Source organism: Variovorax sp. OK605, from assembly GCF_900115445.1.
Classification (GTDB): Bacteria; Pseudomonadota; Gammaproteobacteria; order Burkholderiales; family Burkholderiaceae_C; genus Variovorax.
On sequence record NZ_FOWL01000008.1, the window covers coordinates 1 to 446963 of the forward strand.

Annotated in this window: 409 protein-coding genes, 9 tRNA genes, 3 pseudogenes and 2 riboswitches; of the genes and pseudogenes, 246 read left to right on the forward strand and 175 right to left on the reverse strand. The window is 68.7% G+C overall.

All coding sequences use genetic code 11. The annotated features are described in order from the left end of the window. Both BM013_RS20830 and BM013_RS20835 read left to right on the forward strand, forming a co-directional pair. Positions 1-512 (forward strand): AAA family ATPase (locus BM013_RS20830; RefSeq protein ID WP_177225529.1); only part of this gene is annotated, 512 nt, incomplete at its 5' end. A gap of 6 nt (positions 513-518) precedes the next feature. Continuing rightward, positions 519-848 carry a hypothetical protein gene (locus tag BM013_RS20835; RefSeq protein WP_093129569.1) on the forward strand — a complete coding sequence of 110 codons (330 nt, stop codon included), beginning with the start codon at positions 519-521 and terminating at the stop codon, positions 846-848. A gap of 17 nt (positions 849-865) precedes the next feature. Here BM013_RS20835 and BM013_RS20840 read toward each other — a convergent pair. Both BM013_RS20840 and BM013_RS42215 read right to left on the reverse strand, forming a co-directional pair. Beyond that, positions 866-1795, reverse strand: a pseudogene (locus BM013_RS20840) (long-chain fatty acid--CoA ligase); the annotation flags it as partial. Then, positions 1796-1993 (reverse strand): annotated as a pseudogene (locus BM013_RS42215) (ATP-binding cassette domain-containing protein); the annotation flags it as partial. A gap of 139 nt (positions 1994-2132) precedes the next feature. On the opposite strand from BM013_RS42215, the gene BM013_RS20845 reads away from it, so the two are divergent. From BM013_RS20845 to arfB, 4 genes are read left to right on the forward strand one after another with little or no spacing between them, the layout of a single operon-like run. Further along, complete coding sequence (locus tag BM013_RS20845; protein ID WP_256221588.1) at positions 2133-2840, forward strand: TetR/AcrR family transcriptional regulator; 708 nt, start codon at positions 2133-2135, stop codon at positions 2838-2840. Beyond that, positions 2837-3622 (forward strand): enoyl-CoA hydratase/isomerase family protein, encoded by a 786-nt coding sequence (locus BM013_RS20850; RefSeq protein ID WP_093129571.1) that lies wholly within the window; start codon positions 2837-2839, stop codon positions 3620-3622. Before BM013_RS20845 ends, BM013_RS20850 begins: the two co-directional genes overlap by 4 nt. 34 nt (positions 3623-3656) lie before the next feature. Further along, a complete protein-coding gene (locus BM013_RS20855) occupies positions 3657-4841 on the forward strand; it encodes an acetyl-CoA C-acyltransferase family protein (protein WP_093129572.1) in 1185 nt (394 codons plus the stop codon). 35 nt (positions 4842-4876) lie between these two features. After that, positions 4877-5284: an alternative ribosome rescue aminoacyl-tRNA hydrolase ArfB gene (gene arfB / locus BM013_RS20860; RefSeq protein ID WP_093129573.1), complete on the forward strand. Its 408-nt coding sequence runs from the start codon at positions 4877-4879 to the stop codon at positions 5282-5284. Here the strand turns inward: arfB and BM013_RS20865 are convergent. From BM013_RS20865 to BM013_RS20875, 3 genes are read right to left on the reverse strand one after another with little or no spacing between them, the layout of a single operon-like run. Further along, positions 5275-6057: a glutathione S-transferase family protein gene (locus BM013_RS20865; RefSeq protein ID WP_093129574.1), complete on the reverse strand. Its 783-nt coding sequence runs from the start codon at positions 6055-6057 to the stop codon at positions 5275-5277. The two genes, arfB and BM013_RS20865, sit on opposite strands and share 10 nt — an antisense overlap. A gap of 37 nt (positions 6058-6094) precedes the next feature. Further along, on the reverse strand, positions 6095-7078 hold the full coding sequence (locus tag BM013_RS20870) for a quinone oxidoreductase family protein (protein WP_093129575.1): 984 nt from the start codon (positions 7076-7078) through the stop codon (positions 6095-6097). 2 nt (positions 7079-7080) lie between these two features. Then, positions 7081-7842, reverse strand: coding sequence for a GntR family transcriptional regulator (locus BM013_RS20875; protein WP_093129576.1), 762 nt, complete (start codon positions 7840-7842; stop codon positions 7081-7083). A 155-nt stretch (positions 7843-7997) separates the two neighbouring features. On the opposite strand from BM013_RS20875, the gene BM013_RS20880 reads away from it, so the two are divergent. The 7 genes from BM013_RS20880 (at position 7998) to BM013_RS20910 (ending at position 16397) form a co-directional block, all read left to right on the forward strand. Continuing rightward, positions 7998-9068, forward strand: coding sequence for an ABC transporter substrate-binding protein (locus BM013_RS20880; RefSeq protein ID WP_093129577.1), 1071 nt, complete (start codon positions 7998-8000; stop codon positions 9066-9068). 7 nt (positions 9069-9075) lie between these two features. After that, positions 9076-10788, forward strand: a complete 1713-nt coding sequence (locus BM013_RS20885; protein ID WP_256219952.1) for an ABC transporter permease — start codon at positions 9076-9078, stop codon at positions 10786-10788. 31 nt (positions 10789-10819) lie between these two features. Further along, positions 10820-11911, forward strand: coding sequence for an ABC transporter ATP-binding protein (locus BM013_RS20890; RefSeq protein WP_093129579.1), 1092 nt, complete (start codon positions 10820-10822; stop codon positions 11909-11911). Positions 11912-11939: 28 nt separating this feature from the next. Next, on the forward strand, positions 11940-13574 hold the full coding sequence (locus BM013_RS20895) for a carboxylesterase/lipase family protein (protein ID WP_093129580.1): 1635 nt from the start codon (positions 11940-11942) through the stop codon (positions 13572-13574). A 62-nt stretch (positions 13575-13636) separates the two neighbouring features. Beyond that, positions 13637-14833: a CaiB/BaiF CoA transferase family protein gene (locus tag BM013_RS20900; protein WP_093129930.1), complete on the forward strand. Its 1197-nt coding sequence runs from the start codon at positions 13637-13639 to the stop codon at positions 14831-14833. Then, the gene (locus tag BM013_RS20905) at positions 14830-15648 is read left to right on the forward strand and encodes an enoyl-CoA hydratase (protein ID WP_093129581.1); all 819 of its coding nucleotides are present in this window, start codon (positions 14830-14832) and stop codon (positions 15646-15648) included. Before BM013_RS20900 ends, BM013_RS20905 begins: the two co-directional genes overlap by 4 nt. 2 nt (positions 15649-15650) lie before the next feature. Continuing rightward, the gene (locus BM013_RS20910; protein ID WP_093129582.1) at positions 15651-16397 is read left to right on the forward strand and encodes an enoyl-CoA hydratase/isomerase family protein; all 747 of its coding nucleotides are present in this window, start codon (positions 15651-15653) and stop codon (positions 16395-16397) included. A 50-nt stretch (positions 16398-16447) separates the two neighbouring features. On the opposite strand, the gene BM013_RS20915 is transcribed toward BM013_RS20910, so the two are convergent. After that, entirely contained in the window at positions 16448-16978 is a 531-nt protein-coding gene (locus BM013_RS20915) for a DUF2306 domain-containing protein (protein WP_093129583.1), read from the reverse strand. Between the two features lie 127 nt (positions 16979-17105). Here BM013_RS20915 and BM013_RS20920 point away from each other — a divergent pair, with 127 nt between their 5' ends. After that, positions 17106-17690 (forward strand): DUF3299 domain-containing protein, encoded by a 585-nt coding sequence (locus BM013_RS20920; RefSeq protein ID WP_177225531.1) that lies wholly within the window; start codon positions 17106-17108, stop codon positions 17688-17690. Positions 17691-17726: 36 nt separating this feature from the next. On the opposite strand, the gene BM013_RS20925 is transcribed toward BM013_RS20920, so the two are convergent. From BM013_RS20925 to BM013_RS20940, 4 genes are all read right to left on the reverse strand, one after another. After that, complete coding sequence (locus tag BM013_RS20925) at positions 17727-18611, reverse strand: LysR substrate-binding domain-containing protein (RefSeq protein ID WP_093129584.1); 885 nt, start codon at positions 18609-18611, stop codon at positions 17727-17729. A 24-nt stretch (positions 18612-18635) separates the two neighbouring features. Beyond that, positions 18636-20354, reverse strand: coding sequence for a SulP family inorganic anion transporter (locus BM013_RS20930; protein ID WP_093129585.1), 1719 nt, complete (start codon positions 20352-20354; stop codon positions 18636-18638). 93 nt (positions 20355-20447) lie between these two features. Next, entirely contained in the window at positions 20448-20906 is a 459-nt protein-coding gene (locus BM013_RS20935; protein ID WP_093129586.1) for a DUF2501 domain-containing protein, read from the reverse strand. 97 nt (positions 20907-21003) lie between these two features. Then, the gene (locus BM013_RS20940) at positions 21004-22377 is read right to left on the reverse strand and encodes a M20/M25/M40 family metallo-hydrolase (protein ID WP_093129587.1); all 1374 of its coding nucleotides are present in this window, start codon (positions 22375-22377) and stop codon (positions 21004-21006) included. Between the two features lie 208 nt (positions 22378-22585). On the opposite strand from BM013_RS20940, the gene BM013_RS20945 reads away from it, so the two are divergent. Next, positions 22586-23485 (forward strand): LysR substrate-binding domain-containing protein, encoded by a 900-nt coding sequence (locus BM013_RS20945; RefSeq protein WP_093129932.1) that lies wholly within the window; start codon positions 22586-22588, stop codon positions 23483-23485. Here BM013_RS20945 and BM013_RS20950 read toward each other — a convergent pair. The 4 genes from BM013_RS20950 to BM013_RS20965 form a co-directional block, all read right to left on the reverse strand. Further along, on the reverse strand, positions 23482-24693 hold the full coding sequence (locus BM013_RS20950; protein WP_093129588.1) for a beta-ketoacyl-[acyl-carrier-protein] synthase family protein: 1212 nt from the start codon (positions 24691-24693) through the stop codon (positions 23482-23484). The two genes, BM013_RS20945 and BM013_RS20950, sit on opposite strands and share 4 nt — an antisense overlap. After that, a complete protein-coding gene (locus BM013_RS20955) occupies positions 24690-24932 on the reverse strand; it encodes an acyl carrier protein (protein ID WP_093129589.1) in 243 nt (80 codons plus the stop codon). The genes BM013_RS20950 and BM013_RS20955 overlap by 4 nt, the downstream gene beginning before the upstream one ends. Before the next feature lie 127 nt (positions 24933-25059). Next, a complete protein-coding gene (locus BM013_RS20960) occupies positions 25060-25767 on the reverse strand; it encodes a phosphatase PAP2 family protein (protein WP_256221589.1) in 708 nt (235 codons plus the stop codon). 92 nt (positions 25768-25859) lie between these two features. After that, positions 25860-26684 carry an AraC family transcriptional regulator gene (locus BM013_RS20965; protein WP_093129591.1) on the reverse strand — a complete coding sequence of 275 codons (825 nt, stop codon included), beginning with the start codon at positions 26682-26684 and terminating at the stop codon, positions 25860-25862. A 200-nt stretch (positions 26685-26884) separates the two neighbouring features. Here BM013_RS20965 and BM013_RS20975 point away from each other — a divergent pair, with 200 nt between their 5' ends. From BM013_RS20975 to BM013_RS20985, 3 genes and pseudogenes are all read left to right on the forward strand, one after another. Continuing rightward, positions 26885-28147, forward strand: a complete 1263-nt coding sequence (locus BM013_RS20975) for an MFS transporter (RefSeq protein ID WP_093129593.1) — start codon at positions 26885-26887, stop codon at positions 28145-28147. A gap of 37 nt (positions 28148-28184) precedes the next feature. After that, positions 28185-28937, forward strand: a pseudogene (locus tag BM013_RS20980) (sulfite exporter TauE/SafE family protein). A gap of 210 nt (positions 28938-29147) precedes the next feature. Then, on the forward strand, positions 29148-30833 hold the full coding sequence (locus BM013_RS20985; RefSeq protein WP_093129594.1) for an ABC-F family ATP-binding cassette domain-containing protein: 1686 nt from the start codon (positions 29148-29150) through the stop codon (positions 30831-30833). A gap of 27 nt (positions 30834-30860) precedes the next feature. Here BM013_RS20985 and BM013_RS20990 read toward each other — a convergent pair whose 3' ends face one another. Then, positions 30861-31778, reverse strand: a complete 918-nt coding sequence (locus tag BM013_RS20990; RefSeq protein ID WP_177225539.1) for an AEC family transporter — start codon at positions 31776-31778, stop codon at positions 30861-30863. A 99-nt stretch (positions 31779-31877) separates the two neighbouring features. Between BM013_RS20990 and BM013_RS20995 the strand changes: the two genes are divergently transcribed. From BM013_RS20995 to BM013_RS21030, 8 genes are all read left to right on the forward strand, one after another. Next, positions 31878-32852 carry a tripartite tricarboxylate transporter substrate binding protein BugE gene (locus BM013_RS20995; protein ID WP_093129596.1) on the forward strand — a complete coding sequence of 325 codons (975 nt, stop codon included), beginning with the start codon at positions 31878-31880 and terminating at the stop codon, positions 32850-32852. Between the two features lie 103 nt (positions 32853-32955). Further along, positions 32956-33864: a site-specific tyrosine recombinase XerD gene (gene xerD / locus BM013_RS21000; RefSeq protein ID WP_093129597.1), complete on the forward strand. Its 909-nt coding sequence runs from the start codon at positions 32956-32958 to the stop codon at positions 33862-33864. Continuing rightward, complete coding sequence (locus BM013_RS21005) at positions 33839-34660, forward strand: DUF72 domain-containing protein (protein WP_093129598.1); 822 nt, start codon at positions 33839-33841, stop codon at positions 34658-34660. The genes xerD and BM013_RS21005 overlap by 26 nt, the downstream gene beginning before the upstream one ends. Then, a complete protein-coding gene (locus BM013_RS21010) occupies positions 34657-35643 on the forward strand; it encodes a Bug family tripartite tricarboxylate transporter substrate binding protein (RefSeq protein WP_256221590.1) in 987 nt (328 codons plus the stop codon). Before BM013_RS21005 ends, BM013_RS21010 begins: the two co-directional genes overlap by 4 nt. Before the next feature lie 22 nt (positions 35644-35665). After that, a complete protein-coding gene (locus BM013_RS21015; protein ID WP_093129599.1) occupies positions 35666-36658 on the forward strand; it encodes a Bug family tripartite tricarboxylate transporter substrate binding protein in 993 nt (330 codons plus the stop codon). Between the two features lie 82 nt (positions 36659-36740). Beyond that, a complete protein-coding gene (locus BM013_RS21020) occupies positions 36741-37340 on the forward strand; it encodes a TetR/AcrR family transcriptional regulator (RefSeq protein ID WP_093129600.1) in 600 nt (199 codons plus the stop codon). Between the two features lie 95 nt (positions 37341-37435). After that, entirely contained in the window at positions 37436-38569 is a 1134-nt protein-coding gene (locus tag BM013_RS21025; protein ID WP_093129601.1) for a thiolase family protein, read from the forward strand. A 39-nt stretch (positions 38570-38608) separates the two neighbouring features. Then, complete coding sequence (locus BM013_RS21030) at positions 38609-39064, forward strand: MaoC family dehydratase (protein ID WP_093129602.1); 456 nt, start codon at positions 38609-38611, stop codon at positions 39062-39064. 41 nt (positions 39065-39105) lie between these two features. On the opposite strand, the gene BM013_RS21035 is transcribed toward BM013_RS21030, so the two are convergent. After that, a complete protein-coding gene (locus BM013_RS21035) occupies positions 39106-39942 on the reverse strand; it encodes a ferritin-like domain-containing protein (RefSeq protein WP_093129603.1) in 837 nt (278 codons plus the stop codon). A gap of 50 nt (positions 39943-39992) precedes the next feature. Here BM013_RS21035 and BM013_RS21040 point away from each other — a divergent pair, with 50 nt between their 5' ends. Continuing rightward, positions 39993-40517 (forward strand): gamma carbonic anhydrase family protein, encoded by a 525-nt coding sequence (locus BM013_RS21040; RefSeq protein ID WP_093129604.1) that lies wholly within the window; start codon positions 39993-39995, stop codon positions 40515-40517. Between the two features lie 37 nt (positions 40518-40554). Continuing rightward, the gene (locus BM013_RS21045; RefSeq protein ID WP_093129605.1) at positions 40555-41553 is read left to right on the forward strand and encodes an Hsp33 family molecular chaperone HslO; all 999 of its coding nucleotides are present in this window, start codon (positions 40555-40557) and stop codon (positions 41551-41553) included. A 72-nt stretch (positions 41554-41625) separates the two neighbouring features. Here BM013_RS21045 and BM013_RS21050 read toward each other — a convergent pair whose 3' ends face one another. From BM013_RS21050 to BM013_RS21080, 7 genes are read right to left on the reverse strand one after another with little or no spacing between them, the layout of a single operon-like run. Further along, positions 41626-42600 (reverse strand): hypothetical protein, encoded by a 975-nt coding sequence (locus BM013_RS21050; RefSeq protein ID WP_093129606.1) that lies wholly within the window; start codon positions 42598-42600, stop codon positions 41626-41628. A gap of 41 nt (positions 42601-42641) precedes the next feature. Beyond that, entirely contained in the window at positions 42642-43322 is a 681-nt protein-coding gene (locus BM013_RS21055; protein WP_093129607.1) for an AAA family ATPase, read from the reverse strand. Then, positions 43319-43951: a nicotinamide riboside transporter PnuC gene (gene pnuC, locus BM013_RS21060; RefSeq protein ID WP_093129608.1), complete on the reverse strand. Its 633-nt coding sequence runs from the start codon at positions 43949-43951 to the stop codon at positions 43319-43321. Before pnuC ends, BM013_RS21055 begins: the two co-directional genes overlap by 4 nt. Positions 43952-43979: 28 nt before the next feature. Beyond that, positions 43980-44258 (reverse strand): cell division protein FtsB, encoded by a 279-nt coding sequence (gene ftsB / locus BM013_RS21065; RefSeq protein WP_093129609.1) that lies wholly within the window; start codon positions 44256-44258, stop codon positions 43980-43982. A 22-nt stretch (positions 44259-44280) separates the two neighbouring features. Further along, positions 44281-45564: a phosphopyruvate hydratase gene (eno, locus tag BM013_RS21070; protein WP_093129610.1), complete on the reverse strand. Its 1284-nt coding sequence runs from the start codon at positions 45562-45564 to the stop codon at positions 44281-44283. A 52-nt stretch (positions 45565-45616) separates the two neighbouring features. After that, positions 45617-45907, reverse strand: a complete 291-nt coding sequence (locus tag BM013_RS21075; RefSeq protein WP_093129611.1) for a DUF1330 domain-containing protein — start codon at positions 45905-45907, stop codon at positions 45617-45619. Beyond that, a complete protein-coding gene (locus tag BM013_RS21080; RefSeq protein ID WP_093129612.1) occupies positions 45904-47586 on the reverse strand; it encodes a CTP synthase in 1683 nt (560 codons plus the stop codon). The genes BM013_RS21075 and BM013_RS21080 overlap by 4 nt, the downstream gene beginning before the upstream one ends. Before the next feature lie 124 nt (positions 47587-47710). Between BM013_RS21080 and coaBC the strand changes: the two genes are divergently transcribed. From coaBC to BM013_RS21100, 4 genes are all read left to right on the forward strand, one after another. After that, on the forward strand, positions 47711-48934 hold the full coding sequence (gene coaBC, locus BM013_RS21085) for a bifunctional phosphopantothenoylcysteine decarboxylase/phosphopantothenate--cysteine ligase CoaBC (RefSeq protein ID WP_093129613.1): 1224 nt from the start codon (positions 47711-47713) through the stop codon (positions 48932-48934). After that, on the forward strand, positions 48934-49419 hold the full coding sequence (locus BM013_RS21090; protein WP_256221592.1) for a hypothetical protein: 486 nt from the start codon (positions 48934-48936) through the stop codon (positions 49417-49419). The genes coaBC and BM013_RS21090 overlap by 1 nt, the downstream gene beginning before the upstream one ends. After that, a complete protein-coding gene (gene dut / locus BM013_RS21095) occupies positions 49420-49866 on the forward strand; it encodes a dUTP diphosphatase (protein WP_093129614.1) in 447 nt (148 codons plus the stop codon). 220 nt (positions 49867-50086) lie between these two features. After that, positions 50087-50587: an outer membrane lipoprotein gene (locus BM013_RS21100; RefSeq protein ID WP_093129615.1), complete on the forward strand. Its 501-nt coding sequence runs from the start codon at positions 50087-50089 to the stop codon at positions 50585-50587. A gap of 80 nt (positions 50588-50667) precedes the next feature. Here the strand turns inward: BM013_RS21100 and BM013_RS21105 are convergent, their stop codons facing one another. Then, a complete protein-coding gene (locus BM013_RS21105) occupies positions 50668-51192 on the reverse strand; it encodes an FKBP-type peptidyl-prolyl cis-trans isomerase (RefSeq protein WP_093129616.1) in 525 nt (174 codons plus the stop codon). A gap of 14 nt (positions 51193-51206) precedes the next feature. Between BM013_RS21105 and BM013_RS21110 the strand changes: the two genes are divergently transcribed. The 3 genes from BM013_RS21110 (at position 51207) to BM013_RS21120 (ending at position 53203) form a co-directional block, all read left to right on the forward strand. Next, positions 51207-52349, forward strand: a complete 1143-nt coding sequence (locus BM013_RS21110; protein ID WP_093129617.1) for a JmjC domain-containing protein — start codon at positions 51207-51209, stop codon at positions 52347-52349. Next, positions 52339-52842, forward strand: a complete 504-nt coding sequence (locus BM013_RS21115; RefSeq protein WP_093129618.1) for a hypothetical protein — start codon at positions 52339-52341, stop codon at positions 52840-52842. The genes BM013_RS21110 and BM013_RS21115 overlap by 11 nt, the downstream gene beginning before the upstream one ends. A gap of 94 nt (positions 52843-52936) precedes the next feature. Continuing rightward, positions 52937-53203 (forward strand): hypothetical protein, encoded by a 267-nt coding sequence (locus BM013_RS21120; protein ID WP_093129619.1) that lies wholly within the window; start codon positions 52937-52939, stop codon positions 53201-53203. A gap of 86 nt (positions 53204-53289) precedes the next feature. On the opposite strand, the gene BM013_RS21125 is transcribed toward BM013_RS21120, so the two are convergent. The 8 genes from BM013_RS21125 to BM013_RS21155 form a co-directional block, all read right to left on the reverse strand. Continuing rightward, positions 53290-54066, reverse strand: a complete 777-nt coding sequence (locus BM013_RS21125; protein ID WP_093129620.1) for an MBL fold metallo-hydrolase — start codon at positions 54064-54066, stop codon at positions 53290-53292. A gap of 5 nt (positions 54067-54071) precedes the next feature. Beyond that, complete coding sequence (bamC, locus tag BM013_RS21130) at positions 54072-55151, reverse strand: outer membrane protein assembly factor BamC (RefSeq protein ID WP_093129621.1); 1080 nt, start codon at positions 55149-55151, stop codon at positions 54072-54074. 138 nt (positions 55152-55289) lie between these two features. Continuing rightward, complete coding sequence (dapA, locus tag BM013_RS21135; protein WP_371270109.1) at positions 55290-56216, reverse strand: 4-hydroxy-tetrahydrodipicolinate synthase; 927 nt, start codon at positions 56214-56216, stop codon at positions 55290-55292. Positions 56217-56259: 43 nt separating this feature from the next. Beyond that, positions 56260-56829 (reverse strand): class I SAM-dependent methyltransferase, encoded by a 570-nt coding sequence (locus tag BM013_RS21140; RefSeq protein WP_093129623.1) that lies wholly within the window; start codon positions 56827-56829, stop codon positions 56260-56262. Positions 56830-56865: 36 nt separating this feature from the next. After that, positions 56866-57006, reverse strand: coding sequence for a hypothetical protein (locus BM013_RS41275; RefSeq protein ID WP_177225532.1), 141 nt, complete (start codon positions 57004-57006; stop codon positions 56866-56868). 18 nt (positions 57007-57024) lie between these two features. After that, on the reverse strand, positions 57025-58248 hold the full coding sequence (locus BM013_RS21145; RefSeq protein WP_093129624.1) for an MFS transporter: 1224 nt from the start codon (positions 58246-58248) through the stop codon (positions 57025-57027). Positions 58249-58357: 109 nt separating this feature from the next. Then, positions 58358-59566 carry an MFS transporter gene (locus tag BM013_RS21150; protein ID WP_093129625.1) on the reverse strand — a complete coding sequence of 403 codons (1209 nt, stop codon included), beginning with the start codon at positions 59564-59566 and terminating at the stop codon, positions 58358-58360. Beyond that, entirely contained in the window at positions 59559-60767 is a 1209-nt protein-coding gene (locus BM013_RS21155) for a serine hydrolase domain-containing protein (protein WP_093129626.1), read from the reverse strand. Before BM013_RS21155 ends, BM013_RS21150 begins: the two co-directional genes overlap by 8 nt. Before the next feature lie 90 nt (positions 60768-60857). Between BM013_RS21155 and BM013_RS21160 the strand changes: the two genes are divergently transcribed. The 7 genes from BM013_RS21160 to BM013_RS21190 are packed head-to-tail and all read left to right on the forward strand — an operon-like array spanning position 60858 to position 69077. Next, entirely contained in the window at positions 60858-61790 is a 933-nt protein-coding gene (locus BM013_RS21160) for a LysR family transcriptional regulator (protein WP_093129627.1), read from the forward strand. A 15-nt stretch (positions 61791-61805) separates the two neighbouring features. Continuing rightward, entirely contained in the window at positions 61806-63803 is a 1998-nt protein-coding gene (locus BM013_RS21165; RefSeq protein ID WP_093129628.1) for a DNA topoisomerase IV subunit B, read from the forward strand. Between the two features lie 30 nt (positions 63804-63833). Then, on the forward strand, positions 63834-64298 hold the full coding sequence (locus BM013_RS21170; protein ID WP_093215846.1) for a hypothetical protein: 465 nt from the start codon (positions 63834-63836) through the stop codon (positions 64296-64298). Between the two features lie 19 nt (positions 64299-64317). Further along, a complete protein-coding gene (locus BM013_RS21175) occupies positions 64318-65271 on the forward strand; it encodes a lytic transglycosylase domain-containing protein (RefSeq protein WP_093129630.1) in 954 nt (317 codons plus the stop codon). A gap of 14 nt (positions 65272-65285) precedes the next feature. Next, complete coding sequence (locus tag BM013_RS21180) at positions 65286-66419, forward strand: Kelch repeat-containing protein (RefSeq protein WP_093129935.1); 1134 nt, start codon at positions 65286-65288, stop codon at positions 66417-66419. 52 nt (positions 66420-66471) lie between these two features. Further along, positions 66472-68889, forward strand: a complete 2418-nt coding sequence (parC, locus tag BM013_RS21185) for a DNA topoisomerase IV subunit A (RefSeq protein ID WP_093129631.1) — start codon at positions 66472-66474, stop codon at positions 68887-68889. Continuing rightward, on the forward strand, positions 68889-69077 hold the full coding sequence (locus BM013_RS21190; RefSeq protein WP_093129632.1) for a hypothetical protein: 189 nt from the start codon (positions 68889-68891) through the stop codon (positions 69075-69077). The genes parC and BM013_RS21190 overlap by 1 nt, the downstream gene beginning before the upstream one ends. A gap of 80 nt (positions 69078-69157) precedes the next feature. Here BM013_RS21190 and BM013_RS21195 read toward each other — a convergent pair whose 3' ends face one another. Both BM013_RS21195 and BM013_RS21200 read right to left on the reverse strand, forming a co-directional pair. Beyond that, on the reverse strand, positions 69158-69739 hold the full coding sequence (locus BM013_RS21195; protein WP_256221593.1) for a tripartite tricarboxylate transporter substrate binding protein: 582 nt from the start codon (positions 69737-69739) through the stop codon (positions 69158-69160). 38 nt (positions 69740-69777) lie between these two features. Next, a complete protein-coding gene (locus BM013_RS21200) occupies positions 69778-70335 on the reverse strand; it encodes a class I adenylate-forming enzyme family protein (protein WP_256221594.1) in 558 nt (185 codons plus the stop codon). Positions 70336-70371: 36 nt separating this feature from the next. On the opposite strand from BM013_RS21200, the gene BM013_RS41820 reads away from it, so the two are divergent. Continuing rightward, positions 70372-70539 (forward strand): IclR family transcriptional regulator, encoded by a 168-nt coding sequence (locus BM013_RS41820; protein WP_256219958.1) that lies wholly within the window; start codon positions 70372-70374, stop codon positions 70537-70539. 84 nt (positions 70540-70623) lie between these two features. On the opposite strand, the gene BM013_RS21205 is transcribed toward BM013_RS41820, so the two are convergent. Continuing rightward, a complete protein-coding gene (locus BM013_RS21205) occupies positions 70624-71565 on the reverse strand; it encodes a LysR family transcriptional regulator (RefSeq protein ID WP_093129634.1) in 942 nt (313 codons plus the stop codon). A 131-nt stretch (positions 71566-71696) separates the two neighbouring features. Between BM013_RS21205 and BM013_RS21210 the strand changes: the two genes are divergently transcribed. From BM013_RS21210 to BM013_RS21220, 3 genes are read left to right on the forward strand one after another with little or no spacing between them, the layout of a single operon-like run. After that, entirely contained in the window at positions 71697-73175 is a 1479-nt protein-coding gene (locus tag BM013_RS21210; RefSeq protein ID WP_256219959.1) for a short-chain fatty acid transporter, read from the forward strand. 37 nt (positions 73176-73212) lie between these two features. After that, positions 73213-76665, forward strand: coding sequence for a molybdopterin-dependent oxidoreductase (locus BM013_RS21215; protein WP_093129635.1), 3453 nt, complete (start codon positions 73213-73215; stop codon positions 76663-76665). 47 nt (positions 76666-76712) lie between these two features. Further along, positions 76713-77651 carry a bifunctional Delta(1)-pyrroline-2-carboxylate/Delta(1)-piperideine-2-carboxylate reductase gene (locus tag BM013_RS21220; protein ID WP_093129938.1) on the forward strand — a complete coding sequence of 313 codons (939 nt, stop codon included), beginning with the start codon at positions 76713-76715 and terminating at the stop codon, positions 77649-77651. Positions 77652-77749: 98 nt separating this feature from the next. On the opposite strand, the gene BM013_RS21225 is transcribed toward BM013_RS21220, so the two are convergent. Then, the gene (locus BM013_RS21225; protein ID WP_093129636.1) at positions 77750-78868 is read right to left on the reverse strand and encodes an MBL fold metallo-hydrolase; all 1119 of its coding nucleotides are present in this window, start codon (positions 78866-78868) and stop codon (positions 77750-77752) included. A gap of 279 nt (positions 78869-79147) precedes the next feature. Between BM013_RS21225 and BM013_RS21230 the strand changes: the two genes are divergently transcribed. From BM013_RS21230 to BM013_RS21240, 3 genes are all read left to right on the forward strand, one after another. Then, positions 79148-80740 (forward strand): esterase/lipase family protein, encoded by a 1593-nt coding sequence (locus tag BM013_RS21230; protein ID WP_093129939.1) that lies wholly within the window; start codon positions 79148-79150, stop codon positions 80738-80740. A 143-nt stretch (positions 80741-80883) separates the two neighbouring features. Beyond that, positions 80884-81297 carry a hypothetical protein gene (locus tag BM013_RS21235; RefSeq protein WP_093129637.1) on the forward strand — a complete coding sequence of 138 codons (414 nt, stop codon included), beginning with the start codon at positions 80884-80886 and terminating at the stop codon, positions 81295-81297. 47 nt (positions 81298-81344) lie between these two features. Next, complete coding sequence (locus tag BM013_RS21240) at positions 81345-81881, forward strand: cysteine hydrolase family protein (RefSeq protein WP_093129638.1); 537 nt, start codon at positions 81345-81347, stop codon at positions 81879-81881. A 12-nt stretch (positions 81882-81893) separates the two neighbouring features. Here the strand turns inward: BM013_RS21240 and BM013_RS21245 are convergent, their stop codons facing one another. Together BM013_RS21245 and BM013_RS21250 are read right to left on the reverse strand one after the other, a co-directional pair. Continuing rightward, positions 81894-82883, reverse strand: a complete 990-nt coding sequence (locus tag BM013_RS21245) for an aldo/keto reductase (protein WP_093129639.1) — start codon at positions 82881-82883, stop codon at positions 81894-81896. A 64-nt stretch (positions 82884-82947) separates the two neighbouring features. Further along, a complete protein-coding gene (locus BM013_RS21250) occupies positions 82948-84312 on the reverse strand; it encodes a M20 metallopeptidase family protein (RefSeq protein WP_093129640.1) in 1365 nt (454 codons plus the stop codon). Between the two features lie 143 nt (positions 84313-84455). Here BM013_RS21250 and BM013_RS21255 point away from each other — a divergent pair, with 143 nt between their 5' ends. Beyond that, complete coding sequence (locus BM013_RS21255) at positions 84456-85346, forward strand: LysR family transcriptional regulator (protein ID WP_093129641.1); 891 nt, start codon at positions 84456-84458, stop codon at positions 85344-85346. Here the strand turns inward: BM013_RS21255 and BM013_RS21260 are convergent, their stop codons facing one another. Continuing rightward, positions 85347-86483, reverse strand: coding sequence for an ABC transporter substrate-binding protein (locus tag BM013_RS21260; RefSeq protein WP_093129642.1), 1137 nt, complete (start codon positions 86481-86483; stop codon positions 85347-85349). A 178-nt stretch (positions 86484-86661) separates the two neighbouring features. On the opposite strand from BM013_RS21260, the gene BM013_RS21265 reads away from it, so the two are divergent. The 7 genes from BM013_RS21265 to BM013_RS21295 all read left to right on the forward strand — a co-directional run bounded on the left by BM013_RS21265 (position 86662) and on the right by BM013_RS21295 (position 97462). After that, positions 86662-87255 (forward strand): sigma-70 family RNA polymerase sigma factor, encoded by a 594-nt coding sequence (locus BM013_RS21265; protein ID WP_093129643.1) that lies wholly within the window; start codon positions 86662-86664, stop codon positions 87253-87255. After that, positions 87252-88304: a FecR family protein gene (locus tag BM013_RS21270; RefSeq protein ID WP_256221595.1), complete on the forward strand. Its 1053-nt coding sequence runs from the start codon at positions 87252-87254 to the stop codon at positions 88302-88304. Before BM013_RS21265 ends, BM013_RS21270 begins: the two co-directional genes overlap by 4 nt. A 126-nt stretch (positions 88305-88430) precedes the next feature. After that, on the forward strand, positions 88431-90875 hold the full coding sequence (locus BM013_RS21275) for a TonB-dependent siderophore receptor (RefSeq protein ID WP_093129941.1): 2445 nt from the start codon (positions 88431-88433) through the stop codon (positions 90873-90875). 106 nt (positions 90876-90981) lie between these two features. Then, positions 90982-91791 (forward strand): translesion DNA synthesis-associated protein ImuA, encoded by an 810-nt coding sequence (imuA, locus tag BM013_RS21280; protein ID WP_093129644.1) that lies wholly within the window; start codon positions 90982-90984, stop codon positions 91789-91791. Further along, positions 91760-93115 (forward strand): Y-family DNA polymerase, encoded by a 1356-nt coding sequence (locus tag BM013_RS21285; RefSeq protein ID WP_093129645.1) that lies wholly within the window; start codon positions 91760-91762, stop codon positions 93113-93115. Before imuA ends, BM013_RS21285 begins: the two co-directional genes overlap by 32 nt. Then, positions 93108-96464 carry an error-prone DNA polymerase gene (locus BM013_RS21290; RefSeq protein ID WP_093129646.1) on the forward strand — a complete coding sequence of 1119 codons (3357 nt, stop codon included), beginning with the start codon at positions 93108-93110 and terminating at the stop codon, positions 96462-96464. The genes BM013_RS21285 and BM013_RS21290 overlap by 8 nt, the downstream gene beginning before the upstream one ends. Before the next feature lie 59 nt (positions 96465-96523). After that, the gene (locus BM013_RS21295; protein ID WP_093129647.1) at positions 96524-97462 is read left to right on the forward strand and encodes a hypothetical protein; all 939 of its coding nucleotides are present in this window, start codon (positions 96524-96526) and stop codon (positions 97460-97462) included. A 52-nt stretch (positions 97463-97514) separates the two neighbouring features. Here BM013_RS21295 and BM013_RS21300 read toward each other — a convergent pair whose 3' ends face one another. The 4 genes from BM013_RS21300 to BM013_RS21315 all read right to left on the reverse strand — a co-directional run bounded on the left by BM013_RS21300 (position 97515) and on the right by BM013_RS21315 (position 100859). Further along, positions 97515-98528 carry a phosphotransferase enzyme family protein gene (locus BM013_RS21300; protein WP_093129648.1) on the reverse strand — a complete coding sequence of 338 codons (1014 nt, stop codon included), beginning with the start codon at positions 98526-98528 and terminating at the stop codon, positions 97515-97517. Between the two features lie 58 nt (positions 98529-98586). Beyond that, positions 98587-99168: a 2'-5' RNA ligase family protein gene (locus BM013_RS21305; protein WP_093129649.1), complete on the reverse strand. Its 582-nt coding sequence runs from the start codon at positions 99166-99168 to the stop codon at positions 98587-98589. Between the two features lie 35 nt (positions 99169-99203). After that, the gene (locus BM013_RS21310) at positions 99204-99449 is read right to left on the reverse strand and encodes a hypothetical protein (RefSeq protein WP_093129650.1); all 246 of its coding nucleotides are present in this window, start codon (positions 99447-99449) and stop codon (positions 99204-99206) included. A 126-nt stretch (positions 99450-99575) separates the two neighbouring features. Next, the gene (locus BM013_RS21315; RefSeq protein ID WP_093129651.1) at positions 99576-100859 is read right to left on the reverse strand and encodes an SGNH/GDSL hydrolase family protein; all 1284 of its coding nucleotides are present in this window, start codon (positions 100857-100859) and stop codon (positions 99576-99578) included. Positions 100860-100987: 128 nt separating this feature from the next. Here BM013_RS21315 and BM013_RS21320 point away from each other — a divergent pair, with 128 nt between their 5' ends. Continuing rightward, positions 100988-101890 (forward strand): LysR family transcriptional regulator, encoded by a 903-nt coding sequence (locus BM013_RS21320; RefSeq protein ID WP_093129652.1) that lies wholly within the window; start codon positions 100988-100990, stop codon positions 101888-101890. A gap of 59 nt (positions 101891-101949) precedes the next feature. Here the strand turns inward: BM013_RS21320 and BM013_RS21325 are convergent, their stop codons facing one another. Next, a complete protein-coding gene (locus BM013_RS21325; protein WP_093129653.1) occupies positions 101950-102591 on the reverse strand; it encodes a hypothetical protein in 642 nt (213 codons plus the stop codon). 109 nt (positions 102592-102700) lie between these two features. Between BM013_RS21325 and BM013_RS21330 the strand changes: the two genes are divergently transcribed. Then, positions 102701-102774 (forward strand) — tRNA-Gly (locus tag BM013_RS21330). Positions 102775-102834: 60 nt separating this feature from the next. Here the strand turns inward: BM013_RS21330 and BM013_RS21335 are convergent. Beyond that, the gene (locus tag BM013_RS21335) at positions 102835-103218 is read right to left on the reverse strand and encodes a hypothetical protein (RefSeq protein WP_093129654.1); all 384 of its coding nucleotides are present in this window, start codon (positions 103216-103218) and stop codon (positions 102835-102837) included. Positions 103219-103426: 208 nt separating this feature from the next. On the opposite strand from BM013_RS21335, the gene BM013_RS21340 reads away from it, so the two are divergent. From BM013_RS21340 to BM013_RS21350, 3 genes are all read left to right on the forward strand, one after another. Next, on the forward strand, positions 103427-103597 hold the full coding sequence (locus tag BM013_RS21340) for a hypothetical protein (protein ID WP_256219960.1): 171 nt from the start codon (positions 103427-103429) through the stop codon (positions 103595-103597). 131 nt (positions 103598-103728) lie between these two features. Next, complete coding sequence (locus tag BM013_RS21345) at positions 103729-104088, forward strand: hypothetical protein (RefSeq protein WP_093129656.1); 360 nt, start codon at positions 103729-103731, stop codon at positions 104086-104088. Between the two features lie 274 nt (positions 104089-104362). Further along, positions 104363-104650, forward strand: coding sequence for a hypothetical protein (locus BM013_RS21350; RefSeq protein ID WP_093129657.1), 288 nt, complete (start codon positions 104363-104365; stop codon positions 104648-104650). Positions 104651-105105: 455 nt separating this feature from the next. On the opposite strand, the gene BM013_RS21355 is transcribed toward BM013_RS21350, so the two are convergent. Both BM013_RS21355 and BM013_RS21360 read right to left on the reverse strand, forming a co-directional pair. Next, positions 105106-105423: a hypothetical protein gene (locus BM013_RS21355; protein WP_093129658.1), complete on the reverse strand. Its 318-nt coding sequence runs from the start codon at positions 105421-105423 to the stop codon at positions 105106-105108. A gap of 212 nt (positions 105424-105635) precedes the next feature. Beyond that, positions 105636-106460 (reverse strand): ferritin-like domain-containing protein, encoded by an 825-nt coding sequence (locus BM013_RS21360; protein WP_093129659.1) that lies wholly within the window; start codon positions 106458-106460, stop codon positions 105636-105638. Positions 106461-106712: 252 nt separating this feature from the next. Between BM013_RS21360 and alaS the strand changes: the two genes are divergently transcribed. The 22 genes from alaS to BM013_RS21470 all read left to right on the forward strand — a co-directional run bounded on the left by alaS (position 106713) and on the right by BM013_RS21470 (position 132578). Next, positions 106713-109337 carry an alanine--tRNA ligase gene (alaS, locus tag BM013_RS21365; RefSeq protein ID WP_093129660.1) on the forward strand — a complete coding sequence of 875 codons (2625 nt, stop codon included), beginning with the start codon at positions 106713-106715 and terminating at the stop codon, positions 109335-109337. A 53-nt stretch (positions 109338-109390) separates the two neighbouring features. After that, positions 109391-110407 (forward strand): 2-dehydropantoate 2-reductase, encoded by a 1017-nt coding sequence (locus tag BM013_RS21370; RefSeq protein WP_093129661.1) that lies wholly within the window; start codon positions 109391-109393, stop codon positions 110405-110407. A 77-nt stretch (positions 110408-110484) separates the two neighbouring features. Further along, on the forward strand, positions 110485-111744 hold the full coding sequence (locus BM013_RS21375) for a D-amino acid dehydrogenase (RefSeq protein ID WP_093129662.1): 1260 nt from the start codon (positions 110485-110487) through the stop codon (positions 111742-111744). Between the two features lie 222 nt (positions 111745-111966). Beyond that, positions 111967-112959, forward strand: a complete 993-nt coding sequence (locus tag BM013_RS21380) for a Bug family tripartite tricarboxylate transporter substrate binding protein (protein ID WP_093129663.1) — start codon at positions 111967-111969, stop codon at positions 112957-112959. 55 nt (positions 112960-113014) lie between these two features. Then, positions 113015-113830, forward strand: a complete 816-nt coding sequence (locus BM013_RS21385; protein ID WP_093129664.1) for an SDR family oxidoreductase — start codon at positions 113015-113017, stop codon at positions 113828-113830. Between the two features lie 39 nt (positions 113831-113869). After that, the gene (locus tag BM013_RS21390; protein ID WP_093129665.1) at positions 113870-114418 is read left to right on the forward strand and encodes a cupin domain-containing protein; all 549 of its coding nucleotides are present in this window, start codon (positions 113870-113872) and stop codon (positions 114416-114418) included. Positions 114419-114429: 11 nt separating this feature from the next. Further along, positions 114430-115305: an alpha/beta fold hydrolase gene (locus BM013_RS21395; protein ID WP_093129666.1), complete on the forward strand. Its 876-nt coding sequence runs from the start codon at positions 114430-114432 to the stop codon at positions 115303-115305. Positions 115306-115344: 39 nt separating this feature from the next. Next, complete coding sequence (locus BM013_RS21400) at positions 115345-116181, forward strand: IclR family transcriptional regulator (RefSeq protein WP_093129667.1); 837 nt, start codon at positions 115345-115347, stop codon at positions 116179-116181. 66 nt (positions 116182-116247) lie between these two features. Further along, positions 116248-117084: an SDR family oxidoreductase gene (locus BM013_RS21405; protein ID WP_093129668.1), complete on the forward strand. Its 837-nt coding sequence runs from the start codon at positions 116248-116250 to the stop codon at positions 117082-117084. Further along, complete coding sequence (locus BM013_RS21410) at positions 117077-118774, forward strand: thiamine pyrophosphate-binding protein (RefSeq protein WP_093129669.1); 1698 nt, start codon at positions 117077-117079, stop codon at positions 118772-118774. Before BM013_RS21405 ends, BM013_RS21410 begins: the two co-directional genes overlap by 8 nt. An 18-nt stretch (positions 118775-118792) precedes the next feature. Next, positions 118793-119602, forward strand: a complete 810-nt coding sequence (locus BM013_RS21415) for an aspartate dehydrogenase (RefSeq protein ID WP_093129942.1) — start codon at positions 118793-118795, stop codon at positions 119600-119602. A 34-nt stretch (positions 119603-119636) separates the two neighbouring features. Beyond that, entirely contained in the window at positions 119637-121112 is a 1476-nt protein-coding gene (locus tag BM013_RS21420; RefSeq protein ID WP_093129943.1) for an aldehyde dehydrogenase, read from the forward strand. Between the two features lie 13 nt (positions 121113-121125). Further along, on the forward strand, positions 121126-122097 hold the full coding sequence (locus BM013_RS21425; protein ID WP_093129670.1) for a VOC family protein: 972 nt from the start codon (positions 121126-121128) through the stop codon (positions 122095-122097). Positions 122098-122117: 20 nt separating this feature from the next. Further along, on the forward strand, positions 122118-123113 hold the full coding sequence (locus tag BM013_RS21430; RefSeq protein ID WP_093129944.1) for a Bug family tripartite tricarboxylate transporter substrate binding protein: 996 nt from the start codon (positions 122118-122120) through the stop codon (positions 123111-123113). 30 nt (positions 123114-123143) lie between these two features. Then, positions 123144-124310: an FAD-dependent monooxygenase gene (locus BM013_RS21435; protein WP_093129671.1), complete on the forward strand. Its 1167-nt coding sequence runs from the start codon at positions 123144-123146 to the stop codon at positions 124308-124310. Between the two features lie 31 nt (positions 124311-124341). Beyond that, positions 124342-124563 carry a recombinase-like helix-turn-helix domain-containing protein gene (locus tag BM013_RS21440; RefSeq protein ID WP_093129672.1) on the forward strand — a complete coding sequence of 74 codons (222 nt, stop codon included), beginning with the start codon at positions 124342-124344 and terminating at the stop codon, positions 124561-124563. Positions 124564-124574: 11 nt separating this feature from the next. Further along, complete coding sequence (locus BM013_RS21445) at positions 124575-125630, forward strand: aromatic ring-hydroxylating oxygenase subunit alpha (RefSeq protein WP_093129673.1); 1056 nt, start codon at positions 124575-124577, stop codon at positions 125628-125630. Positions 125631-125648: 18 nt separating this feature from the next. Continuing rightward, entirely contained in the window at positions 125649-126617 is a 969-nt protein-coding gene (locus BM013_RS21450) for a PDR/VanB family oxidoreductase (RefSeq protein ID WP_093129674.1), read from the forward strand. Positions 126618-126660: 43 nt separating this feature from the next. Next, positions 126661-127767, forward strand: a complete 1107-nt coding sequence (locus BM013_RS21455) for a porin (protein WP_093129675.1) — start codon at positions 126661-126663, stop codon at positions 127765-127767. Positions 127768-127807: 40 nt separating this feature from the next. Then, entirely contained in the window at positions 127808-129163 is a 1356-nt protein-coding gene (locus BM013_RS21460) for an MFS transporter (protein ID WP_093129676.1), read from the forward strand. Positions 129164-129832: 669 nt separating this feature from the next. Then, positions 129833-132079, forward strand: a complete 2247-nt coding sequence (locus BM013_RS21465) for a M1 family metallopeptidase (protein ID WP_093129677.1) — start codon at positions 129833-129835, stop codon at positions 132077-132079. Between the two features lie 79 nt (positions 132080-132158). Continuing rightward, complete coding sequence (locus BM013_RS21470; protein WP_093129945.1) at positions 132159-132578, forward strand: hypothetical protein; 420 nt, start codon at positions 132159-132161, stop codon at positions 132576-132578. Positions 132579-132593: 15 nt separating this feature from the next. Here the strand turns inward: BM013_RS21470 and BM013_RS21475 are convergent, their stop codons facing one another. Further along, on the reverse strand, positions 132594-133343 hold the full coding sequence (locus BM013_RS21475) for a transporter substrate-binding domain-containing protein (protein ID WP_093129678.1): 750 nt from the start codon (positions 133341-133343) through the stop codon (positions 132594-132596). A 242-nt stretch (positions 133344-133585) separates the two neighbouring features. Between BM013_RS21475 and BM013_RS21480 the strand changes: the two genes are divergently transcribed. The 5 genes from BM013_RS21480 to BM013_RS21500 all read left to right on the forward strand — a co-directional run bounded on the left by BM013_RS21480 (position 133586) and on the right by BM013_RS21500 (position 140037). Next, positions 133586-134002, forward strand: a complete 417-nt coding sequence (locus BM013_RS21480) for a response regulator (protein ID WP_093129679.1) — start codon at positions 133586-133588, stop codon at positions 134000-134002. Next, complete coding sequence (locus BM013_RS21485; RefSeq protein WP_093129680.1) at positions 133999-134607, forward strand: biliverdin-producing heme oxygenase; 609 nt, start codon at positions 133999-134001, stop codon at positions 134605-134607. The genes BM013_RS21480 and BM013_RS21485 overlap by 4 nt, the downstream gene beginning before the upstream one ends. An 82-nt stretch (positions 134608-134689) precedes the next feature. Further along, positions 134690-137005 carry an ATP-binding protein gene (locus tag BM013_RS21490; protein WP_093129681.1) on the forward strand — a complete coding sequence of 772 codons (2316 nt, stop codon included), beginning with the start codon at positions 134690-134692 and terminating at the stop codon, positions 137003-137005. After that, positions 136998-137456 (forward strand): response regulator, encoded by a 459-nt coding sequence (locus BM013_RS21495; RefSeq protein WP_093129682.1) that lies wholly within the window; start codon positions 136998-137000, stop codon positions 137454-137456. Before BM013_RS21490 ends, BM013_RS21495 begins: the two co-directional genes overlap by 8 nt. Beyond that, a complete protein-coding gene (locus BM013_RS21500) occupies positions 137449-140037 on the forward strand; it encodes a response regulator (RefSeq protein ID WP_177225533.1) in 2589 nt (862 codons plus the stop codon). The genes BM013_RS21495 and BM013_RS21500 overlap by 8 nt, the downstream gene beginning before the upstream one ends. A gap of 16 nt (positions 140038-140053) precedes the next feature. Here the strand turns inward: BM013_RS21500 and BM013_RS21505 are convergent, their stop codons facing one another. Together BM013_RS21505 and BM013_RS21510 are read right to left on the reverse strand one after the other, a co-directional pair. Next, positions 140054-141538 carry a sensor histidine kinase gene (locus BM013_RS21505; RefSeq protein ID WP_093129683.1) on the reverse strand — a complete coding sequence of 495 codons (1485 nt, stop codon included), beginning with the start codon at positions 141536-141538 and terminating at the stop codon, positions 140054-140056. Further along, the gene (locus BM013_RS21510) at positions 141535-142230 is read right to left on the reverse strand and encodes a response regulator (RefSeq protein WP_093129684.1); all 696 of its coding nucleotides are present in this window, start codon (positions 142228-142230) and stop codon (positions 141535-141537) included. The genes BM013_RS21505 and BM013_RS21510 overlap by 4 nt, the downstream gene beginning before the upstream one ends. Positions 142231-142412: 182 nt before the next feature. Here BM013_RS21510 and BM013_RS21515 point away from each other — a divergent pair, with 182 nt between their 5' ends. Continuing rightward, on the forward strand, positions 142413-143309 hold the full coding sequence (locus tag BM013_RS21515) for an alpha/beta fold hydrolase (protein WP_177206540.1): 897 nt from the start codon (positions 142413-142415) through the stop codon (positions 143307-143309). A gap of 38 nt (positions 143310-143347) precedes the next feature. On the opposite strand, the gene BM013_RS21520 is transcribed toward BM013_RS21515, so the two are convergent. Continuing rightward, entirely contained in the window at positions 143348-144184 is an 837-nt protein-coding gene (locus BM013_RS21520; protein ID WP_093129686.1) for a substrate-binding domain-containing protein, read from the reverse strand. A gap of 245 nt (positions 144185-144429) precedes the next feature. On the opposite strand from BM013_RS21520, the gene BM013_RS21525 reads away from it, so the two are divergent. Further along, complete coding sequence (locus BM013_RS21525) at positions 144430-144921, forward strand: Spy/CpxP family protein refolding chaperone (protein WP_177225534.1); 492 nt, start codon at positions 144430-144432, stop codon at positions 144919-144921. A 38-nt stretch (positions 144922-144959) separates the two neighbouring features. Here the strand turns inward: BM013_RS21525 and BM013_RS21530 are convergent, their stop codons facing one another. The 3 genes from BM013_RS21530 to BM013_RS21540 all read right to left on the reverse strand — a co-directional run bounded on the left by BM013_RS21530 (position 144960) and on the right by BM013_RS21540 (position 150112). Further along, a complete protein-coding gene (locus BM013_RS21530; protein WP_093129688.1) occupies positions 144960-145730 on the reverse strand; it encodes a TIGR04325 family methyltransferase in 771 nt (256 codons plus the stop codon). 91 nt (positions 145731-145821) lie between these two features. After that, positions 145822-146730, reverse strand: coding sequence for a response regulator transcription factor (locus BM013_RS21535; RefSeq protein WP_093129689.1), 909 nt, complete (start codon positions 146728-146730; stop codon positions 145822-145824). After that, entirely contained in the window at positions 146702-150112 is a 3411-nt protein-coding gene (locus BM013_RS21540) for a hybrid sensor histidine kinase/response regulator (RefSeq protein WP_256221597.1), read from the reverse strand. Before BM013_RS21540 ends, BM013_RS21535 begins: the two co-directional genes overlap by 29 nt. A gap of 263 nt (positions 150113-150375) precedes the next feature. On the opposite strand from BM013_RS21540, the gene urtA reads away from it, so the two are divergent. From urtA to BM013_RS21580, 8 genes are all read left to right on the forward strand, one after another. After that, complete coding sequence (gene urtA / locus BM013_RS21545) at positions 150376-151641, forward strand: urea ABC transporter substrate-binding protein (protein ID WP_093129691.1); 1266 nt, start codon at positions 150376-150378, stop codon at positions 151639-151641. Between the two features lie 172 nt (positions 151642-151813). Beyond that, positions 151814-152728, forward strand: coding sequence for an urea ABC transporter permease subunit UrtB (gene urtB, locus BM013_RS21550; protein WP_093129692.1), 915 nt, complete (start codon positions 151814-151816; stop codon positions 152726-152728). 31 nt (positions 152729-152759) lie between these two features. After that, entirely contained in the window at positions 152760-153950 is a 1191-nt protein-coding gene (urtC, locus tag BM013_RS21555; RefSeq protein WP_093129693.1) for an urea ABC transporter permease subunit UrtC, read from the forward strand. A 15-nt stretch (positions 153951-153965) separates the two neighbouring features. Beyond that, positions 153966-154709, forward strand: coding sequence for an urea ABC transporter ATP-binding protein UrtD (urtD, locus tag BM013_RS21560; RefSeq protein ID WP_093129694.1), 744 nt, complete (start codon positions 153966-153968; stop codon positions 154707-154709). Positions 154710-155023: 314 nt separating this feature from the next. Then, entirely contained in the window at positions 155024-155713 is a 690-nt protein-coding gene (gene urtE / locus BM013_RS21565) for an urea ABC transporter ATP-binding subunit UrtE (RefSeq protein ID WP_093129947.1), read from the forward strand. 36 nt (positions 155714-155749) lie between these two features. After that, the gene (fmdA, locus tag BM013_RS21570) at positions 155750-156982 is read left to right on the forward strand and encodes a formamidase (protein WP_093129695.1); all 1233 of its coding nucleotides are present in this window, start codon (positions 155750-155752) and stop codon (positions 156980-156982) included. 13 nt (positions 156983-156995) lie between these two features. Beyond that, positions 156996-157346, forward strand: a complete 351-nt coding sequence (locus BM013_RS21575; RefSeq protein WP_093129696.1) for an FmdB family zinc ribbon protein — start codon at positions 156996-156998, stop codon at positions 157344-157346. Positions 157347-157580: 234 nt separating this feature from the next. Further along, positions 157581-157931 (forward strand): alpha/beta hydrolase, encoded by a 351-nt coding sequence (locus BM013_RS21580; protein ID WP_093129697.1) that lies wholly within the window; start codon positions 157581-157583, stop codon positions 157929-157931. Between the two features lie 116 nt (positions 157932-158047). On the opposite strand, the gene BM013_RS21585 is transcribed toward BM013_RS21580, so the two are convergent. Genes BM013_RS21585 through BM013_RS21595 form a run of 3 tightly spaced genes read right to left on the reverse strand, consistent with a single transcriptional unit; the run spans position 158048 to position 160991 of the window. Further along, entirely contained in the window at positions 158048-158737 is a 690-nt protein-coding gene (locus BM013_RS21585) for an RraA family protein (protein WP_093129698.1), read from the reverse strand. 14 nt (positions 158738-158751) lie between these two features. Next, a complete protein-coding gene (locus BM013_RS21590; protein ID WP_093129699.1) occupies positions 158752-159765 on the reverse strand; it encodes a Bug family tripartite tricarboxylate transporter substrate binding protein in 1014 nt (337 codons plus the stop codon). Beyond that, positions 159762-160991, reverse strand: coding sequence for a pyridoxal phosphate-dependent aminotransferase (locus BM013_RS21595; RefSeq protein ID WP_093129700.1), 1230 nt, complete (start codon positions 160989-160991; stop codon positions 159762-159764). Before BM013_RS21595 ends, BM013_RS21590 begins: the two co-directional genes overlap by 4 nt. A gap of 102 nt (positions 160992-161093) precedes the next feature. On the opposite strand from BM013_RS21595, the gene BM013_RS21600 reads away from it, so the two are divergent. Together BM013_RS21600 and BM013_RS21605 are read left to right on the forward strand one after the other, a co-directional pair. Next, the gene (locus BM013_RS21600; protein WP_093129701.1) at positions 161094-162098 is read left to right on the forward strand and encodes a LysR family transcriptional regulator; all 1005 of its coding nucleotides are present in this window, start codon (positions 161094-161096) and stop codon (positions 162096-162098) included. A 54-nt stretch (positions 162099-162152) separates the two neighbouring features. Further along, positions 162153-163448, forward strand: coding sequence for an aspartate carbamoyltransferase (locus BM013_RS21605; protein WP_093129702.1), 1296 nt, complete (start codon positions 162153-162155; stop codon positions 163446-163448). A gap of 19 nt (positions 163449-163467) precedes the next feature. Here BM013_RS21605 and BM013_RS21610 read toward each other — a convergent pair whose 3' ends face one another. From BM013_RS21610 to BM013_RS21620, 3 genes are read right to left on the reverse strand one after another with little or no spacing between them, the layout of a single operon-like run. Beyond that, a complete protein-coding gene (locus BM013_RS21610; protein ID WP_093129703.1) occupies positions 163468-163818 on the reverse strand; it encodes a VOC family protein in 351 nt (116 codons plus the stop codon). Beyond that, a complete protein-coding gene (locus BM013_RS21615) occupies positions 163815-164087 on the reverse strand; it encodes a hypothetical protein (RefSeq protein WP_093129704.1) in 273 nt (90 codons plus the stop codon). The genes BM013_RS21610 and BM013_RS21615 overlap by 4 nt, the downstream gene beginning before the upstream one ends. Before the next feature lie 53 nt (positions 164088-164140). After that, on the reverse strand, positions 164141-164620 hold the full coding sequence (locus BM013_RS21620; protein ID WP_093129705.1) for a hypothetical protein: 480 nt from the start codon (positions 164618-164620) through the stop codon (positions 164141-164143). A gap of 195 nt (positions 164621-164815) precedes the next feature. Here BM013_RS21620 and BM013_RS21625 point away from each other — a divergent pair, with 195 nt between their 5' ends. Together BM013_RS21625 and BM013_RS21630 are read left to right on the forward strand one after the other, a co-directional pair. Continuing rightward, complete coding sequence (locus BM013_RS21625) at positions 164816-165163, forward strand: hypothetical protein (protein ID WP_093129706.1); 348 nt, start codon at positions 164816-164818, stop codon at positions 165161-165163. A 106-nt stretch (positions 165164-165269) separates the two neighbouring features. Beyond that, positions 165270-166247, forward strand: a complete 978-nt coding sequence (locus BM013_RS21630) for a MurR/RpiR family transcriptional regulator (RefSeq protein WP_256219962.1) — start codon at positions 165270-165272, stop codon at positions 166245-166247. Here the strand turns inward: BM013_RS21630 and BM013_RS21635 are convergent. Next, positions 166184-167107, reverse strand: a complete 924-nt coding sequence (locus BM013_RS21635; protein ID WP_093129707.1) for an HAD-IIA family hydrolase — start codon at positions 167105-167107, stop codon at positions 166184-166186. The two genes, BM013_RS21630 and BM013_RS21635, sit on opposite strands and share 64 nt — an antisense overlap. A 160-nt stretch (positions 167108-167267) precedes the next feature. On the opposite strand from BM013_RS21635, the gene BM013_RS21640 reads away from it, so the two are divergent. The 6 genes from BM013_RS21640 to BM013_RS21665 all read left to right on the forward strand — a co-directional run bounded on the left by BM013_RS21640 (position 167268) and on the right by BM013_RS21665 (position 174541). Beyond that, complete coding sequence (locus tag BM013_RS21640; protein ID WP_093129708.1) at positions 167268-168215, forward strand: phosphate/phosphite/phosphonate ABC transporter substrate-binding protein; 948 nt, start codon at positions 167268-167270, stop codon at positions 168213-168215. Positions 168216-168226: 11 nt separating this feature from the next. Continuing rightward, on the forward strand, positions 168227-169042 hold the full coding sequence (phnC, locus tag BM013_RS21645; RefSeq protein WP_093129709.1) for a phosphonate ABC transporter ATP-binding protein: 816 nt from the start codon (positions 168227-168229) through the stop codon (positions 169040-169042). 8 nt (positions 169043-169050) lie between these two features. Next, positions 169051-170073 carry a phosphonate ABC transporter, permease protein PhnE gene (phnE, locus tag BM013_RS21650; protein ID WP_256221598.1) on the forward strand — a complete coding sequence of 341 codons (1023 nt, stop codon included), beginning with the start codon at positions 169051-169053 and terminating at the stop codon, positions 170071-170073. A gap of 154 nt (positions 170074-170227) precedes the next feature. After that, entirely contained in the window at positions 170228-170425 is a 198-nt protein-coding gene (locus BM013_RS21655) for a hypothetical protein (RefSeq protein ID WP_093129711.1), read from the forward strand. Positions 170426-170504: 79 nt separating this feature from the next. Next, positions 170505-172757, forward strand: a complete 2253-nt coding sequence (locus tag BM013_RS21660; RefSeq protein ID WP_093129712.1) for a phosphocholine-specific phospholipase C — start codon at positions 170505-170507, stop codon at positions 172755-172757. A gap of 29 nt (positions 172758-172786) precedes the next feature. After that, a complete protein-coding gene (locus BM013_RS21665) occupies positions 172787-174541 on the forward strand; it encodes a YadA family autotransporter adhesin (RefSeq protein WP_093129713.1) in 1755 nt (584 codons plus the stop codon). A gap of 43 nt (positions 174542-174584) precedes the next feature. Here the strand turns inward: BM013_RS21665 and BM013_RS21670 are convergent, their stop codons facing one another. From BM013_RS21670 to BM013_RS21685, 4 genes are all read right to left on the reverse strand, one after another. Continuing rightward, positions 174585-176858, reverse strand: a complete 2274-nt coding sequence (locus tag BM013_RS21670; protein ID WP_093129714.1) for a glycoside hydrolase family 3 N-terminal domain-containing protein — start codon at positions 176856-176858, stop codon at positions 174585-174587. A 114-nt stretch (positions 176859-176972) separates the two neighbouring features. After that, positions 176973-177851, reverse strand: a complete 879-nt coding sequence (locus BM013_RS21675) for a bile acid:sodium symporter family protein (RefSeq protein WP_093129715.1) — start codon at positions 177849-177851, stop codon at positions 176973-176975. Positions 177852-177972: 121 nt separating this feature from the next. Beyond that, the gene (locus BM013_RS21680; RefSeq protein ID WP_093129716.1) at positions 177973-178740 is read right to left on the reverse strand and encodes a class II aldolase/adducin family protein; all 768 of its coding nucleotides are present in this window, start codon (positions 178738-178740) and stop codon (positions 177973-177975) included. A 28-nt stretch (positions 178741-178768) separates the two neighbouring features. Then, positions 178769-179359, reverse strand: coding sequence for an HD domain-containing protein (locus BM013_RS21685; protein ID WP_093129717.1), 591 nt, complete (start codon positions 179357-179359; stop codon positions 178769-178771). 124 nt (positions 179360-179483) lie between these two features. On the opposite strand from BM013_RS21685, the gene BM013_RS21690 reads away from it, so the two are divergent. Then, the gene (locus BM013_RS21690; RefSeq protein ID WP_093129718.1) at positions 179484-180215 is read left to right on the forward strand and encodes a Crp/Fnr family transcriptional regulator; all 732 of its coding nucleotides are present in this window, start codon (positions 179484-179486) and stop codon (positions 180213-180215) included. A 30-nt stretch (positions 180216-180245) separates the two neighbouring features. Here the strand turns inward: BM013_RS21690 and BM013_RS21695 are convergent, their stop codons facing one another. Then, complete coding sequence (locus tag BM013_RS21695; RefSeq protein WP_093129719.1) at positions 180246-181433, reverse strand: ABC transporter substrate-binding protein; 1188 nt, start codon at positions 181431-181433, stop codon at positions 180246-180248. A 141-nt stretch (positions 181434-181574) separates the two neighbouring features. Here BM013_RS21695 and BM013_RS21700 point away from each other — a divergent pair, with 141 nt between their 5' ends. Beyond that, positions 181575-182087 carry a TonB family protein gene (locus BM013_RS21700; protein ID WP_093129720.1) on the forward strand — a complete coding sequence of 171 codons (513 nt, stop codon included), beginning with the start codon at positions 181575-181577 and terminating at the stop codon, positions 182085-182087. A gap of 24 nt (positions 182088-182111) precedes the next feature. Here the strand turns inward: BM013_RS21700 and trmB are convergent, their stop codons facing one another. The 4 genes from trmB to BM013_RS21720 form a co-directional block, all read right to left on the reverse strand. Continuing rightward, positions 182112-182876: a tRNA (guanosine(46)-N7)-methyltransferase TrmB gene (trmB, locus tag BM013_RS21705; protein ID WP_093129721.1), complete on the reverse strand. Its 765-nt coding sequence runs from the start codon at positions 182874-182876 to the stop codon at positions 182112-182114. After that, positions 182876-183781, reverse strand: a complete 906-nt coding sequence (gluQRS, locus tag BM013_RS21710) for a tRNA glutamyl-Q(34) synthetase GluQRS (RefSeq protein WP_093129722.1) — start codon at positions 183779-183781, stop codon at positions 182876-182878. Before gluQRS ends, trmB begins: the two co-directional genes overlap by 1 nt. A gap of 7 nt (positions 183782-183788) precedes the next feature. Further along, a complete protein-coding gene (locus BM013_RS21715) occupies positions 183789-184883 on the reverse strand; it encodes an NAD(P)/FAD-dependent oxidoreductase (protein ID WP_093129723.1) in 1095 nt (364 codons plus the stop codon). 146 nt (positions 184884-185029) lie between these two features. Then, positions 185030-185983, reverse strand: coding sequence for a LysR substrate-binding domain-containing protein (locus BM013_RS21720; RefSeq protein ID WP_093129724.1), 954 nt, complete (start codon positions 185981-185983; stop codon positions 185030-185032). A gap of 170 nt (positions 185984-186153) precedes the next feature. On the opposite strand from BM013_RS21720, the gene BM013_RS21725 reads away from it, so the two are divergent. The 4 genes from BM013_RS21725 (at position 186154) to BM013_RS21740 (ending at position 188995) form a co-directional block, all read left to right on the forward strand. After that, a complete protein-coding gene (locus BM013_RS21725; RefSeq protein ID WP_093129725.1) occupies positions 186154-186855 on the forward strand; it encodes a pirin family protein in 702 nt (233 codons plus the stop codon). 77 nt (positions 186856-186932) lie between these two features. After that, entirely contained in the window at positions 186933-187343 is a 411-nt protein-coding gene (locus BM013_RS21730; protein WP_093129726.1) for a DoxX family protein, read from the forward strand. Between the two features lie 135 nt (positions 187344-187478). Further along, positions 187479-188030: a flavodoxin family protein gene (locus BM013_RS21735; RefSeq protein WP_093129727.1), complete on the forward strand. Its 552-nt coding sequence runs from the start codon at positions 187479-187481 to the stop codon at positions 188028-188030. 41 nt (positions 188031-188071) lie between these two features. Next, the gene (locus tag BM013_RS21740) at positions 188072-188995 is read left to right on the forward strand and encodes a pirin family protein (protein WP_093129728.1); all 924 of its coding nucleotides are present in this window, start codon (positions 188072-188074) and stop codon (positions 188993-188995) included. A gap of 239 nt (positions 188996-189234) precedes the next feature. Here the strand turns inward: BM013_RS21740 and BM013_RS21745 are convergent, their stop codons facing one another. From BM013_RS21745 to BM013_RS21765, 5 genes are all read right to left on the reverse strand, one after another. Then, a complete protein-coding gene (locus BM013_RS21745; protein ID WP_093129729.1) occupies positions 189235-190803 on the reverse strand; it encodes a tripartite tricarboxylate transporter permease in 1569 nt (522 codons plus the stop codon). Between the two features lie 4 nt (positions 190804-190807). After that, complete coding sequence (locus tag BM013_RS21750; RefSeq protein ID WP_177206543.1) at positions 190808-191338, reverse strand: tripartite tricarboxylate transporter TctB family protein; 531 nt, start codon at positions 191336-191338, stop codon at positions 190808-190810. 178 nt (positions 191339-191516) lie between these two features. Next, positions 191517-193067 (reverse strand): sensor histidine kinase, encoded by a 1551-nt coding sequence (locus tag BM013_RS21755; protein WP_093129730.1) that lies wholly within the window; start codon positions 193065-193067, stop codon positions 191517-191519. Further along, a complete protein-coding gene (locus tag BM013_RS21760; protein ID WP_093129731.1) occupies positions 193018-193734 on the reverse strand; it encodes a response regulator in 717 nt (238 codons plus the stop codon). Before BM013_RS21760 ends, BM013_RS21755 begins: the two co-directional genes overlap by 50 nt. A gap of 33 nt (positions 193735-193767) precedes the next feature. Next, positions 193768-194559: a sulfurtransferase gene (locus BM013_RS21765; protein WP_093129732.1), complete on the reverse strand. Its 792-nt coding sequence runs from the start codon at positions 194557-194559 to the stop codon at positions 193768-193770. A gap of 61 nt (positions 194560-194620) precedes the next feature. Between BM013_RS21765 and dnaE the strand changes: the two genes are divergently transcribed. Next, complete coding sequence (dnaE, locus tag BM013_RS21770) at positions 194621-198139, forward strand: DNA polymerase III subunit alpha (protein ID WP_093129733.1); 3519 nt, start codon at positions 194621-194623, stop codon at positions 198137-198139. A 36-nt stretch (positions 198140-198175) separates the two neighbouring features. On the opposite strand, the gene BM013_RS21775 is transcribed toward dnaE, so the two are convergent. From BM013_RS21775 to ribD, 16 genes are all read right to left on the reverse strand, one after another. Next, positions 198176-203449: an AAA domain-containing protein gene (locus BM013_RS21775; protein WP_093129734.1), complete on the reverse strand. Its 5274-nt coding sequence runs from the start codon at positions 203447-203449 to the stop codon at positions 198176-198178. Further along, entirely contained in the window at positions 203446-204678 is a 1233-nt protein-coding gene (locus tag BM013_RS21780; protein ID WP_093129735.1) for a SprT-like domain-containing protein, read from the reverse strand. The genes BM013_RS21775 and BM013_RS21780 overlap by 4 nt, the downstream gene beginning before the upstream one ends. Positions 204679-204762: 84 nt before the next feature. Beyond that, positions 204763-207297 (reverse strand): TonB-dependent siderophore receptor, encoded by a 2535-nt coding sequence (locus tag BM013_RS21785; RefSeq protein ID WP_218153678.1) that lies wholly within the window; start codon positions 207295-207297, stop codon positions 204763-204765. A gap of 89 nt (positions 207298-207386) precedes the next feature. After that, positions 207387-208400 carry a FecR domain-containing protein gene (locus BM013_RS21790; protein ID WP_256221599.1) on the reverse strand — a complete coding sequence of 338 codons (1014 nt, stop codon included), beginning with the start codon at positions 208398-208400 and terminating at the stop codon, positions 207387-207389. A gap of 14 nt (positions 208401-208414) precedes the next feature. Beyond that, positions 208415-208927 (reverse strand): sigma-70 family RNA polymerase sigma factor, encoded by a 513-nt coding sequence (locus BM013_RS21795; protein WP_177206544.1) that lies wholly within the window; start codon positions 208925-208927, stop codon positions 208415-208417. A 101-nt stretch (positions 208928-209028) separates the two neighbouring features. Next, entirely contained in the window at positions 209029-210759 is a 1731-nt protein-coding gene (locus BM013_RS21800; protein WP_093129737.1) for a peptidoglycan D,D-transpeptidase FtsI family protein, read from the reverse strand. Between the two features lie 118 nt (positions 210760-210877). Beyond that, on the reverse strand, positions 210878-211852 hold the full coding sequence (gene tolA / locus BM013_RS21805; RefSeq protein WP_093129738.1) for a cell envelope integrity protein TolA: 975 nt from the start codon (positions 211850-211852) through the stop codon (positions 210878-210880). A 3-nt stretch (positions 211853-211855) separates the two neighbouring features. Then, positions 211856-212293, reverse strand: coding sequence for an ExbD/TolR family protein (locus tag BM013_RS21810; RefSeq protein WP_093129739.1), 438 nt, complete (start codon positions 212291-212293; stop codon positions 211856-211858). A 15-nt stretch (positions 212294-212308) separates the two neighbouring features. After that, the gene (tolQ, locus tag BM013_RS21815; protein WP_093129740.1) at positions 212309-213031 is read right to left on the reverse strand and encodes a protein TolQ; all 723 of its coding nucleotides are present in this window, start codon (positions 213029-213031) and stop codon (positions 212309-212311) included. Next, a complete protein-coding gene (gene ybgC, locus BM013_RS21820) occupies positions 213028-213486 on the reverse strand; it encodes a tol-pal system-associated acyl-CoA thioesterase (protein ID WP_093129741.1) in 459 nt (152 codons plus the stop codon). Before ybgC ends, tolQ begins: the two co-directional genes overlap by 4 nt. Then, the gene (locus tag BM013_RS21825) at positions 213483-214688 is read right to left on the reverse strand and encodes a pyridoxal phosphate-dependent aminotransferase (protein WP_093129742.1); all 1206 of its coding nucleotides are present in this window, start codon (positions 214686-214688) and stop codon (positions 213483-213485) included. The genes ybgC and BM013_RS21825 overlap by 4 nt, the downstream gene beginning before the upstream one ends. Further along, complete coding sequence (gene nusB / locus BM013_RS21830; RefSeq protein ID WP_093129743.1) at positions 214685-215230, reverse strand: transcription antitermination factor NusB; 546 nt, start codon at positions 215228-215230, stop codon at positions 214685-214687. The genes BM013_RS21825 and nusB overlap by 4 nt, the downstream gene beginning before the upstream one ends. Further along, complete coding sequence (ribH, locus tag BM013_RS21835; RefSeq protein WP_093129744.1) at positions 215227-215691, reverse strand: 6,7-dimethyl-8-ribityllumazine synthase; 465 nt, start codon at positions 215689-215691, stop codon at positions 215227-215229. Before ribH ends, nusB begins: the two co-directional genes overlap by 4 nt. Before the next feature lie 6 nt (positions 215692-215697). Beyond that, positions 215698-216852, reverse strand: coding sequence for a bifunctional 3,4-dihydroxy-2-butanone-4-phosphate synthase/GTP cyclohydrolase II (gene ribBA / locus BM013_RS21840; protein WP_093129745.1), 1155 nt, complete (start codon positions 216850-216852; stop codon positions 215698-215700). Then, positions 216849-217514, reverse strand: a complete 666-nt coding sequence (locus tag BM013_RS21845; RefSeq protein ID WP_093129746.1) for a riboflavin synthase — start codon at positions 217512-217514, stop codon at positions 216849-216851. Before BM013_RS21845 ends, ribBA begins: the two co-directional genes overlap by 4 nt. Before the next feature lie 132 nt (positions 217515-217646). Further along, a complete protein-coding gene (gene ribD, locus BM013_RS21850; protein WP_093129747.1) occupies positions 217647-218774 on the reverse strand; it encodes a bifunctional diaminohydroxyphosphoribosylaminopyrimidine deaminase/5-amino-6-(5-phosphoribosylamino)uracil reductase RibD in 1128 nt (375 codons plus the stop codon). A gap of 179 nt (positions 218775-218953) precedes the next feature. On the opposite strand from ribD, the gene pilV reads away from it, so the two are divergent. The 6 genes from pilV to BM013_RS21880 are packed head-to-tail and all read left to right on the forward strand — an operon-like array spanning position 218954 to position 225706. Beyond that, entirely contained in the window at positions 218954-219529 is a 576-nt protein-coding gene (gene pilV, locus BM013_RS21855) for a type IV pilus modification protein PilV (RefSeq protein ID WP_218153679.1), read from the forward strand. Next, a complete protein-coding gene (locus BM013_RS21860; RefSeq protein WP_093129952.1) occupies positions 219507-220481 on the forward strand; it encodes a PilW family protein in 975 nt (324 codons plus the stop codon). Before pilV ends, BM013_RS21860 begins: the two co-directional genes overlap by 23 nt. Continuing rightward, positions 220478-221131 (forward strand): pilus assembly PilX family protein, encoded by a 654-nt coding sequence (locus BM013_RS21865; RefSeq protein ID WP_093129749.1) that lies wholly within the window; start codon positions 220478-220480, stop codon positions 221129-221131. The genes BM013_RS21860 and BM013_RS21865 overlap by 4 nt, the downstream gene beginning before the upstream one ends. A gap of 11 nt (positions 221132-221142) precedes the next feature. Further along, a complete protein-coding gene (locus BM013_RS21870; RefSeq protein ID WP_177225536.1) occupies positions 221143-224700 on the forward strand; it encodes a pilus assembly protein in 3558 nt (1185 codons plus the stop codon). Next, on the forward strand, positions 224697-225113 hold the full coding sequence (locus tag BM013_RS21875; protein ID WP_093129953.1) for a type IV pilin protein: 417 nt from the start codon (positions 224697-224699) through the stop codon (positions 225111-225113). Before BM013_RS21870 ends, BM013_RS21875 begins: the two co-directional genes overlap by 4 nt. Next, positions 225110-225706, forward strand: coding sequence for a GspH/FimT family pseudopilin (locus BM013_RS21880; RefSeq protein ID WP_093129954.1), 597 nt, complete (start codon positions 225110-225112; stop codon positions 225704-225706). Before BM013_RS21875 ends, BM013_RS21880 begins: the two co-directional genes overlap by 4 nt. Before the next feature lie 4 nt (positions 225707-225710). Here BM013_RS21880 and nrdR read toward each other — a convergent pair whose 3' ends face one another. The 3 genes from nrdR to BM013_RS21895 form a co-directional block, all read right to left on the reverse strand. Continuing rightward, positions 225711-226154, reverse strand: a complete 444-nt coding sequence (gene nrdR, locus BM013_RS21885) for a transcriptional regulator NrdR (protein WP_057594475.1) — start codon at positions 226152-226154, stop codon at positions 225711-225713. Positions 226155-226175: 21 nt separating this feature from the next. After that, positions 226176-227420 carry a serine hydroxymethyltransferase gene (gene glyA, locus BM013_RS21890; RefSeq protein ID WP_093129751.1) on the reverse strand — a complete coding sequence of 415 codons (1245 nt, stop codon included), beginning with the start codon at positions 227418-227420 and terminating at the stop codon, positions 226176-226178. Between the two features lie 41 nt (positions 227421-227461). Further along, positions 227462-227587: riboswitch (ZMP/ZTP riboswitch) on the reverse strand. 42 nt (positions 227588-227629) lie between these two features. Beyond that, positions 227630-228469, reverse strand: coding sequence for a lytic transglycosylase domain-containing protein (locus BM013_RS21895; protein WP_093129752.1), 840 nt, complete (start codon positions 228467-228469; stop codon positions 227630-227632). Between the two features lie 637 nt (positions 228470-229106). Here BM013_RS21895 and BM013_RS21900 point away from each other — a divergent pair. Both BM013_RS21900 and BM013_RS21905 read left to right on the forward strand, forming a co-directional pair. Further along, on the forward strand, positions 229107-232931 hold the full coding sequence (locus BM013_RS21900) for a DUF748 domain-containing protein (protein ID WP_093129753.1): 3825 nt from the start codon (positions 229107-229109) through the stop codon (positions 232929-232931). Between the two features lie 261 nt (positions 232932-233192). Then, positions 233193-236093: a DUF349 domain-containing protein gene (locus BM013_RS21905; RefSeq protein WP_093129754.1), complete on the forward strand. Its 2901-nt coding sequence runs from the start codon at positions 233193-233195 to the stop codon at positions 236091-236093. A 116-nt stretch (positions 236094-236209) separates the two neighbouring features. Here the strand turns inward: BM013_RS21905 and BM013_RS21910 are convergent, their stop codons facing one another. The 6 genes from BM013_RS21910 to BM013_RS21935 form a co-directional block, all read right to left on the reverse strand. Continuing rightward, positions 236210-236806 carry an LPXTG cell wall anchor domain-containing protein gene (locus tag BM013_RS21910; RefSeq protein ID WP_093129755.1) on the reverse strand — a complete coding sequence of 199 codons (597 nt, stop codon included), beginning with the start codon at positions 236804-236806 and terminating at the stop codon, positions 236210-236212. Positions 236807-236899: 93 nt separating this feature from the next. Then, complete coding sequence (locus BM013_RS21915) at positions 236900-237691, reverse strand: M90 family metallopeptidase (protein WP_093129756.1); 792 nt, start codon at positions 237689-237691, stop codon at positions 236900-236902. A 17-nt stretch (positions 237692-237708) separates the two neighbouring features. Continuing rightward, positions 237709-238488 carry a UDP-2,3-diacylglucosamine diphosphatase gene (locus BM013_RS21920; protein ID WP_093129757.1) on the reverse strand — a complete coding sequence of 260 codons (780 nt, stop codon included), beginning with the start codon at positions 238486-238488 and terminating at the stop codon, positions 237709-237711. A 100-nt stretch (positions 238489-238588) separates the two neighbouring features. After that, positions 238589-239101, reverse strand: a complete 513-nt coding sequence (locus BM013_RS21925) for a peptidylprolyl isomerase (protein ID WP_093129758.1) — start codon at positions 239099-239101, stop codon at positions 238589-238591. Positions 239102-239127: 26 nt separating this feature from the next. Further along, positions 239128-239721 (reverse strand): peptidylprolyl isomerase, encoded by a 594-nt coding sequence (locus BM013_RS21930; RefSeq protein WP_093129759.1) that lies wholly within the window; start codon positions 239719-239721, stop codon positions 239128-239130. A 94-nt stretch (positions 239722-239815) separates the two neighbouring features. Then, on the reverse strand, positions 239816-240406 hold the full coding sequence (locus tag BM013_RS21935; protein WP_093129760.1) for a tetratricopeptide repeat protein: 591 nt from the start codon (positions 240404-240406) through the stop codon (positions 239816-239818). 195 nt (positions 240407-240601) lie between these two features. Between BM013_RS21935 and cysS the strand changes: the two genes are divergently transcribed. The 6 genes from cysS (at position 240602) to BM013_RS21965 (ending at position 246086) form a co-directional block, all read left to right on the forward strand. Then, the gene (gene cysS, locus BM013_RS21940) at positions 240602-241978 is read left to right on the forward strand and encodes a cysteine--tRNA ligase (protein WP_093129761.1); all 1377 of its coding nucleotides are present in this window, start codon (positions 240602-240604) and stop codon (positions 241976-241978) included. Positions 241979-241995: 17 nt separating this feature from the next. Then, positions 241996-242646 carry a DNA-3-methyladenine glycosylase family protein gene (locus BM013_RS21945; protein WP_093129762.1) on the forward strand — a complete coding sequence of 217 codons (651 nt, stop codon included), beginning with the start codon at positions 241996-241998 and terminating at the stop codon, positions 242644-242646. 16 nt (positions 242647-242662) lie between these two features. Further along, positions 242663-243643: an acetyl-CoA carboxylase carboxyltransferase subunit alpha gene (locus BM013_RS21950; RefSeq protein WP_093129763.1), complete on the forward strand. Its 981-nt coding sequence runs from the start codon at positions 242663-242665 to the stop codon at positions 243641-243643. A 21-nt stretch (positions 243644-243664) separates the two neighbouring features. Beyond that, positions 243665-244642: a tRNA lysidine(34) synthetase TilS gene (tilS, locus tag BM013_RS21955; protein ID WP_093129764.1), complete on the forward strand. Its 978-nt coding sequence runs from the start codon at positions 243665-243667 to the stop codon at positions 244640-244642. A gap of 55 nt (positions 244643-244697) precedes the next feature. Continuing rightward, positions 244698-245966, forward strand: coding sequence for an aspartate kinase (locus BM013_RS21960; RefSeq protein ID WP_093129765.1), 1269 nt, complete (start codon positions 244698-244700; stop codon positions 245964-245966). Positions 245967-245993: 27 nt separating this feature from the next. Continuing rightward, positions 245994-246086: transfer RNA gene (locus BM013_RS21965), tRNA-Ser, on the forward strand. A 118-nt stretch (positions 246087-246204) separates the two neighbouring features. On the opposite strand, the gene BM013_RS21970 is transcribed toward BM013_RS21965, so the two are convergent. Then, entirely contained in the window at positions 246205-248175 is a 1971-nt protein-coding gene (locus BM013_RS21970; RefSeq protein ID WP_093129766.1) for a sensor histidine kinase, read from the reverse strand. Between the two features lie 104 nt (positions 248176-248279). Further along, positions 248280-248645 (reverse strand): c-type cytochrome, encoded by a 366-nt coding sequence (locus BM013_RS21975; protein WP_256221600.1) that lies wholly within the window; start codon positions 248643-248645, stop codon positions 248280-248282. Positions 248646-248792: 147 nt separating this feature from the next. Between BM013_RS21975 and BM013_RS21980 the strand changes: the two genes are divergently transcribed. Next, the gene (locus BM013_RS21980; protein WP_093129767.1) at positions 248793-249464 is read left to right on the forward strand and encodes a hypothetical protein; all 672 of its coding nucleotides are present in this window, start codon (positions 248793-248795) and stop codon (positions 249462-249464) included. Between the two features lie 26 nt (positions 249465-249490). Here the strand turns inward: BM013_RS21980 and BM013_RS21985 are convergent, their stop codons facing one another. The 6 genes from BM013_RS21985 to BM013_RS22010 all read right to left on the reverse strand — a co-directional run bounded on the left by BM013_RS21985 (position 249491) and on the right by BM013_RS22010 (position 253959). After that, positions 249491-250147 (reverse strand): DUF7716 domain-containing protein, encoded by a 657-nt coding sequence (locus BM013_RS21985; RefSeq protein WP_093129768.1) that lies wholly within the window; start codon positions 250145-250147, stop codon positions 249491-249493. A gap of 54 nt (positions 250148-250201) precedes the next feature. Next, positions 250202-250390, reverse strand: coding sequence for a hypothetical protein (locus BM013_RS21990; protein ID WP_093129769.1), 189 nt, complete (start codon positions 250388-250390; stop codon positions 250202-250204). Positions 250391-250522: 132 nt separating this feature from the next. Continuing rightward, entirely contained in the window at positions 250523-251329 is an 807-nt protein-coding gene (locus BM013_RS21995; protein WP_093129770.1) for a PPK2 family polyphosphate kinase, read from the reverse strand. A 59-nt stretch (positions 251330-251388) separates the two neighbouring features. Continuing rightward, positions 251389-251826: an RNA-binding S4 domain-containing protein gene (locus BM013_RS22000; RefSeq protein WP_093129771.1), complete on the reverse strand. Its 438-nt coding sequence runs from the start codon at positions 251824-251826 to the stop codon at positions 251389-251391. Positions 251827-251869: 43 nt separating this feature from the next. Further along, positions 251870-253279, reverse strand: coding sequence for a sensor histidine kinase (locus BM013_RS22005; RefSeq protein ID WP_093129772.1), 1410 nt, complete (start codon positions 253277-253279; stop codon positions 251870-251872). Next, on the reverse strand, positions 253276-253959 hold the full coding sequence (locus tag BM013_RS22010; protein ID WP_093129773.1) for a response regulator transcription factor: 684 nt from the start codon (positions 253957-253959) through the stop codon (positions 253276-253278). Before BM013_RS22010 ends, BM013_RS22005 begins: the two co-directional genes overlap by 4 nt. A gap of 135 nt (positions 253960-254094) precedes the next feature. On the opposite strand from BM013_RS22010, the gene BM013_RS22015 reads away from it, so the two are divergent. The 3 genes from BM013_RS22015 to BM013_RS22025 all read left to right on the forward strand — a co-directional run bounded on the left by BM013_RS22015 (position 254095) and on the right by BM013_RS22025 (position 257231). Then, positions 254095-255054, forward strand: coding sequence for a tripartite tricarboxylate transporter substrate binding protein (locus tag BM013_RS22015; protein WP_093129774.1), 960 nt, complete (start codon positions 254095-254097; stop codon positions 255052-255054). Between the two features lie 103 nt (positions 255055-255157). Then, positions 255158-255706, forward strand: coding sequence for a tripartite tricarboxylate transporter TctB family protein (locus BM013_RS22020; RefSeq protein ID WP_093129775.1), 549 nt, complete (start codon positions 255158-255160; stop codon positions 255704-255706). 1 nt (position 255707) lies between these two features. After that, entirely contained in the window at positions 255708-257231 is a 1524-nt protein-coding gene (locus BM013_RS22025) for a tripartite tricarboxylate transporter permease (protein WP_093129776.1), read from the forward strand. A gap of 126 nt (positions 257232-257357) precedes the next feature. Here the strand turns inward: BM013_RS22025 and BM013_RS22030 are convergent, their stop codons facing one another. The 5 genes from BM013_RS22030 to BM013_RS22050 all read right to left on the reverse strand — a co-directional run bounded on the left by BM013_RS22030 (position 257358) and on the right by BM013_RS22050 (position 265287). Next, on the reverse strand, positions 257358-260468 hold the full coding sequence (locus tag BM013_RS22030) for an efflux RND transporter permease subunit (protein ID WP_093129777.1): 3111 nt from the start codon (positions 260466-260468) through the stop codon (positions 257358-257360). A 16-nt stretch (positions 260469-260484) separates the two neighbouring features. Further along, positions 260485-261756, reverse strand: a complete 1272-nt coding sequence (locus tag BM013_RS22035; RefSeq protein WP_093129778.1) for an efflux RND transporter periplasmic adaptor subunit — start codon at positions 261754-261756, stop codon at positions 260485-260487. Further along, positions 261753-263303, reverse strand: a complete 1551-nt coding sequence (locus BM013_RS22040; protein ID WP_093129779.1) for an efflux transporter outer membrane subunit — start codon at positions 263301-263303, stop codon at positions 261753-261755. The genes BM013_RS22035 and BM013_RS22040 overlap by 4 nt, the downstream gene beginning before the upstream one ends. Then, positions 263300-264004, reverse strand: coding sequence for a TetR/AcrR family transcriptional regulator (locus BM013_RS22045; protein ID WP_093129956.1), 705 nt, complete (start codon positions 264002-264004; stop codon positions 263300-263302). Before BM013_RS22045 ends, BM013_RS22040 begins: the two co-directional genes overlap by 4 nt. Positions 264005-264087: 83 nt before the next feature. Continuing rightward, positions 264088-265287, reverse strand: coding sequence for a cation:proton antiporter (locus tag BM013_RS22050; RefSeq protein ID WP_093129780.1), 1200 nt, complete (start codon positions 265285-265287; stop codon positions 264088-264090). Between the two features lie 105 nt (positions 265288-265392). Here BM013_RS22050 and BM013_RS22055 point away from each other — a divergent pair, with 105 nt between their 5' ends. The 13 genes from BM013_RS22055 (at position 265393) to BM013_RS22115 (ending at position 277944) form a co-directional block, all read left to right on the forward strand. Further along, positions 265393-266916, forward strand: coding sequence for a sigma-54 interaction domain-containing protein (locus tag BM013_RS22055; protein ID WP_093129781.1), 1524 nt, complete (start codon positions 265393-265395; stop codon positions 266914-266916). A 58-nt stretch (positions 266917-266974) separates the two neighbouring features. After that, a complete protein-coding gene (locus BM013_RS22060; protein ID WP_093129782.1) occupies positions 266975-268108 on the forward strand; it encodes a DUF4272 domain-containing protein in 1134 nt (377 codons plus the stop codon). A gap of 38 nt (positions 268109-268146) precedes the next feature. Then, entirely contained in the window at positions 268147-268488 is a 342-nt protein-coding gene (locus BM013_RS22065) for a hypothetical protein (RefSeq protein WP_093129783.1), read from the forward strand. Continuing rightward, positions 268485-268772, forward strand: coding sequence for a hypothetical protein (locus BM013_RS22070; RefSeq protein ID WP_093129784.1), 288 nt, complete (start codon positions 268485-268487; stop codon positions 268770-268772). Before BM013_RS22065 ends, BM013_RS22070 begins: the two co-directional genes overlap by 4 nt. A 132-nt stretch (positions 268773-268904) precedes the next feature. Beyond that, positions 268905-270092: a substrate-binding domain-containing protein gene (locus tag BM013_RS22075; protein ID WP_093129785.1), complete on the forward strand. Its 1188-nt coding sequence runs from the start codon at positions 268905-268907 to the stop codon at positions 270090-270092. Between the two features lie 169 nt (positions 270093-270261). Further along, entirely contained in the window at positions 270262-271713 is a 1452-nt protein-coding gene (locus BM013_RS22080) for an extracellular catalytic domain type 2 short-chain-length polyhydroxyalkanoate depolymerase (RefSeq protein ID WP_093129786.1), read from the forward strand. A 46-nt stretch (positions 271714-271759) separates the two neighbouring features. After that, on the forward strand, positions 271760-272527 hold the full coding sequence (locus BM013_RS22085) for an ABC transporter ATP-binding protein (protein ID WP_093129787.1): 768 nt from the start codon (positions 271760-271762) through the stop codon (positions 272525-272527). 294 nt (positions 272528-272821) lie between these two features. Continuing rightward, positions 272822-273550 (forward strand): ABC transporter ATP-binding protein, encoded by a 729-nt coding sequence (locus BM013_RS22090; RefSeq protein ID WP_093129788.1) that lies wholly within the window; start codon positions 272822-272824, stop codon positions 273548-273550. Between the two features lie 145 nt (positions 273551-273695). Then, positions 273696-274679 carry a branched-chain amino acid ABC transporter permease gene (locus tag BM013_RS22095; RefSeq protein ID WP_093129789.1) on the forward strand — a complete coding sequence of 328 codons (984 nt, stop codon included), beginning with the start codon at positions 273696-273698 and terminating at the stop codon, positions 274677-274679. Positions 274680-274692: 13 nt separating this feature from the next. Then, complete coding sequence (locus BM013_RS22100; RefSeq protein ID WP_093129790.1) at positions 274693-275760, forward strand: branched-chain amino acid ABC transporter permease; 1068 nt, start codon at positions 274693-274695, stop codon at positions 275758-275760. Beyond that, the gene (locus BM013_RS22105) at positions 275757-276668 is read left to right on the forward strand and encodes an alpha/beta fold hydrolase (protein WP_093129791.1); all 912 of its coding nucleotides are present in this window, start codon (positions 275757-275759) and stop codon (positions 276666-276668) included. Before BM013_RS22100 ends, BM013_RS22105 begins: the two co-directional genes overlap by 4 nt. Positions 276669-276722: 54 nt before the next feature. Then, positions 276723-277229: a DUF1993 domain-containing protein gene (locus tag BM013_RS22110; RefSeq protein WP_093129792.1), complete on the forward strand. Its 507-nt coding sequence runs from the start codon at positions 276723-276725 to the stop codon at positions 277227-277229. A 142-nt stretch (positions 277230-277371) separates the two neighbouring features. Continuing rightward, positions 277372-277944: a thioredoxin family protein gene (locus tag BM013_RS22115; RefSeq protein ID WP_256221601.1), complete on the forward strand. Its 573-nt coding sequence runs from the start codon at positions 277372-277374 to the stop codon at positions 277942-277944. 19 nt (positions 277945-277963) lie between these two features. Here BM013_RS22115 and BM013_RS22120 read toward each other — a convergent pair whose 3' ends face one another. Next, on the reverse strand, positions 277964-278812 hold the full coding sequence (locus BM013_RS22120; protein ID WP_093129793.1) for a class I SAM-dependent methyltransferase: 849 nt from the start codon (positions 278810-278812) through the stop codon (positions 277964-277966). Further along, positions 278809-279858 carry a ferrochelatase gene (gene hemH, locus BM013_RS22125; RefSeq protein WP_093129794.1) on the reverse strand — a complete coding sequence of 350 codons (1050 nt, stop codon included), beginning with the start codon at positions 279856-279858 and terminating at the stop codon, positions 278809-278811. Before hemH ends, BM013_RS22120 begins: the two co-directional genes overlap by 4 nt. Before the next feature lie 15 nt (positions 279859-279873). Between hemH and BM013_RS22130 the strand changes: the two genes are divergently transcribed. Further along, positions 279874-280605, forward strand: coding sequence for an HAD family hydrolase (locus tag BM013_RS22130; RefSeq protein WP_093129795.1), 732 nt, complete (start codon positions 279874-279876; stop codon positions 280603-280605). Between the two features lie 14 nt (positions 280606-280619). Here BM013_RS22130 and BM013_RS22135 read toward each other — a convergent pair whose 3' ends face one another. Then, positions 280620-280925 carry an NIPSNAP family protein gene (locus tag BM013_RS22135; RefSeq protein ID WP_093129796.1) on the reverse strand — a complete coding sequence of 102 codons (306 nt, stop codon included), beginning with the start codon at positions 280923-280925 and terminating at the stop codon, positions 280620-280622. A 127-nt stretch (positions 280926-281052) separates the two neighbouring features. On the opposite strand from BM013_RS22135, the gene BM013_RS22140 reads away from it, so the two are divergent. After that, positions 281053-281694, forward strand: coding sequence for a LysE family translocator (locus BM013_RS22140; RefSeq protein WP_093129797.1), 642 nt, complete (start codon positions 281053-281055; stop codon positions 281692-281694). A gap of 30 nt (positions 281695-281724) precedes the next feature. On the opposite strand, the gene BM013_RS22145 is transcribed toward BM013_RS22140, so the two are convergent. The 4 genes from BM013_RS22145 to hpnC are packed head-to-tail and all read right to left on the reverse strand — an operon-like array spanning position 281725 to position 285056. Continuing rightward, positions 281725-282033, reverse strand: coding sequence for a hypothetical protein (locus BM013_RS22145; RefSeq protein ID WP_093129798.1), 309 nt, complete (start codon positions 282031-282033; stop codon positions 281725-281727). A gap of 4 nt (positions 282034-282037) precedes the next feature. Then, complete coding sequence (gene hpnE / locus BM013_RS22150; protein WP_093129799.1) at positions 282038-283300, reverse strand: hydroxysqualene dehydroxylase HpnE; 1263 nt, start codon at positions 283298-283300, stop codon at positions 282038-282040. Between the two features lie 2 nt (positions 283301-283302). Continuing rightward, positions 283303-284142 carry a presqualene diphosphate synthase HpnD gene (hpnD, locus tag BM013_RS22155; protein WP_093129800.1) on the reverse strand — a complete coding sequence of 280 codons (840 nt, stop codon included), beginning with the start codon at positions 284140-284142 and terminating at the stop codon, positions 283303-283305. After that, positions 284139-285056, reverse strand: coding sequence for a squalene synthase HpnC (gene hpnC / locus BM013_RS22160; protein WP_093129958.1), 918 nt, complete (start codon positions 285054-285056; stop codon positions 284139-284141). The genes hpnD and hpnC overlap by 4 nt, the downstream gene beginning before the upstream one ends. A gap of 153 nt (positions 285057-285209) precedes the next feature. On the opposite strand from hpnC, the gene BM013_RS22165 reads away from it, so the two are divergent. From BM013_RS22165 to BM013_RS22180, 4 genes are all read left to right on the forward strand, one after another. After that, entirely contained in the window at positions 285210-287054 is a 1845-nt protein-coding gene (locus BM013_RS22165; protein WP_093129801.1) for a potassium transporter Kup, read from the forward strand. A 128-nt stretch (positions 287055-287182) separates the two neighbouring features. Beyond that, positions 287183-288391 (forward strand): efflux RND transporter periplasmic adaptor subunit, encoded by a 1209-nt coding sequence (locus tag BM013_RS22170; protein WP_093129802.1) that lies wholly within the window; start codon positions 287183-287185, stop codon positions 288389-288391. Further along, entirely contained in the window at positions 288388-291582 is a 3195-nt protein-coding gene (locus tag BM013_RS22175) for an efflux RND transporter permease subunit (protein WP_093129803.1), read from the forward strand. The genes BM013_RS22170 and BM013_RS22175 overlap by 4 nt, the downstream gene beginning before the upstream one ends. 101 nt (positions 291583-291683) lie before the next feature. Further along, positions 291684-291770, forward strand: a tRNA-Leu gene (locus BM013_RS22180). A 94-nt stretch (positions 291771-291864) separates the two neighbouring features. Here the strand turns inward: BM013_RS22180 and BM013_RS22185 are convergent. Next, positions 291865-292827, reverse strand: a complete 963-nt coding sequence (locus BM013_RS22185; protein WP_093129804.1) for a hypothetical protein — start codon at positions 292825-292827, stop codon at positions 291865-291867. A 269-nt stretch (positions 292828-293096) separates the two neighbouring features. Here BM013_RS22185 and tig point away from each other — a divergent pair, with 269 nt between their 5' ends. From tig to BM013_RS22230, 9 genes are all read left to right on the forward strand, one after another. After that, entirely contained in the window at positions 293097-294413 is a 1317-nt protein-coding gene (tig, locus tag BM013_RS22190; protein WP_093129805.1) for a trigger factor, read from the forward strand. A gap of 117 nt (positions 294414-294530) precedes the next feature. Further along, positions 294531-295139 (forward strand): ATP-dependent Clp endopeptidase proteolytic subunit ClpP, encoded by a 609-nt coding sequence (gene clpP, locus BM013_RS22195; protein WP_093129806.1) that lies wholly within the window; start codon positions 294531-294533, stop codon positions 295137-295139. Positions 295140-295276: 137 nt separating this feature from the next. Then, the gene (gene clpX, locus BM013_RS22200) at positions 295277-296542 is read left to right on the forward strand and encodes an ATP-dependent Clp protease ATP-binding subunit ClpX (RefSeq protein ID WP_093129807.1); all 1266 of its coding nucleotides are present in this window, start codon (positions 295277-295279) and stop codon (positions 296540-296542) included. A gap of 23 nt (positions 296543-296565) precedes the next feature. Further along, positions 296566-299007 carry an endopeptidase La gene (gene lon / locus BM013_RS22205; protein WP_093129808.1) on the forward strand — a complete coding sequence of 814 codons (2442 nt, stop codon included), beginning with the start codon at positions 296566-296568 and terminating at the stop codon, positions 299005-299007. 64 nt (positions 299008-299071) lie between these two features. Next, positions 299072-299147 (forward strand) — tRNA-Gly (locus BM013_RS22210). A gap of 61 nt (positions 299148-299208) precedes the next feature. Further along, positions 299209-299282: transfer RNA gene (locus BM013_RS22215), tRNA-Cys, on the forward strand. A 98-nt stretch (positions 299283-299380) separates the two neighbouring features. Beyond that, positions 299381-299472 (forward strand) — tRNA-Leu (locus BM013_RS22220). Positions 299473-299492: 20 nt separating this feature from the next. After that, positions 299493-300128, forward strand: coding sequence for a DUF6806 family protein (locus tag BM013_RS22225; RefSeq protein WP_093129809.1), 636 nt, complete (start codon positions 299493-299495; stop codon positions 300126-300128). Positions 300129-300157: 29 nt separating this feature from the next. Further along, positions 300158-301456: an MFS transporter gene (locus BM013_RS22230; protein WP_093129810.1), complete on the forward strand. Its 1299-nt coding sequence runs from the start codon at positions 300158-300160 to the stop codon at positions 301454-301456. A 10-nt stretch (positions 301457-301466) separates the two neighbouring features. Here BM013_RS22230 and BM013_RS22235 read toward each other — a convergent pair whose 3' ends face one another. The 7 genes from BM013_RS22235 to proV form a co-directional block, all read right to left on the reverse strand. After that, positions 301467-303662: an Ig-like domain-containing domain gene (locus BM013_RS22235; RefSeq protein ID WP_093129811.1), complete on the reverse strand. Its 2196-nt coding sequence runs from the start codon at positions 303660-303662 to the stop codon at positions 301467-301469. A 133-nt stretch (positions 303663-303795) separates the two neighbouring features. After that, positions 303796-304578: a PA3715 family protein gene (locus BM013_RS22240; RefSeq protein ID WP_093129812.1), complete on the reverse strand. Its 783-nt coding sequence runs from the start codon at positions 304576-304578 to the stop codon at positions 303796-303798. Between the two features lie 29 nt (positions 304579-304607). Continuing rightward, positions 304608-305414 carry a glutamate racemase gene (murI, locus tag BM013_RS22245; RefSeq protein WP_093129813.1) on the reverse strand — a complete coding sequence of 269 codons (807 nt, stop codon included), beginning with the start codon at positions 305412-305414 and terminating at the stop codon, positions 304608-304610. Positions 305415-305478: 64 nt separating this feature from the next. Further along, entirely contained in the window at positions 305479-307032 is a 1554-nt protein-coding gene (locus BM013_RS22250; RefSeq protein WP_093129814.1) for a fumarate hydratase, read from the reverse strand. Between the two features lie 56 nt (positions 307033-307088). After that, positions 307089-308114: a glycine betaine/L-proline ABC transporter substrate-binding protein ProX gene (gene proX / locus BM013_RS22255; RefSeq protein WP_371270042.1), complete on the reverse strand. Its 1026-nt coding sequence runs from the start codon at positions 308112-308114 to the stop codon at positions 307089-307091. Positions 308115-308131: 17 nt separating this feature from the next. Continuing rightward, positions 308132-309319, reverse strand: a complete 1188-nt coding sequence (gene proW / locus BM013_RS22260) for a glycine betaine/L-proline ABC transporter permease ProW (RefSeq protein WP_093129815.1) — start codon at positions 309317-309319, stop codon at positions 308132-308134. 23 nt (positions 309320-309342) lie between these two features. Then, the gene (proV, locus tag BM013_RS22265) at positions 309343-310641 is read right to left on the reverse strand and encodes a glycine betaine/L-proline ABC transporter ATP-binding protein ProV (protein ID WP_093129816.1); all 1299 of its coding nucleotides are present in this window, start codon (positions 310639-310641) and stop codon (positions 309343-309345) included. 612 nt (positions 310642-311253) lie between these two features. On the opposite strand from proV, the gene fumC reads away from it, so the two are divergent. Continuing rightward, a complete protein-coding gene (gene fumC / locus BM013_RS22270) occupies positions 311254-312651 on the forward strand; it encodes a class II fumarate hydratase (protein WP_093129817.1) in 1398 nt (465 codons plus the stop codon). Positions 312652-312727: 76 nt separating this feature from the next. Here the strand turns inward: fumC and BM013_RS22275 are convergent, their stop codons facing one another. Further along, a complete protein-coding gene (locus BM013_RS22275; protein ID WP_093129818.1) occupies positions 312728-313345 on the reverse strand; it encodes an NAD(P)-dependent oxidoreductase in 618 nt (205 codons plus the stop codon). Between the two features lie 123 nt (positions 313346-313468). Between BM013_RS22275 and BM013_RS22280 the strand changes: the two genes are divergently transcribed. Further along, entirely contained in the window at positions 313469-314416 is a 948-nt protein-coding gene (locus BM013_RS22280; protein WP_093129819.1) for a LysR family transcriptional regulator, read from the forward strand. A 19-nt stretch (positions 314417-314435) separates the two neighbouring features. Here the strand turns inward: BM013_RS22280 and BM013_RS22285 are convergent, their stop codons facing one another. Next, entirely contained in the window at positions 314436-315071 is a 636-nt protein-coding gene (locus BM013_RS22285) for a YqhA family protein (protein ID WP_093129820.1), read from the reverse strand. A gap of 156 nt (positions 315072-315227) precedes the next feature. Here BM013_RS22285 and acs point away from each other — a divergent pair, with 156 nt between their 5' ends. Together acs and BM013_RS22295 are read left to right on the forward strand one after the other, a co-directional pair. Continuing rightward, positions 315228-317225 carry an acetate--CoA ligase gene (gene acs, locus BM013_RS22290; RefSeq protein WP_093129821.1) on the forward strand — a complete coding sequence of 666 codons (1998 nt, stop codon included), beginning with the start codon at positions 315228-315230 and terminating at the stop codon, positions 317223-317225. Positions 317226-317377: 152 nt separating this feature from the next. Then, positions 317378-317878 carry a Signal transduction histidine kinase gene (locus tag BM013_RS22295; RefSeq protein ID WP_093129960.1) on the forward strand — a complete coding sequence of 167 codons (501 nt, stop codon included), beginning with the start codon at positions 317378-317380 and terminating at the stop codon, positions 317876-317878. 45 nt (positions 317879-317923) lie between these two features. Here the strand turns inward: BM013_RS22295 and BM013_RS22300 are convergent, their stop codons facing one another. Next, complete coding sequence (locus BM013_RS22300; protein WP_093129822.1) at positions 317924-318238, reverse strand: c-type cytochrome; 315 nt, start codon at positions 318236-318238, stop codon at positions 317924-317926. 106 nt (positions 318239-318344) lie between these two features. On the opposite strand from BM013_RS22300, the gene BM013_RS22305 reads away from it, so the two are divergent. Then, positions 318345-318599 (forward strand): TIGR04438 family Trp-rich protein, encoded by a 255-nt coding sequence (locus tag BM013_RS22305; protein WP_093129823.1) that lies wholly within the window; start codon positions 318345-318347, stop codon positions 318597-318599. Between the two features lie 73 nt (positions 318600-318672). Here BM013_RS22305 and ilvD read toward each other — a convergent pair whose 3' ends face one another. Next, entirely contained in the window at positions 318673-320367 is a 1695-nt protein-coding gene (gene ilvD, locus BM013_RS22310; protein ID WP_093129824.1) for a dihydroxy-acid dehydratase, read from the reverse strand. A 139-nt stretch (positions 320368-320506) separates the two neighbouring features. Between ilvD and BM013_RS22315 the strand changes: the two genes are divergently transcribed. The 8 genes from BM013_RS22315 to BM013_RS22350 all read left to right on the forward strand — a co-directional run bounded on the left by BM013_RS22315 (position 320507) and on the right by BM013_RS22350 (position 328435). Further along, positions 320507-321499: a LysR family transcriptional regulator gene (locus BM013_RS22315; RefSeq protein ID WP_093129825.1), complete on the forward strand. Its 993-nt coding sequence runs from the start codon at positions 320507-320509 to the stop codon at positions 321497-321499. A gap of 34 nt (positions 321500-321533) precedes the next feature. Then, a complete protein-coding gene (locus tag BM013_RS22320; protein WP_093129826.1) occupies positions 321534-321803 on the forward strand; it encodes a hypothetical protein in 270 nt (89 codons plus the stop codon). Between the two features lie 58 nt (positions 321804-321861). Further along, positions 321862-322692, forward strand: coding sequence for a prolipoprotein diacylglyceryl transferase (gene lgt, locus BM013_RS22325; RefSeq protein ID WP_093129827.1), 831 nt, complete (start codon positions 321862-321864; stop codon positions 322690-322692). Between the two features lie 126 nt (positions 322693-322818). Further along, complete coding sequence (locus BM013_RS22330; RefSeq protein ID WP_093129828.1) at positions 322819-323487, forward strand: GntR family transcriptional regulator; 669 nt, start codon at positions 322819-322821, stop codon at positions 323485-323487. Positions 323488-323536: 49 nt separating this feature from the next. After that, a complete protein-coding gene (locus tag BM013_RS22335) occupies positions 323537-325003 on the forward strand; it encodes a malonyl-CoA decarboxylase (RefSeq protein ID WP_093129829.1) in 1467 nt (488 codons plus the stop codon). Positions 325004-325089: 86 nt separating this feature from the next. Then, positions 325090-326076, forward strand: a complete 987-nt coding sequence (locus BM013_RS22340; RefSeq protein WP_093129830.1) for a Bug family tripartite tricarboxylate transporter substrate binding protein — start codon at positions 325090-325092, stop codon at positions 326074-326076. Then, a complete protein-coding gene (locus BM013_RS22345; protein WP_093129831.1) occupies positions 326073-326867 on the forward strand; it encodes an enoyl-CoA hydratase/isomerase family protein in 795 nt (264 codons plus the stop codon). The genes BM013_RS22340 and BM013_RS22345 overlap by 4 nt, the downstream gene beginning before the upstream one ends. Positions 326868-326896: 29 nt before the next feature. Further along, positions 326897-328435, forward strand: a complete 1539-nt coding sequence (locus BM013_RS22350; RefSeq protein ID WP_093129832.1) for a malonate--CoA ligase — start codon at positions 326897-326899, stop codon at positions 328433-328435. Between the two features lie 6 nt (positions 328436-328441). Here the strand turns inward: BM013_RS22350 and BM013_RS22355 are convergent, their stop codons facing one another. From BM013_RS22355 to BM013_RS22365, 3 genes are all read right to left on the reverse strand, one after another. Further along, complete coding sequence (locus BM013_RS22355; RefSeq protein ID WP_093129833.1) at positions 328442-329896, reverse strand: serine hydrolase; 1455 nt, start codon at positions 329894-329896, stop codon at positions 328442-328444. A 64-nt stretch (positions 329897-329960) separates the two neighbouring features. Then, positions 329961-331016, reverse strand: coding sequence for a phenylacetaldoxime dehydratase family protein (locus BM013_RS22360; RefSeq protein WP_093129834.1), 1056 nt, complete (start codon positions 331014-331016; stop codon positions 329961-329963). A 28-nt stretch (positions 331017-331044) separates the two neighbouring features. Continuing rightward, positions 331045-332049 carry a carbon-nitrogen hydrolase family protein gene (locus BM013_RS22365; RefSeq protein ID WP_093129835.1) on the reverse strand — a complete coding sequence of 335 codons (1005 nt, stop codon included), beginning with the start codon at positions 332047-332049 and terminating at the stop codon, positions 331045-331047. A 260-nt stretch (positions 332050-332309) separates the two neighbouring features. Here BM013_RS22365 and BM013_RS22370 point away from each other — a divergent pair, with 260 nt between their 5' ends. Beyond that, entirely contained in the window at positions 332310-333272 is a 963-nt protein-coding gene (locus BM013_RS22370) for an AraC-like ligand-binding domain-containing protein (protein ID WP_093129836.1), read from the forward strand. Between the two features lie 154 nt (positions 333273-333426). Here BM013_RS22370 and BM013_RS22375 read toward each other — a convergent pair whose 3' ends face one another. The 4 genes from BM013_RS22375 to BM013_RS22390 all read right to left on the reverse strand — a co-directional run bounded on the left by BM013_RS22375 (position 333427) and on the right by BM013_RS22390 (position 336924). After that, positions 333427-334245: a sulfite exporter TauE/SafE family protein gene (locus BM013_RS22375; protein WP_093129961.1), complete on the reverse strand. Its 819-nt coding sequence runs from the start codon at positions 334243-334245 to the stop codon at positions 333427-333429. A gap of 297 nt (positions 334246-334542) precedes the next feature. Then, positions 334543-334878 (reverse strand): cell division protein ZapA, encoded by a 336-nt coding sequence (locus BM013_RS22380; RefSeq protein WP_093129837.1) that lies wholly within the window; start codon positions 334876-334878, stop codon positions 334543-334545. Further along, complete coding sequence (locus tag BM013_RS22385) at positions 334875-335099, reverse strand: DUF904 domain-containing protein (RefSeq protein WP_093129838.1); 225 nt, start codon at positions 335097-335099, stop codon at positions 334875-334877. The genes BM013_RS22380 and BM013_RS22385 overlap by 4 nt, the downstream gene beginning before the upstream one ends. A 103-nt stretch (positions 335100-335202) precedes the next feature. After that, complete coding sequence (locus BM013_RS22390; protein ID WP_093129962.1) at positions 335203-336924, reverse strand: ClcB-like voltage-gated chloride channel protein; 1722 nt, start codon at positions 336922-336924, stop codon at positions 335203-335205. Positions 336925-336979: 55 nt separating this feature from the next. Further along, positions 336980-337238: riboswitch (cobalamin riboswitch) on the forward strand. A gap of 98 nt (positions 337239-337336) precedes the next feature. Between BM013_RS22390 and BM013_RS22395 the strand changes: the two genes are divergently transcribed. Genes BM013_RS22395 through BM013_RS22475 form a run of 17 tightly spaced genes read left to right on the forward strand, consistent with a single transcriptional unit; the run spans position 337337 to position 354398 of the window. Then, positions 337337-339262, forward strand: a complete 1926-nt coding sequence (locus tag BM013_RS22395; protein WP_093129839.1) for a TonB-dependent receptor domain-containing protein — start codon at positions 337337-337339, stop codon at positions 339260-339262. Next, a complete protein-coding gene (locus tag BM013_RS22400) occupies positions 339247-340680 on the forward strand; it encodes a cobyrinic acid a,c-diamide synthase CobB (RefSeq protein WP_093129840.1) in 1434 nt (477 codons plus the stop codon). The genes BM013_RS22395 and BM013_RS22400 overlap by 16 nt, the downstream gene beginning before the upstream one ends. Further along, the gene (locus BM013_RS22405; RefSeq protein ID WP_093129841.1) at positions 340664-341278 is read left to right on the forward strand and encodes a bifunctional adenosylcobinamide kinase/adenosylcobinamide-phosphate guanylyltransferase; all 615 of its coding nucleotides are present in this window, start codon (positions 340664-340666) and stop codon (positions 341276-341278) included. The genes BM013_RS22400 and BM013_RS22405 overlap by 17 nt, the downstream gene beginning before the upstream one ends. Then, complete coding sequence (locus tag BM013_RS22410) at positions 341275-342171, forward strand: ABC transporter substrate-binding protein (protein WP_177206547.1); 897 nt, start codon at positions 341275-341277, stop codon at positions 342169-342171. Before BM013_RS22405 ends, BM013_RS22410 begins: the two co-directional genes overlap by 4 nt. Beyond that, the gene (locus tag BM013_RS22415) at positions 342168-343193 is read left to right on the forward strand and encodes a FecCD family ABC transporter permease (protein ID WP_093129842.1); all 1026 of its coding nucleotides are present in this window, start codon (positions 342168-342170) and stop codon (positions 343191-343193) included. The genes BM013_RS22410 and BM013_RS22415 overlap by 4 nt, the downstream gene beginning before the upstream one ends. After that, positions 343190-343996, forward strand: coding sequence for an ABC transporter ATP-binding protein (locus tag BM013_RS22420; protein WP_093129843.1), 807 nt, complete (start codon positions 343190-343192; stop codon positions 343994-343996). Before BM013_RS22415 ends, BM013_RS22420 begins: the two co-directional genes overlap by 4 nt. A 30-nt stretch (positions 343997-344026) precedes the next feature. Beyond that, the gene (gene cobO / locus BM013_RS22425) at positions 344027-344596 is read left to right on the forward strand and encodes a cob(I)yrinic acid a,c-diamide adenosyltransferase (protein ID WP_093129844.1); all 570 of its coding nucleotides are present in this window, start codon (positions 344027-344029) and stop codon (positions 344594-344596) included. A 5-nt stretch (positions 344597-344601) separates the two neighbouring features. Then, a complete protein-coding gene (gene bluB, locus BM013_RS22430; protein WP_093129845.1) occupies positions 344602-345285 on the forward strand; it encodes a 5,6-dimethylbenzimidazole synthase in 684 nt (227 codons plus the stop codon). Beyond that, entirely contained in the window at positions 345285-345758 is a 474-nt protein-coding gene (locus BM013_RS22435) for a MotA/TolQ/ExbB proton channel family protein (protein ID WP_093129846.1), read from the forward strand. Before bluB ends, BM013_RS22435 begins: the two co-directional genes overlap by 1 nt. Positions 345759-345780: 22 nt before the next feature. Beyond that, positions 345781-346164 carry a DUF2149 domain-containing protein gene (locus BM013_RS22440; protein ID WP_093129847.1) on the forward strand — a complete coding sequence of 128 codons (384 nt, stop codon included), beginning with the start codon at positions 345781-345783 and terminating at the stop codon, positions 346162-346164. After that, entirely contained in the window at positions 346161-350195 is a 4035-nt protein-coding gene (gene cobN / locus BM013_RS22445; protein ID WP_093129848.1) for a cobaltochelatase subunit CobN, read from the forward strand. Before BM013_RS22440 ends, cobN begins: the two co-directional genes overlap by 4 nt. A gap of 21 nt (positions 350196-350216) precedes the next feature. After that, complete coding sequence (cbiB, locus tag BM013_RS22450; RefSeq protein ID WP_093129849.1) at positions 350217-351191, forward strand: adenosylcobinamide-phosphate synthase CbiB; 975 nt, start codon at positions 350217-350219, stop codon at positions 351189-351191. After that, on the forward strand, positions 351188-352189 hold the full coding sequence (locus tag BM013_RS22455) for an aminotransferase class I/II-fold pyridoxal phosphate-dependent enzyme (RefSeq protein ID WP_093129850.1): 1002 nt from the start codon (positions 351188-351190) through the stop codon (positions 352187-352189). The genes cbiB and BM013_RS22455 overlap by 4 nt, the downstream gene beginning before the upstream one ends. A gap of 19 nt (positions 352190-352208) precedes the next feature. Next, positions 352209-352562 (forward strand): CidA/LrgA family protein, encoded by a 354-nt coding sequence (locus BM013_RS22460; RefSeq protein WP_093129851.1) that lies wholly within the window; start codon positions 352209-352211, stop codon positions 352560-352562. Beyond that, a complete protein-coding gene (locus BM013_RS22465) occupies positions 352559-353287 on the forward strand; it encodes an LrgB family protein (protein WP_093129852.1) in 729 nt (242 codons plus the stop codon). Before BM013_RS22460 ends, BM013_RS22465 begins: the two co-directional genes overlap by 4 nt. Before the next feature lie 35 nt (positions 353288-353322). Continuing rightward, positions 353323-353874, forward strand: coding sequence for a GNAT family N-acetyltransferase (locus BM013_RS22470; RefSeq protein WP_093129853.1), 552 nt, complete (start codon positions 353323-353325; stop codon positions 353872-353874). Positions 353875-353927: 53 nt separating this feature from the next. Next, a complete protein-coding gene (locus BM013_RS22475; protein WP_093129854.1) occupies positions 353928-354398 on the forward strand; it encodes an OsmC family protein in 471 nt (156 codons plus the stop codon). A 30-nt stretch (positions 354399-354428) separates the two neighbouring features. On the opposite strand, the gene BM013_RS22480 is transcribed toward BM013_RS22475, so the two are convergent. Both BM013_RS22480 and BM013_RS22485 read right to left on the reverse strand, forming a co-directional pair. After that, positions 354429-355202: a flagellar brake protein gene (locus BM013_RS22480; protein ID WP_093129855.1), complete on the reverse strand. Its 774-nt coding sequence runs from the start codon at positions 355200-355202 to the stop codon at positions 354429-354431. A gap of 248 nt (positions 355203-355450) precedes the next feature. Further along, entirely contained in the window at positions 355451-356365 is a 915-nt protein-coding gene (locus BM013_RS22485; protein ID WP_093129856.1) for a LysR family transcriptional regulator, read from the reverse strand. Positions 356366-356547: 182 nt separating this feature from the next. Between BM013_RS22485 and BM013_RS22490 the strand changes: the two genes are divergently transcribed. From BM013_RS22490 to BM013_RS22505, 4 genes are all read left to right on the forward strand, one after another. After that, positions 356548-357432 (forward strand): alpha/beta hydrolase, encoded by an 885-nt coding sequence (locus BM013_RS22490; RefSeq protein WP_093129857.1) that lies wholly within the window; start codon positions 356548-356550, stop codon positions 357430-357432. 146 nt (positions 357433-357578) lie between these two features. Further along, on the forward strand, positions 357579-358829 hold the full coding sequence (locus BM013_RS22495; RefSeq protein WP_093129858.1) for an efflux RND transporter periplasmic adaptor subunit: 1251 nt from the start codon (positions 357579-357581) through the stop codon (positions 358827-358829). Positions 358830-358869: 40 nt separating this feature from the next. After that, entirely contained in the window at positions 358870-362142 is a 3273-nt protein-coding gene (locus BM013_RS22500; protein WP_093129859.1) for an efflux RND transporter permease subunit, read from the forward strand. 18 nt (positions 362143-362160) lie between these two features. Then, complete coding sequence (locus BM013_RS22505) at positions 362161-363660, forward strand: efflux transporter outer membrane subunit (protein WP_093129860.1); 1500 nt, start codon at positions 362161-362163, stop codon at positions 363658-363660. Positions 363661-363760: 100 nt separating this feature from the next. Here the strand turns inward: BM013_RS22505 and BM013_RS22510 are convergent, their stop codons facing one another. After that, entirely contained in the window at positions 363761-363988 is a 228-nt protein-coding gene (locus BM013_RS22510; protein ID WP_093129861.1) for a hypothetical protein, read from the reverse strand. A 162-nt stretch (positions 363989-364150) separates the two neighbouring features. Here BM013_RS22510 and BM013_RS22515 point away from each other — a divergent pair, with 162 nt between their 5' ends. Genes BM013_RS22515 through BM013_RS22530 form a run of 4 tightly spaced genes read left to right on the forward strand, consistent with a single transcriptional unit; the run spans position 364151 to position 368052 of the window. After that, entirely contained in the window at positions 364151-365611 is a 1461-nt protein-coding gene (locus BM013_RS22515; protein WP_093129862.1) for a cobyric acid synthase, read from the forward strand. Further along, on the forward strand, positions 365608-366657 hold the full coding sequence (gene cobT, locus BM013_RS22520) for a nicotinate-nucleotide--dimethylbenzimidazole phosphoribosyltransferase (protein ID WP_093129863.1): 1050 nt from the start codon (positions 365608-365610) through the stop codon (positions 366655-366657). The genes BM013_RS22515 and cobT overlap by 4 nt, the downstream gene beginning before the upstream one ends. A 34-nt stretch (positions 366658-366691) precedes the next feature. Continuing rightward, a complete protein-coding gene (cobS, locus tag BM013_RS22525) occupies positions 366692-367486 on the forward strand; it encodes an adenosylcobinamide-GDP ribazoletransferase (RefSeq protein WP_093129864.1) in 795 nt (264 codons plus the stop codon). Further along, a complete protein-coding gene (locus tag BM013_RS22530) occupies positions 367483-368052 on the forward strand; it encodes a histidine phosphatase family protein (RefSeq protein ID WP_093129865.1) in 570 nt (189 codons plus the stop codon). The genes cobS and BM013_RS22530 overlap by 4 nt, the downstream gene beginning before the upstream one ends. Positions 368053-368116: 64 nt before the next feature. On the opposite strand, the gene BM013_RS22535 is transcribed toward BM013_RS22530, so the two are convergent. After that, positions 368117-370852 carry a LuxR C-terminal-related transcriptional regulator gene (locus BM013_RS22535; RefSeq protein ID WP_177225537.1) on the reverse strand — a complete coding sequence of 912 codons (2736 nt, stop codon included), beginning with the start codon at positions 370850-370852 and terminating at the stop codon, positions 368117-368119. Positions 370853-370984: 132 nt separating this feature from the next. On the opposite strand from BM013_RS22535, the gene BM013_RS22540 reads away from it, so the two are divergent. Then, positions 370985-372547 carry a methyl-accepting chemotaxis protein gene (locus BM013_RS22540; RefSeq protein ID WP_093129867.1) on the forward strand — a complete coding sequence of 521 codons (1563 nt, stop codon included), beginning with the start codon at positions 370985-370987 and terminating at the stop codon, positions 372545-372547. 46 nt (positions 372548-372593) lie between these two features. Here BM013_RS22540 and BM013_RS22545 read toward each other — a convergent pair whose 3' ends face one another. The 3 genes from BM013_RS22545 to BM013_RS22555 all read right to left on the reverse strand — a co-directional run bounded on the left by BM013_RS22545 (position 372594) and on the right by BM013_RS22555 (position 374571). Next, positions 372594-373460: an Ivy family c-type lysozyme inhibitor gene (locus tag BM013_RS22545; RefSeq protein WP_093129868.1), complete on the reverse strand. Its 867-nt coding sequence runs from the start codon at positions 373458-373460 to the stop codon at positions 372594-372596. 18 nt (positions 373461-373478) lie between these two features. Beyond that, the gene (gene nth / locus BM013_RS22550; RefSeq protein WP_093129869.1) at positions 373479-374126 is read right to left on the reverse strand and encodes an endonuclease III; all 648 of its coding nucleotides are present in this window, start codon (positions 374124-374126) and stop codon (positions 373479-373481) included. 61 nt (positions 374127-374187) lie between these two features. Next, complete coding sequence (locus BM013_RS22555; RefSeq protein ID WP_256221602.1) at positions 374188-374571, reverse strand: helix-turn-helix domain-containing protein; 384 nt, start codon at positions 374569-374571, stop codon at positions 374188-374190. 58 nt (positions 374572-374629) lie between these two features. Between BM013_RS22555 and BM013_RS22560 the strand changes: the two genes are divergently transcribed. Continuing rightward, a complete protein-coding gene (locus BM013_RS22560) occupies positions 374630-375817 on the forward strand; it encodes an aminotransferase-like domain-containing protein (RefSeq protein WP_093129871.1) in 1188 nt (395 codons plus the stop codon). A 27-nt stretch (positions 375818-375844) separates the two neighbouring features. Here BM013_RS22560 and BM013_RS22565 read toward each other — a convergent pair whose 3' ends face one another. Then, complete coding sequence (locus tag BM013_RS22565) at positions 375845-376072, reverse strand: hypothetical protein (RefSeq protein WP_093129872.1); 228 nt, start codon at positions 376070-376072, stop codon at positions 375845-375847. 57 nt (positions 376073-376129) lie between these two features. Here BM013_RS22565 and BM013_RS22570 point away from each other — a divergent pair, with 57 nt between their 5' ends. Further along, positions 376130-376480 carry a DUF6172 family protein gene (locus BM013_RS22570; protein ID WP_093129873.1) on the forward strand — a complete coding sequence of 117 codons (351 nt, stop codon included), beginning with the start codon at positions 376130-376132 and terminating at the stop codon, positions 376478-376480. Between the two features lie 7 nt (positions 376481-376487). Here BM013_RS22570 and BM013_RS22575 read toward each other — a convergent pair whose 3' ends face one another. From BM013_RS22575 to mfd, 3 genes are read right to left on the reverse strand one after another with little or no spacing between them, the layout of a single operon-like run. Further along, the gene (locus tag BM013_RS22575; RefSeq protein WP_093129874.1) at positions 376488-377552 is read right to left on the reverse strand and encodes an Ldh family oxidoreductase; all 1065 of its coding nucleotides are present in this window, start codon (positions 377550-377552) and stop codon (positions 376488-376490) included. Beyond that, a complete protein-coding gene (gene serB / locus BM013_RS22580; RefSeq protein WP_093129875.1) occupies positions 377549-378259 on the reverse strand; it encodes a phosphoserine phosphatase SerB in 711 nt (236 codons plus the stop codon). Before serB ends, BM013_RS22575 begins: the two co-directional genes overlap by 4 nt. After that, positions 378256-381786 (reverse strand): transcription-repair coupling factor, encoded by a 3531-nt coding sequence (gene mfd / locus BM013_RS22585; RefSeq protein WP_093129876.1) that lies wholly within the window; start codon positions 381784-381786, stop codon positions 378256-378258. The genes serB and mfd overlap by 4 nt, the downstream gene beginning before the upstream one ends. A gap of 117 nt (positions 381787-381903) precedes the next feature. Between mfd and ispD the strand changes: the two genes are divergently transcribed. Together ispD and ispF are read left to right on the forward strand one after the other, a co-directional pair. Then, positions 381904-382626: a 2-C-methyl-D-erythritol 4-phosphate cytidylyltransferase gene (ispD, locus tag BM013_RS22590; protein WP_093129964.1), complete on the forward strand. Its 723-nt coding sequence runs from the start codon at positions 381904-381906 to the stop codon at positions 382624-382626. After that, positions 382623-383111: a 2-C-methyl-D-erythritol 2,4-cyclodiphosphate synthase gene (gene ispF / locus BM013_RS22595; RefSeq protein WP_093129877.1), complete on the forward strand. Its 489-nt coding sequence runs from the start codon at positions 382623-382625 to the stop codon at positions 383109-383111. The genes ispD and ispF overlap by 4 nt, the downstream gene beginning before the upstream one ends. A gap of 33 nt (positions 383112-383144) precedes the next feature. Here the strand turns inward: ispF and BM013_RS22600 are convergent, their stop codons facing one another. Continuing rightward, positions 383145-384560, reverse strand: a complete 1416-nt coding sequence (locus BM013_RS22600; RefSeq protein ID WP_093129965.1) for a sensor histidine kinase — start codon at positions 384558-384560, stop codon at positions 383145-383147. Positions 384561-384634: 74 nt separating this feature from the next. Next, complete coding sequence (gene ompR, locus BM013_RS22605; protein WP_007837017.1) at positions 384635-385366, reverse strand: osmolarity response regulator transcription factor OmpR; 732 nt, start codon at positions 385364-385366, stop codon at positions 384635-384637. Between the two features lie 95 nt (positions 385367-385461). Here ompR and BM013_RS22610 point away from each other — a divergent pair, with 95 nt between their 5' ends. Together BM013_RS22610 and BM013_RS22615 are read left to right on the forward strand one after the other, a co-directional pair. Further along, positions 385462-385896 (forward strand): hypothetical protein, encoded by a 435-nt coding sequence (locus BM013_RS22610; protein WP_256219966.1) that lies wholly within the window; start codon positions 385462-385464, stop codon positions 385894-385896. Positions 385897-386017: 121 nt separating this feature from the next. Continuing rightward, entirely contained in the window at positions 386018-386722 is a 705-nt protein-coding gene (locus tag BM013_RS22615) for an SIMPL domain-containing protein (RefSeq protein ID WP_093129879.1), read from the forward strand. Between the two features lie 107 nt (positions 386723-386829). Here BM013_RS22615 and BM013_RS22620 read toward each other — a convergent pair whose 3' ends face one another. Next, the gene (locus BM013_RS22620; protein WP_093129966.1) at positions 386830-387600 is read right to left on the reverse strand and encodes a 3-hydroxybutyrate dehydrogenase; all 771 of its coding nucleotides are present in this window, start codon (positions 387598-387600) and stop codon (positions 386830-386832) included. A 68-nt stretch (positions 387601-387668) separates the two neighbouring features. Between BM013_RS22620 and BM013_RS22625 the strand changes: the two genes are divergently transcribed. The 6 genes from BM013_RS22625 to rimO all read left to right on the forward strand — a co-directional run bounded on the left by BM013_RS22625 (position 387669) and on the right by rimO (position 393703). After that, positions 387669-388619, forward strand: a complete 951-nt coding sequence (locus BM013_RS22625) for an alpha/beta fold hydrolase (protein WP_371280623.1) — start codon at positions 387669-387671, stop codon at positions 388617-388619. Between the two features lie 66 nt (positions 388620-388685). Further along, positions 388686-390875 carry a RelA/SpoT family protein gene (locus BM013_RS22630; protein WP_256219974.1) on the forward strand — a complete coding sequence of 730 codons (2190 nt, stop codon included), beginning with the start codon at positions 388686-388688 and terminating at the stop codon, positions 390873-390875. Between the two features lie 48 nt (positions 390876-390923). After that, positions 390924-391000, forward strand: a tRNA-Val gene (locus BM013_RS22635). A 170-nt stretch (positions 391001-391170) separates the two neighbouring features. After that, complete coding sequence (locus BM013_RS22640; protein WP_093129882.1) at positions 391171-391542, forward strand: hypothetical protein; 372 nt, start codon at positions 391171-391173, stop codon at positions 391540-391542. A gap of 77 nt (positions 391543-391619) precedes the next feature. Further along, positions 391620-392180 (forward strand): polyhydroxyalkanoate synthesis repressor PhaR, encoded by a 561-nt coding sequence (gene phaR / locus BM013_RS22645; RefSeq protein ID WP_093129883.1) that lies wholly within the window; start codon positions 391620-391622, stop codon positions 392178-392180. Between the two features lie 116 nt (positions 392181-392296). Beyond that, complete coding sequence (gene rimO, locus BM013_RS22650; RefSeq protein WP_093129884.1) at positions 392297-393703, forward strand: 30S ribosomal protein S12 methylthiotransferase RimO; 1407 nt, start codon at positions 392297-392299, stop codon at positions 393701-393703. An 81-nt stretch (positions 393704-393784) separates the two neighbouring features. Here the strand turns inward: rimO and BM013_RS22655 are convergent. After that, positions 393785-393869: transfer RNA gene (locus tag BM013_RS22655), tRNA-Leu, on the reverse strand. Between the two features lie 230 nt (positions 393870-394099). After that, positions 394100-394184 (reverse strand) — tRNA-Leu (locus BM013_RS22660). Between the two features lie 81 nt (positions 394185-394265). On the opposite strand from BM013_RS22660, the gene rnr reads away from it, so the two are divergent. After that, complete coding sequence (rnr, locus tag BM013_RS22665; protein WP_371270080.1) at positions 394266-396530, forward strand: ribonuclease R; 2265 nt, start codon at positions 394266-394268, stop codon at positions 396528-396530. A gap of 52 nt (positions 396531-396582) precedes the next feature. Next, complete coding sequence (locus BM013_RS22670; protein ID WP_093129885.1) at positions 396583-397347, forward strand: SDR family oxidoreductase; 765 nt, start codon at positions 396583-396585, stop codon at positions 397345-397347. Between the two features lie 21 nt (positions 397348-397368). Here BM013_RS22670 and BM013_RS22675 read toward each other — a convergent pair whose 3' ends face one another. Next, positions 397369-398835, reverse strand: coding sequence for an NAD(P)H-hydrate dehydratase (locus BM013_RS22675; RefSeq protein ID WP_093129886.1), 1467 nt, complete (start codon positions 398833-398835; stop codon positions 397369-397371). Between the two features lie 54 nt (positions 398836-398889). On the opposite strand from BM013_RS22675, the gene BM013_RS22680 reads away from it, so the two are divergent. Continuing rightward, positions 398890-399324, forward strand: coding sequence for a hypothetical protein (locus tag BM013_RS22680; protein ID WP_093129887.1), 435 nt, complete (start codon positions 398890-398892; stop codon positions 399322-399324). Here BM013_RS22680 and BM013_RS22685 read toward each other — a convergent pair. After that, on the reverse strand, positions 399314-400567 hold the full coding sequence (locus BM013_RS22685; RefSeq protein WP_093129888.1) for a D-amino acid dehydrogenase: 1254 nt from the start codon (positions 400565-400567) through the stop codon (positions 399314-399316). The genes BM013_RS22680 and BM013_RS22685 overlap by 11 nt on opposite strands. A gap of 54 nt (positions 400568-400621) precedes the next feature. Then, positions 400622-401947, reverse strand: a complete 1326-nt coding sequence (locus tag BM013_RS22690; RefSeq protein ID WP_093129889.1) for an amidase — start codon at positions 401945-401947, stop codon at positions 400622-400624. 210 nt (positions 401948-402157) lie between these two features. Here BM013_RS22690 and rpsB point away from each other — a divergent pair, with 210 nt between their 5' ends. From rpsB to BM013_RS22795, 21 genes are all read left to right on the forward strand, one after another. Beyond that, complete coding sequence (rpsB, locus tag BM013_RS22695; protein ID WP_093129890.1) at positions 402158-402910, forward strand: 30S ribosomal protein S2; 753 nt, start codon at positions 402158-402160, stop codon at positions 402908-402910. A gap of 81 nt (positions 402911-402991) precedes the next feature. Further along, positions 402992-403915, forward strand: coding sequence for a translation elongation factor Ts (gene tsf, locus BM013_RS22700; protein ID WP_093129891.1), 924 nt, complete (start codon positions 402992-402994; stop codon positions 403913-403915). Between the two features lie 96 nt (positions 403916-404011). Beyond that, a complete protein-coding gene (pyrH, locus tag BM013_RS22705) occupies positions 404012-404734 on the forward strand; it encodes a UMP kinase (protein ID WP_093129892.1) in 723 nt (240 codons plus the stop codon). A gap of 11 nt (positions 404735-404745) precedes the next feature. Further along, positions 404746-405306, forward strand: a complete 561-nt coding sequence (gene frr / locus BM013_RS22710) for a ribosome recycling factor (RefSeq protein ID WP_093129893.1) — start codon at positions 404746-404748, stop codon at positions 405304-405306. A gap of 8 nt (positions 405307-405314) precedes the next feature. Then, positions 405315-406043, forward strand: a complete 729-nt coding sequence (gene uppS, locus BM013_RS22715; RefSeq protein ID WP_093129894.1) for a polyprenyl diphosphate synthase — start codon at positions 405315-405317, stop codon at positions 406041-406043. A 21-nt stretch (positions 406044-406064) separates the two neighbouring features. Further along, the gene (locus tag BM013_RS22720; protein ID WP_093129895.1) at positions 406065-406910 is read left to right on the forward strand and encodes a phosphatidate cytidylyltransferase; all 846 of its coding nucleotides are present in this window, start codon (positions 406065-406067) and stop codon (positions 406908-406910) included. Next, complete coding sequence (gene ispC / locus BM013_RS22725; RefSeq protein WP_093129896.1) at positions 406907-408094, forward strand: 1-deoxy-D-xylulose-5-phosphate reductoisomerase; 1188 nt, start codon at positions 406907-406909, stop codon at positions 408092-408094. The genes BM013_RS22720 and ispC overlap by 4 nt, the downstream gene beginning before the upstream one ends. A 26-nt stretch (positions 408095-408120) precedes the next feature. Then, the gene (gene rseP, locus BM013_RS22730; RefSeq protein WP_093129897.1) at positions 408121-409494 is read left to right on the forward strand and encodes an RIP metalloprotease RseP; all 1374 of its coding nucleotides are present in this window, start codon (positions 408121-408123) and stop codon (positions 409492-409494) included. A gap of 38 nt (positions 409495-409532) precedes the next feature. Then, positions 409533-411968: an outer membrane protein assembly factor BamA gene (gene bamA / locus BM013_RS22735; RefSeq protein ID WP_093129898.1), complete on the forward strand. Its 2436-nt coding sequence runs from the start codon at positions 409533-409535 to the stop codon at positions 411966-411968. After that, the gene (locus BM013_RS22740) at positions 411969-412514 is read left to right on the forward strand and encodes an OmpH/Skp family outer membrane protein (RefSeq protein WP_093129899.1); all 546 of its coding nucleotides are present in this window, start codon (positions 411969-411971) and stop codon (positions 412512-412514) included. Between the two features lie 14 nt (positions 412515-412528). Then, positions 412529-413506, forward strand: a complete 978-nt coding sequence (lpxD, locus tag BM013_RS22745; RefSeq protein WP_093129900.1) for a UDP-3-O-(3-hydroxymyristoyl)glucosamine N-acyltransferase — start codon at positions 412529-412531, stop codon at positions 413504-413506. A 23-nt stretch (positions 413507-413529) separates the two neighbouring features. Then, the gene (fabZ, locus tag BM013_RS22750; RefSeq protein WP_007836981.1) at positions 413530-413988 is read left to right on the forward strand and encodes a 3-hydroxyacyl-ACP dehydratase FabZ; all 459 of its coding nucleotides are present in this window, start codon (positions 413530-413532) and stop codon (positions 413986-413988) included. A 23-nt stretch (positions 413989-414011) separates the two neighbouring features. Next, complete coding sequence (gene lpxA, locus BM013_RS22755) at positions 414012-414800, forward strand: acyl-ACP--UDP-N-acetylglucosamine O-acyltransferase (protein ID WP_093129901.1); 789 nt, start codon at positions 414012-414014, stop codon at positions 414798-414800. Positions 414801-414810: 10 nt separating this feature from the next. Then, positions 414811-415959: a lipid-A-disaccharide synthase gene (lpxB, locus tag BM013_RS22760; RefSeq protein ID WP_093129968.1), complete on the forward strand. Its 1149-nt coding sequence runs from the start codon at positions 414811-414813 to the stop codon at positions 415957-415959. After that, positions 415931-416653, forward strand: coding sequence for a ribonuclease HII (gene rnhB / locus BM013_RS22765; RefSeq protein WP_093129902.1), 723 nt, complete (start codon positions 415931-415933; stop codon positions 416651-416653). Before lpxB ends, rnhB begins: the two co-directional genes overlap by 29 nt. A 7-nt stretch (positions 416654-416660) precedes the next feature. Next, positions 416661-417446, forward strand: coding sequence for a TrmH family RNA methyltransferase (locus BM013_RS22770; RefSeq protein ID WP_093129903.1), 786 nt, complete (start codon positions 416661-416663; stop codon positions 417444-417446). 140 nt (positions 417447-417586) lie between these two features. Next, complete coding sequence (carA, locus tag BM013_RS22775; RefSeq protein WP_093129904.1) at positions 417587-418780, forward strand: glutamine-hydrolyzing carbamoyl-phosphate synthase small subunit; 1194 nt, start codon at positions 417587-417589, stop codon at positions 418778-418780. Further along, positions 418773-422024, forward strand: a complete 3252-nt coding sequence (gene carB, locus BM013_RS22780) for a carbamoyl-phosphate synthase large subunit (protein WP_093129905.1) — start codon at positions 418773-418775, stop codon at positions 422022-422024. The genes carA and carB overlap by 8 nt, the downstream gene beginning before the upstream one ends. 8 nt (positions 422025-422032) lie before the next feature. Beyond that, the gene (locus BM013_RS22785) at positions 422033-422902 is read left to right on the forward strand and encodes a Kdo hydroxylase KdoO (protein WP_093129906.1); all 870 of its coding nucleotides are present in this window, start codon (positions 422033-422035) and stop codon (positions 422900-422902) included. 66 nt (positions 422903-422968) lie between these two features. Continuing rightward, positions 422969-423445 carry a transcription elongation factor GreA gene (greA, locus tag BM013_RS22790; RefSeq protein ID WP_056518766.1) on the forward strand — a complete coding sequence of 159 codons (477 nt, stop codon included), beginning with the start codon at positions 422969-422971 and terminating at the stop codon, positions 423443-423445. 10 nt (positions 423446-423455) lie between these two features. Beyond that, positions 423456-423872, forward strand: coding sequence for a DUF4149 domain-containing protein (locus tag BM013_RS22795; protein ID WP_093129907.1), 417 nt, complete (start codon positions 423456-423458; stop codon positions 423870-423872). A gap of 55 nt (positions 423873-423927) precedes the next feature. Here BM013_RS22795 and BM013_RS22800 read toward each other — a convergent pair whose 3' ends face one another. Both BM013_RS22800 and BM013_RS22805 read right to left on the reverse strand, forming a co-directional pair. After that, complete coding sequence (locus BM013_RS22800) at positions 423928-424647, reverse strand: glycosyltransferase (RefSeq protein WP_256219968.1); 720 nt, start codon at positions 424645-424647, stop codon at positions 423928-423930. Positions 424648-424688: 41 nt separating this feature from the next. Further along, complete coding sequence (locus BM013_RS22805; protein WP_093129909.1) at positions 424689-425168, reverse strand: YhbY family RNA-binding protein; 480 nt, start codon at positions 425166-425168, stop codon at positions 424689-424691. 33 nt (positions 425169-425201) lie between these two features. On the opposite strand from BM013_RS22805, the gene BM013_RS22810 reads away from it, so the two are divergent. The 5 genes from BM013_RS22810 (at position 425202) to BM013_RS22830 (ending at position 430742) form a co-directional block, all read left to right on the forward strand. Then, a complete protein-coding gene (locus BM013_RS22810) occupies positions 425202-425870 on the forward strand; it encodes an RlmE family RNA methyltransferase (protein WP_093129910.1) in 669 nt (222 codons plus the stop codon). Positions 425871-426059: 189 nt separating this feature from the next. Then, positions 426060-427976 (forward strand): ATP-dependent zinc metalloprotease FtsH, encoded by a 1917-nt coding sequence (gene ftsH, locus BM013_RS22815; protein ID WP_093129911.1) that lies wholly within the window; start codon positions 426060-426062, stop codon positions 427974-427976. Positions 427977-428110: 134 nt separating this feature from the next. Continuing rightward, positions 428111-428926, forward strand: a complete 816-nt coding sequence (gene folP / locus BM013_RS22820; RefSeq protein ID WP_093129912.1) for a dihydropteroate synthase — start codon at positions 428111-428113, stop codon at positions 428924-428926. Further along, positions 428923-430260 carry a phosphoglucosamine mutase gene (gene glmM, locus BM013_RS22825; protein WP_093129913.1) on the forward strand — a complete coding sequence of 446 codons (1338 nt, stop codon included), beginning with the start codon at positions 428923-428925 and terminating at the stop codon, positions 430258-430260. The genes folP and glmM overlap by 4 nt, the downstream gene beginning before the upstream one ends. Further along, on the forward strand, positions 430257-430742 hold the full coding sequence (locus BM013_RS22830; protein WP_093129914.1) for a GNAT family N-acetyltransferase: 486 nt from the start codon (positions 430257-430259) through the stop codon (positions 430740-430742). Before glmM ends, BM013_RS22830 begins: the two co-directional genes overlap by 4 nt. Positions 430743-430829: 87 nt before the next feature. On the opposite strand, the gene BM013_RS22835 is transcribed toward BM013_RS22830, so the two are convergent. The 9 genes from BM013_RS22835 to lexA form a co-directional block, all read right to left on the reverse strand. After that, on the reverse strand, positions 430830-432101 hold the full coding sequence (locus BM013_RS22835; RefSeq protein WP_093129915.1) for an acyl-CoA dehydrogenase family protein: 1272 nt from the start codon (positions 432099-432101) through the stop codon (positions 430830-430832). 53 nt (positions 432102-432154) lie between these two features. Next, entirely contained in the window at positions 432155-433261 is a 1107-nt protein-coding gene (locus BM013_RS22840) for a phosphotransferase (RefSeq protein ID WP_093129916.1), read from the reverse strand. 26 nt (positions 433262-433287) lie between these two features. Continuing rightward, a complete protein-coding gene (locus tag BM013_RS22845) occupies positions 433288-434007 on the reverse strand; it encodes a Crp/Fnr family transcriptional regulator (protein ID WP_093129917.1) in 720 nt (239 codons plus the stop codon). 61 nt (positions 434008-434068) lie between these two features. Continuing rightward, complete coding sequence (locus BM013_RS22850) at positions 434069-434848, reverse strand: oxepin-CoA hydrolase, alternative type (RefSeq protein ID WP_093129918.1); 780 nt, start codon at positions 434846-434848, stop codon at positions 434069-434071. Between the two features lie 13 nt (positions 434849-434861). After that, on the reverse strand, positions 434862-436382 hold the full coding sequence (locus BM013_RS22855) for a 3-hydroxyacyl-CoA dehydrogenase (RefSeq protein ID WP_093129919.1): 1521 nt from the start codon (positions 436380-436382) through the stop codon (positions 434862-434864). A 172-nt stretch (positions 436383-436554) separates the two neighbouring features. Continuing rightward, positions 436555-437724, reverse strand: a complete 1170-nt coding sequence (locus BM013_RS22860; protein WP_093129920.1) for an MFS transporter — start codon at positions 437722-437724, stop codon at positions 436555-436557. Next, entirely contained in the window at positions 437721-438728 is a 1008-nt protein-coding gene (locus BM013_RS22865; RefSeq protein WP_093129921.1) for a D-2-hydroxyacid dehydrogenase family protein, read from the reverse strand. Before BM013_RS22865 ends, BM013_RS22860 begins: the two co-directional genes overlap by 4 nt. Before the next feature lie 100 nt (positions 438729-438828). Then, positions 438829-439206 (reverse strand): hypothetical protein, encoded by a 378-nt coding sequence (locus tag BM013_RS22870; protein WP_093129922.1) that lies wholly within the window; start codon positions 439204-439206, stop codon positions 438829-438831. 138 nt (positions 439207-439344) lie between these two features. Next, positions 439345-440028, reverse strand: a complete 684-nt coding sequence (gene lexA / locus BM013_RS22875) for a transcriptional repressor LexA (RefSeq protein ID WP_013541704.1) — start codon at positions 440026-440028, stop codon at positions 439345-439347. A 73-nt stretch (positions 440029-440101) separates the two neighbouring features. Between lexA and BM013_RS22880 the strand changes: the two genes are divergently transcribed. After that, the gene (locus BM013_RS22880; RefSeq protein WP_093129923.1) at positions 440102-441070 is read left to right on the forward strand and encodes an asparaginase; all 969 of its coding nucleotides are present in this window, start codon (positions 440102-440104) and stop codon (positions 441068-441070) included. Between the two features lie 36 nt (positions 441071-441106). Here BM013_RS22880 and adk read toward each other — a convergent pair whose 3' ends face one another. From adk to BM013_RS22910, 6 genes are all read right to left on the reverse strand, one after another. Next, the gene (gene adk / locus BM013_RS22885) at positions 441107-441763 is read right to left on the reverse strand and encodes an adenylate kinase (RefSeq protein ID WP_093129924.1); all 657 of its coding nucleotides are present in this window, start codon (positions 441761-441763) and stop codon (positions 441107-441109) included. A 136-nt stretch (positions 441764-441899) separates the two neighbouring features. Beyond that, positions 441900-442673 (reverse strand): 3-deoxy-manno-octulosonate cytidylyltransferase, encoded by a 774-nt coding sequence (gene kdsB, locus BM013_RS22890; protein ID WP_093129925.1) that lies wholly within the window; start codon positions 442671-442673, stop codon positions 441900-441902. Beyond that, the gene (locus tag BM013_RS22895; protein ID WP_007836935.1) at positions 442670-442852 is read right to left on the reverse strand and encodes a Trm112 family protein; all 183 of its coding nucleotides are present in this window, start codon (positions 442850-442852) and stop codon (positions 442670-442672) included. Before BM013_RS22895 ends, kdsB begins: the two co-directional genes overlap by 4 nt. After that, on the reverse strand, positions 442833-443858 hold the full coding sequence (gene lpxK / locus BM013_RS22900; protein ID WP_093129926.1) for a tetraacyldisaccharide 4'-kinase: 1026 nt from the start codon (positions 443856-443858) through the stop codon (positions 442833-442835). The genes BM013_RS22895 and lpxK overlap by 20 nt, the downstream gene beginning before the upstream one ends. Next, positions 443859-444284, reverse strand: coding sequence for an ExbD/TolR family protein (locus tag BM013_RS22905; RefSeq protein ID WP_371270115.1), 426 nt, complete (start codon positions 444282-444284; stop codon positions 443859-443861). An 11-nt stretch (positions 444285-444295) separates the two neighbouring features. After that, a complete protein-coding gene (locus BM013_RS22910) occupies positions 444296-444928 on the reverse strand; it encodes a MotA/TolQ/ExbB proton channel family protein (protein ID WP_093129928.1) in 633 nt (210 codons plus the stop codon). Between the two features lie 319 nt (positions 444929-445247). Here BM013_RS22910 and xseA point away from each other — a divergent pair, with 319 nt between their 5' ends. Both xseA and BM013_RS22920 read left to right on the forward strand, forming a co-directional pair. Beyond that, on the forward strand, positions 445248-446555 hold the full coding sequence (gene xseA, locus BM013_RS22915; protein WP_093129969.1) for an exodeoxyribonuclease VII large subunit: 1308 nt from the start codon (positions 445248-445250) through the stop codon (positions 446553-446555). A gap of 49 nt (positions 446556-446604) precedes the next feature. Next, the coding region (locus BM013_RS22920) for a superoxide dismutase (protein ID WP_305728016.1) at positions 446605-446963 on the forward strand (359 nt) is incomplete at its 3' end.

Sequence of the window (446963 nt, forward strand, 5' to 3'; positions counted from 1 at the left end):
ACGGCCAGGGCCGCACCGTGGACTTCAAGAACACCGTGATCGTGATGACGAGCAACATCGGCTCGCCCATCATCCAGGCCATGGTGGGCAAGCCTTCGGAAGAGATCAAGGAAGCGGTGTGGGACGAGCTGAAGAACTACTTCCGCCCCGAGTTCCTGAACCGCATCGACGAGACGGTCGTGTTCCACGCGCTGGACGCGAAGAACATCGAATCGATCGCCGCGATCCAACTGAAGGTGCTCACCGCGCGCCTGGCGAAGATGGACCTGGGCCTGGAAGTGTCGCCCGCGGCGCTGGCCGAGATTGCCAAGGTCGGCTTCGACCCGGTGTTCGGTGCGCGTCCGCTGAAGCGCGCCATCCAGCAGCGCATCGAGAACCCGCTCTCGAAACTGTTGCTCGACGGCAGCTTCGGGCCGAAGGACACGATCGAGGTCACGACCGACCCGATCCAGTCGCCGGGCCAGTTCTCGTTCACCAAGGGCGGGGAACCAACGGCGGCTGCTTCGGCCTAAGCTCGGATGATGAACTTCATTTTTCGCGTCATTCTTCTGCTCCTGGGGCTGGTTTTCGCGGCCAGCCTGGCCGTGGTGGTCATGCTGCTGGCGGCGGTGTGGGGTGTGCGCTACGCCTGGGGGCGCCTCACGGGCAAGCCCGTGACGCCTTGGGTCATGCGTTTCAACCCGCGCTCGGGCTTCGACAAATTTCGCCATGCGGCACAACCGGCCGAACCCACCGCGGCCGACGTGGTGAGCGCTCGGGCGCGCGGCGAGTCGGTGCGCAGCCCCATCGCCATCGGCCCCGCCGATGACGTGACCGACGTGCGGGCCCGCCCCGTGCGCGGCGACTGAGCCGCTGCCCGAACAGATCAGGCGCTGTAAAGCGCCTCGATCTCGCTGGCGCAGGTCTTGTAGATGCTGGCGCGGCGCACCTTCATGGTCGCCGTGACCTCACCGTCGTCATGGTCCAACTCTTTGGTCAGCAGATGAAAACGGCGGATCTGCGACACCTGCGCCAGCTTGCCGTTGCCCTTTGAAATCTCCGCGTCGATCAGCGCGCGCACCCGGGGCTCTTCCACCAGCGAGCGGAAATGCGTGAACGGAATGCGCGCCGCCTCCGCCCACTTGCCCACCGTCTCGCAGTCGATCTGCAGCAGCGCGCCGACGAACTTGCGGCCGTCCGCCACCACGATGCATTCCTTGATGAAGGAGCTGCCCTTCATGGTGTTCTCGATCTCCGAGGGCGTGAGGTTCTTGCCGCCGACCGTGATCATGATGTCCTTGAGCCGGTCGACGATGCGCAACTGCCCGTCTTCCTCGCGCACCACGTCGCCGGTGCAGAGCCAGCCGTCGCGGATCGACGCGGCCGTGGCCTCGGGGTTCTTGTAGTAGCCCTCGAACACCATGTCGCCGCGCACCAGCAGTTCGCCCGCATCGCCGATGCGGTGCTCGGTGCCTTGCGTCGGCAGGCCGACCGTGCCGATCTTCACGGCGTCGTGCCGGTGGCCGGCGATCATGCCGGTCGACTCCGTCAGCCCGTACACCTCCACCAGCGGCACGCCCAGCGTGCGAAAGAAGCGCACCACGTCCGCCGGAATGGGTGCCGCGCCGGTCAGCGCAATGTGCGCGCGGCGCAGGCCGATGAAGTTCTGCAGCGCGCGCAGCACGCTCCAGTAGGCGAGGGCGAAGCGCCCGCGCTCGGCCAGCGTCCATGCGGCGCGCGGCTTCTCGGCCAACGGCGCGCACGCCGCCATCGCGCGGGCGAACAGCAGGCGTTGCAGGCGCCCGGCCTCCTGCAGCACACGGCCCTGCTGCGGCTTGTAGAAGCCCGAGATGGTGTTGAACAGCGAGGTCTTGCCCGCGCCGTTGGGCCCGATCACTGCGGTGATGGAGCCCGGCGCCACGCTGAAGCCCACGTTCGTCAGCGCCTTGACGCCGCCGAACGCGAGCGTCAGCGCATCGACCTGCAGCACGGAAGCGGATGGCGCGTCAGGCATGGCTCGGAGCGTCGTTGTAAGGTCAGGGTTTGTGTCCAGCACCTCGAAAGCTACTGGTCCGTAAAATTCCTACTGGCGGGTAATGTCTACGTTCGTCGCATGGCGCGGCATCCGGACTTGCCCCGCCCGCACAAACCCCATGCCCCGTACAGCCACTGCCCCCCAGCCCACAGAACCCTCGCCGTGGGAGCCCGCCGGCAAGCGCGCCCAGCAGCGCGAGGTGAAGCGCCAGGCGGTGCTGCAGACCGCCGCGCGGCTGTTCAACGAGCGCGGCTTCCACGCCACCTCGCTCGACGACATCGCCGAGCGGCTGAACGTCAGCAAGCCCACGCTCTACTACTACATCGAGAACAAGGACCAGATCCTGCTGGAGTGCGTGAAGATCGCGCTCGCGCTCATTCAGGACGGCATCGGCGAGGTGCGCGCCGCGGGCGGCAGCGCCATCGACCAGCTCAAGGCCTGCATGCGCATCTACTCCAGCGTGGTCACGCAGGACTTCGGCATGTGCGTGATCCGCATCGGCGAAGACCCGCTGCCCGACCCGCTGAAGAAGGAGCTGCGCAGGCTCAAGGCCGGCATCGACGGCCAGTTCCGCCGGCTCATCGAGGACGGCGTGGCCGAAGGCTCGCTCGCGCCCTGCGACCCGAAGATGGCCGCCTTCATGCTGGCCGGCGCGCTGAGCTGGATCGGCCGCTGGTACCGCCCCGACGGCGACCTCACGCCCGACCAGATTGCCGACCAGGGCATCGCGCTGCTGCTCAACGGCGTGATCCAGAGACCGGCCGCGGCTCCAGCTGCGGCTGCCAGAGCCCGCAAGCCCGCCGCTAAAAAAGGAAAGACCGCATGACGACGACCGACGCCCCCTTGCTGCTGGCCCGCGACGGCGCGGTGGCCACGATCCGCTTCAACCGGCCGACCGCCCTGAACGCCATCGACGTGCCGATGGCCAACGCCTTCCTGGCCGCCGCGCGCGAACTGGCCGCCGACAAGAGCGTGCGCGCGGTGCTCATGAGCGGCGCGGGCAAGGGCTTCATGGCCGGCGGCGACCTCGGCGTGCTGAGCGCCGACCCGAAGCAGGGCGCGGCCGACCTGATCGATCCGCTGCACGAGGCGCTGACCGTGCTCGACCGCATGGACGCGCCGCTGATCGCGCAGGTGCACGGCGTGGCTGCCGGCGCGGGGCTGAGCATGATGCTGCAGGCCGACTTCGTGCTCGCCGCCGAAGGCACGCGCTTCAACCTTGCCTACGTGAACATCGGCACCAGCTGCGACGTCGGCGCCTCGTGGGCGCTGCCGCGGCTGGTCGGCATGCGCCGCGCGCTGGAGATCGCGATGCTCGGCGACACCTACGACGCGGTGGCCGCCGAACGCATGGGCCTGATCAACCGCGTGGTGCCCGCCGCCGAGCTGGAGGCCGAGGCGCTGGCGCTCGCGCACCGGCTGGCCAAGGGGCCGACCGTGGCGCTGGGCAACCTGCGCCGGCTGATGCGCGGCTCGCTCGGGCGCGACCTGGCCGGGCAGCTCGACGCCGAATCGGCCGCCTTCCAGGCCTGCGCCGCGACCGATGACTTCAGAATCGGCCTGGACGCCTTCTTTGCCAGGAAACCCGCCGCCTTCACCGGGCGCTGAATCCGTTTTTTTCAATCCCAGGAGACAGAGACAGATGACTTCACGCGACATCTTCGTGGTCGGCACCGCCCGCACCGCCATCGGCACCTTCGGCGGCGCGCTGAAGGACGTTCCGAACACCCAGCTGGCGACGACGGCGGTCAAGGCCGCCATCGAGCGCAGCGGCCTCACCGGCGACGCCATCGGCCACGTGGTCATGGGCAACGTGATTCCCACCGACGTGAAAGACGCGTACCTGAGCCGCGTGGCCGCCATCGACGCGGGCTGCCCGATCGAGACGCCGGCCTTCAACGTGAACCGCCTGTGCGGCTCGGGCCTGCAGGCCATCGTGTCGGCGGCGCAGGCCATTGCGCTGGGCGACTGCGAGATCGCCATCGGCGGCGGCTCGGAATCGATGAGCCGCGGCCCGTACTTCGACACCTCGGCACGCTACGGCGCGCGCATGGGCGACGCGGTGCTGGTCGACTACATGCTGGGCATCCTGCACGACCCGTGGGAGAAGATTCACATGGGCATCACGGCCGAGAACGTGGCCGCGCGCTACGGCATCACGCGCGAGCAGATGGACGAACTGGCCGTCACCAGCCAGCAGCGCGCCGCGGCCGCCATTGCCGCGGGCCGCTTCAAGGAGCAGATCGTTGCAGTCGAGGTGAAGACGCGCAAGGGCGTCGTGCTGTTCGACACCGACGAGCACGTGCGCGCCGACACCACCGCCGACACGCTGGCGAAGATGAAGCCCGCGTTCAAGAAGGACGGCCTCGTGACGGCCGGCAACGCCTCGGGCATCAACGACGGCGCTGCCGCCGTGGTGCTGGCCAGTGGCGAGAGCGTGAAGGCCCGCGGCCTGAAGCCGCTGGCGCGCCTGGTGGGCTATGCGCACGCCGGCGTGGAGCCCGCGTACATGGGCATCGGCCCGGTGCCGGCCACGCGCAAGGTGCTGGAGCGCACCGGGCTGAAGGTGAGCGACTTCGACGTGATCGAGTCGAACGAAGCCTTCGCGGCGCAGGCCTGCGCGGTCATCAAGGAGCTGGGCTTCGACCCGGCCAAGGTGAACCCGAACGGCTCGGGCATTTCGCTGGGCCATCCGGTGGGTGCGACGGGCGCCATCATCACCACCAAGGCGATTGCCGAGCTGCACCGCACTGGCGGCCGCTACGCGCTGGTGACGATGTGCATCGGCGGCGGCCAGGGCATTGCCGCGGTGTTCGAGCGCGTCTGAACGCGCTTGCGCCTGTTCAGGGCACACTTGCGGGCATGCTGCGTCCACCTCTGCTGATCGATCCCGACGAAGTCGAGATCAGTGCCATCCGGGCGCAGGGGGCGGGCGGCCAGAACGTCAACAAGGTGTCGAGCGCCGTGCACCTGCGCTACGACATCCCCGCAAGCTCGTTGCCCGCCGACGTGAAGGAGCGGCTGCTCGCCTTGCGCGACAGCCGCATCACGCAGGAAGGCGTGCTGGTGCTCAAGGCGCAGCAGCACCGCACGCAGGAAATGAACCGCGCCAACGCCCTCGCACGGCTGCAGGCGGTGGTCGACAGCGTGGCGACGCCGCCGCGCGTGCGCCGCGCCACCAAGCCGACCTACGGGTCGAAGCAGCGCCGGCTCGAGGGCAAGAGCCAGCGTTCGCAGACCAAGAGCCTGCGCGGGCGCGTTCAGGACTGAGCCGCGGCCGTCGCGGTGGCGGTGGTGGCGGCGCTGTCTCGCTGCCGCAATGCCGCGTCGAAGCGTTCGAGCCGCGCCTGCGCGAAGGCCGGGCGCTGCTGGATGCGCGCCCACCAGCCGGCCACGCGGGCGCAGCGGGTGGTCGACAGCGCATCGGGTGCCAGCTCGGCAATGCGCGCCACGAAGGGCACGGCGGCAATGTCGGCCAGCGAGTAGCCCGCGCCGACCAGCCAGTCGCCGCCTTCCAGCATCGCTTCCATCTTGTCGAGCAGCGCCAGCAGCTTGTCCAGCGCCGCGGCCTTTTCCTCGGCGGTGTAGGGCTGCCGCGCAATGCGCAGCCAGGCCTCGCGGCGCTCGGCCGTGGGAATGCGCGACAGCTTGTCCTGCAGCTGTGCGTCGCTCCACTGGCTCGCGCCGGGCTGCAGCGCGATGCTCCAGTTCAGCACCAGCAGGTGGGGCAGCGATTTTTCGTCGGTCCAGCGCACGAAGTTGCGCATCACCGCGCGCTCGTACGCATCGGCGGGCCGCAGCGAGGGCAGCGGATGCAGGTCGTCGAGGTACTCGCAGATGGTCGAGCTTTCGTACAGCGAGTGGCCGTCGTCCAGCCGCAGCGCGGGCACCACGCCGTTCGGGTTCATCGCCAGGTAGGCGGGCGAATGGTGTTCCTGGCGGCCCATGTCGATCGGAATGCTCTCGTAGGGCAGGCCTTTTTCGGCCAGGCACAGGCGCACGCGGCGCGACGCGCTGGACAGCCAGCCGTGATAGAGCTTCATGGGCGCTTCCTTCTGAAGAACGGGAAAGAGTGCGGGGTCAGGGCACGAGCACGACGGCGCCCGTGGTGGCGCGGTTCTCGAGGTCCTCGTGGGCGCGGCGCACGTCGGCCAGCGCGTAGCGGTGGCCCACCGCCAGCTTCACCTGGCCGCCGAGCACCACGTCGAACAGCGCCGCCGCGCCGCGCCGCAGGTCGGCCGGGTCGGCGATGAAGGTGCGCAGCGTGGGCCGAGACACGCTCAGCGACTTCGCATGCAGCCGCTGCAGGTCGAAGGCCTCGACGTCGCCCGAGGCGGTGCCGTAGTTGATGGCCATGCCCAGGGGGCGCAGGCAGTCGAGCGAGGGCAGGAACACGTCCTTGCCGACCGCGTCGTACACCACCGACACGCCCTTGCCGCCGGTGAATTCCAGCGTGCGCGCGACGAAGTCTTCGGTTCGGTAGTTCACCACGTGATGGCAGCCGTGCGCGCGTGCCACGTCCATCTTGGCCTCGGAGCCGACGGTGCCGATGACCGTGGCGCCCAGCGCGCGCGCCCATTGCGACAGGATCACGCCCATGCCGCCGGCCGCCGCATGCACCAGCACCGCCTCGCCGGGCTTCACCGCATGGAGCCGGCGCAGCAGGTACTCGGCGGTGAGGCCGCGCAGCAGCGTGGCGCCCGCCACCTCTTCGGAGATGCCAGGGGGCAGGGGCACGACGCGCTGGGCCGGCACGTTGCGCACCGCCTGGTAGGCGCCGGGATGGAAGTACGCCACCGACTGCCCCGTGTGAAGGGGCGCCTGGACACCCGGCCCCACGGCATCGATGACGCCCGCGCCCTGCGCGCCCAGCACCACCGGAAAGACTGTTGCCGCATGCGGCCCGTGCGAGCCGCGGCGCTGGTAGATGTCGGCAAAGTTCAGGCCGATGGCCGATTGCCGTATGCGCACCTCGCCCGGCCCCGGCTCGCCGACCTCGACCTCGGTGCGTTCGAGCACTTCGGGGCCGCCGTGGGCCCGGATGCGGATGGCTTGGGTGCGCATGGTCAGGCCTTGCTGGTGGATTTCTTCTTGCCCGCCGCGCGCTGCGTCACGGCCAGTGCGTCGGCCGCCACCTCCGGCGTGGCGACGGGCGCGGCCACCGGCACGCCGTGGGGCATGCTGGCAATGGCGTCCGCGTACACGTTGCCGCCGCTGGAGATGTGGCCGGTCATGGCGCGGCAGGCCGCATCCTCGTCGCCGTTGAGGATGGCCTCGAGCACCTGCTTGTGCTCCACCAGCGAGTTGCGGATGCGCCCCGGCCGGTCGAACAGCGTGCGCTGCGGATGCCGCATGCGCAGCCGCATGGCGCGCAGCTGCCGGGCCAGCACCTCGTTGAGGCTGCCGTCGTAAATGATCTCGTGGAAGCTGCGGTTGGCAATGCCGTAGAGCTCGGCGTCGCCCTTGGCGGCGGCGTCGCGGCAGTCCTGGTCGGCCTGCTCCAGCAGGCGGCGCTGCACCGCGGGCATGCGCCGCGCCGAGAGGCGCGCGGCCAGGCCTTCGAGCTCCATGAGTATCTCGAGCATGGCCACGTACTCGGGCAGCGACAGGCTCGCCACCACCGCGCCCTGGCGCGGCACGGTGGTCACCAGGCCGGCCGACATGAGCTGCAGCAGGGCCTCGCGCGCCGGGGTGCGCGACACCTCGAAACGGTCCATGAGCTCCTGCTCGTCGATGCGGGAGCCGGCGGTCAGGTGGCCGGAAGTGATTTCCGCCTCGAGGGCGGCGCGGATCTTTTCGCTGAGATTGATGCGTTGCGATGGGGGCATTGAGACGTCTCCGATGCGCTGGATTCTAGACATCATCGTGCACGCACATGGTTTATAAAAATACGTAGAAACGAGATATGTATTTTTATAGGCGACGTGAATACACTGAAAAAGAGCCGGCGCATTCCTCCTCAGATCCGGCCATGGAGACACTCATGCCACTGAACAGACGCCATTTCCACGCCCTGGCCGGCGCGGCCGCCGCTGCCGCCTCCGCACCCTGGCTGGGTGCCCAGGCCCAGGCTCAGGCCCCGTCCCAACCTTCGCTCGACGCGCTGCACGAGGCCGCGAAGAAGGAGGGCGAGCTCACCTGGTACATCGTGTACCTGCCCTCCGAAGACGCCGAGCTGATGTCGCGCACCTTCACCGCGCGCTACCCCGGCGTGAAGGTGAACGTGGTGCGCACCACCGCGCAGGTCGCGTTCCAGCGCCTCAACCAGGACCTGAAGGCGAAGACGGCCAACTGCGACGTGTTCTCCTCGACCGACATCGCGCACTACCTCGACCTGAAGCAGCGCAAGCTGCTCATGAAGTACCTGCCCGCGGCCTCCGCCGGCATGGACAAGCGGCTGCAGAACCTCGACCCCGACGGCTACTACCACGTGGCCAGCGTCGCGATGGTCGGCCTGATCTACAACACCGCCAAGGTGAAGCCGGCCGACGCGCCGAAGAGCTGGAACGACCTGGTCGACCCGAAGTGGCGCGGCCTGGCCTCGGTCGGCCACCCGGGCTTCAGCGGCTTCGTGGGCGTGTGGGCGATCGAGATGCGCAAGCTCTACGGCGACGGCTGGTTCAAGAAGCTCGCGGCCAACAAGCCGCAGGTGGGCCGCTCGATCATCGACACCGTGACCACCGTCACCTCGGGCGAGCGCTCGATCGGCGCGGGGCCGATCAACCTCGCGGCCATGGTCGCCGACAAGGGCAACCCGATCGCCATCGTCGCGCCCAAGGAAGGGCCGGTGCTCATGCTGTCGCCCTCGGCCATCATGGCCAACGCGCCGCACCCCAACGCCTCGAAGCTCTTCATGGAATGGCTGCTCGGCAGCGAAGACGTCGACAAGCTTTCCGTCGAGCGCTTCGGCGTGCCCAAGCGCGCGGGCGCCAGGCCGCGGCCCGGCGTGCTGGGCCTGGACGACAGCAAGACCGCGTTGCGCCCCGACCCCAAGGAGTCGGTGGACGGCGTGCCCGAAGTCATCGACCTGTGGCGCGATGCTTTCGGCGTCTGAAGCGGCCATGCCGCAACCCGCGCGCGCGGCCGTGCCCTCGCGCCTGGCCGACCCGGCGCTGTGGCTGTTCGGCGTGCTCATCGTGGTGCTGGTGCTGCTGGTGGCCAACCCGATCCTGCGGCTGGTGTGGGACAGCTTCACCGCCTCCGACGGCAGCGCCACGCTGCGCAACTACGCGAGCGCGCTCGGGCGCGCCCGCAACATCCAGGCGCTGCTGAACTCGCTCTACCTCGGCGGCGCGGTGACGGTGCTGGCGCTGGCGCTCGGCGTGCCGCTGGCGCTTGCCGTGTCGCGCACCAACATGCCGTGCCGCAACCTCACGCACATGGGCGTGCTGGCCGCGTTCGTCATGCCCAACTTCCTGGGCGCCATCGCGTGGATCCTGCTGGCCGGGCCGAACGCCGGCTGGCTCAACCGGCTGTGGCTGGCGGTGTTCGGCGGCTTGGGTGGGGAACGCGGGCCGTTCAACATCTTCAGCTTCTGGGGGCTGGCCTTCGTCATTGCGCTGTACACCTTCCCGCTGATCTACGTGTTCACCAAGTCGGCGCTCGACCTGATCTCCACCGAGCTGGAAGACGCGGCCTCGATCCACGGCGCGGGCAAGCTGCGCACGCTCACGCGGGTGACGCTGCCGCTGGTGATGCCGTCGATCGTGGGCGCGGCGATCCTGATCTTCCTGGAGTCGGTGGCGCTGTACGGCACGCCGGCGCTCATTGCCATTCCGGCGGGCATCAACCTCGCGACCACGCAGATCGTGTCGTTCTTCGAATACCCGCTGCGGGTGGAGCAGGCGGCGGCGTTCTCCATGCCGATCCTGGTGCTCACGGTCGCGATGCTCTGGGTGCAGCGCAGGCTGCTGTCGCGCAAGGGCTTCGTCTCGGTGTCGGGCAAGGGCGGCGAGCGCAGGCCCTTCGACATCGGCATGTGGAAGTGGCCGCTGCTGGCGTACGCCGCGCTGGTGTCGCTGCTCACGGTGGTGATGCCGCTGGCCATCCTGGTGCTGGCGTCGCTGTCCAAGGCCTGGGGCAAGGGCGTTGCGAGCGGCAACCTCACGCTGGCGAACTACCACGACATCTTCTTCCAGCAGCTGACGGTGCGCGAGGCCCTCGTCAACACGGTACTGTATTCGGGCGCCACCGCGCTGGTCTGCGTGCTCATGGGGCTGTGCGTGGCCTATGCGGTGCAGCGGCGCATCACGCCGTGGCCGGGCGTGGTGCAGTTCCTGTCGCTCGCGCCGGTGGCGGTGCCGGGGCTGATCCTGGCCATCGGCCTGTATGCGGCGTATGCGGGGCCGCCGTTCTCGCTGTACGGCACGGGCGCGCTGATCGTGGTGGCCTTCACCACGCGCTTCCTGCCGATTGCCGTGACGGCCTGCGCGGCGGCGGTGCGCTCGCTCAACCCCGAGCTCGAGGAAGCGGTGCGCGTGCTGGGCGGCGGGCGCATCACCGTGCTGGCGCGCGTGGTGTTCCCGCTGCTGAAGACCACGCTGGTGGGCGTGTTCATCCTGGTGTTCGTGATCTGCACCAAGGAGCTGTCGACGGCGGTGTTCCTCACCGGCCCGGCCTCCCGCGTGGTGTCGGTCCTCACGCTCGACCTGAGCGAGCAGGGCAACTACGAGACCCTGGCCGCGATGGGCGTGGTGCTGGTGGTGATCACCACGCTCGTGGTGGCGGCGGGCATGCGCGTCGCCGGGCGCGACTTCATGCTGCGGCGGCCCTGACGCAAGACGCACGGAACAAGAAGGAACCCCCATGTCCAAGCTTCAACTCAAGAACATCCACAAGAACTACGGCACCACGGCGGTGGTGAACGACCTGAGCCTCGAGCTGCGCCAGGGCGAGCTGGTCACGCTGCTCGGCCCCTCGGGCTGCGGCAAGACCACCACGCTGCGCATGATCGCGGGCTTCATCGAGCTCACGGCCGGTGCCATTGCCATGAACGGCCAGGAGATATCGGGCGCGGGCCGCACGGTGCCGCCCGAGCACCGCGGCATGTCGATGATCTTCCAGAGCTACGCGATCTGGCCGAACATGACCGTGGCCCAGAACGTGGGCTTCGGCCTCGATGTGCGGCGCACGCCGGCCGCGCAGGCGAAGCGCCGCGTGCACGAGATGCTGGAGGTGGTGCACCTGCAGCACCTGGCGCACCGCTACCCGGCGGAGCTCTCCGGCGGGCAGCAGCAGCGCGTGGCGCTGGCACGCGCCATGGTCGTGCGGCCCGAGGTGCTGCTGCTCGACGAGCCGCTGTCCAACCTCGACGCCAACCTGCGCGAGGAAATGGCCAACGAGATTCGCCGCCTGCACGACGAGTTCCGCTTCACCACCGTGTACGTCACGCACGACCAGTCGGAGGCCATGACCATCTCCGACCGCATCGCGGTGCTCAACCTCGGCCGGCTCGAGCAGATCGACACGCCCTGGAACCTCTACAACCGCCCGCACACGCCGTTCGTGGCGGGCTTCATCGGCCGCACCAACCTCGTGAGCGCGAGCCTGCGCGCGGGCCGCATCACGCTGGACGGGCTGCAGGGCGAAGTGCCAGTGGAGCAGGCCGCCGATGCCGCCGCCACCGGTGATGCGCGCGACCGCGCCGACGCGCGCGTGTCGATCCGGCCGCAGTCGCTGTACCTCGGCGAAGGCGCGCCGGTGGCGCCGGGCGCGCTGCCGATGGGGCCGGTGTCGGTGGTGTCGCGCACCTACCTCGGCGAGTACTGGGACTACGTGGTGCAGCCGCTGGGCGGCGGCGAAACGCTCAAGGTGCACGCGCCGCCGTCGAGCGTGCTGGAGATCGGCCACCAGTCGCAGCTGTCGGTGGACCCGCGCGGCGTGGCCGTGGTGAGCTGATGCGAACAAGAGAAACGGAGACGATGACATGCAACAACACCAGAATTTTCTACACCGTCGCAGCCTGCTCGGCGCCGCGGCGGCAACGGGCGCGCTGTGGTGCGCCAGGGGAGCAAGTGCCATGACCGAGAGCGAGATTTTTCCCGTCGTCGAGACCGCCAACGGCCGCCTGCGCGGCCTCATGTCGGGCGGCATCGCGGTGTTCAAGGGCGTGCACTACGGTGCCGACACCGCGGGCGCCAACCGCTTCATGCCGCCCGCGCCGGTGGCGCGCTGGGCCGGCGTGCGCGACGCCACGGCCTACGGCAACTACGCGCCGCAGATGCCGGCCGACCGCCGGCGCGCCTATGCCGACCTGATCATGTACGACCTGCAGCCCGGCGGCATGGGTGAAGACTGCCTGGTGATGAACATCTGGACGCCCTCGGCTTCGGCCAGCAGCGGCCATGCCGCCAGGCGGCCGGTGATGGTGCACCTGCACGGCGGCGGCTACTACGCGGGCTCGGGCAACTCCGCGCAGTTCGACGGCGAGATGCTGGCGCGCTTCGGCGACGCGGTGGTGGTCACGCTCAACCACCGGCTCGGTTCGTTCGGCTTCCTCGACCTGTCGGAGCTCGGCGGCGCGCGCCATGCGCAGTCGGGCGCGGTGGGCATGCTCGACATCGTGGCCGCGCTCGGCTGGATCAAGGAGAACATCGCGGCCTTCGGCGGCGATGCGTCGCGCGTGCTGGTGTTCGGCCAGTCGGGCGGCGGCCTGAAGACCAGCACGCTGATGGCGATGCCTTCGGCGCGCGGCCTGTTCCACCGCGCCGGCGTGATGAGCGGCTCGGCCCTGCGCGTGACGCCGCAGGACGCCTCGCGCAGGGCGGCCAGCGAATTCGTGGCCGCGCTCGGCATCGGCAAGGACCCGCTGCGCCAGCTGCAGTCGCTGCCGATGCACACGCTGCTGGCCGCGCAGGTGACGATGGAGGAGGCCGACCGCGCCAAGGGCGAGGCGCCGCGCTCGTTCTCGCCCGTGCTCGACGGCACGGCCATTGCGCGCCATCCCTTCGACCCCGACGCGCCGGCGCTCTCGGCCGAGGTGCCGATGATCGTGGGCACCGTGCTGGACGAGCGCGCCTACCGCATGGTCAATTTCAACCTCGACGAAGCGGGGCTGCTCAGGTTCGTGGAGGCCCGCGCGGGCGGCGATGCGCGCAAGGTGCTCGCGATGTACCGCGACGAAGACCCGGCCGCGTCGCCCTACGTGCTGCAGGCGCGCATCGACACCGACATGAGCTTTCGCCGCGCCGCGCAGGTGCAGGCCGGGCGCAAGGCGGCCGCCGGTGCGGCGCCGGCCTACGCCTACCTGTGGAAGATCGCCAGCCCGGCCTATGGCGGGCGCTACGGCGCGCCGCACGGCACCGACATCGGGCCGAGCCTGCACGACATCCGCAACGGGCTGAACGGCCCGAGCGCGGAAAACGTGCGGCTGGCCGACCAGCTGGCCGGCGCCTGGGTGGCGTTTGCCGCCACCGGCGACCCGAACAACGCGCGAACGCCGCGCTGGCCCGCGTACTCGGTGGCGCAGCGCGGCACGCTCGTCTTCGAGGGCGACAGCAGCCGCACGGGCGCGCAGGACGATCCGCGCAAGGCGTTTCGCGAGTACTGGGGGGCGCACTGATGAATGCCTTCACCGACCACGCGGACCACACCGACCACGCCAACCGTGGAGTGCCCGCCGCGATGCCCGATGCCCCCCGCGCCGAACTGCCGCTGTCCCGCTACAAGGTGCTCGACCTGAGCATCGCGCGCGCCGGCCCCACCGCCGTGCGGCTGCTGGCCGACTGGGGCGCCGACGTCACGCGCGTCGACCCGCCGTCGGACCGCGGCTCCGTCACCGGCCGCCGGCGCGGCTCCGACGAGCAGAACCTGCACCGCAACAAGCGCAGCGTGTGCCTGGACCTCAAGAAGCCGCAGGGCGCCGAGGTGCTGCGCCGGCTCATCGCGCGCAGCGACGTGGTGGTCGAGAACTTCCGCGCCGACGTGAAGGAGCGCCTGGGCCTGACCTACGAGCAGCTGCGGCGCCTGAATCCGCGCATCATCCTGGCGAGCATCTCGGGCTTCGGGCAGGACGGCCCGTACAGCGACCGGCCCGGCGTCGACCAGATCGTGCAGGGCATGTGCGGGCTGAGCTCTGTCACCGGCGAGCCGGGGCGCGGGCCGGTGCGCGTGGGCATCGCCATCTCGGACACCACGGCGGGCATGTTCCTGGGGCAGGGCATCCTGCTGGCGCTGCTGCACCGCGAGCACACGGGCGAGGGCCAATGGGTGCACACCTCGCTGCTGGAGAGCATGCTCAACAAGCTCGATTTCCAGGCCGCGCGCTACACGGTCGACGGCGAGGTGGCCGCGCAGCAGGGCAACTCGCACCCCACGCTCGCGCCCATGGGTACCTACCGCGCGCGCGACGGCATGATCAACATCGCCGCCAGCACCGACCGCATGTGGGCCGGCTTCTGCGAGGCGCTGGACGGGGGCTCGCTGCTCGCGCACCCCGACTACCGCGAGCCCGCTTCGCGCTTCGCGCACCGCGTGCAGCTCGACGCCGACATCAACGCGCTGACCTCGCGCTTCGACACCGCCGAGCTGGTGGCGCGGCTCAACCCGGCGGGCGTGCCCTGCGGGCCGATCTACGACATCGGGCAGGCATTCGAGGACCCGCAGGTCAGGCACCTGCGCATGACGCGCCCGGCCACGCACCCCGCGCTGGGCGAGCTGGCGCTGCTGCGTTCGCCGATCAACCTGTCGGCCTTCGCGCATCCCGAGCACTTTCACCACGCGGGCCCCGACCCGGGCGAGCAGTGCGACGCCTTGCTGGGCGAACTGGGCTACGACGCGGGCGCCATCGAGGCGATGCATGCCGCGGGGGCCGTGGCATGAGCGCGCGCATTGCACGCCGCCTGGCGCTGGCCACGCCGAAGATCGTGGCCGAGGTGGAAGACGGCGTGGGCTGGCTCACCTTCAACAATCCCGAGCGCCGCAACGCGGTGTCGCTGGAGATGTGGAAGGGCCTGGGCGATGCGGCGCAGGCCTTCGAGGCCGACCCCGAGGTGCGCGTCGTGGTGATGCGCGGGGCGGGCGGCAAGTCGTTCGCGGCGGGTGCCGACATCTCCGAGTTCGAGCAGTTCCGCGCCAATGCCGAGCAGAAGGAAGCCTACGGCAGGATCGCCGCGCGCGGCCAGCAGGGGCTCGCGCAGCTGAGCAAGCCGCTGGTCGCGATGATCGAAGGCTTCTGCATCGGCGGGGGGCTCGCATTGGCGCTGACGGCGGACATCCGCTTTGCCACCGCCGGCTCGCGCTTCGGCATTCCGGCGGCCAGGCTGGGACTGGGCTACGAGTACGCGGGCATCGCGGCGCTGGCGCGGCTGGTGGGGCCGTCGGCCGCGAAGGACATTCTTTTCAGCGCGCGCTTCCTCGCGGCGGACGAGGCGCTGCGCATCGGCCTGGTGAACACCGTGGTGGAAGACGGGCGGCTGGCCGAGACGGTGCGCACGTACGCGCTCGGCATCGCCGCCAACGCGCCGCTCACGGTGCACGCCGCCAAGGCGGCGGTGCGCGTGTTCGAGAGCTACTCGGCCACGCCCGAGGCCGACGCCCTCGCGCCGCTGGTCGACCGCTGCTTCGACAGCGACGACTACCGCGAGGGCCGCCGCGCCTTCATGGACAAGCGCACCCCGGTTTTCAAAGGACATTGAGCATGGACATTCCCGGACTGACGATCGACGGCGCGGTGGCGCGCATCACGCTGCGGCGCCCCGGGCAGGCCAACCGCCTGGAGCCCGACGACCTCGCGGCCATTGCGGCGCACATCGAGACGGTGAATGCACGGCCCGAGGTGCTGGTGCTCGTGCTGCAGGCGCAGGGCAAGTACTTCAGCAGCGGCTACGACATCGGGCGCATCGGCGCGTCGCGCCACGTGGCCTTCGACGAGGTGGTGAACGCGATGGAAGACGCGCGGCCCGTGACGCTGGCCCTGCTGCAGGGCAGCGTCTACGGCGGCGCGACCGACTTCGCGCTGGCCTGCGACTTCCGCCTTGGCGCGCAGGGCATCGACATGTTCATGCCGGCCGCGCGGCTGGGCCTGCACTTCTACCAGCGCGGGCTGGAGCGCTACGTGAGCCGGCTCGGGCTGGACAACGCCAAGCGGCTGTTCCTCACGGCCGAGCGCATCGACGCCCAGGAGATGAAGGCCATCGGCTTTCTCACCCACCTGGTGCCCGCGACGGAGCTGGCCGCGGCGGCGCAAGGGCTGGCCGGCACGCTCGCGGCGATGGCGCCCATTGCATTGATCGGCATGAAGAAGCACCTGAACCGCATCGCGCGCGGCACGCTCGACGAAGGCGAGTTGCGCGGCGACATGGTGCGCGCCGCCGAATCGGCCGATTTGCGCGAAGGCCAGCGCGCGTGGGCCGAGAAGCGGCCGCCGCGCTTCACGGGCACCTGAGCCGCTCAGGGTGCCGAGCGCACCCCGTGTTCAGTGGCTTCCGGTGGCCTTCAGGGGCTGGCCGGCGTGGCGAGCGGGGCGATGCCCGCACCGCCGCGCAAGCGCCGAACCTGCAGCCCCACGCCCACCAGGTACAGCACGAACAGCACGCCCGTGATCGCCTTGAGCGCGGGCGCGTCCGGGCTCGACAACACCGGCGCGCCCAGCGGCAGGCGCGTCAGCGTCTCGGTGAAGGCCGGGATCCAGTGGAAGAGAAAGCTGGCCGAGAACGCGATGGCCTCGACGTAGCGCGCGGACTTGCCGAAGAGCGCGCCGCGGCCCGCCAGCGCACCCACCGCGAGCGCCACCAGCGTGATAATGCCCAGCGCATGCGGCTTGCCGAAGCCGCCGTGCTGGAAGATGCCGAAGCCGGTGAGGCAGGTGAGCACGGTGGTCCAGACGAACACCCGGCCGAGGCCGGAGCGCATCGTGATCTCTTTGTAGCGCAACAGGGCCCAGAGCCCCGCTGCGACTGCGACCAGGCTGATCGCCGTGTGAACCGTGCCGAGGGACGTGAGTCCCAGCCATCCAGTGGGTGCCATGCGGAGCTCCTCGTGTCGTGGTGCGGCATTCTGGCGCGTTGCAATGAATTTGTGTGATCTGGGAGGAAATGAGTGCCAAAGACCCTGCTTTACCGGCTTGACACATGCGCCAAGCACAATCGGGGTCATGAGAAGGTTCTTTTCGCGTGTCCTGCTGTCCGCGCTTTTCCTGGCACCGGCCGCGGCACTCCTGGGCGGCTGCGGGCCGGACTCGGCACACGGCGCGAGCGCATCGGCAACCGGCGCGGCGGCCGAGCTCAAGTGGGAAGAGCTGATTCCCAAGAGCTGGGACCCGACCAGGCGCTACCGCAACATCAGCCTGGAGGCGCTGCGCGACAACGATCCGCGCGCGATCCAGATGCTCGACGAGATGCGCGCCGTCTGGGACAACGCGCCGGTGAACGTGGCGCTCGACGGCAAGCCCGGCAAGCTCGCGGGCTTCGTGGTGCCGCTGGACGCCACGCAGGACGGCATTCGCGAGTTCCTCCTGGTGCCGTACTTCGGCGCCTGCATCCACACCCCGCCGCCGCCCGCCAACCAGATCGTGCACGTGATCGCGCCCGCGCCCGTCAAGGGCCTGCATGCGATGGACACGGTGTACGTGAGCGGCACGCTGAAGGCGGCGCGCTACGCGTCGGCGGACATGGGCGTGAGCGGCTACGAGATCGCCTCGGCCGCGGTCGAGCGCTTCACGCCGAAGCAGCCGCAGTAGATCGCCGTACGGTGAGCCCCGGGGCGTGGCCGCCGCTCAGGTCATGCGCTGCGAGAGAAAGTCCAGGAACGAAGTGATGCGCGCCGACAGCTGCGTGTTGCGGTAGTACACCGCGTTGACGGGCTGGCGCACGTCCGCCGTCTCCTTGGCCAGCACCTGCACCAGCGCGCCGCTTGCGCGGTCGGCGATCGTCATGAAGTCCGACAGGCACACGATGCCCACGCCGGCCAGCGCCAGCTGGCGCAGCGTCTCGCCGCTGGAGGCCATCACCGCGGGCGCGATGGTCCATTCGTCGCCGTGCACGCCGCGCAGCGGCCAGCGGTTGAGCGACTCGGGCTGGGTGAAGCCCAGCAGCGCATGCCCGGCCAGGTCTTCCACCTTGCGCGGCTTGCCGTGCGCCTCGAGGTACGCGGGGCTGGCCAGCACGCGCAAACGGTGCGTGCCGAGCGGGCGCGCATGCAGCGTGGAGTCGCGCAGCGGGCCGATGCGAATGGCGATGTCGGTGCGCCGCTCCAGCAGGTCGATGGGCAGGTCGTCGGTGTCCAGCTCGAGGTCGATCTGCGGGCAGAGCTGCCGGAACTCCGGCACCAGCGGCACGATGGCGTGCAGCATGAAAGGCGAGGCCGCGTTCACGCGCAGCCGGCCGGCCGGCTGCTGGCGGCGCGCGGCCATCTGCTCCTCGGCGTCGTCGATGGCGTCCAGGATGGCGCGCGTGCGCTGCAGGAAGGCGGCGCCTTCCTCGGTGAGCTCGAGCCGGCGCGTGGTGCGGCGCAGCAGCGTGGTGTCCAGCTTCTGCTCGAGCCGGCTGAGCGCGCGGCTGATGCCCGAGACGGTCTGCGCGAGCTGCTCGGAGGCGGCCGTGATCGAGCCCGTGTCCACCACCGTGCGGAAGGCGACCAGTTCTTCGATGGTGGTTTTCATCGGCGGCGAGGGCTCGGGCGGGGATCAGACGGCGGTGGGCTCGTTCACCGGCACGTCGATGCGCGGCATCAGCGCTGCGAGCGCCTCGCCGTCGGTGCGGTAGCTGAAGAGCATCGGCCCCGGCGCCAGCAGGCCCGCGCGTTCCAGCACCTGCAGGGCCGGCAGCTTGAGGCCGCTCAGGTGCAGGCGCACGCCCTTGGCTTCCATCATCCGGCGGATCGAGCCGAACACCTCGGCGCCGGTGATGTCGATGCGGTTGATGGGCTGCGCGAACAGGCACACGTCGGTGAGCTCGGGCCGCTCGGCCAGCGCCACGGTGAGCGCGCGCTCGAGCGTGGAGGCCGAGGCGAAGTCGAGCTCGGCGTCCATGCGCAGCGCATAGAGCTGCGGCGCCAGCGGCGGCAGCTTCCACAGGTTGCGGTCGCGCAGGCTGCCGTCGGGGTGCAGGCCCACTTCGATGATGCGCGGGTGCAGGTGGCGATACATGTAGTGCGCCATGCTGGCCAGCAGGCCGCCCAGCACGCCCCAGTAGATGCTGGGCGCCGTTGCGATGGTCAGCACGAAGGTGCCGAAGGCGATGCCGGCCTCGATGCGCGACACGCGCCACAGCGCCTTGAAGCTCGCCGGCTTCACCAGCCCCAGGATGGCCGTGACCACCACCGCCGCCAGCACCGCCTGCGGCACGTGGTACAGCAGCGGCATGAGCCACAGCAGCGCGCCGGCCACCACCACCACGCTGAACAGCGTCGCCCAGCCGGTCTGCGCGCCCGCATACAGCGTGATGGCCGAGCGCGAGAACGACGAGCTGGTGGGAAAGGCGCCCGTGAAGCCCGAGGCCAGCTTGGCCAGGCCCTGGCCGATCAGGTCCTGGTTTTCGTTCCACAGCGTGCCGGCGCGCGCGTTGTCGACCTTGGCGCTCGACGCGGTTTCCAGGAAGCTCACCAGCGTGATCATCAGCGCCGGCAGCACCAGCGCGCTGAAGGTGCCCAGCGGCAGCAGGCCGGGCCAGTAGAACGAGGGCAGGCCCGAAGGCAGGCTGCCCACCACCGCGCCGCCGCGCAGCGCGTAGTCGACCCCCCAGCTGATGGCGGCCGCGCCGGCCACCAGCGCCATGGTGGTCGGAAAGCGCGGCAGCATGCGCTTGCCGAGCCACAGCACCGCGATGCTGCCCAGCCCGAAGGCGATGGCCACCAGGTCGGGCAGCGGCCCGCCTTGCAGCACCTGAGGAATGGTGCGGCCCGTGAAGCCCAGCAGCGCGGGCAGCTGCGAGATGGCGATCAGCACCGCCGCGCCCTGCGTGAAGCCGATGAGCACCGGCGAGTTGACCAGCCGCAGCAGCCAGCCGAAGCGCCCCGCGCCCAGCACGATCTGGATGGTGCCGGACATCAGCGTGAGGCACACCGCCATGGCCACCCACTCGTCGCTGCCGGCCACCGCCAGCGGCGCGAGCGAGGCGCCGACCAGCAGGCTGGTGAGCGCCGTGGGCCCGACCGACAGCCGCTGCGACGAACTGAACATCACCGCGATGAGCGCCGGGAACAGCGCCGCGTACACGCCCGTCACCAGCGGCATGCCGGCCAGCGCGGCATACGCCACGCCTTGCGGGATGACCATCAGCGCCACGGTGATGCCGGCCATCGCCTCGTTGCGCAGCAGCGCGGCGGAAGGGCGCGGCCAGGCGAGGCAGGGAACCCAGCGCGCGAGGCGCTGGCGAAGGGAGGGAGAGGGGGCAGCCGGGGTCATGGACGTTTGCGGGCGCACGAAAGCGCGCGAAAAAATGGCGGCAGGCCCGTGCGCGGTGCGCCGCGCGGGGAACGGGCGAGCCGCCTGCAGGGATCAGATCAGCGAAGTGGCGTTCTTCAGCACGTAGTCGCAGGCCTTGGTCTTGACCTTGGAGGACAGCAGCTTGAAGTTCAGCGTCTGGCCGTCGCCGCCCTTGAGCAGGCCCTTGGCGCCGCTGTTGAAGCCGGTTTCCTGCGGCTTCTGGCCGGTGATCTTGGCGAGCAGCTTGTCTTTCACCGAGGCCGCGTCGCCGCCCAGGTAGTTGTTCTTCACGCAGTACTGCAGCACGCCGGCCGCGTTGCCCATGGTGCTGGAGCCGATGGCGGGCATCTTGAAGCCGAGGTTGCCGAGCGCGGAGGCGGCACCGCCGCCTTGCGCGCCCTGCGTGGATTGCGCGTTGGCGCCGGCGGCTTCGCCGGCCTTTTCCTTCAGCTGGTCGAGCAGGTTGTTGGCCTGCGCCGAGGCGCCCGCGGCGAGCAGGGCGAGGGCAATGAGGGTGGAGCGAGCATGCATGGTGGTCTCCTGTGGGAAGCGGCCACCAGCATAACGGACGCGGCAGGGGGCGAAGACCGCCCGGGCTGCCTGTTTGTCCGCTTTGCCCTCCTGTTTCTTACTTGGTGCGCGCGGGGCGCTTCTCCAGCAGCGGCGTGCTCGTGCCCTGCACGCCCACCAGGCCCAGCACCGTCACCAGCGAGTTCTGCGCGCCCTTCCAGCCGTCGGTCACGTCGATCCATTCGCTCAGTGCATGGAAGCCGCCGGTCTTGCCGCCGCCGCCGATGATGATGGCCGGGATGCCCAGCGACATGGGCACGTTGGCGTCGGTGCTGGCGCCGGTCAGCAGCGTCTTGTGGCCGAAGGCCGTGTTCGAGCGCGTGGCGGCCTCGACGATCACCGTGTCCGACTGCGTGCGGCCACCCGGGCGGTCGCCGATGAGCTTGGTGCTCACGCTCAGCGTGGTCACGCCCCAGCGCTTGTTTTCCTCGACCACGGCTTCGTCGATGGCGGCCAGGATCTTCTTTTCGGTTTCGAGCAGCGGCGCCATCTCGTCGGAGCGGATGTCCACCGCCATGCGCGCGTCGGGCGCGATGGTGTTGACCGAAGTGCCGCCGCCGACCGTGCCGACCGTGAAGGTGGTCTTGGGGAAGGTCGGCGTGCGCACGTCGGCGATCTTGGCGATGGCGCGGCCCATGCCGTGGATGGCGCTGGGCACCTGGCCGAAGGCGCCGAAGCTGTGGCCGCCCGGGCCCTTGAAGGTCACTTCGTAGCGGTGCGAGCCGGTGCCCAGCATCAGCACCGTGCCTTCGGGCGCGGGCTCCAGGCCGACCATGCCGTCGATGTCGAGGTTGTCGCGGAAGATGGCCTTGATGCCGCGCAGGTTGCCGAGTTCTTCCTCGCCCACGTTGCCCACGAACAGCAGGTCGCCCACGGTCTGCACCTTGTTGTCGTTCAGTACCTTGAGCCACGACAGCAGCACCGACAGGCCGCGCGTGTCGTCGGAGATGCCCGGCGCATGGAGCTTGCCGTCGCGCTCCTTCACCTTCACGTCGGTGCCGGCGGGGAACACGGTGTCCAGGTGGGCCGAGATGAGCAGCTTCGGCCCGTTGCCCGTGCCCTTGCGCAGGCCGACCACGTTGCCTTCGGCATCGATCTTCGCGTCGGCCAGGCCCAGCGCCTTCATGCGCGCGAGGAAGGCTTCGGCGCGTTTCTGTTCCTTGAAGGGAGGGGCCTCGATCTCGGTGAGCATCTTCAGGTCTTCGACCGAGCGGTCGTGGTCGGCCTTGACTGCGTCCAGCAGTTTCTGGATGGCGGGCGAGGCCATCAGCTGGGTGTAGGCCTTGTCGACGTCGGGGCGCACCTGCGCGGGCGTGGCCGCGACGGCGCCGGTCTGGGCATGGGCGAGGCCGGCCGCGGCGGATGCGATGGCCAGCACGAGCGGGGCGAGGCGAAGGGACCGCAGAGGGCGAAGGGGCGCTGGACGAGACATGGTGGGCAGGAGTCCTGGGAAGTGAGACAAAAAACGGGCAAGGGGGCGCGCCGCCGGCGCGGCGTCGTCAGCAATTCTTGCGAGTGTGCTAGGCGCCTGCTCTGGTTTAATCTTAGGCGTCGTCAGTTTTTCTAACGACGCGCCCGCTTCATCTGCTTCACCTGCTTCACCCGCTTCAATCCACCCTCGTCAATCTTCCATGGTCACCATGCGCCGCCACATCCCCAGCACCCGCGCGCTGCTGATCTTCGACGCGGTCGCGCGCCACCACGGCGTGGGCAAGGCCGCGGAGGAGCTGTGCCTCACGCACAGCGCGGTGAGCCAGCAGCTGCGGCTGCTCGAATCGCAGATCGGCGTGCGGCTGGTGCAGCGCACCGCGCGCGGCAGCGAGCTCACCGAGGCCGGGCGGCGCTACCACGGGCAGATTGCCGGTGACCTGCTGCGCCTGCAGAACCACACGCTCGAAGCCATGGCGCAGCGCACCGACGGCCTGCGCCTGCTGGTGGGCGCGGTGCCGGTGCTGGCCGAAGGCTGGCTCACGCCGCGGTTGCCGGAATTCATTGCGCAGCACCCGGGCTGCAGCCTGCACCTGCAGGTGTTCCCGACCGGCCTCTACATGGACGACGTGCCTTTCGACGTGGGCGTGCAGTACGACGACGCGGTGTGGCCCGGTGCCAACGCGCAGCCGCTGATGGGCGAGTCGTGCGTGGCCGTGTGCTCGCCGAAGGCGAAGGGCCGCGCGGCCATGGCGCGCGGCGACTTCCGGGCCGCGCCGCTGCTGCAGCTGCGCACGCGCATGGGCGCGTGGGAAGAGTGGTTTGCCCAGACGGCGCATGCGCGCGCGCCGGACAACCTGGTGGCGGGCCACCGCTTCGACCTGTTCTCGTCGCTGGTTGCGGCGGTGCGCGCCGACCTGGGCGTGGGGCTGGTGCCCGAGTACTTCGTCGAGCGCGAACTGCGCACGGGCGAACTGGTGCTGGCCTGTCCGCACCGGGCGCCATCGAGCCGGGGCTACAGCGTGTTCGTGGCGCCCAGTCGCACGGACGATGCGCTGGTGAGCGCCTTCGTGGTGTGGCTGCGCGCGGCGGCGGCCGGGCCGCAGGGCTAGGCCGCGCGGCGGAACAGCAGCACGGAGTTCGTGCCGCCGAAGGCGAATGAGTTGCTGATGGCGGCTTCGAGCGACGGCGCCGCGGTGTCGCCGGGCGCCACCAGGTTCAGCGGGCACGCCGCATCGGCCTGCGCGCAGTGCGCGTTCGGCGGCAGTTGCCGGTTGTGCAGCGCCAGCACGGTGATGAGCGCCTCGATGGCACCCGCCGCACCCAGCATGTGGCCGTGCAGGGCCTTGGTCGAGCTGACGCGCAATGCGTCGAAGTCGCTGCCCCACACGTCGGCCAGCGCGTTGCGCTCGACCACGTCGCCGATGCGCGTGGCCGTGCCGTGCGCGTTGCAGTAGCCCACGTCGCGCGGCTGCAGGCCAGCCAGGCGCAAGGCGGTGCGCAGGGCGCGGGCCTGGCCCGGGGCGTCGGGTTTGGTGAGGTGGGTGGCGTCGCTGCTCAGGCCCCAGCCGGCCAGCGTGGCGTAGCTGCGGGCGCCGCGCGCGCGGGCGCGCTCGGCCGATTCGAGAATCAGGAAGGCCGCGCCTTCGCCAAGCGCGAAGCCGCTGCGGTCGGCCGCGAAAGGCCGCACCGCGCTGCCGGCTTCACCGGGCTGGAAGGTGGCCAGCGTCTGCATGGCCTGCCAGGCCACGACCACGCCGGGCACGATCAGCGCTTCGCTGCCGCCGGCAATGGCGATGTCGACTTCGCCGCGCTGCACCGCCTTGGCCGCTTCGGCGATCGCCGCGGACGACGAGGCGCAGGCCACGGAGTAGGTGAGCACGGGGCCTTGCACGCCCTGGCGCATGGCCACGTGGGCGGCCGGTGCGTTGGGCATGAAGGCCGGAATGGTGAGCGGCGACACGCGGCCGTTGCCGCGGTAGGCGGCCTCCAGCGCCGCCGCGCCGCCCATGCCGCAACCGGCGAAGACGCCGATGCGCTCGGGGTCGGCACTGCCGGCGGCCAGGCCCGCGTCGCGCATCGCCAGGTCGGCGGCAGCCACGGCCAGTTGGCTCACGCGGTCGACGCCGGCGAGCTGCAGCTTGGTGAACCAGCGCGTCTCGTCGAAGGCGACGGTGGCCGCGGCGGCAGGCTTGGGCAGGTCGGGAAAGACGGGCTGGATGGCCGAGCGGCCTTGCAACAGGGCCTCGAACAGGGCGCCGGGCTCGTCGCCGTGCGGCGCCACGACGCCCAGACCGGTGACGGCGACCTGGTGGTTCACGCTGTCTTCGCGGCCCGGACCTTGTCGACCAGCAGCGCGAGTTCGGCCAGGGTGTCGATGTTCGCGTCTTCGTCGGGCATGGTGATGCCGAAATGGTCTTCGATGGCGAAGAGAAACTCGGCGAGGGCGAGCGAGTCGAGCCCGCCGGTTTCCCTCATCGATGCCTGAGGGTCGAGCTTCGACGGTTCGATGCCGTACTTCTCGTGGATCAGGTCCTGCAATTCCTTCAGCGAACTCATCGTGCAATGCCTGTCGTCGTCATGTGCCGCTGATCGATCGCCACCCGTTCAGGGTGTGCCGTTGAATCGATCCCTTCCTCGTCGGCCAGTGGTGATTGTGATCAATGATTGCCGATGATATCCGCTCTCACCCGAGGGACATCCCTTGGCGGCGCTTTCCCGGCCGCCAGCGCAGCGAGGGCAACGCAAAGGCCAGGCCCAGCAGCGCGCCGGCCACCACGTCGAGCACCACGTGCTGCTTCACGGCCAGTGTCGAATAGGCGATGGCGGCGAACCACGCCCAGTTCAGCACGCGCCACATGACCGGCGTGCGCGCCTCGCGCAGCAGGTGCTCGACGCGGACGGCGGTGAAGATGGCCACGGCCACGTGCATCGACGGGCAGGCGTTGCCCGCCGCATCCACGCCCTGCAGCATCGCGAAGCCCGGATAGCCCGAGACGTCGATCGACAGCGGCGGTATCTGCGTCGGCCAGAAATAGAAGAGACCCAGGCCGGTCATGCACAGCCCCCCGATCCACAGCCCGTAGACCACCAGTTCCTTGAAGGTCAGCTGCAGCCCCGGCGCCACGCCCACGTACACCCACAGCGACAGGTAGGCGCCGAGCGTGTAGGGCTGGAACGGAATCAGGTGGTCCAGCGCCGTGAGCGGCATCACCGCGACCGGGAACGCCGGGTTGCGCAGCAGGTGGAAGTAGCCGATGAAGAAGAGCCACGTGAAGACCGTGGTGCCCATCGCCTTCAGCAGGAAATGGCGGCGCATGCGCAGCCAGATGTCGGCGGTCCACGTCGAAGGCCGGGCCTCCGGCGCCATGTGCAGGGGAATCTGTGAGTGCATGGTGTCGAGCGCGATCTTGCCAGAGCGGCGTGGCGCGCCGTCCAGTGCGCCGTCCGATGCGACGTGGGCGCCCCTGTGAACGCCCCGCCGCTTCAGGCGGTGGCGGCGCGCTTGCGGTGCTGGAACGAGGTCGGCGAGCGGCCCGTGGCCGCCTTGAACATGGCGCAGAAGGCGCTGTCGGTGGCGTAGCCGCTGGCCGCCGCCACCTGGCTCACCGCCATGCCGCGCGCGAGCAGCGGCAGCGCATGCGCCATCACGGCCTGCTGGCGCCATTGCTGCCAGCTCATGCCGAGCTGGTCGCGAAACAGGCGCGCCACCGTGCGCTCGCTGGCGCCGATGGTGGCCGCGCGTTCGGCCAGCGTGGCGCGGTCGGCCGGGTTGCGCAGCAGCGCCTCGCACAGCTGGCGCAGGCGCTTGTCGGTGGGCAGCGGCACGTCGATGCGGATCTGCGTGGCGCGCTCCACCTCGTCGACCAGCAGCGGCGCGATCATGCGTTCGCGCTGCGGCGCGTGCGGGTCGGCCGGCGGCAGGCCGTCGGGCGTGGTGTCGAGCGCGAGCATGAGCGCGCGCAGCAGCGGGCTGATCTCCAGCACCTCGCATTTTTCCCAGGTCGGCGCGATCCAGGCGTGCAGGTACACGGTGCGCAGCTCGGCGTCCTCGATCAGCGTGATGCTGTGCGGCATGTTGGCCGGCACCCAGAGCGCGCGCGAGGGCGGCACGATGTAGCTGCCGTCCTGCGTGCTCAGGCGGATCACGCCGCGGGTCGAAAAGGTGAGCTGCGGCCACGGGTGCTGGTGCAGCTCGACCAGCGTGTCGGCGCTCAGGAAGTGCTCCTTGGCGCGCAGCGGGCGCACCGCGTCGGGGGCGTAGAGGTGGGGCGTGAGCGGGCCGACGCTGTTCGCGGGGGCGGTGGCCACGCCGCGTGGCCTGGCGTGCTCCGCGGAGGCAGCCGCCGCGGTGGTCGCTGCGTTCGCAAGGTTCGCGGGGATCGCGGGGTTCGCGGAGGAGGTTGAGGCGGCGCTTGGCATGGTTTCGACAAATGTTGTCGCTGTATCGCCATTCTGCCGCGTCCCCGGCGCATAGCATCGCTGCCTGCCCCGGTTTTTTGTAGCAATCCATGTCCTCCACCTCCTCGACAGCCTCCTCGACCGCCGTTCCTCCCACCACCTTGCGCACCGACGCCAAGCTGATCGGGCTGGTCGGCCTGGCCCATGCGGTCAGCCATTTCAGCCAGCTCATCCTGGCGCCCCTGTTCCCCTGGCTCAAGGACGCGTTCAACGTGAGCTACGTCGAGCTGGGCGCGGTGCTCACGGTGTTCTTCGTGGTCTCGTGCATCGTGCAGGCGGCCTCGGGCTTCATCGTCGACAAGCTGGGCCCGCGCCCGGTGCTGTTCGTGGGGCTCGGCGCGCTGGGCCTCGCGGCCTTCGGCTATGCCGCGGCGCAGAGCTACTGGATGCTGCTGGCGTGCGCGGTGGTCGGCGGCATCGGCAACGGCGTGTTCCACCCGGTGGACTACACGCTGTTCAACCGCAAGGTGGCGCCCACGCGCCTGGGCCATGCCTACAGCGTGCACGGCATCACCGGCAGCCTGGGCTGGGCGCTGGCGCCGGCCTTCGTGGTGCCGATTGCCATCGCCTTCTCGTGGCGCGTGGCGCTGGCCTCGGCCGGCGCGGTGGCCATCGTGGTGCTGCTGGTGCTGTGGGTCTACCGCAGCGTGCTGTCGCTCGACGCGGCGGCGGTGCACAAGGCCACGGGGCAGGGCACGGCCGCGCAGGCCGGCGGCGACTTCGACTTCCTGCGCATCCCCGCCGTGTGGATGTGCTTCGGTTTCTTCTTCTTCTATGCCGCCGTGATCAGCGTGGTGCAGACCTTCGCGCCGGTGGCCGCGGGCCATCTGCATGCGGTGCCGGTCGCGCTGGTGGCGATGTGCCTCACGGTCTACATGGTGGCCAGCGCGGTCGGCATGGTGTTCGGCGGCTTCCTGGCGTCGGACCCGTCGCGCTGCGAGCGCATCGTGGGCGCGGGATTCGGCGTGGCGGCCACGCTGGCGCTGGTGCTGGCCTTCGCGGACTTCCCGCCGATCGTGGTGCCGGTGCTGTTCGGCGCCATGGGCTTCGTCTCCGGCGTGGCCGGCCCCTCGCGCGACCTGCTGGTGAAGAAGTCGACCCCGCCCAACGCCACCGGTCGCGTGTACGGCGTGGTCTACGCCGGGCTCGACATCGGCCAGGCCGTGGCACCGCTCGTGTTCGGCCGGCTGATGGACCACGGCCAGTACACCAGCGTGATCGTCGGCCTGGCGCTGGTGCAGGGCGTGCTGATTGCCAGCGCCTTCAACGTGCGCCGCGTGCGCCGCACGGCGCTGGTGCCGGCTTCGGCCTGAGACTGTTTCCCGCAGGGCGGCCGATATCATCGGCCGCATGCAAGCCTTGTATGTCTACGTGATCCTCGGCGCGGTGCTGGCGGGATACGTACAAGGCCTCTCGGGCTTCGCGTTCGGCCTGGTGGCCATGTCGGTCTGGGCCTAGACGCTGGAGCCGCAACTGGCCGCGGTGCTCGCGCTGTTCGGCGCGCTGACGGGGCAGGTGATCGCAGCGCTCACGGTCCGGCGCTCTTTCGACAAAAGCCTGCTCTGGCCCTTCGTGCTCGGCGGCCTGGTGGGCGTGCCGTTCGGTGTCTGGCTGCTGCCGCACCTCGACCTCGTGCTTTTCAAGCTGTGCCTGGGCGTGCTGCTGGTGCTGTGGTGTCCGGCGATGCTGCTGTCGCAGCACCTGCCCAAGGTGGCGTTCGGCGGCCGCGTGGCCGACGGCGTGGCCGGTGCGATCGGCGGCGCGATGGCCGGCATCGGCGGCTTCTCGGGGACCATTCCCACGCTCTGGTGCACCTTGCGCGGTTTCCAGCGCGACACGCAGCGCGCGGTGATCCAGAACTTCAATCTCTCGATGCTGATGGTGGCGTTCGCGATCCACCTGGCCAGCGGCAGCATCTCGCGCTCGACCGTGCCGCTGCTCGGGCTCGTGGCGCTGGCCGTCGCGGTGCCGGTGCTGCTCGGCGCGCGCCTGTACATCGGCATCAGCGAGGCGGCGTTCCGCAAGCTGGTGCTGAGCCTGCTGACCGCCTCGGGCCTGGCGATGCTGGCGTCGGCGGTGCCGGCGCTGTTGCAGCGCGGCTGACCGCAACGGATCGCGATCGATCGCAATCGGTCGCACCCCGCCGGGAACCTTTGCAGGCACCGGTCTTCCAAGCCGGGGCCGGGCGAGTTGCCCGTCTTGTTTTTTTGATTGCGGAGCGTCCCCCCGAAATGCGCCTTTGAGCCTCTCCTGATTCGCTGCGATGCAAGCCTTCTTGCATCGCTCCACAACGAACTCATCGGAGGGCCGCGCATGGCTCATCGCAAACGCATCGCGCGTCCGGCTGCAGGCCCGGACGCTTCGTTCTCTTCTTCCGCTCAAGGTTTCGCGCTCCGCCACGTGGGCCTCGTGCTGCCCGACGGGCGCGTGCTGTTCGACGACATCGACCAGACCTTCCCACCCGGCCGCATCGGCCTCGTGGGAAACAACGGCGCGGGCAAGTCGCGGCTCATGGCGCTGCTGGCGGGCCATGCCTGGCCCAGCGCCGGCGTGGTGCTGCGGCCGGCGCGGCTGGCGCATGTGCCGCAGCACATCGCAACGGCACCGGATGCCAGCGTGGCCGACCTGGCCGGCCTCGCGCAGCCGCTGGCCGCGCTCGCGCGCATCGAGGCCGGCAGCACGGCACCGTCCGATTTCGACGCCGCGGAAGGCCACTGGGACCTGTCGGCCCGCCTTGCCGCGGCGCTCGAAGCCGCCGGCCTTGTGCTCGCGCCGCATCGGCCGGCCGATGGCCTGAGCGGCGGCGAGCGCACGCGCGTGGCGCTGCTCGGCGCGTTCCTTTCAGGCGCCGACGCCTTGCTGCTCGACGAGCCCACCAACCACCTCGACGCCGGTGCGCGGCGCTGGCTGCGCGAGCAGCTTGCCGCGTGGCGCGGCACGGCCGTTGTCGCGAGCCACGACCGCGAACTGCTGGAGGGCATGGACCGCATCGCCGAGATCACGCCCGACGGCCGCCTGCGCACTTGCACCGGCGGCTGGACGGTCTACAGCGCATGGCGCGAGCGCGAAGCGGCCGCCGCGCAGGCCCGGCTCGACCATGCACGCACCGAGCGCGCCGCCGCCTTGCGCGAACTGCGCAAGCAGCACGACGCCCAACAGCGCCGCGCCGCACGCGGTGCGAGCTGGGCGCGCGAAGCCAACCTGGCGGCGATCCACGTGGGCCGTCTCAAGGACAACGCACAGGCCCATGCGGGCCGCGAGAACGAGCGCCAGCGCGACCAGCGCGAGTCGCTGGACAGCGCGGTGCGCGAGGCCGCGGCGCAGGTGAGGGCGGCGCCCGCGGTGGCGCTCGCGCTGCCGGCGTCGGGCGTTCCCGCCGGGCGCCGCGTGCTGCGGCTCGAAGAAGCGGTGCCCGCGCTGCCGCCCGATGCGCGGCCGCTCACGCTGTGCCTGCACGGCCCTGTGCGCGTCGGCATCACCGGCCCCAACGGCTGCGGCAAGACCAGCCTGCTGCGCATGCTCGCGGGCCGCCTGGCGCCGGCGAGCGGCCTTTGCGATGCGCCGCTGCGCTCCGCGTGGCTCGACCAGGGCCACGGCGCCGGCGCCGGCGACGCCCTGCCGCCCGCGCTCTGCGTGCTGCAGCAGCTGCATGCCCTGCGTTCGCCGCTGCCCGATGGCGACCTGCGCACCCGGCTCGCGCTGCTGGGCCTGGGCACACACACCGTGTGCCGCCCGACTTCCGGGCTCAGCGGCGGCGAGCGCTTGAAGGCGGCGCTCGCCTGCGCGCTGTGGGGCGGCCAGCCGGCGGAGATGCTGCTGCTCGACGAGCCGACCAACCACCTCGACGTGGCCTCGGTGCTGGCGCTGGAGCAGGCGTTGCGCGGGTTCCCGGGCGTGATCGTCGTGGTGTCGCACGACCCGCGGTTCCTGTCGGCGCTGGCGCTCACGCACCGGCTCGAGGCGCAGGGCCACAGCTGGGCGCTGCGCGATGTGCGGTAGTGACGTGGTGCCGCGTTGCTGAGGTGCCTACCGCGGCAGCGCCAGCGCGAACGGCAGGCTCACCACGCCGAGCAGCGTCGACAGCGTCACCAGCCCCGCCACGTACGGTCCGTTGTAGCCCATGCGCGCGGCCAGCACGTAGGCGCTGGAGGCTGTGGGCACCGCGGAGAAGGCCATCAGCACCGCGGCCTGCGTGGCGTCCAGGCGCAGCGCGTGCACCAGGCCCCACGCGACCAGCGGCAGGAACAGGTGCCGTATCGACAGCACGGAGACGGCCAGCACCTTGCCCGTGCCCAGCGTCGAGAACTTCATGCCCGCGCCGGCCGCGAGCAGCCCCAGCGCGAGCGACGCCGCGCCGATGCGCGTGAGCGTGGGCGTGGCCCAGTTGGGCACCGTGAAGCCCAGCACGTTGGCCAGCAGGCCGGCCAAGGTGGCGACGATCAGCGGGTTGCGCACCAGCTGGCGCACGAAGCCGGTCTGCGCATGGCGCGTCATCGGCCACACGGCCGCGATGTTGAAGATGGGTACGCACACGCCGATCAGCACGGCGATGAGCAGCAGGCCTTCGGAGCCCGCGAGCCGCTCGGCCAGCGCCAGGCAGATGAACGAGTTGAAGCGGAACGCCACTTGCGTGCTGGCCGCATGGTCGCGCCGGTCGATGTTGGACCCGAGGCCCGGAACATAGGGCAGCGCGTAGGCCATGGCAATGCCGCAAGCGCCGACGCACAGGCCCGCGGTCAGCAGGTTCGACGTGGCACCGAAGTCGAGCGGGCTGCGCACGATCGAGTGAAACAGCAGGACAGGAAAAAGAAAGTAGTAAACCAGGCTCTCGACCTGGTCCCACACGCGGCGGTCGAGGGCGGTGTAGCGGCACAGGAGCCAGCCGATGGCGATGAGGGAAAAGTCGGGGAAGAGCAGCTGGGCGTAGTTCACCGCTTCGAGGATAAACCCGCCCGACCATGGGTAATCCACAGCACGGAAACGAGCCTCCAGCCGCTAGCATCCGGGCTTCGTTTTTTTCGACAACAGTACAAGGAGTAATCGATGCAACGTCGTCAATGGAGCACGCTGGTGGGAGCTGCGGCACTGGCCGCGGTGGCGGGCCAGAGCTTTGCACAGGGCTATCCGAACAAGCCCGTGGAACTGAGCGTGCCGTTCGCACCGGGTGGCACGACCGACATCGTGGCGCGCGTGATTTCCGACCCGCTGGGCAAGGTGCTCGGCCAGCCGGTGGTGGTGATCAACCGCGCCGGTGGCGGCGGCATCGTGGGCGCGGCCGAAACCGCTCGCGCCACGCCAGACGGCTACAAGCTGGGCATTGCCACCGTGTCGAGCACGGCGGCCAACCCGGCCATCAACCCGAAGACGCCGTACGACCCGATCAACGACTTCACGCCGATCATCAACATCGCGGCCACGCCGAACATCATTGCGGTGAACCCGAGCTTCCCGGCGAAGAACTACGCCGAGTTCGTGGCCGAGCTGAAGAAGAACCCCGGCAAGTACTCGTACGCCTCGTCGGGCACGGGCGGCATCGGCCACCTGCTGATGGAGCTGTACAAGAGCCTGACCAACACCTTCGTCACGCACATCCCGTACCGCGGCGCGGGCCCGGCGCTGAACGACGTGGTGGCCGGCCAGGTGCCGATCATGTTCGACAACATCCCCTCGGCCATGCCCTTCATCACCAGCGGCCGGCTGATCCCGATCGTGGTGTCGGCGCCCCAGCGCCTGGCCGCGCTGCCCAACGTGCCGACCTTCAAGGAAGTGGGCCTGGAGCCGGTGAACCGCATGGCCTACTACGGCATCCTCGGCCCCAAGGGCCTGCCGAAGGAAGTGGTCGAGAAGATCAGCGCCGGCGTGAAGAAGGCCGTGGAAGAACCGGCGGTGCGCAAGCGCATCGAGGACACCGGCTCGCTCATCGTGGCCAACACGCCCGAGCAGTTCAGCGCGCAGATCAAGGCCGAGTTCGAGGTCTACAAGGGCGTCGTGAAGAAGCAGAACCTGAAGCTCGACTGAGCCCGCCGCGCCGGCCCGGGATTCTTCCCGGCCCCCCGGAAGCCGCCCGCATGCCGGGCGGCTTTTTTCTTTGCGGGCCCATTCTTTTGTTATCTTGCACGGCATGACAGAGGCCGCCACGCAGACACCCGACATCGACGACTTCATCGACGCCCTCTGGCTCGAGGACGGCCTGTCGAAGAACACCCTGGCCGCCTACCGCCGCGACCTCGCGCTGTTCGCGCAGTGGCTGCGCGAGCAGCGCGACGGCGCGGCGCTGGCTTCGGCGCGCGAGACCGACGTGCAGGCCTACATGGGCGCGCGCCTGTCGACCAAGGGCAAGGCCACCTCGGCGAACCGCCGGCTCACCGTGTTCAAGCGCTACTTTCGCTGGGCGCTGCGCGAGCGGCGCATCGTGGCCGACCCGACCATCCGGCTCATGCCCGCGCGGCAGATGCCGCGCGCCATCAAGACGCTGTCGGAAAAGCAGGTCGACGACCTGCTCGGCGCGCCCGACGTGCAGACGCCGCTGGGCCTGCGCGACCGCGCGATGCTGGAGCTGATGTACGCGAGCGGCCTGCGCGTGAGCGAGCTGGTGGCGCTCAAGGCCATCGACCTGAGCCTCAACGACGGCGTGCTGCGCGTGCTGGGCAAGGGCAACAAGGAGCGGCTGGTGCCGTTCGGCGGCGAGGCGCGGCGCTGGATCGAGCGCTACATCGACGACGCGCGCCCCGACATCCTCGGCGGCCAGCAGACGCCCGACCTGTTCGTGACCGCGCGCGGCGCGGGCATGACGCGCGTGATGTTCTGGATCATCGTGAAGAAGCACGCGGCCACCGCCGGCATCCACGTGCCGCTGTCGCCGCACACGCTGCGCCACGCCTTCGCCACGCACCTGCTGAACCACGGCGTGGACCTGCGCGCGGTGCAACTGCTGCTGGGGCATGCCGACATCTCGACCACCACCATCTACACGCACGTGGCGCGCGAGCGCCTGAAGCAGTTGCATGCCAGGCACCACCCGCGCGGGTGAGCCGCGAGCACCCTTGCACCTCGACCGGGGCGACCGGGGCGACCGGGTCGACCGGATCGGCTCTGCCGGCTGGAGCCTGCCGCGCGCGCAGTGGCGCGAGTTCCCCGCCGAAGGCTCGCACCTCGCGCGCTATGCGCAGGTCTTCGATGCCGTCGAGATCGACACCTCGTTCTACCGCCCGCACCGGCGCGAGACGTACGAGCGGTGGGCGGCCAGCACGCCCGCCGCATTCCGCTTCGCCGTCAAGCTGCCGCAGGCCGTCACGCACGAACGGCGGCTGGTCGATGCGATGGCGCCGTTCGAGGAATTCCTTGCGCAGGCCGGCGGGCTCGGCGACCGGCTCGGTGTGCTGGTGGTGCAGTTGCCGCCCAGCCTCGCGTTCGACGCCGCCGTGGTCCGCCGCTTCCTTGCGGCGATGCGGCGCCGGCATGCGGGCGCGGTGGTGCTCGAGCCACGCCATCGCAGCTGGTTCACGCCGCAGGCCGACGCGCTGCTCGCGGGCTTCGAGGTGGCGCGCGTGCTGGCCGACCCGGTGCTGTTCGACCAAGCCGCTGCGCCCGGCGGCTGGCCGGGCCTGGTCTATCTGCGGCTGCACGGCTCGCCGCGGCGCTACTGGTCGGCCTACGGCGACGCCCTGCTCGCTCGGCTCGCGCAGCGGCTGCGGCTTGCGACGGAGGAGGGCGCGCGGTGCTGGTGCATCTTCGACAACACGGCGGGCGGCGAGGCGGTCGGCAATGCGTTGACGCTGCGGCGTCTCCTGCAGAATCGTCGACCGATCCGAGGAGACACAACATGACCATGACCATGAATTTCAGCTTCGACAAGCTTTGCACCGGCCTTGCGCTGGCCGCCGCCACCGGCCTTGCCGCAGCCCAGGGCTTCCCCAGCGCCAAGCCCATTCGCCTGATCGTCGGCTATCCGCCCGGCGGCGGCATCGACTTTGCGGCGCGCACGGTGCAGGTGCCGCTGCAGGAGGCGCTCAAGCAGCAGCTGGTGGTCGACTACAAGCCCGGCGCGAGCGGCATGATCGCCGCCACCGAACTCACGCGCCAGCCGGCCGACGGCTACACGCTGCTGCTGGCCAACACCGGCCCGTTCGCCATTGCGCCGTACCTGCAGAGCAAGCCGCCGTACGACCCGATCAGGCAGTTCACGTACATCGGCCAGATCAGCCAGGGCAGCTACATCGCGGTGACGCGGCCCGACCATCCGGCCAGGAACCTCAAGGAGTTCGTGGCCTGGGCCAAGGGGCAGCCGGGCAAGGTCAACTTTGCGTCGGGCGGCAACGGCACCTCGACGCACCTGAACGGCGAGCTCATGAACCAGGTGACGGGCCTGGACATGACGCACGTGCCCTACAAGGGCAGCGCGCCCGCGGTGCAGGACCTGCTGGGCGGGCAGACGCAGATCCTCATCGACGCGGGCAGCGTGCTGCTGCCGCAGGTGAAGGGCGGCAAGCTGAAGGCGCTGGCCGTCACCGGCCCGGTGCGCGACCCGCAGCTGCCCGACGTGCCCACCGTGAAGGAGCTGGGCCTGGCGGGCATGGAAGCGGTCGGCTTCCAGGGCCTGGTGGGCCCGGCCAACATGCCGAAGGACGTGGTCGACAAGCTGTCGGGCGAGCTGGCCAAGGCGCTGGCGCAGCCCGACATCAAGGCCAAGTTCGCCACCGCGGGCGCCGAGGTGCATCCGCTCGGCCCTGCGGAGTTCGCGGCCTTCGTCAAGGCGGACAATGAGAAATGGTCCAGGCTGATTCGCGAGCGCAAGCTGCAGCTGGACTGATGCCAACCACGTAACCGATCACATGAATTTCCTAGCTTCCTCGAAGCCCTCGCGCCGCACGGCGACCCGACTCCTGGCCGCCGCGGCCCTGTGCGCCGCTTCCGGCGCGCACGCGCAGGCCGTTCCCAAGACCGTGCGGCTGATCGTCGCGTACCCGGCCGGCGGCGTCAGCGACGTGGTCGCGCGCGCACTCGGCGACCGCCTGGCCGCGCAGATGGGCACCACGGTGATCGTGGACAACCGCGCGGGCGCCAGCGGCGCCATCGGCATGGACGCCGTGGCCAAGGCCGCGCCCGACGGGGCCACGCTGGGCTTCTCGGCCATCAGCCCGCTGGTGCTGAGCCCGCACCTCGGCAAGCTGCCCTTCGACCCGTTGAAGGACGTGGTGCCGGTGGCCAGCGTGATGTATTCGCCGGTGCTGCTGATCGCCACGCCGGCCAGCAAGGCGAAGGACTTTCGCGCGCTGATCGACGACGCCAAGGCGCACCCGGGCGCGGTGCGCTGGGCCACGTCGGGCTCGGCGTCGCTGGGCCACATCGTGCTGGAGCAGCTGCATGCGGCGGCCGGCGTCGACATCACGCACGTGCCCTACAAGGGCGGCGGCCAGCAGCTGAACGACGCTATCGGCGGGCAGTTTGAAATCTTGTCGACCAACGCGAGCCCGACGCTGTCGTCGCACATCCAGTCGGGCAAGCTGCGCCCGCTGGCCGTGGGCGCACCGGCGCGGCTGGAGAGCCTGCCGCAGGTGCCCACGCTGGGCGAGCTGGGCTACAAGGCGGCCAACATCAACTCGCTGTTCGGCGTGTTCGCGCCGGCCGCCACGCCGCCCGCGCTGGTCGCCAGGTACAACGCCGAGATCAACAAGGCGCTGGCCAGCCCCGAACTGCGCGCCAAGCTCACGGCCACCGACAACGTGCCGACCGGCGGCACCTCGCAAGCCTTCGCCAAGGAAATCGCCAGCGAGTTCGAGAGCAACGGCCGCATCGTCAAGGCGGCGGGCATCAAGGCCGATTGAGCCTGCGGGGTCGACTGAGCGTGCTGACGCCCGGGTGACCCTGGCGCTTGTGGTTTGATTTCCCCTACCTTATAGTAGGTAGATGACAGCCGCTTCCACCGCCACCGCCACCGCCCTTGCCACGGGCAGTACCCGCGAGCAGATCCTCGCGGCGGCGCGCGGGTTCATCGAAACGCGCTCCTACCTGGGCTTCAGCTTCCAGGACGTGGCCGATGCGGTGGGGGTTCGCAAGGCCAGCCTGTACCACCACTTTGCGAGCAAGGAAGCGCTGGGCATCGCCGTGATTCGCGGCGCCACGCAAGGCTTCAAGGACTGGGACGCGGCGCGTGCGCGCGCGCCGAAGGACGCGCTCGAATCGTATTTCCGCATGTACCGCAACACGCTGAAGGCCGGCTCGGGCATGTGCCCGGCGGGCGCGCTGGCACCGGGCTGGGACGTCATCAACGACGAGTTGCGCCAGGCCGTGCAGGAGTTGCGCAACACGCAGGTCACATGGCTCACCGGTGTGCTGGGGGCGCTCGTGCCCGTGCGGGAGAAGGGCAAGAAGGGCCCTTCGGTCGCATCGCTGGCCGCCTATGTGTTCACGGTCTGCCAGGGTGCGCTGTTGTCGGCGCGCATGACAGGGCGCGTCGACGACTTCGACGACGCCATCGCGCAACTCAGGAGTTCACTGCCCGGCTGACCGCCGGGCCTGATGCGGGCACGTTCAGGCGTGCCTATTTTTCGACCTCATAGCCTACCGATTGGATGGTAGGTTTAGCCTGTTGGAGCACCCTCATGAAAGCCGTCATTTCCGCCTACGCCCGTTCCCCGTTCCACTTCGCGAAGAAAGGGGCCCTTGCCGAAGTGCGCCCCGACACGCTCGCCGCGGGCGTGGTGCGCGGCCTGCTGCAGCGCACCGACCTCGACCCGGCTCTGCTCGAAGACATCATCCTGGGCTGCGCCTACCCCGAGGCCTCGCAGGGCAACAACCTCGCGCGCATCGTCGGGCTGCTGGCCGGCCTGCCGCACGAGGTGGGCGGCATGACGGTGAACCGCTTCTGCGGCTCGTCGATGCAGGCCGTGCACATCGCCGCCGCGCAGATCGAGGCCGGCATGGGCGAAGCCTTCCTGTGCGTGGGCGTGGAGTCGATGACGATGGTGCCGCAGGGCGGCTTCAACTTCTCGCCCAACCCCGAGCTGCTGGAAACCACCGACGCCTACATCTCGATGGGCGAGACGGCCGAGAACGTGGCGCAGCGCTGGAACGTGAGCCGCGCCGACCAGGAGGCACTGGCCGTGGAGTCGCACCGCAAGGCGGCCGAGGCGCGCGCGCAGGGCCGGCTGGCCGGCGAGATCGTGCCGGTGCGCCTGGCCTCGGGCGACATCGTCGATGCCGACGGCTGCATTCGCCCGACCACCTCGGCCGAGGCGCTGGCCAACCTGAAGCCCGCGTTCCGCCCCGACGGCGTGGTCACGGCCGGCACCGCGTCGCCGCTGACCGACGGCGCGGCCGTGGTGCTGGTCACCAGCGACGCCTTCGCCGCGAAGCATGGCCTGAAGGCGCTGGCGCGCATCAAGTCGTTCGCGACCGTGGGCGTCGACCCGGCCATCATGGGCATCGGCCCGATTCCCGCGACCCGCAAGGCGCTGGCGCGCGCCGGTCTGAGCGCGGCCGACCTCGACGTGATCGAGATCAACGAGGCCTTCTCGTCGCAGGCGCTGGCCTGCATCCGCGACCTGGGGCTGGACCCCGCCAAGGTCAACCTCGATGGCGGCGGCCTGGCCATCGGCCACCCGCTGGGCGCCACCGGTGCGCGCATCACCGGCAAGGCGGCGTCGCTGCTGGCGCGCGAGAACGGCCGCTACGCGCTGGCCACGCAATGCATCGGCGGCGGGCAGGGCATTGCGACCATCCTCGAGCGCGTCTGATCGCCCGAGAATGACGCTCGTCACAACAAGGAGACTCTCATGGCCAAGCTGTACCTCGAAGACCTGAAGGTCGGCGACCGTTTCCAGAGCGCGGAACACACGCTCGACGCGGCGCAGATCAAGGCCTTTGCGCAGCAGTTCGACCCGCAGCCGTTCCACACCGACGAGGAGGCCGCGAAGAGCACCTTCTTCGCCGGGCTGGCCGCGAGCGGCTGGCACACGGCCGCGCTCACCATGAAGCTGCTGGTGGAGAGCGGCATTCCGCTGGCCGACGGCATCATCGGTTCGGGTGGCGAGCTGCAGTGGCCCAAGCCGACGCGGCCCGGCGACGTGCTGCATGTGGTGAGCGAGGTGATCGACATCGCGCCTTCACGTTCCAAGCCCGGCCGCGCGATGGTGACCATGCGCTGCCAGACGCGCAACCAGCGCGGCGAGGTGCTCCAGTACTTCACGCCGAAGCTGGTGGTGCACGCGCGGCCTGCGCAGGCTGTGTAGTCCCGCGCGGCCCTGCGCGGCCCCTGCGCGGTGCGGCGCGTTCAGCGCTTGTCCTGGGCCGCCTGGCTGGCTTGCGAGGTCGCCACCAGCTGGCGCAGCTCCTCGTCGCTGAAGCCGGCCCGCCCGCGCGCCTCGAGGTTGAACGGCGGCTTGTGGCGCGGCGCGTCGTAGCGCGCCACCAGCGCGGGGTAGGTCGCTTCGGCGTCGAGGCCCGCGCCGTCGCACAGCCAGCGGTACCAGTGGTTGCCGATGGCCACGTGGCCGACCTCGTCGCGCAGGATGATGTCGAGGATCTCGACCGCGCGCAGCGCGTCGGGCGTGTTCACGCGCTTGAGCTTGGCCTGGATGAGCGGCGTGGCGTCCAGCCCGCGCGCCTCCAGCGTGCGCGGCACCAGCGCCATGCGGGCAAGCACGTCGTCCTTCGTTTTCTCGCACATGTTCCACAGCCCGTCGTGGCCGGGGAAGTCGCCGTAGCGGTAGCCCATGCCCTGCAGGTGCGTGTGCAGCAGCGTGAAGTGCAGCGCCTCTTCGTCGGCCACGCGCAGCCAGTCGCGGTAGTAGGCCTCGGGCATGCCGTCGTAGCGCCACACGGCGTCCAGCGCGAGGTTGATCGCGTTGAACTCGATGTGGCAGATCGAATGGATCAGCGCGGCGCGGCCTTCGGGGGTGAAAGGCGAGCGCTTCTGCACCGCCGTGGCGGCCACGCGCGCGGGCTTTTCCGGGCGGCCGGGCACGCCGGTGTCGTCGCCGGGCGTGCGAATGGCGCCCGTTGCTATGGAATCGGTAGCGCCTTGCGCAGCAGCGGCGCGCGTGGCGGCTACTTTCTCGTCTGGATCTGTCAGGCGCAGCGCGGCCAGCGCGCTCAATCGGGGGTGCATCCCTACAATTCTAGTTTTGACCTTCTTTGACATTTCCGGAGACAAGAACAATGGCGCTCTACGAACTCGACGGTGTGGCCCCTCAACTGGGCGAAGGTGCATGGGTGGCCGACAGCGCGCAGGTCATGGGCAACGTCAAGCTGGCGGAGAACGCCAGCGTGTGGTTCGGCGCCGTGCTGCGCGGGGACACCGAGACGCTGAGCATCGGGCGCAACAGCAACATCCAGGACCTGTCGGTGCTGCACGCCGACGTCGGCTGCCCGCTGACCATCGGCGAGAACGTCACCGTGGGCCACCAGGTGATGCTGCACGGCTGCACCGTGGGCGACAACTCGCTGATCGGCATCCAGGCGGTGGTCTTGAATAACGCGAAGATCGGCCGCAACTCGATCGTTGGCGCCGGCAGCGTCGTGACCGAGGGCAAGGAGTTTCCCGACAATTCCCTCATCATCGGCTCGCCGGCCAAGGTGGTTCGCACGCTCGACGATGCGGCCGCCGCCCGGTTGCGCCAGAGCGCCGAGCACTATGTAGAGAACGCCCATCGCTTCGCGAAGGGTCTCAGGAAGATCGCCTGACCCCCCGGGTCGCAGGCACACAGAGAAAGAAAACGTTTTGAGCGAGCTGCACAAATTCCTGTTCGATGGCCTGCCGGTGCGCGGCATGATCGTGCGCCTGACGGATGCGTGGCAGGAGATTCTTGCGCGGCGCGCCTCCAACACCTCCACCGGCCCGTACCCGCCGCCGGTGGCCGAGCTGCTCGGCGAGATGACGGCCGCGGCCACGCTGATGCAGGCCAACATCAAGTTCAACGGCGCGCTGATCCTGCAGATCTTCGGCGACGGCCCCGTGAAGGTGGCCGTGGCCGAGGCCAAGCCCGACCTGAGCCTGCGCGCCACCGCCAAGGTGATCGGCGACCTGCCGGCCGACGCGCGGCTGCCCGACATGGTCAACGTGAACAACAAGGGCCGCTGCGCGATCACGCTCGACCCGAAGGACAAGCTGCCGGGCGCCACGCCGTACCAGGGCGTGGTTCCGCTGTTCGGTGACGACGGCGAAAAGCTGGGCAAGCTCAGCGACGTGCTGCAGCACTACATGCTGCAAAGCGAACAGCTCGACACCACGCTGGTGCTGGCGGCCGACGACAAGGTGGCCGCGGGCCTGCTGATCCAGCGCCTGCCGGTGAAGGGCGAGGGCAACCTCGAAGGCACCGCCGACAAGGACCACGACCAGGCCAACGAAGACCAGATCGGCCGCAACGAGGACTACAACCGCATCTCGATCCTCGCGTCGAGCCTGACGCGCGACGAGTTGCTCACGCTGGACATCGAGACCATTCTTCGCCGCCTGTTCTGGGAAGAAAAGCTGCTGCGCTTCGAACCGCAGGCCGGCCCGCAGGGCCCGCACTTCGCCTGCACCTGCGGGCGCGAGCGCGTGGCGCAGATGATCCGCGGGCTGGGCGTGGAAGAGGCCGAGAGCATCCTCGCCGAGCGCGGCGACATCGAGGTGGGCTGCGACTTCTGCGGCAAGCAGTACCGCTTCGACGCGGTCGATGCGGCGCAGCTCTTCAAGCCGCTGGGCGACCAGATTCCGGGCAGCCCGGTCGTCCAGTAACCAGGCTGGCATTGCGGGCCTGTGGGCCTTGTGGGCCCGCATGTTCCGGCGCTTGCGGCGCCTTCCTCGTTTCTAGCGCGCCGCGTCGTCGAAGCCGCTGAACGCGATGTCCGGCGCGCTGGTGTTGTGCTTGGACGGCAGGCTGCGCCCGAAGCGCACCTGCGTCGCCTGCAGCGTCTTCACCTCGGGCAAGGGCAGCACCTGCGGCGCGGCTTGCGGCGTGGCCTGCCAGCGCACTTCGCTCACGTCGGCGTTGTCGGGCGTCACGTACATCGAGCGCAGCACCGCGAAGGGCTGCGCGCTGGCGGTGGGCTTGGACAGCGTCACGTCGAGCGCGGTGCGCGTGCGGCTGATCTCGTCGACCCGCGCCACCGCGCTGCCGCCGTCGGTGAAGCGCACATGGATGGCCAGCGGACGCGGCACGATGCGGATCGACGCGATGTTCACCACCGGCCGCGCGGCCGCCTCGACCGGTCCGAGCAGGAACGACGAGCCGTACACGCCGTCGCCGAAGCGCGCGTCGGGCAGCGGCTTGAGGCGCCAGTAGCCGTCCGACGGGTAGAGCACGATGGCCTCGAGCGCCTTGCCGTTCTCCTTCTTGAACACCTGCAGCAGGTGAAAGCCGCTGTCCTTGCGCTTGCCCACCTGCACCGGCACGCGCTGCGCGCGCCAGAAGGTCGGCAGCGTCATGCCGACGATGCGCCACTGGGCGTTGTCCATCAGCACCACGGTGCGCTTGCGAAAGCGGTGCGCCGGGTCGGTCGGGTGCGCGCCGCCGTCGAAGTTGCAGCCCGAGAAGTCGGGCTTGGTGACGTCGTTGCCGATCTTGTCGATGTAGTCGGGCTGCAGCGCCTCGATGCGCATGTGGCGGATGCCGTCGCCGCGCAGCGTCAGCGAGACGTTGTCTTCCTCGGCGCAGGCGGTGGTGGTGGTGCCGTTCTCGACGGTGGCGGCCACCGGGGCCGCGAAGGCGGGCGCGGCCAGCAGCAAGGCGGTGGCAAGGGTGGCGAAGCCGGTGGGAAGCAGTGCGGCGGTCGGCAGGGGCATCGGGTCTCCGGTGAGGGGAAGCGACGGGGCGCGGCCGGACTTCAGTCGCGGCGCGCGATCAGATCGCTGAAGAGCTTATGTTCGCATTCCGGGTCGGAACACTTCTCGCAAGGCCATGACCATGAGACGGGCTTCGATTCGGACCCGCTTCGTGAGCCCGATGCACGCGCGCGGCCCTCGTTGCCCGCGATGGAATTGATGGCGTTCCACGCATTGGCCAGCCGCTCGCCGCCGCTGCCGTGCACCACGGCATACGACAGCCTGGCGCCGGTGAGCGCGGCGCGCACCAGCGTGTCGGTCGGCTGGCGCGCATGCGGGCCGTCGCGCATGTCGTCGGCCACCCAGGGCAGGTCGAGCGCGGTGAGCAGCGTGATGGCGTAGCGCCGTTGCGCGGCAAGGGCGGCCTCGTGGAGCGAGGTGTCGGCGAACAGCTGCTCGCTGTAGACCGCCGTCATGAGCGCGGTGGTGTCGGCCACCACCACGCCCGAGGCCGCGGCGGCAGCGATGCGGCGCGTCTGCTCGTCGGCGATGGCTTGTTGTTCGTCGGGACGTGGCGTGCGGCCTTCGCGCTCGCACCATTCGCGCAGGTACTCGCTCACCAGCGTGGTCGGCGTGCCGCGGTCCTGCAGGCGCTGCGCGATGGCGCGCGCGAGCTCGGTCTTGCCGGTGCTCTCGGCGCCCACGAGTGCAATCACGCAGCCGGCGGGCAGGCTGGGCGTCATGCGTGCACCGCCTTCGTTGCCGTGCCCGGCAAGCGCCGGTGCCACGCCAGGTAGCCCGCCACGCTGAGCACCGCGAACACCGTGTACAGGCCCACGGTGAGCCACAGGCCCTTGTGGATGAAGAGACCCACGCTCACCACGTTCACCGCCAGCCAGATCAACCAGTTCTCGATGAACTTGCGCCCGAGCAGGAACTGCCCGACCAGGCTCAGCCCGGTGGCGAAGCCGTCCCACCAGGGCACGTCGGTGTCGGTGAAGCGGCGCAGGAAGAGGGCGACGGCCGGCCATGCGAAGGCGCAGGCGGCCAGCGTGAGGGCAACGCCGCGCGGCGAGAGCCGGCTGACCTGCAAGGCGCTGCCGTCGGCGCGGTGGCCGCGCAGCCATTGCGCCCAGCCCCACAGGGCGACGAAAGCGAAGAAGACCTGGAGCGAGGCGTCGCCGTAGATGCGGGCCTTGGCGAACACCGCCATGTAGAGCAGCGAGCTGACGATGGCCAGCGGCCAGCCCCAGTGGATCTCGCGCATGTTGCAGCCGACCATGGCCAGTGCCAGCAGCGCGGCGACCAGCTCGAGCCAGCTGACGGGAGAGCCCCACAGCAGGAATGCGGGGGCCGAGAGAAGCTCGGTCATCAGCGGGAGCGGTCGTGAAGAAGGGGAGTCAGTGGGCGATCTGTACGAACACTTCGTTCGGCTTGACCATGCCGAGTTCCGCCCGCGCGCGTTCCTCGACCATCTCGAGGCCGTCCTTGAGGTCGTTGACCTCCGAGGTCAGGCGCTCGTTGTTCAGCGCGGCCTTGGCATTGGCGTCCTTCTGGTCGGCCAGCTTGGTGCGCAGCTGCGCCACGTCGCGCACGCTGCCGCGCCCGTTCCACAGCTGCCACTGCAGGACGGCCAGCAGGAGCAGCAGGATGATCGGTGGAACGAGGCGGGCGCGCATGACGCGGTCGGACGCAGTGCGTTTACTTCAGGTTGTAGAACGCGCCGCGGCCGGGGTACACGGCGATGTCGCCGAGGTCTTCTTCGATGCGCAGCAGCTGGTTGTACTTGGCGATGCGGTCCGAACGCGACAGCGAGCCGGTCTTGATCTGGCCGGCGTTGGTGCCCACGGCGATGTCGGCGATGGTGCTGTCCTCGGTTTCGCCCGAACGGTGCGAAATGACGGCGGTGTAGCCCGCGCGCTTGGCCATCTCGATGGCGGCGAAGGTCTCGGTCAGCGTGCCGATCTGGTTGATCTTGATCAGGATCGAGTTGGCGATGCCCTTGTCGATGCCCTCTTGCAGGATCTTGGTGTTGGTGACGAACAGGTCGTCGCCCACCAGCTGCACGCGCTTGCCCAGGCGCTCGGTCAGGTGCTTCCAGCCGTCCCAGTCGCCTTCGTGCATGCCGTCTTCGATGCTGATGATCGGGTACTTGTCGACCCAGTTGGCGAGCATGTCGGTCCAGCTTTCGGCCGTGAGCGACAGGTTCTCGCCAGACAGCACGTACTTGCCGTCCTTGTAGAACTCGCTGGCCGCGCAATCGAGGCCCAGGGCGATCTGCTCGCCGGCGGTGTAGCCGGCCTTGTCGATGGCCTCCAGGATCAGCAGGATGGCCGCTTCATGGCTCTCCACGCTGGGAGCGAAGCCGCCTTCGTCGCCCACCGCCGTGCTGATGCCGCGGTCGCCCAGGATCTTCTTGAGTGCATGGAACACTTCGGCGCCGTAGCGCACGGCCTCGCGGAAGCTCTTGGCGCCCACGGGGATGATCATGAACTCCTGCAGGTCCAGGCTGTTGTTGGCGTGCGCGCCGCCGTTGATGACGTTCATCATCGGCACCGGCAGCTGCATGCCGCCCATGCCGCCGAAGTAGCGGTACAGCGGCAGGCCCGACTCTTCGGCCGCGGCGCGGGCCACGGCCATCGAGACGGCGAGGGTGGCGTTGGCGCCCAGGCGGGCCTTGTTGTCGGTGCCGTCCAGGTCGATCATCGTGCGATCGAGGAAGGCCTGCTCGCTGGCGTCCAGGCCCAGCACGGCTTCCGAGATCTCGGTGTTGATGTTCTCCACGGCCTTGAGCACGCCCTTGCCGAGGTAGCGGCTCTTGTCGCCGTCGCGCAGCTCGATGGCTTCGCGCGAACCGGTCGACGCGCCCGAGGGCACGGCTGCGCGGCCCATGGTGCCCGACTCGAGCAGCACGTCGCATTCGACGGTGGGGTTGCCTCGGCTGTCGAGAATTTCGCGGCCGACGATGTCAACGATTGCACTCATCTTTTGTCTTTCTCTTTCTGTTCTCTTGGGCGGATAAATTGGGTCGCGGGAATCAGAGGCCTTCGACCGCGATCATGTTCATGACGGCGGCGCCGGCACGCGCTTCGCGTGCCTTGAGGTACTCGGGCGTGTCGTAGAAGGCCTTGGCCTTCTCGAAGCTGGCGAATTTGAGCACGACGATGCGGGTGGGCTTCCAGTCGCCTTCCAGCGGCTGCACTTCGCCGCCGCGCACGCACACTTCGGCGCCGTGCGCCTGCATGGCGGCGCTCGACCACTTCTTGTATTCCTCGTACTGCGTCGGGTTGGTCACCTCGACGTGGGCGATGACGTAGCCGCTGCTCATGCCACGGCCTTCAACGACTTGTTGGTGCTGCCGGCGCCCTTGTCCTTGTGCTCGAGCGCCGCCTTGATGAAGGCGTTGAAGAGCGGGTGGCCGCCCCACGGGGTCGACTTGAACTCGGGGTGGAACTGCACGCCCATGAACCAGGGGTGCACGTCCTGCGGCAGCTCGACGATTTCGGTCAGGTGCTCGCGCTGCGTGAGCGCGGAGATCACGAGGCCGGCGTTGCGCAGCTCGTCCAGGTAGTTGACGTTGGCTTCGTAGCGGTGGCGATGGCGCTCGGTGACCACGTCGCCGTAGATGCTGTGGGCCAGCGTGCCGGGCGTCACGTCGGAGCTCTGCGCGCCCAGGCGCATGGTGCCGCCGAGGTCGGACTTCTCGTCGCGCGTCTTCACGGTGCCGTCGCGGTCCTTCCACTCGGTGATCAGCGCGATCACGGGGGTGGGCGTCTCGGGGTCGAACTCGGTGCTGTTGGCGTTCTTCAGGCCGGCCACGTGGCGCGCGTACTCGATGGTGGCGACCTGCATGCCCAGGCAGATGCCCAGGTAGGGCACCTTGCCTTCGCGGGCGAAGCGCGCGGCCGAGATCTTGCCTTCGACACCGCGCTGGCCGAAGCCGCCGGGCACCAGGATGGCGTCGTACTTGGCCAGGCGCGAGACGTCCTGCGCGTTGATGGTCTCGGAGTCGATGTAGTCGATCTTCACGCGGGCATGGTTCTTCATGCCGGCGTGGCGCAGGGCTTCGTTCAGCGACTTGTAGCTGTCCGACAGGTCGACGTACTTGCCGACCATGGCGATCGACACTTCCTTTTGCGGATGCTCGACCTCGTAGACCAGGTCGTCCCAGCGCTGCAACTTGGCGGGCGGGGTGTTGATGCGCAGCTTGTCGCAGATCAGGCCGTCCAGGCCCTGTTCGTGCAGCATGCGGGGCACCTTGTAGATGGTGTCCACGTCCCACATGGAGATCACGCCCCATTCGGGCACGTTCGAGAACAGCGAGATCTTGGCGCGCTCGTCGTCGGGAATCGGGCGGTCGGCGCGGCACAGGAGCACGTCGGCCTGGATGCCGATGGCGCGCAGTTCCTTGGCGGTATGCTGGGTGGGCTTGGTCTTGAGCTCGCCGGCGGCGGCGATCCAGGGCACGTAGCTCAGGTGCACGAAGGCCGAGTTGTTCGGGCCGTTGCGCAGGCTCATCTGGCGCACGGCCTCGAGGAAGGGCAGCGATTCGATGTCGCCCACGGTGCCGCCGATCTCGACGATGGCCACGTCGACCTCGTGCGAGGTGCCGATGCCGGCACCGCGCTTGATGTATTCCTGGATCTCGTTGGTGATGTGCGGGATCACCTGCACCGTCTTGCCGAGGTAGTCGCCGCGGCGTTCCTTCTCGAGCACGGTCTTGTAGATCTGGCCGGTCGTGAAGTTGTTGGCCTTGCGCATGCGCGTGTTGATGAAGCGCTCGTAGTGGCCGAGGTCGAGGTCGGTCTCTGCGCCGTCATCGGTGACGAACACTTCCCCATGCTGGAAGGGCGACATCGTGCCGGGGTCGACATTGATGTACGGATCGAGCTTGATGAGGGTGACTTGGAGGCCGCGCGATTCGAGGATCGCGGCGAGCGAGGCGGAGGCGATTCCCTTGCCAAGGGAAGATACGACACCACCGGTGACGAAGACAAATTTGGTCATGCCAGTTCCGGACGCTGTGAATCCGGGCAGTGGGAAATTACGATTATAGGTGCGCCCTTTGCGGCACCTTGCGCCAAGGGCTTGTTGCCATTTGTTCGATGGCCTATGAGCAACAATACGGCCCATGCAAGATCTCGCCGGCAAACACATCGTTCTCGGTCTCACGGGCGGCATCGCCTGCTACAAGTCGGCCGAGCTGTGCCGCCTGTTCGTCAAGGCCGGTGCGACCGTCCAGGTCGTGATGACCGAGGCGGCGGAGCAGTTCATCACGCCCGTGACCATGCAGGCGCTGTCGGGGCGCACCGTCTACACCTCGCAGTGGGACACGCGCGAGCCCAACAACATGCCGCACATCAATCTGAGCCGCGAGGCCGATGCCATCGTGCTGGCGCCGTGCAGCGCCGACTTCATCGCGCGGCTGGTGCAGGGCCGCTCCGACGACCTGCTGAGCCTGATGTGCCTGGCCCGCCCGATGGATCGCATTCCGCTGCTGATCGCGCCCGCCATGAACCGCGAGATGTGGGCCCATCCCGCCACCCAGCGCAACCTGATGCAGGTGTCGGCCGACGGCGCCACCGTGCTGGGCGTGGGCAGCGGCTGGCAGGCCTGCGGCGAGACCGGCGACGGGCGCATGCTCGAGCCGGCGCAGTTGCTCGAGGACATCACGGCGTTCTTCAGCCCCAAGCTGCTGGCGGGGCACAAGGTGCTGGTCACGGCCGGCCCGACCTTCGAGGCGCTCGACCCGATCCGCGGCATCACCAACCATTCGTCGGGAAAGATGGGCTTCGCCATTGCCCGCGCGGCCCGCGAGGCGGGCGCCGAGGTCACGCTGGTGGCCGGCCCGGTGCACCTGCCGACGCCGCGCGGTGTCACGCGGGTGGACGTGCTGTCGGCGCAGGACATGCTCGAGGCGACCACCCGTGCGGCCGAGTACGCTAGCATTTTTGTAGCAACGGCTGCGGTGGCCGACTGGCGCCCGGCAACGCAGAGCGACCAGAAGATCAAGAAGGACGGCAGCGGCAAGACGCCGGTGCTCGAGTTCGTCGAGAACGCCGACATCCTGCTGACCGTGGCGCGCAGTGAGCGCGCCCAGTCCAGGAAGCTTTTCTGCGTGGGTTTCGCCGCCGAGAGCGAGAACCTCGTCGAGCACGCCAAGGCCAAGCGCCAGCGCAAGGGCATTCCGCTGCTGGTCGGCAACATCGGCCCGCTGACCTTCGGGCAGGACGACAACGCGCTGCTGCTGGTGGACACCCACGGCGTGCGCGAACTCCCGCGCGCGCCCAAGCTCACGCTGGCGCGCGAGCTCATGACCGAAATCGCCGCACGACTTCCCGACTGGAGGGTCTGATGAACCTGAATCCCCAATGGAACACGCCGCCGAACGGCGACTTCGCCCGCTACGTCGAGCGGCTGTCGGCGCAAGCCGCGCTGCCCAAGCGGGCCGCGCGAGAGGGTGAGCCCGGGCTCGACGTGGGCATGACCCCCTCACCCGGCCAGCAGGGGCCCGTGACGGCCGCCATGCAGCGCGCCGAGCAGCCGGGCATTCCCGGCATGCTCGGCTCGCCCAACGGCGAAGTGCCCAGGCGCGAACCCGGCTCCTTCGACCCCGCGCTGCTCAAGGTGCTGGGCGTCGTCGGCGCGCTGGTGTTCCTCGTGCTGTGGGCGGCCGGCGTGCCTTTCGGCGTGCTGGTGCTGCTGGCGGGCGCGACCCTCTGGCTCGGCAGGAAATTGAAGGGCGTGAAGCTCACCCCCGGCATCGCCAAGTGGCAGCAGGTGCTCGAGGAAGCGGCACGCAAGCAAAGAGAACAGCAACACAAGCAAGGCAGCAAGTAAGTGAAAGTCGACGTCCGTATCCTCGATCCGCGCATGGTGGATCAATTGCCCGCGTATGCCACCCCCGGAAGCGCCGGCCTCGACCTGCGGGCGTGCCTGGACGCCCCCATCACGCTCGAGCCCAACGGCTGGCAGCTGGTGGGCACGGGCATCGCGATCCACCTGGGCGACCCGGCCTACGCCGCGATGATCCTTCCGCGCTCGGGCCTGGGTCACAAGCACGGCATCGTGCTGGGCAACCTGGTGGGCCTGATCGACAGCGACTACCAGGGCGAGCTGAAGATCAGCGCCTGGAACCGCAGCGACACCCCCTTCGTGCTGAACCCGATGGAGCGGCTGGCCCAGCTGGTGATCGTGCCGGTGGTGCAGGCGCAGTTTCGCGTGGTCACAGAATTTGCACCCACGCAACGCGGCGAGGGCGGCTACGGCTCCACGGGCAAGCATTGAAGCTCGAGGCCGCGCGATCCGGTCCGGTCCGCTTGGTTAGCTCGGTCCGCCCGGTTCCTTAAGGCCACCTGAGTTTCCGAGCGGTAAAGACCGGAACTGCGGTGGCGCGCGGCGCTCGAAGGTTTCAGTGTGTGTTTTGCGTCATCGCGGCAAGGGCTGCGGCGTTAGTCACACGCAGGTGCATTCTTCGTGCACCGTTCTATCCGAGGAGCCTCTCAACATGAAGATTTCAATGCGCTTCGTTTCCGTCACTGCTTCCGTGCTGGCCGTGGCCACGCTCACGGCGTGCGTGGCACCGGCGCCGGTCTACCAGACCTCGCGCTATCCGTACCAGGCGCCCCCGCAGGCCATTCAGTACCAGGAAGCTTCCTACGTCGAATACGGCCACGTGGCCAACATCGAGGTGTTGCGCAGCGAGACCGCGGGCACCGGCACGAGCGGCGGCGGTGCCGTCGCCGGCGGCGTCATCGGCGGCGTGGTGGGCAACCAGTTCGGCCGGGGCAACGGCCGCGCCGCAGCCACCGCGCTGGGCATCGTGGGCGGTGCCCTGCTGGGCAACACCATCGAGGCACAGCAGAACGGCCCGCGTGCCTATGAAACCTACCGGGTGTCGGTGCAGACCGACCGTGGCGGCTACCGCGCTTTCGACGTGCAGAGCCCCGGCGACCTGCGCATCGGCGACCGCGTGCGCATCGACAACGGCCAGATCTCGCGCATGTAGCCGCAGCCCCTCGCGGGGAAGCGAAAAAGAAAAAGCCGGGCAATGCCCGGCTTTTTCATTGGCGCCCGCAGATGGTGTCGTCAGTGCAGCGTCTGGTTGCCCGGCGCCATTGGTGCCACCTTGAAGAAGCCCGTGCCCGCCGAGCCGCGGCCCACTTCTTCCTCCGTGGCTTCGCGCACCGAGCGCACCGTGATGTCGAGCCGGATCGCGATGCCCGCGAGCGGATGGTTGCCGTCGAGCACCAGGTGGTCGGGGTAGACCTCGGCCACCGTGTAGATCGTGTCCCGCGGGATCGCCTCGTTCACGCCCTTGGGCAGGGCGGAGCCGTCGAAGGTCATGCCTTCTTCTGTGCCTTCGGGGAATAGCGAGCGCGGCTCGAGAAACAGCAACTGGTCGTTGAAGTCGCCGAAGCCCTGCTCGGGTTCGACCTGCAGCTGCACCCGCGCGCCGGGCTCATGGCCCTGCAGGGCGGCCTCGATCACGTCGAAGAGATCGTCGCCGCCGACCAGGAATTCAACCGGTTCGTCGAGCACGTCCAGCACGTCGCCGAGCGTGTCTTTCATTGTCCAGGTCAAGCCGACCACGCATTGTTCAGAGATTTCCATTGCAGAATTCTCCCATGGAGATTACACAACCGCTGCCGTTGCTCGGCGGCCTGAGCGCCGCGCAGTTCATGCGGCGGTACTGGCAGAAGAAACCCTTGCTCGTCCGCCAGGCGATACCCGACATGGTGCCACCGATCGAGCGCGGCGAGTTGTTCGCGCTGGCCGAACGCGAGGACGTCGAGTCGCGGCTGATTCGGCATGGCAAGCCCGGCTGGTCCCTGAAGCACGGCCCGCTGGCCCGCCGGGCCTTGCCGCCGCTGAAGCAGGCCGCCTGGACGCTGCTGGTGCAGGGCGTCGACCTGCACCATGACGGCATCCACGAACTGCTGCGCCAGTTCCGCTTCCTGCCCGACGCGCGCCTGGACGACCTGATGATCAGCTACGCGAGCGACACCGGCGGCGTGGGTGCGCATTTCGACAGTTACGACGTGTTTCTGCTGCAGGCGCACGGCCGCCGCCGCTGGTCCATCGGCAAGCAGAGCGACCTGCGGCTGCAGCCCGGCGTGCCGCTGAAGATCCTCGAGAACTTCGAGCCCGAGCAGACCTTCGTGCTCGAGCCCGGCGACATGCTCTACCTGCCGCCGCGCTACGCGCACGACGGCGTGGCTGTGGGCGACGACTGCATGACGTATTCCATCGGCCTGCGTTCGTCGGCGCTGGGCGAGCTGGGCGCCGACCTGCTCGCGCGCATGTCGCAGGCCTACGCGGAAGACCTCGAGGACGCCGGCCCCGCCGAGCTCGCGCGCTACCGCGACCCGTCGCAGCCGGCCGTCGATGCGCCGGCCCGCATGCCCGCCGCGCTGCAGGGCTTCGCGCGCAAGGCCGTGGAGGCCGCGCTGCGCGATGCCGATGCGGTCAACCGCGCGCTCGGTGAATCGCTCACCGAGCCCAAGGCCAACGTGTGGTTCGGCGAGGGCGGCGAGATGCCCGAGGCACCGCGGCGCGCGGCGCTCGACCGCCGCACGCGCATGCTCTACGACGATCGCCACATCTACATCAACGGCGAGAGCTTCCGCGCCGGCGGCGCCGATGCCACGCTGATGCGCAGGCTGGCCGACCAGCGCGCGCTGGGTGCGCGCGAGCTCGCGCGCGCGAGCGAAGGCGCGCTCGCGTTGCTCGACGAGTGGTGCGAGGCAGGGTGGCTCCATGCCGAATGAAGACCCGGCGGCGTTGTTGAGCGAAGGGCGCTTCGACGGCCGCGAGGCCTTCGACACGGTCCTTCGCGGCGCGCTGTCGGCCGCGGCACAGCAAGGCTGGAAGGAGATCGTCTTCAGCGACCCCGACTTCGCCGACTGGCCGCTGGGCGAGCGCGCCAGCATCGAGGCCCTGCAGGCCTGGTCGGCGAGTGGCCGGCGCCTGGTGCTGCTGGCGCAGCGCTTCGACGTGCTCGAACGCGCGCATGCGCGCTTCGTGCCCTGGCGGCGCATGTGGGACCACATCATCGAATGCCGCGCCACCGGCAAGGCCCCGGGCGCCGAAGTGCCCAGCGCCATCTGGACGCCCACATGGTTCGTGCATCGCATCGACCCCGAGCGCAGCCGGGGCGTGAGCGGCACCGACGCCGCATCGCGCCGCGCGTTGCGCGAGACCATCGACGAGTGCTGGCGCCTCGCGCGGCCCGCCTTTCCCGCATCGACGCTCGGCTTGTAAGCCAATGCCGCGAATGCGGCCCTCAGACACATTCGCTCCGGAATGCAGGTCTAGAATTTTTTCGTTCCAGACCTTCATTGCCAAAGGAGATTCCATGAAGAAGTCAACGTCCGTCCTGGTTGCCTCGCTGATTGCCGCTGCCGCGCTCGTCGCCTGCGGAAAGAAGGAGGACGCCGCGCCGGCGGTTGTGACGCCGCCTCCTGCGCCCGTGACCGAACCCGCGCCGGCGCCTGCCGCACCGGCCGCCGCGCCTTCCGCCGACTCGGGCGCGATGGCACCGGCGCCAGGCGCTTCGTCGGCACTCGATGCCGCGAACGCAGCCACCGAGGCCGCGAAGAAGAACGAAGCGCCCAAGCAGTAGAAGCTGCCAGGCATCCGCCATGAAGAAAGCCGCCATGAGGCGGCTTTTTTTCGTGGCATCGGCCCCGCTGTTTCAGCCGGCTCGACTCACACGTCGAGCCAGGGTGAGCCCTCGGCCGCGGTGGCGGTGAGCATCTCGGCCTCTTCGCCGCCCAATGCCTCGGCCATCATCCGGCGCACGATCTCGGGCCGGTTGTTCTGTTCGCTGAGGTGCGCCGCAACCACGTGCCGCAAGCCGTCGTGCAACACGGCGCGCGCGATCTCCGCCGCGGCCGTGTTCGACAGGTGCCCGTAGTTGCCGCCCACGCGGTGCTTCAGGAAGGCAGGGTAGGCCGAGTTGGCCAGCAGGTCGCTGTCGTGGTTGAACTCGAGCAGCAGCGCGTGCACGCCGCTCAGGCGGGCCAGCACATGGGCCGTGGCGTGCCCGAGGTCGGTGAGCACGCCGAGCGTGCGATTGCCGTCGGTGCAACGCAGCTGCAAGGGCTCGCGCGCGTCGTGCGGCACGGTGAAGGGCTGCACGCCGATGTCGCCGACCGCGAACTCCGTATCGTCGCGCGCCAGGTTCAGCATGCCTTCGAAATCGCGCCCGCCCGTGGCGAGCCACGTGCCTTCGCTCATCCAGACGGGAATGCGGTTGCGGCGAGCGAGCGAATGGGCACAGCCGATGTGGTCGCCATGCTCGTGGGTCACGAAGACCGCATCGATGTCGCCGGCGACCAGGCCCGCTTGTGCGAGTCGCAGGTCGAGCTGCTTGAGGCCGAAGCCGCAGTCGACCAGAAGGCGGGAGGTGCGGCCGGCGCTGGTCGCTTCGACCAGCGCGGCATTGCCCGTGCTGCCGCTGCCGAGGCTTCGGAAGCGGAGCATGCGGGTTACTTCAGGTCGTCTGCGATGACCTTGACGATGCGCTCGGCGTTGGCCGATGCGACCGGTGCGCCAGCATCGTTGAGCACCGACACCGTCGAGGCTTCGCCCTGGCTCTTGACCGAGATGCGGAACTTGATCGGTGCTTCGTCCTTGGGCGAGCCGCTGAACAGCTTGCCGAAGAAGCCGGGCTCCTTCTTGTCGGGGTTCGGCGTCACGTAGCGCACGTAGTACACGCCGGCGCTGCGGTCGCGGTCTTCCACAGTGAAGCCGGTGCGGTCGAGCGCCAGGCCGACGCGGCGCCATGCGCGGTCGAAGCCTTCGCTGATCTGCACGACCGGCTGGCCGCCGACGTTGGCGACAGTGGCAGTCCTGGTCGGGGCGGTGGTGGCTGCCAGGATCTTCGACTGCTCTTGCGACACGCCGAGCTTGACCATCAGGCGGCGCAGGAATTCGGTCTCGAGTTCAGGGTCGCTCGGACGCGGCTGCCACACGGTCTGGTCCTGGCGCGAGTTGTTGTAGACCTCCTGCATGCCGCGGTGGCTCACGAAGATCTCGGTGCCGGTGGGCGTGCGTTCCAGGCGGGTACGGAAACGGTCGAGTTCGCCGGTCGAGTAGACCGAGTCGACCAGCTTGCCCAGCGTGCCGCGGATGATGTCCTGCGGCAGCTTGGCGCGGTTCTCGGCCCAGTCGGTTTCCATGATGCCCAGGTTGCGCTGCTCGGTGGTCAGCAGGAAACCGCTTTCCTGCCAGAAGTCCTTCACCGGGTCCCAGAGCTGGTCGGGCGAGCGGTTGATGACGATCCAGCGCTGCGTGCCCGAGCGCTCCATGCGCACGTCGCCGAGGGTGCTCACGGCAGTGGGCACGCCCGGTGCGTTGGCCACGCCGGCCTGGTAGGCGTTGGCGGTCACGGCGCCGCCGGGGACGGCGTAGCGGTTGTCGCGCGACAGCTGGGACAGGTCAGGCGGGACCTCGAGCGTCGGGGCCTTGCCGGCGCTCTTGTAGTCGATCTTGTCGCTCTCGAGGACGGAGCAGGCGGCGAGGCTGGCAACGAGGGCCAGCAGTGCAAGTCGCGAAAGGTTCTTCAACGTCTTCTTCCTTGTTGGAATGGTTCGGTCAATCTAGGGGCCGCAGTGCCCGCCCTCTCTGAGCACGGTTCGGGCAAAAGGTTGCTTAACCTTGCTGCGGCCGGGGGAAAGGCAGGTCCGGAACGGGTGCGGAAGCGCTCAACCCTTGAGCAGGCCGGTGGCGCGCAGGGCGCCCTCGACCGCGGGGCGGCTCGCTTCGCCGAGTTCGGTGAGCGGCAGGCGCAGGGTGCCACCGCACAGGCCGAGCCGCGCCATGGCCCACTTCAGCGGGATCGGGTTGGGCTCGACGAACAGGTTCCGGTGCAGCGGCATGAGCTCGAACTGGATCTCCATGGCCCGCTTGACGTCGCCCGCCAGCGCGGCCACGCACAGTTCGTGCATCTTGCGCGGCGCGATATTGGCCGTGACGCTGATGTTGCCCTGGCCGCCGCAGAGCATGAGCGCGACCGCGGTCGGGTCGTCGCCGGAGTAGACGGCAAAGTTCTTCGGCACGTCGCGAATGAGCCACTGGGCCCGCTCGATGTTGCCGGTGGCTTCCTTGATGCCGATGATGCCGGGCACCTGCGTGAGGCGCAGCACGGTGTCGTGCGCCATATCGGCCACGGTGCGCCCGGGCACGTTGTACAGCACGATGGGCAGGTCGCCCACGGCCTCGGCGATGGCCTTGAAGTGCTGGTACTGGCCTTCTTGCGTCGGCTTGTTGTAGTAGGGCACGACCTGGAGCTGCGAGTCGGCGCCCACGCCCTTGGCGAACTTGGCGAGCTCGATGGCTTCCTTGGTCGAGTTCGCGCCGCAGCCGGCCATCACGGGCACGCGGCCCTTGGCTTGCTCGACGGATACGCGGATGATTTCGCAGTGCTCTTCGACGTCGACCGTCGGCGATTCGCCGGTGGTCCCGACCACGCCGAGGCAGTCGGTGCCTTCGTCGATGTGCCAGTCGATGAGACGCCGCAGGGCGGGGTAGTCGACACTGCCGTCGTCATGCATCGGCGTGACGAGCGCGACGATGCTGCCTGTCAGTTGCTCCAAGGGGGAATCTCTTTGTCGGTGGACGAAAGCGCCGATTCTACTTACTCCGGGGCCCCGCCAGACAGCCGCCCCGGCCCCCTCAGTTTCCCTTAAGGAGGTGGCGGGGCGCCGCCGCGGCGGCTTCCAGGGCGGGCCGCACGGCCGCAATGCGCTGCACGAAGCGGGCCGGTTCGGCCATGAACCCGTCCTCGTAGGCCACCGCGCGCAGGCCCGCACAGGCCGCGAGCAGCTCTCCGGGCTGCAGCAGGAAATCGGGCCGCGAGGGCTTGCCGACGCTCTCGTTGCCCGCTGCGAAGGTCTCGTAGAGCAGCACACCGCCCGGCGCCACGGCGGCCACGATGTCGGCCATGCGCGCGCGCCAGAGGTAGTTGGTGACGACCACCGCGCCGAAGACCTGTCCGGCGAAGGGCCAGGCGCCCGACTCGATGTCCGCCTCGACGGTGCGCCCGAAGGCCCCCGCCGTCGCCAGCGCCTCGGCCGAGCGGTCGACCCCGGTCACCGCGTGCCCCCGGCCGGCGAACCACCGCATGTGGCGCCCGGCGCCGCAGGCCACGTCGAGCACGGTGGCCTCGGGCGCCAGCAGGTGCGACCAGCGGACCACCCATTCGGAGGGCGCGGACGGGCCGTGGACCGGCGCAAGCTCTTTCATTTCAACCGGACCTTCAGGCTTCAAGGGTTCAGGGATTCAGAAACACGACCAGATCTGGTCGACCAGCGTCACCAGGAACGCCGGGTGCACGTACATCGCGAACACGCCGCCCAGCACCGCCGCCGCGGCGGCAAGCCAGCCGGCGTGGACGATGTGCTGGCGCAGTTGCGGTGTCATGGGCCGGTTGTAGCGCAATCAGCCCGCCGCGCCCAGCGGCTGCGGCGCGCGCGAAATGGCGTTTTCCTTCACCGGCAGGTTGATCAGCGCCGCGAACACGCCCAGCGCGATCGAGATGTACCAGACGATGTCGTAGCTGCCCGTGGTGTCGTACAGGTAGCCGCCCAGCCACACGCCCAGGAACGAGCCCACCTGGTGGCTCAGGAACACGAAGCCGCTGAGCATCGACAGATGCGCCACGCCGAAGATGCCCGCCACGATGGCGTTGGTGGCCGGCACCGTCGACAGCCACAGGAAGCCCATGGCGGCGGAGAACACGTACACGCTCGTCGGCGAGAGCGGCGCCAGCAGGAACAGCGCGATCGACACCGCCCGCGCGAAGTAGATCGCCGCGAGGATCTTGCGCTTGGCCAGCTTCTGCCCCAGCAGCCCGACCGTGTACGTGCCGAACACGTTGAACAGGCCGATCAGCGCCAGCGCGTAGCCCGCCACCTCGGCCGGCAGCGCGCGGTCGCGCAGGTAGGTCGGCATGTGGATGCCGATGAAGGCCAGCTGGAAGCCGCAGACGAAGTAGCCCGCCATCAGCAGCCCGAAGCTGGGGTAGCGAAACGCCTCGCCCACGGCCTGCAGCACCGACTGCTCGCGGTGCCCGGCCAGCGCCGCCGTCTTGGGCTCGCGCAGCCCGAAGGCCAGCGGAATGATCACCAGCACCAGCACCGCCACCACCGCCAGCGCGCTCTGCCAACCCATGCTTCCGATCAGTCGGCCCTCGATGGGCGCCATCAGGAACTGCCCGAACGAGCCGGCCGCGGCGGCCACGCCCATCGCCCACGAGCGCCGCTCGGCCGGAATCTGCCGCCCGATCACGCCGTAGATCACCGCGTAGGTCGAGCCCGCCTGCGCCGCACCGATCAGCACGCCCGCGCTCAGCGTGAACAGCAGCGGCGTCGGCGAATGCGCCATGCCGAAGAGCCCCAGCGCATAGAGCACCGAGCCGCCGATCAGCACCCGGAACGCGCCGAAGCGGTCGGCCAGCATGCCCGCGAACACGCCGAAGATGCCCCAGGAGAGGTTCTGCACTGCCAGCGCGAACGAGAAGGTCTGGCGGCTCCAGTCCTGCGCCTGCGTGATGGGCTGCAGCCAGAGGCCGAAGCCGTGGCGGATGCCCATGGAGAGCGTGACGATCATCGCCCCGCACAACAGGACTTGCTTGATCGAAAGAGTGGAGGCGGGGGCTTGCATGGCGTCGAATGTAGCGACTTGCATGCCGCGGCAGGCGTGCGGATGGCCAAAGCCATTGATGATTTCTGGGCGGCATTTCGATGCGCTTTGCGCATCAAAGCCGCCGGGGTCAATGCGCTGTCGCTGCGGTGACAGCACGCGCGCGCGGAAACCCGTGCGCGCAGGCCTTCCAGGCCAGCCACAGCGCGGGCACCAGCAGCACGATCAGCGACCAGGGCAGCGCGCCCGCGCCCCGGCTCTGCAGCAGCAGGCCGCCGATCAGCCCGCCGCCCGCAATGGCGATGTTCCATGCCGTCACCACCATCGACTGCGCCACGTCCGCCGCGTCGCCCGCGGCCTGCGCCGAGGCCGTCTGGAACAGCGTGGCTGCCCCGCCGAACGCCACGCCCCACACGGCCACCGCCACGAACACCACCGGCTGCGAACCTGTGAGCGCGCCCAGCAGCAGCGCGGCCACGGCAAAGGCCGCGGTGCTGGCCAGCACCAGCTCGCGCAACCAGCGGTCGATCAGCACGCCCGTCACCCAGATGCCCGCCAGCGAGGCCCCGCCGAACACCAGCAGCACCAGGTCGACCCGCGCGCCGAGCCCGGCGTGCGCGAGAAACGGCGCGATGTAGGTGTAGAGGATGTTGTGCGCCAGCACGAAGGCCAGCATCACCGCCAGCACCGGCCGCACGCCCGGCAGCAGGAAAACGCGCCGCACGCCCTGCTGGCGGCCCGCCGCCTGGCCGGGGAAGTCGGGCACCTGCCAGCGCACCCAGCCCAGCAGCAGCACCGAGAGCGCCGACATGATCAGGAACGCCGGGCGCCAGCCCACGCCGTTGCCCAGCAGCGTGCCGGCCGGAATGCCCAGCGACAGCGCCAGCGGCGCGCCCAGCATCGCCACGGCGATCGCGCGGCCCTGCATCGACGGCGCCACCATGCGCGCCGCCTGCCCGGCCAGCAGCGCCCACAGCAGCCCGGCGAACACGCCCGCGAAGAAGCGCGCGACCAGCGTCAGCGCGTAGCCGTGCGACAGCGCGGTGACCGTGTTGACGATCGCGAAGCCGCCGATGGCCAGCAGCAGCAAGGGCCGGCGGCGCCAGCTGCGCGTGAAGGCCACCAGCGGAATGGCCGCCACCAGCGAGCCGATGGCGTACACCGTCACCAGCTGGCCGACCAGTGCGGGCGTGACGCCCAGGCTCGCGCCGATCTGCGGCAGCAGGCCGGCGGGCATGGCCTCGGTCAGCACCGTGATGAAGCCGGCGGCGGCCAGCGCGAGCAGGCCCAGCAGCGGCAGCCCGGCCTCCGGGCGATGGGGTGTGTTCTTTTCATGCATGGACGGCGTCCCGCAGGTCGGCCACGAAGCGGCCCGACATGCCTTCGTAGAGCGTGTTGGTGAAGGCCACCACGCTGAGTTCGCGGGCGCGGTCGACGAACCACGCATGCCCGTAGGCGCCGCCCCATCGCCACGTGCCCACCGATTCCGGCGACGCCGCGGCCCCCGGGTCGTGCAGCACCGAGAAGCCCAGCCCGAAGCCATAACCCGGTGCGTCCGCCGGTCCCCAGGCGCCCGTGTGGTTGCGGCCCATGTCGTCCACCAGCGCTGGCGGCAGCAGCGGTGCACCACCGCCGCGCAGGGTTTCGAGCAGGCGCATGAAGTCGCCCGCGCTGCCGACCATGCCGGCGCCGCCCGAAGGAAACGCCGTGGCGTCGACGGCCCGCGCCGGGTCGAAGCGGATGCCGACGGTGCCCTCGAAAGACGCCGCGACGGTGGGCCCGTTCATGCGCCGCGGCGCCGTGCCCGGGGTGTTCACATAGGGCGTGGCCAGCCGGTCGTCGTGCGGCGCGGCGAAGAACCCGGTGTCGTGCATGGCCAGCGGGCCCGTCACCAGGGTGCGCACCGCGTCGGGCAAGGGCGCACCGCTGGCCGCCTCGACCACGCCGCCCAGTACATCGGTGGCCAGCGAATAGAGCCACGCCGTGCCCGGCGCGTAGAGCAGGGGCACCTGCGCGATGCGCCGCAGGTTCTCGGCCAGCGTGAGGCCGCTGCCGTCCATGCCGTCGGACACGCCGGCCCGCGCATGGGGGCCGTCTTCCGTGGGTTCGAAGAAGCGGTAGCCCAGCCCGGCCGTGTGCGTCAGCAGCTGCCGCAGCGTGAGGGTGGGGGCGCTGCCGTCCGGCAGGCGCGGGCGGAAATCCGGCAGCCAGCGCGTGACCGGGTCGTCCAGGCCGAGCCGGCCCTGGCCCGCCAGCACCATCGCGGCGGTCGACACGATCGGCTTGGACACCGAGGCCAGCCTGAACAGCGCGTCCTCGCGCATCGGCCGGCCGGCCTCGCGGTCCGCCAGTCCGGCCGCGCGGCGGTGCACCAGGCGCCCGCCGTGGGCCACCAGCACCACCGCGCCGACCAGCCGCTGGTCGGCCAGTGCCTGGTCGAGCACCGCGTCGATGCGCGACGGGTCCGGGCCACGCCAGCCGGCGGCTGTCGTGGAAGAACAAGAAGTTGAAGAAGGGGGAATTTCGTTGGCGAATGACATGCCGCCAACGATAGGAAGAAGCCGACTCCGGAAAAAGGGGGATACAGTTCCGCTCAATACGGACACCGATGTCCGCAATGGAGCGCCCGCATGGACAGCCTCAGCGGCTTCACCGTCTTCATCCAGGTGGCCGAAACCCGCAGTTTCGTCACCGCCGGCCGCGCGCTCGGCGTGTCGGCGTCCGCCGTGGGCAAGCGCGTGGCGCGGCTCGAAGAGCGGCTGGGCGTGCGGCTGTTCCACCGCAGCACGCGCAGCATCACGCTCACCGCCGAGGGCACGCTGTTCCTCGCGCGCAGCCGCCGCGTGCTGGCCGAGATCGAGGCCGCGGAGCAGGAGCTGTCGCACTCGGCCGGCGCGCCGCGCGGCAAGCTGCGGGTCAGCCTGCCGCTGGTCAGCTCGCTGGTGCTGCCGGTGCTGGCCGACTTCATGCGCGACCACCCGGCCATCGAACTCGACCTCGACTTCAGCGACCGGCTGGTCGACGTCATCGAGGAGGGCTTCGACGCCGTGGTGCGCACCGGCGAGCCGGCCGATTCGCGGCTCTCGGCGCGCCGGCTCGGCGTTTTCTCGCAGCTGCTGGTGGCCTCGCCCGACTACCTCGCGCGCCACGGCACGCCGCAGACGCTGGCCGACCTCGCCGGCCACGCCTGCCTGCATTACCGCTATCCCGCCACGGGCAAGGTCGAGGTCTGGCCGATGCGGCCCATGCCCGACGGCAGCGAGTGCCGACCGCCCGTCTCCATGATCTGCAACAACATGGAAACCCGCCTGTGCTTCGCCGAGCGCGGGCGCGGCATCGCCTGCCTGCCCGACTTCAGCGTGCGCGCCGCGCTGGCCGCGGGCCGGCTGCGCAGCGTGCTGCCGGGGCTGGTGCGGCCGCACACCATCGGCCTGGGCGTGCTGTGGCCTTCGGGGCGGCATCCGTCGCCCAAGCTGCGGGCCTTCGTCGACTTCCTGGGCGCCCATCTGTTCGCGCCGCAGGACGAAGCCTGTATGGGTATCCAGTTGTTTGGCGGCGACTGACTACAATCCGCCCCCATGGCGACTCCCCCCAAGACTCCCCCCAGTTCATCGTCCGCGTCCTCCGGCTATTCCGAGGGCTCCATCCGCGTGCTCAAGGGCCTCGAGCCCGTCAAGCAGCGCCCGGGCATGTACACCCGCACCGACAACCCGCTGCACATCATCCAGGAAGTGCTCGACAACGCCGCCGACGAGGCGCTGGCGGGTTACGGCAAGAAGATCAAGGTCACGCTGCACGCCGACGGCTCGGTCGGCATCGAAGACGATGGCCGCGGCATTCCGTTCGGCATGCACCCTGAAGAACATGCGCCCGTGGTCGAACTGGTGTTCACCCGGCTGCACGCCGGCGGCAAGTTCGACAAGGGCTCGGGCGGCGCCTACAGCTTCTCGGGCGGGCTGCACGGCGTGGGCGTGTCGGTGACCAACGCGCTGTCCAAGCGGCTCGAGGTCACCTCGCACCGCGAAGGCTCCATCGCCAGGCTGGCCTTCAGCGCCGGCGACGTGATCGAGCAGCTCGAAATCCGCAAGCTCGAGGCCGGCGAACGCAAGCAGGGCACCACCGTGCGTGCCTGGCCCGACGCCAAGTACTTCGAGACCGCCGCGCTGCCCATGGGCGAGCTCACGCACCTGCTGCGCAGCAAGGCCGTGCTGATGCCCGGCGTGAGCGTCACGCTGGTGAACGAGAAGACCAAGGAAAGCCAGCAGTGGCTCTACAAGGGCGGCCTGAGCGACTACCTCATGCAGACGCTCAACGGCGACCCGGTCATTCCGCTGTTCGAAGGCAGCGGCCATGCCGACAAGAACGCCGACAACTTCGCCGAAGGCGAGGGCGCCGACTGGTGCGTGGCCTTCACCGAAGACGGCCAGTCGGTGCGCGAGAGCTACGTCAACCTGATTCCCACCAGCGCCGGCGGCACGCACGAAAGCGGCCTGCGCGACGGCCTGTTCACCGCGGTGAAGGGCTTCATCGAGCTGCACTCGCTGCTGCCCAAGGGCGTGAAGCTGCTGCCGGAAGACGTGTTCGCGCGCGCCTCCTACGTGCTCAGCGCCAAGGTGCTCGACCCGCAGTTCCAGGGCCAGATCAAGGAACGCCTGAACTCGCGCGACGCCGTGCGCCTGGTGTCCAGCTTCGTGCGCCCCGCGCTGGAGCTGTGGCTCAATCAGCACGTCGACTACGGCAAGAAGCTCGCCGAACTCGCCATCAAGGCCGCGCAGACGCGCCAGCGCGCCGGCCAGAAGGTCGAGAAGCGCAAGGGCTCCGGCGTGGCCGTGCTGCCCGGCAAGCTGACCGACTGCGAGAGCAAGGACATCAGCCACAACGAGGTGTTCCTGGTCGAGGGCGACTCCGCCGGCGGCAGCGCCAAGATGGGCCGCGACAAGGAAAGCCAGGCCATCCTGCCGCTGCGCGGCAAGGTGCTCAACACCTGGGAAGTGGAGCGCGACCGGCTGTTCGCCAACACCGAAATCCACGACATCTCGGTGGCCATCGGCGTCGATCCGCACGGCCCCACCGACTCGCCCGACATGAGCGGCCTGCGCTACGGCAAGGTCTGCATCCTGAGCGACGCCGACGTGGACGGCTCGCACATCCAGGTGCTGCTGCTCACGCTGTTCTTCCGCCACTTTCCCAAACTCATCGAAACCGGCCACGTGTATGTCGCGAAGCCGCCGCTGTTCCGTGTCGATGCGCCCGCGCGCGGCAAGAAGCCGGCCTCCAAGGTCTATGCGCTGGACGAGGGCGAACTGACCGCCACGCTCGACAAATTGCGCAAGGACGGCGTGCGCGAAGGCGCCTGGAGCATCAGCCGCTTCAAGGGCCTGGGCGAAATGAGCGCGGAACAATTGTGGGAAACCACGCTCAATCCAGACACCCGGCGCCTGATGCAGGTCCAATTGGGCCGGTTCGACTTCACATCCACCCAGGGCGAGATCACCAAGCTCATGGGCAAGGGCGAAGCGGCGGCGCGCCGCGAGCTGATGGAGCTTCGCGCCGACGACGTCGACATCGACGTCTGATTCCGACCGGAATATTCCTCACGACAGGACATGAACGGGCACAAGATCATTTGCGGTTCGCTGGCAGGGGGCTGCGCTGCAGGCGCCATCGGCATGCTCGTCGCAGAGGGCGACCCGGTGCGCGAGGTCGCGAACAGGTTCTTTGCCGGCGTCGGCGTGCTGCTGGCGCTCGTGTTCGTCTGGGCGGGCTGGTGGGACGACGCGGCCGACGACAACAAAGCCGCGGCCGGCCGGGCGGAGCGCACGGCGGCCACCGGTTGGCTGTGGTTGCGCCGGCTCGCCTGCTGGGGCGCCGCGTGCGTCGCCTGGCTGATGGCCGCGACCCTGCTCGCCGACGGCCTCCAGCCCGGGCAGGTGCCCGGCTTTCTCATGGCCGTGGCGCTCGGCGCCATGCTGATCCGGGCCGGCCTCAAGGGCTTCGGCCGCAAGCGAGGCATGGGCGACGATGCCGCGGTCCACGCCGAGCGCCGCAAGCGCTACGGCTGGTGGTTCTGAGGCCCGGGCCCGCACCGTCATGACCCGCTGGCTCCGTCCGTTCGCGCTGTGTGCGGCACTCGTGCTGTCGCAGCAGGGCGCGCACGCGGCCGACATCTACGGCTACATCGACAGCAAGGGCGTGGCGCACTTCGCTTCCGAGAAGATCGACGAGCGCTACCAGATCTTCTTTCGCGGCGGCCAGAGCTTCGACACGGCGCAGGGCCTGTCGCCGCTGGGCCGGGGCGGGCGCAAGCTCGACGGCAAGGTGCCGCCGGCCTCGCAGACGCTCCTGGCCATGTTCGAGGCCTCGCCCAGCTACAAGACCGCCAAGGCGGCGCTGCGCGATGCGTCGAGCAAGCATGCGATCGACTACGAGCTGCTGCAGGCGCTGATCGCCACCGAGTCGGGCTTCGACGCGCAGGCCGTCTCGCCCAAGGGCGCCATGGGCCTGATGCAGCTCATGCCCGCCACCGCGCAGCGCTACGGCGTCGCGGCGGACAAGCGCAGCACCATCGAGAAGAAGCTGTTCGACCCGCGCATCAACATCGCCGCCGGCTCGCGCTACCTGCGCGACCTGATCGCCATGTTCCCGGGCCAGATCGAACTGGCACTCGCCGCCTACAACGCGGGCGAGGGCGCGGTGCAGCGCGCGGGCAACAAGATCCCGAACTACAAGGAAACGCAGAACTACGTGCAGACCGTGCTGCAGCTCTATGCGTACCTGAAGCCGTCGGTCGCGGCCACGGGCGGGCGCGGCAGCATGGGCGGCATGAGCGGAGCCGGTGGCGCGGCCCGCGGCGGCAAGGCGCCCGGGCGCATCCGCATGGAGCTGACGGTGCCGCAGGGCGGCGCCATCGGCCGCGGCAACATGCCCTCGGACGCCCCGCGCAGCCTGCCCGCCATGCCAGACGTTCCCGACATTCCCGACATTCCCGGAGCGCCCGCCGGGCCCACCGGCGCCGCCGAGGCGCCGGGCGCGCCCCTGTCCTGATGGAGGCCACCGCCATGCACCGCCGAAGCTTCGTCCTTGCGACAGCCGCCTGCGCCATGACGGGTGCCGTCACGCGTGCCGCGCACGCGCAGCATGCGGCCACGCACGACACCCTGCCGGGCGTGCCTTCGTCGGCCGAGCCCTACGCGCGCCTGCAGGGCGGCGTGCCGCACCACATGACGCCCGAGCAGGAGTCGCAGCGCTTCACCGACAGCCCCGCGCCGGCCGGCCCGCAAGGCCGCTGGACGCCGCGCGCGGCGCTGCCGATCCCGCGCAGCGAGATGGCCTGGGCCACCGCCGCGCAAGGGCGCATGCACGTGGTCGGCGGCTACGGCGAAGGCAAGGTCAACCGCGACTACCACCACATCTACGACCCGCAGGCCGACCGCTGGCTCGACGGCGCGCCGCTGCCGCGCGGCGCCAACCACGTGGCGGTGACGGCCGAAGGCGGCCGCGTGTATGCGCTCGGCGGCTTCGTGGAGCAGAACCGGCGCTCCGACACCCACGCCTACGTCTACGACATCGCGGCCAACCGCTGGAGCGCCATCGCGCCGCTGCCGCGCCCGCGCGGCGCCGCCGCGGCGGTGATGCTCGACGGCGCGCTGCACCTGATCGGCGGCGCGTCCGAGCCCGCGGCGGAGCGCGCCAGCGTCGGCTGGCACGAGGTCTACGACCCCAAGGCCGACCGCTGGACGTCGGCCAAGCCGCTGCCCGGCGCGCGCGACCATGTGGGCTGCGTGGCGCACGGCGGCCGGATCCACGTGGTCGGCGGGCGCTTCAACACCTTCGAATACAACACCGACCTGCACCACGTCTACCTGCCCGCGCGCGACACCTGGGAGCTGCGTTCGCCGCTGCCCACCGCGCGCTCGGGCCACGGCCTCGTGGTGTACCGCGGCCGCTTCTTCGCCATGGGCGGGGAGGGCGGCACTCTCGTGGGCGGCGTGCCGCGCCAGGCCCGGGTGTTCGGCCAGATGGAAAGCTACGATCCCGTGGACGACACCTGGCAGCGCCATGCACCCATGACCACCCCGCGCCACGCCGTGGGCGCGGCCGTCATCGGCGACTGGATCTACGTCGCGGGCGGCGGCGCGGTGCTCGGCGGCGCCGTGCAGTCCGCGGTGCACGAGGCCTTCACACTGGGCTGAGCGCGAGCTTCGCGCCCAGCCTGCAGCAACTGTTTTTCTCACCAGCTCTTTCATGGACTCTCAACCTCCGCTCGACCTCCAGGGGCCCACCGACGGCGACACCACCCTGACGCTTGCCGACTACGCGCAGACCGCCTACCTCGAATACGCGCTCAGCGTGGTCAAGGGCCGCGCGCTGCCCGATGTGTCCGACGGCCAGAAGCCGGTGCAGCGCCGCATCCTGTACTCGATGTCGCGCATGGGCCTGGGCTTCGGCGGCACCAACGGCACCGTGGGCGCCAAGCCCGTGAAGAGCGCGCGCGTGGTCGGCGACGTGCTCGGCCGCTTCCACCCGCACAGCGACCAGGCCGCGTACGACGCGCTGGTGCGCATGGCGCAGGACTTCTCGCAGCGCTATCCGCTGGTCGACGGCCAGGGCAACTTCGGCAGCCGCGACGGCGACGGCGCCGCGGCCATGCGCTACACCGAGGCGCGCCTGGCGCGCATCACCAGCCTGCTGCTCGACGAGATCGACGAAGGCACGGTCGACTTCATTCCCAACTACGACGGCAGCACCGAGGAGCCGCGCCTGCTGCCCGCGCGGCTGCCCTTCACGCTGCTGAACGGCGCGAGCGGCATCGCCGTGGGCCTGGCCACCGAAATTCCGAGCCACAACCTGCGCGAGATCGCCGACGCCTGCGTGGCGCTGATCAAGTCGAACGGCAAGCTCAGCGAAGAAGAGCTGCTGGCCATCGTGCCCGGCCCCGACTATCCGGGCGGCGCGCAGATCATCAGCAACGCCACCGACATCGCCGATGCCTACCGCACCGGCCGCGGCTCGCTCAAGGTGCGCGCGCGCTGGAAGATCGAAGAGCTCGCGCGCGGCCAGTGGCAGCTGGTGGTCAACGAGCTGCCGCCGGGCGTCAGCACGCAGAAGGTGCTCGAGGAAATCGAGGAAATCACCAACCCCAAGGTCAAGGCCGGCAAGAAGGCGCTCTCCGCCGACCAGACCCAGCTGAAGGCCGCGATGCTGTCGGTGCTCGACGTGGTGCGTGACGAGTCCAGCAAGGACGCCGCCGTGCGCCTGGTGTTCGAGCCCAAGACCTCGCGCATCAGCCAGGAAGAGTTCATCACCACGCTGCTGGCGCAGACCTCGCTGGAGACTTCGTCGTCGATCAACCTGACGATGGTCGGCATCGACGGCAAGCCCACGCAGAAGTCGCTGCGCCAGATCCTGAACGAGTGGATCGCGTTCCGCGAAGTCACCGTCGAGAAGCGTTCGCGCCACCGCCTGAACAAGGTGCTCGAGCGCATCCACATCCTCGAGGGCCGGCAGCTGGTGCTGCTGAACATCGACGAGGTGATCGCGATCATCCGCGCGGCGGAAGACCCGAAGGCGGCGCTCATCGCGCGCTTCAACCTCAGCGAACGCCAGGCCGAAGACATCCTTGAAATCCGCCTGCGCCAATTGGCGCGGCTGGAGGCCATCAAGATCGAGCAGGAACTGAAGGGCCTGCGCGAAGAACAGAAGAAGCTCGAGGACATCCTCTCCAGCCCGGCCACCTTGCGCCGCCTGCTGGTCAAGGAAATCGAGAGCGACGCCAAGACCTTCGAGGACCCGCGCCGCACGCTCATCCAGGCCGAGAAGCGCGCCGTGGCCGAAGTGAAGGTGGTCGACGAGCCCGTCACGGTCATCGTGTCGCAGAAGGGCTGGGTCCGCGCGCAGAAGGGCTGGGCCAGCGAGAAGGCCGCGGCGAATGCAGCCAACGGCGCGAACGGAGAGAAGGCCGCCGCGCCCGAGTACAGCTTCAAGTCGGGCGACGCGCTCTACGGCGCCTTCGAATGCCGCAGCGTCGACACGCTGCTGGTGTTCGGCTCCGCCAAGGACAAGAGCGTGCGCGTGTACACCGTGCCCGTGGCCTCGCTGCCCGGCGCGCGCGGCGACGGCCAGCCCGTCACCACGCTCATCGAGCTCGATGCCGGCACGCACGTCACGCATTTCTTCGCCGGCCCGGTGGGCGCCAGCGTGCTGCTGGCCAACACCGGCGGCTACGGCTTCATTGCCACGGTCGAGAACATGATGTCGCGCCAGCGCGGCGGCAAGGCCTTCATCGACGTGGGCGAGGGCGAGCAGATCTGCCGGCCTTCGCTGGTGGGCGGCGCCAGCGGCGCCGAGCCGATGCCCGCGGCCACGCACGTGGCCTGCGCGTCGACGGGCGGGCGCATCCTGACCTTCGACATCGCCGAGCTCAAGAGCCTGCCCAAGGGCGGGCGCGGCCTCACGCTGATCGACCTGGAACCCAAGGACACGCTGGCCGGCGCCGCGGCCTACACGCGCAGCGTGCGCATCGAAGGCATCGGCCGCGGTGCCAAGGAGCGCGAGGAAACGCTGGAAATCCGCACGCTCAACAACGCCCGCGGCAGCCGCGCGCGCAAGGGCAAGGCGGCCGACCTGGGCTTCAAGCCGTCGAGCGTGGTGCGGGTGCTGTGATGGGCGGCATCGACGTCAGCGTCATCGGCATCTTCATCGCCGTGGTCACGGGCCTCGGCAGCTACGTGGTGGGCCGGCACTTCCGCCAGAAGCGCGCGGCCAAGAAACGCGAGAAGAACCGCATCGCCTCGCAGGCGGGCGAGACGCGCCAGGTTCGCCGGGCGCGCGAGCGCAAGGAGCGCGGCTAGGCGGCAGTGGGCAGTGGGCAGGGGTGGCAGTGGGGAGCGATGGCGTCCCCGCTGCCTTGTGAATCCTGTGCGCTCTCGCTCTATTGCCGCGACAGGCCCAGCGCGTCGAGGATCTCCTTCTCGCGCTTCATCGCGTCCACCGCAAAGGCGCGATAGTCCTTCGCGCTCCTGTAGTCCGGCTCCATCTCGTAGCGGGCCAGCACGTCCTTGAACTCCTTCGTCGCCATGGCCTGCTTGAAGGCATCGTGCAGGCGCGCGGCAATCGCGGGGTCGAGGCCTCGCGGTCCCACCAGGCCCCAGGGCGAGGTCTGGACGATGTCCACGCCGCTCTCCTTGAGCGTGGGCACGCCGGGGTAGCGCGCCATGCGCCGGTCGCCCCACACCGCGATGAGGCGCAGCTTGCCGGAGTCCACGTAGGGAACGAACGCCGAGGTCTCGGCGGCCGAGTCGACCTGCCCGCCCACGATGGCCTGCAGCGATTCGGCGCTGCCCTTGTACGGAATGTGATTGAGCTGGATCCTGAAGTGCCGCGAGATCTGCTCCATCGTCAGGTGGTTCGTGGTGGCGATGCCCGGCGTGCTGTAGGTCAGCTTGCCGGGGTTGGCGCGGGCCTGCGCCACGTAGTCCTGCAGCGTCTTGATGGGCGAGCTCGCGGGCACCACGATGCCGAAGGCATAGCCGGTCAGGCCGATGACGTAGCTCAGGTCCTTGGACGGATGATGAGTTCCTTGGTGCGCCCCGAGATGAACAGCGCGCCGTCGCTGTCCTGGCGCGCGAGATCGCCGGTGTTGAACCAGCCCTCGCCGTCGATCGCCGCGGCCGTGAGCTCGGGGCTGCGGTAGTAGCCCTTCATCACGCCGGGGCCGCGCACCCACAGCTCGCCCGTGCCGCCGGCGTTCACGTCGTGCCCGTCGGCGGCGCGCACGCGCAACTCGACCCGCGCGATCGGCGGCCTCACCGAGCAATCGCCGCGCGGCGACGCCAGCCGCGTCTGCGAGATGGTGGGGCCGGTCTCGGTCAGGCCGTAGCCGTTGTGCAGTGTCTGGCCGAAGGCGCGCTCCACCTCGGCCTTGAGGCTGGGCGTCAGCGGCGAGCCGGCCACGCTGATGAGCCGCAGGCGCGGCGCGCCGATCGCCTGGATGGCCTCCATCGCCGCGTTGTTCTTGCGCGCCCATTCCAGCAGCCGCGCGAACAGCGCCGGCACGCCGGTGAAGATGGTGACGCCGTCGTGCCGCAGCGCGCGGGCCGTGGCCTCCACGGCTGCTGCAGTTCCTTCGGCGACTGGCGCGGCGAGGTGAACGCCATCGCCTCGCCGCTGCGCGTGGGCAAGGGCATGCCGCTGATGGTGCTGAGCGCGGCCGGCCCGCGCTCGATGCCGCCGGAGGTCTTCATGCAGGAGGTGCGCCCGCAGCTGCTCGAGACGGTGCATGCGATCGAGCGGCATTTCCGCAAGACGAGCTGATGTGCTGTCCCGCTGATACGTGAGCAAAGTCGATGGCGCTTCTCGAGAATCGCATCGGCGGTGGCAGTTCAGCGGAGCAGGGCACTAGCTCGGCTCGTCGTCCATGCGCGGCTGTGATTCGCGCGTGAGCGTCCTGGCCAGCAATCGCAAGGTACTCGCGCAGGCTGCAGTGGCCTCGGAAAGAACGGCACCGCGCCGATAGGCCAGCCCCAGGTCCATCGAGGGCACCGCGCTCGACACCACCGTTCTGCGAATGCGCCCGCCGTCGTGCGACCAAGGGCGAAACACCAGGTCCGACAGGATGGTCACGCCCACGTTCTGTGCCACGAGGCTGCGCACGGCCTCGATCGATTTGGTGCGGAACACGACCTTGGGCTTGAGCTTCATTGCGCCCCAGTAACGGCCCACGGTACTCACGTGCTCGTCCATGTCCAGCAGCACGAAAGGCAGCTCCGCGATCTCGCGCAGCGACACCGACTTCTGCGTCACCAGCGGATGGTCGAACGACGTCCACAACCGGCGCTCCGACTTCAGCAGGTTCTCGCGTCGAATGTCCGGCGCGCGCGAGAGATTCGACACCAGCACGACGGCCAGGTCGAACTCGCCGCCGCGCAGGCCATCCTCGATCTCGAGCCGGTTGCGCTCCACGGGTTCGAACTCGACCAGTGGCAATTGCCGGCGCATCGCGCCGATGATTTTCGGCAGCATGTACTCCGACACGGTGTCGGTGATGGCGATCTGCACCCGCCCCTCGACCGAAGACACGGAATTGCGCGTTTCCTCCACTGCCGCCTCGAGCGTGCGCAGCATGTGTTCGGCATGCCGTAGAAAACCCTCGCCCTGCACCGTGAGCCGCAGCCCTTCGGAGTGACGTGTGAAGAGCTGCACCTTCAGCGTGGACTCGAGGTTCTTGAGCGACGTGGTCAACGAGGGCTGGCTCACATAGCAGCGCTGGGCCGCGCGAGACACCTGCCCCGTGTGCGCGGCGGCAGTGAAGTGCTGCAGTTGCTTGATGGTGATCGACATAGGTCCATCCTATATCTCTCTATTGAAAATAGAAATTATGAATTCTCGACGGCAGTTCCTAACATCTGCGCAGCACGCCATTTCAGGCGTGTGACGAGGACGCCCACCGTTCCAGCAGCAGGAAAAACCCCATGCCATCGACATTGCAGACTTCCGCCGGCCCCGGCGCTCGCCCCCCTCGACCCGAAGAAGCCAAGGCCGACGCCGGGCTGCTGAGCCGCCTGGGACTGCGCTTCACGGCTTGGGCCGAGCGCTGGTTCCCCGACGCCTTCGTGTTCGCGGCCATCGCCGTGGTGGTGGTTGCGGGCGCCGCCATGCTCAACGGGTCCAGCCCGCAGGCGGTGGCCAGATCCTTCGGCGACGGCTTCTGGAGCCTGATCGTCTTCACGATGCAGATGGCGCTGGTGGCGATCGGTGGCTACGTGGTGGCGACCTCGCCGCCGGCAGCGCGGCTCATCCGCAAGCTGGCCGCAGTGCCCGTGTCGGGCAGGCAGGCCATCGCCTACGTGGCCGCCATCAGCATGATCCTGTCGCTCTTCAACTGGGGCATTTCGCTGATCTTCAGCGCGCTCTACGTGCGCGCGCTGGCCGGCCGCCTCGACCTGCGCATGGACTACCGGGCCGCGGGCGCCGCGGCCTATCTCGGCATGGGCGCGACATGGGCGCTCGGGCTCAGCTCGTCGGCGGCGCAGCTGCAGGCCAACGCCAGCAGCCTGCCCAAGAGCATCCTCGACATCACCGGCGTGATCCCTTTCAGCCAGACCATCTTCCTGTGGCAGTCGGCCGTCATGGCGCTGGTGCTGATCGTGGCGTCGGTGGCCGTCGCGCTGTGGTCCGCGCCCGGCGCCGCGCACGCGGTCACGGCACAGGACCTGGGCGTGGACCTCGGCGAAGCGAAGCCGGCAACCGCGGAGCCCGCCGAGCGCCGACCCGGTGAATGGTTCGAGCGCAGCCCGCTGCTCACGCTGCTGCTGTGCGCGCTGGGCTTCGGCTGGCTCGCGCAGGAGTTCATGGCCAAGAGCCCGTTGATCGCGATTTCCGGCCTGAACACCTACAACCTGTTGTTCCTCATGATCGGACTGCTGCTGCACTGGCGCCCGCGCAGCTTTCTTGACGCGGTGTCACGCTCGGTGCCGTCCACGGCTGGCGTGATCATCCAGTTCCCGCTGTACGGCGCCATCGCGGCCATGCTGACCGGCGCCAAGGGCGACGGCGGCATCACGCTGTCGGACCGCATCGCACACCTGTTCGTCAGCATCTCCAACGTCGACAGCTTCGCGGTGGTGATGGGCGCGTATTCCGCGGTGCTGGGCTTCTTCATTCCCTCGGGAGGCGGGAAGTGGATCATCGAAGCGCCCTACGTCATGCAGGCGGCCAACGACCTGAAAGTGCACCTGGGCTGGGCCGTGCAGGTCTACAACGCGGCCGAGGCGCTGCCCAACCTGATCAATCCGTTCTGGATGCTGCCATTGCTGGGCGTGCTTTCGCTGAAGGCACGCGACATCGTGGGCTTCACTTTCCTTCAGTTGCTGGTGCATGCGCCGCTGGTGCTCTTCATGCTCTGGTTCTTCGGCCGCACGCTGAGCTATGTCGCACCGGCGATCCCTTGATGCGCGACGTGGGGCAGGGGAACGATCGACAACAACGATGACCACTCCAACGGAGATCAAACAGGGCTACTGCACGCTTTGCCGCTCGCGCTGCGGCACGCTCAACGAGGTGCGCGGCGACATGCTGGTGGCGGTGCGGCCCGATGCCTCGCACCCTACCGGCCAGGCGATGTGCATGAAGGGAAAGGCCGCCCCCGAGCTGGTGCACAGTCCACATCGTCTGCGTTATCCGATGCGCCGCACGAACCCCAAGACCGACCCGAATCCAGGCTGGGTGCGCATCGGCTGGGAAGAAGCGTTGGCCGAGACCGCGCAGCGCCTGAACGCCATCAAGGCCGAGAGCGGGGCCGAGTCGGTCGTGTTCGCCGTCACCACGCCGAGCGGCACGCCGCTGACCGACAGCATCGACTGGATCGAGCGCTTCGTGCGTCTTTTCGGCAGCCCGAACATCTGCTACGCGACGGAGGTCTGCAACTGGCACAAGGATTTCGCGCACGCCTTCACCTTCGGTTGCGGCATGCCTGCGGCCGACTACGCGCAGGCCGAGCTGATCGTGCTGTGGGGCCACAACCCCGCGAACACCTGGCTGGCGCAGGCCAACGCCATCGGCCGGGGGCGCGCGAACGGCGCGAAGATGGTGGTGATCGATCCGCGCCCCACGGCACTCGCGCGGCAGGCCGATGCATGGCTGCCCGTGCGGCCCGGCACCGACGCGGCACTGGCGTTGGGGCTGGTTCACTTGCTGATTGCAGACGCGCGCTTCGACGAAGGTTTCGTGCGCGAGTGGACCAATGCGCCGCTGCTGGTGCGGAACGACAACGGACGCTTCCTGCGTGAGCAGGACCTGTGGCCCGATGCCGAAGACAACCGATTCGTGGCGTGGAACGACGCGCTGAACTGCGCGGTGCCTTATGACACCGGGCAGATGGCCAAAGCCCAGGGCGCGGCCCACTTCCGTCTGCGCGGCGCGGTCAAGGTCGACGCGTGCACACAGCGCCTGTCATGCACCCCGGCGTTCGAGCTTCTGGCCCAGGGCTGCGCTGCCTACACACCGACGGATGTCGAGCGCATCACCGGCGTTCCCGAAGCCTCGCTGCGCGTCGTCGCCGACCTCTTCGGCAGCTGCCGCCGCGTGGCCTATCACGCCTGGACCGGCATCGGACAGCACACCAATGCGACGCAAGCCGAGCGTGCGGTCGCCACGCTGTATGCGCTGTGCGGCAGCTTCGACCGCATCGGCGCGAACCGTGTTCGCGTCGGCCCGCGTGTCAATGCCGTCAACGCGCTCTCGCTGCTGCCCGATGCGCAGCGCGCCAAGGCGCTCGGCCTGCAGGAGCGCCCCATCGGCCCACCCGCGCACGGCTGGGTGACAGCGCGCGACACCTATCGGGCGATTCTCGAAGGAGAGCCTTACAAGGTGCGCGCGATGATGGCCTTCGGCACCAACTTGCCCGTGTCGCAGGCCGACACCGCGCTCGCGCATCGGGCGCTGTCGCAGCTCGAATTCCACGTGCACTGCGATCTGTTCGAAACACCCGCAGCCAGATATGCCGACATCCTGCTGCCGGTCAACACGCCATGGGAGCGTGAAGGCCTGCGCATCGGCTTCGAAATCGACGACCGCGCGGCCGGCTGGGTGCAGTTGCGCCAGCGCATGGTCGCGCCGCGCGGTGAATCGCGTTCCGACAACGAGATACTGTTCGAGCTGGCCGGCCGGCTCGGCATGGGCGACGACTTCTTTCGCGGCAGCCTCGACGCCGGCTGGAACCACATGCTCGCGCCGCTCGGCCTGACGGTCGACCAGTTGCGCTCCCGGCCCGAGGGCATCGCTTGCCCCATCGACGCGGGCGAGCAGAAGTACGCCCGCGCCACCGTCGACGGCGTGCGCGGCTTCGACACCCCGACACGCCGCGTCGAGCTCTATTCCGAAACCCTGCTGCACCACGGCCAGCCGCCCATCGCCAGCTTCGTCGAACCCGCAGACACGCCGCGCGATGCGCAGGCCACGCGGCAAGGCCGCTTCCCCTATGTGCTGAGCTCGGCCAAGAACGGCTTCTACTGCCACAGCCAGCACCGCAGCCTGCCGTCGCTGCGCAAGCGCGCGCCCGATCCGGTGGCCGAGCTGAGCCCCGCGCTGGCGGTGGCCAAGGGCATCGCGGACGGCGACTGGATGCGCATCCGCACACGCGTGGGCCAAGCCCGTTTTGTCGCGCGCATCACGCCGCAACTGGCGCACGACGTCATCGTGGCCGAGTTCGGCTGGTGGCAGGGCTGCACTGAACTCGACCGCGGTGGCTTGCCGGTCGAAGGTGCATTGAGCAGCAACTTCAACACCCTGATCTCCGCCGACAGTTGCGACCCGGTGAGCGGCTCGGTGCCGCACCGCTCCTTTCTTTGCGACATCGAACGCGACCCCGCCACCGAGACACGGCAGCGCAAGTGGCAGGGCTTTCGTTCGTTCCGCGTCAGCGAACTGCGGCCCGAGGCGCAGGGCGTGTTGGGCATTCACTTCGAGCCGGTCGACGACGGCGAGTTGCCCGATTACCGTCCCGGCCAGCACGTTGAGGTGCAGCTGCATCTGCATGACGGCACGCAGATCACGCGCGCCTATTCGCTCACGGGCGCGGCCGAGATGCACGGCCGGCGTGGCTACAGCGTGGCCGTGCGCCATCAGCGTGGCCGCTCGGCCGACGGCATGCCGTTCGAGGGTCGTGTGTCCAGCCACCTGCACCGTGCGCTGAAGGTCGGCGACACCATCGGCCTGCGCGCGCCGTCGGGCGGCTTCGTGCTGCCGCGCCAATCGCCGCAGCCGTTGGTCTTTTTCGCGGGCGGCATCGGCATCACGCCCTTCATCAGCCTGCTCGAATCGCTGCCCGATGGCGCGACCGGTCCGGCTGTCTGGCTCTACTACGCCAACCTGAACAGCGAGACCCACGCGTTCAGGAAGCGCATCGCGCAGCACCTCGCGCGGCTGCCGCAACTGCGGGTCATCGATCATTACAACGCACCGCTGCCGACGGATCGCCAAGGCATCGACTACCAGTCGGACCGCTATATCGACGCGAGCGTGGTGGACGACGCGCTGATCGCCCGGCGCGCCCGCTTCTACATGTGCGGACCGCCCGCCATGATGGACGCCGTGACCGCCGGGCTGGAGGCGAGAGGTGTTCCGCGCTTCGACATCTTCAGCGAGGTGTTCCGCTCGCCTGCCGCTGTGCCCACCGATGGCGACCAGCACTTTGCTGTCGGCTTCGCGCGCTCGGGCCGCGACCCCGTGACGTGGACACCCGCGCAAGGCACCTTGCTGACGTTCGCCGAATCGCTCGGCCTGCAGATGGCCAGCGGCTGTCGTGTGGGGCAATGCGAGAGTTGCGCCGTGCGCCTGCTGGCGGGCAAGGTCCGCCACCTGCACGGCAGCGAGCCTGAAGACCCGGCCATGTGCCTGACCTGCCAGGCCGTGCCGCTGGAAGACGTCGTGCTCGATGCATGACGGCTCTTGCGCACTTCATTCATTTCACTTTCTCGATCCGCACGCACATGAAATTCATCGACACCGAAAGCACCCGCCGGGCGCTGCCCTTCGACCGCCTGATTCCGGCATTGCGCGAGATGTTCGTCGAGGGCTGCGAAGTGCCGTTGCGGCACACGCATTCGCTCCAGGCTGCGACGGACGGCCCACCCCAGACCGTGCTGATCATGCCGGCGTGGCAGCACGACCGCTACCTGGGCATCAAGACCGTCGCCATCTTTCCGGGCAATTCGCAGCGGGGCCTGCCGGGCCTCTTCTCGACCTATGTGTTGTACGACGCGCGCACGGGCGAGCCGCTGGCGCAGATCGACGGCAACGAGATCACGTCACGCCGCACGGCGGCCGCATCGGCGCTGGCCGCGTCCTACCTTGCGCCGCCGGATGCGCGCAGCCTGCTGGTCGTCGGCTGCGGGCGTGTCGGCAGCCTCGTTCCCGAGGCTTTGCGCGTCGTGCGTCCCATCGAACGCGTGATGGTGTGGGACCGTGACGAATCGGCGGCGTCGGTGCTCGCCGCGCGCTTGCGCGCACAGGACATCGACGCGACCGTCGCATCCGACCTTGGCAGAGCGGCCGGCAACGCCGACATCGTGAGCTGCGCCACGCTTGCCACTCAGCCGGTGATCCAGGGTGCGTGGTTGCGCGCGAGCAACCATCTGGACCTGATTGGCAGCTTCACGCCGCAGATGCGCGAAGCCGACGACGCCTGCTTTGTGGGCGCGCGCCTGTTCGTCGATACGCCGGAGGCGCTGCAAAAAAGCGGTGACCTGCTTGGGCCGATGTCGCGTGGCGTCTTGGCTGCCGGCGATGTGGCCGGGACGCTGTCCGAACTGACGGGCGGCAAGGTGCAGGGGCGAACCGAAGCCCATGGACGGACTGTCTTCAAGGCGGTCGGTACTGCGCTCGAGGATCTTGCCGCCGCGATGCTGGTATTCAGGAGTTGTTCCTAGGCAGAGACGCTCCCGCGGGTCGTACTGGATTGGGCACAGGCCGTGCCCATCGACGTTGCTCACACATCACTGTGACAGGACACTTGCCCCCGGCCTGGCTACTTCAGCCCCACCCACCATCGCGTGTTGGTGCGCGCCTGCCCCACGGTCACCACCTCGCCGATCACCGGCGTCGCCAGCTCGATCTTCTTCGCCTCGGTGAGGTCCGCGATGCGGTCCAGCGGGTCGTGCCAGGTGTGGAAGGCGAGGTCGAAGGTGCTGTTGTGCACCGAGAAGAACACCTTGCCGCGCAGGTCCTCGAAGGCCTGCACGCTCTGCTCGGGCGTCATGTGCACGGCGGGCCACATGGCGTCGTAGGCGCCGTTCTCCATCAGCGCGATGTCGAAGCCGCCGAAGCGATCGCCGATCTGCTTGAAGCCGGGGAAGTAGCCCGAGTCGCCGCTGTAGAAGATGCGCTGGTCGCCGCTTTGCACCACCCACGAGGCCCACAGCGTGCGGTCGCGGTCGCCCAGCGTGCGGCCCGAGAAGTGCTGCGCGGGCGTGGCGGTGAGCTTCACGCCGTCGTGCTCGCCGCCTTGCCACCAGTCGAGCTCGGTCACGCGCTCGGCCGGCACGCCCATGACCACCAGCCGCGTGCGCACGCCCAGCGGCACGAAGTAGCGCTTCACGGTCTTCGAGAGGTACTCGATGGTGGCCACGTCGAGGTGGTCGTAGTGGTCGTGCGAGAGGATCACGCCCTCGATGGGCGGCAGCTGCTCGAGCGTCATGGGCGGCTGGTGGAAGCGCTTGGGCCCGGCCCATTGCACCGGCGACACGCGCTCGCTGAACACCGGGTCGATCAGCCAGTACTTGCCGCGCAGCTTGAGCAGGTGCGACGAATGGCCCAGGCGCGCGACATGGTTGGTGTTGGCGTCGAGCGCGTCGAGCGTGGCCCTGTCGAGCGGCTTCACCGGAATGGGGTCGACCGGCACGCTGTCGACTTTGCTGCCGACGATGAAGCGCGACCAGATGCGCCAGGCGCTGGCCTGCGCGGGCAGGTCGGGGTTGGCCATGTTGTGGAAGCCGCCGTCCTTGAATTGGGGCGAGTTGTCGTAGCGGGCTTCGCCACCGGCGGCGCCGCAACCGGCGACGAAGGCGCAGCCGGCTGCTGCCAATGCGGTACTGCGGCGCAGGAGTTGCGGCAGGTAGGAGCCCTGCGAGCCTGATTCATCAGCCATGGGAGAGCCTTCTTGCTTGTGTTTGTCGGATGGCTGGAGATTAGCCATGGCGGGTGTTTCAATGGTTTCAGCCGTAGAAACATTCGGGGCGCAGGGGCATATCTTTTTTGTTGCTCTCGTTCGTGGGGTGCGTGCGAAGAGCACCCCGTCGGCGTGGGCGCACCCCGCACCGCGCGAGGCGTTCGAACCCGGTCCTACGCCATGCGCTGTATGGCAGGCAGCAACAAACCGATTCACACTGAAAAGCTTCATCGGCTTTTCGAAGAGACGGGCACGTTCATGAGCAGCAATCGCTATCCCATCATCTACGTGCGCGGCTACGCCATGACCGAGGCCGAACGCGACGACACCGCGGCCGACCCGTTCTGCGGCTTCAACCTGGGCTCCACGGTGTACCGCGCCACGGTGAAGAAGGAAGCGCCTGCGCAGAAGTTCGTCTTCGAGTCGCCCGTGGTGCGCCTGCTGGCCGACTACCAGTACCAGAGCGTCTACCAGAACGGCCTGGACATCCTCGACCCCGACTGGAAGCCCTCGCCCGACGAAACCGGCAAGGACGTCGACGGCCTGCCGTCGGCCTCGATCATCATCTACCGCTACTACGACGCGGGCTCCGAGCTGCTCGGCGACGGCCAGTCGAAGGACGTGAAGGTGTACGCGCAGGGCCTGAGCCAGCTGATCCTGCGCGTGCGCGAGCTGGTGGTGCAGCGCGAAGGGCCGGGCTATTCGGCCGGCGACTTCCGCTGCTACCTTGTCGCGCATTCGATGGGCGGGCTGGTGGTGCGCGCCTTCCTGCAGAACACCTCGCTCGGCGACGCGGCGGCGCGCCAGTGCGTCGACAAGGTGTTCACCTATGCCACGCCGCACAACGGCATCGACATGGGCGGCATCAACGTGCCGGCCTGGCTCACGGCGGCCGAGATGAACACCTTCAACCGCGAGAAGATGTCGGAGTTCCTGGACACCGCGCCGGTCAACGGCCGCATGGACTACCTGCCGCCCAGCGCGTTCCCGGCCGAGCGCGTGTTCTGCATGGTCGGCTCCAACCGCGGCGACTACGAAAGCGCCAAGGGCCTGGCGCGCATGTTCGCGGGCCACGGCAGCGACGGGCTGGTGCGCATCGAGAACGCCTCGCTCTGGACCAGCGACGCCGCGGGCAAGACACAGCCGGTGGCCACCGCCTACACCTACCGCTCGCACTCGGGCTTCTTCGGCATCGTCAATTCCGAGGAGGCGTACCAGAACCTGGTGCGCTTCCTGTTCGGCGACGTGCGGGTGGACCTGTGGTTCGACGTCGACGGCGTCACCTTGCCGCCCGACCTGCCCGCCGGCGCCGACGTCGATGCGCTCTACCAGGTCGAGCTGCTGGCCGCGCCGCGCGGCAAGCGCTGGTACCTGAGCCGGCGCGTGGCGGAAGAAGACTCGCCCGCCTGCCGCACGCACAAGGAGCTGACCAACCCCGCCACGGCGGACCGGCGCGCCATCTACCTGTCGACCGTGTTCCTGGCGAACAGGGCGCGCGTGAAGCAGGACCGCCCCACGCTGGCCTACGCCATGACGCTGGGCGTGCGCGTGCCCGACTACCAGGTCAACAACAAGTTCTGGCTCGACGGCCACTACGAGGGCAGTTCGCTGTTCCGCGACACGCTGGTCATCGAGATCGCGCCGCCCGCGGCGGACGACCCGGCGCAGGACTGGAACGTCAAGTACGGCTGGCAGACCGACACGGCGGGGCAGGCCTCGCTGCCCATCAGCCCCAAGCAGCTGGCCGGCGGCAAGCTGCAGTTCGTGGTGCCGCTGTCGAGCCTGGGCACCGCGCCGTCGGCGCCGGGCATCAGCGGCAAGGTCAGGCTGGAGGTCAGCGCCTGGGAGTAGGGCCCTGGGGCCTGGGAGTAGACCTGGGAATGGGCCTGGGAATGGGCCTGGGAATGGGCGTGGGAGAAGGCCTGGGGACAGCGCCAAGGGCGGGGTTCCGGTAAGCCCGGGGTCAGGCCGGAGCGGTCACAATCGCGCCGACCATGCATTACCTCCTCTTCATCGGCGCCCTGTTGTTCTTCGCCTTCATGACGCCGGTCAAGCTGGCGGTGGCCGTCGGCGCGCTGGTGCTGTTCGTGACCGTGGTGGTCAAGGTGTCGGCCCAGGTCGTGGGGGGTGTGTCGCCGACGCTGGGCGAATCGTTCCGCTCGGTGTTCTATGCCTCGCTGCTGGTGGCGCTGGCGCTGCTGGCGTTCCTGAGCTTCACCGGCGGCGTGGCGGTGCACCACGTCGAGGGCTGGCCCGCGGTGGCCGTGCTGGCGGGGCTGTTCGTGGCCTACACGCTGGGCTTCCAGCTGGGCATCGGCACCTCGTTCGGCGCCAGCGCGATGGTGGCGCTGATCTCGACGCTGCTGTCGGGCGCCATCCTCTGGTCGGTCAGGAACCTGGCGTTCTGACCCCGTCCCTTTCATCTTCTCTCCTCCTCATTCCCTCGCACTCGCCCATGAAAACTGCCGTCCTCGTGATCGATGTCCAGCGTGGCCTTTGCGACGATCCGCCGCGCCCCCACGAGTCCGAGGCCGTGATGCAGCGCATCAACGCGCTCACCGAACGTGCCCGCGCGGCCGGCGTGCCGGTGGCCTTCATCCAGCACGAGAACGCGGTCGACCTCGAATTCGACTCCGAGCGCTGGCAGCTGGCCGGCGCGCTGCGGACCGACGCGCGCGACGCGAAGATCCGCAAGACCACGCCCGACTCGTTCCTGCGCACGCCGCTGGACGCGTGGCTGTCGGAGCATGGCGTGCGGCGGGTGGTGGTCTGCGGCTACTCGTCGGAGTTCTGCGTGGACACCACCACGCGCCGCGCCGCCGCGCTGGGCTACGAGGTGGTGCTGGCGGCCGACGCGCACACTTCGCACGACAAGGCGCATGCCACGGGCGCGCAGATCCGCGCGCACCACAACGCCACGCTGTCGGACATCACGAGCTTCGGCGTGCCGATTCGCGCGGTGCCCGCCGCCGACATCGCGCTGGCGGGCTGAGCGCCCCGGCTTCTAGCTGGCGATGCCGGCCGCGTGCTGGCGCCAGAAGGCCGCATCGCCGCAGGTGCCCGCACCGGCGGCCGCGTTGTCGGCCATGTGCTCGGCGCGGCCGGTGCCCGGAATCGCGCAGGTCACGCCCGGGTGGGCCAGCACGAACTTCAGCAGCACCTGCGCCCAGCTTGTGCAGCCGATCTCGCCGGCCCACGCGGGCAGCGGCTTGTCGCGCAGGCGGCGCAGCAGGCCGCCGCCGCCGAAAGGCATGTTCACGATCACCGCCACGCCGCGCTCGGCCGCCAGCGGCAGCAGGCGCTGCTCGGCCTCGCGGGCGTCGGCCGAATAGTTGATCTGCAGGAAGTCGAGCTTCTCGGCGCGCAGCACGGCCTCGACATCGGCGTAGGCCGAGGCGGTGTAGTGCGTGATGCCGATGTAGCGCACGCGGCCCTGGTCCTTCCAGCCGCGCAGCGTGGCGAGGTGGGTGCGCCAGTCGAGCAGGTTGTGCACCTGCATCAGGTCCATGCGCCGGGTGCGCAGCCGCGTGAACGACTGCTCCATCTGCGCGATGCCGGCCTCGCGGCCCGAGGTCCAGACCTTGGTGGCGAGGAAGGCCTTGTTCTCCGGTAATGGTTGCGGCGGTTGCTGCAGGTGATGGGTCGCGGCCAGCAGCTCGCCGGTGGTTTCCTCGGAGCGGCCGTACATGGGCGAGCTGTCGATCAGCGTGCCGCCGGCGGCGAACAGGGCGTCGAGCACGCCGGGCAGGCGCCGGTATTCGTCGGTGCCGGGGCGCTGGTCGAAGCCGATCCAGGTGCCGCAGCCGATGACGGGCAGGGCTTCCTGCGTGGAAGGGATGGGGCGCGTGTTCATCTTCGTCGTCGTCATCTTCGGCCTCGGCTGGGTCGGCTGCTGCTGCGCGAACGAAGGAAGCACGGCGCCCGCCGGCAGCGCCGCGAGGAGCCGCAGGAACCGGGCGCGGGTGAGGTGCGCGGAGAGCAGGCCGTGTGTCATGGAACGGCTGCCACCTTAGCACCGCGGGGCCGCAAACGCCGCACCGGGCGTGCGGGCCGTGGGGTCAGTTGCCGCTGATCGTGGTGGCCGCAGCGGCCGCGGTGGTCGCAGGCTTGTTCATGTACGCCAGCGTGCTGCCCACCAGCGCCCGCACGCCCACCTTCAGGGCCGACTCGTCGATGACGAACTCCGACGAGTGGTTGGGCGCGCCGTGCCTGTCGCCGAAGGGCGAGGCGTTCAGGTGCCAGAACACGATGGGAATGTTCTTGCCGAACGAGCCGAAGTCTTCCGAGCCCATGCTGGGCTGCGACTCGCGCGCCTTGCCCGCGCCGGCCGCGGTTTCCAGTGCCTGCGCCACGGCCTGCGTGGCGGCGGGGTCGCTCACCAGCACCTCGTAGCCGGTGTCGATGGTCACCTCGGCGGTGAGGCCGTGGCTCTCGGCGATCTTCTGCGCCTTCAGGCGGATGTTGTCGTGCGCCACCTTCTGGTTCTTGGCCGACAGCGAGCGCACGGTGCCGGCAATCTCTGCCGTGTCGGGCAGGATGTTCACGCGGTTGCCGCTTTGCAGCAGGCCCACGGTCACCACGGTGGGGCCGTCGAGCGGATCGATCTGGTGGCTCACGATGTTCTGCAGCGCCAGCACGATCTCGGCCGCCGCGATGGTGGGTTCCTTGGCGGTCCATGGCGACGAGCCGTGGCCGCCCTTGCCCTTGAGCGAGATCTTGAAGGCGTCGCCGCTGGCCATGAAGCCGCCGCGTCGGTAGCTGATGGTGCCCGAGGGGCCGCGCGCATTGATGTGCTGGCCCATCACCACGTCGACCTTCGGGTTGTCGAGCACGCCGGCCTTCACCATGGCCGGTGCGCCGCTGAGCACCGGGCCGGGGCCTTGCTCTTCGGCCGGCTGGAACAGGAACACCACCGTGCCGGGCAGCTCCGCGCGCATCTTCGAGAAGGCCTGCGCGGCGCCCAGCAGCATGGCCACGTGCGTGTCGTGGCCGCAGGCGTGCGACACCGGCACCTCGCCGTTGAGCCAGGGCGCCTTGTCGGTCGACCTGAAGGGCAGGTCGTTGCGTTCGAGCACGGGCAGGGCGTCCATGTCGGCGCGCAGGGCCACCACCGGGCCGGGCTTGCCGCCGCGCAGCACGGCCTTGATGCCGGTCTTGGCCACGCCGGGCTGCACCTCGATGCCGGGCATCTTCGCGAGCGCGGCGGCAATGTAGGCGGCGGTCTGCACCTCCTGGTAGGAGAGCTCGGGGTGCTGGTGGATGTGGCGGCGCCACTCGATGACCTGCGCCTCGGACGCATCCGCCAGGGCCAGCGCGCGCGTGGCAAGGGCGGCATTGTTGTCTTGCGTTGTCTGTGCCGAAGCACCGGCGTGCAGGAAGCTGCCGGACAACATCAGCAGGGCGAGGCGGGTGCGGATTTTCATGAGGGCGTCGTGTGAATGTGCGAGGAGGTGTGCAAGAAAGTGTGCGCAGGAGTTGCCGAACTTAGCGAAAGAAGGCACAAAGGAAAAGACACGAAAAAGTCGAGAGCGATAAGAATGCCTGATCACCCCGTCGTTGCCCCTTCATGAACCTGCGCCACCTGAAGATCTTCGAGGCCGTGGCCTCGGCCGGCAGCATTCGCGCCGCCGCGCGCGGCGCGCAGCTCACGCAGCCCGCCATGACCTACGCCATTCGCGAGCTGGAACAGAGCGTGGGCGCGCAGCTGCTGGTGCGCAGCGCCAAGGGCGTGGTGCTCACGCCCATCGGCGAGGCGCTGCTGCGGCGCGCACGGCTGCTGGCCAACGAGGTGCGCCGCGCCGAGGAAGAAATCGCGCAGCTGCGCGACGGCGCGGGCGGCTCGCTGCGCGTGGCCTTCAGCTCGTTCGCGGTCGAGCGGCTGCTGCCCAACGCGCTGCTCGACTTCCGCGCCAGGTGGCCCGGCGTGGCGCTCGAGTTGCAGGAGCTCAGCGGCACCGACGTGAACGGCCTGTGGAACCGCAGCGACTTCGACTTCGCCATCCTCGGCGAACTGGAGCCCGTGCCCGACGACGGCTTGCAGCGGGAACTGCTGCTCGACTTTCCGCTGGCCGTGGTCGCCAAGGCGGGGCATCCGCTGGCGCGCGCGCGCTCGATGGCGCGGCTGCGCGAGGCGATGTGGGTCGTGCCGACCTACGGGGCGGAACTGCTGCGCGGGCACTTCGCCGACGCCGGCGAGCCGCCGCCGCGCGACATCGTGGTGTGCCATTCGTGGCAGCTGGGCATGACGCTGGTGAAGCGGGCCAACGCGCTGACGCTGGCCTCGTCGTCGCTGTTCACGCGGGCGGCGGCGTCCAGGGGGCTGGTGGCGTTGCGGCTGGCCGACAAGCTGCCGCACGTGCGCGTGTCGCTGCTGATGCGCGACCGCGAGGCGCTCACGCCCGCGGCGCAGGCCTTCGCGCAGGCGCTGCTGGCCGTGGCGCGCACGGTGCAGGCCTGATCAGCGCAGGTAGCGCCCGTCCGCCTTGAGCATCGACAGTTCGGAGAAGGTCAGCCCGCGGTGCTCGCCGGGCCGGTAGGCCACCGCGATGCCGCCGAGGTCGAGCGTCTTGAACGACTCCAGGCCCTTCTGCAGCGAGTCGGCCGTGGGGTTGGCGCCCGCGCGCTTCAGCCCTTCGACCATCACCTTGGCCGTGACGTAGCCCTCGAGGCTGGCGTAGCTGAACTCGGTGGCGCCGATCTTCTTCATGGCGGCCTGGTACTCGGCAATCACCGGCATGGCGCTGTTCCACGGGTAGGGCACGACCTGCGAGATGACCACGCCGGCGGCGTCTTTCTTGATGTCCTGGAACAGCTTCTGCCCGTTGAGGAAGGAGAACGAATAGAAGGCCGTCTCGCCGCCGGCCGCGCGGTAGGCCGTGATGAACTTGGCCGCCACGTCGTTGGTGGCCGACAGCACCACCGCCTTGGGCTTGAGCTTGGCCAGCTCGGCGGCGCGTTCGCCTGCGTCGGAGCCGTCGTTCTTGATGGCCACGCTGCCGACCATCTTGTCGCCGCGCTCGGCAATGAACTTCTGCGTGCTCTCCATCGCCGAGCGCGCGCCCGGGTTGTCGTTGTGCGCGAAGGCGATGCGCGACAGGCCGATCGTGAAGAGGTGGTTCACGATGCGGCTGTATTCCTCGTCGAAGCTGATGCGCACCGGAAAGCCGTAGTCCGTGAACTTCACCACCGGGCCTGCACCGGTGTACGGGCCGACCACGGGAATCTTCAGCTCGTTGGCCGCCTTCAGCGCGCCCACCGACGACGAGGTGCCGATGGGCATCAGGATGCCGACCGCGCCTTCGCCCACGAAGGTCTTCACGTTCTCCGCGCCCTTGGCGGGGTCGTAGGCATCGTCGAGCTGGCGCAGCTCGACCGGCCGGCCGTTGATGCCGCCGCTGGCGTTCAGCGCCGTGAACATGGCGCGGATGCCGACCAGCGGCTCGGTCGACAGCGAGGCCAGCGGCCCGGTCTTCACGTAGGTCTGGCCGATGACGATGGGCCTGGTCTGCGCTTGCGCCTGCGCGGGGAGCGAAGGGCCCAGTGCCAGGGTGAAGGCGGACACGACGGAAAAGGCGGCGGCGATCAGGCGAATCATTTTGTGTAGAAAAGTCACAAAGTGTTAACCGGCCAATCTTAAGGCGGTGGTCCTTGCGGGTAAATCGATCTTTGTCTCCGGTGCTGCCAACGGGAAGCGGCGAGGGTGGAGAGGGCGGGGGCGCGGCACGCACCTTAGATGAAAGTCATTCTCATTTGCTGATTAGAATGGCGCCCCCATGCCCGCCTCACATTCCGCGCACGACCCGCTGCACCCCGCGCAGCAGTTCTTCTCCGGCCACCATGCCTGGCTCATGGGCCGCCTGCAGGCACGCCTGGGCAACATGGCCGATGCGCAGGACCTGGCCTCCGAGACCTTCGTGCGCGTGCTGGGCCAGCGCGATCTCGAGGCGGTCAAGGAGCCGCGGGCCTTCCTGACCACCATCGCCAAGCGCCTGCTGTTCACGCTCTGGCGCCGCCGCGAGCTGGAGCGCGCCTACCTCGACACGCTGGCCCTGCGGCCCGACGAGCTGGCGCCTTCGCCCGAGGAGCGCGCCGTGCTGCTGGAGACGCTGGAGCACATCGCCAGCGCGCTCGAAGGCCTGCCGCTCAAGGCGCGCCAGGCCTTCCTGCTGTCCCAGCTCGATGGGCTGGGCTACCACGCGATCGCGGCCGAGCTCGGCATTTCGCACAGCACGGTGCGCCGCCACATGGCCGATGCCTTCGGCCGCATCGCACTGGCCATGGCGCGCCAGCAGGCCGGCATCGGCGGGCCTCTGCAGGGCGCACCCCACGCACTGCTCGCACCCCCCGTGCAAGCCGCGCAGCCATGACCGCCATGACCGCCATGGAACTGGACACCGCCACCCAGGCGGCGGTGGGCTGGCTGGTGGTGCTGCATTCGGGCAGCATCGGCGGCGCCGAGCGCCGCGACTTCGACGCCTGGCTCGCCGCCAGCCCGGCGCACAGCGCGGCGTGGCAGCGGCTGGCGGGCACGCTGGACGCCACGCTGGCGCCCGCGCGCCAGGCGGGCACGGCGGGCACGGCGCAAGAGGGGCGCCCGGGAGGCCTTCCGGGTTCTGGCGCTCCGTTGGGCGCTCTGCTGGGCGAGGTGCTGGCGCGGCAGGCGTCGCGCGAACGCCAGCGCCGCCGCCTGCTGCGCGGCGCGCTCGGCATTGGCGGGGTCTCGGCGGGGGCGGCGCTGCTGGCCGAGCGCCACCTGCCGCTGTCCCAGCTGAGTGCCGACCTGCGCACCGGCACCGGCGAGCGGCGCGACTTCACGCTGGCCGACGGCAGCCGGCTCACGCTGGATGCGCGCTCGGCCGCCGACGTCGACTTTCGCGCCGGGCACCGCACCGTCACGCTGCGCCAGGGCGCCCTCGTGGCGCAGGCCGCGCCCATGCGGAGCACGGGCAACGCGAGCGGCGTGCCTTTCATCGTGCGCACCGCGCACGGCACGCTGCGCGCGCTGGGCACCCGCTTCGTGGTGCGCCAGGGCGAGGCGCGCAGCCATGTCGGCATGCTGGAGCACAGCGTCGAGATCCGCACGGCGCAGGGGCAGACGCAGACGCTGCCCGAAGGCTTCAGCGCCAGCTTCGGCCCGGAAGGCATCGTGCGGTCCGACGAATCGCCCGCGGCCACCGCGGCCTGGCAGCACGGCATGCTGGAGGCGCACGACCAGACGCTGGGCGAGGTGGTGCAGGCACTGCGCGCCTACCGCGCGGGCTTCATCCGCGTGAGCCCCGAAGCCGCGGCGCTGCGCGTGTACGGCTCCTATGCGCTGGACGACACGCACCGTGCGCTGACCGCGCTGGGCGAGACGCTGCCCATCAGCGTGCGCACCTTCCAGGGCCACTGGCTGGTGGTCATCGAGCGCCTGTAGGGCGGCGCAGCGAGAGACGCGGCAGCGGCCGCGCGCAACGGAGCCGAAAAAAGGTTGAACACTTTTTTCAGCTCGAACGACAAGTCTCGGGACCCCTTCGACATTCCGCCTTTTCCCGAGGACTTCATGCCCGCACTTTTCCCTTCGCGCCCCTGCCTGATGGCGCTGGCCGTGGCCGCCCTGGCGTGCCACCTGCATGCCCACGCCCAGGCGCCGGCACCCATGGCCGCCGCCGACGGCACGGCCCACGTGTACGACCTGCCTGCCCAGCCGCTGGGCAGCGCGCTCGCGCGCATCGCGGGCACCAGCAACCAGCAGATCAGCATCGACGCCAACCTGGTGCGCGGGTTGAGCGCGCCGGCCGTGCGCGGCAGCCTGACGGCGGCGCAGGCCACGCGCGCCGCGCTCGCGGGCAGCGGGCTGGAGCTGGTGCGCACGGACAGCGGCAACTGGTCGGTGCGCCGCGCCGCCGAGGCGCGCCCGGCCTCCGAACCCGCACCTGCCGCCGCCGTTCCCCTGGCGGAAGTGCTGGTGACGGCCCAGGCCGAGCCCAGCGCCGTGTCCGAAGGCACGGGCTCCTATGCGGCCCATGCCACCACCCTGGGCAAGCAGGAGCAGCGCCTGCGCGACATTGCGCAGTCGATGTCGGTGCTGACCCGCCAGCAACTGGACGACCGCAACATCACCAGCCTGAACGACGCCATGCGCACCGTTACCGGCATCTCGGTGGAGACCTCGAGCACCGGCGGCAACCATGGCAACTTCTATTCGCGCGGCTACGCGATGGACACGGTGCAGATCGACGGCGTGTCCACGCCCGCGAGCACCGGCAACGACCTGTCGACCGGCTTCGGCCTGGCGGTCTACGACCGCGTCGAGGTGCTGCGCGGACCCGCCGGCCTGTTCCAGGGCGCGGGCGATCCGGGCGGCACCATCAACCTGGTGCGCAAGCGCGCGCAGAAGGACTTTGCGGCGCGCTACGAACTCTCGGCCGGCTCGTGGGACCAGTACGAGGCGCAGGTCGACGTCACCGGGCCGCTCAGCGAATCGGGCAGGGTGCGCGGGCGCATCGTGGCAGCCTACCAGGACAAGCACTCCTTCGTCGACTACGTGAACTCGCGCAAGCCGCTGCTGTACGCCACGGTGGATGTCGACGTCGGCCCCGACACCACGCTCACGGGCGGCATCACCTACCAGCAGTACAAGGGGCGCCCGGCCTTCGGCCTGCCGGCGTACACCGACGGTACCTTCCTGGATGTGCGGCGCTCGACCAACCTCGACCCCGCCTGGAACCACATCACCGAGGAGGTGAAGGAGTACTTCGGCGAGGTCGACCACCGCCTGGCCAACGGCGGGCGCGCCAAGCTGAGCCTGGTGTACCGCGAGCAGGACGAGCCGGCGCGCAAGTTCGGCTGGTCGGACTGCTCGGTCGATCCGCTCACGGGCGACAGCTGCCTGGTCAGCTGGGCCTACCGCAGCCACTGGAAGACCTACGGCGCCGACGCGTTCGTCACCACGCCCTTCGAGGCCTTCGGTCGCACGCACCAGCTCACCGTGGGCGGCGACTACCGCAACATCCGCAAGGTGTTCCAGTACGGCGGTGGCGACGGCGCGTACATCAACGCCTACCAGCCCGACAACAACGTGCCCGAGCCCGGCTACACCTTCGCCAACGGCAACGACAGCCGCACCATCCAGTACGGCGCCTATGCCCGCGCCAACCTGAAGGCGAGCGACCGCCTGGCGGTGGTGCTCGGCGGGCGCCTGAGCTGGTGGGAGAACACGGCGCACAACCGCAACGCCTACTTCAACCAGTTCACAGACACCCGCTCGAAGGTGGACCACAAGTTCACGCCGTTCGCGGGCCTGGTGTACGAGCTGACGGACGCCGTGTCAGCCTATGCGAGCTACTCGAGCATCTTCTCGCCGCAGACCGCGACCGACGTGGCCGGCCAAACGCTGCGCCCGCGCACCGGCAAGCAGGCCGAGGTGGGCCTGAAGGCCGAGCTGTTCGACAAGCAGGCCAACGCCCACGTGGCGCTGTTCCGCATGGAGGACGTGAACCGCGCCATGACCGACCCCGACAACCTGCTGTTCTCCATCGCGGCCGGCAAGATGCGCACCGAGGGCCTGGAGGCGGAGATCACCGGGCGCATCAGGCCCGGCTGGGACCTGAGCGCGGGCTATGCCTACACGCGCACGAAGACGCTGGAAGGCACCGACGAGCAGAAGCAGCAGCTCTACACCTACATCGCGCCGCGCCACACGCTGAACCTGTGGACCCGGTACCGCTTTGCCGCCGGTTCGCCGCTGGAAGGCTTCAGCGTGGGCGGGGGCCTGCGCAGCTTGAGCAGCACCTACCGGCTGACGGGCGACGTGAAGTTCGAGCAGAAGCCCTACACCGTGGCCGCGCTGCAGGTGGGCTACCGCTTCAACCCGAAGCTGGAGGCCACGCTGACCGTGAACAACCTGTTCGACAAGGTCTACTACCAGCGGGTCTGGGCGGCCTTCGGCTCGAACTTCTACGGCGAACCCCGCAGCGTGATGCTGACCCTGCGCGGAAAGTTCTGAGGGTTTCGCTGGCCCGGCGCCCGTCGCCGGGCCGATCCGAAGGCGTTGGGGGGCTTGGGTTGCGCTGCTGAAAATACTGTATAAAAATACAGTTAACAGTTGCACCATGGGCCTCCCTTTCCTCGACTCCTTTTCCGCTGCCGCGGGCCGCGGCGTCTGGCATGCCGACGAGCTCGGCCTGGCCGACGCGCAGGTCGTCGCCACCGGCCACGCCGCGCTCGACGCGCAGCTGCCGGGCGGCGGCTGGCCGGTGGGCGCCATGACGGAGCTGCTGCAGGCCGCGCCCGAAGCCCATGTCTGGCGGCTTTTGCTGCCCGGGCTGGCGCAGGCGGTGCAGGCGCGCGGCGGGCCGGTGGTGCTGGTCGGCGCGCCTTACGAGCCTTGCGGCGCGTCGCTGGCGGCGCAGGGGTTGCCGGTGGATTCGCTGATGTGGGTCAAGAGCGAGGCGCCGGCCGCGCGCCTGTGGGCCTGCGAGCAGGCGCTGCGCTGCGCGGACGTGGCCGCCGTCGTGGCCTGGCTGCCGCAGGCGAGGGTGGCCGAGCTGCGGCGGCTGCAGCTGGCGGCCGCGCAGCACGAGCTGATGCTGTTCGTGTGCCGGCCCGAATCGGTGGCGCTGTCGGCGTCGCCCGCGCGCTTGCGCCTGCGCGCCGAGCGCTGCGAGGCCGACGCGTCGCAGATCGAGCTGCACATCCTCAAGCGCCGCGGGCCGCCGCTGGCCGCGCCGGTGATGCTGCCGGCGCGCAACGAGCGCATGGCCGCGCTGCTGGCCGCCGCCCGGCTGCGCCGCAAGCTGCGCCTGCAGCAGCAGGGCACGGTGCTCGAAAGCGAGACCACGCACGCTGCCAAGGTGGTGCGCATCGATGCGTGGAAAGGAGGGAGCCAGGATGCACTGGATCGCCTTGCGGTGGTTGCTTGACGCCGACACGCCCACGACGGAAGACAGCCTGACCCTGCCCACGCCCGAAGCGCTGGGCTGGTGGGCGCTGCACTACACGCCCCACGTCGCCTGGCAGGACGAGGCGCTGATGCTCGAGGTTTCGGCCTGCGAGCGCCTGTGGGGCGGGCGGCTGCAGCTCATGCGCCAGCTGCTGGCCGACAACCCCGCGAGCGACGTGCGCATGGTGGGCGCGCAAGGCGCCACCAGCCTGATCGCGCTGGCGCGGCTGCGCCTGTTCGTGCGCCAGGAGCAGCGCCCGAAGGACCTGCCCGCCGGCCTGCCGCTGGACACGCTGAGCGCCGCGCGCACGCACCTCGACCTGCTCGCGCGGCTGGGCTGCCGCACCTGGGGCGACGTGGCGGCGCTGCCGCGCGGCGGCCTCACGCGGCGCTTTGGCGCGGAACTGCGCGCGGCGCTCGACGCCGCCTGGGGCCTGCGCCCCGAAAGCCACGCCTGGCTCACGCTGCCCGAGGTGTTCGAGCAGAAGCTCGAACTGCCCGCGCTGGCCGAGACCGGGCCCGAGCTCATGTGGTCGGCCAACCGGCTGCTGTCGGCCCTGCAGATCTGGCTGCGCGGGCGGCAGCGCGGCGCGCGCGCGCTCGAGTTGCAATGGACGCTCGACCTCAAGCGCTTCAACGGCGTGAACCTGCCGCCGCACCAGCAGGTCACCGTGCGCACGGCCGAGCCCACGCAGGACATGGCGCACCTGCGCCGCCTGCTGTCCGAAAAGCTCGCCCTCGCCACGCTGGCCGCGCCCGCCAGCTGGCTGAAGCTGCGCACGCTCGAAACCGATCCGTGGGCCGGCGCCAGCACCAGCTTCCTGCCCGAAGACAACCGCAAGGGCGACAAGCTGCACGAGATGGTCGAGCGGCTCAGCGTGCGGCTGGGCGCGCAGCAGGTGCTGGTGCCGTCGGCGCAGGCCGACCACCGGCCGGAGCGCAAGCAGGCGTGGCGGCCCGCGCTGCACAAGGAGACGGTGCCCGACAAGGCCCGCAAGGAGGCGCAGGCTGTGGCCTCGCAACCCGACGCCATCTACCCGCCGTGGCTGCTGCCCGAGCCGCTGCTGCTCGAGATGGACGGCGAGCGCCCCTGCTACCGCGGCCCGCTGAGCAGGCTGATCGGGCCGCAGCGCGTCGAGGCCGGCTGGTGGGGCGACAAGGAAGAGGGCGGCCAGCCGGCCATGCGCGACTACTACGTGGCCGAAAGCCCCGAGGCCGGGCTGGTGTGGATCTTTCGCGAGCGGCCTTCGGCGCGCTTTTCTTCGGGCGAGGTGCGCTGGTACCTGCAGGGGTTCTATGCCTGAGCTCAGCGACAAGCAGGAACGCAAGCGCCAGCTCGCCAAGGTGCATGCGTTGCCGTTGCCGATGCGCAAGAAGCTCGCGCGCATGTTGCCGGACTATGCGGAGCTGCACTGCCTCACCAACTTCAGTTTCCAGCGCGGCGCGTCGACGCCGGAAGAAATGGTCGAGCGTGCCTACCAGCTCGGCTACGAGGCGCTGGCCATCACCGACGAATGCTCGGTGGCGGGCATCGTGCGGGCGCATGTGGCCTTGCGCGACCTGCCCGCGAAGATGGACGAATACGAGCGCGAGCACCCTGAGGAGCCGAAGATTCCGCGGAACCCCGACTTCCGCCTGCTGTTCGGCAGCGAATTCCATTTCGAACGCTTCAAGCTCGTGGTGATCGCGAACGACACCGAAGGCTGGGGCAACCTGTGCGAGTTCATCACCGCCGCGCGCACCACCGAGCTGCCCAAGGGCGAATACCGCGTGAGCTGGGAGGGCAGCGGCGTGGCCTCGCTGCAGCGCTGCCAGGTGCTTTTCGTGCCGAACCGCAACCCGGGCGGCGCGGTGGACACGGCCACGCTGCACGAAGACCTGGCCGCCGCCAAGGCGCTGTATGCGGACAACCTGTGGCTCGCGGTGGAGCTGTTCAACGAGCTCGACGACGACCTCTGGTTCGTCACACTGATGCAGGCCGGCGAGCAGGCCGGCGTTGCGCTGGTGGCGGCCGGCGACGTGCGCATGCACGCGCGCTCGTGCAAGCCGCTGCACGACGTGCTCACGGCCGTTCGCGAAGGCAAGACGGTGGCCGACTGCGGCTTCGCGCTGCAGTCGAATGCCGAGCGGCACCTGCGCCCGCGCATGCGGCTGGCCGAGCTGTACCTGGCCGACATGCTGATCAACACGCTGGTCGTGGCCGAGCGGTGCAGGTTCGACCCCGGGGTGATCCGCGAGAACTACAAGTACCCGCTCGAGACCGTGGGCAATCACGAGACGCCGGCGCAGACACTGGCGCGCAAGACGTGGGAAGGCGCGCAGGGCCGATACCCGCAGGGTGTTCCCGGCAAGGTGCGCGAGCAAGTCCAGAAAGAGCTCAACCTGATCGTCGAACTCGAATACGAGATGTTCTTCCTCACGGTGGAGAACATCGTCGCATTCGCCAAGTCGCAAGATATTCTTTGCCAGGGGCGCGGCTCGTCGGCCAATTCGGCGGTCTGCTATTGCCTGGGCATCACCGCCATCGACCCCGAGAAGGGCACGCTGCTGTTCGAGCGCTTCCTGAGCCGTTACCGCAAGGAGCCGCCCGACATCGACGTCGACTTCGAGCACCAGCGGCGCGAAGTGGTCATCCAGTACATCTACGAAAGATACGGCCGCGAGCGCGCGGCCATCGCGGCCGTCGTCATCTGCTACCGCTCGCGCAGCGCGTTGCGCGACGTGGGCAAGGCCATTGGCATCGACGAGCGGCTGATCGACGAATTCGCGAAAGACCATTACTGGTTCGACGACACCTTGCTCGGCGAGCAGCTGAACGCCGCGTGCGAGCGCGCCGGCGTGCAGGAAGACGAACTCAAGCTCGTGCAGTGGATCGAGATGACGCAGCGGCTCAAGGGCTTCCCGCGCCACCTGAGCCAGCACGTGGGCGGCTTCGTGCTCACGCACACCAGGCTCACGCGGCTGGTGCCGGTCGAGAAGGCGTCGATGAAAGACCGCTCCGTCATCCAATGGGAGAAGGACGACCTCGAGGCCATGGGCATGCTCAAGGTCGACGTGCTCGCGCTCGGCATGCTCAGCGCGATCCGCCGCGGGCTCGACCACATGAACCGCTGGCGGGGCTCGATGGTGCGGATGCACCAGGTGCCCAGCAACGACCCGAAGGTGTTCGACATGATCTGCGACGCCGACACCGTCGGCGTGTTCCAGATCGAGAGCCGGGCGCAGATGTCGATGCTGCCGCGGCTGAAGCCGCGCACGTACGAGGACCTGGTGATCGAGGTGGCGATCGTGCGGCCGGGGCCGATCCAGGGCGGCATGGTGCATCCGTACCTCAAGCAGCGCGAGCGGGTGCGCAAGAAGCTGCCGATCCACTACGAGAAGGAAGAACTGCGCCCCGCGCTGGAGCGCACGCTGGGCATTCCGATCTTCCAGGAGCAGGTGATGCAGATTGCGATGATCGCGGCCAGGTTCTCGGCCGACGAGGCCGATCAGCTGCGCCGCGCCATGGCTGCGTGGAAGCGCAAGGGCGGCCTCGAGAAGTTCCAAAAGAAGCTCGTCGATGGCATGACCGACAACGGCTACAAGGCCAGCTTCGCCGAAGCCATCTTCAAGCAGATCCTCGGCTTCGGCGACTACGGCTTCCCCGAGAGCCATGCCGCGAGCTTCGCGCTGCTGGTCACGGTGAGCAGCTGGCTCAAGAACTACGAGCCCGCCTGCTTTCTCGCGGCGCTGCTCGATTCCCAGCCGATGGGCTTCTACAGCCCTTCGCAGCTGGTGCAGGACGCGCGCCGCCACGGCGTGGAGGTGCGCCCGGTCGATGTCATGTGCAGCGAGATCGACACCACGCTCGAAGCCCGCGCCTCGGATGCGCCGCGCATGCCCGGCGGCACCGATGCCCGCTATGCCGAGCGCCTGGGCAACGGGAACCAGCCCGCGGTGCGTCTCGGGTTCAACCGCATCCAGAGCCTCAGCGCGGCCGGCGCCAAGCGCTTGCTGGCCGCCCGCGCGCAAGCCCCGTTCACCAGCACCGAAGACCTGGCCCTGCGCGCCGAACTCGACGGCAAGGACATGGCGGCACTGGCCGCGGCCGATGCGCTGATGTCGCTGTCGGGCCACCGGCGCCAGCAGATGTGGGACGCCACCGCCCAGCGCCGCGCGCCCGGGCTGCTCAAGGGCGTGCCGATCAACGAGCAGGCGCTGCTGCTGCCGGCCGCGCCCGAGGGCGAGGAGATCGTCGGCGACTACGCGGCGCTGCGCCTCACGCTGCGCCGCCATCCGCTCGCGCTGCTGCGCCCGCGGCTGGCGCGCATGAACCTGCTGAGCGCGGCCGAACTGCGGGAAGCGAAGACGGGTCAGACTGTGCGCGCCTGCGGCATCGTCAAAGGACGACAGCGGCCGCAGACCGCCAACGGCACCATCTTCGTGACGCTGGAAGATGAAACCGGCAACGTCAACGTGATCGTGTGGAACCATGTCATCGACGCCTGGCGCGAGCCGTTGCTCAAGTCGCACCTGCTGGCGGTGCAGGGCACATGGCAGCGCGACGACGACAGCGGCGGCAAGGTGCAGCACCTGGTCGCCACCGGCTTCAAGGATCTGACGCCACTCATGGGCCGGCTTGCGCAGAGCAACACCAGCCGGGACTTTCATTGATGCAACTGATCGTTCCATGCCTCGCGCCCAGAACGACTTTTCGCTAACCTGCCTGAGCCATGACCGAACTTGTCCTCGATCCCATCCAGACCGCCGATCCCCTTGTCGCCATGCCCATCGGGCCGCCGCCGCCCGCGCCCGATGTGCCCATGCCCCCGCCCCACATGCCGCCGAACATGCCGCCGCCCGAGGGCGACCCGCCGCCTGTGCTGCCGCCCGTGACCGACCCCGGCTTTCCGCCGCCGGTGGTCGAGCCGCCGCCGCTGCAGCACGCGGCCCCCGAGGTGCCGTTCGGCAAGCTGCATGCACGGCGCCTGCGCGAGATCTACCGCTCCGCCGGCTGGCCTTGTTGCGACAGCATCGAGGTCGAGCTGCTCGCGGGCGGGTTCCTCGAGCGCGTGCGCACCGCGCACGGGCACGAGACGCTGCGCGTGACCGACGCCGGCATTGCGCGCATTGCGACCACGCTCACCATCAACCGCGCCGCGCTGTCGCCGCACGAGGCACTGGTGGAGTGCGTGGCGCGCGAGATGACGCGCGGCGGCCGCGTCGCATGGCGCGGCCTCGGCCTGCGCGCGCGCCTGCCGCCGCTGGAAGAGGGCGGCAAGCCGCGCTGGTGCGTGGCGCGGCCCGACGTGTTCTCGATCCGCAATACCAGCGTGGAGGCCTATGCCCACCCCATCGTGCACGAGGTGAAGGTGAGCCGCGCCGACCTGCTGGGCGACCTGCGCAAGCCCGACAAGCGCGCGGCCTATCTCGACCTGGGCGGCGAGTGCTGGTACGTGCTGGGCAACGACGCCAAGGGCCGCTGCATCGCCACGCCCGAAGAGGTGCCGGCGGAGTGCGGCGTGATGGTGCTGGAGGGCGATCGGCTCGTGGTGGCGCGCGCGGCGGTGCACCGCGCGTTCGAGCGCATTCCGTTCGCCGTGTGGCTCGCGCTGGCCAAGGCACAGCCCATTGCCGGCTTCGAGGACGACGCGCAGGACATGCTGATCTGATCCGACGCGCCAACGTCAGCGCTTGATCGCGCCGGTTGGTTGCGTTGCAGGGTCAGGTGACCGCGTCGTAGCTCTGGTGCGCGATGGCGACGACGTCGTCCGGCTCGAACTGGCTCTTCATCTGGCGCAAGGCTTCTTCGCGGTCTTCCGGGCTGGCCTTGGCGTCGAACATCTGGTCGCAGATCTCGAGGATGTCTTTGGCGATGCGTTCGTAGCGGTAGTAGGCGAGCGCCACCGCGTCGATCTCCGCCGGGCCGTAGCCTTCGTGGAACCATGCCGCTTCTTCCGGGCGGTTCCACGTGTGGCCGACGCCGCCGCCGATGAACATCAGGTCGCGCTCCTTGGGCGCGAGGATGGGCGTGTCCCAGTCGACGATGCACAGCCGGTCGCCGTCGCCCACGAGCACATTGCCCGCGTGCAGGTCGGCGTGGCACGGCACCAGCTGCGGCGGACGCTCCAGCAGGATGGACGCGAGCTGCTCGCTGCGGTAGACGACCGTGTCGATCTCTTCCGCGCGGTCTTCCCAGAAGGCGAAGAAGCGCATGACGATGTCGTCGCCGGTCACGCCGTTGATGAAGCGCCGCTGGTAGCGCCGGACGCCTTCGCGCCAGTGGTGCGAATAGTGTTCCCTGGGCAGGCTTGCCGCCAGCGCTTCGGGCAGCTGCGTGCGATGGATGGCGCCCACGGCCTTGCCGAGCGCGACCCACTGGGGCCGGGTCAATGCGCGCTCGAAGCCGTCGGGGCCGTCGAAGAAAGGGTAGAGCGCCCAGTCGAAACCGTCGCCTTGCAAGCTCAGTTGATGGTTCTTTGTCGGCAAGGGCGCCAGCACGGGCTCGATGCCCCGGTCGTGATGGAGAAAGGCCGGGACCGCAACCGCGGATTGGTCGGCGCTGCTTTTGCGCAGCTTGAGGAAGTACGTGGCGCCGTCACTCGCATGGATGCGGAAGGCGGCGGAATCGACGTCTGCGCCAAGGGGCAGGAATTCGATGCGTGCGCCTTCCAGTCCGTAGGCCTGGGACAGGCGTTGCTGGATGGATTCGTGGGCGATATCGGGTGGGGTGAGCATGCGGTCGAACCCTGCGCTGGGCCGGGCAATGAAGGACCCCCGACGATATCGCCTGTCGTCACCCGGCCCTGTAAGACGTCAGCACCTCATGCCATGCGGGCGGCGAGGGATGCGTGCGAACCAGCGTGAAATTTGTCGAAGTCCAGCGAATGGGCGCCAGGTGCTGCGGGCGTGCCGCCTGGGCGGTCTTGCGCGCGATGGTGATGTGCGGCGTCCATTTCTTGCGGTCTGTTTCAAAGCCCACGCGTCGCAGGGCGCCAGCGATGTCGCTGCGCAGCGTGCGCAGCTTTTCATGCTCGGCGGGCAGGACGACGGAGATGTCGTTCTTCCACGTGCACGAGCTGTCCAGCACCAGGTCCAGCGGCTCCATCCGGACTTTCGAGAGTGCGGTGCGCAGGTGCATCGTGTCATCGGCCGACAGGTCAGGCAGGCTGTGCAAGGTCAGGTGCAGGTGCGCGCCTGGGGGAAAGCGGCGCCCGGCCGGCCAGAGCCAATCTTCGCGATGCTTCTCGATGGCACGCCGCGTGTCGCCATCCGGAAACAGGGCGATGAGCAGGTGCGGCCGATCCTGCGGCGGCGTGCAGTCCCATTCGTCCCCGGTTGAGCCGGGCCGGCCATTGTCAAAGGTGAAATCGTCCATGCTGTTCTCCTGGTGAGGGTGAAGCTGAAGGCGGTTCAGGCGCCGGACGGCCACCAGTGCTCGGTGGTCGTCCGGATGACGCGCGCCGCCTGTACGCGAACGTCGTTCCTTTCGTCGTTTCTTTCATCGTTGTCGACGAGGTTCTGGGGGCCCTTCTCGCGGGCCACCTTGAAGGGCCAGGACGAGAGGCGCCCCGTGCGGGTGCGGGTCTGCAGCTGCTGCAGGCTGGAGAAAAAAAGCGCCTGCGCCGGGGCGGACGCAGGCGGGTTGGCGGTGGTCATGGTGTCGCCTCGGTGGTGTTCTTGGAGACGGCCAATTTTAGAGAAATACTGTATGTATGTACAGTATTTTCGAACTGTCAAACCTTGGTTCACAAGCCCGCGGACCGGGCCCGTTGCCGGCCTTTTTCAGGGCTGCGCGGGCTTGCCGAGCAGCGCGTCCAGGTCGATGGCCGCGGCCATCGCCTTGTAGCCCGCATCGCCCGGATGCAGGTGGTCGCCCGAGTCCATCGCGGCCTTCAGGCGCGAGGGGTGCGCGGGGTCGCGCAGCAGGGCGTCGAAGTCGACCACGGCGTCGAACGCGCTGCTCTCGCGGATCCAGCGGTTCACGGCCTGGCGCACCTGGTCTTTCGCGGGCGAGTAGTGGCCTTCGAGCGGCGTGCCCTCCAGTGCGCGCTCGGTCGGCGCGATGGTGCCGGCCATGATGCGCACGTTGTGGGCGTGGGCCATCTCGATCAGCTGGCGCAATCCCTGGATCAGCTGTTCGGCGCGCACCGCGGGCTCGGTCGGCGCGAACGGGCCGCCGGGCCAGCCGATGTCGTTGGTGCCCAGCAGCACGACCATGGCGCGCACGCCCGGCTGCGCGAACACGTCGCGGCCCGCGCGCTCGAGGCCGGCGCGGCCCATGCCGTCCGTCAGCAACCGGCCACCGGAGATGCCGGCGTTCAGCACGGCCACATGGCGCCCGGCGAGTCGCTCGGCCAGGGCGTCGGGCCAGCGGGTGTTGGCGCCGGGCGTCGAGCCGTTGCCGTCGGTCAATGAATCGCCGAAGGCGACGACCGTTGCGGGCGGCGCCGGCGTTTCGACGATCAGCCCGCTGACGTAGACACGGGTGCTCCATGGCGTGGCGGCCGCGGGCATGCGTGGCGAGGCCGTGAGGTCGCCGTCGGCCACGTAGGCCACCTGGCGCGCGTCGAAGTGAAAGCCTGCGGGGTGGCTGGGCTGCGGCAGGTAGAGCGACACGGCGATTTCGCCGAGCGCGGGCAGGGCGAAGTCCACCGGGTCGCTGACCAGCCGTGCGCCGGGCGGCAGCGTGACCTCGGCCTGTCCGCCGAAGCGCAACGGCCGGTCGCTGCCTGCGACAACGGCCGAGCCTTCGGCGTGGCGTGCCACGCGGGCCGCGCCGATGCGCAGCGGCGCGGAGCCGCCCTCGTTGCTGATCACCACGCGCAGCCGCGTGCCGCCGATGCTCAGGCGCGCCACCTGGCGGATCGTCTGCCGGTTGAACTGGAAGGGCACGCCCGAGGGCAGCACGAAGTCGCCACCCCACAGCGGTTGCGTGCTGGCCATCCAGCTGGGGCTCCAGTAGGTGGGGGCGGGGGCGGATTGGGCCTGGGGCGCGGCGGCGGTGCCGGCCAGGGTGAGCGCGAGGGCGCCGTGGCGCAGGAGCGATGCGAATGTCGATGCGGTCATGGGAAGGTCCTTCGAAACGGGTGACGGGTGAAACCAGGCCTCGACTTTCTTGCATTCGCATTCGAGTGGGTAGAAGGCAGAATGGCATCCAGCCCATTCCATATTCGAATACATCCGCGAACCCCCCGATGGACACCTTGCGCGCCCTTGAAGCCTTCGTGCACAGCGTGGAGCTGGGCAGCCTGTCGGGCGCCGCCCGCGCGCTCGACACCACGCAGCCCACCGTCAGCAAGCTGGTCGCGGGGCTGGAGCGCTCGCTCGGGGTGCGGCTGCTGCGGCGCACCGCGGCCGGCCTGAGCCTCACGGAGGAGGGCCAGCGCTTTCACGAGCGCGCGCGGCGCGTGCTCGAGGACTACGGCGACGCCGTGTCCGATGCGCGCGAAGGCATCCAGCAGCCGCGCGGCCTGCTGCGCATGAGCGCGCCGGTCACGCTGGGCCAGCGGCACCTCAATGCCATGGCGCTGGAGTTCCTGGCGCTGTACCCCGACATCGATCTCGAACTGGTGCTGGACGACCGCTTCGTCGATCCGCTGGAAGAACGCATCGACGTCTCGCTGCGCGTGGGCGGCCCGCTGCCGCCCGACCTGGTCGCGCGCCACCTGGGCACATGGCCGCGCGTGCTCGTCGCGTCACCGGCCTACGTGGCCGCGCGCGGCAAGCCGCGCAAGCCGCAAGACCTGCTGGCGCACGACTACCTGCGCTATGCGCCGGGCGACGACGGGGTGCTGCTGCAGGGCCCTGAAGGCACGGAGGTCACGGTGCCGGTGCGCAGCCGCTACCGCGTGAACAACGCGGTGGCCATGCTCGACGGTGTGCTCGGCGGCGCGGGCATTTCATTGCAGCCCACGTGGATGGTGGCCGGCCTGCTGGCGCAGGGCCGCCTGGTGCGCGTGCTGCCGCGCCACACCGGGCCGGCGCAGGAGGCGCACCTGCTGTACGCCCCGCGCCGGCAGTTGCCGCTGCGGGTGCGCGTGCTGGTGGACTTCCTGGCGGACCGGGTGGCGAAACTGCCGGGGGCCGTGCGCAAGTAGTGGCGGGCCACTGGGCAACTCGGCTGCTGGGCTACTGGGCTACTGGGCGGCCGGGCAGTTCAGGTGTTGCGCAACTCGCGTGTACCGACCGGCGTGTCGGGACCGGTGCGCAAGCTGCGCTCGATGAACTCGCGCGCAATGGCTTGCGCATTGGCCGGCGCGGGCGCATTGAAGGACATGCGGTACTTCAGCAGCCGCCCGCCGCGTGCCGTGAGGTAGGTGTACGAGTCGTAGGCCTTGCCGTCGCGGGCGTTCACCAGCCGAAAGGAGATCGAGCGGAACGTCAGCCCTTCGATGCGCACGTCGCGCGTGGGACCCGTCCTGGCGCTGGCGTAGAGGCCTTGCGCGGTGGCGCGTTGCACCTCGGCGATGGTGCTCTTGAACTGCTCGTCGAACTGCGGATCGTCGACGCCGGGGCGCCAGTCGGTGCGCTTCATGTCGTAGATGTAGACATCGATCCAGCCGACGCTGCTCTCGAAGCGATGGCTGCGCCCGAGCCCGGCATTCATCGCCTCGTAGGAGCGGGTGTTGATGTAGCGCCACTGGACGCCCGTGGGCCTGGGTGCTGCTGGCGGCTCCTCGGCTGCGGCGTTGTCGGGCGCTCCAGGCGAAGTGGCCGGCGAAGTGCCCGGCGAGGTGCCTGGTGCCGTGGCGCATGCGCAAAGCAGGGTGGAGAGAAGCAGGGCGGACAGCAGTTTCATGGCCGGCTCCGTGGGGCGAAAAGGGGTGACGCGCAACAGATCATGCGCCACGCGACCGCCTATACTCGCGGCTGTCGCTTTTCGCAGCTGCGTTCGGCGGCCACGAGATGCGGGTGTAGTTCAATGGCAGAACGGCAGCTTCCCAAGCTTCATACGAGGGTTCGATTCCCTTCACCCGCTCCAGCAAAGCCCCGCGCCCGAGAGCGCCGCGGCATCCGGCGGCGAGGCAATGGCCTCTCGCCTTCACCCGTGCGAATCGTCCTCCGGAAGCACGTACATCCCGACGCGCGACGCGCGCCCCGGTTTCTTCTTCGACAAGTCCAGCCAGGCCAGCCCGACTTCGATCTTCACATCGGGCAGTGCCGCGTCTTCCGGCCCGTCGTCGACCACGACGGCGAAGCCTCGCTCGCGCAACCGTTCGATCACGGACAGGTCCAGCCCCGCACCGTTGTAGATGTTGCGGCTTGCCAGCCGGTGTGCATGAAAGAACGCTTCATAGCCGATGCCCGGAAGCGTCTTGGCCACCTCGTTCCATCTCAGAATCAGCCGCGCGCCTTCAGGCCACGGCTGGACCGCGAGCGTCTTCAACGCTGCCACGACCCGCTCCATCTCGCTTGCGCCGGACATCTCCGCCTCATGTAGTTTCGCGGGATGGTATCTCGCCGCCGAGCGGCTACGGCACAAATTCACCGTGCGTTCACGATTGCAAATCGATTGTTAATACTTGTGAATTAATTCCTGGGAGAGTGTGGTTTCGGCGCCTATGCTCATTGGCATGCGAGCGCCTTCCTCCCTCCTCGAACTCCCCGACGGCTGGTCCGCGGATTTCGAAATCATGAGGACGGTCCACGGCTCCTACGCGGGCATCGCCAAGCTGAGCCTGCAGGGCGTCCAGAAATGCGCGCTCGTGATCACGCAGCAACTGACCTGGGACGGCGCCTTCGAGCGCGCCTGCGTTCGCGCCGCCCATTTCGTCAAGGAATGGGTCGCCAGCCCGCGCGATTGACAGCCTGCGCTCCGGTGACGCGGCGCGCGCCGTGACATCTGGGAACGTTCTTCACAGAAGCGATGTGCGCGGGCACGCGGCGCGGGCCGTTGTCTTCCCATCGGGATCTTTCCCGCACTTCTGGAGACGACGTGAGCTTTCATCGAAACATTCTCAAGATCGCCGCACTGGGCGTGGCCGCCGCGGGCGCGCTGTTCGCGGCCACTTCTGCCAATGCCGCGACGAGCTGGTCCATCGGCGTGAACCTTCCGGGCGTCGTGGTGAGCGAGCCCGCGCCGGTGTACTACGAGCCGGCCCCGGTTTACTCGCCGCCGGCGCCGGTCTATTACCAGCCGCCGCCGGTGCGCTATCGCCCGCCCGCCGTCTACGAGCCGGCGCCCGTCTACTACGAGCCCGGCCCGCGCTGGGGCCATGAAGAGCGCCGCGAATGGCGCCGCCGCGAGTGGGAGCGCCGCGAGCACTATCGCCGCTACCACGAAGACCGCGACTGAGCGCTGACCCGTTTTTCGGGGCCCTCGCAAAATAATTTCGCGCACTGCCTCTTTCGTGGGCACCGTGTTGCAGGCCACGCCAGGCAACGGTTTGGCGCGCTTCGCACACGGTTTTCCACAACGTTGTCCCCATCGGAAAGGGACAACGCGTCATTGCCATGTGGTAGGCGGATCAAAGGAGGTAGCCCGAAGGTAGGCGCCTGCCGATAGACGCCGCGGGCCGCGCGGGAGGAACATGCAGGCGTGCGCGCAGTCGCGCAAAAAGGAGCGTGAAATGACGTTCGACTTCCTGTTTCGCCCGACCCACACCGCCTATCTCCGGCGTGCCGCGGCACTGCTGGAAGAGGCGCAGATGGCGCGCATCGAGCACCAGGCCGCAGCGGAGCATCACAGCGCGCTGGCGCGGATGTATGCCGAGCGTGTCAGGCGGCTGGAGAACGAGCTCTATCGCCAGCCGCGCAACCCCGAGACGCACGCACCGGCGGATGCCGCCACTGACGACCGGCCGCAGCTGTACTCTCTGGACGCGAACCGCAAGCCGGGCCTGACCTCGGCAACCTAGAACGGCGCGGGCAAAAAAATACCCGCCGAAGCGGGTGTCGAGGAGCCCTCGCGGGCGCTCTAAGAAAACAGAGAGCTCTTCTTTTGTACGGCCCTGTTGCGTGACAGCGTCGGTATCGTCGGCGGGTATCCGGGGAGCGCCTGTCAGTCAGAGACAGTCAGCCGCCGTAGGACACTCATCGAAACGTGAACTAATTGGCAATTTCCAAAGGCTCGCCTGAAGGGGTTCCGGTGCGGCGCCCACACGCAATCCGGAAGTGTCGGTCCCGTCCGACACGCTCTTGTCGCTTGAAGCCCTAGATTTTGCGGACTCGCTCTATGTGCGAGTTCTCTGTGTGTGACAGCACTCAAGAGGTTCACAACCCAGCCCTGTGCTGGGTTTTTTTTCTTTTCCAGCCCTGTGCTTGGTTTTTTTGTTCTTTTCCAGCCCTGTGAGCCGGGTTTTTTGATGTTTGTCTATCTGAAAAGCTCGAACTGAAACGCCGTCGTGTGCGGGTTGCTCAGCAGCGGGCCGGCCATTTCGCTCGCGTGGTCCCAGGCGTCGCGCCATGCACGCGCCAGGGTGATCTGCGCGTCGGTGAGCGCGTCCGACCCCGACTCGAGCTGGCTCGCCCACGCCCGGTAGCACTTCACCACGCGGGTGGGGGCGCCGATGCGTTGTTCGAGCAGTCGCAGGAAGGTGAAGCGGACTTCCATCAGGTCGCGAATGGAGAGGTTGTTGCCTTCCAGTCGCACTGTGTAGGGTTGCTCGCGGGGTGCTGTGTTTTCGAACATCGGGCTCGCATGCAAAAAGTTGCGAGCCAACTTGCCAGAGCGCAATACCGCTCTTCCGAAGGTCTCAGGCCTCGCCTCTAGAAAGGTGTGAGCGGCGGATGGTAGCGATGCGTGTGTTGCAGAAACCGGGACGGCGGTTCCGGTTTGTTGCTTTAGCCGTGTGCATTTGCGCGGCCTTCGCAGACGCGGTAGGCAATATCCGGGCGAAGCGCTCAGCGCAGGAACACGTGCTGCATGAACTGGCGGATCGGGTATTGGATCACCGTCTGCAGCTTCGCCGGCAGCTCCAGCGGCCGCATCAGCATCTTCAGCGTGGTGCCCGCGCTGAGGTTGGTGCGGATGGTGCTGTTCATGCGCGCGCTCAACTCCTGCACGTAGGCCGTGTCGCTGGCCCGCGCCGGCGATCGGGTCTGCACCACGTGGCGGATCGCGCAGTCGGCGTCCTCGCTCTTGAGCTCGAGCGTGCGCTGCCCGATGGTGCGGAACACGCGCAGGCGGCTGAGTTTTTCTTCCGTCCGGTAGCGCCGGTAGAAGCGGTAGAAGTGCTTGTAGTGATTGACCTCGTCGGTCGCGATGCGGGTGGCGAGGTCGCGCAGCACCGGCTCGTCGGTGCCGCGCGCCATGGCCCGGTAGTAGGTGGCGGTGCCGGTCTCGACCACGCAGCGCGCGGTCATTTCAAGGGCGCGCGTCGGGGCCAGCAGCTCGACCTTGCAGTAGGTCGCGTATTCCGCGAGAAAGCCCCGGTATGCGGTCTCCCAGTCGAACTCGGGCCACACGTGTTGCACGTAGGCGCGAAGCGCCTTGCCGTGCTGCAGTTCCTCGAGTTCCCAATGGTTGGAGAGCCAGTCGGTGACTTCGTCGTCGCCCTTGAAGAAGTCGACCAGGTTCTGCGTGTAGAGGTCGGAGCCGCTTTCGATGAAGGAGGCGCACGTCACCAGGTAGAAAAGGTTTTCGTCGGGGCGGACCTCGTCTAGCGCGATGCGCGCAAAGTCCAGGTCTTCGATCTTCCAGTGCTGTTCCGCCTCTTGGCTTGCCATGCAAACTCCTTGATCTTTTGTGTCCGTACAAGTACGGATGGCGCAGACCGTGTTTGGTTCTCGTTTTTTGCGCCAGGACACATATTAGCCGTGGCGCCCCGATCACGCAGTTTCCCGCAGGTCGGCGCGGGCGCCATAGGCAAACCTATAATTGTTTGTTCAAGCAAATCAAGCAGTTAGGCCGGTTCGCCGCAGTGGGTTCGACACGAGGTCGCCATCGCCGCGCCGCCTCGACAGAAGACGAATCCAAAGATGAGCCAGCCCACATTCACGGTCGCGGACATCCGCAAGACCTTTCTCGATTTCTTCGCGTCCAAGGGCCACACGGTGGTGCCCTCGAGTTCGCTGGTGCCGGGCAACGACCCGACGCTGATGTTCACCAACTCGGGCATGGTCCAGTTCAAGGACGTGTTCCTCGGTGAAGACAAGCGCAACTACGTGCGCGCCGCCTCGGTGCAGGCCTGCCTGCGCGCCGGCGGCAAGCACAACGACCTCGAGAACGTGGGCTACACCGCACGCCACCACACCTTCTTCGAGATGCTGGGCAACTGGAGCTTCGGCGACTACTTCAAGCGCGAGTCGCTGAAGTGGGCCTTCGAGCTGCTCACCGAGGTCTACAAGCTGCCGGCCGAGAAGCTCTGGGCCACCGTCTACATCGAGGACGACGAGGCCTACGACATCTGGACCAAGGAAATCGGCCTGCCGCCCGAGCGCGTCGTGCGCATCGGCGACAACAAGGGCGGGCGCTACATGTCCGACAACTTCTGGATGATGGCCGACACCGGCCCGTGCGGCCCGTGCTCCGAGATCTTCTTCGACCACGGCCCCGAGATCCCCGGCGGCCCGCCCGGCTCGCCCGATGAAGACGGCGACCGCTACATCGAGATCTGGAACAACGTGTTCATGCAGTTCGACATGCAGCCTGACGGCTCGGTCAAGAAACTGCCCGCACCCTGCGTCGATACCGGCATGGGCCTGGAGCGCCTGGCCGCGATCCTGCAGCACGTGCACAGCAACTACGAGATCGACATCTTCGACGCGCTCATCAAGGCCGCGGCCCGCGAGACCGGCGAGAAGGACCTGTCGAACAACTCGCTGCGCGTGATCGCCGATCACATTCGCGCCACCTCGTTCCTGGTGGCCGACGGCGTGATCCCGTCGAACGAAGGCCGCGGCTACGTGCAGCGCCGCATCATCCGCCGCGCCATTCGCCACGGCTACAAGCTGGGCCAGAAGAAGCCCTTCTTCCACAAGCTGGTGCCCGACCTCGTGAAGCTCATGGGCGACGCGTACCCCAAGCTGGTGGCCGACGAGAAGCGCATCACCGACACGCTGAAGGCCGAGGAAGAACGCTTCTTCGAAACGCTGGCCAACGGCATGGAAATTCTCGACGCGGCACTGGCCGGCGGCGTGAAGACCTTGCCGGGCGACGTCGCCTTCAAGCTGCACGACACCTACGGCTTCCCGCTGGACCTGTCGGCCGACGTCTGCCGCGAGCGCGATGTGCAGGTCGACGAGGCCGGCTTCAACGAAGCCATGCAGCGGCAGAAGGAAGCGGGCCGCAAGGCCGGCAAGTTCAAGATGGACCGCAACGTCGAATACGCCGGCGCGGGCAACACCTTCACCGGCTACGAACACCTCGAGGAAGCCGCCAAGGTCGTGGCGCTGTACTTCGACGGCGTGGCCGTCGACGAACTGACGGAAGGCCAGCCCGGCATCGTCGTGCTCGACACCACGCCTTTCTATTCGGAAAGCGGCGGCCAGGTCGGCGACCAGGGCGTGCTCGTTGCCGAAGGCGTGCAGTTCGGCGTGGAAGACACGCAGAAGATCAAGGCCGACGTGTTCGGCCACCACGGCACGCAGACGCAGGGCACGCTGAAGGTGGGCGACGCGGTCAAGGCCGCGGTCGACATCGCGCGCCGCAACGCCACCATGCGCAACCACTCGGTCACCCACCTGATGCACAAGGCCCTGCGCGAGGTGCTCGGCGACCACGTGCAGCAGAAGGGCTCGCTGGTCGATGCCGACAAGACCCGCTTCGACTTCGCGCACAACGCACCCGTCACGCGCGAGCAGATCCTGGAGATCGAGAAGCGCGTGAACGCCGAAGTGCTGGCCAACGCACCCACCCAGGCCCGCGTGATGGACATGGAGTCGGCCCAGAAGACCGGCGCCATGATGCTGTTCGGCGAGAAGTACGGCGAGACCGTGCGCGTGCTCGACATCGGCTCCAGCCGCGAGCTGTGCGGCGGCACCCACGTGGGCCGCACGGGCGACATCGGCCTGTTCAAGATCGTCAGCGAAGGCGGCGTGGCCGCCGGCGTGCGCCGCATCGAGGCCGTCACCGGCGCCAATGCGCTCGCCTACCTGCAGGACCTCGAGTCGACCGTGCAGAGCGTGGCCGCCACGCTCAAGTCGCCGGCCGCCGAGCTGCAGGGCCGGCTCACGCAGGTGCTCGAACAGGTGAGGGCGCTCGAGCGCGAAGTGGGTGCGCTCAAGGGCAAGCTCGCATCGTCCAAGGGCGACGAACTGCTGGCGCAGGCCGTGGACATCAAGGGCCTCAAGGTGCTGGCCGCCAAGCTCGACGGCGCCGACGCCAAGACGCTGCGCGACACCATGGACAAGCTGAAGGACAAGCTCAAGACCGCCGTCATCGTGCTGGCCGCCGCGGATGGCGACAAGGTGCAGATCGCGGCCGGCGTCACCGCCGACAGCGTGGGCAAGGTCAAGGCCGGCGAGCTGGTCAACTTCGTGGCCCAGCAGGTCGGCGGCAAGGGCGGCGGCAAGGCCGACATGGCCATGGCCGGCGGCACCGATGCGGCAGGCCTTGCGGCCGCGCTGCAGTCGGTGCAGGCCTGGGTCGCCGAACGCGCCTGACGCGTCCCACGCGTCTGACGAACCCCGCCGGCCCCAAAGGACACACGCACTTCATGCCAGAAGACATTCCCGGTGACGTGCTCGTGATGGGGGCCGGCACCATCGGGTGCTTCATCGGCGGCCGCCTCGCGGCGGCCGGTGTGCCCGTGACCTTCGTCGGCCGTCCGCGCGTGCTCGAGAAGCTCGCCGTGAACGGCCTCACGCTCACCGACATCGACGGCGCGAAGCACAAGCTCCCCGCCGAGTCGCTGCAGCTGAGCGAACAGGTGCCCTCGGGCGCACGGCCCGCGCTGGTGCTGCTGTGCGTGAAGAGCGGCGCCACCGCCGAGGCGGCCGGCGAGTTGGCGTTTTCGCTGCCCGCGGGCACCACCGTGGTCTCGCTGCAGAACGGCATTTCCAATTGCGCCGCGGCCTCGCAGACCGGACCGTCGCTCAACGTGCGCGCCGGCATGGTGCCGTACAACGTGGCAGAGATCGGCCCCGGCGCCTTCCACCGCGGCACGCCCGGCCGGCTGGCCGCCGAAGACGACGAGACGCTGCGCCCGTGGCTGCCCGTGTTCGAGCGCGCCGGCGTGCCGCTCGACCTGCATGCCGACCTGCTGCCCGTGCAGTGGGGCAAGCTCATGCTCAACCTCAACAACCCCGTCAACGCGCTCTCGGGCCTGCCGCTGCGCGAAGAGCTGATGCTGCGCGGCTACCGCCGCTGCTTCGCCTCGCTGATCGACGAGGCGCTGAGCATCCTCAACGTGGCGGGCATCGCTCCGGCGCAGGTCGCGGCCGTGCCGGCGCGCCGGCTGCCGGGCCTGCTGCGCTTGCCCGACTGGCTGTTTCGCATCGTCGCGGCGCGCATGCTGCGCGTCGACGCCAAGGCGCGCTCCAGCATGGCCGACGATCTGGCCCTGGGCCGCCGCACCGAGATCGACGCGCTCAGCGGCGAGGTGGTGCGCCTCGCGCAGGAGCACGGCCTGAGCGCGCCGCGCAACGCGCGCATGGTCGCGCTGCTCGAAGCATGGCCGCAGAACCCCAGGCGCTGGACGGCACGCCAATTGCAGGACGCGCTGGGCCTCTAGGCTTCTGGTGATCCGGCGTCCGGCCCTGTACCCTCGGCCCCATCGCGCTGGATGGCGGCTTCGAAAGGGTTGTTCTCATGCAGGTCCTGATTCTCGGCAGCGGTGTCATCGGCACCTCGGTGGCGTACTACCTGGCGCGCGCCGGGCACGAGGTGACGGTGCTGGAGCGCCAGCCGGCGCCCGCGCTCGAAACCAGCTTCGGCAATGCGGGCGAGGTGTCGCCGGGCTACTCCGCGCCGTGGGCCGGGCCGGGCGTGCCGGTCAAGGCCATCAAGTGGATGCTGATGCGGCACAGCCCGCTGGTCATCAAGCCCATGCTCGACCCCGCCATGTGGCTCTGGGGCCTCGCGATGCTGCGCAACTGCACGCAGGCGCGCTACGAGATCAACAAGGGCCGCATGGTGCGGCTGGCCGAATACAGCCGCGACTGCCTGAAGGCGCTGCGTGCAGACACCGGCATTGCCTACGACGAGCGCATGCAGGGCACGCTGCAGCTCTTTCGCACGCAGCAGCAGCTCGACGGCACCTCGAAAGACGTCGAGGTGCTCCAGGCCTCCGGCGTGCCTTACCAGCTGCTCGACCGCGAAGGCTGCGTGCAGTACGAGCCCGCGCTCGCGGCGGTCAAGCAGAAGTTCGTCGGCGGCCTGCGCCTGCCGGGCGACGAGACCGGTGACTGCTTCAAGTTCACGCAGGCGCTGGCCAGGCTGGCGCAGGCCGAGGGCGTGCGCTTCAGGTTCGGCGTGAACATCCAGGCCATCGAACACGACGCGGGCAAGGGCGTGACGGCCGTGCGCACCGACGCCGGCAACTTCACGGCCGACCGCTACGTGGTCGCGCTCGGCAGCTACTCGCCCGCGCTGGTCAAGCCGCTGGGCATCGCGCTGCCGGTGTACCCGGTCAAGGGCTTTTCGATCACCGTGCCCATCAGCGACGCCGGCGGCGCGCCTGAATCGACCGTGATGGACGAGACCTTCAAGGTGGCCGTCACGCGGCTCGGCGACCGCATCCGCGTGGGCGGCACCGCGCAGCTCTCGGGCTTCGACCTGCGGCTCGACGCCAGCCGCCGCGACACGCTGGAGCACGTGGTGACCGACCTGTTCCCGCGCGGCGGCAACGTGCGCGACGCTTCCTTCTGGACCGGCCTGCGCCCCATGACGCCCGACGGCACGCCGGTGATCGGCGCCACCCGCATTCCCAACCTGATGCTGAGCACCGGCCACGGCACGCTGGGCTGGACCATGGCCGCCGGCACCGGCCGCGTGATGGCCGACCTGCTCGCGGGCAGGGCGCCCGGGATCGACATGGACGGCCTCACCGTCGCGCGCTACGGCGGCTGAGCCCCCTCACGCGCCTGAGCTCCCAGGCTCACGACCCCCGGAACAGGGCGGCACCGAAAGGTGCCGCCCTGTTTTCGTTGCGTTACTTCTTCGCTCCCGGTAGCTAGGGTTTCTACTTAGTCACGAAGTTGTCTTCATCGGTATTCTTCGTGGCGTTCCATTAATAAATCGTTGTTTCATTAGAGAAACAGTCAAGCGCAAGCCACCGACCCCACGGACACGATGCAACACACACGCCGCCACGCCACTGCCGCCATCGCCGCTGCCATTTCCCTGGCCGCCGCTTGCGCCTCCGGACTCGCCTGGGCAGACAGCTACCCGAGCAAGCCGATCACGTTGGTCGTTGCCTATCCGGCAGGTGGCGACACCGACGCGCTGGCGCGGCTGTTCGCCGAAAAGCTGGCGACGCGCGTCGGCCAGCCCGTGGTGGTCGACAACCGCCCCGGCGCCAGCGGCATCATCGGCAGCGCCTTTGTCTCCAAGGCCGCGCCCGACGGCTACACGCTGCTGCTCGCGCCCAGCACCTTCTCGATCGCGCAGCTGGTGCTCAAGACCAACGGCTCGTCGAGCTACGACGTGCTCAACGGCTTCACGCCCATCGTGCAGACCGGCAGCCAGCCGCTGTTCCTGGTGGCCAGCGGCGGCAGCGGCTTCGCCAGCCTGAAGGACGCCGTGGCGGCCGCCAAGGGCGGCAAGTCGCTGAGCTACGCGAGCCCGGGCAGCGGCTCGCCGATGCACATCCTCGGCGAGATGTTCGCCCGCGCCTCGGGCACCAGCCTGGCGCACGTGCCGTACAAGGGCGTCGCGCCGGCCGTCAACGACGTGCTGGGCGGCCATGTGCCCGTCACCTTCATCACGCTCGGTCCCGTGGCGCCGTACTTCGCCAACGGCAAGATGCGCCCGCTGGCCGTGGCCTCGGCCCAGCGCTCGCCGCTCGCGCCCAATGTGCCGACGCTGGCCGAGCAGGGCTACAAGGACGTCGAGGTGACCGCCTGGAACGGCCTCTGGGGCCCGCGCAACCTGCCGCCCGAGACCGTGAAGACGCTCAACGGCCACTTCAACGAAATCCTCAAGATGCCCGACATCGTCGCGCGCATGGCGGTGCTCGGCACCACGCCCGTGGGCGGCGACGCCGGCGTGCTCGGCAAGACCAACGCCGCCGACTACGCGCGCTTCGGCGCCGTCATCAAGGAGCTCGGCATCCAGGCCGACTGACCCGAACCGAACCGCACCACGCCGCACCGCACCCCCCGCATCCCGCACATCCGCCATGACCGACCTCAAAGCCATTCCCGACCCGTCGAGCCTGCAGGCGCTGCTGGCCGAACTGCCCGCCAACCTGCTGGCCGGCCGCCGCATCCTCGTGACCGGCGGTGCGCGCGGCTTGGGCCTGGCCTTCGCGCAGTGCATCGCGGCGGCGGGCGCCAGCGTGGTGCTGGCCGACATCCTCGGCGAGCTGGCCGACACCGAGGCCCGCGCATTGCGCGGCCAGGGCCACACGGCCCACGCGCTGCCCGTCGACCTGTCGAACCCCGACGCCATCGTGGCCTGCGCCGGCGAAGCCATCCGCCTGCTCGGCGGCCTCGACGGCCTGGTCAACAACGCCGCCATCACCAACTCGGGCGGGCGCGACGCGCACCAGCTCGAGGTCGACATGTGGGACCGCGTGATGAACGTCAACGTGCGCGGCAGCTGGCTCATGGGCCGCGCCTGCCGCGGCGCGCTGGCCGAGAGCGGCCGCGGCGCCGTGGTCAACCTCGCGTCCGACACCGCGCTGTGGGGCGCGCCCAACCTGCTGGCCTATGCGTCGAGCAAGGGCGCCGTCATTTCCCTGACGCGCTCGCTGGCGCGCGAATGGGGCGGCGACAACATCACCGTCAACGCCGTGGCGCCGGGCCTCACGCTGGTCGAGGCCACCGAGTACGTGCCGATGGCGCGCCACCAGAAATACCTCGAAGGCCGCGCCATCCCGCGCGAGCAGCAGGCCGCCGACGTGTGCGGCGCCACCCTGTTCCTGCTGTCCGGCCTCGCGCGCTTCGTGACGGGCCAGTTGCTGGCCGTCAACGGCGGCTTCGCGATGCACTGACCCCGCCGACAACCACTTTTCCGACCAAGGAGTTTCCCGATGAGCGATCTGTCCGAACAGCAAAAGATCACCGATGCGCCCGCCACCACGCTGGCGCAGCCCGAAGGTTCGAGCCTCGCGGAGTGGATGAACACCCGCATCGCGCGCTACGAAACCCGCAAGTACGACTGGGACGCGCTGAAGTTCCAGTCCGACTTCGACCCCAAGTTCCGCCGCGCGCAGATGCGCTACGTGGGCACCGGCGGCACCGGCGTCGCGAAGGACGTCAACACGGTTGCCGCCGAGCACTTCACCTTCTCCACGATGGTGATTCCCGCCGGCCATGAAGGCCCGCCGCACCTGCACACCGACGTGGAAGAAGTGTTCTTCCTGATCCGCGGCAAGCTCAAGGTGGTGATCGAGAAGGACGGCGAGCGCTTCGAGACCATCATGACCGACCGCGACCTGATCTCGGTGCCGCCCGGCGTGTACCGCGAAGAGATCAACATCGGCGACGAAGACGCGCTGATGTGCGTGATGCTCGGCGCGAAGAAGCCGGTGACGCCGACCTATCCGGCCGATCACCCGCTGGCCAGGATCAAGCGCTGAGCGGCCACGCCATGAGCACCCTCGACACCCAGGCACCGGCGCTGCCGGCCTCCGAGCTGGCACGGCTCGACGCCCGCTTTCCGGCCCGCAATGTGGCCGTGGGCGGCGGTGCCGTGGTGTCGGTGCGCGAATGCGGCCAGGGCCCGGTGGTCGTGTGCCTGCACGGCATCGGCTCGGGCGCGGCGTCGTGGCTCGACACCGCCGCGCTGCTGGCGTCGCAGGCCCGCCTGATCGCATGGGACGCGCCGGGCTACGGCGAATCGACGCCGCTCGACAGTGCAGCGCCTTCCGCAACTGACTATGCGAAGCGCCTGGGCGCCTTGCTCGACGCGCTCGGTATCGATTCGTGCGTGCTCGTCGGCCACTCGCTCGGCGCGATCACGGCCGCATCGGCCGCATCGGCCGCATCAGCCGCGTGCACCGACAAGCGCATCCGCCGCCTCGTGCTCGTGAGCCCGGCCGTCGGCTACGGCGCGCCCGAGCGTGCCGAGGCCCGCGCCAAGGTCCGCACCGAGCGCCTGGCCACGCTCGACGAACTCGGCATCGCCGGCATGGCCGCGAAGCGCGCGGGCCGGCTGGTGTCCGACAAGGCCAGCGACCATGCCCGCCAGTGGGTGCGCTGGAACATGGCGCGCCTGAACGACCACGGCTACCGCCAGGCCGTCGAACTGCTGTGCAACGCCGACCTGCTGGCCGACCTGCCGCCGCCCATGCCGGTGCGCGTGGCCTGCGGCACGCTCGACGTGGTCACGCCGCCGGCGGCGTGCGCGGAGGTCGCGCGCCGGTGCGGCGTGCCGCTCGAATTGTTGGACGATGCGGGGCACGCCGGCTATGTGGAGCAACCGCAGGCCGTCGCCACGCTGCTGCGCGAATCGCTCGCCGGCTGACCCCGCAAACGAATACAGAGATCCAAGGAAACAACAGGCATGGCCACCAACGACAACGAAGTGATGGAAGAGGGCGCCGACCGCTACAACGTGCCCGCGCTGGAGCGCGGCCTGCGCGTGCTGTGCGAGTTCAGCCGCGAGAACCGCACGCTCTCCGCGCCCGAGCTGGCGCGCCGCTTCGACCTGCCGCGCTCCACCGTGTTTCGCCTGCTCACCACGCTGGAGAACATGGGCTTCCTGGAGCGCACCGAGGGCGGGCGCGACTACCGCCTGGGCATGGCCGTGCTGCGCCTGGGCTTCGAGTACCTCGCGTCGCTGGAGCTCACGCAGCTCGGCACGCCGCTGCTCAACCGCCTGTGCGAAGAGCTGCGCACGCCCTGCAACCTGGTGGTGCGCGACGGCCGCTCCATCGTCTACGTGGCCAAGGTGGCACCGCCCACGCCCTTCGCCAGCTCGGTCAGCGTGGGCACGCGCCTGCCGGCCCACGCCACGGTGCTGGGCCGCATCCTGCTCGAGGACCTCACGCTGCCGCAGCTGCGCGCGCTCTACCCCGAGGACAAGCTCGAGACCTTCTCGCCGAGCACGCCCAAGACCGTGAACGAACTCTTCGACATGGTGCAGGCCGACCGCCAGCGCGGCTATGTGCTGGGCGAGGGCTTCTTCGAATCGAACATCTCCAGCATCGCCGCGCCGGTGCGCGACCACAGCGGCCACATCGTGGCGGCGCTGGGCGCCACCGTCACCGCCGGCCACATCGAGGAGAGCCGCATGGACGAGATGGTGCAGCGCGTGCGCGGCACCGCCGACGAGATCTCGGGCCTGCTGAACTACTCGCCCGCGCGCACCGCCAAGGTGGTGCCGCTGCGCAGCGCCTGACATCGACGACACACGACACCGACGACACCCACCACACCGATGACTCCGACGACACCGGCAACCGACATGACCAGGCGCACCCCCACCACCTTCTTCGCCGCGGACGCCCTCGCGGGCCGCGTGGCCGTGGTCACCGGCGGCTCGTCGGGCATCGGCCTGGCCACCGTCGAGCTGCTGCTGGGCTGCGGCGCCTCGGTGGCGCTGTGCGGGCGCAACGCCGAGCGGCTCGACGCGGCCGTGGCCGGCCTGCGCAAGCAGCAGCCGAATGCCAAGCTCTTCTCGCAGCCCTGCGACGTGCTCGACGCCGGCTCGGTGCGCGCCTTCGCCGCCGCCAGCGAAGCGGCGCTCGGCCCGGCTTCGATGCTCATCAACAACGCCGGGCAGGGCCGTGTCTCCACCTTCGCCGACACCGACGACGCGGCCTGGACCGAAGAGCTCAACCTGAAGTTCTTCTCGGTGATCAACCCCACGCGCGCCTTCCTGCCGCAACTGGCGGCGCAGCGCACGGCGCTGGGCGACGCGTCCATCGTCTGCGCCAACTCGCTGCTGGCACGCCAGCCCGAGCCGCACATGGTCGCCACCTCGGCCGCGCGCGCCGGCTTGCTGAACCTGGTGCGCTCCATGGCCACCGAGTTCGCGCCGCAGGGCGTGCGCGTCAACGGCATCCTGATCGGGCTGGTCGAGTCGGGCCAGTGGCGCCGCCGCTTCGAGGCGCGCGAGGACAAGTCGCTCGACTGGGCCGCCTGGAGCGGCCAGCTCGCGAAGAACAAACACATTCCGCTGGCGCGCCTGGGGCTTCCGAGCGAAGCCGCGCGCGCCGTCCTTTTTCTTGCTTCACCGCTCGCGTCCTATACGACGGGCTCCCACATCGACATTTCCGGAGGCCTCTCGCGCCATGCATAACCCCACCCACACCGTCACCGTCGGCGCCGTCGTCGCCGCCTTTCTCGAGCAGTGCGGCGTCAAGGCAGCCTTCGGCGTGATCTCGATCCACAACATGCCCATCCTCGATGCCTTCGCGCAGCGCGGCACGGTGCGCTTCATCTCGGCGCGCGGCGAGGCCGGCGCGGGCAACATGGCCGACGCCTACGCACGCTCCACCGCCAGCCTGGGCGTGTGCATCACCAGCACCGGCCCGGCCGCCGGCAACATCGCGGGCAGCATGGTCGAGGCCCTGACGGCCGGCGCGCCGCTGCTGCACATCACCGGGCAGATCGAGACGCCGTACCTGGACAAGGGCATGTCGTACATCCACGAGGCACCCGACCAGCTCACCATGCTCAAGGCCGTGTCCAAGGCCGCGCTGCGCGTGCGCAGCGTGGAGACGGTGCTCGGCACGCTCAAGCGCGCGGTGCAGCTCGCGCTGACCGCGCCGACCGGCCCGGTCAGCGTGGAGATTCCGATCGACATCCAGTCGGCGCTGACGACCATGCCGGCCGACCTCTCGCCGCTGCCCATCGAACGCCCCGTGCCGTCGGCCGCCGCGCTCGACGCTTTGGCCGCGCGCCTGGCCGGCGCCAGGCGCCCGATGCTGTGGGTCGGCGGCGGTGCCCGCCATGCGCGCGGCGCCATCCAGCGCCTGCAGAAGCTCGGCTTCGGTGTCGTCACCACCACGCAGGGCCGTGGCACGGTGCCCGAGGACGACGCGGGCTCGCTCGGCGCCTACAACATCCAGAAGCCGGTCGAGGCCCTGTACCAGACCTGCGACGCCATGCTCGTGGTCGGTTCGCGCCTGCGCGGCAACGAGACGCTCAAGTACGAGCTGAAGCTGCCCCGCACGCTGTACCGCATCGATGCCGACGCCGCCGCCGAAGGCCGCTGCTACGCCTCAGAAGCCTTCGTCTGCGGCGATTCCGCGCTGGCCCTCGACGGCCTGGCCGACCGCCTCGAAGCCGCAAAGTACAAGGCCGACCCGCAGCTGCTGGTCGACCTGCGCGCCGCGCACGACCAGGCGGTGGCCTCGCTGCGCGACGGCCTCGGCCCGTACGCCGAACTCGTGCGCCAGCTGCAGTCGGTGGCCGGGCGCAACTTCAACTGGGTGCGCGACGTGACCGTGTCCAACAGCACCTGGGGCAACCGCGAGCTGCGCGTGTTCGAGCCGAGCGCCGGCGTGCACGCCACGGGCGGCGGCATCGGCCAGGGCATGCCCATGGCCATCGGCGCGGCCATCGGCGCGGCGGTGACCGGCTCGGGCCGCAAGACCTTCTGCCTGGCTGGCGACGGTGGCTTCATCCTGAACCTGGGCGAGCTGGCTTGCATGGTGCAGGAGAAGGCGCCCATGGTGATCGTGCTCATGAACGACAAGAGCTACGGCGTCATCAAGAACATCCAGGACGCGCAGTACGGCGGCCGCCAGTGCTATGCCGAGCTGCACACGCCCGACTACGACCTGCTGTGCAAGTCGCTCGCGCTGCCGCACGCCCGCGTGCAGGACCTGGCCGACCTGCCGCGGCGCCTGGGCGAAGCGCTGGCGGCCGAAGGCCCGTTCCTGCTGGAGATCGACATGCTGTCGATCGGCAGCTTCAAGACCACCTTTGCCGGGCCGCCGACCAACACGGTCACGCAGATTCCGGCGCTCGGCACGGCGAAGTAAGTGAGCGAAGCCCGTTCCATGACCGCACTCACGCGCATCGCACTCGTCGGCTGCGGAGCCATCGGCACCTCGGTGCTCGAACTGCTCCGCGGCGATGCCGCCCTGAAGGTGGTGGCCGTCGTCGTGCCCGCCGAAGCCATCGCCGCCGCGCAGCAGGCCGTGCGGGAGGTCGCACCCGACGCGCACGTGGGCAGCGCCGTGCCCGCCGATGGCATCGACCTCGTGGTGGAGACCGCCGGCCATGCCGCCATCGAGCAGCATGTGCTGCCCGCGCTGGCACGCGGCACGCCCTGCGTGGTCGCCTCGGTCGGCGCGCTGTCGGCCGCCGGCTTCGCGGAGAAGCTCGAGGCCGCCGCCGTGGCCGGCCGCACGCAGGTGCAGCTGATTCCAGGCGCCATCGGTGCCATCGACGCGCTCGCCGCGGCCCGCATCGGCGGCCTCGACAGCGTGCGCTACACCGGCCGCAAGCCGCCGCAGGCCTGGAAGGGCACGCCGGCCGAACAGGGCCGCGACCTCGACGCGCTGTCGAAGGAAACCGTGATCTTCGAAGGCAGCGCGCGCGAGGCGGCCTTGCTGTATCCGAAGAACGCCAACGTCGCGGCCACCGTGTCGCTCGCGGGCCTGGGGCTCGACAAGACCCTGGTGCGCCTCATTGCCGACCCCGCCACCGCCGAGAACGTGCACACCGTCGAAGCCGAGGGCGCCTTCGGCAGCTTCGAGCTGACGATGCGCAACAAGCCGCTCGCGGCCAACCCCAAGACCTCCGCGCTGACCGTGTACAGCGCCGTGCGTGCGCTGCGCAACCGCGTGGCCGCGCTCGCCATCTGAGCGTTCGAACCTGAGCTTTCGAGTCACCCCCATGATGATTTCTTCCGAACTCCTTCCGATCTGCATTGCCGGCGAATGGCGCCTGGGCGGCGGCGACGTCTACGAAAGCCTGTACCCCGCCACGGGCGAGCCCATCGCGCGCCTGAAGGCCGCGAGCCTCGCCGACGTGGAAGAGGCCATCACCCGCGCCGACCACGCCTTCCGCACCAGCGGCTGGGCCCAGCGCCTGCCGCACGAGCGCGCCGCCGTGCTGCACCGCGTGGCGCAGCTGATCCGCGAAGAGGGCGAGCCGCTCGCGCAGAAGCAGCGCCTGGACAACGGCAAGCCCATCACCGAAACACGCAACCTCGTGGCCAGCGCCGCGGCCACCTTCCAGTTCTTCGCCGCCGCGCTCGAAACGCTCGAGGAAACCATCACGCCGTCGCGCGGCGCGTTCGTCACGATGAGCGTGCACGAGCCCATGGGCGTGGTCGCGGCCATCACGCCGTGGAACTCGCCCATTGCCAGCGAGGCGCAGAAGCTGGCGCCCGCGCTGGCCGCGGGCAACGCGGTGGTCGTGAAGCCCGCCGAAGTCACGCCGCTGATGGCGCTGGAACTGGCCCGCATCTGCGAGCTGGCCGGCGTGCCCAAGGGCATCGTGAGCGTGCTGCCGGGCAAGGGCTCGGTCATCGGCGACGCCATCACCAAGCACCCGCTGGTCAAGCGCGTGTCGTTCACCGGCGGCACCACCACCGGCAGGCACATCGCCCACATCGCGGCCGACAAGATGATGCCGGTGTCGCTGGAGCTGGGCGGCAAGTCGCCCACCATGGTGCTGGACGACGCCGACCTCGACCATGCGGTGAACGGCGTGCTGTACGGCATCTTCAGTTCGTCGGGCGAGTCGTGCATTGCGGGCTCGCGCCTGTTCGTGGCGCGCGGCATCTACGACGAGTTCCTCACGCGGCTGGCCGAAGGCGCCAACGCACTGCGCGTGGGCGACCCGGCTTCGGAGCGCACGCAGATGGGCCCGCTCATCACGGCGAAGCACCGCGAAGGCATCGAGCGCTACGTGGACCTCGGCGTGTCCGAAGGCGGCAGGATTCGCACGGGCGGCGTGCGCCCGCACGGCGCGGGCTACGACAACGGCTATTTCTACAAGCCGACCATCATCGAAGGCCTGACCAACAGCGCGCGCATCAGCCAGGAAGAAATCTTCGGCCCGGTGCTGGTCGCGATGCCCTTCGACAACGAGGAAGAACTCATCGCGCAGGCCAACGACAGCGTCTATGCATTGGCCGCCGGTGTGTGGAGCCGCGACTTCAAGCGCGCCTGGAAGCTGGGCCGCGCGGTGCAGGCCGGCACCGTCTGGGTCAACACCTACAAGCAGTTCTCCGTGTCCACGCCGTTCGGCGGCTGGCGCGACAGCGGCCTGGGCCGCGAGAAGGGCCGCGAAGGCATCTTCCAGTACATGGAGCAGAAGAGCATGTACTGGGGCACCAACGAACAACCGCTCCCGTGGGCGAACTGAAGAGGAGCGCACCATGAGCGTACTTGGCATCGACCAGATCACCTACGGCGCGGACGACCTGCCCGCCTGCCGCCAGTTCTTCGAGGACTGGGGCCTCGCACTGAAGTCGCAGGCCGCCGACGAACTCGTCTTCGAATGCCTCAACGGCTGCAAGGTGGTCGTTGCGGCGTTGGACAAGCCGGGCCTGCCGCCCGCGATGGAAGAGGGCCCGACGCTGCGCGAAGTGGTGTGGGGCGTGGAAAGCGAGGCCGACCTCGAACGCTACGCCGCGGCCATCGCGCAAGACCCGGCCTTCTTCGACGCCACCGTCGACGGCGCGCGCCGCATCGGCTGCACCGACCCCAACGGCCTGGCCGTGCGCCTGCAGGTGAGCCGCAAGCACGCGGTGCAGGTCGACTGCGGCGCCATGAACACCTGGAACGCCAAGCCGCGCGTGAACCAGGCCGCGCCCATCTACGAGCGCGCCACGCCCATCGAGGTGGGCCACGTGGTGTTCTTCGTGAACGACGTGAAGACCACCAGCGCGTTCTACGCGCAGCGCTTCGGCTTCGTCGCGTCCGACAGCTACCCGAACCGCGGCGCCTTCATGCGCTGCGCGGACGAGGGCGGCCACCACGACCTGTTCCTGCTGCAGATTCCTTCGGGCAAGCGCGGGCTCAACCACGTGGCCTTCACCGTGCGCGACATCCACGAGGTGTTCGGCGGCGGGCTGCACTTCTCGCGCCGCGGCTGGGAAACCCAGCTGGGCCCGGGCCGCCACCCGGTGTCGTCCGCGTACTTCTGGTACTTCAAGAACCCGGCCGGCGGCCTCATCGAGTACTACGCCGACGAAGACCAGCTCACCGCCGACTGGCAGCCGCGCGAATTCGAGCCCGGCCCCACGGTGTTCGCCGAATGGGCCGTCGACGGCGGCCTCGACGGCCACACGCGCCGCCAGAAGAACGCCGAAGGCCCGAAAGGTGCTTTCCTGACCGAGAAGAAATGAAGTTCACGACGACCACCACCATGCAAAGACGTTTCTCCTTTTCCGTTCTGTTCGCCGCCCTCGCGGCCTTCACCCTGGCCGCGCCGGTGCACGCGCAGCAGAGCGATGCGCAGAAGCAGCTCGCCAGCGAGCGCTTCACCATCATCTCGCCGTTCCCGCCCGGCGGCCCGGTCGACACGCTGGCCCGCGTGCTGTCCGAAGGCCTGACCAAGCGCTACGGCCAGGCGGCCGTGGTCGACAACCAGGTGGGCGCGGCCGGCAACATCGGCATGGACAAGGTCAAGCGCGCCAAGGGCGACGGCCACACGCTGCTGGTGATTCCGGCGGGCAACGTCACCATCAACCCGACGCTGATGCCCAACTTCCCTTTCGACATGGCGAAGGACTTCGTGCCCATCACCATGCTGGCCAAGGCACCCAACGTGCTGGTGGCCTCGCCGGCCTCGGGCATCAAGAACGCCAAGGAGCTGGTGGCGCAGGCCAAGGCCAAGCCCAACACGCTGTCGTACGCCTCGCCGGGCGTGGGCAGCGGCCTGCACCTGGCGGGCGAGCTGTTCAAGCAGCAGGCCGGCATCGACATGCTGCACGTGCCCTACAAGGGCACGGCGCCCGCGCTCAACGACGTGCTGGGCGGCTCGGTGCCGCTGATGTTCAGCAACCTGCCCGCGACGCTGCCGTTCCTGAAGCAAGGCAAGCTGGTGGCCATCGGCGTGACCGAAGCCAAGCGCAGCGCCGCCGCACCCGACATTCCGACGCTGGCGGAGCAGGGCATCCAGGGCGTGACCGTCACCTCGTGGTACGGCCTGATGGCGCCCAGGGGCACGCCGCCCGCGGTGGTCGAGCAACTGGCCAAGGACGCGGCCGAGATGCTCTCGCAGCCCGACGTGCGCGAGCGCCTGAAGGTGCAGGGCATGGCTGACGCGGCCATGAAGCCGGCCGAGTTCGCCGCCTACATCCGCGATGAAACGGCCGTGTGGGCCAGGATCATCAAGGCCCGCAACATCGTGGCCGAGTAAGCCGGCCCAACGCGCAAGGAAAGCCTCTCCATGAAGACAAGCGAATCCACCATCGGCATCGTGGGCGCCGGCATCGGCGGCCTGGTGGCAGCCATTGCGCTGCGCCGCGCCGGCCACGACGTGATCGTGTTCGAACAGGCGAAGCAGTTCGCCCGCGTCGGCGCCGACATCAACCTCACGCCCAACGCGGTGCGCGCTCTCGACGGCCTCGGCGTGGGCGAGGCCGCCCGCGTGACCGCGGCGCGCCCGTCGCACCGCATCAGCCGCACCTACGACACCGGCGAGGAAACCTCGCGCCTGGAAATGGCCGATTCGGCCGAGCAGCGCTACGGTGCGCCGCAGCTCACCATTCACCGCGCCGACCTGCTGGCCGCACTGGCCGAGATGTTCCCGGCGGAGCAGGTGGCGCTGGGCAAGCGCGCCGAGACCATCGCGCCCGACGACACGGGCGTGACCATCGCCTTCACCGACGGCACCAGCGCCCGCGTGGGCGCGCTCATCGGCGCCGACGGCATCCACTCGTGCGTGCGCACGGCCATGTTCGGTGCCGAGAGCCCGCGCTTCACCGGCATCGTGGCCTACCGCGCCGTGGTGCCCGCCGAGCGCGTGGCCGGCGTGCCCAACCTGGGCGCCTTCACCAAGTGGTGGGGCCCGAACCCGCAGAGCCAGATCGTCACTTTCCCGCTGAACCGCGGCAAGGACATCTTCATTTTCGCCACCACGCCGCAGGACACCTGGCACCTCGAGTCGTGGACCGCGCCGGGCAGCGTGGACGAACTGCGCGAGCAGTACGTGGCCTACCACCCCGAAGCGCGCGCCTTGCTCGACGCCTGCGACACGGTGCTGAAGACCGCGCTGTACGAGCGCGACCCGATGCCCGCCTGGGCACGAGGCCGCATGGCGCTGCTGGGCGACGCCGCGCACCCGATGCTGCCCTTCATGGCGCAGGGCGCCGGCATGGCCATCGAAGACGCGGTGGTGCTGTCGCGCCATCTCGACGGCGTGGCGCTGGCCGATGTGCCGGCCGCGCTGCAGGGCTTCGAGCGGGCACGCATCGAGCGCGCCAGCCAGGTGCAGCTCGGTTCGCGCGGCAACAACTGGCTGCGCGAAGGCGGCAACGCCGACTGGGTCTACGCCTACGACGCCTGGACCGCGCCGCTGGGCGCACCGGCCTTGGCCGCCGAAGCGGCTGCCTGATCCCTTTCACCTCACCCCACGGAGGCACACGATGCAACAAGACCGCTACCTGCAACCGCACCAGGCGCGCCAGCGCCCCGCGACCACCTACGAAGACCTGCTGGGCGATGTGATCGAGCGCGCCTTTGGCGACGGCATCCACGACCTGCCGGGCCTGGTGCAGCGCCTGAACGACAGCGGCCTGGCCACCCCCGGCGGCCAGCCGTGGACCGAGGCGCTGTACCGCAAGGAAATGGCCACGCTGGCCGGCTGAGAGGAACCCCCATGACCATCGCCATTCACCCCGCCGCGGCCGACCCGGTCGACCATCTGCTCGAGATCGGCCTGAAGGACCTCTGGTACCCCATCTGCCCCTCGCACTTCATCAAGGAGAACCCCATCTCCCTGCGCCGCCTCGGCCGCAAGCTCGCGCTGTGGCGCGACGGCGAAGGCGTGCTGCATGCGCTGGAAGACCGCTGCCCGCACCGCGGCGCACCGCTGTCGCAGGGCGTGGTGCTCGGCGACCGGCTCTCGTGCCCGTACCACGGCGTCGAAGTGCGCCACGACGGCGTGGTCACGCGCGTGCCCGGCAGCCCCGGCTGCAAGCTCGAGGGCTCGCAGGCCACGCGGCACTTTCATGTGCAGGAGCGCGCGGGCGCCGTGTTCCTCTACAACTCGAAGGAATCGGTCGACGTGCCGCCGCCGCTGGTGCTGCCCGAGCAGCTCACCGACGACGCCGAGTACGCGTCCTTCCTCTGCTACACCGAGTGGAAGGGCGACTACCGCTACGTGCTGGACAACGTGATGGACCCGATGCACGGCACCTACCTGCACAAGCAGTCGCACTCGATGGCCGAGGGCGACTCCAGCGCCAAGTTCGGCATTCGCCAGACCGACATCGGCTTCGTGTTCGAGAAGGAAGGCCAGCGCAACGTCAACTTCGACTGGACCGAGTGGGCCGACACCGGCATGCACTGGATGCGCCTGGAAATCCCGTACCCCAAGACGGGCGGCCCCGGCGGCAACTTCATCATCATCGGCGCCTTCTCGCCCATGGTGAAGGGCATGACGGCCACCTTCTTCTGGCGCGTGCGCAAGCTGCCCAAGGACTGGCAGCGCGACACCTGGCGCTTCCTGTACAGGAACCGCCTCGAGGCGCGCCACTGGCATGTGCTGGAGCAGGACCGCGTGATGCTCGAGGAGATGGAGGCCGACGCCAACCAGCACGAGAACCTGTACCAGCACGACCTGGGCATCGTTCGGCTGCGCCGCCACATGCGCAACCTGGCGGTGGCGCAGTTGGCTGAAGAGAGCAAGACGGCCGAGGCCGCCACGGCCTGAGCGGGAGCGAGCGCAGCCATGTCTTCCCCCACGCTGAACGCACTCGTGCACACCATGCGCTACGAGGCCGACGGCATCGTGAGCGTCGAGTTCCGACCGGCCACGCCGGCCGTGGACTTCCCCGCCTTCGAGGCCGGCTCCCACATCGACCTGCACCTGCCCAACGGGCTGGTGCGCAGCTACTCGCTGTGCAACCCTTCGAGCGACCGCCAGCGCTACGTGGTGGGCGTGCTCAACGACCGCAAGAGCCGCGGCGGCTCGCGCTACGTGCACCAGCAGCTGCGCGTGGGCATGACGCTGCCCATCTCGGCGCCGCGCAACAACTTCAAGCTGGAAGAGGGCGCCGCGCGCTCGGTGCTGGTGGCCGGCGGCATCGGCGTGACGCCCATCTGGTGCATGCTGCAGCGGCTGGTGGCGCTGGGCAAGCCGGTCGAAATCCTCTATTGCGCACGCACGCGCAAAGAGGCGGCGTTCTGCGAAGCCATCGACGCGCTGGCCAGGGAAAAGTCGGTGCAGCTCACCTGGCACTTCGACGAAGAGAAGGGCGCGCCGCCCGACCTGGCCGGCCTGCTCGCGGGCAAGGGCGCCGACAGCCACTACTACTGCTGCGGCCCCACGCCGATGCTCGACGCCTTCGAGAAGAGCTGCGAGCAGCTCGGCTATGCCAACGCGCACATCGAGCGCTTCGCCGCGGTGCATGTGGAGGCGCCGAGCGCCACGCAGAGCTGCGTGGTCGAGTGCGCCAAGAGCGGCAAGAGCGTCGAGGTGCCCGCGGGCAAGTCGATCCTCGACAGCCTGATCGACGCCGGTCTCAACCCCGACCACAGCTGCAAGGAAGGCGTGTGCGGCGCCTGCGAAACCTCTGTGCTCGAAGGCGAGATCGACCACCATGACGGCATCCTCACCAAGATCGAGCGTGCGTCCAACAAGACCATGATGATCTGCGTCTCGCGCTGCAAGGGCGCGCGGCTGGTGCTCGACATCTGAACCCAAGGCCTCCGGCCAGAAGAAGAACCCCCCGAGACATTCCATGAAAAAGTACTTGCTCACGCTGGTTTCGATCAGCGCGGCTGGCGGAGCGCTGGCCCAATCTTCCCTCACGCTGTTCGGCGTGGTCGACGCCGCCGTCACCTACGCCAAGGGCAGCGGCGACGGTTCGGCCCACAAGACGCAGCTCACCAACAGCGGCAACATGTTCAGCCGCCTGGGCTTTCGCGGCACCGAGGACCTGGGCGGCGGCTACTCCGCCAACTTCTGGCTCGAGATGGGCCTGCAGAACGACAACGCCGCCGGCTTTCCCTCGAACTCGAACAACCAGGCCAGCGGCAACGGCACCGCGGGCGTGCTGAGCTTCAACCGCCGCTCCACCGTGAGCCTGGCGGGCGCCTTCGGCGAAGTGCGGCTGGGCCGCGACTACGTGCCGGCCTTCTGGAACACGGCCATCTTCGACCCCTTCGGCACGGGCAGCGGCATCGGCGCCAACCAGATCTATTTCTCGGGCCTGGGCGGGCTGGTCGCGCCCACCGGCACGCGCGCCTCGAACAGCATCGGCTACCTGCTGCCGGCCAGCCTCGGCGGCTTCTACGGGCAGGTGATGTACGCCATGGGCGAGAACGACTCCAACTCGGTGCTGCCCAACACGCTGGTGCCGAACCGGCACGACGGCGACCACACCGGCGCGCGCTTCGGCTACCAGAGCGGCGGGCTCAACATCGCGCTGGCCACCGGCCGCACGCGCTATGCGAGCGGCGACCTGCGCGTGACCAACCTGGGCGCGGCCTACACCTTCGACGCATCGCTCATGAACCTCAAGCTCACGAGCGAGCTGTACAAGGAGTCGAAGGGCAGCACCGACGCCAAGGGCGCGCTCATCGGCTTCCAGCTGCCCGTCGGGCCCGGCGAGATCAAGGCCTCGTATGCGCGCTACCGGGTCGAGCCGGCCGGCGCGCTGCTCAAGCCCACGTCGTCGAAGCTGGCCATCGGCTACGTGCACAACCTCTCCAGGCGCACCGCGCTGTACGCCACCATCGCGCGCATCACCAACAGCAACGGCGCGTCGGCGAGCCTGTCGGGCGCGATCACCGCGGCGAACCACGCCTCCAGCGGCGCCGAGTTCGGCATGCGCCACGCGTTCTAGGACGCCCGGCGCCCATCACCCCACACCCGCAGGACACGCCATGCAGAGCAGCAAGAACTTTCGTTGGTACGGCGTCATCACGCTGTTCGTGATCGTCGCGATCTCCTACGTGGACCGCATCAACATCGCGGTGCTCATCACCGACAAGGCGTTCCTGGCGCACGTGGGCCTCGCGGCGGACGACCGCGTGGGCCAGGGCTTCCTGGCCACCGCCTTCATGCTGGGCTACGGCGTGTCGGCCTTCGTGCTCACGCCGTTCTGCTCGGCGCTGTTCGGCGTGCGGCGCAGCCTGGTGTACGGGCTCGTCCTGTGGGGCGTGGTGACCTGGGCCTCGCCCGTGTTCCACAGCTACGGCATGCTGCTGGCCTCGCGCATCCTGCTGGGCGTGTCCGAAGGGCCGCTGTTCTCGCTGGCCTCGGCCTACATCAAGGCGCATTTCCGCAGCGACGAGAACGGCAAGCCCAACGCCTTCGTGAACATGGGCACCGGGCTGGGCCTGGCGGTGGGCTATCCGCTGGTGGGCTACCTGCTCACGCAGTTCGCCTGGGACACCTCGTTCCACGTGCTCGGCGTCATGAACATCGCGCTGGGCATTCCGTTGGTGCTGGCCTTCGTGCGCATGCCGCCCACGCACGCCGACGGCAAGAAGCCCTCGTCGTTCGGCGAGGCGATGGCGCGCGTGGGCGGCATCGTGCGCGGCGCGCTGCACACGCGGCACCTGTTCCTCATCACGCTGCTGACCTCGGCCGCGCTGGCCTACCTCTGGGGCAGCAGCAACTGGCTGCCGACCTACCTGCGCGAGGCGCGCGGCTTCTCGCTGCGCGAGATGGGCTGGCTGGCCTCGCTGCCGCAGTACGCCACGGTGCTCGCGGTGTTCGTGGGCGGCGTGCTGATCGACAAGGTCGGGCGCGAGCGCGTGCCCTTCATCTTCATGGGCGCGAGCGTGGGCGTGGCGCTGTCGGTGCTGATGGCCATCAACGCACGCGACCCGTACGCGGCGGCGTGCTGCCTGGTGGCGGCCAACTTCTTCTGGGGCCTGCAGAGCCCGGCCATCCCGAGCACGGTGCAGTACTGCTCGCGGCCCGAGCACACGGCCAGCGCGTTCGGCGTGACCAACGGCGCGGGCAGCCTGGTGGCGGGCTTCATGCCGGCGCTGATGGGCGGCGTGATCGCGGCGGTGTCGCATGGCTCCGGCGCTGCGGGTGCTGCGGGTGCTGCGGGTGCTGCGGGTGCTGCGAGTGGTGCGGTGACTTCGGCCGCTTCCGCATCGGGGTTTTTCGCGGGCTTCGCGTTGCTCATCGGCACGCAGGTGGTGGTGTTCTTCTGCGGTCTCATGCTGTGGTTGCGCGACCGCTCGCGCGGTGCCGCCGCGGTCTCTGGTTCACAGCTTTCATAGCCATCCGAAGGGCTTGTACCTTCGTACTGCACGGGGACTGTGGCCTCCCGGTCACATTGAATGCAGCCGATTTTCATCACCTGCGTGAGCAGGTGTTTCGGCGGCAGAACCATCTTCGTAAGGCATGGCATGCGCTGCATCGCATGACGCCATTCGGGCTATGGCACGCGAACATTTTGAGAGAGAAAAGTTCCGCGATTCGTTGAGCTGACGCAATCGTTCAGCTAAAACTGGCGCACTTCAATGGACGAGGGAATGCGCGTGAAACCAACGACAAGAGCCGCAGAAATTCTTGCCATGGCCGCGATGAAACACATCGGGCCCCGCACCGTTTCCATCACTGCCCGCATGCCGCCGCGGCAACGCTGCGTGCTTCTGCGCGGGCGCTGAGCCAGCACCCCCGCTCCCCGCTCTCCGCTTCTTCGAGACCCCGCATGACGACGGGCATGGCGCCGCTCGCGCCGCGCATCCTGGGACCGCCTGAATTGCAGCGGTGACACCCGGGCGACCGTGTTGTCCTGACGAACCGATGGTTCGCCGGGAGGGCGCTGTGTTGCCTGCTTCCTGTCGGTTGTTCTTCACCCCACGCGCGCGTCACGCGCATCGACGGCTATCCGCCGGCGCATGCGGTACGGCGCATGTTCTTACCAAGAGTACCCAGAGGCGATCATGAAAAAATTCAGTGCACCCGTGGCTTTCAATCATCTTGCCATCACCGCGGTGACCCTTGCCGTGCTGACGGCTTGCGGCGGCGGTGGAGACAGCGGCGGCGGCGCGTCGCTCGGCGGCGGTGGCGTCGCGCTCGGCGCGCCGTCAGACACGGTGGCCTTCGCGCCGTCGTCGGACGTCACCAAGAAGTCGCCCGACGACGGCGTGCCCTCGGCGGCCGGCTCGGCAGTGGCCGCGGTCGACCGCTCGGCCAGGCCGATGGAGCTGCCCGACACCGTCTGGCCCAGCAACTACAAGCTGTGGTTCCGCCCCGATGCGGCGCTCAAGACCTTCACGGGCCGCGGCGACGTGGAGATCGAGGTGCTCAAGCCGGTCGACGCCATCGTGGTGGCCGCGCACAACCTGAACTTCGCCAAGGGCCGCACCACGCTGCGCAAGGTGTCGAACCCCGGCGAGGCGATCGCTCTCATTCCCACGCCGCAGACGCTGGGCGACTTCGTGCAGCTGCGGCTGAACGACGGCCAGATCGCCAAGGGCAAGTACCTGCTGCACATGGAGTGGGACGGCAAGATCCAGTTCTCCGACGCGGAGTACTGCCCGCCGGCCGAAGTGGCGCGCAACCCGTTCTGCTCGGCCGCCACCGGCATCTTCAAGGTGGGCCTGTCCACGCCCGAAGGCGTGAGCAGCGACGCCATCGTGACGCAGGGCGAAACCAACTACGCGCGGCAATGGTTCCCGGGCTGGGACGAGCCGGCGTTTCGCCACACCTTCGAGATCTCGGCCGAGGTGCCGGGCGACTGGAAGACGGTGTCCAACGGCGCGCAGACCGAGGCGGTGAAGCTGCCCGACGGCTACCAGCGCGTGGCGTTCGAGAAGACGCCGTCGATGCCGATGTACCTCACCTTCTTCGGCGGCGGCAAGTTCGACGTGCTGGCCGACACCTTCAAGAACCCGCTGGACGGCAGCGACATGCCGCTGCGCTGGTTCACGCCGCCGGGGCGCTCCGACTGGGCCAAGTTCGCGATGGAGTGGACCAAGGTGTCGATGGACTACTACTACAAGTACACCGGCATCCCGCTGCCGTTCAAGAAGTTCGACACCGTGGCGGCCAACGACAGCTACGACAACAAGCCCAACACCGGCTTCGGCGGCATGGAGAACTGGGGCTCGATCTTCGAGTTCGCCGACGCGGTGCTCACCAAGCCGGGCGACACGCCCACGCTGTACTCGGTGACGGTGGTCACGCACGAGGTGGCGCACCAGTGGTTCGGCGACCTGGTCACGCTCGACTGGTGGGACAACGTGTGGCTCAACGAGTCGTTCGCGCGCTGGTTCGAACGGCGCACCACGATCAAGTTCCACCCCGAGTACTACAGCTTCTCCGACTACGTGCTCGACAAGCACAACGTGATCGTGGCCGACCTGAAGAGCACGGCCGTGCCGGTGCAGCGCAACCTCAACGACGCGGGCGCGTTCGGCTTCATCAGCCCGTCGATCTTCGTCTACAACAAGGGCAGCCACGTGCTGGAGACCATCCAGAACTACATCGGCGAGGAGGCGATGCAGAAGGGCCTGCAGATCTACCTGAAGGACTACGCGTTCGGCAACGTCACGCCGTCGCGCCTGTGGAGCTCGCTGGAGAAGGCCAGCGGCGGCAAGAAGGTGGGCGACATCGGCGACAGCCTGATCCGCCAGACCGGCATTGCGCTGCTCACGGTGGACGCGCAATGCGCCGGCGACCGCACCTACGTGAACATCACGCAGGAGTCGTTCCCCAACCAGAACCAGTTCCCGGCCTCGACGTGGACCCTTCCGGTCACGCTGGCCTACGGCGACGCGCTGGCGCAGCGCACCACCTTCGTGATGTCGAACAACAGCACGCAGGTGGAGCTGCCGGGCTGCACCGCGGTGCTGGCCGGGCCGACCGGTCAGGACTACTACGTGACCAACTACAGCGCGCCGTCATGGAGCGCGCTGCTGGCCAACGCGACCAGCCTGGCGGGCAACAAGCCGCTGCTGCTGAACATCGAGCGCGACGCGTTCCGGCTGCTGGGCGTGGGCCGCATCACGCAGGCGCAGTACGACCAGATCAAGGGCGTGGTGAACCTGCCGGCGCCGCTGCTGGCCAAGACGCAGGTGAGCGAGCAGAAGATGGCCGCGGTGGCCACTGGCGCCGAGAAGGACGCGTACCCGCATGCGCTGCGCTTCCAGGGCAGCATGAAGCTGCGCGACAACGAGAAGCGTTGAGTCTCGAATGAGCGGGCGCGCGCCGCTGCGTCAGGGGCGGTGCGCGCCTCGTCCTCCCACGATCACCGGATTCATCACCATGAAAATTTCCATCCAATGGCTGGCGGCGGCGGCCGTTGCCGCCGCGATTGCCGCCGCGCTCGCCGGCTGCGGCGCGCGCGGCGAGCCCGAGGCCGACCTGGTCGGCGTCTACGCCGTGAAGCAGAACGGCGCGCTCAAGGAGCTCATCAAGATCGAGCGGCAGGGCGGCCGCTACGTGATGCGCGACAAGGTGCGCACCGCCGACTGGAGCGAACCCAAGATGCAGATGCAGCCCGTGACGCGCGAGCGCTGGAGCCGCATCACCACCGACAAGGAGAACACCGCGTTCGTCGGCGTGGCGAGCGAGCAGCTCGGCATCTTCAAGGTGCCGGCGGGCTGGCGCAAGAACGGCTTCCAGACCTCGACCGGCTACTTCCTGTTCTATTCGCAGGGGCCGGTGGAGGCGTACAAGCTCTGAGCTCCCGCTGGCGCTTCAGGCCGCGGGCGCCACGCCCGCGCCCTCGATGCGGTGGCGCTTCAGCGCGTCGGCCACGAAGCCGCTGGCCTTCATCTCCTCGACGAACGCCGCCAGCAGCGCCTGCGCTTCGGCGCCGCGGCTGGCCGGCGTGCCCATGGCCTGCTGGATCACCATGAAGCGCCCCGGCAGCACGCGCACGCCGGGCGCGCGCCGCGCTTCGCCCTCGAGCATCTGGCGGATGCCGGCCGCCACCTCGACCTCGCCCGAGCGCAGGGCCGCCAGCGCCGGGCCGGCGCCCTGCAGCCGGACGATCTCGGCGGCCTTGATCTCGCGCGTGAGGAACAGGTCGTAGGCGCTGCCCGAGCCGACCGAGATGCGGTGGCCCTGCGCGTCGATCTGTGCGTTGTCCGTGAGCGCCGACGACTCGGGCACCAGGTAGCTGCCCTCGATCAGCACGTAGGGCGCCGTGAACAGCAGGCCCTCGCTGCGCGCCGGGTCGATGGCGAAGAAGCCGATGTCGGCCCTCTCGTTCTTCACGGCATCGACCGAGGCGGCCGCCTTCTCGAACTGCAGCAGCTCGACGCCCACGCCGAGCCGCCGCGCGAACTCGCGGGCCAGGTCGATCGACACGCCCACGGGTTCGCCGGTGGCGGCGTCCTTGTTGGCGAGGATCGGGTTGCCGAGGTTGATCGAGGCGCGCAGCGTGCCGGAGGGGGCGAAGGCGGCGACGAGGGCAGGGGAGACGGGGGTCGAAGGCTGTGTCATGGCGTTCATTCGTCGGTGTTCGTCGTTGAAAGGCGGGGGAAGACCGGAATTGGGAGGAGGCCGGAGCCCCGGGAGGGCAGGCCGGCGCCAGTTTAAGTCGCCGGCTTGCCGTAATTCCTACCGGATGTAGGGAATCGCGCCCACCGGCCGCGCGCGCTGCCTTCGCGTAGGCTTGGATCATTCGCAGACCGTATCCGACAGACCGTATCCGATCGACCCGACCGACCCGACCACTCGCAGCCGTGCCGCTTTCCACTTTCCTCGTCGAAGACAACACCCTCATCCGCCACCACCTGATCGCCGCCATGGAGGACGAAGCCGACATTCGCCTCATCGGCACCGCCACCACCGAGGCCGAGGCCGTCGCCTGGCTCGAGGAGAACCCCGCCGCCTGGGACCTGCTGGTCGTCGACCTGTTCCTGCAGGAAGGCTCGGGCCTGGGCATCGTGAAGCGCTGCGGCAAGTCCCGCCCGGGCCAGCGCGTGGTGGTGCTGACCAACTACGCAACCGGCGAGATCGCCGACTGGGCGCGCGAACTGGGCGCCGACGCCGTGTTCGACAAGGCGGCCGACCTCGAGGCCTTCTTCGCGCTGTGCGCCGGCCTCGACGCGCAGACGCGCGAGCGCGGCGGCGAACCGCTGGCGGCGATCGAACCATGAGCGCCGTGGCCGCTCCTTCCATTGCCGACGTGCTGCGTCCGTTGCGCACCGCGACCCACGCGCTGCACGAAGCGCTCGACAGCCAATTGCCGATCGCCCGCGAGGATGCTTCGTTGGCCGACTATGCCGCGCACCTGCGCGCGCTGCGGCCGTGGCTGGAGTCGGTGCGGCAGGCGCTGGCCGGCGCTGGCGACCCGGGCCTGGACCGCGTGGCGCGCCGCACCGAGCGGCGGCTGGCCGCGCTCATGCTCGACCTGGAAGACGCCAGCGCGGCGCCGGCTGCAGCGAGCTTTGCGCCACTCGACGCCCATCGCCTGGCGGACGGCGCGCGCGACCCCGCTTTCGCCTGGGGCCTGGCCTATGTGCTCGAGGGCTCGCAGCTCGGCGGCGCGGCCATGCACAAGCGCCTGGGCCCGCGCCTGGCGCCGCATCCGATGCGCTATTTCCAGCCGGTCGATGCGCCCGAAGGCCTGGCCGCGCAATGGAAGGACTTCGTCGCCCAGCTGGCCGCGGCGCTGCGTGACCCGGCCGCGGTGGACGCGGCCCGGCGCGGCGCGGTGGCCGGCTTCGAAACCCTGATGCCGCGCTTCGGCGTGCGCGCCTGAGGCCCACCATGGCTGGCCCGATCGTTTCGCCCCATCTTCCGATGAACCCGCGCGGGCACCGCCGCGCAGATTGACCGTGTCCATGCCCACCGTGTCCACCGCGCCCACCGCGCCCACCGCGCCCACCGCTTCCGTCGCCCCCGTCGCCCCCGTCGCCGCATTCCGGCCCATCGAGCCGCCGCAGGTCGACCTGTCCTCCTGCGACCTCGAGCCGATCCGCGTGCCCGGTTCGATCCAGCCGCACGGCCGCCTGCTGGTGCTGCAGCCCGACTCGCTCGCCCTCGTGGCCTGGAGCGAGAACTGGCCCGCCGCGCAACTCGCCGCCGCGCAGGACACGCTCGGCCAGCTGCGGCTGCCCGCGCTGCAGCCGGGCGCCTCGCCGGTGTCGCTGGGCGCGGTGCAGGTGGGCGCGGAGGTGTTCGACGCCGCCGTGCACCGCAACGAGCGCCACCTGATCGTCGAGTTCGAGACCGCCTCGCCGCCCGCCGGCAACGAGGCGCCCATCTATTCGCTGGGCCGCGTCTTCCTGCCGCACCTGCAGCAGGCCGACACCGTGGCCCGCCTCGCCGCACTGGCCGCGCGCGAGATGAAGCGCCTGACCGGGTTCGGGCGGTGCCTGGTCTACCGCTTCGACGAGGCCGGCCACGGCGAGGTGCTGGCCGAAGAGGTCGAGCCGGGCTACGACAGCTACACCGGCCACCACTTTCCGGCGTCCGACATTCCGCAGCAGGCGCGCGCGCTGTACCTGGTGAACCACTTCCGGCTGATTGCCGACGCCAACTACCGGCCGGTGCGCCTGCTGGCCAACGACGCGTCGCTCACGGCCGCGGACATCGACCTGTCGCAGGCGCAGCTGCGCAGCGTCTCGCCGATCCACCTGGAGTACATGCGCAACATGGGCACGCTGGCGTCCATGTCGGTGTCGATCGTGATCGACGGCAGGCTGTGGGGCCTCATCTCGTGCCACGACCATGCGCCGCGCTTCCTCGACCCCGGCACGCGGCTGGCCTGCGAGCACCTGGGCCAGCTGCTGTCGCTGCAGCTGCAGTCGAAGGAGAGCAACGGCCAGGTGGCCGAGCGGCTCGAGCTGCGCCAGCTCACGCTGCAGATCGTCTCGCACCTGGCCGAGAGCGACGCCACCCTGCAGCACCTGGTCTCCGAGGCCTCGCTGATGCTGCGCGTGATGCGCGCCACCGGCGCCGCCGTGGTGCTCGACGACGAGGTCTGGTGCGTGGGCGACGTGCCCGAGCGCGCGCAGGTGCAGGAGCTCGCGGGCTGGATCGCGGGGCTGGGCGTGGAGGTGTACGACAGCGACGCGCTGGCCGCGCACTTCACGCCCGCCGAGGCCTTCGCCGGCACGGCGGCCGGCGTGCTGGCCATTTCCATTTCGCAGGTGCACCGGCACCTGATCCTGTGGTTCCGCCCCGAGCTCGTGCGCACCGTGCGCTGGGCGGGCGACCCGCACAAGCCCATGAGTGCCGACGGCGGGCGCATGCACCCGCGCCTGAGCTTCGAGAGCTGGGTCGAGCACATCCGCGGGCGCTGCACGCCGTGGTCGGCGGCCGAGGTCGGCGCCGCGGGCGAGCTGCGGCAGGCGCTCATCGGCGTGGTGCTGCGCCGGGCCGAAGAGCTGGCCGCCGTGGCCACCGAGCTGGGCCGCGTCAACAAGGAGCTGGAGGCGTTCTCGTACACCGTGTCGCACGACCTGCGCGCGCCGATGCGCCACATTGCGGGCTATGTCGACCTGGTGGCGCAGACCGAGGGCAAGCAGCTCAGCGAGCGCGCCCACCGCTACCTTGCGCACGTGAAGGACGCCGCGGCCTTCGCGGGCCAGATGGTCGATGCGCTGCTCGACTTCTCGCGCATGGGCCGCGCCGCGCTCAAGCAGCGCCCGGTCGACACCGCCTCGCTGGTCGACGGCCTGGTGCGCGAGCTCAAGCGGCTGGAGCCGCAGCGCGCCATCGAGTGGGAGATCGACGCGTCGCTGCCCACGCTGTACGCCGACCCGCTGTTGCTGCAGGTGGCGGTGCGCAACCTGCTGGCCAACGCCGTGAAGTACTCGCGCACGCGCACCCCGGCGCGCATCGCGGTGCGCGCGGTGCACGACGAAGCGCTCGGCGACGGGCTCGAGGTGCAGGACAACGGCGTGGGCTTCCAGATGAAGTACGCCGACAAGCTGTTCGGCGTGTTCCAGCGCCTGCACCAGGCGGAAGATTTCGAGGGCACGGGCATCGGCCTGGCCAATGTGAAGCGGATCGTGGAGCGCCATGGCGGCACGGTACGGGCCAACGGAGCGGTGGATGCCGGCGCGAGCTTCGGCTTCATCCTCCCGCGGTGGGACCCTGAGAAGACAGCGGCGGCGAGCGCGCCGGCTGTAAACGGAGAAGGACATGCTTAAACCGATCCTGCTGGTCGAAGACGACAAGCGCGACCTGGAACTCACCCTGATTGCGCTGGAGCGCAGCCAGCTCGCCAACGACGTGGTGGTGCTGCGCGACGGCGCGCAGGCACTCGAATACCTGCACCGCGAGGGCGAGCACGCCGGGCGCGCCGAGGGCAACCCGGCCGTGATCCTGCTCGACCTGAAGCTGCCCAAGGTCACCGGCCTGGAGGTGCTGAAGGACGTGCGCGGCGACCCGGTGCTGCGCAGCATCCCGGTGGTGATGCTCACCTCGTCGCAGGAAGAGTCGGACGTGCTGCGCAGCTACGAGCTCGGCGTCAACGCGTACGTGGTCAAGCCCGTGGCGTTCGACCGCTTCGTCTCGGCCATTGCCGAGCTGGGCGTGTTCTGGGCGGTGCTCAACGAACCGCCGCCGGGCTCCCTGAAGACGGCGCGCAGACATGAATAACCCGGGCGCGGCGGTCGTCGCGGTGGTCGAGGCGGCCGCGGCCGCCGAGACCGCCGAGGCCGCCGAGGCCGTAGCCAACGCGCCGCCGCTGAACGTGCTGATCCTCGAGGACTCGCGCTTCGACGTGGAGCTGCTGACCGAAGAACTGGCGCGCGCCTTTCCGCAGGCCCGCACGCGGGTGGTGCGCGACGAGCCGGGCTTTGCCGGCGCGCTGGCCGAGCAGAGCTACGCGCTGATCCTGTCCGACTACGAGCTGCCCGGCTTCTCGGGCGCGCACGCGCTCGAGCTGGCGCGCGGCACGGTGCCCGAGACGCCTTTCATCTTCGTGTCCGGCGTGATCGGCGAGGACAACGCGGTCGAGCTGCTGAAAAGCGGCGCCACCGACTACGTGAGCAAGGGCCGCCTCGAGCGGCTGCCGGTGGTGGTGGCACGCGCGCTCAACGAGGCCGCCGACCGCCGCGCCAAGCGCCTGGCCGAGCAGCGCCTGCACGCGGCGAACAAGGCCATCCTGCAGGCCGAGACGCGCCGCCTCGCGCTCATGGAGCTGGGCGACCGCATCCGCGACATGGACGAGCCGGGCGACATCGCCTATGCGGCCTCCGAGATGCTGGGGCAGCAGCTGGGCGTGGACCGCGCCGGCTACGGCCTGGTGGACACGGCGGCCGAGACCATCGCCATCGAGCGCGACTGGACCGCGCCGGGCGTCTCGAGCCTGGCGGGCATGCTGCACTTTCGCGACTACGGCTCCTACATCGAGGACCTGCGCCGCGGCGTGACCGTGGCCTTTGCCGATGCGCGGCTCGACCCGCGCACGCGCGACAACGCCGACGCGCTCGACGCCATCACGGCGCGCGCCGTGGTCAACATGCCGCTCACCGAGCGCGGCGGGCTGGTCGGGCTGCTCTACCTGAACCACGGCGAGGCGCGGCCCTGGCCGCGCGACGAGATCGACTTCGTGCGCGAGGTGGGCGACCGCGTGCGCTCGGCCATCGCGCGGCGCGAGGCGCAGACCGAGCTGGTGGCCTTCGCCGAATCGCTGGAGCAACAGGTGCGCGCGCGCACGCAGGAGCGCGACCGCACCTGGGCGCTGAGCCAGGACCTGCTGGGCGTGGCCATGCCCGACGGCCACTTCCTCAGCGTGAACCCCGCGTGGGAAACCGTGCTGGGCTGGAGCGCCGACGAGATCTGCGCGATGCCGTTTCGCGAGCTGCTGCATCCCGACGACCGCCGCGGCACCGAGGCCGAACTGGTCCGGCTCTCGGGCGGCGCGCGCACCACCGGCTTCGAGAACCGCTACCGCACCAAGGCCGGCGAGTACCGCTGGCTCTCGTGGACGGCGGTGCCCGACAACGGGCTGCTCTATGCGGCCGCGCGCGACATCACCGAACAGAAGGAGCGCGCCGCCGAACTCGACGCCGCGCGCGAGCAGCTGCGCCAGAGCCAGAAGCTCGAAGCCGTGGGCCAGCTCACGGGCGGCCTGGCGCACGACTTCAACAACCTGCTGGCCGCCATCAGCGGCAGCCTCGAGCTCATGCGCCGGCGCGGCCTGGAAGGCAAGCCGGCCGACATGGAGCGCTATGTGGGCGTGGCGCAGGGCGCGGTCAAGCGCGCCGCGGCGCTCACGCACCGGCTGCTGGCCTTCTCGCGGCGCCAGACGCTGGAGCCCAAGCCGATCAACGCCAACCGGCTCGTCACCGACATGGAAGAGCTGCTGCGCCGCACGCTGGGGCCGCACGTCGCACTGGAGACGGTGGCAGCCGTGGGCCTGTGGAACGTGCATGCCGACCCCGGCCAGCTGGAGAACGCACTGCTCAACCTGTGCATCAACGCGCGCGACGCCATGCCCGAGGGCGGCAAGCTGGTCGTGGAGACCGCCAACCGCTGGATCGACGCGCGCACCGCGCGCGAACGCGACCTGCCGATGGGGCAGTACGTGTCGCTCACCGTCAGCGACAACGGCGTGGGCATGCCGCCGGAAGTGGTGGCGCGCGCCTTCGATCCGTTCTTCACCACCAAGCCGATCGGCATGGGCACCGGCCTGGGCCTGTCGATGATCTACGGCTTCGCCAAGCAGTCCGGCGGGCAGGTGCGCATCTATTCGGAGGTGGGCAGGGGCACCTCGGTGAGCATCTACCTGCCGCGCCACGACATGCAGGAAGAAGCCGCCATCGCGCCGGCCGAGGCCCCGATGGCGCCGCGCGCCGACCAGGGCGACACGGTGCTGGTGGTCGACGACGAGCCCGCGCTGCGCATGATCATCGTCGAGGTGATGCAGGGGCTGGGCTACGCCACGCTGGAGGCCGGCGACGGCGCCGAGGCGCTGCGCATCCTGCAGTCGCCGCGCCAGCGCATCGACCTGCTGGTGAGCGACGTGGGCCTGCCCGGCGGCATGAACGGCCGCCAGGTGGCCGACGCCGCGCGCACCGCCCGGCCCGAGCTCAAGGTGCTGTTCATCACCGGCTATGCCGAGAACGCGGTGCTCAGCCACGGCCACCTCGACCCCGGCATGCACGTGATGACCAAGCCCTTCGAGATGGACGTGCTGGCGCGCCGCGTGAAGCAGCTCATCGAGAGCCGGTAGCCGCCGTCTTCAGGCCTCAGGCTGGCGGCGTCAGCGGCAGCCGCACCGTCACCAGCAACCCCGGCCCCAGGCCGGTGTCGCCCAGCACGATGCTGCCGCCGTGCGCCTCCACCACCGCGCGCACGATCGCCAGCCCGAGGCCGCTGCCGGTCTGCGTCTGGTCGGGGTCGCGAAAGAAGCGGTCGAACACGCGCTCGCGCAGCGCCGGCATGATGCCCGGGCCCTGGTCGGCCACGGTGACCACGGCCATGCCGTCGTCGCGCCGCACGCCCACGCTCACCACCGAGCCCACGGGGCTGTACTTGGTGGCGTTGTCGATCAGGTTGTCGATCATCGACAGCAGGCTGTCGCGGTCGGCCGCGATCGCCACCGGCTCGTCGGACACCAGTTCGAGCTCGACCTCGCGCACGTGTGCCAGCGCCGACAGCGCGGCCAGCCGCTCCTGCAGCAGGTCGTCCAGCCGCAGCGGATGCGCCGCGGCGGCATGCGCGTTGCTGCGCATCAGGCGCAGCAGCTGGCCCACCAGCCGCTCGGCGCGCGCGTTGCTGCTGAGCACCCGCGCGAACAGCTCGTGCTGGCGCTCGGTGGGAATGCGCTCGGTCAGCAGCGACTGCAGCGCCTCCACGTTCACGCGCATCGCGGCGATGGGCGTGCGCAGCTCGTGCGCCGCGTCGGCAATGAAGCTCTGCTCGCGCGCGATGCTCGCGCGCAGCCGCTCCATCAGCGCGTTGAAGTTGTGCACCAGCGGCAGCAGCTCGTCGTGGCGCGGCTGCTCCGACACCGGCGCCAGGTCGTGCGGGCCGCGCGAGGCGATCTCGCGCGCCACCCTGCGCCAGGGCCGCAGCGCCAGCCGGATCGACAGCCACGCCGGGAACAGCAGGAAGGGCACGCTGATCACCAGCGGCAGGATGTAGTAGCCGCGCGTCTGGAAGGTCAGCCACAGCTGCATGCCGCCGGGCGTGACCAGCGTCACGTGCGTCTTGCCCGAGGGCGACTCGATGGTGCGCGCGCGCCAGGTCTTGCCGTCGGCCTGCACCGTCTCGCCGATGTCGGGGCGCGTGTTGGCGATGCCGGGCGGCACGCCATCGGAGTGGTAGATGCGCTTGCCGTTCTGCCACACGATCACGCTCGGCGACAGGGTGGCGTCGTTGCCGTTGCCCAGCGCGTTGCGCAGCGCGAGGTCCATGGCGCGCAGGCTTTCCTGCTGCCTGGCCGGCTGGTCGGTGAGGTTGCGCGCCACCACCAGCATGCTGCGCTGCGAGGCGTCGAGCGTGGAGAGGTCGTCGGTCATGGCCGAGCCCAGCAGCAGCACCACGGCGATGCTCCACAGCAGTGTCATCACCGCGATCTGCGCGAACATGAGCCGGCGCATCAGCGAGGGCCGCCGCACGCGCTGCCAGGCGTTGTGCAGCAGCCGCCGCAACCCCCGTGGGGATCGGGGCGACCGCGTGGGTTGCACCGCCGGTGTCGCGGGCCCCGGCGGTGCGGCTTCGGCGGTCATGCGCTCTCCTGGGGTTGTTGCGCCGCGAGGTAGATCACGTAGCCGATGCCGCGCACGGTGCGGATGTAGCCGTCGCCGATCTTGCGGCGCAGGTTGGAGATGTGCACGTCGAGCACGTTGCTGGTGTTGCTCTGCGGCTGGTCCGGCCCGATCGACAGGGCGGTCTGCTCGAGCGTGCGGCGCGCCACCACGCGGTCGGCGCGCTTCACCAGCAGGCTCAGCAGCTTGAACTCGCTGCGCGACAGCGACACCGGCTCGCCGTTCACGCGCACGCGCTGCGTCGGTTCGTGCAGCCAGAGGCCGCGCAGCTCGAAGGTGGCGCCGTCGCCGCCGTAGCTGCGCCGCGCGAGGGCGCGCACGCGCGAAATGAGCTCCGCCAGCACGAAGGGCTTGACCATGTAGTCGTCGGCGCCGTTGTCCAGGCCCTGCAGCCGGTCGTTCAGGCCGTCGCGCGCGCTCAGGATCAGCACCGGCAGGCGCGCGCCGCTGCGGCGCAGCCGCTCGAGCACGGCCAGGCCGTCGCCGTCGGGCAGGCCGAGGTCGAGCAGCAGCAGGTCGCAGCCTTGCGTCTCGAGAATGCGCAGCGCCTCCTCGACGCGGCGCACCCACACCACGTCCAGCCCCTGGGACTGCAGGGCGACGCGGATGCCGGTGGCCAGGTCGAAATCGTCTTCGGCCAGGAGGATCTTCATGGGCGGGAATCTAACCGCTGAAGCTGAAGGAATTCCTAAGAAAAGGCGCTCGGTGCGGCATCGCAAGCTGCGAAATTTTCAGCAGACCTTCATGTAGGCGGCTCACCATGCCGGGTGTTTTCCAGAGACCACGCAACGCCGCCGCACATGCCGCACACGCCGCACCAACCCACGCCACCCCGATGAGCCCCTTCGAAGCACGCCTGTTCGCCGGGCATTTCCGCTCGCCGCAAGCCCATTCCTCGCTGCTCGACTCCTACGCCCGCGTGCTCGCGCGCTGGCCGGTGCCGTACGACAGCCGCTACGTGGAAACGCGCTACGGCCGCGCGCACGTGCTGGCCTGCGGGCCGGCCTACGCGCCGCCGGTGGTGCTGCTGCACGCGGGCGGCGCGAACGCGACGGCCTGGATCCACGTGATCGAACGGCTGGCCGGCGCGCTGCAGGTGTACGCGGTCGACATCATCGGCGACGCCGGCCGCACCGAGGGGCGCCGGCCCGCCTCCGAAGACGCGTACTGCAACTGGCTGGACGACGTGCTCATCGGCCTCGGCCGGCCGAAGGTGGGGCTGTGCGGTGTCTCGTTCGGCGGCTGGCTCGCCGCGGCCTACCTGCGCCAGAGTTCGCGCCGCGCGTCGAAGCTCGCGCTGCTGTCGCCGGCCAACCTCGAGTCTCCGGGCGCGGGCTACCTGCTGCGCGCGGGGCTGGCGGCCCTGTTCCCGAACGAGCGCACCGTGCGCGGCCTGCACGCCGTGCTGTCGTCGCCCGTGGTGGCTCCGCCGCCGGCCTGGGTGCTCGACGACCTGCTGGTGCGCGCGCGCAGCCAGCGCGGCCACCCCCGCCCGCCGGGGCGCATGAGCGACGACGACCTGCGCGTGCTGCCCCGCGACACGCTCATGCTGCTGGGCGGCGACGAGACGCTCTACGATCCGATGCACGCCTGGGCCCGCGTGCAGGCGCAGGCGCCGCACGTGCGCGCCGAGCTGGTGACCGACGCGGGCCACACGCTCGACAGCGACCAGCCGTTCAAGGTCGGCAATGCGCTCGTCGAGTTCTTCCGGCGCGACGGGTGGACGCTGTAGCGGCGGCGCCCGATTCCTGATTTCTGAACCGCGGCCGTTCAGCGCGCCGTCAGCGGCTCCAGCCCGGTCTTCGCGATGGTCGGCGCCGCGGCGGGCGAGTTCAGGTAGCGGATCAGCTGGCGCGCCGCTTCGGGCTGCTTCGAGCCCGTGGCGATGCCGGCCGAGAACACCGTCACGCGCTGCACTTCGGCGGGCAGCGGCCCGATGTAGTCGACGCCCGCGATCGGCAGCAGCTCGCTCACCTGCTGCAGGCCGAGCGCCGCGTCGCCGCGCGCCACCACCGTGCCGACGCGCTCGCTCAGGATGCGCTTGCTCCTGGGCAGCACGCGGTCCTCGATGCCGAGCTTCTTGAGCAGCTCGGTCTCGTAGTAGGTGCCGCTGGCGCTGGCCGAGTAGGCGATCGACGGCGCGGCCAGCAGCGTGCGCCTGAGCGCATCGACCGTGCCGATGTCGGGCCTGGGCGCGCCCTTGCGCACCGCGAAGCCGATGGCCGAGCGCACCAGGTCGACCTGGCTGCCCGACACCACCTTGCCATGCGCAACGAGCGCGTCGAGCGCCGGGCGCGCCAGGATCACCACGTCGGCCGGCTCGTTGCGCGCGAGGCGGCTGGGAATCGAGTCGTCGGCGTTGCCCATCGAGGCGCCGTAGGCCGTCTTCACCGTGCGCCCGCTGCTGCGTTCGAATTCGGGGCGCAGGTCGTTGTAGGCGGCGGTGAAGCCGCCGGAGGTCATGACGTGGATGTCGCCGGCGGCGGCCCCGGCGGTGCCTGCGGTGCGCGCCGTGTTCGGGGTGCCGAGGCCACCGCAGCCGGCAAGCGCCAGCGCGGCGATCAGCGGCAGGGCGGCGCGGCGGGTCAGCGCGAGAAAGGGCTTCATGGGCTTGTCTCCTGGAGAAAAGGCCATCGTAGAAGCCGGGGCTGTCATTCGGCCCTCAGGAAATTCCGGGTTATCACGGAGCGCGGCCAGCCCTGCGAACCCGCGCCGGCCCAAGGTAAAGACGGCCGGCTTTACCGCCGGTTTACCGCTGCGCAACGCGCCGGACAGCCCAGGCTCCTGAAATGCGCGATGGCCTCTGGCAGGCCAACAATCCAACACCCCCAAGGCTCCAAGGATTCAGGATGATGAAACGCCCCCTGCAGAGGTTCGCGCTTGCCGCGGCCCTGATCGCCGTGAGCGGGCACGGCTTCGCGCAATTCGGTGGCGGCGGAGGTGGCGGCATGGGCGGTGGCGGCGGCCGGCGCGGTGCGCGGCCCGACAGCTCGGCAAGCCCGCGCGCGGGCGACGGCCTGTCCACGCCGGCGACAGCCGCGGCCAAGGTGCGCGACAAGCTCTACGACCTGCGCCTGCAGCTGATGATCACGCCCGAGCAGTCCGCTTCGTGGGACCGCTTCTCCGACGCGGTGTGGGACATGGCGGGGCGCGCCGGCATGGCGGCCGCCGCATCGGCCGACGACCAGACCGCCGTGCAGTTCGTGCAGCAGCGCGCCGCGCAGGCGCAGGACCGTGCCCGGCGCGCGCAGGCGGTGAGCGACGCACTCTCGACGCTCTATGAGGCCCTGTCGCCCGACCAGCGGCACGTGGCCGACCAGAACCTGCCCGCCGTGATCCCCTGAGCGGCTTGCCGGCCTCGCCTGGCTTGCGGCGCGTCGGCTCAGGCCGCGAGGTCGAAGCAGCAGCCCGCGTAGTACGGCTTGTCGCCGCCGTCGACGAAGGGCACCTCGATCGGCTTGCCCTCGTTGCGCCACACGTCGCGCTTCTTGTAGCCGGCGCGCGCAAGCTCGGCCAGCAGGTCGTCGTGGTGCTGGATGCGGTAGGGGCACACGGCCACGCCGATGCTGTTGAGCGTGAAGATGGTGCGTTCCGGGTGCACGGCGGTGGTGTTCATGATGATGCGCTTGGGCTTCACATGCAGCGCCGACAAGATCTCTTCCATGCGGGTGGGCAGGTACTGCAGGCTGCCCGAGGCGTACAGCACGTCGCAGCCGCTGGCGTCGCGGTAGTCGGTGGTGAAGTCGAGCTGCGCGGTGGCCTCGCGCTTCACGGCCATGGCCCGCCCGCTCTCGACCACGCCGGGCACGTCGCACACGGTCCATTGCAGGTCGTCGGGGTAGCTCAGCACGCGCCGGAACGCGTAGTACTTGATGCCCACGTGGCCGCCCAGGTCGAACACGCGCGTCAAGCCCGCGTCGATGGAGCGGCCCAGCCAGAAGAGGCTCGGGTAGTCGTAGAAATAGATCTGCGGGCTGTAGAGCTCGCCCGCGTCGGCGTTGGCATAGCCCACGGCCTTGCTGGGCGGCGCACCGGCTTCTGCCGCGGCGAAGCTCTCGAACGAACCCATGAAGAGGTTCTCGTCGGTGTTGTTCAGGAACTTGCGCTTGTAGGCGCTTTCACGGGGCGGAAACTGCAGCAGGCTTGAGAGCATCTCTATCTCCGGTGGCGTGGTTCATTCTGAACGCAACCAAAGTATTCAAGACGTAAAACCATGTGCGGTTGGGGCGGTTACCCCCTAGGGGTTACATACCGCTGGCCAGCGCAGCCGCAGCCGCCCGCGTCTCCACGCCCAGCTTCTCGAAGATGTGCTCCAGGTGCTTGTTCACCGTGCGCGGGCTGGTGCCCAGGATCTCGCCGATGTCGCGGTTGGTCTTGCCCTTGGCGAGCCAGGAGAGCACCTCGGTCTCGCGCGGCGTGAGGGCCGCGTCGGCCAGCCGGGCCGCGGGGCCGTCGCGCTGGATCGCGAACAGCAGCATGGTCTCGCCGAGCGCCGCCGCGCCCAGGTTGCGCACCGACAGGCGCATGCCCGTGGCCGTGCCGATGGCGATCGACGCGCCCGCCGCCAGCGCGGGTTCGATCGATGCGGGCAGCAGGCCGGGCGCCACCGGGTCTTCGAGCGCGTGCAGCCACAGCGCGGCCTGCGGCGAGCGCCACGCGATGCGCCCGCGCGTGTCGACGAACACCACGCCCATGCCCGCCACGTCCACCGCGTCGCGTGCCATGCGCGTGATGCGGGCGTTGCGCGCATGCGTGTGCAGCCGCGCCAGCACCTCCTGCGCGCGGATGGGCTTCACCACGTAGTCAACGCCGCCGCACTCGAAGCCCTCGACCACGTGCGTGGTTTCCGACAGCCCCGTCATGAACAGCACCGGGATGTGCGCGAGCGCGGGGTTGGCCTTGATGCGCCTGCAGGTCTCGAAGCCCGAGAGTCCGGGCATCAGGCCGTCGAGCAATATCGCGTCGGGCACCACCAGCTCGAGCCGCTGCAGCGCGGCCTCGCCGTCGGCCGCCACCAGCACGGTGTAGCCGCTGGACTCGAGCGTGTCGCACAGCATGCCGAGGCTGCTGGGCGCGTCGTCGACCACCAGCACCACGGGCCGTTCGGACGCCGCGCGCGCGGACTCAGGGGGAGGCGAGGGGAGTGTCTGCATCTTCTGCCAGTGCGTTGCGGAGGGTGTCGAGGTCGAAGCGCGTGACCATGCCGCGCAGCCAGGTGCAGGTGGCCGCCGCCGAGGGCGAGGCGGCGGCCAGCCGGTCGAGCGCGGTGTGCAGGCCGCGCACGTGGCCCATCTGCACCAGGCGCATGAGTTCGGCGCGGTCGTCTTCCGACAGGGCCAGCTGCGCCGGGCGCCGCGGCGCGGCGGCGGTGTTGCCGCCGTCGGCGGCGGGGCCCATGGCATCGGCCGCCGACAGCCACTCCAGCCCCAGGTGCCGCTCCAGCGTGGCGAGCAGCTCCGACTCGATCACCGGCTTGCCCACGAAGGCCTGGCACCCGGCGGCGCGCAGGCGCTCGGCCTGGTTCTCGAACATGTTGGCCGAGACGATGATGATCGGAATCTGCTCGAAGCCCGAGGCGCGCACCGACGTGGCGGTCTGCCAGCCGTCCATGTCGTCCATCGTCAGGTCCAGCAGGATGGCCGAGGGCAGCTCCTCGCGCAGGCTGTCGAGGCACTCGGTGCCGCTCGCGGCCTCGCGCACCTCGAAGCCCAGCGGCATCAGCATGCCCGCCAGCATCTGGCGCTGCACCGGCTGGTCGTCGACCACCAGCAGCGTGCGGCGCGCGCCGACGTAGCCCGACACCGGCTGCCGCGCCGCGCCGGCCCGGGCCTGCGGGCCGGGGTCGGCCACCTCGCGCAGGTACACGCGCACGCTGAAGGTGCTGCCCGCGGGCGTGGTGTGGGCCAGCACCAGCTCGCCGCCCATCATCGAGGTCAGCAGCGCGGTGATGGTCAGGCCCAGCCCGGTGCCGGGCTCGCCGCGCCGGCGGCCCGCGGCGCCGCGTTCGAAGGGCTCGAAGATGCGCAGGTGGTCCTGCGGCGCCACGCCGATGCCGGTGTCGACCACGTCGAAGCGCAGCACCTCGCGCCGCGCATCCACATGCAGCGTGACGGTGCCGCTGTCGGTGAAGCGCACGGCGTTGGTCAGCAGGTTGATGAGAATCTGGCGCAGCCACTTGGCGTCGGCATGCACCCACGGCGGCAGCTGGCCCGCGTGGGTGAAGACGAAGGCCAGGCCCTTGTTCTCCGCCTGCGGCCGCACCATGTGCACCAGCTGGTCGAGAAAGGCCGGCAGCGCGAGCGGCGCGGGCTCCAGTTGCAGCCGGCCGGCCTCGATGCGCGCCAGGTCGAGCAGCCCGTCGATCAGCCCCAGCATGTGCTCGCCGCTGCGGTGGATGGTCTGCACCGCCTCGCGCGGCGGCGCGGCGGCGTCGCCCTTGAGCAGGATCTGCGAATAGCCCAGGATGCTGTTGAGCGGCGTGCGCAGCTCGTGCGTCATGCCGGCCACGTAGCGGGTCTTGGCCTGGTTGGCGGCCTCGGCGGCCTCCTTGGCGGCCTGCAGCGCGGCGTCGGTGCGGCGGTGCGCCTCGATCTCCAGCGCCAGCAGGTTGTTGTGGCGGTTCGATTCCTCCTGCGCCATCTGCCGGCTCTCGCTGCCCAGCACCACCCACCACGCGGCCACCGCGGCCACCACCGAGAGCAGCGCGAACACCTTGAGGAAGGCCATGGCAATGACCCGGTCGCTGGTGCCCGCCAGGGCCTCCTGCGCATAGACCACGCCGACCACCGTGGCCAGCAGCGCAATGAGCGAGGCCGCCACCAGCAGGTAGTGCGCCACCCGGAAGTTCAGCCGCGCCGACAGCGCCGGCGGCAGCAGCGCCTGCAGCCAGCCGCTCATCTGCTCGGCCGCGCGCGAGTCGGTCTTGCAGCGGTCGTGGCAGCGCGACTCGAGCGTGCAGCACAGCGAGCAGATCGGCGCGCTGTAGGCCGGGCAGTGCGCCATGTCTTCCGACTCGAAGCTGTTGTCGCACACCGAGCACTTCACGCTCTGGCCCGGCGCCCAGGGCGCGGTGTCGGTGCGCGCGAGGTAGTAGCGCCCGCGCGTGCGCCACGCCAGCAGCGGCGACACCGCCATGGCCGTCACCAGCGCGATGAAGGGCGAGAAGGCCTTGGCCCACTGCCCCAGCGCGCCCGAGTAGGCCAGCATGGCCAGCGCCGCCGCCACCAGCATGGCCACCAGCCCCACCGGGTTGATGTCGTACAGGTGCGCGCGCTTGAACTCGATGGCGCGCGGGCTCCAGCCCAGCGGCTTGTTGATGACCAGGTCGGCCACCAGCGCGCCCACCCAGGCAATGGCGATGTTGCTGTACACGCCCAGCACGTGCTCCAGCGCCGCGAACACGCCGAGCGCCATCAGCAATATCGCGATGACCACGTTGAACACCAGCCACACCACGCGCCCCGGGTGGCTGTGCGTGAGCCGCGCGAAAAAGTTCGACCAGGCCAGCGAGCCCGCATAGGCGTTGGTGAGGTTGATCTTCATCTGCGACACCACCACGAACAGCACCGTGATGCCCAGCACCCAGGCCGGGTCGCGCAGCACGTACGAGAAGCCCGTGAGGTACATCTGCGTGGGCTCGATCGCATGGTTGCCCGGAATCTCGTGCTGCAGCGCCAGGAAAGCGAGAAACGCGCCGCCCATCATCTTCAGCATGCCCGGCACGATCCAGCCCGGGCCCGCCACCAGCACCGCGGTCCACCAGCGGCGGCGGTTGGCCGCGGTCTTCTCGGGCAGGAAGCGCAGGTAGTCGACCTGCTCGCCGATCTGCACCACCAGCGAGAACGCCACCGTGGCCGCCGCGCCGAACATCAGCGGGTCGAAGCCGCTGCTGTCCGAGGTGCGGCCCACCAGGCCGGTGAAGTCCGCATAGAGCTCGGGCTTCTTCACCAGCACCGCGATGAAGGGGCAGACGAACAGCACGATCCAGATCGGCTGCGTCCACAGCTGCAGGCCCGAGATCAGCGTGATGCCGCGCGCCACCAGCGGAATGATGACGATGGACGACACCATGTAGAGCAGCCAAAGCGGCCAGTCGAGGTACATCTGCAGCGCCAGCGCGAGGATGGCCGCCTCCAGCGCGAAGAAGATGAAGGTGAAGCTCGCGTAGACCAGCGAGGTGAGCGTGGAGCCCAGGTAGCCGAAGCCCGCGCCGCGCGTGAGCAGGTCCATGTCCACGCCGTGGCGCGCGGCGTAGTACGAGATCGGCAGGCCGGTGAGGAAGGTGATGAGCCCCACCACCAGGATGGCCCACAGCGCGTTCGAGAAGCCGTAGCTCAGCGCAATGGCGCCGCCGATGGCCTCCAGCGCCAGGAACGAGGTGGCGCCGAAGGCCGCGTTGGCCACGCGGAACTCCGACCACTTGCGAAAGCTGCGCGGCGTGTAGCGCAGCGCGTAGTCCTCCAGCGTCTCGTTCGCGACCCAGGCGTTGTAGTCGCGGCGGATGCGAAAGATCTTCTGTCCGGAGACGGAGGTCATGGTGGGTTCTCGCGGCGGTGGCATGAGGCAGGTACAGCAAGAAGCGCTCCCTGCGCCTTTGCTCGTCCTGTGGGGCCGTTGTCTTGCCCGCGAGTCTGCGGGCAGGGCGCGCGCACGGCGCTACGTTGAATGACGTATTCGCGCGGATGCAGGTGATTTCTAAAGTACCAGCCATGGTGCTCGGGGCACCGTCCGATGCACTTCGATGGTGCGCGGCCCACCCATGTTCATTCCCCTGTTCTTCAACCTGCTGGAGTTTCCTGATGTCGCGTGATTCCGATCTTTCTCTCGATGCCCTGGCATTGCGCCGCCGGCGTTTGCTGCAAGGCGCCGCCGCGCTGCCCGTGATGGGCCTGAGCGGGCTGAGCTTCGGCCAGGGGCAGTTCCCCACGGCCAAGGTCAACACCACCAGGCTCGCGGTGACCGACACCGAGGTGACCGTGGGCCAGCTGCATTCGTCCACCGGCACCATGGCCATCTCGGAGACCGGCTCCATCCAGGCCGAGCAGCTCGCCATCGACCAGATCAACGCCATGGGCGGCATCCTGGGCCGCAAGATCAAGGTCATCAAGGAAGACGGCGCCTCCGACTGGCCCACGTTCGCGGAGAAGTCGAAGAAGCTGCTCGTGAACGACCATTGCGCCGCCGTGTTCGGCTGCTGGACCAGCGCCTCGCGCAAGGCCGTGCTGCCGGTGTTCGAGAAAGAGAACGGCCTGCTGTACTACCCCACCTTCTATGAAGGCCTGGAGCAGAGCAAGAACGTGATCTACACCGGCCAGGAAGCCACGCAGCAGATCATCTGGGGCCTGGACTGGGGCGCGAAGGAGAAGAAGGCCAAGACCTTCTTCCTGGTGGGCTCCGACTACATCTGGCCGCGCACCTCGATGAAGATCGCGCGCAAGCACATCGAGAACTTCCAGAAGGGTTCCGTGAAGGGCGAGGAGTACTACCCGCTGGGCCACACCAACTTCAACTCGCTGATCAACAAGATCAAGGTGGCCAAGCCCGACTGCATCTTCGCGGCCGTGGTGGGCGGCTCGAACGTGGCCTTCTACAAGCAGCTGAAGGCCGCGGGCATCACCGGCGACAAGCAGTTCCTGCTGACGCTGGCCGTGACCGAGGACGAGATGACGGGCGTGGGCGGCGAGAACTTCGCGGGCTTCTACTCGTCGATGAAGTACTTCCAGTCGCTGGACAACCCGAACAACAAGAAGTTCGTGGAAGCCTTCAAGGCCAAGTACGGCAAGGACGCCGTGATCGGCGACGTCACGCAGGCCGGCTACCTCGGCCCGTGGCTGTGGAAGGCGGCCGTGGAGAAGGCGGGCAGCTTCGACGTCGACAAGGTCGTGGCGGGCTCGCCCGGCATCGAGCTGAAGACGGCGCCCGAAGGTTACGTGAAGCTGGATGCGAACCACCACCTGTGGAGCAAGGCGCGCATCGGGCAGGGGCAGGCGGACGGCACGTTCAAGGTGGTGGCGGAATCGGCCGAATTGATCAAGCCGGACCCGTTCCCCAAGGGCTACCAGTAAGCCGTCGCCTTTCTCCCCCGGCTTTGCTCCCTCCCCTCCCGGGGGCGGGCCGGGGTGGGGGCAAGCGGCCTTTGATGAAGCCTTGCGCTTGCGAGGGCCGCCGAGCCCCCATCCCGACCTTCCCCCAGAGGGGGAAGGGGCCAATACCAAACCCAACTCCGGACTTCCCGCCATGACTCTGTCGGACATGATGAACATCGGCCTCATGCAGGGCTTCGCGGGGCTGAGCCTCTTCGCGGTGCTGCTGCTGATGGGGCTGGGCCTGGCGATCATCTTCGGCCAGATGGGCGTGATCAACATGGCGCATGGCGAGTTCATGACCATCGGCGCCTACTCGATCTACCTGGCCGCGCGCGTCACCGAAAGCCTGGCGCCGGCGTTCATGCCGTACTACTTTCCGATCGCCATCGGGCTGGCCTTCGTGTTCGCCTTCATCACCGGATGGATCGTGGAGTGGGTGCTGATTCGCCACCTCTACAAGCGCCCGCTCGACACGCTGCTCGCCACCTGGGGCGTGAGCCTGGGCCTGCAGCAGATCTTTCGCACCTTCATCGGCCCGAAGGAAGTGAGCCCCACGCTGCCCGAGTGGCTCATGGGCTCGTGGACGCCGCACGAGGGCCTCGACATTCCGATCAACGGCCTCTTTGTGCTCGCGCTCACCGCGCTGGTCACTTGCGGCGTGCTGCTGGCGCTGCACAAGAGCCGCTGGGGCCTGCGGGTGCGCGCCACCGTGGCCAACCGCACCATGGCCAACGCCACCGGCATCGACACCAAGAAGACCGACCGCCTGACCTTTGCCATCGGCTGCGGCATTGCCGGCGTGGCGGGCGCGGCCTTCACCACCATCGGCTCGACCGGGCCGACCTCGGGCTCGCTCTACATCGTCGACGCCTTCCTGGTCGTCACCTTCGGCGGCGCGGCCAGCTTGCTGGGCACCGTGGTCTCGGCCTTCGGCATTGCGCAGACGCAGTCGATCTCCGAGTTCTTCATGACCGGCTCGACGGCCAAGGTGCTGACGCTGTCGCTGATCGTGCTCATCTTGATGATGCGGCCGCAGGGCCTCTTCGCCGTCAAGGTGCGTCGCTGATGAACCCGACTTTCTTTTGGAGAACGTTCCGATGAATTTCATCAAGGCCTCGATCCAGCGCTACCAGCTCGGCAGCCTCCTGCTGCTGGTGCTGCTGCTCGCGGTGGTGCTGCCGCTGTCGCTCGACATCTTCCGCCTCAACCTCGTGGGCAAGTACCTCACCTACGCCTTCGTGGCCGTGGGCCTCGTCATGGTGTGGGGCTACGGCGGCGTGCTGAGCCTGGGGCAGGGCGTGTTCTTCGGCATCGGCGGCTACGCGATGGCGATGTTCCTCAAGCTCGAAGCCTCCGACCCGGTCACCACGAAGATCCAGTCCACGCCCGGCATTCCGGACTTCATGGACTGGAACCAGATCACCGAGCTGCCCGCGCTGTGGCTGCCGTTCAAGAGTCTGCCGCTGAGCCTGGCGCTGGTGGTGCTCGCGCCGATGGCGCTGGCCTGGCTCGTGAGCTTCGCGATGTTCAAGCGCCGCGTGGGCGGCGTGTACTTCGCGATCATCACGCAGGCCGTGGCGCTCATCTGCACGGTGCTCATCATCGGCCAGCAGGGCTACACCGGCGGCGTCAACGGCATGACCGACCTGAAGACCATGCTGGGCTGGGACACGCGCACCGACAGTGCCAAGTACATCCTGTACTACGTGTGCGTCGGCCTGCTGGTGCTGAGCATCCTGCTGTGCCGCTGGGTGCAGACCAGCAAGCTGGGCACGCTGCTGCTGGCCATGCGCGACAAGGAAGACCGCGTGCGCTTCTCGGGCTACGACGTGTCGAACTTCAAGGTCTTCACCTTCTGCCTGGCGGCGGGGCTCTCGGGCATCGGCGGCGCGATGTTCGCGCTGCAGGTGGGCTTCATGTCGCCGAGCTTCGTGGGCATCGTGCCGTCCATCGAGATGGTGATCTTCTGCGCCGTCGGCGGGCGCATGAGCCTGGTGGGCGCGGTGTACGGCGCGCTGCTGGTGAATGCGGGCAAGACGCTGTTCTCGGAGAGCTTCCCCGACCTGTGGCTGTTCCTGATGGCGGGCCTTTTCATCGGCGTGACCATGGCCTTTCCGATGGGGCTGGCGGGCGTGTGGGAAGAAAAGATCCGGCCGTGGTGGAAGTCGCGCCGGCAGGCGCTGCGTGAAGCTGCGGTCAAGCCGCCCGTGACACCGGCGCCCATGGCTCCCGCCGCCACACCCTCCGAACCGACGCTCCCCGAAGGCGTCGGCAGCCAGCGCGCCTGAACCTGGAGCACCCTCATGAGCAACACCGACTTCGCGCTCGCCGTGGAAGATCTCACCGTGTCCTTCGACGGCTTCAAAGCCATCGACGACCTCACGCTGTACATCGACAAGAACGAGCTGCGCGTGATCATCGGCCCCAACGGGGCAGGCAAGACCACGCTGCTCGACCTGATCTGCGGCAAGACGCGCGCGAGCGCAGGCAGCATCAAGTTCAAGAACACCGAACTCACGAAGATGGCCGAGCACAAGCGCGTGCGGCTGGGCATCGGGCGCAAGTTCCAGACACCGTCGATCTACGAGAACCTCTCGGTGTTCCAGAACCTCGAGGTGTCGTTTCCCAAAGGCCGCTCGGTGTTCGGCGCGCTGGCGTTCAAGTGCGACGACGAGGTCAAGGCCAAGGTACAAGCCATTGCGCAGGAGATCGGACTGGCCGACCGCCTCGACACCGAGGCCGGCCTGCTGAGCCACGGCCAGAAGCAGTGGCTGGAGATCGGCATGCTGCTGATGCAGGAGCCCGAGCTGCTGATGCTCGACGAGCCCATTGCCGGCATGAGCGCGCGCGAACGCGAGCTCACGGCCGAGCTGCTCAAGCGCATCTGCCAGAACCGCGCCGTGATCGTCATCGAGCACGACATGGCCTTCGTGAAGCAGATCGCGCACAAGGTCACCGTGATGCACCAGGGAAAGATCCTCGCCGAGGGGCCGATGGAGAAGGTGCAGGCGGATCCGAAGGTCATCGACGTCTATTTGGGGCACTAGATGAAGTTCAGTCGTTCAGGGCTCGCTCACGCCGACGGGGTAGCTTGCTCCGCGAATGTCCCCCGGGGCTGCGCCCCTCCTCCTTTATTTCGCTGCGCAAGGCACTCCATCGACCTGATCGTTTTCGGAGCCGGGGTTGATCGGCGAGCACTCAGAGCGTGTCCTCGTGAACAGGGCATCGGGTGCTCCCCGCAGCGAAATAAAGGAGGAGGGCGAAGCCCGGGGGACATTCGCGCAGGGGCGTACCCGGTGGCCTGTGCACGCGTCCCGTGCAAAACAACAAACGTACAGGAGCGCTTGAAATGAGCAACGTCATGCTGAAGGTCGAAGACCTGCACGTAGCCTACGGGCAGAGCGAGGCCTTGCATGGCCTGTCGTTCGAAGGCCATGCCAACGAAACCATCGCCATCATGGGCCGCAACGGCATGGGCAAGACCACGCTGTTCAAGAGCCTCATGGGCATTCTTCCGCTGAAGAGCGGGCGCATCGAGGTCTCGGGCCAGGACGTGTCGCGCGACGAAAGTTTCAGGCGCGTGGCCAAGGGCATCGCCTACGTGCCGCAGGGCCGAATGATCTTCCCCACGCTCACGGTCGAAGAGAACATCCAGACCGGCCTGGAGAACTCGAAGACGCGCCGCATCCCCGAGGAAATCTACGCGCTCTTCCCCGTGCTGTGGGACATGAAGAGCCGCAAGGGCGGCAACCTCTCCGGCGGCCAGCAGCAGCAGCTCGCCATTGCGCGCGCCCTCGTCACCGACCCCAAGGTGCTGCTGCTCGACGAGCCCACCGAGGGCATCCAGCCTTCGATCATCAAGGACATCGCCAAGGCGCTCAACGAGATCCGCAAGCTGCGCGGCATCACCATCGTGGTGTCCGAGCAGGTGCTGAGCTTCGCGATGGACGTGGCCGACCGGCTCTTCGTGATCGAAGGCGGGCGCCTGGTGCACGAGACCGCGCGCGACAAGACCGATGTGGAGCACATCAAGGCCTATCTCTCCGTTTGACTCACCGATTCACCACAACCCCAGGAGCCACTGCACATGACGGACACGCTGATCAAGGTCGACCTGACCCAATCGCCCACCGAGAACGAGAACATCCACAACCGCTGGCACCCGGACATTCCGATGGCCTGCTGGGTCAACCCGGGTGACGACTTCATCCTCGAAACCTTCGACTGGACCGGCGGCTTCATCAAGAACAACGACAGCGCCGACGACGTGCGCGACATCGACCTGAGCACCGTGCACTACCTCTCGGGCCCCGTGGGCGTGAAGGGCGCGGAGCCCGGCGACCTGCTGGTGGTCGACCTGCTGGACATCGGTGCCAAGCAGGACAGCCTGTGGGGCTTCAACGGTTTCTTCTCGAAGAAGAACGGCGGCGGCTTTCTCACCGACCACTTTCCCGAGGCGCAGAAATCGATCTGGGACTTCAAGGGCATGTTCACCAGCTCGCGCCACATCCCGGGCGTGAACTTCGCGGGCCTCATCCATCCCGGCCTCATCGGCTGCCTGCCCGACAAGCCCATGCTCGACATGTGGAACGAGCGCGAAGGCAAGCTCATCGCCACCGACCCCGATCGCGTGCCCGGCCTGGCCAACCCGCCGTTCGCCGGCACCGCCCACATGGGCAAGATGACCGGCGAGGCGCGCGCCAAGGCCGCGGCCGAAGGCGCGCGCACCGTGCCGCCGCGCGAGCATGGCGGCAACTGCGACATCAAGGACCTGTCGCGCGGCTCCAAGGTGTTCTTCCCCGTGTACGTGGATGGCGCGGGCCTGAGCGTGGGCGACCTGCACTTCAGCCAGGGCGACGGCGAAATCACCTTCTGCGGCGCCATCGAGATGGCCGGCTGGGTGCACATGAAGGTCACGCTCATCAAGGGCGGCATGGCCAAGTACGGCATCAGGAACCCGATCTTCAAGCCCAGCCCCATCACGCCGCAGTACAACGACTACCTGATCTTCGAAGGCATCTCGGTGGACGAGAGCGGCAAGCAGCACTACCTCGACGTGAACGTGGCCTACCGCCAGGCCTGCCTGAACGCCATCGAGTACCTGAAGAAGTTCGGCTACTCGGGCGCGCAGGCCTATTCGATTTTGGGCACGGCGCCGGTGCAGGGCCACATCAGCGGCGTGGTCGACGTGCCCAACTCGTGCGCCACGCTGTGGCTGCCCACGGGCATCTTCGACTTCGACATCAACCCGAACGCCTCGGGGCCCGTGAAGTTCATCGACGGCAGCATCGACATGCCGCTGTCGCACGACCTGCGCTGAACGAAGGCCCGCCATGCCGACCTACGACTACGCCTGCGGGCAGTGCGGCGGCTTCGAGGCGCTGCGGCCCTCGGGGCAGCGCGACGAGCCCGCTGCCTGCCCCGATTGCGGATGCGCTTCGCCGCGCGTGCTGTCGGCCGCGCCGCGACTGGCGCTGATGGCCTCTGGCACGTGCCGCGCGATGGAGACCAACGAGCGCGCGCGGCACGAGCCGGGCAGTTCGCGCGACTACGCGCGCTTCAAGCACCCCGCGGGGTGTGGCTGCTGCGGCTCTTCTTCGTCATCGAAGCGCGGCGCCACGGTGACCGCGCCCAGCGGCGCGAAGTCGGCGCCGTCACGGCGGCCGTGGATGATCAGCCACTGATTTCGTGTCATTTCTGATCGACTTGTGTGCAGTCGTTTCAGATGCCTCGGTGCAGGCACCTTTTGCCCCAGCTGTTTCCATGCGAAACGCTGGGGCAACCCCTATTGACCATCGGCTTTTCAAGGCCGGCATTGTTTCAATAGCGTGAACGCCGCGGTTCCTTTTGCCGGCGTTTTTGGGGTCGCTTCAGTCGCAAACTTCTCCTCACCAACCAAACACCTGAAGGAGATTGAAATGAATGCCTCGAAGATCCTCGCCGCTGCTGCTCTCTCGCTCCTGGCTGCTGCCGGAGCCCACGCAGAAACCTACGATGGCGTGCACGTCGTGAACTCTTCGGTCTCCCGCGCCGAAGTCGCACCGCAAGCCGCTGCCGCCGCACGCGCCGGCAACGAGTACAGCGATGCCTCCAGCGCTGGCGCCCAAGCCTTCACGTCGACCGCCAACCGCGCGACCGTGCAAGCCGAAGCCGTTGCCAAGGCCCACGACCCGCTCGCCAGCCTCGACCGCCGCGCGTTCTACCGCGACGAAGTGCCGCAAGCCTACAAGAAGCCCAGCGTGTCGTTCACGCGCCAAGCTGGCCTGTAAGCTGCTTTGTGCACATGAATGAAGAAGGGCCCTTGCGGGCCCTTTCTTCGTTGATGCCTGCATCTCGCTGACGTGGCTTCTCGCTGACATGGCTCCTCGTTGATGCGAGCTTGTCGCTACGCGAGCTTTTCGTTTTCCTTGAGCACGCCCGCGCTGCGCAGGGCGGCGTCCAGCCACTTGGCCGCGGTGTCGCCCTTCTTGATGGCGTCGATGCGTGCGGTTTCGTCCTCGACCTTCTTCTTCGCTGCCTGCAGCAGCGTCTGGACCTTCTCGCGCTCGATGACGACCACGCCATCGGCATCGCCGACGACAAGGTCGCCGGGCCGGACGGCCACGCCGCCGACGGACACCGGATGCCCGATGCGCCCCGAGGCCAGCTTCGTCGGGCCGTTCGGGTTGGTGCCGACCGAAAACACCGGAAAGCCCATCTCGTCGATTTCCACGCTGTCGCGCACCGCGCCGTCGATCACCACGCCGGCAATGCCGACCTGACGGCAGGCGTTCATCATGATCGTGCCCATGAGGGCGGCGCTCTGGTCGCCCTTGCCGTCGATCACCAGCACGTCGCCGGGCTTGGCGAGTGCGATGGCGGCGTGGATCATCAGGTTGTCGCCCGGTCGCACTTCCACCGTGAGCGCTGTGCCCGCCAGCGTCATGCGGTGGCGCAGGGCCTGGATGCGGCCGTGCAGGGCGCCCCGGCGCCCGTTGACGTCCGCAAGAATGGCCGGCTGGAATGCGGCGGCCTGGCGGACCAGGTCGGCGGGAACGCGCTCGAAGTCGCGAACGATGTCGGGAAGCTGGTTCATCGGGTGTTCCTTTCTCATTCGGCCTTGACGTCGGCGTCCTTCACCACGCGGCCCCACTTGCGCTTGTCGGCCGCCAGGAACGCACGGAACTGCTCGGGCGTGCTCCCCACGGGCTCGAGGCCGTCGGCGGCAAGCCGCTTGGCGATCTCGGGCATCGCCAGCACCTTCGCCACTTCGCGCTGGATGCGCGCGACCACCGCGGGCGGGGTGTTCCTGGCGGCGCAGATGCCGGCCCAGGTCACGGGGTCGAAGTCCGGCACGCCGGCTTCGGTCACGGTCGGAATGTCCGGAAACGCCGCCAGCCGGCGCGGGCTGGCCACCGCCAGGGCGCGCAGCTTGCCCGCGCGGGCGTACTGCATCGAGCTCACGGGCTGGTCGAAGATCATCGAGACCTGGCCCGCGATGAGGTCCGTCATCGCCTGGCCGGTGCCCTTGTAGGCCACGTGCACGATGTCGATGCCCGCGCGGCTCTTGAGCATCTCCCCGGCCAGGTGGCCGCCGGTGCCCGTGCCCGAGGAGGCGAAGTTGATTTCGCCGGGCTTCTGCTTGGCGTAGGCCACCAGTTCGCCCACGCTCTTCACCGGCAGCGTGGCATTGACCAGCAGCATGTAGGGCGCATTGACGATCTGCGTGACGGGCGCGATGTCCTTCTCGGGGTCGAAGGGCATGCTTTTGAGGATGTGCGGCTGGATCGACAGGGTGCCCGTGGTGCACATCAGCAGCGTGTGCCCGTCCGCGGGCGCGCCGAGCATGGTCGATGCCGCGATGTTGCCGCCGGCGCCGGGGCGGTTCTCGACCAGCACCTGCTGCCCCAGCCCTTCGGCCAGCTTCGGCGCGATCAGGCGTGCCACCACGTCGTTGGAGCCACCGGGCGAAAAGCCCACGAGGATCTTCACGGGTTTCGTCGGAAAGGCATCGGCTGCCGCCGCGTGCGTGGCACCGAGGAAGGTGGCGCCCGCGGTGATCGCAGTGATCGCGGCGTTGGCGGCAATGTCGGGCAGAAGCTTCAGAAGAGGGCGGAGTTTCATTGCGGTTCCTGGTTGATGGCTTGGCCCGAGAGTTCGGCGCGCGCGCGGGCAATGCGGCGGCAGCCGTCCAGCAACTGCTCGTTGCTGGCGGCGAAAGAAATGCGGAAGTGCGTCGGCACGCCATACGCGCTGCCTTGAAGCGCCGCGAGGTCCTGTGAATCCAGCAGGTGCATCACCCAGTCGTCGCTGGTCTCGATGACCGTGCCCTTGTGCGTGCGGAGACCGAACAGCGCGCTGCACGACGCGAAGACGTAGAAGGCGCCGTCGGGCACGTCGCAACGGATGCCGTCGATGGCATTGAGCGCCGCGACCACCGTGTCGCGCCGGGCCTGGTATTCGCGCCGGTTCGCGGCGATGGTGTCCTGCGGCCCCGTGAGCGCCGCGATGGCTGCGGCCTGGGCCACCGAATTGGGGCCGGAGGTGCTTTGCGACTGCAGCTTGACCATCGCCTTGATCAGCGCCGCGGGCCCCGCGCCGTAGCCGATGCGCCAGCCCGTCATTGCGTAGGCCTTGGACACGCCGTTCACCGTCAGCGTGCGGTCCTTGAGGTCGGGCGCCACCTGGGCCATGGTCGCGAACGCGATGTCGCCGTAGATCAGGTGCTCGTAGATGTCGTCGGTCAGCACCCAGACCTGGGGGTGGCGCCGCAGCACCTCGGCCAGTGCTTCAAGCTCGGCGCGCGTGTAGGTCGCACCGCTGGGGTTGTTGGGCGAGTTGAGCATCAGCCAGCGCGTCTTGCCGGTGATGGCGCGTTCCAGGTCGGCGGGCTGCAGCTTGAAGCCCGCCGTTGCCGGGCAGTCGACGAAGACCGGCACGCCGCCGGCCAGCAGCGCGATGTCCGGGTAGGACACCCAGTAGGGCGCCGGCACGATGACTTCGTCGCCTGCCGCGACCGTGCACATCAGCGCGTTGAAGATCACCTGCTTGGCGCCGGTGCCGACGATGATCTCGCCCGGCGTGTAGGCCAGGGCGTTCTCCCTCAGCAGCTTGCCGGCGATGGCCTCCTTGAGCAGCGGCGTGCCGCCCACGTCGGTGTAGCGGGTCTGGCCGGCCATCATGGCGCGGATTGCCGCGTCCTTGATGTGCATGGGGGTCTCGAAGTCGGGCTCGCCGGCGGTCAGGCCGAGGATGTCCCGGCCCATGGCGCGCAGCTCGCGCGCTCTCTGGCCGGCCATGGAACTGGGCGACGGTTTGATTCGGTTCAGGCGGGGTGCGATATGAAGCATGCCCGCAGTATCAAAGTGCCTTTGCCGCGAGACAAACGAGAAATCGGAGCGGCGCGGTATTCCTTTTTTTCCTGGCTGGGCAGGGGCGTACATTCCGCAGCCATGAACTTCACCTTCAAGCAGCTGGAGGCCTTTCTCTTCAGCGCCAAGCTCCAGAGCTTCAGCGCCGCCGCGGTGAAGCTGCACACCACGCAGTCGGCCATCTCCAAGCGGCTGGCGGAGCTGGAGGAGTCGCTGGGCGGCCCGCTGCTGCATCGCACCTCCCACGGCCTGGAGCTGGCCCAGGCCGGCCGCGAACTGCTGCCGCTCGCGGAAGAGGCCCAGCGCCTGTGGCAGCGCATCCAGCACGACATCAGCGTCGACAAGACGCTGCGCGGCACCTTCCGCGTGGGCGTGACGGAGCTGATTGCGATGACCTGGCTCACCAGCCTGATCCAGCTGCTGCAGAAGCTGCATCCCGAGGTGACGCTCGAGCCGGTGGTGGACGCGGGGCTCACGCTCTTCGAGCGGCTGGAGGCCAACAAGCTCGACCTGACCATCATGCCGGGCATCTTCTGGGGCCAGGCCTTCGAGTCGATCAAGGTGGGGCAGGTCGACCAGGCCTGGATCGGAAGCCCTCGCCTGGGCATCCCGCACCGGGCGCTGAAGCCGCACGAGTTTGCCGACTACCCGGTGATCGAGCAGCCCGCCGGCGCCTCGAAGAACAGGTTCTACGAGGCCTGGCGCGCGGAGCACGGCTTTCGCTTCGGCAAGGTGCTGCTGACCAACAGCACCACCGTCTTGCGGGAGCTGACGATCAGCGGCTTCGGCATCAGCCAGCTGGCGCTCGACTACGTGCGCCCGGATATCAAGAGCGGCCTGCTGCGTGTCGTCAAGAGCGACCCCATGCCGCCGCCGCTGGTCTACAGCGCGGTCTGTCGGCGCGACGACTTCAGCCCCGCGCTGGCGCGCATCGTCGAGCTGGCCGTGAAGACCTGCGATTTCACCCTGCGGGCCAGCCAGCACGACGTGGCGCCGCCGCGTCCGCCACGCGGCTCGGGCGCGACCCTGCGGCAGCGCGCGCTGCGCCAGGCCGCGAAAAAGCCCGCGAGGAAGAGCCGGAGGTGATTTTTCTCGCCGCGGCCTTCAAAAATATACGCATTGAGTATATATTCGCGGCCCATGAACATGCCGCAACAGGTGCTCCTCCGCGACGCGATGCGTCAACTCAACATGACGCGCGACGCCTTCGCGGAGCGCATCGGCAGCCGCCGCAGGGCGCTCGACGCCTGGCTGCTGCCCGACGAATCGAACGAATTCAGGGCCATGCCCGAGGTTGCGCGGCGCTTCGTCAGCGAGATCCTGGCCTCCGACGGGCGGCGCGGTGAATATACGCAGAGCGCACATGAAGGTGCGCTGCGCCGCTCGATGGCGGTCGACGGCTCGCACCACCTCTTGTCCGTGAGCCAGTTCAACCGGGACGCCATCGACGAGCTGTTCCAGCTGGCCGACGTCATGCAGCCCATTGCGCGCCGCCGCAAGGTCAGCCGCGTGCTCGAGGGCGCCGTGCTGGCCAACCTGTTCTTCGAGGCCAGCACGCGCACCCGCGTGAGCTTCGGCGCGGCGTTCTGCCGGCTGGGCGGCTCGGTGTGCGACACCACGGGCTTCACCTTTTCGTCGATGGCCAAGGGCGAGTCGATCTACGACACCAGCCGCGTCATCAGCGGCTACGTCGACGCGATCGTGGTGCGGCATCCCGAGCAGGGCTCGGTGGCCGAGTTCGCGCGCGCCACCAACGTGCCCGTCATCAACGGCGGCGACGGGCCGGGCGAGCACCCGAGCCAGGCGCTGCTCGACCTGTACACCATCCAGCGCGAGTTCTCGCGGCTGGGCAAGCTGGTGGACGGCGCGCACATCGCGATGGTCGGCGACCTGAAGTACGGGCGCACGGTGCATTCGCTGATCAAGCTGCTGGCGCTGTACAAGGGCATGAAGTTCACGCTGGTCTCGCCGCCCTCGCTGGCCATGCCGGCGGAAATCGTCGAGGCCGTGAGCCGCAACGGCCACGTGGTCGAGACCGCCGCCACGCCCGCGCAGGCGCTGGCCGGCGCGGACATCATCTACGCCACGCGCATCCAGAAGGAGCGCTTTGCCAACGACGAAGTGCTCGAAGGCTTCGACAACGCGTTCGAGATCAACCGCGCGCTGGTCGAGTCGTCCTGCAAGCCCGAGGTGGTGGTGATGCACCCGCTGCCGCGCGACGGCCGCCCCGGCTCGCACGACCTGAGCGTGGACCTCAACAACGACCCGCGCCTGGCCATCTTCCGCCAGACCGACAACGGCATTCCGGTGCGCATGGCGATCTTTGCCACGCTGCTGGGCGTCGACAAGCTCGTGAGCCGTTCGATGCGCGACGCCGCATGGACGCCGCCCTCGCACATCGGCCCCGACGACAGCGTGTTCCACGGGATCGACTGAGCCCCGGGGGAGCGCATGCTCAGGTGTGCGCGAGGATGTTGACGAGCTTGCCGAACGGGTCGCGCACGTAGAAGCGGCGCACGCCCCAGGGCTCGTCGACCGGGCCGTATTCGACGACGAAGCCCGCGGCCTTCATGCGCGCGAAGGCCGTGTCGACATCGTCCACCTCGATGGACAGATCGGGCACCGGCGTGCCCGAGCCGCCTTCCGACGCGACGCTGAGCTGCACCGCCATGTCTGCCTTGGCGCCGTAGGTCTGGATCCAGCCGTGGTCCATGAGCAGGTCGAGGCCGAGCACGTCCTGGTAGAAGACGGCGGCGCGCGCGGGGTCGGCGGCAGCGATGTTGGCGACGATGCGTTTGACTTTCATGGGGCGGGCCTCCCGATGGTGAAGGTGGCGCTACGGCCGTCGCGCTGCACATGGAGCAGCGCGCCTTCGACGCGGATGCCGGTCCAGCGTTCGACGTGCGCGTCGGAGCGAATGATCTCGATGCTGTCTTGCGACAGCACGCGGTAACGGTAGAGCGGCCCGGCGAGCGGCCCGTTCTTCGTGCCGATCGTGGCGGTGACCTGGCCGTTCGCGCGAAAGCAGAAGCTGTTGACGAGCGTGTCGGAGACGAGCGCGATGGGCAGGTCCATGGGCAGGGGGAGGGGGAGAGCGGTCGCGGGCATGGGTGCGTTCATCGGTCCGCTCAGGACGCCAGCCATTCCTCGGCCTTGCGGCTGCCGCAGGCAATCGCCGCATCGATGTCGTCGAAGTGCCAGGGCGGCACGGGCCTGCCGTGGGGGGTGACGAGGCCCAGGAAGGCCGCCCGCGATTTCTCCGAGGTGACGGCCAGCACCGGAAACGGCGGTGCGCCCGGCTCGCCGTCCGAGTCCATGAACTGCGAGACGTCCTGGAAGACCTGCAGCAGCGTGTTGCCCCAGCGGTAGGTCATTGCGCGGAAGTCGAGCACCACGCAGTCGGCGCAGAAGGCATGGAGACCGTGCAGCGTGCGCGTGGCGATGAAGGCGCCGTGGTTGTTGCCCAGGCTGCCGTCGGGGTAGTCGCCTTCGAAGGCGACGACCAGCACGGTCATGCGCTGGGTCTGCGCGCGGTCGGCCAGCAGGAATCGGCAGCGCAGCCCTTCGGGGACGGACGGCGTGACTTCGGTCAAGGTGAATCGGCTCATCGGTGCGGGGCGCTCCTGTTTCGGTGGGACCTGACGACAGCCGAATATAGGGCTTCGACAGCGCGGCGCACCCCTGCCTTGCCCGTGCGTTCTCACTGCTGCCTAAGCCAACTCTCACCCCTGCATAAGCGAACTCTCACCGCCCGGTAAGTGCCGCGTCCTAGAGTGAAAACACCTTCACTCCAGGAGACAACCATGAGAGTTCGTACAGCAACCCTGTGCATCGCCGCCGTGCCCATGCTGGCGCTGGCTTCCCTCGCGCACGCGGGCGGCCAGGCCGATCCCGACTATCCGCAGATGTCGCACTCGACCCTGTCGCGCGACGCGGTGGCCGCCGACGCCATGCGCGCCAACAACGCCATGCATTCGACCGAGGTGCTCGAGTCGCAGGTGGCCACGCCGGTGTCGGGCGCGGACCGCGCGCAGGTGCAGGCCGAGGCGGTGCGCGCCAACAACGCGATGCATCCGACCGAAGTGCTCGAGTCGCAGGTGGTGCCGCCGGTGGCGTCGGCGAACCTGCCTGCGAGCAACAGCGGGGAGTAAGCGGCGAGCGAGAGGCAAATGAGAGGCAAATGAGAGGCGCGTGAGCCGCGGCGCCCGGCGCCGCAATGCATGAAACCGCCATCGAGGGCGGGTAAGCTCGCGGCCAATGAAGCGCAACAGCACCCCCAGAGCCGAAGGCGACAAGGCTTCTGCACCCGAAGGCGGCAAGGTTTCCGCACCCCGCAACAAGGCGCCCGCCGCGGCGCTTGCCGCCCCCGCCCCCGAGGCGTCCGACGTCCCGGTCTCCGCCGTGCTCGCGCGCATCCAGACGCTGTGGTCCTCGCTGGGGCCGGTGGGTCAGCGCATCGCCGACTTCATCGTGAAGAACCCGCGCGAGGTGGTGCACATGTCGGTCAGCGAAGTGGCCGAGCGCACGGGCTCCAGCGAAGGCAGCATCGTGGGCCTGTGCAAGAACCTCGGCGCCACGGGCTTCCAGCAGATCAAGATCGCGCTGGCGCAGGAGCTGGTGCGTCCGGTGGATTTCATCCACGAAGACCTGGACCCGCAGGACAACGCGACGGCGGTGATCCGCAAGATCTTCCAGAGCAACGTGCAGACGCTGCACGACACCGAATCCACGCTCGACGCGAAGGCGATGGAGCGCGCGGTGAAGCTGTTCCGCAAGGCCGAGCGCATCGAGATCTACGGCATCGGCAGCTCGGCCACCATTGCCGAGGACGCGCACTACCGCATGCTGCGCATCGGCCTGAACGTGAAGCTGGCGGTCGACTCGCACGTGCAGGCCATCAGCGCCTCGCTGACCGATGCGAAGACGGCGGTGCTGACCATCTCGCATTCGGGCAGCTCGCACGAGACGGTGACGGCCACGCGCCTGGCCAAGGAGGCGGGCGCGTCCACGGTGTGCATCACCAACTTCGGCAAGTCGCCGATCCAGGCCTACGCCGACGTGATGCTGTTCACGATGGCGCGCGAGACCAACTTCCGCACCGAGGCGATGACCAGCCGGCTCGCGCAGCTGGCGATCATCGACGTGCTGATCGCCTGCCTGGCGCTGTCGGACTACGACACCTCGGTGCGCACGCTGCGCCAGACCTTCGACGTGCTTTCGCTCAAGCGGTACTGAGACGGCGCCTGCGCGGGTGCCTCGGCACCAGCACCGGCACCACCACCACCATCCACGGCCGCACCGGCGAACAGCCCGGCCACCGACGCCGCCACCGCGCCCGGCGCCTGGCCCACCAGCACGCAGGCCATGCCCAGCCGCCGCGCGCCCTCGGCGTCGGTGAGCGGGTTGTCGCCGACCACCACCGTGTCTTCGGGGCGCGCGCCCAGGCAGCGCAGGCCTTCCTCGAACAGCAGTGGCGCGGGCTTGCCGGTCACGCGCATCGGCTGCACGCCGCTGGCCGCCACCACCGCCGCCAGCAGCGCGCCGGTCTCGGGCACCACGCGGCCGTGCGGGCCGGGGTGGGTGGCGTCGGCATTGCTCACCAGCAGCCGCGCGCCGCGCAGCAGTTCGTTCACCACGAGCGCCAGGCGCGCATGGCTGAAATGCATGTCGAGCGCGAGCAGCACGAAGTCGGCGCCGCCTGGCACCAGCTGGCAGCCCTGCGAACGCGCATAGCGCTGCAGGGCGGGGCTCGCGGCCATCAGCACGCGCGCCTCGGGGTGCTCGCGCACCAGCTGCCGCACGGCCAGCTCGCCGGCCAGCACGATGCGCTCGGCGGGCACGCGCAGGCCGAGCCGGCGCAGCCGCTGCGCGAGGCCCGGCGCGGTGTGCGTGGAGTTGTTGGAAACGATGGCGTAGCGCCCGTCGAAATGCGCCAGCAGCTCGGCCGCGCCGGCTATGGCTTGCTGCTGGCGCACCAGCGTGCCGTCGAGGTCGACGAGCAGGTGGCGGGCCCGCGCCAGGCGGGCGTCGGTGAACGCGCCGGCCTGGCTGGCCTGGCCTGTCGCGTTCCCCGGTGTCGTGTGGTTCGTGCTCATGGCGGCAAATTGTATTGAATATTGCTCAGTGAAATGTTGGTTTTGCAATGAGCTAATTTCATTTGCTTGTCATCTTTGGTTTCTAAAGTCCCGGCATCGCCTCCCTCGGGTGGCATCGCAAGCTGCCTCTCACGTTGCCTCCAAACGAAAGAACCGAACCATGAAGAACAAGCTCCTGGCCCTTGCCGCCACCGCTGCAGCCGCTGTCTCGCTGACCGCGGCACTGTCCCTTCCCGCGCACGCCCAGGCCGTGGCCGACGGCTCGCGCGAGCATCCGCTGCGCGTGCTGCTGATCCCGGCCGACGGCGGCACCGAGTCGGGCACCAAGGCCGACTACGCGCCGGTGTTCAACGCCATCACGCGCACCACCGGTCTGAACTTCGACCTGAAGGTCGGCCAGTCGTACGGCGCGGTGGTCGAGGGCATGTGCAACCAGCTGGCCGACATCGCCTTCTTCGGCCCGGTTTCCTACGTGCAGGCCCACAAGCGCGGTTGCGCGCAGCTGCTGGCCGTGGGCGTGGAGAAGGGTGCCTCGGTGTACTACGCGGGCATGTTCGCCAAGGCCAATGCGCCCATCGCGGGCATCAACGACGTGAAGGGCAAGCGCGTGGCCTTCGGCGACGTGAACTCGGCCTCGAGCTTCACCTTCCAGGTCGCGATGCTGCTGGACGCGGGCATGGACCCGGCGCGCGACCTCTCGGCCATCCGCATGACCGGCAGCCACGCCAGCAGCCTGGCCGCGCTGGTTCAAGACCAGGTCGACGTGGCCTCGCTCTCGTTCGACTCGTATGAGAAGGCCGTGAAGCAGGGCGCCGTCGATCCGAAGACGGTGAAGGTCATCGCCAGGAGCATGGCCATTCCCTACCCGCCGCTGGCGCTGAACTCCAAGCTGCCCGAGCCGCTGAAGGCCAAGCTGAAGGACGCTTTCGCCACCGTGAACAAGGCGCCCGGCGTCACGCCCGAGATGATCCGCGGCTACGGCGGCGGCAAGATTGACGGCTACGACACCAAGTTCTCGGAAGACGAGTTCAACGTGGCCGCCGAGAAGCTGGGCCTGCTCACCGACGAGCTCAAGGGCCGCATCCTGGCCAAGTCCGCGCAGCGCTGAGCACGCACGCCATGCTGAATTTCGAATCGGTCGCCATGCGCTACGCCGACGGCACGCAGGCGCTGGGCGGTGTCTCGCTGCAGGTGCCTGCGGGCCAGTTCTGCGTGGTGCTGGGCTCCTCGGGCGCGGGCAAGTCGACGCTGCTGCGCATGGCCAACGGGCTGGTGAAGCCCACGCAGGGCACGGTGCAGGTCGAGGGCGTGCGCATCGCGGCCGATTCGCTGGCGCGCATCCGCCCGCGCATCGGCATGATCCACCAGCAGTTCAACCTGGTGCTGCGCTCCACGGTGGCCGAGAACGTGCTCGCGGGCGCGCTGCCGGCCATGCCGACCTGGCGCGCGCTGCTGGGCCTCTTCAGCGACGAGGCGCGGCGCAAGGCCTGCGAGCTCATCGAATCGGTGGGCCTGCAGGAGCAGCACCTGCGCCGCCGCGTGAGCGAGCTGTCGGGCGGGCAGCAGCAGCGCGTGGGCATTGCGCGCGCCTTCATGCTCGCGCCGCCGCTGGTGCTGGCCGACGAGCCCGTGGCCAGCCTCGACCCGCAGACCAGCCACGACGTGCTCTCGCTCCTGCGCAGGCAGGCGCGCGAGCGCGGCACCACGGTGCTGTGCAGCCTGCACCAGATCGAGCTGGCCTGCGAGTTCGCGGACCGCATCGTCGCGCTGCGCCACGGCGCGGTGGTGTTCGACGGCGCGCCGGGGGCCTTCGATCCGCAGGTCTTCGATGCGGTCTACGGCCGCGCGCCGGCGGCCGTGCGGCCCGGCGGCCACATCGCGGAACCCGAGGTCGTGCTGCCGTTGCACACCGGTGTGCTGGAGCTTGCGCAATGAACAGTCCCGTGAACACTTCCGCGAACTCGCCCACCGGCCGTCCTGCTTCCGCGTGGGAACTGCCGCGCCCTTTCGGCACGCGCAGCCTCTGCGTGCTGCTGCTCGTGCTGGTGGTCGGCTTCTTCGCCGGCCAGCGCGTCGAGATGGGCCGCATGCTCTCGCTCACCGGTGAGGGCGTGCTTGCCGCGGTGGGCCTGCGCGAGCAGTCGCAGGTGCTGTCGGGCCTGGGCACGATCGCGCGTTCGCTGTTTCCGCCGCAGGTGTCCGAGCGCACCGAGACCGCGCGCATCGAGGGCTTCGACCGCAACCGGCTGCCCTGGTTCTCGCACGTGGAGACCGTGGAGACGCGCGAGCCCAAGCTCAACCCGAAGACGCTGCAGATGGAGGAACTGGTCGACACGCGCGAGGAGCTGGTGCAGCCGCTGGGCTACCTGTGGCACGTGGCGGTGAAGATGCTCGAGACCTTCGAGATCGCCATCTGGGCCACGCTGCTGGCCATCGTGCTGAGCGCGCCGCTGGCCTGGTGCAGCGCGCGCAACTACACGCCGAACCGCGCCGTGTACGGGCTGGCGCGCGGCGTGGTCGGGCTGTTCCGCGCGGTGCCCGAGCTGGTGAGCGCGCTGTTCCTGGTGCTGGCCTACGGCTTCGGTCCCATCGCCGGCGTGCTGGCGCTCGCGCTGCACTCGGCGGGCTTCCTCGGCAAGTTCTATGCGGAAGACATCGAGACCGCCGACGACAAGCCGCAGGAGGCGCTGCGCGCCATCGGCGCGAACAAGCTCAAGGTGATGCGCTTCGCGGTGCTGCCGCAGGTGATGCCGCAGTTCATCGCCTACACGCTGTACATCCTCGACCGCAACGTGCGCATGGCCACCGTGGTGGGCCTGGTGGGCGCGGGCGGCATCGGCCAGGAGCTCAAGGGACGCTACGACATGTACAACTACGCGCACGTCGGAACGATCCTGATCGCGATCTTCCTCACGGTGCTGGTGCTCGACCGCGTCGCGGCACGCCTGCGCAGCCGCTATGCCTGAACCCTGATCTTCCCGCGCCGGGACGCCTTGGCGCTCCCGGCGCAACCACCCCGATTTTCCAAAGCCGGCGCAACCCCGAGGGGGCTGCTCGGCCCTGATTCGACTCGTTCGACTCTTTCGCCCCACGTCTTCTCTCCTCTCCAAGGAAATTGTCATGACTCCACGTGCTTCCCGGTATGGCTTCGTCGCATCGGCCGCGGCCGGTCTCCTCCTGTGCCTGAGCCTCGCCGCCTGCGGTGGCGGCGGGGGTGGTGGCGGCGGCGTGCCGGTGCTGCCGCCCACCGGCACCACGCCCCCGCCCACGCAGCAGCCCGAGCAGCCGGCAACCCCGGCGCTGAAGTGCGCGCCCTGAGCCGCGCTTCCTCCGTCGACACGCCCTCCAGTTCCTTCGTCCTTCGTTCTTCGTTTTGTCCTCGCGTTGAAAGACTCCCATGAACCCCACCAACCGTCGTGATTTCTTCCGCAAGTCGGCCGGCGCCGTCGGCGCGGCCTCGGCCCTCACCCTGCTGCCGCCCGCGATCCGCAACGCCCTCGCGGTCGAGGCCGCGGTCGACACCGGCACCATCCAGGACGTCAAGCACATCGTCATCCTGATGCAGGAGAACCGCAGCTTCGACCACTACTTCGGCACGCTGCGCGGCGTGCGCGGCTTCGGCGACCGCTTCCCGATTCCGCTGGCCAGCGGCAAGCCGGTGTTCTTCCAGCCCAACGCCACCGCCGGCGGCCCGGACATCCAGCCCTTTCGCCGCGACTCCACGATCGCCAACGCGCTGATCGGCTCGGGCACGCCGCACAACTTCCCCGACATGCAAGGCGCATGGAACCAGGGAAAGATGGACCGCTGGATCCAGTTCAAGAACCAGGCGACGATGGGCTACTACCTGCGCGAGGACATTCCGTTCCAGTTCGCGCTGGCCGACGCCTTCACGGTCTGCGACGGCTACCACTGCTCGATCCTTACCGGCACCGACCCGAACCGCATCGTGTTCTGGTCGGGCTCCAACTTCAATCCGGAGCTGCGCAAGAAGGGCATCAACAGCACCGACACCGACTCCGAACCCGTCAACTCGCGCTGCTGGCCCAGCCCGTCGAACTGGGTCGCGGGCCGGGCGCAGCAGGCCGACGGCTCGGGCCAGACCGACCCGAGCACGAGCGCCTACAACTACAAGTACGTCAACAACGCCTTCAAGTGGGACACGCTGCCCGACGTGCTGCAGAAGGCCGGCATCAGCTGGCACATCTACCAGAACATGAACAACAACTGGACGGGCGCCATGAACGGCTGCCTGGCCTTCCAGAGCTTCCGCACCGCGCAGCCGGGCTCGCCCATCTATGAGCACGGCCTGACGGGAGGTCCGGCCACGGCCGACGGCGCCGTCAATTTCCTCGCGCAGCTCAAGCAGGACGTGATGAACGACACGCTGCCGCAGGTCTCGTGGGTGCTGCCCACGCAGGCCCTGGCCGAGCACCCGGGCAGCAGCGAAGGCGTGGCCGGCGCGGCCGACTTCATCTCCGACGTGCTGGGCGCGCTCACGTCCAACCCCGCGGTGTGGAGCAAGACCGCGCTCTTCGTGACCTTCGACGAGAACGACGGCTTCTTCGACCACCTGGCGATGCCCTCGGTGCCCTCGTACGACGCCAGCGGCAACCTGATGGGCAAGTCGACCGTGCCGCTGGACGGCGAGTATTTCGACGCCTCGGTGGGCAGCTACCTGAACGCCGCCGACACCACCAGCGGCAAGATCCGCCCCTGGGGCCTGAGCTCGCGCGTGCCGATGTACGTGGTGTCGCCGTGGAGCAAGGGCGGCTGGGTCAATTCGCAGGTGTTCGACCACACCTCGATGGGCATGTTCCTGGAGAAGCGCTTCGGCGTCACGGTGGACGCCATCAGCCCGTGGCATCGCGCCGTGTGCGGCGACCTCACCTCGTGCTTCGACTTCGTCAGCCCGAACGACCCGGTGTTTCCCAAGCTGCCCGACATGAGCAACTTCGCGGCGATCAACGCGGCGCAGCGGCTGCTGCCCACGGCGCCCGTGACCACCGCGCCCGCCACGCCGCAGCCGCTGTACCAGGAGACCGGCTCGCGCTTTGCGCGCGCGCTGCCCTACGAGCTGCACACCAGCGCACGCGTCGAGCCGCGCGGCCTGCTGCAGCTGATCTTCGCGAACACCGGCACGCAGGGCGCCGTGTTCCACGTGTACGACACGCTGCACCTGGACCGCATTCCGCGCCGCTACACGGTGGAGGCCGGCAAGCAACTGTCGGACTACTGGAACACCGGCGCCACCGACAGCGGCAAGTACGAGCTGTGGGTCTACAGCAGCAACGGCTTCGTGCGCTGCTTCAAGGGCGACGCGCTCGCCGCCGACACCGCGGCCTTCAAGCCCGAGGCGCAGGTCTGCTACGAGCCGGCCACCGGGCAGGTCTACCTGAAGGTGCACAACACCGGCACGGCGGCGGGCACGGTCACGGTGAAGTCCAACGCCTACCGCGGCGACGGCCCCTGGCCGCTCGATGTGGCGGCGGGCGACACCGGCACGCTGCACTGGAACCTGGACGACAGCGGCCACTGGTACGACTTCACCATGACCGGCGCCAGCACCGAGCGCCGCTTCTCGGGCCGCGTGGAAACGGGCAAGCCCGGCGTGAGCGACCCGGCGATGGCGCTGCACCTGAAGGCCTGAGCGCAGTCCATTTCACGCGCACAGACACCATGAAGCACCACAAGCGCGCCGCGCGCGGCGCAGCCCTGCTCGGGCTGGCCGCCGCGCTCGGCGCGGGCACGGGCCTGGTCCAGGCCCAGACCACCACCTGGGACCCGGCGAAGTCGAACCTCGGCATCGGCACGGGCACCGGCAACACCGGCGTCACCGGCACCAACAACCAGGCGCTCGGTACCGGCACCGGCAACAACGTCAGCACCAATTTCAACCTTGCCATCGGCGACGGGGCGGGCGTGGGCGTCAGCGGCGGCAACGCCAACCAGGCCATCGGCTTCCAGGCCGGCGACAACGTCAAGGGCGGCTGGAACCAGGCGTTCGGCCGCAGCGCGGGCGACAACGTCACCGGCGATCACAACAACGCCATGGGCTTTCATGCCGGCAGCGGCGTGACGGGCTCCGACAACAACGCCATGGGCACCAACGCCGGCATGAACGTGGTCGGCAGCAGCAACGTGAGCCTGGGCAACGGCGCGGGCAACAACGTCGGCACCAACTGGAACCTGGCCATCGGCGAGGGCGCGGGCACCAACGTGTCGGGCAAGAACGCCAACCAGGCGATCGGCTACTACGCGGGCACCAACGTGGTCGGCGGCTGGAACCAGACCATGGGCCGCAGCGCCGGCGAGAACGTCACCGGCGACTACAACAACTCGACCGGCTACGCCGCCGGCCAGTTCGTCACCGGCAACCGCAACGACGCGACCGGCAGCAACGCGGGCCAGCACGTCACCGGCTCCGACAACGAGGCCTACGGCACCAACGCCGGCAGCAACGTGACGGGCAATGCCAACCAGGCCTACGGCAACGGCGCCGGCGCCAACGTGAGCGGCAGCAACAACATCGCCTCGGGCCAGGGCGCGGGCACGGGCGTGACCGGTTCGGGCAACCAGGCCACGGGCCTGATGGCCGGCGCGCAGGTCTCGGGCAACAACAACGTCGCGCTGGGGCAGGCGGCCGGCGGCGGCGTGCAGGGCAGCCAGAACCTGTCGTTCGGCAACGCGTCGGGGCAGGCCGTGACGGGCAACGGCAACCTGGGGCAGGGCAACGGCGCCGGCCAGCACGTGAACGGCGACGGCAACATCGCCATCGGCAACGACGCGGGCGTGTACGTGAACGCGAGCCAGAGCATCTCGCTGGGCAGCGCGGCGCGCGCGAGCGCCGACAACGCGGTGGCGCTCGGCAGCAACGCCACGGCCGCGCACGCCAACAGCGTCGCGCTGGGCGCGGGCAGCGCGACCACGCGCGGCGCGCAGGCCGCGTACACGGCGGTCGGGCTGGCGGGCGTGCAGTCGTCGGTGGGCGAGGTGGCGCTGGGCAACCGGCAGCTCACGGGCGTGGCGCCCGGCAGCGTGGCCACCGACGCCACCAACGTCGGCCAGGTGCAGGGCATGGTGAAGGACGGCGTGGCCTCGGCCAACGCATACACCGACACCGTGGCCGCGCAGGGCCTGCCGCTGGGCAAGGCCTACACCGACATCACGGCCGGCCGGCTGCAGGGCCAGATCGACGACAACGCACGCCGCGCCTACGCCGGCATCGCGGGCGTTGCCGCCATGGAAGCCGCGCCGATGGTGCCGGGCAAGCTCAGCTATGCCGTGGGCCTGGGCAACTACCGCAGCGAAAGCGCGCTGGGCGGCTCGCTGCGCCACACCTCGCAGGACGGCCGCTACAGCGTGACGCTGGGCGTGGGCGCGACCAGCTCGGGCGTGGTGACGCGGGTGGCGCTGACGGGCGTGTTCGACTGAAGCTGTGGCATGTGTGCCGGACGCGCTGGACGGGTCGGCATCTTCACTCGCGCGTCAGCACGAAGTGCCTGCGGATGCCGCCCACGGCCGAGGGCGCGACCCACAGGTCGAACTCGCCGGGCTCGACCACCGGCTTCATGTCGCGGCCGATGAACTGCAGGTCTTCGGCCGTGAGCGTGAACTCGACCTGCTCGGACGCGCCCGGCGCGATGCTCAGCTTGCGAAAGCCCTTGAGCTCGCGCACCGGCCGCGTCACGCTCGCGGCGCGCTCGGCAATGTAGAGCTGCACCACTTCCTCGGCGTCGCGCTGGCCGGTGTTGGTGACGGTGGCGCGCACGCGCAGCGTGCCGGCCAGCGGCATGCGCTCGCTGCTGAGCTCGACGCTGTCGTAGCGCACCGGCGAGTAGCCCAGGCCGAAGCCGAAGGGGTAGAGCGCCTCGTTCGTCGCGTCGATGAAGCGCGCCTTGAAGGCCGTCTCGGGCGCGTTGGCCGGCGTGGGCCGGCCGGTGCGCTTGTGGCCGTAGTAGTAGGGCACCTGGCCTGCGGTCTGCGGAAAGCTCACGGGCAGGCGGCCCGAAGGGTTGAAGTCGCCGAACAGCACATCGGCGATGGCGTGGCCGGTCTGCACGCCGAGGAACCAGGTGACGAGGATGGCGCGCGCATCGCGCACCGCGCCCTTCAGCGCCATGGCGCGGCCGTTGCTCAGCAGCACCACCACCGGCTTGCCGGTGGCGGCCACGGCCTCGGCCAGGTCCTGCTGCGCCTGCGGAATGCCGATGTCGCTGCGCGAGCGCGCCTCGCCCGACATCTTCTGGCTCTCGCCGATGGCCAGCAGCACCACGTCGGCGTCTTTGGCGGCGGCCACCGCGGCGTCGATGCCGCCGGGCAGCGCGCTCTCGATGCCCGAGCCGCGCACCACGTTCACCGACGAGCCGGGGCCGAGCGCGGCGCGCAGGCCCTGGTCGATGCCCACCGGCGCCGACTGGCCCGGGAACAGGCTCCAGGCGCCCATCAGGTCGATGGTGCCTTCGGCGAAAGGGCCGACCAGCGCGATCTTCGTGCCGGCCTTGGGCAGCGGCAGCAGCATGCGGTCGTTCTTCAGCATCACGATGGAGCGGCGCGCGTCCTCGCGGGCCAGCGCGATGAACTCGGGGTTCTCCACGCGTTGCGCGGCGGGCGGGCCGTCGAGCCCGCGCATCGGGTCGTCGAACAGGCCGAGCCGCTGCTTCACGTAGAGCACGCGTCGCACCGCTTCGTCCAGCCGCGCCATCGGCACCTCGCCCGAGGCCACGAGGTCGGGCAGGTAGCGCATGTACAGGCCGCTCTGCATGCTCACGTCGGTGCCGGCCATGAAGGCCTGCTTGGCGGCCTCGCGCGGGTTGGCGGCATAGCCGTGCTCCACCAGTTCTTCGTCGGCGGTGTAGTCGGACACCACGAAGCCCTTGAACTTCCACTCGTCGCGCAGCACGCCGGTGAGCAGCGCGGGGTTGGCGGTGGAGGGCACGCCGCCGATCTCGTTGAAGGCGCTCATGACCGACAGCGCACCCGCGTCCAGCGCGGCGCGAAACGGCGGCAGGTAGACCTCGCGCAGGGTGCGCTCGGAGATGTCGCTCACGTTGTAGTCGAGCCCGCCCTCGGCCGCGCCGTAGGCCGCGAAGTGCTTGGGCGTGGCCAGCATGGCGTCGGCGCGCGAGAGGTCGGGGCCCTGGAAGCCGCGCACGCGCGCGGCGGCGAACTGCCTGGCCAGGTACACGTCTTCGCCCACGCCTTCGAGCCCGCGGCCCCAGCGCGCGTCGCGCGCGATGTCGACCATGGGCGCGAAGGTCCAGCGAAAGCCGTCGGCCGTGGCCTCGACCGCCGCCGCGCGCGTGGTGCGCTCGGCCAGCGCGGGCTCCCAGCTCGAGGCCTCGGCCAGCGGCATCGGGAACATGGTGCGAAAGCCGTGGATCACGTCGGCGCCGAAGATCAGCGGAATGCCCAGGCGCGACTCGTTCACCGCGATCTGCTGCAGCCGGCGCTTGCCTTCGAGGCCGGCGTTGTTGAAGAGACCCGTGAGGCGCCCGGCGCGCACGTCGGCGGTTTCCTGCTGCGCGTTGCGCCAGCCGGCCTGCGGGTTGTTGGGGGTCTCGATGTCGGCGGGGCCGTACAGGCTGAGCTGGCCGGCTTTCTCCTGCACCGTCATGCGGGCGATGAGGGCTTCGATGCGGGCTTCGGGTGTCTGCGCGGCCGCGGGCGGCAGGAGGGAGGCGAGGAGGAGGAAGGCGGCGCAGGCGGGAGCGAAAAAGGACGCCAGGGAGCGCGGGGTTCGAACATGCATGGCCGCCTATTCTCCAGATATGGCAAACGCCCCGGTTCGGCGGGTTACCGCGCGTGCCGTAGGCGTTCGCCGATAGCTTGCCACGTGCAGCCCGCGGAGCTGTTTCGCCGCTCGTTATTGCGCGGTCGCGGCCCCGGGCGCCGGCCGCCGCAACAGCGCCCAGCCGAAGAGCGGCGCCGTGACGTACATCACCACCGAGTAGATCGCCGCCGGCAGCGCCAGCGGAAAGCTGCCCAGCACGCTCACCGCGATGAAGATGGCGAGCGTGGAGTTGTGGATGCCGATCTCGTAGCTGATGGCGGTGGCCAGCGGCTTGTCGAGGCCGGCGGCGCGGCTCAGGTAGTAGCCCGCGAACAGGCTCACGAGGTTGAACAGCACCACGGCCGGGCCGATCTGGGCGAAGGCGGCGGTGAGCGTGCTGAACTCGTTGGCGATGGCCAGCACCGTGACCACCGCGAGCACCACGCCGCTGAAGATCTTGGTCGGCTTTTCCATGCGCGCCGCGAAGGCGGGCCGGCGCGAGGCCACGAACATGCCGAGCGCCACCGGCACCAGCACGATGGCGATCACCTCCACCAGCTTGCGCGTCTGCAGGGGCACCACCTGGCCGCCATCGGCGAAATGGCCGATGGCCCAGTTGGCGATGAGCGGCAGCGTGACGATCGACAGCAGCGTGTTCACGGCCGTGAGCGAGATGTTCATGGCCACGTTGCCGCCGAACAGGTGCGAGAACAGGTTGGCCGAAATGCCGCCGGGCGAGGCCGCCAGCAGCATGAGCCCGACGGCGAACACCGGCGGCAGGCCGAAGCCCACGACGATCGCATAGCACGCGAGCGGCAGCCCGGCGACCTGCAGCACGAGCGCCAGCGTGACCGCCTTCGGGTGCTTGAAGAGCCGCCTGAAGTCGGCGGGCGAGAGCGAAAGCCCCAGCCCGAACATGACGAGCGCGAGCGCGCCGAACAGGAAGCGCGTGACGATGACGGTGGCGTCCATGGGGGTGTGTCTCCTCGGGGAATCCTGTGCTTGTTCTCGGTTGAAAAAACGGCCGCCAGCACCTGTCGCGCAGGCACTGGCAGCCGTGGAAAACGGGCGACCCCGGAGGGTCTCTGGTGTCTTACTGCTTGTAGCTGTCGTCGACGCGGTCGAGCTTGCGGATCAGCGAAGGCCACACGAACATGCCGCCGAGGCCGCCGCTCTGCACCTTCATCGCCTGGCCTACGCCGTCGATGATCTTCGGGTTCACGTGGGTGAGCTCGCTGCCGCCCGATTGCGCCGCGATCTGGATCTGGCAGGTGTTCTCGAAGGTGTACATCGACAGGAAGGCGTCGGCAATGGTCTTGCCGCAGGTCAGCAAGCCGTGGTTGCGCAGCATGAGGAAGTTGGCATGGCCCATGTCGGCCTGCAGGCGCGGCTTCTCGTCGTCGCGGAAGGCCACGCCTTCGTAGTCGTGATACGCCAGCGAGGCCAGCACGAAGGTCGACTGCTGGCTGATGGGCAGCACGCCGTTCTTTTGCGCGCTGACCGCGATGCCGGCCTTGGTGTGGGTGTGCAGCACGCACTGGATATCTTCACGCGCGGCATGCACCGCGCTGTGGATCACGAAGCCCGCCGGGTTCACCGGGTAGGGCGAGTCGATGACCTTGTTGCACTGCTGGTCGACCTTCACCAGGCTGGACGCGGTGATCTCGTCGAACATCAGGCCGTAGGGGTTGATCAGGAAGTGGTGCTCGGGGCCGGGCACGCGCGCGCTGATGTGCGTGAAGACCAGGTCGCTCCAGCCGTACAGCGCCACCAGGCGGTAGCAGGCGGCGAGGTCGACGCGAAGCTGCCATTCCTCGGCGGAGACGAGCTTCTGGATTTCGGGTTGGGAGAAGGCGTTCATTGGGGGGGTGTCCTTTTTGTGGGATGTGTCAGGCGGCGGCGGGCTCGGTGAGCGCGGCCTTGTAGATGCTCTGCCTGGGCTGGGCCATCACGCGGCGCAGCATCGGTTCGAATTCGCCGATGGGCAGGGTCTCGGCCTTGGGGTCGAAGGCGGGGTTGTCGTACAGCGCGCAGAACTCGGCCGTGTGCGCGTAGTGCGGGTGGTCCTTGAAGTTGTCGCGCATGTCGCGGTCCAGCCCGATGTGGTGAAAAAAGTAGTGGCCCTGGAAGATGCCGTGGTGCTGCACCATCCAGTGGTTGGCCTCGCTCACGAAGGGCTTGAGGATGGCCGCGGCGATGTCGGGGTGGTTGAAGCTGCCGAGCGTGTCGCCGATGTCGTGCAGCAGGGCGCACACCACGTATTCGTCGTCGCGGCCGTCGCGCAGGGCGCGCGTGGCGGTCTGCAGCGAGTGGGTGTAGCGGTCGACCGGAAAGCCGCCGTAGTCGCCTTCGAGGATCTGCAGGTGCTTGATCACGCGCGCGGGCAGGCCGCCCGTGAACTGCATGAACTCGCCGCCGATCAGTTGCCAGTCTTCGCGCGTGCTTTCCTGCATGCTCTTGAAACTTGCCCGTGCATTCATCGTGAGGGTCTCCGTCTTTTCTTGCGGGGTGTCGTGTGGTGTCTCGAGGTGTGGCCACTGTATGCCTGCGCTTGACGCTCAACTGTCAAGAATTTGACAATGCAGGCCTCTGGTAAACCCCCGCATGGCCACCTCTCCCAAACCCCGGATCTCACGTCTGTCGGCCGCGCACCGCGCCGCGCTGGAGCGCAACCCGTGGTTCACGAGCATTCCGCGCGTCCAGCGCGAGGCGCTGCTGGGCGCGGCCGCACTGCTGCACGTGCGCCGCGGCGCCATGGTGTTCCGCCAGGGCGACCCCATCCATGCGGCCGGCGGCGGCTTCTACGCGCTGGTGGCCGGCAGCATCAAGATCTCGTCGCTGCGCCAGGACGGGCGCGAGGCCATCCTCGCGGTGCTGGAGCCGGGCAACTGGTTCGGCGAGATCACGCTGATCGACGGCTCGCCGCGCACGCACGACGCCACCGCGCTCGAGGCGCTCGACCTGCTGGTGGTGCCGCCCGAGGCTTTCGTGCAGCTGATGCGCGACGGCGTGTTCGCCAACGCCATCGCCGCCATGCTGGCCGCCCGCGTGCGCATGCTCTACGGCCTGGCCGAGGACGCCACGCTGCGCAGCCTGCGCGCGCGCGTGGCGCACCGGCTGCTGGTGCTGGCACGCGGCGACGCCACGCAGTCGGTGCAGCTGCGGCACGACCTGAAGCTGCCGCAGGAGGCGCTGGCGATGATGCTGGGCATCACGCGCCAGACGCTGTCGAAGGAGCTCAACGCGCTGGCGGGCGAGGGCGTGATCGCGCTGGGCTACGGGCGCATCGAGCTGCTGTCGCTCGACGCGCTGCAGGCGCTGGTGAGCACGGGGTAGCAGGTGCCCCTGCCTGGCCCCGCGCGGGCCTCAGCGCAGCACGCGCCCGTCGGCCGAGATGCTGATCAGGTCGATGCTGCGCACGTTGTCGCGCAGGCCGGGGCGCAGGTTGATGCGAAAGCCGCCCACGTCGTAGTCGGTCATGCCGGTCATCACGCGCTGCAGGCTCGCGGTGGTGAAGCCGCGGCCCGCGCGGCGCACCGCCTCGCCGGCCGCCTTGGCGGCGATGAAGCCCTCGAGCCCTTCGTACGACGCGGCCTGGTCGGAGTTGTCGATGGCCGCCAGGTACTCCTTGACGATCGGGATGGCCGACGGCCGCGGCGACGGCACCACCTGCGAGATGACGATGCCGCCGATGTCCTTGCCCAGCGTGGCGTAGAGCGGGTCGATGCCGACGATCGAGAAGGCCATGAAGTTGCCCGCGTAGCCGCTCTTGCGCAGCTTGCGGATGGCGTTGGCCGTGGTGCCCGACAGCGACACCAGCACGATGGCCTGGGGCGACTTCGACTGCACGGTCTTCAAGGCGGCGTCGAGCTTGTCGCCGCTGGGCGGCACCAGCGCGGTGGCCACCATGGGAGGCAGCTTCAGCTCGGTGATGGCCTGCTCGACCGCCGCGAGGCCGGCGCGGCCCATGGCGTCGTCGTCGCCGACCAGCGCCACGCGCGTCTGCCCCACGGTGGCGCACTGGCGCACGATCTTGAGGGCCTCGTCGATCATGCCGGGGCGCACATGGAACACGTTCGGGTGGTCGGCGGCGCGCAGCGTGTCGGAGGCGGCGAAGGGGGCGAACAGCAGGCTGCCCTGCTGCGTGGCGACGCTGGCGCCGGCCTCGCTGCTGGCGGTGCCGACAAAGCCGAACAGCATGTCGGCCTTGTTCGTGGTGAGCAGGGTGCGCGCGTTGGCGGTGGCGCGGGCCGCGTCGTAGCCGTCGTCGAGCTGCAGCAGCTTCAGCTGGAGGCCCGTGGCGGCGTTGCGTTCGTTGAAGTCGGTCACCGCGAGGCGGCTGCCGGCGGCGAAGGCGCTGCCGATTTCACCGGCGCCGCCCGTGAGCGGCACCGATTGCCCCAGCAGCACGACCCGCGCCGCACCGCCACCGCCGCCGCCGCTGGCCGCGCGTGCCGCCTGCGCCATGGCGGAGCCCGCCACGCTGCCCATGCCGCTCCCCAGGAGCAGTGCACCCCCGGCCTTCCCGAGCCATTCCCTGCGCGATGTGTTCATAGGACACTTTCTTAAACAGTAGTAAAAAAGTGTAGCAATTTCGAGGCCAAGGGGGAAGACGGCGGGTGCTCCAGAATTGCCCTGATGAAATCAGCTGTCCGATGGTGTGGGGTGGGGGTGTTGCTGGCACTGGCGGGGTGCATGGCGACGGGGCCGAGGCATGTCGAATCGACGCAGACGCAGACGCAGACGCAGCCGCAGCCGCAGACGCAGCCGCAGCCGCAGACGCAGACGCAGACGCAGCCGCAGCCGCAGACGCAGACGCAGATGCAGCCGCAAGCGCCTGTGCCCGCGGTCCAGGAGATCGCGGTGACCGCGCCGCCGCAGTCACCACCGCAGTCGGCGGTGGAGGTGTCGGCGCCGCGCGCGGTCGCTCCGGCGCCCGTGACGCAGGCGGTCCTCCGCAAGCGGATGGAGCCGAACTACCCCAAGGAAATGCTCGAGCAGGACCAGCCGGGCGAGGTGGTGCTGAGCTTCGCCATCGGCGAGACGGGCGTGCCCGAAGACGTGCGGATCGAGCGGTCCACGCACCCGGCCTTTTCGAAGGCGGTGATGGCGGTGGTGCCGTACTGGCGTTTCGACCCGGCGCGCGCGGCGGACGGCCGCGTGGTGCGCACCCGGGTGCGGGTGCCGCTCAAGTTCAGGACGGATTGACGGACCCCGCGGCGGGAGCGCCGCTCAGGCCTTGCGTTCGAACACCAGGTCCCACACGCCGTGGCCCAGCTTGATGCCGCGGTTCTCGAACTTGGTGAGCGGCCGGTACGCGGGCTTGGGCGCGTAGGCCTCGGCCGTGTTGCGCAGCAGCGGCTCGCCGGAGAGCACCTCCAGCATCTGCTCGGCATAGGGCTGCCAGTCGGTGGCGCAGTGGATGTAGCCGCCGCGGCGCAGGTGCTGCGCCAGCTTGGTCACGAACTCGGGCTGGATCAGCCGGCGCTTGTTGTGGCGCTTCTTGTGCCACGGGTCGGGGAAGAACACGTGTACGCCGTCCAGCGTGCCGGGCTGCAGCATGTGGTCGAGCACGTCGACCGCGTCGTGCGCGCAGATGCGGATGTTCGACAGCGATTGCTCGCCGATGCGCTTGAGCAGCGCGCCCACGCCGGGCTCGTGCACTTCGCAGCAGAAGAAGTTGGTCTCGGGCAGCACGGTCGCGATGTGCGCCGTGGCCTCGCCCATGCCGAAGCCGATTTCCAGCACGGTGGGGCCGGCGCGGCCGCCGAAGGCCTCGCTCAGGTCGATCGGCTCAGGCTTGTAGGGCACGAGGTACAGCGGGCCCAGTTCGGAAAAGGCGCGTGCCTGCCCGTCGGTGGTGCGGCCGCCGCGTTTGACGAAGCTCTTGAGGCGGCGGTGCAGCGGATGCGGCTTGCCCGCGTCCTCGCTGTCTTCGGAAGCGGGCGCATCGTCGCTGGGCGGGAGGTCGTGGGGCACTGTGTCGGGAAAATTCATTACGGCCGCGAATTGTAGAGAGCGCGCCACTGCGGCACCCAAGCGGCCAGGGCGTCCGCGCAATGGCGGGCCGTGGCGGGCCCCAGGCCGAGCATGTGCGCGGCATCGCCGAGGGCGGCCAGCGCGGCTTCCGGCGTACCGGTGTCTATCGCCGTGGCGCCGTTCTGCTTCGACAGCTTGTCGCCGTCGGCGCCGCGCACCAGCGGCGTGTGCAGGTAGCTCGGCGTGGCCAAGCCCAGCGCGCGCTGCAGCAGGACCTGGCGCGCGGTGTTGTCGGCCAGGTCTTCGCCGCGGACCACGTCGCTCACGCCCTGTTCGGCGTCGTCGACCACCACCGCGAGCTGGTAGGCCCACGGGCCGTCGGCGCGGCGCAGCACGAAGTCGCCGACCTCCGCGGCCACGTCCTGGCATTGGGGTCCCAGGCGGCGGTCGCTCCAGTGCAGCGGGTTGTCCGCCGCGAACTTCCCGGTGGCAAAGCGCCAGGCGCGCGCGGGCTTGCCGTGCAGGCCGCTGCGGCAGGTGCCGGGGTACACGCGCTCGCCGTGCCGCTCGGGCGTGCGGCCCAGCCGCGCCAGCGCCTCGCTGATGTCCTTGCGCGAGCAGCCGCAGGGGTAGGCGAGGCCGAGGGCCTGCAGCCGCGCCAGCGCGGCGTCGTAGCGCGCCGTGCGCTGCGTCTGCCACACCGGCGTTTCGTCGGGCAGCAGGGCGCAGGCGGCCAGCTGCCGCAGGATGTGCTCGCCCATGCCGGGCAGGCAGCGTTCGGTGTCGGCGTCCTCGATGCGGATCAGCCAGCGCGCTTGCGGGCCGCGTGCGCGCACGTCGAGCCAGCTGGCGAGCGCGGCCACCAGCGAGCCCGCATGCAGCGGCCCGGTGGGCGAGGGCGCGAAGCGGCCGGTCTCCCCCATCCGCGGATCAGATGACCTGCAGCGCGAGCGACAGGCCCGAGAGGAACGCGTCTTCCACGCGGTGGCCGGTGCACCAGTCGCCGGCCACGCCGATGCGCGCCTTGGCGTCCCACAGGTGCGTGGTGCCCACGGGCACCTGCGTTTGCGCTTCGTTCCAGCGCAGCGCCTGTGCGTGCGCGGGCGTGGCGTAGATGCCGGTGATCTCGGAGAACGCGCGCAGCAGCTTGGCCTCGATGCGCGCGGGCGTGTCGCGCAGGTGTTCCTGCGACCAGGTGGCGCTGGCCTGCAGCGTCCAGCGCTCGATGCGTTCGCGCCCGGGCTTGGACGATTCGCGCGCCAGCCAGGCCACGCGGTGGTGGTTGCTGCGCGCCGCGTTCCACTGCGGGCCCAGGTGCGACATGGTGGGCTGGTTGGCCTGGGGGAAGGCGATCATCAGCGTCCAGCAGGGCGCGATGGTCACGCGTTCGATCTTGCGGCTGAGCGTGGCCGAGAGCTTGCCGTCGCCCAGCAGCGCGCGGGCGCCCGCGGGTGGCACGGCGAGCAGCACGGCGTCGAAGCCGGAGTACACGTGCGTCGAGTCTTCGGCGCCCGCGGTGCGCAGCTGCCAGCGTTTCGGGTCGAGCGCGTCGGGTTCGATCTGCGTCACCTGCGTGTCGGTGACGAGGCTGTTGCCCAGCGGCAGCGCCCAGTGCGCCACCAGCGCGTCCATGCCGGGCTGGGCCACCCAGTGGGGCTCGAGCGAGGGCAGTGCCGCTTCGGCCACGCGGCCGTGGGCGTCGAGCACGCGCACGAGGTTGGCGCTCCAGCGCTTGCACACGCCGGGCGTGGCCTCGAGCGCCAGCGCGAAGCGCGCATCGCGCACGGTGAAGTACTGTGCGCCGCTGTCGAAGCGCCCGAACGTGGTGTCGACGCTGGCCATGCGGCCGCCGGCCGTGGCCCGGCTTTCGAACACCGTGACCTTGTGGCCGGCTTGCACCAGCGTTCTCGCACAGGCCACCCCGGCGATGCCGGCGCCGACGACGGCGTAATGGCGCGGGGTGGCTGGGGTTCGGTGGCGGTCGGCCGGCTTGGCCGGCTTCTTTGCAGTTGCGCGAGTGGTCATGACGAACGCTTTCTTCTGGAGGGAATGCGGTTGGATGTGTCTGCACTCTACATCGGTCCGGCAGCCGCTTCGCCTGAGGGCACACCCTTAGCGCCGCCGCGCGGATCCTCGGCAATACTCATCAACCGCTCGTGGGGAGACGGCCCTCACCGTCCCCGATGCCGTTCGAGCAGCGCACGCCGCGTGCCCTCGTGCTCGAACTGCGCCAGCCACCATTCGAGCGCGCGCCCCGGCTTGCCCGCGCTGCGCACGCGCCATGCGCAATGCAGCGCGCCGCGCGGCGGCTTGCGCTCGGTCTCCAGCTCCACCAGGTGGCCGGCCTCGATGTACGGCCGCGCCATCGGCTCGGGCAGAAAGCCCCCGCCCAGCCCGTGCAGTTGCGCCGCCACCTTGGCCTGCATGCTCGGCACCGTGAGCACGTCCTGCCCACCCATGAGGTTCACGGTCATGGGCGTGCCGTGGCGGGCCGAGTCCGCCGCGGCCACCGCGCGGTGCTGGCGCATCACGACGTCGCTCAACGGCTGGGCCACGCGTGCCAGCGGATGGTGCGGCGCCACGGCATAGACGAAGGGCAACTCGCCCAGCAGCCGGCTGCGGATGCCGGTGGCGGTGAAGGTCAGGCTGTCCGCGTCGAGCACCGCGCCAATGGCCAGGTCGGCCTCGCCGCTGGTCAGCGCCTCGATGGTGCCGAACAGCGTCTCGTCGCGCAGCTTGAGGCGCGTGGGCGGCTCCAGCGCGAAGAAGGCCGTGGCCAGGTCGAGCAGCGGGTCGCGCGCGATCACGCTGTCTACCGCGATGGTCAGCATCGGCTCCCAGCCGGTGGCCACGCGCTTCACGCGGTTGGCCACCGCGTCGATCTCGGTGAGCAGGCGGTCGGCCTCGCGCAGCAGTTCGGCGCCGGCCTCGGTCACCTTGGCCTGGCGCGCGCTGCGGTCGAACAGCAGCACGTCGAGCGCGTCCTCGATCTGGCGCACCCGGTAGCTCAGCGCGCTGGGCACCAGGTCGAGCGCGCGGGCGGCGGCGGCAAAGCTGCCGGTGGCGGCCACGGTCTGGAGCATGGCGAGGGCGTCGGGGGTCAGCACGTCGCGGGGACTGGGCATGGCGGCTCCATTGATCAAAATATTTGAATGGTGCCATCAAACCGCGGCGTCTTTTCAAAGGGGGTGCGGACCTAAAGTTCCCTACATCCGCTGCGCATCCGGCGCGGCATACGAAGAAGGCCCGGACCACCCCCCAAGGGGCTGGGCAGGCCACAAGAAGGAGTTCGACGATGTTGCAAGTTCGTAAATCCCAGGAACGCGGTTATGCAGACCATGGCTGGCTGCGCTCGTTCCACAGCTTTTCGTTCGCCGGTTACTACGACCCGGCCCACATGGGCTTCGGCAACCTGCGCGTGATCAACGAAGACCGCGTGGCGGCGGGCGCCGGCTTCGGCACCCACGGCCACAAGGACATGGAGATCATCAGCTACGTGCTCTCGGGCGAGCTGGCGCACAAGGACAGCATGGGCAACGTGGAAAGCATTCCGCCGGGCGACGTGCAGCGCATGAGCGCGGGCCGCGGCGTGATGCACAGCGAGTTCAACCACAAGGCCGACGAGACCACCCACTTTCTGCAGATCTGGATCCTGCCGAAGGAGCGCGGCATTGCGCCGGGCTACGAGCAAAAGCAGTTCTCCGACGCCGAGAAGCGCGGCAAGCTGCGCCTGGTGGCCTCGCCCGACGGCAGCGACGGCTCGGTGACGGTGAATGCCGACGCCCGCCTGTACGCCGGCCTGCTCGACGGTGAGGAGAAGGCCAGCCTGGCGCTCGACCCGGCCCGCAAGAGCTATGTGCACCTGGTGCGCGGCGAGCTCGAGGTGAACGGCCAGAAGCTCGTGGGCGGCGACGCCGCGATGCTCGAAGGCGAATCGCAGCTGGCGCTGGCCGGCGGCAAGGACGCCGAAGTGCTGGTGTTCGACCTGGCCGCCTGATGTTCCCCGGCCGGGCGCTCGTCGCCCGGCTTTTCCTGTTCCCGTTTCAATTTCAACAACCGAGGAGTTTTTCAACCATGGCAACCACAACCAACCACCCCCTTGCTGCAGCCCAGGACACGCTGGCGCTGATCGGCCGCATCCTGATCGCCACGCTGTTCATCCCCGCCGGCTTCGGCAAGCTGATGGGCTTCGCGGGCACCGTCGGCTACATCACCAAGGTGGCGGGCCTGCCGCTGCCCGAGGTCGCGGCAGCGATCGCGATCATCGTGGAACTGGGCCTGGGCATTGCGCTGCTGGTCGGCTTCAAGGCGCGCTGGACGGCGCTGATCATGGCGGTCTTCACCGTGGCGACGGCGCTGTTCTTCCACAAGTTCTGGGCCGACGCGACGCAGAACATCCAGTTCTTCAAGAACATGGCCATCGCCGGCGGCCTGCTGTCGTTTGCCGCCTTCGGTCCCGGCCGCTTCAGCATCGACAGGAACTGAGCGCTTTCTTCTTTCCGTTTCCCGGGGCACGATCACGCCGAATGGCGTGCTCTGCCCCGAAATGCCTCCCGCATTCCGCCTTCCGCTTTCGGGCTCGCCCTCGACGCTCTCATTCAATCCCTGGAGAAAAACCCAATGGCCAACATCGTCGTCGTCTTCCATTCCGGCTACGGCCACACCCAGCGCGTGGCGCAAGCCGTGGCCGACAGCGCCGGCGCGCAGCTGCTGGCCATCGATGCCGACGGCAACCTGGCCGAAGGCGGCTGGGACCTGCTGGCCGCGGCCGACATGATCGTCTTCGGCTCGCCCACCTACATGGGCGGCGTGAGCTGGCAGTTCAAGAAGTTCGCCGATGCGTCCTCCAAGGTCTGGTACACGCAAGGCTGGAAGGACAAGCTCTTCGCCGGCTTCACCAACAGCGCCACCATGAACGGCGACAAGGTCACCACCATGACCTACCTGTGGACGCTGGCCATGCAGCACAGCGGCCTGTGGGTCAGCATGGGCATCCTGCCGACCAACAACAAGGCCGCCACGCGCGACTCGATGAACTACGTGGGCGGCTACGGCGGCCTGCTGACGCAGTCGCCGTCGGACGCGAGCTCGGCCGAGATCCCCAAGGGCGACCTCGACACCGCGCGCGCGTTCGGCGAGCGTCTTGCCGCGGTGGCAACATCGCGCGCCTGATTCGAGAAATTCAACAAGCGACATCCCCCACGGAGAACACAATGACCGACACCACCCCCGAACCCCAACTGCTCCAACCGCACGACAAGGACCTGGGCGGTGGCTTCAAGGTGCGGCGCCTGCTGCCGGCGGCGCAGCGCCGCTCGGTCGGCCCGTTCGTGTTCTTCGACCATTTCGGCCCGGCCACCGAACAGCCCGGTAGCGAGCACGATGTGCGGCCGCACCCGCACATCGGGCTCTCGACCGTCACCTACCTGTTCAAGGGCGCGATGATGCATCGCGACAGCATCGGCAGCGTGCAGGAAATCCAGCCCGGCGCCATCAACTGGATGACCGCCGGGCGCGGCATCGTGCACTCCGAGCGCAAGCCCGAGCGCCTGAAGGCCGACACCTACGAGAACCACGGCCTGCAACTGTGGGCCGCGCTGCCGCAGGCGCATGAAGAAACCGAACCCAGCTTCGAGCACACGCCGGCCGGGGCTATTCCCGAACTGGCGGAGCAGGGCGTGGCCGTGCGCGTGCTGGTGGGCGAGGCCTTCGGCGCGCGTTCGCCGGTGAAGACGCTCTCGCAGACTCTGTACCTCGACATCGCCTTGCCCGCGGGCGCGCGCTTCACCTTGCCCGCGCTGGCGCCGGAGATGGCCGTCTACGCGGTCGATGCCGACATCGCCGTGAACGGCGAGCCGGTGGCGGTGCACACCATGGCCGTGCTGCCCGACGGGCAGGGCGCCGTGCTCACCGCCAGCAGCGACGCGCGCCTGATGGTGATCGGCGGCGAGCCGCTGGACGGCCCGCGCTACATCACCTGGAATTTCGTCTCCAGCCGGCGCGAGCGCATCCTCGAGGCCGGCGCCGACTGGGCCGCCCAGCGCATGGGCCACGTGCCCGGCGAGACCGAGTTCATTCCGCTGCCGGGCAAGCCCTTCGGCGTGCGCGAGCCCGACACGGGCACCACACCCGTCTGAGCCGGGTGCCGCAGGCCTGGTACGACTTCCACCTGAAGGACCGGCTCGCGCAGCTGCTGAAGGCCGGCGCTACGTGGGCCTGACGCCGGCGGAGGTGTTCACCGACGCCGACGGCGAGCGCATGCTGGCGTTCGCGCAGAAGCTCAGGTAGGCCTGCGCGCAGGAAGAAAAAAAGGGCCCGATGCATCGGGCCCTTTTTGTTGTCCGCATGGCGCTCGCGGCGCCAGCGAAATTGCGTCTTACTCGTTGCCCATGGCCACGGTCTCGGATGGGCCTGCACCCGCCGGCGCCTTCGGCAGCTCGACGACCGCATTGCGACCGCCACGGGCGCGCCAGGCCGAGAAGCCCACGCCGGCCAGCAGCAGCACGCACAGGCCGATGAAGGTGCCGCTGATCGGGCGCGTCACGAACACCGTCATGTCGCCACGCGAGAGCAGCAGGGCGCGGCGGAAGTTCTCTTCCACCATCGGCCCGAGCACGAAGCCCAGCAGAATGGGTGCCACCGAGAATTCGAGCGACATCAGCAGGGCGCCGACGATGCCGAACACCAGCACTTCCCAGATCTGGAACAGGCTGTTCTGCGTGCTGTACACGCCGGTCGCAATGAAGAACATCGCGGCCGGGAACAGGTACTTGTAGGGCACCTTCAACAGCTTCACCCACACGCCGATCAGCGGCACGTTCAGCACCACCAGGATCACGTTGCCGATCCAGAACGAGGCGATCAGGCCCCAGAAGATGTCCGGATGCTCGGTGATGAGCTGCGGGCCGGGCTGGATGCCCTGGATCAGCAGCGCACCCAGGATCAGCGCCATCACCGCGTCGCCGGGAATGCCCAGGCTCATCGTCGGGATGAAGTCGACCTGCGTCTTCGAGTGGGCCGAGGCCTCGGGGCCCGCCACGCCTTCGATCATGCCGGTGCCGAACTTGTTCGGCGTCTTCGACACCTTGCGCTCCAGTGCGTAGGCAATGAAGGTGGTGATGGTCGGGCCCGTGCCGGGCATGGCGCCGAACACCGTGCCGACGATGGTGCCGCGGATCATCGCGGGGAAGGCGCGCTTGAGCTCTTCCTTGCTCGGGCGCATGTCGCTCAGCTTGAGCGTGCCGGTGTCGCCGATGCTCTTCATGCGGTTCACGTTGAGCAGGAAGTCGGCCACGCCGAACAGGCCCATCGAGATGGCCACCAGCTCCAGGCCGTCGCTGAGTTCAGGCAGGCCGAACGCGAAGCGGAAGCTGCCGCTGTTCACGTCGGTGCCGACCACGCCGCACAGCAGGCCGAAGAGGGTCATGGCCACGCCCTTGAGCGGCGAGCCGCGCGACATGGTGGAACCGGCCAGCAGGCCCAGCAGCATGATCGAGAAGATCTCGGTCGGGCCGAACTTGAACGCGATCTGCACCAGCAACGGCGAAGCGAAGATCATCACGATGATGCCGACCGAGGCCGCGAAGAACGAGGCGATCATCGTGATCCCGAGCGCCACGCCCCCCTTGCCCTGCTTGGTCATCGGGTACCCGTCCAGACAGGTCACCGCATGCGGCGGGTGCGACGGCATGTTCATCAGGATGGCGCCGATGGCACCGCCGTACTGCGAGCCGTAGAAGATGCCGGCCAGCATCAGGATGGCGGGCACCGGGTGCATCACGTAGGTGAGCGGCAGCAGGATCGAGATGGCCTGCAGCGCGCCCATGCCCGGCAGCACGCCGATCAGGTTGCCCACCAGCACGCCAAAGAAGGACCACATCAGGTTCGAGCCCTGGAAGGCCACGCCGAAGCCGAACCACAGGTCGTGTAGCGATTGACCAATCATGATTTCAGCCTCCCCACTGGAACAGGGGGAGCTGCAGCTTGAGCGCCCACCAGAAAATGACCACGGCGATGAAGCACATCGCCAGCGACAGCAGCAGCGCTTCGGTCAGCGTGTTGTCGCGGTCGCCGAGCGCCGAGATGAACACGATCGCGAAAGTCGCCGGCAGCAGGCCGCCGTACTCGCCGAACAGCAGGAACGCGAGGATGCCCAGGATGATGCAGATGCCGCCGCGGATGTCCGGCATGCCGCCCGGATGGCCGTGCGACGCGGCTTCTTCGCTCGCGCCTTCGGCAACCTTGTCGCCGCGCGCCGAGACTGCAATGAGCAACCCGGTGAGTGCCAGCAACGCGCCGAGCGCGACCGGGAAGAAGCCCGGCCCCATGTGCGCGAGTTCGCCCACGCGGTAGCCGATGCCGGCATAGACGGCGGCCAGGCCGATGACGATCAGCAGTGCGCCGCCGTAGTAGTCTTTCTTGAATTTCGATACGGGCCGAAGCGCGTGCGAGGCCGGATTTTCACCGTGCGGGTGCTGCATAAGTCTCCTTCGTTGGGAAGGAGCGCAGTCTAGGAATCGAGGCTTTCAATCGCCTTTCGGAGTAGTCGCAAAGGGCTCGCCGGACCTCAAAATACGTGTAATCACGTACCGTCGTATCCGGTGAAACCCTTGGAAAAACGGGCCTCGGCAGGCCCTTCGCGCTGGCGCCGCGCGCGCGTCAGGCCGCGCTCAACGGCAGCCTGAGGATGGCGCGCAGGCCACCGCCGTTTGCGCGCTCCGGCATGTCGGCATGGCCGAGCTCGATGTCGCCGCCGTTGCGCCGCGCATAGCTGCGCGCGATGGTCAGGCCGAGGCCGGCGCCCTGTGTCGCGGCCTGCGCCGAGCCAGCAGCCGATGCGGGGTCGCGGTGGAAGCGCTCGAACACGCTCTCGCGCCGCTCGGGCGCAATGCCGGGGCCGTTGTCGCACACCTCGGCCAGCGCATGCGACGCGTCGCGCCGCACCGCCACCGTGATGTTGCCGCCGCGCGGCGTGTACTTGATGGCGTTGTGCACGAGGTTGGCGAGCACCTCGTGCAGCTCGGCGGCGTTGGCCTTCACGGGCACCACCGGCGGGTCGTCCTCGTCGCCGGCGTCGACCCAGCCCAGGTCCTGGTCGTGCTCGCGCGCCAGCGGCAGGTACTGCAGCACCACGCCGCGCGCGATGGCGTTCAGGTCGACCACGGCATGCTCGGCCGGCGCGACCTCGTCTTCGGTGGTGGCATGGGCCAGCGCCAGCAGCTGTTCGCTGAGCCGCCGCGTGCGCGACAGCTGCGCCACGATGGCGTGCAGCGACTCGCGCATGCGCGCAGGGTCGGTCTCGCGCACCGCGTAGCCGGCCTGGATCGACAGGATGCTCAGCGGCGTGCGCAGCTGGTGCGAGGCGTCGGCCAGGAACTGCGAGTGCTCGGCCAGCATGCGCCGGTGGCTCGCGATGTGGTGGTTCACCGCGTCGACCAGCGGCGCCACTTCCTGCGGCACGCCGCTCGCGTCGAGCGGCTTCAGGTCGTCGGGCGAACGCTCGCGCAGCGAACGGCGCAGGCGCTCCAGCGGGCGCAGCGTCCAGGCCACGCCCAGCCACACCAGCAGCGCCATCACCAGCACCATGCGCGTGTCGCGCAACAGCTCCTGGCGCAGCGACTCGGCCTGCGCCTCGGTGCGCGGGCCGGTGCCCTCGGCCGCCTGGACGAGCACGCTGTAGGCCACGCCGGGGTGCACCGTGTCGTACACGGTCTGGCGCAGCGCGGCCACGCGCACGGGGTGCTGCTCGTGCACCGCGTCGTAGAACACCGGCGTGCCGTCGGGCGGGCGCTGCGCCGGGCGCGGCAGCCCGGGCACGCCCATGAGCGTGGTCTCGGGCGAGTGCACGTCGAGCGTCTCGCCCTTGGGAATGCGCTGCACGCCGACGTGCAGGTACTTGTAGCGCAGGTGCGTCGACTCGAACATCGCCTGGATCGAGAAGGGCTCCTGCACGCGCACGCTGCCGTCGCTGGCCACCACGATGCCGTTGGCCAGCGCCTGCACGGGCTCCAGCAGGCTCTGGTCGTAGGCGACCACGAGCGAATCGGTCAGCGCCTGGTAGTCGTTCCAGCTGTCCAGGGCCAGCAGCGCGACGATGCCGGGCAGCAGCAGCGCGAGCAGGCGCGCGCGGATGCCGAAGCGCTGCGGCGCCTCGTGCGCCTCAGTCGGCGAGGGCGCTGTCGGAGCCGGCGGCGGGGCCTGAGGATCCATCGGCAATGCTTTCGAGCATGTAGCCCAGGCCGCGCACGGTGACGATGCGCACGTCGCTGTCCGCCAGCTTGCGCCGCAGCCGGTGCAGCACCACCTCGATGGCGTCGGGCCCCGCGGTGCTGTCGTTGGTGAACACCTTGGCGAACAGCTGCGACTTGCCCACCGGCGAGCCGCTGCGCATCAGCAAGGCGGTGAGCGCGGCCTGCTCGCGCGGCGTGAGCGACAGCAGCGTGCCGCGCAGCGTGAAGGCATGGCTTTCGCTGTCGTAGGAGAGCGAGGCGCACTGCAGGCGCGGGTGCTGCTTGCCGCGGCTGCGGCGCACCAGCGCGGCCAGGCGCGCCTCGAGCTCGACCAGCTCGAAGGGCTTGGTCAGGAAGTCGTCGGCGCCCAGGTTCAGGCCGCGCACGCGGTCCTGCAGCGCGCCCTGCGCCGTGAGGATCAGCACCGGCGTGCGGTCGTCGGCGTTGCGCATGTCGGCCAGCACGCTCAGGCCGTGCTTGTCGGGCAGGCGCAGGTCGAGCACCACGGCGTCGTACTCGGTGCCGGCCATGAAGGCCTCGGCCGTGCGCGCGTCGGGTGCGTGGTCGGCCACGAAGCCGCTCTGGGTCAACGCCCGGATCAGCCACGAGGCCATGTCCAGTTCGTCTTCCACCAGGAGGATGCGCATGGGGCGTGGCCGGTCAGTTCGTTGAGGGGGCGGCTACTTTTTCAGGCCGAGGTTCAGGTCGACGTCTTCCGATGCGCGCGCGCTGGCATCGGCCGCGCGGGCGCTCAGGTCGGGGGCCAGGGCGCGCCGGCCGTCGAACACGAAGCAGTCGCCGTGGTAGTGCGCGCCGCCGACCTCCTCGAAGTACTTGAGGATGCCGCCCTCGAGCTGCAGCACATGCTCGATGCCTTCCTCGCGCATCAGGATGGCCGCCTTCTCGCAGCGGATGCCGCCGGTGCAGAAGCTCACCACCGTCTTGCCCGCGAAATCGGCGCGGTGCTCCTTGAGCGCGGGCGGGAACTCGGTGAATTTGGTGATGCGCCAGTCGATCGCGCCGTCGAAGCTGCCTTCGTCGACCTCGAAGCCGTTGCGCGTGTCGAGCAGGGCGATTTCGCGGCCTTCGTCGTCGTGGCCCTGGTCGAGCCAGCGCTTGAGCGTGGGCGCGTCCACGCCCGGCGCCCGGCCCGCGGAGGGCTGGATGGCGGGGTGGTCCATGCGGATGATCTCGCGCTTGAGCTTGACCAGCATGCGCCGGAACGGCTGCGCCGCGGACCAGCTTTCCTTGGCTTCCAGGTCGGCAAAGCGCGCATCGGCACGCAAATGGGCCAGAAAAGCACGTATGCCGTCGGCCGGGCCGGCCAGGAACAGGTTGATACCCTCGGGCGCCAGCAGGATGGTGCCCATGAGGTCCAGGTCCTGCGCGCGGGCGCGCAGGTCTTCGCGCAGCTCGGGGCTGTCGTCGATGGCCACGAACTTGTAGGCCGCGATATTCAAAATCTCTTGCACGGGGGGCGATTGTAGGGATCGTCAACCCACATCGTGGAGTGCCGCTTTCTACAATGGCCGGATGTTTGTCCACCTGCGCCTGCACACCGAATTTTCCGTCGTCGACGGCACCAACCGCATCGATGAAGTCGTCAAGGCCGCGGCCGCCGACAACCAGCCCGCGCTGGCCATCACCGACCTGAACAACCTGTTCGGGGCCGTCAAGTTCTACAAGCAGGGGCGCGGCAAGGGCGTGAAGCCCGTCATCGGCGCCGAAGTGTTCGTCGACGGCCTGGGCAAGGAGCCCGGCGCGCTCACCCGCATCGTGCTGCTGGTGCAGAGCACGGAGGGCTACCTGAACCTGTCCGAGCTGCTGGCGCGCGCCTGGACGCAGAACGTGGGCCGCGGCCAGTCGCAGGCGGCCTGCAAGCTCGAATGGATCGAGGAACTCTCGGGCGGGCTGATCGCCCTGTCGGGCGCGCAGGCCGGGCCGCTGGGCCAACCGCTGCTGCAGGGGCAGGGCGAGCGCGCCGCCGAGCTGGCGCTGAGGCTGGCCGGCATCTTCACGCACCGCTTCTACATCGAGCTGCAGCGCGCCGGCCGCCCGGAAGACGAGCCGCACGTGATCGCCGCCGTGAAGCTCGCGGCGCGCCTGAAGCTGCCGGTGGTCGCCACGCACCCGGTTCAGTTCGCGGCCCGCGAAGACTACGAGGCGCACGAGGCGCGCGTGTGCATTTCCGAAGGCGAGATCCTGGGCAACCCGCGCCGCGTGCGCAAGTTCACCGACGAGCAGTATTTCAAGTCGACCGCCGAGATGCAGGCGCTGTTCGCCGACGTGCCGAGCGCGCTGGCCAACACGGTGGAAATCGCCAAGCGCTGCAACCTCACGCTGGTGCTGGGCAAGCCGCAGCTGCCCGACTTCCCCACGCCCTTCGTCGCCGACGGCGTGCGCATGCCGATCGACGACTTCTTCCGCCAGGAATCCTTCGAGGGCCTGGAGGTGCGCCTGAAGCACCTGTTCCCCGACGAAGCCAAGCGCGACGCCGAGCGGGCGCGCTACGTGGAACGCCTGGAGTTCGAGATCAACACGATCCTGAACATGGGCTTCCCCGGCTACTTCCTGATCGTGGGCGACTTCATCAAGTGGGCCAAGGAAAACGGCTGCCCGGTGGGCCCGGGCCGGGGCTCGGGTGCTGGCTCCCTGGTGGCCTACGCGCTGAAGATCACCGACCTCGACCCGCTCGAATACAAGCTGCTGTTCGAACGTTTCCTGAACCCCGAACGCGTCTCGATGCCCGACTTCGACATCGACTTCTGCCAGGGCAACCGCGACCGCGTGATCGACTACGTGAAGGACAAGTACGGCCGCAATGCCGTGAGCCAGATCGCCACCTTCGGCACCATGGCCGCGCGCGCGGCCATCCGCGACGTGGGGCGCGTGCTGGACATGAGCTACATGTTCTGCGACGGCATCAGCAAGCTGATCCCGAACAAGCCCGGCATGTCGGTCACGCTGCAGTACCCGCCCGAGAAGAAGATCGAGGGCGACAAGAACAACTACGCCATCGAGATGGAGCCGCAGCTCGCGGAGCGCATCGAGAAGGAAGAAGAAGTGCGCATGCTGGTCGAGCTCGCGCAGAAGCTCGAAGGCATGACCCGCAACATCGGCATGCACGCCGGCGGCGTGCTCATTGCGCCGGGCAAGCTCACCGACTTCTGCCCGCTCTACCAGCAGCCCGGCAGCGAGTCGGCCGTGAGCCAGTACGACAAGGACGACGTGGAGGCCATCGGCCTCGTGAAGTTCGACTTCTTGGGTCTCGCCACGCTCACCATCCTGGAGATTGCGCGCGAGTTCATCATGAAGCGCCACAAGGGCCAGGAGAACTTCGCGTTCGAGAACATTCCGCTGAAGGACGCCGCCACCTACCGGCTGTTCTCCGACGGCAAGACCGAGGCCGTGTTCCAGTTCGAATCGCGCGGCATGCAGGGCATGCTGAAGGACGCGCGCCCCACGCGCCTGGAAGACCTGATTGCGCTGAACGCGCTGTACCGCCCGGGCCCGATGGACCTGATTCCCAGCTTCGTGGCGCGCAAGCACGGCCGCGAAGACGTGGAGTATCCGCACCCGGCCGTGGCCGAGATGCTGTCGGAAACCTACGGGATCATGGTCTACCAGGAACAGGTGATGCAGACCGCGCAGATCCTGGGCGGCTACTCGCTGGGCGGCGCCGACTTGCTGCGCCGCGCCATGGGCAAGAAGAAGCTCGAGGAGATGGCCGAGCACCGCGAGAAATTCCGCGCGGGCGCGCTCGCCACGCACGGCATTCCCCAGGACAAGGCCGACGAAATCTTCGACTTGATGGAGAAGTTCGCGGGCTACGGCTTCAACAAGTCGCACGCGGCCGCCTACTCGCTGCTGGCGTACCACACGGGCTGGCTCAAGGTCCACTACACGGCCGAGTTCTTCTGCGCCAACATGACCGTGGAAATGGACGACACGGACAAGCTCAAGCTGTTGTTCGAGGACGCCCAGAAGAACTTCGGCATCACCTTCGAGCCGCCGGACGTGAACCGCGGCAACTACCGCTTCGAGCCGGTCACCGACAAGGTGATCCGCTACGGCCTGGGCGCCGTGAAGGGCACGGGCCAGCTCGCGGTCGAGGCCGTGGTGCGCGCGCGCGAAGAGGGCGGCCCGTTCAAGAGCCTGTTCGACTTCTGCGTGCGCATCGACCGCCAGCGCCTCAACAAGCGCACGGTCGAGGCGCTGATCAAGGCCGGCGCGTTCGACGCGATCCAGCAGAACCGCGCCTCGCTGATCGCCTCGGTCGACCGCGCCTTCGAATTCGCCAGCGCCACGGCGGCCAATGCGTCGCAGGTCGACATTTTCGGCGACGCCGAGCACGGCTCGGCCACCGCCGAGCCCGACATGGTCGATGCCACGCCCTGGGGCGTGAAGGAGCGCCTGACGCTGGAGAAAACGGCGGTCGGCTTCTACCTGTCGGGCCACCTGTTCGACGAGGTGTCGCACGAGGTGCGCCGCTTCTGCAAGCGCGAGATCGGCGACCTGCTCGACAGCCGCGACCAGCAGGTGATTGCCGGCATCGTGAGCGACTTCCGCGTGATCAACGGCCAGCGCGGCCGGCTGGCGATCTTCAAGCTCGACGACAAGTCGGAATCGATCGACGCGACGGCCGACGAGGCGCTCATCAACGCCAACCGCAACACGCTGAAGGACGACGAACTCGTCATCGTCAGCGGCCGGCTGCAGCCCGCGCGCGGCGGCTTCGAGGCGCGCTTCCAGGTGCAGCAGGTGTGGGACCTGGCCACGGCGCGCTGCCGCTTCGGCAAGTTCCTGCGCGTGGCGGTGAACGGCAAGGCGCCCGACATCGCGCGGCTCCTGAGAGACTTTCCGCCGCGCACCGAGCAGACCGAGGTGGGCGACCTCATCCAGGGGCTGCCCGTGCGCCTGTCGATGGCGCGCGCGGGCGCGCAGGTCGAGCTGCAACTGGGCGAGCGCGCCAAGTTCTTCCCGACCGACGCGGCGCTCGCCAGCTGGACCGCGCAGGCGGAAGCGGGCAAGGCGCTGATCGTCTACGACTGATCGGCGCCCGGCGCTTCTTGCGCCGCGTGAAGCGCCTCAGCGTGCTGCGCTGACGCTTCCGGCCTTTGCCAGGGCCTGCTCGATCTGCTCGAGCACGGCCTCGGGTGCATGCAGCCAGTCTTTGGCCAGCACCTGCTGCACCTGCCATCCGAACGCGCCGAGGATGCGCGGGCGTGAGACATAGCGCTCCAGCACGTTGCGGTTCTCGTAGTGCGTGGCGGTGTCCACCAGGATGCCCAGCGTGTAGTTCGCGCTGCCGGTGGTGCGCACGGCCAGGTCGCAGCGAAAGCGCGACTGGCCCACCTGCTCGTCCACCGTGTGGCCGCGCGCGCGCAGCGCCTCGGCGATCTGCGCCGTGACATCGTCCGCGCGCGCATGCCGCGCCTCGTTGCCGGCACCGCGCGTGAGCGGGTTCATGCCTTCGAGCACGCGCCGCGCCGTTTCCGCGTCGCCGCGCGACTGGCACTCCGCATAGCGCAGGAAGTTCTTCAGCGCCGCCGCGCCTTCGTTGTGGTCGTTGGTGATGGCCTCGTGGCGAATGGTCGAGATCACCGCCATGTGGTGCCGCGCGCGGCTGAAGATCACGTTGAGCCGCTTCTCGCCGCCGCGCTGGTTGATGGGGCCGAAGTTCATCAGCATGCGGCCCTCGGGGTTGGGGCCGTAGCAGATGCTCAACAGGATGATGTCGCGCTCGTCGCCCTGCACGTTCTCCAGGTTCTTGATGAACAGGCCGCAGAACTGGTCGTCTTCTTCCCGCACGTACTCGGCCTCGAGCCGCGCCGCGAAGTCGGTATCGACCGCGCCCAGCGCATTGAGCTCGTCCTCGATCTCGCCTTGCTGCGCTTCCGAGAACGCCACGATGCCCAGGCTGCGCCCGGTCTCGCGGCGCAGCAGCTCGCGCACCAGCTGCGCGATGTGGCGCGCCTCGCCGTCGTTGATGCGGTTCTCGTACACCGCGTCGCTCACGCGGTGGAAGCTGATGGCGCGCGAGAGCAGCGCGTCGACGTGCGCCTTCACCGATTCCTCGGACGGGCTGCGCGACTGCACGAGGATCTCGCCGCGCTCGGGCGCGGGCAGGCTGCGGTCCGGAATGGTGTACAGGTTGCCCGCATAGAAGGCTGCGTTCGAGAAGCCGATGAGCGACTCGTAGCGGCTGCGGTAGTGCCAGGCCAGCAAGGTGGCCGGCAGGTTGCGCGCGCCCTGGTTGAGCAGGCTGTCGGCGTCGAGCACCACGGCGATGCGGTCGCCTTCGCCATCACCGCCATCGTCTTCGTCCGCGACCGACACGGTGTCGTCCTCGGGGTCGCGGCTCGACGAGAAGAAGCTGGTCGGCGGCAGCTGCATCTCGTCGCCCACCACGATGATCTGCGGCGCGCGGTACAGCGCGGGCACCGCTTCTTCCACCGGAATCTGGCTGGCCTCGTCGAAGATCACCACGTCGAACAGGTCGGCCGCCAGCGGCAGCGTGTCGGACACCGACAGCGGGCTCATGAGCCAGATGGGCTTCATGTCGCGCACCACGCGGCCGGTGTCGCCGCTGGCCAGCTCGCGGATCGCCTTGTAGCGCATGGTCTTGCCGAACTCGTGCTCCAGCTCGCGGCGGCCGGCGTTGTAGCTCTTCTTGAAGAGCTTGCCGTCGGCGTCGAGTTGGCTCGCGGGCAGGGCGCTCTTTTGCACGTGGTCGCGAAAACGCTGGCGCACCGCGGCGGCCAGTGTGCGCGCATTGCGTTCGAGCAGCTGCCGTTCGGCGTCGCCCAGGCGCTGCGCATGGCGCGCGAGCGTGGCGCTGTCGAAGCGCGGCAGCCAGCGCTCGGCGCGGTACACGCGCTCCAGGCCTTCGCGCGCAATGGCGAACTCGATGGCGTCGGGCGGCAGCCGCAAGGTGCGCAGCGCGGCGGCCACGGCCGGGTCGGCATCGGCCAGCTCCTGCAGCGGCTGGAGCACGGAGGGCAACGCGTCGGCCTGCTCGCGCAGCGTGCGGGCCAGTGGCTCCAGCGCGCCCAGCGGCTGGGTGGACGCGTCGACGACCAGTTCGCGCCACAGCGCATCCAGCGTGTCGGTGCGTGTGCCGGCGGCGGCGAGCTTCTCGACGCTGCGCGCGGCACCGCTGAGGGCATCGGCGCGCAGATGGGCCTGGAACTCGGCGCGCAGGCTGGTGCTGTCTTCAAGGCCGCGCATGCTCTGCAGCTGTTGCGCGAAGGCTTCGGCGTCGGTGCAGCCGTAGTCGGTCTCCATCTGCTTCGCCTGCTTCTGCAGCGCGGTGCGCGCGGCGTGTTCGGCCAGCAGTTCTTCGAGGATCTGGCTCGGCTGCGGCCGCACGGCGTGCCCGGCAAAGTTGTAGCGGCGCTTGAGCTCGCCCGACAGCCGCCACCACGACGGCTGCAGCCAGCGCAGCAGCGAGCCCTGCTGGGCGCGCGCTTGCGCGAGGCCGGCTTCAGTGTCGCCGGGCGCGAGTTTGTCGCGCCAGTGGCTGGTGCGTTGTGTCGCGTCGTCCAGCGCCTGCTGCAGCGTGCGGCGCTCGGCCAATGTCGAGCCGAGTGCGAGGCTGCTGGGGTGCGCGGCGTCGAGCAACGCCAGTTGCCCGCGCGCGGCCAGCGCGGCGACGCGGCGCGCGTCGGCCACCACGGCCAGCGCGTCGCGCCACAGCGCCTTGCTGTCGGCCAGCGCTGGCCATGCGTCGGTGAGCGCATCGCGGCAGGCCCCGCTCAGCTCGGCGGCGCGCTCGCTGAGTTCGACCAGCCATGCCAGCGGTTTCTCCTGCCTCAGCAGCGACGGCGCGAGCTGCGCGAACACATGCTGCGCCAGGCTGGGCGCGCCCAGGCTTTCGGTCACCGCCAGGTGCAGGCGCGACACCAGTTCCGCATGCCTGCGCCATGCCGCGAAGGCGGGCAGCGCTTCGGCCTGCAATGGCGTGAGCGCGGGGTCGTGCGTCTTGAGCGCGATGAGCCGCGACACCAGTTCGCGCAGCGTCACCGCGATGTGCTCGGGCACGTCGCGCATGGCGGCGTCGAAGCGTTCGAGCGCGCGCAGGTCGAGGTCCATGGCGTCGAGCACCCGGGTGCGTTCGGTGGATTCCTGCGACAGCGCCTCGGGCGCTTCGAGCCATTGTTCGTAGGTCTTGCGCAGGTTCTGCACGAAGGCCTTCTTGTCGCCCTGCGAGTCGTGGATCATGCAGCAGAGCTCGTCCAGCCCCTGCTGGCGCAGGCGGTGGAACACCACGTCGATGGCGGCGCGCTTCTCGCAGACGAACAGCACGCGCTGGCCGCGGCCCACGTAGTCGGCAATCAGGTTGGTGATGGTCTGCGACTTGCCCGTGCCCGGCGGCCCCTGGATGATGTAGCTGGTGCCGGTGCGCGCGAGCGCCACCGCGGCGGTCTGCGTGGCGTCGGCCTGCACCACGGGCCATTGCTGCGCGAGCGGAAGCACGGGCGGCGTCTCGGCATCGACCTGGCGCGGCTGCAGCGAGAACACGCGGTCGAAGGCTTCACTGGCCAGGTCCGATTCGGCCAGGCCCGAGTAGTCGCGCACCAGCGACATCTTGCGGTGATTGAAGTTGCCCAGCGTCACGGCCGTGAGGTCGATGTCCCACTGGTACGGGTTGCCGCTGCTCTCGCGCAGCTCGAGCGTCTTGCGCTCGGTTTCGGCGGCGGCATTGGCGGCCATCTGCGGTGCGCGCGGCACGGGGCGGGCGCCGACGGCGTCGCGCAGGGGCAGCGGCACCGGTCGCACGCGCGAATGAAAGAGCTGCAGCCCGAGCGGGCGGAAGTCGTCCTGCGCGTAGCTGAAGTCCTGCGAGGCCACCGGCAGCGCCGAGGGCGTGCGCACGCGGGTGCGGCGCTTGAACTGCTCGAGCCGCTGGCGCGCGCGCTGGTGGATCACCGCGATCTCGGGCTGGCGCACCAGCCGCAGCTGCACGCCGGGTTCGCTCTGCGCGATCTGGGTCGACAGCTGCGCATGGAACTGCTCGAGGGTCGTCTCGCGCAGGTCCACCGTCTCGGGCAGCACGATGCCGTAGAGCTGGCGCAGGTGGTGGCGCAGCGTGGGGTTCACCTGCGCCTCGCTGGCGCTGGCTTCGAGCAGGTACTGGTCGCGCACGCCCTTCTTGCGCGTGAGCTCCACCGGCAGCATCAGCAGCGGCGAGGCGATGCGCTCGGCCCGCTCGGCATCGCCTTCCTTCAGGTTGTGCCAGCGCAGGAAGGCGATGACCAGCGACAGCTGCGAAAAGCCGTACTCGGAGCGGTCGCGCCGCGCCTCCTGCAGGATGCGGTCGAGCGCGCCCGGCAGGTAGGGCTGGTCTTCGAAGCGCAGCCAGCGCGCCAACGGCACCGGGTCGCAGCTGGCGATGTCGGTGGCGAAGCGGCCGTCCCACACGCAGAGCTGGTCGACGCGGATGCTGTTCATGTCGACCACCAGCGGCACGCTGGCGATGGTGAGGTTCACATGCGCCTGCGTCGGCTTGAAGTACAGCAGGCGGTTGCGCCGCGACAGGTCGAACAGGCGGTCGCGCAGGTGCAGCTGGATCGCTTGGCGGCGCTGGCCCGCGCCGTCCCGGGCCGGCGCGATGCGCTCCAGGCCCAGGTCCAGCGGCTGGTCGCGGTAGGTCTCCAGGCGGCGGATGACCGAAGGCAGGTCGCGCGCGCGTTCGTGCCGGTTCAGCGCGGTCATCTCGAAGATCACGGCGGCCACCACCGGGTGCAGCCGGCGGTTCAGCTCGAACAGGTTGCCGCGGTGGGCGGCGAAGCGGGTCAGTTCCTCGCCGACGCTGAAGTCCAGCCCGCACGACAGGCTGGCCAGCACCTGGCCCAGGCACAGGATGTCGCTCAGCGCGTCGTGGTGGGCGAAGCGCAGCTCCCACGCGGTGTAGCCGGGCAGGTAGACCGGACGCGCGGGCACGGCGTCGGGCGCGGCATCGGCCATCACCTCGAGGTTCTCGAGCGAGACGCCGGCATCGGCATCGACCGTGACGCGCTGTTCGCCCACCACGCGCAGCACCGAGGCGGCGGGCTGCTCCAGCGGCGCGATGGCCTCGAGGTTGCGGCGCGGCTCGGCGCCTTCCGGCTGCGCGAGCGTGAGCGCCGGTACGCCGGGCGCGTCGGTCGTGCGATAGGCGAAGGCGCTGCCGAGCGCGGCGACCTTGCCTTGCTCGTGCAGCGCCGAGACTTCGCGCAGCAGCGGCAGCACGAGGTGGAGCACGTCGTCGGTCTGCAGGCCGCCGTGGGCTTCGGCGGTGTCGAGCAGCTGGAGCAGCGGTGCGGTGAGTGGTGCAGCGAGTGGTGCGGTGATCGGTGCGGTGGCGTTCGGTGAATTCATGCGGCGGCGGCCTGTGGGCGTTGGGTGGCGGCCTTGTCGAGCAGGGCTTCGGCTTCGCGCTTCACGCGCGTGAGGCTGCGCTTGGGAAAGCGCAGGTCTTTCACCACGCGCTGTTCGAACGGCTCGGCGCAGCCCAGCGCGTCGGCCAGGCCCAGCGCGGCCGCGAGGGTGACGTCGTCGAGCTCCGGGTCGGCGGCGACGAAGTCGACCAGCACGCTGGCCAGGTAGCCGTGCAGGCCGGCGGGCACCGCCTCGGGCGGCGGCATGGCGGACGTCGGCGGCACGAAGTCGGGGAAGAAGCGGCGCGCATGCGCCAGCAGCGGCTCCGATTGCAGGAAGGGCCGCTGCAGCAGCTGCGCGATGGCGCCGCGCGTGAGCGCGCTCACGCGCTGCTGGCCGAGCATGTCGAGCGTGGCGAGGTCGAGCGGGCCTTCGAGCGCGGCGGCGAGCCATTCGTCGGCGTCGGGCTGGCGCTCGGTCCACAGGCGCAGCGCGCGGGCGCGCACGAACACCTCGGGGTGGCTGACGCCGCGTGTCTGCATGGCCGGGTCCGCGCAGATCTCCTCGGCCTGCGCCAGGTAGCTCGCCACGTTGACCTGCGCGAGGCCGGTCTCGATCTTGATGAGCGCGCTCACCGCGGGCTCGAGCGCGCCGCCGCAGGCCACGCAGCCGCCGCGGTCGGCAAAGGCCTCGGTGTAGAGCGCATGGCGCCGCGCGGCCTGCAGGTGGCTCGCGTCGGCGCGCGGGTCGCCCGAGGTGGCGTGCAGCAGCCGGTCGACCACGTGGTGCTTGCCGCCGTCGCGTTCCCACAGCAGGTAGTGCGCGAGTTCATGGCCGATCACGGCCTGCAGCTCGGGCCCTTGCAGCCGTTCGAGCAACGGGCCCGACAGCACGATGTGCGCCTCGCCCGGCACGACGTAGATGGCCGCGTTCATCGCGCTGCCGCTGCCCGCCGGCGCCTGGTAGAGCGTGAGGGGTGCCGTCACGCCCAGGCGCTGCGCCGCGAGGCTGGCGTTGGCGTGCAGCTCGGGGTGCGCGCCGGCGTCGAGCCGGTACGAGCTGCGCAGCAGCTCGGTGCGCACGGCGGTTGCGTGTTCTTCGCGCGCCTCGGCGGACGCGGCCCAGCGCCAGGCGTCGGCTTCGTGCGCCTGCAGGTGCGCGGCCAGGGCCTGCTGGTAAGGCAGCGGAGCGAGGTCTTCGAGGCGAACGGCAGGAGAGGTGTCGACCATGTCAGGGGCGCCGGTAACAGAGTTGCCGACGATCCTAAACGAGGGGCCCGGCCTCGCGGCCGGCCCTTTTCCCGCGCCTCTTGCCTACCAGCTGTAGCCGGCGGTGAAGTACACGCTGCGGCGTTCGCCGTAGTAGCAGCCGGTGGACGACAGGCAGGTGGCCACGTAGGTCTTGTCGGCCACGTTGGCCACGTTGAGCGCGACCCGCACGCCCTTCAGCGCGGGCGACTGGCGGCCCAGGTCCCAGCGCACGGCGGCGTCGAACAGCGTCACGCCCGGAATGCGGAACAGGTTCGCGTTGTCGCCGTAGGTGGCGCTGGTGTGGCGCACGCCGCCGCCCACGGTGAGGCCGGCCAGCGCCTCGTTCTGGAACGCGTACTCCAGCCAGAAGGCGGCCTGGCGCTGCGGCACGTAGGCGAAGCGGTTGCCCTGGATGCTCACGCCCGAGGCGTTGGGGTTGGCGCGCGTCACGCGGCTGTCGGTGTAGGCGTAGGAGGCGATGGCGTCCAGGCCCCTGAGCACCTCGCCGCGCGCCTCGAGTTCGAGGCCGCGCACGCGCACCTCACCCGTTTGCTCGCTGAACGCGCGGCTCAGCGGGTCGGGCGTGAGCACGTTCTGCTGCGTCAGCTCGTAGGCGGCCGCGGTGATCAGCGCCTTGGTGCCCACGGGCTGGTACTTCACGCCCACTTCGGTCTGCTTGCCGGTGGTCGGCTGGAACACGTTGCCCTGGCGGTCGGTGCCGGCCGCGGGCTGGAACGAGGTCGAGTAGCTCACGTACGGCACCACGCCGTTGTCGAAGCTGTACATCAGCGCCGCGCGGCCGGTGAACTTGCCGTCGCGCTGGTCGGCCGTGGCAAGGCGCAGCGGCGCCATGGTGAGCGTGCGCGTGTCGGTGATGGCGCGGTCCTGGCGGCCGGCGAGCACCAGGCTCCAGCGGTTCCAGTGCATCTGGTCCTGCAGGTAGAAGCCGGTCTGGCGGCGCTGCTGGTCGATGTGCGTGGCGACCGACGGCACCTGGCCGCTGTCACGGCCGTACACCGGCAGGTAGGCGTTGAACGGCGTCGTGATGATGCGCAGGTTGGTCTCGTCGAACGACGACTTCTCGTCGGAGTAGTCGACGCCCACCAGCGTGGTGTGGCGCACCGGGCCGGTGTGGAAGTCGGCCTGCACCTGCGTGTCGACCGTCAGCAGCCTGGCCGTTTCGGGGAAGGCCCACGCATAGCGCAGCAGCGACGACGGGTTGCAGGCCGCCAGGCAGACGGCCTGCACGCGCTGCGTGTACGCGTCGACCTTGCCGTAGCGCAGGTTCTGGCGCAGCGTGAAGGTGTCGTCGAGCTTGTGCTCGGCCTCGTAGCCGACGAAATGCTGGCGGTTGTTGAAGCGGTCGTAGCCGGGCTCGCCGACGAAGGCGCGCGTGGGCAGCGCGGCATAGCGGCTGGTGTCCAGCGTGCCGGCCGAGGGCAGCGCGGGCGCGCCGCCGCCGCCGGGCGAGTCGAGCGTCTGCCAGTGGGCCAGCAGCGTGATGCGGGTGGCGTCGGAGGGGCGAAAGGTGAGCGAGGGGGCGAAGTAGCTCTTCTTCTCGGACACGTAGTCGTATGAGGTGTCGGCCTCGCGGTGCAGGCCGACCAGGCGGTAGCTCCACACGCCGTCGTCGTCGATCGCGCCGCCGAAGTCGAAGGCCGTCTGCCGGCGGTTGTGGCTGCCGAGTTGCACCTCGACCTGGCGCACGGTCTCCAGCGTGGGGCGCTTGCTCACCATGTTCACCAGCCCGCCGGGCGTCGACTGGCCGTACAGCACCGACGACGGCCCCTTGACCACCTCGACGCGCTCCAGGCCCCAGGGCTCGACGCGCGGCTGCGAGTAGCCGCGCGCGCCGAAGGGCAGGCGCAGGTTGTCGAGGTAGCGCGCCGGCGGCGTGAAGCCGCGCAGCGTGAGCCAGTCCAGCCGCAGGTCGGTGTTGCCGTACTGCGCGACGATGCCGGGCGTGTAGCGCAGGCTCTCGACCAGCGTGGTGGCGCCCTGCGAGTCCATCTGGCCGCGCGTGACCACCGAGACGGACTGCGGCGTTTCCAGCAGCGGCGTGTCGGTCTTGGTGCCGCCGGTGCTGCGCTGCGCGACGAAGCCCTTGCCCGGGCCCTTGCCGCTTTCTTCCTCGGCGCTGGCGGTGACGGTCACCGGGGCCAGCGAGGCGGTGCGCTGGCCCGTGACGCGCACTTCGGACAGGGTGTCGGAGGTCTGGCTGCGTTGCAGGGCGTACACGTTGCCGGCGCCGCGCACGGCCTGCAGCCCGGTGCCGGCCAGCGCGACGGCAAAGCCCTCGTCGACCGTGAAGCGGCCGCGCACGCCGGAGCCGGCGAGGCCGGTGGTCAGGGTGGCGTCGCTCGACAGCAGGATGCCGGCCTGGCTCGCGAACTGGCTCAGCACGGTGCCCAGCGGGCCGGCGGGAATGGCGTAGTCGCGCGCGGCGGCGGGCTGTGTCTGTGCCATCGCGGGCAGGGCCTGCACCGCGGCCACCACGGGCAGCACGGCCATGGCGCCGCGCAGGGCGCGCGCGAGCTGGCGCGAATGACGCGGATGGGAGGGACGGCGGTCGGAGCGGTTCGGCGGGAGCACAGGCATGGCGGCTTTCGGGCAAAGAAGAGGGTTGGTACTAGTCATGCCAACCGGCTCCGCCAAAAGGGAACCTGCACGCCGGAAATTTTTTCGAATCAGCGTTTCGCCGTGCCCTGCGCGGCTTCGACCACGGTCCACCACGGCATCGGCCGGCGCACGCGCACCGGCAGCGTGGCCTGCAGCGCCGAGAGAACGCGCTCGGTGTCGGCCAGCGGGTAGGCGCCCACGATGCGCAGGCTGGCCACCTCGGGCGCGCAGCCCAGGTAGCCGGGGCGGTAGCGGGCCAGCTCGGCGATGAAGTCGCCCAGGCGCATGCCGTCGGCCACGAGCATGCCGCGCGTCCAGTCGTCGCCGTACCCGGCCACGGGTTCGGGCGGTTCGACGCGGTCGGCGAAGAGGCGGGTTTGCTGCCCGGCCACCAGCGTGCGCGAGTCGCCGCCGCCGCCGGGCTGCGAGGCCACCGCGCCTTCGAACACCGCGAGGCGCACGGCGCCGTCGCCTTCGTGGCGCACGGCGAAGCGGGTGCCCAGTGCGGTGAGGCGGCCCTGCGGCACGTCGACCACGAGCGGGCGGGCGGGTGAGGCTTCGTCGTGGCCGCTGGTGATGAGCACCTCGCCCTTGTAGAGCACGATGCGGCGCAGCGTGGCCGAGAACTCGACGTCGACAGCGGTGGCCGTGTTGAGCCACAGGCGGCTGCCGTCGGCCAGCACCACCTCGCGCCGCTCGCCGGTGTCGGTGCGGTGCGCCGCGACCCAGCCGCGCCACGGCACCTGCCGCGAGGCCATCCAGCCCGCGAGGCCGGCCACCGGCACCAGCGCCAGCGCGCGCAGCACCGAGCGCCGGCGGTTGGACGACGCGGCGCCGCGTTGCTCGAGCACACGGCGCGCGGACAGGCCGGGCAGGCCCGGCATGGCGGCCAGGCCCGTGAACTCGCCCGAGATGGTTTCCACGCGCTGCCAGGCGGCGCGCTGCTGCGGCCCCGTGGCCAGCCACGACTGCCAGCGCGAACGGTCGGCGTCGCTCACGGCGCCGGCCTGCAGCACGGCGAACCATTCGGCGGCCTGCTGCAGGTCTTCGAAGGCGGGCGCCGTGGCGGTTTCGGGAGGCATCGGGCGCAGGCTCCTCAGGAACTCGTCAGCAGCAGGCATTGCAGCATGGCCTGCGCCATGTATTTCTTCACCATGCGCTCGGACACCTTCAGCTGCGCCGCGATCTCGGCGTAGGCGAGGCCGTCGAGCTGCGACAGCAGGAACGCGGTGCGCGCCTTGGGGTTGAGCCGGTCGAGCATGGCGTCGATGCGGCACAGCGTCTGCAGCGCGAGCAGGCGTTCTTCGGGGGAGGGCGCGAGCGGCTCGGGCAGCACCGCCAACGCGTCGAGCCAGGCGCGCTCGATGTCCTGGCGGCGCCAGTGGTTCACGACCACGCCGTGCGCCAGCGTGCGCAGGAAGGCGCGTGGTTCGTTGAGCCGTTGCGCATCGCGCGACACCATCAGGCGCACGAATGTGTCGTGGGCCAGGTCGGCGGCGCACGACGCGCCGCCCAGCCGGCGGCGGAACCACCCTAGCAGCCAGCCGTGGTGTTCGCGGTAGATCGCATCGATGGATGCCGGCTCGGACGGCAGCGGTAGGGCGGACACGGGGCGAAGGCGCAGGGCAAGAAGATGAGAATAGTTCGCATTCTATCGTCACGTATCCGTTCGACGTACGCCTGCAGCCGTGGCTGCCGTGAAAGCCGTGCTCAGTGAGCCATCGGCGCAACAGCCAGGTCGGGCACCACGTTCAGGATGCGCAGCGTCTGCTGCACCACCTGGCTGAACACCGGCGCGGCCACCAGCCCGCCGAAGTACTTGCCCGCGCTGGGCTCGTCCACCATCACCGCGACGATGACGCGCGGCTTGTCGATGGGCGACATGCCCGTGTACCAGGCGCGGTACTTGTTGCTCGCATAGCCCTTGCCGACCTGCTTGTGCGCCGTGCCGGTCTTGCCGCCGACCGAATAGCCCACCGTCTGCGCGAGTGGCGCGGTGCCGCCGGGCGCGGCGGCCAGGTGCATCATCTGGCGCACCTCGCTGGCCACCAGCGGCGAGAACACCTGCACGCCGGCCGGCTCCTCGCCGGTGTTCTTCAGCAGGCTCACCGGGATCACCTCGCCGTCGTGCGCGAAGGCGGTGTAGGCATGCACGATCTGGAACAGCGAGGCCGACAGGCCGTAGCCGTACGACATGGTGGCCTGCTCGATCGGGCGCCACGACTTCCACGGCCGCAGCCGCCCGGTCACCGCGCCGGGGAAGAGCGTCTGCGGCTTCTGGCCCAGCCCGACGGCGGTGAACGAGTCCCACATTTCCTGCGCCGACATGCGCTGCGAGATCTTGGTGGCGCCCACGTTGCTCGACTTCTGGATCACGCCCTGCACCGTCAGCACGCCGAAGTTCTCGTCGTCGTGGATGGTCGCGCCGGCCACCGTGATGCGCCCCGGGTTGGTGTCGATGATGGTGTTGGGCGTGACGCGGCCCAGTTGCAGCGCGGTGGCGATGGTGATCGGCTTCATGGTCGAGCCGGGCTCGAACACGTCGGTCATGGCGCGGTTGCGCAGCTGCTCGCCGGTGAGGTTGTGGCGGTTGTTGGGGTCGTAGCTCGGGTAGTTGGCCATGGCCAGCAGCTCGCCCGTGTGCGCGTCGACCACCACCACGCTGCCCGCGCGCGCCTTGTTGGCGATGACGGCGTCGCGGATCTTCTCGTAGGCCACGAACTGCACGCGGTCGTCGATGCTCAGCTGCACGTCGTGGCCCTCGGTCGGCGGCACCTGGTCCTCGGTGTCCTCGACGATGTGGCCCAGCCGGTCCTTGATGACGTGGCGCGAGCCCGACTTGCCGGCCAGCTGCTGGTTGAACGCCAGCTCGATGCCTTCCTGGCCGACGTCTTCCACGTTGGTGAAGCCGGCCACATGGGCCGCGGCCTCGCCCTCGGGGTACTGGCGGCGGTAGTCGCGCCGCAAGTAGATGCCCTTGATGTTGAGCGCGGCCACCTGCCTGGCCACCGGCTCGTCGACCTGGCGCTTGAGCCACACGAAGCTCTTGTCCTCGTCTTCCAGCTTCTTGTCGAAGTCCTTCTGCGCCATGCCGAGCAGCTTCGCGGCCTGCCTGAGCTTCAGCTGCGTGGCCGGGTCGTCGCGTTCGATGTCCTCGGGAATCGCCCAGATGCTGGGCGCGGGCATGTCGGACGCCAGGATCAGCCCGTTGCGGTCCAGGATGCGCCCGCGGTTGGCGGGCAGCTCCAGCGTGCGCTGGTAGCGCACCTCGCCCTGGTGCTGGAAGAAGTCGTTGTTGAAGATCTGGACGTAGGCGGCGCGGCTGGCCAGCAGCACGAAGCCGAAGGCGATGCTGGCCACGATGAACTTGCTGCGCCACACGGGCGTGGGGCTGGCGAGCAGCGGACTGCTGCCATAGCGGATGCGGCCATTGGGATTCATCTTGTGCGGGCATGACGCCCGGCTGTTGTTGTCCGCGTGTAGACAGCAAGGCCGGTGCCGAGTTCCGGGCGGTTGCGAGGAACCACCCGGAATCGGTGCACAAATCAGCGCTGGAGGCTCAGCGCTTGGGCCGCAGCGAGACGATCAGCGACGGGAAGATGCGCCCGTCGGTGTCGCGCGGCAGCTTGTCGGTCTTGCGCAGGCCGCGTTCGGCGGCGTCGTCCCAGCCCGGCAGGCCGCTGGACTTGCTGAGCTTCACGTTGACGATGGTGCCGTCGGGCGCCAGGCTCACTTCGAACTCCGCCGCCGGGTTGCCGTTCACGGTGTCGGCATCGGGGAAGGTGATGTTCGGACGCACGGCCGCGGCAATGCGACCGGCATAGCCGCTGGACGGACCCGACGAGCGCATGGCCGTGCCCTTGGCGTCGTCGCTGCCGCTGGCGCCGGCCAGGCCCTGCATGCGCTTGAGCGCGGCGGCACGGTCGGCGGCAGCCTGCTTCGTGGCGGCCTCGGCTTTCTTCGCCTCGGCTTGCTTGGCGTCGGCGGCCTTCTTGGCTTCGGCTTCCTGCTGCTGCTTCTTCTGGTCGGCCAGCTTCTTCTGCTGTTCCTGCTTTTTCTCGGCCTCGTCCTCGGCGCGCTGCTTGGCTTCGAGCTCTTTCTTCTTCTGCTGCTGCTGCTTTTCGAGCTCGCGCTCTTTCTGTTCCTTCTGCTCCTTGAGCTTCTTCTCGCGCTCCAGGGCAATGTCGGGGGCCTTCGGCGCGGGGGCCGGCTCGGGCGCCTTGGCAACGGGTGGCGGTGGCGGCGCGGGCGGCACAGGCGTCGGGGCCGGTGCGGGCGGGGGAGGTGGTGGCGGCGGCGGCGTGGGAACCGGCGCGGGCGCCTGCGGTGCCTGCAGGCGGGGTGCCGCCTGCTGCACCGTGGACGACCACAACTCGGCGTCGACCGCGCCTTCGTCGGGATCGCTTTTCCAGCGCACGCCCCAGGTGAGCGCGGCAATCAGCAACCCGTGCGCAATGAGGGCCAGCACGACGGCACGCGGCGTGCCGCGCTGGGGCGGTGGCGCGAACTCGGGGCGATCCAGTGCGAGCGACATGCCTTATTTGCCGCCCGTGGTCGTGACCGACAGGCCCACGCGCTCGACGCCGCTGCGCTTGAGCTGGTTCATCGCCTTCACGACGGTCTCGTACTTCACCGACTTGTCGGCGCTGATGACCACCGGGCGCTGGTCGTCGCCGCCCTGGGCCTGCTTGGCCGCGGCACCGATCTGCGTCATGGGGATCGACGTGCCGCCGGTGCCGGTGGACGGGTCTTTCTTGATCTGCACTTCGTCATCGCTCTTGATGACGATCTCGATGGGCTTGTCGGGCTGCTTGTTGGCGCGGTCCACCGTGGGCAGGTTGATCACGCTCGGCGTGATGAGCGGGGCGGTGACCATGAAGATGATCAGCAGCACCAGCATCACGTCGATGAACGGGACCATGTTGATCTCGTTGATCGTCCGGCGGCCGCGGCCCCGGGAAGAAACGGCGGGCATCTGTGAAGCCTCCGCTCAGCGGTTGGCCGGAGCCACCGACGTTGCGGCGCCGCCGGCGTTCGGGTTGGCCGAGAGGTTGCGCTGCAGGATGTTGGAGAACTCCTCGATGTAGGTCTCCAGGGCAATGGCGATCTTGTCGATCTCGCGGGCGAAGCGGTTGTAGCCGACCACCGCCGGAATGGCGGCGAACAGGCCGATGGCCGTGGCCACCAGTGCCTCGGCGATGCCGGGGGCCACGGTGGCCAGCGTCACTTGCGTGAGGGCGGCCAGGCCGGTGAAGGCATGCATGATCCCCCAGACCGTGCCGAACAGGCCGACGTACGGGGAGACCGAGCCCACGGTGGCCAGGAACGAGAGGTTCTGCTCGGCCGCGTCCAGCTCGCGCTGGAAGCTCGCGCGCATGGCGCGGCGGGCGCCGTCGAGCAGCGTGGGCGCGTCGGTGACGTGGCGCTCGCGCAGCTTTTGATATTCGCGCATGCCCGAGGCGAAGATGCGCTCCATGGGGCCGGCGAACTTGGCGTTCTGCGCGGCCGAGGCGAACAGTTCGTTCAGGCTGGTGCCCGACCAGAACTCGCGCTCGAAGTCGTCGTTCAGCGCGCGCATGCGCCGCAGCGCGAAGTACTTGCGAATGATGGCTGCCCAGCTGGCGATCGAGACGATCACGAGCAGCAGCACGACCAGTTGCACCACGAAGCTCGCGTGGAGCAGGAGATTGATGATGGAAAGATCTTGGTTCATGGCTTGATAGGTTGAGTCATGGAGCCGCTGTAGCGCTCGAGGGTTCCCGTGACTTGTTTCGGTATGCGTGCGGGACGCAACGTGGCGGCGTCCACCCAGCCGATGCGGATCGTGCCTTCGCACAGCAAGACAGGTGCCGAGGCCCCTGTACGCTCTTGCTCTGTTTTTGATAGCACTCGCTGACCGATTATCAACGACGCGGTGCCCATTTGTTGAAGATCGGCGGTAACCAGCAGTTCGTCGTCCAGCCGCGAGGGCCGATGGTATTTGAGCTTCGTTTCGCTCACCACGAACTGGCCGCCCGTTTCCTCGCGCAGCTTGCGCTGCTCGACGCCCAGGGAGCGCAGCCATTCGGTGCGGCCGCGCTCCATGAACTTCAGGTAGTTGGCGTAGAACACGATGCCGCCGGCGTCGGTGTCTTCCCAGTAGACGCGGATCGGGAACGCGTAGCTCATTGCGCCCTGGTGCCCGCCATCGCGGCCATCGCACGCAGGCGTTCGATGGCTTCCTGCAGGTGCGCCATCGAGCTGGCGGTGGAGAAGCGCACGAACTTCGCGGTCTCGGCCGTGCCGAAATCGCGGCCCGGCGTGACGGCCACGTGGGCGCGCTTCATGGTCTCGAAGGCGAAGTCCCAGCTGCCCGAGATGCCGAGCTTCTCGGCGAACGAGGTGCAGTCGGCCCAGGCATAGAAGGCGCCGTCGGGCATCACCGGCACCCTGAGGCCGAGCGCGTCGAGCTGCGGAATGAACCAGTCGCGGCGCGCCTTGAACTCGGCGCGGCGGCGTTCGTACTCGGCGATGCTCTCGTCCTCGAAGCAGGCCAGCGCCGCGTACTGCGACACGGTGCTCGCGCAGATGAAGAGGTTCTGCGCCAGGCGCTCGACCACCGGCACCAGCGCCTCGGGCACCACCAGCCAGCCCAGGCGCCAGCCGGTCATGTTGAAGTACTTGCTGAAGCTGTTGATGCTGATGACGTTGTCGTCGATGGCCAGCGCCGTCTGCGCGAAGGCATCGTCGTACGACAGGCCCAGGTAGATCTCGTCGATCAGCGTGATGCCGCCGCGCTTGGACACCACCTCGTGGATGCGGCGCAGCTCGTCTGGCGCGATCGAGGTGCCGGTCGGGTTCGAGGGCGAGGCCAGCAGCACGCCGCGCGTCTTGTCGCTCCAGGCGGCCTCGACCTTGTCGGCCGTGAGCTGGAAGCGTTCCTCGGCCGTGGTCGGCACCAGCACCGCCTTGCCGTCCGCCGCGCTCACGAAGTGGCGGTTGCACGGATAGCTCGGGTCGGGCATGAGGATTTCGTCGCCCGACTCGATCAGCGCGAGGCAGGCCAGCTGCAGCGCGGCCGAGGCGCCGGCCGTGACGACGATGCGGCGGGCCGGCACGTCGACGTTGAAGCGCTGGCGGTACCAGCCGCTGATGCGTTCGCGCAGGTGGTCAAGCCCGGTGGCCTGCGTGTACTGCGTGGCGCCGGCGCGCACGGCGCGGGCGGCGGCTTCCTGCACCAGCGGCGGGGCGGTGAAGTCGGGCTCGCCGATGTTCAGGAAGATCATCGGCCGGTCGGTGTGGGCCACCTCGCGCGCCAGGGCGCCCGCGGCCTTCGCCACCTCCATCACATAGAAGGGCTCGATGCGCTGTGCGCGCGTCGAGATCCTCATGCCTTGGCCTTGCCGGAAGCGCGATCGGCCTCCACCTCGAGCGGGCGCAATTGCGGCGCCAAACCGTTGAGCACCGCGTTCACATACTTGTGGCCGTCGGTGCCGCCGAATTCCTTGGCCAGCTCGATGCACTCGTTGAGCACCACGCGCCACGGCACGTCCAGGCAGTTCTGGAATTCGTACACGCCGATCCACATCACCGCGTGCTCGATGGGCGAGATTTCTTCGAACTTGCGGTCGAGCAGCGGGCGGATCAGCGCGTCGAGCTGCTCCGCGCCTTCGATCGCGCCGTGCAGCAGCGCGTCGTAGTGCAGCGCGTCGGCCTTGTGGAAGCCGGCGAGGTCGCGCGTGAAGTGGTCGATGTCGGTCGGGTCGTTGCGGCCCACCAGGTGCTGGTAGAGCGCCTGCAGCGCGAACTCGCGCGCGCGGCTGCGGTTCGACTTGGCCGAAGCCTTGCGCGCACCGGTGCTGGTGAGCCCGACGCGCGACTGGCGCGGCTTGCCGGCTGCGGACTTGGTGGGCTTGGAGGTGTCTTCGGTCATGAAAGGGTGGCCAGCAGTTGCGCCATCTCGACAGCCACGCGGGCCGCGTCGCGGCCCTTGTCGGTCTGACGGGCAACGGCTTGCTCGAGGTTTTCGGTGGTGATGATCGCGTTGGCGATGGGCAGCTTGTAGTCCAGCGCGATGCGGCTCACGCTCGCGCCCGATTCGTTGGCCACCAGTTCGAAGTGGTAGGTCTCGCCGCGGATGATGCAGCCCAGCGCCACCAGCGCGTGGTAGCCGCCGCGTTCGGCGAGCGCCTGCAGCGCCACCGGCACTTCGAGCGCGCCGGGCACCTTCAGGTGATGGATGTCGTTGGCGGCCACGCCCAGGGCTTCGAGCTCTGCGAGGCAGGCGTTGGCGAGCGCGTCGGTGATGTCGGCGTTGAAGCGCGCCTGCACGATGCCGATGCGCAGGCCCTTCCCGTGGATCGGCGTCGTTTCGCCCTTGTTTGCACCTTGCATGGTCGTTCAGTCTTTCGTGAGGTAGCCGGCGATCTCGAGGCCGTAGCCCGCTGCCATGCTCGGCATGCGACGCGGCGTGCCCAGCAGGTTCATCTTGTGCACGCCGCACTCGCGCAGGATCTGCGCGCCGATGCCGTAGCTGCGCAGGTCCATGCGGCCGCGCTCGGGGGCTTGCGCGGGGCGCGCGGTGCCGTCGAACTGCGCGAGCAGCTCGCCGGCGGTTTCGCCGCAGTTCAGCAGCACGGCCACGCCCTTGCCCTCGTTCGCGATGTGCGAGAGGCTGGCGTCCAGGCTCCACGAGTGCAGCGAGCGGTTGATCTCGAGCGCGTCGAGCACCGACAGCGGCTCGTGCACGCGCACCGACACCGTGTCTTCGGGCGCCCAGGTGCCGCGCACCAGCGCAAGGTGCACGCCGCGGCTGGGCTTGTCGAGGAAGGCGTGGGCGGTGAAGGTGCCCCAGTTGGTCTGGATCTCGCGGCAGCCGACCTTCTCGACCAGCGATTCGACGCGGCTGCGGTGCTCGATGAGGGCGGCGATGGTGCCGATCTTCAGGTCGTGCTCGGCCGCGAAGATCTGCAGGTCGGGCAGGCGGGCCATGGTGCCGTCTTCGTTCATCACCTCGCAGATCACCGAGGCGGGCGAGCAGCCGGCCATGGCGGCCAGGTCGCAACCGGCTTCGGTGTGGCCGGCGCGCATGAGCACGCCGCCGTCCACCGCCTGCAGCGGGAAGATGTGGCCGGGCTGCACCAGGTCGGCGGCCACGGCGTCGGGTGCCACGGCGGCCTGCACGGTGCGTGCGCGGTCGGCGGCCGAGATGCCGGTGGTCACGCCTTCGGCGGCTTCGATCGACACGGTGAACGCGGTCGAGTGCTTGGCGCCGTTGCGCTGGACCATCGGCGGCAGCTGCAACCGTTCGCACATCTCGCGCGACAGCGTCAGGCAGATCAGGCCACGGGCATGGCGCGCCATGAAGTTGATGGCTTCGGGCGTGATGTGGTCGGCGGCGATGACGATGTCGCCTTCGTTCTCGCGGTCTTCCTCGTCGACCAGGATCACCATGCGGCCGGCGGCGAGCTCGGCCACGATCTCCTCGACCGGGGAGATCGGGGCGGGGGCGCGCGCGGCGCGGGAGGCGCCGATCGGCGTGACGGAGGCGTTCATTCGGCTGTGTCCTTGGAATACGTGGAAGAGGGGGGCACCAGCACGCCCGCCTGAAGCATGCGCTCCACGTAGCGCGCCACGGTATCGATTTCGAGGTTGACCTGCGCGCCGGCCTTCAGGGTGCCGAGCGAGGTGTTTTCGACGGTGTGCGGGATCAGGTTGATGCTGATCTCGGCGCCGTCGGCAATGTCTTTCACCGTGTTGACGGTGAGGCTCACGCCGTTGATGGTGATCGAGCCCTTGTAGGCCAGGAAGCGGGCCAGCGCCTGGGGCGCGACCACGCGCAGTTCCCAGCTTTCGCCGACCGGCTCGAAGAAGCTCACGGTGCCGATGCCGTCCACGTGGCCCGACACGATGTGCCCGCCCAGGCGGTCGCTCGCGCGCAGGGCCTTCTCGAGGTTGATGCGGCCGCCCTCGTCGGTCAGGCCGGCCGTCTTGTCGAGGGACTCGGCGGAAATGTCGATGGTGAACTGCTGTCGCTCGGGGACGAGGGTGGTGACGGTCATGCAGGCGCCGTTGAGCGCGATGCTGTCGCCAAGCCCGACGTCGTCGAGGTAACCCGAAGGCGCCTCGATGCTGAGTCTTTTGCCGTAGGAGGATGAGGTGCCGAGGTCGTGGATGGCGGCGATGCGCCCCACGCCGGTGATGATTCCGGTGAACATCCGCGCATTTTCGCAGACATCGCGAGCCCTCCGGCTTTTCATGGGCGCTTTGCGCCATGTAATTCGCCGCCCCGAGGGGAAGGCGCGGCGCGCCTTGAACCGGCCCGGCGACGGCCGCCGTGGTTCGGACCCTTAGAAGGCGTCCTTTCCGGCGACCCGGGCCAGCACCCGCAGGTCGGGGCCCAGCATGTCCACGGACTTGAATTCCAGGGGCAGCGCGCCCGCCAGCGAGGTCAGCGGGCCGCCCGCGTGGAGGTGGCTGGCAATGTCGAGCCCTCTGCCGATCAGCTTGGGCGCCAGGTACACCAGCAACTCGTCGACACAGCCTTCGCGCAGCATCGAGCCGTTGAGCTTGTGGCCCGATTCGACGTGCAGTTCGTTGACCCCGCGCGCCGCCAGGTCCCGCAGCAGGGCGGGCAGGTCGACCTTGCCGTCGGCGTTGGGCAGGCAGGTGACGGTGGCGCCACGCGCTTCGAGCGCCGCGGCTTTTTCCTCGTCGCGGCTGGCCGCGTAGATCCAGACCGGGCGGCCTGCTATGAATATGTGAGCGTCGGGCGGCGTCTGCAGCCGGCTGTCGACCACCACCAGGTGCGGTTGGCGTGGCGTCTCGACCAGGCGCACGTCCAGGCGCGGGTTGTCTTCGATCACCGTGCCCACGCCCGTGAGCACCGCGCTGGCCCGCGCCCGCCAGGCGTGGCCGTCGGTGCGGGCGGCTTCGGCGGTGATCCACTGGCTCACGCCGTTCTCGAGGCCGGTCTTGCCGTCGAGCGAAGCCGCCACCTTCATGCGCACCCAGGGCTGCTTGCGGACCATGCGGCTGAAGAAGCCGATGTTGAGCTCGCGCGATTCGGCCGCGCCGGGGCCCACCTCGACCTGCACGCCGGCCGCGCGCAGCCGGTCGAAGCCCTGTCCGGCGACCAGCGGGTTCGGGTCGGCCAGCGAGGCGACGACGCGGCGCACGCCGGCCGCGATCAGCGCGTCGCAGCAGGGGCCGGTGCGCCCATGGTGAGAGCAGGGTTCGAGCGTGACGTACGCCGTCGCGCCCTCGACCGAATTTCCTTGCGCCGCCGCGTCGCGCAGCGCCATCACCTCGGCATGCGGCCCGCCGGCCTTCTGCGTGTGGCCCTGGCCCAGCACACGGCCTTCGGCATCGCACAGCACGCAGCCCACGCGCGGGTTCGGATCGGTCAGCAGCAGCGCCGACGTGGCCAGCCGCAGCGCGGTGGCGATGTGCAGGGCGTCTTGTTCTTGAGAGGGCATGTCGGGTTCGGCGGAAGAAGTTGGCAGCGGTGTCGCTGGATCATACGAGCGGCATTCGGGCGCGGATGAACGGTGCGCGTGCCTCCACCGGGGCCGACTTACGCTCGGCTTTCGATGGCGCGAACAAAGAGGCAACCCGAGTTGCACACGCGCAGGGAGGACATCGGCCTATGGCTTCAATGAAGCATTTCAGCGCGGGCTTTTCGCTCGTGGAGGTACTCGTTTCCGTCGTGGTGCTGAGCGTGGGCTTGCTCGGCGCCGTGAGCCTGCTGCTGGCCTCGGCCCGCACGAGCAACGAGGCCGCCACGTTCACGGCGGCAGTCAACCTCGTTCGCGACCTGTCGGAAAAGGCGCGCATGAACAAGGGCATCGCGGCGCGCAACGACCCGGCGAATGCCTACCTGGTCGAGCGATGGACCGAAGGCGCGTCGCCGGGTAGTGCAGGCCCGTCGTGCGGCGCCTCGAGCGCAGCCTGCGACGCGGCGCAGCTCGCGGCGTGGGACATGCGCGAATGGAAGCAGCGCATCGCCGCGGCCTTGCCCGATGCGCGCGTCAGCGTGTGTTTCGACGAGACGCCCTGGAGCGAGGCGGAGGGTGCCTACACCTGGGCCTGCAGCCAGACCGGCCACAGCGTGGTCGTGAAGCTCGGATGGATGCCGCGCGGCAACGAGGGTGCCGGCAAGCCGAACCCGCCGCCGCGCCTGGTGATGCAACTGGTGCCAGGACATTCCCATGACGGCCGGCCCGGTTCCTGAGCGGGCAGGGTGGCCGCGCCAGCGCGGCATGACGCTGGTCGAACTGCTCATCGCGATGGCGCTCGCGCTGCTCGTGGTGCTCTTCGCCACCGCCGGGTTCGTCGGCAGCAAGCAGCTCTTCACGGCCGACGCCGAGGCGCAGGCCGTGGAAGACACGCTGCGGTTCGCCGGCTTCGTCGTCAAGGGCATCGTGCGGCAGGCCGGCTATGCCGATTACACGCCGGACCACACCGGCGCCGATGGGGAGGTCGCGTTGCCGGGTGCTGGCGCGCCGTCCGACGACCCCTCCGAACTGCACATCGTCGGCGCACGCAACACGCGTGTCGGCGCGACGGACGAGAGCCACGGCACGAACAACAGCCGCGGCGTGAACGGCAGCGACTCGCTGCTCGTGCGCTTCTTCGGCCGCAGCCGCGCCGGCGGCGATGCCACCGAGCCCGACGGCACCATGGTCGACTGCATGGGCTTCCCGCAGGCCGGCCCCATGCCCGGCACGCAGGCGTCGGCCGACCGCGCATGGAGCTTCTTCTACATCGCCAAGGCCGCGGACGGCGAGCCGGAGCTGTATTGCAAGTACCGCAGCGAGAAAGACGGCAGCTTCAAGGCCGAGCCGCTGGCGCGCGGCATCGAGGTGTTCAACGTCGTCTTCGGCCACGACGGCGATGGCGACGGCGTGCCCGAGCGCTGGCTCGACGCGGCGCAACTGGAGGCAGGCGCACCGTCGGCCGACAAGGTCGCGGCCGAATGGCGCAAGGTGGTCGGGCTGCGCATCGGCATGGTGGCGCGCAGCGACCGGCCCGGCGCGTGGCCCCGCCTGTCGGACGAAGCCCTCTATCCGCTGGGCTCCACATTTGTTGGCGCCGGCTTCAAGCCGCCGGCCGATGGCCGGCTGCGGCGCGTGGCCACCTTCACCGTGATGTTGCGCAATGCCGTGGCGGGCCCTGTGCCATGAGCCGCTCCGTGCACCGCCCGCCGCGCGGGTTCTCGCTGATCGTCGTGCTGCTGATGCTGCTCGTCGTCACGGTGCTGGCGCTTGGCGCGGCGCAGACCTCGCTCGTGAGCGAGCGCAGCGCGCGCAACGACCGCGACACCGAGGTGGCGTTCCAGGCCGCCGAGGCGGCGTTGCTCGATGCCGAAAGCGACGTGCTCGGACCGAACGACAGCGCGCGGCAGCGCCTGTGCCTGTTCAGCAGCCGGGACATCTCGGCCTTTGCCGCAGGGTGCGCCGGCGGTGGCGATCGCCAGGGGCTTTGCGCGCCGGGCGAGCCGGGTGCCGAGCCGGCCTGGATGACCGCGGACTTCTCGGCCGATGCCGGCAAGTCGGTCGCCTACGGCGCCTTCACCGGGCAGGTCTACCTCAGCGGCGACGCGGCAACCGGTTCGCGCGCCGGCGCGCTTCCAGCCCGGGCGCCGCGCTACATCGTGGAAGCCCTGCGCAGCCATGGCAACTGGCAGCCCGACCTGTTGCAGAACGCGAGCGCCGACGGCGCGCACTACCTCTTTCGCGTGACCGCCATCGGCTACGGCATGCGCGAGGAAACGCAGGTGGTCCTGCAGACCACCTTGTCCAAACCGGCGCCCAGTCCGGGTTGCCTTTCATGAGGAGCGAAGCGATGCGCTGCAATCGAACCCTGTGCCTGGCGATCGTGGCGATCGCGATGACCTTGGCCGTCTGCCAGGCCATCACCGCCCATGCGGCGACGCCACCCGATGCAGTGCTGCCGGACGAGCCGCTGGCCTCGGTCGCATCTCGCGTCGATCCCAATGTGGTTTTCAACCTGGCGCTCGACGAGTCGCATGCCGGCGCGGCGCATCGCGCCGAGTTCGACGCCGCGGTGAGCCATGCCGGACTCTGGGACCCGATGGGCTGCTACAGCTACGCGAGCGCAGACGGGTATTTCAAGCGCGAGTCCGCCGCTAAAAAGAGCGCCGGCGGCGAAATCGTCTGCAGCCGCCAGTGGAGCGGTAACCTGCTGAACTGGGTTGCAAGCTCGGGCATCGACGGCGTGCGCATGGCGTTGACCGGCGGCGATCGCGTGATCGACGAGCCCGGTCGAACCGTGCTGCGGCGCGCGGAACTGCCGGCGCACTTCTATCGAGGCGTTCACTTTCCCGACAAGGTCCTGACGGGCCGGCTGGACCTGCTCACGCCCTTGCCGGTGAGCGATGTTCTTCACTTCAACAACTGCGGCGAAAAGATCTTCGTCGGCCCCTCGGCCAAAGGCTCGTGCGCCGAGCCGGGCACCGACGCGACGCATGGCACCTACCTGGCGCGTGTGGCCGTCTGCACACCGGGCGAGGCGGCGGCGCGCGGGTCGCTGTGCTTCAAGTACCCGAGCGGCCATCGCAAGCCGGTCGGCGCGGCGCAGCTGAATGCGGAGCGGCTGCGCTTTTCGGTCTTCGGCCGTCTTCCGGGCGATGCGCTGCTCGCACCGATGAAGCATGCCGGTCCCCTGAAGACCGACGCGACCTTCGACAAGGTCGGCAACGCGCAGGCCGAATGGGACCCGCAGACCGGCGTCTTCAAGACCGCGGCGTCCGGGCAGAAAGGCGTCATCGACGCAATACACCGCATCGGCCGGGGGGGTGTCTACGGCGCGCCCGATGCCGTCGGCGAGCTGTACGAGGCGTCGCTGCGCTACCTGCAAGGCCTCAGGCCTGGGCGAGGTGTCTTGGACTCGGCGGACCTGGCGCTGGCGGACCCGGTGGCGGTCGGATGCCAGAAGAACCATGTCGTCACGGTCGGGGACGTGCAAGCGCGCACCGACAGCATCGGCGACGACAGCGGGACCCGTGCCGTGGACGCGTTCGAGAAGGAGTCGTCGTCTTCCCCGGCGCGCGTGTCGGGCATGGCGGGGCTCGCCTACGGAGCCAACACCCGGAAGATCCGCAGCGACCACCCCGACGTGCGCGTGCGGACCTTCGCCATCGACATGGGGCCGCGCGGCATCGGGCGCCACCTCGCGGCGAAATACGGTGGCTTCGTCGACATCAACGGCGACGGCAATCCCTTCAAGACCTCCGGCGGCATCGGGCGGCCGGACGTGAAAAGCCATGCCGAGTGGGCGGAAGGCATCGACGCCGACGGCCAACCGCAGCCAAGGACGTACGTTCTCGCCGGTGAGCCCCGGCAGATGGCGGCGGCGGTGCGAAGGGTGCTACGGCAGGTGGTCGCACCTGCGGACGACGAAGCGGTCAACGGCGCGGTCTCGTCGGTCGGCATCGCGAAGGCGGGCGCCAGCCAGTATGTGTCCCGGTCGACCGGGCAGCGTGGCGCGGGCTCGTTGCTGTCGCATGCGTTGAGCTATGACGAGGCCACCGGCAGCGTGCGCCGTGCCGATCGGCCCGACTGGGACGCTGGCGCCTTGCTGACCGGCAGCGCGATGGCCGAGCCGGCCGTGGCCGCGCGCGATCCGTCGAAGCGCAGGATCTTCACGCTGTCTTCCGCCGGTGCAGGCATTCCATTCGAATGGAGCGCGCTCGACGAGGTTCTCAGGGGGCATCTGGGCGCAACCCCGCACGTGGAGCCCGCCGCATCGGACGCGCTGGGCGCCGATCGGCTGGCCTACCTGCGAGGCGACCGGCGCAAGGAGGAATCCGTCGCCGGCGGCGTGTTCCGTGTGCGCGATTCGGTCATGGGGCGCGTGGCCCATTCGATGCCGTTCGTCACCGAGGAGCGGCAGGGCCGTGCGCCCACGGTGTACGTCGGCGCCAACGACGGCATGCTCCACGCGTTCTCGGCACGCACCGGTGACGAGCTCTTCGCCTATGTGCCGCGTGCTTTGTTCTCGAAGCTGGCGGGCTACACCTCGCCGTACCATGCATACGGCAGCCTTGCCGATGGATCCGCGACGGTCGTCGACGTTCAGCCGGCGGGCGGCGCGCAGCGCAGCGTGCTGGTCTCGGGCACGGGGGGCGGTGCCACCGGTGTCTTCGCGCTCGACGTGACCGACCCCGCGGCCTTTTCCAAGGAGCAGGTGATGTGGGAGTTCACCGGCGCGGACGACGCCGACATGGGCCACCAGACACAAGCGCCACGCATCCTGAAATTCCGCACGGTCGCCGCGACGCGCTCGGAGGCGGCCAGGTACCGGTGGTTTGCCGTGGTGCCCTCGGGCTTCAACAACGCCAATCCGGAGAAGCGGGCCGCATTGTTTCTGCTCTCGCTCGACAAGCCTTCGAATGCGCCGTGGCAGCGCGATGTGAACTACCACAAGATCGTGCTGCCGCTTCCGGCGGACAACACCCTGGTCAACGCACTCGGCGTGCCGGGCGACTATGCGGGCGCTGGCGGCGCCACCCGCTTCCTGTACGCGGGCGACACGCAAGGCAACCTCTGGAAGTTCGATTTCACCGCCGGCGCGCCCTGGCGGGAAAGCAACGCCTTGCCGTTCAAGGCGAAGCCCCTGATGGTCGCCTCGAGCGAACGCGACCGGCGCCAGCCGATCACCGTGCGGCCGGAGGTCGGCATCGGACCCCACGGCGGCGCGGTCGTGCTGTTCGGCACCGGCAAGTTCATGAGCCCCGAAGATCTTGGGCGCGCGAACCATGGCGTCCAGACGGTCTACGGGGTGTATGACAGCGGTGCGCCGATTCCGGCGCATGCCGCGCGCGCGCAACTCCAGCCGCGGCGGGCCGCCGCCGTCGATGGGTCTTCGCTGCTCGCGATCACCGGCGATGCATTCGGGCTCGGTGCTTTCGACGGCAAGACGTCCGGCCGCCGCGGCTGGTACCTCGACCTGCCGGCGTCGCGCGACAAGGGCGAGCGCGTCATCGCCGACCCGGCACTGCATGGGGGGCTCCTGTTCTTCAACACGCTCATTCCGCCCGCGAGCGCATGCGGCGAGGGAGGCGGGCGGAGCTGCGCGCTGAACGCCATGACCGGGCTGTCGAAAGGGGGCACCTGCGTGCCGTCGGAGGCGGGCATGCCGGGCGCGCCGCAGGTGGTGCAGCTGGGCGACAGCGGCTACAGCGCGACCGATTCGCTCGGCCGCCGGCTGGAAACGCGTCGGTTGGCGGTCATCAATCGGGGAGGCGGGGGAGGCGGGCGAGGTGGGGGAGGCAAGGGCGCGCTGTCGACCGCGCAGCCTGCCGGGGGCGGAAAAGTCACGCAGCGCGCGGGGCGCATGAACTGGCGGCAGGTCGTGGACTACCGGGGAGCGAAACCATGAGAACCGGCAGCAGGCGAGCGTGCGGCTTCACCCTGGTCGAAGTGATGATGGTCGTGGCGATCGTCGCCATCCTGGCGGCCATTTCCTATCCGTCGTACCTGGAGATGGTGCGCAAGGGCTGGCGCAGCGAAGCCCGCACTGCGCTGATGCAGCAGATGCAGCACCAGGAGCGGCACTACACGCAGGTCGGCCGCTATCGGCGCTACGCCGGGGATTCGGGGGAAGGCGGGGCCGAAGGAAAGTACGCGATCGCCAGCGGCAACTGCGAAGGGCGCAGCAACATCGACAGCTGCATCCGGCTCACGGCGAGCCCGAAGCCGGGCTTTGCCGATCCGCAGGGTGGTGCGCTCTGGATCGACAGCACGGGCGGGCGGGGCTGCGATGGCGCCCAGCGCGTGAGGTGCTGGCAATGAAGACGCGAGAAGGTGCGCGCGTCGAAGGCTTCACACTGCTGGAGCTGATGGTGGTCGTGGCCATCGTGGCGGTGCTGGCCACTGTCGGCACGCCGGCTTTCAGGGACCTGCTGATCAACCAGCGGCTCTCTGCCGCCGCGCAGGCCTTCAACGCCGCCTTGAGTCTCGCGCGCATGGAGGCCATCCGGCGCTCGCAAAGCGTCAGCGTCACTGCGCTCGTGGGCCGCAGCTGGCTCGGTGGGTGGGCCGTGGTCGCCGCGCAGGCTGAATCGGAGAGCTCCGAGAAATCGGACAAATCGGAGAACAGGGAAGCATTGCGCCGCTTCGAGGCGCTGCCGGACGGCATCAGCGTCGACGCATCGCTCGGCGACGGGTTCGCGCAAGGCGTACGCTACGACAGCAACGGTTTCTCGCGCCGGGCCACGAGCGCCGGCTTCGGGGCAGGATGCCTCACGCTGAAGGCCGAAACGGGCCGCAGGGCATCGATCGTGGTATCGGCATCGGGGCGGGCCAGGGTCTGCAACCCGGACCAGCGCGGCGACTGCGGCACGGGAGCGTGCGGCAGCGGCGGCAGGAAAAACCAGGACGGCTGAGCCGTCAGATGTCGCGCAGCAACTGCCTGAACTCGTCCACGTCCTCGAAGCTGCGGTACACCGAGGCAAAGCGCACGTAGGCGACCTTGTCGAGCTTCTTGAGTTCGCGCATCACCAGTTCGCCGACCTTGGTCGACTCTATTTCGCGCAGCCCGCTGGCCAGCAGCTTCTGCTCGATGCGCAGCAGGGCGTTGTCGATCTGCTCGATGCTCACAGGGCGCTTGCGCAGCGCCAGCATCATCGAGGCGCGCACCTTGGTCGAGTCGAAGTCGGCGCGGCTGCCGTCCTTCTTCACGACCACGGGAAAGTTGACGTCGGGCCGCTCGTAGGTGGTGAAGCGCTTGTCGCAGGCACCGCACTGGCGGCGCCTGCGAACGAAGTCGGCGTCTTCCGAAACGCGGGTCTCCACGACCTGCGTTTCAAGATGACCGCAAAAAGGGCACTTCATGCGGCCAGCTTTTCCGGGCGATCAGCGGTAGACAGGGAAGCGGCTCGTCAGGGCGTGGACCTTGGCGCGCACCGCGTCGATGTTCGCCGCGTCGCGCGGGTTCTCGAGCACGTCGGCGATCAGGTTCGCGGTGATGCGGGCCTCTTCGTCCTTGAAGCCGCGCGTGGTCATGGCGGGGGTGCCGATGCGCACGCCGCTGGTGACCATCGGCTTTTCGGGGTCGTTGGGGATCGCGTTCTTGTTGATCGTCATGTGGGCGCTGCCCAGCACGGCTTCGGCTTCCTTGCCGGTGATGCCCTTCGAACGCAGGTCGACCAGCATCACGTGGCTTTCGGTGCGTCCGCTCACGATGCGCAGGCCGCGCTGGGTGAGCGTGTCGGCCACGATCTGGGCGTTCTTGACCACCTGTTGCTGGTAGGTCTTGAACTCGGGCGCCATGGCTTCCTTGAACGCGACGGCCTTGGCGGCGATCACGTGCATCAGCGGGCCGCCTTGCAGGCCGGGGAAGATGGCGCTGTTGATCGCCTTCTCGTGCTGCGACTTCATCAGGATGATGCCGCCGCGCGGCCCGCGCAGGCTCTTGTGGGTGGTCGAGGTGACCACGTCGGCGAAGGGCACGGGGTTGGGGTACACGCCCGCGGCCACGAGGCCGGCGTAGTGGGCGATGTCGACCATGAAGATCGCGCCGACGTCCTTGGCCACCTTGGCGAAGCGCTCGAAGTCGATGCGCAGCGAGTAGGCCGAGGCGCCCGCGATGATCAGCTTGGGCATGTGTTCATGCGCCTTGCGTTCCATGGCGTCGTAGTCGATGGCTTCGTTGGCGTCCAGGCCGTAGCTCACGACGTTGAACCACTTGCCGCTCATGTTCAGCGGCATGCCGTGGGTCAGGTGGCCGCCTTCGGCCAGGCTCATGCCCATGATGGTGTCGCCGGGCTTGAGGAATGCCAGCATCACGGCTTCGTTCGCCGAGGCGCCGCAATGCGGCTGCACGTTGGCGGCGTCGGCACCGAAGATCTGCTTGATGCGGTCGATGGCCAGTTGCTCGGCCACGTCGACGTGCTCGCAGCCGCCGTAGTAGCGCTTGCCCGGGTAGCCTTCGGCGTACTTGTTGGTGAGCTGCGAGCCCTGTGCGGCCATGACGGCCGGCGAGGCGTAGTTCTCGCTGGCGATCAGCTCGATGTGGTGTTCCTGGCGTGCGTTTTCGGCTTGAATCGCAGCCCAGATTTCGGGATCGGTCTGTTCGACCAGGTTGTTGCGTTGGTACATGGCAGTCCTTTGAAGACGAGGTCCTTGTTCTTCAACCAAACAAGGGCTGCCCAGGCGAACGGCTGAACGCCTGTTGTGGTCAGGCGGCACGCTTCCCAGTGGTATTCCACGTCAGCGCGGGGCACCGTTAGCGGGTGCTGCGCCTATCGCCAGTCGCGTACATGCGGAGTGTAGCTCACACCCGCCGGGGGCGTCCTCGCCCGGGGCGTTCAGGAGACGGAGGAAAGCAGGGCGACCTTGGCCGGCTCGCTGCCTTCTTCAGGCTTGGCCGGGGCCACCACGGGCAGCGGCTGGGCGCGCACGCCCGGCGGCGTGACCGTCGTGGACGGTGCGCGGCCGTTGGCCACTTGCTGCAGGCGCTCGTGCTCGGCCATCACCTTGCCAGCGTAGCCGCCGTCGTCCTCGAGGTTGGCCGCGCCGACGTAGTAGCGAAGGCCGCCTTCGAGCGAGCCGGCGCGGGCGATGCATTCCTGCAGCACCTTGACGCCCACGCGCATGTTGGTCACCGGGTCGAAGGCGGTGAGCGTGCCGCCCGCGCTTTCGTACTTGTCGCCGTGCACGCGGGTCATGACCTGCATGAGGCCCTGCGCGCCGACATGGCTCTGGGCGAACGGGTTGAAACTGGATTCCACGGCCATGATGGCGAGGATCAGCGTCGGATCGATCTTCGTGCGCTTGCCGATGCCATAGGCCTCGGCCACCAGCACGCTCAGCGGCTCGGCGGCCACGCGGTACTTCTTGCTCAGCCAGTACGCCACGGCGGCCTGCTGCTTGGGCAGGTCGGCGGGGCTCGCGGCCGTGGTGCGCTCGATGGCGGTCGGCTCCAGGTCGGTGGCTTCAGGCGCAGGCTTGCGCGACTGCAGCCAGCCCATCAGTTGCTCCTCGCCGGTCTTGCGCAGGTCCGGGCGGGCCACGAGGGCGAGTGCCGCGAACACGATGGCCAGGCCGACCAGTGCAAACCCGTTGTGGGTGATTTCAAAAAAGCCGTCTGCCACGTCGGACACGAAGGTCCTTAGCCCTCGGGCTGTGGCATCGAACGCCTTGTTCATCGCTCTTCCTTTCTGTGCGGCACCCGGCTCGCAGCGCCATGAAGGCGATGGGATGAAGGCAGCGGCGCTTGGATTGGTACGAATCAGGCTCCGCGCATGGAGTGAAGGGGGTTGGGAGCGCGGTGACCTGATCAAGCCGGTTGGGATTCGGCAGCGGATTCAGGGAGGCTCTGCCGCGTCGGGCGGTCAGAGCAGGGCGGATTCTAGCGTGGGCTAATACTCGGTCAAGCATAATGAATTGATTCTTTATGCTAATGAATGCTTAAAAACGTGACGGTTTCGAGGCGTTTCTGCTTACGGGAAATCCCTTTGTAAAACGCGTTTGCAATCCGAGGGTGCGCCGCCTAATCTGAACGGGCTTGAGGTTTCAGGCGTTTTTCCGAGGTCCGGCAGTCCGAGGTGCAAGTCAAGGGCTCAGCGTCCGAGGATCCACGGTGGCAATCTCTTGCTGCCAGCACGGTGGGAACCATCGACTTCCTGTCGCGCGAATCGATGGCATGGGTCTTATGCCCGCCATCAAGCCCGGCAACCTGACGGTCCGTCGTGTTGCCGGGCTTTCTTGCTTCTGGGCCCGATGAGATTTCCGGGGCCTTGGGAGCGGGTGGGATTGCGCACCTCTTTGCGGCACACTCCCGCGATGGACTTCGCTTCGATCAAACAAAACAAATGGGTGCGGCGTGGGATCGTCGCGTTGCTGGTTCTGCTGGCGTTCTGGGTCATCGCCTGGCTGGCGGTGCCCCCGATCGCCAAGAGCCAGCTCCAGAAGATCGCCAGTGAGAAACTGGGCCGGCAAGTCACCGTCGGCAAGATCGATTTCAAGCCCTGGACGCTCGAGCTCACGCTGAACGACCTGCGCATCGCCACCGCCGACGGCAGCAAGCCGCAGGTGGCCATCGGCCGGATCTACGCAGACGCCGAACTGCAGTCGATCTTTCGCCTCGCACCGGTGATCGACGCGGTCACCATCGACGCGCCGGCCATCCTGCTCACGCACCTGGCAGACGGCAAATACGATATCGACGACATCCTGGCCAAGCTCTCGGCCGGCCCGCCGCCCGACCCGAACGCCAAGCCCGCGCGCTTTGCCATCTACAACATCGCGATCAACGGTGGCTCGGTCGAGTTCGACGACCAGACCGTCAAGCGCAAGCACGAGCTGCGCAACTTCGTGCTGAAGGTGCCGTTCCTGAGCAACCTCGACTCCAAGCGCGACATCAACACCGAGCCCAAGCTCGCGTTCGTGCTCAACGGCAGCCAGTTCGACTCGGCCGCCTTCACCACGCCTTTCGCCGAAAGCCGCAAGACCGACGCGCACGTGCAGTTCAAGGGGCTCGACCTGGTGCCGTACCTCGGCTACATCCCGGGCAGCGTGCCGGTGCGCGTGCAGGCCGGCAGCCTGGACGCCGACCTGAAGATCGGCTTCGAGCACGGCGCCACCGACGGCCTGAAGATCACAGGCACGGTCGAGGCGCACGGCACCAAGGTGGCCGATGCGCGCGGCCGCGACCTGCTGGCCTTCGAGTCGCTCAAGGTCGCGGTGGCCGATGTGCGCCCGCTTGAATCGGTGTTCCATTTGAGCGAAGTGGCGCTGGTCAATCCGCAACTGGCGGTGGCGCGCGATGCCGCCGGCCAGCTCAACCTGCTGGCGACCGACCCGGCCACGGGCGCGACCGAAAAAGCGGCGCCGCTGCCAGCGGCCGCCGCCAGCGCGCCGGCCGGCAAGCCGGCCGAAAAACCGGTGCTGAAGGTGCAGGTCGACAAGGTCGCGCTGAGCGGCGGGCGCATCGGCTGGCGTGACGAAACCGTCAGCCCGGCCGCGGCGGTCGCCCTGACCGAGCTCGGCATCGACGTCACGGCCGTCACCTGGCCGATGGACAAGCCGGCCCAGTTCAGCGGCAGCACGGCCCTGGCCGGCGCGTCGCTCAAGTTCAAGGGCAGCGCCACCGACAAGGTGGCCGACGTGCAGACCGAAGTCGACGGCCTGCCGCTGTCGCTGGCCGCGCCGTACCTGGCGCAGAGCCTGGAGCCCACGCTGGACGGCAAGCTCAGCGGCCAGATCGACATCGCCTGGGCGCAGCCCGAGCTGAAGTTCAAGGCGCGCCGCCTGGCCGCCGACGGGCTCGCGCTGACCCAGGCCAAGACGGCGCTTGCCAGTGTCGGCCGCTTCGAGCTGGTCGATGCCGAGGTCGACATGACCCGGCACACGCTGAACATCGCCTCGTTCACCGCGACCAACCCCAAGGTGCGCGTGGAGCGCGACAACGAGAAGCGCTGGATGTTCGAGCGCTGGCTCAAGACGCCGGCCGGCGGCGGCACCAAGGAGGCCGATGCCAAGGTCGCCGCGCCCAAACCCGCCGCCGCCGAAACGCCGCAGCCCGGCGCCAACACCAAGCCGTGGGCGCTGACCATCGGCACGCTGGCCGTCGACAACGGGGCACTCTCGTATGCGGACAAGGCCGGCGCCACGCCGGTGACCGTCGAAGTCACCGCCTTCAAGCTGCACGCCCAGAAGCTCGCGCCCGAGACCAACACCACGTCGCCGCTCGAAGTGTCCGGGCGCATCGGCTCCGGGCGTTCCGACCCGGGCCGCTTCGACTACAAGGGCAACATCGTGCTCAAGCCGCTTGCGGCCGAGGGCCGGCTCGAAGTGGCGTCGTTCCCGGCGCACGCCTTCAAGGCGTACTACGCCGATGCGCTCAACGTCGACATCCGCCGCGCCTTCGCGAGCTACCGCGGCACGGTGCGCTACGCGACCTCGCCGGCGGGCATGAGCATCAAGCTGGCCGGCGACACCGCGCTCGACGACTTCCGCGCCAACAGCGTCTCGCTGACCCAGTCGCCCGGCTTCGACCGCAACACCAACCAGCTGCTGAGCTGGAAGACGCTGAGCCTGCGCGGCCTGCAGGTCAGCATGGCGCCGAATGCGCCGCCGAACGTGGACGTGCGCGAAACCACGCTGACCGACTTCTTCGCCCGCGTGATCGTCGACCCCACGGGCCGCCTCAACCTGCTGAGCCTCACCAAGAAGGGCGAGGCGGAAGCCAACGCCGCCGCGGCGGCAACGGCAACCGCCGGCGAAGCCAGCACCCGCAAGGGCCCGGGCGGCACCACCACCACGACCCGCGGCGCGCCCGCCCGGACGACGGGCGGCGCACCCGTGTCGGCCGAGGCCATGGTCGGCGGCACGCCCGAGCCGGCCAAGCCAGCGGCCGCGCCCGCAGCCACGGCGCAGGCGAGCGCGGACACCGGGCCCGCACCGGTCATCAACTTCGGCCCGATGAGCCTGGTCAACGGCAAGATCGACTTCACCGACCTGTTCGTCAAGCCGAACTACTCGGCCGACCTCAGCGAGCTGACCGGCAAGCTGAGTTCCTTCTCGTCGAACCCGCCGAAGGGCGAGGGCGGCCGGCCGGCGCTGGCCGACCTCGAGCTGCGCGGCAAGGCGCAGCAGACCGCGGCGCTGGAAATCACCGGCAAGCTCAACCCGCTGGCCAAGCCGCTCGAGCTCGACATCACCGCCAAGATGCGCGACCTCGACCTGGCGCCGCTGTCGCCGTACGCGGTGCGCTATGCCGGCCACGGCATCGAGCGCGGCAAGATGAGCATGGACGTCAACTACAAGGTGGCGCCCGACGGGCAGCTCACGGCCACCAACAAGCTGGTGCTCAACCAGCTGCAATTCGGCGAAGAGGTGGCCGGTGCGCCCGCCAGCCTGCCGGTGAAGCTGGCCGTGGCGCTGCTGGCCGACCGCAACGGCGTGATCGACGTCGACCTGCCGCTCAGCGGCTCGCTCAACGACCCGCAGTTCAGCGTCGGCCCGCTGATCTGGAAGGCCGTGGTCAACCTGATCGTGAAGGCCGTGACCGCGCCGTTCAGCCTGCTGACCGGCGGGCTCGGCGGCGGCAGCGGCGAGTCGAGCGCCATCACCTTCGAGCCCGGCGGCTCCGAGCTGAGTGCCAGCGCCAAGGAAAGCCTGGACAAGGTCGCCAAGGCGCTCACGGACCGGCCCACGCTGCAGATGACGGTGATCGGCACCTCCAACCTCGAGAAGGAGCGCGACGCCTACCAGCGCCAGCGCGTGCGTCAGTTGACGTACGCCGAAAAGCGCCGCGTGGCGGTGCGCGGCGGCCAGACCGGCACCGATGTGCCCCCGGTCACCGACGCCGAATACCCCGACCTGCTGACCGCCGTCTACAAGCGCGCCGACATCACCAAGCCGCGCAACATGGTCGGCCTGGCGAAAGACCTGCCGCTCAAGGACATGGAGAACCTGCTGTTCGCCAGCGTGCCGGTCGACGAGGAATCGATGCGCCAGCTGGCGGTCGAGCGCGGCGCCGCGGTGCGCGACTACCTGCTCGCCAAGAAACTGCCGAGCGAGCGCCTGTTCCTGGGCGCGGTTCGCACCAACGCCAGCGGCGCCGACTGGAAGCCGGGCGCGGAGCTGAGCCTCACGATGAAATAAGGCCGGCCTTTCGCGGCGCAGCCGACCCCCGCAGCCCGGCAATCCCCGTATGGAACTTTCGGGGGGCTTGGTTTTTTTCTTCAGCTTGCTATATATGTAGTTCATCCATTTCCCCAGCTTGCGTTTCCCGCATCCGCCGCCCGCATCCGCCACCGTTTAGGGCCGGATTTCAGCGGTCGGCCGCAAGTGGGTGAAAATGTCGATGTGCGCCGGCCTTTGCCGGCGCCTTCGCTTTCTCTACCAAGACAACGATTTCGCGCAGTGACCTCTACTTCTTCCAAGCCACACGACCTTCAGGCCCTCGACACGCTCACCGGCGGCGCCTTCACCGCGCCGACCTCCGGGGAGCGCGCCGCGCGCATCCGCGACTGGCTCGCGGGCAACCCCGCGCCCGAACAGATGCAGGAGGTCTTCAAGGAGCTGAGCGGTCGCGACAAGGGCGCCGCGCGCCTGCTGCGCGAAAAGCTCGACGAACTCAAGCGCGCCAAGGGCCAGGAGGCCATTGCCGCCGAATGGGCGCAAAAGGCCGAAGCGCTGCTGGGCCAGTCCAAACTCAACATCGCCGATGCACTGGCCTGGCAGCGCGACGCCGCCAAGGCCGGCGCGCCGCTCTCGCGCGAACCGCTGGCCGGCCTGAAGGCCAGGCTGGCCGAGCGCGTGAAGGGCATCGAAGACCTGCAGCACCGCGCGCAGGTGCACCGCGAAGCCGCCGTCCTGCTGGCACAGCGCTTTGAAGTGCTGTCCACCAAGGGCTGGCAGGACGCCCAGGCCGCCGAGGAATCGCTGCGCGCCGACGTCACCCATTGGCAGCAGCAGGCCGCCGAGATCACCGCCGACGCCAACTGGACCAGCCTCGACGCCAAGTTCGCGCCGCAGCTCGATGCCTCGAAGTCGCAACTGCTGGTGGTGTCCGACTCGTTCCACAGCGCTCTGGCCCAGGCCGTGGCCGCCGCGGCCGACGCCGCAGCGCCGCTGCCGCCCGTGCCCGTGTGGGCCGACGAGCTGCGCGCCGCGCGCGGTGAGGTCGTGGCGCCCAAGGCCGCCGCACCCGCGCGTCCCGCCGCGCCCAAGGTCGACCCGTCCGTGCGCGCCGCCGCGCAGGACGCCGTGCAGGCCGCGCTCGCCAAGCTCGAGCAGGAAACCGCCGAAGGCCACGGCAAGGCCAGCGCCGGCGCCGCCGCCGCGCTGCGCGCCGTGCTCAAGGAACACGGCAAGATGGTCGACGCCCCGCTCGAAGCCCGCGTGCATGCCGCGCTGGTGGCGGCCGGCGAACTCGAAGGCTGGCAGCGCTGGAGCGCCGACAAGGTCCGTGAAGACCTCGTCGCCAAGGCCGAAGGCCTGCTCAAGCGCCCCGAAGGCCAGGCCCTCGGTGGCCGCAAGATGCAGGAAACCCTGCGCGCCCTGCGCGACCAGTGGAAGCAGGCTGACCAGGGTGGCGTGCCGAACCACGCGCTCTGGAAGCGTTTCGACGAAGCCTGCAACGAAGCCCACAAGGTGGTCGAGGCCTGGCTGGAGAAGGTCCGCGCCGATGCCGCCGAGCACCGCGCCCACCGCGTCGCGCTGATCGAAGAGGTCAAGGCCTGGGCTGCAGAGCACGCCGGCGCCACCGACCTGAAGGCGCACAACCGTGCGCTGCACCAGTTCGCCGACCGCTGGCGCGATGCCGGCCATGTGGGCGAGAAGGTGTTCGCCGAACTGCAGCCGCATTGGAACGAAGCCTTCGGCGCCGCCCGCGCACCGTTCGAGACGGCGCAGAAGGCCAGCGTCGAACGCCGCCAGGCCATGATTGCCGAAGCCGCCGAGCTCGGCGCCCAGCCCATGCTGCGCATCGACGCCGTCAAGGCGCTGCAGCAACGCTGGCAGGCCGAGGCACAAGGCGTGCCGCTCGATCGCCGCCATGAACAGAAGCTGTGGGACGCGTTCCGCGCGCCCATCGACGAAGCCTTCAACCGCAAGACCGCCGAGCGCGAAAAGGCATCGGCCGCCATGAGCGAGCACGACCGCTACGTGCTCGACGCCTCCAAGGCGCTCGACGCGGCCAACGCCACCGGCGACGCACAGAAGATCCGTGCCGCCGTGGCTCGCCTGGAAGGCGCGCTGCGCGGTGAAGCACCGCCGCCCGCCCCGGCACCGGCACCGAAGGCCGAACAGCCCGCCGCCTCGAGCGACGGCCCCGCCGTCGGCGCGACCGAGATCGAGGCGCCCGGCCAGGCTGCCGCCGAGTTCGGCGAAAGCGCCGAGCAGGCACCGAGCCCGAGCGACGCGGAAGCATCGCCCGGCACGCACACCGCTGCCGCAACCGAGGCACCCGCCGACCTGGTGGCGCCCGCCGATGGCGCCGACGCGTCGGCCCGCTCCGATGGCGAGGCGCACGACGCCGGCGAAGCCGCCGCGGTCGAAGCCCCGGTGGCCGCACCGAAGCCCGCGCCCAAGCCTGTGGTGGCGATGCGCGGCGACGACCGCCCGAGCAGCAAGAAGGGCGAACCGGCACCCGCAGCCCGCGGTGCTGGTGGCCGGTTCGGCGACCGCCGCGATGGCGGCCGTCCCGGCGCCGGCGGCCCGGGGCGCCCTGGAGACCGCAATGACCGTGGCGCGCCCCGCGGCGACGCACGCGGCGATCGCAGCGGCCCTGGCGGCCCTGGCGGTCCCGGCGGCCGGTTTGGCGACCGCCCCCCGCGTTTCGAAGACCGCGGTCCGCGTCTCGGCGATGCCGCTTTCCGCGCGCAGCGCGAAGCGCTCGAACGCGCCGACATGCAGCTGCGCAAGCTCGCGGCGCAGGCCCACGGCGAAGCGCTGACCCAGGTGCTGGGCGCCTGGGAACAGCGCGACGCCAGCCGCCTGCCGAGCGTGCAGGAGCTGGGCCGCGCGGTCTCGCCCGCGGTGCGCACCGGTTGGTCGCAAGCCATCGGCACCTCGCCGTCGGCCGCTGCCGGCGATGCCGCCGAAGCGCTGCTGCGCCTCGAAATGGCCGCTGAAGTGCCCACGCCCGCCGAGCAACTCGACGCGCGCCGCGCACTGCAGCTCAAGCTGCTGACCAAGCGCGGCGACCCGGCCCCGGCGCAGACCTGGGGCCAGGACGCAGGCAAGGTGCTGGCCGCGGCGCACGACGCTGCGAGCGCACGCCGCCTGCAGAACGCGCTGAAGGCGCTGCTGCGCAAGTAAGCACGCCGGCGGGCCGATCGCCCAATCGGCCACGAAAAAGGCGCCCTGCGGGGCGCTTTTTTTTTGTGCGAATGGCGACGTGCGTGACGTGTGCCACGCACGTCAGTGCCGAAGGCTCAGACCTTCTCGCCGATCACCGGCGTCTGCGCCGCCGTGGCCTCTTCGGCAATGAAGCCATTGCGGATCCGGCGCCGCAGGAACAGCCCGCCGATTCCCAGCAGCAGGGCGACGAGGCCGACGATCAGCGTGCCCTTGTCCGTGGCGCTCGAGGCCGCGGCCTGGTCCTTGACCTCCATGATCTTCTGCACCTCGGCCAGGGACACCACCGGCTGGCCCTTGAGCTTGACTTCGTAGACCAGGTTGTTGTCCGAAGGATCGACGCGCACCTCGACGGCTTCGTCGATCAGCGGCTCGAGCTTCTTGCGGCCGACTGCGTAGTCGACGCGCCATTTCTCGGTGCTGCCGTCGGCCACCTTGGCGTCGAGCACGAAGTAGTGGCGCGTGGTGCTGCCACCGCGGCGGCGCTTGGTGGTCTCGGTGATCTCGCTGCCGCCGACGATCGTGCCGCTCTTGGCCACCAGGTCTTCGACGGCGGTGCCATGCGTGTCGGCGCTGGCCTTGAACTGCGCGTAGCCAGCCCACCCCAGGATGCCGATGCCCACCACCAATGCCAGCCACGCCTTGCCCGTGAGCTGATAGATCCAATCCCTCATTTTGTTTACCTTTTTAACGTGTTGATAACCCGTCGATGGTAAAGGCTGTTCAGCTATTTAATTAATAGCAAACAAATGAATACTGGCGTGCGATCAGGCCTGTTTAGGAAGAAAGAATTCATCGAAGATGGCCAGCACTTCGGGGAAGTCGCGCGCGAAGTTCGGGCGGTTCACAAAGTAGGCCTCGCAGGCTACTGCGAAGAACTCGCTGATCGAGGTGGCACCGTAGTCGTCGAGCCATGGCGGCTCGGCGCCGAAGCGCTCCGCCATGATCGTCTTTTCGCGAAAGCCGTCGTAGGCGGGTTGCAGCACCGCCATCCAGGCCGCGCGGGCCTCGCGGGTGCCGCGGCTGCCTGCAAAGCCGGCCGGCAGCGGCGGGCAGCCGTTGGCGTCCCCGCTGCGCATGTCGATCTTGTGGGCGAACTCGTGGATCACCACGTTGTAGCCGCGCTCGCTGGTGACGCTGCTGGCCAGCACGTCGTCCCAGCTCAGCATGACGGGGCCGCGGTCCATGGCTTCGCCGGCCACGACCTCGCCGTATTCGTGCACCACCTGGGCTTCGTCGACCACCTTGCGCCGCGCCACCACCTCGGAGCGGTGCACCACGATGCCGACGAAATCGTCGTACCAGTTCAGGCCGCCCTTCAGGTGCAGCACCGGCAACACGGCCTGCGCCGCGATGGCCAGCGCCACTTCGTTGGTGATGGTGAAGCCCTTGGCGCCGTGGAATTCCTTGTCGCGCAGGAACTCGGCGGTGAGGGTGCGCAGGCGTTGCCGGTCGGGCTCGGGCAGGGCGCCTAGGAAGGCGTAGCGCTTGAGTGCCGCCTGCCAGGCGGCTTCGGGGATCGGGGGCAGGGCGCGCAACCGGCGCAGCCACTTGAACATCGGTGGCGGCGGCGCGGCTAGCGCAGGTCGACGCGTTGCGCGCCGGCGGTGGAAAGGCACAGCAGCTGTGCGCGCGGCGGGTGCGCCGCGGCGTCCCAGTCGCTCAGCACGATGCGCTGCAGGCCGTGGCCCAGGTCGTGGTTGGCGGGGCGGTGCGTGTGGCCGTGCACCAGCGTGCGGGCATTGGCCTGCAGCAGCCAGTCGCGCGCGGCGTCGTTGTCGACGTCGGCCCAGATCGTCGACGGGTTGCGCTTGCGGTCTTCGCTCTGCACGCGCATGGAGCGCGCGAGCGCGCGGCGCTCTTCGAGCGGGCGGGCGAGGAAGGCGGCCTGCCATTCGGGCGTGCGCACCTGTGCGCGGAACTTGAGGTACTCGGTGTCCTCGAGGCAGAGGATGTCGCCGTGGCTCAGCAGCCAGCGTTGGCCGTGCAGCACCAGCACCGTGGGGTCGTCGAGCAGCGTGAGGCCGCATTGCGCCGCGAATGCGGGGCCGACCAGGAAGTCGCGGTTGCCGTGCATGAAGAACACCGGCAGCCGTTGCGCGGTGCGGCGCAGCAGCTCGGCGCACTGCGCTTCGAAGCCGGCTGCATCTGCAGAGCTTGCAGAAGCAGCCGAGTCGTCGCCCACCCACACCTCGAACAGGTCGCCGAGGATGATGAGCGCGTCGGCCGGCGTGGTCTGCAGGTAGCCCTGCCAAGCCTCGGAGGTGGCGGGCTCGCCGGCCTGCAGGTGCAGGTCGGAAATCAGGTCGACGGTGCGCCACGCGGGCGGCGCCACCAGTTCCTTGAACGCCGTCATTGCGGCCGCCGCCGGGTCGCCCCGAAGCGGAACGCGCGGGCCGCGCCTGCCTCATGGAGAGCGGCGAAGCACACGAAGCGGCAAGCCGGGCGGCTCACGCTCACTCGGCGATGACGACAGCCTTTTCGATCACGACGTCGTCGAGCGGCACGTCGTCATGGAAGCCCTTGCGGCCCGTCTTCACGGCCTTGATCTTGTCGACCACGTCGGTGCCGTTGATCACTTTGCCGAACACGGCATAGCCCCAGCCTTGTGCCGAGGGTGCGGTGTGGTTCAGGAAGCCGTTGTCCGACACGTTGATGAAGAACTGCGCGGTGGCCGAGTGCGGCGCGCTGGTGCGGGCCATGGCGACGGTGTAGTTGTTGTTCTTCAGGCCGTTGTTGGCTTCGTTCTCGATCTCGGCGCCGGTGGGCTTTTGCTGCATGCCGGGCTCGAAGCCGCCGCCTTGCACCATGAAGCCGGGGATCACGCGGTGGAACACCGTGTTGTCGTAGTGGCCCTTCTTCACGTACGAGATGAAGTTCTCGGCCGACTTCGGTGCCTTCTCGGCGTCGAGTTCGAGCGTGATCACGCCGTAGTTCTTGATGTGCAGTTCGACTTGGGGGTTGCTCATGGCGGGACTCCTTCTTGGGAAATGAATTACTTCGCCAGCAGCGTGGCGGACTTGATGGTGACGGCCTCGAGCGGCACGTTCTGCATGCCGGCCTTGTTGCCGGTGGCGACCGCGCGGATCTTGTCGACCACGTCGGTGCCGGCAACGACCTTGCCGAACACGGTGTAGCCGTAGCCGTCGGGGTTGGGCGCGTTGAGCGAGTCGTTGTTCTTCACGTTGATGAAGAACTGCGACGTCGCGGAATTCGGGTTGCCGGTGCGCGCCATGGCGACCGTGTACTTGTCGTTCTTCAGGCCGTTGCTGGCTTCGAGCGGAATGGCCGCGCGCGTGGGCTTTTGCTGCATGTCGGCCGTGAAGCCGCCGCCCTGGATCATGAAGCCGTCGATGACGCGGTGGAACACCGTGCCGTCGTAGTGCTTGTCCTTGACGTACTGCAGGAAGTTCTCGACCGACTTGGGCGCCTTGGCGGCATCGAGCTCGACCACGATGTCGCCGGCCGAAGTGGCCAGCTTGACGCGCGGGGCGGCCGTCTGTGCGTAGCCGGTGGCGGCGAACGTGAGTGCGGCGGCCAGCACGAGGGCGCTGCGGCGGCTGAAACGGGAGAGGGCGTGGATCGTCAAGAGAGGCTCCGTGTGCGAAAGAGGAGAGGACAGGGGGCGCGGGCCGTGCAAGAGTGCGAGAGGCGCCACGTTGGCGCCCTTGCCGGGCGGGCCGTCACTTGCTGGTGCGGCCGACCGGCTTGCGCACCACCGGCGGCGCGGCGGGCAGCGTGGCGGCTTCGGCTTCGGCCTTGGGCGTGAAGATCTGGCGGATCAGCAACAGCTTGGGCGCGACGCTCGAGTTGGTGCTGGCGAACTGCTGGGCGCGAACGTATTCCTGGGCCGCGAGGCGGGCATACACGTCGCCGAGGTTCTCGTGCGCGGTGGCGTAGTTCGGGTTGAGCTTGATGGCCTGTTCGAGCGCGGCGCGGGCCTGGTCGAACTTGCTTTGCGATGCATACAGCGCGGCCAGGTTGTTGTAGGGCTCGGACAGCTCGGGAAAGTCTTGCGTGAGCTGCGTGAAGGCGGTGATGGCCTCGGCCTGCTTGTTCTGCTCGGTGAGGATCACGCCGCGCAGGAAGCGCATCTGCGGGTCGCGCGGCTTGCCGGCAATATAGGTGTCGGCCTTGGCCAGCGCCTCGTTCGACTTGCCCTGTCGCAGCAGCAGGTTGACGTCGTCGTAGTCGTTGGCATGCGCTGCGGAGGCCCAGAGGCTGAACAGCAGAGCGAAGGCAATGGAGAGTCTGGAGAACGCGGCGTGCTTCATGAAGCCTCGGCAGAAAAGGGGGGAATGCGGGCTTGGGGAACACCCGGACGCCGCTCGGCGGCAGACGTTTATACTAGGTCGGATTGTAGCCGAGGGGCCATGTCGAACCCCTCGCGACCACAGCCCCCGTCACCCCTGAAAAACACCGTCTTTCGCCCGTGCTTTACGTGCGCGAACTGACGCTTTCCGAATCTCATGAGTCTGCGCATCTACAACACGCTGTCGCGTGAATTGGAGGAATTCTCCCCATTGCACCCCGGACAGGTGCGCATGTACGTTTGCGGCATGACGGTCTACGACTACTGCCACCTCGGCCACGCGCGCTCGATGATCGCCTTCGACGTGGTGCAGCGCTGGCTCAAGGTGAGCGGCTTCGACGTGACCTACGTGCGCAACATCACCGACATCGACGACAAGATCATCCGCCGCGCCGTGGAGAACGGCGAGAGCATCCGCGCGCTGACCGACCGCATGATCGACGCGCTGCACGAAGACGCCGACGCGCTCGGCATCGAGCGCCCCACGCACGAACCGCGCGCCACCGACTACATCCCGCAGATGCTGTCGATGATCGGCACGCTCGAGCAGAAGGGCCTGGCCTACCGCAGCGACAACGGCGACGTGAACTACGCCGTGCGCAAGTTTCCCGGCTACGGCAAGCTCAGCGGCAAGTCGATCGACGAGCTGCATGCGGGCGAACGCGTGGCCGTGCTCGACGGCAAGGACGACCCGCTCGACCCGGTGCTCTGGAAGAGCGCCAAGGCCAGCGAGCCCGACGAGGTGAAGTGGGCCAGCGAGTTCGGCCCGGGCCGCCCGGGCTGGCACATCGAGTGCTCGGCCATGGCCTGCGAGCTGCTCGGCGAAACGCTGGACATCCACGGCGGCGGCGAGGACCTGCAGTTCCCGCACCACGAGAACGAGATTGCGCAGAGCGAAGGCGCCACCGGCAAGCCGCTGTCCAACTACTGGATGCACAACGGCTTCATCGTGACCGACAACGAGAAGATGTCCAAGAGCCTGGGCAACTTCTTCCTGATCCGCGACGTGCTCAAGAAGTACGACGCCGAGACCATCCGCTTCTTCGTGCTGCGCGCGCACTACCGCCGCCCGCTGAACTACAGCGACGTGCACCTGGACGATGCGCGCGCCTCGCTCAAACGGCTGTACACCGCGCTCGACCTGGTGGCGCCGGCCGATGTGAAAGTCGACTGGAGCGACCCCTACGCGGCGCGCTTCAAGGCCGCGATGGACGAGGACTTCGCCACGCCCGAAGCCGTGGCCGTGCTCTTCGACCTGGCGGGTGAAGTGAACCGCACGCAATCGGCCGCGCAGGCCGGCTTGCTGAAGGCGCTGGGCGGCTGCGTGCAGATCCTGCAGGACGACCCCAAGGCCTTCCTGCGGGCCGGCACCACGCTCGACGAAGCCACCATCCAGGCGCAGATCGACGCGCGCGCCGCCGCCAAGGCCGCGAAGGATTTCGCCGAAGCCGACCGCATTCGCAAGGTGCTCCTGGAGCAGGGCATCGTGCTCAAGGACTCGCCCGCGGGCACGACCTGGGCGGCCGCGCAGTGAACGGAACGACGAACCCCATGCCCGCCACCACGAAGACCAGCGTTCAGATCTACACGCCGGACTATTGGGAAGAGGCATGCAAGCACCTCGCCAAGAAAGACCGCGTCATGAAGCGGCTGATTCCGAAGTTCGGAGACGCCTGCCTCGAGTCGCGCGGTGATGCGTTCACCACGCTGGCGCGCAGCGTGGTCGGCCAGCAGATCTCGGTGAAGGCCGCGCAGTCGGTGTGGGACAAGTTTGCTGCGCTGCCGCGCAAGCTCACGCCGGCCAACGTGCTCAAGCTCAAGGTCGACGACATGCGCGGCGCCGGACTGTCGGCGCGCAAGATCGAGTACCTCGTCGACCTCGCGCTGCATTTCGATTCGGGCATGGTCCACGTCAATTCGTGGAAGGACATGTCGGACGAACTCATCATCGAAGAGCTCGTGGCCATTCGCGGCATCGGCCGCTGGACGGCCGAGATGTTCCTCATCTTTCACCTGATGCGTCCGAACGTGCTCCCCGTCGATGACGTGGGGCTGCTCAACGGCATCAGCGTCAACTATTTTTCGGGCGATCCGGTCAGCCGCAGCGATGCCCGCGACGTCGCCGTGGCCTGGGCCCCGTATTGCAGCGTGGCGACTTGGTATATTTGGCGATCGCTGGATCCCGTTCCAGTCGCGTATTGAATAACAGGAGAAGACGTTGGCGAAACGAACCTTCCTCGACTTCGAGCAGCCCATTGCTGAACTCGAAACAAAGATCGAAGAATTGCGCTATGTGCAGACCGAATCCGCGGTCGACATCTCTGAAGAAATCGATCAGCTCGGCAAAAAGAGCCAGCAACTCACCAAGGACATCTACAGCGACCTGACGCCCTGGCAGATCACCAAGATCGCCCGGCATCCTGAGCGCCCCTACACGCTCGACTACGTCAACGAAATCTTCACCGATTTCGTAGAACTGCACGGCGACCGCCACTTCTCGGACGACCTGTCGATCGTGGGCGGCTTGGCCCGCTTCAACGGCGTGCCCTGCATGGTGCTCGGCCACCAGAAGGGCCGCGACACGAAGGAGCGCACCGCGCGCAACTTCGGCATGAGCAAGCCCGAGGGTTACCGCAAGGCGCTGCGTCTCATGAAGACGGCCGAGAAGTTCAAGCTGCCGGTGTTCACCTTCGTGGACACGCCCGGCGCGTACCCCGGCATCGACGCCGAAGAGCGCGGCCAGTCGGAAGCCATCGGCCGCAACATCTTCGAGATGGCGCAGCTCGAGGTGCCGATCATCGTCACCATCATCGGCGAGGGTGGTTCCGGCGGCGCGCTGGCCATTTCGGTCGGCGACCAGCTGGTGATGCTGCAGTACTCGATCTATTCGGTCATCAGCCCCGAAGGCTGCGCTTCCATCCTGTGGAAGACCAGCGAGAAGGCACAGGAAGCCGCCGATGCACTGGGCATCACGGCGCACCGCTTGAAGGCATTGGGCCTGGTCGACAAGATCGTGAATGAGCCCGTGGGCGGCGCGCACCGCGACCATCGCCAGATGGCCGCGTTCCTGAAGCGCGCGCTCAACGATGCCTTCCGCCAGGTCAGCGACCTGAAGCCGAAGGAACTGCTGGACCGCCGCTACGAGCGCCTGCAGAGCTACGGCCGTTTCAACGACACCAAGGCCGACAGCGGCCGGTAACGGCAGATCGCGCGGGTTGCCATGAACTCCGCTTTCGAACGCGCCATGGCCGCGTTCGAGCCGGCGCATTGGCCGCTGGCGGTGGGGTTCAGCGGTGGCGCCGATTCGACAGCCTTGCTGGCCGCCTGCGCCTCGCGCTGGCCGGGGCAGGTGGTCGCCTTTCACGTGCACCACGGGCTGCAGTCCGCGGCCGACGATTTCGAACTTCATTGCCTCACGGTGTGCGCACGCCTTGGGGTGCCGCTCGTCATTCATCGCGTCGATGCGCGTCATGCGCCGGGCGACAGTCCGGAAGACGCGGCCCGCCGCGCCCGCTACGAGGCTTTTGCCGCGATGGCGCGCACGGAGGGGGCGAGCGCGGCTGTCAAATCCATAGCGCTGGGTCACCACGCCGACGATCAGGTCGAGACGCTGCTGCTGGCGCTTTCACGTGGGGCAGGGCTGCCGGGTCTGGCGGCCATGCCGGCGCACATGCAGCGCAACGGCCTGGACATCCATCGGCCGCTGCTCGCGGTCCCGGGGGCCGAGATTCGTGAATGGCTTGCCGGCCGACACTTGCCCTGGATCGAAGACCCGACCAACGGCGACGAGCGCTACACCCGCAACCGGATTCGCGCGGTGCTGCTGCCTGCGCTGGCGCAGGCTTTTCCGCAATTCCGCGCGACCTTCGCGCGCAGCATCGGCCACGCGGTGCAGGCGCAGCAACTGCTCGGCGAACTGGCGGCACAAGACCTGGAGACGGTCGGCACTCCGCCGCGCATCGCCACGCTGCAGACGCTTTCGCGCGCCCGGCAAGCCAATGCGCTGCGCCATTGGCTGATGCATTCGCACGGCTGCGCGCCCAGTGCGGCGCAGCTCGATCAGCTGCTCGAGCAGGTCCGCGCATGCACCACGCGCGGGCACCGGATCCACCTCAAGGTGGGGGCCGGTTTCGCCGAGCGGCAGGGCGATTTCCTGCATTGGTACAATGCCCCGCCCTCGCCGAAGACTTCGCTCTGACCGCTTGCAGGGCGCCGCCTTTCAAGCGGCCCTTTCCTTATCTCTGATTTCATCCATGGCATTGATCGTTCACAAATACGGCGGTACGTCGATGGGCTCGACCGAGCGCATCAAGAATGTCGCCAAGCGCGTCGCCAAGTGGGCGCGCGCAGGCCACCAGATGATCGTGGTTCCGAGCGCCATGAGCGGCGAGACCAATCGCCTGCTCGGCCTGGCCAAGGAGCTGGCGCCCAGCAAACCTGGCGTGGCCCACAGCCGCGAACTCGACATGCTGGCTTCGACCGGCGAGCAGGCCTCTTCGGCGCTGCTGGCCATCGCGCTGCAGGCCGAGGGCGTCGAGTCGGTCAGCTACGCCGGCTGGCAGGTGTCGGTTCGCACCGACAACTCGTACACCAAGGCGCGCATCGAGAGCATCGATGACGCCCGCGTCATGGCCGACCTGAACGCCGGCAGGGTGGTGGTCATCACCGGCTTCCAGGGCGTGGACGACGACGGCAACATCACTACGCTGGGCCGCGGCGGCAGCGACACCTCGGCCGTGGCCATTGCCGCGGCCATGAAGGCGAACGAATGCCTGATCTACACCGACGTGGATGGCGTGTACACGACCGATCCGCGCGTGGAGCCCGATGCGCGCCGCCTCACCACCGTGAGCTTCGAAGAGATGCTCGAAATGGCGAGCCTGGGCTCCAAGGTGCTGCAAATCCGCTCGGTGGAATTCGCCGGCAAGTACAAGGTGCCGCTGCGCGTGCTTTCGAGCTTCACGCCGTGGGACATCGACATCAATGAAGAGGCCAAGTCCGGCACGCTGATCACTTTCGAGGAAGACGAAAACATGGAACAAGCCGTCGTATCCGGCATCGCATTCAATCGCGACGAAGCCAAGATCTCGGTGCTCGGCGTCCCCGACAAGCCCGGTATCGCGTATCACATCCTCGGTGCCGTGGCAGACGCCAACATCGAAGTCGACGTGATCATCCAGAACCTCAGCAAGGACGGCAAGACCGACTTCAGCTTCACCGTGCATCGCAACGAATACGCGAAGACGATCGACCTGCTGCAGTCGAAGGTCATGCCTTCGCTGGGCGCCACAGAGATCGTGGGCGACACCAAGATCTGCAAGGTCAGCATCGTGGGCATCGGCATGCGCAGCCACGTGGGCGTCGCGAGCAAGATGTTCCGCGTGTTGAGCGAAGAGGGCATCAACATCCAGATGATCTCGACCAGCGAAATCAAGACCTCGGTCGTGATCGACGAAAAATATATGGAATTGGCAGTGCGCGCACTGCATAAAGCCTTCGATCTCGACCAACCGACCGCCTAAGTAATGGCATAATCGTGGCTTCTTTCAGGAACTGTGACCGAGTGGCCGAAGGTGCTCCCCTGCTAAGGGAGTATGGGGTGTAGAGCCTCATCGAGGGTTCGAATCCCTCCGGTTCCGCCAGATAGCAAACAAAAACGGCCCCTCACGGGGCCGTTTTTCATTTGTGCTTCCACACGCGTGACGCGACAGCACACGACGTGGCAGGCGTCTCTCTTTCTCCCTGCTCTCACTACTCGCGCTACGCCGCCTTGGCCTCCCGCTGCAGCGGCAGCCACAGCACGAACCGCGTGCCCGTCGGCTTCGATTCCCAATTCACCGTCCCTCGGATCGCCTGTGCACGCCGGCGCTGGTTCTGCAGTCCGCGCCCGGAGGCCGACGGATCGCTCGTCACACGCTGCACGTCGAAGCCCTGGCCGTTGTCCTCGATCGTCACCTGCACGCCCGCACCGGCCATCGAGGTGGCCACGCGGATCTCGGTGGCGCGTGTGTGGCGCAGGATGTTCGAGATGCTCTCCTGCACGATGCGCAGGATGTGCAGCGCGCTCGACGGGTCGAGCCACTCCAGCGCCGGCAGTTCCTGCACCTCCCAGCGCAGCGACACGCCCGTGCCTTCGAGCCGCGGCTCGAGCCGGTAGCGCAGCGTGGCGAGCAGCAGCAGCACGTCGGCCTCGATCGGCTCGAGCGAGTCGAGCGTGAGCTTCAGGTCGTCGAGGCAGCTCTTGAGAATCTGCGACACCTTGTCGTCGCTCATGCCGCCGCCTTCCACCGAGCGGATGGCGCTGATCAGCGACGAGCCGAGCCCGTCGTGCATGTCCTGCATCAGGCGTTGACGTTCGGCGCTGATGGTCTGCAGGCGTTCGATCTCGCGCAGCCGCTGGTGGCTGTGCTCGAGCTCGGCTTCGCGCTTGAGCAGCCGCTGCGCGAGGTTTTCGTTCAATTGCTCGACCGCGCCGATGGCGTGCACGTAGCGGCGGTACATCAGCGCGCCGAAGACGCTGAAGGTGACGGCGTTGGTGTACGCCCCCAGGTACCAGCCCTCGGGGCTGATGAAGTTGTTCTGCAGCAGCCAGTCGGTGATGCCCAGCAGCACGCAGATGCCGATGCCCACCGCCACCAGCCGTCCCTCGTTGGAGCAACGCCATGCACTGACGCCGCCCACCAGGCACACCAGCGTGCCCATCAGCGCCGCGACCGCATAGATCAGCGGCGTGACCTGCGGGGTGTTCTGCACGATCGCCAGCACGGGCATCGTGACGACGCCGATGACACTGGTGGCCGCGACCACGCCCCAGGTCAGCCACTTGAGCTCACGCCCGTGCAGTTGCCGCAGGAAGAAGTGCACCACCATCACCAGCCAGAAGAGCGCGTTGACGGTCAGCCACGCGAACCAGTCGTTGGCCACCGGTTGGCTCACGTAGAAATGCAGCCCCCGCATGAAGGAGCTGGCCGCGAGGTTGAAGAACAGCAGGTAGCCGGTTTCGTCGCGGCGCCTGAACCACACGAAGAGGGCGAACACGCCCACGGCCATGAAGGCCGTGCTGAGCATGGCGGGCAGTTCCTGCTGCAGCCACTGGCGCGCGCCATAGCGGCCTCGCAGCGATTCGACGGGGCCGATCCACAACGAGGACAGCGCAACCTGCGCGCTCTGCGTGTGTTCGAGCCGCAGCAGGATCTCGTGCGGTGGCGCGCCGCCCGCGGTGCCATGGTCCAGCTCCACCCACAGCGGCGTGCGCGTGCTGTTCCACAGCGGCCCCTGCTGCTGTGCGCGGTGAACCAGCTGGCCGTTGATGTAGACCGCGATGGTGCCGTCGGTCTTGATGCGCGCGCCGTACAGCGCCAACGGGCCGGCGGCGGCCGGCAGGTCGCGCGTGGAGAGCCTGATCCAGGAAGTGCGTGTCGTCCTGGTGGCGGCGCCGGAGCCGGCTTGCCGCAGCAGGGCGATCGGCGGTGCGAAGGGCAGGGCGATCGGCTGCCAGCGGCCCGGCAGGGCGTCGCTGTCCTGGCGCACGGGCGGCACGGAGAAGCCCGAGGCGTCGTCGACTTGCCAATCGGCGCGCGTCAGGTGCAGCAGCGTCTCGGGCTGCTGCAGGTGGGCCATGCTTGCGAAGAAGATGCCGATGACGCAGAGCAGCGCGATCGACAGCAGGAGCACCACTTTGGCGAAGAAGGGTGCCGGGCGGCTGCGCGAGGAAGGGGTGGAGGGATGCATCCGAAGGGAGTGCACGGAACGGTGCAGCCCAAGTTTCGCACTTTGTTACCAATCTGCGCGAATGCACTGCGGGCCTCGGGCCCCCAGAAGACGCCGAACGCGGCTCAGCGCGGCGCGTCAGGCTGCGACAGCACCCACTGCGCCAGCACCTGCGCGTCGGCCTCGGAGACCTGCGTCTGGCGCGGCATGATGATCCGGCCCCAGGTGCCGACGCTGCCGTCGCGGATCTTTCCGGCCAGGCGCGCCGGTGCCTCGGCATCGTTGCGGTAGCGCTGCGCGATCTGCGCGAATCCGGGGCCGACCTGCTTGTGGACCAGCCCGTGGCACGCCATGCAGGCGTTCTTGCGCGCCAGGTCGGCGGGCGGGGTTTGCGCGTGGGCCGCAAACGTCTGCGCGGACATCCACACGACCACGGCGATGAAAGGCGAGGCAGAAGAGCGCTTTGGTTTTATTCTGGGAATCATCGACATGGGTCTGGGCTGGCGAAGGGATCGTAGCCGCTGGTTCTCCGGCCGGGAGCGGCCCTGCGCCGTCGTGCGTCCGCGACAACTCGATTCAAGAGTAACTATATGTATGGTTAAATCCCGTCAACTATCGCGAAGAAGACGAGGGATTGCATGAAGCTGCTGCTGAGCATTGCGTTTGCCGCTGTGGCGTTGGTGGGTTGCGCCAGCGCGCCGCCACCGACGCCGACCGAACCTGGCACGGGCCGGGGCACCTCCTATGTGCCCATGGTGGCCATGGAAGGCGTCGACAAGGTCCGCTACGACAACGACGTGGCCGACTGCCGCACGGCAGCCAACCGCATCACGGCGCGCACCGAGACCGGCGACGCCATGTGGGGCGCGTTGGGCCTCGGCCTGATCACGGTGCACGGCCAGGGCATCGTCGCCGCAGCTTCCTACACCGGCATCACGGCCGCCATCATCGACTGGAACGGCCGACCCGACGCCGAGCTGATCGCCGAGCACCAGCAGATCGCCATCGTGCATTGCATGGCCAAGCGCGGCTATCGCAACCTCGACACGAACGTGCGCGACACGTTCTACGGCAACACCTTCGACCCCGGCATCGTGCTGAAGCCGCGCCGCACCGGCGTGGACACGTACAACGTCGAGAACCTCGCCAAGGCCGGCCGCTGCAACCTGCAGCCGCGCGCCGAACTCACGGCGAAGGGCCCCGGCTACGAGACCTACAACGTGCCGTGCGACAACGGCGGTACGTGGGCGGTGCGCTGCGAATTCGGCAAGTGCCGCGTGCTCGCGCAGGCCTTGATCCGACGCTCCTGAGTTTCCTCGAGCCGTCTCAGACGGGTTCAGGCGGATTCAGGCGGCAGCCATGCGAGCGACCGGTGAGTCGTTCGCTCGAGCGGCAATGACAGGTCGGCGAACTTCGCTTCGATCCTGTCCCGCGCGCGCCCATCGACGCGCATTCCCAAGGACATCGGCAACTGGCGGCAACGCGCAAGCGCTTGCGCCACGTTGATCTGCAGCAGCGCCGCGGTGGCCAGCGCCGCCTCGCCGACGCGCTCGGGTGGACATTCGGCAAGGCGCAGGTCGTATTCGGCGTAGAGCTCGCGCGAAATGCCGGCCTGTGGTTCGTTTCCAGCGCATTCGCCGCTGGCAAACTGGCCCAGGTCGAGAAACGCATCCTGCTCGTGATAGTGCTTCAACGCCGCCGCGAATTCCTCGAGCGTTGAAAGCGGCCGCTGCGTCTTCTGCACCGACAGCACGTCGGCAAAAGTGGCGGCTTCCAGGTAATGGCGCAGCCCGTGTTCGGCGGCGTAGGCCGGTATCTCGCCCCCGTGGTCGTCCTCGACGGGATCTTCTTCCTCGTCCGCGTTGCAGGACAGGAAGAAGCGGTTGTCGATCAGCTCGCCGCCGTCGCGGGCATAGACCCACGAAAAGCGCTCATACAGATCGGTGTCGTTGAAGCATGCAGCGAGCGCCTCGATGGCTTCGCGCAGGTTCATCAAGCGAGACATCTCAGGCGCCTCCTTCGCGCGAAGAAGGCGCCCGGCCGGCGATCAGCGCCAGGCGTAATGCCCGCGCACGAGGCGGCCGTGCTCGCGGTGCGCCGGCACCCACACCTTGTGCGGGCGATGGTGCGGCCGGTCGTAGCCGGGGCCGTGGCGCGGTCCCGGCTGGGCCATGGTGGCCGTGGAAGCGAAAGCGAGCGTGGTGGCTGCAAGAACGAAGAGAAGTTGTTTTTTCATGTTGGAGTCCTTCTGGTTGGTGCACCCGAATCGGTACGCAGCCCAGCTTAGTGGGGCGTCCGAAGCCGCTTCGTAGGCGAAGTCGCACTTTACAAAAGGGACACGCAAGGCCCGCTGCCAAGGCCTGCGCGCTCACTTGACGATCATTCCCTTGAGTGCCGGATCGGGCGGCGGCGCCTTCAGCTTCATCTGCCGCATCGTCTTCACCAGCAGCTGCGCAATCATCACGTTGCGGTGCCGCTTGCTGTTGGCCGGAATCACGTGCCACGGCGCGTGGTCGCTCGACGTGTGGCTCAGCGCTGTCTGGTAGGCCTGCTGGTAGGCGCTCCACTTGGTGCGCACCTCGAGGTCGTCCATGCTGAACTTCCATTGCTTGCCCGGCGTGTCGATGCGCGCCTGCAGGCGCTCGCGCTGCTCGTCCTTGTCGATGTGCAGCATGCACTTGACGACGACCGTGCCGGTCTCCGTGAGCATCCGCTCGAAGTCGTTGATCTGCGCATAGCGGCGTTTGGTTTCCGCCTTGTCGATCCAGCCTTCGACCACGGGCACCAGCACGTCTTCGTAGTGGCTGCGGTTCCACACCATGATCTCGCCGGTGCGCGGCACCACCGCATGGCAGCGCCACAGGTAGTCGCGCGCGCGCTCGTCCACGGTGGGCGCCTTGAAGGCCGACACGCGCACGCCCAGCGGCGAGGTGCGCGAGAACACCCAGCGCACGGTGCCGTCCTTGCCGCTGGTGTCCATGCCCTGCAGCACCAGCAGCAGCTTGCGCTTGCCTTCGGCGTGCAGCAGGTCCTGGAGTTCGTCGAGCTCGACCGCCAGTGCGTCGACCTCCGCGCGCTGCGAGGCTTCATCGCCTTCGCAGAAGGGCGTGTCGTCGGGGTCGATGTGCGAGAGCTTGAACTTGTCGCCGACGCGGTATTTCTTGAAGCTGGCCATGAAGCAGGGACTCCGTGAAGAAAACGAAGCCGACAGCGTAAGCGATCAGCTACCGGTGGTCAGCGCTCGTCGTCGTCCGGACTGAGCGAAGCGCTCCAGCGGTTGTCCCAGTCGGCATGCTGGCGCACCGCGCCGTCGAGCTCGCGCCGGTCGCGCTTGGTGGGGCGTCCCTGCTCGATGGACAGGGCCGGCTCGCTGCCCGTGCGGCGCAGTTCGCGAAAGGCCGCCTGCGCCGCGATGCTCTCGGGCGTCTCCTCGTAGAGCTGCTGCGCCACCGGCGCCGGCCCACGCAGGCCGCTGATGCCGCGCACCGTCACGGTCCGCGTCAGCGGGCCCATGCGCAGGGCCACGGTATCGCCGGGTTTCACCTCGCGCGAGGCCTTGGCGACGTCGCCGTTCACCTGCACGCGGTTCTTGCCGATTTCCTCCGCGGCCAGCGAGCGCGTCTTGAAGAAGCGGGCGGCCCAGAGCCATTTGTCGATGCGCAGGCGTTCCATAGAAGGTGGAAAGTGGAGATGTGGAATTGTGCCGCGACCGCAGCTAGGCTGTCGACGGTTCCAACGGCCACAGCGGCAGCCGCACCACAGCGTCCAGCCCGCCTGCCGCGCGGTTGTCCAGGCTGATGCGCCCCTGCAGCGCCAGCACGATCTCGCGGCAGATCGCCAGCCCCAGCCCCGAGCCGCTCGACGTGCTGCCGGCGGAAAACGGCGCGAACAGGCGCTGGCGCAGTTCGTCCGAAATGCCCGGGCCGCTGTCGCGCACCGTCAGCACCGCCTCGTCGCCATCCGCTTGCACCGACACCGACAGCGCGGCGCCCACCGGGCTCAGCTTGATCGCGTTGTGCAGCAGGTTGCGCGTGAGCTCCTGCAGCATCCACTGGTGGGCCCGCACCCGCACCGGCCGGTCGATGGCGAGCTCGAAGTCGAGCGCCTTGTCGGCGACCAGCGGCGACAGGTCGAGCGCCATCTGGCGCACCACCTCGCCGAAATCGAGCGTCACCGACTCCGGCTGCTGGCGCAGCTGCTCCACCTTGGCGAGCGACAGCATCTGGTTGGCCAGCGCGGTCGCGCGCTCCACCGTCTGGCTGATTTCGCCGAAGGCCTGCTCGGGCGCCACGTCGCCGCGGCGCGCCGACTGCACCTGCGCCTTCAGCACCGCCAGCGGCGTGCGCAGCTGGTGGGCGCTGTCGCGCACAAAGCGCTTCTGGTGGTCGAGCAGCCCCTGCAGCCGGCCCATGACCTGCGTGGTGGCGTCGATCAGCGGGCGCAGTTCGCGCGGCGCGTCGGGTGCGTCGATGGGCGAGAGGTCGTCGGCCGGCCGCCTCTCGATGGCCTCGCCGAGTTCGCGCACCGGGCGCGTGGCGCGCTGCACCACGAACACCGTGGCCAGCGCGATCACGCCCATCAGCAGGAGCTGGCGCCACAGCGTGTCGACCAGCAGCTTGCGCGCCAGCGTCTCGCGGATCTCCAGCGTCTCGGCCACCTGCACCACCGCCATGCCGCGCCCGCGCGCGCTGGCCACCGGCTGCAGCAGCACCGCCACGCGCACCGGCTGGTTGCGGAACTGCGCGTCGTAGAAATCCACCAGCGCGGCGTACGCGCTGCGGTCGGGAATGCGCCCGCGCCAGAAGGGCAGCTCGGCAAAGCCCGAGATCATCTCGCCGTCGAGCGCCGACACCCGGTAGAACAGCCGGCTGCGGTTGTCGGCCTCGAAGGCCTCGAGCGCGGAGTAGGGCACGATGGCGCGCAACTGCGCCAGCTCGTCGTAGCCCTCCACGTCGAGCTGCTCGCCGATGGTCTTGGCCGACGCGAGCAGCGTGCGGTCGTAGGCCGTGGTGGCCGCCGCCAGGCTCTGGCGGTACACGCTCACGCTGTTGATCACGATGAACAGCGCGATCGGCGCGAGGATGCCGAGCAGCAGCCGCGCGCGCAGCGATGAAACGCGGGTCATGTCTCGGGGCGCAGCAGGTAGCCCAGGCCGCGCATGGTCATCAGCACGGCGCCCGTGCCCACCAGCTTCTTGCGCAGGCGGTACACCACCACCTCGATGGCCTCGTACTGCACGTCGGCCTCGCCCGGGAACACCAGCTCGAACAGGCGCTCCTTGGTCACGGCGTGGCCGGGCTTCATCATCAGCGCCTTCAGCAGCGCCAGCTCGCGCGGCGTGAGCTCTAGCAGTTCGGCGCGGTGGTAGATGGCGCCGTTGTCGGGCTCGAAGCGCAGGCCGCCGACCTCCTGCGGGTTCAGGCCCGCGTCCTGCCCGGCGACGCCGTGGCTGCGCCGGCGCAGCGCGCGGATGCGGGCCTCCAGTTCGTCGAGGTCGAAGGGCTTGGGCAGGTAGTCGTCGGCCCCGGCGTTCAGTCCCATGATGCGGTCGCCCACGGTGCCGCGCGCCGTCAGCAGCAGCACCGGCGTGCGCAGCCCTTCGGCGCGCGCCTGGGCCAGCACCTGCAGGCCGTCGAGGTTGGGCAGGCTCAGGTCGAGCGCCACCACGTCGGGCTCGACGGCGCGCCATTGCGCCACGGCCTCGGCCCCGTCGCCGCAGATGCGCACGTCGATGCGGCGCCGCCCGAGGGTGCGCTGCAGGGTGATTTGCATCGAGGGGTCGTCTTCGACCAGCAGCAGCTTCATAGGGGGACGGCGGGTGTGTTCTTCAGTGTTTTCCCCAGTCCGGCGGACAGCCAACTGACAGCGGGGCGGCGCATGATAGCGCTCAGGTTCAAGTCAGGTTCCTTTCAAGTTCCTTCCAGTTTTCAGGAGACAACAATGCGTCGCGATACCTTTCTGAAGTCCTTGGCCGCGCTGGCCGCCGCCGGTGCCCTGCCACTGTCGGCCCGGGCCGCTGCCAACGTCAAGATGATGATCCCCGCCAACCCGGGCGGCGGCTGGGACACCACGGGCCGCGCGCTGGGCAAGGCGCTGAACGACGCCAAGGTGGCCGACACCGTCACCTACGACAACAAGGGCGGCGCCGCCGGCGCGCTGGGCCTGGCCCAGTTCGTGAACGGTTCCAAGGGCGACGCCAACGCATTGATGGTCATGGGCTCGGTCATGCTGGGCGGCATCATCACCGGCAAGCCGCCGGTCAAGCTCGAGCAGGCCACGCCCATCGCGCGCCTGACCACCGAATACAACGTGTTCGTGCTGCCCTCGAACTCACCGTTCAAGACCATGGCCGACGTCGTGGCCCAGCTCAAGAAAGACCCGGGCAGCGTCAAGTGGGGCGGCGGTTCGCGCGGCTCCACCGAGCACATTGCCGCGGCCATGATCGCGCAGAAGGTCGGTGCCGACCCGTCCAAGATCAACTACGTGGCCTTCCGCGGAGGCGGTGAAGCCACCGCCGCCATCCTGGGTGGCAACGTCACCATCGGCGGCAGCGGCTACAGCGAGTTCGCCGAATACATCGCCGCCGGCAAGATGAAAGCCATCGCCGTCACCTCGGCCAAGCGCCTTCCGGGCATCGACGTGCCCACGCTGAAGGAGCAGGGCATCGACGTGGAAATCGGCAACTGGCGCGGCGTGTACGGCGCGCCCGGCATCTCGGCCGAACAGCGCAAGGCGCTGACCGACATGGTGCTGGCCGCCATGAAGAGCGCTTCGTGGGCCGAGTCGCTCAAGAAGAACGAATGGACGCCGGCCGTGCTGTCGGGCGACGCGTTCGCGAAGTTCGTCGACGACGACTTCGCCAGCCTGCGCGCCATCATGACCAAGTCCGGCATGGTCTGACCCCCGGCGCGCACCCCTGGCCCGCCCCACGGCGCGCTGTCCTCGCAAGAGACGACAGCGTGCCGTTTTCAAATCCAGTTCCACATTCCTCCCGGGAGAAAAAATGACAACTCCAGACTCCTCGGTCCCGCTCTCCGGCGAGGCCCGGCCTGCGGCCACATGGCCGCAAACCCTGGTCGGCGCCGGCGTCCTGCTGACCGGCCTGGCGCTGGCTTTCGGCGCCATCGGCATTTCTTCCGAAGCCGGCTACGGCGGCGTCGGCCCCAACTTCCTGCCGTGGCTGGTGTCGGTGGTGCTGGTGCTGTGCGGCGGCTGGATCCTCTGGGAAGCACGCACCGGCGGCTTTCGCGAGCTCGATGCGCCCACGGGTGCCGCGCAGGCCTACTGGCCCGGCTTCGTCTGGGTGTCGGCGGGGCTGCTGCTCAACGCGGCGCTGATCACCACGCTCGGCTTCATCCTGAGCTGCACGCTGTGCTACGTGCTGGCCGTGCAGGGGCTGCGCCGCGCGAGCGGGCAGGCCGGTGTGAACTTGCCGCGCACCTGGGCCATCGACTTCATCGCGGGCGCGCTGATCTCCGCCCCGGTGTTCTGGATGTTCACGCAATTCCTGGCCATCAACCTGCCTGGCCTCACCAACACCGGGTGGTTCTGACATGGAAATCTTCAACGCACTGATGGCGGGCTTCGCCACCGCGATCACCCCGATCAATCTGCTCTGGTGCCTGGTCGGCTGCGCGCTCGGCACCGCCGTGGGCGTGCTGCCCGGCATCGGCCCGGCCGTGGCGGTCGCCATGCTGCTGCCCATCACCGGCAAGGTCGACATCACGGCCTCGATGATCTTCTTCTCGGGCATCTACTACGGCGCCATGTACGGCGGCTCGACCACCTCCATCCTGCTGAACACGCCCGGCGAAACCGCCAGCATGGTGACGGCAATGGAGGGCAACAAGATGGCCAAGAGCGGCCGCGCGGGCGCCGCGCTTGCCACGGCCGCCATCGGCTCCTTCGTGGCCGGCACCATCGCCACCGTCATCGTCACGCTGTTCGCGCCCTTCGTGGCCGAGTTCGCGGTCAAGCTCGGCCCGCCCGAGTACTTCCTGCTGATGCTGCTGGCCTTCACCACCGTGAGCGCGGTGCTGGGCAAGAGCACGCTGCGCGGCATGACGGCGCTGTTCGTCGGCCTGGCCGCGGGCTGCGTCGGCCTCGACCAGATCTCCGGACAGGGCCGCTACACCGGCGGCGTGCCCGAGCTGCTCGACGGCATCGAGATCGTGCTGGTCGCGGTCGGACTGTTCGCCGTGGCCGAGGTGCTGTATGCGGTGCTCTACGAAGGCAAGGTCACCGAAGGCCAGAACAAGCTCAGCCGCGTGCACATGACCAAGCGCGACTGGAAGCGCTCCATTCCAGCGTGGCTGCGCGGCACCGCCATCGGCACGCCCTTCGGCTGCATTCCGGCCGGCGGCACCGAGATCCCGACCTTCCTGAGCTATGCGATGGAAAAGAAGCTGGTCAAGAACCCCGAGGACAAGGCCGAGTTCGGCACCAAGGGCGCCATCGAAGGCGTGGCCGGTCCCGAGGCGGCCAACAACGCCACGGTGACGGCCGCGCTGATTCCGTTGCTCACGCTCGGCATTCCCACCTCGAACACCACCGCCATCCTGCTGGGCGCGTTCCAGAACTACGGCATCCAGCCGGGCCCGCAGCTCTTCACCACCTCGGCCGCGCTGGTGTGGGCGCTGATCGCCTCGCTGTACATCGGCAACGTGATGCTGCTGGTGCTCAACCTGCCGATGGTCGGCCTGTGGGTGAAGCTGCTGAAGATCCCGAAGCCCCAGCTCTACGCCGGCATCCTGATCTTCGCGACGGTGGGTGCCTACGGCATGCGCCAGAGCGCGTTCGACCTGTTCCTGCTGTACGCCATCGGCCTGCTGGGCGTGGTGATGCGCCGCTTCGACTTCCCGACCGCCCCCGTGGTGGTCGGCATGATCCTCGGGCCGCTGGCCGAAGCGCAACTGCGCAATGCCATGTCGATCGGCGAGGGCAGTGCGGTGGTGTTCTTCCAGCGCCCGATGTCGATCACGCTGGTGGTCATCGTGGTGGCCGTGCTGGTGCTGCCGCGGCTGGCCAAGCGCATGAGCGAACGCAAGCTGAAGCGGCTGGCGCAGCTCGACGCCTGATTCGCCCCAAGTCTTCGCAGACCCTCGAAGGCGCCGCCTCGCACGTTTCGTGCGGCGCGGCGCCTTCTGGTTTTCGGGCCCGCTAACCGGTTGGCGCCGGCCCGGATGCGCCGGCGCGTCAGCGCATCAGTGCTGCGGCGTCTCGGCGAGGTCGTCGTCGATGTGCGGGTCCGCCGGCTGCCCGCGCAGCTTGCGCACGGTGCGCCGGATCCAGTGCTCGATGTCGTCGATGTAGGTGAACACGGCCGGCACCACCAGCAGGCTCAGCACGGTGGAGGTGATCAGCCCGCCGATCACCGCCATCGCCATCGGCGAGCGGAAGCTGGAGTCGGCCGCGCCGAAGCCCACCGCGATCGGCAGCATGCCCGCGCCCATGGCCAGGGTGGTCATGATGATGGGCCGCGCGCGCTTGTGGCAGGCGTCGCGCAGCGCGTCCCAGCGGCTCATGCCGTGGTCGCGGCGCGCCACGATGGCGTACTCCACCAGCAGGATCGAGTTCTTCGTGGCAATGCCCATCAGCATGATCAAGCCGATCAGCGACGGCATCGACAGCGCCTTCTGCCCGATCAGCAGCCCCACGAACGCACCGCCCAGCGCCAGCGGCAACGCGCACAGGATCGTCACCGGGTGCAGGAAGTCCTTGAACAGCAGCACCAGCACGATGTAGATGCACAGCACGCCCGTGAGCATGGCCAGCCCGAAGCTCGCGAACAGCTCGGTCATGACTTCGGCGTCACCCACCTCGGCAATGCGCACGCCGGGCGGCAGCTTCTGGATCGAAGGCAGTTTCTCGACCGCTGCCTTCGCGTCGCCCAGGCCCACGCCCGACAGCTCGATCTCGAAGTTCACGTTGCGCGAGCGGTCGTAGCGGTCGATCACGGCCGGGCCGCCTTCCATGGTGAGCGAGGCCACCTGGTTCAGCATCACGGGCCCGCGCGCGCCCGGCACCGACAGGCGCCCGAGCAGGTCGATGTCCTGGCGCGCCGAGTCTTCCAGCTTCACCACGATCGGCACCTGCCGCTGCGCGAGGTTGAGCTTGGCCAGCGACTGGTCGTAGTCGCCCAGCGTGGCCACGCGCAGCGTCTCGGCGATGGCCGAACTGGTCACGCCCAGGTCGGCGGCGCGCGCGAAGTCGGGCCGCACGGCGATCTCGGGGCGGATCAGGCTGGCGGTGGACGTGATGTTGCCCAGGCCGTGGATGGTGCGCAGGTCCTTCTCGACCGCGCTCGCGGCCGAGGCCAGCGCCACCGGGTCTTCGCCCGTCAGCGCCAGGATGTACTTCTCGCCCGAGCCGCCCAGGCCCACCGTGCTGCGCACGCCGGGCAGCGTCTCGAGCGCGGCGCGGATCTGGTTCTCGATCACCTGCTTGCGCGGCCGGTCGCCGCGCGGGTCGAGCTTGATCGTGAGCGTGGCCTTGCGCGTCTCGGGCGTGCCGAAGCTGGCGAACGGGTCGCCGCCCGCGCTGCCGCCCGCCACCGTGGTGTAGACGCTCTTCACGTGGGCGACCTGCATCACGCGGCGGCGCGTTTCCTCCGATGCCGCCGTGGTCTGCGCCAGCGTGGCGCCGGGCGCGAGCGACAGGTACACCTGCGTCTGCGAGTTGTCGTCCGGCGGAATGAAGCCGGTCTTCAGCAGCGGGATCATCGCCAGCGAACCGAAGAAGAAGAGGGTGGCCAGCACCATCGTCTTGAAGCGGTTGTGCGTGCTCCATTCCACCGCGCGCATGTACCAGCGCAGCCAGCCGGGTTCCTTCTCCGCACCGACGATGGGCTTGAGGATGTAAGCCGCCATCATGGGCGTGAGCACCCGCGCGACCACCAGCGAGGCGAACACCGCGAGCGAGGCCGTCCAGCCGAACTGCTTGAAGAACTTGCCGGCCACGCCGCTCATGAAGGCCGTGGGCAGGAACACCGCAATGAGCGTGAAGGTGGTGGCGATCACGGCCAGCCCGATCTCGTCGGCCGCCTCCATGGCCGCCTGGTAGGGTGTCTTGCCCATGCGCAGGTGGCGCACGATGTTCTCGACCTCCACGATGGCGTCGTCCACCAATATGCCCACCACCAGCGACAGCGCCAGCAGCGAGATCACGTTCACCGAGAAGCCCAGCAGGTGCATGCCGATGAAGGCCGGAATCACCGACATCGGCAGCGCCACGGCCGACACGAAGGTGGCGCGCCAGTCGCGCAGGAACAGCCACACCACGATCACCGCCAGGATGGCGCCTTCGTACAGCAGGTGCAGCGAGCCGTTGTATTCCTCTTCCACCGGGTCGACGAAGTTGAAGGCCTCGGTCAGCTCGATGTCGGGGCGCTGCACGCGCAGGTCGGCCAGCGCCTTCTGCACCGCGTGGCCCACTTCCACTTCGCTGGCGCCGCGGCTGCGCGCCACCTCGAAGCCCACCACCGGCTTGCCGTTGAGCAGCGCGGCCGCGCGCGGCTCGGCAATGGTGTCGCTGATGCGCGCTACCTGGTCCAGGCGCACGCGCCGGCCGTCGGTGAGCGCGATCTGCATGTCGGCGAGCTGGTCGGCCGACTGCACCGTGGCCATGGTGCGCACGGGTTGCTCGCTGCCGCCCAGGTCGAAGCGTCCGCCCGCGCTTTCGGTCTGCACCTGGCGCAGCTGGCGCGAGATGTCGCCGGCCGAAGCGCCCAGCGCCTGCAGCTTGGCCGGGTCGAGGTCGATGTGCACCTGGCGCGTGACGCCGCCCACGCGGTTCACCGCACCCACGCCGGGCAGCGCGAGCAGCTTCTTGGTGATGTCGTTGTCGACGTACCAGCTCAGCGCCTCGTTGTCCATGTGGGACGAGGCGATGGTGAAGGCCAGCACCGGCTGGCCCGCCAGGTCGAGCTTGGTGACCACCGGGTCGCGCACGTCGGCCGGCAGGTCGGCGCGCACGCGCTGCACCGCGGAGCGCACGTCGTCCACGGCTTCCTGCACGGGCTTCTCGAGGCGGAATTCCACGATGAGGGTGGCCGCGCCGTCCTGCACCTTGGTGGTGATGTGCTTCAGGCCCTGCACGGTGGCGATGGAGTTCTCGAGCTTGCGCGCGACGTCGTTCTCCAGCTGCGAAGGCGAGGCACCGGGCAGCGACGCCGAGACCGTGACGGTCGGCAGGTCGATGTCCGGAAAGTTCTGCACCTTCATCGCGTTGAACGACAGCAGCCCACCGAAGGTGAGCAGCACGAACAGCATCACCGCCGGAATCGGGTTGCGTATGGACCAGGCGGAAACGTTCATGGCGTGTCCTTTGAAATTACTTGGCCGCGGCGGCGGAAGCCGCAGGCTGGGCCGGTTGCGCCGCAGGCTGCGCCGATTGCGCCGCAGGCTGCGCCGAAGTGGGCGCTGCTGTGGACGCCGCCGCCGGTGCGGGCGCGGACACGGGCGCGTCCACCACGCGCACCAGGTCGCCGTCGTTCAGGAAGCCCGCGCCTTGCACCACCACGCGCGCGCCCTCGGGCAGCGCGCTGGTGATCTCGATGCGGTCGTTCAGCCGGCGCCCGATCTGCACCTTCAGCTGCGCCACCTTGTTGTCGGGCTTGAGCAGGAAGACGTTGTTGAAGCCGTCGCGCGGCACGATGGCGATCTGCGGCACCGTGGGCGCCGAGCTGCGGCCGAGTTCGAAGTCGCCGCGCGCGAACATGCCGGCCTTGATGCCGGTGTTCTGCTGCACGTTGGGCAGGTCGACATACACCAGCGCCGCGCGCGTCTGCGGGTCGACCGTGGGCGCGATGCTGCGCACCTTGCCGCGCACCTGCGCGCCGCTGGCGCTCACCACGAAGGCCGTGGTGCCCACCGCGATGCGGCCCAGCTCGGCCGAGGTGACCTCGGCGCGCCACTCGAGGCGGCCCTGGCGGATCAGCCGGAACAGCTCGGTGCCGGCCGCGACCACGCTGCCCACCGTGGCGGTGCGCGCGGAGATCACGCCGTCGTCGGGTGCCAGCACCTGCGTGTTGCGCCCGCGCACTTCCTGCGCGGCCAGCACGGCCTCGGCCGCCTCGACGCGCGCCTTGGCCGTCTGCTCGGTGGTCTGGTACTGGTTGATCTGCTGCTGGCTCAGCGCGCCGGTGGCCTGCAGCGTGCGGGCGCGCGCGGCGTTGCCGGCGGCGTCGGCCGCGGTGGCGCGGGCTTCGGCCAGCGAGGCGCGCGACTGCGCGATGTCGGCGCGCACCGTCTCGGGCGAGAACACGGCCAGCACCTGGCCCTTCTTGACCACGTCGCCCACGTTCACGCGCACCTCGGCGAGCTTGAGCCCGTTCGATTCGGAGCCGACCACGGCCTCCTGCCAAGCGGCGACGTTGCCGTTGGCCGCGAGGGTCAGCGTGAGCTCGGTGGCTTCGGGCCTGGTGACGGTGACGGTCAGCGCGGGCTTGGGCGTGTTCGCGCCGTCCTTGCCGGCCTTGGCCGCGGCAGCGGAGGGTTCGCCCGCCTTGTCCGGGGACTTGCGCGTGAGGAAGAACACCGCCGCAAGGACGACGACCAGCGCGACCAGCGCGACGACGAGGGTGGAACGCTTCATTGATTTCATGGCGACGTCGCGACCTTGGCGGCCGGGGTGGTGGTCATTGGGGACGATTCGGTGATCTCGGGGGAGGCGGTGGCGGAGCGGTTCCAGCCGCCGCCCATCGAGCGGTACAGCGCCACCCAGGCTTCGGCGCGCTCGCGCTGCAGCGAGACGCGCGCGGTCTGCGCGGTGAACAGCGTGCGGCGCGAGTCCTCCAGCTCGAACAGGCTGGCCAGGCCGCTGCTGTAGCGGGCCTGCGTGGCGTCGAAGGAGGCCTGGTAGTTCTTCACCGCGCTGTCGGCGTCGATGGTGCGGGCGTCGGTGGCGTCGAGGTTGACGAGGGCTTCTTCCACCTCGCGCACCGCCTGGCGCACATCGGCGCGGTACAGCGACACGGCCTCGGCGTAGCGGGCCTTGGCCGCGTCGGTGTTGGCCTTGCGCGCGCCGCCGTCGAGCAGCGGCACGGTGAGCGACACCGGCCCCACGGTCCAGGTTTCGAGCGACTGGCGAAAGCCGCTCACGCGCAACTGCGAACGGCCGATGGAGCCCGACACCGTGAGCTTGGGATAGCGCTCGGCCTCGGCCGAGCCCACGTCGGCGCTGGCCGAGGCCACGCCGAGTTCGGCCGCGTACACGTCGGGCCGCTGCGCGATGGCGTCGGCCGGCACGCTGGCGATGCTGCCCACCAGGGGCAACGCGCGCTGCGCGGGCGCGGCGGCGAGCTTCTGCTCGAGCGTGGTCTCGTCGATGCCGCTGAGCGCCACCAGCGCCTTGCGCTGCACGGCGCACTGCGCGCGCTGCTGCGTGAGGCGGCCCGACGCGTCCGAGGCGCTGGCGCGTGCCAGCGCGGCGTCGGCCGGCGCGGTGAAACCGGCCTTGGCCGACAGGTCGGTCAGGCGCGCGGTTTCCGAGCGCGAGCGCGCGTCCGACTCGGCCACGCGCAACTGCTGCCGGCAGGCGCGCTCGGCAAAGTAGGCATTGGCCGTTTCGGCGGCCACCGCCACGCGCGCGTCGTGCCACTTGGCGTTGGCGCTGCTCTGCTTGGCCTCGGCGGCGTCGCGGTCGGCGCGCAGGCGGCCGAACAGGTCGACCTCCCACTTCGACTGCAGGCCGGCCTGCAGCGTGGTGACGGGTGTGCTGGCCGAGGTTGAGCTGCTGCTGCTGCTGCCCGTGCTGCCCGTTCCGCTGCTGCCGGTGGTGGAGCCACCCGAAGAAAAGCCCGAGGTGCCCCGGCTGGCCGACGCCGTGCCGTCCAGGCTCGGCAGCAGCGCCGCGCCGGCCTGAACGCGCGTGGAGCGCGCCTCGGCCACGCGCGCCGCGGCGCTCGCCACGTTGGGGCTGGCGGCCTCGGCCGCGGCAATCAGCTCGACCAGCAACGGGTCGTCGAGCTGGCGCCACCAGTCGGCCAGCGACGCGAGCGAGCCACCGTGCGGCAGCGGCGCGTTCCATTGGGCGGGCAAGGGTGCTTCCACCTGCGCGGGCGGGCGCATCAGCGTGCAACCCGTCAGGCCCAGTCCCAGGCCCAGCGGCAGGAAGAGGGTGGCGATCAGTTTCGGTCGGAGTCTTCTCATTTCTTCTGCTTTCTCTCGGTGCGGCGGCGCGCCGCCTCGGCCTCGACCAGCGCCAGCGCGTAGCCCGTGAGCCGGTCGGCCCAGGTGTCGATGGCGCGCGGCGTGCGCAGCAGCGACGGGCGCAAGGCCTCGATGAAATCCTGGCTCACGTAGAGCTGCATCGACAGCCCGGTGATCGCGAAGGTCAGGCGGTGGATGTCGTCGTCGGCGCGGTCCACCTGCAGGTGGCGGCACAGCAGCTCGGCAATGGCGCGGTGCGGGCCCTTGATTTCGCGGTCGAGCTCCTCGGCCCAGCGGCTGGTGGGGTCCAGCATCTCGCGCATGTGCAGCTGGATGCATTGCCGCACGATCTCGCCCTGCTTGAGCGGGTCGATCATCGACACCATGCAGATGCGCAGCGTTTCCTCGAGCGACTGGCCCGGCACCTTGCAGGCGGCCACCAGGTCGCTGGCGTCGCCGCCCATCGGCTCGCAGAAGGTGGCGGCGTACAGCCCCTCCTTGTCGCCGAAGTAGTAGCTGATGGCCGAGATGTTCACCTCGGCCTCGCGCGCGATCTCGCGGGTCGAGGTCTTGGCGAAACCTTTTTGTGCAAACAGCCGCAGCGCGGTGTGGAGCAATCGGTGGCGTGCCTCGGCGCCGTCGGCGCGCGGTGCGCGGCGCGGGGCCTGGGGGCCTGGAGTGAGGGAATCGCTCGCGGTCATGCGCGGCATTAGACCACGCTAAAAATCAAACGATTGATTTACTTAAGGCTTCCTGAAGGCTTTTGTCTTCGGCCGCCGGGGCGCTACTTGCTGCGCAGAACAATCTCTTTCATCCGTTGCAGCCGCGGCGCAACAACGGGCACCGTGAGCATGGTGCTGGCCACCGCCATCAGCAGCAGCGCGGTGAAGGCCTCGCTGGTGATGAGCGCCTTGTCCAGCAGCACGTTCGCAAAGATGATCATGATCAGCGCCTTGGTCTGCAGCAGCCACCCGATCAGCAGGCCTTCGCCCGGCTGCCAGCGCAGCAGGCGCCCGGCCACCAGCGTGCCGATGAGCTTGCCGCCCACCGACGCCACCAGCAGCACGCCGGCCGCCACGAACACCGCGGCGCCGCCCACCTGCCAGTCGGTGCGCAGGCCGGTGCTCAGGAAGAACACCGGCATCGCGACCAGCAGCACGTTGTGGCGCAGCCCGTCCATCTCCTTCTGGTCGAACCAGTGCGAGTCCATCACGGCCCCCGCGATGAACGCGCCCACCATGTAGTGCAGCCCCGACCAGTCGGCCCCCAGCCCGCAGGCCGCGAGCCACACCAGGCCCAGGTACCAGCGGTCGCGCGGCGCAACGCGCAGCATCAGCCAGCGGAAGGCGGCGCTTGCGACAGCGAACACCGCGAGAAAGGCGAGCTGTTTTCCGACACGCGCCCAGTCCATCAGGATCAGCGCGAGCACGCCCCAGATCGCGATGTCGTCCAGGCTCGCGTAGCGCAGGATGCGCTGGCCGATCGGCTGGCGCAGGATCTGCAGCTTCTCCATGAACAGGATCAGGATCGGCAGCGCCGTCACCGCGCACGCCATGCCGATGCCCAGCACGAACTGCCAGGTCTGCGCCTTCGCGCCCATCCAGCCGGGGAACATCAGCATGCCCAGTGCCGCCGCGCTGCCGAACAGCAGCGGCACGCCGAGCGCGAGGCCGGCGGTGATGCCGCTTTCGCGACGGTGCGCCCAGGCCTTGCGCAGGTCGAGCTCGATGCCGGCGATCCACACGAACAGCATCACCGCCCACTGCGCGATGCCGTTGAGCGACTGGACCACCGGCGCGTTGAAGACGAACTTGTAGTACGCCGGGAATACCGCGCCCAGCACGCCCGGTCCGAGCACGATGCCGGTGACGATCTGCACCACCACCAGCGGCGCGAAATACTCGGTGCGCCCGAGCCGCCACACCAGGTAGGGCGCGGTGAAGATGATCAGCATGGCGATCAGGAAGATCTCGGACGTGCTCATGAGGGCAGGCCGTGCGGGCCGAGAGGGTGGGGGTGCCGCAGTTTGTCATGCACGGGCCGCGATGCGGAGCCATGCCATGGAAGGAAGCCGCGCTACGATTCCGCCATGCCCGCCGCCTCCACCGCACCGCCCGCCTTGCCCCTCGATGCCGACGGCATCCTCGCGCTGGCCGCGCGCTCCATGTTCCATCTGTTCTCCAGCGTCAGCCAGGGCATGTTCCTGGTCGACCGGGGCGGGCGCATCGTGTGGGTGAACGAGGGCTACCGCCGCTTCCTGCCGGCGCTGGGCTTCTCGTCCATCGACCAGTTCATGGGGCACATGGTCGAAGACGTGATCCCCAACACCCAGATGCGCCGCGTGCTGGAAACCGGCGAGCCGATTTTGGTCGACCTGCTCACCAACAAGGCCGGCACCTTCGTGGTCAGCCGGATCCCTCTGCGCGAGGAGCGGGAGGGCAGCGCGGGCGAGGTGATCGGCGCCATCGGCATCGTGCTGTTCGACCAGCCCGAGACCACGCTGCAGCCGCTCATCAGCAAGTTCGCGCTGCTGCAGCGCGACCTCGACGACGCGCGCCGCGAACTCGCGAGCCAGCGCAACAACCCGCTCTACCAGCACGCGCCCGACGGGCAGCGCCGCTCCAAGTACACCTTCGCGAGCTTCATCGGCAGCAGCCCCGCCGCGGTGGAGGTGAAGCGCCACGCGCGCCGCGCGGCGCAGTCGGCGAGCCCGGTGCTGCTGCTGGGCGAGACCGGCACCGGCAAGGAGCTGCTGGCGCATGCGATCCACGCGTCGTCGGCGCGGGCCAAGGGGCAGTTCGTCAGCGTCAACATCGCGGCTGTGCCCGACACCCTGCTCGAAGCCGAGTTCTTCGGCTTCTCACCCGGCGCCTTCACGGGCGCCGACCGCAAGGGCCGAGAAGGCAAGTTCAAGCTGGCCGACGGCGGCAGCCTCTTTCTCGACGAGATCGGCGACATGCCGCTGGGCCTGCAGGCCAAGCTGCTGCGCGCGCTGCAGGAGGGCGAGATCGAGCCGCTGGGCTCCAACAAGCTCGTGCCCTTCGATGCGCGCGTGATCGCCGCCACCTCGCGCGACCTGCCCGAGCTGGTGCGCCGCGGCCAGTTCCGCGAAGACCTGTACTACCGCCTCAACGTGCTGCCGCTGCGCGTGCCGCCGCTGCGCGAACGGCGCGCCGACATTCCCGCGCTGGTCGAGGCGCTGGGCGAGGACATGGCCCTGCGCAGCGGCGAGGCGCCGCCCGAACTCACGCCCGACGCGCTCGCGCTGCTCGCCGGCCAGCACTGGCGCGGCAACATCCGCGAACTGCGCAACGTGCTCGAGCAGGTGACCATGCGCAGCGACTCGCAACGCATCGACGCCGTGCAGCTCGAACGCATCCTGCGCGAAGCGGGGCTGGAGCAGATCGAGCTGCCGGCCATGCTGCAAAACGCACACGACGCCGACGAAGAAGCCGCGCTGCTGCGGCCGCTGGCGCAGCAGGTGGCCGAGCTGGAACGCAAGGCGATCGCGGCGGCGCTGGCGTCGACCGGCGGGAACAAGCTGGCGACGGCGCGGCTGCTCGGTATTTCGCGGGCGACCTTGTATGAACGGATGACGAGCCAGGAACCGTGAGCCTGTTCACGGGCCGACGAAAGAGACCCGATTTCAAACAATCAGCGAGGACATTTCAATGAAGGGTTTGTTGACAAGACTGAGAGGGCTGGGCGCATCGGCCAAGCCCGCGCAGCCGCCGGGCGAGCGTGCTGACGATCAAGGCGGCGAAGGCGTGCTGATCAATGCCTATTGCACGCGTGCCGATGTGCCGGCACCGGACTTTGCGCACACCCTCCTTGCGCGCCGCGACCTGTCGGATGCGGAACTCGCAACGCACCTCTCGGGATTCGTGGGCTATGTGCTGAGCCGGGGCGACGGCGAAATGTCGCGCAACCGCTACCACGTGATGCGGCACATCCAGCGGGTGCGGCAACACCTGAGCCTGTCGATCGACGAGTCGCAACTCGACGCCTTCTCGGCATGGGCCGAGCGCGCGAACGCCATCGTGTTCCTGCCCGACGGCGGCATTCGCGACCCCAACGGACGGGTCCTGCTGTCCGCCGCAGGAGAGGAGCCCGACAGGGAGGCTGCGCTTCCTTATCCGCCCGAGGCCTGGCAGCGAAAGGCGCGGACCGAGGCGCTGCTGGCAGCGCGCGGCATGCCGGTCCCGCAACACCTGCCGCCCCTGATCTCGGAGCCTGAATTGCGGCTGCGCGCGCCGGAGGACCTGGCGGGCAGGGCCTTTGCGCTGCTGGCGGTGTCGGCCCGGGCCGAGTCGGTCGCCAACAACGAGCCGCTCGCGGTGGGCGAATTGCTGGAACGTCTGCCGTCCGCACAGGCAAGCCTCACGCCGAAGGAGCAGGCTTTTCTTTCCGACGGCGCGCCGGCGGAGTCGACGGTCGTGCAGTTCGGCTGGCGGTTCGAGTGCCTGTTCGTGCTCGAGTGGGCCATGGGCCTAGTCGACGCGCTGCCCTTTCCCGAGGCGATCTGCGACGTGCCGCTCGCGACACGCACCATGCTGGATGCGCGCGATGTGGCCGGGGCGATGCGTGCCGCGCAGATACGAGCAGAGGTGCGAACGGAGAGCGAGATCCTGGACGCACTCGACCTGCACTACCGTCTGCACTGGCTGATACGCCAGGCGCGCATGAAGGAAGCTGCGCTGCCGCAAGGGCTCGACGCCGGGGTGGTTGCGGAACGGCACCATGCGCTGAACTGGCTGGTCCGGTTCGAGGACCACGAATGGGACGACGTGGACACGCCCACGTGACAATCCCGTCTGTGCCTGTATTTGCCATCACGCCATTCATGAAGACTTCGATTCGCTCCTTCGTCCTCGTTGCGCTCTGCGCCACCGCCGGGTTCTCCAGCCTCGCCAGCGCCGCCCCCCAATGCTCCGGCGAAGCCGTCTCCCGCGCCAAGAAGCTGCTGACCTTCCACTTCGGCGAGGACGACCGCATCCGCGTCAGCCCCGACGTGAAGGAGCTGCCGCCCATTCGCAACCCCGCCAACAAGAAGCAGCAGTTCAAGGTGCTGGAGGTCTGGGGCAGCGTCTACAAGGGCGACTACCGCATGCGGCTCATCTACTACGTGTCGGGCAACGACTGCACGCTGATGGGCCAGGAAATCCTCGAGTACGCCAACCTGTGAGCGTCAAGGCCCTGCGCTCCACCTTCGGGCCCAACTGCCATTGGTGCGGCCTGCCGATGGACTTTGCCGAGCCCTGTGGCCGGCCCGAGTCCGCCACCATCGAGCACCTGGTCGATTCCACGTTCGGCGGCGTGCGCTCGGCCAAGCACCGGCGGCTGGCGCACGCCGCCTGCAACCACGCGCGCAACGAGTTCCGCCTGCAGGCCGAGCGGCAGTTCAGGCAGTGGATCGCCGAACGCCAAGCCTCCGCGAAAACCCTGACTGATAATCAGACAATTGACTGAAATTCAGACACTGCAAGTGTTCTGAATTCAGCCGATTGGCGCTTCTTCCAAATGAAGAAGCGTTTGTTATCAATAGGTTACCGAGTGGCACGAAGTGTGCAATATTCAGTCACCTTTATCAGGAGACAAAGAATGAACCGTCGCCACCTCGTCGCCCTGGCCGCGCTCGCCACCTGCGCAGCCGCCGCTCCCGCCTGGGCCCAGTCCAACGAAATCCGCATCGCCCACATCTACAGCAAGACCGGCGCGCTGGAGGCCTACGGCAAGCAGACCCAGACCGGTTTCATGATGGGCCTGGACTACGCCACCGGCGGCACGATGGCGATCAACGGCAAGAAGCTCGTGGTCATCGAGAAGGACGACCAGGGCAAGCCCGACCTGGGCAAGTCGCTGCTGGCTGCTGCCTACTCCGACGACAAGGCCGCGCTGGCCGTCGGCCCGACCGCCTCGGGCGTGGCGCTGGCCATGCTGCCGGTGGCCGAGGAATACAAGAAGATCCTGCTGGTCGAGCCCGCCGTGGCCGACTCGATCACCGGCGACAAGTGGAACAAGTACATCTTCCGCACCGGCCGCAACTCGAGCCAGGACGCGATCTCCAACGCGGTGGCGGTCGACAAGGCCGGCGTCACGGTCGCCACGCTCGCGCAGGACAACGCCTTCGGCCGCGACGGCGTGAAGGCCTTCGGCACCGCGCTCAAGAAGGCCAAGCTGGTGCACGAGGAATACCTGCCGCCCGCCACCACCGACTTCACCGCCGGCGCGCAGCGCCTGATCGACAAGCTGAAAGACCAGCCGGGCCGCAAGATCATCTGGATCGTGTGGGCCGGCGCGGGCAACCCGTTCAAGATCGTCGACCTCGACCTGAAGCGCTACGGCATCGAGATCGCCACCGGCGGCAACATCCTGCCGGCCATGGCCGCCTACAAGGCGCTGCCGGGCATGGAAGGCGCGGCTTACTACTACTTCGGCATTCCGAAGAACCCGGTGAACGACGCGATGGTGTCGGCGCACTACAAGCAGTTCAAGACGCCGCCGGACTTCTTCACCGCTGGCGGTTTCTCGGCCGCGATGGCGGTGGTGACGGCGCTGAAGAAGACCAACGGCGACACCAGCACCAACAAGCTCATCAGCACCATGGAAGGCATGAGCTTCGACACGCCCAAGGGCAAGATGACCTTCCGCAAGGAAGACCACCAGGCGATGCAGTCGATGTACCACTTCAAGATCAAGGTCGACCCGGCGTTCGCCTGGGGCGTGCCGGAGCTGGTGCACGAGATCAAGCCCGAAGAGATGGACATCCCCATCAAGAACAAGCGCTGATCACGGCGCCGATCGTCACCTGAACCCCGCGGCGCACGGAAGGCGCCGCTCCCTTTTCGCCCCGGATGGCCGCCGGGCGAAGCGCCCGCGTTCGCGCGCGGCGCGTTTCCACGGCCGATTCGTCAGTCTGCAAGCAAGCGTTCGATACCCAAAACACAAGGAGACAGCGATGCCAGCGATGAGATTGAACTGGAAGGGACTTGCCGCGGCCGCGGCAATGGCGGTGGCGGCGCATGCCGCGACGGCGGCGGTGCCGCTGCCGGCGCTCGGCGCCAACCCGGCGGAGGTGAGCGTGTCGGGCCTGTCGGCCGGCGGTTTCATGTCGGTGCAACTGCACGTGGCCTATTCGGCCACCTTCAAGCGCGGCGCCGGCGTGGTGGCGGGCGGGCCGTTCTACTGCGCCGAAGGCTCGGTGCTCAACGCCACGGGGCGCTGCATGACGCACAGCACCAGCATCCCGGTGGCCTCGCTCGTGAGCACCACCAACAGCTGGGCCGCCAGCGGCGCGATCGACCCGGTCTCCAACCTGAGCGGCTCCAAGGTGTACCTGTTCTCGGGCACGTCCGACAACACCGTCAAGCAGGCCGTCATGGACGACCTGAAGACCTATTACCAGAGCTTCGTGCCGGCCGCGAACACGGTCTACAAGAACACCATCGGCGCGGGCCATGCGATGGTCACCGACGACTACGGCGGCGCCTGCAGCACCACCGCCGCGCCGTACATCAACAACTGCGGCTTCGACCTGGCGGGCGAGATCCTCACGCAGCTCTACGGGCCGCTGAACCCGCGCAACAACGGCACGCTGGGCGGCACCTTCACCGAGTTCAACCAGTCGGAGTTCATCTCCGGCCACGGCATGGCCGCCACGGGCTGGATCTACGTGCCGCAGGCCTGCACCACCACCTCGTGCCGCGTGCACCTGGTGCTGCACGGCTGCAAGCAGAACTACACCGACGTGAGCGACCAGTACGTGCGCAAGACGGGCTACAACCGCTGGGCCGACACCAACAACATCGTGCTGATCTACCCGCAGACCAGCACCGCGGCCACCAACAGCTGCTGGGACTGGTGGGGCTACGACAACGCCAACTACTCGAAGAAGTCGGGCCCGCAGATGGCCGCCATGAAGGCCATGATCGACCGCGTCACCGGCTCGGCCGGCGGCGGCGGGCTGCCCGCGCCCACCGGCGTGGGCACCTCGGGTGCCACCGCCAGCAGCATGGTGATCGGCTGGGCCGGCGTGAGCGGCGCCAGCGGCTACAACGTGTACCGCGGCGGCAGCAAGGTGAATGCCTCGCCCGTGGCCGCCACCAGCTACACCGACACCGGCCTGGCCGCGTCGACCAGCTACAGCTGGACCGTGGCCGCGCTGAACGCGAGCAACGTGGAAGGCGCGATGTCGGGCGCGGCCACCGGTGCCACCACCGCGGGCAGCGGCGGCGGAGGCACCTGCTACACCGCGAGCAACTACACGCACACGATGGCCGGACGCGCGTATGCGCTCTACGGCCTGACCTATGCCTACGGCTCGGGCCAGTCCATGGGCCTGTGGAACATCTACGTGACGACCACGCTGAAGCAGACCGGCCCCAACTACTACGTGATCGGCAGCTGTTGAGGCCGCGCGCTTTTCTTTTTCGACTTCTGATTTGCAATGACCAACGATGCTTGAGACCCGAGACCTGACCATCCGCTTCGGTGGGCACGTGGCCGTCAACAGCGTGAGCTGCGCGTTTGCGCCGGGCACGCTGACGGCCATCGTCGGCCCCAACGGGGCGGGCAAGACCACCTACTTCAACCTGATCTCGGGGCAGCTCAAGGCGAGCGCCGGCACGGTGTCGCTCGACGGGCAATCGCTCGCGGGCCTGTCGCCGTCCGCGCGCACGCACGCCGGGCTGGGGCGGGCCTTCCAGCTCACCAACCTGTTCCCGAACCTCACGGTGCTGGAGAACGTGCGCCTGGCGGTGCAGGCCACGCGCGAGGGCGCGCACCGGCGCGGGCTCAACCTGTGGAGCATCTGGAGCGACCACAAGGCGCTGACCGAGCGCGCCGACCAGATCCTGGCCGAGGTGGCACTCAAGTCGCGCGAGCACGCCACCGTGGCAAGCCTGCCGCACGGCGACCAGCGCAAGCTGGAAGTGGCGCTGCTGATGGCGCTGGAGCCCAAGGTGTTCATGTTCGACGAACCCACGGCCGGCATGAACGCGGCCGAGGCGCCGGTCATCCTCGACCTGATCCGCAAGCTCAAGCAGGACAAGACCAAGACCATCCTGCTGGTGGAACACAAGATGGACGTGGTGCGCGAGCTGGCGGACCGCATCATCGTGCTGCACAACGGCACGCTGGTGGCCGACGGCGAGCCGGCCGAGGTGATTGCATCTCCGGTGGTGCAAGAGGCTTACCTGGGCATTGCGAAGGAGGCCACTGCATGAGCGGCCTGACGTATTTCTCCATTCCCCGCTGGGGGAGGGCAGGGGTGGGGGCCGGCGGCCTTCACACCGCCGTGGCCCTTCAAGCGCCGCTTGCCCCCATCCCAGCCTTCCCCCGGAAGGGGAAGGAGCAAAACAGATGAACCGCAACGATCACTTGATGGCCCCGATGCATTTCTCCCTCCCCTCCCGGGGGAGGGCAGGGGTGGGGGCTCGCGGCCTTCACGCCGCCGCAGCCTTGCAAGCGCCGCTTGCCCCCATCCCAGCCTTCCCCCGGAAGGGGAAGGAGCAAGACCTATGAGCACGAACAACCTCCTGAGCCTCGAAGGCGTGCACACGCACATCGGGGCGTACCACATCCTGCACGGCGTGGACCTTGCCATTCCGAAGGGCCAGCTCACCATGCTGCTGGGCCGCAACGGCGCGGGCAAGACGACCACGCTGCGAACCATCATGGGCCTGTGGCATGCGTCGCAGGGCAGGGTGCGCTTCGGCGAGCAGGACATCACCGCGCAGCACACGCCGCAGATCGCCGGCCTGGGCATCGCCTACGTGCCCGAGAACATGGGCATCTTCTCCGACCTCACGGTGAAGGAGAACATGCTGCTGGCCGCGCGCGGCGCGAAGAACGCGCAGCAGATCGACGAGACGCGCCTGAAGTGGATCTTCAAGCTCTTCCCCGCGGTCGAGAAGTTCTGGAACCACCCGGCGGGCAAGCTCTCGGGCGGGCAGAAGCAGATGCTGGCCGTGTCGCGCGCCATCGTGGAGCCGCGCGAGCTGCTCATCATCGACGAGCCCAGCAAGGGCCTGGCGCCCTTGATGATCAACAACATGATCGATGCGTTCGCCGAACTCAAGCGCAGCGGCGTGACCATCCTGCTGGTGGAGCAGAACATCAACTTCGCCCAACGCCTGGGCGACACCGTCGCGGTGATGGACAACGGCCGCGTGGTGCACGCGGGCTCGATGGCGGAGTTTTCCGCCGATGCGCAATTGCAGCAATCGCTGCTTGGACTGGCTCTATGAAGTATTCGACGTATGACTCCCTCCCCCTCCGGGGGAGGGTCGGGGTGGGGGCTCGCGGCCTTCGATGCAACGCGGCCCTGCAAGCGCCGCCAGCCCCCATCCCAGCCTTCCCCCAAAAGGGGAAGGCGCAAGAAGGGGCACGCACATGACCAAGATCGACTTCGACTGGAAGCCCCTGCTGCTCGCCCCCGTGCTCGCGCTCGTCGCGCTGCCGCTCACGGGCTCCTTCTCCACCTGGCTCACGCTCACCGTCGCGGGGCTGGCGATGGGCATGATCATCTTCATCATCGCCTCGGGCCTCACGCTGGTGTTCGGCCTGATGGACGTGCTGAACTTCGGCCACGGCGTGTTCATCGCGCTGGGTGCCTTCGTGGCCAGCAGCGTGCTCGGCCTGATGGGCGACTGGACCGGCTCGGGCGAGCTGTGGCGCAACCTGGTGGCGGTGTTCCCGGCCATGCTTGTCGCGATGCTCGTGGCCGGCGCGGTGGGCCTCGCGTTCGAGCGCTTCATCGTGCGGCCGGTGTACGGCCAGCACCTGAAGCAGATCCTCATCACGATGGGCGGCATGATCATCGGCGAGGAACTCATCAAGGTGATCTGGGGCCCGGCGCAGATTCCGCTGCCGCTGCCCGAGGCCTTGCGCGGCTCATTGCTGGTGGGCGACGCGGCCATCAGCAAGTACCGCCTGCTCGCGGTGGCCGTGGGCGTGGTGGTGTTCGGCGTGCTTGCCTGGACGCTGGGCCGCACCAAGATCGGCCTGCTGATTCGCGCCGGCGTTCAGGACCGCGAGATGGTCGAGTCGCTCGGCTACCGCATCGGCCGCCTGTTCGTGGGCGTGTTCGTGGTGGGCAGCGCGCTGGCCGGCCTGGGCGGCGTGATGTGGGGGCTGTTCCAGCAGAACCTGGTGCCGCAGATGGGCGCGCAGGTCAACGTGCTGATCTTCATCGTGATCATCATCGGCGGGCTGGGCTCGACGGGCGGGGCGCTCATCGGCGCGCTGCTGGTGGGCCTCATGACCAACTACATCGGCTTCCTGCTGCCGACCGTGACGCAGTTCGCGAGCATCCTGCTGATGGTGGCGGTGCTGCTGTGGCGCCCGCAGGGCGTGTACCCGGTGGCGAACCGTTGAAGAGGAAGACGCCATGTTCCTGAAACGACTTCTCTCCAACGACATGCCGCGCAGCCGCCTCCTGGCGCTGCTGCTGGTGGTGCTGTTCATCGCGCTGGCCTTCGCGCCGTTCATCTTCCCGGGCGTGAAGGCGCTCAGCGTGGCGGCCAAGATCCTGGTGTTCGTGGTGCTGGTGGCCAGCTTCGACCTGCTGCTGGGCTACACCGGCATCGTGAGCTTCGCGCACACGATGTTCTTCGGCATCGGCGCCTACGGCATCGCCATCTCGGCCTCGCGGCTCGGGCCCAACTGGGGCGCGGTGCTGGTGGGGCTGGGCGCCTCGCTGCTGGTCTCGCTGGTGCTCTCGTTCGCCATCGGGCTGTTCTCGCTGCGGGTGCGTGCGATCTTCTTCGCGATGATCACGCTGGCCGTGGCCTCTGCGTTCCAGACGCTGGCCTCGCAGCTGTCGGACTTCACCGGTGGCGAAGACGGCCTGACCTTCAAGATGCCCGAGCTGATCTCGCCGAGCTTCGAGTTCTCCGAAGACCCGTTCCTGGGCGTGTCGCTCGACGGCCGGCTGCTGTGCTACTACCTGCTGTTCGTGGCGGCCGTGGTGCTGGTGCTGGCGCTGCTGCGCATCGTGAACTCGCCGTTCGGGCGCGTGCTGCAGGCCATTCGCGAGAACGAGTTCCGCGCCGAGGCCATCGGCTACCGCGTGGTGGTGTACCGCACCACCGCCGCGGTGCTGTCGGCGCTCTTCGCCACGCTGGCCGGCGCCATGCTGGCCATCTGGCTGCGCTACAACGGCCCCGACACCTCGCTGAGCTTCGAGATCATGATCGACGTGCTGTTGATCGTGGTGATCGGTGGCATGGGCACGATCTACGGCGCGGCCATCGGCGCGGTGCTGTTCGTGGTGGCGCAAAGCTACCTGCAGGACCTGCTGCGCGTGGGCAGCGAGGCCGCGAGCGGCTTGCCCTGGCTGGCCGCGCTGCTGTCGCCCGACCGCTGGCTGCTGTGGCTGGGCGTGCTGTTCGTGCTGTCCGTCTATTACTTCCCGACCGGCATCGTCGGCAAACTGCGAGCAAGGGCAGCGCGATGAGCGAGCACCACATTCCACTGTCCCGCTACGCGCAGCTCGCGGGCCGCGAAATCCACTGGCTCGAATGGGGCGCGGCCAATCCCCCTGACGCGTCTGACGCGCCTGACGCCCCCGTCGTCATCGCCTGGCACGGCCTCGCGCGCACCGGCCGCGACATGGACGAGCTGGCGCAGCACTTCGCCGCGCGCGGCTTCCGCGTGATCTGCCCCGACACCCTCGGCCGCGGCCTGAGCCAGTGGAGCCCGCTGCCTGACGAGGAGTACACGCTGCGCTTCTATGCGCGCATGGCCGATGCGCTGTGCGACGAACTGGCGCTGGAACGCGTGCACTGGGTCGGCACGTCGATGGGCGGTGCCGTCGGCACGGTCTGCGCGTCGGGCCTCTTCGAGCCGCGCATGAAGGCGCGCATTGCGAGCCTGGTGCTCAACGACAACGCGCCCGAGCTGGCCCAGCCCGCCATCGAGCGCATCCGCGCCTACGCCGGCCAGCCGCCCGCGTTCGACACGGTGGCCGAGCTGGAGGCCTTCTTCCGCACGGTCTACAAGCCCTACGGCTGGCTCAGCGACGCGCAATGGCGCCGCCTGACCGAGAGCTCCACGCGCCGCCTGGCCGACGGCCGCGTCACGCCGCACTACGACCCGGCCATGGTCCGCCAGTTCAGCGCGCACGACAACGACTACCTGATCTGGCCGCACTACGACGCCATCGAGGTGCCCGTGCTGTGCCTGCGCGGCGCGGAGTCGGACCTGGTGCTGCCCGACGTGGTCGCGCAGATGCGCCTGCGCGGGCCCGGCGCGGCCGGCAGGCTGGAGGTGATCGAAGTGCCTGCCTGCGGTCACGCGCCCGCGCTGAACGTGCCCGAACAACTGGAGCCGATCGAAGGGTTTATCCGGGCGGCCGGCCGTTGAAGCCGCGGCGGCGTGACAATCGCCGCCGCTCTCAACCACAAGGCCTCGAAAACCATGGCGCTCTCGATGTACGACCTGTCCGTGCCCGTCTTCACCCGCGGACTCGGCCAACTCACCCACCTGCTCGACAAGAGCCTGGCGCACGCCAAGGCCAACGGCCTCGACCCTGCCACGCTGGTCGAGGCGCGCCTTGCGCCCGACATGCTCACGCTGGCCGGCCAGATCCAGCGCGCGAGCGACGCGTCGAAGCTGGGCACCGCGCGCATCGCGGGCATTGCCGCGCCGAGCTTCCCCGACGAGGAAAAGACCTGGGACGACCTGCTGGCGCGGATTGCGAAGACGCAGGACTTCCTCGCGACGGTGGACCGCGCGCTGATCGACGGCCAGGAAGAGCGCGCCGTGACCATCAAGGCGCGCGAAGGCGAGGCGCACTTCACCGCGCAGCGCTACCTGCTGCAGTTCGCGCTGCCCAACTTCTTCTTCCACGTGACCACGGCCTACGACGTGCTGCGCCACAGCGGCATTCCGATCGGCAAGATGGATTACCTCGGCAAGTTCTGACGGCCTGAATGTGCCGAGGCCCGGCGGCCTTCACGCCGCCGGGACAAACTTCAAATTGCCGTGACACATGCGCACGCACCGCGTGCGCCGCGAACAATCGCGCCAGGCTGCCGTCGGCCTGACACGAACGAGGTTTGCGATCATGAAGCACATGCTGTCCAGAAGGGCGTTCTCGGGGCTCGCCGCGGGGGCCTCCGCATTCGTTGCGGCCGCGGGTGGCGGCTGGCCGGTGGCCAGCGCCTTCGCTGCGTCGCCGGGCCTGCGCGACTACGGCAAGGCGCCCGAGTTCGCGGGCATCGACAAGTGGCTCAACTCGCAGCCGCTCACCCTGCAAGGCTTGGCCGGCAAGGTGGTGCTGGTCGACTTCTGGACCTACTCGTGCATCAACTGCATCCGCACGCTGCCGCACGTGGTGCGCTGGTACGAGAAGTACAAGGACCAGGGCTTCACGGTGGTGGGCGTGCATTCGCCCGAGTTCGCCTACGAGAAGCTCACGCGCAACGTGCAGGACGCGATCGAGCGCTTCAACATCCGCTACCCGGTGGCGCAGGACAACGCCTTCGCCACCTGGAAGGCCTACGACAACCAGTACTGGCCGGCGTTCTACCTGGTCGACAGCAAGGGGCAGGTGATGCGCCAGCACTTCGGCGAAGGGGAGTACGCCGAGATGGAGGCCGCGATCGAGGCGCTGCTGGCGCGCAAGTCGGCGGTGTGAGCGCCGCCGCGCGGGCGTGTCAAGGCTTGCGCGCAACCAGCGAATACATCAGCGGGATGCGCGGCATGCCTTCGGGCGGCGCCATGCGCCGACCGCCGATGTCGCGCATGCCCTCGAAGGGCTTCCAGCCGTTGGCGTACGGATATTCGTCGAGGCGCTCGATCACGAGACCGGCTTGCGACAGCGCGGTCGTCACCTGGCCCACGCCCCATGAGAACTCGAAACTCGGGTGTGGGTTGCTGAAGTTCTCGACGCCGCGCTCGCAGCCCTCGGGCACGAGGCCGTCGCCGGACTGCGACACGTAGTCGCCCACGCCTTCTTCCGGCACGGGCGCGTCGTTGAAGTAGTCGAAGTGAAACTTCCACGACGGGTCGAACACCATCGCGAACGGATGGAAGTCGATGAAGACGAAGCGCCCGCCCGGCTTGAGCTGTTGCGACACGCCATGTGCCCATGCCGAAAGATCGGACAGCCAGCAGAGCGTGCCGTACGAGCAGAAGACGATGTCGTGCCGCTCACCGCGCGCCTGCGCATCGCGGAAGTGGTCGTAGACATCCGAGCGCACAAAGCGCGCGGAAATGTCCGACTGCGCCGCGAGCTGCGTCGCGAAGGCAATGGCTTCATCGGAAATGTCCACGCCCGTGACCGCCGCGCCCAGACGCGCGATGCTCAGGCTGTCCTGCCCGGCGTTGCATTGCAAATGCAGCACCGACAGGCCCTTCACGTCGCCAAGCAGCGCGGTTTCTTCGGGGAACAGCGTTGATCCGCCGTTGCGGAAGAACGCGGCCTGGTCGCCCTTGTGGCTGTTGTGCGCGACGGTGGCCGCATTCCACGACAGCCGGTTGGCTTCGTGCAGTTCTTTTTTCATGGCGAGGTTGTTTGCGTGGGCCAGCCCGCCAGGTTGCGTTCGGCGATGCCCGCGAGCGCGGTGATCCATGCCGGGCTGTCGTTGAGGCAGGGGATGTAGCTGAAGGCCTGGCCGCCGGCGTGCATGAAAGCCTCGCGGCCCTCCATGGCGATTTCTTCGAGCGTCTCGAGGCAGTCGGCCGGGAAGCCGGGGCACACCACGTCGACGCGCTTCACGCCCGAGGCGCCGAGCTCGCGCAGCGTGGGCTCGGTGTAGGGCTCGAGCCATTTCGCACGGCCGAAGCGCGACTGGAAGGTCACGCGGTGCTGCGCTGCCGACAGGCCCAGCCGCGCCGCGAGCAGGCGCGCGGTTTCGAGGCACTGCGCCTGGTACGGATCGCCCAGCGCGATGTTGCGCGCGGGAATGCCGTGGAAGCTCATCAGCAGCACCTCGCCGCGGCCTTCGGTCTTCCAGTGCTTCTCGATGCCCTGGGCCAGCGCGTCGATGTACGCCGGGTCGTCGTGGTAGTCGTTGACGAAGCGGAACTCCGGCAGCCGGCGCTGCTTGCGGCTCCAGTCGTTCACCGCGTCGATCACGCTGGCGGTGGTGGTGGCCGAGTACTGCGGGTAGGCCTGCAACACCAGCACGCGCGTGGCGCCTTCGGCCTGCAGTGCGTCGAGGCGAGAGGCGATCGACGGGTTGGCGTAGCGCATCGCGTCGCGCACGGTGACGCGGTGGCCGCGTTCGCCGAGCCAGCCGGCCAGCAGCGTGGCCTGCTTCTGCGTGAACACTTTCAGCGGCGAGCCTTCGGCCGTCCAGATGCTCGCGTACTTCGCGGCTGACTTGGCCGGGCGCGTGCGCAGGATGATGCCGTGCAGGATCAGCGCCCAGATCGCCTTGGGAATTTCGACCACGCGCGGGTCGCCCAGGAAGTCGGCGAGGTAGGGGCGCACCGCGGCGGCGGTGGGGGCGTCGGGCGAGCCGAGGTTGCACCACAGCACGGCGGCGGGGGTGCGCCGGGTGGTCTGAGGGGTACTCGGCACAGCGTTCTCGGGGGTGGAGGGCATGCGATATTCTCGGGCATGACTTCCGCTTCCCCGGCGCCCGCAGACTTCGCGCCCCTCGACCTGAAACGCATCTCGGCGATCTCGCTGGACCTCGATGACACCCTCTGGCCGATCTGGCCGACCATCGAACGCGCCGAAGGCGTGCTGCAGGCCTGGCTGCTGCGCGAGGCGCCCAAGACGGCCTCGCTGCTGCTGACCCCGGGCATCCTGCGCGAGCTGCGCGAAGCGACCGCCAAGGAACGCTCCGACCTCGCGCACGACCTGAGCGCGCTGCGCCGCGAATCGATCCGCACCGCGCTCAGGCGCGCGGGCGAAGACCCGGCGCTGGCCGACCCGGCCTTCGACGCTTTCTTCGAGGAACGCCAGCGCGTCACGCTGTACGACGACGCGCTGCCCGCGCTCAAGTGGCTCAGCGAACGCTACCCGCTGGTGGCGGTGTCCAACGGCAATGCCGACATCCACCGCACCGGCGTCGGCCGCTGGTTTCGCACCGCGTTCAATGCGCGCGCTTTCGGCAGCGGCAAGCCGCAGGCCCCGATCTTCCGCGCAGCGGCCGCCTCGGTCGGCCTCCTGCCGAAGGACGTGCTGCACGTGGGCGACGACGCCGAGCTCGACGTGGTCGGCGCGCTCAACGCCGGCATGCAGGCGGCGTGGCTGGTGCGCGACGAGCGGCCGTGGGTGCACGGCGCGCGGCCGCAGCTGATCGTGCCCAACCTGCACGCGCTGTGCGTGGCGCTGGGCGCCTGAGCTTCAGTCGACGCTCACTTGAAGACCGGCCGGAAGAAGCTGCGTTCGTAGCTGACGATGCAGCGGGTTTCTTCCGCATAGCGGAAAGCGGCCTGGCAGTCGGCGTCCTGCATCGAGTCGATGCGGTACTGCTCGTAGGCGGCCAGGCTGGGGAAGGTGAACATCGCCAGCGCCACGTTGTTGCTGCCTTCCGACGGCAGGAAGTAGCCGTGGTGCTGCCCGCCGAACTTCTCGACCAGCGGGATCCAGAGCTTGCCGTAGTGCTCGAATTCCTTGAGCTTGTAGGCGTCGACGATGTAGCGCAGGTAGCAGGTGACCATGGGGTGTTCGGGCTTGCTTTTGGGGTTTATCGGCACGGGATCTGCGGCGATCCGCGGGGCTGACTATAGTTTCAGCCCGACCCCCGGCTTCAACCGCAGCGGCCCCGCGCCGCGCAGGACACCCCAAGTGCATTTCTCCAACTGGCTCATCTTCTGCGGCGTGACCTTGCTGGTCGCGTTCACCCCCGGTCCCGCGGTGCTGCTCGCCGTGTCGACCTCGATGGCCGTGGGCCCGCGCCGCGCAATGATCAGTTCGCTGGGCAACGCGATGGGCCTGTTCATGGTGTCCGCCGCCGCAATGGCCGGCCTGGGCGTGGTGCTCTCCACCTCGGCCCATGCCTTCATGGTGCTCAAGGTGGCCGGCGCGGCCTACCTGATCTACCTGGGCATCAAGCAATGGCGCAGCCAGGGCAGCGTGTTCGCCGACCTGCAGGGCTCGCCGACGGGCGCGGCGCCGCGCTCGAGCTGGCGGCTGTTCGGGCATGGCCTGACGGTGGCGCTGACCAACCCCAAGGGCATTCTTTTCTTCTCGGCGCTGTTCCCGCAGTTCCTCACGCAGGACGCGCCCATCCTCACGCAGTTCGCGGTGCTGACGACCACCTTCGCCATGGCCTCGGTGCTGTCGCACGCGTTCTACGTGCTGCTGGCGCGGCTGCTGCGCAAGCAGCTGTCGGACCCGCGGCGCACGCGGCTGTTCAACAAGGTGTCGGGCGGCGCGTTCGTGCTGCTGGGGCTGAGCCTGCTGCGTCTGCGCAACAAGACGGCCTGAACGGACTGACCGGCCTGAAGTTCTGGCGCTTCAGTCGAGCGCGAACTGTTCGCGCAGTGCCGCGCAGAAAGACTCGGTGCCGCTCAGGGAGAGCGTGACGGTGTCGAAGCGCGGGTTGTCCTCGCGCGTTTCCTGCAGGTCGAAGTCCCAGGTCGCGCCTTCGTCGAGCGCGCCGCGCGCATGTGGGAACGTGGCTTCGGCCCAGGCCAGCACTTGCGCGATCTCGGCCTGCACCTCGGGTGTCTTGTCGGGCGGGGTCGAGGCCATCGCGTCGAAGGTGCCGTGGCCTTCGGTGTCTTCGCTGTAGTCGAAGTCGAGGTAGCGCAGTTCGGTCGTCATGGGGTCAATGCCTTGGCAATGCGTTCGCGGCCGCCAGCCCGCTGAGCACGGCGCCTTCGAGCGTGGCGGGGTAGGGGCCTTCGGTGTAGTCGCCGCAGGCTTGCAGGCCGGGGGCGATGGTCGAGGACGGTCTGGCCAGTCCGGGCGTGCACGCGAAGGTGGCGCGCTTCTCGACCACGGTCTGCACGAGCTGAAGGTTCTTCTGGCCTAACTGGGCAGCGGCTTGCGCGATCACTTGTTCTTCGAGCACTTCGCGCGATGCCTCGTTGGCGCTGATGACCATCGCCAGCACGCCCTGCATGCCGCCGAGCTGGCCACGGTCGAACGCGAACTGCGCGGGCGCCGTGGCCGGATGGCTGCGCAGCGCGAGCATCGGTTCGGCGAGCGGCGAGGCGCCGCGCACGTAGACGGTGGCAATGGCTTCGAAGCGCAAGGCTTCGGTGGTCTTGCACCAATCGTCTGCGGGCAGGCCCGACGCGCGGACCAGGCGCGCCGCGTCCCACGGGGCGCAGGCCAGCACCACCTGGTCGAAGACGTCCTCGTCGACCCGCCATTGCCCGGCCTCGGGCGAAATCGCACGCACGCGCGCGCCGATGCGCACGGCGGCGCGATGCGCCGTCAGCCATCGGAGCGCCGCGTCGGGCAGCAGCGCGCCGAGGTCGGCGCGCGGCAGCAGCAGGTCGGCACCGCCGCTGCCGCTGAACAGCGCGTCGTTCAGCACGCGCAGGAAGACCCGGCCGCTCGATTGCCCGACGGGTGTGTTGAGCGCGGAGACGCACAGCGGCTCGATCAGCTCCTGCATCACGCGCGGCGAAAGGCCGGCGCACAGCTCGGCAACCGTGGTGGTGCCGGCGCAGCGAAAGCCCGCGAGCCGCCACCGGATGGCGGTGCGCAGCAGCGACGACTTGTCGCGCCAGGTCCAGCCGCGCGCCGTGAAGATGCCCGCGAGCAGGTCGAACGGCGCCGGCAGCCGCGGCAGCTTGAGCCCGCCGCCGTCGGCAAAGCGCAGCGAGAGCGGCAGCCGCAGCAGCGCGCTGTCGACATCCACGCCGACGTCGCGCATGAGCTTCAACGTGGCGGTGTACGCGCCGATCAGGATGTGCTGGCCGTTGTCCAGTGCCATGCCGTGCATGTTGTCGACACGGCGCGCCCGGCCGCCCGGCATGGGCGCGGCTTCGAACAGGGTGACGGCATGGCCCAGTCGCGTGGCCTCGACCGCGCAGGCCAGGCCGGCCCAGCCGGCGCCGATGACGGCCGTCTTCTTCAAGCTCAGATCCGCCCGAGCGCCTGAACCTTCCAAGCCAGCCACAGCTTGCGAACGGGCGTGAGGCTCACGCGCTGGTTCAGCACCTGGAAGTCGTCGCGTTCGATCTCGCGCAGCAGCGTGCGGTAGATGCTGGCCATCATCAGGCCGGGCTTCTGCGTGCGGCGGTCGGCCAGCGGGAGCAGGGACAGGGCTTCGTCGTAGGCCGCATGGGCACGCGCGGCCTGGAACTTCATGAGCGCCACGAAGCGCTCGGAGTGCACGCGGTTCAGGATCTCGTGCGCCTTCACGTCGAACTTCTGCAGCTCGTTCACCGGCAGGTAGATGCGCCCGCGCAGCGCGTCTTCACCCACGTCGCGCAGGATGTTGGTGAGCTGCAGCGCCAGGCCCAGCTTGTGGGCGTAGGCGGTGGTCTGCGGGTCGGTCTGGCCGAAGATGCGCGCCGCGACTTCGCCGACCACGCCGGCCACCAGGTGGCAGTAGCGCGCGAGGCCGGGAAAGTCGAGATAGCGGGTCTGGTCCAGGTCCATCTGGCAGCCGTCGATCACCTCGTGAAGCTGGCGCGCCTCGATGCCGTAGGCGGCGGCGTGCGGCATCAGCGCCTGCATCACGGGGTGGCGCGGGGTGCCGGCAAAGGCCTGGGCCACCTCGGTGCGCCACCAGGCGAGCTTGGTGGCGGCCACGCCGGGGTCGGTGACCTCGTCGACCACGTCGTCGACTTCACGGCAGAACGCATAGAACGCCGTGATCGCGGCGCGGCGCGGCTTGGGAAGAAACAGGAAGGCGTAATAGAAACTGCTGCCCGAGGCGGCGGCCTTGTCTTGCACGTATTGCTCGGGGGTCATCGGGGAGGCGCTGCTTTCATGGGCCGCCATTGTCTCCGCATCCGCATGGCCTTCCAGAGCAGCACGGGCGCGTCGAACTTGCCGACGGTGGGGCGTTGCGAGAAGGTGTCGAAGCCCAGGTCGTCGATCTTGTCGAGGATGCGCAGGCCGCCCTGCACGACCAGGCGCAGCTCCCAGCCCATGCGGCCCGGCAGCCGGTGCACCAGGGGCGCGCCCTCGGTCATGAGTTCGCGCGCCCAGTGCGACACGATTGCTATCAAATTAATAGCTTCCTGCGGAGGCGGGGCGTGCGAGAGCGGCTCGAATACCTTGAAATTCTCGGGGCTCAGCCTGCGCCGGGCGCAGTCGGTCAGCGGAAAGTAGAAGCGCCCGCGCGGCAGGTCGACGCTCGGGTCCTGCCAGAAGTTGATGAGCTGCAGCGCGCTGCAGATGGCGTCGCTCTGCGCCAGCGCTTCGGCGTCGTGCACGCCGTAGAGATGCAGCAGCAGCCGGCCGATGGGGTTGGCGGAGCGGCGGCAGTAGTCGAGCAGCTCGGCCCGGTCGGCGTAGGTGCCGCGGTCGCGCGTCTTCTCGATGTCCTGCATGAAGGCGCTCAGCAGGTCGGCCAGCAGGTCTTCGGGCAGGCCGTGGCGGGCGATGCTGTATGCGAGCGGGCCGAACACGTGCGGCCAGCGCGAGCCGGGGAGGGCTTCGCCCCGCGCGGCGGCGGCGAGCTCCTCGCGGTAGGCGCGCAGCTCGGCCAGGCGCTCGCCGGGCGAGGCGCTGCCTTCGTCGGCGATGTCGTCGGCGGTGCGCGCGAAATGGTAGATCGCGGCGATGGGCGGGCGCAGGTGCGGCGGGCACAGCCACGAGGCGACCGGAAAGTTCTCGTAATGCGCCGGCGGGGCGGCAAGGTGGGGGGGAGTGGCGGACACGCGACGATTGTCAGCGACGAGGCGGTGCCCCGGCACTATGCTCGCAGCCTTGCCACTAAGAACTTCCGCTTCATGAAAGCATCCGCTGCGGCCTCCGGATCCCAGGTTTCATCGGCGTACGGCGAGGCGGCGCACCCGGCGGGGCCCACGCTCATGATCGCGGCGCTCGGCGTGGTGTTCGGCGACATCGGCACGTCGCCGCTCTATGCCTTCAAGGAGACGATGAATCCCGAGCATGGCATTGCGTTCTCGCCCGATTCGGTGCTGGGGCTGCTCTCGCTGATCTTCTGGGGGCTGATGTTCGTGGTGACGCTGAAGTATGTGGTGTTCGTGCTGCGCGCCGACCACGACGGCGAAGGCGGCATCCTGGCGCTGCAGGCGCTGGCCCGCAGCGCGGTGGCCGGGCCCAGGACGAAGCCGTGGGTCTGGAACGCGATCGGCCTGCTGGGCCTGGTGGGCGCGGCCATGTTCTACGGCGACAGCCTGATCACGCCGGCCATCTCGGTGCTGTCGGCGGTCGAGGGGCTGGAGGTGCAGGCGCCGGTGTTGCAGCGCGCGGTGCTGCCGATCACCGTGGTGATCTTGATCGCGCTGTTCGCGGTGCAGAAGAAGGGCACGGGCGTGGTCGGCAAGGTGTTCGGGCCCGTCATGCTGCTGTGGTTCCTGGTGCTGGCGGTGGCCGGGCTGTGGCAGGTGCTGCAGCAGCCGCAGGTGCTGGTGGCGCTCGACCCGCGCCGGGCGGTGGGCTTCCTGTTCGAGCACCGGGCGCAGTCGCTGGCGGTGCTGGGCGCAGTGTTCCTGGCGTTCACGGGCGGCGAGGCGCTGTATGCCGACATGGGGCACTTCGGGGCCAAGCCGATCCGCCTGGCGTGGCTCTTCATCGCGCTGCCGGGGCTGGTGCTGAATTACTTCGGCCAGGGTGCGCTGGTGCTGGGCAACCCGGCGGCCATCGACAACCCGTTCTTCCGGCTCTTTCCGTCCTGGGGCGTGCTGCCGATGGTGGTGCTGGCCGCCATGGCGACGGTGATCGCCTCGCAGGCGGTGATTTCGGGTGCGTTCTCGCTCACGGCGCACGCCATGCGCATGGGCTACCTGCCGCGCATGCGGGTGATCCAGACCTCGGGCACGGCCATCGGGCAGATCTACGTGCCGACCGTGAACTGGCTGCTGATGGTGGGCGTGCTGCTGCTGGTGCTGGGCTTTCGCAGCTCGGGCGCGCTGTCGGCGGCGTACGGCATTGCGGTGTCGATCACGATGGTGACGACCACGCTGCTGGCCGGCATCGTGGCCTGGGGGCTGTGGCGCTGGAACAAGGTGGCGGTGGCGGTCGGCGTGGCCGCCTTCGCGGTGGTCGACCTGACCTTCGTGCTCGCCAACAGCCTGAAGATCGCCGAGGGCGGCTGGCTCACGCTGGCCGTGGCGGCGGGGGTGATGGTGCTCTTCACCACCTGGGCCAAGGGGCGCCGGCTCGGGCTGGAGGCCGCCGCGGCCGAGAGCCTGCCGCTGCGGCCCTTCATCGAGTCGCTGGCGCAGCACATGCCGCACCGGGTGAGCGGCACGGCGGTGTTCCTGAACCCCGACGCCACCGCGGTGCCGCATGCGCTGCTGCACAACCTCAAGCACAACCAGGTGCTGCACGAGCAGGTGATCGTGCTGCGCGTGCTGGCCTGCGACACGCCGCGCGTGGACGCGCGCATCCGCATCGAGGCCGAGCAGCTGATGGAAGGCATCTGGGTGGTCACGGCGCGCCACGGCTTCATGGAGCGGCCCGACGTGCCGGAGTTCATCCGCATCCTGGCGTACCAGAAGACGCTGGCCATCGACTCGATGAAGACCTCGTACTTCGTCTCGCGCGCCTCGGTGGGCGAGGAAAACCTGCCGGGGCTGAACCCGATCCGGCGGGCGCTGTTCGGCTCGCTGCAGCGCAACGCGGGGCGGGCGTCGGACTACTTCGAACTGCCCGACAACCGGCTGGTGGAGATGGGCCAGCGCACCTGATCCAGGGGTGTTTCGGCGGGCCGGACCGGCCCTAGTGACCGGCGGGTCATTGACAGTGTTTAACGTTTACCCTAGATTACTAACCAGTGGGTCAGTAATGATCCGGTTCGTCCTTTTTAGGGTGTCTCATGACCGCCTCCGCCGTTCTCCGTTCCCGTGCCCGCAGCGCCGCATGGCTGCTTCTTCCAGCCGTATCCGCCATTTTCCTGGCCGGCTGCTCGCCCAAACCCGCGGCCGAGGACCCCGTTCGCGCGGTCAAGTTCGTGACCGTGGGCACCAGCGAATTCGACGCCCAGCCCGAGTTCTCGGCCGAGGTGCGCGCGCGTGTCGAGTCGCGCCTGGGCTTCCGCGTGGCGGGCAAGATCACGCGCCGCCAGGCCGAGCTCGGCCAGCGCGTGCAGGCCGGCCAGGTGCTGGCCCAGCTCGATCCGCAGGACTACAAGCTCGCCACCGAAGCCGCGCGCGCCCAGCAGGCCGCCGCGCTCACCAACCGTGACCTGGCCGCCGCCGACCTGAAGCGCTACGCCGAGCTGCGCCAGCAGAACTTCATCAGCGGCGCCGAACTCGAGCGCCGCGAAACCACCTGGAAGGCCGCGCAGGCCCAGCTCGAACAGGCGCAGGCGCAGCTCGCCTCGCAGGGCAACCAGGCCAACTACACGACGCTGGTGGCCGACGTGGCCGGCGTCATCACCGCCATCGAGGCCGAGCCCGGCCAGGTGGTGCAGGCCGGCACGCCGGTCGTGCGCATCGCCCAGGACGGCGCGCGCGACGTGGTGTTCGCGGTGCCCGAAGACCGCGCCACGCTGATCAAGACCGGCACGCCCGTCACGGTGCGCGGCTGGTCGGGCGGCGACGAGCTGCAGGGCCAGGTGCGCGAAGTGGCGGCCAGTGCCGACGCGGTCACGCGCACGTACTCGGTCAAGGTCGCGATCGACGCGGCCACCTCGCCGCCGCTGGGCGCCACCGTCTACGCGCGTCCGCAGGCGCTGGCCCACGCCAGCACCGCGGTGATGAAGCTGCCGACCAGCGCACTGCGCCAGGAAGGCAAGGGCTCGGCCGTGTGGGTGCTCGACAAGGCGACCATGACGGTGCGCTCGCAGCCCGTGCAGGTGGCCACCGCCGACGGCAACGAGGCCGTGATCGCCTCGGGCATCGCGCCCGGCATGATGGTCGTGGCCGCGGGCGTGCATGTGCTGCAGCCGGGGCAGAAGGTCACCATCTACCAGTCGAAGGAGGCGGCCGCGGCCGCCGCCAATGCGAGCGCGAAGGACTCGGCCCAGCCGGTCACCGCCGTCGCCGCGACGAACAAGGAGATTGCAGCGGGTGCCGGCAAATGAGCGGCGGCGCGGCAGATCCCTCCGACAAGCCTTCGGGCTTCAACCTCTCCAAATGGGCGCTGGACCACGCGCCCCTCACGCGCTACCTGATGGTGGTGCTGATGGTGCTGGGTGCCTTCGCGTACTTCCAGCTCGGCCAGGACGAAGACCCGCCCTTCACCTTCCGTGCGATGGTGGTGCGCACCTACTGGCCCGGCGCCACCGCGCAGCAGGTGGCCGAGCAGGTCACCGACAAGCTCGAGCGCACGCTGCAGGAAGCGCCGTACGCCGACAAGATCCGCAGCTACTCCAAGCCGGGCGAGTCGCAGATCATCTTCAACATCAAGGACTCGTCGAAGTCCACCGAGGTGGCCAACGTCTGGTACACGGTGCGCAAGAAGATCGGCGACATGCGCGCCACCTTGCCCGCCGGCGTGCAGGGCCCGTACTTCAATGACGACTTCGGTGACGTCTATGGCGTGATCTACGCGCTGGAAAGCGAAGGCTTCAGCTACGCCGAGCTGAAGACGCTGGCCGACGACGTGCGCCAGCAGCTGCTGCGCGTGAAGGACGTGGCCAAGGTCGATCAGTTCGGCGTGCAGGACGAGAAGGTCTACATCGAGATCTCGCAGAAGCGCCTGGCGCAGCTGGGGCTCGACTTCAACGCGGTGCTGTCGCAGCTCGGTTCGCAGAACGCGATCGAGAGCGCCGGCACCATCCAGTCGCCGCAGGACGTGGTGCAGGTGCGCGTGGCCGGCCAGTTCACCAGCGTCGACCAGCTGCGCGACATGCCCATCCGCGGCAGCTCCGGCAACCAGCTGAAGCTGGGCGACATCGCGGACATTCGCCGCGGCTACGTCGACCCGCCGGCGGTGAAGGTGCACCACCAGGGCAAGGAAGTGATCGCGCTGGGCGTGTCCATGGCCAAGGGCGGCGACATCATCGCGCTGGGCAAGGCGCTGAAGGCCACCACGACCACCATCGACCAGCGCCTGCCGGCCGGCGTGAAGCTGGCGCAGGTGCAGGACCAGCCGGTGTCGGTGGCCAGCTCGGTCAACGAGTTCGTGGGCGTACTGATCGAGGCCGTGGCCATCGTGCTGGCGGTGAGCATCATCTCGCTGGGCCTGCACAAGGGCGGGCGCTTCGGCTGGTACATCGACATGCGCCCGGGGCTGGTGGTGGCCATCACCATTCCGCTGGTGCTGGCCGTGACCTTCCTGGCGATGAACTACTTCGGCATCGGGCTGCACAAGATATCGCTGGGGTCGCTCATCATCGCGCTGGGCCTGCTGGTGGACGACGCGATCATTGCGGTCGAGATGATGGTGCGCAAGATGGAAGAGGGCTACGACAAGGCCCGCGCCGCCACCTATGCCTACGACGTGACGGCCAAGCCGATGCTCACGGGCACGCTCATCACGGCGGCGGGCTTCCTGCCGATCGGGCTGGCCAAGTCGGTGACGGGCGAATACACCTTCGCGATCTTCGCGGTGACGGTGATTGCGCTGGTGCTGTCGTGGATCGTCTCGGTGTACTTCGTGCCTTACCTCGGCACGCTGCTGCTGAAGGTGAAGGCGCACGACCCCGATGCGCCCCCGCACGAGCTGTTCGACACGCCGTTCTACAACGCCTTTCGCCGCACCGTGAACTGGTGCGTGCAGCACCGCTGGATGACCATCGGCGCCACCGTGCTGATCTTCGCGCTGGGCATCGTGGGCATGGGCAAGGTGCAGCAGCAGTTCTTCCCGGACTCGAGCCGGCCCGAGATCCTGGTGGACATCTGGTTCCCCGAAGGCACCTCGTTCGCGGCCAATGAAGAAGTGGCCAAGCGCGTGGAGAAGCGCTTCATGGAAGAGGCCGGCGTGAACACGGTCAGCACCTGGATCGGCTCGGGCGTGCCGCGCTTCTACCTGCCGCTGGACCAGGTGTTCCCGCAGACCAACGTGTCGCAGCTCATCGTGCTGGCCAAGGACCTGAAGGTGCGCGAGACGCTGCGCCTGAAGCTGCCGCAGGTGCTGGCGCAGGAATTCCCCGAGGTGCGCGGGCGCGTCAAGCTGCTGCCCAACGGGCCGCCGGTGCCGTACCCGGTGCAGTTCCGCGTGATCGGCACCGACCCGGCGCAGCTGCGCGGCCATGCCGACGAGGTGAAGGCCGTGCTGCGCGAGAACGCCAACATGCGCGGCGTGAACGACAACTGGAACGAGTCGGTGAAGGTGATCCGCCTGGAGATCGACCAGGCCAAGGCACGCGCGCTGGGCGTGACCAGCCAGGCCATTGCACAGGCGTCCAAGACCATGTTCAGCGGCACCACCGTGGGCCAGTACCGCGAGAACGACCAGCTGATCGACATCGTGCTGCGCCAGGCGCCCGACGAGCGCCAGGCCATCTCGGACATCGGCAACGCCTACATCCCGACCAGCTCGGGCCGTTCGATTCCGCTCACGCAGATCGCCAAGCCGGTGTTCACCTGGGAGCCGGGCGTGATGTGGCGCGAGAACCGCGACTACGCCATCACCGTGCAGGGCGACGTCATCGAGGGCCTGCAGGGCGCGACCGTGACGGCGCAGCTGCTGCCCAGGCTGCGCGAGCTGGAGGCCGGCTGGGCCGCGGCCGGGCAGGGCGGCTACCGCATCGAGGTGGCCGGCGCGGTGGAGGAAAGCAGCAAGGGCTCGGCCTCGATCGTGGCGGGCGTGCCGATCATGCTGTTCCTGGTGTTCACGCTGCTGATGCTGCAGCTGCACAGCTTCAGCCGCTCGCTGCTGGTGTTCATCACCGGGCCGATGGGCATTGCCGGCGTGGCCGGTGCGCTGCTGCTGTTGAACCGGCCGTTCGGCTTCGTGGCGCTGCTGGGCGTGATCGCGCTGATGGGCATGATCCAGCGCAACGCGGTGATCCTGATCGACCAGATCGAGCTCGACCGCGCGGCGGGCGTGCCGGCGTGGGACGCGATCGTGGAGTCGGCGGTGCGGCGGCTGCGCCCGATCGTGCTGACGGCCGCGGCGGCGGTGCTGGCCATGATCCCGCTGTCGCGCAGCGTGTTCTGGGGTCCGATGGCCGTGGCCATCATGGGCGGGCTGATCGTGGCGACCGTGCTGACGCTGCTGGCCTTGCCGGCGATGTACGCGGCGGCCTTCCGCGTCAAACGCGAAACGGGTGAGCCAAGTCGACCGAAGGCGTTGCCCGGTCCGGAAGCGGCCCCGATTAGTGTTTAAAATTGAAAGCTGACCGATTTCAAGCGGATGGTCTTTGGCCCATGCAACTTCATGGCGCAAAGAGGCCGTCCGCTTTTGCATTCACCTGAAAGATTGGCATCGCGCGGGTGGCGAAATTGGTAGACGCACCAGGTTTAGGTCCTGACGTTCGCAAGAACGTGCCGGTTCGAGTCCGGCCCCGCGCACCAGCCCTGCTAAGTAGCCCGTTCTATCGAGCAGTGACGAAGCCCCCGTTTCGAAAGAGACGGGGGCTTTTTCTTTTCTTTTTCTTTGGGCGGGGCTTTACCAGTCGCTGTTGTCGCCACCACCACCACCGCTGCTGCTGCCGTCGTCCCACGAACTCGTGTCGGTGATGCCGAAGTCGTTGTCGACGATGCGCTCGGGCGCTTGATCGGAGGCGGATGACGAGGAAGGCCAGAGGCTGCGGCCCATCTCGTTGTTGCCGCTGTTGCCGCTGTCGGCGACGTGGGAGGTGTCGTTGCGCTCCGTGGTGTCCGACCTGTTGTTCATCCAGTGACGCACGGCCTCCTGGGCCACGACCGCGCCGACGCCCACGGCCGCGCCGGTGGCCAGCGCCGAGCCCAGGCCCATGCCGGGCGCCGCTGCGGGAGGGGCCGCGGGTGTCCAGTTGCGGCCCGGCGCGTAGCTGCCGTAGCCGCTGCCTGGTCCGCTGGGCCCACCTTGCGCGCCTGGTGCAGGGCCGTACGACGAAGCTTGCGCTGCGGGCGCAGCCACCTTGCGGCGGAAGGCCAGGTACCCCACGGCCAGCAGCCCCACCAACGCGATGGGCAGCCACGGTGTCGACCCGGTCCTGGTCTTGGACTCGGTCTGCAGCGGTGCGGGTGCGGGCGTGCTCGCGCGTGAAGGCTCGGTGCGGGTCGCAGCGGCCGCGGGCTTGTCGAGCTTGCGGGTCAGCCGCTCGACGGCTTCGGGTTTGGCGAAAGACAGGTCGGGTGCGAGTTTTCTGGCTTCTGCCAATGCGCTCCGAGCGCCGTCGAGCTTGCCTTGCGCCGCGAGCAGCTCAGCTTGCACGAAATGCGCTTTCGCGCTGTTGGGGTGGTCCTTCAGCACCTTCGCGATCATGGTGTCGGCGTCGGCCATCCGGCCGCCGTTCGCGGCCTCGTAGATCTGCTGGATGGTGGGTTCTTTCGAGGCCGGCGCGTCGGTGGCGGCTTGCGCCAACGAGGGCATGCCGAATGCGATGACAAGGGTGAAGGCGAGGGCGGTGAAGAGTCGCTGAAGCATGGTTTTTCCTGCGCGTTCCTGCGAAGAAGGAACGAATCGGAACCGACTTTACGGCTGGAATATTGGCCAAACCTGACCGTCGTTCGCCGCGAGACAGGGCCCCGTGAAAACCCGCTTTTCCGCCAGATTAGAATCGCGGGTTGCCCAGTTTTGCAGGCGGCACGTGTGTGCCTCCGCATAAATCCCGCTAGCGCGTGTAAGTCCTTGATCTGTATTGATAAAAAACGATGCAGGCCCCGCGCACCCAGCCCCCTTACCAGGAAGACATCATGACCGTGACCGTTGAAACTCTCGAGAAGCTCGAACGCAAGATCACGCTGACCCTGCCGGTCGGCACCATCCAGTCCGAAGTCGATTCGCGCCTCAAGAAGCTCGCGCGCACCGTCAAGATGGACGGCTTCCGTCCCGGCAAGGTGCCGATGAACGTCGTGGCCCAGCGCTACGGCTACTCGGTGCACTACGAAGTCATGAACGACAAGGTCGGCGAAGCCTTCTCGCAAGCCGCCAACGAAGCCAAGCTGCGCGTGGCCGGCCAGCCCCGCATCACCGAGAAGGAAGAGTCGCCCGAAGGCGAACTGGCCTTCGACGCGGTGTTCGAAGTGTTCCCCGAAGTCAAGATCAACGACCTGTCGACCGCTGAAGTCGAGAAGCTGTCGGCCGAAGTGGGCGACGACGCCATCGACAAGACGCTGGACATCCTGCGCAAGCAGCGCCGTACCTTCGCCCAACGCGCACAAGATGCCGTGGCACAGGACGACGACCGCGTGACCGTCGACTTCGAAGGCAAGATCGACGGCGAGCCCTTCCAGGGCGGCAAGGCCGAAGACTTCCAGTTCGTCGTCGGCGAAGGCCAGATGCTCAAGGAATTCGAAGACGCCGTGCGCGGCATGAAGTCCGGCGACAGCCGCACCTTCCCGCTGTCGTTCCCGGCCGACTACCACGGCAAGGACGTGGCCGGCAAGCAAGCCGACTTCCTCGTGACCGTGAAGAAGATCGAAGCTTCGCACCTGCCCGAAGTCAACGAACAGCTCGCCAAGTCGCTCGGCATCGCCGAAGCCACGGTGGAAGGCCTGCGCGCCGACATCAAGCGCAACCTCGAGCGCGAAGTGAAGTTCCGCCTGCTGGCGCGCAACAAGAACGCCGTGATGGACGCGCTGGTGGCCAACGCCGAGCTCGACCTGCCGAACGCCAGCGTGCAGAGCGAAGTGAGCCGCATGGTCGAAGGCGCCCGTGCCGAGCTGAAGCAGCGCGGCATCAAGGACGCCGACAAGGCGCCGATCCCCGACGAAGTGTTCCGTCCGCAAGCCGAGCGCCGCGTGCGCCTGGGCCTGGTGGTGGCCGAGCTGGTGCGTGCCAACAACCTGCAGGCCAAGCCCGAGCAGATCAAGGCCCACATCGACGAGCTGGCCGCCAGCTACGAAAAGCCGGCCGACGTGGTTCGCTGGTACTTCAGCGACAACAACCGCCTGGCCGAAGTCGAAGCCGTGGTCATCGAGAACAACGTGACCGACTTCGTCCTGGGCAAGGCCAAGGTCAACGAAAAGTCGGTGTCGTTCGACGAGCTGATGGCGCAACAGCAAGGCTGATTTCCGTCGCTGCCCGCAACGCCAATGGGGCTTGTGCTTTGCGGCACGAGCCCCATTTCACTCAGGCGTACAGTGCAAACAAGCAGCGAACGACCTCATCTTCCGGAAAGAAAATTCATGATCGCAAACGAAATTCAAGGCCTCGGCATGGTTCCGATGGTCATCGAGCAATCGGGCCGCGGCGAGCGGTCTTACGACATCTACTCGCGCCTCCTCAAGGAGCGCATCATTTTCCTGGTGGGCGAGGTCAACGACCAGACGGCCAATCTCGTGGTGGCACAGCTGCTGTTCCTCGAGAGCGAGAACCCGGACAAGGACATTTCGTTCTACATCAACTCGCCCGGCGGCAGCGTGAGCGCCGGCATGGCGATCTACGACACCATGCAGTTCATCAAGCCGGACGTGTCGACCATGTGCCTGGGCTTCGCGGCCAGCATGGGCGCCTTCCTGCTGGCGGCCGGTGAGAAGGGCAAGCGCTTCTCGCTGCCCAACTCCAAGATCATGATCCACCAGGTGCTTGGCGGCGCACGCGGCCAGGCCACCGACATCGAGATCCATGCGCGCGACATCCTGCGCACCAAGGACCAGATGAACCGCATCCTGGCCGAGCGCACGGGCCAGCCGCTGGAAAAGGTCAAGTCGGACACCGAACGCGACTACTTCCTGACCGCCGACGAAGCCAAGGACTACGGGCTGGTCGACCAGGTCGTGGCCAAGCGCGGTTAAAGCCATCCAGGCAGCCGGCACGGCCCAGGCCGCCTGGCGCTGAGGGCGCCAAATGGCAAAAAACGGCGTTTTCCACACGGGAAACGCCGTTTTTCTTTCGTTATCATTGTCCACACCCTGTCACGAGGCAAAAGTCCATGGCCGAAAAAAAAGGCTCTTCCAGCGAAAAAACGCTTTATTGCTCGTTCTGCGGCAAGAGCCAGCATGAGGTCAAGAAGCTGATCGCGGGCCCTTCGGTCTTCATCTGCGACGAGTGCATCGACCTCTGCAACGAGATCATCCGCGACGAGCTGCCCGCGGGCGAGGAAGCGCGCGATGCGCGCAGCGACCTGCCGACACCGCTGGAGATCAAGACCAACCTCGACAACTACGTGATCGGCCAGGAGCCGGCCAAGCGCATGTTGTCGGTGGCCGTCTACAACCACTACAAGCGCCTTCGCCACAAGGAAAAGGCCAAGGGCGAGGATGTGGAGCTCAGCAAGAGCAACATCCTGCTGATCGGCCCCACGGGCTCGGGCAAGACGCTGCTGGCGCAGACGCTGGCGCGCATGCTCGACGTTCCGTTCGTGATGGCCGACGCCACCACGCTGACCGAAGCCGGCTACGTGGGCGAAGACGTCGAGAACATCATCCAGAAGCTGCTGCAGAGCTGCAACTACGAGGTGGAACGGGCCCAGCGCGGCATCGTCTACATCGACGAAATCGACAAGATCTCGCGCAAGTCCGACAACCCCTCGATCACGCGCGACGTGTCGGGCGAGGGCGTGCAGCAGGCCCTGCTGAAGCTCATCGAAGGCACCATGGCCAGCGTGCCGCCCCAGGGCGGGCGCAAGCACCCGAACCAGGACTTCCTGCAGATCGACACGACCAACATCCTGTTCATCTGCGGCGGCGCGTTCGCCGGCCTGGAAAAGGTCATCGAAAACCGCACCGAGGCCTCGGGCATCGGCTTCGGTGCCGCGGTGAAGAGCAAGGCGCAACGCAGCATCACCGAGGTGTTCCGCGAAGTCGAGCCCGAAGACCTGATCAAGTTCGGCCTGATCCCCGAACTCGTGGGCCGCATGCCCGTGGTCGCCTCGCTCGCCGAACTCAGCGAGGACGCACTGGTGCAGATCCTGACCGAGCCGAAGAACGCCGTGGTCAAGCAGTTCACTAAGCTGCTGCAGATGGAGGGCGTGGACCTCGAGATCCGCCCGGCGGCGCTCAAGGCGATCGCGCGCAAGGCGCTGGCCCGCAAGACCGGCGCACGCGGCCTGCGCTCCATCCTTGAACAGTCGCTGATCGACACCATGTTCGAATTGCCGAACGCGACCAATGTCGACAAGGTGGTGGTCGAGGAATCGACCATCGACGAAAACAAGCCCCCGCTGCTCGTGTACCGCGAAGCGGCGAAAAAGGCCTAAAGCCAAAGACGCGAAGGATCTGCATGTCTGGCCACACCCCATTGCCTCCCGAAGCACTCGACCTGCCGCTGCTGCCGCTGCGCGACGTCGTGGTGTTTCCCCACATGGTGATCCCGCTGTTCGTGGGTCGTCCCAAGAGCATCAAGGCGCTCGAACTGGCCATGGAAGCGGAACGCCGCATCATGCTGGTGGCCCAGAAGGCCGCCGCCAAGGACGAGCCCTCGGTCGAGGACATGTTCGAAGTCGGCTGCGTCTCGACCATCCTGCAGATGCTCAAGCTGCCCGACGGCACCGTGAAGGTGCTGGTCGAAGGCCAGCAGCGCGCGCGCGTCAACCGCATCGATGACGGCGAGACCCATTTCTCGGCCAACGTGACGCCCGTGGCGGTGTCCGAAGGCAGCGAGAAGGGCACCGAGGTCGAAGCACTGCGCCGCGCCGTGATGCAGCAGTTCGACCAGTACGTCAAGCTGAACAAGAAGATTCCGCCCGAGATCCTGACCTCGATCTCGAGCATCGACGACCCGGGCCGCCTGGCGGACACCATCGCCGCGCACCTGCCGCTCAAGCTCGACAACAAGCAGGCCGTGCTCGACCTCGACGACGTCAAGGCACGCCTGGAGAACCTGTTCGGCCAGCTCGAGCGCGAGGTCGACATCCTGAACGTCGACAAGAAGATCCGCGGGCGCGTGAAGCGCCAGATGGAAAAGAACCAGCGCGACTTCTATCTCAACGAGCAGGTCAAGGCCATCCAGAAGGAACTCGGCGAAGGCGAAGAGGGCGCGGACATCGAGGAGATCGAGAAGAAGATCAAGCTCGCCAAGATGTCCAAGGAAGGCCTGAAGAAGGCCGAGGGCGAGCTCAAGAAGCTCAAGCTCATGTCGCCCATGTCGGCCGAAGCCACCGTGGTGCGCAACTACATCGACGTGCTCATCGGCCTGCCGTGGAGCAAGAAGACCAAGATCAAGCACGACCTGGCGAATGCCGAAGCCGTGCTCAATGCCGACCACTACGGCCTCGAGAAGGTCAAGGACCGCATCCTTGAATATCTCGCGGTGCAGCAACGTGTCGACAAGGTGAAGGCACCCATCCTGTGCCTCGTGGGCCCACCGGGCGTCGGCAAGACCTCGCTGGGGCAGTCGATCGCCAAGGCGACCGGCCGCAAGTACACCCGCATGGCGCTGGGCGGCATGCGCGACGAAGCCGAGATCCGCGGCCATCGCCGCACCTACATCGGCGCGCTGCCGGGCAAGGTGCTGCAGGGGCTGAGCAAGATCGGCACGCGCAATCCGCTGTTCCTGCTCGACGAAATCGACAAGCTGGGCACCGACTTCCGTGGCGATCCATCGAGCGCGCTGCTCGAAGTGCTCGACCCGGAACAGAACCACACCTTCGGCGACCACTACGTGGAAGTCGACTTCGACCTGAGCGACGTGATGTTCGTCGCCACCTCGAATTCGATGAACATTCCGCCGGCGCTGCTGGACCGCATGGAAGTCATCCGCCTCTCGGGTTACACCGAGGACGAGAAGACCAACATCGCGATCAAGTACCTGCTGCCCAAGCAGATGAAGAACAACGGCGTGAAGGACGAGGAACTCGCCGTCACCGAAGAAGCCGTGCGCGACATCGTGCGCTACTACACGCGTGAAGCGGGTGTGCGTTCGCTGGAACGCGAGCTGTCCAAGATCTGCCGCAAGGTGGTGAAGGGCCTGCTGCTGAAGCAACTCACGCCGAAGGTCACGGTCGACGGCAAGAACCTCAACGACTTCCTGGGCGTGCGCAAGTACAGCTTCGGCCTCGCCGAGAAGCAGAACCAGGTCGGCCAGGTGGTCGGTCTCGCGTGGACGGAGGTCGGCGGCGATCTGCTGACGATCGAGGCGGTGACCATGCCCGGCAAGGGCGTGATCAGCCGCACCGGTTCGCTGGGCGACGTGATGAAGGAATCGGTCGAGGCCGCGCGCACCGTGGTGCGCAGCCGCTCGCGCCGCCTGGGCATCAAGGACGAGGTGTTCGAGAAGCGCGACATCCACATCCACGTGCCCGACGGCGCCACGCCGAAGGACGGCCCGAGCGCGGGCGCGGCGATGACGACGGCCTTCGTGTCGGCGCTCACGGGCATCCCCGTGCGCAGCGACGTTGCGATGACCGGCGAGATCACGCTGCGCGGCGAGGTGACGGCCATCGGCGGCCTGAAGGAAAAGCTGCTGGCCGCGCTGCGCGGCGGCATCAAGACCGTGCTGATTCCCGAAGAGAACGCCAAGGACCTGCAGGACATTCCCGAGAACGTGAAGAACGGCCTCGAGATCGTGCCCGTGAAGTGGATCGACAAGGTGCTCGAGATCGCTCTGGAGAAAATGCCCGAGCCGCTGTCCGACGAAGAGGTGGCCGCATCGGCTGCTGCCGTGGCCGAACTGGCCAAGCAGCGTGCCGGCGCACCGGCTGCGGGCGGTTCGGTCAAGCATTGATCGAATTCGAGTCGCAAGACTTGTGAAGCCTCGAAATATTGGTATATAATTCGAGGCTCGAAACGCGGGAATAGCTCAGTTGGTAGAGCGCAACCTTGCCAAGGTTGAGGTCGAGAGTTCGAGACTCTTTTCCCGCTCCAGTTTTGAAAAAGGGAAGCGTCAGCTTCCCTTTTTTTCGCTAGTTCGATTTCGTATTTGCGTGGCGCGATAGCAAAGCGGTTATGCAACGGATTGCAAATCCGTCTAGCCCGGTTCGACTCCGGGTCGCGCCTCCACCTTCTCGTTCAACTAGATTCGACCCGACTTCCAGGCCCCGCCAACCCATGTTGCCGGGGCTTGTTTTGTTTGGGTTATCGTCGATGTTCAACCTGACGCCCGGATGGTGAAATTGGTAGACACATCGGACTTAAAATCCGCCGCTTCCTTAATCGGGGCATACGGGTTCGACCCCCGTTCCGGGTACCAAACTTACAAGGGAGCATTCGATGCCTCGCTACAACGCTCCATTTGAAATTCATGTGCACGGCGATGTGCCGTTGCGGTCCGATGTGACCTTCGACCAGATCCAGGAGGCGCTCAGTCCCCTGTGGAAATACGCCGGCGCCAAGTCGCTGGCCGATGGCGCCACGAGCACCTACGAAGAAGAACCCGGCATCCGTTTCGAGCAGAAGGACCATACGCTGCAGATCTGCTGGACCGTGCCGGGCGACGAAGACTTCCGCCAGGCGCTCGACGAGATGTGCATGGGCCTGAACGAGCTCTCCGACCGCGGCGCGGCCATCGAGGTCACCTTCTACGACACCGACTTCGACGAGGAAGAGGGCGACCCTGAAGAAGAGTCGCGCGACGACTTCCTGATGCTGTTCGTCGGCCCCAACCCCGCCGCGATCATGCAGGTGCAGCGCGACCTGCTGGTGGAAGACGTCGTGAACCTCATGGAGCGCCACTTCGACGGCGCCGAGCTGGGTGGCGTGGTCGCCGAGATCGATCGCCTCTTCAGCGACCGTTTCGACGCGCTGGTGAACTCGCTGGAGATCGGCAAGCGCCCGCGCGGCACGGGTGGTTCCGGCGGCAGCGGTGGCGGCCATGGCGGCGGCCGCCGTCCGCGTCACCTGCACTGACCCTTCCACCCCCGCGAGAAAGAGGCCGCATGGCCCTGTTTCCCGCCTCCGCGCTGCGCCCCGGCGTGCGCAAGCGGGAAGTGTTCGGTTGGGCGATGTACGACTTCGCCAACTCGGGCTACACCACGGTCGTCATCACCGCGGTGTTCGCCGCCTACTTCGTGGGCGGCATCGCCAAGGGCGCGCCGTGGGCCGCCTTTGCGTGGACCGCCGCCCTCAGCACCTCCTACGCCATCGTGATGCTCACGATGCCCGCCATCGGCGCCTGGGCCGACCAGCATGCGGCCAAGAAGCGCGTGCTGGCCTTCGCAACGGTCGGCTGCGTGCTGGCCACCGCCGCGCTGGCCGTGACGCCGCGCTTCTCGGGCCCCTCCGGCGTGGCCCTGGCGATGGCGCTGATCATCGTCTCCAACGCTTTCTATTCCTACGGCGAGTCGCTCACGGGCGCCTTCCTGCCCGAGCTGGCCACGGCCGAAGGCATGGGCAAGGTGAGCGGCTGGGGCTGGAGCTTCGGCTATGTCGGCGGCATGCTGGCGCTGGGCATTTGCCTGGCCTACGTGCTGTGGTCGCAATCGAAGGGGCTGCCGGCGGCGCACTTCGTGCCGGTCACCATGCTGATCACGGCGGTCATCTACGGCGGTGCGGCCTGCGCCACGTTCGCGCTGTTGCCCGAGCGTGCGAAGCCGCAGGCGGCGGGCACCGAAGCCGGCGCGTGGCAGCAGCTGCTCGCCACCTACCGGCAGGCACGCGCCTACCGCGACTTCATGTGGCTGCTGGTCTGCACGGTCTTCTACCAGGGCGGCGTGGCGGTGGCCATCACGCTCGCGGCCATCTATGCGGAGCAGGTGATCGGCTTCGTCGCGAGCGAGACGATGGTGCTGATCTTCGTGCTCAACATCGCCGCGGCGCTGGGCGCGTTCAGCTTCGGCTACGTGCAGGACCGCATCGGCCACAAGGTCTCGCTGGCCGGCACGCTGGTCGCCTGGATCGCGGTCTGCGTGATCGCCGCCATGGTGAGCACCAAGGGCGGCTTCTGGTGGGCCGCTGCCATCGCCGGGCTGGCGATGGGGTCGAGCCAGTCGGCGGGCCGCGCCATGACGGGCTACCTGGCGCCGCCGCAACAGCTGGCGGAGTTCTTCGGCCTCTGGACCTTCGCCACGCGGCTGGCCAGCATCATCGGCCCGCTGAGCTTCGGTGCCATCACCTGGATGACCGGCGGCAACCAGCGCATCGCGATCCTCTCGACCGCGGTGCTGTTCGTCGCGGGTCTCTTGCTGCTGCTGCCGATCGACATGCAGCGCGGCCGGCAAGCCGCGCTGCGTTCCTAGCCCCGCGCGATCAGGGCAGCCTGTCGCCGAACAGGCTGTCGTTGGTCAGCGGATAGCCGACCGCCGGCGCATAGCGCTGGACCCAGTTCGCCGGGTTCTTCACGCGGGCCGCGAAGGCTGCGAGGTCGGAGCGGTCGAGCGAGCCGGTGTAGATCGTGTTGGTCTGGTTGGCAGGCGAAACCACGAAGCTGAAGGCCGTGCCGGCCGCCGTGATGCTCGCGGGAATGGTGCCGGCGTTGCCGCCCAGCGTGATGCTCGCGAGGTAGTCGCCCACCGCCGTGATCTTGCCCGCCTTGCCTTCGCTCAGGTCGGCGATGGTGCCGCCCGCGATGGCATAGATGGTTTCCGACTTCCCGATGCCGCCGGGCGAGCCGAGCGTGAAGCCCTTGTCCGCGACCGGATTGCCGGTGACGTCGGTCTGGATGGTCACGATGGTGCCGGCCGGCAGGTTCTGGTCCGCAGTCCAGAAGAAGGCCGTTTCGTTGGTGATGTCCTTGAACTCGTCCGGGTCCGCCTTGCGGTCGCGGTCGGTGAAGAGCACTTGCGTGCCGCCGTTCAGGGCCTTCAGCAGCACGAAGGCGTAGGCGTCGGGCGCCTCGGCGTTGGCGGCCATGAAGAGCAGATCGCCCGCGACCAGCGGGGTGGGCACGCCGGCGCTCGTGAAGCTCAGCGTCGTGGCATCGGCAATGCCCTGGAAGGCGTTGCCGCGCGCGTCGGTGACGGCGCTGGCGTCCACCGTGATGTAGTAGCCCGTGCTCATCGCGAGCTTGGCCGTGGGCACCAGCGTCAGCTTGTTGAAGGCCACCTGCAGGCGCGCAGCCGGGCTGTTGCCGTGGAAGGTCTCGACCACGCTGCCGTCGGCCTTGTGCAGCGCGATGCTGCCGGAGCCCAGGCGCACGGCCTCGTTGAACGACAGGGTGATCGAAGTGTCGAGGTTGACGCCCACGCGGCCCGCCGCGGGCAGGGCCTTCTTGAGCACCGGTCCGGTGGTGTCGACCCAGGGCGAGCCCAGGCGAACGACGAAGCCGTCGAACTTCTGGTCGGCGGCGGGCAGGTCCTTCGACGCGGTGGCGCCGTCCCACTTGGTGTCGCCGTTGTCGAGCAGCAGCTGCACCTGCGTACCGGCCTTGACCGGGCCCGGCACCTCGACGGTCGACTCGAAGCTGCCGCCCGACGCCTTGCGCAGCAGGTCGAGGTCGTTCGACAGCTCGACCGGTGCGCTGTTGGCATTGCCGTCCCAGGCGAACAGCGCGAAGTTGCGGTCCACGTCGGGGCTGCTGGCACCCGCCGGGCCGGCCACGATCAGGTAGTTGCCGTCGGTGCCCTTGTCGATCGAGCGGATGCCGCGCCCGCCCAGCTCCAGCTCGATGGCCGCGCCGAAGGTGGCCTGCGTGGCGGTGCCCGCGATGAGCGCGGCGTAGTTCTGCACCGGCACGATCAGCGCCTTGGCGCGCACCGAGGTGCCCGTCTGCGGCGCGCGAAAGCCCAGCCACAGCGCGGTGTCGCCCGGCGAGCTGGTCATGCCCTCGATGGAGAAGCCGTCGACGCGCTCGGGCGCGATGCCGGCCGCGGCCGACACGGCAAAGCCGAAGCGGTTGGCGCCCAGGCCGTGCGCGTTGGTGCTGTCCCAGGCGACGAGCTGCGCCTCGAGCAGCGAGAACTTGCCCACGTAGTTGAAGGCGGTGGCCGTGCCGGTGCCGGTGACCTTCACCGCGAAGAGGTGCGAGCGCTCGGACGCCGCCTCGGCGCCGTCCTTCTTGTTGCTGTTGGAGCCCGTGAAGTACAGCGTGTCGCCGATGCGCGTGCCGGCCTCGAGGTCGAGTTCCTTGGTGAGCTTGGGGCCCTCGAGTTCGTAGCTCCATTCCTTCACCGCGGCACCGCCGCCGCGCGGGTACACGCGCAGCACGTTCGACTCGTCGTCCGCCACGAGCATGAAGTCGCCCGGCAGCGCGAGGGCGGTCGATGCGTCCGACGAGCCTTCGGTGGTGCCGGCGTTGGGCGTGAAGCGCGCCTTCGACACGAGCTGGTCGGGTTCCGCTTCAGGCTGCGCAACCACCACCGGCGGCGGCGCGGAGCTGGCCGGCGGAAAGAAGCCGAAGCCGCCCGAGCTGCCGCCGCCACCACCGCAGGCGGCCAACAGCAACGACAGGGTGCTGGCGAGCAGCATGGGCTTGAAGGGAATGCGGGCCGAAAAGTGCGAATTCATTGTGCGCGGTGGTTCTTTGTAAGAAACCGCGCATGCTGTTACTTTCGCATGACAGGTCCGTGAAAGTCCGGACCCGAGTCAGGTGTTCGTCAGGCCTCTATCGAGTGCTTATCGAGTGCTTGTCGGGTGTTGATCAGGGCGTTTGCTGGCGCAGCGACTTCGGCACCTTGTAGCGCTCGCCGTCGTAGCGCAGCGTCACGGTGTCGAACTTCGCGGGCAGCGTCTTCTCGAGGCAGCCCTGGTCTTCCTGCTCCTGCGCGCGGCTCTGCACCAGCGTGCGCGACAGCTGCAGGTCGGCCAGGCCGTTGCTGCTGCCCTTGCCGATCGACAGCATGCCGCGCAGCTTCTCGAAGTGGCCGGTGCAGGTGGAATCCCAGCCGCCGTTGTCGTGGTCGAGCTCGATCTCCTGCAGCACCTGGCGCAGCTGCTTGGCATGGTGCACGTAGAGCCGCACGGTCTCGCTCGCCAGCGGGCTGCCGGGCGCGCTGGTGCCGCGGTAGCGCACGCGCAGGCCGAAGGCGCGCGCCTCGGGCGAGAGCACGTAGCGCGAGGTGTCGATGCGGATGTCCTGGATCGAGGTGGTGGCGTCCTCGTCGAGGGCCTCGGCCTGCATGAGCCGGCCGATGACGGTGTCGCGGTCGGTGTTGCCGTTGTCGGGCCGCTGGATCAGCAGGATCTCGAGGTCGAAGACCTTGGCGCCGCGGTCGGTGGTCTCGCGCGGCAGGGGCAGCACGACGATGCTGCGGCCGGGGAATGCCGGCCAGATCTTGCAGGCCGCGAGCCGCTCGTCGAGCGGGCGGTTCGGGTGCAGCTTGGCGTGCATGCGCTCGGCCAGTCCGCTCTCGCAGGCCGCGTGGCTCAGGCCGGCGGCGCAGAGGCAAAGAAGGAAGAGGGCGGCGTGGCGCAGCAGGTGCATGGGGTCGGTGCGCGGGTCGGTGCGCGAGTTCAGGCCGTGGTGGCCACGGTGGCCGCGCCGGCCATGGGAAGCCCGAGCCAGCGTGCCGCCGCGGCTTCGAGCACGGCGACGTGGCCGCTGCTCTGCAGCGTCAAGGCGCCGGTGCCGCCGTCTGCGAGCAGGCCGGCCGACGCCAGCAGGCGCCGTGTCTGCTGCGCGACCGGCACGCCGGTGTCGATGAAGCGCAGCGTGGCCGGCGCGTGCCGGCTCAGTTCGTCTTTCACGAGCGGGTAGTGGGTGCAGCCCAGCACCACGGTGTCGACGTCCGTGGGGCCGTCGCCGAAAGGCCCGGCCTCTTTCATGTAGCGCTCGCACAGGGCCGCGATGCCCGCGGCGTCGAAGCCTTCGATGGCCTTCACGAGCCCGTCGCACGGCACCGGGCGCACGTCGGCCGATCCGGCGAACGATGCGCGCAGGGCCGCGTACTTGGCACTGGCCAGCGTGCCGCGCGTGGCCATCACCGCGACGTGCCCGGTGCGGCTCGCCGCCACGGCGGGCTTGAGGCCCGGTTCCAGGCCCACGATCGGCAGGCCAGGGTGCTCGGCGCGCAGCAAATGAATGGCGGCCGTGGTGGCCGTGTTGCAGGCCACCACGAGCGCCTTGATGCCGTGCGCGCGCAGCAGGTGGTCGACCACCGCGCGCGAGCGCTCGATCACGTAGGCGTCTCCGCGTTCACCGTACGGCGCATAGGCCGTGTCGGCGAAGTACACGAAGTTCTCGTGCGGAAGCTCGGCCCTCAGCGCGGCCAGCACGCTGAGCCCGCCGACGCCGCTGTCGAAGACGCCTACCGGGTGCATCAGCAAGCCTTCGTGCCGCGCACCGCGGTGCGAGCGCCTGCGGGCGGCCGGGCGGCGGTGGCGTTCAAGCTTGTTCCATCATGATGGTCTTGAACTCGCCGCTGGCAATGCGCTTTTGCCACTCGGCCGGGCCGGTGATGTGCGCGCTGGTGCCGCCGGCGTCCACCGCCACCGTCACGGGCATGTCGACCACGTCGAATTCATAGATGGCTTCCATGCCCAGGTCTTCGAAGCCCACCACCTTGGCGGTCTTGATGGCCTTGCTCACGAGGTAGGCGGCGCCGCCCACGGCCATGAGGTAGGCGCTCTTGTGCTTCTTGATGGCCTCGATGGCCACCGGGCCGCGCTCGGCCTTGCCGATCATCGCGATCAGGCCGGTCTGGGCCAGCATCATCTCGGTGAAGCCGTCCATGCGCGTGGCGGTGGTCGGGCCGGCGGGGCCCACGGCCTCGTCGCCCACCGGGTCGACCGGGCCGACGTAGTAGATGACGCGGTTGGTGAAGTCCACCGGCAGCTTCTCGCCCTTGGCCAGCATGTCCTGGATGCGCTTGTGCGCGGCGTCGCGGCCGGTGAGCATCTTGCCGTTCAGCAGGATCGTGTCGCCGGGCTTCCAGCTCGCCACTTCGGCGGGCGTGAGCTTGTCGAGGTTCACGCGCTTGCTCTTCTTCTCGTCGGGTGCCCAGTTCACGTCGGGCCACAGGTCCAGCGACGGCGGGTCGAGGTACACCGGGCCGCTGCCGTCCATCGTGAAGTGCGCGTGGCGCGTGGCCGCGCAGTTGGGGATCATCGCCACCGGCTTGCTCGCGGCGTGCGTGGGGTACATCTGGATCTTCACGTCCAGCACGGTGGCCAGGCCGCCCAGGCCCTGCGCGCCGATGCCCAGCGCGTTGACCTTCTCGTACAGCTCGATGCGCAACGCCTCGACCTTGCTCAGCTCGGCGCCCGAGGCCTTCTTGGCCTGCAGCTCGTGCATGTCGAGGTCGTCCATCAGGCTTTCCTTGGCCATCAGCGCGGCCTTCTCGGCCGTGCCGCCGATGCCGATGCCCAGCATGCCCGGCGGGCACCAGCCGGCGCCCATGGTCGGCACGGTCTTCAGCACCCAGTCGACCACGCTGTCGCCGGGGTTCAGCATGGCCAGCTTGCTCTTGTTCTCGCTGCCGCCACCCTTGGCCGCCACCGTCACTTCGACGGTGTTGCCCGGCACGATCTCGGTGAAGATCACCGCGGGCGTGTTGTCCTTGGTGTTCTTGCGGTCGAACTGCGGGTCGGCCACGACCGAGGCGCGCAGCGTGTTGTCGGGGTGGTTGTAGCCGCGGCGCACGCCTTCGTTGATGGCCTCATGGAGGCTGCCGGTGAAGCCGCCCCAGCGCACGTCCATGCCCACCTTGAGGAACACGTTGACGATGCCGGTGTCCTGGCAGATCGGGCGGTGGCCCGTGGCGCTCATCTTGCTGTTGGTCAGGATCTGCGCAATGGCGTCCTTGGCCGCGGGGCTCTGCTCGCGCTCGTAGGCGCGGGCCAGGTGGGCGATGTAGTCGGCGGGGTGGTAGTAGCTGATGTACTGCAGCGCGGCGCTGATCGATTCGATCAGGTCGGCCTGCTGGATCGTGGTCGTCATGGTGGGGGGCTTTTTTATGAATGTGAAAACGCCCCCCGATTATCTCCGCCCGGTGCCTACCGGGCGGCGGCCCGGGCTTGCGCGAGCCAGCCGTCGAACAGCTGCTGGTGCACCTTGATCCAGCCGTCGGTGTGGCGCTCCACGTCCTGCTGCGTGTTGGCGCCCTGGCTCATGCGCAGGTTCTGGGCGTTGATGTCCGAGATCGGCAGCTTCATCACCTCGAACAGCTTGGCCGCGGCCGGGTTCTTCTCGGCGAACGCCTTGTTGGCAACGATCTGTTCCTGGTTGGCCTGGAAACCGTAGTTCTTGCCGTTGGGCAGCTTGGTGTCGGCCTGGCCTTCCTGCGAGGAAGAGAAGGGCACCTGCAGCCACACCACGTCGGTGCCGGGGCGCAGCACGGCGCTCACCCAGTAGGGCGTCCACGTGTAGTACAGCACCGGCTTGTCCTGCTTGAAGCGGGCGATGGTGTCGGCCATCAGCGCGGCGTAGCTGCCCTGCTTGTGCGTGACGGTGTCGCGCAGCTGGTAGGCCGTCAGGTGGTTCTCGATGGCCAGCTCGCAGCCCCAGCCGGGGTTGCAGCCGGTCAGGTCGGCCTTGCCGTCGCCGTCGGCGTCGAACAGCTTGGCGATGGCCGGGTCCTTCAGCTGCGCGATGTTCGTGATGTTGTACTGCTCGGCCGTCTTGCGATCGATCAGGTAGCCCTGCACCGCGCCGTCGGAGTACACACCCTTGCGCCACAGCTTGGCGTCGCCGCCGCTGTTCTTGTAGAAGTCGGCGTGCAGCAGGCTCCAGTGGTTGGCCATGAAGGTGGCGTCCCCGTTGGCAATGGCCAGGTGCTCGGTGGCGGGCTCCAGGTCTTTCATGGGCTCGACCGTGTAGCCGAGCTTCTCGAGCCCGCGCATCACCAGCAGCGTCTGAAAGGCTTCCTCGGCGAGCGAGCTTTTCAGCGGGCGCACCGTCACGCCCTTGCCGGGCAGGTCGTTGGCGGCCTGGGCCGCCACGCCCGAGGCGACGAAGGCGAGGGCCAGCAGGCCGCGCGCGATGAAACGGGTCTTGCGGGTCATGTTCTTCAGGCTCTTCATGCGTTCGGTTCCTCCGTTCATTGCGCTTGCGTCGACAGGGCGGGCGCCGGCTCGCCGGCCGAGCGGCCCGGGGCCACGGCGCGCTGCAGCGTGCGCAGCGCGAAGCCGACCGGGCCGGTGTGCCACCAACGGCGTCCGCCGCTGCGGCGCGACTTGCCCATGGCCTGCGTCAGGCGGTCCAGCGAGATGGCCAGCAGCACGATGCCAACGCCGCCCACGGTCGCCAGGCCCATGTCGAGGCGGCCGATGCCGCGCAGCACCATCTGGCCGAGGCCGCCCACCGCGATCATCGAGGCGATCACCACCATCGACAGCGACAGCATCAGCGCCTGGTTGATGCCCGCCATGATCGACGGCATGGCCAGCGGCAGCTGCACCTTCACCAGCATCTGCCACGGCGAGGCGCCGTAGGCGCGCGCGGCCTCGATGAGGTCGGGGCGCACCTGGCGCAGGCCCAGGTTGGTCAGGCGCACCAGCGGAGCCAGCGCGAAGATGATCGTCACGATCACGCCCGGCACGTTGCCGATGCCGAACAGCATCACCACCGGCACCAGGTACACGAACGCGGGCGTGGTCTGCATCGCATCGAGCACCGGCCGCATGATGCGCTGGGCCCGGTCGCTGCTGGCCAGCAGCACGCCCAGCGGCAGGCCGATGACCATGCAGAACACCAGCGAGGTCAGCACCAGCGACAGCGTCACCATGGCTTCGGGCCAGATGCCCAGCATCGCCACCAGCAGCAGCGCCACCGTGGTGCCGATGGCCAGCGCGCGGCCCGCGAACTGCCAGGCCAGCAGGCCGATGAGCGCGATCATCGCCAGCGTGGGCAGGCCGGTGAGCAGGCTCTGCACCGAGTTCAGCGTGCTGTCGATCGGCAGGCGCACGGTCTGGAAGAACGGGCGGAAATGCGTGACCACCCAGCCCAGGCCCTGGTTGATCCACGATTCGATGGGCAGCGAGCCGTCCCAGAGGCGGTGCAGCTGGAAGCCGCCGGTGGCGGCGTCGGCCTGGCCGGCCATCTGGTGGGCGGCATCGAGTGGCGCCGGGGCGTCGAGCCAGGCGCTGGTGGCGGAGGTGTCGGGCGCGGCCGACATGGCCTCCCACGGGTCGACCGGCATCGGCGCGGGGGCCGCGGCCTGGGTGGCCAGCGTCGCGGCGGCGTCGTTCAGGTTGGAGAGTTCGGAGGGCAGTGCGGTGTCGTTCATCAATGGCTCTTTCTCGACGTCGTTCAGGCGGCGGTTGCGGCGGCTGCGGTGGTTGCCGTGGAGGCAGCCGCGGTGGCCGCGGAAGGCTGGGCCGGGTGCTGCGGCTGGTGCGCGGGGTCGATCGGCGGCGTGTCGCGGTCGAGGAACTTCAGCAGCGTGGTCTTGCTGATCGCGCCGCAGAAGCGCCCGTCATTGGCCACCACGGGCACCGCGCACGGTGCCTGGCCCACCTGGCCGAACAGGCCGGCCACGGGCGCGTCGGCCTCGATCGAGCCCAGGTCGTTCAGGAACGCGTGGCGCAGGCCCAGCGGACCCGAATGCCCGTCCAGCGCGGCGCGCAGCGTGTCGGCCGACACGGTGCCCAGGTAGCGCTTGTTCGGGCTCGTCACGTAGGCGAAGTCGCGGTCCTGGTCTTCGAGCAGCTTGAGCGCCGCGCGCGCGCCGCGCTCGGGGTGCTCGCTGACCACGGTGAGCGACTTGCGCGCGATGTCGCCCGCCTTGAACACGGCCGCCGCGTCCACGCCGCGCACGAAGCTGCGCACGTAGTCGTTGGCGGGGCTGCGCAGGATCTCGTCGGGCGTGCCGACCTGGATCACCTGGCCGTCCTTCATGATCGCGATGCGGTCGCCGATGCGCATGGCCTCGTCCAGGTCGTGCGAGATGAAGACGATGGTGCGGCGCTGCTCCTGCTGCAGGCGCAGCAGCTCCGACTGCATCTCGGTGCGGATGATCGGGTCGAGCGCCGAGAAGGCTTCGTCCATCAGCAGGATCGACGGGTCGGAGGCCAGCGCCCGGGCCAGGCCCACGCGCTGCTGCATGCCGCCGGAAAGCTCGTCGGGGTAGCTGTTGCCCCAGCCGGCCAGCCCGACCTGCGCGAGCGCCAGGTCGGCCTGCGCCAGGCGCTCCTTCTTGCCCGTGCCCGACAGCTCGAGGCCGAAGGCGGTGTTCTCGCGCACCGTCATGTGCGGCATCAGCGCGAACGACTGGAACACCATGCTGATGTCCTTGCGGCGCAGCGCGCGCAGACGCACGTCGGAGTGTTCGTTGATGTCCGCCCCGTCGATCACGATGCGGCCCGCGGTCGGCTCGATCAGCCGGTTCAGCAGGCGCACGAGCGTCGACTTGCCCGAACCCGAGAGACCCATGATGACGAAGATTTCTCCAGCCTGGATTTCGAAGGTGGCGTCGAACACGCCGATCGACTGGCCGGTGCGCGCCAGGATCTCTTTCTTGGAAAGTCCTTGGCGGACCAGCTCCAGGGCTTGTTGCGGCTCGTCGCCGAAAACCTTGAAAACGTGGTCGATGAGAATTCCTTTGGCCATACGTCGGGGCTCCTTTGGTGAAGGGTGGACAGATCGCCGCCCCACGCGGGACGACGGCGACCACGTCACCAGCCAAAGGGTTGCCAGGCGGCACGCGGGAAAAACGCGCGCAATGGCCCGGCAGGCCTCAAGGGCTGCCGACAGGCACTGAAGACGACATGGCGACGAAGCCAGTGCCCGCCGGATGCTTCATTCGCAGGGCAACGGGCCTGGTCGAGGGGCGCCGCCTGGATGAGCGTGACGTGGCAATGGGGACGGAAAAATCCGGCCGGTTTGCCGGGCTGGGCCCGGCGGGAGAACCTTGCACCGCGACGGGATGTGGAGATCCGCGAGTAGTGAAGGGGTGACCAACGGGCGTCATCATCATGACTTGTTGGTCGTCGGAAGCCTTTGATCATAACTTTTTGGCATGATGAAAGTCAAGGCGCAGGACGTATCGCCATGTCAGCGAACAGGCAATGGCCCCGTCAGATGCGAGCTACTCGTATTGGCCGATACTCGGCACCGCGCCTGTCCGGGCGCGATCCCGGTCTGTGTGTCTCGCCCGCCCGGGCGCGACCCAGGCCTCTCGCCCGAGCCGACGCAACCTTCCATGACCCCGGAGCTTTTTTCATGACGACTTCTCCCAAGACCCGCGCCGAGCGTGACACCTTCGGCCCGATCGACGTGCCGGCCGACAAGCTGTGGGGCGCGCAAACGCAGCGCTCGCTGCAGAACTTCGACATCTCCGGCGAACAGCAGCCGCGCGAGATCATCAAGGCCCTGGCCCAGGTCAAGCGTGCTTCGGCCGTGGTGAACCACGCGCTGGGCCTGCAGGATGAGAAGAAGACCCACGCCATCGTGGCGGCCGCCGACGAAGTCATTGCCGGCAAGCACCCGGGCGAGTTCCCGCTGGTGGTGTGGCAGACCGGCTCGGGCACGCAGACCAACATGAACGTCAACGAGGTGCTGGCCAACCGCGCGAGCGAAATCCTCGGCGGCGAGCGCGGCGAAGGCCGCCTGGTGCACCCGAACGACGACGTGAACCGCAGCCAGTCGAGCAACGACGTGTTCCCCACCGCCATGCACGTGGCCGCCGTGGAAGCCATCACGCACAAGCTGCTGCCCGCCATTGCCAAGCTGCGCGGCACGCTCGACCAGAAGGCCAAGGACTTCGCCGACATCGTGAAGATCGGCCGTACCCACCTGCAGGACGCCACGCCCCTCACGCTGGGCCAGGAGTTCTCGGGCTACGTGGCGCAGCTGGCGCATGGCGAGGCGCACGTGCGCGCCGCGCTGCCGCACCTGAGCGAACTGGCGCTGGGCGGCACGGCCGTCGGCACCGGCCTGAACGCACCCAAGGGCTACGCAGAACAAGTGGCCGCCGAACTGGCGAAGCTCACGGGCCTGCCTTTCGTGACTGCGCCGAGCAAGTTCGAAGCCATGGCCAGCGTGGACGCGCTGGTGCACGCCCACGGCGCGCTGAAGACGCTGGCCGCCAGCATGAACAAGATCGCCAACGACGTGCGCTGGCTGGCCAGCGGCCCGCGCAGCGGCATCGGCGAACTGAGCATCCCCGAGAACGAACCCGGCTCGTCGATCATGCCGGGCAAGGTCAACCCGACCCAGAGCGAGGCCGTCACGATGCTGGCCGCGCAGGTGTTCGGCAACGACGTGGCCATCAACATCGGCGGCGCGTCGGGCAACTTCGAGCTGAACGTGTTCCGCCCGATGGTGGCGCACAACTTCCTGCAGAGCGTGCGCCTGCTGGCCGACGGCATGGTGAGCTTCAACGACCACTGCGCCGTGGGCATCGAGCCGAACCGCGAACGCATCACCGAGCTGGTGCAGCGCTCGCTGATGCTGGTGACCGCGCTGAACACGCACATCGGCTACGACAAGTCGGCCTACATCGCCAAGAAGGCGCACAAGGAAGGCACGAGCCTGCGCGAAGCGGCCATCGCTTCGGGCCACCTGACGGCCGAGCAGTTCGATGCGTGGGTGATTCCCGAGAACATGACCGGCCGCTGATCCGGCACACCGGCCAGCCTCCATGAAAAAAGGACCCTCGCGGGTCCTTTTTAATTGGTCGGCGATCGGTACCGGATCAGTACCCGATGGTGTAGCGCTGGCGCGAGTGCGCCGGCTTTTCGAGCTCGTCGATGAACGCGATCGCGTAGTCCTCGAAGGTGATCCAGCTGCGGCCTTCGGCGCTCACCAGCAGGTCGTCCTTGCCCAGGCGGAACTTGCCCGTGCGCTCGCCGTTGACGAACTCGGCGGAAGGCGACAGGAAGGTCCAGTCGAGTTCCTTCTCGTTGCGCAGCGCGTCCAGGAACACGCCGCCGGCCGAGGCTTCGGCGCGGTAGGCATCGGGGAAGTTCGGCGTGTCGATCACCTTCAGGCCGGGCGCGGCGAACAGGCTGCCGGCGCCGCCGACCACCAGCAGGCGCTTCACGCCCGCGCGCCTGGCCGGCTCGACGATGGCCGCGGGCGGCACGGTGGCGAAGTGCGCGGCACTGAACACGGCGTCGTGGCCGGCCAGGGCTTTCTCGAGCGCGGGGCCGTCGAGCACGTCGAGGTCGACGGCCTTCACGTTGGCGCGGTCCGCCAGCTTGGCGCTGGCCTTGCGGGCGATGGCCGTGACGGTGTGGCCGCGGCGCAGCGCCTCTTCGAGAAGCTGGCTGCCGGCGCGTCCGGTGGCACCGATGATGGCGATGTGGCTCATGAGGGACTCCTGTGAAAAAACGAAAGGACCGAAGGGATCGGATGCGATGAACCGCATCTTAGGTTTCTGATTTCGAAAGAAATACCTCGATTTGCGCGCTTGTTTATTTCTAAAATCGTTCGAATGGACCGATTGAATGCAATGCGCGTGTTCGTGAACGTGGTCGATGCGGGCAGCCTTTCGGCCGCGGCCGACAAGCTCGACCTGTCGCGCCCCGTGGTCACGCGTTACGTGGCCGAGCTGGAGCAATGGACCGGCGCGCGCCTGCTGCACCGCACGACGCGCCGCCTGAGCCTCACCGCCGCCGGCGAGGAGCTGCTGCCGCGCTGCCGGCAGGTGCTGGAGCTCACGGGCGACATGCAGGCCGCGGTGCGGCACCCGGCCGAGGCGCCGCGCGGGCAGTTGCGCATCACGGCCAGCACCTCGTTCGCGCAGGCGCAACTGGCCGATGCGGTGGCCGACTATGTGCGGCTGTATCCGGGCGTGGCGGTCGACCTGGTGCTGCTCGACCGCGCGGTGAACCTGGTGGACGAGCGCATCGACCTGGCCATTCGCGTGGCCGCCGAGATCGACCCCAACCTCATCGCGCGGCGGCTCACCGACTGCCGTTCGGTCGTGTGCGCCTCACCGGGCTACCTGAAGGAGCACGGCCAGCCGCTGCGGGTGGAAGAGCTGGCGCAGCGCAACTGCCTCACGCATTCGTACTTCGGGCGCAGCCTGTGGAACTTCACGCGCAAGGACACGGGGGAGCCGGCCTCGGTGGCCGTGGGCGGCAACGTCTCGGCCAACGATGCTGCGAGCCTCATGTACCTGGCCCGCGCGGGGGCCGGCGTTGCGATGCTGCCGACCTACCTGGCGGCGCCGCTGCTGCAGGCGGGGGAGCTGGTGCGGTTGTTCGGCGATTTCGAGCCGCAGGTGGTGGGCATGTACGCGGTGTATGCCTCGCGCAAGCACATGCCGGCCACGCTGCGCACGATGCTCGACTTTCTGGCTGGGCGCTTCACCGAAGTGCCGGCCTGGGATATGACGGGCGTGCCGGGCGTGCCGGGCGTGCCGCGCGCCGTGGGGTAGGGCGCGCGGGCTTTTTCCGTCAGTGAGGCGCGCCGCCGTGCGAAGCGTTCGCGGTCATCAGCTTGTCGGTGTACGCAATGGCGATGGCCGAGAACAGGAAGGTGATGTGGATCACCGTCTGCGCAATCAGCACGCGGTCGGTGTAGTTGTCCGCGTTGATGAAGGTCTTGAGCAGGTGGATCGAGCTGATGCCGATGATGGCGGTGGCCAGCTTCACCTTGAGCACCGAGGCGTTCACGTGGCTCAGCCACTCGGGCTGGTCGCGGTGGCCTTCCAGGTTCATGCGGCTCACGAAGGTCTCGTAGCCGCCCACGATCACCATGATGAGCAGGTTGGAGATCATCACCACGTCGATCAGCGCCAGCACCACCAGCATGATGACCGTCTCGTTCAGCGCGCCGACCGGGGCGGTGGTCTTGTAGCCGATGCTGGTGATCAGCGCCTGCAGGGCGGTCTGGCTGCCGAACGCGGCCTCCACCAGGTGCAGCAGTTCGACCAGGAAGTGAACCACATACACCGCTTGCGCCACGATCAGGCCCAGGTACAAGGGCAGTTGCAGCCAGCGGCTCGCAAAGATCAGCTTGGGCAACGGTCCCATGGGCACGGTCCGGCGGATGGGCGGGTTCAGAGGATCGAAAGGATCTGGAGCGGACATCGGTAGGGTGGTCGTGGAGGACGAAGGATTTTAGGGGTGGCCCCGTGTCGCACTCGTGATAACCCTGCGAACTAACATCGGACCTTCGACCCTCGTCAGTGACCCGTAAGTGCGGCCGCCGACATTACGGCCGCATCCATCCAGGAGACAAAGAGCATGAGCAGCGCATCCAAGAACATTGAATCCGTCCTGGTCGAGAACCGCGTGTTCCCGCCCGACGCCCGCGCCACCGAAGGCGCCCGCATTTCCGGCATGGCCGCCTACGAGGCCCTGTGCAAGGAAGCCGAGCAGGACGTCGAAGGGTTCTGGACCCGCCTGGCCAAGGGCAACCTGCAGTGGACCAAGCCCTTCACCAAGACGCTCGACGAGTCGAAGGCCCCGTTCTACGAATGGTTCGGCGACGGCGAACTCAACGCCAGCGCCAACTGCCTCGACAGGCACATCGGCACCCCGGTCGAGAACAAGACCGCGATCGTCTTCGAAGCCGATGACGGCAGCGTCACCAACGTCACCTACAAGGAACTGCTTGCCCGCGTGAGCCAGTTCGCCAACGCGCTCAAGGCCGACGGCATCAAGAAGGGCGACCGCGTCATCATCTACATGCCGATGACGGTCGAGGGCGTCATCGCCATGCAGGCCTGCGCGCGCATCGGCGCCACGCACAGCGTGGTGTTCGGCGGCTTCTCCGCCAAGGCGCTGCAGGAGCGCATCATCGACGCGGGCGCGGTGGCGGTCATCACGGCCAACTACCAGCTGCGCGGCGGCAAGGAACTGCCGCTGAAGGCCATCGTGGACGACGGCATCGCGCTGGGCGGCTGCGAGTCGATCAAGACCGTGTTCGTCTACGAGCGCACGCCCACCGCGTGGACGCGCGTCGAGGGCCGTGACAAGACCTTTGCCGAAGCGCTGAAGGGCCAGAGCACAGACTGCCCGCCCGTGCCCGTGAACGCCGAGCACCCGCTGTTCATCCTCTACACCTCGGGCTCCACCGGCAAGCCCAAGGGCGTGCAGCACGCCACCGGCGGCTACCTGCTGTGGGCCAAGCTCACGATGGACTGGACCTTCGACATCAAGCCCGAAGACGTGTTCTGGTGCACCGCCGACATCGGCTGGATCACCGGCCACACCTACGTCGCCTATGGCCCGCTCGCGGCCGGTGCCACGCAGGTGGTTTTCGAGGGCATCCCGACCTTCCCGCACGCGGGCCGCTTCTGGCAGATGATCGAGAAGCACAAGGTCAGCGTGTTCTACACGGCGCCCACCGCCATTCGCTCGCTCATCAAGGCGGCCGAGGGCGACGAGAAGGTGCACCCGAAGAACTGGGACCTTACGAGCCTGCGCATCCTGGGTTCGGTCGGCGAGCCGATCAACCCCGAGGCCTGGATGTGGTACCACCGCAATATCGGCGGTGAGCGCTGCCCCATCGTCGACACCTTCTGGCAGACCGAAACGGGCGGCCACGTCATCACGCCGCTGCCGGGCGCCACGCCGCTGGTGCCGGGTTCGTGCACGCTGCCGCTGCCGGGCATCATGGCCGCCATCGTCGACGAGACCGGCAAGGACCTGCCCAACGGCGCGGGCGGCATGCTGGTCATCAAGCGGCCCTGGCCCTCGATGATCCGCACGATCTGGAACGACCCCGAGCGCTTCAAGAAGAGCTACTTCCCCGAGGAAATGGGCGGCACGATCTACCTGGCCGGCGACGGCGCCGTGCGCAGCGAAGACCGCGGCTACTTCCGCATCACGGGCCGCATCGACGACGTGCTGAACGTGTCGGGCCACCGGCTGGGCACGATGGAGATCGAGTCGGCGCTGGTGTCCAAGACCGACCTCGTGGCCGAAGCCGCGGTGGTGGGCCGGCCCGACGACGTGACGGGCGAGGCGGTGTGCGCCTTCGTCGTGCTCAAGCGCGCCCGCCCGACCGGCGAGGAAGCCAAGCAGATCGCCAACGAGCTGCGCAACTGGGTCGCCAAGGAAATCGGCCCGATCGCCAAGCCCAAGGACATCCGCTTCGGCGACAACCTGCCCAAGACGCGCAGCGGCAAGATCATGCGGCGCCTGCTGCGCAGCATCGCCAAGGGCGAGGCCATCACGCAGGACACCTCGACGCTGGAGAACCCGGCCATCCTGGAGCAGCTTTCCGAAAAGCTCTGAGCCCGCAGCCGCTGTAGGACGTGGCCGTTAATGCGGCCATCTGCGCCGAACCGGCCGCTTCGCTGAGGTAAAACCATCGCATTCACCGTGCGCCGCCATGCGCGCGGTCGATTGCGTTTGCGATGTGTTCGATCTTTCCGAAGGAGGCCTCCATGGGCGTGAGATCCGCTTTTCTTTTCGTCATCGTGCTGCTCATCGCGGCGCTGGCCGCGCTGAACTGGGGCGCGCTGTCGGCGCCGTCCGAGGTGTGGCTGGGCTTCATGACGGTCACGGCCCCGCTGGGGCTGATCATGCTGGGCCTCACCGTGGTGCTGGCCGCGTTCTTCCTGGTGTACGTGCTGTACCTGCACAGCTCGGTGCTGATGGACACCAAGCGCCACACGAAGGAAATGCAGGTGCAGCGCGACCTGGCCGACAAGGCCGAGGCCTCGCGCTTCACGGAGTTGCGCAACTTCCTCGAAGCGCAGGAGAACAAGCACATGGCGCAGAACGCCGATGGCCAGGCGGTGCTGCTGGCGCGGCTCGACCAGCTCGAGACCGCGGTCCGCCTGCGCTCCGACCAGACCGACAACACCGTGGCCGCGCACATCGGCCAGCTCGAGGACCGCATCGAGCGCCGGCCGCTGCCGGTGGACATCAACCCGCAGGCGTGAGGCCCGTACCAGTGGCGCGCGCAAGGCGCGCGGCGCCTGGGTTGGTTACTTCGTCGACAGCACCCAGGCCGCCAGCTTCTTCGCGTCGGCTTCGCTGACCTGGTTGTTCGCCGGCATCGGCACCGGTCCCCACACACCGGAGCCGCCCTTCATGATCTTGCTGGCGAGCTTGTCGGCCGCGCCCTTGTCGTCCTTGTACTTCGCGGCCACGTCCTTGAACGACGGCCCGAGCACCTTGCGCTCGACCGCGTGACAGCTCATGCAGTTCTTCGACGTCGCCAGCGCCAGGTCGGCGAAGGCGGGCGCGGCGAGTGCCGCAAGGCCGAGGCCCAGGGCTGCCGTCAACAGGACTCTTTTCATGGGGATGTATTTCGTAAGGGCTGAGTTACATTCGACTCAACGCGATTGTAGGTAGCGCCGTGCACGGCGTACGCATGCGTGCCTTTACAACCCGAAGGGATTCGCAATGTGGTTTCTGGCGTTGGGCCTGCTTGGACTGGGCCTCAAGTATTTCGAAATAGGCATGGTCGCCGGCTGGAGCTGGTGGATCGTGCTGACCCCGTTCGCCATGGCCGTGGCTTGGTGGGCCTGGGCCGACTCGTCGGGCTACACCAAGCGCCGGGTCATGGAGCGGGAAGAGCGGCGCAAGCAGGACCGCATCGACCGCCAGAAGACCAACATGGGCATGAAGACCAGCAACGGCCAGCGCCCGCGCCGCTGAACCGCCTGTTCTTCACCCGCATGGCGCGCCGGTTCCGCAAGGTCCCGGGCGCCTGGCCTGATGCCTCCGCCGATCAGAACTTGTCGAGCACGGCGCCCGAGCTGGCGCTCGATGCGTTGAACGCGAACTTGGCCTGCACGCCGCGCGTGTAGCGCGGTGCCGGTGCCTTCCAGCCTTCGCGGCGCTTGGCGATCTCGGCCTCGGGCACGTTCAGCTCCAGCTTCAGGTCGTGCGCGTCGATGGTGATCGAGTCGCCTTCGTTCACGAAGGCGATGGTGCCGCCGGCCGCAGCTTCAGGTGCCACGTGGCCCACCACCATGCCCCAGGTGCCGCCCGAGAAGCGGCCGTCGGTGATCAGGCCCACGCTCTCGCCCAGGCCCGCGCCGATCAGCGCGCCCGTGGGCGCCAGCATTTCCGGCATGCCCGGGCCGCCCTTGGGGCCCAGGTAGCGCAGCACCATCACGTCGCCGGCCACGATCTTGCCGGCCAGGATGGCGGCCAGCGCCGACTGTTCGTCGTCGAACACGCGCGCCGGGCCGGTGATGACCGGGTTCTTCAGGCCGGTGATCTTGGCCACGGCGCCTTCGGGCGACAGGTTGCCCTTCAGGATGGCCAGGTGGCCTTCGGCGTACATGGGCTTGTCGATCGGGCGGATCACGTCCTGGTCGGCACGCGGCACGTCCGGCACGTCGGCCAGCACTTCCGCGATGGTCTGGCCGCTGATGGTGATGCAGTCGCCGTGCAGCAGGCCGGCCTTCAGCAGCACCTTCATCACTTGCGGAATGCCGCCGGCCTGGTGCAGGTCGACCGCGAGGTACTTGCCCGAGGGCTTCAGGTCGCACAGCACCGGCACCTTCTTGCGCATGCGCTCGAAGTCGTCGATGGTCCACTCGACCTCGGCCGCATGGGCAATGGCCAGGAAGTGCAGCACCGCGTTGGTCGAGCCGCCCGTGGCCATGATCACGGCCACGGCGTTCTCGATGGCCTTCTTGGTCACGATGTCGCGCGGCTTCAGGTCCTTCTTGATGGCCTCGATCAGCACCTTGGCCGATTCCTTGGCCGAGTTGGCCTTCTCGTCGTGCGGGTTGGCCATGGTCGAGGAGTAGGGCAGCGAGATGCCCAGCGCCTCGAACGCGCTGGACATGGTGTTGGCCGTGTACATGCCGCCGCACGAGCCGGTGCCGGGAATGGCGCGCTTCTCGATCTCGTGCAGGTCCTCGTCGCTCATGTTGCCGGCGGCGTTCTGGCCCACGGCCTCGAACACGCTCACGATGTTCAGGTCCTGGCCCTTGTAGCGGCCCGGCAGGATGGTGCCGCCGTACACGTAGATGGCCGGCACGTTGGCGCGCAGCATGCCCATCAGGCCGCCGGGCATGTTCTTGTCGCAGCCGCCGACCACCAGCACGCCGTCCATCCACTGGCCGCCCACGCAGGTCTCGATGCAGTCGGAGATCACCTCGCGGCTCACCAGCGAGTACTTCATGCCTTCGGTGCCCATGGCCATGCCATCGGAGATGGTGGGGGTGCCGAACACCTGCGCGTTGCCGCCGGCTTCCTCGATGCCCGCGATGGCCGCGTCGGCCAGCTTCTGCAGGCCCGAGTTGCAGGGCGTGATGGTGCTGTGGCCGTTGGCGACGCCGACCATCGGCTTCTTGAAGTCGCTTTCCTCGTAGCCCATGGCGTAGAACATGGAGCGGTTGGGCGCGCGGCTCTTGCCTTCGACGATGTTGGCGCTGCGGCGATTGATCTGGATCGGTTTGGTGTCCATGGTGCTTCTTCTGTCGTGGGGTGTGGGGAATCGCGGGAGATCGCGGGCGAACGTGGGCGAACGCGACGGAGGTCAAGTATCGGACTTCTGATTGATTGGTTCCAATCCGATTTTCGATACGCATTGATATGCTCGGCATATGAAAGAAAGCCTGATCGACCTGCGGGCCTGGCGCCAGTTCGTGGCCGTGGCCGAGGAACTGCACTTCGGCCGCGCCGCGCTGCGCCTGCACATGACGCAGCCGCCCGTCACGCAGGCCATTGCGCAACTGGAGAAGACGCTGGGCGTGGTGCTGTTCGACCGCACGCGGCGGCGCGTGGCGCTCACGCCGGCCGGCGAGGCCTTGCTGCCCGACGTGCGCGAACTGCTGGCCCGCGCGCAGGCGCTGCCGGCCAGGGCGCGCGCGGCGGCGGCGGGGCAGGTGGGGCGCGTGCGCATCGGCTTCGTGTCGACCGTCGGCTTCGAGCAGTTGCCGGCCTGGGTGCGCGAATTTCGCGTGCTGTGCCCCGAGGTGGCGCTCGAACTGGTCGAGGCCACGGGCGACGTGCAGCTCGAAGCCTTCGCGCGCGGCGAGATCGACGCCGGCCTGATGCTGCATTCGCCCGGCGCCGCGCCGCCGGGGCTCGCGCGGCTCGCGGTCTCGCAAGAGCCGCTGGTGCTCGCGCTGCCGGCGCAGCATGCGCTGGCCCGTGCACCCGCGCTGCTGCTGGCCGACGTGCTGGCCGAGCCGCTGGTGATCTTTCCGCGCCGCATCGTGCCGTCGCTGCACGACGCCATCTTCGACCTGTACCACGCGGCCGGGCGCGCGCCGCAGCTCGGGCAGGAGGCGATCCAGATGCAGACCATCGTCAACCTCGTCTCGGGCGGCATCGGCGTGGCCTGGGTGCCAGAGAGCGTCACGCAGTTCCGGCGCGCAGGCGTGGTGTACCGCCGCGCCGCGGAGTTCGCGCCGGCCGCGCGGCGCCGCAGTGCGCCGGTGCTGCCGTCCTGCGAGACCAGCCTGGTGTGGCCCGAGGAGGCGGCCAACCCGGCGCTGGCGCGCTTCGTGGCCTTCGTGCGCGAGCGCGGACAGGAGGGCGGACAGGGGCGCGGACGTGGGGACGTCAGCGAAGGCAAGACGCCCGCGCATTGATCCGGCAAGATGCTTCCCCTGGAGGAAAGCGCGTATGCACACGATCATGGTGATGGGCGGCGGCTTCGTGCTGCTGGCGGTGTTCCTTCTGGCCGCGCGCCTCAGGGGCGACGGCTCGGCGCTCACGCTGGCTTCGGCCGCCAAGTGGTTCATTCCGGCGTGGTTCATCGGCGCGGCCATCAACATGGCGGTGGGCGTGCTCACGGCCGGGTATTCGGTGGCCGACGAGTTGCCGATCTTCCTGCTGATCTTCGCGGTGCCCGCGGTGGTGGCCAGGCTGCTGTGGTGGAAGTGGGGACGCTAGCTTTCGGCTGAATATCCCCGACCCTGCCTCGACATCCGGGGCGGGCACAATCTGCGCCATGCTCATGTATCCGCAGATCAATCCCATCGCCCTGCAGCTCGGGCCGGTGGCCATTCACTGGTACGGCCTGACCTACCTGGCCGCGTTTGCGCTGTTCTATTTCCTCGGCACGCGGCGCCTGCGGCACGAGCCGTACCGCTCGCTGGTAGGCGCGGGCGCCTGGCAGCGCAAGGACATCGAGGACATTCTTTTCCTCGGCGTGATGGGCGTCATCGTCGGCGGGCGGCTCGGCTACTGCCTGTTCTACAAGCCCGAGTTCTACCTGACGCATCCGCTCGAAATCCTCTATGTGTGGCAGGGCGGCATGAGCTTCCATGGCGGGCTGCTCGGGGTGATCGGCGCGATGGTGTGGTTCTCGCATTCGCGCGCACGCCCGTTCTGGCAGGTGATGGACTTCGTCTCGCCCTGCGTGCCGACCGGCCTGGCCGCCGGCCGCGTGGGCAACTTCATCAACGGCGAACTCTGGGGCCGCTTCAGCAGCCCCGACCTGCCTTGGGGCATGGTGTTTCCGCAGAGCGGCTCGATGCTGCCGCGCCACCCCTCGCAGGTCTACCAGTTCCTGCTCGAAGGCCTGCTGCTGTTCGCGGTGATGTGGCTCTACGCGCGCAAGGAGCGCGAGCAGGGGCAGGTGGCCTCGGTGTTCCTGATCGGCTACGGTGTGCTGCGCTTCGTGGCCGAGTACTTCCGCGAGCCCGACGATTTCCTCGGCCTGCGCGCGCTCAGCCTGAGCCAGGGCCAGTGGCTCAGCGTGCCGATGGTCATCGCCGGCATCGCGCTGTGGTTCTGGTTCGGCCGCAACGGCACCAAGACGACCACCGCACGCGCTTGATTCCTTAGTTCGCAGGGTAAGTCCCAGCCGCGCACGGGGTGCGCGGCCCTTTGCGCCGCATCGCGGGCAGGCTCAGAATTACGCGTAATTACAGGAAATTACGCGGTTCTCGCTCTGACGATCCCCATGCGCCTGGTCCCCAACTCCCTGCACGACGAAGTCGCCGCCACCCTGCGCGAGCAGATCTTCGACGGCACCCTGGCGCCCGGCAGCTTCGTGGACGAGGCCGCGCTGTGCGAGCGTCTCTCCATCTCCCGCACGCCGCTGCGCGAAGCGCTCAAGGTGCTCACCGCCGAAGGCCTGCTGCGGCACGAGCCGCGCCGCGGCTGCTTCGTCAACGAGGTCACCGAGCGCGACCTCGACGAGATCTTTCCCGTCATCGCCTTGCTCGAAGGCCGCTGCGCCTACGAGGCCGCGCGCAACGCGAGCGACGCCGAACTGCACGAGCTCGACGCGCTGCACGAGCGGCTGGTGCGCCATGCCAAGGCGCGGCGCATCAACGACTACTACGCCACCAACCACATCATTCACGAGGCGATCATCCAGCTCGCCGACAACAGGTGGCTGGCCCAAGTGATCGGCGACCTGCGCAAGATACTGAAGCTCGCGCGGCTGCAGCAGCTGCATGCGCCGGGGCGGCTCGAGCAGAGCCTGTCGGAGCACCTGGCCGTGTTCGCGGCGCTCAAGGCCCGCGACAGCGAAGGCGCCGACGCCGCCATGCGCACGCACATGACGCGCCAGCGCGAGGCGCTGCGCGAAGTCATGCGCCAGCAGAAATCCAGGGTGATGTCGTGACGACCGTGCGCCGCGCCATGCCCGTTCTCCCCAGCATTGGAGTGTCCCGATGAGTGCGACCGAATGGTTCCAGGCGCGGCTGCGTTCTGGCGAAAAGTCCAAGGTGCCGGTGGCGCCCGAAGCGGCCGCCAAGGGCGTGCCGAAGAACGCGCCCAAGCCCAGCGTGCGCACGACCGCCGAGCGCCTGCAGGTCACGCTGCGCAAGGCCGACGAGGCGCTGTCGCCGCGCGCGCTGCGCCGCGTGCTGGCCGACCTTCAGGCCGTGATCGATCCGCGCGTGAGCGAGGTCGAGGGCGGGCGCCGCGCGCACGCCATCGCCGATGCCTACCGCGCCGCGCCGGCCGAGGAGCGCCGCGACTACTGGGCGCTCATGAGCGAGCATTTCGCGGCCGACGGGCAAAAGCTCAAGGCGGCCCGCGACCAGCACCAGAGCGCCGTCGGCACGCCCGACGAAGGGCAGGCCGAGTCGCGCCTGCGCCGCGCGCTGGTGTCGCCGCGCATGCGGCTGCTGCAACGCTTCGCGGTGGAGCCCGAAGGCATGCGCTTCCTGGTCGACCTGCGCGCCGACCTGCTGCCCAACCTGAAGGCCGACAAGCGCCTGCTCGCGCTCGACGCCGAGCTCGAGCACCTGTTCTCCACCTGGTTCGACGTGGCCTTCCTCGAGCTGCGCCGCATCGACTGGGATTCGCCGGCCTCGCTGATCGAGAAGCTCATCCGCTACGAGGCGGTGCACGACATCAAGAGCTGGTCCGACGTGAAGAACCGTCTCGACGACAGCGACCGCCGCTGCTACGGCTTCTTCCATCCGCGGCTGCCCAACGAGCCGCTCATCTTCGTCGAGGTGGCGCTGGTCGACCGCATCAGCGACGGCATCACGCCGCTGCTCGACGAGGCCGCCGTGCCCGTGCTGCCCGCCAAGGCCACCACCGCCATCTTCTATTCGATCAGCAACACGCAGAACGGCCTGCGCGGCGTGAGCTTCGGCGACTCGCTCATCAAGCGCGTGGTCGAGACGCTGCAGGACGAACTGCCGCGCCTGAAGACCTTCGCCACGCTGTCGCCGATTCCGGGCTTTCGCACCTGGCTCGCCAAGAACGCGGCCGACCTGCTGCCGCGCCTGGACGAGAAGCGCGAGGCCGAACTCGGCCGGCTCGTCGGCTCGCTGCCGCCCACCGCCGAGCGCCTGCTCGCGGCGCTCGATGCGGCCACCGTCTTCGACGCCAGGTCGCCGCTGCGGCAATGGCTCATGCAGGCCGCCGCCGAGTACCTCGGCCGCGCGCTGGTCGACGGCACGCCGGCCGACCCGGTCGCGCGCTTCCACCTGGGCAACGGCGCCCGCGTGGAGCGCCTGAACTGGGCGGGCGATCCGTCGCCCAAGGGGCACAAGCAGTCTTACGGGCTGATGGTCAACTACCTCTACGACCTCAAGCGACTGGACAAACACCGCACCTGGCTGGCCGACGGCAAGGTGGCTGTATCGGGAGACATCGAAAGCCTGTACTTCAAAAAAGGCTGAGGGGCGTTCGCAGGCCGGCAGCAGCGCGAGCGCATGCCGGCGGCCGCATCGGGCGGCAAAATCCACAACGACAGGAGATGAGACAGATGAACCCAGGTTTTCAACGCCGTGACGTCCTGCGCGCGGCCGCCGCCGGCGCGGCCGTTCTGTGCGGCGGCGCGCAAGCCCAGCAGGGCTGGCCCGCCAAGCCCGTGACCATGATCGTGCCGTTCCCGGCGGGCGGCGGCACCGACGCCTTCGCACGACCGCTGTCGGGGCAGTTCTCGCGGCTGACGAACCAGTCGCTCATCATCGACAACCGCGGCGGCGCCGGCGGCACGCTGGGCGCCAGCGTGGCCTCCAAGGCCTCGGCCGACGGCTACTCGCTGTTCATGGGCGCGGTGCACCACGCCATCGCGCCGTCGGTCTACCCCAAGCTCGACTACGACATCGAGAAAGACTTCGCTCCCCTCATGCTGCTGGCCAACGTGCCGCAGGTGGTGGTGGTCAACCCGAAGCGCGTGCAGGCCACCAGCATCAAGGAACTCATCGCGCTGGCCAAGCGCAGCCCGGGGCAGCTCAACTACGGCTCGGCCGGCGCGGGCACCTCGCACCACCTGGCGGGCGAGCTGTTCAAGCTGCAGACCGGCACCTTCATCACCCACATTCCGTACCGCGGCGCGGGCCCGGCGCTGGCCGACCTGATCGCCGGCAACGTCGACCTGATGTTCGACGGCCTCGGCTCCTCGGCCCAGTACATCAAGAGCGGCCGCATCAAGGCGCTGATGGTGGCCGGCAGCAAGCGCAACCCCGCGTTCCCCGACGTGCCGTGCGCCGCCGAGGTGGGCCTGCCCGAGTACACCGTGACCACCTGGTACGGCCTGTGGGCGCCGCGGCGCACGCCGGCCGACGTGCAGCCGCACATCATCGACGAGATGAAGAAGGTGCTGGCGGCCGACGACATCAAGAACATCTGGGCCCAGAACGGCTCCGAAATCCCGACCCTCACGGGCGCCGCCTACGGCAGCTTCGTGAGCGCGGAGATCAAGCGCTGGGCCACGGTGGTGAAGGCCTCGGGCGCGAAGATCGAATGAGCGCAAGCCAGGTTTCGCTGCGCTGCAAGGGCGAGGGCCGCGCCGCCGTCGCTTTCGTCACGCTGTCGAACGCGGGCCGTCTCAACGCCATGACGCGCGCCATGTGGCGCGAGCTGCGCGCCGTGTTCGACGGGCTGCGCAACGCCAGCGCGGCCGACGGCCCGCGCTGCGTGGTCGTGCGCGGGGAGGGCGGTGCCTTCTGCGCGGGCGGCGACATCTCCGAGTACCCGTCGTTCCGCTTCGAAGAGCCCAGCCTGCGCGAGTTCCACGAGAACGAAGTGTGGGCCGCGCTGCAGGCGATGCTCGACTGCCCGCTGCCGCTGGTCGCGCAGATCGAGGGCGCGTGCATGGGCGCGGGCATCGAGATTGCGAGCTGCTGCGACATCCGCCTGGCCGGTGCCTCCGCCAAGTTCGGCGCGCCCATTGCCAAGCTGGGCTTTCCGATGGCGCCGCGCGAAGCCGCGCTGGTGCATGGCGCCATCGGCGACGTGCTCGCGCGCGACATGCTGCTGGCCGCCGGCGTGCACGGCGCGCAGCGCCTGTACGACGCGGGCTTCCTGCTCACGGTGCTGCCCGACGACGAAGTGGCGCCTGCCGCGCAGGCGCATGCCACGCGCATCTCGGCACTATCGCCGCAGGCCGCGCGGCTGCACAAGCAGACCTTTGCGGCACTGCGCGCCGGCGCGCCCTCGGCCCACGGCCTGCTGCCCACGGCCTACGACTACGCCGACTCCGACGAACACCGCGAGGGCATCCACGCCTTCCTGGCCAAGCGCACCCCGAATTTCTGAACGAAGAAGAACCCGTCCGAACACAAGCAATGACGAAGACCGCCAACTCCAACCTGTTCGCCGCCCTGCGCGCGGCTTTCCCCGCCGACCTCGACAGCATTGCCGTCGAGACCGACAACGGCCTGTTCTATTCGTGGCGCGACATCGAACGCGCCAGCGCCATGATCGCCAACCTGCTCGACGCCCTGAAGCTGGAGAAGGGCGCGCGCATCGCGGTGCAGGTCGAGAAGTCGGTCGAGGCCATGCTGCTGTACCTTGCCACGCTGCGCGCGGGCTATGTGTTCCTGCCGCTGAACACGGCCTACCAGAGCGCCGAGATCGAATACTTCATCGGCAACGCCGAGCCGGCCGTGGTGGTGTGCACCAGCCGCAATGCGTCGTGGGTCGCACCGATTGCCACGGCGGCCGGCACCAAGCACGTCTTCACGCTGGACGACGACCGCACCGGCACGCTGCTCGAAGTGGCCGCGCTGTGCAGCGACCAGCACAAGGTGGCGCAGCGCAAGGCGGGCGACATGGCCGCCATCCTCTACACCAGCGGCACCACCGGCCGCAGCAAGGGCGCGATGCTCTCGCACGGCAACCTGCTGTCGAACGCCGAGGTGCTGAAGGACTACTGGGGCTGGACCGAAGGCGACGTGCTGATCCACGCGCTGCCCATCTTCCACGTGCACGGCCTGTTCGTGGCGCTGCACGGCGCGCTGCTCAACGGCAGCAAGATGCTGTGGTTCTCGAAGTTCGACCCCAAGCGCATCGTGCAGAAGCTGCCCGAGGCCACGGTGTTCATGGGCGTGCCCACGCTCTACGTGCGCCTGCTGGCCGAGGCCGGCCTCACGCGCAAGGCGGTGCGCAACATGCGCCTGTTCGTCGCGGGCTCGGCGCCGCTGCTCATCGAGACCTTCGACGAATGGCGCGAGCGCACCGGCCACACCATCCTGGAGCGCTACGGCATGAGCGAGACGGCCATGCTCACGTCCAACCCCTACAGGCCCGAGCAGGGCGAGCGCCGCGGCGGCACCGTCGGCTTTGCGCTGCCGGGCGTGCAGCTGCGCGTGCGCGACGACAGCGGGCGCGACTGCACCACCGACGAGATCGGCAACATCGAGGTCAGCGGGCCCAACGTGTTCGCCGGGTACTGGCGCATGCCAGAGAAGACCAGGGAAGAGTTCACCGCCGACGGCTTCTTCAAGACCGGCGACGTGGGCAAGATCGACGGCATGGGCTACATCACCATCGTCGGGCGCAGCAAGGACCTGATCATCAGCGGCGGCTACAACGTGTACCCGGCCGAGATCGAGGGCTACATCAACGAGATGACCGGTGTGGCCGAAAGCGCCGTGGTCGGCGTGCCGCACCCCGACTTCGGCGAGGTGGGCGTGGCCATCGTCATCGCCAAGTCGGGCGCTTCGCTCGATGCGGAGGCCATCGTGGCCGACCTGAAGTCGAGGCTCGCGAACTTCAAGATTCCCAAGCGCTGCTTCGTGGTGCCGGAGCTGCCGCGCAACACCATGGGCAAGGTGCAGAAGGCGCTGCTGCGCGCCGAGCACAAGGGGCTCTTTGCCGCCTAGCGAGGCCTAGGTTCTTGCTCCCGGCGTGCCCTCGACGCGCTGGAACACGATGTCCGCCACCGCGGGCTCGAACGGCGCCGCGATGCGGTCGATGCGGCCTTCGCGGTCGTAAAGAAAGCTCAGCGCCAGTTCGTCGGGGTGGAACTCCACCGGGCGATACGGCGTGGTGAACACGTCGTAGTGCCAGTGCGCGAGCGGGCCCGAGAAGGTGCGCCAGCGCCAGGCGAGGCCCTCGGCTTCGCGCGTGATCTCGATGGGGCCGTAGGCCGGATGCGCGTACACGCCCGCGTATTCGTCGAGTGCATGGCTGGGCTGCGTGCCGCTGCGGCGCTTGTCTTCGCGGGCGGCGCGTTCCTTCTTCTGCTGCCCGATGAATTCGCGGCGCTTCGGCATCAGGCGGGCGAACCAGTCGACAGGCTCGCGCCCGCTGACCTGGTCGAACACCGCATAGGTCAGCATCGACGTGACGACGCTGGGCGCGCGGTTGGTCAGCACCACCACGCCGGTGTGGCGCTCGGGCATCACCGTCATGAGCGTGCCCCAGCCCAGCCATGAGCCCGAATGCGAGAAGGTGCGGTCGCCGCGGTAGTTCTCGCAGAACAGGCCGAAGCCGTAGTGCGAGTCGCCGATCTCCGCGTGCTCGGAGCGGCCCATGTGCACGTGCGGCGTGCACATCTCGCGCAGCGACTTGGCGGACAGCAACTGCCGTCCGTTCACCTTGCCGTCGTCCAGCAGGAAGCGCGCCCATTTCGCGATGTCGGCCACCGACACGTTCATGCCGCCGCCGGCCGTGGTGCGTATCGGCCACAGCGGGGAGGGCGTGCATTCGTCGCTGACGATCACATGCGGGCGGGCCGCATTGCCGGCGGCGGCCAGCGCCTCGATGGTGAAGCCGAAGTCATTGAAGCCCAGCGGCGCGAGCAGGCGCTCGGTGGTGAAGTCTTCCCAGCTTCGGCCGCTGATGCGCTCCGTGACCATGCCCGCCACCATGTAGCCGAGGTTCGAATACTGGAAGGTGTCGCGCAACTCGCGGCTCGGCGCGAGGTGGCGCAGCAGCGGCATCATCTGCGCGCCGCCAAGGTCGCCGGGCATGTGCAGCCAGTCGTGGCGCGGCAGGCCGCTGCGGTGGCACAGCAGGTCGCGCACGGTGAGGCGCTCGGTGGCCAGCGCATCGTGCAGGCGGAACTCGGGAATCACCTCGCGCACCGGGCGGTTCCACTCGAGCTTGCCTTCGTCGACCAGCAGGCCCAGGCCGGCCGCGGTGAAAGACTTGGTGATGGAGCACAGCAGGAACTGCGTGTCGGGCGTCACCGGCTCCATGCCACTCATGCCGCTCATGTCGCGCACGCCGTAGCCCTGCTGCAGCACCACCTCGCCGTCGCGAATCACCGCCAGCGCCAGGCCGGGAATCTTCCACTCCTGCATCGAGGCTTCGACCAGCCTCTCGAGATCGCTCCACATGTCGGGTCCTTGCCGTTCGGGTAGGGCTCGAGATGCTAAGCCATCCCCGCCGCACGCGAGGCGTTCAGGCCATGCCGTTCATCAGCCCGCTGCGCGCGTGGCAGTTGATGTACTCGTAGCTCTGCTCGTCGGCCTTCAGCACCGACACCTCGTGGTACACGCGCAGCTGCAGCTGGAAGTTCAGCGCCTGCACGTAGCGCATGAAGCTGCCGAAGATGGCCACGTGCGTGGGGTGCGACTCGGCCCAGCGCTCCATGTCGGCCAGCGAGCGCCAGTAGCTCAGGCCGAAGGATTTCTGCAGCGGTGCGCCCTGCGCGTCGAGGTGGTGCATGTAGCGGTTGCTGTAACAGCCGATGCCCAGGCCCTGGTCGCGCAGGAAGTCCATGCCTTCGCGCAGCACGGGTTCCATGTCGTCGAGGTAGAGCGTGCGTTCCTGGCCGGTGGTGTCGGTCCACTCCTGGCCCGAGCGGATCATTGCGATGTTCTCGTGGCCCGCCACGCGCACGCGCTGGCCCGGAGCCGGCGCGCCCGCGATCACCGCGCGCGTGCCCGAAGGCGCCATCGCATCGGTCTGCGAGAGCGGGATGCGGTCGCGCATCGATCCCCAGTAGCCGTGCTCCTGCAGCTCGCCGCTGACCTCGCCCATCACCACGCCCACGCCTTCGAAGCGGTCGGGCGTGTTGAACATGGTCTCGAAGTGTTCGACGCGCGGCGACGCCACTTCGCGGAAGTAGCCCAAGCCTTCAGAGAGCCGCTCGCCGGAGCGCCACCAGGCATCGATGGCCGGCGTGGCGCACCAGCGTACGTAGGCCGCGGCGTCGCGCCAGTACGCGATGGCGATCATGTTGTCGAAGCCGTCGGCATCGACGTGGTGCGTCAGGTCGTGGTGGCCGGGACCGTCGGGCAGGGCGAAGTCGCGGGCGATCTTCATCAGCGCGGCGCAGGCGCGGCCCTGCATGGACGCGCCGCGCGACTGCACGCCGAAGTAGCCCATCACCACCTGCTTCAGTTCGGCGGGCGCGCGGGCCGACCACACGGGGTAGGGCGGCGTGTAGTCGTCTTCCACGCGGCGGTGGCGCGTGCGCGGGCACTTCAGGTGGTCGGCAATGGCGGATTCCATGGCGAAGCTCCTTTCATGTGCCCGGGGCTCAGGCCACGACCGGCTCGGCCGCGCTGCCCTCGGGCTCCGGCGTGAGCTGCACCACCACCGGCTCGCGGCGCGTCTTGTTCAGCAGCAGCTGCGTGACGTCGGGGCGCGAGTAGTGGCCGCTCGGGTCGGCCGCCGCCTTGGCGAGCGAGATCATGCCGAGGTCGATGTCGGCGATGAGCAGGCCTTCCTCGTCTTGCGCAAGCGGCGTGCCCAGCGGCGAACCGTCGGGCGCGTAGATGCGCGCATGGCCGCCGCCGGTGCCCAGCATCTGCTGCTTGCCGGCGTCGGTGCACATCAGCTCGCTCATGGCCTTCGACACCGTGGCGCAGGGCGCGATGACGAAGCAGCCGCCCTCGACCGCGTACACCTGGCTCGCGGCGTTGTTGACCTCGTGGCCCAGCGCATAGGCCGCGCCGCGGTAGAGCGAGAAGCTCGGCCACGCGCCGCAGTGGATCTGCTCGTTCTGAGAGTACATGGCGTACTTGCTGAGCGGCTGCAGGTGCTCCCAGCAGCACAGCGAGCCGATGTTGCCGATGGGCGTTTCCACCACGTGCAGGTCGGAGCCGTCGCCCTCGCCGAACACGGTGCGCTCCACGTGCGTGGGCTTGAGCTTGCGGCGCGTCTGCACCGTGTGGCCCTGGTCGTCGATGAGCGCCTGCGCAATGTAGAGGCTGCCCGCGGCCTTTTCGCTGAAGCCGAACGACAGCCAGATCTTGTGCTTGCGCGCCGCCGCCTTCAGCCGGTCGAACTCGGCCGAGCCTATGACCAGCGAGTTGTCGTGGTAGCGCTGCACGAACTGCATGCCCCAGGCCGGCGAGTCGAGCCAGATCCACCAGGGGTAGCCCGGGATCCACGTCTCAGGGAACGCGATGAGCTGCACGCCTTGCTTCGCGGCCTGCGCCATCAGGTCGATGGTCTTGTCGATGGTGCCGTCGAGGTCGAGGAACACGGGGGCGGCCTGCACGGCGGCAACGCGCAGCTTGGGGTGGACGGTGGTGGGCATGTCGGTTCTCCTGGTGCGAATGAAAGTGCAATGAAAAAGCAAGGAACGTAAGGGTCCGCGTGGCTGGCGCACCGGGTTTGCGCTGTGGCATGCGGGTTGCTTGAAGCGTAGATTCGCGCCGCCGGAATGGCTTGACCCGGATTGGCGGCGTTCTTGTTCCAGCGTTGCATGCCGCCTTGCCGAGGCGTTTCACGGCCCTTGAAGCGCTTCCAGTGCTCCCAGTGCTTCCAGTTGCTTTCAGGGCTTTCCGAGGAACCACGATGACCCAACTGCTCAGCACCGATGCCGTCTCCCGCGACCAGCGGCTCGCCTACTGGACCGACATGATCTGCAACGTCTACGTGCAGCTCGAGTGCGATGCGGTGCACGAGGACGGCAACGGCGATTTCGCGGGCAGCATCCGCCAGCACACGCTGCCCAGCCTCGACATGTCGGTGGTCACCTCGGGGCCGCAGAAGGTGATGCGCACGCCGGGCCACATCGCGAAGTCGAGCGACGATTACTTTCTGGTGAGCATCCAGGCGCGCGGCCAGGGCGTGGTGCGCCAGGACGGGCGCGACGCCGTGCTGGCGGCCGGCGACTTCGCGCTGTACGACAGCACGCGGCCCTACGAACTGCTGTTCGAGGAGGCCTTCGAGCAGATCGTGCTCAAGCTGCCCGGCGAGCGCCTGCGCAGCGAGTTGCGCGACACCGAGGCGCTGACGGCCACCACGGTGTCAGGGCGCGAAGGCGCGGGGCACCTGCTGCTGGGCATGATCCGCACGCTGCGCGAGGACATCGACACGCTGCAGCCCGCCTCGGCATTGGCGGTGGCCAACGGCGTGCAGAACATCCTGGTGGCGGGCCTGCAGACGCTGCCCGCGGCACGCGCGCCGGCGCTGAGCAACCTCACGGCGTACCACCTGGCGCGCGTGAAGCGGCGCATCGACGAGCAGCTGGCCGATCCTTTGCTGTCGGTGGGCACGCTGGCAACCGGGCTGGGCGTGTCGGTGAGCCACATCCACCGCGTGTTCAAGAGCGAGCCGCTGACGCCCGCGCAGTACATCTGGGAGCGCCGGCTCGAGGCATGCAGCCGCGACCTGCTGGAGCCGCGGCTGGCGGGGCGCCCGGTGGCGGAAATTGCGTACGGCCGGGGCTTCAACGACGCGGCGCATTTCAGCCGCGCGTTCCGCGAGCGCTTCGGCTGCTCGCCGCGCGAGTGGCGGCAGCAGCGCGTGCAGTAACGACCGGTCTTTTTACCGGACCAGCAGCACCGTGGTGTTGGTCTCCGCGATCACCTGGGTGGCGACCGAACCCATCAGCGCGCGGCCGAAGCGTCGACGGTGCAGTTGCCCACGCCCTGTTCGGCCGGCTCGGATCAGCGCGGATCAGCGCGGCTCAGCCGTGCAGGCCCTTCCAGAGCATGTACGTCGCCAGCAGGTACAGGATGGTCGCGAACACGCGCTTGAGCTTCTTCACCGGCAGGCTGTGCGCCGCCTTCGCGCCCAGCGGCGCGGTGAACACGCTGCACGCGGCAATCACCGCCAGCGCGGGCAGCCAGATGTAGCCGAACGAGCCGGCCGGCAGGCCCTGGGCCGACTGGCCGCTGATGACGTAGCCCAGCACGTTGGCCACCGCGATCGGAAAGCCCAGCGCCGCGCTGGTCGCCACGGCGTTGTGGATGGCCACGTTGCACCACGTCATGAACGGCACGCTGATGAAACCGCCGCCCGCGCCCACCAGGCCCGAGATGAAGCCGATGGCGCCGCCCGCCGCAAGCTGCCCGCCGGTGCCGGGCATCCGCGTGGGCTTGGGCTTCTTGTCGATGAACATCTGCGTGGCCGAGAAGCCGACGAACAGCGCGAAGAAGATCGCCAGCGCCGTGCCCTTGAGCAGCGCGAACACGCCCAGGCTGCCCACGAGGCTGCCGATGACGATGCCGGGCGACAGCCGCTGCACGATGTCCCAGCGGACCGCGCCGCGCTTGTGGTGCGCGCGCACGCTCGACACCGAGGTGAAGATGATCGTGGCCATCGAGGTTGCGATGGCCATCTTCACCGCGAGGTCGGCCGGCACGCCGCGCTGGCCCATGATGATCGTGATGAACGGCACCATCAGCATGCCGCCGCCGATGCCCAGCAGGCCCGCGAGGAAACCGGTGCCCAGGCCGAGGGCGGCGAGTTCGGCGATCAGCAGGGGGTCGAGCAGTTCAGCGATGTTCACGGTGGCGTCGAAAAAAAGTGCTTCTGGAAAAAGCAACGGCCCCGTGCAACTGGTGCAAGGGGCCGTGGCCGGAATAGGTGTCTGCAGATGGTGTGCCGGACCCGCATCCTGAACCAGGGTTCAGGTGGGCGAGGGCAGCAAGACTTCGGGTTCATCTGACGCGAGATGATCACGCCCGTCTAGCGATGTACCAAGCCCGGCTCCGGAGAGCATTGGAACAAGGAAATATTAAGCCCGACACGTCTGCAGACAAGGCGGATTTTACGCCCCGTATGCGTCCGCCGCGCTCATTCAGAGCAAATGTCCATCGCCGGCCAGTGCCTGATCGAGTCTTTGAATGAGCTGCCCGGCCTTGGGGTCTGTTTCGGTGGTATCTGCAGCGGCGGCAACCGGTGCGGGCGCCGCGGCGGCAGCGGCGATAGCGGCCTGTTGCGCGGCGAGGTCGAACGCGAGGTTCAGCGACGCGAGCACCGCGATGCGGTCGCGGGCCTTGACTTTTCCTGCATCGCGGATCTTGCACATGGCCGCGTCCACGCGGTCGACGGCTTCGCGCAGCTGCGCCTCGCCGCCATCGGGACAGCCGAGCAAATAGCTCTGGCCCATGATCTGTACTTCAATCTGCTTCATGCGGGGGAGTCTTGGGAAGGTGGTTCAGCCGGCAACCGTTCCAGCAGTGCATCCAGGCGCGTGCGGGCGGCGGCGAGGCGCGACTTCAGGGCGTCGCGTTCGCGCGTGAGCGCATCGACCTGTTCCTGCAACAGCGCATTGGTGCGCTGCACCTCTTCGTGACGCACGAGCAGGCGTTCGACACGCTCGGCGATCTGGTCGATAGGGCTGGAGGCGGGCATGGTTGGCGATTGTAGTTTCCCGGGAAATCGGTCCCGCCGAGGCTGGGCGCGGCGCCCGGCGTGCTCGGGATTCTGCGGCTTCGCAGCCCGCCGATCAAACCTTTCATGGCTCGCTCAGCCGCACGTAGGTGGCCAGCAGCGCGCTCTTGGCAACGACACCGAGCAGCACGGGGTCTTGCGCGCTCTCGATCACCGGCAGCCGCTCGCCCAGGTGGTCGAGGAAGCGCTGCAGCGCCTCGCCCAGCCCGGTGTCGGCGGCAATCGGCAGGATGGCCTGCGACAGCAGGGCGCCCGCCGTGGTTTCTTCTGGCGCGGTGCCCAGCGCCGACAGCGGCACCACGCCCAGGTAGCGGTTGCTCGCATCGACCACGTACAGGTACTTCACCGGGTGCTGCAGGAAGAGCCTGCTCATCGCCTCGCGGTCGGCCCCGGGGCCGACCACCGTCTCGGCCGGCTGCACCAGGTCGCGCATGTGCAGCCCGCGCAGGCGCAGCTGCGTGTCGCGCTGCTCGTTGCGCCGCAGCGTGATCTCGTACATCGAGCCCGCGTTGGCCGAGCGCGCCACGAAGTACGCGATGACGCTGGCCGCCATCAGCGGCAGCATGACCTGGTAGCTCAGCGTCATCTCGAAGATCATGAGAATCGCCATCAGCGGTGCCTGCGTGGCGCCCGCCAGGAACGCGCCCATGCCGACGATGGCATAGGCGAACGGCGCTGAAGTAGCGGCCGGCCACAGCGCCTGCACGCCCTGGCCGAACAGCGCCCCCACCATGCAGCCGAAGAACAGCGCCGGCGTGAACACGCCGCCCACCGCGCCCGAGCCCGCCGTGGCCAGCGTGGCCGCGGTCTTGGCGACCAGCACCATCGCAATGAGCGCCCACGGCCATGGCGTGTGCAGCACCGCGTTGACCACGCTGTAGCCGTTGCCCCAGACCTCCGGCATGGGCACCGAGATCGCGCCCATCAGCAGCCCGCCCAGCGCCAGCCGCAAGGGCAGCGCCAGCGGCAGCCGCGAGAACAGCGCGCGGCTGCCCTGCAGCGCGCGCAGGAAGCCGACGGCCGCAAAGCCCAGCAGCACGCCCAGCACGCAGAACAGCACCACCTCGGTGCCGTGGATCTCGGGGAAGGCCGGCATCTTGTACGGCGGCTGGTAGCCGGGCAGCGCGCGCATCGCCACGTTGGCGACCACCGAGGCGATGATGATCGGCCCCACGCTTTCCATCGCGATGGAACCCAGCACGATTTCCGCGACGAAGAAGGCGCCCGCAATGGGCGCGTTGTAGGCCGCGGTCAGGCCCGCCGCCGCGCCGCAGGCCACCAGCAGCCGCAGCCGCTCGACCGGAAAGCGGCACACGCGCCCCAGCAGCGAGGCCGCGAGCGCCGCCAGCTGCACCATCGAGCCTTCGCGCCCGATCGAGCCGCCGGTGCCGATGCTGACCAGCGACGACGCACTGCGCACCAGCGTCTGTGCCACCGGAATGCGCCCGTCGCCGAGCACGATGGCTTCCATGTAGTCGGAGGTGGCGCTGCGCACGGCCACGCGTCTGGCGAGCACCAGCAGTCCGCCGGCCACCAGCCCGCCGAGCGCGGGGCAGGCGACACGCGCCCACCACGGCAGGCTCTTGGCCATGGCCACCAGCCCGTCGCCGGGTCCGAGGAAGAGGTGCTCGAAGTGATAGAGCGCCGCGCGAAAGAGTTCGGTGGCCAGCGTGCCCAGCAGCCCCGCCACGATCGACCACAGCAGCATCGATTGCCAGCCGGAAACACCAAAGAGGCGCTGCAGCGCCGAACGAAGATTCAGGAAAACCGTGGCGGGCCGCATCATGGGCATCGATGTTAGCGGCGAGCGCAACTTTCGACTTAAAACGCGATCGCCAGGGCCTAAAATGCCGCCCGTTGGTGCTCGCGGCGTGGTTCACACGGCGCAGTTCAACGGGAAGCAGGAGTGGACGCCCCCCGAATTCGCATCGGGACCCGGCCGAAGCCGCCTGCGCTGCCCCCGCAACGGTCAAGCAGACGGCGCCGCAAGGCGCCAACCCCTTTCCATCCAAGCCACTGGGCGCCCTGAAACAGGTGCCTGGGAAGGCGGTGGGGGTCGTTCTGCCAGCCCGGATACCGGCCAACAAGGCGGCTGCCGCATGCATCGACGAATGAAGGTCGTGCACCAGGCAGCCATGGCGCCCCGTGGCGCCGGCGGGGAGGCCGGCGAGGGGCATTGACGTTCGTTCGGTTCATTCATGATTTCCCACGTTTGCTTTTCACGCGGTAGCGCTCCTGCGCGCCGTCTCCGTGTCGCCTGCCTGCCGCTGGCGCTGGTGTCCGCCTTCGGCGCTTTCGGTGGCGTGGCCCATGCGCAGGAAACCCCCGCGCTGGTCGAAACGGTGGTCACGGCCAACCGCACGCCGCAGCCGCTGTCGGAGCTGGTGGGCGATGTGTCCATCGTCGACCGCCAGGCCATCGAACGCAGCGGCGCGACCGGCGTGGCCGACGTGCTCTCGCGCCTGCCCGGCATCGAGATCTCGCGCACCGGCGGCGTGGGCAACACCACCAGTCTGTTCATCCGCGGCGCGGAAACGCGCTTCACCGCCGTCTACCTGGACGGCGTGCGCATCGACTCGCAATCCACCGGCGGTGCCGGCTGGGAAGGCATTCCGCTGTCGCAGATCGACCGCATCGAAGTGCTGCGCGGCCCGGCCGCCGCGGTGTACGGCTCCGACGCCGTGGGCGGCGTGATCCAGCTGTTCACCCGGCGCGGCGAAGAGGGCGTGCGCCCCTACGCCGGCATCGGCTTCGGCAGCAACGGCCTGCGCAAGATCGAAGGCGGCGTGAGCGGCAAGTCGGGCCTGTTCGATTACTCGTTCGGCGTGGCGCACGAGGAAAGCAAGGGCTACAACCTGCAGCCGGTGGAAAAGCGCAACGTGGTGAAAGACGGCTTCACCAACCCCGACCGCGACGGCTATCACAGCACCTCGGGCAACGTGAAGCTGGGCTTGCAGATCACGCCCGACCAGCGCATCGAGGCCACGCTGCTCACCAGCGACACCACGGCCGCCTACGACCCCTCGGTGGCCTACAAGACCAAGCTGCCGATCCTGTTCCGCGAGGACGAGTCGAACAACACGCTGCGCACCGCCGGCCTGACCTGGTCGGCCAGGTGGAACGACATCTACAGCACCCGCGTGCAGGTGACCGATTCGCAATCGGTCTACAAGACGCAGCCTTCGTTCTACCGCACCGAAACCAACCTGCGCGGCTACCTGTTCCAGAACGAGTTCCGCTTCGGCCCGCACCTGGTCTCGGCCACCTTCGAGCGCCGCGAAGACGCGCTCGAGAACGCGCCCACCACCTCGGCCAAGCTGCTCTCGCGCGACCGTTCGCAGGACGCCATCTCGCTGGGCTACGGCTTCGTGCAGGGCCCGCACTCGCTGCAGCTGCACGTGCGCCACGACAAGGACAGCGAGTTCGGCGGCAAGACCACCGGCAGCGCGGCCTACGGCTACGCCATCACGCCGGCGCTGCGCTTCACGGCGTCGGCCGGCACCGCCTTCCGCGTGCCCACGCTGTACCAGCGCTTCAGCGAGTACGGCCTGCCCACGCTCAAGCCCGAGTCGAGCCGCAACGCCGAGCTGGGCCTGCAGTACAGCGACGGCGGCACGCAGGCGGGCATCGTGGTCTACAAGAACCGCGTGCGCAACCTGATCGTGTTCGACGGCTCGGCCACCGGCTGCGCCTCGTCGTTCGGCTGCTACTCGAGCACCGCGCGCGCTCGTTACCAGGGCGCGACGCTGTCGGGCAGCCAGCGCCTGGGCGACGTCACGCTGCGCGGCTCGGTCGACTTCCAGGACCCGCGCGACGAGGCCACGCACAACCTGCTGGCGCGCCGCGCGCAGCGCCACGCCACCCTCGGTGCCGACTGGCGCGTGGCCGGCTGGACGCTGGGCGCCGAGGTGCAGACCTCGGGCCGTCGCTACGACGACGCGGCCAACGCGGTCAGGCTCGGCGGCTACACGCTGCTGAACCTGTCGGCCAGCACCAAGATCACGCGCGACCTGAACCTGGTGGCGCGCGTCGACAATGTGGGCAACAAGGACTACCAGTTCGCGCGGCTGTATGCCAATGCAGGCCGCACCGCGTACGTCGGTCTCAAGTGGACGCCTCAATAAACCAACCCTCGCAACGACCCGGCGCCGCCGGGCAGCCCGCGTGCGCCGCGGTGCTGGTGGCTGCCCCGGCCTCGGGCCAGGGCAAGACCACCGTCGCCGCGGCGCTCGCGCGCCTGCACGCACGGCAGGGCCGGCGCGTGCGCGCCTTCAAGTGCGGGCCCGACTTCCTGGACCCGCACTGGCTGGCGCTGGCCACCGGCGCGCCCGTGCACTCGCTCGATTTGTGGATGACCGGCGAGGCCGACTGCCGCGCGCGCCTGCGCGAGGCCGCCGCCGGCTGCGACCTGCTGATCGTCGAGGGCGTGATGGGCCTGTTCGACGGCACGCCGAGCGCGGCCGACCTGGCCGAGCGCTTCGGCCTGCCGGTGCTGGCCGTGATCGACGCGCATGCCATGGCAGGCACCTTCGGTGCGCTGGCCTTTGGGCTGCAGAACTTCCGGCCCGGCCTGCCGTGGGCCGGCGTGCTGGCCAACCGCGTCGGCAGCGAGCGGCATGCGGGCATGCTGAAAGACGCGCTGCGCGAACCCTCGCAATGGCTGGGCGCCTTGCCGCGCGACGCCGGCTTCACGCTGCCCGAGCGGCACCTGGGCCTGGTGCTGACCAACGAACTGGGTGACGCGATGGCGCGGCTCGACGCCGTGGCCGACGTGCTGGCCGCCACGCCGCTGGGCCAGATGGCGCTGGCGCAATTGCCGCAGGTGCGCTTCGAGGCGCGCGAGCCCGAGCCCGAACCCGAACCCGAACCCGAAGCCGCTCAGGCCGTGCCGCCCTTGCTGGCCGGGCGCACCATCGCCATCGCACGCGACGCGGCCTTCTCGTTCATCTACCCCGCCAACCTCGACGTGCTCACGTCGCTGGGCGCGGCGCTTTCCTTTTTCTCGCCGCTCGCGGGTGAGGCCTTGCCGGCCTGCGATGCGGTCTGGCTGCCGGGCGGTTACCCCGAGCTGCACGCCGAGGCGCTGTCCGCCTGCACGCCGCTGCGCGACGCGCTGGCCGCGCATGCCGCATCGGGCAAGCCCATCTGGGCCGAGTGCGGCGGCATGATGGCGCTGTTCGACGAGCTCGCCACGCAAGACGCCGCGCAGGTTCACCGCCTCTGGGGCCTGCTGCCCGGCCGCGTGACCATGCAGAAGCGCCTGGCCGGTCTCGGCCCGCAGCAGCTCGTGCTCGGCAACCACGTGCTGCGCGGCCACACCTTCCACTATTCGCTGTGCGACACGCCGCTGCCGCCCGCGGCGCACACGGCGCGGCCCGGCGCGACGCAGCCCGTGGGCGCGCGCGGCGGCGAGGCGCTGTACGTGCACGGCCCGGTGCGCGCGAGCTATTTCCATGCGTGGTTCGCGTCCAGCCCGGAAGCCACCGCGCGTCTTTTCGGCGCCATGCCCATCGAACTGGAGAGCCATGTCACAGCCGAGTAAGCCGGGCAAGCCGAAGACGGCCGCCGACGCCATCCACGAATTCATCCTCGGCGGCCAGAAGAGCGGCAAGTCGCGCCGCGGCGAGCAGCGCGCCATCGACTGGCTCGCCGCCTCACCCCGGCACCGCGCCGTGATGATCGCCACCGCGCAGGCCTACGACGACGAGATGCAGGAGCGCATCGTGCGCCACCAGGCCGACCGCGCCGAGCGCGTGCCCGGCATGCGCACCATCGAGGAGCCGATCGAGCTGGCGCGCGCCATCGTCACGCAGAGCGCGCCCGAGACGCTGGTGGTCGTCGACTGCCTCACGCTGTGGCTCACCAACCTCATGATGCCGATGCCCTGCGAAGACGCACGGCCCGCCACGCGCACGCCCGCCGCGCACGCCGGCCTGCTGATGGCGGCGCTGCGCGACGCGCCGGGCCCGGTGGTGGTGGTGGGCAACGAAATCGGCCTGGGCGTGATTCCGCTCGGCCGCGAGACGCGGGCCTTCGTCGACGCGCTGGGCCGCCTGAACCAGGACGTGGCCGCCGCTTGCGACCGCGTCACGCTGATGGCGGCCGGCCTGCCCTTGACCCTGAAGGCACCTGCCGCATGAAGATGTTCCGTTCGCTGCCCGCCCTGGGCTTGGCCCTGTACCTGAGCCTCTGCGCCTTCGCCGCCCATGCCCTCGACATCGTCGACGAGCGCGGCGTCACCGTCAGCCTGCCGCAGCCGCCGCAACGCATCGTCACGCTGCTGCCGTCGCTCACCGAATCGGTCTGCGCGCTGGGCGCGTGCGACCGGCTGATCGGCGTCGACCGCTATTCCAATTCGCCCGCGCAGGTGAAGGCGCTGCCGCAGCTCGGCGGCGGCATCGACCCGAACGTCGAGGCCATCGTCGCGCTCAAGCCCGACGCGGTGCTGCTGGCCAAGTCCTCGCGCGTCACGCAGCGCCTGGAGGCGCTGGGCCTGAAGGTGCTGGTGCTCGAACCCAAGAGCCATGCCGACGTGCGCCGCGTGCTCGACAAGCTCGACCAGGTGCTCGGCACCCACGAGGCGCCCCGGGTCTGGCGCGTGATCGACGCCAGCGTCTCGGCCGCCGCCCAATCGCTGCCCGCCGGCGCCAAGGGGCTGCGCGTGTACTTCGAGGTGAACAGCGCGCCGTACGCGGCGGGCGAGTCGTCGTTCATCGGCGAGACGCTCGCGCGGCTCGGCGAGAAGAACATCGTGCCGGCCTCGCTCGGCCCGTTTCCCAAGCTCAACCCCGAATACGTGGTGCGCGCCAACCCCGACCTCATCATGGTCAGCGTGCGCAGCGCGCAGGGGCTGGAGCAGCGCCCCGGCTGGGCCGGCATCCGCGCGGTGCGCGAGGGCCGCATCTGCCGCTTCAGCGCCGAAGAGTCCGACGTGCTGGTGCGCCCCGGTCCGCGCATGGACGAGGCGGCGCGCCTGATGGCGAAGTGCATCGCCGACATGAGTGGCAACGGCGGCAAGGGCGGCAAGCCGTGAACGCGGCCGTGAGGCACACGGCCCATCTGCGCCGCGTCCTGCTGCTCGGCGCGGGCCTGCTGGTGCTGGGCGCCGCGCTGGTGCTGCTGGGCCTGGGCATCGGCAGCACCGGTTTCGAAAGCCTGCTGTCCGCGCGGCACGACCCGGTGGCGCTGCAGATCGTGTGGGACATCCGGCTGCCGCGCACGCTCGGCGCCTGGCTGGCCGGCGCGCTGCTGGGCCTGGCGGGCGCGGTGGCGCAGGGCCTGTTCCGCAACCCGCTGGCCGACCCGTACCTGCTGGGCAGCGCCTCGGGCGCCTCGCTGGGCGTGGCGGTGGCGCTGCTGATGTTCGGCGGCTCGGCCGCCAGCACGCAGTGGGTGATGCGGCTCGGCCTGACGGGCGCGGCCTTCGTCGGCGCGGTGCTGGCGGTGATGCTCACGCTGATGCTCGCGCGCGGCGTGCAGCAGACGCTGCGGCTGCTGCTCGCGGGCGTGATCGTCGGCGTGGTGCTGGGCGCGGCCAAGGACCTGATCACCATCGCCTCGGCCGACATTCTCCAGGCCATCCAGGGCTTCGTGCTCGGCAGCACCGGCCTGGTCGGCTGGAGCGCATGCGCGGTGATGGCCATGGTCGGCGCGGTGTGCCTGCTGCTCGGCTGGGCGCTGGCGCCGGTGCTCGACGGGTTGGCGCTCGGCGAGGCCACGGCGCGCAGCCTGGGCCTGCCGCTGGGCGCGATGCGCGCGGCGCTGGTGGTGGTGCTCGCGCTGGCCACCGGCGCGGCCGTGGCGCAGACCGGGCTCATTGCCTTCGTCGGCCTGGCGTCGCCGCACCTGGTGCGCTCGATCGTCAAGACCACGCATGCGCGGCTGATCGTGCTGTCGGCGCTCATGGGCGGGCTGCTGCTGATGGGCGCCGACCTGCTGGCGCGCTGGCTCATCGCACCGCAGGAACTGCCGGTGGGCGTGCTCACGGCCGTGCTCGGCGGCAGCTACCTGCTGTGGCTGATGCACCGGCGCAGCGCGCGCGGAGGCCTGGCATGAACGACCGGACGCACCGGACGCACCGCGCGCCTGCAACCCCGGCGCTCGAGGCGCGCCGCGTCAGCGCCACGCTCGGCGCGACCGAGGTGCTGCACGACATCGACCTGAAGCTCTCGGCCGCGCGCTGGACCAGCATCGTCGGGCCGAACGGCGCGGGCAAGTCGACGCTGCTGAAAGCCATGGCCGGCCTGCTCGCGCACCGCGGCGAGGTGCGGCTGTTCGGCGACGCGCAAGCCAGGGTGCCCGCGCGCACGCGCGCCCAGCGCCTTTCGTGGCTGGGCCAGAGCGGCTCGGGCGAGGGCAGCGCCGACGACCTGATGGTCTACGACGTTGCCATGCTCGGCCGCCTGCCGCACCAGCGCTGGCTGGCCGCACCGAGCGCGGCCGACCGCGAGGCCGTGGAGCGTGCATTGCGAAGCACCCAGGCCTGGGACTGGCGCGACCGCCCGCTGGGCCAGCTGTCGGGCGGCGAGCGCCAGCGCGTGCTGCTGGCACGCGCGCTCGCGGTCGAGGCCGAGTTGCTGCTGATGGACGAGCCGCTGGCCAACCTCGACCCGCCGCACCAGGCCGACTGGATGCAGACCGCCCGCACGCTCGTGGCCGAGGGCAAGACCGTGGTCAGCGTGCTGCACGAACTGCCGATGGCGCTGGCCGCCGACGAGCTGGTGGTGATGAACCACGGCCGCGTGGTGCACCACGGCGGCTGCAGCGACCCCGCCACCCACGCCGCGCTGGAGCAGGTGTTCGACCACCGCATCCGCGTGCACCGCGTGGCGGACCAGTGGATCGCGCTGCCCAGATAAAGAACATAAAGAACACAGGAACCGCTCCCCATGCAGATCGAAACTCCCCCCAGCGAGAAGCCCTACGAAAAGCCCGAGGGCGAACGCCGCGGCATCGTCATCGTCAACACCGGTGACGGCAAGGGCAAGAGCACCGCGGCCTTCGGCCTCGCGCTGCGCGCGCACGGCCGCGGCAAGGCCGTGAAGATCTACCAGTTCATGAAGGTGCCGAGCGCGCGCTTCGGCGAACACCGCATGTTCGAGCAGATCGGCATTCCGATCGAAGGGCTCGGCGACGGCTTCAGCTGGAAGAGCCAGGACCTCGAGCGCTCGGGCCAGCTGGCGCGCGACGGCTGGGAGAAGGCCAAGGCGGCGATCCTGTCGGGCGAGTTCTTCCTGGTGGTGCTCGACGAGATCACCTACCCGCTGATCTACGGCTGGCTGCCGCTCGAAGGCGTGCTCGAGACGCTGCGCGCGCGGCCGAAGCATGTGCACGTGGCCCTCACCGGGCGCCGCTGCCCGCCCGAGATCGTCGAGCTGGCCGACACGGTGACCGAGATGACCATGGTCAAGCACGCGTTCAAGGCCGGCATTCCGGCGCAGCGCGGCATCGAGGACTGAACCCGATGGCGCATGCGTTCGAGGCCGGCGAGGCGAAAGGCGTCTACCGCGCCATCCACGAGCGGCGCGACATGCGCCACTTTGCGGGCGGCCAGGTCGCGCCCGAGGTGCTGCGCCGGCTGCTGGACGCCGCGCACCACGCGCCCAGCGTCGGCTTCATGCAGCCGTGGCGCTTCATCCGCATCCGCGGCGAGGCGCTGCGCCAGCAGCTGCACCGCGTGGTCGAGCACGAACGCGTGCTCACCGCCCGCGCGCTGGGCGAGCGCGAGGACGAGTTCATGCGCCTGAAGGTGCAGGGCCTGCTCGACGCGGCCGAACTGCTGGCGGTGACGCTGGCCGACGGCCGCGAGAAGCACGTGTTCGGCCGCCGCACGCTGCCGCAGATGGACCTGGCCTCGGCCTCGTGCGCCATCCAGAACCTGTGGCTCGCGGCGCGCGCCGAGGGGCTGGGCATGGGCTGGGTGTCGCTGTTCGATCCGGCCGAAGTGTCCGTATTGCTCGGCTTGCCCGAGGGCGCCGAGCCCATCGCCTTGCTGTGCCTGGGCCCGGTGCGCGGCTTCTACGAGGAGCCGATGCTGCAGCGCGAACGCTGGGCCAAGCGCGAGCCGCTCGCCTCGCTGGTGTTCGACGAAGGCTGGGGCCGGCCTTCGGACCTGTTCGACAACCCGTCTCCCGTGGAGCCCACCTGATGCTGGCTTTCGACACCGTCCTCTTCGAGCTCGCGCGCCTGTTCCTCTGGCCGGTGACGCTGGGCGTGCTGCTGTCCTTCGTGTATGCCGTGTACTGCCTCGGCGCCTTCGGCATCGAGTACCTGCAGCGCCGCCGCGACCCCCTGCGCGCACTGGTGCTGCAACGCCATGCGCAGGCCAGCCAGGAGCAGATGGAGCTGGTGGTGCTCAAGCAGCTCGAAGGCGTGCGTTTGTGCAGCCGCGTGGCGCCGATGCTGGGGCTGATCGCCACCATGATCCCGATGGGCCCGGCGCTGGTGGCCGTGGCCTCGGGCGAGTCGCAGGGCGTGGCGCAGAGCCTGGCGCCCGCGTTCGCCAGCGTGATCGTGGCGCTGGCCTCGGCCTCGATCACCTTCGTGGTCTACACCGTGCGCCGCCGCTGGCTCATGCGCGAGCTGGTGACGGTGCTGGACGCGCGGGACCGGCTGTCATGAGCGCCGCGCCAGGGGGGCGCCGATGAGCCGTCGCCAGTTCTCCATCTTGAGCAGCCTGGACAGCGACGACGACGATCCGGTGCTGTCGACCATCAACCTGATCGACGTGTTCATGGTGGTGATCGGCATGCTGATGATCGCGGTCATCAACAACCCGATGAACCCCTTCGCGCAGGACAAGGTGACGGTCATCCGCAACGAAGGCCAGCCGGACATGGAAATCATCACGCGCGAGGGCCGGAAGATCACGCGCTTCAAGGCCAGCGGCGCGACGGGGCAGGGCGACGGCGAGAAGGCCGGCACGGCCTGGCGGCTGAAGGACGGCACGATGGTCTATGTGCCGGCGGATGCGGTGCCTGCGGGTGCCGCGCCTTCGGGTGCAGCGCCTGCGCAGGGCGGGAAGTGACGCGGGTCTTCTTCTGGTTCCTGCTGGCCGTGCTGGGGGTGGTGGCGCCCGCGCACGCGCAGCAGCTTGCGCCGCGGGTCGTGGTGCTGAGCACGCCGCTGGTGTCGCCGGCGCGCGTGGTGCGGCTGCAGGCCGCGGCGCGGGACGCGGGCGTGCCGTTGCAGGTGATGTCGGCCTCCACGGATTCGCCTGAAACGCTGGCCGCGGCGCTCGACGGCGCTGCGCTGCTCGTGATCGACGCGCCGCACATCAGCGTGGCGCAAGCCGCCGCGGCACGCTTCGGCGATGCGATCTCCCGGCGTGCCACGCCCTATGTGCTGATCGGCGAGTTCGCCCTGGTGGCCAAGGGGCAGGCCTCGGCGGCCGCGCCGTTGGCGGCCGAACGCGGGGTCGATGCCGCCTGGGCGCAGCGCCTGCGCGAGTACTGGCGCTTTGCCGGTGCGTCCAACCTCGGCGCGGCCATGAAGGCGCTCGCGCAACCCGGCAACCTCGCCGGCTTGCCGGTCCCCGTGCCGCTGCCGCTGGCCGGCTTCTATCACCCGGGCTGGCCGCGCGTCGAAGCCGACATCGCCGCCATCGACAGGCTGCCCGGCAGCGGCACGGTCGCCATCGCGGTCAACGGCGCCACCGTCAGCGGCGACGACACCGGCTGGCTCGACGCGCTCATTGCCGCGCTCGAGCAGCGCGGCCTGCGCGCCTACGCCTTCTACGGCCCGCGCCAGCAGAAGGACCTGTTCTTTCGCATGACACATGCCGGCGAGCAGCGCGTGGCCGACGCGATCGTCAATGCCTCGCTGGTGTTCAACCCGAACGAGCGCAAGGCCGAGCTGGAGCGCATCGGCGTGCCGGTGCTGCAAACCTTGCCCTCGCTGGCGATGGACGCCGCCCAATGGGCGCAGAGCAAGGACGGCCTCTCGCAGACTGACATTGCGGCCTACTACAGCCCGAGCGAGCTGGCCGGCATGACCGACCCGATGCTGGTCTCCGCGCGCGACGCCGCGGCCGGCACGCTGCAGCCGCTGCCCGCGCAGATCGACGCCGTGGCCGGCAAGGCCGCCGCCTTGCTGCGGCTGCAGCGCACGCCGCCCGCCGACCGGCGCGTGGCGATGCTGGTCTACAACTACCCGCCGGGCGAGGCCAACTTCGGCGCGTCGTTCCTCAACGTGCCGCGCAGCGTGAACAACATGCTGGCCGCGATGCAGTCGGCCGGCTACCGCACCGCGCTGCCCGGCACCGACGCGCTGATTGCGCAGGTGCAGGCGACGATGAAGGCGTACTACCCGGGCGGGCAGGGCGACGAGCTGCAGCCGCTGCTCGACAGGAACCTTGCCGACGCGATGCCGCTGTCGCGCTATGTCGCATGGTTTCGCGCGCTGCCGGCCGAGACACAGCACCGCATCGAAAGCTATTGGGGCCCGCCAGAGAAGTCGACCATGCTGCGCTCCGTGGCGGGCGAGCCGGCCTTCGTGATCCCGCGCGTGCAGTTCGGCCACGTGGTCGTGCTGCGCCAGCCGCCGCGCTTCGAGCCCGGCACGCAGGTGGCGGACAAGGCCGCGCAGGTCTACCACCGCTCGGCCGTTCCGCTGAGCCACGGCTACCTGGCCACCTACCTGTGGCTGCGCACGCAGTTCGGTGCCAGCGCGGTGGTGCACGTGGGCACGCACGGCACGGTGGAGTGGTCGGCGGGCAAGGAGCGCGGGCTGTCGGTGCAGGACGATCCGCTGCTCGCGCTGGGCGACCTGCCCAACGTGTACCCGTACATCATGGACAACCTGGGCGAGGCCACCACCGCCAAGCGCCGAGGGCGCGCGACGATGGTGAGCCATTCGACGCCGATGTTCGCGCCCGCGGGCTTTCGCCCCGGGGTGCAGGAAATGCACGAGCGCATGCACGACTGGGAGACGCTGTCGCCCGGCCCGGTGAAGACCGCGCTGGAGCGGCAGCTGACGGCGGAGTTCGTCGCGCAGCACTACGACCGCGACCTGAAATGGACGCCCGCGCGCATCCGCGCCGACTTCACGGGCTTCATCGCCGTGCTGCATCCGTACCTCGACGAACTCGCGCAGACCGCGCAACCGCTGGGCCTCGCGACCTTCGGGGAGGCGCCCGATGCGCAGCGCCGGCGCATGACGGTGCTGCAGATCCTCGGCAAGCCGCTGGTCGAGGCGCTGGGCGAAGACATCGACGAGGCCTTCCTGGTCGATGCGAAGAACGTTGCCAGCTCGAAACCCGCACGCTGGGTGGAACTGGCGCTGGCCGATGCGCCGGCGCCCATCGCGATGGGCAGGACCGCCGCCGACAGGCAACGCCTGCAGGCCCTGGCCGAGCGCGCGCAGAAGCTCGACACGGTGCTTGCGCACAACGAGGAAATCGACGGCCTGCTGACCGCGCTCGACGGCCGCTACCTCCGCTCCAGCTACGGCGGCGACCCGGTGCGCAACCCCGACAGCCTGCCCACCGGCCGCAACCTCTACGGCTTCGACCCCAGCCGCATACCGACCCGCGCCGCATGGGATGCGGGCGTGGCCGCCATGGACGCGTGGATCGCCGACCACGCCAGGGCCCATGCCGGCAAGCCGCCCGAGAAGATCGCCTTCACGCTCTGGGCCGGCGAGGCCTCGCGCCACCAGGGCGTGCTGGAGAGCCAGGCCTTCTACGCCATGGGCGTGAAGCCGCGCTGGGACGAGGGCGGGCGCATTGCGGGCATCGAGGTGATTCCCGCCGCGGTGCTGAAGCGCCCGCGCATCGACGTGCTGCTCAGCGTGACCGGTTCGTACCGCGACCAGTTCCCCAACGCCATGCGCTGGCTCGACGAGGCGGTGCAGCAGGTGGCCGCCTTGCGCGAGCCCGGCAACGCGGTGGCGCGAAACAGCGAGGCCTTGGCCGGCAAGCTGCGCGCGCAAGGCGCGTCGGCGCAGGAAGCGCAGCGCTGGTCCACCGCGCGCGTGTTCTCCAACGAGCAGGGCAGCTACGGCGCGGGGCTCGAAGAAGCGTCGCTGGCCAGCGACGTGTGGAAGAACCAGCAGCGCGGCGGCGGCGACGCGCAGATGGCGCAGCTCTACATGGACCGCATGGGCCACGCCTACGGCAAGGGCCTGGACGGCGCCGCGCGGCCCGGCGCGTACGCGGGCAACCTGGTGCAGGTCGATGCGGCGCTGATGGCGCGCAGCTCCAACCTGTACGGCGTGCTGACCAACGACGACCCGTTCCAGTACCTCGGCGGCATCGCGCAGGCGGTGCGCCAGCTCACGGGCAAGGACCCGGCGCTGTACGTGCAGAACCTGCGCGACGGCAGCGCGGTGCGCACCGACACCGCGGCCGGCGCCATCGCGCGCGAAATGCAGACCCGCTACCTGCACCCGCAGTGGATCGAGGCGCAGAAGGCCGAGGGCTACAGCGGCACGCTGCAGGTGCTGAAGACCGCGCAGTTCCTCTGGGGCTGGCAGGTCACGGCGCCGGCCGCGGTGCGGCAGGACCAGTGGCAGTCGCTGCACGACGTGTACGTGCGCGACCGGTACAAGCTGGGCACGCGCGAATGGCTGGAAGGCGACAACCGCGCCGCCTTCGCGCAGACGCTGGAACGCATGCTCGACGCGGTGCGGCTGAACTACTGGAAGCCCGACGCGGCCACGCGCCGTGAACTGGCGAAGGCCTACTCGGAGGCGGTGAGCGCGACCGGGCTGCGCGAGCGGAGTGCGGGCGTGCAGCGCTTCGTGCAGGCGGAGCTGACGCCGGCGGCCCCGCACCCGCAAGTCAGGCCGGTTCAGCCGCGTCCGGCCGTTGCGCCGGTGGTGGTGGCCGAGCCCGCGCCTGAACCTGCACAGGTACCCGCCGCGGTGCCGACGCCCGCAGCCGAGCCGGCGCCGGACAGCACCCAGCCCGTCACCGGCCTCAAGCTCGAACCCACCGCCGCCGAGGCGCCGCCCGAGGCCGAAAGCGTCGTCCTCAGGCTCTGGGTCGCGCTCGGTGCCGCGCTGCTCATCGCCTTCGGTGCGCTGGCGCAGTGGCGCCGGGGCCGGGCCGCTGCCTGATTCGCGAGAATGGCGGGTCTCATGCCCCACCTGAATCCTGAATACGGCATCGCTGTCGCCGCCGCGCTGTGGCTCTCGCTGGCCATCGACCGCTGGCTCGGCGAGCCGCCCGCGCCGCTGCATCCCGTCGTGTGGATGGGCAACTACCTCGGCTGGATCGGCGCGCGGGTCGCACCCCAGCCCAGCCACGAGCAACGAACGGATCTTCCGATGTTCTTCATCGGCGCATTGACGTGGTGCGTGGGCGCGGCCTGCGTCTGGGGCGTGGCCATGGCCTTGCAGACGCTGGTCGCGCAATGGCTCCCGCTGTGGGCCATGGCGCTGGGCCTCGGCCTGCTGCTCAAGCCGCTCTTTGCCTGGCGCATGCTGCGCGACGAGGTGCTCGCGGTCGAGGCCGCGCTGGCGGTGTCGCTGGACGACGGGCGCCGGCAGCTCGCGCGGCTGGTGAGCCGCGACGTTTCACGGCTGAGCGAGCGCGAGGTGCGCGAAAGCGCCATCGAGTCGCTCGCAGAGAACCTCAACGATTCGCTGGTGGCGCCCGTGTTCTGGTTTGTGCTGCTCGGCCTGCCGGGCGCGGCGCTCTACCGTTTCGCGAACACCGCCGACGCCATGTGGGGCTACCGCGGCGAGCGCAACGGCCGCGAATGGACCTGGCTCGGCAAATGGGCCGCGCGCGCGGACGACGTGCTGTCGTGGGTGCCCGCGCGCCTCACCGTGCTGCTGCTGGCATTGGCGGCATGGCGCTGGCCCGCGGGGCTGTCCGCCGAGGCGCGCCGCACGCCGTCGCCCAACAGCGGCTGGCCGATGGCGACAATGGCGCTGCTGCTGGGCGTGCGCCTGGCCAAGCCGGGCGTGTATGCGCTGAATGCAGAGGGCCGCGCGCCTTCCGCGGCGGACATGCAGCGCACCGCGCAACTGGGCGAGCGGGCCGCGCTGGCGCTGGGCCTGTTCGCGACGCTGGCGATCGTGGCGACCTCGGGCTGGAGGTGGGCATGAGCACCGCCGTGCACGGCGGACCGGACGCCTCGGGCGCCGCGCCGCACGATTTCTCGACCAACGGCAATGCCGTGGGTTCCTGCCCGGCCGTGCTGGACGCATTGCGCGCGGCCGATGCCGCGCATTACCCGGACCCGCGCTACACGGCGCTGCGCGGCCGGCTCGCCGCCTTCCATGGCGTGGACGCGGCGCGCATCGTGATCGCCGCGAGCGGCAGCGAATTCATCCATCGCGTCAGCGCCGCCGTGATGCAGCAGGGCGGGCGCGAGGCGTGGCTGCCCGCGCACAGCTATGGCGACTACGAACGCGCGGCACTGGCCTGGGGCTTGCAGGTCGCGCGCGCGCCGCAGCCGCATGCCGATGCCGCCTTGCGCTGGTGCTGCGAGCCGTCGAGCCCGCTGGGCCAGCCGCAGGCCGACCTGGCGCAGCAGGCGGCCTCGGAGGGCGTCTGCGTGCTCGACATGGCCTACGCGCCGCTGCGCCTCGAGGGCAGGGCGTCGCTGGGTGCGGCGCAGCTCGACCGCGTCTGGCAGATGTGGACGCCCAACAAGGCCATGGGCCTGACCGGCATCCGTGCCGCCTACGCCATCGCGCCCGCCGATGTCGGCGCCGGCCTCCTGCGGCGCATCGACCGCTTGGCCCCTTCGTGGCCCGTGGGCACGCACGGCGTCGCGCTGCTGCAGACCTGGGCCGGCGCGGAGGCCCAGCACTGGCTGGCACAGAGCCTGGCCACCTTGAGGGCGTGGAAGGCGCAGCAACGCGCGCTCTGCGAATCCCTCGGCTGGCACTGCCTGCCCAGCGACGCCAACTTCTTCTGCGCGCGCACCGACCGGCCGTACCCCGCGCTGGCCGCTGCGTTGCGCGCGCAAGGCATCAAGCTGCGCGACTGTGCCTCCTTCGGCTTGGCGGGCCACGTGCGGCTGGGGGTGCTGCCGCCCGCCAGCCAACATGCCTTGAAAGAGGGATGGACACGCGCGGGCGCTTGCGCCGACCATTGAACCGACCTGCGGACACCCCATGCTCTACGCGATCACCACGCTCTTTCTCTGCCAGCTCGCCGGCGAACTGCTGGTGCAGTGGCTCGGCCTGCCCATTCCCGGCCCGTTGATCGGCATGGTGCTGCTGTTCATCGGCCTGCTCGTGCGCGGCCGCGTGCCGCAGGTGCTGACCGACACCTCGGGCCACCTGCTGCGCAACCTGATGCTGCTGTTCATTCCAGCCGTGACCGGCGTGATGCTGCATTTCGAGCGGGTGGGGCGCGAGTGGCTGCCGTTCCTGGCGGCGGGCATCGTCGGCGCGGCCGTCACCATGACCGTGACCGCGCTCACCTTCCGCTGGATGATCCGCATCACCGGCAAGGACGCCGAATGACCGCGCCCGCCAAGCTCTCCGAGATCTGGGTGTTCCTGGCCCAGTCGCCGCTGCTGTGGCTCTCGCTCACGCTGCTGGCCTACCTGGGCGCGCTGTGGCTGCACACGCGCAGCGGGCGCAACCCGGTGGTCAACCCGGTGCTGGTGTCGGTGATCGTCATCGTGTCGGTGCTGCTGCTCACGCGCACGCCGTACGACACCTACTTCGAAGGCGCTAAGTTCGTGCACTTCCTGATCGGCCCGGCCACGGTGGCGCTGGCCGTGCCGCTGTACAGCCAGGTCGGGCGGCTGCGGCGGCTGTGGCTGCCCATCGGCGTGGCGCTGCTCGTGGGCTCGGTCGCGGCGATCGCGTCGGCCATTGCCATCTCATGGGTGCTCGGCGGCTCGCACGAGCTCACGATGTCGCTCGCACCCAAGTCGGCCACCATGCCCATCGCGATGGGCGTGGCCGAGAAGATCGGCGGGCTGCCATCGCTGGCGGCGGTGGCCGCGGCCATTGCGGGCATCTCGGGCGCGATCATGGCGACCGGCCTCCTGAACCTGCTGCGCATCAAGGAGCCCGCGGTGCGCGGCTTCGCGGTCGGCATGGCGGCGCACGGCATCGGCACGGCGCGCGCGATCCAGGTGAACGAGACGGCGGGCGCGTTCTCGGCGCTGGCCATGGGGCTGAACGGCATCGCCACGGCGCTGCTGGTGCCGCTCATCGTGAAGCTGATGGGGGCCTAGCGCGCATGCCGAAGTCCGTCTCGGAACCCCGTCCGATGGAGCTCGTCTGGCCGGCCCGGCCTTACCTGGCGAGCTACGTGTCGGCGCTTAACCGCGGCTGGGCGCGCGACGAGTCGCGCCCCGAGTCGGGCGCCGAAGACCGCGCTGCCATCGAGGCCGACGCCACGCGCTTCCTCGCGAGCCTGGTGGACCGCGAGGCGAAGGGCGACCCCATCACGCTGCCCGACGGCACGAAGGTGCCGCGCCTGCCGGGCTACAAGTGCTGGCTGTGGGACGGCGAGTTCTGCGGCAGCATCGACCTGCGCTGGCAGCCCGGCACCATCGCGCTGCCGGTGTACTGCCTGGGGCACATCGGCTACAACGTGGTGCCGTGGAAGCGGCGCAAGGGCTACGCCACGCGCGCGCTGCAGGCCATGCTGATGCTGGCGGCCGGCGAGGGCCTCAGCCGCATCGAGATCACGACCGGGCCCGACAACCACGCGTCGCAGAAGGTGATCGTGGCCAACGGCGGCATGCTGGCTGAGAGTTTCCTCACGCTGCCCAGCCAGGGCAGCCTGACCAAGTACCGCTACTACATCTACCTCTGACGCCTCTGACGCCACTGATGCGTCCGGGGCTTCTGAACACAAGGAACAGCACCATGGCCCAGTACAGCGCGGAAATCCTCTGGGAGCGCGGCGAGCAGGACTTTCTCGCCAACACCTACAGCCGCAGGCACACGCTGCGCTTCGACGGTGGCGCGCAGGTGCCGGGCTCGTCGTCGCCGCACGTGGTGCCGCTGCCGATGTCCGATGCGTCGGCGGTCGATCCGGAGGAGATGTTCGTGGCGTCGCTGTCGAACTGCCACATGCTGTGGTTCCTCACGATGGCGGTGAAGCGCAAGTTCGTGGTCGACCGCTACTTCGACGCGGCCGTGGGCGTGATGGAGAAGAACGCCGAGGGAAAGATGGCGATGACGGTGGTCACGCTGCGCCCCGAGGTGAGGTTCTCGGGCGCCAGCCTGCCCACGCGCGAGCAGATCGAGCAGATGCACCACCGCGCGCACGACGAGTGCTTCATCGCGAATTCGGTGAAGACCGAGGTGCGCTGCGAGCCGGTGTTCCCAGGCTGACCGCGGGGCCGCCGCCCCGCTCGAACGCGCTCAGCGCACCAGGGCGTTGCGCTTCATCTCCAGCTGCGTGATTAGGCGCTGCAGCCGGCCTTCGACGTTGCCCGGCAGCGCCAGGAAACGAAAACCCAGCTGATGGCGCCGCGTGCCGTTGGGCAGCGCGGTGGGGCGGCACGACATGAGTTCCAGGTCGAGCGAGAACCGGCCGAGCGCGCCGAGCGAGAGTTCGCAATTCTTCAGCAGCGTGCCCATGGGCAGGTCGGCCACGCGCGCGTCCGAGGTGCGCATGCCGACGCCGCCGAGCGACAGGTCGTGCACGTCGAAGCGGAACGCATCGCCCTTGGGCCAGCGGCCCGTGCAGGTGTAGGCATCGACCACCGGCGTGTCGACGCGGAAGTACTCGCGGCGCTGCAGGTAGAACAGCAGCTCGGGAAAGTCGACCTCGAAGGCGGGCAGCCCTTCGTAGCGGGTTTCGCGCGGCGTGGCGGTGGCGAACTCGACGCGCACGCCGTCCGGCTGGGCGCTGAAGTGGCAGCGCGGCGCGGCCAGCAGGCCCTGGTTCTGCTCGGCCGATGCGCCCCAGTCGAAGATGAAGGTGCGCGCGTGCACGTCCACGTCGAGCAGCTGCGTCACCAACTGGCCGCCCGCGTACTGGACGGTGAGGAAGTCGCTGCCGTTGGCGAGGTTGCGCAGCCGCGCGCCGATTTCCAGCGGATTGCGGCGGCCGAACTCGCTCGTGCTTTCGTCTGACGGGTCGTGCGATGGGCCGGGCGCGTCCGTCTGGCCGTTCGACTGGTCTGTGTCCATGTGCTTGCGGTATTTCTGTTCTGGCGGACGCGGTCTTCGTCGAAGCCGCGGCACGCGCATGTCGGCCGGAAATTGCAACGCTTTCCGGCAGGGGTCTCACTCAATAGCGGCAGAAGCCGGCGAAAGTTTAGGGGGCGGAGATAAATAATTCGCGACGCCGGCTGAAACAGCCGGTCCCGAATTCCGATCTCGCCCTTCCGATCCCGCCTTCCCGATCCCGCCTTCCCGATCCCGCGTTCAGCGGGCCGTCAGCGCCGCTGCAGCCTCGGGTTCTTCGCGAACAGCTCGGCGGCCCAGTCCACGAAGGCGCGCACCTTCGCGCTCAGGTGGCGGTTGGGCGGGTACACCACGTGAATGGGCAGGGGCTCGCGCTCCCAGTCGGGCAGCACCTCGACCAGCTCGCCGCTTTCCAACAGCGGCTCGGCCATGAAGGTGATGCACTGCGAGATGCCGAAGCCGCCCAGCACGGCCGTGATGTGCGCGTTGCTCTCGTTGACCGACACGCGGTAGTGCCCGTTGAGCTCGATGTGCTCGTCGCCCTTCTTGAACTCGTGCGGGTACACGCGCCGCGTGGTGCCCGAGAAGTAGCTCACCACCACGTGGCGCTTCTCGATGTCGTTCGGGTGCTGCGGCATGCCGTAGCGCTTGATGTACGCGGGCGACGCCACGGTCACGAAATGCAGCGTGCCGATGCGCCGCGCCACCAGCGACTGGTCGTTGAGCTCGCCCGCGCGGATCACGCAGTCGACGTTGTCGCTGATCAGGTCGACGGTGCGGTCGCTCACGCCCAGGTCGACCTGGATGTCGGGGTAGCGGTCGCAGAAGCTGGCCAGGTGGGGCAGGATGATGAGCCTGGCCACCGAGGTGCCGATGTCGATGCGCAGCCGCCCCGTGGGGTTGGCCTGCGCATTCGTCATGCTGGCTTCCATGTCGTCGAAGTCGTTGAGCAGGCGCGCCGCGCGCTCGTAGTAGGCCGCGCCGTCGGGCGTGACCGTGACGCGCCGCGTGGTGCGGTTGAGCAGCTTCACGCGCAGGCGCGATTCGAGCGCCTGGATCTGCTTGGTGACCGTGCCCTTGGGCAGGGCGAGCGAGTCCGCTGCACGGGTGAAGGTGCCGGCTTCCACGACGCGGACAAAGATCCGCATGGCCTGGATTTGATCCATCGAATGCCTGTTCTGGGGTACCCGGCCCACACCGGGGGACGCGGATTCTCACACATGCGGGCAAATCCCCGTTGACCATCCGATTGTTAGCAGTTTGGAAACAGAGTAGGGGCATCAACCCTGTTTAACGTCACATGCGGCGCCTTATATTTCAACCATCGCCCAATACCCCGAGGTCGCCCATGTCCCCCGCTCCATCGTCCCTTTCTGCCGAAGCTGCCATCCGCGCCGCCACGCAAGGCGTGGAAGCCGATCTGTCGATCGAGCTGCCCGGCCGCGCGCCGGTCGGCGCCCGTGTCTACGGGCAGCGGGCCAAGGGCGACGTGGTGCCGCTGGTGCTGCATTTCCATGGCGGCACCTTCGTGTGCGGCGGCCTGGACAACGGCCGCAACGTGGCCCGGCTGCTGGCCGGCGCGGGCGCGGTGGTGGTGTCGGTGGCCTACCCGCTGGCACCCGAATCTCCGTTCCCCGAACCCATCGAGGTCGGCTATGCCGCCCTCGAATGGCTCTACAAGCAACGCACCAAGCTCGGCGGCAAGGGCGCCCAGGTGTACCTGGCCGGCGAGGAAGCCGGTGGCAACCTGGCCGCCGCGGTGGCGCTGATCGCCCGTGACCGGGCGCACCCGCCGATCGCCGGGCAGATCCTGCTGTCGCCCATGCTCGACCCGTGCGCCGGTACCGCCTCGCTGCGCAAGGCCACCAACGACGCCAGCGAATGCCGCTGGGCCAGCGGCTGGGAAAAGTACCTGAGCTGCCCGTCGAACGCGACGCACCCCTATGCGGTGCCCAGCGGCTCGCTGCGGCTCGCCGCGCTGGCACCGGCCCTGGTGCTGGTGGGCGCGGACGACGCGATGCACGACGAAGCCATGGCTTTCGCCAACCGCCTGCGCGGCGCCGGCATCGAGGTGACGAGCAGCGTGCTGCCCAGCGCCGCGAACTGGCCCAAGGCGCTGTACGACACCGAGAACACGGCTTGCGTGGCCTGTGAGGCCACGGTGCAGCGGCACTTCCGTGAGTTCTTCAGCGCGACCACGCCGCCGCCCTCGGCGTCCAACCACCCCAGCTAGTCCCCAGCCCACCCCGGCTGCCTGAACGACACGCTGCCAGCGCGGCAGCGTGCGGGGGCCCTTTTTTTCCTGAATTTCGCCTCCTGGTGCCAAAAGCGCCGGGGTGGCCTGTTGCATCCCAAAAGTCATCGAGAAGGACGAACATCATGTCGAACAACGAAAAAAAGCTGTCTTCCACCGCCCCCAAGGCGCTGTGGCCCACCGTGACCGGCCTGACGGCGGTGCTGGCCGTGGCGGCCGCCGTGCTGGGCATGCACAGTTTCAAGGCCGAGGCCAATAACGCCCCGGCCGCGCCCCCGGCCACGCCGGTGTCGGTGGCGACCGTGGCGTCGAGCGAGATCAATGCCTGGGACGAGTTCTCGGGCCGGCTCGAAGCCGTGCAGCGGGTGGACGTGCGCTCCCGCGTGGCGGGCGCCGTGCAGTCGGTGCACTTCCGTGAAGGCGCGCTGGTGAAGCAGGGCGACCTGCTGGTCACCATCGACCCCGCGCCGTACGCGGCCGAAGTCGAGCGCGCCGAAGCGCAGGTGGCTTCCGCCCAGGCCCGCCAGTCCTTCAGCCGCAGCGAGCAGGAGCGCGCCAAGCGCCTGTGGGACGACAAGGCCATTGCCCAGCGCGAGTACGACGAGCGCGTGAACGCCGGCAGCGAAGCCAACGCCAACCTGCGCGCGGCCCAGGCCTCGCTGCAGACGGCGCGCCTGAGCCTGGGCTACACGCAGGTGCGTGCCCCGGTGTCGGGGCGCATCGGCAAGGTCGAGGTGACGGTGGGCAACCTGGTGGCGGCCGGTCCGGGCGCCCCGGTGCTGACCACGCTGGTGTCGGTGAGCCCGATCTACGCGAGCTTCGACGCCGACGAGCAGGTCATCACCCGCGCCCTCAAAGACCTGCCGAGCGGCTCCAGCGCCCGCGGCCAGATCGAGAGCATTCCCGTGCAGATGGGCACCGCCGGCCTGGACGGCACGCCCTTCACCGGCAAGCTGCAGCTGATCGACAACCAGGTCGACGCCCGCAGCGGCACCGTGCGCGTGCGTGCCTCGTTCGACAACAAGGACGGCGCGCTCATTCCCGGCCAGTTCGCACGCATCCGCATGGGCCAGGCCCGCAGCGACACCGCGCTGCTGGTGAGCGAGCGCGCCATTGGCACCGACCAGAACAAGAAGTTCGTGATGGTCGTGGGTGAAGACAACAAGGCCGTCTACCGCGAAGTGGCCCTGGGCGCTTCGATCAACGGCCTGCGTGTCGTGAGCAAGGGCCTGAAGGCGGGCGACCGCGTGGTGGTCAACGGCCTGCAGCACATCCGCCCGGGTGCGCTGGTGGCGCCGCAGCAAGTGACCATGGACGCCAAGGCCGACCCCAAGCAGCAACAACCGGAACGCGTCGCGGAAGCGGCCAAGTCCTGATTTCGGAGGAGGGCGCACCCGCGCCCGCCGGAGAACCAACATGAATCTCTCAAAATTCTTCATCGACCGGCCGATCTTTGCCGGCGTGCTGTCGCTATTGATGCTGATAGCCGGCCTGATCGCGCTGCGCGGGCTGCCGATCTCGGAGTACCCGGAAGTCGCGCCGCCTTCGGTGGTGGTGCGCGCCCAGTACCCGGGCGCCAACCCGAAGGTGATCGCCGAAACGGTGGCCACCCCGCTCGAAGAGCAGATCAACGGCGTCGAGGGCATGCTCTACATGGGCAGCCAGGCCACGACCGACGGCGTGCTCACGCTCACCGTCACGTTCCGCCTCGGCACCGATCCCGACAAGGCACAGCAGCTCGTGCAGAACCGCGTCTCGCAAGCCGAGCCGCGCCTGCCCGAGGAAGTGCGCCGCCTGGGCATCACGACCGTCAAGAGCGCACCCGACCTGACGATGGTGGTCCACCTCGTCTCGCCGAACAACCGCTACGACATCAACTACCTGCGCAACTACGCGGTGCTGAACGTGAAGGACCCGCTGGCGCGCATCGAAGGCGTGGGCCAGGTCCAGATCTTCGGCGGCGGCGACTACTCCATGCGTGTGTGGCTCGACCCGCAGAAGGTCGCGCAGCGCGGCCTCTCGGCGTCCGACGTGGTGGCCGCCATCCGCGGCCAGAACGTGCAGGCCGCGGCCGGCGTGGTCGGCGCATCGCCGGGCCTGTCGGGCGTGGACATGCAGCTGTCGATCAATGCGCAAGGGCGCCTGCAGAGCGAAGAAGAGTTCGGCGACATCATCGTCAAGAGCGGCACCGACGGCGCCGTGACCCGCCTGCGCGACATCGGCCGGCTGGAAATGGGCGCTGCCGACTACTCGCTGCGTTCGCTGCTGAACAACGACCCGGCCGTGGGCATGGGCGTGTTCCAGGCCCCGGGCTCCAACGCGCTCGACATCTCCTCCAACGTGCGCAAGACGATGGAAGAGCTCAACAAGAACATGCCCGAAGGCCTGGAGTACCGCATTGCGTACGACCCGACGCAGTTCGTGCGCGCATCGATCGAATCGGTGATCCACACGCTGCTCGAAGCCATCATGCTGGTGGTGCTGGTCGTGATCCTGTTCCTGCAGACGTGGCGCGCTTCCATCATTCCGCTGCTGGCCGTGCCGGTGTCGGTGATCGGTACCTTCGCGGTGCTGCACATCCTCGGTTTCTCGATCAACGCGCTGAGCCTGTTCGGGCTGGTGCTGGCGATCGGCATCGTGGTGGACGACGCCATCGTGGTGGTGGAGAACGTCGAGCGCAACATCGAGGCGGGCCTCACGCCGCGTGAAGCGACCTACCGTGCGATGCGCGAAGTGTCGGGCCCCATCATCGCCATCGCGCTGGTGCTGGTGGCCGTGTTCGTGCCGCTGGCCTTCATCAGCGGCCTCACGGGCCAGTTCTATCGCCAGTTCGCGGTGACCATCGCGATCTCGACGGTGATCTCGGCCATCAACTCGCTCACGCTGTCGCCCGCGCTCGCCGCCTTGCTGCTGCGCGGCCACGACCAGCCCAAGGACGCGCTCACGCGCGGCATGGACAAGGCCTTCGGCTGGCTGTTCCGCGGCTTCAACCGCATGTTCCATCGCGGTTCCGAGGCCTACAGCGGCGGCGTGAAGAGCGTCATTTCGCGCAAGTCGCTGATGCTGGTGATCTACGTGGCGCTCATCGCCGTGACCTTCGGCCTCTTCAAGGCGGTGCCCGGCGGCTTCGTGCCGGCGCAGGACAAGCAGTACCTCATCGGTTTTGCCCAGCTGCCCGACGGCGCCACGCTCGATCGCACGGAAGACGTGATCAAGCGCATGGGTGACCTCATCAAGAACAACCCGAACGTGGAAGACGCCATCTCGTTTCCGGGCCTGTCGATCAACGGCTTCACCAACAGCTCCAACTCGGGCATCGTGTTCGTCACGCTCAAGCCCTTCGACGAGCGCAAGCGCGCCGATCAAAGCGGTGGTGCGGTGGCAGGCCAGTTGAACGGTGCCTTCTCCAGCATCCAGGACGCCTTCATCGTGATGTTCCCGCCACCGCCGGTGGCGGGCCTGGGCACCACGGGCGGCTTCAAGCTGCAGCTGGAAGACCGTGCCTCGGTCGGCTACGACCAGATGGACGCGGCGGTGAAGGCCTTCATGGCCAAGGCGCAAGCCGCGCCCGAGCTGGCCGGCATGTTCACGAGCTGGCAGGTCAACGTGCCGCAGTTGTATGCCGACATCGACCGCACCAAGGCCCGCCAGCTCGGCGTGCCGGTGACGGACATCTTCGACACCATGCAGATCTACCTGGGCAGCCTGTACGCGAACGACTTCAACAAGTTCGGCCGCACGTACAGCGTGCGGGTGCAGGCCGACGCGCCTTACCGCGCCCGTGCCGAAGACGTGGGCCTGCTGAAGGTGCGCTCGACCTCGGGCGAGATGGTGCCGCTGGCCGCGCTGATGAAGGTCAACTCGACCTTCGGTCCGGAACGCGCCATGCGCTACAACGGCTACCTGGCCGCCGACATCAACGGCGGCCCGGCACCAGGCTACTCGTCGGGCCAGGCGCAGGACGCGATCACCAAGATCGCGGCCGAGACGCTGCCCAAGGGCGTGAGCTTCGAGTGGACCGAGTTGACGTACCAGGAAATCCTGGCCGGCAACTCCGCCTTCCTGGTGTTCCCGCTGGCCATCCTGCTGGTGTTCCTGGTGCTGGCCGCGCAGTACGAAAGCCTGACGCTGCCGATCGCGATCATCTTGATCGTGCCCATGGGCATCCTGGCCGCGATGACGGGCGTATGGATATCGGGGGGTGACAACAACGTCTTCACGCAGATCGGGTTGATCGTGCTGGTGGGGCTGAGTGCGAAGAACGCGATCCTGATCGTGGAGTTCGCACGGGAGCTCGAGTTTGCCGGCCGCACACCCGTGCAGGCCGCCATCGAAGCCAGCCGCCTGCGCCTGCGCCCGATTCTGATGACCTCGCTGGCCTTCGTGATGGGCGTGCTGCCCCTCGTGCTGTCGACCGGCGCCGGCTCCGAAATGCGCAAGGCGATGGGTGTGGCGGTGTTCTCCGGAATGATCGGCGTGACGGCCTTCGGCCTGTTCCTGACGCCGGTGTTCTATGTGCTGTTGCGCCGCCTGGCGGGCAACAGGCCGCTCAAGCTGCATGGCGAAGTGCCGCACGGCGACGACTTCGTGTCGGCCGAGCATCCTGCCGCGCCGTCGAGTGGCGGTTCGGGCGGTGGCCTGCACCCGGTGCCTGCCTCGCCGCGTCCTTCGCACGGTTCGCATGACTGATCGAGAAGAAAGCTGATCATGAAATTCTCAGTACAACCTCTGGTGAAGCCCCTTCGCGGCGCCTTGCTGCCGCTGATGGCCGCCCTGGTGCTGGCCGGCTGTGCCACCGTGCCCTCGGGCCTGCCCGAGATCACGACCACGGCGCAGTTCAAGGAGCAAGGCAATCAAGCCAATCAAGGTGTCGCGCCGCCGGCCGGCTTCACGCGGGCCGTGCCTTCCGAGGCGCAGGCGCGCGGCGCCTGGTGGCTGGCGTTCAACGACCCGGCGCTCAACGCGCTGGTCGAGAAGGCCGACATCAACAACAACAACATCCAGGCGGCGGCCGCGCGGCTGGCCGAGGCCCGCGCGCTGGCGCGCAGCGCCAACGCCGACCGCCTGCCGCAGATCGGCCTGGGCGCCGGCGCCAACCGTGGCGCGGGCCTGGACAAGGCCTCGGCCAGCGTCCGGCCGGGCACCATGACGAACGTGGGCGCCACGTTCTCCTACGAGGTCGACCTGTTCGGGCGCCTCTCGGGCGCCAGCGACGCGGCCCGGCTCGATGCGGCCGGCCGCGAGGCGCTGCTGCAGAGCACGCGCCTGGCGGTGCAGGCCGAGGTGGCGCAGACCTACCTGCAACTGCGCGCGCTCGACGCCGAGCGCGTGCTGGTGCGCGAGCAGGTCGAGGCCTACCGCGACACGCTGCGCCTGACGCAGCGCCGCGAGCAGGCCGGCGACATCGCCGAGCTCGACGTGGCGCGCGTGCAGACCGAGGTGTCGTCGACCGAGTCGGACGCGCTCGCGCTCGACCGCCAGCGTGCCCAGGTGGAACATGCGCTGGCCGTGCTGGTCGGCGACTCGGCCTCCAGCTTCGCGCTGGGCAGCGCCGACTGGTCGACGGCGCTGCCGTCCATTCCGCCCGGCGTGCCGGCCACGGTGCTGACGCGCCGGCCCGACGTGTCGGCCGCGCAGAGCGCCGTGCTGGCCGCGCAGGCCCGCGTGGGCGTGGCGCAGACCGCCTGGTTCCCGGACATCTCGCTGACCGGCGCCGCCGGCTACGCCTCGCCCGAGATCGGCGACCTCTTCAAGTGGTCGGCCCGCTCGTGGGGCGTGGGTGCGCTGCTGTCGCTGCCGATCTTCGACGGCGGCCGCCGCGAGGCGGGCGTGCAGGGCGCCAATGCGCAGCTCGACGGGGCGCTGGCCAGCTACCGCACGCAGGTGCTGACGGCGTTCCAGGAGGTCGAAGACCAACTGGCCTCCATCCGCATCCTGCAGGAGCAGTCGGTGGTGCAGGCGCAGGCCGTGACCTCGGCCGCGCGCGCCACGAGCCTGTCGGACACGCGCTACCGCAACGGCTACATCAGCCAGCTCGACCTGCTGGACGCGCGCCGCAGCGAGCTGCGCAACCGCCGCCAGGCGCTGCAGGTGAAGTCGGCCCAGTACCAGGCGGCCGTGGGCCTGGTCCGCGCGATCGGCGGGGGCTGGGACGTGCCGGCGCCGGTGGCGGCCGCGGCCGGTCCGCAGACGGTGGCCGCGCGCTGAGCGGCCGGCGAACGGGACACGCGACGGAATTTCGACGGAAAGCCGACGAGAAAGATTGAAACCCTGAAAGCCGCAAGGCGGTCTTTGCGCCGTCGCGGGTTCAGCCTTGAGTGGCCGGGCCTGCGGCGGCGCTTATTTTTTTCAGCTCGGCCACGCCCATGGCCAGGGCGTTGGAGTAGCTGGTCTGCGGCTTGTCCGCGACGCGGTAGACGCGGTAGTCCAGCGTTTCGGACGACTCGCCGCCATGGTGGGCTTCGAGCAAGGTCCAGAAAAACTGGCCGGGTTCGCGTTCTTCGATGGCAAGCGCCAAATCGTTCAAGGCTGGCATGGGTCCCTGGGTGCTATGCGTTGTTCAAGCCATATGTACGCAATAAAGCTACTTTTGGATTCATCGGATGCGTTTGCAAGGCTCCATGTGTGAAAGATGTCGCATTTCGTCGGCCCTGCGCGCCTGAACGGGCTTGGGGGGGCGCTCAACGACAATCCGCCGATGAGTTCAACGGTAAAGAGCGGGCCGGCGCAGGCCGTCATGGTGCTGGGCACCACCAGCGGGGCCGGCAAGAGCTGGCTGGCCACGGCACTGTGCCGCTGGTACGCCCGGCGCGGGCTGAAGGTGGCGCCCTTCAAGGCGCAGAACATGAGCAACAACGCCCGCGTGGTCGACGGCGGCGAAATCGGCAGCGCCCAGTACTTCCAGGCGCTGGCCGCCAACGCGGTGCCCGACGTGCGCATGAACCCGCTGCTGCTCAAGCCCGAGCGCGACACCCACAGCCAGGTGGTGCTGATGGGGCAGGTGAGCGAAGAGCTGTCGGCCTTGCCCTGGCGCGGCCGCAGCGAGCGCGTGTGGCCGCAGATCGCGCAGGCGCTGGACGAGCTGCGCGCCGAGAACGACGTGGTCGTCATCGAGGGCGCGGGTTCGCCGGCCGAGATCAACCTCATGGCCAGCGACATCGTCAACATGAGCATCGCCCGCCACGCCCAGGCGCGCTGCCTGCTGGCGACCGACATCGACCGCGGCGGCGCCTTCGCCCACCTGTACGGCACCTGGGCGCTGCTGCCCGAGGTCGACCGGGCGCTGCTGCGCGGCTTCGTGCTGAACAAGTTCCGCGGCGACGCCACCTTGCTGGCCCCCGCGCCGCAGCAGCTGCAGGCGCTGACAGGCGTGCCCACCGTGGCCACGCTGCCGATGTGGTGGCAGCACGGCCTGCCCGAGGAAGACGGCGTGTTCGACGACCGCAGCCGCGCGAGCGGCACGGTCACCCGCACGGTGGCCGTGGTGGCCTACCCGCGCATCAGCAACCTCGACGAATTCCAGGCGCTGAAGAACGTGCCGGGCGTGCGGCTGGTCTGGGCACGCACGCCGGCCGACGTAGCCGCCGCCGACTGGATCGTGCTGCCCGGCTCCAAGCACACCAGCGGCGACCTGGCCTGGCTGCGCGCGCAGGGACTGGACCGCGCGGTGGCCGCGCACGCCGAGCGTGGCGGCGCGGTGCTGGGCATCTGCGGCGGGCTGCAGATGCTGGGCGAGGCGCTGGTCGATCCGCACGGCATCGACGGCAACGCGCCGGGCCTGGGCCTGCTGCCGCTGGTGACGGTGTTCGCACGCGAGAAGACCGTGCGCCACCGCGCCGCGAGCTTCGGCGAGCTGGCGGGCGCCTGGGGCGCGCTGTCGGGCGTGCCGGTGGCCGGCTACGAAATCCACCACGGCCAGAGCGCCGCCCACCCGCAGATGGCGCAGGACGGCCAGGCCGTGATGCCCGACGGGCTGGCCTGGCAGAACGCGCGCGGCAACGTGCTCGGCATTTATCTTCATGGCCTGTTCGAGGACCCGGGCGCGCTGCATGCGCTGTTCGGCGCCTCGGCGCCCACGCTCGACGCCACCTTCGACGGCCTGGCCGATTTCATCGACACCCACTTCGACGCCGGCGTGCTCGCCGGACTGATTGCATGACCGATTCCCTCCTAGCCATTCCCGACCTGGCCGACCTGACCGACGCCGTGCTCACCGCCCGGCTGCAGGAAAAGCTGGCCAACAAGACCAAGCCGCTCGGCGCGCTCGGCCGCCTCGAGGCGCTGGCGCTGCGCATCGGCACCGTGCTGGGCACCGAGGACCCGGTGCTTGAGGCGCCTCAGATGCTGGTGTGCGCGGGCGACCACGGCCTGGCGGCGCGCGGCGTCTCGGCGTACCCGAGCGACGTGACCTGGCAGATGGTCGAGAACTTCCTGGCCGGCGGCGCGGCCGTGAGCGTGCTCGCGCGCCAGCACGACCTGGCGCTCACGGTGGTCGACTGCGGCGTGCGGCGCGACTTCCAGGCCCGCCCCGGGCTGGTGTCGCGGCGCATCGCCGAAGGCACGGCCGACGCATCGGCCGGCCCCGCGATGACCGCCGCGCAATGCGCGCAGGCCATCGCCAACGGCCGCGAGGTGGTGCGCGCGCTGCCGGGCAACGCGCTGCTGCTGGGCGAGATGGGCATCGGCAACAGCTCGTCGGCGGCGCTGCTGCTGTCGCGGCTGGCGGGCCTGCGCATCGACGACTGCACCGGCGTGGGCACCGGGCTCGATGCGGCGGGGCTGGCGCGCAAGCGCGAGGTGCTGCGCCAGGTGCTGGCGCTGCACGCCTCGGCCACGGCGCCGCTGGACGCGCTGGCGGCCTTCGGCGGCTTCGAGATCGCCACCTTGGTCGGCGCGGTGCTGCAGGCAGCGCACGAGCGCCGCGTGATCGTGCTCGACGGCTTCATCGCCAGTTCGGCGGTGCTGGTGGCGCAGGCGCTGCAGCCCCACGTCACGCAACGCTGCGTGGCCGCGCATTGCTCGGCCGAGCCGGGCCACCTGCTGCTGCTGGAGCGGCTGGGGCTCGACCCGCTGTTGAACCTCCACTTGCGCCTGGGCGAAGGCTCGGGCGGCGCGCTGGCCTGGCCGCTGCTCGAGTCGGCCTGCCGCATCCTGCGCGAGATGGCGAGCTTCGAGGCGGCGGGCGTGTCGCGCAAGGACGCCTGAGGCGCCGCATTCACAACATTCGCAAGGGACTCGGATGAACGGCGTTCGCCACTTCCTGCTCGCGCTGCAGTTCTTCACGCGGGTGCCGGTGACCGGGCCGCTCGCGGCGTGGGTGGGCTTCAGCCCGCAGATGCTGCGCGCGAGCGCGGCGCACCTGCCGGGCATCGGCTGGCTCGTGGGCGCGGTGGCGGCGCTGGTGTTCGTGGGCGTCGGCATGGGCCTGCCCGGCGTGGCGGGCGCCCTGGTCGCCGCGGTGCTCAGCACCGTTGCCACCGTGATGATGACCGGCGCCTTCCATGAAGACGGCCTGGCCGACGTGGCCGACGGCCTGGGCGGCTCGGCGCAGCGTGACCGCGCGCTGGAGATCATGAAGGACTCGCGCATCGGCGCTTTCGGCGCGGTGGCGCTGGTGCTGGCGCTGGGCCTGAAGTTCGCGCTGCTCGCCGCGCTCGCGGCACGCGGGCTGCAGGCGGCGGCCATCGGCATCGTCGGCGCGCATGTGCTGTCGCGGCTGATGCCGCTGTTCCTGATTCGCTGGCTGCCCTATGTGGGCGACAGCGGCGCCAGCAAGGCCAAGCCGCTGGCGGATGCCATCACCGGCGGCGCGCTGGTCATCGCCTTCGTGTGGGCGCTGCCGGCGGTGGCGCTGCTGCTGTGCGCGCACGACCCGGTGCACGTCGGCGCGGCCGTGCTGGCGGCGCTGCTTGCGGCGGGCTGGATGGCGCGGCTCTTCCTGCGGCGCCTGCAGGGCTTCACCGGCGACGGGCTCGGCGCGACGCAGCAGGTCTGCGAACTCGCGATCTACCTCGCGCTGGCGTGGGGCGCATGAGCATGGCGGCGAACCAGCGAACGCTCTGGCTGCAGCGCCATGCCCCGGTGATCGCCGAGCCCGGCCTGTGCTACGGCGCGACGAACCTGGCCGCGCATGCGGACGAAACGCAGGCGGCGGCGCAGCGCATTGCGCACCGGCTGCCCGCCGGCATCGTGCTGCGCAGTTCGCCGCTGCGGCGCTGCGCCGAACTGGCCGGCGCCATCGTGGCCTTGCGCCCCGATCTTTCGGTGCAGCACGACGCGCGGCTGGCCGAGATGGATTTCGGCGCCTGGGAAGGGCAGCCCTGGTCGGCCATTGCGCGGGAAGACTTCGAGGCCTGGACCGCCGACTTTGCCGACCGGCGCGCCGGCGGTCGCGGCGAGAGCGTGCGCGGCTTCATGCAGCGCGTGGCGGCCGCGCACGACGAATGGCTGGCGGGCGAGGGCGATGCGCTGTGGGTCACGCACGCGGGCGTGCTGCGTGCCGTGACCCTGCTGCACGGCGGCGTGCGCTGCCCCGCGGCGGCGGCCGACTGGCCGGCCGGCGAGCTGGCGTTCGGCGGCTGGCTGACCTTCGAGCGGTAAGACGTTCGAGCTTGGAGGTTGGCAGCCTCTTGGCGGCCTGTTGGCGGCCTGTGGTCGGCCCGGGCTACTTCCTGCCGTCGCGCGCGAGCTCGTGCCGCATGCGCTCGGCCACGGCGTCGCGGCCGTGTGCGTCCAGCTTCAGGTAGATGTTCTTCAGGTGCCACTTGACGGTGTCGAGCGAGAGCCCGAGCGTCAGCGCGATCTTCTTGTTCGGCAGCGACTGCAGCAGCAGCTCGGCGATCTCGGCTTCGCGCAGCGTGAGCAGCCGCGTCACGCTGCGGTCTTCCGGGAAGCGCGCCGTGGCCGGCGGGTTGGCCGCTGCGTCGCCTTGCGACCGGGCCAGCGCCTCGATGCGCTCGGCGTAGAACACCAGCACCGGGTCGAGCTGGGGCTCGGCGGCGGCCGTGCGGACCAGCTGCAGCGCGTTGTCGTGGGCGCTCAGCAAGGTCTGCATCAGGCCCAGCCGGTGGCCCAGGCGAAGGGCCGAGCGCACGCGCGCGGCCGACGCCTCGTTGCGCCCGAGCCTGCGTTCCACCTCGGCCGCGTGCAGCAGCAGCGAGACCACGAGGTTGACCTGCCCGCGCTGCTCATAGCGCTCGCGCAGCGCCTCGATCTTCGCCAGCGCGAACTGCAGTTCGCCGTCGTGCACCGCCATCAGGATGCGTGCGCGCGCCAGCACGTCGCACACCTGGCGCAGCGAGCGTGGCTCCTCGTCGGGGTGGCGGTCATGCAGCGCGTCCATCTGCTGGAACGAGGCGCGCGCCGCGTCGATGTCGTGGCTCGCCAGCTCGATGCGCAGGCGCTCGAACAGCACGCAGGCCAACGCCCGGTCCATCCGGTAGCGCTGCAGGAAGCCCGTGGCCTGGGCGAGATGGGCGAGCGCCTCGTGCAGCCGGCCGGCGGCCTGCTGCGCGCGGTTCGACACGATGATCATGCGCAGCGTGGTGTCGGGAATCAGCCCGTCGTGCGTGCCCAGCTGCTCCTGGATGAAGCGCGCGGCGACGATCGGGCCGTGCTGCTCGTACAGCACCTCCACCAGCAGCTGGGCCGTCAGCCGCGCGGCCTCGGCGCAGTGCGCGCCGCGTTCCTGCGCCTCGCGCAGCACGTTGCGGTAGATGCGCTCGGCCCGGTGCATGTGGCCCTCGACCGCGTACGACAGGCCCACCAGGCACTGGCCCACCAGCGAGCCGAACAGGGTGCCGACGACGGGCTCGCCGCCGACCGTGGGCGCCGGCTCGTCGCGCTGGATGCGGCGCGCCTCCTCGAACTCGCCGCGGTGCAGGTACAGCCAGCTCAGCACGTTGCGCCGCCCGGCCAGGGCGAAGTCGTCGGCCGCCGCCGGCGCCTCGAGCAGCTCGGGCATCAGCCGCGTGACCGCGTCGTTGTCGTCGCTGCGAATGGCCAGCAGGCAGTCCAGCAGCGTGAGCCGGTAGCGCATGGCCGGCTCGATGGCGTCGGCTTCCGCGCGCAGCCGGGCGATGCCGCGCGCGCAGTCGTCGAGCCGGTAGTCGGCCAGCTCGACCCAGGCCATCCAGAGACGGAGGTTGGGGTTGGTGTAGAGCGTGGCGGGGTCGAGCTGGCGCACCAGCGCGATCACCTCGTTCATCCGGCCCTGCAGGAACAGCGCCAGCGCGCCGCGCTCGGCCAGCGTGGCGGCGGCCTCGCCGTTGCCGGCGGCCAGCGCGTGGCGCACGGCCTCGTGGTGCATGCCGCGCAGCGCGAGCGATTCCCAGGCCGCCGCGTGGATCTTCTGCCGCTGCGCCTCGGGCAAGGCCGCGAAGTCCCGCAGCAGCACGCTGCGCGCCAGCGGATGCAGCTGCCACCAGCGTTCGTCGGCGATGCGGTGCGGCAGGACGGTGAGCAGGCCGTCGCGCACCAGCGGTTCGAGCAGCTCGGCGCACAGTGGCGCGGCGTGGCTCTCGCCCGCCAGGTCGGCGCACAGGGCCGGGCTGAAGCGGGCGGTGGCGGCGCACAGGGTGAGCAGGCGCAGCTGCGTGCCCGACAGCCGCGAAAACACCTGGGCGCGCAGGTAAGCCGCGAACGGCTCGGGGTCGGGCATGCCGTGCAGCAGCGGCGAGGGCGTTGCGCGCCGGCGGCGCACGTCGGCGCTGGCCAGCCGCAGCAGCGCGGGCCAGCCCTCGGTCAGCAGGTGGATGGCCGCGGCGGCGCGCTCGTCGATGTCGGGCAGCCGCATGCGCAGGTACTCGAGCGACTCGGCCAGGCTGAAGCGCAGGTCCTCGTTGCGCAGCTCCAGCACCGTCTTGGACACCGGCGCGTGCGCCATGGTCACCGGCAGGTGGTCGCGGCAGGCGAAGACACAGGTCAGGTTGGCTGGCGCGTACTCGACCAGCAGCTGCAGCGCGTTCAACACGTTGCCGCTTTCGGCGCGGTGCGCGTCGTCCACGATCAGCACGATCCTGCGCCCGTGCGCCGCAATGCCGCGCACCAGCGCGATGACCAGCCGCTCGACGGCGTCGGCGTCGGGCCGCGCGTGCGCCACCGCGCCCCGGGGAATGGCGGTGTCGATGGCGGCCAGCGCCGACATCAGGGTGGTCATGAACTGCAGGTCGCCTTCGGCAAGGGCGGCCAGGCGGACCCAGGCGATGTCGATGTCCGCCGAGACCAGCTGGCGCTGCCAGGTGAGCAGCAGCGAGCTCTTGCCGAAGCCCGGCGGTGCCTGGAGCACCACGCACCGGCGCTCGCCCGGTCCGGCAAGCCGGTCGAGCAAGCCCTGTCGGACCAGGAGGCGGCGGCTGCGGGTGCGCAACGCTGGCGCGGCGGGTAAGAAATCAGGTTGCATCTTTGGTGAATTCTCATTCATACAGATCGCCAGAAATCCAGTTTCTCCGGGTTTGCCTACCCGCCCTTCAAGGGTGGGGTGGCGCATGCCCGCGGTGCCGATGAACGATGAAACCACCATGGAGTCCCCCACATGTTCGATCTATCGAATCTCAAAATCGGCGTCCGCCTGGGAATGGGTTTTGCCTTGATGCTGCTGCTGCAGCTCGTCATCACGAGCATTGGCGTGCATCAGATGACAAATCTGTCGGACCGGATCGCTTTTGCCACGGAAGTTGGTGCGCGAAAGCTCGACCAGCTGAACAACGTGCAGTCGGCCATCGGCAAGCGGGCCATCGCGGCGCGCAACCTGGCGCTGGTGACGGACCCGGTGGCGCAGAAGGGCGATATCGACCTGGTCGTGCGCTCGCAGCGCGAGATCGACGCCGGCATGGCGACCCTGGGCACGATCATGGCCAACCCCGCGTCGGCCAGCGACGAGGAGCGCCGCATGCTGGAGAAGTTGCGCGCGCTGGAGGCGCTGTACCTGCCCATCGCGCAGAAGGTGCTCACGCTGGCCACCGGCAAGCAGACCGAGGCGGCGATCAAGGTGCTGACGCAGGAATGCATGCCCTTGCTCAACCAGGTGCTGGCACACGTCTCGACCTTCCGGGAGCTGCTGAAGAAAAGCGCCGATGAAAGCGCCGCGTCGGCCCAGGCCACCTACCAGAGCGCGCGCTGGCTGATGCTGTCGATCAGCGGCGCCTCGCTGATCGGCGGGCTGCTGCTGGCGTTCCGGATGACGCGCTCCATCACCCGCCCGCTGGGCCAGGCGGTGAATGTGGCGCAGCAGGTGGCCTCCGGCGACCTGACGGCGCGCATCGAGGTGGCCGACAGGTCGGAGTCGGGCATGCTCATGAACGCGCTGCGCTCCATGAACGACGAGCTGGCCAAGGTGGTCGGCCAGGTCCGCGCGGGCACCGATTCCATTGCCACGGCCTCGGGCCAGATCGCCACCGGCAACCGCGACCTGTCCTCGCGCACCGAGGAGCAGGCCAGTTCGCTGGAGCAGACGGCGGCGTCGATGCAGGAGCTGACCTCCACCGTGAAGCAGAACGCCGACAACGCACGGCTGGCCAATCAGCTGGCCGACTCGGCCTCGCAGGTGGCCTCGCGCGGCGGCTCGGTGGTCGACCAGGTGGTGGAGAAGATGGCGTCGATCAACGCCTCGTCGAAAAAGATCGTCGACATCATCGGCGTGATCGACGGCATCTCGTTCCAGACCAACATCCTCGCGCTGAACGCGGCGGTGGAGGCGGCGCGCGCCGGCGAGCAGGGGCGCGGCTTTGCCGTGGTGGCCTCGGAAGTGCGCAGCCTGGCGCAGCGCTCGGCGGCGGCGGCCAAGGAAATCAAGACGCTGATCGGCGACTCGGTGGGCGAGGTGGACGCGGGCAGCGTGCTGGTCAACGAGGCCGGCAGGACCATGGAGGAGATCATGGGCAGCGTGCGGCGCGTGACGGACATCATGGCGGAGATCACCGCGGCCAGCCAGGAGCAGTCGGCGGGCATCGAGCAGGTGAACGACGCCATCAAGCAGATGGACCGCACCACGCAGCAGAACGCGGCGCTGGTGGAAGAGGCCTCGGCCGCGGCGCAGTCCATGAACGACCAGGCCGCGGGCCTGGTGCACGCGGTCAGCATGTTCAAGCTGCGCTGAGCGGGCTTGGGTCAATCCGGCCCAGTTCGGTTCGAGTCAGTTCAGCTCAGTTCTTCTGGCGCCACTGCTCGCGCCAGAGCTTTTCCAGTTGCGGCGCCATGGCCGGCGGCGGCGCACCGACCAGGCGGTTGCGGCCGTCGCGCTGCACCAGCCCGTAGATGCGGCCGGAGCCCTGGTCGTAGAGCGCGACGGCGTTGTTGTCGTGGCAGTCGTGCGGCTTGCAGAAGGCATGCAGCAGGTAGCGCGTGCCCTCGACCGTGACCCACTGCGGCTCGGGCGCCGGGCCTTCGCGGCGCACCAGCCAGCGGTCGTTCTCGCGCGGGCCCAGCGCGTTGCGCCAGGCCTTCTGCATGGCCGGGCCCTGTGCCAGCGCGGCGGGGCTGCCGGTGGGCGGGGGCGGCAGCTTTGCGGCGGGTGCGGCCTCGGCCGGCGGCGGTGCGGCGCGCGCGGCGCCGTCGCAGCGCCAGTAGCGCAGCTTCATCAACTCGGCCCCGAGCTGGCCGGCAACCGGCTTGTCGGCGTCCAGCGTGACCGACTGGCCGCGCGCATCGCGGTAGACCAGGAAGGTCATGGCGCCGGCCTTGTCGACATCGCTCATCAGCGCCACGTCGAAGCCGGCCGGCGGCGGGCTGTTGCCGAAGAAGCTGTAGGCCGTCTGCGGCGTGCGGCCGACCACGCGGCGCTTGCCGCTCTCGGCGATCAGCGCGTCCTGGCGCACCTGCAGCGTGGGGGCGGCGTTGTCGGCGCAGGCGGTCGACCAGCGCCCGCCGTAGAGCGCCATGGCGTCGGGGGCGAGGCCGGCGGCCTGCTGAGACCAGGCCGCGCCGGGCGCGGCGCAAAGCAGGGTGGCGAGCAGGGCCGGGAGCAGGGCGCCTGTCGCGAGGGTCGGGGTGTGTCTTTTCTGGGTCGTCATTCTTGAAGCGTCATGCCGTCATGCTGTTTTGGGCGCGGGGGTCTTGGGTTTGTAGGCGCAGAAGGTGTGCACCGCGCATTCCCAGCAGCGCGGCTTGCGCGCCACGCACACATAGCGCCCGTGCAGGATCAGCCAGTGGTGCGCGTGCAGCCGGTATTCCATCGGAACGCGCTTCTCCAGCTTGAGTTCCACCTCCAGCGGCGTCTTGCCCGGCGCCAGGCCGGTGCGGTTGCCCATGCGGAAGATGTGCGTGTCGACCGCGATGGTGGCCTCGCCGAAGGCCGTGTTCAGCACCACGTTGGCCGTCTTGCGGCCCACGCCGGGCAGCGCCTCCAGCTCGGCGCGCGTGCGCGGCACCTCGCCGCCGTGCAGCTCGACCAGCATGCGGCAGGCTTCGTTGAGGTGCTTGGCCTTGCTGCGGTACAGGCCGATGGTCTTGATGTATTCCTCCAGCCCTTCCACGCCCAGGTCGTAGATGGCCTGGGGCGTGTTCGCCACCGGGAACAGCTTGCGCGTGGCCTTGTTCACGCCCACGTCGGTGGCCTGCGCCGACAGCAGCACGGCCGCCAGCAGCTCGAAGGGCGTGGTGTATTCGAGCTCGGTCTTGGGCTCGGGGTTGGCCGCCTGCAGGGTGGCGAAGAAGAGCGGGATGTTTTCTTTTTTCATGGGGCGGGCCCCGAAAGGCTCCGGATTTCTCGTTTTGTCATTTCTCTTGCCGGCGCCGCTGCTACCAGTCGGCACCGCTCAAGGGCGATGACGGTGACGACGGCGAAGGCGGCGCGCCCGGCAATCGGCGTGCCGACAGGGGCGGCACCGGTGGCGGCACGAGCAGCAGCCGGGCATCGAGCGCGTGCAGCACCTCGAGCAGCTGCGCCACGCTCACCACGCCCGGATTCTTCTCGATGTCGGCCATCCGGGTCTGCTTCACACCCAGCCGCTGGCCCAGTTGAGCCTGGGTCAGGTTGTGCGTTTTTCGCAGGGCCTTGAGATGGGCCGAGAGTTCTTTTGCCGAATCGATACCGATGTTCATCGCATGAACCTCCTCGCGTCGACCGAAAAAACCGCCTTGCAGCGTTACACGCAATATATCGTCGAAAGGCCATGAGCTCACGCAGCTTTATTGCCCGCCGGTTTCGCGACAATGGCGCCCAGAAAGTGAGAGCCCTACCATGCAATTCGCCTCCCGCCTCGACAACGTCGAAACCTCCGCCATCCGCGAACTCTTCAAGCTGCTGGGCAAGCCCGGCATCATCAGCTTCGCGGGCGGTTTTCCCGACAGCGCCATGTTCGACGTGGAAGGCCTCAAGGAGGCGAGCCAGAAGGCGCTGACCGAGGAAGCCGGCGGCGCGCTGCAGTACGGCGCCACCGAAGGCTACGAGCCGTTGCGCACGCAGCTCGGTGCCTTCATGAAGACCAAGGGCGTCGAGGTCGACCCCAGCGGCCTGATCGTCACCACCGGCAGCCAGCAGGCGCTGGACCTGCTGGGCAAGACCATGATCTCGCCCGGCGACAAGGTGATCGTGGAGGGCCCGACCTTCCTGGCCACCATCCAGTGCTTTCGCCTGTACGGCGCGCAGCTCATCAGCGCGCCCATCGACGCCAACGGCGTGAAGACCGACGAACTCGAGAAGCTCATTGCCGAGCACAAGCCCAAGTTCGTCTACCTGATTCCCACCTTCGGCAACCCCAGCGGCGCCATGCTGAGCCTGGAGCGCCGCAAGAAGGTGCTCGAGCTGGCCGTGAAGTACCAGACGCTGATCGTCGAGGACGACCCCTACGGCGACCTGTACTTCGGCGAGGCGCCGCCGCCGTCGATCCTGTCGCTGAGCAAGGACGTGCCCGGCAGCCGCGAACTCATCGCCCATTGCGGCAGCCTGAGCAAGGTGCTGAGCCCGGGCCTGCGCATCGGCTGGATGATCGCGCCGGCCGAGCTGCTGGCCAAGGCCACCATGTGCAAGCAGTTCAGCGACGCGCACACCAGCACCTTCTCGCAGGCCACGGCCGCGCAGTACCTCAAGAGCGGGCGCATGCCGGCCACGCTGGCGCATGTGCGCGAGGTGTACGGCCAGCGCGCCCAGGCCATGGGCGACGCGCTGAAGCGCGAACTGGGCGATGCCGTGAGCTTCACGCAGCCCAACGGCGGCTTGTTCTTCTGGGCCCGCCTGACGGGCGCCAACGGCAAGCTGGCCGATGCGAACGAACTCGCGAAGCGGGCGATCGAGAAGCTCGTGGCCTTCGTGCCCGGCGCGCCGTTCTTTGCCGAGAACCCCGATGTGGCCACCCTGCGCCTGAGCTTTGCCACGGCCGACGTGGCCAAGATCGAGGAAGGCGTGAAGCGCCTCGGCCAGGCGCTCTAAAGCGCTAGGTACCTGCAGCTGTCGGTATCAGGGGGACCGGTGCAGCCTGGGCGCTGCAAGCAGGTCCAGGTTGTCTGAAATGGCCGCATCCACGTTCGGATAGCGGCCTTTCATCTTGGAGAGCGTCATGATGGTCTGCAGCGCCTTCAGGTCCTTGACCGAGGGCGCGACCTTGATCTGCGCGATGGCGGCAGGGGCGTTGCCTCCGTTCACCAATGCCATCACCTTGCCTGCCCAGTCGTTTGCGCGCGCCATGTCGTCACCTGTTATCCGTTGAATGCGCCGACTGTACACAGCGGGTTAGGATCACCCATGAGAAAAACCTTTCAGCTTCAAGTCGAGGGCAAGCACCCCGACCGTCTCCTCGAAGCCATCAAGCACGAGATCCGCAAGTACATCAAGCGCGAACGCCGCCGCGAATTGCCCGAAGGCGCGGACTTCTGGGACTTCGATTGCAAGTTCGGCGCCGCCGAAGAAACCGCCGAAGCGGTGCACCTCTCGGCCATCACCGGCCTGATCGACGGTGTGGTCAAGGAGGGCGGCCAGCAGTTCTATGTCGAGCTGCTGGCCAAGCCCGGCAAGCGCCAGCCGCGTCCGGAGGGCGAGGCCCCCCGCCACACCGCCGGTGCATCCGATGCATCCGGCGAATCCGAAGAAGACTGATCCTTCGTCAGACCAGCGCCTGCGCCAGCCGCAGGCCATGCCGCTGCTCGGCGTCCTGCAGCGAGCGCGCAATCGACGGGTGCAGCCGCACCCCGTTCGCCGATTGCCCTTCCCGACGTTTCAACCCGCCTTCGCCCGGCAGCCGCACAGGCTTCGCCGGGTCGATGGGCACGTTGCCGCGGCACTGCGCCGCCACGTGGTCCATCTGGCGCAAAAAGGCTTCCTTGCCGCCGAAGGCGTTCAGGTCGTGCAGCGTGATGTGCACGGTCGCGCCCCAGCCCTCGGGCGGATCGGCCCGGCCGTGGCCGGCCAGGCCCGCGGTGAGGGTCTCCACCAGCAGCGCCATGCCGTAGCCCTTGTGCCCGTGGCTCAGGCCGCCCACCGGCAGCAGCGTGCCGGGCGGCTGGTCGAACAGCACCTGCGGGTTGTTCGACGGCTTGCCGGCGGCGTCGATGAGCCACTCCTCGGCGAAGGTCTCGCCGGCCGCGCGCTTGCGGTTGCTCATGCCGTTGGTGGTGATGGAGGCCGAGATGTCGACCATCACGCCGCCCTGCGACAGCGGGAAACCCATGGCCAGCGGGTTGGGCGTGAACACCGCCTGCGTGCCGCCGAAGGGCGCGACGCTGGCCGCGTTGGGGTCGGAACAGGCCAGCAGCATCAGCATGTCTTCCTGCAGCGCGCGCAGCATGTAGACCGCGAGGCAGGCGATGTGGTGGCTGCGGCGAATGACCAGCGAGGCCGTGCCCAGCTCGCGCGCACGCGGCACCAGCAGGTCCATGCCCTGTTCCATGAGCCAGGGGCCGGGCAGGCGCCTGCCGTCCCACAGCACGGCGGCGGGGCGGTCCGACAGCACCTCTGGCGCGCCGTCGCGCGCCATGCCGCCCGATTCGAGTTCCTTCACATAGCCCGCCAGCAGCGCGAGGCCGTGCGTGTCGTGGCCCAGCAGGTCGCCCTCGACCAGCGTGCGCGCGACCGCGGCCGCCTTGGGCGCGGCGAGGCCGGCCTTCCGGAGCAGGGCGTCGGCGTAGGCGACGAGCGCGTCGGCGCGGTACAGGGGGGCGGCGTCGGTCATTTCAGGATTTCCAGTACGCGGTCGAGGCCGCCTTCGTTGATGGCCACCATGGCCTGTTCGCGCACCTTCGGCTTGGCGTGATAGGCCACCGAGAGGCCGGCTTCGCCCATCATCGGCAGGTCGTTGGCGCCGTCGCCCACGGCAATGGTTTCCTGCGGCGAGATGCCCATGAGCGAGGCCACCTCGAGCAGCGTGCGGCGCTTTTCGGCGCCGTCGCAGATGTCGCCCCAGCTCTGCGTGACCACCTGGCCGGTGAGCTTGCCGCCGGCCTCGTCGAGCAGGTTGGAGCGCGCGAAGTCGATCCCCAGGCGCTCCTTCACGCGGTTCGCGAAGAAGGTGAAGCCGCCCGACACCAGCAGCACCTTGAGGCCGGCCGCCTTGCAGGCCGCGACCAGCTCGGCCGCGCCGGGGTTGAGCTTCAGCCGCTCGTCGTACACCTGCTGCAGGGCCTGCACGGGCACGCCCTGCAGCAGCGCCACGCGGCGGCGCAGGCTTTCCTTGAAGTCCTTGATCTCGCCGCGCATCGTGGCCTCGGTGATGGCCGCCACCTCGGCCTTCTTGCCGACGGCATCGGCGATCTCGTCGATGCATTCGATGTTGATGAGCGTGGAGTCCATGTCGAACGCGATCAGCTTGAAATCGGCGAGCTTCAGCGGCGGCTTCACGCGCTGCAGGACGAGACCGGGCGAAATTTCTGTGGCGCTCATGCGGGAGAGGTTTCCTTGACGAGGGGTTGTCCGAGGCTGCGCAAGACGTCGCGCACCATCTGGGCACGCTCCTTCGGCTCCTTGAGTTCGCGTTCGATGCGAAGCTTCTCGTTGCCTGCGAGCTTGATGTGCTTATTCTTCTGCACCAGCTGGATGATGGCCATGCCGTCGACCGGCGCGTCCTTCTTGAAGGTGATGTTGATGATGCCGGGCGCGGCATCGACCTTGACCACGCCGTACGGCCGCGCCAGCACGCGCAGGCGGTGCGTGTCGATCAGCGTCTGCGCCTGCGGCGGCAGCTTGCCGAAGCGGTCGACGATTTCTTCCAGCAGCGTGTCGATCTGGTCGGGCGTCTTCGCGGTGGCCAGCTTCTTGTAGAACGACAGGCGCAGGTGCACGTCGCCGCAGTAGTCGTCGGGCAGCAGGGCGGGGGCGTGCAGGTTGATCTCGGTGGTGACCGACAGCGGCGCCAGCAGGTCGGGCTCCTGCCCGGCCTTGAGCGAGCGCACGGCCTCGCTGAGCATCTCGTTGTAGAGCTGGAAGCCGATCTCCATCATGTTGCCGCTCTGGTTCTCGCCCAGCACCTCGCCGGTGCCGCGAATCTCCAGGTCGTGCATGGCCAGGTAGAAGCCGGAGCCCAGCTCTTCCATCTGCTGGATGGCGTCGAGCCGTTGCGCCGCATGCTTGGTCAGGCCCTCGGTGTCGGGCACCATGAGGTAGGCGTAGGCCTGGTGGTGCGAACGCCCGACGCGGCCGCGCAGCTGGTGCAGCTGCGCCAGGCCGAACTTGTCGGCGCGGCTCATGACGATGGTGTTGGCCGTGGGCACGTCGATGCCGGTCTCGATGATGGTCGAGCACAGCAGCATGTTGTAGCGCTGCGCCACGAAGTCGCGCATGACGCGCTCCAGCTCGCGCTCGGGCATCTGGCCGTGGGCCACGGCGATGCGGGCCTCGGGCAATATCTCTTCGAGCTTCTGGCGGCGGTTCTCGATGGTCTCGACCTCGTTGTGCAGGAAGTACACCTGCCCGCCGCGCTTGAGCTCGCGCAGCACGGCTTCGCGGATCACGCCGGTGCCTTCGTTGCGCACGAAGGTCTTGATGGCCAGGCGCCGCTGCGGCGCGGTGGCGATCACGCTCAGGTCGCGCAGGCCTTCCAGGGCCATGCCCAGCGTGCGCGGAATGGGCGTGGCGGTGAGCGTCAGCACGTCGACCTCGGCGCGCATGGCCTTCATCGCTTCCTTGTGGCGCACGCCGAAACGATGCTCCTCGTCGATGATGAGCAGGCCCAGGTTCTTGAACTTGACCGACTGCGACAGCAGCTTGTGCGTGCCGACCACGATGTCGACCTGGCCCTCGGCCAGGCCCTTGGCGGCGGCGGTGATTTCCTTGGCGGATCGGAAGCGGCTCATCTCGGCCACCTTCACCGGCCACTTGGCGAAGCGGTCGATCAGCGTCTGGTAATGCTGCTCGGCCAGCAGCGTGGTGGGCGCGAGGAACGCCACCTGCTTGCCGCCGGTGACGGCGATGAACGCGGCGCGCAGCGCGACCTCGGTCTTGCCGAAGCCCACGTCGCCGCACACCAGGCGGTCCATCGGCTGGGGCGAGATCATGTCCTGCACCACGGCGTGGATCGCGGCCTTCTGGTCGGCGGTTTCCTGGAAGCCGAAGTCGTTGGCGAACACCTCGTAGTCGGCCGGCGAGTAGCGAAAGGCGTGGCCTTCGCGCGCGGCGCGCCGGGCATAGATGTTGAGCAGCTCGGCGGCCGAGTCGCGCACCTGTTCGGCGGCCTTGCGCTTGGCCTTTTCCCACTGGCCGGAGCCCAGCTTGTGCAGCGGCGCCTCGTCGGCGCTGACGCCGGTGTAGCGGCTGATCTGGTGCAGTTGCGACACCGGCACGTACAGCGTGGCCTTGTCGGCGTATTCCAGGTGCAGCATTTCCTGCAGCAGGGGCTTGCCTTCGGCGTCGGTGCCCTGGCCCAGGTCCATGTGGGTCAGGCCGCGATAGCGGCCGATGCCGTGCGCGGTGTGGACCACCGGGTCGCCCACGTTGAGCTCCGACAGGTCCTTGATGAGCGCCTCGACGTCGCTGACCTGCTCTTGCTTCTTGTTGCGCCGGCGCGTGGTGGGCGCGGTGGCGAACAGCTCGGTCTCGGTGACGAGGTCGATGCCCTGTTCGCGCCAGGCGAAGCCCGAGGCCAGCGCGGCGGTGGCGATGCCGATCTTCTCGTCGGCGGCGGCTTCGAACTCGGCCAGCGAATCGAAGGCCGGCGGGCTCACGCCACTGGCGCGCAGGAAGTCGAGCAGGCTTTCGCGGCGGCCGTCGCTCTCCGCGATCAGCAGCACGCGGTGCGGCGTGGCGCGGATGTGCGCCTTCAGGCCGACCAGCGGGTCTTCGGCGCCGCGCACCACCGCGAAGGGTGGCAGCTTGTCGAACTCGGCGTAGGGCGCCTCGGTGGGCACCTCGCCACCCGCACCGCCGCCCGCACCGCCGCCCGCACCGCCGCCCGCACCGCCGCGAATGGCGAGCTGCGGGTGCGGCTTGGCGCGCTGGTAGAACTGCTCGGCGTTCAGGAACAGCGCCTCGGGCGGCAGGGCGGGGCGCTCGGGGTCGCCCTGCACCAGGCGGTAGCGCTCGTTGGTGTCCTGCCAGAAATGCTGGAACGCGGGTTCGAGGTCGCCGTGCAGCACCACCGTGGCGTCGGGGCCCAGGTAGTCGAACACCGTGGCCGTCTCGTCGAAGAACAGCGGCAGGTAGTACTCGATGCCGGCGGTGGCCACGCCGTTGCCCATGTCCTTGTAGATGCGGCTCTTGGTCGGGTCGCCTTCGAGCAGTTCGCGCCAGCGGCTGCGAAAACGCCCGCGCGCGTCGTCGTCCATCGGGAATTCGCGGCCCGGCAGCAGGCGCACCTCGGGCACGGGGTACAGGCTGCGCTGGGTGTCGGGGTCGAAGGTGCGGATGGAGTCGATCTCGTCGTCGAACAGGTCGACGCGAAACGGCACCAGCGAGCCCATGGGGAACAGGTCGATCAGGCCGCCGCGCACCGCGTATTCGCCGGGGCTCACCACCTGCGTCACGTGGCTGTAGCCGGCCAGCGTGAGCTGGGCCTTGAGCCGGGATTCCTCCAGCTTCTGCTTGGCCTTGAACTGGAAGGTGTAGCCGGCCAGGAACGCCGGTGGCGCCAGCCGGTAGAGCGCGGTGGTGGCGGGCACCAGCACCACGTCGGCCTCTTTCTGGCTGATGCGCCAGAGCGTGGCCAGGCGCTCGCTGATCAGGTCCTGGTGCGGGGAGAAGCTGTCGTACGGCAGCGTTTCCCAGTCGGGGAACAGGGCGCAGCGCAGCTCGGGCGCGAAGAAGGCAATTTCGTCGATCAGCCGCTGCGCGTCGTTGGCGTCGGCGGTGAACATGGCGGTGGCGCGGCCCGCGGCCTTCTCGCGCATGGCCAGCTGCGCCAGCAGCAGTGCATCGGCCGACAACGGGGGACGCGGCAGCGTGAAACGCTTGCCCGCCGTGAGGTGGGGGAGGTCCATGGAACGCTTACTGGAAATGCACAACACCCCGCGCCGGCTGGCGAGGGGTGTGCGTAGCGGTCGATTCTAGAATGGCGGCCCTTTATTCGCTTGTCGGCCGACGCCGACGTCGGGCCCATGTCCACTTCCCGTCTCTTCGTGCTGATTCCGTGCGCCGGCTCCGGCCATCGCGCGGGCCATGCGCAGTCCACCCTCCCCAAGCAGTACCGGCGCCTGGCCGGCGCGCCGATGGTGGCTCACACGCTGGAGGCCTTCCGCGCGCTGGCGGGCCGGTTTGCCGGGCTGGCGCTGGTGGTGTCGCCCGACGACCGCGACGTGGACGCCGTGCTGCCGCGCTTTCCCGCGCAGGACGAGTACCTGCTGCGCGTGGGCGGCGTGACCCGCGCGGCCACGGTGCGCAACGGCCTTGCCGCGCTGCGCCAGAAGGGCGCCGGCGCGCACGACTGGGTGCTGGTGCACGACGCCGCGCGCTGCCTGGTCACTTCGAGCCAGATCGAGGCGCTGATTTCCGCCTGCGAGCACGACGCCGTGGGCGGGCTGCTGGCGCACCGCCTGGCCGACACGCTCAAGGTATCGACCGCCGAGAGCCGCGTGGCCCAGACGCTGTCGCGTGCCGACAAGTGGCTGGCGCAGACGCCGCAGATGTTCCGCATCGGCATGCTGCTCGACGCGCTGGAGCGCGCGGGCGACGCCGTGACCGACGAGGCCAGCGCCATCGAGGCCGTGGGTCTGTCGCCGCTGCTGGTGCCGGGCAGCGCGCAGAACTTCAAGGTGACCTTCCCCGAAGACTTCGCGCTGGCCGAGGCGCTGCTGCAGGCCCGCAAGAAGGACATGGCATGACGGCGCCGTTCAACATCCGCGTGGGCGAGGGCTGGGACGTTCACCAGCTGGTGGCCGGACGCAAGCTGATCCTGGGTGGCATCGAGGTGCCGCACACCACGGGCCTGCTGGGCCATTCGGACGCCGACGTGCTGCTGCACGCCATCACCGACGCGCTGCTGGGCGGCGCGGGGCTGGGCGACATCGGCCGGCATTTTCCGGACACCGATCCGCAGTTTCGCGGTGCCGATTCGGCGGTGCTGCTGGCCGAGGCGGCGCGCCGTGTGCGCGCGGCGGGCTGGGAAATCGGCAATGTCGACAGCACCGTGATCGCGCAGGCACCGAAGCTGGCGCCGCACATTCCGCTGATGTGCCAGCGCATTGCCGACACGCTGGGCGTGGCGCTCGAGCAGGTCAACGTGAAGGCCAAGACGGCCGAGAAGCTCGGCCCGGTGGGCGAGGGCCGCGCGATGGAAGCTCGCGCGGCCGTTCTCCTGCACCGCTGATACCGGTCGAAGCCCTCGGCTAAGGGCGAGGGCTCAGGCCGGCTTCCTGCCCGCCGGCAGTTCGCCCGGCTTGGGCGCCGGCATGGCGCGCGGCATGCGGATGTGCGCCGCCAGGCCGCGGCCCGGCGTGCTGGTCAGCGCGAAGGTGCCGCCCATGCGCTCGATGTTCTTCGCCACGATCGACAGGCCCAGCCCGGCGCCGGCCGCCGAGGTGCGCGCCGTATCGCCGCGGAAGAAGGGCTTGGTCAGCTGCGAGAGCAGGCCCGGCTCGACGCCCGCGCCGTGGTCGCGCACCTTGATCAGCACCGCGTCGTTGTTGGCCTGCGCCTGGATCGTGACGTCGGCCACGCCGGTGGAAGGCGTCTTGCCGTAGCGCCGCGCGTTCTCGACCAGGTTGGAGATCACGCGCGTGAGCTCGACCTCGTCGCCCAGCACGCGCAGGTCGGGTGGCACCTCGACCTTGATGTTCATCTCCTCGTAGTCCTGCACGGCGTAGGTGCAGGCGTCGACCACGTCGCGCAGCAGCACCGGCCGCGGATCGACATGGTCGGGCCGCGCGTAGTCCAGGAACTTGTCGATGATCGCGTCGAGCTGCGCGATGTCGGCGGCCATGTGGTCGCGCGCGTCTTCGTCGGCCACGCTCATCTCGGTTTCCAGCCGCAGGCGCGCCAGCGGCGTGCGCAGGTCGTGCGAGATGCCGGCCAGCATGATGGCGCGGTCCTGCTCGATCTTGGCGAGCTGGTCGGCCATGCGGTTGAAGCCGATGTTGACGGCGCGGATCTCGTTGGTGCGGGCGCGCTCGTCGAGCCGGTGCGCCTCGTACTCGCCTTCGCGCACCTGCATGGTCGCGCGCGACAGCTGCTTGAGCGGCAGGTTGATGAGCCGCGTGATCAGCGCCGCGCCGGCCAGCGACAGCGCCATGGCGGTGCTGAGCCACACCAGCCAGGTGCGCCCGCCCACGCGGCTGAAACGCGTGGGGTCGAGCAGCAGCCAGTAGGTGTCGCTCTCGATGGTGAAGCCGATCCACAGGCCCGCCTCGTCGTTCACGCGGCTGGCCACCGTGGTGCCCTCGCCGAGCTGGTCGATGAGCTCCTCGGTGACGCGCTGGTCGAGCGCGCCGCTGGTGTAGGGCTCGAAGCGGTCGTTGGGCTCGCGCGGCAGGATGCGCACGCCTTCCTGGTCGGCCAGCGTCTTGATGAGCGAGACCCGCGTGATGGCGTCCGAATACACCAGCGCCGCGCGCGTGAGATTCACGAGCGAGGCGATCTGGTGGGCGGTTTGAATGGCGCGCGGCTCGTACTCGAGCGAGCGGAAGGTCTGCAGCCACGCGACCGTGCAGCCGATGAGCAGCAGCGCCAGCAGAAAGAATGTGCGCCAGAAAAGGCTGAAGCCCAGCTTGAGGCCGGGGCGACGGTCACGTTGCGCGCTCGCTTCGAGCGGGCTCGGCATGGTGACCTGCGCACCGTCCTCCTGGGCGGAGCCGGGCCTGGCGTATTGGCCGATGGCCACCTCTCAGCGGCGCGTCAGGCCGTGCCGTCCGGCACGAACACATAGCCCACGCCCCAGACGGTCTGGATGTAGCGCGGCGCAGCGGCGTCGGACTCGACCAGCTTGCGCAGGCGCGAGATCTGCACGTCCAGGCTGCGGTCGAAGGGCTCGAACTCGCGCCCGCGCGCCAGCTGGGCCAGCTTTTCGCGCGACAGCGGTTGACGCGGATGGCGCACCAGCGCCTTCAGCATCGCGAACTCGCCGGTGGTCAGCGAGAGTTCTTCGCCATCCTTTTTCAAGGTGCGCGAGCCGAGATCGAACGCGAACGGACCGAAGGTGACGGTCTCGTTCTCGGTGGAGGGGGCGCCCGGCGCTTCGAGCGGCGGACGGCGCCGCAGCACCGCGTGCACGCGAGCCAGCAGCTCGCGCGGGTTGAAGGGCTTGCCCAGGTAGTCGTCGGCGCCGACTTCGAGGCCGACGATGCGGTCGACGTCCTCGCCCTTGGCGGTGAGCATGATGATCGGGGTGCGGTCGTTGGCGGCGCGCAGGCGGCGGCAGACCGAGAGGCCGTCTTCGCCGGGCATCATCAGGTCGAGCACGATCAGGTCGACCGTGTCGCGCAACAGGATGCGGTTGAGCGCCTTGCCGTCCTCGGCCACGATCACTTCGAATCCTTCCTGCGTCAGATAGCGGCGCAGCAGGTCGCGGATGCGGGCGTCGTCGTCGACGATCACGATCTTGTCGGTGCGAGCGGGAACTTGAGTCATTTCTACAACGATGAATTTGTAACAGGGCCGATTCTGAAGGCGTTAAGGCTTCGTTGAGCCGGATTTACTTATGGTTTGACACTAAGTTACAAAACTTGCGGACGCTCGCGGTCTGGTCATCCGACGTTAGCCTGGAGGTGGCAAAGTTCCCTCTGCGTTATGACTTCCGCTCAATGAGACTACGTTTTTCAGCCCTCACATGCCTTCTCGTTTTCGCCAGCGGTTCCGCGCTGGCGGTCTCCGGTGATTTCCTCAGGGTGGGCGAAGTGCGCCGCAACGAAGTCCGGGATGCGGTGGCGGCCCACAGGGCCGCGCAGCGCGAGGAAGTGCAGCGCGAAGAGGCCGCCGCCGGCCGCCGGCTCACCGCCGCCGAGCTGTTCGAACTGCGCCAGCAGGTGCGCGGCCAATGGACCCCGCCGGGCGCGGGGCCTCTGATGAATTCGGCAGAATCGCAGCCGGCCGAGCGCATCGTGCCGGCACCGCCGCCCGCGCGCGACCCGCTCACGGCGCCGCGCAGCCAGCGCCGCTGAGGCCTCGCGGGCAACCGAGCAGGCAGGGCCGGCCGAGCCAAGCTGGCCCGCATGGCCCGCCGTTGCGGACTGTCGGGCGGGCAGGCTCGTCTTTCATACCAAACCTGGGGAGTACATCAACTTGAAAAAAATCAAACTGTTCGCGGCCGTGGCCGCCCTGACCGTGGCCGGCACCGCGCTGGCACAGACCGTCGCCACGCCGGCGCCGCAGAACGTGCTGCAGCTCATGGCCGCCGGCACGGTCGAGGTCCAGCAGGACCTGCTGAGCATGACGCTCTCGACCACGCGGGACGCCACCGACGCGGCCACCGTGCAGACCCAGCTGAAGACCGCGCTCGACGCCGCATTGGCCGAGGCGAAGAAGACCGCCCAGCCGGGCCAGCTCGACGTGCGTACCGGCAATTTCAGCCTGTCGCCGCGCTACACCAAGGACGGCAAGATCAACGGCTGGCAAGGCTCCACCGAGCTGGTGCTCGAAGGGCGCGACTTTCCGCGCATCACCCAGGCGGCCGGCCGCGTCACCACGCTCACCGTGGGCAGCGTCGGCTTCGGCCTGAGCCGCGAACAGCGCGCCAAGACCGAGACCGAGGCGCAGAACATCGCCATCGAGAACTTCAAGCAGAAGGCCACCGAGCTGGCCAAGGGCTTCGGCTTCGGCGGCTACACGCTGCGCGAGGTGTCGGTGAACGCGAACGACTCCGGCCCGATCCGCCCGCGCATGATGGCGGCGCAGGCCAAGTCGTTCTCGTCCGATTCGGCCGTGCCGGTCGAAGCCGGCAAGACCAGCGTGGTCGTGAACGTCTCGGGCTCGGTGCAGCTCAAGTAAGAAGGCGCGCCCGATGCGTCCAGGCGTATCGGGCGCGCCGGTCCCTCCCTATATAGAAGGAGGGCCTACCTTCGGGCTACCTCCTAGTGGGCATTCTGATCAGGGTGTCACTGGGCGGTCCAGCCGCCGTCCATGGCCCAGGCCACGCCGCGCACCTGGTCGGCTGCCGGCGAGCACAGGAACACCGCCAGGCCGCCCAGTTGCTCGACGGTGGTGAACTGCAGCGAAGGCTGTTTTTCACCCAGCAGGTCGTTCTGGGCCTGCGCGGCGGTGATGCCTTCGCGCGCCGCCCGGTCGTCGATCTGCTTCTGCACCAGCGGCGTGAGCACCCAGCCGGGGCAGATCGCGTTGGCGGTGACGCCCGAGGTCGCGGTTTCGAGCGCGACCGACTTGGTCAGCCCGACGATGCCATGCTTGGCCGCCACGTAGGCCGACTTCTGCGCCGACGCCACGAGCCCGTGGGCCGACGCGATGTTGACGATGCGGCCCCAGTTGGCTTCGCGCATCGCCGGGATCGCCAGGCGCGTGGTGTGGAACGCGCTGGTGAGGTTGATCGCGATGATGGCGTCCCAGCGTTCGGTGGGGAAATCCTCGACCTTGGCGACATGCTGGATGCCGGCGTTGTTCACGAGGATGTCGACGCGGCCGAACCTGGACGCGGCGAACTTCATCATGTCCTCGATCTGGTCGGGTTTGCTCATGTCGGCGCCGTGGTACTCGGCGCGCACGCCGAGTGCCTCGATCTGGGCCTTGGGTGTTTCGGAATCGCCGAAACCGTTGAGCACGATGTTTGCGCCCTGTTGGGCGAGAGCCTTGGCGATGGCGAGGCCAATGCCGCTGGTGGACCCCGTGACAAGCGCGGTTTTGCCTTTGAGCATGTAGATCAATCTCCGGATGAATTAGGATGCGACGAGACAATTATCCGCACCAGAACGACTTCGTTTTCATGACCGAACCGACGCTTCATTACGTGGCGTGCGACGACGCCCAGGGTGGCCATCGCATGGCCTATTGGCAATGGGGCGACGCACGCAGCGCGCACGTCGTGGTCTGCGTGCACGGGCTGACCCGGCAGGGACGCGACTTCGACGCGCTGGCCCAGGCCATCGTGGCACGCGCCGGCGGCGCGGTGCGCGTGGTCTGCCCCGACGTGGTGGGCCGCGGGCGCAGCGACTGGCTGCGCGACCCGGCCTTCTATCAGGTGCCCGTGTACGCGGCCGACATGCTGGCGCTGGTGGCGCAGCTGCACCGCGAACAACCCATCGACGCGCTCGACTACGTCGGCACCAGCATGGGCGGGCTGATCGGCTTCGTGCTCGCGGGCCACAAGGAACTGCCGCTGGCACGGCCCATTCGCCGCTTCGTGGCCAACGACGTCGGCCCGACCATCGAGCCGGCCGCGGTGCAGCGCATCGGCGCGTACGTGGGGCAGGCCGGCCAGTTTGCGAGCGTGCAGGCCGCTTCCGATGCGATGTGGGTACTGTCGACCACCTTCGGTCCGCACACGCAGCAGCAGTGGCTGGCGCTGTCGCAGCACATGGTGGTGCCGGCGTCGCAACGCACGGCCGACGGCTCGGCCAAGGTAGACGCGGACGTTGAAAGCGATGGTGCCTGGGTGCTTCATTACGACCCCGCCATCGGCGTGGCGCTGCGCGCCATCACGCCCGAGGCGGCGGCCCAGGGCGGCGCGATCATGTGGAGCCTGTACGACGCCATCGAGGCGCGCACGCTGCTCACGCGCGGTGCGGTCTCCGATCTGCTGTCGCGCGACACGGCGCTGGCCATGATGCAGCGCGGCCCGCGGGCCCAACTGGTCGAGTTCGACGGCGTGGGCCATGCGCCGACTTTCGTCGACCCCGCGCAGATCGCCGCCGTCACCGACTTCCTGTTCGACTGATCGAGAGAGTGCAGCGTGAAGCGCGATTCCTCGAGCCTCCAGACGGCGCCCGTGTCCGACGCGGTCATGGTCGACTACCCGTTGTCCGCCGCCACGGCCGACCGCACGCCGGTGATGGAGAACATGCTGGCGCGCGCCCGCGCGTTCGCTGAGCCGCTGATTGCCGATGAGACGCTCGACACGGGCGAGAACACGCTCGCGCATGCCGACGCGGTGGCCGCCATCGTCGCGAAGATGGGCGGCTCCGAGGCCATGCAGGCCGCGAGCTACCTGGTCTATGCCTGCCAGCACCTGAACCGCCCGCAGGAAGTCATCGCCAAGGTGTTCGGCGACAATTTCGCGGCGCTCGCGGTGGAGACGACCAAGCTGGTGCGCGTGCAGGAGCAGGCGCGCTCCGCGTCGCAGGGGCACCATGCCGAGGGCGCCGGCGCGCAGACCGAGAACGTGCGCAAGATGCTGCTCGCGTTCTCGCGCGACCTGCGCGTGGTGATGCTGCGGCTGGCCTCGCGGCTGCAGACCTTGCGCCATGCGGCCGCGAGCAAGCAGCCGACGCCCGAGAGCGTGGCGCGCGAATCGCTGCAGGTGTTTGCGCCGCTGGCCAACCGGCTGGGCATCTGGCAGGTGAAGTGGGAGATCGAGGATCTTTCGTTCCGCTTTCTCGAGCCCGAAACCTACAAGCTGATCGCGCGGCTGCTCGACGAGAAGCGCATCGAACGCGAAGGCCACATCGAGCAACTGCGCTCGCAGCTCGAACGCGAACTGCAGGCCGAAGGCGTGAAGGCCACGGTGCAGGGTCGCCCGAAGAACATCTACAGCATCGTGAAGAAGATGCGCGGCAAGTCGCTCGACTTCGCGCAGGTCTTCGACATCCTCGCGCTGCGCGTGGTGGTGCCCGACGTCAAGGATTGCTACGCGGCGCTGGCATGGGTGCACTCGCACTTCCAGCCGATCGACGAGGAGTTCGACGACTACATCGCGCGGCCGAAGCCCAACGGCTACCAGTCGCTGCACACGGTGGTGCGCGAGCTGGTCGACGGCAAGCCGGGCAAGCCGATCGAGATCCAGATTCGCACGGAAGAAATGCACGACCACGCCGAGCATGGCGTGGCGGCCCACTGGGCCTACAAGGAAGCGGGCCACAAGGGCTACGCGGGCGTGTGGGCGAGCGGTGAATACGACGCGAAGATCGCGGTGCTGCGCCAGCTGCTGGCGTGGGAGCGGGATCTTTCGGGCGGTCTGCAGGGGCAGGGCCTGTTCGACGACCGCATCTATGTGCTGACGCCGGATGCGGCCATCGTCGAACTGCCGCAGGGCGCGACGCCGGTCGACTTCGCGTACACCGTGCACACCACGCTCGGCCATCGCTGCCGCGGTGCGCGTGTCGATGGCGCGATGGTGCCGCTGAACACACCGCTGTCGAACGGGCAGACGGTCGAGATCATTGCGGCCAAGGAAGGCGGACCTTCGCGCGATTGGCTCAATGCGGAGCTGGGCTACCTGGCGAGCCACCGTGCACGTGCGAAGGTGCGTGCGTGGTTCAACGCACAGATCACGCACGAGACCGTGGCGCGTGGACGCGAAGCGGTCGAGAAGCTGCTGCAGCGCGAAGGCAAGACGTCGGTGCGGCTCGAAGATCTCGCGTCGCAGCTGGGCTTCAAGTCGGCGGACAACCTCTTCGAAGTGGTCGGCAAGGACGAGTTCTCGTTGCGCAACATCGAGACGTTGCTGCGTCCGCCGGAACCCGCACCGGGTCCCGACGACGGCGTGCTCATCAAGAAGGCGCGCGGCAGCGAGAAGTCGGGCAAGGGCGGTGTGCTGGTGGTGGGCGTGTCTTCATTGATGACGCAACTTGCCAAGTGCTGCAAGCCTGCGCCGCCCGACGCCATTCGCGGTTTCGTCACGCGAGGTCATGGTGTCAGCGTGCACCGCAGCGATTGCAGCAACTTCCGCACGATGGCCGCGAAGGATGGCGAGCGCGTCATCGATGTGGAGTGGGGTGCCGCGAAGAAGGGCGCAGAGGCGCCGGTGTATGCGGTGGACGTGTCCGTCGAGGCGGCCGACAGGCAAGGGCTGCTGCGCGATATCTCCGACGTGTTCGCACGCGAGAAGATGAATGTGATCGGCGTGCAGACGCAATCGATCAAGGGCACGGCGTGGATGACCTTCACCGTGGAAATCGCCGATGCCGCGCGGCTTACGCAGGTGCTCGGACTGGTCACTGCAGTTATTGGTGTGCGATCTGCACGTCGTCGCTGAAAAGCGTGATTTCTGCTGCTACAATAAGTGCTTCTCGGACACATCCTTAGGCGCGTAGCTCAGCTGGTTAGAGCACCACCTTGACATGGTGGGGGTCGTTGGTTCGAGTCCAATCGCGCCTACCAATTTTTGTTCAATCCCGGCCAACCACCGGATCAGTTGAACAAAGCATGCACCGGGTTCCCCGGTGCATTCATCGTCCACTTGTGGTGATGCAGAAAAAGACCATGGCCATCTTGTTGTGCTAACTTGGCCGCACTGCAAACCATTTCCCAATTTCTTGATAAGCGATCAGATGAATACGCGATCAACGCTGGTTGATCGGGCTCATGCCGACAAGCGTCAGGCCTTGCTGTTGAAGCAGGCTCCTCTCGAGTTTGCACGTGCCGTCTACGGCATCAACGACCACGCAGGCGGCCGCACGGAAACCATGGCGGCACGCGAAGTGGCGCGCGCGCAGCAACGCCAGGGCATGCCTTTGACCGAAGAGCGTGCCGAACAGCGCGCCCGCGCCTACCTGCCCACGCCGGGCCAGGAGCACTGCCCACGTTGCTGGGTGGTCTACGGACAAAAAAATCCGCTGCGTTTTCGCGAGGCTTCCGAAGAGCTTCCAGAGACCGCGTCCTGCCATTCGTGCGGGGCGGAATACGCCACATCGTCGGACTGAACGTGCACGAGCGTCGTGCGGTCAGGGTAAACCTTGTCGCGGCGCAGCAAAACCGCTCCCTAGAATCATCCGATGACATGGGCGTCCATGTGAAGGAGTCCGCAGTGCAGAGCAAGAAGTCCGGGGTCAAACCGGTACAGCGTGTGATCAAGAAGTACCCCAACCGAAGGCTCTACGACACCGAGACATCCACGTACATCACGCTGACCGAGGTGAAGCAGCTGGTCATCCAGAGTGCGCAGTTCGTGGTGCGTGACGCCAAGTCCGGCGACGATCTCACCCGCAGCATTCTGCTGCAGATCATTCTTGAAGAAGAGGCGGGCGGCGCGCCGATGTTCACCGAGCAGGTGCTGTCCAACATCATCCGTTTCTACGGGCAGGCGATGCAGGGCTACATGGGCCCGTATCTCGAGAAGAACATCCAGGCCATGACCGAAGTGCAGGCCCAACTGGCCGACAAGGCCGAAGGCCTGACGCCCGAAATGTGGTCGCGCTTCATGAGCATGCAGTCGCCGATGCTGCAGGGGCTGATGGGCAACTACGTCGAGCAATCGAAGAATGTGTTCCTGCAGATGCAGGAGCAGATGCAGAAAAACACCGAGCAGGTGCTGGGCGCCTTTGGCATCAAGCGTCCCTGAGTTCCACCTCGGCCGTCCGGCCGCCAGATCGACCGAGTGCGCTTGACCCTCGGCCGAAGGCGAAGGTTCTCCAATGAATGCCCAGCCGTCACCGATAGCTGGGACAATAGAGGCATATGAGCGAAGTTGCCTCCCCCGAACGTACGGCCACGCCGACCGCCCCCAAGGTCGGATTCGTGAGCCTGGGCTGCCCCAAGGCCCTGACAGATTCCGAATTGATCCTGACCCAGCTGAGCGCTGAGGGCTATCAGACCTCCAAGACTTTCGAAGGTGCCGATCTGGTGATCGTCAACACCTGCGGCTTCATCGACGATGCGGTGAAGGAAAGCCTGGACACCATTGGTGAAGCGCTGGCCGAAAACGGCCGCGTGATCGTCACTGGCTGCCTCGGCGCCAAGACCGGCGACCAAGGTGGCAATCTGGTGCGCCAGATGCACCCGAGCGTGTTGGCCGTGACCGGCCCGCACGCCACGCAAGAGGTGATGGATGCGGTGCACGCCAACCTGCCCAAGCCGCACGACCCGTTCATCGACCTGGTGCCGAACACCTTCGGCGTTGCCGGCCTCAAGCTGACGCCGCGCCACTATGCGTACTTGAAGATCAGCGAAGGCTGCAACCACCGCTGCACTTTCTGCATCATTCCGTCGATGCGCGGCGACTTGGTGTCGCGGCCGGTCGGCGACGTGTTGAGCGAGGCGAAGGCCTTGTTCGAAGGCGGCGTGAAGGAGTTGCTGGTGATCAGCCAGGACACCTCGGCCTATGGCGTCGACGTGAAGTACCGCACCGGGTTCTGGGACGGCAAGCCGGTCAAGACCCGCATGCTGGAGCTGGTGCGCACCCTGGGCGAAATCGCCGAGCCTTACGGCGCGTGGGTTCGTTTGCACTACGTGTACCCGTATCCGAGCGTCGACGAAATCATTCCGCTCATGGCCAGCGGCATGGTGCTGCCGTACCTCGACGTGCCGCTGCAGCACAGCCACCCCGACGTGCTCAAGCGCATGAAGCGTCCGGCCAGCGGCGAGAAGAACCTGGAGCGTCTGGCGCGTTGGCGCGAGGTGTGCCCGGAGCTCGTGATCCGCAGCACCTTCATTGCCGGTTTCCCCGGCGAGACGGAGCAGGAATTCGAGCATCTGCTCGACTTCATTCGCGAAGCCGAAATCGACCGTGCCGGTTGCTTTGCCTACAGCCCGGTCGCAGGCGCGACCGCCAACGATATTCCCGGCATGCTGCCCGAGCCGGAGCGTGAAGCGCGTCGCGCCCGTTTCATGGAAGTGGCGGAAGCCGTGTCGATCGCCAAGCTGCAAAAGCGCATCGGCTCGACGATGCAGGTGCTGGTCGATTCGGCGCCGGGCATGGGCCGCAAGGGTGGGGTGGGGCGCACGTACGCCGATGCACCGGAGATCGACGGCACGGTTCGCCTGCTGCCGCCCGAGAAGATCAGCAAGACGCTCAAGGTCGGTGAGTTCACGCGCGCGCGCATCGTGGGCGCAGAAGGCCACGACCTGATCGCACTGCCGGTTTGATGCGGATTCGTACAGACAAGAAAAAAGCCACCGGAGACCGGTGGCTTGTTTCGAATGACCTGGCGGGGGTCAGCTTGTATTTGGTGCCCAGAAGAGGACTCGAACCTCCACGATGTTACTCGCTAGTACCTGAAACTAGTGCGTCTACCAATTCCGCCATCTGGGCTTCACACCTGCCGAAGCAGCTGTGTTGTTTTGCTTTTCAGCAAAGACTACGAGTATACACAATTTTCTGCGGCTTCCTGACAGAGATGTTCGCTTGCGCGCGCATTTTTGTTTTCGAAGCCGGCGGCATCGCCCGCGTTGCCCGTTTGATGCAGATTCAAACGGCCATGAAAAAAGCCACCGGAGACCGGTGGCTTCAATCGGATGACCTGGTAAAGGTCTGTTTAAACTTGGTGCCCAGAAGAGGACTCGAACCTCCACGATGTTACTCGCTAGTACCTGAAACTAGTGCGTCTACCAATTCCGCCATCTGGGCCCACAGAACTGCCGAAGCAGTTATGTTTTGAATTTCAGGAAAGAAGGAGATCATATCAAAAATAATGTCACTTCCAGCAGCTTGTTGGACGAATTCGAAGGCACTGTTCAAGGACATCGCGACGGGCACGGTTTTGTGCAGCGCGACGACGGTGAAGCAGACATCTACCTGCCCCCGAACGAGATGCGCGCGGTGCTGCACAAGGACCGCGTCAAGGCGCGTGTCGTGCGGCAGGACCGCCGCGGTCGCCCCGAAGGGCGCGTGGTGGAAATCGTCGAGCGTCCCGAGCAGCCGATCATCGGCCGCTTGCTGCATGAAGGCGGTATCTGGCTCGTTGCCCCCGAAGACAAGCGCTACGGACAAGACGTTCTGATTCCCAAGGGCGCCACCGGTCCTGCGAAGGTCGGGCAGGTCGTCGTGGTGCAGCTCACCGAGCCGCCGGCGCTGTTCGGCCAACCCGTGGGCCGCGTGAAGGAAGTGCTGGGCGAGATCGACGACCCCGGCATGGAAATCGAAATTGCCGTGCGCAAGTACGGCGTGCCGCACGAGTTCTCCGCGGAGTGCCTGGCCGAGGCCAAGGCATTGCCCGAGAAGGTCCGTCCCGCCGACAAGAAGGGGCGCGTCGACCTCACCGACATCCCGCTCGTCACCATCGACGGTGAAGACGCGCGCGACTTCGACGACGCCGTCTATTGCGAGCCCGCGAAGGTGGGCCGTGGCAAGGGCTGGCGGCTGCTCGTGGCCATCGCCGACGTCAGCGCCTATGTGCGCACCGGTTCGCCGATCGACATCGACGCCTACGACCGCGCCACCAGCGTCTACTTTCCGCGCCGCGTCATCCCGATGCTGCCCGAGAAGCTGTCGAACGGCCTGTGCTCGCTGAACCCCGATGTCGAACGCCTGTGCATGGTGTGCGACATGCTGGTCGCGGCCGACGGCGAGATCTACGCGTACCAGTTCTATCCGGCCGTGATGTTCAGCCATGCGCGCTTCACGTACACCGAGGTGGCCGCCATCCTCGGCAACACGCGCGGCCCCGAAGCGGCCAAGCGCAAGGACCGCGTGAAGGACCTGCTGAACCTTGCCGATGTGTACAAGGCGCTGCTCAAGCAGCGCGGCAAACGCGGTGCGGTCGACTTCGAGACCACCGAGACGCAGATCATCTGCGACGACGCCGGCCGCATCGAGAAGATCGTGCCGCGCACGCGCAACGAGGCGCACCGTCTCATCGAAGAAGCGATGCTCGCGGCCAACGTCTGCAGCGCCGACTTCATCGCCGAAGGCAAGCACCCGGGCCTGTTCCGCGTGCACGAAGGCCCGACGGCCGAGAAGAAGGAAATCCTGCGCGGCTACCTGAAGGCGATGGGCGTGGGCCTGAGCATCACGGACGACCCCAAGCCGGGCGAGTTCCAGGCGATTGCAGTGGCCACCAAGGAGCGCCCCGACGCGCAGCAGATCCACACCATGCTGCTGCGCTCGATGCAGCAGGCGATCTACACGCCGTTCAACAGCGGCCACTTCGGCTTGGCCTACGAGGCGTACACGCATTTCACCAGCCCGATCCGGCGCTATCCGGACTTGCTGGTGCACCGCGTGATCAAGGCGATCCTCACCAAGTCGCGCTACCAGTTGCCGATGCTGCCCACGCCCGGCGAAGCGCATGCGAAGCTGGCCAAGCGGCTCGCGTCGCGCGTGAAGGCGCCGACGGCCAAGCCGCAGAAAGCCACCATCGCGCCCAGCAAGGAAGTGCTGGCATGGGAAGCCGCGGGCCTGCATTGCAGCGCCAACGAGCGCCGCGCCGACGAAGCCAGCCGCGACGTCGAGGCCTGGCTCAAGTGCAAGTACATGCGCGAGCACCTCGGCGAGGAGTACGGCGGCGTGGTCACCGCGGCCACCACCTTCGGCATCTTCGTCACGCTCGACGCGATGTACGTCGAAGGGCTGGTGCACATCACCGAGCTCGGCGGCGAGTACTTCAAGTTCGACGAGATGCGCCAGGAGCTGCGCGGCGAGCGCACCGGCATTCGCTATGCCATCGGCACGCGCGTGCGGGTGCAGGTGAGTCGCGTCGACCTGGACGGCCGCAAGATCGACTTCCGCCTCGTGCGTGAGGGCGAAGACCTGATGTCGCGCGCGATGAAGGACAAGGGCGCGGCATCATCGGGCGTGCCGGTCAAGGCATCGGCCAAGCGCGGTTCGCGCCACAAGGCCGACGCCTCGGCCGACCAGCCGCGCGCCGAGCGCGGCACCTCGGTTGCGGCCGGGCCGCAGTCGGCGATGCAGGCCTTCAAGTCGGCGGTCAAGAAGGCCGCCAACAAGATGAAGGGGCGCAAGCCGCGCCGCTGATGCCCTGCCGCATGAACCATCGACAAACTGACAAAAGAAAGAGACAGACCGCATGAGCGCTGAAGACAACAAGGGCCGCATCGCCATCGTCACCGGGGCGGGCTCCGGCATCGGCCGCGCCGCGGCGCTGGCGCTGCTGGGCGACGGCTGGAACGTGGTGCTGGCCGGCCGCCGCCTGGAGCCGCTGGAGCAGGTGGCGGAAGAATCGGGCGCCGGTGCGCGCGCCTTCGCCGTGCCGACCGATGTGGCCAAGGCCGATTCGGTGCAGGCGCTGTTCGCGGCCGCGGTCGATCGCTTCGGCCGCGTCGACCTGCTGTTCAACAACGCCGGCGTGGGCAACCCGCCGGGTCCCTTCGAGGACTGGACACCGGAGCAGTGGCAGGGCGTGGTCGACATCAACCTGACGGGCATGTTCTTCTGCATCCAGCAGGCGTTCCGCACGATGAAGGCGCAGACGCCGATGGGCGGGCGCATCATCAACAACGGCTCGATCTCGGCCACCGCGCCGCGTCCGAACTCGGCCGCCTACACGTCCACCAAGCACGCGGTCGAAGGCCTGACCAAGACGGCGTCGCTCGACGGGCGCAAGTACGACATCGCGGTGGGGCAGGTGGACGTGGGCAACGCCATGACCGAACTGGCCGCGCGCATGGCCAAGGGTGTGCCGCAGGCCAATGGCGAGCTGGCGATCGAGCCGCTCATCGACGTGAAGATCGTCGGCCAGTCGGTGCTTTACATGGCCAACCTGCCGCTGGAAGCCAACGTGCTGTTCCACACCATCATGGCGACGAAGATGCCCTTCGTCGGTCGCGGCTAAACCCGTCGATCGGTCGGTTGGTCAGACGGGCGCGCGGCGGGCCAGCGTGCCCGCCGTGAGCGGGGCCGCATCGAGCGGCCAGGTGTCGGCGATGTGGCCGTGCTGCCAGACGGCCTCGCAGGCCGCCTCGAACGGCGGCCGGCGCATCGCCAGCGCCGCGCCGACCATGCCGGCCAGCACGTCGCCAGTGCCAGCGCTTGCCAGGCGGGCATTGCCGGTCAGGTTGACGGCCGGTGGCTGGTTGTCGGTACCGGCGATCACGGTGCCTGACCCCTTGAGCACCGTCACCGCGCCGAACCGGGATGCCAACTGGCGAGCGGCGGCCAGCCGGTCGGCCTGCACCTCGCCAGCCGTGCAGCCCAGCAGGCGTGCGGCCTCCAGCGGATGCGGCGTGAGCACTGTCGGCGCGCCGCTTTTCCCTCGAGACACCAGCTGCGCTTGAAGCGCGGCATCGGCCGCGATGGCGTTGAGCGCATCGGCGTCGAGCACCAGTGCAGCCGCCGTCGACAGCACGCTGGGCAGCAGGTCGCGAACGGCCTCTCCACCACCGCAACCGCACACCGCCGTCATGCCCGAGAGGTCAAGCGCATGGGCGTCTCGCAACATCAACTCCGGTTGCGAAACGTCCACCGGTGCTGCGCTCGGGTCCAGCAGCCCGACGAACACGCGTCCCGCGCCCGCATGCAGTGCCGCCGAGCCGGCCAGAAGCGCGGCGCCGGCCATGCCCGACGCGCCGCCGATCACCGCGACATCGCCGTAGCTGCCCTTGTGCGAGGCGTGGGTGCGCGGCTGCATGGCGGGCGTGCCGGCGATGCGTGCCGTCGGTGCGTGTTCCTTGGCGAATGCGCCGCAGCCGAGATCGTCGAACCACACCGCGCCCGCCGCATCGCGGCCCTGGGCCGTGAACAGGCCGGGTTTCAAGGTGAGAAAGGTGATGCAGGTGCGGGGCGACGTCTGTGCGTGATCGGCGCCGTGGGGCAGGGTGCCCGTGTCCGCGTTCAGCCCCGAGGGCACGTCGACGCTGAGCACGGGCTGCGCACTGGCGTGCATCCGCGCCAGCCACTCGGCCATCGTGCCTTCGGGCGGCCGTGTCGACCCGATGCCCAACAGCGCATCGATGGCCAGGTCATGGCTCGACGGCGGCGCCGCTGCGAAAGTGACGCCCGCATCGCGCGCTCGCTGCAGCGAGGCCGTGGCATCCGGCGGCAGCCGGCTTTCGTCGCCCGCGAACGTGACAACCGGAAAGAAGCCGCGATGCCGCAATTGCGCCGCCGCCTCGAAGCCGTCGCCCCCGTTGTTGCCCGGCCCGCACGCCACCCAGATCGTTCGCGCATGCGGTGCGATCGCCATGGCGAGGCGCGCCACGGCAAGCCCCGCGCGCTGCATCAGCGTGTGGGCGGGCAGGGCGGTTGCCGCGGCCTGCTCGATGCGGCGCGTGGCGGCGATGTCGAACAGGTCGGCGGCGGTGGCGGACGTGATGCGGTGCATCGATCCATTGTGCCGCCGCGCCTGCGCTCTATCCGCTCTCTCTATCATCGGCCGATGACGTTCAAGACCCTTGGCTGGCTGCTGGTCCTGCTGCTGGCGTTTTTCGCCGGCCTGATCGGCACGGCCCTCGCGCTGATCGCCGGCGCAGCCTGGGCGCTCGGCCTGCTGGCCGTGGTCTGGGGGCTGTTCCTGCTGGCCGAGTCGTTGCGCCGCATCCCGCTGCGCGACGTGGCCTGGGCGCTGGGCGTGGGCTATGGCTTCGGCGTGATGCACTGGCTCGACGTACCGGCCGAGGCAGGGTCGAGCCTGGCGAATTGGCTCGTGATCGGCGCGGACCTGCTGTGCCTGGTGTTTTTCGCGCTGGTGGCGCCGGCCATTCTGGGGTGGATTGCCGGCCGGTGGGCGCCGCCGCCCGAGCCCGAGCCCGAGCTGCCGGTGGAAAAGCCGGCGACCCCGGAGCAACTGCGCCGCTGGGGCCCTAGAGACTGAGCCGTTCGACGCCGAGGCCTTCGAGGTCGATGCCCGGGTCCTGACCGGCGATCAGGTCGCCCAGCACGCGCGCGCTGCCGCACGACAGCGCCCAGCCGCTCGAGCCATGCCCGAGGTTGAGCCACACGCCCGGAATGCCGCTGGGGCCCAGCACGGGCGGGCCGTCCGGCAGCATCGGCCGTGCGCCTTTCCACTGCTGCACGCCGGACTGCAGCGTGGCCGCACCCGGAAACCAGTCGTGAAGCACCTTGTAGAGCGTCTGGATGGCGGCCGGGTTCATCGTGTCCAGCGAGCCGCCGATCTCGGCGCTGCCGGCCACGCGCACACGCTGTCCGAGGCGCGAGATGGCGACCTTGTAGCGCTCGTCCATCACCGCGCTGCGCGGAGCGTTGAGCGGCTCGCGGATCGGCGCGCTGACCGAATGGCCGTAGACCGGCGCCATCGGAATGCGCAAGCCCAGCGGCCGCAGCAACGAGGCCGAGTTCAGGCCGGCGCACATCACGACCGCGTCGTAGCGCACGGCTTCCGAGCCGCCCGCCAGCGACAGCGAGGTCGGCGCCGCGCGGCTCAGCGGCGCAATGTCGCAGTTGAAGTGAAACTGCGCACCGAAGGCCTCGGCCTCCCACTTGAGCAGCAGCGCGAACTGGCGGCAGTTGGCCACTTCGTCTTCCGGCAGGTGGATGGCGCCGGCCAGCGGCGTGTCGGGGTTCAGGGCTGGTTCGAGCAGCCGGGCCTCGTCGGCATCGACCTCGCGGAACACGCTGCCGGCCTGGCGCAGCACCTCGAGCCCGGGCTGCACCAGCTTCTTCTCGCGCTTGGAGCGCAGCAGCACCAGGTAGCCGTCGCTGCGCTCGTAGCTGAGTTCGCGCGCCTCGGACACTTCGTGCAGCCGGGTGCGGCTGTAGAAGGCCAGGCGCTGCATGCGGGCGCGGTTGGCCAGGTAGGTCTCGAGCTTGCAAGCCTTCTGCCAGCGCGACATCCAGCCGATGTCGCGCGAGTTGAGCGGCCAGCGCAGCTTGATGGCGCCGTGCGACGAGAGCAGCGAGCGCAGCACCTTGCCGCGCATGCCCGGGGCCGCCCAGGGCGTGACATATCCGGGTGCGACCACGCCTGCGTTGGCGAAGCTGGCTTCTTCTGCAGCGGCGCCTCGGCGCTCGAACACGGTCACTTCATGGCCGTCGGAAACCAGTTCCCAGGCGGTGGTGACGCCGATGATGCCGGCGCCCACGATCGCGATTTTCATTGAGGATATTTAGATAAAAGAAGCGGCTGACGCCCGGTGGGCGTGCGATGGCGGCTATTGTTTTTGTAGCGCATGCTCGGTCTGGAGCGCCACCGCGAGCACGGCGTCGTCGTGCAGGGCGGCATGCCACAGCATCAGGCCGACCGGCAGTTCGCCGTTGGCGTGGCAGGGCAGCGAGAGCGCGCAGCCGTCGAGCATATTCACGATCGACGGGTTGCGCAGCAGCAGTGCGTTGACGCGGAAGAATTCGTCGTCGCGCTCGGCGCCGGGGGCCACGCTGGCGATGGACGGCGCGGTGATCGGCACGGTCGGCGAAAGCACGGCGTCGAACGGGGCAATGGCGGCTTCGACGCGGGCGATCCAGCCGTGGCGGGCGTTCAGCAGGTCGATGTACTCGTGCGCCTTCATGGTGGCGCCGCGCAGGATGCGCTGGGCCACGCGCGGGTCGTAGCCGGCGCCGCTGCGCTCGAGCAGCAGGCGGTGCCAGGCATGGGCCTCGGACGCCGAGAAGCCGCCGGTGGCGTTGATGGTCGCGAGTTCTGCCAGCTGCGGCAGCTCGATCTCCTCGATGCGGGCGCCGGCGGCGCGCAAGGTCTTCAGCGTGCGTTCGAAGGCGGTGGCGACCGTGGGCTCGATGCCGTCGAAGAACATGTTCCTGACCACGGCGAGCCGGTAGGCCGCCAGCGGCGCATTGCCGGCCGTGACGCGCCGCGCGGCAAGGATTTCGTGCGCGGCGATGGCGTCGCGCACCGAGCGGGTCATGGCGCAGACCGTGTCGAGCGTGGTCGACAGCGGCAGCGCGCCGTCTGCAGGCACGAGGCGGGCGGTGCTCTTGAAGCCGACGATGCCGTTGAGCGCCGCGGGAATGCGGATCGAGCCGCCCGTGTCGGAGCCCAGGCCGATGAAGGCGGCGCCGGTGGCCACCGAAATGGCCGCGCCGGACGACGAGCCGCCCGGAATGCGCGGCGTGGCGGCGTCGCTCACGTTGGCCGGTGTGCCGTGGTGCGGGTTGACGCCGACGCCGGAGAAGGCGAACTCCGTCATGTTGGTCCGGCCCGTGAGCACGCCGCCGGCGGCGCGCAGCCGGGCCACGGCCGTGGCATCGGCCTTGGCGGCGGGCGCGTGGGCCAACACCACCGAGCCTGCTGGCGTCGGCTGGCCCTCGATGTCGAACAGGTCCTTGGCCGTGAAGGCGAGCCCGCAAAGGCGGCTGTCGGGGTTCGACCCGGCGGCGGCCTGGCGGGCCTCGTCGAACATCGTGCGGGTGAAGACGTGGGTGCAGGCCGCCGACTGGGCGATGCCGATGGAGTGCTCCATTTCGGTGCGTGCATCGGAGCCACCTGCCAGAAGGGTGAGACGGGTGGCGTGAAGGTCGTTCATGGGTGGCTGCAGGTGCCGCGCATGCGGCTCGGGTTCAGGAAAGAGGGGAGGCGGGCGTGCTATACTCTTTGGGTTTCGCTGGCCGAGCGACGGCTTCCGTTGCATCCAGCCAAACACATCCGCAAACCGGCCCAATCAAGGTGTTGTGACTCCGTTCAAGAGAGCACAAAACGGGCTGGATTTTAGACCCAACCTTTGGAGTAATTTTCAATGTCTACCACCATGCGCGAAATGCTGGAAGCCGGTGTCCACTTCGGTCACCAAACCCGCTTCTGGAACCCCAAGATGGCTCCGTTCATCTTCGGTCACCGCAACAAGATTCACATCATCAACCTGGAAAAGTCGCTCCCGATGTTCCAGGACGCGATGAAGTACGCCAAGCAACTCACGGCCAACCGCGGCACGATCCTGATGGTCGGCACGAAGCGCCAGGCCCGTGAAATCGTGGCGGCTGAAGCCCGTCGCGCCGGCGTGCCTTTCGTCGACACCCGCTGGCTCGGCGGCATGCTGACCAACTTCAAGACCGTCAAGACCTCGATCAAGCGTCTGAAGGACATGAAGGCCCAGCAGGAAGCCGGCCTCGACTCGCTGAGCAAGAAGGAGCAACTGACCTTCTCGCGCGAAATCGCGAAGCTCGAAAAGGACATCGGCGGCATCCAGGACATGGCTGCACTGCCGGACGCCATCTTCGTGATCGACGTGGGCTTCCACAAGATCGCCGTGGCTGAAGCCAAGAAGCTCAACATTCCGCTGATCGGCGTGGTGGACTCCAACCACTCGCCCGAAGGCATCGACTACGTGATCCCCGGCAACGACGACTCGTCGAAGGCTGTCACGCTGTACGCCCGCGGCATCGCCGACGCCATCATCGAAGGCCGCAACAGCGCCACCGGTGACGTGGTCAAGGCCATCGCCGAAGGCAACGACGAATTCGTCGAAGTCGAAGAAGGCGCTTCGGCCTGATTGGCGCGCTCGCGAGCCTGAAGAAGGGGCTTTGGTGCCCCTTTTTTTTAACCTGATTTTTGGAATTACGGAGATACACAAATGGCTGCAATCACCGCAAGCATGGTTGGCGAACTGCGCGCTAAGACCGACGCGCCCATGATGGAATGCAAGAAGGCCCTGACCGAGGCCGAAGGCAACATGGAAAAGGCCGAAGAGCTGCTGCGCATCAAGCTCGGCAACAAGGCCGGCAAGGCATCGGGCCGCATCACCGCTGAAGGCGTGGTCACGGCTTTCGTCGACGGCGCTGCCGGCGGCATGATCGAAATCAACTGCGAAACCGACTTCGTCACCAAGAACGACAGCTTCCTGGCCTTGGCCAACGCTGCCGCCATGCTGGTCGCGAAGAACAACCCCGCGGACATCGCCGCCCTGGGCGCGCTGGCCTACGAGCAGGACGGTTTCGGCCCCACGCTCGAAGACGTGCGCAAGGGCCTGATCGGCAAGATCGGCGAGAACATGAGCTTCCGCCGCTTCAAGCACTTCGCCGGCAACGGCAAGCTGGCTTCGTACCTGCACGGCACGCGCATCGGCGTGATGGTCGAGTTCGAGGGCGACGACACCTCGGCCAAGGACGTGGCAATGCACATCGCCGCCATGAAGCCGGTCGCCATCCAGGCGTCGGACGTGCCTGCCGAGCTGATCGAAAAAGAGCGCGCAGTGGCTGCCGGCAAGGCGGAAGAAGACCGCAAGACGGCCGAAGCCGAAGGCAAGAAGGCTCAGCCTGCCGACATCGTTGCCAAGCGCATCGAAGGCGGCGTGCAGAAGTTCCTGAAGGAAGTCTCGCTGCACAACCAGCCGTTCGTGAAGAACGACAAGCAGACCGTCGAGCAGATGCTCAAGGCCGCCGACACCTCGATCAAGGGTTTCACCCTGTACGTGGTCGGCGAAGGCATCGAGAAGAAGGTCGACGACTTCGCCGCCGAAGTGGCCGCGCAAGTCGCCGCTGCCAAGGCAGCCGCCTGATTCTGCTGCCATACAAGCGGCGGTGCGCGAACGCGTGCCGCCGCTTTTTCACCGCTACGTTTTACACTCGCCCCCGCCAACCAAAGGAAATTGCCCATGTCTGATCCCCGCCCAGCCCACAAGCGAATCTTGTTGAAGCTGTCGGGAGAGGCACTGATGGGCGACGACGCCTTCGGCATCAACCGCGCGACGATCGTGCGCATGGTCCAGGAAGTGGCCGAAGTCGTGAACATGGGCGTCCAGGTGGCGGTCGTGATCGGCGGCGGCAACATCTTCCGCGGCGTCGCCGGAGGCTCCGTCGGCATGGATCGCGCCACGGCCGACTACATGGGCATGCTGGCCACCGTCATGAACTCGCTGGCCCTGGCCGATGCCATGGACAAGCAGGGTCTCATCGCCCGCGTGATGTCCGCCATTGCCATCGAGCAGGTGGTCGAGCCCTATGTGCGCCCCAAGGCCCTGCAGTACCTCGAAGAGGGCAAGGTCGTGGTGTTCGCGGCCGGCACGGGCAACCCGTTCTTCACGACCGACACGGCTGCCGCGCTGCGCGGTGCCGAAATCGGCGCCGAACTGGTGCTCAAGGCGACCAAGGTCGACGGCGTCTACACCGCCGATCCCAAGACCAACCCCAATGCGACGCGCTATTCCTCGCTCACCTTCGACGAGGCGATTGCGCAGAATCTCGGCATCATGGACGCCACGGCCTTCGCGCTGTGCCGCGACCAGAAGCTGCCGATCAAGGTGTTCTCGATCCTCAAGAACGGCGCGTTCAAGCGCGTCGTGATGGGCGAGGACGAGGGCACGCTGGTGCATGCCTAGGAGCCAATAAGATGACCATTGCAGATATTCAGAGCACGACCGACGCGAAGATGAACCAATCGCTCGCGGCGTTCCAGAGCAACCTCACCAAGATCCGCACCGGCCGCGCCAACTCGGCACTGCTCGACTCGATCCATGTCGAGTACTACGGTTCGCAGGTGCCGCTGAGCCAGGTGGCCAACGTGTCGGTGCTCGACTCGCGCACCATCAGCGTCCAGCCCTGGGAAAAGGGCATGGGCGCCAAGATCGAGAAGGCCATCCGCGAAAGCGACCTGGGCCTGAACCCCGCCTCGATGGGCGACCTGATCCGCGTGCCGCTGCCCGCCATGAGCGAAGAGCGCCGCAAGGAAATGACCAAGCTGGTGCGCAACGAAGGCGAGAGCGCCAAGATCGCCACGCGCAACCTGCGCCGTGACGCCAACGAAGCGGTCAAGAAACTGGTCAAGGACAAGCTGGCGTCCGAAGACGACCAGAAGCGCGCCGAAGCCGAGATCCAGAAGGTCACCGACCGCCACATCTCGGAAATCGACCGCCTGGTCACGGCCAAGGAAGCGGAGATCATGGCCGTTTGAGGCCTGCCATGGCCTCGTCATCGCCGCGCATCCCTCACCACGTTGCCATCGTCATGGACGGCAACGGCCGTTGGGCGACGCGGCGCTTCCTGCCCCGCGTCGCGGGGCACAAGCAGGGCGTCGAATCGCTGCGCCGCTGCGTCAAGGCCTGCGCCGACCGCGGCGTGGGCGTGCTCACGGTGTTCGCGTTCTCCTCGGAGAACTGGAACCGTCCCGTCGAGGAAGTCTCCGGACTCATGGAGTTGATGGTCGGTGCGCTCGCCCGCGAGGTGCCCCGGCTCAGCAAGGACGGCGTGCGGTTGCATTTCGTCGGCGAACGAGCCGGCCTGTCGCCGAAGATGGTGGCGGGCCTGGTCGAAGCCGAGGCGGCCACCGCGCACAACGCGCGCATGGTGCTGAATGTCTGCTTCAACTACGGCGGCCGCTGGGACATCGCGCAGGCCGCGGCCAGGCTGGTTGCGCAAGGCGAAGCCATCACCGAGCTCAGCCTCGACCGCGCGATGGCGCTGGCCCACGTGGCCGACCCCGACCTGTTCATCCGCACCGGCGGTGAGCAGCGGTTGTCGAACTTCCTGCTCTGGCAGAGTGCCTACGCCGAGCTCTTCTTCAGCGACAAGCTGTGGCCTGAATTCGACGAGGCCGCGCTGGACGAGGCCATCGCCGCGTTCCAGGGCCGCGAGCGCCGCTTCGGTCAAACCTCGGCACAGGTCTCGGCCCCCCAAGGCCAGACGGCCTGACGGCCCGACAACCCCTCTCGCATGCTCAAACAACGCATCCTCACGGCGATCGTGCTGCTCGCGATCCTGCTGCCGGCGCTGTTCTATCCAAGCCACATTCCCTTTGCCTGCGTGATGCTCGTGCTGATCGGCGCGGCGGCCTGGGAGTGGGGGCGCCTGAACGGCTACGGCCAGCGGCTGTCGGTGTTCCTGGGCATCGAGACGGTGGTGCTGTGCGCGCTGTCGTGGTGGCTGGGCTTGCTGAACCAGCCGCTCGCATTGATGTGGACCCTGGCCAGCGCCGCCTGGGTGCTGGGCGGTGCCGCACTGCTGCGCGTGGCGGTGCCGGGCTGGCCCCGCATTCCGCGCGGGCTGCGGCTGGTCGGCGGCCTGCTGGCGCTGTGGGTGGCCTGGCTTGCCGCGGTGCAGGCGCGCATGGTCGGCATCAACTTCCTGCTTTCGATCCTGGTGCTGGTGTGGGTGGCCGACGTGTTCGCCTATTTCGCCGGCCGCGCCTTCGGCCTGAAGTTCACCCGCAACAAGCTGGCCCCCGCGATCAGCCCCGGCAAGAGCTGGGAAGGCGTGTGGGGCGGCATGATCGGCGTGGTGGTGCTGGCCTTTGCCTGGGTCTGGGCCGACAAGGCGGCGGGCGCCACGGTGGCCAGCCTCTACACGCGGCTCCATGAGCGCGGCTGGTGGCTGTTGCTGCTCGGCGCGCTGTTCCTTGCGGCGATGAGTGTCGTGGGCGACCTTGTCGAATCTCTCATTAAACGCAGCGCCGGCGCCAAGGACAGCAGCCGGCTGCTGCCCGGCCACGGCGGCGTTCTCGACCGCGTGGATGCCCTCTTGCCCGCGCTTCCCATTGCCATGATGCTGGCCTTCCTGTGAACACTCCCAGACAACGCGTGACGGTGCTAGGTTCGACCGGTTCGGTCGGTGTGAGCACGCTCGACGTCATTTCGCGCCACCCCGAGCGCTTCGAGGTGTTCGCGCTTTCCGCGGCCACCAAGGTCGATGAACTGCTGGCGCAGTGCGCACAGTTCTCGCCGCGCTTCGCCGTCATGGCCAGCGCGCCGCATGCGGCGCTGCTGGCCGACAAACTCAAGCAGAATTCGCTCGGCACGGTCGTCCTGACTGAGGATGATGCTCTCGAAAAGATAGCGTCGCACGACGAGGTCGATGCCGTCATGGCCGCCATCGTGGGCGCCGCGGGCCTTGCACCTTGCCTCGCGGCGGCGCGTGCCGGCAAGCGGTTGCTGCTGGCCAACAAGGAAGCGCTGGTGGTTGGCGGCGACCTGTTCATGCGCACCGTGCGCGAGGGCGGCGCCACGCTGCTGCCGATCGACAGCGAGCACTCGGCCATCTTCCAGTCGCTGCCCGAAGACCCGTCGACCTGGCCGCGGCGCATCGACAAGATCATCCTCACCGCCTCGGGCGGCCCGTTCCGCACCCGCTCGCCCGACACGCTGGGCACAGTCACGCCGGAGCAGGCCTGCGCGCATCCGAACTGGGTCATGGGCCGCAAGATCTCGGTCGACTCGGCCACGATGATGAACAAGGCGCTCGAGGTCATCGAGGCCCGGCACCTGTTCGGCGTGACGCCCGAGCAGATCGAAGTGGTCATTCATCCGCAGAGCGTGGTGCATTCGATGGTGCAGTTCACCGACGCCTCGGTCATCGCGCAGCTCGGCACGCCCGACATGCGGGTGCCGATCGCGGTCGGCCTGGCCTGGCCGGAGCGCATCGAGAGCGGTGCGGCGCGGCTCGACTTCCGTCAGATGTCGGCGCTGAGCTTCGAGGCGCCCGACGCCATGCTGTTCCCGGGGCTGGGCCTGGCCTGGCAGGCGCTGCGCGCCGCGCCGGGCACCACGGCCGTGCTGAACGCCGCGAACGAAGTGGCGGTCGAGGCCTTCCTCGACCGGCGCCTGCGTTTCGACCGCATTCATGCGGTCAACATGGAAACTTTGGAAGCGGTGTCGCCCTCCAAGCCCGCATCGCTCGCCGACCTGCTGGCGCTCGATGCCAGCGCCCGTGCGGCCGCGAATGCCGCGGCGCTGCGTTTCGCGGCCTGACACCCCCCTGGAAACCGAGGACTCCGATGTTGCTCACTGTCATAGCCTTTGTGGTCGCACTCGGTGTCCTGATCGCGGTGCACGAGTACGGGCACTACCGCGTCGCGGTGGCCTGCGGCGTCAAGGTGGAGCGGTTTTCGGTCGGCTTCGGCAAGGCGCTGCTCCGCTGGCAGCCCAAGCGCCAGCATCCGGGGCAGCAGACCGAGTTCGTGATCGGTGCGTTCCCGTTCGGCGGCTACGTCAAGATGCTCGACGAGCGCGAAGGCCCCGTGGCGCCCGAAGAGCGCCATCGCGCCTTCAACACCCAGCCCCTGCGTTCGCGCGCGGCCATCGTGGCCGCGGGCCCGATCGCCAACCTGCTGCTGGCGGTGGCGCTCTACACGGCGGTCAACTGGATCGGCGTGCAGGAGCCGGTTGCCAAGCTGGGGCGTCCCGTGGCGGCGTCGCTGGCCGAGGCGGCGGGCCTGCGCGGCGGCGAGCACGTCACGCAAGCCGGCTTCGACGGCGACCTGTCGCCGGTGCAGTCCTTCGAAGACCTGCGCTGGCGCATGACGCGCGGCGCGCTCGACGGCCATGACCTGACGCTGGAGATCGCGGGCGAAGGCGGCAAGCCGGCGCGGCAGGTGCTGCTCCCGCTCAGCCGCATGGAGACCAAGGACGCCGATCCGCAGATGTTCCGCAAGATCGGCGTACTGGCGCCGCTCACCCGGCCCGAGATCGGCGAGGTGATGGCGGGCAGCGCGGCGGAGCGTTCCGGCCTGCGCAACGGCGACGTGGTGCGCGCCATCGGCGACACGGCCATCGTCGACGGGCAGCAGCTGCGCGAGGTGATCCGTGCCTCGGTCGACGGCGACCAGCCGCGCGTGCAGGCCTGGCGGCTCGAGCGCGGCGGCCAGCCGCTCACCATCGACGTGAAGCCCGAGGTGCGGGAAGAGGGCGGCGCGAAGGTCGCCCGCATCGGCGCCTACGTGGGCGCGGCCCCTGAAATGGTGACGGTGCGCCAGGGCCTGGTCGACGGCGTCTGGCGCGGCGTGGTCCGCACCTGGGAGGTCTCGGCGCTGACCGTGCGCATGATGGGCAAGATGGTCATCGGCGAGGCATCGCTCAAGAATCTGAGCGGTCCGCTCACCATTGCCGACTACGCGGGCAAGTCCGCGAGCCTCGGTTTCACGCAATATCTGGTCTTCCTGGCGCTCATCAGCGTGAGCCTCGGGGTCCTCAATCTCATGCCGCTGCCGGTCCTCGATGGGGGGCACCTGATGTATTATCTTTGGGAGGGCCTGACCGGCAAGAGCGTCTCTGACGCCTGGATGGAACGGCTTCAGCGCGGGGGTGTCGCCCTGCTGCTGGTCATGATGTCGGTCGCACTCTTCAACGACGTCACGCGGCTCTTTGGTTAACTTTCTGCCGGCCCTTTCCGTGCCGGCTCAATTCACAGATGAACAAAAACTTCAATCGCTTTCGCCTGCGTAGCGTTGCCGCGGTGGTTGTCAGTGCGCTTGCGGCCACTGCAGCCTGGGCCGTAGAGCCTTTCACGGTTCGCGACATTCGCGTCGAAGGCCTGCAACGCGTTGAAGCCGGCACGATCTTCGCATCGCTGCCGCTGCGCGTGGGCGATACCTACAGTGACGAGCGCGGTTCGGCCGCCATCCGTGCGCTGTTCGATCTGGGGTTGTTCAAGGATGTGCGCATCGACGTCAACGGCAACGTGCTGGTGGTGATCGTCGAAGAGCGGCCCACCATCGCCGACGTCGATTTCGTCGGCACCAAGGAATTCGACAAGGCCGCGCTGCAGAAGGCGCTGCGTGAAGTCGGCCTGGCCGACGGCCGCCCGTACGACAAGGCGCTGGCCGACCGCGCCGAGCAGGAGCTCAAGCGCCAGTACGTGAGCCGCAGCCTGTACAACGCGCAGGTCGTGACCACCGTCACGCCCATCGAGCGCAACCGCGTCAACCTGACCTTCACCGTGACCGAGGGCGATTCGGCCCGCATCCGCGAAGTGCACGTGGTCGGCAGCAAGGCCTTCAGCGAATCGACGCTGCTGAGCTTGTTCGACCAGGACAGCGGCGGCTTCATGAGCTGGTACACGAAGTCGAACCAGTACTCGCGCGCCAAGCTCAATGCCGACCTGGAAACGCTGCGCTCGTACTACATCACGCGCGGCTACCTCGAGTTCCGCATCGACTCGACGCAGGTCGCCATTTCGCCGGACCGCAAGGACCTGACGGTCACGGTCAACATCACCGAAGGCGAGAAGTTCGTCGTGTCGAGCGTGAAGCTCGACGGCAATTACCTCGGCCGTGACGACGACTTCAAGTCGCTCATCACCATCAAGCCCGGCGAGCCGTACAACGGCGAGCAGGTCACCGAGACCACCAAGGCTTTCAACGACTACTTCGGCACCTTCGGCTATGCGTTCGCACGCGTACAGGCGCGCCCGGAGATCGACCGCGTCAACAACCGTGTGGCACTCACGCTGCAGGCCGAGCCGGCGCGCCGCGTGTACGTGCGCCGCGTGTCCGTCGGCGGCAACAACAAGACTCGCGACGAAGTCATTCGCCGCGAGTTCCGCCAGTTCGAAGCCTCCTGGTACGACGGCGACAAGATCAAGCTTTCGCGCGACCGCGTGGACCGCCTGGGCTTCTTCACCGAGGTGAACGTCGACACGCAGGAAGTCGCGGGTTCGCCCGACCAGGTCGACCTGACCGTCAACGTGGCCGAAAAGCCCACCGGCAGCCTGCAACTCGGCGCCGGTTACTCGAGCGCGGAAAAGGTCGCGCTGACCTTCGGCATCTCGCAGGAAAACGTGTTCGGCTCGGGCAACTTCCTGGGCGTGCAGGTCAACACCAGCAAGTACAACCGCACGCTGTCGCTGACGACCACCGACCCGTATTTCACGCAGGACGGCATCTCGCGCACGATCAGCCTGTATCACACCACCACGCGTCCGTACTCGTCGTCGATCGACGGCGACTACAAGCTGGTGAACCAGGGCGGCTCCATCCGCTTCGGCGTGCCGTTCAGCGAAGTCGACACCGTGTTCTTCGGTGTCGGCCTCGAACGCTATGCATTCGACGCCAACAGTTCGACGGCCTTCTCGGGCCTGACCACGCCGCCGTCGTACCTGAGCTACTTCCAGTGCAAGAAGGACCCGACCGGCATCCTGGTGACCGGCTGCGACCAGAAGAGCGTCTGGGGTGTTCCGCTGAGCATCGGCTGGGGCCGCGACAGCCGCGACAGCGCGCTGATCCCGACCACGGGCCGCCTGCAGCGCGCCAACCTCGAGGTGGGCGCGGCTGGCGACATGAAGTACGTCAAGACGAACTACCAGTACCAGCAGTTCTTCGCGATCAACAAGCAATACACCTTCTCGATCAACGGCGAGGTCGGCTACGCGAAGGCACTGGGCAACAAGGTCTACCCGATCTTCAAGAACTTCTACGCCGGCGGCCTGGGTTCGATCCGCGGCTTCGAGCAGAACTCGCTCGGCCCGCGCGACCTGCCGCTGTTCGGCCAGACCGAAGGCGCTGCCATCGGCGGCACCAAGAAGGCGATCTTCAATGCCGAGCTGAGCACGCCGTTCCCCGGCGCCGGCAACGACCGCACGCTGCGCCTGTACGGCTTCTTCGACATCGGCAATGTGTTCGGTTCGCGCGCTGCCGGCCTGACCGATGCACAGTGGAAGGCCGAGAAAAAGCTGCGCGCTTCCGTCGGCCTGGGCGTCAGCTGGATCTCACCGCTGGGCCCGCTGCGCCTGGCTTATGCCTTCCCCGTCATGTCTCAGAAGGAAGTGGTCGATCCCAGCACCGGGTTCATCACGATCCCGAAGGATAGAATTCAGCGCCTCCAATTCCAGATCGGAACGTCTTTCTAAATGAAGCATTTGATTCGCGCCGCCGCCGGTGCGTTGTTGATTCCCGCGTTCGTGCTCGCTGCGGCGCCCGCGCAAGCGCAGGAAACCTTTCGCATCGGTTTCGTGAACCCGGACCGCGTGTTGCGTGAGGCTCAACCGGCAAAGACCGCGCAGGCGAAGCTCGAAGCCGAGTTCCTGAAGCGCGAGAAGGACGTGACCGCCCAGGGCGACGCCCTGAAGGCGGCTTCCGAGAAGTTCGAGCGCGAGGCGCCGACCTTGTCGGAAAGCCAGCGCACCAACCGCCAGCGCGCGCTGGTCGACCAGGACCGTGACTTCCAGCGCAAGCGCCGTGAGTTCCAGGAAGACCTGAACTCGCGCAAGAACGAAGAGCTGCAGCAGGTCTACGAGCGCGCCAACCGCGTGGTGAAGCAGGTCGCAGAAGCAGAAAAGTACGACGCCATCCTTCAGGAAGCGATCTACATCAATCCGAAGCACGACATCACCGACAAGGTGATCAAGGCGCTGAACGCGTCGGTCAGCTCTCCTGCGCCTGCGGCTGGCAAGTAACGCCGGGAGCCGGCGTGTCATTGCAGCTCGGAGCCATCGTTGACGCCCTAGGGGGCGAGCTTCATGGCGATGCAGCGCTGTCCATCGAGCGGCTTGCGCCGCTGCAGAATGCACAGCCCGATGCGCTCAGTTTCCTGAGCCATCCCAAATACCAGCAGGAACTGGCGGCCTCCAAGGCCGCCTGTGTCATCGTGTCGCCCGCCATGAGCGAGGCGGCCGCGGCGCGCGGCGCGTACATCGTCACGCCCGACCCCTACTTCTACTTTGCCCGCCTGACGCAGCTCTGGAAGGCGCATCACGCGCGTCCGGAGGCCGACATGGTGCATCCCAGCGCGGTGATCCACGCCGGCGCGCAGGTCGACCCGACGGCGCGCATCGGCGCGCTGTGCGTGGTGGAGCGGGGCGCGCGCATCGGCGCGGGCACCGTGCTGAAGTCGCGCGTGACCGTCAGCGAAGACTGCACGATCGGCGAGCGTTGCCTGCTGCATCCCGGCGTGGTCATCGGCGCGGACGGCTTCGGCCTGGCGCTGCACCAGGGGCAGTGGGTCAAGATCGAGCAGCTGGGCGCGGTGCGCATCGGCAACGACGTGGAGATCGGCGCCAACACCTGCATCGACCGCGGCGCGCTCGACGACACCGTCATCGAAGACGGCGTGAAGCTCGACAACCTGATCCAGATCGGCCACAACGTGCGCGTCGGCAAGAACACCGCCATGGCGGGGTGCGTCGGCGTGGCCGGCAGTGCCGTCATCGGCGCCAACTGCACCTTCGGCGGCGGCGCCATCGTGCTGGGCCACCTGAGCGTGGCCGACGGCGTGCACGTGTCCGCCGCCACGGTGGTTACCCGTTCGATCCACAAGGCCGGCCAATACACCGGCATGTTTCCCATCGATGACAATGCGAGCTGGGAAAAAAATGCGGCAACGCTCAAGCAGTTGCACAGCCTGCGCGAACGACTGAAGGCGCTGGAGAAGGCTCCCTCGAAAAAATGACGACGATGCAGGAACAGAACATCATGACCAAGCCAGCGATTGCGCTCGATATCCACCAAATCCTCAAGCTGCTGCCGCACCGCTACCCGTTCCTGCTGGTGGACCGCGTGCTGGACATGGAAAAGGGCAAGCGCATCACGGCGCTGAAGAACGTGACCATGAACGAGCCGTTCTTCAACGGCCACTTCCCGCACCGTCCGGTGATGCCGGGCGTGCTGATGCTCGAAGCCATGGCGCAGGCGGCCGCGCTGCTGTCGTTCCACTCGCTGGACATCGTGCCGGACGACAACACGGTCTACTACTTCGCGGCCATCGACGGCGCGCGTTTCAAGCGGCCCGTGGAACCCGGCGACCAGTTGACGCTCGAAGTCGAGATCGAACGCATGAAAGCGGGCATCTCGAAATTCAAGGGCCGAGCCCTGGTTGGCAGTGAACTCGCCTGCGAGGCGACGCTGATGTGCGCCATGCGCCAGATCAACTGATCCGGCTGCAGTCACCACAAGGCATGACCCAGGTTCATTCGACAGCCGTCATCGATCCCCAGGCCGAACTCGACGCCTCGGTGTCGGTCGGCCCCTATACCGTGATCGGCCCGCACGTGCGTGTGGGCGCGGGCACCACCATCGGCGCGCACTGCGTGATCGAGGGCCGCACGACCATCGGCCGCGACAACCGGATCTTCCAGTTCTCGTCGCTCGGCGCCGTGCCTCAGGACAAGAAATACGCCGGCGAGCCGACCGAGCTCGCCATCGGCGACCGCAACGTGATCCGCGAGTTCTGCACCTTCAACCTCGGCGTGCCGGGGGCAGGGGGCGTGACGCGCGTGGGCAACGACAACTGGATCATGGCGTACACGCACATCGCGCACGACTGCCATGTCGACAACCACACCACGCTGGCCAACAACACCACGCTGGCGGGGCACGTGCACCTGGCCGACTGGGTCACGGTGGGCGGGCTCACGGGCATCCACCAGTTCGTGTCGGTCGGCGCGCACGCCATGGTTGGCTTTGCCAGCGCGGTCACGCAGGACGTGCCGCCCTTCATGCTGGTCGACGGCAACCCGCTCGCGGTGCGCGGCTTCAACATCGTCGGCCTGCGCCGCCGTGACTTCTCCTCACAGCGGCTCGCGGCCGTGAAGCAGATGCATCGCCTGCTGTACCGCCAGAACAAGACGCTCGACGAGGCGCGAACCGGCATCGCAGCGCTGGCGGCCGAGATGCCAGAAGCATCCGGCGACGTCGCGCTGATGGAAGCCTTCCTCGCCAGCTCGACGCGCGGCATCGCGCGCTGACGTGACGACGATGCAGAAGGACGGACAGCGGCGTTTCGCGCTGGTCGCGGGCGAAGCGTCCGGCGACCTGCTCGCCGGCCTGCTGCTCGACGGACTGCAAGCCCGTTGGCCTGGCCTCGAAACCGTCGGCATCGGCGGTCCCCGCATGCTGGCCCACGGCTTCCAGAGCTGGTGGCCGCAGGAAAAGCTGGCGGTGCGCGGCTACGTCGAGGTGCTGCGGCACTACGCCGAGATCGCCGGCATCCGCCGCCAGCTCAAGGCGCGGCTGCTGCGCGAATGGGCCGAGCTCTTCATCGGCGTGGACGCCCCCGATTTCAATCTCGACCTCGAAGCCGGCCTGCGCAGCCGCGGCATGAAGACGGTGCATTTCATCTGCCCGTCGATCTGGGCCTGGCGCCCGGAGCGCATCGAGAAGGTCCGCGCCGCCGCCGACCATGTGCTGTGCATCTTCCCGTTCGAGCCGGCCTTGCTGGCCGAGCACGGCGTGGCGGGCAGCTACGTGGGCCATCCGCTGGCCAACGTGATCCCTATGACGCCCGACCGCGCCGGCGCCCGCGCCGCCATCGGCCTGGCGCCCGATGCGCAGGTCGTGGCCCTGCTGCCCGGCAGCCGCCGCTCCGAAGTGCGCTACCTGGCCGCCCGTTTCTTCGCCGCTGCCGCGCTGATGCACAAGCAGCGCCCCGGCGTGCAGTTCGTGGCGCCTATCCTGCCGGGCCTGCGTGCCGAGGTCGAAGGCCTGCTGCAGGCCAGCGGCATGACTGGCCGCGTGAAGCTGCTGGACGGCCAGTCGCACGCCGCGCTGGCCGCCTGCGACGCCACGCTGATCGCCAGCGGCACCGCCACGCTCGAGGCCGCGCTGTTCAAGCGGCCGATGGTCATCGCCTACAACATGAACGCGCTGTCGTGGCGTCTCATGCAGCGCAAGCAGCTGCAGCCGTGGGTGGGCCTGCCCAACATCCTGTGCCGTGACTTCGTGGTGCCCGAACTGCTGCAGGAAGCCGCCACGCCCGAGGCGCTGGCCCAGGCCACGCTGGCCTGGCTCGACGCGCCCGGGAAGACGCAGGCGCTGCAACAAAGATTTTCAGAGCTGCATGTGCAATTGCAGCGCGATACGCCGACACTTTGCGCCGATGCGATCCAGAAAGTTCTTGAAGGCTGAGCAGGCCCCGCTGGTGTGGGACGCTCCAGGCTTGATGGCGGGCGTCGACGAGGCGGGCCGCGGTCCGCTGGCCGGCCCCGTGGTGGCCGCCGCGGTGATCCTGGACGACCTGCGGCCGATCCGCGGCCTGGCCGACTCCAAGACGCTCACGGCGCTGCAGCGCGAACGCCTGCACGACCAGATCCTGGCCAAGGCGCTGTGCTGCTCCATTGCGCAGGCCACCGTCGAAGAAATCGACACCCATAACATCCTGCAGGCCACCATGATCGCCATGCGGCGCGCGGTCGAGGGGCTGCGCCTGAAGCCGGTGAAGGTGCTGGTCGACGGCAACCGCCTGCCCACGCTCGACGTTCTGGCCGAGGCCATCGTCAAGGGCGACGCGCGCGTGAAGGCGATTTCCGCCGCGTCGATCCTGGCGAAAGTGCACCGCGACCGGCTCTGCGAACAGCTGCACAACGAATTCCCGCACTACGGCTTTGCCGGCCACAAGGGCTACGGCACTCCCGAGCACCTGGAGGCGCTGCAGCGCCACGGTGCCTGCGTGCACCACCGCAGGTCCTTCAGCCCCGTGGCCGCGGCGCTCGCGCGCACGGGCGGCACGCTGAGCGTGGTGCTGCCGGCGGATGCGGCGCAACCGGCCATGGTGATCGGCATTGCCGAGCCGGTGCGCCTCGACCTGCGCACGGCGCCCTGAACCCCCGATGACCTCCGACACCGGCGCGAGCCATATCAGCTCGCGCGACAACCCGCTGCTCAAGGACCTGCGCAAGCTCGCGCAAGACCCGGGCGCCTACCGCAAGCTGGGCCGTATCTGGCTCGAGGGCGACCACCTGTGCCGCGCGGCACTGGCACGTGGCGTGAAACCGGCCATCGCCGTGTTTTCAGAGTCTTTTTGGCCCAACGCGCCCGTCGAATGGTCGCATGGCGCTATCAAAACAGTAGTGGTGAGCGACGACCTGCTGCGCGGCGCCAGCGGGCTCGAGTCGCCCGCGTCGATGGGTTTCGTGCTCGACCTGCTGGCGCGTCCCGAACTCATTCCCGATGCGCCCAGCGTCGTGCTCGACCGCCTGCAGGACGCCGGCAACGCAGGCTCCATCCTGCGCAGCGCGGCCGCCTTCGGCTTCACCCAGGTGATCGCGCTCAAGGGCACGGCCGCGCTGTGGGCGCCGAAGGTGCTGCGCGCCGGCATGGGCGCCCATTTCGGCCTGCGGCTGATCGAGGGCGTGGACGCCGAGGCGCTCGACGCGCTGCGGGTCCCGCTGGTCGCCACCAGCTCGCACCGCGGCGACTGGCTCCACAAGGCCGAGCTGCCGCATCCCTGCGCCTGGCTCATGGGCCACGAGGGGCAGGGCGTGTCGGCGGCGCTCGAGGCCCGCGCCACGCACCATATCCGCATTGCGCAGCCGGGCGGCGAGGAGTCGCTCAACGTGGCCGCCGCGGCCGCCATCTGCCTGCACGCGAGCGGAGCAGCCCTGCAGGGCAAATAACACACTCAGACCGAGCTACAATCGGGGGCTTACTCGCAATAGCGTCGCCCGGCCGCCTTCAACGCCAAAATCCCCTTAAGCAGCAGTCCGCAGGCAACGCGCCTGGGGCTCCGGGCGACCGTAACCATTCGGAGAACCCAGTGCTTTTGTCTCTCAAGGGAAGTTTCCCGCCCGCCATCCTGGCGCTCGCAGACGGCACGGTCTTTCAAGGCAACTCGATCGGAGCCGCCGGCTCCACGACCGGTGAAGTGGTGTTCAACACCGCCATGACCGGTTACCAGGAAATCCTGACCGACCCCAGCTACTGCCAGCAGATCGTGACGCTCACGTATCCGCACATCGGCAACTACGGCGTCAACGGGGAAGACATCGAAGCCGACAAGATCCATGCCGCGGGCCTGATCATCAAGGACCTGCCCCTCGTCGCGTCCAACTTCCGCAAGACCGCCACGCTGACCGAGTACCTCGTGTCCGGCAACACGGTGGCCATTGCGAACATCGACACCCGCAAGCTCACGCGCCACCTGCGCACCCACGGCGCGCAGAACGGCTGCATCCTGGGCCTGGCCGCGGGCGAGGCCGTGACGCAGGCGCTGATCGACAAGGCCATCGCCGCCGCCAAGGCCGCGCCGAGCATGGCCGGCCTCGACCTCGCCAAGGTGGTGTCGGTCACGCAGACCTACGAGTGGACCGAAACCGAGTGGAAGCTGGGCGCGGGCTACGGCGTGCAGATCACGCCCAAGTTTCACGTGGTCGCGTTCGACTACGGCGTCAAGAAGAACATCCTGCGCATGATCGCGCAGCGCGGCGCGCGCATCACCGTGGTGCCCGCGCAGACGCCCGCGGCCGACGTGCTCAAGCTCAAGCCCGACGGCATCTTCCTGGCCAACGGCCCCGGCGACCCGGAGCCGTGCGACTACGCCATCAGCGCCGTCAAGGAACTGATCGAGACCGGCATTCCCACCTTCGGCATCTGCCTGGGCCACCAGATCATGGCGCTGGCCTCGGGCGCCAAGACCTTCAAGATGAAGTTCGGCCACCACGGCGCGAACCATCCGGTGAAGGACCTGGACAACGGCCGCGTGAGCATCACCAGCCAGAACCACGGCTTCGCGGTCGACGAGAAGTCGCTGCCGGCCACCCTGCGTCCCACCCACATCAGCCTGTTCGACAACACGCTGCAGGGCCTGGCGCGCACCGACAAGCCCGCGTTCTGCTTCCAGGGCCACCCCGAGGCCTCGCCCGGCCCGCACGACATCGGCTACCTGTTCGATCGCTTCACGGCACTCATGGAAAAGCACAAGACGGAAAAGACGGAGAGCAAGAATGCCTAAGCGCACAGACCTCAAATCGATCCTCATCATCGGCGCCGGCCCGATCATCATCGGCCAGGCCTGCGAGTTCGACTACTCCGGCGTGCAAGCCTGCAAGGCGCTGCGCGAAGAGGGCTACAAGGTCATCCTGATCAACAGCAACCCCGCGACGATCATGACCGACCCGGCCACGGCCGACGTCACCTACATCGAGCCCATCACCTGGCAGACGGTCGAGAAGATCATCGCCAAGGAACGCCCCGACGCGATCCTGCCGACCATGGGCGGCCAGACCGCGCTGAACTGCGCGCTCGACCTGTGGCGCAACGGCGTGCTCGACAAGTACACGGGCGCCTCGACCAACAAGCCGGTCGAACTCATCGGCGCCACGCCCGAAGCCATCGACAAGGCCGAAGACCGCCTGAAGTTCAAGGACGCGATGACCAAGATCGGTCTCGGTTCGGCGCGCTCGGGCATTGCGCACACCATGGACGAAGCCTGGGCTGTGCAGAAGACGCTCGGCTTCCCGACCGTGATCCGCCCGAGCTTCACGCTCGGCGGCACCGGCGGCGGCATCGCCTACAACCCCGACGAATTCGAGACCATCTGCAAGCGCGGCATCGAAGCCTCGCCCACCAACGAGCTGCTGATCGAAGAATCGCTGCTCGGCTGGAAAGAGTACGAGATGGAAGTCGTGCGCGACAAGGCCGACAACTGCATCATCGTCTGCTCGATCGAAAACCTCGACCCGATGGGCGTGCACACCGGCGACTCGATCACCGTGGCCCCCGCGCAGACGCTCTCCGACAAGGAATACCAGATCCTGCGCAACGCCTCGCTGGCCGTGCTGCGCGAGATCGGCGTGGACACCGGCGGCTCGAACGTGCAGTTCTCCATCAACCCGAAGGACGGCCGCATGGTCGTCATCGAGATGAACCCGCGCGTGTCGCGTTCGTCGGCGCTGGCCTCCAAGGCCACGGGATTCCCGATCGCCAAGGTCGCGGCCAAGCTGGCCGTGGGCTACACGCTCGACGAGCTGCGCAACGAAATCACGGGCGGTGCCACGCCTGCGTCGTTCGAGCCCTCGATCGACTACGTGGTCACCAAGATCCCGCGTTTCGCGTTCGAGAAATTCCCGCAGGCCGACTCGCGCCTCACGACGCAGATGAAATCGGTGGGCGAGGTGATGGCCATGGGCCGCACCTTCCAGGAATCGTTCCAGAAGGCCCTGCGCGGCCTCGAGGTGGGCGTGGACGGCCTGAACGAGAAGACGCAGGACCGCGAAGTGCTCGAGAAGGAACTGGGCGAGCCCGGTCCGGAGCGCATCTGGTACGTGGGCGATGCCTTCGCCATGGGCCTGAGCGTCGATGAAGTGTTCGCGCTGACCAAGATCGACCCGTGGTTCCTGGTGCAGATCGAAGAGATCGTGAAGATCGAGCTCGAACTCGAAACCAAGTCGCTCGACCAGATCGACAAGGACACGCTGCTCGCGCTGAAGAAGAAGGGCTTCTCCGACCGCCGCCTCGCCAAGCAGCTGAAGACCACCGACACGGCCATTCGCGAGAAGCGCCGCGCCCTGGGCGTGCGCCCGGTCTACAAGCGCGTGGACACCTGCGCGGCCGAGTTCGCGACCAACACGGCCTACATGTACTCGACCTACGAGGACGAGTGCGAAGCCGACCCGACGGACAAGAAGAAGATCATGGTGCTCGGCGGCGGTCCCAACCGCATCGGCCAGGGCATCGAGTTCGACTACTGCTGCGTGCACGCCGCGCTCGCCATGCGCGAGGACGGCTACGAGACCATCATGGTCAACTGCAACCCCGAGACCGTGTCGACCGACTACGACACCTCGGACCGCCTGTACTTCGAGCCGCTGACGCTGGAAGACGTGCTCGAGATCGTCGACAAGGAAAAGCCGCTCGGCGTGATCGTGCAGTACGGCGGCCAGACGCCTTTGAAGCTCGCGCTCGACCTCGAAGCCAACGGCGTGCCGATCATCGGCACCTCGCCCGACATGATCGATGCGGCCGAAGACCGCGAGCGCTTCCAGAAGCTGCTGCACGAGCTGGGCCTGCGCCAGCCGCCGAACGCCACCGCGCGCACCGAACCCGAGGCCCTCGAGAAGGCCGCGGCACTGGGCTATCCGCTGGTGGTGCGCCCGAGCTACGTGCTAGGCGGCCGCGCGATGGAAATCGTGCACGAGCAGCGCGACCTCGAGCGCTACATGCGCGAAGCGGTCAAGGTGAGCAACGACTCGCCGGTGCTGCTCGACCGCTTCCTGAACGACGCTGTCGAATGCGACGTCGACTGCATCCGCGACGGCGAAGGCGCCACGCTGATCGGCGGCGTGATGGAACACATCGAGCAGGCCGGCGTGCACTCGGGCGACTCCGCCTGCTCGCTGCCGCCGTACAGCCTGAACGCGGACACCATCGCCGAGCTGAAGCGCCAGAGCGCCGCCATGGCGAAGGCGCTGAACGTGGTCGGCCTGATGAACGTGCAGTTCGCCATCCAGCAGAAGGACGGCAAGGACGTCATCTACGTGCTCGAAGTGAACCCGCGTGCGTCGCGCACCGTGCCTTACGTGAGCAAGGCCACGGGCATCCAGCTCGCCAAGGTGGCGGCACGCTGCATGGCCGGCCAGTCGCTGGCGTCGCAGGGCGTGACGAAGGAAGTCACGCCGCCGTACTTCAGCGTGAAGGAAGCCGTGTTCCCGTTCGTCAAGTTCCCGGGCGTGGACACCATTCTCGGCCCCGAGATGAAGTCGACCGGCGAAGTGATGGGCGTGGGCAAGACCTTCGGCGAAGCCTTCGTGAAGTCGCAGATCGGCGCCGGCACGCTGCTGCCGAAGTCGGGCAAGGTCTTCATCTCGGTGAAGAACAACGACAAGGCGCGTGCGGTGGAAGTGGCGCGTGGCCTGGTCAAGCTCGGCTTCGTGCTGACGGCGACCAAGGGCACGGCGGCCGCCATCAGTGCGGCCGGTATCGAGTGCGCGACGGTGAACAAGGTGACCGAAGGCCGCCCGCACATCGTGGACATGATCAAGAACAACGAGATTGCGCTGGTCATCAACACGGTGGAAGAGCGCCGCAACGCGATCACCGACTCGCGGCTGATCCGCACCTCGGCGCTGCTGGCGCGCGTGACCACGTTCACCACGATCTTCGGCGCCGAAGCGGCCGTCGAAGGCATGGGCTTCATGGACGAGTTGGGCGTGATCTCGGTGCAGGAGATGCACGCGCAGCTGGCTGCGGCAGCCTGAGCGTCGCCATGCAAACGCAGCTCGTCGAACTGGGCCTGACGGACTGGAACGCGGCCACGCCCAACGAGGCGTGGATCGCGGAACTCGAAGCGGGCAAGGTGCTGTACTTTCCGCGCCTGGGCTTCGAGCTGGTGCCTGAAGAGCGCAGCCTGCTGACGCCCGGCCTGCTGTCGCCCGACGTGCGCAACATCAGCCTCGACGCCACCGGCAAGCTCAAGGGCGCGGTGGGCGAGGAGGCCGTGCAACGCATGGCGGCGGCGATGGTGGGGCGCTTTCGGGCGCAGGCCACGCAGCTCATTCACGGGCTGCTGCCGCACTACACGCCGGCCCTGCGGCTGGCCCCCACCAGCTACCGGCCGGCGCAGGTCGAGACGCGCGTGCAGTCGTGGCGCGCGGACGATCGCCGGCTGCACGTCGACGCGTTCCCGTCGCGTCCCAACTACGGCGAACGCATCCTGCGTGTGTTCACCAACGTCAACCCCGAAGGCGCACCGCGCGTGTGGCGCGTGGGCGAGCCTTTCGAGGACATCGCCCGGCGCTTCCTGCCGCGTGCCAAGCCCTATGTGCGCTGGCAGGCCAAGGTGCTGCGCGCCCTGCGCGTGACGAAATCGTTCCGCAGCGAGTACGACCACCTGATGCTCCAGCTGCACGACGGCATGAAGTCGGACATGGCGTACCAGGAAAACTCGCCGCAGGAGACCGCCAAATTCCCGCCGGGTTCGGTGTGGGTGTGCTTCTCCGACCAGACCTCGCACGCCGTGATGGCGGGCCAGTACATGCTCGAGCAGACGCTTCATCTGGCTGCATCGAAGCAATACAATCCCGACTCGAGCCCGCTCGCCATCCTGAGCCGGCTGACCGGACGCACACTCGTCTGATCCTGTCCCTTACTCGACCGCCGAACGGCAGCGTTCGGCGGTTTCGCTTTATGGAGAACCAACAACATGGCCACCATCCCGATCACCAAGCGCGGCGCTGAAAAACTGCGCGCCGAACTGCACCAGCTCAAGACGGTGGACCGTCCCTGGGTCATCAATGCAATTTCCGAAGCACGCGCGCAGGGCGACCTGAGCGAGAACGCCGAATACGAGGTCGCCAAGGACCGCCAGGGCTTCATCGAAGGCCGCATCCAGGAAGTCGAAGGCAAGCTGTCGGCCGCGCAGATCATCGATCCGAGCGAACTCGATGCCGGCGGCAAGGTGGTGTTCGGCTCGACCGTCGAGCTCGAGGAAGAAGAATCGGGCGACGCCGTGAAGTACCAGATCGTCGGCGAGGACGAAGCCGACCTGAAGCTCGGCCTGATCAACATCTCCAGCCCGATCGCGCGCGCGCTGATCGGCAAGGAAGAGGGCGACACCGCCGAAGTGCAGGCCCCGGGCGGCCTGAAGCGCTACGAGATCGTGGCCGTTCGCTACCTGTGATTCGTCGGCAATGAAAGACCGCATTGCGCTGATGCTGGCCGCCTTCTGGTGGGGCAGCCTCACCACGATCGGCTTTCTGGTGGTGCCGATGCTCTTCGCCAGGCTCGGCAACCCGTCGGTGGCAGGCAACTTTGCCGGCCAGTTGTTCGAGGCGCAGAGCTGGATCGCGATCGGCTGCGGGCTGATCCTGCTGATCCATTTCAGGACCAAGGCGGACGAGCGCATGGATGGGCCGACCATGACGGCCATGTTCCTGATCCTGGCCGCACTGCTGCTGGCGCTGCTTCAGCAGTACGCCGTGGCGCCGCGCATCCTGGCGCGCGAAAACCTCAAGCTGTGGCATGCCATGGGCAGCGGCATGTACCTGGTGCAGTGGGTGTGCGCGGGCGTGCTGCTGTGGCGCATGGGCGCCCGCAGGCCCGGCTGAACAGCAGAGGTGGGTGGCAGAGGCGGCAGCCGCAATGGCTGCGCCGCCTGCGCTCCTACTCTTTCCAGTATTTGGCGACCCAGCGCGCCGGCCGGATGTACCGGAAGGCGCGGTTGCGCCGGCCCGCCAGTGCGTCCGGCGGGTTGCACTCGCCATGGAACACCATGATGCGGGCGTCCTCGGGCACGAAGGGCTCTTCCCAGTAGTTGGTCGGCCAGGTCGGGATGCCGTGGTACTTGAAGCTCGGGCACCAGGCTTCGGGCCAATAGGCCAGCTTGCCCTGCTTGTGGAGCACGTCCGACAGGTAGGCCTGCTCGTTGCGGTATTCCGCCTGCACCTTTTCCATGTTGGCGCGGAAATACGCCAGCACGTCGGCATGCGCACCCAGCTCGAAGCGGTAGACCGACGAATTGCCCGTGATCCGCTCGCGCCGCCAGGGGCGGGCGTAGTCGTGAATGATCAGGAACTCGCCGGGCCGCTCGAAGAAGGCGTCCAGGCTGCCCACCACGACCACGTCGAGGTCGAGGAAGAGGGCGGTGCCGCGCAGGCCGTGCAGGTCCTGCTCGAAGGTGGTGAGCTTCTTCCAGGCGCCGTCACGCTGGCCGGGGGCCAGGTGCAGGTTGAGCGGTGGAATGGGCAGGCACGTCACCTCGGGGTGGATGCCGTTGCCGTCGTCGGTCAGGCACACGAACTTGAAGTCGCCGCGGAGATTGCGGCGGACCATTGCGTAGAGCCGGTTGACGTATTCGGGGCCGTATTTCGTGCCCCATTTCATGCAGAGGATATGGCGCTGGGCGCCTTGCGCTGCCGCCAAGCTCAATCTGCCTGGTTGCGCTTCTTGGCCGACAGCGGCCGCTTGGCCTTGGCGCGCTTGATGGTGCCGCCAGGGGTGAGGCGCTGGTTGCCGAGCACGCGCAGCGTCTTGATTTCGGGGCGCTGGCCGCCGCGCTTGCTGTACTTGACGATTTTCACGTCGCGCGGGCCTGGCATGCGGTCTTCGTCGATCACACGCTCTTTTTCGGGAATCGGACGCCACAGCACCAGCAGCTTGCCGATGTGCTGGATCGGGGCGGCGTCCAGTTCATCGGCCAGCTCGCGCAGCATGGCGTCGCGGGCAAGGCGGTCGTCGGAGAAAACGCGGACCTTGATCAGGCCATGGGCCTTGAGCGCCGCGTCGGCTTCCTTCTTTACGGCAGGGGTGAGCCCGTCTCCACCGACCATGACGATCGGATCCAGGTGGTGAGCTTCGGCGCGGTGCACCTTGCGCTCGGCAGGGGTAAGTTGAATGGCGGGCATCCCCGTATTATCGACGCGTACACGAAGACCCTCATGAGCACCAAAGCCAAAAGCAAAAAAGTCAATAAAGCGTGGCTTCACGACCATATCAACGACCCCTACGTGAAGCTCGCCACGCGAGAGGGATATCGGGCGCGCGCAGCCTACAAACTGAAGGAAATCGACGAGTCGTTCGGGCTGGTCAAGCCCGGCCAGCTGGTGGTGGACCTCGGCTCCACGCCGGGCGCCTGGAGCCAATACCTGCGCCGGCGCATGTCGCCCGACGGCGCGGCGGCCGGCGCGCTGAACGGCACGATCGTCGCCCTGGACATGCTGGAGATGGAGCCCATCGAGGGCGTGACCTTCCTGCAGGGCGATTTCCGTGAAGATGCGCTTCTGCAACAGTTGCTGGGTGTGCTGGCCGGCCGCAAGGCCGACCTGGTGGTTTCGGACATGGCGCCCAACCTGTCGGGCATCCATTCGGCCGATGGCGCCCGGGTGGCGCACCTGATCGAGCTTGCAATCGAGTTCGCCCAGAACCACCTGAAACCCGAGGGCGCGCTGGTGGCCAAGCTGTTCCACGGCAGCGGCTACGACGATCTGGTGAAGCTTTTCAAGGCGAATTTCCGGACCGTGAAGCCCGTCAAACCCAAGGCGTCGCGCGACAAATCGTCCGAGACCTTCCTTGTCGGTATAGGCCTGAAGGCCTCGGATACGCCTTGATACCTTGCCAAAGAAGGTGTGCAAGAGGTGCGCAAAGGGTGCGCTCAGGGCGCAAACCCCTGTCAGCCTATGGCTGCATTAGGGAAATGCCAGCTTTTCGCAGCTTGAAAAGCCTAAAATGGGGCGCAATTGCGTACCCATAGCGCGTTTTTTCATCCGTCTGTCACGCGCTTTCGACTGGAGCTTCGTTTGAACAATCAGTGGTTTTCCAAAGTTGCCGTATGGCTCGTCATTGCGATGGTGTTGTTCACTGTGTTCAAGCAGTTCGACACCCGCGGTGGCGTCGGCTCGGGAGCAGTCAGCTACTCCGAGTTTCTGGACCAGGTCCGGAACAACCAAATCAAGAGCGCCGTCATCCCTGAAGGCGCCGGCGGCGGCGAAATCATCGCCGTCACCAACGATGATCGCAAGATCCGCACGACCGCCACGGTCCTCGACCGCGGCCTCGTGGGCGACCTGATCGACCACAACGTCAAGTTCGACGTCAAGCCGCGTGAAGAGGGCTCGCTCCTCATGACGCTGCTGGTCAGCTGGGGCCCGATGCTGCTGCTGATCGGCGTGTGGATCTACTTCATGCGCCAGATGCAGGGCGGCGGCAAGGGCGGGGCGTTCAGCTTCGGCAAGAGCAAGGCCCGCATGATGGACGAGAACAACAACACGGTCACCTTCGCCGACGTCGCAGGCTGCGACGAGGCCAAGGAAGAAGTCCGTGAAGTCGTCGACTTCCTGAAGGACCCGCAGCGCTTCCAGAAGCTCGGCGGCCGCATTCCGCGCGGCCTGCTGCTGGTCGGCCCTCCCGGCACCGGCAAGACGCTGCTGGCCAAGTCGATCGCCGGCGAGGCCAAGGTGCCTTTCTTCTCGATCTCCGGCTCCGATTTCGTTGAAATGTTCGTCGGCGTGGGCGCTGCCCGCGTGCGCGACATGTTCGAGAACGCCAAGAAGAACGCGCCCTGCATCATCTTCATCGACGAAATCGATGCGGTGGGCCGTCAGCGCGGCGCCGGTCTCGGCGGCGGCAACGACGAACGCGAACAGACGCTCAACCAGATGCTGGTCGAGATGGACGGTTTCGAAACCAACCTCGGCGTGATCGTGGTGGCTGCCACCAACCGCCCGGACATCCTGGACGCCGCTCTGCTGCGCCCCGGCCGTTTCGACCGCCAGGTCTACGTGACGCTGCCCGACATCCGCGGCCGCGAACAGATCCTCGGCGTGCACATGCGCAAGGTCCCGCTGGGCCAGGACGTGAACCCGAGCGTCATCGCCCGCGGCACGCCCGGCATGTCCGGCGCCGACCTGGCCAACCTGTGCAATGAAGCCGCCCTGATGGCCGCACGCCGCAATGCGCGCGTGGTCGAGATGCAGGACTTCGAGAAGGCCAAGGACAAGATCTTCATGGGCCCCGAGCGCAAGAGCATGGTCATGCCCGAGGAAGAACGCCGCAACACGGCCTACCACGAGTCCGGCCACGCCCTCATCGGCAAGCTGCTGCCCAAGTGCGATCCGGTCCACAAGGTCACGATCATTCCGCGCGGCCGTGCCCTGGGCGTGACCATGAGCCTGCCGGCGCAAGACCGCTACAGCTACGACCGTGAGTACATGCTGAACCAGATCAGCATGCTGTTCGGTGGCCGCATCGCCGAAGAAGTGTTCATGCACCAGATGACCACCGGCGCCAGCAACGACTTCGAGCGTGCAACCTCCATCGCCCGCGACATGGTCACGCGCTACGGCATGACCGATGCGCTGGGCCCGATGGTCTACGCAGAGAACGAAGGCGAGGTGTTCCTGGGCCGCTCGGTCACCAAGACCACGAACATGAGCGAGCAGACCATGGAAAAGGTCGACGGCGAAGTGCGCCGCATCATCGACGAGCAGTACGCCCTGGCGCGCGGCCTGATCGAAGCGAACAGCGACAAGATGCACGCGATGGCGAAGGCGCTGCTCGAATGGGAAACCATCGACTCCGAGCAGCTCGACGACATCATGGCCGGCCGCGCACCGCGTCCGCCCAAAGACTGGACGCCCCGCATCCCGCCGTCGGGCAGCGGCGGCAGCGGCGGTACGCCGGCCGTGTCCACCGACCCGGCTCCCAACGCAGCGTGAGCGAGAGCTTGGCGTCAAACCACAACGGGGCCTCTGGCCCCGTTTTTGATGGTGCGCTCGCAGGAACAACGGGAGCAGCGGGGGGCGCCTGGCAGACCTCACGCTTTCGCATCGACCTTGCGCAGCCGCGCGTGATGGGCATCGTCAACGTCACGCCCGATTCCTTTTCGGACGGCGGCGCCCACGCCTCCACCCAAACCGCGCTGCAGCACTGCGAGCAGCTGCTGAAAGAGGGCGCGGACATCCTCGACATCGGCGGTGAATCGACCCGCCCCGGCAGCCCCGCGGTGCCGCTCGACGCCGAACTGGCCCGCGTGGTGCCCGTGGTGCGCGAAGCCGTGAAGCTCGGCGTGCCGATCTCCATCGACACCTACAAGCCCGAGGTGATGCGCGCGGTGCTCGACCTGGGCGCCGACATCGTCAACGACATCTGGGCGCTGCGCCAGCCGGGCGCGCGCGAAGCCGTTGCGGCGCACCCCTCCTGCGGCATCTGCCTGATGCACATGCATCGCGATCCGCAGACCATGCAGGCGCTGCCGATGGCGGGTGACGTGATCCCCGAGGTGCTGGGCTTCCTCGACGCGCAGGTGCAACTTCTGCGCGCGCTGGGAGTCGATCCGTCGCGCATCACGCTGGACCCCGGCGTGGGTTTCGGCAAGACCGTGGCACAGAATTTCGCCTTGCTGGCACGCCAGCGCGAGTTGCTTTCGGGCGGCTTGCCGTTGCTGCTGGGCTGGTCGCGCAAGTCGTCGATCGGCGCGGTCACGGGCATCGAGACGGCCGGCGAGCGCGTCGTGCCGAGCGTCGCCGCGGCGGTGCTGGCGGTGGACCGCGGCGCGGCCGTGGTGCGCGTGCACGACGTGCGCGACACGGTGGCGGCCATCGCTGTATGGCGCGCCATGAGGGAACAAGAGTCAGAACAATCAAACAAGCAGAAGCAACACCCATGACCCGCAAATATTTCGGTACCGACGGCATCCGCGGCACCGTCGGCCAGACCCCCATCACCCCCGATTTCGTGCTGCGCCTTGCGCACGCCGTGGGCCGCGTGCTCAAGAAAAGCCAGTCCCGTCCCACCGTGCTGATCGGCAAGGACACCCGCATCTCGGGCTACATGCTCGAGTCGGCGCTCGAGTCGGGCTTCAACTCGGCCGGCGTCGACGTGGTGCTGCTCGGCCCGCTGCCCACGCCCGGCGTCGCTTACCTCACGCGCGCCCAGCGTGCCAGCCTCGGCGTGGTGATCAGCGCGAGCCACAACGCGTACCCCGACAACGGCATCAAGTTCTTCAGCGCGCAGGGCACCAAGCTCGACGACGCATGGGAGCTGGCCGTCGAAGCCGCGCTCGAAGAGGCGCCGGTGTGGGTGGATTCGGCCAACCTCGGCAAGGCGCGCCGCCTCAACGACGCGCCCGGGCGCTACATCGAGTTCTGCAAGAGCACCTTCGCCAACGACCTGACGCTGCGCGACATGAAGCTGGTGGTCGACGCGGCGCACGGCGCGGCCTACCAGGTGGCGCCCAACGTGTTCCATGAACTGGGCGCGGAAGTGACCAGCATCGGCGTCTCGCCGGACGGCCTCAACATCAACAAGGGCTTCGGCGCGACGCATCCGCAGGCGCTGGTGGCCGCGGTGACGGCGCAGAAGGCCGACTACGGCATCGCGCTCGACGGCGACGCCGACCGCCTGCAGCTGGTCGATGCCAGCGGGCGCCTGTTCAACGGCGACGAGCTGCTCTACCTGATGGTCGCCGAGCGCATTGCGCGCGGCGAGAAGCCCGCGGGCGTGGTCGGCACGCTCATGACCAACAAGGCCATCGAGGTGGCGCTGCGCGGGCAGGGCATCGAGTTCGTGCGCGCCAAGGTCGGCGACCGCTATGTGCTCGAAGAGCTCGACAAGCGCGGCTGGCTGCTGGGCGGCGAAGGCTCGGGCCACCTGTTGGCGCTCGACCGCCACACCACCGGCGACGGCATCGTCAGCGCCCTGCAGGTGCTGCAGGCCTGCGTGCGCAGCGGCAAGACGGTGGCGCAGCTGCTCGACGGCGTCACGCTGTTCCCGCAGACGCTGATCAACGTGCGCATTTCGCCCAACCAGAACTGGAAGGACAACAAGGCGCTGGCCAGCGAGACCGAACGCATCGAGGCCGAGCTCGGCGACGCGGGCCGCGTGCTGATCCGTGCGAGCGGCACCGAGCCGCTGGTGCGCGTGATGGTCGAGGCGCGTGACGCCGCACAGGCCGAGTCCTGCGCCCAGCGCCTCGCGGCCACGCTGCAGCCTGCGCAGTGACGCAGATCGACGTTCGCCTGGTGGACTACCGCGACGCGGCGCAGGCCGCGGCGCTGGTCGAGCTGCTCGATGCGTATGCCAGCGATCCGGCCGGCGGCGGCACGCCGCTGGACGCCGCGGTGCGCCAGGGCCTGCCCGCGGCGCTGGCGGCGCGTCCGCAGGCCTTCAGCGTGCTCGCCTACGACGGCGAACAGGCCGTGGGCCTCGTCAACTGCATCGAGGGCTTCTCGACCTTCGCCTGCCAGCCGCTGGTGAACGTGCACGACGTGGTGGTGCTGGCCGGCCATCGCGGCCGGCGCGTGGCGCAGAAGATGTTCGCGCTGGTCGAGCAGGAGGCACGCAAGCGGGGCGCCTGCAAGCTCACGCTGGAAGTGCTGTCGGGCAATGCGCCCGCGTTGCGCACCTACGCGCGCGAGGGATTCGAGGGTTACCAGCTGGACCCGGCTTTCGGCCACGCCGTCTTCCTGCAGAAGAAGCTCTGAAAGCAAAAAGGGCCGAGGCGCACTGAACGCCGTCGGCCCTCGTTTCTCGACCCTCTCCCGCAGGAGGAGAGGGAAGAAAAAAACCTGTCAGAAGCGCGTCACGGGCATTTCCGCGTCGGCCTTGTTGGGTGCGTACTTGCCCAGCTCCCACTTGGCGATCGCGTTGCGGTGCACTTCGTCCGGGCCGTCCGCGAAGCGCAGCGTGCGCGCGCCGGCGTAGGCGGCTGCCAGCGGGAAGTCGTCGCACATGCCGCCGCCGCCGTGGACCTGCATGGCCCAGTCGATCACCTGGCAGGCCATCGACGGTGCGACGACCTTGATCATGGCGATCTCGTTCTTGGCGACCTTGTTGCCGGCCACGTCCATCAGCCAGGCGGCCTTCAGCGTGAGCAGGCGGGCCATGTCGATCTTGCAACGCGCTTCGGCGATGCGTTCCTGCGTGACGGTCTGCGACGCCACGGTCTTGCCGAAGGCCACGCGCGACGAGGCGCGTTTGCACATCAGCTCGAGCGCGCGCTCGGCCAGGCCGATCAGGCGCATGCAGTGGTGGATGCGTCCCGGGCCAAGGCGGCCCTGGGCGATTTCGAAGCCACGGCCTTCGCCCAGCAGGATGTTGTCGACGGGCACGCGCACGTTTTCGAAGTACATCTCGACGTGGCCGTGCGGCGCGTCGTCGTAGCCCATCACGTTCAGCGGGCGCACGATGCGGATGCCCTTGGCATCGGCCGGCACGATGACCATGCTCTGCTGCGAGTGGCGCGGCGCCTCGGGGTCGCTCTTGCCCATGGTGATGAAGACGGCGCAGCGCGGATCGGCCGCGCCCGAGATCCACCACTTGTGGCCGTTGATGACGTACTCGTCGCCCTGGCGTTCGATGCGCGTCGAGATGTTGGTGGCGTCGCTCGATGCCACTTCGGGTTCGGTCATCGCGAAGGCCGAGCGGATCTGGCCTTCGAGCAGCGGCTTGAGCCAGCGTGCCTTGATTTCTTCCGAGCCGTAGCGCGCAATGGTCTCCATGTTGCCGGTGTCGGGCGCCGAGCAGTTGAAGGCTTCGCTGGCCCATGGCACTGCGCCCATGATTTCGGCCAGCGGCGCGTATTCCTGGTTGGTCAGGCCCGCGCCGGCGTAGCCGGAAGCCGAGGCGCTGTCGACCGGCAGGAACAGGTTCCACAGGCCCTGGGCCTTGGCCTTTTCCTTGAGCTTTTCCACCGTCTTCAGCGCCGACCAGCGCTTGCCCGCCACCGTGTTGGCGGCCAGCTCGGCGTGGTACTCGGCCTCGGCCGGATAGATGTGGTCGTCCATGAACGCCTGCACGCGCTTCTGAAGGTCTTTGGTTTTGGCCGAGTATTCGAAGTCCATCTTGTGTCTCCTGGTGGGTCCTGTGTGAGTGGGGAGGCGCTGAAAGAAGGCTGCTACGCCTTCTGGGCGAACTGCCAGGCCATTTCAGCCATGGGGCGGGCGCCGCGGGCCGAAGCCACGGCTTGTTCGCTCGATGCGGTGCCAGCCTCGACCCGCTTGGCAATGCCTTGCAGGATCGCGGCCATGCGGAACAGGTTGTAGGCCTGGTAGAAGTTCCAGTCGGGCGCCAGCGCTTCCGGCGTGCTGATGCGGGTGCGTTCGCAATAGCGGCGGATGTATTCGCTCTCGGTCGGAATGCCCAGTGAGACCAGGTCCACGCCGCCAATGCCGCGTCCGGTGGTGGGCGGCATGTGCCACGACATGCAGTGGTAGCTGAAGTCGGCCAGCGGGTGGCCCAGCGTGGAAAGCTCCCAGTCGAGCACAGCGATGATGCGCGGCTCGGTGGCGTGGAACATCACGTTGTCCAGGCGGTAGTCGCCGTGCACGATCGACACCTTGCTCTCGTCGCGTGCGCTCGCCGGCATGTGCGCGGGCAGCCAGTCGATCAGCCGCTCCATGGCCTCGATCGGCTGCGAAAGCTCGCCGGCGCCATCCGCCGAAGCCTTGTACTGCTTGCTCCAGCGGCCGATCTGGCGGTCGAAGTAGTTGCCGGGCTTGCCGTAGTCGCCCAGGCCACGGGCGGCGAAGTCGACCGTGTGCAGCGCGGCAATCACGCGGTTCATCTCGTCGTAGTGGGCCGCGCGTTCGGCATTGCTGAAGCCCGGCAGCGACTGGTCCCACAGCACGCGGCCCTGCATGAATTCCATGACGTAGAAGGCCCGGCCGATGACGCCTTCGTCCTCGCACAGGCAGTACATGCGCGGCACCGGCACGTCGGTGCCGGCAAGGCCGCTCATCACCTTGAACTCGCGCTCCACCGCATGCGCGGAGGGCAGCAGCTTGGCGACCGGGCCCGGCTTGGCGCGCATCACGTAGCTCTGCGAAGGCGTGAGGAGCTTGTAGGTCGGGTTCGACTGGCCGCCCTTGAACATCTCCACCGTCAGCGGACCCTTGAACCCCTCGAGGTTCTTCTCGAGCCAGGCTGCAAGCGCATCGACGTCGAAAGCGTGCTGTTGCGAGACGGCACGGGTGCCGATGAAGTTGGAGAAGTCCTGGCTCATGTCGGTGGTCTTGTCTGTTCGTTGTTCTAGTCTTCAGCTTCGGAGACGCGCATCAGCGCCGCGCGGTCCAGCACCACGAGGCCGCCCGGCTCGATCCGGATCGTGCCCTCGCGCTCCATGGTCTTCAGCTCCTGGTTGACCCGCTGGCGCGATGCGCCCAGCAGTTGCGCCAGTTCTTCCTGCGCCAGTTGCAGGCCGATGCGCATCTGGCTGCCGTCGTCCAGGTTGGGCACGCCGTAGCTGCGCACGAGGTGAATGAGCTGCTTGGCCAGCCGTGCGCGCAAGGGCAGGGTGTTGAGGTCTTCCACCAGGCCGAACAGCGTGCGGATGCGCCGCGCCTGCAGCCGCATCAGCGCTTCGTACAGCTCCACGTGCGCGGTCAGGATCTTCTGGAAGTCGGCGCGCGCCACGCACAGGATCGTGCTGTCGCCATGCGCATAGGCATCGTGCGTGCGCCGGTCCCCGTCGAACATCGCCACGTCGCCGAACCAGATGCCCGGCTCCACGTAGGTCAGCGTCACCTGCTTGCCCGACACCGCCGTCGAACTCACGCGCACCGCGCCCTTGGCGCAGGCAATCCAGTGTTCGGGCGGGTCGCCGCGGGCGGCGATCAGGTCGCCGTCCTTGTAGCGTTTGACGAAGGCGCATCGGAGGATGTCGTGCCGTAGCGATGGAGATAGGGAAGAAAACCAGCGACCACTGTTGATCGCTTCACGTTCTTCGATGGTAAGAATGGGGTCGTCCATTGGTCTGTCCTCTCGGCGACTGGAAAGCTGGTGGGTGTCACGGGAGCGACGCCGTCAGGCGTTACTCGTACTGCGGCGTCTTCTTGTCGAGGAACGCCGCGATGCCGATGCCCGCGTTCGCATGGTGGAGGTTGCGCACGAAGTGGTCGCGCTCCTGCGAGAGCTGCGAGGCCAGCGTGGCGCCGCGCGCGTCGCTCAGCAGTTCCTTGATGCTGGCCAGCGAGTTCGGCGCACGCGCGTTGAGCTTGGCGGCCAGGGCCAGCGCGCCCGCGAGTGCCTGGCCGTTTTCGGTGAGCTCGTTGACCAGGCCCAGCGCATGCAGCCGCGGCGCGCCAATGCGCTCGCCGTTCATGAGCCATTCGCTGGCCAGCTGGCGCGGCAGCTGCTGCCCCAGGTGCCAGCTCAGGCCGCCGTCGGGCGACAGCGCCACGTTGCTGTACGAGGCCGCGAACACCGCGTCGCGCGCCGCCACCACGAAGTCGCAGGCCAGCGCGAGCGAGAAGCCCGCGCCCGCGGCCGCGCCTTCGACCGCCGCGATGATCGGCTTGGGGAAGGTGCGGATCGAATCGATCCAGTTGTGCAGGCCCTCGATGCTCTCGGCCTGCACCGAGCGGTCGAGCTGGCGGTTGGCCAGCAGCCGCTGCAGCGAGCCGCCGGCGCAGAACCAGGCGCCTTCGCCCACGATGACCACGCTGCGGATCTCCGCGCTGCTCTCGGCGCCGTTGAGCGCCTCGATGCCCGCGGCATAGATCTCGGGGCCCAGCGCATTGCGCTGGGTGGGGTTGGCGATCGTCAGCACCATGGTGCTGCCTTCGCTCGTGCTCTTGAGTTCGGCGGTCATGTTCTTCGTTTGCTCATTCTTCTTCGTGCAGCAGGCTCAGGCCCAGCGCGCCGCGGCGGCGCAGCCACGGGCTCGGGCGATAGCGCGGGTCGCCGTACACCGTCTGCAGGTTGAACAGCACTTCGAGCATGTTGGTCGGCCCGTAGAGGTTGCCCATGGCGAGCGGGCCGCGCGGATAGCCCAGGCCCAGCTGCACCGCGGTCTCGAGGTCGGCGGGCGTGCACACGCGCTGCTGGCACATGTCGGCCGCGATGTTGACGATGGCGCCGATCACGCGCTGCGTGACGAAGCCGCCGCTGTCGCGGATCACGCTCACGGCCTTGCCGTCGCGTGCGAAGAGGGCGTGCGCCATGTCGCGCATGTCGCGGCGCGTGGCGGGGTTGGTGGCGAGCACGCGGCGCTTGGTGGCGGCGTCGTCGATCAGCATGTCGATGCCGACCGTGCGCGTGGCGTCCAGGCGCTCGACCGCGGCCACCGTGGTCACGTCGAAGCCCAGCGGCGCGACCAGGATCAGCGAATGCGCGGCAGGCGCCGCGCCGCTGTCGATCTGCGCGCCCAGCGTGTTCACCAGGCGAAGCAGCTCGGCACGGCGCGCGGCGCGCGGCGACACCCAGACCGAAGGCGAGCCCTCGACCACCGGCGGCGCGGCCTCCGGCGTCTGCTGCATCACGCCGTCGGTGTAGCGGTAGAAGCCTTCGCCGGTCTTGCGGCCCAGCGCGCCGGCGGCCAGGCGCTGGGCGGTGATCACGCTCGGGCGAAAGCGCGGTTCCTCGAAGTACTGGTGGTAGATCGACTCCATCACCGGGTGCGACACGTCGAGCGCGGTCAGGTCCAGCAGCTCGAACGGGCCGAGGCGAAAGCCCGCCTGGTCCTTCAGGATGCGGTCGATGGTCGCGAAGTCGGCCACGCCTTCACCGACGATGCGCAGTGCTTCGGTGCCGTAGCCGCGGCCCGCGTGGTTGACGATGAAGCCGGGCGTGTCTTGTGCCTGCACGGCGCTGTGGCCCATCTGCGTGGCATAGCCTGCGAGCTGCTTGCAGACTTCGGGCGCGGTCTTGAAGCCCGCGACCACCTCGACCACCTTCATCAGCGGCACGGGGTTGAAGAAGTGGAAACCCGCGAAGCGCTCGGGGCGCTTCAGGCCCGCGGCAATGGCCGTGACCGAGAGCGAAGAGGTGTTGGTGACCAGCGTGGCGGTCTCGCCCACCACGCCTTCGAGCTCGCGGAACAGCTTGCGCTTGACCTCGAGGTCTTCGAGCACCGCCTCGACCACCAGGTCGCAGCCGGCGAGCGCTTGCATCGAGTCGACGGCCTTCACGCGGGCGACGTAGGCGTCGCGCGCGGCGGCGTCGATCTTGTTCTTTTCGAGCAGCTTGTTCCATTGGGCGGCGAGGGTTTCGCGGCCGCGCTCGGCGGCGCCCGCGAAGCTGTCGAGCAGCAGCACTTCGCTGCCTGCCTGGGCCGCGATCTGCGCGATGCCGCGACCCATGGCGCCGGCGCCGACGACGCCGATTCGGGTGTAGTTCACTGTCATTTGCTGGAGGGTTTCAATGGTTGAGTGGTATCCGGGGCCTGCCGTGCAGGCGTTGATGCGGGGGCCGCGAAGTGTGCTGCCGAAGGCTCCGATTTTGCAGTCCCGCGCGGGTGGGGCGTGACGGGTTTTACGCGGGGGCGGTTTTGGGCCGTCGCAGACCGGGAGAAAGCGATCAGGCCGGGCGGCCGCTGCGGTCGATGGCCACGCTGAGCGCCATGGCGGCCAGCAGCACCACGAAGCCGACCCAGCTCATCCAGGCGCCCGCGTCGTTGGCCAGCAGCCAGCCGCCGAGCGCCGCGCCCACGGCCTGGCCCGTGTAGATGCCCGAGCTGTTCAGTGCCACCGAGCCCGGCGCCAAGGTGGGCGCAAGGCCCACCAGGCGGGCCTGCTGCGCCGAATTGGTGGCGAAGCAGCCCAACCCCCAAGGCACCATCACCACGGCCAGCCAGGCGAGCGTGGAGGCCAGCGGCCACAGCAGCAGGCTCAGCGTGATCAGCGCGCTGGTCACGAGCACCATGCGCCCGGCGCCCACGCGGTCGATGAAACGGCTGACCAGCATGTTGCCGGCCAGGCCGAAGAGGCCGAACAGCGCCCAGATCACGCTCAGCATGGTCGCGTCCGCGCCGTAGCCCTGCTTGAGGATCGGGCCCAGATAGCTCGACAGCACGAACTGGCCGGTGCCCTGCAGCGCCGTGACCGTGACGATGCCCATCAGCACCGGGCTGCGCAGCACGCGCGACCATGCGGCGGCGGTCAGCGCTGCGGGGCGGATGGCGTTCGGCAAGGTGAGCCAGATCGATGTCGCGCTCGCGACACTCAAGGCCGCAATCACCATGAAGGCCATGCGCCAGCCCAGGTGGCCGCCGATCAGCGCACCGATGGGCAGGCCCAGCACCGACGCGATCGACCAGCCGAGAAAGACGAAGGTGACCGCGCGCCCGCGCTGCTCGGGTGGCACCAGCAGGCCGGCGCAGGCGGCCGCCTGGGGCGTGAAGATGGCCGGCGCAATGACCGTGAGCATGCGGATGGGGAGCAGGGCGCCGAAGCTCGGCATCAGCGCCGCCAGCGCATGACCGGCGGCATACCAGAGCATGGTGAGCGCCAGCAGCCGGCGGCGGTCCCAGCCCGCGACCGCGGCGGCCAGCAGCGGCGCGCCGATGCACATCACCGCGGCGGCGGCCGTGATCAACTGGCCCGAGGTGGCCACGCTGATCGCCAGCGAGGTGCTGATTTCATTGAGCGTGCCGGGCACCACCATCACGCCCGTGCCGATCACGAAATTGCCCGCGAGCAGCGCCCAGAGCGCGCGTTGCGACGCGCGCCGTGGCGCAGCCCCGTTCACCGACGGACCTGCAGCGCGCCGGGATTCACGATGTTGGTGGGGTTGCCGTTGATGTAGCTCACGACGTTGTCGAAGGCCTGGCCGAAGTAGCTCTCGTAGCTTTCCTGCTCGACGTAGCCGATGTGCGGCGTGCAGATGCAGTTCTCCAGGCGCAGCAGCGCGTGGCCCTGCAGCGGCGGCTCGCTCTCGAACACGTCGATGGCCGCCAGGCCCGGACGGCCGCGGTTCAGTGCGGCCAGCAGCGCGTCGGCCTCGACCAGCTCGGCGCGCGAGGTGTTCACGAAGAGCGCGGTCGGCTTCATGCGCGAGAGGTCTTCGAGCGTGATGAGGCCGTTGGTCTCGTCGTTGAGCCGCAGGTGCACCGACAGCACGTCGGCGGCGGCAAAGAATTCGTGGCGGTTCTGCGCCACCTGGAAGCCGTCGGAACGCGCCTTGGCGCAGCTGGCTTCACGGCCCCAGATCACGACCTGCATGCCGAAGGCCTGCCCGTAGCGCGCCACGAGCTGGCCGATGCGGCCGTAGCCCCAGATGCACAGCGTCTTGCCCTTGAGCACCGAGCCCAGCCCGAAGTTGGGCGGCATCGACGCCGACTTGAGTCCCGACTGCTGCCACGCACCGTGCTTGAGGTTGCTGATGTACTGCGGCAACCGGCGCATGGCGGCCATGATGAGCGCCCACGTGAGCTCGGCGGGCGCCTGCGGCGAACCCGAGCCCTCGGCCACCGCCACGCCGCGTTCGGTACAGGCCGTGACGTCGATGTGGCCGCCGACACGGCCGGTTTGCGAGATGAGCTTGAGCTTGGGCAGCTTTTCGATGAGCTGGCGCGAGATCTGGGTGCGCTCGCGAATCAGCACGATCACGTCGGCGTCCTTGAGACGAACCGACAGTTGCCCGATGCCTTTCACCGTGTTGGTGTAGACCTTGGCCGCGTACGCGTCCAGCTTGGCGGCGCAGCGCAGTTTGCGCACGGCGTCCTGGTAATCGTCGAGGATCACAATGTTCATGGCGTGCCATTGTGCCTCGCAGCATTGGAATGTCGTGCCAGTGAACGTTTGGATACCCACCCCCGAGGCCCTGTCCAGGCGGCCTTGGGGGCTTTTTGCCTCAGTGCAGGCGCGTCGAGCGGTGGGCCGTGGTCATCATCTCGGCGGCCTCGATCGCGGCCAGCCGCTCGAGCTCGGCGCACACGTCGGCCATGCGGCCGGAGATCACGACGCGGTCGCTGCGCTGCTGGCCCTTGCCGTCGACCACGCGCACCACGCGCAGCGGGCGAGCGGGTACAGCGGCTGCCGCCGCTGGCGTTGCGGCGCCACCCGAGCGCGCACTGCAGGCCGGCCGCACGGCCACGTAGCGCAGGCCGGCCGAGGTGTCGTTGTGGTCGAGGTGGTCCCTGTCGTGGGGCCGGCGCGCCGGAATGAGGCGGTTGGCCAGCGATTGCAGCGGCGACCAGAAATCAGCGATGGCGAGGAGGGCGATTCCCATGTGAACTCCAAAAAAGTATGAGGTTGAACACAGGCAGGATTTCTTGAATCGGCCTCGACAGGGTGATGGCGACTCCGCGCCATACGCCCGCCACCTGTCTGGGCCGGATGAGTTGCTGCCGCAGCAGGCCGCCGGGGCCTACATCAGCATCGTGTTGCGAATGAGGCCGACCGCGAGGCCTTCGATTTCGAAGGGCTCGCCGGGCTGCACGATGATGGTCGGGTAGTCGGGGTTTTCGGCGTGCAGCTCGATGACCTGCTTGTTGCGCTTCAGGCGCTTGACGGTCACCTCGTCGCCCAGCCGCGCGACCACGATCTGGCCGTTGCGTGCTTCCTTGGTGGCTTGCACCGCGAGCAGGTCGCCGTCCATGATGCCGGCGTCGCGCATCGACATGCCGCGCACCTTGAGCAGGTAGTCGGGCTGGCGCTGGAACAGCGTGTTCTCGACGTAGTAGGTCTGGTCGACGTGCTCCTGCGCCAGGATCGGCGAGCCGGCTGCGACGCGGCCGATGAGCGGCAGCGCCAGTTGGGCCATGCCCGGCAGCGAGAGCGAGAACTGGCCGCCCTCGCGGTGGCGCGTTTCGTTGAGCGAACGCAGGGCGTCACCCTTCAGGCGAATGCCGCGCGAGGTGCCGCTGACGAGTTCGATGACGCCCTTGCGCGCCAGCGCCTGCAGGTGTTCTTCGGCGGCGTTGGCCGACTTGAACCCGAGCTCGTTGGCGATTTCGGCGCGCGTGGGCGGCGCACCGGTGCGTGCGATGGCGCTCTGGATCAAGTCCAGGATCTGCTGCTGGCGGGCTGTAAGCTTCACGGCGAACTGCATATGTGGTTCCTTGCGGCACTGGCTAGATATCCAGTACCTGTATTTTTAACCAGTTTTTAAAAGTTGACAAGTGATGGTCAATTCCTTTTCGTCCGATGTGCGCCGCGTGGTAGTGCTGGGCACCGGCGGCACCATCGCCGGCAAGGCCGCGAGCAGCGGCGACAACATCGGCTACACGGCCGGCCAGGTGGACGTGGCCGACCTGCTGGGCGGCATCGATGCGCCGGCGGGCGTGACCCTGGTGGCGGAGCAGGTGGCGCAGGTCGACAGCAAGGACATGTCCTTCGAGATCTGGCGCACGTTGGCGCTGCGCTGCGCGCACTGGCTGGCGCAGGCCGACGTGGCGGGCGTGGTGATCACGCACGGCACCGACACGCTGGAGGAGACCGCGTTCTTCCTGCACTCGGTGCTGGCCGCGGCAAAGCCCGTGGTGCTGACCTGCGCGATGCGCCCCGCCACCGCCCTGGCGCCCGACGGGCCGCAGAACGTCAGGGACGCCGTCAGCGTCGCTGCTGCCGAGGGCGCGCGCGGCGTGACGGCGGTGTGCGCGGGCACCGTGCACAGCGGCGTGGACATCCAGAAGGTGCACACCTACCAGCTCGATGCCTTCGCGTCGGGCGATTCGGGGCCGGTGGGCTATGTGGAAGAGGGGGAGGTGCGCCTCGTGCGGGCGTGGCCCGAGTCCGCCGTATCGCAAGGATCGAGGATCTTCGAGGCGGGCACCGTGCAGTGGCCGCGCGTCGAGATCGTCATGAGTCACGCCGGTGCGAGCGGGGCCGTGGTAGAGGCGCTCATGCAACCGGGTGGGGGTGATGCAGAGCCGCTGCAGGGGCTGGTGCTCGCGGCAACCGGCAACGGCACGGTGCACCATGCGCTGGAAGCGGCTGCGCTGAAGGCGCAGGACGCGGGTGTCGCGGTGGTTCGCGCGACCCGCTGCGCCAACGGACGCATCCTGCCGAAAGCCGGCGATGCGCTGCGCGATGCAGGCGCGCTGACGCCCGTGAAGGCGCGTATCGCGCTGATGCTCGAATTGCTGAAGTGAAGCTGGACGCCGCCCTGCACCGAGGGCGGCCGTAGATCAGCTGCTCAGCGCGGCCAGCGCACGCTGCGTGATTTCGTCGACCGTGCCCACGCCCTTGATGGCGCGGTATTTGGGCGCGGCGGCCGGGTCGGTGTTGGCCCAGGCCGAGTAGTAGTCCACCAGCGGACGCGTCTGCTGGCTGTACACGTCCAGCCGCTTGCGCACGGTTTCTTCCTTGTCGTCTTCGCGCTGGATCAGCTCTTCGCCCGTGACGTCGTCCTTGCCTTCCACCTTGGGCGGATTGAACTTGACGTGGTACGTGCGGCCCGAAGCCGGGTGCGAGCGGCGGCCGCTCATGCGTTCGATGATGTCGCCGAAGGGCACGTCGATCTCGAGCACGTAGTCGAGCTTGACGCCCGCGGCCTTCATGGCATCCGCCTGCGGAATGGTGCGGGGGAAACCGTCGAACAGGAAGCCGCTGGCGCAGTCTGCCTGCGCGATGCGTTCCTTCACGAGATTGATGATCAGGTCGTCGCTGACCAGTGCGCCCGCATCCATGACGGCCTTGGCTTGCAGCCCCAGCGGCGTGCCGGCCTTGACGGCGGCGCGCAGCATGTCGCCGGTCGAGATTTGCGGGATGCTGTATTTCTGGCAGATGAAGGCCGCTTGCGTGCCTTTGCCCGCCCCGGGCGCGCCCAGCAAAATTAGTCTCATGGTGTCCTCGGACGGTTCTTAGATTTTGTGTCGCACCAAGCGTCGGCCCGAGGGCAGGGCTAGGCGGAGTTGCTTCGAGGATAGCACGCGTGCCCGCGGGGAAATCTCCGCAGTTTCAGCAGGCATGGCGGCCGCCTCAGGGCTTGGAACCGGCCGCGAAGACCGCGCGCACGCGCGCCAGGTCTTCGGGCGTGTCGATGCCCGGTCCGGGTGCGACATGGCTCACATGCACCGCGATGCGGTGCCCGTGCCACAGCGCGCGCAGCTGTTCGAGCGCTTCGGTCGCCTCGACGGGCGCCGGCGGCAGCGAAGGAAACCTGCGCACGAAGCCCGCGCGGTAGCCGTAGATGCCGATGTGGCGCAGTGGCGCCGGGCTGGGCAGTGCAACGGGCGCGGCACCGTTGGCCGAGCCGTCGCGCCACCAGGGAATGGGTGCGCGGCTGAAGTACATGGCGTTGCCTTGTGCGTCGAGCACGGCCTTCACCACGTTCGGGTTCATGAAGTCGCCGACCGAATCGATCTCGTGCGCCGCGGTGCTCATCGCGGCTCCCGCATGCGTGGCCAGCGTGGTCGCCACGGCGTCGATCAGGGCGGGGTCGATCAGCGGCTCGTCGCCCTGGACGTTGACCACGATGTCGTCGCCGTCCAGGCCCAGTTGCTCGCAGGCTTCGGCCAGCCGGTCGGTGCCGCTCGCATGGTCCTGGCGGGTGAGGATGGCCTCGACGCCATGCGCCTGGCATGCTGAAACGATGGAAGCATCGTCGCCGGCCACGACCACGCGCGTTGCGCCGGACTCGCTGGCGCGTTGCGCCACGCGCACCACCATGGGCACGCCGGCGATATCGGCCAGGGGTTTGTTGGGAAGCCGTGTCGACGCCAGGCGCGCCGGCACCAGAACGGTGAAGTTCACAGCCCGAGCTCTTCGTCGGACAGCGTGCGCGCCTCGTTTTCGAGCAGCACCGGAATGCCGTCGCGCACGGGGTAGGCGAGGCGCGCGCTGCGCGAACAGAGCTCCTGCTTTTCGGGGTTCCAGGTCAGCGGACCCTTGGTGACGGGGCAGACGAGCAGTTCAAGCAGCTTGGTATCCATCGAGCGATGATAACTTTGCGTCGAGCGCGCTGAAGAACTCCACGCAGGGCATGAACTCGAGCGGCACGGCCAGCGCGTCGGGCGCCTTGCGCCACAGCTTCACGGCGTCTTTTTCGGTGCACAGCAGCGGTTGTTCCGCGCTGCCGGGGCGTTGCCAGTTCTCGAAATCGCTGTGATCGGGCAGGGCGAAAGTCTGCGCGAGCGTCAGGCCGCGCGCGCGCAGCATGTCGAAAAACGCCTCGGGCCGTGCGATGGCAGCCAGTGCGATCGCCGGCTTGCCCGCCAGGGTGCGCAAAGGTATGCGGCGGCCGTCGCTTGCCAATGCGTCCTGCGCAAGGCTTCGCGTCGCGGTGTAGCCACCCGCGAATGCCGGCTTCGAACCGCTGTGCAATACGAGGTCGCAAGGCCGCGGCCAGGCCTCGCGCAGCGGGCCGGCGGGCAGCCGCCAGCCGTTGCCGATGCCGCGGTCGTCGAACACGCAGATCTCGATGTCGCGGCCCAGCGCAAGGTGTTGCAGGCCGTCGTCGCTGACGATGACCTGCGTGGCCGGATGCCGCTGCAGCAGCGCACGCGCCGCCTCGATGCGCTTGCGGGCCACGAAAACTGGTGCCTTCGTGGCGTGGTGGATCAGCGCGGGCTCGTCGCCGACGTCGCGCGGATCGCTTTCGTCGAGCACCTCGCGGCAGTCGTCGGTGCGCCGTCCATAGCCGCGCGACACCACGCCCACCTGCAGGCCGCGCGCGCGCAGGTGCCGTACCACGGCCATGACCACGGGCGTCTTGCCGGCGCCACCGGCGATCACGTTGCCGACCACGATGACGGGCACCGGCACGCGATCAGTCCGCGACCATCCGAGGCGATAGAACAGGCCCCGCAGGGCGAAAAGCGCTGCGTACAGCAGCGACAGCGGCCACAGCAGGCAGGCCAGCGGACCGCGCCGCAACCAGGCAGCCTGAAGGCGCGAGGCCGACGGCGAACCGGTGCTGCTGGGGCCCTCTGCAGGCACTCAGTGCCCGGCTTGTGCCGTCGACTGTGCGGCGAAGGTGATCTGCATCAGGCCCGCGCGGCGCGCGGCTTCCATGACCGTGATCACGGCCTGGTGCGGGCTGGTCGCGTCGGCGCTGATGATCACCACGCTGTCCTTGCCGCCGGTGGCGGCCGCGGCGAGCGCTGCCGTCACGGTTTCCACGCTGCGGTCGGCCACCGGGGTCTTGTTGATCGAATAGCGGCCGTCGGCCGACACCGCCACGATCACTTCCTTCGGGTAATCGCGCTGCGCGTCGACGTCCGCCGTCGGCAGCCGCAGCTGCATCTCCGTGAACTTGCTGTAGGTGGTCGACAGCATCAAAAAGATCAGGATCACCAGCAGCACGTCGATGAACGGGATCAGGTTGATCTCCGGCTCGTCGCGCGCGCCGTGGCGGAACTGCATGCGGCCGCGGCTCATTTGCGCAGGGCGTTCAGGTGGCGGGCGAAGCGCTCACCGGACAGTTCGAGGTTCAGCAGGTATTCGTCGACGCGGCTGCGGAAGTAGCGCCAGAAGATCAGCGTCGGAATGGCCACGATCAGGCCGAAGGCGGTGTTGTACAGCGCGATCGAGATGCCGTGCGCCAGCTGCGCCGGGTTGCCCGAGCCCACGGCGCCGCTGCCCGGCGACTGCGAGCCGAAGATCTCGATCATGCCGATCACCGTGCCCAGCAGGCCCAGCAGCGGGGCGGCCGAGGCGATGGTGGCCAGCGCGGGCAGGTAGCGTTCCAGCTTGTGCGCCACGGTGCGGCCCGAGGCCTCCATGGCCGCGCGCAGGTCGTCTTCGCTGCAGCGGGGGTTGGCGTTCAGCGCCCGCAGGCCGGCGGCCAGCACCTGGCCGAGCATCGAGTTGCGTTCCAGCTTGGTCACCACGTCGGGCCCCGGAATGGCGCCGTGGGACACGGTGATGGTTTCGTCGAGCAGCTTCGGCGGCAGCACCCTCACGGTTTTCAAACTCGTGAAACGTTCTATAACCAGCGCGAGCGCAACGATCGAACAAGCGAGCAAGGGCCAGATTGGCCAACCCGCGGCAACTATGATGGAAAACAAGAAATTCCTCCGGCCCGTAGACTGCAAATGCGCGGCGATTATCCACTGAGCCAACCATCGGCACGCGCCTACTTTTCGTGTCGGCAGGGACGCACAGATTCTGTGGATAACTTTGTGATTAACCTGCTGCGCAACGGGCCCGAACCCGCATGGGACGGCCTTTCCGCTAGAACGACTGAATTTTGAGCAGCACTTTTTTCAATGAAATCAACGGCTTGCACGAGGAACCGTGCGCCTGTCCCGCTGTGCGGGCCGCATGCAGGGGCCCCATTGCCCGTTGTGGAAGAGTGGCGTCGCGCCGTGCGTGCATGCGGTGAGCATGCGTGACACGAATTCCGCGCCTGGGCCGCGCGTGTGGGCGGTTGGCGCCCTGTGCCGAGCGGTCGCCGACGCGCTCGATGCACGCTTCAACCCGGTAACGGTTCGTGGCGAGATTTCTGGTTTTTCGCGGGCTTCGAGCGGGCATTGTTACTTCTCGCTCAAGGACGAGTCGGGCCAGTTGCGTTGCGCGATGTTCCGCCGTGCGGCCGGCCTGCTCGACTTTTCGCCGCGCGACGGCGACCAGGTCGAGGTGCGCGGCCGCCTTGCCGTCTACGAGCCGCGCGGTGATCTGCAGCTGGTGGTCGAGAGCCTGCGGCGGGCCGGGCAGGGCGCCTTGTTCGAGCAATTCATGCAACGCAAGGCGCGGCTCGAGGCCGAAGGGCTCTTCGACCCGGCGCGCAAGCGGGCGTTGCCGGCCATGCCGCGCGCGGTCGGCGTCGTCACGTCGTTGGGGGCCGCCGCCCTGCATGACGTGGTCACGGCGCTGCGGCGGCGCGTTCCGCACATTCCGGTCGTGCTCGCACCGGCGGCGGTGCAGGGCGCCAACGCGCCCGGCGAACTGGTGCGCGCGCTGCAGTCGCTCTATGAACTCGAGCCTGCGGTCGACGTCATCCTGCTGGTGCGGGGCGGAGGCTCCATCGAGGATCTCTGGGCCTTCAATGACGAGACGCTGGCACGCACCATCGTCCAGAGCCCGGTGCCGCTCATCAGCGGGGTGGGGCACGAGACCGACTTCACCATCGCGGACTTTTGCGCCGACCTGCGCGCGCCGACGCCCACGGCCGCGGCGGAGCTGGTCAGCGCGCCGCGCGACCTGTGGCTCGGTGCCATCGACCTGCTGGACGAGCGCTTGAGCGACGCGCTGGGCGGTCGTCTCGACGCGCTCGGCCAGCGGCTCGACCAGGCTGCGGGGCGCCTCGGCCGCCCCTCGAACCTCGTGGCGCGCCAGCAGCTTCGCCTCGCGCACCATGCGCAGCGCCTGCAGTACGCCGTGCTGTCGCGGCGCGAGCGCCTGGCGCAGGTGCCGCGCGCCATGGCAGCCGACTTTCCGCTGAAGTTCGAGCGCGCGCTCACGCAGCGGCGCGAACGCCTCGAGCGCGTGGCCCTGCGCCTGCGGCTGCTCGACCCGGCACTGGTCCTGCAGCGCGGCTATGCATGGCTCACCGATACAGATGGTCATGCCATCGTCAGCGCCAGGCAACTCGAGGCCGGCGACGCGGTCACGGCGCGGCTGGCCGATGGCGAGGTCGACATGACCGTCACATTGAGCGATGCGACGGGAACGCGTCCGACGCGACCGCGGTGATTAATTCCTAGAATCCTTGATTCCCACAACCAACCCACGAGAAAAAACCATGGAACATGTGCTCCCACCCCTGCCGTACGCACTCGACGCACTGGCACCCGAATATTCGAAGGAAACCCTCGAGTACCACTACGGCAAGCACCACAACGCGTACGTGGTGAACCTCAACAACCTGCAAAAGGGCACCGAGTTCGAGGCCATGACGCTCGAGGAGATCGTGAAGAAGTCCAGCGGCGGCATCTACAACAACGCCGCGCAGATCTGGAACCACACCTTCTTCTGGAACTGCATGAAGCCGCAAGGCGGCGGCGCTCCCACCGGCGCGCTGGCCAAGGCCATCGATGCCAAGTGGGGCAGCTACGACGCGTTCAAGGAAGCCTTCGTGAAGTCGGCCGTGGGCAACTTCGG

Coding starts and splice junctions, on each gene's coding strand:
- bluB (WP_093129845.1), top strand. CDS start 344,602: ATGGCGCATGCGTTCGAGGCCGGCGAGGCGAAAGGCGTCTACCGCGCC.
- BM013_RS22045 (WP_093129956.1), bottom strand. CDS start 264,004: ATGACCGCGAGCGATTCCCTCACTCCAGGCCCCCAGGCCCCGCGCCGC.
- BM013_RS22690 (WP_093129889.1), bottom strand. CDS start 401,947: ATGAACGACCTTCACGCCACCCGTCTCACCCTTCTGGCAGGTGGCTCC.
- BM013_RS22345 (WP_093129831.1), top strand. CDS start 326,073: ATGAGCGCAAGCCAGGTTTCGCTGCGCTGCAAGGGCGAGGGCCGCGCC.
- BM013_RS21725 (WP_093129725.1), top strand. CDS start 186,154: ATGTTGCAAGTTCGTAAATCCCAGGAACGCGGTTATGCAGACCATGGC.
- BM013_RS22350 (WP_093129832.1), top strand. CDS start 326,897: ATGACGAAGACCGCCAACTCCAACCTGTTCGCCGCCCTGCGCGCGGCT.
- BM013_RS21505 (WP_093129683.1), bottom strand. CDS start 141,538: ATGACCGCCGAAGCCGCACCGCCGGGGCCCGCGACACCGGCGGTGCAA.
- BM013_RS22470 (WP_093129853.1), top strand. CDS start 353,323: ATGGAGCTCGTCTGGCCGGCCCGGCCTTACCTGGCGAGCTACGTGTCG.
- BM013_RS21175 (WP_093129630.1), top strand. CDS start 64,318: ATGACCCGCTGGCTCCGTCCGTTCGCGCTGTGTGCGGCACTCGTGCTG.
- BM013_RS22405 (WP_093129841.1), top strand. CDS start 340,664: ATGTCACAGCCGAGTAAGCCGGGCAAGCCGAAGACGGCCGCCGACGCC.
- BM013_RS22370 (WP_093129836.1), top strand. CDS start 332,310: ATGACCCAACTGCTCAGCACCGATGCCGTCTCCCGCGACCAGCGGCTC.
- ribH (WP_093129744.1), bottom strand. CDS start 215,691: ATGCAAGGTGCAAACAAGGGCGAAACGACGCCGATCCACGGGAAGGGC.
- BM013_RS22130 (WP_093129795.1), top strand. CDS start 279,874: ATGACTTCCGCTTCCCCGGCGCCCGCAGACTTCGCGCCCCTCGACCTG.
- trmB (WP_093129721.1), bottom strand. CDS start 182,876: ATGAATTTTCCCGACACAGTGCCCCACGACCTCCCGCCCAGCGACGAT.
- BM013_RS21635 (WP_093129707.1), bottom strand. CDS start 167,107: ATGAGCACGAACCACACGACACCGGGGAACGCGACAGGCCAGGCCAGC.
- BM013_RS22770 (WP_093129903.1), top strand. CDS start 416,661: ATGACCTCCGACACCGGCGCGAGCCATATCAGCTCGCGCGACAACCCG.
- BM013_RS21665 (WP_093129713.1), top strand. CDS start 172,787: ATGAAGCACCACAAGCGCGCCGCGCGCGGCGCAGCCCTGCTCGGGCTG.
- BM013_RS22185 (WP_093129804.1), bottom strand. CDS start 292,827: ATGCTTCAGCGACTCTTCACCGCCCTCGCCTTCACCCTTGTCATCGCA.
- BM013_RS22085 (WP_093129787.1), top strand. CDS start 271,760: ATGCTTGAGACCCGAGACCTGACCATCCGCTTCGGTGGGCACGTGGCC.
- BM013_RS21515 (WP_177206540.1), top strand. CDS start 142,413: ATGAGCCCCTTCGAAGCACGCCTGTTCGCCGGGCATTTCCGCTCGCCG.
- dnaE (WP_093129733.1), top strand. CDS start 194,621: ATGTTTGTCCACCTGCGCCTGCACACCGAATTTTCCGTCGTCGACGGC.
- BM013_RS22505 (WP_093129860.1), top strand. CDS start 362,161: ATGAAATTCTCAGTACAACCTCTGGTGAAGCCCCTTCGCGGCGCCTTG.
- BM013_RS22560 (WP_093129871.1), top strand. CDS start 374,630: ATGCAATTCGCCTCCCGCCTCGACAACGTCGAAACCTCCGCCATCCGC.
- urtC (WP_093129693.1), top strand. CDS start 152,760: ATGAATTTCATCAAGGCCTCGATCCAGCGCTACCAGCTCGGCAGCCTC.
- mfd (WP_093129876.1), bottom strand. CDS start 381,786: ATGGACCTCCCCCACCTCACGGCGGGCAAGCGTTTCACGCTGCCGCGT.
- BM013_RS21300 (WP_093129648.1), bottom strand. CDS start 98,528: ATGCTCACCCCACCCGATATCGCCCACGAATCCATCCAGCAACGCCTG.
- clpP (WP_093129806.1), top strand. CDS start 294,531: ATGATCGCAAACGAAATTCAAGGCCTCGGCATGGTTCCGATGGTCATC.
- BM013_RS21590 (WP_093129699.1), bottom strand. CDS start 159,765: ATGAAACTCCGCCCTCTTCTGAAGCTTCTGCCCGACATTGCCGCCAAC.
- BM013_RS21865 (WP_093129749.1), top strand. CDS start 220,478: ATGAGCCGCTCCGTGCACCGCCCGCCGCGCGGGTTCTCGCTGATCGTC.
- BM013_RS21005 (WP_093129598.1), top strand. CDS start 33,839: ATGCCAGGCACCACCCGCGCGGGTGAGCCGCGAGCACCCTTGCACCTC.
- BM013_RS22285 (WP_093129820.1), bottom strand. CDS start 315,071: ATGTCCGCTCCAGATCCTTTCGATCCTCTGAACCCGCCCATCCGCCGG.
- BM013_RS22895 (WP_007836935.1), bottom strand. CDS start 442,852: ATGGATACCAAGCTGCTTGAACTGCTCGTCTGCCCCGTCACCAAGGGT.
- BM013_RS22530 (WP_093129865.1), top strand. CDS start 367,483: ATGAGCATGGCGGCGAACCAGCGAACGCTCTGGCTGCAGCGCCATGCC.
- BM013_RS22340 (WP_093129830.1), top strand. CDS start 325,090: ATGAACCCAGGTTTTCAACGCCGTGACGTCCTGCGCGCGGCCGCCGCC.
- cobS (WP_093129864.1), top strand. CDS start 366,692: ATGAACGGCGTTCGCCACTTCCTGCTCGCGCTGCAGTTCTTCACGCGG.
- BM013_RS21700 (WP_093129720.1), top strand. CDS start 181,575: ATGGCGACGGGGCCGAGGCATGTCGAATCGACGCAGACGCAGACGCAG.
- BM013_RS20935 (WP_093129586.1), bottom strand. CDS start 20,906: ATGCATGCTCGCTCCACCCTCATTGCCCTCGCCCTGCTCGCCGCGGGC.
- BM013_RS22870 (WP_093129922.1), bottom strand. CDS start 439,206: ATGGGAATCGCCCTCCTCGCCATCGCTGATTTCTGGTCGCCGCTGCAA.
- BM013_RS22515 (WP_093129862.1), top strand. CDS start 364,151: ATGAGTTCAACGGTAAAGAGCGGGCCGGCGCAGGCCGTCATGGTGCTG.
- BM013_RS21360 (WP_093129659.1), bottom strand. CDS start 106,460: ATGGCAAGCCAAGAGGCGGAACAGCACTGGAAGATCGAAGACCTGGAC.
- BM013_RS21375 (WP_093129662.1), top strand. CDS start 110,485: ATGCAGGTCCTGATTCTCGGCAGCGGTGTCATCGGCACCTCGGTGGCG.
- proX (WP_371270042.1), bottom strand. CDS start 308,114: ATGAAGAGCCTGAAGAACATGACCCGCAAGACCCGTTTCATCGCGCGC.
- BM013_RS21620 (WP_093129705.1), bottom strand. CDS start 164,620: ATGAGCCGATTCACCTTGACCGAAGTCACGCCGTCCGTCCCCGAAGGG.
- BM013_RS21540 (WP_256221597.1), bottom strand. CDS start 150,112: ATGACCTCCGTCTCCGGACAGAAGATCTTTCGCATCCGCCGCGACTAC.
- BM013_RS21680 (WP_093129716.1), bottom strand. CDS start 178,740: ATGAACGCCTTCTCCCAACCCGAAATCCAGAAGCTCGTCTCCGCCGAG.
- BM013_RS21400 (WP_093129667.1), top strand. CDS start 115,345: ATGGCCACCAACGACAACGAAGTGATGGAAGAGGGCGCCGACCGCTAC.
- parC (WP_093129631.1), top strand. CDS start 66,472: ATGGACTCTCAACCTCCGCTCGACCTCCAGGGGCCCACCGACGGCGAC.
- BM013_RS22455 (WP_093129850.1), top strand. CDS start 351,188: ATGAGCACCGCCGTGCACGGCGGACCGGACGCCTCGGGCGCCGCGCCG.
- BM013_RS21435 (WP_093129671.1), top strand. CDS start 123,144: ATGAAGACAAGCGAATCCACCATCGGCATCGTGGGCGCCGGCATCGGC.
- BM013_RS20885 (WP_256219952.1), top strand. CDS start 9,076: ATGCCGCAACCCGCGCGCGCGGCCGTGCCCTCGCGCCTGGCCGACCCG.
- BM013_RS21745 (WP_093129729.1), bottom strand. CDS start 190,803: ATGATTGGTCAATCGCTACACGACCTGTGGTTCGGCTTCGGCGTGGCC.
- BM013_RS21390 (WP_093129665.1), top strand. CDS start 113,870: ATGAGCGATCTGTCCGAACAGCAAAAGATCACCGATGCGCCCGCCACC.
- BM013_RS22235 (WP_093129811.1), bottom strand. CDS start 303,662: ATGAATTCGCACTTTTCGGCCCGCATTCCCTTCAAGCCCATGCTGCTC.
- BM013_RS22565 (WP_093129872.1), bottom strand. CDS start 376,072: ATGGCGCGCGCAAACGACTGGGCAGGCAAGGTGATGGCATTGGTGAAC.
- BM013_RS21235 (WP_093129637.1), top strand. CDS start 80,884: ATGCATTACCTCCTCTTCATCGGCGCCCTGTTGTTCTTCGCCTTCATG.
- BM013_RS22365 (WP_093129835.1), bottom strand. CDS start 332,049: ATGCCCACCACCGTCCACCCCAAGCTGCGCGTTGCCGCCGTGCAGGCC.
- BM013_RS22640 (WP_093129882.1), top strand. CDS start 391,171: ATGAATACGCGATCAACGCTGGTTGATCGGGCTCATGCCGACAAGCGT.
- BM013_RS21945 (WP_093129762.1), top strand. CDS start 241,996: ATGCCCGCCACCACGAAGACCAGCGTTCAGATCTACACGCCGGACTAT.
- BM013_RS22090 (WP_093129788.1), top strand. CDS start 272,822: ATGAGCACGAACAACCTCCTGAGCCTCGAAGGCGTGCACACGCACATC.
- BM013_RS21020 (WP_093129600.1), top strand. CDS start 36,741: ATGACAGCCGCTTCCACCGCCACCGCCACCGCCCTTGCCACGGGCAGT.
- BM013_RS22020 (WP_093129775.1), top strand. CDS start 255,158: ATGACAACTCCAGACTCCTCGGTCCCGCTCTCCGGCGAGGCCCGGCCT.
- BM013_RS21775 (WP_093129734.1), bottom strand. CDS start 203,449: ATGAATTCACCGAACGCCACCGCACCGATCACCGCACCACTCGCTGCA.
- nth (WP_093129869.1), bottom strand. CDS start 374,126: ATGAAAAAAGAAAACATCCCGCTCTTCTTCGCCACCCTGCAGGCGGCC.
- lpxB (WP_093129968.1), top strand. CDS start 414,811: ATGCAGAAGGACGGACAGCGGCGTTTCGCGCTGGTCGCGGGCGAAGCG.
- xseA (WP_093129969.1), top strand. CDS start 445,248: ATGCGTGACACGAATTCCGCGCCTGGGCCGCGCGTGTGGGCGGTTGGC.
- ribBA (WP_093129745.1), bottom strand. CDS start 216,852: ATGAACGCCTCCGTCACGCCGATCGGCGCCTCCCGCGCCGCGCGCGCC.
- BM013_RS21490 (WP_093129681.1), top strand. CDS start 134,690: ATGCCCACCGTGTCCACCGCGCCCACCGCGCCCACCGCGCCCACCGCT.
- BM013_RS21110 (WP_093129617.1), top strand. CDS start 51,207: ATGGAGATTACACAACCGCTGCCGTTGCTCGGCGGCCTGAGCGCCGCG.
- BM013_RS21105 (WP_093129616.1), bottom strand. CDS start 51,192: ATGGAAATCTCTGAACAATGCGTGGTCGGCTTGACCTGGACAATGAAA.
- BM013_RS21385 (WP_093129664.1), top strand. CDS start 113,015: ATGACCGACCTCAAAGCCATTCCCGACCCGTCGAGCCTGCAGGCGCTG.
- tsf (WP_093129891.1), top strand. CDS start 402,992: ATGGCTGCAATCACCGCAAGCATGGTTGGCGAACTGCGCGCTAAGACC.
- BM013_RS21335 (WP_093129654.1), bottom strand. CDS start 103,218: ATGTCCGGCGCAAGCGAGATGGAGCGGGTCGTGGCAGCGTTGAAGACG.
- BM013_RS20960 (WP_256221589.1), bottom strand. CDS start 25,767: ATGCACTCACAGATTCCCCTGCACATGGCGCCGGAGGCCCGGCCTTCG.
- rpsB (WP_093129890.1), top strand. CDS start 402,158: ATGTCTACCACCATGCGCGAAATGCTGGAAGCCGGTGTCCACTTCGGT.
- BM013_RS21425 (WP_093129670.1), top strand. CDS start 121,126: ATGAGCGTACTTGGCATCGACCAGATCACCTACGGCGCGGACGACCTG.
- BM013_RS22055 (WP_093129781.1), top strand. CDS start 265,393: ATGCCCGCCGCCTCCACCGCACCGCCCGCCTTGCCCCTCGATGCCGAC.
- BM013_RS22420 (WP_093129843.1), top strand. CDS start 343,190: ATGAACGACCGGACGCACCGGACGCACCGCGCGCCTGCAACCCCGGCG.
- BM013_RS21010 (WP_256221590.1), top strand. CDS start 34,657: ATGACCATGACCATGAATTTCAGCTTCGACAAGCTTTGCACCGGCCTT.
- BM013_RS22840 (WP_093129916.1), bottom strand. CDS start 433,261: ATGAGCCAGGACTTCTCCAACTTCATCGGCACCCGTGCCGTCTCGCAA.
- urtB (WP_093129692.1), top strand. CDS start 151,814: ATGACTCTGTCGGACATGATGAACATCGGCCTCATGCAGGGCTTCGCG.
- imuA (WP_093129644.1), top strand. CDS start 90,982: ATGGGCCTCCCTTTCCTCGACTCCTTTTCCGCTGCCGCGGGCCGCGGC.
- BM013_RS22030 (WP_093129777.1), bottom strand. CDS start 260,468: ATGAACGTTTCCGCCTGGTCCATACGCAACCCGATTCCGGCGGTGATG.
- BM013_RS21800 (WP_093129737.1), bottom strand. CDS start 210,759: ATGAATCCCAATGGCCGCATCCGCTATGGCAGCAGTCCGCTGCTCGCC.
- BM013_RS21285 (WP_093129645.1), top strand. CDS start 91,760: ATGCACTGGATCGCCTTGCGGTGGTTGCTTGACGCCGACACGCCCACG.
- BM013_RS22630 (WP_256219974.1), top strand. CDS start 388,686: ATGGTCGACTACCCGTTGTCCGCCGCCACGGCCGACCGCACGCCGGTG.
- BM013_RS22230 (WP_093129810.1), top strand. CDS start 300,158: ATGGCCCTGTTTCCCGCCTCCGCGCTGCGCCCCGGCGTGCGCAAGCGG.
- BM013_RS21690 (WP_093129718.1), top strand. CDS start 179,484: ATGGCCACCTCTCCCAAACCCCGGATCTCACGTCTGTCGGCCGCGCAC.
- BM013_RS21215 (WP_093129635.1), top strand. CDS start 73,213: ATGACCACTCCAACGGAGATCAAACAGGGCTACTGCACGCTTTGCCGC.
- BM013_RS21325 (WP_093129653.1), bottom strand. CDS start 102,591: ATGAAACTGCTGTCCGCCCTGCTTCTCTCCACCCTGCTTTGCGCATGC.
- BM013_RS21315 (WP_093129651.1), bottom strand. CDS start 100,859: ATGACCGCATCGACATTCGCATCGCTCCTGCGCCACGGCGCCCTCGCG.
- BM013_RS22035 (WP_093129778.1), bottom strand. CDS start 261,756: ATGAAATCAATGAAGCGTTCCACCCTCGTCGTCGCGCTGGTCGCGCTG.
- BM013_RS22810 (WP_093129910.1), top strand. CDS start 425,202: ATGAGCACCAAAGCCAAAAGCAAAAAAGTCAATAAAGCGTGGCTTCAC.
- ybgC (WP_093129741.1), bottom strand. CDS start 213,486: ATGAGCTACGCGTTCCCGATCCGCGTCTACTGGGAAGACACCGACGCC.
- BM013_RS22000 (WP_093129771.1), bottom strand. CDS start 251,826: ATGGAACGCCTGCGCATCGACAAATGGCTCTGGGCCGCCCGCTTCTTC.
- uppS (WP_093129894.1), top strand. CDS start 405,315: ATGGCCTCGTCATCGCCGCGCATCCCTCACCACGTTGCCATCGTCATG.
- BM013_RS21600 (WP_093129701.1), top strand. CDS start 161,094: ATGAACTTCACCTTCAAGCAGCTGGAGGCCTTTCTCTTCAGCGCCAAG.
- lgt (WP_093129827.1), top strand. CDS start 321,862: ATGCTCATGTATCCGCAGATCAATCCCATCGCCCTGCAGCTCGGGCCG.
- BM013_RS21595 (WP_093129700.1), bottom strand. CDS start 160,991: ATGCTTCATATCGCACCCCGCCTGAACCGAATCAAACCGTCGCCCAGT.
- tig (WP_093129805.1), top strand. CDS start 293,097: ATGACCGTGACCGTTGAAACTCTCGAGAAGCTCGAACGCAAGATCACG.
- BM013_RS22795 (WP_093129907.1), top strand. CDS start 423,456: ATGAAAGACCGCATTGCGCTGATGCTGGCCGCCTTCTGGTGGGGCAGC.
- BM013_RS21825 (WP_093129742.1), bottom strand. CDS start 214,688: ATGAGGATCTCGACGCGCGCACAGCGCATCGAGCCCTTCTATGTGATG.
- tolQ (WP_093129740.1), bottom strand. CDS start 213,031: ATGAACCAAGATCTTTCCATCATCAATCTCCTGCTCCACGCGAGCTTC.
- BM013_RS22845 (WP_093129917.1), bottom strand. CDS start 434,007: ATGGACGACCCCATTCTTACCATCGAAGAACGTGAAGCGATCAACAGT.
- BM013_RS20870 (WP_093129575.1), bottom strand. CDS start 7,078: ATGCGCACCCAAGCCATCCGCATCCGGGCCCACGGCGGCCCCGAAGTG.
- BM013_RS22485 (WP_093129856.1), bottom strand. CDS start 356,365: ATGGATCAAATCCAGGCCATGCGGATCTTTGTCCGCGTCGTGGAAGCC.
- BM013_RS22100 (WP_093129790.1), top strand. CDS start 274,693: ATGTTCCTGAAACGACTTCTCTCCAACGACATGCCGCGCAGCCGCCTC.
- BM013_RS21935 (WP_093129760.1), bottom strand. CDS start 240,406: ATGAAGCACGCCGCGTTCTCCAGACTCTCCATTGCCTTCGCTCTGCTG.
- fmdA (WP_093129695.1), top strand. CDS start 155,750: ATGACGGACACGCTGATCAAGGTCGACCTGACCCAATCGCCCACCGAG.
- BM013_RS21500 (WP_177225533.1), top strand. CDS start 137,449: ATGAATAACCCGGGCGCGGCGGTCGTCGCGGTGGTCGAGGCGGCCGCG.
- BM013_RS21685 (WP_093129717.1), bottom strand. CDS start 179,359: ATGAATGCACGGGCAAGTTTCAAGAGCATGCAGGAAAGCACGCGCGAA.
- BM013_RS22390 (WP_093129962.1), bottom strand. CDS start 336,924: ATGATGCGGCCCGCCACGGTTTTCCTGAATCTTCGTTCGGCGCTGCAG.
- clpX (WP_093129807.1), top strand. CDS start 295,277: ATGGCCGAAAAAAAAGGCTCTTCCAGCGAAAAAACGCTTTATTGCTCG.
- glmM (WP_093129913.1), top strand. CDS start 428,923: ATGACCCGCAAATATTTCGGTACCGACGGCATCCGCGGCACCGTCGGC.
- BM013_RS20890 (WP_093129579.1), top strand. CDS start 10,820: ATGTCCAAGCTTCAACTCAAGAACATCCACAAGAACTACGGCACCACG.
- hpnD (WP_093129800.1), bottom strand. CDS start 284,142: ATGACCCCCGAGCAATACGTGCAAGACAAGGCCGCCGCCTCGGGCAGC.
- ispF (WP_093129877.1), top strand. CDS start 382,623: ATGACGGCGCCGTTCAACATCCGCGTGGGCGAGGGCTGGGACGTTCAC.
- BM013_RS22620 (WP_093129966.1), bottom strand. CDS start 387,600: ATGCTCAAAGGCAAAACCGCGCTTGTCACGGGGTCCACCAGCGGCATT.
- BM013_RS22300 (WP_093129822.1), bottom strand. CDS start 318,238: ATGAAAAGAGTCCTGTTGACGGCAGCCCTGGGCCTCGGCCTTGCGGCA.
- BM013_RS21395 (WP_093129666.1), top strand. CDS start 114,430: ATGAGCACCCTCGACACCCAGGCACCGGCGCTGCCGGCCTCCGAGCTG.
- BM013_RS21290 (WP_093129646.1), top strand. CDS start 93,108: ATGCCTGAGCTCAGCGACAAGCAGGAACGCAAGCGCCAGCTCGCCAAG.
- BM013_RS21380 (WP_093129663.1), top strand. CDS start 111,967: ATGCAACACACACGCCGCCACGCCACTGCCGCCATCGCCGCTGCCATT.
- BM013_RS21985 (WP_093129768.1), bottom strand. CDS start 250,147: ATGAACCTGCGCGAAGCCATCGAGGCGCTCGCTGCATGCTTCAACGAC.
- coaBC (WP_093129613.1), top strand. CDS start 47,711: ATGCAAGATCTCGCCGGCAAACACATCGTTCTCGGTCTCACGGGCGGC.
- BM013_RS21845 (WP_093129746.1), bottom strand. CDS start 217,514: ATGTTCACCGGAATCATCACCGGCGTGGGGCGCATCGCCGCCATCCAC.
- lpxA (WP_093129901.1), top strand. CDS start 414,012: ATGACCCAGGTTCATTCGACAGCCGTCATCGATCCCCAGGCCGAACTC.
- BM013_RS21870 (WP_177225536.1), top strand. CDS start 221,143: ATGCGCTGCAATCGAACCCTGTGCCTGGCGATCGTGGCGATCGCGATG.
- BM013_RS22905 (WP_371270115.1), bottom strand. CDS start 444,284: ATGCAGTTCCGCCACGGCGCGCGCGACGAGCCGGAGATCAACCTGATC.
- eno (WP_093129610.1), bottom strand. CDS start 45,564: ATGAGTGCAATCGTTGACATCGTCGGCCGCGAAATTCTCGACAGCCGA.
- BM013_RS21295 (WP_093129647.1), top strand. CDS start 96,524: ATGACCGAACTTGTCCTCGATCCCATCCAGACCGCCGATCCCCTTGTC.
- BM013_RS21875 (WP_093129953.1), top strand. CDS start 224,697: ATGAGAACCGGCAGCAGGCGAGCGTGCGGCTTCACCCTGGTCGAAGTG.
- BM013_RS22680 (WP_093129887.1), top strand. CDS start 398,890: ATGACGTTCAAGACCCTTGGCTGGCTGCTGGTCCTGCTGCTGGCGTTT.
- BM013_RS22575 (WP_093129874.1), bottom strand. CDS start 377,552: ATGACCGACGCCGCCCCCCTGTACCGCGCCGACGCGCTCGTCGCCTAC.
- BM013_RS20945 (WP_093129932.1), top strand. CDS start 22,586: ATGCGCCGCCACATCCCCAGCACCCGCGCGCTGCTGATCTTCGACGCG.
- ompR (WP_007837017.1), bottom strand. CDS start 385,366: ATGACTCAAGTTCCCGCTCGCACCGACAAGATCGTGATCGTCGACGAC.
- BM013_RS21075 (WP_093129611.1), bottom strand. CDS start 45,907: ATGAGCAGCGGCTACGTCATCGCCCACGTCGAGGTGACCAACCCGACG.
- BM013_RS21160 (WP_093129627.1), top strand. CDS start 60,858: ATGGACAGCCTCAGCGGCTTCACCGTCTTCATCCAGGTGGCCGAAACC.
- BM013_RS21720 (WP_093129724.1), bottom strand. CDS start 185,983: ATGCCCAGTCCCCGCGACGTGCTGACCCCCGACGCCCTCGCCATGCTC.
- BM013_RS21410 (WP_093129669.1), top strand. CDS start 117,077: ATGCATAACCCCACCCACACCGTCACCGTCGGCGCCGTCGTCGCCGCC.
- BM013_RS22225 (WP_093129809.1), top strand. CDS start 299,493: ATGCCTCGCTACAACGCTCCATTTGAAATTCATGTGCACGGCGATGTG.
- adk (WP_093129924.1), bottom strand. CDS start 441,763: ATGAGACTAATTTTGCTGGGCGCGCCCGGGGCGGGCAAAGGCACGCAA.
- BM013_RS21120 (WP_093129619.1), top strand. CDS start 52,937: ATGAAGAAGTCAACGTCCGTCCTGGTTGCCTCGCTGATTGCCGCTGCC.
- BM013_RS21970 (WP_093129766.1), bottom strand. CDS start 248,175: ATGCATCCCTCCACCCCTTCCTCGCGCAGCCGCCCGGCACCCTTCTTC.
- BM013_RS21920 (WP_093129757.1), bottom strand. CDS start 238,488: ATGACGGCGTTCAAGGAACTGGTGGCGCCGCCCGCGTGGCGCACCGTC.
- folP (WP_093129912.1), top strand. CDS start 428,111: ATGGGCATCGTCAACGTCACGCCCGATTCCTTTTCGGACGGCGGCGCC.
- BM013_RS20940 (WP_093129587.1), bottom strand. CDS start 22,377: ATGTCTCGTCCAGCGCCCCTTCGCCCTCTGCGGTCCCTTCGCCTCGCC.
- proV (WP_093129816.1), bottom strand. CDS start 310,641: ATGGCCAAAGGAATTCTCATCGACCACGTTTTCAAGGTTTTCGGCGAC.
- BM013_RS21605 (WP_093129702.1), top strand. CDS start 162,153: ATGAACATGCCGCAACAGGTGCTCCTCCGCGACGCGATGCGTCAACTC.
- BM013_RS22170 (WP_093129802.1), top strand. CDS start 287,183: ATGACCGCCTCCGCCGTTCTCCGTTCCCGTGCCCGCAGCGCCGCATGG.
- phaR (WP_093129883.1), top strand. CDS start 391,620: ATGGGCGTCCATGTGAAGGAGTCCGCAGTGCAGAGCAAGAAGTCCGGG.
- BM013_RS22320 (WP_093129826.1), top strand. CDS start 321,534: ATGCACACGATCATGGTGATGGGCGGCGGCTTCGTGCTGCTGGCGGTG.
- BM013_RS21880 (WP_093129954.1), top strand. CDS start 225,110: ATGAAGACGCGAGAAGGTGCGCGCGTCGAAGGCTTCACACTGCTGGAG.
- cysS (WP_093129761.1), top strand. CDS start 240,602: ATGAGTCTGCGCATCTACAACACGCTGTCGCGTGAATTGGAGGAATTC.
- BM013_RS21465 (WP_093129677.1), top strand. CDS start 129,833: ATGAAAAAATTCAGTGCACCCGTGGCTTTCAATCATCTTGCCATCACC.
- BM013_RS20920 (WP_177225531.1), top strand. CDS start 17,106: ATGAGAAGGTTCTTTTCGCGTGTCCTGCTGTCCGCGCTTTTCCTGGCA.
- BM013_RS21155 (WP_093129626.1), bottom strand. CDS start 60,767: ATGTCATTCGCCAACGAAATTCCCCCTTCTTCAACTTCTTGTTCTTCC.
- fabZ (WP_007836981.1), top strand. CDS start 413,530: ATGACCAAGCCAGCGATTGCGCTCGATATCCACCAAATCCTCAAGCTG.
- BM013_RS22545 (WP_093129868.1), bottom strand. CDS start 373,460: ATGACGACCCAGAAAAGACACACCCCGACCCTCGCGACAGGCGCCCTG.
- BM013_RS22600 (WP_093129965.1), bottom strand. CDS start 384,560: ATGCCGAGCCCGCTCGAAGCGAGCGCGCAACGTGACCGTCGCCCCGGC.
- BM013_RS22570 (WP_093129873.1), top strand. CDS start 376,130: ATGAGAAAAACCTTTCAGCTTCAAGTCGAGGGCAAGCACCCCGACCGT.
- BM013_RS21025 (WP_093129601.1), top strand. CDS start 37,436: ATGAAAGCCGTCATTTCCGCCTACGCCCGTTCCCCGTTCCACTTCGCG.
- BM013_RS21455 (WP_093129675.1), top strand. CDS start 126,661: ATGAAAAAGTACTTGCTCACGCTGGTTTCGATCAGCGCGGCTGGCGGA.
- BM013_RS20905 (WP_093129581.1), top strand. CDS start 14,830: ATGAGCGCGCGCATTGCACGCCGCCTGGCGCTGGCCACGCCGAAGATC.
- BM013_RS22670 (WP_093129885.1), top strand. CDS start 396,583: ATGAGCGCTGAAGACAACAAGGGCCGCATCGCCATCGTCACCGGGGCG.
- BM013_RS21470 (WP_093129945.1), top strand. CDS start 132,159: ATGAAAATTTCCATCCAATGGCTGGCGGCGGCGGCCGTTGCCGCCGCG.
- BM013_RS22360 (WP_093129834.1), bottom strand. CDS start 331,016: ATGGAATCCGCCATTGCCGACCACCTGAAGTGCCCGCGCACGCGCCAC.
- BM013_RS21860 (WP_093129952.1), top strand. CDS start 219,507: ATGACGGCCGGCCCGGTTCCTGAGCGGGCAGGGTGGCCGCGCCAGCGC.
- rimO (WP_093129884.1), top strand. CDS start 392,297: ATGAGCGAAGTTGCCTCCCCCGAACGTACGGCCACGCCGACCGCCCCC.
- BM013_RS22380 (WP_093129837.1), bottom strand. CDS start 334,878: ATGAAGCAGATTGAAGTACAGATCATGGGCCAGAGCTATTTGCTCGGC.
- BM013_RS21760 (WP_093129731.1), bottom strand. CDS start 193,734: ATGCGCATCCTCCTGGTGGAAGACGAACTGGACATGGCCTCGTGGCTG.
- BM013_RS21925 (WP_093129758.1), bottom strand. CDS start 239,101: ATGAGCAACCCCCAAGTCGAACTGCACATCAAGAACTACGGCGTGATC.
- BM013_RS21975 (WP_256221600.1), bottom strand. CDS start 248,645: ATGTCGATGATTCCCAGAATAAAACCAAAGCGCTCTTCTGCCTCGCCT.
- BM013_RS22080 (WP_093129786.1), top strand. CDS start 270,262: ATGCCAGCGATGAGATTGAACTGGAAGGGACTTGCCGCGGCCGCGGCA.
- BM013_RS21630 (WP_256219962.1), top strand. CDS start 165,270: ATGAAGCGCAACAGCACCCCCAGAGCCGAAGGCGACAAGGCTTCTGCA.
- BM013_RS21270 (WP_256221595.1), top strand. CDS start 87,252: ATGACCGCCATGACCGCCATGGAACTGGACACCGCCACCCAGGCGGCG.
- BM013_RS22280 (WP_093129819.1), top strand. CDS start 313,469: ATGGACCGATTGAATGCAATGCGCGTGTTCGTGAACGTGGTCGATGCG.
- cobT (WP_093129863.1), top strand. CDS start 365,608: ATGACCGATTCCCTCCTAGCCATTCCCGACCTGGCCGACCTGACCGAC.
- BM013_RS21350 (WP_093129657.1), top strand. CDS start 104,363: ATGACGTTCGACTTCCTGTTTCGCCCGACCCACACCGCCTATCTCCGG.
- BM013_RS21050 (WP_093129606.1), bottom strand. CDS start 42,600: ATGCCCCTGCCGACCGCCGCACTGCTTCCCACCGGCTTCGCCACCCTT.
- BM013_RS21180 (WP_093129935.1), top strand. CDS start 65,286: ATGCACCGCCGAAGCTTCGTCCTTGCGACAGCCGCCTGCGCCATGACG.
- BM013_RS22880 (WP_093129923.1), top strand. CDS start 440,102: ATGGTCAATTCCTTTTCGTCCGATGTGCGCCGCGTGGTAGTGCTGGGC.
- frr (WP_093129893.1), top strand. CDS start 404,746: ATGACCATTGCAGATATTCAGAGCACGACCGACGCGAAGATGAACCAA.
- BM013_RS22295 (WP_093129960.1), top strand. CDS start 317,378: ATGGGCGTGAGATCCGCTTTTCTTTTCGTCATCGTGCTGCTCATCGCG.
- BM013_RS21230 (WP_093129939.1), top strand. CDS start 79,148: ATGAGCAGCAATCGCTATCCCATCATCTACGTGCGCGGCTACGCCATG.
- BM013_RS41275 (WP_177225532.1), bottom strand. CDS start 57,006: ATGACACCGCAACTGCGCCAGCACATCGTCCACGCCGGCTGGCTTGCC.
- cbiB (WP_093129849.1), top strand. CDS start 350,217: ATGCCCCACCTGAATCCTGAATACGGCATCGCTGTCGCCGCCGCGCTG.
- urtA (WP_093129691.1), top strand. CDS start 150,376: ATGTCGCGTGATTCCGATCTTTCTCTCGATGCCCTGGCATTGCGCCGC.
- BM013_RS21340 (WP_256219960.1), top strand. CDS start 103,427: ATGAGGACGGTCCACGGCTCCTACGCGGGCATCGCCAAGCTGAGCCTG.
- alaS (WP_093129660.1), top strand. CDS start 106,713: ATGAGCCAGCCCACATTCACGGTCGCGGACATCCGCAAGACCTTTCTC.
- BM013_RS21660 (WP_093129712.1), top strand. CDS start 170,505: ATGAACCCCACCAACCGTCGTGATTTCTTCCGCAAGTCGGCCGGCGCC.
- cobO (WP_093129844.1), top strand. CDS start 344,027: ATGCAGATCGAAACTCCCCCCAGCGAGAAGCCCTACGAAAAGCCCGAG.
- BM013_RS21440 (WP_093129672.1), top strand. CDS start 124,342: ATGCAACAAGACCGCTACCTGCAACCGCACCAGGCGCGCCAGCGCCCC.
- BM013_RS21475 (WP_093129678.1), bottom strand. CDS start 133,343: ATGACACAGCCTTCGACCCCCGTCTCCCCTGCCCTCGTCGCCGCCTTC.
- BM013_RS22330 (WP_093129828.1), top strand. CDS start 322,819: ATGCGCCTGGTCCCCAACTCCCTGCACGACGAAGTCGCCGCCACCCTG.
- BM013_RS22385 (WP_093129838.1), bottom strand. CDS start 335,099: ATGCCCGCCTCCAGCCCTATCGACCAGATCGCCGAGCGTGTCGAACGC.
- BM013_RS22305 (WP_093129823.1), top strand. CDS start 318,345: ATGTGGTTTCTGGCGTTGGGCCTGCTTGGACTGGGCCTCAAGTATTTC.
- BM013_RS20855 (WP_093129572.1), top strand. CDS start 3,657: ATGACTTCACGCGACATCTTCGTGGTCGGCACCGCCCGCACCGCCATC.
- BM013_RS21115 (WP_093129618.1), top strand. CDS start 52,339: ATGCCGAATGAAGACCCGGCGGCGTTGTTGAGCGAAGGGCGCTTCGAC.
- BM013_RS21980 (WP_093129767.1), top strand. CDS start 248,793: ATGAAGCTGCTGCTGAGCATTGCGTTTGCCGCTGTGGCGTTGGTGGGT.
- BM013_RS21610 (WP_093129703.1), bottom strand. CDS start 163,818: ATGAAAGTCAAACGCATCGTCGCCAACATCGCTGCCGCCGACCCCGCG.
- BM013_RS21210 (WP_256219959.1), top strand. CDS start 71,697: ATGCCATCGACATTGCAGACTTCCGCCGGCCCCGGCGCTCGCCCCCCT.
- BM013_RS22435 (WP_093129846.1), top strand. CDS start 345,285: ATGCTGGCTTTCGACACCGTCCTCTTCGAGCTCGCGCGCCTGTTCCTC.
- BM013_RS21740 (WP_093129728.1), top strand. CDS start 188,072: ATGACCGACACCACCCCCGAACCCCAACTGCTCCAACCGCACGACAAG.
- BM013_RS21240 (WP_093129638.1), top strand. CDS start 81,345: ATGAAAACTGCCGTCCTCGTGATCGATGTCCAGCGTGGCCTTTGCGAC.
- BM013_RS22135 (WP_093129796.1), bottom strand. CDS start 280,925: ATGGTCACCTGCTACCTGCGCTACATCGTCGACGCCTACAAGCTCAAG.
- BM013_RS22110 (WP_093129792.1), top strand. CDS start 276,723: ATGGCGCTCTCGATGTACGACCTGTCCGTGCCCGTCTTCACCCGCGGA.
- ilvD (WP_093129824.1), bottom strand. CDS start 320,367: ATGGACACCAAACCGATCCAGATCAATCGCCGCAGCGCCAACATCGTC.
- BM013_RS21810 (WP_093129739.1), bottom strand. CDS start 212,293: ATGCCCGCCGTTTCTTCCCGGGGCCGCGGCCGCCGGACGATCAACGAG.
- BM013_RS21205 (WP_093129634.1), bottom strand. CDS start 71,565: ATGTCGATCACCATCAAGCAACTGCAGCACTTCACTGCCGCCGCGCAC.
- BM013_RS21190 (WP_093129632.1), top strand. CDS start 68,889: ATGGGCGGCATCGACGTCAGCGTCATCGGCATCTTCATCGCCGTGGTC.
- BM013_RS21530 (WP_093129688.1), bottom strand. CDS start 145,730: ATGCTCTCAAGCCTGCTGCAGTTTCCGCCCCGTGAAAGCGCCTACAAG.
- BM013_RS22060 (WP_093129782.1), top strand. CDS start 266,975: ATGAAGGGTTTGTTGACAAGACTGAGAGGGCTGGGCGCATCGGCCAAG.
- BM013_RS22540 (WP_093129867.1), top strand. CDS start 370,985: ATGTTCGATCTATCGAATCTCAAAATCGGCGTCCGCCTGGGAATGGGT.
- BM013_RS22460 (WP_093129851.1), top strand. CDS start 352,209: ATGCTCTACGCGATCACCACGCTCTTTCTCTGCCAGCTCGCCGGCGAA.
- BM013_RS21615 (WP_093129704.1), bottom strand. CDS start 164,087: ATGGACCTGCCCATCGCGCTCGTCTCCGACACGCTCGTCAACAGCTTC.
- BM013_RS21510 (WP_093129684.1), bottom strand. CDS start 142,230: ATGAAGATCCTCCTGGCCGAAGACGATTTCGACCTGGCCACCGGCATC.
- BM013_RS21220 (WP_093129938.1), top strand. CDS start 76,713: ATGAAATTCATCGACACCGAAAGCACCCGCCGGGCGCTGCCCTTCGAC.
- BM013_RS20985 (WP_093129594.1), top strand. CDS start 29,148: ATGGCTCATCGCAAACGCATCGCGCGTCCGGCTGCAGGCCCGGACGCT.
- carB (WP_093129905.1), top strand. CDS start 418,773: ATGCCTAAGCGCACAGACCTCAAATCGATCCTCATCATCGGCGCCGGC.
- BM013_RS22040 (WP_093129779.1), bottom strand. CDS start 263,303: ATGAGAAGACTCCGACCGAAACTGATCGCCACCCTCTTCCTGCCGCTG.
- BM013_RS22855 (WP_093129919.1), bottom strand. CDS start 436,382: ATGACAGTGAACTACACCCGAATCGGCGTCGTCGGCGCCGGCGCCATG.
- BM013_RS21495 (WP_093129682.1), top strand. CDS start 136,998: ATGCTTAAACCGATCCTGCTGGTCGAAGACGACAAGCGCGACCTGGAA.
- BM013_RS22625 (WP_371280623.1), top strand. CDS start 387,669: ATGACCGAACCGACGCTTCATTACGTGGCGTGCGACGACGCCCAGGGT.
- BM013_RS21250 (WP_093129640.1), bottom strand. CDS start 84,312: ATGAAAATCCGCACCCGCCTCGCCCTGCTGATGTTGTCCGGCAGCTTC.
- BM013_RS22440 (WP_093129847.1), top strand. CDS start 345,781: ATGAGCCGTCGCCAGTTCTCCATCTTGAGCAGCCTGGACAGCGACGAC.
- BM013_RS21150 (WP_093129625.1), bottom strand. CDS start 59,566: ATGCATGAAAAGAACACACCCCATCGCCCGGAGGCCGGGCTGCCGCTG.
- BM013_RS22065 (WP_093129783.1), top strand. CDS start 268,147: ATGAAGACTTCGATTCGCTCCTTCGTCCTCGTTGCGCTCTGCGCCACC.
- pilV (WP_218153679.1), top strand. CDS start 218,954: ATGAAGCATTTCAGCGCGGGCTTTTCGCTCGTGGAGGTACTCGTTTCC.
- BM013_RS22490 (WP_093129857.1), top strand. CDS start 356,548: ATGTCCCCCGCTCCATCGTCCCTTTCTGCCGAAGCTGCCATCCGCGCC.
- BM013_RS21415 (WP_093129942.1), top strand. CDS start 118,793: ATGACCGCACTCACGCGCATCGCACTCGTCGGCTGCGGAGCCATCGGC.
- BM013_RS22165 (WP_093129801.1), top strand. CDS start 285,210: ATGATCGCGGCGCTCGGCGTGGTGTTCGGCGACATCGGCACGTCGCCG.
- BM013_RS22675 (WP_093129886.1), bottom strand. CDS start 398,835: ATGCACCGCATCACGTCCGCCACCGCCGCCGACCTGTTCGACATCGCC.
- BM013_RS20895 (WP_093129580.1), top strand. CDS start 11,940: ATGCAACAACACCAGAATTTTCTACACCGTCGCAGCCTGCTCGGCGCC.
- BM013_RS21255 (WP_093129641.1), top strand. CDS start 84,456: ATGAACCTGCGCCACCTGAAGATCTTCGAGGCCGTGGCCTCGGCCGGC.
- BM013_RS22240 (WP_093129812.1), bottom strand. CDS start 304,578: ATGCACCTGCTGCGCCACGCCGCCCTCTTCCTTCTTTGCCTCTGCGCC.
- BM013_RS22835 (WP_093129915.1), bottom strand. CDS start 432,101: ATGGACTTCGAATACTCGGCCAAAACCAAAGACCTTCAGAAGCGCGTG.
- ribD (WP_093129747.1), bottom strand. CDS start 218,774: ATGCCCTCTCAAGAACAAGACGCCCTGCACATCGCCACCGCGCTGCGG.
- BM013_RS20930 (WP_093129585.1), bottom strand. CDS start 20,354: ATGACCCCGGCTGCCCCCTCTCCCTCCCTTCGCCAGCGCCTCGCGCGC.
- BM013_RS22475 (WP_093129854.1), top strand. CDS start 353,928: ATGGCCCAGTACAGCGCGGAAATCCTCTGGGAGCGCGGCGAGCAGGAC.
- BM013_RS20845 (WP_256221588.1), top strand. CDS start 2,133: ATGCCCCGTACAGCCACTGCCCCCCAGCCCACAGAACCCTCGCCGTGG.
- BM013_RS21755 (WP_093129730.1), bottom strand. CDS start 193,067: ATGGATCCTCAGGCCCCGCCGCCGGCTCCGACAGCGCCCTCGCCGACT.
- BM013_RS22865 (WP_093129921.1), bottom strand. CDS start 438,728: ATGAACATTGTGATCCTCGACGATTACCAGGACGCCGTGCGCAAACTG.
- BM013_RS22685 (WP_093129888.1), bottom strand. CDS start 400,567: ATGAAAATCGCGATCGTGGGCGCCGGCATCATCGGCGTCACCACCGCC.
- tolA (WP_093129738.1), bottom strand. CDS start 211,852: ATGTCGCTCGCACTGGATCGCCCCGAGTTCGCGCCACCGCCCCAGCGC.
- acs (WP_093129821.1), top strand. CDS start 315,228: ATGAGCAGCGCATCCAAGAACATTGAATCCGTCCTGGTCGAGAACCGC.
- BM013_RS20875 (WP_093129576.1), bottom strand. CDS start 7,842: ATGCCCCCATCGCAACGCATCAATCTCAGCGAAAAGATCCGCGCCGCC.
- murI (WP_093129813.1), bottom strand. CDS start 305,414: ATGCACCCGGTAGGCGTCTTCGACAGCGGCGTCGGCGGGCTCAGCGTG.
- serB (WP_093129875.1), bottom strand. CDS start 378,259: ATGAGCGCCACAGAAATTTCGCCCGGTCTCGTCCTGCAGCGCGTGAAG.
- BM013_RS22740 (WP_093129899.1), top strand. CDS start 411,969: ATGAAGCATTTGATTCGCGCCGCCGCCGGTGCGTTGTTGATTCCCGCG.
- BM013_RS21995 (WP_093129770.1), bottom strand. CDS start 251,329: ATGGCCAGCTTCAAGAAATACCGCGTCGGCGACAAGTTCAAGCTCTCG.
- BM013_RS22535 (WP_177225537.1), bottom strand. CDS start 370,852: ATGCAACCTGATTTCTTACCCGCCGCGCCAGCGTTGCGCACCCGCAGC.
- BM013_RS21030 (WP_093129602.1), top strand. CDS start 38,609: ATGGCCAAGCTGTACCTCGAAGACCTGAAGGTCGGCGACCGTTTCCAG.
- BM013_RS22025 (WP_093129776.1), top strand. CDS start 255,708: ATGGAAATCTTCAACGCACTGATGGCGGGCTTCGCCACCGCGATCACC.
- BM013_RS20850 (WP_093129571.1), top strand. CDS start 2,837: ATGACGACGACCGACGCCCCCTTGCTGCTGGCCCGCGACGGCGCGGTG.
- BM013_RS22275 (WP_093129818.1), bottom strand. CDS start 313,345: ATGAGCCACATCGCCATCATCGGTGCCACCGGACGCGCCGGCAGCCAG.
- BM013_RS21990 (WP_093129769.1), bottom strand. CDS start 250,390: ATGAAAAAACAACTTCTCTTCGTTCTTGCAGCCACCACGCTCGCTTTC.
- bamA (WP_093129898.1), top strand. CDS start 409,533: ATGAACAAAAACTTCAATCGCTTTCGCCTGCGTAGCGTTGCCGCGGTG.
- BM013_RS21140 (WP_093129623.1), bottom strand. CDS start 56,829: ATGAAAGAGCTTGCGCCGGTCCACGGCCCGTCCGCGCCCTCCGAATGG.
- BM013_RS21575 (WP_093129696.1), top strand. CDS start 156,996: ATGCCGACCTACGACTACGCCTGCGGGCAGTGCGGCGGCTTCGAGGCG.
- BM013_RS21420 (WP_093129943.1), top strand. CDS start 119,637: ATGATTTCTTCCGAACTCCTTCCGATCTGCATTGCCGGCGAATGGCGC.
- BM013_RS21445 (WP_093129673.1), top strand. CDS start 124,575: ATGACCATCGCCATTCACCCCGCCGCGGCCGACCCGGTCGACCATCTG.
- BM013_RS21585 (WP_093129698.1), bottom strand. CDS start 158,737: ATGAACCAGCTTCCCGACATCGTTCGCGACTTCGAGCGCGTTCCCGCC.
- BM013_RS22145 (WP_093129798.1), bottom strand. CDS start 282,033: ATGACGACCGAACTGCGCTACCTCGACTTCGACTACAGCGAAGACACC.
- BM013_RS21260 (WP_093129642.1), bottom strand. CDS start 86,483: ATGATTCGCCTGATCGCCGCCGCCTTTTCCGTCGTGTCCGCCTTCACC.
- BM013_RS22480 (WP_093129855.1), bottom strand. CDS start 355,202: ATGGACACAGACCAGTCGAACGGCCAGACGGACGCGCCCGGCCCATCG.
- BM013_RS22115 (WP_256221601.1), top strand. CDS start 277,372: ATGAAGCACATGCTGTCCAGAAGGGCGTTCTCGGGGCTCGCCGCGGGG.
- BM013_RS21960 (WP_093129765.1), top strand. CDS start 244,698: ATGGCATTGATCGTTCACAAATACGGCGGTACGTCGATGGGCTCGACC.
- BM013_RS20955 (WP_093129589.1), bottom strand. CDS start 24,932: ATGAGTTCGCTGAAGGAATTGCAGGACCTGATCCACGAGAAGTACGGC.
- BM013_RS21090 (WP_256221592.1), top strand. CDS start 48,934: ATGAACCTGAATCCCCAATGGAACACGCCGCCGAACGGCGACTTCGCC.
- BM013_RS22315 (WP_093129825.1), top strand. CDS start 320,507: ATGAAAGAAAGCCTGATCGACCTGCGGGCCTGGCGCCAGTTCGTGGCC.
- BM013_RS22050 (WP_093129780.1), bottom strand. CDS start 265,287: ATGAGCACGTCCGAGATCTTCCTGATCGCCATGCTGATCATCTTCACC.
- BM013_RS21100 (WP_093129615.1), top strand. CDS start 50,087: ATGAAGATTTCAATGCGCTTCGTTTCCGTCACTGCTTCCGTGCTGGCC.
- BM013_RS22465 (WP_093129852.1), top strand. CDS start 352,559: ATGACCGCGCCCGCCAAGCTCTCCGAGATCTGGGTGTTCCTGGCCCAG.
- BM013_RS20910 (WP_093129582.1), top strand. CDS start 15,651: ATGGACATTCCCGGACTGACGATCGACGGCGCGGTGGCGCGCATCACG.
- BM013_RS21715 (WP_093129723.1), bottom strand. CDS start 184,883: ATGACCACTCGCGCAACTGCAAAGAAGCCGGCCAAGCCGGCCGACCGC.
- BM013_RS21670 (WP_093129714.1), bottom strand. CDS start 176,858: ATGCATGTTCGAACCCCGCGCTCCCTGGCGTCCTTTTTCGCTCCCGCC.
- BM013_RS20975 (WP_093129593.1), top strand. CDS start 26,885: ATGTCCTCCACCTCCTCGACAGCCTCCTCGACCGCCGTTCCTCCCACC.
- BM013_RS21695 (WP_093129719.1), bottom strand. CDS start 181,433: ATGAACACATCGCGCAGGGAATGGCTCGGGAAGGCCGGGGGTGCACTG.
- phnC (WP_093129709.1), top strand. CDS start 168,227: ATGCTGAATTTCGAATCGGTCGCCATGCGCTACGCCGACGGCACGCAG.
- rseP (WP_093129897.1), top strand. CDS start 408,121: ATGTTGCTCACTGTCATAGCCTTTGTGGTCGCACTCGGTGTCCTGATC.
- BM013_RS21625 (WP_093129706.1), top strand. CDS start 164,816: ATGAGAGTTCGTACAGCAACCCTGTGCATCGCCGCCGTGCCCATGCTG.
- xerD (WP_093129597.1), top strand. CDS start 32,956: ATGACAGAGGCCGCCACGCAGACACCCGACATCGACGACTTCATCGAC.
- BM013_RS21275 (WP_093129941.1), top strand. CDS start 88,431: ATGCCCGCACTTTTCCCTTCGCGCCCCTGCCTGATGGCGCTGGCCGTG.
- BM013_RS21735 (WP_093129727.1), top strand. CDS start 187,479: ATGGCCAACATCGTCGTCGTCTTCCATTCCGGCTACGGCCACACCCAG.
- BM013_RS22335 (WP_093129829.1), top strand. CDS start 323,537: ATGAGTGCGACCGAATGGTTCCAGGCGCGGCTGCGTTCTGGCGAAAAG.
- BM013_RS22850 (WP_093129918.1), bottom strand. CDS start 434,848: ATGACCGCCGAACTCAAGAGCACGAGCGAAGGCAGCACCATGGTGCTG.
- BM013_RS22105 (WP_093129791.1), top strand. CDS start 275,757: ATGAGCGAGCACCACATTCCACTGTCCCGCTACGCGCAGCTCGCGGGC.
- nrdR (WP_057594475.1), bottom strand. CDS start 226,154: ATGAAGTGCCCTTTTTGCGGTCATCTTGAAACGCAGGTCGTGGAGACC.
- BM013_RS21525 (WP_177225534.1), top strand. CDS start 144,430: ATGAAACGCCCCCTGCAGAGGTTCGCGCTTGCCGCGGCCCTGATCGCC.
- proW (WP_093129815.1), bottom strand. CDS start 309,319: ATGAACGACACCGCACTGCCCTCCGAACTCTCCAACCTGAACGACGCC.
- BM013_RS21900 (WP_093129753.1), top strand. CDS start 229,107: ATGGACTTCGCTTCGATCAAACAAAACAAATGGGTGCGGCGTGGGATC.
- BM013_RS21320 (WP_093129652.1), top strand. CDS start 100,988: ATGGACACCTTGCGCGCCCTTGAAGCCTTCGTGCACAGCGTGGAGCTG.
- BM013_RS21520 (WP_093129686.1), bottom strand. CDS start 144,184: ATGAAGCCCTTTCTCGCGCTGACCCGCCGCGCCGCCCTGCCGCTGATC.
- BM013_RS21370 (WP_093129661.1), top strand. CDS start 109,391: ATGCCAGAAGACATTCCCGGTGACGTGCTCGTGATGGGGGCCGGCACC.
- lexA (WP_013541704.1), bottom strand. CDS start 440,028: ATGCAGTTCGCCGTGAAGCTTACAGCCCGCCAGCAGCAGATCCTGGAC.
- BM013_RS21430 (WP_093129944.1), top strand. CDS start 122,118: ATGCAAAGACGTTTCTCCTTTTCCGTTCTGTTCGCCGCCCTCGCGGCC.
- BM013_RS21915 (WP_093129756.1), bottom strand. CDS start 237,691: ATGTTCAAGTGGCTGCGCCGGTTGCGCGCCCTGCCCCCGATCCCCGAA.
- BM013_RS22495 (WP_093129858.1), top strand. CDS start 357,579: ATGTCGAACAACGAAAAAAAGCTGTCTTCCACCGCCCCCAAGGCGCTG.
- BM013_RS21785 (WP_218153678.1), bottom strand. CDS start 207,297: ATGCCTGTGCTCCCGCCGAACCGCTCCGACCGCCGTCCCTCCCATCCG.
- BM013_RS21780 (WP_093129735.1), bottom strand. CDS start 204,678: ATGGTCGACACCTCTCCTGCCGTTCGCCTCGAAGACCTCGCTCCGCTG.
- BM013_RS21035 (WP_093129603.1), bottom strand. CDS start 39,942: ATGCACCCCCGATTGAGCGCGCTGGCCGCGCTGCGCCTGACAGATCCA.
- BM013_RS21450 (WP_093129674.1), top strand. CDS start 125,649: ATGTCTTCCCCCACGCTGAACGCACTCGTGCACACCATGCGCTACGAG.
- BM013_RS21655 (WP_093129711.1), top strand. CDS start 170,228: ATGACTCCACGTGCTTCCCGGTATGGCTTCGTCGCATCGGCCGCGGCC.
- BM013_RS22120 (WP_093129793.1), bottom strand. CDS start 278,812: ATGAAAAAAGAACTGCACGAAGCCAACCGGCTGTCGTGGAATGCGGCC.
- BM013_RS20995 (WP_093129596.1), top strand. CDS start 31,878: ATGCAACGTCGTCAATGGAGCACGCTGGTGGGAGCTGCGGCACTGGCC.
- BM013_RS21225 (WP_093129636.1), bottom strand. CDS start 78,868: ATGGCTGATGAATCAGGCTCGCAGGGCTCCTACCTGCCGCAACTCCTG.
- tilS (WP_093129764.1), top strand. CDS start 243,665: ATGAACTCCGCTTTCGAACGCGCCATGGCCGCGTTCGAGCCGGCGCAT.
- BM013_RS21730 (WP_093129726.1), top strand. CDS start 186,933: ATGGCAACCACAACCAACCACCCCCTTGCTGCAGCCCAGGACACGCTG.
- BM013_RS21895 (WP_093129752.1), bottom strand. CDS start 228,469: ATGAACAAGGCGTTCGATGCCACAGCCCGAGGGCTAAGGACCTTCGTG.
- BM013_RS22410 (WP_177206547.1), top strand. CDS start 341,275: ATGAAGATGTTCCGTTCGCTGCCCGCCCTGGGCTTGGCCCTGTACCTG.
- BM013_RS21265 (WP_093129643.1), top strand. CDS start 86,662: ATGCCCGCCTCACATTCCGCGCACGACCCGCTGCACCCCGCGCAGCAG.
- BM013_RS20925 (WP_093129584.1), bottom strand. CDS start 18,611: ATGAAAACCACCATCGAAGAACTGGTCGCCTTCCGCACGGTGGTGGAC.
- BM013_RS21080 (WP_093129612.1), bottom strand. CDS start 47,586: ATGACCAAATTTGTCTTCGTCACCGGTGGTGTCGTATCTTCCCTTGGC.
- BM013_RS21170 (WP_093215846.1), top strand. CDS start 63,834: ATGAACGGGCACAAGATCATTTGCGGTTCGCTGGCAGGGGGCTGCGCT.
- BM013_RS22785 (WP_093129906.1), top strand. CDS start 422,033: ATGCAAACGCAGCTCGTCGAACTGGGCCTGACGGACTGGAACGCGGCC.
- BM013_RS22010 (WP_093129773.1), bottom strand. CDS start 253,959: ATGAAGCTGCTGCTGGTCGAAGACGACCCCTCGATGCAAATCACCCTG.
- fumC (WP_093129817.1), top strand. CDS start 311,254: ATGACGACTTCTCCCAAGACCCGCGCCGAGCGTGACACCTTCGGCCCG.
- lon (WP_093129808.1), top strand. CDS start 296,566: ATGTCTGGCCACACCCCATTGCCTCCCGAAGCACTCGACCTGCCGCTG.
- BM013_RS20900 (WP_093129930.1), top strand. CDS start 13,637: ATGCCCGATGCCCCCCGCGCCGAACTGCCGCTGTCCCGCTACAAGGTG.
- BM013_RS20915 (WP_093129583.1), bottom strand. CDS start 16,978: ATGGCACCCACTGGATGGCTGGGACTCACGTCCCTCGGCACGGTTCAC.
- gluQRS (WP_093129722.1), bottom strand. CDS start 183,781: ATGGGGGAGACCGGCCGCTTCGCGCCCTCGCCCACCGGGCCGCTGCAT.
- BM013_RS21750 (WP_177206543.1), bottom strand. CDS start 191,338: ATGCAGCACCCGCACGGTGAAAATCCGGCCTCGCACGCGCTTCGGCCC.
- BM013_RS20880 (WP_093129577.1), top strand. CDS start 7,998: ATGCCACTGAACAGACGCCATTTCCACGCCCTGGCCGGCGCGGCCGCC.
- BM013_RS22075 (WP_093129785.1), top strand. CDS start 268,905: ATGAACCGTCGCCACCTCGTCGCCCTGGCCGCGCTCGCCACCTGCGCA.
- hemH (WP_093129794.1), bottom strand. CDS start 279,858: ATGCCCTCCACCCCCGAGAACGCTGTGCCGAGTACCCCTCAGACCACC.
- BM013_RS21790 (WP_256221599.1), bottom strand. CDS start 208,400: ATGCCTCCCGAAACCGCCACGGCGCCCGCCTTCGAAGACCTGCAGCAG.
- BM013_RS22250 (WP_093129814.1), bottom strand. CDS start 307,032: ATGACGACCACGATCCAGCAGGCCGACCTGATCGAATCGATCAGCGCC.
- BM013_RS22510 (WP_093129861.1), bottom strand. CDS start 363,988: ATGCCAGCCTTGAACGATTTGGCGCTTGCCATCGAAGAACGCGAACCC.
- BM013_RS21460 (WP_093129676.1), top strand. CDS start 127,808: ATGCAGAGCAGCAAGAACTTTCGTTGGTACGGCGTCATCACGCTGTTC.
- pnuC (WP_093129608.1), bottom strand. CDS start 43,951: ATGACCGAGCTTCTCTCGGCCCCCGCATTCCTGCTGTGGGGCTCTCCC.
- BM013_RS21015 (WP_093129599.1), top strand. CDS start 35,666: ATGAATTTCCTAGCTTCCTCGAAGCCCTCGCGCCGCACGGCGACCCGA.
- BM013_RS22005 (WP_093129772.1), bottom strand. CDS start 253,279: ATGACCCGCGTTTCATCGCTGCGCGCGCGGCTGCTGCTCGGCATCCTC.
- BM013_RS21145 (WP_093129624.1), bottom strand. CDS start 58,248: ATGCAAGCCCCCGCCTCCACTCTTTCGATCAAGCAAGTCCTGTTGTGC.
- BM013_RS21055 (WP_093129607.1), bottom strand. CDS start 43,322: ATGACGCCCAGCCTGCCCGCCGGCTGCGTGATTGCACTCGTGGGCGCC.
- rnhB (WP_093129902.1), top strand. CDS start 415,931: ATGCGATCCAGAAAGTTCTTGAAGGCTGAGCAGGCCCCGCTGGTGTGG.
- arfB (WP_093129573.1), top strand. CDS start 4,877: ATGCTGCGTCCACCTCTGCTGATCGATCCCGACGAAGTCGAGATCAGT.
- BM013_RS20865 (WP_093129574.1), bottom strand. CDS start 6,057: ATGAAGCTCTATCACGGCTGGCTGTCCAGCGCGTCGCGCCGCGTGCGC.
- BM013_RS21910 (WP_093129755.1), bottom strand. CDS start 236,806: ATGAGGGATTGGATCTATCAGCTCACGGGCAAGGCGTGGCTGGCATTG.
- BM013_RS21040 (WP_093129604.1), top strand. CDS start 39,993: ATGGCGCTCTACGAACTCGACGGTGTGGCCCCTCAACTGGGCGAAGGT.
- BM013_RS21310 (WP_093129650.1), bottom strand. CDS start 99,449: ATGACCACCGCCAACCCGCCTGCGTCCGCCCCGGCGCAGGCGCTTTTT.
- greA (WP_056518766.1), top strand. CDS start 422,969: ATGGCCACCATCCCGATCACCAAGCGCGGCGCTGAAAAACTGCGCGCC.
- ftsB (WP_093129609.1), bottom strand. CDS start 44,258: ATGCGCGCCCGCCTCGTTCCACCGATCATCCTGCTGCTCCTGCTGGCC.
- BM013_RS21640 (WP_093129708.1), top strand. CDS start 167,268: ATGAAGAACAAGCTCCTGGCCCTTGCCGCCACCGCTGCAGCCGCTGTC.
- ispD (WP_093129964.1), top strand. CDS start 381,904: ATGTCCACTTCCCGTCTCTTCGTGCTGATTCCGTGCGCCGGCTCCGGC.
- BM013_RS21245 (WP_093129639.1), bottom strand. CDS start 82,883: ATGACACACGGCCTGCTCTCCGCGCACCTCACCCGCGCCCGGTTCCTG.
- BM013_RS21355 (WP_093129658.1), bottom strand. CDS start 105,423: ATGTTCGAAAACACAGCACCCCGCGAGCAACCCTACACAGTGCGACTG.
- urtD (WP_093129694.1), top strand. CDS start 153,966: ATGAGCAACACCGACTTCGCGCTCGCCGTGGAAGATCTCACCGTGTCC.
- BM013_RS21580 (WP_093129697.1), top strand. CDS start 157,581: ATGAATGCCTCGAAGATCCTCGCCGCTGCTGCTCTCTCGCTCCTGGCT.
- BM013_RS21405 (WP_093129668.1), top strand. CDS start 116,248: ATGACCAGGCGCACCCCCACCACCTTCTTCGCCGCGGACGCCCTCGCG.
- BM013_RS22805 (WP_093129909.1), bottom strand. CDS start 425,168: ATGCCCGCCATTCAACTTACCCCTGCCGAGCGCAAGGTGCACCGCGCC.
- BM013_RS22015 (WP_093129774.1), top strand. CDS start 254,095: ATGCGTCGCGATACCTTTCTGAAGTCCTTGGCCGCGCTGGCCGCCGCC.
- BM013_RS21535 (WP_093129689.1), bottom strand. CDS start 146,730: ATGCAGACACTCCCCTCGCCTCCCCCTGAGTCCGCGCGCGCGGCGTCC.
- BM013_RS22355 (WP_093129833.1), bottom strand. CDS start 329,896: ATGTGGAGCGATCTCGAGAGGCTGGTCGAAGCCTCGATGCAGGAGTGG.
- BM013_RS22395 (WP_093129839.1), top strand. CDS start 337,337: ATGATTTCCCACGTTTGCTTTTCACGCGGTAGCGCTCCTGCGCGCCGT.
- BM013_RS22175 (WP_093129803.1), top strand. CDS start 288,388: ATGAGCGGCGGCGCGGCAGATCCCTCCGACAAGCCTTCGGGCTTCAAC.
- urtE (WP_093129947.1), top strand. CDS start 155,024: ATGCTGAAGGTCGAAGACCTGCACGTAGCCTACGGGCAGAGCGAGGCC.
- BM013_RS21305 (WP_093129649.1), bottom strand. CDS start 99,168: ATGGACGATTTCACCTTTGACAATGGCCGGCCCGGCTCAACCGGGGAC.
- glyA (WP_093129751.1), bottom strand. CDS start 227,420: ATGTACCAACGCAACAACCTGGTCGAACAGACCGATCCCGAAATCTGG.
- BM013_RS21125 (WP_093129620.1), bottom strand. CDS start 54,066: ATGCTCCGCTTCCGAAGCCTCGGCAGCGGCAGCACGGGCAATGCCGCG.
- BM013_RS22500 (WP_093129859.1), top strand. CDS start 358,870: ATGAATCTCTCAAAATTCTTCATCGACCGGCCGATCTTTGCCGGCGTG.
- pyrH (WP_093129892.1), top strand. CDS start 404,012: ATGTCTGATCCCCGCCCAGCCCACAAGCGAATCTTGTTGAAGCTGTCG.
- BM013_RS21165 (WP_093129628.1), top strand. CDS start 61,806: ATGGCGACTCCCCCCAAGACTCCCCCCAGTTCATCGTCCGCGTCCTCC.
- BM013_RS21485 (WP_093129680.1), top strand. CDS start 133,999: ATGAGCGCCGTGGCCGCTCCTTCCATTGCCGACGTGCTGCGTCCGTTG.
- nusB (WP_093129743.1), bottom strand. CDS start 215,230: ATGACCGAAGACACCTCCAAGCCCACCAAGTCCGCAGCCGGCAAGCCG.
- BM013_RS20835 (WP_093129569.1), top strand. CDS start 519: ATGATGAACTTCATTTTTCGCGTCATTCTTCTGCTCCTGGGGCTGGTT.
- BM013_RS22720 (WP_093129895.1), top strand. CDS start 406,065: ATGCTCAAACAACGCATCCTCACGGCGATCGTGCTGCTCGCGATCCTG.
- BM013_RS21675 (WP_093129715.1), bottom strand. CDS start 177,851: ATGGACGCCACCGTCATCGTCACGCGCTTCCTGTTCGGCGCGCTCGCG.
- BM013_RS22800 (WP_256219968.1), bottom strand. CDS start 424,647: ATGAAATGGGGCACGAAATACGGCCCCGAATACGTCAACCGGCTCTAC.
- BM013_RS22095 (WP_093129789.1), top strand. CDS start 273,696: ATGACCAAGATCGACTTCGACTGGAAGCCCCTGCTGCTCGCCCCCGTG.